Genomic DNA, 395,932 nt, shown 5'->3' on the forward strand with positions numbered 1-395,932 from the left:
TCATCTACAAAACCAACGGTCTGACGGGCAAGGCGAGGGACAACCATTGTTCCTACCCCTACTACAGTTCTTCTTCCTTCACTTTACTTCCCCTGAAGTGATTAAAGAGGGATGATTCAGAACTTGCGTTCTTGAGGGCACTGATTGCTGTGCACATCCTACAGTGGATGCTCTGCTCGCGTCTTGCCACGCAGGTAATAAGCTGGCACAGCCTGCAGCACATCCATGAGGCTATCAGGATTTGAAAGAAGCGGGCAATAAGTTTGAAAAGCCCAAGCACAGTCTTTAAAGGTGGTTATGCTGACCTCTAAACAATGCCAAATGAAAGTCAAGCAGGCCCAGCAAGAAACAAAAAGGTTGCTGTAACATTGCTGAGTAACAGCAGGCTGAATTGAGTCGCAGTCCAACTTGAGATAACTTACGTCCTGCTGCTAGAAAGCTTTGTCACAGATTATCTCGATACCACTACCTGCATTTTTTGAAGCATCAAAAGTGTTAATTCAGCTGGAGTGTTAAACAATGTTTATCGAGAGTCAGCAACCTAGATGTCACGGTCTATCAATTGATGTTGAAGAGTGGTTTCATATTCTTGAATGTGGACAAACTCAACCTGTCACTTGCTGGAGCAAGCTAGATAGTCGAGTAAATCGTAATACAGAGCATGTTTTAAATATTCTCGATAGATATGGGGTGCACGCCACTTTTTTTGTATTGGGTTGGGTTGCGAAGCAACACCCTACTGTTATTCAACAAATTTGTGAGCGAGGACATCAACTTGGCTCACATGGATATACACATGTCATGGTTTCCCACATGAAGCCAGATGAATTTGCTAAAGACCTTGATATGTCACTAACTGCAATTTCTCAAGCAGCCAATAAAGATGTTTTGGCTTATCGTGCTCCAGGCTTCTCTATTACTAACGCTCACTTATGGGCATTTGAAATCTTGGCTTCGCAAGGCATTAAAATCGATTCTTCTCTGTTTATGGGCTCTCATGCTCATGGAGGAATTTCATTAGACCGAGATAGCCCTTTCGAGATTGTTTTACCCAGCGGAAAGAGGCTGATAGAAGTTCCCATTGTATCTTTGTCTATTCTCAAGAAGCAAATTCCATTTTCAGGAGGCGGATATCTTCGTTTATTGCCAACTCCTGTAGTAAAAAAAATGTTTAAGTTGGCAGAAGGAAGAGGCTCAACTCTTACAGTATATGTGCATCCTCGTGATTTTGATTTATATCAGCCGAGGATGAAACTCTCGCCGACTAGATACTTCAAATACTATGTTGGACTGAATGGCTTCTCAAAGAAGTTCGAAGAATTGCTAGCATCATTTAAATTTGATTCTCTTGAAAACGTTACAAAAAACATTAGGTTTAGCGAGACCTTTTCTCTAGAAACACCTTTTGAAGATAAGCAGTCGATCTCCTGAGAAAGCATCTTGTTTAGGAATGAAGGAAGCTTCAAATAATGAATATTGCCAACCTTAGAATTGCTGTTGTTCACGATTGGCTAGTTATTTCTGGTGGTGCTGAGAAAGTATTAGAGCAGATCCTCTTATGTTTTCCTCAAGCACATGTTTATTCCATTGTCGATTTCTTGCCCGAGAACCAGAGAAAGTTTTTGGGAAATGCTTCTGTTACCTCCTCATTCATACAAAGTCTGCCCCTATCTAAGCGCTATTATTGGTACTATCTGCCGTTGATGCCGCTAGCAATTGAACAATTTGACCTTTCAGACTATGACATTGTAATTTCGAGTAGCCATGCTGTTGCTAAGGGTGTAATTACTCACCCACATCAGCTGCATATTAGCTATATTCATTCACCAGTTCGATTTGCTTGGGATTTGCAGAACTACTATCTAAACGTTTTCGGTTATCAACGTGGCATCAAAAGCTTGCTAGCCCGGACACTATTTCATTATCTGCGCCTTTGGGATAGTCGAACCGCAAATGGCATTGATTTAATTATTGCCAACTCTCGGTTTATTGCTCGTCGAATTAAAAAGACCTATGGGTGCGAATCAACAATAATTTATCCCCCTGTTGACGTTGAAAGATTTAGCTTAAGTAATTCCAAGCAAGATTTTTACTTAACAGCTTCTTTCATGAATCCCTTCAAAAAGATTGACCTAATTGTGGAAGCTTTTGCTGAGCTACCAAACCAAAAACTAATTGTCATTGGAGATGGTCCTGAGTTTAAAAGGATTCAGGCTAAGGCGACATCTAATGTAGAGCTTGTAGGCTATCAGGAAACTGACACGTTAAAGTCCTATATGCAACAAGCAAGAGCGTTTATATTTGCTGCTCCAGAAGACTTTGGAATTATTATGGCGGAAGCCCAGGCTTGTGGAACACCTGTTATTGCCTATGGACGAGGGGGAGCGACAGAGATTATTCAGGGACTCGATCAAGAGCATCCAACAGGGGTTTTCTTCCCTAAGCAGAATATACCGTCTCTTATTCAGGCAATAGAGCAGTTTGAGCAATCACGCGATCTCATAAGTCCTGAAACTTGCCGGCAAAATGCTCTTCGTTTTGCGCCAAATTTTTTCCAGGAATCTTTCCGATCAATTGTGGATGCAGAATGGCTTAAGTTTTGCCATAACTAGTGAAGTAGTCAGACTTCTTGTTTATTGGTCTGACTTTTAGAGTATTTACAATGATTTGTTCCTAGAGGCATTGGCCTCAAGCAATGTCCTACAGCTAGCGCTACTGAAAATGCTGCTCCTTAAGAAAAGCAACCACCCGCTGAAATACTCGGTAGGCTGGGTGGCCTGCTTCTTGGTAGCCCAGAGTCAAAACTGCGTGGGAGTTAGCTGGAATTTCAAAGGGGTTGCCGGGGCTGGAGTTGATTTCCAGGGTTTCCAGGCTTTTGCCGCGTCGCCAGCAGAGTTCGGGGCTGTCTTCCACCACTTCGGGCGTATCGCCAAAGGCCTGACGTAGGGCAGCAAACTTTTCGGGTGGACAGAGGGCGTCTTCCGAATAGCGCAGGGCCAGCAGCGGTATACCCTGGGCAGCCCTGGCCTTGGCCCCTTCTAGCTCGTCGGGATACACGCCCAGAGCAGCTTTTGCGTCAGCGGTTAGGCCAAAGGGTAGCGAAGGCTGACTGGCCACTGGGGCAATCACCGTTGAGTCGGCCATCAGCGACAGCACAAAGCCACCGGTCAGACACATGCCGATTACCCCCACCCCCCGTCCGCCGCAGTCAACATGGGCCTTGCGGCATAATGCTCGCAGCCAGTCGGTAATGGGGCTGGACTGGTATCGGGCAAAGCAATAAAACTCCTGGCTGATACAGAGTTCAACCATGTTGCCCGCCATCTTCAGCCCGGAGAAGGGCCGATTGGGTTCACCAAACAGCAGCGGTAGATAGACTGTGAACCCGGCATCTGCAATTCGTCGCGCCAGATCTACACATTCGGGAATCATGCCGGGCAGCTCATGCAGAATGACTACGGCAGGCCCGCTGCCCTTGCGGTAGACTCGCCGAGGCAAAAAGCTCTCGCTGGCAAAGTCGAAGGTTAAAAAGTCTTCCATGCGATCGCACGCCTACCCATCAGACTAGACAGAACCAGGTTAGCGAATTTTCAGCACTGTTCAGGGTACACAGACTACCTAGCTCTAGAGGCTGCCGTGACCGTGACTTCATAGGAAGACTCAAACCGTTCATTTAGATCCGGGTAGGTCTGCTGCACCCAGGTTTTGAGGTCTTCGATGGCCGGGGTGAAGATTGGCTCTGGAATTTGCCATAGGTTGCTGTAGATGCGATCGCAATACGTCTGCAAAGCCTCTGCTGCCGTCCGAATGCGGGGCAGTTCGGCTACCGAGACAGTCTCTATCGCTAAATTCTGTGCCTGAAAATAGCCCAGCACATCCTCAGTAACGGCCCCCACAAAATCAGCCTGATAGCTATAGCGCTCAAGAATAGTTCGCCACTGCTGGTCAATGGGGTCGTTGCGGGTGGCCCCGCTGCCGGGATGGTGAAAGTAGATCAGCACACCCTGTGGCTTAAGCACCCGCTGGATTTCTGCCAGGGCACTGCGCCAGTCGGCAACAAGATGCAGAATATGGGCTGCGATCGCAACATCAAACACCCCCGACTCAAGGGGCAGCGTCGTGATATCGGCGTTAATCAGGGTGAGCTGATGGGGTTTGCCTACCAGCTTCTGCCGCAGCTTATCCATCATCTGCTCAGAAATATCGACTCCAGTGTAGGCATAGCCCCGCTCAACTAGGGGCAAAGCGATTCGGCCCGTCCCGATACCAGGTTCAAAAAAGGTGGTCTCGGGCGTGGCTCGACTGAGCCTCAGAATGCACTCGGTTACTTGATCAGCCACCTCCGGCGGCAGGGCCCGAGTCTGATCGTAAAAGTCGGCTGCCCGATCAAAGGAAATTGCCATATTTGAGGATAGAACCGTTGCAGCATCAGCCTAACCCATCGCTGCGCCCCCCCTCGCTGTAAAGCTTAAAACCCTAGTCAGGCAGCCGAGCCCAGGCAACAGAACTTAGCTATTTCAAAGCGTTAAGAATAATTGCCCTATACCTTTAGAGGGAGTTCTTCACAAAGCACACCTGCCTATCGTCAAGAATAAGGCCATTTGTGAGAGAGCTTAATGCCGATAGCGGCAGCTTTTCGGATAAAAATGCCACAATTTTCGAAAGATAACTTAAAAAACAACGAAAGCGTTCCGCTCCAGCGGCGGTTTGCGCCGCTCTTCCTGTGCGGACTCGGCCTTGCTTTAGTCACTGCCTGCGGCAGGAGCCCCGAGGCAACTGACGGTGGTGAGAATAACGACACCCGGACGGTCACCGTTCTAGGTGCGGTCACTGGGGGGCAGCTAGACGACTTGCGGGCTGCCCTAGCTCCCTTCGAAGAGCAGACAGGCATTCGGATAATTTATGAGGGCACCGATGCCTTTACAACCCTGCTGCCGATTCGGGTTGACTCGGGAAATGCCCCTGATGTTGCCCTGTTTCCTCAGCCGGGCTTGATGACAGAGTTCATTGCCAATGGTCAGATGGTGCCCATTGATGATTTCATCGAGCAGGAGCAACTGACACAAGCCTTTCCAGAAGATTGGCTAGCGCTAGCCACCTTTGATGATGAACTGTATGGAGTCTGGCTGCGGGCTGCTGTCAAGAGCCTGGTTTGGTACAACCCCCAACAGTTTGCCGAGCAGGGCTACACGGTGCCCACCACCTGGGACGAGATGATAGCGCTGAGCGATCGCATCGTCGCTGATGGCGGTACTCCCTGGTGCCTGGGCGTTGCCGCTGGTGATGCTACGGGTTGGGTTGGCACCGACTGGGTAGAAGACATCATGCTGCGCACCGCTGGGCCAGAGGTCTATGACCAGTGGGTCACGAACGAACTGCCCTTCGACTCGCCGCCTGTAGAGAGGGCATTTACCATCTTTGGCGAAATTGCCCGCAACCCCGAGTATGTGCCCGGAGGTGGGGTGGGTGCCCTCAGCACCCCGTTTGGTGACGCTATTCAGGGGCTGTTTACAGAGCCGCCCCGCTGCTTCCTGCACCGCCAGGGCAATTTTATCAGCGCCTTCATTCCAGACGGGGTGGATGTGGATGAACAGGTCGACATTTTCCCACTGCCGCCGATTGAGCCTCAGTTCGGTACGCCGATTTTGGTCGGGGGTGACCTGTTTGGCGTCTTTAATGCAACGCCTGAAGCGCAGGCTTTGATTGAGTACTTGCTGACCCCAACCCCTCACGAAATTTGGGCCTCTCTAGGAGGGTTCCTATCGCCCCATCGGCAGGTTCCCCCAGAGGCTTACCCCGATGAGCTGACACAGCGGCAGGCAGAGATCTTAGTCAACGCAGATGTGCTGCGGTTCGATGCCTCAGACCTGATGCCCTCGACGGTAGGAACTGGCACCTTCTGGAGTGGGGCTGTGGACTACATCGCTGGAAGCGATCTCAACCGGGTTTTGTCCAGAATTCAGGGCAGTTGGCCTGATCCGGAGGAGGGGGTTTACTAATGACGACTGAAAATTTATTGAGAGTTTTAAGTGCGATCGCAGCCGTCGTCCTAGGCTCAGGCGGCATTGTGGTTCTCTTCTTTGTAGCGAACTGGCTAGTCGATCGGCTGCCCAGAAACGTTAGGCCGCGCCTGTTGCCGCTGGTTTACCTGGCCCCAGCGGTGTTGCTGCTGTTTATTTATCTGGTCGTGCCCAGTCTGCGCACCTTTTACCTGAGCTTTTTTGATGCGCGATCGCGAAACTTTGTCGGGCTAGCCAACTACATCTTTGCCTTCACCGACCGGGGCATGCTGATTGCCTTTCGCAACAACATTCTTTGGCTGGTGCTGGTGACGGGCATCAGCGTGGGTCTGGGCCTGATCATTGCGGTGCTGGTAGATCGGGTCAAATACGAACCTCTGGCTAAGGCGCTGATCTTTTTGCCTATGGCAATTTCCTTTGTGGGCGCTAGCGTCATCTGGCGCTTTATCTATGCCTACAACCCGCCAGATGTGGCTCAAATTGGCCTGCTTAATGCCATCGTAGTCTCCCTCGGCTTTGAACCCGTGGGCTGGCTGGTCAATAGAACCGTCAACAACTTGGCCCTGATCACCATCATGATCTGGCTGCAGACTGGGTTTGCCATGGTGCTGCTGTCGGCGGCGGTCAAGGGCATTCCCAAAGATGTGATTGAAGCGGCCCGCATTGATGGCGCGAATGAACTGCAAATCTTCCGCCGCATCACCGTGCCCATGATCAGCTCCACCATTGTGGTAGTCGCAACCACCATCATCGTGGCAGTGCTGAAGGTGTTTGACATTGTGTTTGTGATGACGGGCGGCCTGCTCGACACTGACGTAATCGCCAGCCGCATGATTCGCGAAATGTTTAACTTCCGCCACTTTGGTCGGGGCAGCGCCATTGCCGTCATTCTGCTGCTAGCGGTGGTTCCGGTGATGCTCACCAATATCAAACGATTCCGCCAGCAGGAGGCCACCCGATGACGACACTGCCCAGAAGACGACGCGGCTCCAGCAAATTTATGGATCGGCTGGAGAAGGCGCTTTCCTCTGCTCCGGTTCACATTGCCGTGATCGGCATCGCCGTCCTTTGGACGATTCCTACAGCCGGGCTGCTGATCAGCTCCTTTCGCTACCGCGAAGCTCTGACCCAGACCGGCTGGTGGACGGTGTTTCAAGAGCCGCTTAACTTTGCTCAGTTTCACCTGGGCAACTATGTCGATGTGCTCACCAGTCAGGGCATGGGGCAGGCGTTTCTCAATAGCCTGGTGATTTCTATCCCAGCGACGATCATTCCCCTCTTCATCGCTACTCTGGCTGCCTATGCCTTAGCCTGGATGCAGTTTCCCGGACGGCAGCTCTTGTTTGTGTCGATGGTGGCGCTGCTGGTAGTGCCCCTGCAAATGACGCTGATTCCGGTGCTGCGCACCTACAACCTATTAGGTCTAGCGGGCACGTTTTTAGGGGTGTGGCTGGCCCACGCTGCCTATGGTCTGCCTCTCGGGATCTACCTAATTCGCAACTACATTGGTTCCCTGCCGGCAGACTTGATTGAGGCGGCAGCGGTAGATGGCGCGTCGCATCTGAAGATCTTTACGCGGGTGGTGCTGCCGCTGTCGGTGCCTGCGATCGCATCTTTCGCCGTCTTCCAGTTTCTCTGGGTTTGGAATGACCTGCTAGTGGCCCTAGTGTACCTGGGCGGCAATCAGAACGTGGCCCCCGTCACCCTGGTACTGCGCAACCTGGTAGGCGATCGGGGTCAAGATTGGCACCTGCTGACGGCAGGAGCGTTTGTATCGATGTTTGTGCCGCTGCTGGTGTTCTTTGCTTTGCAGCGATACTTTGTGCGCGGATTGTTAGCCGGATCAGTTAAGGGATAGGGGTGAGAACCAATGGCAAATGTAGTGTTTGAGCAGGTCACAAAGCAGTACGAAAACGGGTACACAGCAGTCAAAGACCTCAACCTGGCGATCGGTGAAGACGAGTTTCTCGTGCTGGTTGGCCCCTCTGGCTGCGGCAAAAGCACCACCCTGCGGATGCTAGCAGGGCTAGAGTCGATTTCTAGAGGGAACCTACTGATCGACGGCAGACGGGTAAATGACCTATCGCCCAGAGAGCGAGACATTGCCATGGTGTTTCAGTCCTACGCCCTCTATCCTCACATGTCGATCTTTGAAAACATGGCCTTTAGCCTCGATCTCCAGGGCATGCCCAAGACTGAAATCCAGGAGCGAGTACTGTCGGCGGCCAAGCAGCTCGGCATTGAGGAACTGCTCGATCGCAAGCCCAAGCAGCTCTCCGGCGGTCAGCGGCAGCGGGTAGCGCTCGGCCGCACCATCGTTCGCGACCCGGCTGTGTTTTTGATGGATGAGCCGCTGTCTAACCTCGATGCCAAGCTGCGAGTGCAGGCCCGCTCCGAACTCAGCCGCCTGCACCAAAAGCTGGGCACCACCTTTGTCTATGTCACCCACGACCAGGTCGAGGCTATGACTATGGGCAACCGCATTGCTGTCATGAACAAAGGGGTTTTGCAGCAGGTAGACACCCCCGAAAACCTCTATAACAATCCAGTAAATCTCTTTGTTGCTGGGTTTATGGGCAGCCCTGCAATGAACTTCTTCCAGGCCACGCTGCAGCCCCACGGAGACAGCCTTTCTGTTGTCACCGATGCGCTGAAAATGCCGGTTCACGAGAATCAGGTGTCGCGCTACATGCCTTCTAAAGGCAAGCCTATCATCTTCGGGATCCGCCCCGAAAATATCTACAGCCCTCAATACGCCCCGCCCGGCATCAATCCTCTACCGGTCAAGGCTAAGGTCGTCATGATCGAGAAAATGGGCCATGAGCTCATCGTCTACCTGACTTTGCCGGATGACCAGGAGTTTGTAGCTAGAATCGACCCGCGTTCCCAATACACGCCTGGAGAGGTGGTCGAGGTACTGTTTGACCGCAATCGCTTCCACCTGTTTGATCGAGAAACCGAATATGCGCTGTAAGTAGCTAGCTTGGAGCTATAAACCGGGGTTCTTTGGCAGTACTGGATGTTTCAGGGCATTGTTAAAGAACCCCGGTTTCTCTGTCTTGACGCGTTTCAATAAGCCGTTACACACTTAAGTCTTCTGAAATATTTCTCCATGATCTTGAAAGCGTAGAAACTTCCCCTAAAGTGATTACTCCCCAAAAGTAAACTTTGTTAATCAGGGCTAGCTCTTCTCTCGAAAGCGTCTATAGTAATTACATGAAGCAAACCAAGCTTCTTTTGACAGAAAGAACAGTCAAGTGCAAACCTGAGTGTAAACCCTATAAGAGGTAAATTTCTGTTCGATTTCAATTGCTTCAAGTTCGATCTGTCTTGTTTCACCTATTGCATTCAGTCCGAAATCTAGGCTTCCTAAACTAAAAGTTGAGGGCTCTGTAACTGGCAATTTAATCATCGCTTCTGTAGCCAGCTTAGCTATCCCTACTTATCCTCGTATTTCGTGAGGAAGTTTCTAAGGAAATCGATTGAGTGCCCAATCCTCAAAGTGAAACATAACTTGTCCTACTTACCCTGGAGGCGCAGCTAAGCTGCGCCTCTACGCGTTTGTATAAGAGTGCTGCAAGTAGTTCTAAGGTTTGGGTGCTAAATCCAAAAGCACTACCTGTTTTTTTACGGCATGAGCCAGTCTGTCTTAGCCCAGAAGATGTAAAGCTAGCAGCCTACCATCTATCACACCATATTCGAACTACTAAAGGTAGCTAAGCACTTCTCCTTGCTCCAGCGTGAGCACAACGCCCGACGCTGGGATAGTAAATAGCTTGCTCCCTTTGCTGCATTTGCTTGGCATACTTGAGTAGATGCAGGTGGTTAATGCACCTCGCACGCCTTCCCGTGAACCAATAGTTATAGAGCGCAGTTGTTTTCGTCCTGATTGAGCTGAGCTACACTTGACACCTAGCTATGCTCTACCACTAGGTAAAAACAAATAGAATTACCCGGAAAAATCACTTAAGAAAGCTCACATAACCATCAGCAAAGTCTTCCTCATGTATCTGCTTTTTACTAACCCCTAAGGTTTTCAAATAGGCTTTTATCGAGGTCTTGAGCTTGGAAGGACCACAGATATATATTTCTGGACTTGTGTGATTTTGCAAGTATTGAGCAAGAATATCTTCATTTAAGCGTTTTTGGTCACTAATAAAGTCTAGAGCTATAAAGTTCCTAAATTTGCCTGTAAGCTCTTCGATCTCCTTGGAAAAAATGACAGTTTCTTTTCTCTTACTGGCATAAAGTAAAGTCACTTTGCTATTCTTTTCTTTGGCAAGGATCGATTTAATCATCGAATAGAGAGGAGTAATGCCGCTTCCTCCAGCAATCATTAGGTAATTTCTGGCTTGATTGGGGTTCAACCTTACATTAAAGTTTCCCCAGGGATACAGAGCTTGAATTTCATCACCAATTTTTGCTGCAGTCGCGAGGTGGTTAGTTACCACACCATGTTTCTTTACGGTGATCCTTAGAAAATCATCGACATCTGGAGAACTGCTAAGGGAGAAGATGCGGTGGTAAACTTTTCCTTTAACCTTAATGCGAAGGTTAATGTGTTGTCCTGGCAAGTAATTATAAAAGTTTTTGTCCTCGGGCTCGAAATAGATTGAAGTTGCCTCGGAAGTCTCAGGTACAATTTTGGAGATCTTAAGCGCTTTATAAGTTGAATTATCAACTATTTGCACTGATCTCCTACGACCTTTTACCTGGCTTACAAGACGGTCATAATCATCAAACTCGGTTCCAAAAACAAGATCCCAGAATCTGAGAGACAACCCATAGTTACCGTTGTATTGCGTATGGTGCTGGTTATGATGGGTACTATTTACTAAATATCTAAGAGGCGTTCTATCGAAAAACTTTGGATAGAATTCGTATCCAAGATGGGATTTGATGTTGTTGAAAAGACCTACTACCTGATTGATTCCAATTGCTAAAACGCTGACAGGGAACATAAAGATGACAATGTAGATCCACCCCGAGAGAATCAGGGGTTCTAGAAAGTGAAATGAAAGAGCGGTATAGGGCGTGGTATCCAGGCTCTGGTGGTGAACGGCATGGATATATCTATAGACCTTTGAGTGATGCAGCAGCCTATGGGCGAAATAAAACCAAGCATCGCCGATAAGCCACAGAATAAGCGTGTTAAGAATGAGGTACCCAACACCATATTGATTGATATCCACATAGATTTTGGTGTAGCCCATCTGCTGCAAAATCAGAACGACAGGCGTGGTAACTATACCCCCAACTATGACGATAATACTGTTCTTAATTTCTTCTCGAATTTGTGTTGGGCCAGCCCGTTTAACTGATTGAATGCGAAAGCGTTTGAAGCTGGAGGCAAAAAATCTCCAAACCACCAGGTAAGCAATAGTTATTACAAACAGTTGAGATACCAGTGACTGGAAAAAACCCTGAATGACAGTTTCGAGAAATTGGTAGATTTGCTGTGGGTCCATGTGAGTTACCTGTGACTGTGAATTTGATTAATCTTCTGAAGTATGGCGATAAATTCTTGAGTGTGATTTGTACTGTAAAAATCTTGGTTTGCTGTTCCCAAAACTTTAGCCACATCTATTGATACTGCTATGCCTGCTTCGGTGACGGTCACTTTTTTGGCTCGTGAATCGGAAGCAGTCCGGCGGGTTATCCACTGCTTCTTCTCTAAGCTCTTTAATATCTTGGAGGTGTTCATGATTGACCCTCCTGTTGCATGGGCGATATCAACCTGAGTGACTTCACTCAGCTTTTTAGATAACTGCAGGATCGAGATGAGATGAAAACATTCACCTTGATTGATGTCAAATTCCTTGAGTTTTTGGTTGACATATTTTTCCCACTTGTTTGACAGCTGCCAGATCAGAAACCCAGCAAAATCTTCTGGGTTAGGCGCGTCTATGGGTAATGACTCTAGGTTCATTTTACTATCTTAATTTACTATAAACTAATTTAGCAAAAAGAGTCAAGTTGTGCCCTCAAACACGAAACCGACACGAGATCGTCATGGTTTAGGGCTAGTTCAGAATACGCTCACGCTTTTTGTCTGTTGCGATCGCACCCACAAAGCAGCACAAGGCAGCACCCATAAAGCAGCAATGCTCGTGCAAACCGATCGCCGGGAGCCGATCATCTGCGGCAGGTGAGGGGCAACATGCTGCAAGTCCTTGTTGGTGCGCCACGCTTGACGATGACGCACCGAGATCTATGCCTGATCGGCGCGTTGCGCTAAAGCGGCAACAGCACCCTATTCACTAACTTGCGCAGCGGGTCTAGACGCGCTCTTTCTGATGAGCACGCTGATGTACTCGCTGCTAGTGCCTATCGGCTGCGGATTGCTCCAGAACTTTTTCTCTGCGAACTTAACCACGGCTAAAAAATCCTGTGTTCTAAGCACCGCATCAAGATCGCCCATCAAGACGACTTTTAGCTGCTCTTGATTGCCAGACGGAATTGCCCGGAGAATGTCCAGGTTTAGAGATGTTGTCATTTTTGCCCTACTTTTTTGGGTAAAGGAAAGCAAGGCGGCAGCGCTAGCCACGCCTCAAAGTAGGTTAAAGAGTTCGCCGTGATCTTATGATTGATCCAGCGTTTCAGCCTACTGCGTTTAGGTTGGACGTTAGGGGGGATTGGGGTGTGCTAGACCTCTTTCCTCCCGCTAGGCTCATCGCCTTGCACCTCTCAAATTATCAGAACCGGTTAGGAATCACAAGCATGGAGGTCAAGAAGCACCTCCCATTCGCAACCCCAGGCACAGCACCCGAGACCAGCCTCTCTACCGCCTCAGCGTGAAGGCTAAGGAGGCCCCTATTTCATCTTTAGGCTGGGCAAAGACAGGCGGGCAAACTGAGTTGGCTCAGCCTCAGTTTCTAGCTGAGTTGGCAGAGAAATCGAGGCATCAGACGACTCGCCCCCCATCAGATCGTCAATGTAGCGCTGCAAGCATTCGGGGTTTTCTAGGGCAGCGATTAGCTGCTGTTTTAGGGTCAGCAGATGTGCCTTGAGGGCGCTGGGGTCGCTGTTTGCGATCGCAGGTAAACTCCGCCGCCACTCCGTTTGAGTCTGCAAGTCCCGCTGCAGCCAGTCCAGCCAGTCCAAGCCCGTAAGGCAAGTCACGCCCACCGTTAGGTGGAGAGAGGGGCGATCGCAGGCAATGCCGTAGTGCCAGTGGCCTCTGGGAATATAGAGCACATCTCCAGGCTGGAGAACGCACTTCAGGTAGGGTGGTGACTGGGGCGGCTCTTGGGGCAAAGCCCGCAGGGCTTCAGTCGGGCTGGGCATTGTTTCCGGGTAGACAAACCACTCCTTGGCCCCGTCAATCTGCAGAATAAACACCTCATGGGTGTCGTAGTGACAGGTCAGGCCCTGCTGCTGAGACGGTGAGCAGTAGAGATTGGCATGGGTGCGATAGCCCAACTCTTGGCGCAGGTCATCCACCAGCCCAGAAATGCTGGGCACTCGATGATGCACTCCATTGACAATCAGCGTCGCTCCCTGATTGAGATAGGTTTGCCACACCTGAGGGTCAGAGCTTTCTGGCAGCGACTCCCCATTGAGCGAAAACCGCACATCCGATTCCGAGAGCCGGTGGTAGTTCAGCAGATAATTCAGCGCATTCCACGAAAAGAGGGCCTGAAATTTATCCGGCTGTCCTTTGCAATGAAAACCCTGCTGGGTCCAATAGTGAGAGAGAAACTGATCAACAGAGTAAGGAGCTAGTAAATACTCTAAAGTTTGCATGGCAGGCAGATGCGTTTGTACCTGAGGAAAGGCTAACCAAACTGCCAGATAAGAGCCCTAGCCCAGAATTCGTTGCTAAGAGAAACTACCTGCGGCAACATTCTCACTTCAGTCAAGAAAGAGAAGGTTTAAGCAGGCAAAACAGACCAGTTTGCAACTGGTTCAAAAAGGGTTGGCTTAAAAGGGTTAACCTGGCAAACTCCTGTATAGTTGACTCAAAAGTGTTCCAAAGGTTCCAAAGAACATTATCTGGCTAAACCTCTAAAGAAAAGCGTTGCAAGATGAATCTTTGTGAGATTTAGCCTACTAATGAGGACTAAAGCATTGCATCTGAGAACTTGGCCAAGTCACCAGATGCAATGCTTGGCAATGCGGGGTTCTAAGAACGGAACCTGCAGTTTTAAGCGCTCCGCAAGGCCACAATAGGATCGAGCTTGGCTGCCTGCCGGGCTGGCACCACGCCAAAAAACAGGCCAATGCCGCCAGACACGCTAACTGCCATCACCACCGCTCCAACGGATAGGCTGGGGCTGAAGGGTGAGAAAATCCCGACTAGAAAAATGCCGCCAGCGCCCAACATCGTGCCAATCACGCCGCCTGCCACTGACAAGATGATGGCCTCAATCAGAAACTGCAGCAGCACATCCTGTTGAGATGCGCCAATCGCTTTACGCAAGCCAATTTCCTGGGTGCGCTCTCGCACCGACACCAGCATGATGTTCATAATGCCAATGCCGCCTACCACTAGGGAGATGCCTGCGATCGCAGCTAGCAGCAGAGTCAACGCTCCCGTGATAGTCCCGGCAATGTTCAGCAGAGTATCTTGGCTGTTGATAAAAAAGTCGTCTTCCCCTCGAATGTTGTGGCGCAGGCGCAGCAGGTTGGTGATCTGGAACTGGGCAGTCTGCATGCTTTCCCGGTTGCGGGCCGATACCGCAATGTACGACACCTCAATGCCGTAGGGCGAGCGGCGCTGGCCCACCAGGCGGCTCGCCATTGTCGTTAGGGGAGTGAGCACAGCATCGTCATAGTCCAGGCCCAGGTTAGACCCCTTGGCAGCCATTACGCCAATCACCTCAAGGCTCACACCATCCACGCGGATTTGCTGACCCACGGGCGACTGCTGGTCAAACAGCCGCTCAGCTAAAGTCGCTCCCATCACTGCAACCTGACCGCGCCGCCGAATGTCTAGGTCTGAAAAGAAGCGGCCCTGGGACATTTCAAAGCTGCGCACCAGCAAAAAGTCTTCAGTGGTGCCGACAACGCTGGTATTGGTGTTGCGGTTGCCGACATTAACCAGGCTGCGGGTACTATACTCTGGAGCAACCCCGGCCACTGAGGGCACCTGACTTGCGATCGCTTCTGCGTCTGAGAGCACCAGCGTTCGGGGCGCATCTAGCCCCCCTAGCTCACGAGTTTGCCGGTTGCCCGGAATCACAAACAGCACGTTTGGCCCCAAGGTTTCAAGCTCATCGTTGACAAAGCGCTGAGCTCCTTCGCCAATGCCCACCATGGCAATCACCGAAGCATTGCCGATGATAATGCCGAGCATGGTTAAAGTACTGCGCATTCGATTGGCCATCAAAGTCTTGAAGGCCATTTGCAGACTTTCACGCATATCCATAAGCTATTCCCCCTCCTCAGATGGGTTATCCCGGCCCACATTGCCCAGGGTTAAGTTTTCCAGCGTCCTGCCGGGTGGCAGGTCTACAAACACCCGTTCCCCAGGCTGCAGACCGTCTAGCACCTGGATCTGGTCGCCTACCTGCGGCCCTAGCGTCACGGCCTGAAAGCGAATTTCGTTACTGCGATCGCCAGGCACTAGCACGCCAGTCACGCCCGCCTGTGTGACAACAGAAACCGTTGGCACCACCAGGGCATTCTCTAGCTGGTCGCCGATGAAATCAACGTTGACGTTCATATTCGAGCGCAGAATGTCTTTGCCTGAGAGCAACTCGACCCGCACCTGAAACAGCGTCACGCTCTGACGCTCAATGGCCTCGGGAGCAATCAGCCGTACCTGCCCCTGAAACACCTGATCGGGGAAGGCATCAGCCCGGATTTCAACCGACTGCCCAACTCGAATCTGACCAATATCTGCTTCGGGCACCTCAGCTAAAATTTCCAGATCCCTAGCCAAAGCCACGATGGCGGTAGAGGTGGCAGAGGTTGCGTCAGAGGCAGAGGTCGTGGGGGTGACAAAAGCTCCCTGGGTAGCAAACCGCTGGGTAATCACACCGTCAAAGGGAGCGCGGATCAAGGTGTCGTCCAAAGTGACCTGGGCTGCCTGCACCTGGGCACGGGCGCGCTCTACGCGAGCTTGAGCCTGGGCCACAGCCTCCGGCTCCGGCGTCCGCCCCACATCCTGAAGCCGCTGCTGTAGCTCTTCAACTCGGGCCTGGGCCTGCTCATAGCCTGCCTGGGCACTGCGGCTTTCCCGACGAGCGTTCTCCAGCTCTGTTTCAGAGATAGCCCCCCGCTCAAATAGCTGCTGATTGCGGTTGAGCTGATCTTGGGCCAGGCTGAGGCGGGCCTCGGCGTCTCGCACCTGGGCTTCGGCAACATTGACAGCCGCCTGAGCTTGCCCGATCTCCCCAGTGCGGCTGCCGCGCAGTACTTCCTGCAGCTGAGCTTCAGCTTCGGCCACTGCCGCCTGGTTTTGGCGCAGCTGAGCTCGAATGTCTTCATTGTTCATGCGGGCAATTAGCTCGCCTGTGGTAACGGTTTCGCCCTGCTCCACATAGAGTTCTTCTAAAATACCGGAGGTCTTGGGACTCAGGTTGACGGTCTGCACCGGCTGTACAGTGCCGCTAGCGCTAATTCTGACGGTTAGGGCTTCCTCAGCTACGGGCACCGTGAGGGCAGCGACGTCGTACTCAGGCGTGCGGGAGCGCAGCACCAAGGCGGTTCCTGTCCCCGTCACCACCAGTCCAGCGGCAGCTAACCCTAGGAGCCAGGGGAGCGGACGACGAACTTTGCCGATCAAGGGAAATTTCATAACAAAGGGTTAAGCACCTTTTCTATTGTGGGCTTACTCGCTTGAATTGTGCATGCGGCAGTGCCAGTTCCGGTTTTTGCCGAGGCCAGTACCGTAAAATACGGGGGCAAAACTGGAGTTAGAACATCGCATGGTAGAGGCAACGATTGGCGTAGCCGTCGTCGGTACCGGATTTGGGCAGAAGGTGCATATTCCCGGACTGCAGGCCCATCACCGGACTGAGGTGGTGGCTGTGTACCACCGAGATGGGGAAAAGGGACGTGCGATCGCACAGGCCCACGACATTCCCCACGCTTGCACCACCCTTGAGGATTTGCTGGCCCTGCCCGAGGTGCAGGCAGTCAGCATTGCCACACCGCCATTTCTGCACTTTGACCAGGCTAGAGACGTGCTTACAGCAGGTAAGCACCTGCTCTTGGAAAAACCCACGGCTTTGACGCTAGATGAGGCTAGAGCCCTAGCTGATTTGGCCGAGCGCAACCGAGTAGCGGTCACGATGGACTTTGAGTTTCGCTTTGTACCTGCCTGGCAGCGGCTAGCAGACCTGTTGCAGGAAGGATATGTGGGCCAGCCGCGCTTAGTCAAGGTCGACTGGTTAGTTCCAGGTCGGGCCGATGCCAGCCGTCCCTGGAACTGGTACGCCCGCAAAGACCAGGGAGGAGGCGCGCTAGGAGCCTTTGCCTCCCATACCTTTGACTATATTGCCTGGCTGTTTGGTTCAGTGCGGCGGCTTAGCGCCCAGCTCTATACAGCTATTCCCCAGCGGCCCGACCCAGCGACAGGAGAGCTCAAGCCCGTGGATGCCGACGACACCTGTAGCCTGCAGCTGGAATTGACCAACGGCACCCCTTGCCAGATAACCATTAGCTCGGTTGCCTATGCCGGACGCGGGCACTGGCTTGAGGTCTACGGCGACCGGGGCACGCTGGTTTTGGGCAGCGATAACCTGAGCGACTATGTTCATGGCTTTAAGCTTTACGGCAGCCAGAACGGTGCTCCCTTAGCCGAGCTGCCGATCCCAGAACGGTTGGCCTTCCCCAAAACCTATCCCGATGGTCGCATTGCCCCCTTCGTGCGGGTGGTCGATCACTGGGTTGAAGGCATCGCACGGGGTCGCTCCACCGCACCATCTATAGTTGAAGGCGTGCATTCTCAGCTGATGATGGATCTAGCCTACCAGTCGAATACCCTGAGCAGATGGGTGGATGTGCCTCAGGAGATGTAGAAAGTTTGAATGGCCGCACCCTGCGGCCAAAGCTGGGAATCATTAGGGAGTAGCTTTTCAAAGCACAAAGTCGGACTGCCGTTGGCTAGAGCTGAAAAAACCTCCCTAGCGGCTGATTCTACTGGCAGACAGGTGCATTCAGCTCCAACGGTTGTGATTCAATGTCTTTTCAGAGATATCCCCTATCTACCGTTCAAAAGGTCAGCCAGTTCATCCGTGAGACTCTGGTGCTGCCCGCTGTTGAGCCGTCTGCGCTCTCGACAACGGCAGACCCAGAGTGGCTGCAGCCAGATTCCCTAGACGCCCTAGGCGACCTCTTTCGAGTAGGCGATCCGGCAGAGGAGACAATCCCTGCCCCCAATGACGAGGGCCGCTGGTACATCAGCACAATTGATCCGGCAGATGCCCTGTTTAAGCTGCCTGGGCTCTGGACCAAAGCAGGCATTCGCTTAGTTACTTACCTACAGCGTCAGCCTGAGGGGGGGCTGGGCTTAACCTGGGCCCTGCCCGAACTGCTCAGCACCACCGAGCATCTAGAAGCTGCGATCGCAACTGCTGGCACCAACCCGCCTCACCCCGTCGGCGCTTTGCCCAATGTGGTGGAGGCCTTAGAGGGAGATGGTTCGCTGTCTTCATTTTTATCAGCCTCGATCTTTCTGCGGGAGCTGCGCGAGTTTGGCCGCTTTGGCAACCAGGCCCGCTGGACCTATCACCGCTTCGTCGATGCCGTTCCGCCCAAGGCCAACTGGCAGTGGCGCACTAAACCGCCCCAAGACCTTGCTCCTAAGGTCGTTACTTTACCCGATGGTCAGATCGTCGTTGAATTTTTTAGCTGCCGCGTCGTCAAGCCGATTGCCCTATTTCGCCACGTCGATCGCTACAGCCCCAACAACTATCAGGCCCAGAATGCTGACCAGGTGATTGCAGTTATTGCGACCCCTTCTCGCAGCGCTTGATGCCAACCTACAGGGTTTTCCCGCGTCTCTGCGTCCCTCCTTCCCCGCGTCTTCTGAGCAAGTGCCGCGAACGCTCGTCAGATCTGGCATACTGCAAGCGGGAGCCCCTGCTCTGCCGGGACAGTTCATCCTTTTCCGGCGAAAACCTCCTATAGATAGACTTTTGGCGGTCAAATCTGCCTCATAATACTCGCCAGTCTGGGGATCATGGCTGGAGCGGCCTTCCAGCAGCTCAGATGGCTTTTTTAAAGTGTTTATAAATCTGTGGGGCCAAGGTTTTGACTGCAAACGGGCGAAGACAGGCTTATGGATATTGATCACTTACACTTTTACGTTAACGATGGGGTCGCCTGGCGGGATTGGTTTGTCCGCCACTGCGGCTGCCGTCGAGTAGTGACCTGGCAGGATGAGCAGGTTTTTCGCTGTTTGCTGAGCTTGGGTCAGGTGTCGATTTTGCTGTCAGCGCCGTTGGGGAAAGACAATGCGATCGCAACCTACCTATCTGCCCACCCGAATGGCTTGGGAGATTTGGCCTTTCGCGTCACCGATTTGGAGTCAGTTGTTGGGCGAGTTTTGCGTCAGGGCGGCTCTTTGTGTCAGCCCATTCAGACCGTTACTCGACCCGAAGGCCATTTTCGCTGGTGCCAGATCCAGGGTTGGGGTTCGCTGCGCCACACCCTGATTGAACGACATGGGCCTTGGTATCTGCTGCCGTGGCTGCCCCATGTACCGGCTCAGAGCCTAGAACCTAGCCATAGCGACAGTGCTGTTACGGCTATTGACCATGCGGTGCTCAACGTCTGCCAAGGCGATCTAGAACCCGCTGCCGCCTGGTACGAAGCGGTCTTGGGGTTTCAGCGGCAGCAGCAGTTTGTCATTGAAACGGCCCACTCTGGTCTACAGAGCTACGTCCTCAGCCACCCAGATGGGCAGGCACAAATCCCAATCAATGAGCCGGGCACGCCCAATTCTCAAATTCAGGAATTTCTCACCCACCATCGGGGCGCAGGCATCCAGCATGTGGCCCTGCGAACTCCTGATATTGTCAAAACCGTCACCGCCCTAAGGCAGCTGGGGCTGGCTTTTCTAGACGTGCCCCCGACCTACTACGAGGAGCTGATTCAGCGCCCAGAGTGGGGCAAAATCTCAGCCGATCTAGCAGCTGTGCAGGCCCACCAAATCCTGCTGGACTGGTCGCCGGGTCTGCCTCAAAACTGCCTACTGCAAACCTTTACTCAGCCCGTGTTTGGTCTACCGACGTTCTTTTTTGAGGTGATTGAGCGGCAACGGTTTTGGCAGGGCGGCGCGCTCAAGCTGGCCCAGGGCTTTGGCGAGGGCAACTTCCAGGCGCTGTTTGAGGCCATTGAGCGAGAACAGATGAAGCGGGGCAGCCTGCAGGCAGAGACTATCTCAGAAAGCTGCTAGACACCCAAAGCATCAGGCAGGTAAGGGCAGCTGCGATCGCATCTGGCCTAGCCCAACCAAACTGAGCCCCCTGGGGAATCAGGAACTGGGCCGCAACCACGCCTAAGCCAAAGCCGACAAATAGCCCTGCCAGCGTCAGCAGGACAGACCGCCAAAACTTATTTTCCTTACGGTTGAGGAAGTAGATAGCACAGCCCACGCCCAGCGCCAGCGCCAGCGAGGGCGCATAAAAGCCAAACAAAGCCAGGCCCAAAAACGCCACAGAGGGCCACACCACTTCTTCGCGACTGGGGGTATCAATAAACCCGCTGAGCCAATCCGGACGGCTGACCGGCAGTGGAGCCGGAGCGCTAGGAGCAGGTTCGCTGGCATTTTCAGCAAAACGAATCCGGTCGGGGACTTTGATCTTGCCCTCCTGACGCAGCCGCAGCCGCTCCATCAAAATCGCATCGTAGGCTGTTTCAATCATCTCAACCCGCTTGCGATCCTCGGCGTGTTCTTCAACCAGCCGATTACGCGCTTCTTGAATCTCATCAAAAGACGAGGATTCGGTCAACCCCAAGGTTTCGTATGAATTCTGATCGCTCATCTAAAACCTCCGAGAGTCCCCCCGATAACATTTAGTCTGTAGCCAGGCAGTAAGCCTAGCCTCTGCCAGAGCCGGTTAAGAGACACCTGCCCCTGCACGTTGCCCCTGCAATTAGTGTAACCAGCGATGCCTACAATCGGAAGTATATACATTAGGACACGAACAAGATGCTTGTCAGCAAGATCCCAGGCATCCTGTCAAAACTTGATAAATTCCTGCTTCCATAAAGCTCTCCTGAGGTAGCCCTTGATAGCTCAGCAGCTACCGCCTGTCATTGCCCCGCCTTCTATATAGGCTCACCCCCTCGCTCCATAACTCCCAGCATCCCATTAGTTAAAGCCTAGCCCAGCACGACCCGAGCATCGAAACAATAGGGCTTTAGAGTTTAAACATCCTGACAGAAAAGTTTACGCTTCCCCAAGAAATCAGGGTTTTGTTGGCAACGACTGAAGCTGCTGAGATACAATCTCTTGTGAATCCAGGCTTTATTTGTAAGGAGTAAGGATTCATTGGGCAAATTAGTGCTGAAAATTCGTAAATCCTTTGAAAGACGCTTAAGGGGCAGTCGCGCCGCCTCGTCTGTTTAGCCGAGTCGGATTTCTGCCCATGGTGTTCATCTCGCGGCGAAGGTACAAACATGGCTGATGCCAAAATTCTTGTGGTTGATGACGACCCTGCGATTCGCAATCTCATTCACCGGTTCTTGGCCAAACAAGACTATCAGATGGAATCGGCTGAAGACGGCAAGACGGCTTTAGCAGTGTTTGAGCAGTTCAACCCTGATCTGGTCATTCTCGATTTGAATCTGCCTGACACTAACGGCTACGATCTGTGTAAAGAGATGCAGAGCCGCACTGCGGTCTTTGTTCTGATGTTGACTAGCCGCACCGATGAGTCAGACAAAATTCGGGGCTTTAACGAAGGTGCTGATGACTATCTCACAAAACCTTTTAGTCTGGGCGAACTGGAGGTCCGAGTCGGGGCTGTACTGAAGCGAAAGCGCCCCCTCATGGTGGCCGAACAGCAGTGCCTAGTCTTCAATGCTTTGGCGATCGACCCGGTGCGCCGGGAGGTCATGCTAGACGATCAGATGGTGCCGCTGACAGCCCTGGAATTTGACCTACTGCACTTTCTAGCCAGTCATCCGGGCCGCGTTTGGCGACGCTCAGAGCTGATCCAGAAGGTCTGGGATTACGACTACGTGGGCGATCAGCGGGTAGTCGATGTGCATATTGGCCAGATTCGTAAAAAGATTGAGAAGGATACCACCCAGCCAGCCCTGATCCAGACAGTGCGGGGAGTGGGCTATAAGTTTGAGCCTCCTGGCAGCGCCAGCGAGGCTTCTTAAGGGCAACCGTAGGGGCGAAGCATTTGCACAAAGGACTTAGGGCTTTGGCCTGAGGAACTTGAACTCAGAGCTATAGGCCCAGAGAGTTGCGCGAATGCTTCGCTCCTACTCATTGCGGTGCTTCCAGGCTAGGCTCAACACTTCGCCCCAGGTGCGCTTGACCTTCTTAGGAGTCCAGTTAAGGGCTTCGCCGATGGCCTGGTCAGTGAGAGCCGAAGAGGCAGATTGCTCCTGCTTGAGCCGCACCAACTCTTGCTGAGCGGGTGTCAACTCGCTCAAAAATCGGGACCACTCCTCGGGGGTGAGCCCTAGCCGCTTATCGACTTCGGCCCCCAGCCACTGGTGCACCAGTTCCCAGTGATGGATCTGGGCAAACTTTTCGATGTGGTACTTAAAGCGCTGCTGCAGGTAGTCGCGTTCTCGAGGCGACAGGCTCAAAATCTGATCGATCTCGGAGGCAGAGCAGTCTTCTAGCTTGAGCACAAGGTAGTCAACACAGTCGGGCTGATTCTGGCTTTCTAAATAGGTAATTAGGGTCTGGACGATGCGATCGCGAATCACTCCATCCGCCGGATCGGTAGCATCAGCCACCATTTGCTCCCGTACCTGCTGCAGGGCCGCGCTGTGGGCGCTGATGTCGCTCTCTTCGCCGCGAGGAGTATCGACAGCCATCGCCAAATCAACGCTGGTTTCGGGCGGCAGACGACGGGCAAAGGCCTGAGCCCGCAGCACGATCAGCTGCTGGCTACCGCTACGCAGGGGAATGCGGCGCTTGGCGTACTGCTCGCTAAAGGCCATATACTCGGCCAGCTCTAGGCGAGAACGGGGGCTATAGTCAGCCGCCAGCCCGTGCTCTCGCCGAAAGGCATTGAGCACCTCAATATAAAAGGTTTGCATAAAGTCTTCGAGCAGAGCATAGCGACCCTCAAAGCCAAACTGGCTGCTGGGAGGTGCTATGTAGCGATAGACAATGGCACTGAGGGCGCTGTGCAGCTCTACCCGGCCTCGGTTAGACCCTAGTCGGTAGTAGTGGAGACACTTGTTCACCCGGTGCTGGGACAGGGACTGCTGCCAGCCATTGATTTGCCCAGAGGCTTGAATGCGATCGCTCATTTGGCAGATCCGTTCGACTTCGGCTGCCATTCGTTGAGTCACCCGTTCAACCCCAGAGGGGCGGGCATTGAGAGCTTGATCAAAGCTTCGCAGGATGTAACTTGCCAAAGAACTGCCTGTCTCCGCAGCTTCGGCAGAGGCCGAATAGGGCTCGGAGGAAGGCGCTGAGCCGGACGCAGACATACACATGGAGGGGGTAGATGCGGCAATCATAAGGATACTCAATCGTAACAGCAGGGACTAAACCTTTTGCCATTGCCGTGGTTGGCTTTCAGCAGTGGTCTTGGAAAGGATTTCAGAGCTTCTCCGGACGATTCCGCCTAGGGTGTGGCAATTTTTTTTGCTGGTCCGCCCGCAATGCTTGATAGGAGGGCGCAGGCAGCCACCGCAAAGCCCCTACACCCCCTGCTGAAAGCGTCTTTAGACCAATATTTTTGGCTTTAATAATTTCTGGCAGTGGTGGAAAAATCCGGAAATTAGTAGACAGTTGAATGAATTGGTTCGTCCTCGGGCTCAAAAGCAGGTAGAGGCAGGCTGCTTACCCTGCCCTCCGATTCGCCTAATACCAGTTCAGAAAAAAGTGCTGTAGATAGGGGGTAGGAGAGTGGATAGGTGGGAGAGTGGATGAGTAGCGGCTATTTAGAGAATTGGTGTACGCCTTCAAAAAATCAGGCCGTTTGGGGTCAAATCTGTAGCAGCAACATCAACCTCAGCGGCCATGCCAGGAAGGGAGTGGCCCAGTAGGATAAGAACAGCCTCCTAAGAGAACCCTCTATGAGCAGCCAGATCATTAACCCTAGGCTCCAAGCGTATCGCTCAGAGCTAGATGCCCTGCTCATTCAGGTCCAGCAGCTGGCCAGTGACATCAATCACGAAGAACTGCAGCACACGACTGAAAACCTACGGCGCAACATCACAGAGCCGTTTCTGTTTGTGGTGGTTGGCGAGGTTAAGGCAGGCAAAAGCAGCTTTGTCAATGCGCTGCTAGGGGCAGAGGTGTGTGCCACCGATATTGAGCCCTGCACCGACTCAATTCAGCAAATCGTGTATGCAGCCGAGCCCTTTGTCCAGCAGCTTGAGCCAAACCTGCGGAAGATCGGGCGGCCGGTCGACATCCTGCAAAACATTTCCATCGTAGACACCCCTGGCACTAATACAGTCATTCAGGAGCACCAGATCGTTACCGAGCGCTATATCCCCAACAGCGACCTCACCTTTTTTGTGCTGTTTGCCAAAAACCCTTACCAAAAGAGCGCCTGGGACTTCTTGGACTTTGTGAGTGCTGAGTGGCGCAAAAAAGTGGTGTTTATCCTGCAGCAGGCCGATCTGCTCAAGCCAGAGGATCTAGAGAAAAATGTGGAGCGGGTGCGCGAATATGCTCACCAAAAGCGGATTCAGTCGCCGACCATCTTCACCACCTCAGCTGAACTAGAGTTGGCAGGCCAGTCTGAGTCCAGCGGGTTCGAGCCTGTCCGTAGCTACATTCGCAGTATGGTGTCTTCGGGTGAGAGCTACCGAATTAAGCTGCGATCGGTCAGCGACACGACCCGCAAAATTATCGAAAACCTCTCTACTGACGTGCGTGCCCTGCAAACCCAGCTCGACATTGACCGCGAAACCAGCGCCACCATTCAGCAAAAAATTCAGGCAGGTAGGAAGCGATCGCACTATGAAATCGACACCCTCGCCGAACGCCTAGTGGCTCGCTATGACACCATTGCTGCCCGCATTAAGCAAGAGTTTCGCGAGAGCCTTTCGGTACTCACTGTGGTACGGCGCTCCTTCGTCGGTCTCTTCAACAAAGAAGAGTCTATGCAGACCTGGATCAACGACTTCAAAAGTCACTGTGAACAAACCCTAAAAGAGTCCTTAGAAGAGGTGTCTCGAGAAGGCGCGCAGCACTTTGTAGACGGCATTCGCCAGCTACTAGAGGGGTTGACCCAAGACCTAAACCATTTACAGTCCCACCAGGTTCAGACCAGCTTAATCTCGGTTAAGGTGCTAGAGCGTCGCCAGGAAGTGATCGAGAGCGTCAAAGCCAAGGTCATGACCCTACTCACCGATCAGGGCCTGGTACACACGCTATCCGCCGACGCCGAAAGCATGGCCTCTGAGATCGTAGGGGGAGCTTTTGTCGCGGTGACCGGCATGATTCTCAAAATTGTCGAATTTGCCGTTGCCGAAGCCTTGTTAGACGCCATCGGTATTGCCTTTGCTGGCATTGGCCTGGTGGTCTTTGCCGTGGGGTTGGTTTGGCAGCGCGATCGCATCATCCGCCGCTTTGAAAACGCCCTAGATAATGAAAAAGAGCGCTTCCGCATCGATGTCTCCACCCGCCTTAGCGAAAAGCTCAGCATCATCAGCGAAGAGGTCGAGCGCACCTTTCTTCAGTTCTATGAGTATGTGGAGCGCGAAGAGCAGGCTGTTGGGCCGATTTTGGAACGCTACAAAACCGTCGAAGCCCAAGCCCAAGCCCTGTTTAACCAGATGGACGGAAGGCTAAAGTAGCCAACCACTAAACTTTTAAAAGTATTTCGCTCAGCCTTCCGTGGTTCGGGGTAGAACTGGTGAAGTTAAAACCTGACGTTAAACCCGTGATCGGGAAAAGGAAGCAGTTATGGTACGGGTGCCTGCTCCAGGGATAGAACTGATCAAAAAATTTGAGGGTAGCCACCTAGCTGCCTACCCTGACCCTTTAACTAAGGGCAGACCTTACACCATTGGTTGGGGCAGCACGCGCAGAAAGGATGGACGCCCCTTTGAGCTAGGTGAGCAAATTACTGCGCAGGAGGCAGAAGACCTGCTGATTTGGCAGATCGAGCAGGACTACCTACCGCCTCAAGAACGCATTCCGGGCTGGGCCAGCTTTAATGACAACCAGCGGGGGGCCGTTCTCAGTTTTGCCTACAACTTGGGAGCCCGATTCTACGGCTCTAGCGGCTTTGAAACTCTGTCTCGCACTTTACGCAACCAGGACTGGGCCCAGATTGAGTATGCCTTTGTGCTGTACCGCAACCCTGGCACCAACGTTGAGGAAGGGCTTTTGCGGCGGCGGTTGACTGAGGCCGATGTCTTTTTAACTGGAATGTCTGGCTTTAGCTTGAGCGCGGCTGGCCGCACCTACCTCAATGTCGGCAGGCGCACCTACAGTGGCAACTCCAACATCAGCAACGAAGCTCGCACTTACCTGGCATCTCGCTCAGGTAGCGGCACCGTAGCTCCCAGTGGCGGCACTGGCTCGACTCCCACAACCGGATCGTCTACTGGAAATGGCCCGGCTCCTGCAACCGTGAATCGACGCACCCTGTTTCTCACAACTCCCAATATGCAGGGTGATGATGTGCTAGAGGCGCAGCGGGCACTGGTTCGCAAAGGGGCTGGAGTGGTGGCCGATGGGGTCTTTGGCCCAGCTACCCGGACTGCCGTGGAGCGGTTTCAGCAGGTCAATGGGCTAGTGGCCGATGGGGCCGTGGGGCCTGTTACCTGGGCGCGACTGCTAGAGCGGGTTCTCTACCTGGCCAATCCTCCACTGACAGGGGATGACGTGGTGCGGGTGCAGCGAGCTTTGACGTCCCAAGGGTACAACCTGACGGCTGACGGAGTTTTCGGTTCTGCCACAGAGCAGGCCATCAGACAGTTTCAAAGCCGCCAGGGACTGGTGGCCGATGGTGTGGCTGGGCCGCTTACCCTAGCTCGATTAGGGTTGCGCTAGAGGGCTCGCTGGGATTTTTGCTTGGCAGAAAAGCCCAGCATGACGACTGCCAAAACGCCCACGCCCGCACCCACGACCCCGTAGGTGCGGGCAAGACCCAGGGGCTGCAGCGGCTGGGTGAGAATGGGCGAGGCAAACTGACCCAGGAACAGGCAGGTCGTGAGGCCGCCCACGGCCCTGCCGCGAAGGGTAGGCGGTGCGATCGCATTTACCCAGACATTAACATTGGGTATCAGCAGCCCCAGCCCTAGCCCTGCTGCCGCTAGCCCCACCACTACCCAGGTATAGGTACTGGCCTGAGCGATAATTCCATAGCCCAGAGCCATTCCAAGAAAGCCAACACCCATAATTGCCGGGAAACTCAGGCGAGATTTGACGGCCCGATAGCGCGTAGACACCAGAGCACTGGTCAGATTCATCAGACCGATGGCAATGCCGGTGCTAGTGTTGCTGGTTGGCCCCTGAGAGAGCCCCTGCAGGTAAAAAGGCAGCTGCACTGGCACTAGGTAAAAGGCCGTCATCGTGCCAAAAACCAGCAGATAAATAACGGCCAGCCCGGCCACGGGAGCATGGGCTGGAGAAGCCGTTTCTTGTAGGGCGACCTGGGAAGAAGGCTTCTGCCTAGGTTCAGTAATCGCAACCAGCACTAGGCCAAAGACGACAAAGGCCATCAGGTAAATCAAAAAGGGAAAGCGCCAGCCCACATCGGCCAATACTCCCCCCAAAATCAAAAAGGCCACGCCGCCAAAGCTCACAAAAGCAGCCTGGACGCCCATTACCTGATTGCGCTGCGTTCCCTGGTAGTAGTCGGCAATCAGCGTCGTTGAGCTTGTCATGATAGCTCCAACCGCGACTCCCAACACTGCTCGACTCACCAGCAGACCGCTGATCGAACTCAGCACCAAACCCGCTCCGCCCGCGAAGCCATAGAGCAGCGTGGCCGCCAGCAGCAGCGGCTTGCGTCCTAGCCGATCGACCAAAATGCCCGATACTGGCGCACTCAGCGCTGTAAACAGGCCCGGCATTGTCAGCATCAGCTTGACCCAGAAGCTGGCATCGGGCACGTCCTGAAAGAACCGCTGGATCTGAGGTAGGGCGGGGGCCAGGGTAGATCCAGCCATCACGGTCATGCTGCTGGCTAAGAGCAGCGTTATCAGCTTCAGCATGGCAAGAGGTAGGGGAAAGGCCCTAAAAAGCTGTCCTATGATTATGCGTCAGGCTTAAGATTAAGGGTCTCAATCATCAGCTCTCGATAGCCAGTGCAAGCATCAACCTGCCGCCGGAAAACGGTTTGGGGCACCTCGCCCACCACAATTTCGGCAGTGGTATAGATCAAGCAGCCATCCATGATGTGACCGCCTAGAGTGTGGCCCTGGGCATCTGCGATCGCACCATGCAGGTGCAAACCTTCAACCGACAGCGTCCCCACCAAAGACACCAGCTCAAAAGGACCTAGCAATACCGTTGCCTCAGACTGCCCAGCAAAACGTAGCGCCGCCTGCCGCAGGCTGCCTACCGCCGTCAAGATAATTCCAGCCTGAATTTCATGGGCCTGGGCCAGTTCGCCCAACGCCTGCTTGAGATCTTGACCTGGCACTAGCCTGAGAGCGTGCATCAAAACGCCAGACCGCTTACTGAACAGGCTGTAGCCATAGAGAGAAAATCCAGCTGCCGTCAGATAGCTCGCTCCAGTTGCCAGAGGTGCGGCCTGTAGTGGTGACAAGAGAGCCGTTGGGCAAAGTTCTTAGCAGGTTAAACTCTGGGCCAGGACCATTAAAGACCAGGGTATCTTCTCCATCAGTGACAACCCGCGCCTGTTGCCCAACGCCTGCAGAGGGCGTTTCAGTGGGTGTTGGCGTCGGTGTCGGCGTCGGGGTAGGAGCAGGCGACAGGGTAGGAATGGGTGTTGGGGTTGGAGTTGGAGTTGGCGTTGGCGTCGGAGTTGGAGTCGGAGTCGGTGTGGCAGTCGGCGTAGGAGTTGGCGTCGGGGTAGCGGTCGCAGTTGGGGCTGGGGTCGGCGTAGTTAAGTTGCGAATATCGGCATTGATGGCATTAACGGTTTCAGGCCCAGCCACACCATTGGCCGTTAACCCTTTCACCTGCTGGTAAGTCCGCACCGCTTCCTGAGTTGTGCTGTCGTTGACACCTGTTGCTGTGTAGGTTGGCGACAAATAGCCCAGAATTTTGAGCTGAGACTGTAGTTCGGCCACTCTAGGATCTGTGGTGGGCTGTGGGGTGGTGGCCTGTGGGCTTGTGTTCGTCGCGCCTTGGGCGCTGCCTCGAATCGCCGTTTCGGTCTCTGACCCTAAAACGCCATCGATAGCCAATCCATTAACCCGCTGGAAGCTTCGCACCGCTTCTTGGGTTTGTTCGTCGTAGATGCCGGTTGAGGTGAAGTTGATGGGTAGATAGCCCAACAGCTTGAGCTGATCCTGCACCGCCACAATTCTAGGATCTGAGGTGGGGGCGGGCGGGGTTGTGACGGGTTGAGTGACCTGAAGGGGTGGAGTGGTCGCTAAGCCTGCGGTTTCCCGAATATAGTTAGCGGCTACCCAAGTGCCGTCGATTAACTGCGCCCAGCCGTTTTGAGAGCGCCCAGTTAATTCCAATGTTTCGCCGGGGGCTAGCTTGCGATAGACGCCGTAGTTCTCACCAGGGCCCCAGCGGGCATTGAGCGCATAGCCAGGGGGAGCTGACACGACCGCAAAGATGCGATCGCTACCTACCCCACCGCCAGCCCCTGCTGTTCCCTGCAAATAGCCATTAAAAGCCCAAGTAGCGTCGGTCAGCTGTGCCCAACCATTTTCGGATCGACCCGTTAGCTCAACAGCCGCTCCTCGCCAGAGCTTGCGATACACCCCATACTGGGTGCCCGGCCCCCAGCGAGCATTGAGGGCATAGCCTTCGGGTGTATTGACCACAGCATAGGCAGCCCATGCCTGGTTAAACGCTCCCAACACCACAAAAAAAGCCGCCACGCCAGCCAGTCGATCCCAGCGGAGCAGCGTTAAGTCTGGCAAATTCCTATCAGGCAAAGACCGCAGCCGATCCACTTCGGAGGGGATTTCTAGCCTCTCATAGATAGCCCAATTGTGGGTATCTGCCAGCATATCCATAGCCGTATCCTTGCCCGTGATCTCTAATGCTTCTATGGTAAGGGCCAGTTTTGGTTTGTCGATCCCCTTTTTGCTCTATTTTTCTAAAATCCGAGCAAAATCCAACTATTGGCGGAGGGACTCGACCACCGCGCTCGCCGCCATCAGGCAGAGCACTACAATTGCCAGCCGCCAAAACCCCTGTAAAACCACCTCAACTAGGGTTTCTAGAATCTGAAAATTGCCGAAGATTGGGGTAATCAGGCAAACCATCCCAAAGCCAAACAGGGCCAGCAGCAGATACTTAATCACCTGGCTAGTGAAAAGAAAGATCCAGCTGCGGCGTTTAGAAGGCGTCATAGCAAACCCTCCAATTGGTTGATCAGGTCTATTAAGTGGGGGGAAGCTGCCGCCTCCCCAGCAACCCTGACTAGAAGCTCATTCAAAGAATTTGCTGTACTTTGCCCTGGTGTTAATACGGCCTTAGCAGACCACCAGCAGCAGTGGCTGAACCAGCAGGGCATTACCCTGCCGACCAATCACAGTCACCCGCTCAGCCACCTCGACTTGAACCTGCTGGTTCAGGGAATAAAACCGGGCGTGCCAGTAGGTTCCTTCGTAATACACTCGGCCTCTCTGGTCTGTGGCTATAGCCCGCTCAACTCTGGCAGTTCCCGGCTTTTCAAAAAGCTCGACGGTCGGCATTAGATTCATGGCGTCCTCTCAGGAAACGTGGGGGATTCAGTCAGTCAATCGATGAAGCGGATGAAGTCTTGAGTACTCGTAAGATAAGGGCTACCGCTAGGCGCTCCGTGATTTCACTGTGCCAGATCTTGTTTTGACTGCTGTTCGCTTCACCAAAGCTTCAAAAACCCCAGCATTTTCACCCTGTCAAGGGAGGGTAACCGTGCCAGTTGGGCGGACTGCCCCCCTGCCTCCGTGTCAGCCAACCTCTACTGCCAAAGATCACTATCATCCCCGGCTAGCTCCTCAAAGGAGGCAGAGGCTAAAGCCCCCGAGGCAGCAAGGATCGTCTCTAGTAGATGAGTTAAATGCTGGCTCACGAGCTGGTTGCCTTGGGTGCTGAGGTGAATGTGGTCGCGATAGAGATCGGCAAAACTAGAACTTTGCTGAAACAGGGGTAGAAAGTCGAGGTAGGGAACTTGCTCTGCTTGCGTAAAGGTAAGCAAGCGTTGACGGGCGATCACCTCGTAATCTCTAGGGCCTTCCTCCAGTTCACGCCGCAGAGGCGTCATGGCCAGCAGCAGGCGGCTGTGAGACTCGGCTGCCCGCAGGTTAATTTGGCGTAGGGCTTCTAGGTTGCTGCCGACTCGGTCACCGCCCTGCTGCTGTAGGATTTCTAGCTCGGGCAGGGGCCGGGGCTTTTGCAGTCGAGTTAGGGCTTCGACTAGGGCCAGCGGCGGACGGCGACGAGGGTAACTGCGATCGCGTCCTACCTGAATCGAGGTGGGTGCGATCGCAAATAAATCATCGGTATTGAGCACCACCAGCACAACCTGCGACTCAAACAGGCCAAACCGCGCCACATAGCCCAGTTCATGGCGCGGCCCCCAAGAGTTGGCCGAGGCGTTGAGCACTTCCACCTGGGCAAACTGCCCCCCCAGAACCTGCCTGAGCTGGGTTTGTACGAGCTGAGAAATCAGATCGGCCTGATCAGTCCACCAGCCGCCATTGATAATCGAGTCCCCCAGCATCAGAACTCGCAGCGTGTTGTCAGGCCGCTGCGGATGGATCGCCCCGCCGCGCATAGAAAAGGCATTGACTTCGATGCGATTGCCAAACCGCCTGATCCGCTGTCCAGGAGCCAGCCGGTACCCCATTCGAGTATCGGCCACATAGAGCGGCGGGCTGCCCAACCCATAGCGCCACCGCAAAAACACCTCGGCCAACCCCACCAACACAAGACCTGCAACCAGGATTAACAGCCCAACTCTCAATCCTTCTCCCCCAAACACGCTTCCTCAGTCTAAGGGGATTTTCTCACCGCACTGTCCCTTTGCCGATTTTTGAATAGGGTTTATACTACAAGTGTTACAAAGTCCGACTAGCTCTGGGAAAGAAGGGAAAGGAAGAAGCAAAGGGAAAGGGTAGTTGCTTTTGCTTCGTAGCTGAAGCGAGGCCAAAATTTCTGCCCGTATTGATTGGGTCGCACTACACCTGACGCTAACCTACGAGGCTTCCCTACCTCCCTCACCTCCCCGATCTTCCTCACCTCCCCGACCTCCCCGACCTTCTAAAAATGTTGGGTCGCGCTGCGCTTGACGCCAACCTACGGGACTACGAAGTTGCCCCATTTTCATTTCCCTGCGTCTCCCCTCTCCTCGTCGAAAACTACAATGTAGTATTTGTAGTATAATAGGCCAATAGCTCAGACGGGCCTAAGTTCTTATGGCGACCTTTAAAGACGTAATTCGTTATTACCGCCAGTATCAGGGGGTAGTTATCTTTAGCATTGCGGCCAGCAGCCTGTTTCAGGTGATTGATCTGGCCGTTCCGTATGCGATTGGGCAAATTCTCAACCTGCTGTCGGAGCAGGGGCTAGACCCAGTGAGTCAGAGGCTGATAGGTGCGATCGCAACTCTCCTGCGGCAGCCCGAAACGCAGTCTCTGTCTTTGGCGGTGCTGCTAGGCATTATCTTTTTGGTGACGGTCGTGCGGGCTCCGATTCAGCCGTGGGCGGCAGACTGGTTTCACTGGGACATTGCCCTACGCACCCGGCGCGACCACTCAAAGCGGGTGCTGGAAAAGATTCTGACGCTGCCGCTGTCTTTTTACGAAGAAAACAATCCGGGTCGTGTGGCTGGACGGGCAGCACGGGGGCTGTATAACCATACCTGGACTTATCCAGAAATTGCTGGACAGGCTATTCCTAAGCTGGTTCGGGTGACCGGTATTTTCTTTGTGATCTGGTGGATTGAGTGGCCGATTGCGCTGCTGTTTTTGATGTCGTTTATCGTCATTTTGGGATACAGCCTGCAGGAGCTGATTCGCATCAACAAAAAAGAGCAGCTGTTCGATAGTTACGTAGAGAACACCGAAAGCCGCACCTCAGAAATCATTACCAACATCAAAACGGTAAAGGCATTTGCCACTGAAGGCGAAGAACTAAGACGGCAACAGCAGCGGCTACAGCGGGAGTTCACGCTGGTAGACAAGGTGATTCACAAAGGCTACGTGATGCTGATCACCTGGCAAGAGCTGGTGATTCAGAGCTGTGTTTTTGTGATTTTGGGTTTAACGCTGTGGGCAACCCTGCGGGGACAGGTTTCGCTAGGGCATTTTGTCACGACCCTGACCGTCTCTAGCATGGCTTACTCAGAGCTAGAGCCGATTAGCAACCTAGCCGAAATCTTTGCCCGCCGCTATGCTTCCATGCTGCGATTCCATGAATTCATGGAGCTGCCGCCAGGCAATGACAACGTGGTGCTGAGCGCCCCCGAAGGCACACCTACCTACCAATTCACAGGAAAGGTGCACTTTGAGAACCTGAGCTTTGGATACGACAGCGAGCGACTCGTTCTAGAAAACATCGATCTGCTGATCGAGCCCCGGCAAACGGTGGCGCTAGTAGGCCGTTCCGGCTCCGGCAAATCTACCCTGGTGAAGCTGCTGTTTCGCTACTTCGAACCCCAGTCAGGCCGCATTTTGATCGATGGGGAAGACATTCGCCGCCTGGATACAGTGGGCTACCGCCGCAGGCTGGCAATTGTCCACCAGGAAGTAGACGTATTCAATGGCACCTTGCTGGAAAACCTGACCTACGGCAACCCCCAGGCTACAGTGGCGGAGATCGAAGCCGCCTGCCAAATTGCCCGAGTCGATGAGTTTGCCCAGCGGCTGCCCCAGAGCTACTACACGGTTGTCGGTGAACGAGGCATGCGGTTATCGGGCGGGCAGCGGCAGCGGTTGGGCATTGCCCGTGCCCTGCTAGTCAACCCCGACGTGCTGGTCTTTGACGAAGCCACCTCCAGCCTCGACTACGAGTCTGAAAGGTCTATCCAGCTAGCCATGAGTTCGATTCTCGGCACCCGCACCACCTTGATCATCGCTCACCGCCTGAGTACAGTGCGCGAAGCTGACAAGATTGTTGTCCTAGACCAAGGCCGCATCGTCGAAGCCGGCAGCCATGAAGAACTGCTGCAACAGCAGGGGCTTTATCACCGTCTGCATGTGCTGCAGGAGACGGGTGAGCTGTTGGGGTAGGGAAGACAGACGCGGGGGCAGGGGTAGAGAAAATGGGCTTCTGTTTTAGACTTTTAGATGGAAGCGTGGGAGCTGCTCCCCTTCTCCGCGTCCCCGCGTCTCCCTCTGTATCTGTCTTCCCCGCGTTCTTATGACACCTCCCCCAAGCCTTTCCTCAGAACTCACACGGTGCGGTTGGGTTCACGCCGACCCCATTGAGGTGGCCTATCACGATGAGGAATGGGGGGTGCCGCTGCATTGCGATCGCAAGCACTTTGAGTTTTTAGTGTTAGATGCTTTTCAGGCCGGATTAAGCTGGCTCACGATATTGAGAAAGCGGGAAAACTTTCGCCACGCCTTTGACCAGTTTGACCCTGAAAAAATTGCCCGCTACGACCTGCTCAAGCATGAAAGTTTGCTGCAAGATGCCGGCATCATCCGCAACCGATTGAAGATTGAGGCTACCACCCGCAACGCCCAGGCATTTCTCACGGTGCAGGAAGCTTTCGGCAGCTTCGATGCCTATATCTGGCAGTTTGTTGAAGGTCAACCCGTTCAAAATGCTTGGGCCACCTTGGCCGAAGTCCCGGCAACCTCCCCCATTTCCGACGCTATGAGTAAAGACCTTAAAAAGCGAGGCTTCAAATTCGTCGGCTCGACCATTTGCTATGCCTACATGCAGGCTGCTGGCCTAGTCAACGACCATACCCAAGACTGCTTTCGCTATAGCGCTGTGCAACACACCTAAAAACCTATCAAATGGAGCGTGGGCAACTTCTAAGCCGTTCTTCTAGGTCATCTAAGGACGAGCAATCCATGCCTCATGATCAGGTACAGCTGAACTAAAATTTTATGTATTGATAGGGCCTTCATAAACGGCAACTGTTGCTGTAGACTCTGGTATTGCGTTTGAGGCTAGCTGTGCTTGACCCACAACAAAAAATGATTTACCTGCTGCGAGATGCCCTATTGCAAGGTGGGCATTTGTCGCGCGAAGTCTATGAAAATGAACTGGAAGACAACATTCCTCGCTGGCATGTTGGGCTGCAGATTAGTGGGGAAAACTTTCTCTTTGTCGTAGCCGAAAGGTCAGAGGAGATTGCCCTGGTGCTGCTTGAATCTCAAAAGCGCCTTTACATCAACGAGGCAGCCCGCGAAAAACTGGCCGAGCTCTGGCCGGGCACCTATGCTACTCAAATGGAATATTTGATTCCTCTAATGGCAGAAGATCTGGTGGAGGGGGCACTCTCGGTTACCGGCGTGCAGCATGTGAGTTGAGGCTAGAGAGTTAGCTTTTCATCTGTTTTCAGCAGCGCATAGCTATCATTCTGGGGTAGCCCGATAGCTATAATCAAACAGGCGGCCACAGGGCGTCTCGGGTTCTTTCGGGCCAAAAGCGAGATGAGATTGAGCAAAGCCAAGCCTTCTCTACCTAAGGGAACTGAGCCACCCCAAAACATCAGGCCAGGTGCAGTTTCTTTTAGCGATCGCACACTTTCCCTCAAGTGGCACTTGGTGCTGTTGATCGCAGGGGCTTTGCTGCCGGTGGCTCTGTTCTCGGTGGTGATTGTTCACCGGCTATCGAGTCAAGAGCAAGAGGCTAGCGAGCGGCGAGCGCTCTTGGCGGCTCGTAATCTGGCAGAGTCGGTTGATCGCGAAGTTACAAGCACCGTTGGAACACTTTTAGCGCTGGCCGAATCTGAGCAGCTAGACCAGGGCGATCTTCAGTCTTTTTACACCGAGGCGCAAAGAGTCGCGTTGACACAGCCAACCTGGCTCAGCGTGCTGCTTTCGACCCCTCAGGGAAATCAGGTTGTAAACTCCCGCCAACCCTTTGGAACTCCGCTGCCGCCTGTGCGTGAGGTAGTGAGTCTGAGGCGAGTTGTTCAAAACCCAAGGCCTACTGTCGGCGATCTGGTGCTAGGTCACTCTGGGACTTGGGCCTTCCCAGTTCGCGTTCCGGTGATTCGCGATGGCGAGCTACGCTATGTCTTGACTGCTGCCATTACCCCTCAATCGTTGGCTGAAGTCGTGAGAAGACAAACGGCGATAAACGAGGAGTGGACCCGCACCGTGGTCGATAGTCAGGGGGTTGTGGTCGCCCGCACTCGTGACCCGGAGCGTTTTATCGGGCAGCAGGGTACGCCGTCCTTTTTAAAGCAAATTAATGCTGCTTCAGAAGGGGTCTATCGCGATACCACTCTCGAAGGGGTACAGGTCTATGTAGCGTTTAGCCGCACCCGCGATTTCCGCTGGACAGCTGCCGTCACGGTGCCTGTCGACACAATCGAAGGTCCGGCCCGACGGGCTATGGGGCTAGTCATCGGAACGGGGCTGGTGCTGCTTTTTCTCAGCACAGCAGGAGCGATTGCCCTATCCTGGCGAATTTCTCGGGCAATTGCCTCTGCTACTGCTGCCGCAGAGGCCCTGGCTAAAGGCCAGCCTCCAAACCTGAAGCCAACCTCCATTGCAGAAGTTGCCCAGTTGGGAGCAGCCCTCGACTATTCTGCCAGCCTGCTGCTACAGCGGGAACAGGAGCGAGACCAGCACCTCGCCTTGGCCGAAGCTGCTCGCGCCGAGGCGGAAACGGCCAGTCGCTTAAAGGATGAGTTTCTGATCACGGTCTCCCATGAACTCAGAACGCCGCTAAACGCCATTTTGGGATGGGCCGCACTGCTGCAGGCCGGGCAACTCGATGAGGCCAAAGCCCGCCGCGCCCTCGAAACAATTGAGCGCAATGCCAAGACTCAAGCCCAGCTGGTTAACGATTTGCTCGACACATCGCGCATTATCAGCGGCAAGCTGCACCTAGAAACTCAAGCCGTAGATCTGGCTGCTGTAGTTGCGATCGCAATCGACTCCGTTCGCCACAGTGCCAACGCCAAAGCCATTGAGCTGAGCTTTCAGAACGACACCAACCCTGGGCCTGTTTTGGGGGACCAGAACCGGCTCCAGCAGGTTGTCTGGAACCTTCTCTCCAATGCCATCAAATTCACGCCAACGGGTGGGCGAGTTGAAGTGGAGCTATCGGGCGTCAACGGCCCCTTGTCAGCTGAGGAAGACCAAAAACACTTCGCTCAACTCACGATCAAAGACACAGGTATAGGTATCAAACCAGAATTTTTGCCCTATGTCTTTGATCGCTTTCGTCAGGCCGATGGCTCGACCACTAGATCCTTTGGAGGCTTGGGCCTAGGCCTGGCGATCGTGCGCCATCTCATCGAGATTCATGGCGGCACTGTGCGGGCCGACAGCGATGGCGAAGGCCAGGGGGCTACCTTCACCCTCAAACTTCCCCTTGCCCCGACTTACCTAGAGGATGGCCCCTTGCTTAGACGGTCAACACTCCCCATTGAGACAGGTGAGGCCCATGCACTCGCAGGCGTGCGGGTACTAGTCGTAGACGACGAGCCCGATGCCTGTGACTTTGTGGCAGCCGTGCTTCAGCACCAGGGCGCAACCGTACAAACCTGCACCTCAGCGGCAGCAGCTTTCAGCCAGGTCACGGCCTGGCAGCCCAACGTTATCCTCTCAGACATCGGTATGCCCCATCAGGATGGCTACGCCTTCATTCGTCAGGTCAGACAGTGGGAAGGAGAAGCTGGCGGCAAAATTCCCGCAGCGGCCCTCACTGCCCTCACCCGCGATGAAGATGCGCTTAATGCGATCGCATCCGGTTTTCAAATCCATATTGCTAAACCCGTTCAGCCCACCAAACTGATTGCGGTTGTGACAGAGCTTTTAGGCCTCAAATAGGTTAAAGGCAATTGAGATTCGCTATAACCCTCTGCATTGCAGTTTTCTGCAAACAGATTGGTAGCTTTGCGGATTTAAACAACCAGTGCAGATCCCTAATATGGGGTTAAAGCGGTCAAGAAACCACACTGTGAGGATACTGCAATGGATACTGCAATGGAGCCCAAAAAAGTTAACGTCTGGAAGTGGATTGGTCTAGGTCTAGGCATCCCCGCAGGTGCCCTGTTAGTTTTATTTACAGGGCTCATTATTTTCTTTGGTTCAGGCCCTGAAGGGGGTGTTCGAGTTGGCAGCAACATGGAGGATTATGCCCTCGAATATCTAGAGGGAAGCGATCTGCTGGAATCTGATGAAAAGGTAGTCGCCTATTATGATGCAACGGTTGCTTTAAACAGCTCTGAAGCCGTCATCTTAACCAATGACCGCGTTATCTATCACAAAAACAACACCAATAGCGTTATTCCCCTCTCTCAAATAGAGCGCATCAAACATGAGGAGCAAACGCTAGTAGGAGACGTGATTCAAGTATTCTCTAAAACTGGCGAGATTATGGTAATTGAGATTGCCCCTCTAAACAACGGTAAGCTGTTTCTAAGTGCCCTTCAAAATCAGGTTGATCAACTGTAGATATACAGCCTCAGCAGCTTGTTTTTTACATAAACTCGTAGGTTGGGAAGTGCTGCGCGACCCAACCTACGAGTTTATAGCGTTGGGTTTCGCTATGCTCAATCCAACCTACTGTGTGTCTATTCTAGCCTTGTTGAACTGATAGCTTCTGAGGCAATTTAGGAACCACTTTGCAGCACCAATGGACCCGCTGGAACTAGCGGAGCAGTAGCCGACTCAGCGGTAATCAGCAATTGGGCTGTGGCCAGACTGCAGGCTGGATCAGGCAAAGACCAGCGGATAAACATTTCATGACTAGGCTGACTGTTGAACTGGCCGCAGTAGACTGGTTCACTGTCAGCCAAAGCCCACAAACGGTAGGCTTGCCCCTCGGGCAGTACAGGGAGATCTGTGACAATAGCCGCTGCCTCAAGGGCTGGGTCAATCACCAGCCGTCCGCTTGCCTGGGGCTGGGCCTCGGTGCCGGCCAGTGCATAAAAGCGGGTGGCCGGCTGACTAAAGCTGGCAACTACAGTTTCTAGCTGCTCCTGGGCCTGGCGTAGACGGTAGTTATCCACCGCCAGGGCGGCCAAGGCTAGGGCCGTGACTGCCCAGCCCACCCCTAGCCACGGAACCAACCGCCATCGACGGTTGGGAGAGCGAATGACGGGTGGAGCCGCAGGAACTGATTGGGCAGCGGCCATAATGCGGCTGCGGAGCGGTGGTGGCGGGGCCTGTGGCTCCAGCGCATAGGGCAGTGTGTCAAAGGTGGCCTGGAGCGATCGCACTTCGTCACCCAGTTCGGGATGGTCTGCCAGCAGTTGCTGCACTTGGGCCAGTTCTTCCGGGTCTAGGTCTCCCAGGACGTAGCCTGCTAGGAGTTCTTGCCAGTTGTCGGGGCGGAGGGATGGGGTCATGGAAAAGATGCGGGGACGGGAAGGGAGACGCGGGGACGGGAGTAGGGGGCAGGAAAGTAAGGGGGCGGGGGTTAGCGGTGATCGTCGAGGATCTGGCGTAGGCGGAGTAGGCCTTGGCGGCAGCGGGTTTTGACGGTGCCTAGGGGGATGTTTAGCTTTTGGGCAATTTGGGACTGGCTTAGGTCCTCAAAGTAGGCGATTTCTAGCACTTGCTGTTCTGAGGCAGGTAGCTGGCTAAGGGCCTCTCGGATTTGTTGCGATCGCTCTTCTAGAGAGGCTTTTTCTAGTGGCGTTTCGGCTCTAGGGCTGGGCTGGGCCAGCCCCTGCAGCCGCTCTAAGGCTCGATAGCGCACGCTCCGGTTGCGGAGCCGATCGAGTGCCCGAGAGCGGGTAAAAGTGACCAGGAAACTGCTCAGACTGCCCCGCTCTGAGTCATATTTGTCTCGCTGCCAAAAGGCCAAAAAGACTTCTTGAGTCAGGTCTTCAGCTTCCTCTGCGTTGCTCAGCATCCGTAAGGCCAGGGAATAGACCAGCCTAGCGTAGCGGTCGTATAACACGCCCAGGGCATCAGTCTGGCCTGCTCGTAGGCGGGCCACTAGAGTCTGATCAGCGGCCTGACGCAGGTTAGCAGGATCGGGCATAGAGAGATCGGGCGGCATGCCTGCAGTCCAAAATAGCCAGGGGACACATAGCCACCCTGGAAAATCAGAGTCACCCCAGTCTGCTGATTCGACCAAGCTAACAACCGGGCAACTGTCCATAATCGGTTTCGCCTAGTTAGCTCTACATACATTGAATACGCGAGCCGCTGAAGATCAGATTTTTGGAAAGGGGTGCAATCCAATTCTAGGGGCTGCTCGTATTGTGATCAGTTCTGCAGCAATTGAGAACTGGTTCAGACCGACTTGTAGAGGAGAATTCCAGAATGGAACGCAGATTGACCTTCCCCCAAAAGCCCCACGGCCTATCGGTTTCTCGTCGCCGCATGGTGATTGGGGGCTTGTTTGCTGGGGCGACCAGTGCCGTTGGGCTGTCAGCCCTAGCCGCCCGCCCCGCCAAGGCCGATGATGAGGCTGCCGCTAACGATGCTGCTATCCTCAATGGCGCTTTGTACTACGAGCACCAGGCGATCTGGGCGTACAGCACTGCTGCCGGTTTCTTGAGCAATACAGACGTGGGCAAGGCCGTTCTCAAGCTAGCTCTGGCTAACCAGGCCGACCACAAAGTTCACCGCGATACCCTGGCCGAGGTAATCACTAGCCTTGGTGGCACCCCCGTAGATGCGGAATCTGAATATGATTTGTCGGCTTACCTAGAGCGCGGCGACGGCGGGCTTGACTCAGACGCCAACATCGCCAAGCTAGCCCTAGCGCTAGAAACGGATGCTGCGATCGCATACGCCACCGAAGTCTCCATGCTCAAAACCCCAGCCCTGATCACAGCTGGAGCCTCCATCGCCGCCACCGAAGCCTCCCACGCCACTGCCATTCGAGCGGCCTTTATTTCCCTAGGCATGGATATTGCTTTTGTGCCTGCTCCCTTCTTTAACGGTGATAACCGTGATGAGTGGGTGATTAAGGTCTAGTCGGCTGGTTGTTCCCTGTTAAATCTCAGTTAAATCGCACGTTCCTGAAAAGTTGGTTCCCGGCAGATGGATGACCTGCCGGGTTTTTCTTTACAAGTCAACCCTGAGACAAGCCCCATAGCGTTAGACAATAGCTTAAGAAAAACGCAAGAAGCGGAATTTTACCATCTTGCGGTGCCAAAATTAGCCTTATACGTCAACCTGGATCGCTTCAAAGGGCAGCGTTACATAAAGAGAAGAAGTGAAACGCTGCGACACGACTATTCATAACCGGGAGTTATGAATATATACAGAACTTCCAACATTAACCTTATCCAAAGGCTGGTAGTATTCTAAGTCATGGGGTACTGCAGGATACCCAAGATGCTTACAGAGCAGCCGATCTAGGCTTTGCTCTTGTTCTTGCTGCCGTCTCAAGCAATATGAACGTCTCAATCATATTTGCCTGGAGGTTCCCGATTAGTGTCGGGGTCTATCTAGGCTGATGTGTGCGGAGTTCTTGAGGAGATTTCGTAGATTCACAGGAAGGGAGATATGTCTTACTCTCAGACAACAACTCAGTCAAAATCTGGATATAAGGCCGGTGTACAGGACTACAAACTGACCTATTACACACCGGACTACACCCCCAAAGATACAGACATTCTGGCAGCTTTCCGGATGACTCCCCAGCCTGGGGTTCCGCCCGAAGAGTGCGCAGCTGCTGTAGCAGCAGAATCCTCCACCGGTACCTGGACCACCGTGTGGACCGATTTGCTGACCGACATGGATCGCTACAAGGGTCGCTGCTACGATATCGAGCCCGTTCCCGGCGAAGACAACCAGTACATCTGCTACGTCGCCTATCCTTTGGATCTGTTTGAAGAAGGATCGGTCACCAACCTACTGACCTCCCTAGTAGGTAACGTGTTTGGCTTTAAGGCCCTGCGCGCCCTGCGTCTGGAAGACCTCCGCATTCCCGTGGCTTACCTGAAGACCTTCCAAGGGCCTCCCCACGGTATTCAAGTAGAGCGCGATCGTCTGAACAAGTACGGTCGTCCCCTACTGGGCTGCACCATTAAGCCCAAACTAGGTCTGTCGGCGAAGAACTATGGCCGCGCCGTCTATGAGTGCCTACGCGGTGGTCTAGACTTCACCAAAGACGACGAAAACATCAACTCCCAGCCCTTCCAGCGCTGGCGCGACCGTTTCCTGTTTGTGGCTGATGCAATCCACAAGTCCCAAGCAGAAACCGGCGAAATCAAAGGCCACTACCTCAACGTGACCGCCGCCACCTGCGAAGAAATGCTGAAGCGGGCCGAGTACGCCAAAGAACTCGACATGCCCATCATCATGCACGACTTCTTGACTGCTGGCTTTACCGCCAACACCACCCTGTCTCACTGGTGCCGCGACAACGGTGTGCTGCTGCACATCCACCGCGCTATGCACGCTGTGATCGACCGTCAGAAGAACCACGGTATTCACTTCCGTGTGCTGGCCAAGTGTCTGCGGATGTCTGGTGGTGACCACATCCACACCGGTACGGTGGTCGGCAAGCTAGAGGGCGACCGCGCTGGCACCCTCGGCTTTGTAGACCTGCTGCGTGAGAACTACATCGAGCAAGACAAGTCTCGCGGTATCTACTTCACCCAAGACTGGGCTTCCTTAGGCGGCGTTATGGCCGTGGCTTCCGGCGGTATTCACGTATGGCACATGCCTGCCCTAGTGGAAATCTTCGGCGATGACTCTGTACTGCAGTTTGGTGGTGGTACTCTGGGTCACCCCTGGGGTAACGCGCCTGGTGCTACCGCTAACCGCGTGGCGCTGGAAGCTTGCGTTCAGGCTCGTAACGAAGGCCGTGACCTGGTTCGTGAAGGTGGCGATGTCATTCGTGAAGCCTGTAAGTGGTCTCCTGAACTGGCTGCCGCTTGCGAACTGTGGAAGGAAATCAAGTTCGAGTTCGACACCGTTGACACCATCTAAGAATGCCAAGAGGTACTTCGGTACCTCTGACGGGACAGATTGAGGCGGGTTAGGTAGACCATCTGACCAGCAGTTTCTTGAAGAAGCTTTGAGAATGCTGCTCAGGTTACCGAATCTCCAAAGGCTTCGGGCTTAGATCAGGGCTACCAACTGCCTACAGGCGGGGTCTACGTCAACCGTTCGAGAGACACTGATGGACCTCAAGCAAGCGGCTAAAGACACCGCTAAGGTGCTCACCAGCTATCTAACGTTTCAGGCAGTGAAGACTGTTCTGAACCAGCTTAGAGAAACCGACCCCCCTCGTGCCTTTTGGCTCAATGCCTTTTCTTCTAAGGAAACGCTTCAGGACGGCGAAGCTTACCTGGACGCATTACTTAGGGAAAACGCCGATCTGGCAATCCGGATCATGACCGTGCGGCAGACCATTGCCGAGGAGGTCTGTGAGTTCTTGCCGGAGATGGTGACTACAGGCATTCAACGGGCCAATATGGAGCACCGTCGCTGCCATTTAGAGCGCATTACCCAAATGGGATCAGCCGAACTCGCTGCTGAGTCTGAACTGGGCCAAAGCCCGGATTCGAGTTCTGAGAGTTCATCCAGTTCGTAGGCTGTCGTGTTGTGTCAAAAGCATGCAGCTAGAGGTCTTTCTCCCTGGCCTTAAAGGCAGTCTACGACTACTTTCTAGCTATTTCTGCACATTCGTACAACGAGACGAGGAACCATGAAAACTCTTCCTAAAGAGCGTCGCTATGAAACTCTGTCCTATCTGCCGCCGCTGACCGACGCGCAGATTGAGAAGCAAATCGCTTACATTCTTCGTATGGGCTATATCCCTGCGGTTGAGTTCAACGAAAACTCTGATCCCGAGGTCTACTACTGGACCATGTGGAAGCTGCCCCTGTTCAACGCCCGCAGCACCTCTGAAGTGCTCAGCGAAGTGCAGGCTTGCCGCTCTGAGTACCCCAACTGCTTCGTTCGCGTCGTCGGCTTTGACAACGTGAAGCAGTGCCAGATCCTCAGCTTTATCGTGCACAAGCCCGGATCTAACAACTCCTACCGCTACTAAGGCGTCGGTCAATCACCTAATTTCCGTTTGAAGCGTTTTTGGGGGGAGAAGCAGCACAACTGCTCTCCCCTTTTTCATTGCTCTTTCTGATTGAAGCGCTCCATCGGCAGCTGATCTACGGCCCACCGAGATATTCCCTGCAGCAGTTCCACCGGGGTTGGTGGCCGAAACATTTGGACTGCGTAAATCGCATCGCCCGCTGGAGAAGTCGCCACGCCATAGCCAAAGGCTCGATAGCCTGGGCTGAGCAGGTTGGCCCGGTGTCCATCGCTCTCCATCCAGCCCTTTTGGACACGCTCAGCCAGACTGTAAGACACAGCGGCTGAGCCTCCGGTCTGCCGGTAAATATTTTCGGCTGCGCCCATCTGCCCTCCCACAGCTCGAAAGCGACCAGAGGGGGTGACCCCATCAAGGTTGACATGGGCAAAAAATTGGCGCTCTAGCATGTCTTCAGCGTGTTTCTGGGCGGCCAGATGCAGCAGCGGATCTTCGACCAGAGGCAGTAGGCCGTTGACCTTGCGATCGCGATTGACCAGCTCCAGCGCATAAGCTCTCATCTCTGGCAAGGGGCGCGGGTTGATACTGTTTGCCCCAGAGAGGGGTTGGCCCATCTGCCAGCTTGAAGGGTCTCGCCGCTGAAGCTGCAGTTGAGGCGGCAGATCAAGATTTTCAATATTCTCGATCTGGGGGGCTACGCTCAACAGCAGGGCAAAGGCCAGGAGCCACCCCAACCGACCGGGAAAGCGAAACCTAGGTCGGCTACGGTGCGAGTGAGAACGGTGCGCTCCAGAGCGGTGAGGACGGGCCATAGGAAGACAGTACAGGGGACCGTTACCCACCCTAGCGAATTCGGGCAAGGGTTGTCTGAACTCTATCCTCGTCGGAGAGATCAGACCAGCAGCCGTATTATGCCGAAATCCTGCTGGGCGTTTTGGGTCTGGCCTCAGGTAGAGCCTGCCTCTAAAGACCTGGCGTAGTTTGCTCAAAAAGAGCTTTGAAATCAGAAGTAACCGCTGCCCCTGGGGCATCTTCCGGCTTAGAAATTAGGTCAAAGGCTTTGTTGCGGGCCGCTGGTTCTAATAAGGCCTGAACAACGACCTCTGCCACATCTGCTCTGGGAACTGAGGTAGGTATGCCATCGGGCGGATTGGCCAGCAGCGTATCGTCTTTACCGACCAGCAGCTCTCGCTGGCCGCCGGGCTGATCTAATAGCCCCCCGGCTCGAATCACGGTGTAGTCAATGCCGGAATCGATCAGAAACTGCTCGGCTTTGCGCTTCCAGATCAAGATCTTGCCGTCGCCCAGGCTGTTGAGGGGGTGATCTGCTTGGGTGCCGCCCATGGAACCCACTAGCACAATGTGCTCTACCCCGGCTGCCTGGGCTGCTTTGATTTGACTGACCTGGCCCTGGTAGTCGATCACCTCTGGCGGTTCACCGGGCGCGAAGGCAAAGTTGGGCCGCTGGCCCGGCTGGGGTGCTCCCTGCATCTGAGGCACAGCACTGGTCAAAATCACGAGCGCCTGACAGGCCGATAGCGCGGCAGTCAAGGTTTCGGGCTGTCGAATATCGCCGAAGAAAAATGAGTCGGGGCTGCCAAAGCGCTGAGCTGCCTTTTCAGGCGACCGGGCAAAGCCGCGAACGCTGAACGTTTGGGGCCGCTGGCGCAGCTTTTCAACCACGAGAGCGCCGGTGCGTCCGGTTGCGCCAGTAACCAGTACGGAGAGGGGAGCTGCCATTTGCCTGCAACCAAAAAAACTGCTGCTGGCCATTTTCCCACCTCGACCTCACTTCAGTGCGCTATCTGGCTGAATTGGTAGATTAGAGGTGGCTAGATAGGGATAAGACTATGCGGGTGAGAGCCCCTGAACTGCCTCAAGCTGGCCCTTGGCTAAATACCCTTCAGCCGCTGTCCCTCAAGGAATTGCGGGGGCAAGTGGTGATTTTAGACTTTTGGACCTATGGCTGCATCAACTGCCTTCACGTTCTGCCGGATCTACAGTTTTTAGAGCAGAGCTATGCGCCGCATCTGGTCGTGATTGGGGTACACACGGCAAAGTTTGAGCACGAGCGCAGTGTGGCTAGTGTGGAGAGTGCGATCGCACGTTACCAAATCCATCACCCGGTGCTGGTAGATTGCGATCGCACCCTCTGGGACCAATACGCTGTCAGAGCCTGGCCAACCTTTGTAGTAATCGATCCGCATGGCTACGTCGTCGCAACCCTGGCCGGAGAAGGGCAGCGCCCAACCTTAGAGGCCCTAGTCCAGCAACTGATCACCTCGCAGTCTGATGGCACTGCTGTCGGCCCAGCCGCGCCTCTACTTCCCCCGCCTCCCGCTTTACTAACACCGCTGGCCTTTCCTGGCAAAGTGCTGGCCGACCCCCAGAGCGACACCCTGTTTATTGCTGACAGCGGGCACCACCGCATTGTCATTACTCGGCTCGATGGCACCCTAGTTGCTGTCGTGGGTAGCGGCCAGGCTGGATGGCGCGATGGCGAAGGGCAGACGGCCCAGTTCTCTTCGCCCCAGGGCATGGCTTTGGACTCCCAGCAGCAGCGGCTCTACCTAGCCGATGCCGGCAACCATCAGCTCCGCCAGATCGACCTAGCCTCGCTGCAGGTCAGCACCTTGGCGGGCACCGGAGCCCAGAGTCGAGTCCTGTTTCCCCACGGAGGTAAGGCTTTAGAAGTTGACCTCAATTCCCCGTGGGATTTGGTGCAGGTAGGTAAAACGCTTTACATCGCGATGGCTGGTAGCCACCAGATCTGGGAGCTAGACTTGGCCCAGGGAACAGCGCAGACCTTTATCGGCACTGGAGCCGAATTTTGCGTTGACGGTCCGCCTGAGGTAGCCGCCTTTGCCCAGCCCAGCGGCATTGCTACCAATGGCCAGCACCTGTTTGTGGCCGACAGCGAAACCAGTTCGATTCGGGCAATTACCCTGGCTGCTCCACCTCAGGTACAAACCCTCTGCGGCAGCGGCGACCTGTTTGAGTTTGGCGATGTGGATGGAGTTGGCGATCAAGCCCGACTACAGCACTGCCTAGGCCTGACCCAAGCAGCAGGCACGCTGTGGATTGCCGACACCTATAACCATAAAATTAAGCGCCTTGACCCCATCACAGGCACCTGCCAGACCATCTTTGGCGAGGGCTTAGCAGGGCATCAAGATGGCGCAGGGATCGCTGCTCAGTTCTCAGAACCCGCTGGTATCACCGCCACCCAAGATTATCTTTATGTCGCTGATACCAACAACCATGTCATTCGCCGCCTGCACCTGCCCTCGTTCAGTGTGACCACGCTGCCCCTGCCCCAGCTTTGCTCTCCTCAAGTTTGTTGGCCCGTCTTTTCGTAACGGCTAAAAAACGAGGCTTAGAAAATAGGCTTAAAAAAACTGTCTACAGCCAGGTTTACTCCACTGATCCAGCGCTATAGAGTTCCTGAAAGCAAAGTTCCTGAAGATCTCGATGGCTAACGAACCGGACATTCTCATTATTGGAGCGGGTATTGCGGGGCTAGCCGCCGGTTGCTACGCCCAGATGAACGGTTACCGCACCCAGATTTTTGAGTCAAATACGGAACCTGGCGGCCTTTGCACCGCTGTGCAGCGCCAGGGCTATACCTTCGATAGCTGCATTCACTACCTGTTTGGCTCTGGTCCCGGCCAGCCCTTCCATAGCCTTTGGCAAGAACTGGGAGCCGTGCAAAATCGCCAGTTTGTCAACCACGAAGAGTTTACCCGGGTCGTAGAACCTGGTGGCAAGACCCTAATTGCCTACTGCAACCCTGACCGACTAGGACAGCACTTGCTGTCGCTATCGCCTGCTGACAGCCAGCCCATCAAAGCCTTTTGTGATGGGGTTAGAACCTTCAAAAACTTTGACCTGTCGCTCTTTCAGCAAAAGCCTAAGGCGCTGATGGGGCCGGGAGACTGGGCTGGGCTGATAAAGCGGCTGCTGCCCTTCGCCCGCTCTCTGGGCAAGTGGGGCATGTTGCCGCTGACAGAATTTGTCACCCAATTTCAAGATCCTTTCCTTAAAAGGGCGCTGCCGCAGGTGTTTCCTTTGCCGGGCATTCCCTCGATGGTAGCAATGTCTCTGCTAGCCTACCTGGATAACGGCAATGCCGGATTTCCAGTGGGGGCATCGCTCGATTTTGCCCGCGCCCTTGAGCGCCGCTATCTGGGCCTAGGCGGTGAGATTCACTATGGCTCTCGGGTTGAGCGGATCTTGATTGAGAATGATCAAGCCGTGGGCATTCGGCTTGATGATGGGGCAGAGCACTCAGCACAGCGGGTAATTTCAGCCTGTGATGGCCGCAGCACTTTATTTAATATGCTAGGCGGGCAATACCTCAATCGCCCAATTCAAGAGCTTTACGACGGTCACATGCCGGTTTATTCTCAGCTGCAGGTTTCGCTGGGGGTGAACCGCGACTGCTCTGACCAGCCCCACTGGGTGACCTATCTGCTGGATGAGCCGATTGCGATCGCAGGCGAAACCCGCTCCGAAATCAGCGTTAAGCACTACTGCTTTGATCCGTCTCTAGCCCCTCCGGGCAAGTCCGTGATGATGATCCTAATGACCACGACCTACGACTACTGGCACCGTACCTATGGGCGCTCCCCCGAAGGAACCGCAGCCATCCAGGAAGCAAACGCCTTAGTAGATCGGCTAGAGCCGTTTTACCCTGGCCTCAAAGCCGATATTGAACATATGGAGGTGACAACGCCCCTTACCTACGAGCGCCAAACAGGCAACTGGCAAGGCGCAAGCAATGGTTGGGTGCTCAACAAAGACACTCTGCCCCAAATGGTCAAAGGATTGCCCAAAACCCTGCCCGGCCTGCGCCGCTTCTACATGGTAGGGCAGTGGACCGAGCTCGGCGGTGGAGTGCCCATTGTGGCGATGTCGGGCCGCAATACGATCCAGCAAATTTGCCACGAGGACCGCCGGAGGTTTGAGGCCAGCATTCCAAAGTAGACCTCTTATAGCGATTTCCTAAGGTCAGGACAAGCTGGATCTCTGGTAGAGGCAGACCTTGCGCTCAGTGCAGCATTCAGAGAACCCATAGGAGGAACGGTATTTTCCCTGGCTGCAAAATATTTTTTGAGAAGAGAAAGCCTCTGCCCCCAAAGCAGCAACAAAATAAAACAGGTGGGCAAATGCCCACCTGGATATCCTTTGTCTCGTGCTGTTGGCGCATGGCCAGCAGATTTAGCGCACTGGTGCGTTGTTGTAAGGACGGGGATGACGAACACCCACTGCAGCGCCAATCATAGCGGCCACTAGACCCAGCAGAGAGCCCAAAGCGAAGGACCAGCCCACAGTCGCGGCGTTGCCAGCAATGTTCTGAGCTTGCTGAGTTGATACGTTGGGGTCTGGAATGGCAGAGGGATCTGGAACTGCACCACCGCCAGGCAGAGCCCCTGTAGGAATCTGGCTAGCCACAGCACCTGCACCCTGAGCCGCAATACCAAAGGCTCCAGCCACACCGCTAGACAGCAGCCAAGCGCTGACAGCCAGGGTGGTCGCCCACAGAATGGCACCGTTGAGGAGGGCAGTTTTGCGGTTCATCGGACCGCAGGCACGGGCAGTCACCCAGCCGCCCAAGAACAGTGAAATCAGCAGGCTGATAATTGACCAGATACCGACTGCTGCACCCACTTCGCCAGCATTGGATTGAGGTGCACCCGTGTTAGCCAAGGTGGTGAGGCCCACTGCTGCGCCCAGTCCTGTCAGGACGAGCTGGGATGCGATCGAAACCACCAAACCCGCAAAGATTGGACCCCAGCGAACGAGGTCATGATATTCAGTGACCGGAAGAACGGTGGAGGTTTCCATAACCCGGTTGACGGGTTCATTTGTGTAAGCCATGAGTTAGTAACTCCCGCTAAGCGTAGGAAAGTAGAGGTCGAGTAATTCTTAACTTCAAAATATTGCTCTGTTCGGATAACTACACCTACCAATGGACGGAAGGAGAGTTTCCTAAAGAGGTAGTCATTTTTTGCACAAATTCTGCATAAATGTTGGCAATCAGGCATTAATCAACCTGAACTCGGTATGAGGGTTTAGCAACTAGAGGATCCTGCCAACGAATCAAAATCAGGCTACATTTCCTCGTTCCTAGGCTTTGCTCTGAGTTCTCAGGCCGGTTTATCTACTCAAACCGACGAGGGTGCGCCCAGAATAGTTACTCTGGCAACGCTTCAGGGCATGGGAGCTGAGGAGATTTGGCAACATGACTTTAAAGTTGCAGCTAGTCAGCTAAGCACCCCATCGAAAAATGCTGATCTAGCAACGGCAACAACTCTTCCTTTCTAAGGAGGTTAAATTTTTGTAACTCTTCTTAAAGTGACACCAACAGCAGAATACTGCGCTCAGGCTTTTAAAGAATTTTTGGCTATGGCTATTCCAGCTTCTCCCCTGAGCCTAATCACTGCGGCTCACTTTAAAGTTTTGCCAGCCGTCCGGCGCTGCTTAAGTACGTGGACCTTACAGGCTCAAAAAATTCCAAACTTGGAGCTGCGCCACCAAGCTTTAGCCAGCCTCGAAACTAAGAAGTTTCACTGCGAGGGAGGCGGGCTCTATAGCCTACTAGCCAAAAGTCACTGGTACGAAGCCATCAACTTCATAGTGGCCTACCAGACCATTAGCGATTATCTGGACAATTTGTGCGATCGCAGTACCTCCCTAGACCCCGAAGACTTCCGGGCCTTGCACGAATCGCTGCTCCACGCATTAATGCCTGACTCCCCCAGCACCAACTATTACCGGGTTCGAGACGACCAGGAAGATGGCGGCTATCTAAAGAGCCTAGTAAGCACCTGCCAGGCTAGCCTTCGCAAGATTCCAAACTACTCCAGAATCGCTCCTACTTTGCAGCAGTTAGCTAGCTACTACTGCGACCTTCAGGTTCACAAACACGTCCGGGTAGAAGAGCGAGTACCCCGTCTAAAAAACTGGTTTTCTCGCTACCAAGACAAACTGCCCGACTTGAGCTGGTATGAATTTTCGGCCTCTGCCGGTTCAACCCTGGGCGTTTTTTGCCTAGTCTCTTCCGCCTTTGATGGCGATTTTTCAGAAGACCAAACAAAACAGGTTGAACGCAGCTACTTCCCCTGGGTGCAGGGTCTGCATATCCTACTGGACTATCTGATTGACCAACAGGAAGATCGCGCCAATGGTGACTTAAATTTCTGCTTTTATTACCCCAACAAAGACGAAATGATGGGTCGATTCCGGCATTTTTTAGAGCAGGCTACCCAAAGCGTTGCCAGACTGCCCCACGCCCGCTTTCACAAAATGATCAATCAAGCTCTGTTAGGCGTTTACCTATCAGACCACAAGGTGCAGGAGCAGCCGGAGATTCAGCTAATGGCCCAAAACCTCATCAAGCTAGGAGGAAGACCTGCCTCTTTCTTTTACTGGAGCCGCCTGGGGATTTCCCAATTGGGAGCAAGCCCAAAAGCAGTAGAGAGTTACGAGCACGCTGGCACCTAGCTGGTCAAGGCCAACAACAACACGACCAGTTTCTTTCTGAGAGATAGGCAGGAAACGTCAGCCTCTAAACAGGCAGCTAGGCTTGCACAAAAACCCCAAACTTTCTTCAGTCTATAGGTAGATAGGCTGAAGAAAAAAGTTAGATTCAATATATAAAGAGTCCACTGGGGCACACTAACTGTATTGCACAACATGAGCGATCGCACGCAAACCGAGAACGCTTTGAAAGAAAGCGAGGAACGGTTTCGCCAGCTGGCAAATGCCGTCCCCCAAATGGTTTGGGTGGTCAGCGCCAATCGGGAACTGGAATACGCCAATGACCAGTGGTATGAGTACTCTGGGCTGCCGCCAGGAAAGTTAGATCAGCCCGATCAGACTCTCAAGTCCCTGCATCCTGAGGACAGAGATGGGGCTGTACAGGTCTGGTACCAAGCTATTGAAGCCGGGCAGCCTTACCAATATGAGTGCCGCATTCAGCGGGCCGTAGATAGAGCCTACCGCTGGTTTTTAGTTCGGGCTGTGCCCAGCTATGACGAGCACGGTCAGATTGTGCGATGGTACGGCACCTCAACCGATATTGACGATCGCAAACGCGCCGAGCAAGAGCGCGAACAAATTTTAGAGCGGGAACGGATAGCTCGGGCCGAGGCCGAAGCAGCTCAGCGGCAGCTAGCGACCCTGTTTGAATCTGCCTCCATTGGCATGGCTTTGCTCGACAGCAACCAGCGCTTTGTCTCAATTAACGCTGCCCTAGCAGAGATTAATGGGCTGAGCCCAGAAGATCACCTGGGCCGCACACCGGTAGAACTGTTCGGTCACCGAAATTCGACGCTAGTCGACATTTGTAACGAGATTTACGCAACCGGGAAGCCATTCACTGCCTCCAATCTTGAAATCAGCCTGCCTTACAGAACCGATCGTCGCCCTGGCTACTACAGCTTGCATTACCTACCCATGCTGCGCCCTACTGGCGAGGTGGAATCTATGCTGGCCTACGTTATTGACATTACAGATCGGTTTCGTTTAGAACAGGCCCAACGGTTTCTAGCCGATTCTAGCCAGGTGCTTTCGTCCTCGCTAGACTACCAAACGACTCTGAGCAGCATTGCTCGACTGGTCGTACCGCACTTGGCCGACTGGTGCAGCGTTCATATTATCGATGAGGCTGGAGTGACCCGGCGGCTGGCCGTAGCCCACGTCAACCCGGATAAAGTCGCTTGGGCAGATGAACTGGAAAAACGCTATCCTTATGACCCCAACGAACCTCGGGGTGTGCCCGAAGTCATTCGTACCGGGCAGTCCGAACTCTACCCTGAAATTCCAGATCACCTGCTGGTAGAAGCCGCTAAAGATGCTGACCACCTGCAAATTTTGCGGGAGGTCGGCTTTAGCTCAGTCATGATTGTGCCCCTGCTGGTGCAGGGGCGATCGCTAGGCGCAATTTCGTTTGTGGCTGCAGAGTCGGGCCGACGCTACGCCCAGAGCGACTTAGAACTAGCCGAAGAGCTAGGTAGACGGGCCGCCCTAGCCGTCGAAAATGCTCAACTCTACGCCCGGGCCCAGCAGGATCGCGATCGCGCCGAAGCCGCCAATCGGGTGAAGGATGAATTTTTAGCGGTGCTGTCCCATGAGCTTAGGTCGCCGCTCAACCCCATCTTGGGTTGGGCCGGACTGTTGCGCCAGGGCAAACTAGACCCCGCCAAAGCAGCCTATGCCATAGAAACCATCGAGCGCAACGCCAAGCTTCAGGTGCAGCTCATTGAAGACTTGCTAGACGTGTCGCGCATTTTGCGTGGCAAGCTGAGCTTCAACAAAGCCCCAGTCAATCTCGCTTTGGTCATTGAAGCTGCGCTAGAAACCGTGAAGCTAGCCATAGAAGTTAAGTCTATTAAAGTTAAAACCCTAGTAAAAGCGCAGCCTGCAGATCCGACAAACGCTCCCCTTTTCGTTTTAGGAGATGCTGCCCGTCTACAGCAGGTGATCTGGAATCTCCTTTCCAACGCAGTCAAGTTTACGCCAGTCGGCGGGCAGATAGATGTGCAGATGGAGCAAGTGGGCTCTCAAGTGCAGATCACCGTCAGCGATACGGGGAAAGGTATTTCTGCCGACTTTTTGCCCTATGTATTTGACTACTTCCGTCAGGCTGATGCTACGACCACCCGCAAGTTCGGTGGGTTGGGCCTGGGTTTGGCGATTGTTCACCATCTAGTCGAGATGCACGGCGGCACTGTTGGTGCCGATAGCCCAGGTGAGGGGCAGGGGGCGACTTTTACTGTTATGCTGCCTATCCTGCAAACTTTGCAAGAAACCGAGCAAGCCTTTGAGCCGCCGGGGCTGTTGCTAGATCTCGATGGCATCAAGGTTCTAGTCGTTGACGATGAGGCCGACACTAGAGAATTTGTCGCCTTTTTGCTAGAGCAGTACGGGGCTAAAGTTACAGCGGTGACTTCAGCCAGAGAGGTGCTAACGATTTTGCCTCAGCTCAGCCCAGATCTACTGCTTAGCGATATTGGCATGCCAGAAACAGACGGCTATATGCTGCTCCAGCAGATTAGAAACCTGCCCCCAGAAATGGGCGGGCAGGTTCCGGCAATTGCTCTTACGGCCTACGCCGGAGAAATCAACTACCAGCGTGCTCTGGCCGTGGGTTTTCAAAAGCACATCGCTAAGCCTGTAGAACCTGCAGAGTTGGTTGCTGCTGTCGCCAACTTAACTAGGCTTAGCCGCCGAACTCAGATGGCGCGCTAGCTCTAGTTCATCTGCTACACGCTGGCTTACTGCTCCTGCACTAGGCGCAAATAGTTTTGCTGGATCTGCAGGCTGTTTTCGGTCACCTTTTGGGCCAAATCTTTTTCGGCATCGCTCAAGTTCTGCCAAAAGAAGACAGAGCGCTGCTGCGTGATGTATTCTTCCCAGAGCTGCTTGAGCAGGTCTGCCATTACCGGGTTGTCAGCAGCTAGCTGAGCGTATAGCTCCTCAAATTGCTCATTGGCCTGAGGGTGAGTTTTGACATCTTGGGCTAATGCGATCGCACCCTTCAAAACTGTCTTAAATACGTTAGAAGGGTTGTTAGCAGAGTTAGTCATCGTTGAGTGCCTAAGTTCAGCAGGTAGACCAGTGTACCTTTAGAATCAATCTTTCCACATGCCTTGAGTGAGAATCATCTGCAATATTGCACATTTGAGCCGCTCTAAAATCCACGCCTCCCGCCACGCCGTTTGCTTGACAAGACCTCCCTTTCTACTCGGCAGAATGTACCCTTGGTCGGAATCTATCTCTGTTATGGGTCACTAAACTAAGGCAGAGATTCACTGTAGGTTTCGCTTAGATGAACCGAAAAACCTTAGCAGTTTGCCTGCTGATTCTAATAGCAACCTTAGTCTTTTCTCCCTTTGGAGTTCTGTCATTCCTGCTGCTGTTTCTGTTTCTATCCTCAGTGGTAGCGCTGATCAGCGCCGTCTTTTCACCCGCTTCAGGGCAGAAGATAGCCGAGACACCGTCAGATTCCAATTAGGGCAAGAGAGGATCTAGATGAGCTCTGGTACTTCTCAACACCTCTCAACTATCTTCCTCAATTTCAGCTTTCAGGCGCTCTAAATGTTCCTCTCCCCAGTTACAGAGTGCCTGCAAAACTGGCACTAAAGTTTTGCCATAGGCGGTGAAGGAATACTCAACTTTAGGCGGCAATTCTGAATAAGCTTTACGGCTAATAATGCCGTCATTGGCCAACTCTCTTAGCTGCTGTGACAGCATTTTTTCGGTAATTTCAGGTATTAAACGCTTCAATTCACTAAAGCGTCGGGTCTCTTCTTTGAGGTGCCACAGGATTAAAATTTTCCATTTGCCACCCAAAATCTTGAGCGTTGTCTGAACAAACAGGGTACCTTCAGTCAGCGCTTCTGACATGTGCTCTACTTAACAATTAGGGCAATAGGAACTTACTAAAAAGTAAGTACTTTTCAAAAAATTAAGAGAAGTATACCTTGGTGATTGCTTAGCCAACGCAATCGTAGGGATAACTATGCAAGTTGAAGGCGCGATCGCATTGGTTACAGGAGCCAACGGTGGCTTGGGTCGATACTACGTGGAGGGGTTGCGATCGCTAGGGGCGGCCAAAATTTATGCCGCTGCTCGCAAGCTAAATGCCCTGACGGACCTGGTCAATCTCGACCCTGACCGAATTGTGCCCGTTCAGCTAGATATCGTCGATGAGGCTGCGGTGCAGCAGGCAGCCCTAAGATACCAGGACGTAAACTTGTTAGTGAACAATGCCGGAGTTGGCCTCAACCAGGGGCTAATTGCCGCAAACGACCTGTCTGCTGCCAGAGCCGAAATGGATGTCAACTACTTCGGTACGCTAATCATGTGCCGAGCCTTTGCCCCAATCTTGCAGCAAAATGGCGGCGGTGCCATTGTCAACATGCTGTCGATGGTGGCACGGGTAAACCTGCCTTTCAACGGTAGCTATGGAGCCTCCAAAGCGGCGGTACTAGCGCTGACCCAGGCAGTGCGGGCAGAACTGGCGGCGCAGCAAACTCTCGTTGTCGGTGTGCTGCCTGCCACCATCGATATTGGTATGGGCAAGGGCTTTCCTGACCCCAAAGTATCGCCCGAGGAAGTGGTGCGCGATGCCCTGCAGGCCGTGATCGATGAGACCGAGGAGGTCTATCCAGGTGAGCAGGCCAAGCAGCTCAATGCTCAGTTCCTGCAAGATCCCAAGGTGGTGGAAAAGATGGTCGCTAGCTTTTTACCCGCTTAAGCCTGAAAAACCTTAGGCAAATGCTGGGGCGCTGCAGCGGTAGGATTAAGTTGGATTGCAAATGGACTATGGCCAAAGGCCAAACGCAGAAAGTAGCCTTGCTTTTGCTGAGATGCGGTTGGGGGTCTATTAAAGAAATGCAAGGGTCAAAGATTGGCTTACGGTTGCGATGGTTAAGGACTGGCCTTTGGGGGCCATTGCGCCTAGCTGCCCTGCTGACCACCGCTGCCTTGCTTTTGCCTGGCCCTAGTCGTGCCGCCGAGCGAATTCAGTTTTTCTTAGGCCCCTTTGAGCCCACTATCTACGTCGAAGATCTAGAGCAATTTGCCGCTACCGGCCAGATTAACCAGCGCTTCGCCCCCTTTGCCAATCGCCTCAGCGCTAGCCAACTTAATGAGCTGCGGACGGTACTAAACTCGCGTTTCAACTTGAACCAGACAACCATTGGCGAGCTGGCTTACTCCCCGGTTGGGGTGCGGCTGCTGCGGCAACTGGGCCAGGTAGTGCAGACCGATAATCGGCTAAACGGCTTTTCAGCCCTACGGGCCAGCGTGATTTTAGCCGCCTCTGACGCAGAAGGCCTGACGATAATCAACCTGCTACGCCAGTTCCCCCTCGACACCATTCAGATCAACTACCCGCTATTGCAGCAGCTGATCCAGGAAAACCGCCAGTTCTTTCAAGCGCGCGATCGCACCGTAGCAGCTTTACGGGCAGCGGCTCTGCAAGAGGCCACCAGCCTGCCCGATGCCTCTTCCCTCGATCCTCGTCAGCCCGGCCCTACGACTTGGGAAAAACGCGCCCTCGCCATTGAAAATTCGCTGCGGCTGTTCTCCTCAAGGGCAGAGTTATATTTGCCTAGTTCACCAGGCTCTACAGTGACCATCCCTGTCGTTATTATTAGCCACGGAGCAGCCTCTCGCCGCACGACCTTTGCTTACCTGGCAGAGCACCTGGCCTCTCACGGATACGCAGTGGTGGCCCTCGACCACGAAGACAACGCCGATCGCTTTGAGCGCTTTTTACTGGGTATTGATGGGGCTCCTAATCCGGCAATATTAATCAACCGTCCTCGCGACGTGACGGCAGCTTTAGATGCCCTAGAAGTGCTGGCCGAAACCGACCCCCTGATCCGTCGTCTAAACTTGACGGAGGTCGGCGTCATCGGCCAATCGCTGGGCGGATACACGGCTTTGGCGGTAGCTGGAGCGACCCTCAACCCAGCAGCGCTGGCGGCAAGCTGCCCTAGCCCAGCGCAGGACTTGCCTTCTTTAAACCTGTCGATGCTGGTGCAGTGTGATCTGCTCGAGGCTCAAATTGAGCTGCCCACTTCGCTGCGAGATGAGCGGGTGAGCAGTGCGATCGCAATCAACCCCCTAACCAGCAAAATTTTTGGGGAAGCGGGTCTAAACCAAGTGCAAATTCCGGTGATGGTGATTGCCAATACCCACGACTACCTCACCCCTGCTCTGCCGGAGCAGATTGAGCCCTTCGCCTGGCTCTCTAGCCCCAACAAGCACTTGGTCGTGGTAGAGCAGGGCACCCACTTTTCCTTCTTAGGGGACAACACTGGTGGTGGGGTTTTGCCCTTGCCCGCAGGCTTGCAAGGCCCTCCTAGCACCGCTGCCCACCCCTACCTGCGGGCGCTCAGCCTGGCCTTTTTCAACCGCTACAGCCTAGGCCAGCCCGAAGCCACTGCCTATCTTAGTCAGCCTTACTTAGAAACCTTTGACCAGGATCCCTTTCGCGTCACCATTGTTCGAGACGTGCCCTAAGCGAGTCCAGCCAGCAGTGGAAATCTGCGTTGGGGAAGCTTCTGCTGGAGTCGCTACACCCCATTACAGGCTTGACTAAAAGGACACCCAGCTACTTTCTGATCCTGCAGCCCAGATCAAGGTCTTCTAGCTCCACTTCAATGGCTCGAGTACTAATGGCAATCTCGTACAGCGACACCAGTAGAGAAGCCACCAACAGCAGCAGGCTCAACCCAAACAGGTATTCTGCCAGCATCTGGTAGTTAACAAACAGGGCAAACATTGACAGCGTGCAAACAATAAAGCTAGACACGCCCAGAGCCTGCATTCGGCGGATCAAAACAATCCGCTGCCGCAGGTTGTAGATCTGCCGCTGCACCAGATCTCGGACGTGTTCTCTATCAGAGCCATGTAGCTGACGAATCAGCTGGGCCAGCACCAAAAAGCGATTGGTGTAGGCCAGCAGCAGCAGGGAAATGGCCGGGAATAAGAGCGCAGGGGTCGTGAGCTGCATGGCTCATGAGGGCTGGCGGCGCAGCGCTATTGCTCCTGAGGCCACAACAAACAGCGCCACGGCAAAGCCCGGTTCAGGGATCTTTTCCCCTGCTAGCGAGGGTGTAGTGCGGGGCGGGGTGCGGAAGCGGGTGCCCTGCTCAAAAGCATAGGTCAGCTTCAGCAGCGTCGGCTCATCATAGGCCCGACCCAAAAACTCCAGCCCCACCGGTAGGCCGTCTTCAGTAAAGCCTGCTGGCACGGTTACAGCCGGAAAGCCGGAGAACGGGCTGAGTCGGTTGCCAGCCCCAGAGGCTAACGGTTCACCCAAAATGTTGGCAGGGCTGGCTACAGAGGGATAAATCAACGCATCAAACCCAGTTAGGGCCGTCAGCAGGGAGGACTGGGTCAACCCCGGACGGGTGGTGATGATCTCGACGTAGGCAGGGTCATCTTCGGGGGCAGGTCGGTTGTTGCGATCGATATAAGCCGCCTCAAATTCCTCTAGGTAAAGGCCGCTGTCGAGAATGTCGCCCAGGGTTCGTACCCCCGAAGGCGGTACGGGCCGTGCTGCTAAGTAAGCGTTCAAATCCCGCTTAAACTCGAACCCACTGAGGCTGGGAAAGGACAAAATTTCTGCCAAGTTAGGAATGGTGACATCCTCAACGGCTGCGCCCAGACCGACCAGAGCATCAATAGCTTGATTGATTACCGCATTGGTTTTGGCACTCTCTGGGTTAGAGTCGAGGCCAAAGACTTCGCGCACAACTCCAATACGGGCTCCCTGTAGCCCTTCAGAGTCGAGGAAGGCCGTGTAATCTTCTGGGAGTTTGCCGATGCTGCCTGCGGTCGCCGGGTCTTCTGGGTCAAAGCCCACGGTCACGTTCAGGGCCAGCGCGGCATCTTTGACGGTGCGGGTCATGGGCCCACCCACGTCCTGCGACAGGGCTAGGGGCACAATGCCCGATCGGCTCGATAGGCCGATGGTCGGGCGTACCCCAACGAGGCTGTTAAAAGAAGAAGGCACTCGAATCGAACCGCCTGTGTCGGTGCCAAAGCCGAGAATGCCAAAGTTAGCTGCGATCGCAGCCCCAGTACCGCCGCTAGAGCCGCCAGCATTGCGGGCTGGGTCGTAGGGAGTGACCGTTGTGCCGCCCAGCGAACTAGTGCTGGTAAAGGAAAACGCAAACTCAGACAGGTTGGACTTTGCCAAAATCAGCGCCCCTGCTTCCCGCAGTTTAGCGACTTGAAAAGCGTCTTCTCCAGTAAAAAATCCTTCCAGGGCCAGTGCGCCTGCCGTTGTGGGCATGTCAAAAGTATCGTAGTTGTCCTTCAGCACGACAGGAACGCAGTGCAGAGAACCCACTGGGCCGCCAGCGGCGTACTTGGCATCTAGATCAGCCGCAATGCTGAGGGCATTGGGATTGGTTGCGACGATGGCCTTTAACGTTGGGCCTTGATCGTCAAAAGCATCAATGCGGTTGAGGTAGAGCTGAGTGATCTCAGTACAGGTAACCGCCCCTGACTCAAACCCCGCCTGAAGGCTGTCAACAGTTGCTTCTGATAGGTTGAAGGTAAATGCGATCGCATCTGAGCTAAAGACTAAGACTGTAGCGGGCAGAGCCGTCAGATAAACCGCTTTTTTGACAAGATTGATCATGATCCGCAGAATTCCTCACAGGTGATGCAGCCGATTGCGTGACGCGTTGACAGCCTTACAGAACAAGCTCCACGCGAAAGATAGGCGGGGAATTTGGGAAACTTTGTGACGACAGATACGGTTGCTTAGGGCTTTACAGTAACTTCAAAAACTAGTTAAACCCGGTGTCTCTAATGCAGCGCCCAACAGCTCGTCCAAAGGTGCTGTCTTCCACATGAAAGGTGAGACCCGGATCGAGGGCTTTTAAGCGAATATTGCGACCATCGTCTGCTTGCCCAGAGGCACTGATGGCGACGCCCTCACCCGGCTCCCGATTGACCTGAACAGTTTCTACCAGGTTGCCATATTGAGAGTCGCCATAAAAACTCAGTTCGTAAACTGAAGCGGCTGGGTTTAGCACTGCGCGGTAGGAATGCCCTGCCCCAGTAGCCTCACACTGCCAAAAGACGGTTTCAGCGGGAAGCATCGTAGCCTGCCCTACCCCTTGAAATGGCTGCCCCAAAAGTAACAGAATCAGCATTCCTGCAAGCACCATCAACGTTTCCTCGTGGCACGACACGCCTCAAACAGTCATTAGTAGGTTGGTGTCAAGCGCAGCGCGACCCAACGTTAGAGAGGATTGCCGTCTCTGCCAAAGCTCAACCCAACCCACAAATTCCAATAGGGTGTGTCATCGCAGCCCGTAACACGCCAAAACGAATCAAAAGAGCAATCTGCTAAAGCATCAGGAATCGTTAGAGTTGTTAAGCTTTGTAAAGCCTTTCTTCCTTACCAAAGCTGAGCAGAAACCAGAATTCTATGTAAAAGATAAAAGCAGCGGCATTTGTCAATAGATTGTGCTTGAGTAATATTCATCGGTTCTGATCAGAAATACTAAAACTCACTTTGAAGATACCTGCTGAAATCTCAAGGCAGCCTGTTTCAAAGTTGGGCCTCTTTCAGGTATTTCCCAAAGACTTTTAGGTTGAAATTTATTAGGTTTTCTAAGGAGTTAGTGCCCTGTGAAGCCGAGCTTGTCCGATGTGGCGGTAGAGGCTGCGATCGCAGCCCTTGAGATCACTGCAATTACCCCAGTTGAGAAGATTGAAAAGCTGATTGACATTGCCCAGCAGGTACAAAATCAGCCCCAATCGTCTCAGCAGTTAGAGGGGGCCGTGCATCTCTACTGTCAGGCGCTAGAGCTGTGTGAAGAGGGCCTGTATCCGCTGTTAGAGGCACGGGCTTTGGTGGGTTTGGGAGCAGCGCTGCGCTCGTTTCCGGCAGGTCTGGCCGATCCGCTGATAGAAGCTCAGGCGGCCTACCAAAAAGCGCTCCCGCTGCTGCAAGAACATGCTGAGCCAGCAGAAATTGCCGCTGCAGAGATGAACCTGGGGCTAGTCTTTCAGGCGCTGGCTCCCTTTGGTTTGGCTAAACTGCCCGAAGCCCTGCAGAGCTATCAGCGGGCGCTGCGGGTCTTTACGGGCGAGCGCTACCCCAAAGAGCACGCGATTGTGCAAAACAACATTGCGATCGCTTACCTCTCAATACCCCGATTCCACCAACAGGAAGACCCACAGCCCGAGCTAGCAGTGCAGGCTTTTGAGCAGGCCCTAAAATACATCAGCCCCAGCAATCACCCTACCGAGTACGCCCTGCTGCAGAACAACTTGGGCAACGCCCTACAGTACTCCGCCGCTGCCCAATCCACAGCCGGCTGTCGCCGCGCCTTAACCGCCTACGACGAGGCCCTTAAGGTTCGCAGCCGCCGCGACACTCCCCTAGACTACGCCCATACCCTGGCCAACAAAGCCAATGTCCTGTTCAATCTGCCCGACCACGACGATCGACCTGAAGCGGGCAACCTGGCAAATCTGTCTCAGGCCAAGGCTCTTTACGAAGAAGCTCAGACGATTTTTCAACAGCAGGGCCTGCCTAAACAGGCTGGCGTGGTAGCCGTGGCCCTAGCCGATGTAGAGCAGGCTTTGGGACAGCAAATAAGCGAGTAGAGCCGCCCGGCTGGTCAAAATCTCAAATAAAAGGGGTTTTTATAGCGGCAAAGCTCTTGAAAAGCCCCTGAAAAGCCCTTGAAGAGACACTGGCAATTCACCTTAGTGGGTGAAAAACATTGCGAATTGTCTCAAAGATTGAAAACTGAAGTTAAGAAATTCGGACGGTGAGCACTCAGTTCCTACCGTAGGTATAGCCGTTGCCACGGATCTTTTGGCAATAGTGTCAAAAAGTCTAACCAGGCTTCGGTTTAGACTTGGATCTAAACTCGGTGACTACATGCCCCCTCTTCTGGCGCAATTCCTGACCAACTCCCTTTGCAGTGCGGGTTCCCTGTCGATTCATACATGAGTATTTCTCCATTTACCTCTCAACACGAAGCACACAGCCTTAAGGCCGAGCAAATTCGAGTTGAGGGAACCATCTACGGAGTAGAGTTTGGGCGAATTGTCTACCGACTGGCCAAACAGGGGGGCCTGAGGGGGGAAGTGTGCAGCGATAGCACCAGCGTTTATATCGTTGTGCTGGGAAAGCCGCAGGCCATCGATAGGCTGGTAACCGACTTGCGATCGCACCCCTCCTTTTCAACCGCCATCCAGGCCATCACCCGCACACCCTACGAAGGCAACCTGACGTTCTCAGATTTCAACATTATTTCCAGCCAGCCCAGCCCGATTCAGACTCTGATGCCGCCCGATGCAGCAACCTGCCTCGACTGCCAGCGCGAGATCTTCGATCCTCACAGCCGCTACTATCGCTACCCCTTCACCAGCTGTACCAGCTGCGGCCCTCGCCTGAGCATTCTGCCAGCGCCTCCCGCCGTGCGTACTCAAACGAGTCTGGCAGCATTTCCTTTGTGCGCTGCCTGCCAGCAAGAGACCCAAGATGCCAATGACCGTCGCTTTCAATCGCTATCTGCTGCCTGTCCCCGCTGCGGCCCTCACGTCCGGCTAGCGCGCCCAGATGGGAGCCCAGTTGATACTGCCAACCTCTCCTCTTTAGATGACCTAGATGCGGTTTGCACCCTGCTGCTCCAGGGAGATATTGTGGCGATTAAAGGGCTGAGCGGCGTGCAGCTAGCCTGCGATGCCACCAACGAAGTCACTGTTCGCAGACTGCGCCAGCAGAGTTCTGGCAGGCCCCTGACCCTGATGGCGCGGAACTTGCCGATGGTCGAACGTTACTGCCAAGTCAGCCCAGAAGAAAAAGCGCTGCTAGAGAGTCCGGTGGCTCCGGTTGTCTTATTGCCGTCAAAGGTGGGCCAGCTTCCCGGTTTTTGGCTAGAAGCTGAGTTTTTGAGCTTTCACCGAGGCGATTTTGCCGATCAAATTCCTAGCTCTTGGGAAGCCGAAAGCACAGGGCTGCCGTCAACATCAGAGGCCGCTTCAGACAATCCACCCAATAGCGCCCAAACCCCTCAGAGCAGAGCTTTAAAGCCCATTGCACCCTCCGTTGCCCCCGGCCAACGCCGCCTTGGGTTCATGCTGCCCTACACCCCCCTGCACCACCTGATGCTGCAGCGCCTCGATCGGCCCATCGTACTGACTTCAGATGGCTTAGCCGACCTTCCCCTCGACCTCAGCTCCGAGGCAGCCAAAGCGCAGCTAGCCCCTCTGATCGACTACGTTTTGCTGCACAACTTAGACATCGTTAATCCGGCCCCCGACTCTGTAGTGCAGGTGAGCGAAGGTCAGATACAGGTACTGCAGCGGGGTCGGGGCTACGCGCTCTGCCCCATTAACCTGCCAGAGGGATTTGAACAGGCTCCCCCCCTGTTGGCCCTAGGCGATGACCAAAACAACACCCTCTGCCGAGTGCAGGACGGCCAAGCCCTGCTTTCTCAGCCCATCAGCGACCTCAAGAACAGCAAGTCCTACCAGACCTATCAGCAAACGCTTGACTCGTTTGACCAAATTTTTGCCGATCGGCCCGAGATTGTTGCCGTAGATCAGCAGCCCAACTACCGCTCAACTCAGCTGGGCCTATCCCTCAGCCAGCGCTCCCGCGAGGGCGCTGGCGGGGCGCTGCGAATTCACTCTATCCAGCACCACCATGCCCACATCGCCGCCTGCATGGCAGAAAACGGCCTGCCTCTAAAGACACCGCCTGTCTTAGGAATTGCCCTCGACGGCCTAGGCTTTGGCGACGATGGCACGCTCTGGGGAGGCGAGTTTCTGCTAGCAGACTACCGAGGCTACCGGCGGCTGGCAACCTTTAAGCCTGTAGCTCTGTTTGGCGGTGAGCAGGCCATCTACCAGCCCTGGCGCAGCACCTATGCTCATCTCAAGAGCGCCTTTGACTGGGCCGAACTGCTGGCTGCCTGTGGAGATTTGGAGCTGATTAAATTCCTCTCAGGCCAGCCTCAAGTGCCGCCAGAGATGATGATGAATCAAGATCTAGAGGTTGTGTACTCGCCTCTCGCCTCTTCAGCCGGGCGACTGTTTGATGCGGTCGCTGCCGCTGTGGGTCTTTGCCGAGAAGGGGCAGCCTACGAAGGCCAGGGAGCTGTAGAGCTAGAAGCCCTTATTGAATCTGACCACCTTTATCGAGCTGTCGTCCCCTACCCCTTCGAAGCCGTCGCCCGCTCCGAAGACAGGCTGTGGATATTAGAGCCGCGCTCTATGTGGCTGTCACTGCTGGCCGACCTCATGCAAAACGTCGATGCGGCAGTCATCTCAGCTCGATTTCATGTTGGGCTAGCGGCTGCGATCGCAGCCCTCACCCGCACCCTTCAAGACGAACACCCGTTCACCCTAGTCGCCCTAACTGGCGGCGTCTTCCAAAATCAGATCCTGGCGCTAGAAGTCAAACAACGCCTCGGAGACCTCGGTTTGACTGTCCTCACCCACAGCAAAGTCCCCCCTAACAATGGGGGGGTGTCCCTGGGGCAAGCAGTTATTGCAGCAGCTCGGCATTTGGCCTCTGCACTGTAGGGGTAGAGGGGAAAGAGGATGGGGGAGGTGAGGAGGGTAGGGAAGAGTTTATTAAGGAGTGCCTAGAAACTAGGGTCAACCGGTTTAGACTCCTTTTAAAAACTCCTATGGAAGGAATCTTTAGCAAATTGTGTTTTACGAGGCTGTAATCTCAGGGAGGTTTGAAAAACAATAGCGATTGCCGGTATATGAGCCATTTTTCAAAATCCAGGAATGCCTGACGACCTTCCCGCGTCTTCAAACACTGCCTTAGCGTCTGTCGAATCTGACCATTGGGCCGCAGCAGCAATCCTGACTCTGGTCGAAAACAACATCGTCTCTCGCGACTGGGCCAGCCAGCATGGGCTTGATGCGCCTGTAGCTAGAGATGAGCTATTAAGGGTACTGGAGTGGGGCCAGCACTCGGCGTTGACTATGCTCAGCGATGATGACCCTGCCCCAGCGGTTGAAACCGCAATGCTCACACGGGCCGAGGGCATTGCCCTTTTAATTGACCGATTGAGGTATCTAAAACCGCTGGTGCCAGAGCCAGTTTTGGATATCTATTTTGAGGATGGTGATGAGGTTCCAGCAGACTTGCGGGCGGCTTTGGCAGCGGCTACTTTGTCAGGCTTAGTCGTCAGCTATCCCAACGTGCGTCGCCTGCAGCCTCAGGCCCCGTTGGACTGGGCCACCGCTGCTGCCCTGCTGTGTCAGGGGCTGGGCTTTGCTGTTGTACCTCCTCAATATGTTACTTGGTACGCCAGGTTAGACACGCTAGATCAATCGGCTGCTATTCCGTTTTGGCGGCTGCGGGGCAATGCCTATCTAGTGCGTGACATCCAGACTCAGCTGCAGCAGGTGCGGCTTTACCCGCGCGATCGCAAGCCCGATGGCCGTTTTTCCCTCGATACTCAAACTGCCCTGCTAGAGTTTTGTCAGGTACTGCAGCTACCCAGCGGCCAAACCTACACCCTTGATGCCAGTTTGGCCAAACGGCTGCAAACCGTTGATGTCGTAGATTTCTCTTTGCGGGTCGCCAAAAATCGCGATCGCATCTTCCGAGAGTATCTCAAGCAAGAAGCGGGCTTTGATGCTGCCCACCTAGCCTTCCTAGATCGCGGCATTCAAAAATCCCCCTTTGAAAAGCTGGTAGAAGAATATCCTGGCTACCTACGGCTAAAACCGTCTGCACCTAAAACAGTACAGACCCCTACCACCAAAACCAGCAGCCCCCGCCCCTACCCCAGATCAGCTTTGAGGCGAGCCGCCCACTTGTTCACCCCCCTAGCCGCCCACGCGGCTACCCCATCTGCTAGCCCTACCCGCCCCACCTTTTGCCCTGTCCCTCAGCCCTACCCCGATAGAGGCGTTTTACCTAGCATTGAAGAGGCCCGGCTGAAGTTTCTCCATGCCGACATTCAGCAAGCCTGTCTCTGCCTAGGCCAGTTCGTCAACCAGCAGCTAACCACTACCTGGCTAGGCCGCAGTGCCCTAGCCAACGGAGAACTCTGGAGCGCTACCAAAGTCCTACCGCTGCTCCACCTGATCTCCCAAGTTCACAGCAAGGCCATTCAGGCCGATATAGACCAGCTGGTCATTCGCTCAGGCGGCCGCAGCACCGAATTTAGCATTCACGACCTGGCAGTAGACATGGTCAACTACGAATACGACATCAGCAGCTCCAATGCGCTGGCGGCCATGTTCAAGCTTTTCACCACGCCCCAAACCTTGGAGAAGTGGCTGCGGAGCATTACCGGCAACACCCAACTGGTATTTCGAGGCAACTACGGAGAAGGCCCCTTCATTGGCCGACCCGTCCTCTGGGATCAACAGCGCCAACAGGTGCTGTTAGCAGCCTCAGGCGTGCGTCATGGCGGCCCCAATGCCCTTTCCACCTATGACATGACCCGGCTCATGACCATGCTGGGCTGGCACCCCCATCTCCTAGCCAGCGCCCAACTACCCCGCGCCCAGTGGAAAAGCCTAGAGAGCGTTGTCCGAGCCCTAGGCCGCGACTCAGCCCGCTATGTAGACGCCGCCATTGAACGGCTGGGCCTACGCCCGGTGATGCAGTCGCCGGTGATCATTTCTAAAATGGGCTTTGGCTACAGCAGCCAGCGCCGCCGCACCGAGCTGGTTTACTCTGCCTTTGTCCAGTTTTTTGATGCCCGACCCCAAGCCATTGAGGCCAACGGCGTAGCCCCTTTGCGGAGCTTTGGCTTAACCCTGCTAGCCGCCAAGCGCCTAGGAGACAACGACCGCGAGGCGACTCTGCTAGACGCACGCCTAGCCGCAGAAGTAACCGAAATCCTGCGCCGCATTCTGCTCGACGACTGGGCCTAATCTGCCTTGTAATTTGGTCAACTTGGCAGCTTTTTGACCAAAGTTGCGACCAAAGCTGTAGCTAGAGTTTGGTATGCCAAACGGTCTCTTGTCACGGCAGTAATATCTACCTCTCTGCAGATCAAAACCCTCGCTTAAACCGACAAGATAGAAGCGAAGAACTAAGAGTTAGCTCTATATTTTTTTAGCGCCAGCTCTTGATCTTTTAGTAGACTCGTTTGCTTTGTGGACTCGTTCGCACTGAAATGGCGGGACTCTGGAGAGTTTTTGAATAATAGCAACCAGCTTCAGGCAAAGTATTTTTGTCTGCTTGTTGTGCCCGCTTAAATTATTTTAGACAGGAGATTAAATTATGACCCGAGGACAGTACAGAGAACCCGGTGAAGTGATTGGTGTTTTTAACAATCACCGAGGCGCAGTGCAGCTCAAGGAAGCTATTCAAGCTGCCGGAGTGGCCCCTCAAAAAGTTGAAATTGATGATCAAATCAGCCCCTTAAACCAGATTTACGCACTAGGGACCACGACTGGCGGCCAAGCTGGCCTGCTGATCGGCGCTGCCTATGGCGGCATTGTCGGTATTCTCTTTGTCTTCCTGGTTCTGCTTCCCTTCTCAGGAGCAACTGACTACTCCGACATCAGCCCGATTTCTATCTACCTTTTCACTCTGGTAGGAGCTGTGGTGGGCTGGGCTAGCGGTAAAGGCCTCAGAGCCAACGCGCCCCGTGAGGAGCAGATCAAGGGTAATCCGAATGTGCCTCGCAACTTCCGAGTAGTCGTCAAGGGCAACGAAGATGAGGTTCAGCAGGCTCATCAAGTCATGCTGCGTCAGAGTACGGCTCAAGGCTAAGCATCCAATTGGGAAAAGGGCCTCTTAAAGGGTATCTGACCCCTTGATCTCAAATAGAGATTGCATATAGCAAATGTGAAAAGTAGGGATGTTGCTTAGGCAACGTCCCTACTTTTTGAGACGAATTATGGAAAACCGGCCTCCACAGTCTCCCCGCATTTCCACTCAACGTGCCTTTATAGGATTAACAGCCATCTTTTGATTCGGAGTTGCGTTTGAGCTGTTAGCATACCCTTCAATTAGAGACCCTAGTGCTGTCGTTCGTGTTCTGATTTCTCTCAGTGGAATACTGTCTGTAATCAGTTTGGGCTAGGAGAGATAAGGGTTAAATGAGAAAATAGTGCCTCAAAAGTTTTCAGCAAAAAGAAGCTTCTGGCAAATTGCCAGGCGATGGTAGCGGCTGAGGCAGCACCTCAGCCTGTCGAGAAACCTTGAAAATTGGTCTAATCAACCACTCGAATACAGCCGCTGTGTAGCCGTTCGTAGAGAAAATTGAGCGAATTGGTTTGCTGTTCATTTAGACCCGCTTGGCTGCCTAACCGCATCAAAAGATGCTGGTCTTGCCGAGTGATTTTGCGAGTCATACAGATTTGAGAAATAAGCTGTTCGAGATGTTTTTGAGGGATAACAACAGGGGCAGACATTTTGCTTGTACGAGGGAGAGGGCTGATAGATTCAGTATCCGAGATCTCCCGTAGACTCCAGGTGATTTATGGATTTGGCTTCCTGTGATAAATGCGGATTGAGCGTGTGACTTCCTCAAAAATAGTAGGTGATGAGCGGTCCTACAATAAGTGATGTGAGTCACAAATTCTTGGTTTTTGTTAGCTGGAGGCGCTGGTGTAGAACCTCAGAGCAAAACTCCAAAACCAGCGGGAGAACTGAAACAGGGCACCAGCGAGCAAGGCTGCTCCTAGTAGCCACGGACCGCTGCTGCGATCGAGCATGGTCTGAGCCGGTACAGTCGTGAGAAAGGCCACTGGAATAATGAACGTGAAGAAAATTCGGTAGATTGCCGGATAGGCCACAATCGGATATCGGCCAGCCTCTAGCAGACCCCGCAAAACCTCGGTGACGTTATAGATTTTGACGAACCAAATGCTGGTTGCGCCCAGTATGAACCACAGGCTGTAGAGCACTACCGCTCCAAAGATCAGGGGAGGAATGCCCAGCAGGTAGCTTGTAGGGCTGAGCCCCAACTCGGTTCCGGAGTAGAGCATGATCAGCAGGCCAAAGGCCAAATCGGGCAGGCCCCAAGGCGATACGGTGCGGGTCGAAAGCCAGAACTGGGAGCTAATCGGCTTGAGCAGCACAAAGTCCAGCGTTCCTTCCTGCACCTGAATGACGATTTTGTTGAGGTTGGGCACCAAAAAGGTGGCAGAAACGCCCTGCAGCCAGGTGAAGACCCCCAGCACCATCAGCGCCTCATACCAAGACCAGCCCTGAAACTGATAGCCCGTGCGATAAAACAGAAACAGGCTAAAGATGCTGCCTGCTAAGCTGCCCAGGCTGCTCAGAGCGGCAACCAAAAAGTTGAGCCGGTACTCCAACTCAGCCTGCACAGAAGTGCCCCAGAAAAGCTTTAGTACCCTGAAATAGCGATCCATTAGGCCCCCATTCCTGAATATTGTTTGAGGCCCTGCCGCCACAGCCAGCGATTTAGCCCCAAAAACAGGGCAAACCAGAGAACCATTGCCGCAAAGCCCTGGGCCACATTAACCGGGCGCTCAATTAACAGGCTGGCTGGGAAATAAATTAGGTAAGGAAAGGGCGTCCACAGCACCACGTTTCGCACCGCCTCTGGAAACAGCTCTAGGGGGGCAATCATGCCGGACAAAAAGGTGTAGATCAAAAACCAGAACTGCTCAATAGCGCTGGCTCGCTCGGTCCAGAAGGCGAGCAGCGCGAAAGTGTACTGCATGATGAAGCGCAGGCAGAAGGAGAAGATCATAGCTACCAGCGCCAGCAGAAAATTGCCAGGGGCAGGTCGCCAGGCCGCTTCTGGATAGAGCACTAGAAACAGGCCAATCAGCAGAAAGGCAAAGGGCAGGCGGGCAAAGCGCTCGGCAACATGGCTAAAGAGGTGCCGCCAAACTGGGTCGATGGGCTGCAGCAAATAGGGAGAGAGCTTACCTTCTAGTACCTCCCGCTCAAATTCCCACACGACCCAAACAACGGTTAGCTGGCGGACGATAAAAACGGCTAAAAAATAGCGAATAAATTCGATCGGATCTAGCCCAAACTCACCGCTCTCGGCGGCCTGAGCCCAGACTCCCATTAAAATCAGCGGCAAGGTGCCTGAGAGCACCCACAGCACCAGTTCTGCCCGGTATTCCACCATGTAGGCGTAGTAAACCGAGAGCAATACCCGCGAGATCCGCAGGCTTTTGGCGATTGAGAGGGGTTTAGTCACTGCTAAGGATTGAGTTGAGGGTTTAGCCGCAATGGGAAGTTGCGAAGTGCGATCGCATCTTATCCCTAGCGTAAACCGGACAGGCCAACCCTAGCCGCTTTACTCACCACCCGCCTCAGTTGCCCTAGAACGAGCTGTCGTTGCCGTTGCCGTTACCGTTCTGAAAATTGTCTAGGAACGGGTTGCCGCTACCGTTGCCCTGAAAGCCTCGGATACCCAGCATATCTAGACTGGCTCTACAGGGTAAGTCAGCGGCTCGATCTCTTAGGGGCAAAGTGTCTTCGGTCAGTTCGACGGGAGTAAAGTCGCATACGTGCAGCCCAATCAGCTCGCGGCTATAGAGAGAGCCTCGGTAAAGCCGCAAATTGTAGCCAAAGTCTTTGGCCGACTGGCCCAAAGTGTTGATCACCCCGTACTGCTCAAAGTAGTTAAGCACGCTCCAGTACTGAGCATTGACCACGATATCCACAACCGGCAGGCTGTGCTCATCGGTCTGATAGGCTATCCACGAGCTGATCAGACGACGACCCCCCAATCGGTTTGGCAGCTGGTCTCGGTTGTACCAGAGACTAGGCGTGGACATCTCGATAGGTGAGATCATTTCATCGGTCTGCATCGAGTTCTGATCGATGCTGTCCCAGAAGGGCGAATCAGCTTGACCGGCAGCAGGAAATGTAGCCAAGAACTGATAAGTGCGATCGAGCCCCGAAGGCTCTGGTGCAGTCTGAGCTGCGCCAGGAACCGGTACCAGCACAACAGTGCCCAAGCTCAAGAACATGGCCCAACGCCAAGAGGTCGGCAGCAGGCCCGCAGGGTTGCAGCGGCTGGGCCAAAAATGGCTGACTCTAGAAAGCCAAGACATGGTGCCTCCAGAGGCGACAGGGCGTAGAAGAAAAGACAACTTACTAGCGTTTGAGTTCCCTCAAAGGTCTGATCTATCTAGATCTATTCTAATGGGGGTATCCGTCAAACTGCTGAAACAGGCTCGGCTCGGTCGCATTTAAGTCCTGCGGTAGGTTTATAGCAGCACCTTTCTCCCTTAAGGTAGGCGACTGAAGCTTAAATCCCTTCCCCCTAACGTGAGCGGAATGCGATTGATCTATCCCAGGTCTTGGTTCAGATGTAGCTTTCCTTGGCTGCTGAGTTATGGGGTAGCCCTATTAGCCGTAGCGCTGGCGCTGGTACTGACCTTATATCTACAGCAGGCCCTAGCGTTTCAGCTGTTTGCCATGTTCTATGTGGCTGTGGCCGTCAGCGCCTGGGCCGGTGGACTGGGGCCAGGTATCTTGGCAGCACTGCTGTCGGCTGGAGTGATTAATCATTTCCTCATCTACCCGCTGTACCAGCCTTCTCCAGGCGGCATCTATGGCTGGATTCGGCTGGGGGTGTTTTTGCTGGTGGCGCTGCCGATCGGTACGCTAAACGGCAATTTAAAGGTAGCCGAGCAGCGGATGCAGGCAGCTCTGCTGCAGCTACAGGAAAGTGAACAGCAGTATCGCCAGATCGTCGAGACGGCTAACGAAGGCATTTGGGTGATTGACCCCGAGGGCATCACGCTTTACGCCAATCCTCGCATGGGAGAAATCTTGGGCTGTGCAGCGGAGGATCTAGTCGGCCAGTCGGCCTTTGACTTTGTCTTTGAGGAAGATCAGCAGGAGGCCAAGCAGCGGTTTGCAGAGCGGTTGCAGGGGGTGCGATCGCGCAGTGAGTTTCGGCTGCGCCGCTGCGATCGCACTCCTGTCTGGATTCAAAATGGGATCAGTTTTTTAGAAGATGAGCAGGGCCGCTGCACCCGCATTCTCAACTTAGTCACCGATATCACTGAGCAAAAGCAGGTGGCCGACTCGGTGCGAGAGGGCGAACAGTACCTGTCGCTGGTGCTAGAGACAGGTAGGCTCGGGGCCTGGCAGCTCGATCTGCGCACTTTTGAGCTGCAGTCGTCAGCTCAGTTCAGGGCCAACCTAGGACAGCCCCTCGACACCGAACTTTCTCAACAGCAGGTGCTAGCGCTCATTCACCCAGAGGATCGGGAACGGGTAGAAGAGTCGGTGCGAGTTGCGATCGCAACCCGCACTGATTACGACATCGAATACCGCACCCGCTGGCCCGATGGCAGCCAGCACTGGCTTACCGCGCGGGGCCGCTGCTTCTACAACGACTGGGGTCACCCTTTGCGCATGGTAGGGGTGACGCTAGACGTGAGCGATCGCAAGCAGGTCGAAGAAGTGCTGCGGGCTAATGCCAACCTCTACCGCACCCTCAGCGACGTGGTGCCTGACTTTATCTGGTCCTGCAACGCCGAGGCCCGCATTGACTTCGGCAATGCCCGCTTGCTGGACTACATTGGCTACACCCTAGAGCAGATCAGTCAGGATCCCACCTTGATCAACCACCCTGAAGATCTGCCCCACCTACAGGCGGCCTGGGCAGATGCCCAAGCCCGAGGCGGATCCTGCGAAGTAGAATTTCGTATGCGCCGCCATGATGGCGTTTACCGCTGGTTTATCAGTCGGGCAGTGCCACTTAAAGACGAAGCGGGTCAAATCATCAAGTGGATTGGCACCACCACCGATATTCATGAGCGCAAACAGGCCGAAGAAGCGCTGCGGCACCGGGAAGAAGAACTGCGCCTGATCACCGATGCCGTGCCTGTCCTAATTTCCTACGTTGATGCCGACCAGCGCTACCGCTTCCACAACCGTAGCTACGAGATCTGGTTCGGCAAGCCTAGGGCAGAGATTTATGGCAAAACGCTCTGGGAAGTCTTAGGCGATGCTGCCTATGAGATCATTCACCCCTATGTGGAGCAGGTGCTTTCGGGGCAAGCTGTCTCCTTTGAGCAGTCGCTGCCCTACTCAGGCACAGACGGCCGCTTCGTTCAGGCCAGCTACATTCCCCGCTTCAATGACCACAATGAAGTAGAAGGCTTTGTAGCGCTAGTCAACGACGTTACTCAGCAGAAGCAGGCCGAACTGACCCAGCGCAGCCACCAAGAGCTGTTTCGTCTGGCCCATCTCGTCGGCGGCATCGGCACCTACGAATGGAGCCTGCAAACTGGCAACGTGTGGTGGAGCGAAGAAATGGAGCGGCTCTACGGCTTCACACCGGGCAGCTTTGGGGGCTGCTACGAAGACTGGCTGCAGATCCTCTACCCTGATGACCGAGAGGCCGCCGATCAGGCCGCTCAGCGCACAATTACAGCAGGAACAGACTTCGACACCAGCTTTCGCATTTTGCGGCCTGATGGCAGCTTGCGCTGGATCGCCGCCCGCGCCCGCATCTTTAGAGACAACCAGGGTCATCCGTTGCGCGTCGTCGGCGTCAATATGGACATCACCGAACGCAAGCAGGCCGAGGAAGCGTTGCGCTACAGCGAAGAACTATTTCGCCGCATGACCGAGACTCTAGAAGACGTGTTTTGGGTGGCCGAAACTCAGCCCACCTATCAGCTGCTCTATATTAGCCCTGGGTATGAGCAAATCTGGGGACACCCCCGCGAACAGATCTACGACAACCCCAAAGAGTGGCTAGAGGCCGTCTATTCCCCTGATCAAGAACCGCTAGGGGCAGGGTTGCTAGCGGATCTGAGTCAGCAGCACAGTCTGGAATTTCAGGTGGTTCACGCCGATGGCTCGGTGCGGTGGGTGCGCAACCGGACTTTTCCAATCCAGGAGGCCGACGGCAGCAGTCACCGGATTGCTGGCATTGCAGAAGATATTACAGAACGCAAGCAGGCAGAGGTCGCACTGCGCCAGAGTGAGGAGCAGTACCGCTTCTTAACCGAGGCCATTCCCCAACTGGTCTGGACTGCCGATGCAACAGGCCGCAACGAGTACGTCAACCAGCAAATGTGTGACTACATCGGCCTAACCCAGGAGCAGCTGCTGGCGCTTAGCTGGCAGGAAACCGTCCACCCAGACGATCGCGACAATGTTCTGCGGCAGTGGCTCAAGGCGACCCATGAGGCCAAACTCTACGAACTGGAGTATCGGCTGCGGCGAGCCGACGGGGTCTACCGCTGGCACCTGGTGCGGGCTGTGCCCTTTAAAGACAGCCAGGGCCAAGTAATTCGGTGGTTTGGCGCTGCGGTAGACATTCATGAAAAGAAAGCTGTGGAGGAGCAGCGCCTGCGGTTGCTGCAGCAGGAACAGATTGCCAGAGCCAATGCTGAGCGGGCCAATCGTATCAAGGACGAGTTTCTAGCGGTGCTGTCTCACGAGCTGAGATCGCCCCTCAACCCGGTTTTGGGCTGGGTCAAAATGCTGCTGCGGGGCACCCTCGAACCTGCCCGCCAGCAATATGCCCTAGAAACCATCGAACGCAACGTCAAACTACAGGTACAGCTAGTAGACGACCTGCTCGATGTTTCCCGCATTTTGCGCGGCAAGCTGAATCTGGAGATGGCCCCAGTAGATCTCCAGTCCACCCTCTTGGCCTCGATTGAAACCGTCCGTCTGGCTGCCGAGGCCAAAGCAATTTCTATTCACACCGACTTTGATCCACAGGTAGGGCCAGTACTGGGCGATGCCGGTCGCCTGCAGCAGGTGATCTGGAACTTGCTGTCAAATGCGGTTAAGTTTACGCCCAATGGTGGGCGAGTGGAGGTGAAGCTGGCATTGGGCACAGGTCAGGCGACAGAAGCAGACGGTGAAAGGCAGGAGGCATTTGCTCAAATTATCGTCACCGACACGGGTAAGGGCATTAGTCCCGCCTTTTTGCCCCACGTTTTTGAGCACTTCCGCCAGGAGGATGGGGCCACGACTCGCCAGTTTGGCGGGCTGGGGCTGGGACTTGCGATCGCACGCTACCTCAGTGAAATGCATGGCGGCCTAATTACAGCCGACAGCCCTGGTGAAGGCTTGGGTGCGACCTTTACCGTGCAGCTGCCGCTGGTGCCCCAAGCAGCTTCCCTACCCACGCCAGAAGCGCTCTCCCCTGGCAGTCTAGAGCCCCTACCGCTCCAGGGCATTCAGATCTTGATAGTCGATGATGATGACGACACTCGTGCCTGCAACCTGTTTGTGCTGGAGCAGGCAGGAGCCACCGTTACCCAGGCCAGTTCTGGGGAAGAAGCGCTTCATCAGTTTCAGCAATCTCCACCCGATCTCTTGATTTGCGATATCGGCATGCCTTACATGGACGGCTATCAGGTCATCCAAACTGTGCGCCAGATCGAAGCCAGTGCAGCCGTTGCTATGCAGGGCAAATCGTTGCCAGCCACGAGGCAGAGCACTCCAGCCGTTGCTTTAACTGCCTATGCTGGGGCCGCCTACCAACAGCGAGTCTTGGCTGCCGGGTTTCAGCACCATTTGTCTAAACCGGTCGATCCAGACGAGTTGATCAAAGCAGTTTTGCAGCTGATTAAAAGATAGATTTCTTAATGTTTGACTTCCTACTTTTTTCACTAAAAGAAAGTACGTCTTAAGCCCTATTTCTTTGGGATGAGAACGTTGGTTTTACGGCCAAAATTCGACTAATTTTCTTTGTTCAAGTAACGGTTTTTGCTTGACACAATTTACAAAAATTATCGATTTACCTTTTCTTAGGGCAGTCAGCTTTCTTATATCGGCATTAGTCGTTAAAGTGAGATTTAGAGGCGATTTCAGCAGCTAAAGAGCGCTAATTAAAGCTGAGGTTCAGCCGTTGAATCTTCTCCTTTGGCCAGTTAACTTTGGGCTGCCAACTACGGTACATTGTTGGCCGACCGTTAGAGCTGCAATCTTTCTAGATCTATCCTCTAGTCAGCTTTTTTAGTTCCGTGCCTTTGAATTTTCTAGCGTTTGAATTTTCCAATAGAGCTTTTAATTGTGTCATCAACAATAGAGCAACCGCTCAAGCCTGACCGAAACCAACCAAAATCATCGTGCTAAATAAGATTGAGTCTCTCATCAAGGCGATTGACTCACAAAATTTTTAGACTCGCAAGGGCGTCGAAACCCGCTATGAATCTTTTTTACCCAATTCACTTTTGAGAATCAGGACATTGAAATGACGGCCCAAATCAGCTCTCAAAAAACCGCTCTCAACCTGCGTCTGGTCGCGCCGCTCTCTGGTCAACTGGTGCCGCTGGAGCAAGTGCCCGACCCCGTCTTTGCCCAAAAGATGGTGGGCGACGGCATCTCCATTGACCCCCTCAGCCAAACGCTGCTGGCCCCCTATGCTGGAGAGATCATTCAGCTCCATCCCTCGCACCACGCCATTACCCTCAAGACGGCAGAAGGGATAGAAATCTTGATGCACATTGGCCTAGAAACCGTGGAGCTGCGCGGCCAGGGATTTACGCCCAAGGTCAAGCTAGGCGATCGGGTGCAGATGGGCGATGTGCTGATTGAGTTTGATGCCGACTACATTGCGCTCCACGCCAAGAGCCTGCTGACTCAAGTAGTGGTGACCAATAGCGATCGCATTGCCAGCTTTGCCTACCAGTCGGGCGGCGTTCACGCTGGCAGCGACATTTTTCTGGAGCTAACCCTGGGTAGTGAGGGCGCAGCTGTTCCTGAAGCAGGCTTTGGCGAACAGGTGACCTCTGAGCCGATCACCGTACCCAATCCCTCTGGGCTGCACGCCCGTCCGGCAGCGGTGCTGGTCAATATGGCCAAGCAATATCAGTCAAAGATCTGGCTGCAGCGGGGCGAAAACCGGGCTAATGCCAAGAGCGTAGTCGCCCTGATGGGCCTGCAGGTGGGCAATGGCGACACCGTCACTCTAGCCGCAGTTGGCCCTGATGCTCAGGCAGCTATTTCAGAGTTGACAGAGGCCGTTCGCTCTGGCTTGGGCGAGGAAGGGTCGGTTGCCGTTTCGGCCCCGGCCAGCATGGCCCAGTCTGACCTCAAAGCACCCGCCCCTCAGCCCCGATCCGAAGACCCGAACCTGATTTTGGGCAATGCCGCCTCTACGGGTCTAGCGGTAGGCAACACGGTGCGGCTGCGGCAGCAGCAGATTCAGGTAGCCGAAACAGGGGGTACACCGGAGCAGGAGCGAAGGAGGCTGGAGGATGCGATCGCAAAAGCCGCCCTCGAAATCGAATCCATTCGTGCCAACGTCCACTCTCAGGGCGACCCCAGCAAAGCCGCCATCTTCGCCGCCCACCAGGAGATTCTAGACGACCCCGAAATTTTAGACACAGCCACTCGCTGCATTCACAAGGGCAAGAGTGCCGCCTTTGCCTGGCAGCAGACCTACACCGCCCAAGCCGATCAGCTAGCGCAGCTAGGCAATGAACTGCTGGCCCAGCGGGCTAACGACGTGCGCGACGTAGGCCAGCGGGTGCTACGAATTCTCACTGGGGTAGAAACCACCCACCTCAAGTACCCCCACGACACCATTCTGCTAGCCGAAGACTTGACCCCCTCCGACATGGCCAGCCTGGATCGAGAGCGCGTAGTCGGCTTCTGCACCCTGACCGGCGGAGCGACCTCCCACGTAGCAATTTTGGCGCGGTCGATGGGCATCCCTGCGATCGCAGGGGCCGAGGCCCGTGTCCTCGACCTGCCCGATGGCACCCCCGTCATTCTCGACGGCACCCAGGGTACCCTGCGGCTGAATGCCCAAGCAGAAGAAATCGAGCGCATCCGAGGCCGCATTGCCCGCCAAAAAGCTCTGCGCGAAGCCGATCTGCAGACCGCCTTCGAACCCGCCATTACCCAAGATGGCCACCAAATTGAAGTCGCCGCCAATATCGGCAGCCTCAAAGACGCAGAAGAAAGCGTGGCCCTAGGAGCCGAAGGCGTTGGCCTGCTGCGCACCGAGTTTGTTTTCCTCGATCGGCCCAAAGCCCCTAGCGAAGACGAGCAAACCGGCATCTACCGCAGCATGCTAGAGGTACTCGGCCCCGACCGCCCCATGATCCTCCGCACGCTGGATGTGGGCGGTGACAAGCCTCTGCCTTACCTAGCCATGCCCCACGAAGAAAACCCCTTCCTCGGCGAGCGCGGCATTCGCCTCGGCTTTGACCAGCCAGAACTCCAGCGCACCCAGTTCCGCGCCGCCCTGAGAGCCGCCAGTGCCGGACACCTACGGATCATGTTCCCCATGATTGGCCGCCTCGAAGAGATCCGAATGGCTAAGGCCATGCTGGAAGAAGAACGCCAGCGGCTAGGCGTGCCCCCGATCGAAATCGGCATCATGATCGAAGTGCCCTCCGCAGCCGTTATGGCCGAACAGCTAGCCCAGGAAGTCGATTTCTTCTCCATCGGCACCAACGACCTAACCCAATACACCCTGGCGATGGATCGAGGCCACCCCAAACTAGCGCCCCAAATCGACGGTCTCCACCCCGCCGTCCTGCGTCTGATCGACTACACCGTCAAAGGCGCTGACCGCCACGGCAAATGGGTCGGCATCTGCGGCGGCCTCGGCAGCGACCCCCAAGCCATTCCCCTCCTAATCGGCCTCGGCATCAAAGAACTCAGCGTCAGCGTCGCCAGCATTCCCGGCATCAAGTCGCAGATTCGTCGCCTGAGTCTCGCCCACTGCCGTGATCTAGCTGCCAGAGCGCTGGATATGGGCACAGCGGCAGAAGTGCGATCGCTAGTGCCTTGGGCGGAGGGTTAGATAGGGAAGACGCGGGGACACGGGGACGCGGGGACGCGGAGAACAGAAGGTAAGCATTAAACATATCTTCTGGTATTAGGCTCCGCCTAGGAACGAGAGTGTCGCCCCGCGTCCCCGCGTCTCCCCCTCTCCGCGTCATCTTCCTCTTCCCCACCTCCCCAATCCTCCCCACCTCCCCAATCCTTCCCTTCCCCACCTCTCTTCACCCTTTCATCCCTTCAGCGAATCATGAAAAACCTATGGAATAGAGCCTTCGGCCTGCTGCAGCAGATGGGTAAAGCCCTCATGCTGCCAGTTTCAGTGCTGCCTATCGCAGGCATTCTCCTCGGGCTGGGCAGCGCCCGTTTGATTGAGCTGCAGCAAATTGAGGAAGGCGTGCTGCAAAGCGCCAAGTTCTGGTGGCTGCCGGAGTGGCTGGCTGGCATTATGCGGGCTTCGGGCGATGCTATTTTTGGCAGTTTGCCGCTGTTATTTGCGATCGCAGTGGCAATCGGCTTTACTGCCAATGACGGGGTTTCGGCCCTGGCGGCGACGGTGGGCTTTTTTGTATTTCTGGCAACGCTGGGCACTGTGGCAACAGCGAACGGCCTAGAGACTGAGCCGATTTTGGGGATTGAGACCCTCAATACGGGGGTCTTTGGCGGTTTGATCATGGGCTGTGTGGCCGCCTACCTGTTCAACAAGTTCTACCGAATTAAGCTGCCTCAGTACTTGGGCTTCTTCGCCGGAAAGCGGTTTGTCCCGATCATCACGGGTATCACCGCGATTGTGGTGGGCCTGATCATGAGCCTGATCTGGCCGCCGATTGGGGCTGCGATCAACAACTTTGCCCAAGCGGCTGCAGAAGGAAGCAACGTGCCGGTCACAGTGGCGCTCTATGGTTTTGTGGAGCGGCTGCTGATTCCCTTCGGGCTGCACCATATTTGGAACGTGCCCTTCTTCTTTGAGATTGGTTCTTTTACAGACCCGATTACGGGCCGGGAGGTGGCAGGCGACATTACCCGCTTCTTTGCCGGAGACCCAACGGCAGGCATTCTAGGCGGGGCCTACTGGTTCAAGATGTTTGGGTTGCCAGCAGCTGCGATCGCAATTTGGCACACCGCCAAACCTCAGAACCGCAAGCAGGTAGGCGGCATCATGATTTCCGCTGCCCTAACCTCTTTCCTGACGGGCATTACTGAGCCGATTGAGTTCTCCTTTGTCTTTGTCGCTCCGGTTCTCTTTCTGCTGCACGCGGTGCTAGCCGGATTTGCCGACTTTCTGTTTGTCACCCTTGGCGGGCGGATGGGCTTTACCTTCTCCCACGGGTTTATTGACTTTTTCCTGTTCTACAACCTGGGCACCCGCGTCTGGCTGATTCTGGCCTTTGGTCCACTGTTTGCTGCCCTCTATTACTTCGTCTTCCGCTTTGCAATTAAGTCCCTCAATCTCAATACCCCTGGCCGCGAAGAAGAGCAGGTAACCGGTGAAAACGTAGCGAGCAACTTGCCTCAAGATGCCGCTGCCATGTCTAAAGAGCTGGTGCTGGCCTTCGGCGGACGCAGCAATATCAACACCCTCGATGCCTGTATTACCCGACTGCGGGTCGGCGTCAAAGATATGGGCAAGGTCAACATGGCTCGACTCAAAGCCCTAGGCGCTTCGGGTGTGCTGCAGGTGGGCAACAATGCCCAGGCCATTTTCGGCCCCCGCTCAGAAAACCTGAAGACCGACATGAGCGAATACCTCAAAACCGCTGGTCCCGAAGCCGATGTGGTCGAGACACCCATGCCTCAGGAAAAGCTGTCTACTGCTGAACCTGTGAAGGTAGAGCGAGATCCCCACGCAGCAGAAAAAGCCGAGCGCATGGTTGCAGCCCTAGGAGGTGCCGATAACATCCGAACCGTGGATTCGGTGGCGCTCACCCGCATCCGCGTGGAGGTTTCTGATCCTGGTATTGTCAATGACCAGGAGTTGGTTGCTGCGGGCGTTCAGGGCATCATGCGCCTGCACGATCAGGTCTTCCACCTAGTGGTGGGCCTGAGCTCTGAACAGTACGCAGGCGAAATTGCCAAGCGAATGCATCCCCGCGTTTAAAGCTCAGGTAGAACGAATAAGCTGCACGCTTCTTAAAGAGGTGTGCAGCTTAAATGCAGCAGATTTGGATGAATTTAGGGCATTTTCCGCCCCAGGGGTGAGGAAAGGAGAGGGCTGCCTACATAGGGTGAGAAGTGCATGCTGGGCTACAAATTTTGGCTAGCTCCTTAGGTCCTTTACTCAAAGCACAAGGGCTGGATCAGCCCAGCCAACGTCGTCGAGTATTTAGGAAACCCTATGACTAACTTTAATTCCACGTGGAAAGGGCTTGTGGCGGCTGGGCTAACTGCCGCCCTAGCAGGAGCTGCAGGACTTCACCCTGCTAGAGCGGCAGTGACCCCTAACCCACTGCCTAATCAAACGACAGCCGCTGAGCCGCTGCTGCTAAGCCAGACCAATACTGAAATCAGCGAGAACGTGCAGCTGATTGGGCAGTGCCGCCAAGCCAATCGCGCTGTTGAAGTCTTCTCAACATCTGCATTAGGTCCGGATACCAGCCGGGTAGGCACCTTAACAGACAATTCAGAGGTCTTTTTGACTGGGGTAATAGCCCCTGGACGGGCCCAGGTTCATCGACCCGATCTAGATTTAGTGGGCTGGGTTAATGCCGCCTTTCTAGCCGGTTGTGCCACCGCCACTCCCACTCCTCCTGTAACAACCCAACGAGCCTGTTATCGAATGGAGGTAGCGCTCTCTGTCCGCACAGAACCCGCTGTTAATGCCCCCTTGGTGGGTACGACCAGCGTTGGACAAGTGCTATTTGCCACAACCAGTCCTCCTAACGTCGTAGCGACTGCAGCAGGAGCGCCTAACTTTGCCCGCGAATGGGTGCAGGTTACTTTTGAAGGCACTCCCCGCTGGATCGCTCGAACAGGCCCCAACCAAATTGGCAGCAATGTGACTCAGCTACCAGCCGCCCAGTGTGCCCAGTAGCTCATTGCACAAGTCGGCTGACAGAAATTAGAGGATTAGGGTGCAGCGGTCTTTGTCTTTGAGCTAGGCATGACCATTGCACCTAACTTTAAGCTTCAGCGTTAACCTAAACCCATCCGAATTTCTCCTAAACTGCAAAAGTCCTTTGTCGGTGAACGATCTTCATGCGCCTCATCATTGACAACGAGGTTGGCACTTGGGCAGCAGCATACGTAAAACAGCAAATCCTTGAGTTTGCTCCCACCACAGATCGGCCCTTTGTCTTGGGATTGCCGACGGGCGGCACACCGCTGGGCCTGTACCGCAAGCTGGTGGAGTTTCACCAGCAGGGAGAACTGAGCTTCAGGCACGTAGTGACCTTCAATATGGATGAATATGTAGGGTTGCCAGACAACCACCCCCAGAGCTACCACGCCTACATGTTCAAACATTTTTTTGACCACATCGATATTCCGCGCCATCAGATTCACATTCTCGACGGCAATGCTCCTGATCTAAAGACCGAGTGCGCCGCCTACGAAGCCGCTATTAAGAGCTTTGGCGGCATTAATTTGTTTATTGGTGGCGTGGGAGAAGATGGGCACATCGCCTTTAACGAACCTGGATCTTCTCTAAAGTCGCGCACTCGGCTTCAACGCCTCACCTACAGCACCCGCCTCGCCAATGCTCGCTTCTTTGGCAACAGTATCGATCACGTCCCTGTAATGGCTCTCACTGTGGGAGTCGGTACGATCATGGATGCTGCTGAGGTGATGGTGCTTGTCAAAGGCTATCGCAAGGCCCTAGCCGTGGCCCATGCCATTGAAGCTGGGGTTAACCATATGTGGACAGTTTCGGCCCTACAGCTCCACCCCTGCGCCCTGATAGTCTGCGATGAAGACGCCACAATGGAGTTGAAGGTGAAAACCGTTCGCTACTTCAAGGAGTGGCAAGACTCGCTAAACACACTTGAGTAGGCCGCCATTTATGAGCGACTTACATCCTCTGACTAGACTTTCATTAGCCAATTCCCATAACCCTATGTACGCGCTCACCCACTGTCTGCTCTACACGGGCAACCGTGAACTGAAAGGTCATGCCCTGATTGTGGAGGGAAGCAAAATCCTTGATATTGTGCCCGAGGAACGTTTGGGTCAAGACTTTCAAACGTTGGACTGCCAGGGCTATGGGGTTGCTCCTGGCTTTATTGACCTGCAGCTCAATGGCTGCGGCGGCGTTATGTTTAATGATGCCATTGCGGCAGAAACCCTGGATGTGATGCACCGCACCAACCTCAAGAGCGGCACCACCAGCTTTTTGCCAACGCTGATCACCACCTCAGATGAGGCGATGCAAACCGCTATTGAGGTGGTGCAAACCTACCGTCAGAGCCACGCCGACAGCGTTTTAGGCCTGCATCTAGAGGGACCCTATCTCAACCCCAAGCGCAAGGGCATTCACGATGGTCGCTATGTGAGGCAGCCTGAGGCTGAAATGGTGAGTGCGATCGCAAAAGCTGGCCCCGACGTTGTCAAGCTCGTCACCCTGGCCCCTGAGCAAACGCCCTTAGAGCAGATTCGTCAGCTCACAGCAGCGGGTATTTTGGTATCTGCAGGCCATACCGATGCCACCTTCGAAGAAGCGATGGCGGGCTTTGATGCCGGTGTTCAAATGGTGACCCACCTGTTTAACGCCATGTCGCCCTGGCAGGGCCGCGAACCTGGCATGGTTGGGGCCACCTTTAGCCGGGGCAACGTCTATGCCGGTATCATTGTCGACGGGCACCACGTCCACTTTGCCTCGGTGCGCCTGGCTCAAAAAATCTTGCGAGACAAGCTGGTTTTGGTGACCGACGCCACGCCCCCTGTCGGCACACAAATGGAGTCTTTCACTATCGGCGGGCAAGAGGTATTTTACCAAAACGGCAAATGCGTCTCGGCCGAAGGCACCCTAGGCGGCTCAGCCCTAACGATGATCGAAGCGGTAGCTAACTGTGTTCGCCATGTCGGCATTTCTTTGGGAGAAGCCCTGCGCATGGCCACTCTCAACCCTGCCCGCGCCATCGGCTGTGACGATCGGCTGGGTCTACTAGCCCCCAGCTACCGGGCCAACTTAGTCCTGTTCAACACTGAGTTTGCTGTCATGGGAGTGATGGATCAGGGCCACCTTCATGCCTTTTCCCCCCATTTAGCTGCTGCTGGTAAAGCAATGCCCGTAAATACGCTGTAGCGACAGAATCAGCGGGCCCAGACCCCACCGACTCAATGGCTAGCTTTGCGTTTGCGCAGCACCACCCAAGCTACAGACAGCCCCAGCAGCCCCAGGATGACAACAGCTGAAACGGGCTGAATGTATCGGCTAACGGCCTCGTAGTGGCTGCCTAGAAAGTAACCTGCGATCGCAAGTCCACTCACCCAAATCACCGTTCCCACCAGCGAATAGGCCAAATAGGGAAGCAACCGCATGCGGCTAATACCCGCCGGAATCGAAACATAAGTGCGAATTCCCGGCACCATCCGGGCCAGCAGCACCACCCAATAGCCCTGACGGTGGTTAAACCAGTTAGTGGCTTTGCTAATGTCCTTAGACGAAATCGCCAGCCAATGACCATGGCGATCAGCCCAGTGCATTAGCCGCTCCTGCCCAACATACTTACCCACAAAATACCAGGGCAGCGTACCCGCCACCGAACCCGCAGCGCCCGCTGCTACTACCAACCAAAATTTCAAATCGCTTTGACTCGCCGCAAACCCAGACAGCGGCATTACCACCTCTGAAGGGATAGGCGGCAAAACATTTTCTAAAAACATCAGAGCCAAAATGCCCCAATACCCCAATGTCTCAACGATACGGGTAATCCAATCAAGCATAGTCGGAAGCTAAACCGTTGCGAACCCGCACCGGACACAAGTATTACCTGCATGTTAAGAGATTTTGAGCAGGGCTCACTCTGTTAAAAGAGGCAAACTAGACTGTAGCCTAGTAAAATCGGGGTCCAACAACCAGAGGCCCAAATCAACAGCGACCTCTATACCTGTATACAGATACACAAACCCAAAGCAGACCCCAAAATAGGAATGTAGCTTACAAGCTTTTGCTAAATTCTCACGCCTGTTCAGTCTGTCTTGAAGGGAGGGTTGAACTAGAAGCGTGAAGGTCTTTAAAGGAGGTAAGCGTCCACCGGGGTAGTGGACGCCTTGCGTCTTTTCCGTAAGGGTGACGATTAAACGTCATCCCCATTTAAGAAAAATCTCTTGGGCAGAGCATCTCCCTAAAGAGGTATTTGTCGCTATTTCTGGTGCTGACCTCCTATGCTCAACCCTTATGCCCTGCCTTGGCCAGAGCTTCTAGCAAGGCTCCTGCTAGCCCTGTTGCTGGGATCGGTCGTGGGGCTAGACCGAGAACTGGGCCAAAAATCAGCCGGACTACGTACCAATATGCTGGTTAGTCTGGGCACTGCCCTATTCATCTTGAGCACGGTGCAGAGCGGTACCACCGAGACTTCATCAGACGCCCTACCGCGCGTCATCCAGGGGGTAGCGACAGGGGTAGGCTTTGTCGGGGCGGGGTCTATTTTCCAACGTGACCGGGTACACGGCCTCACTTCTGCTGCCGCTATTTGGGTTTCTGCCGCAGTTGGGGTAGCCGCCGCTTTGGGGCAATGGCAACTAGGTCTAATAGGCGTTACTTTAACGCTGATTACCCTACGAGTTTTTAAGTGGGTTGAATCAGCTATTAAATAGCGGCTAGGCAACTACTTGACCCATTGTCGCTAACTCAGTGAGGTTTTTGTCGCCGAACGGTCACTTAGCTACTGTCATTGAATTGATGCATGAGTCTTTAGCGTTGAAGCGATTGACCACTTCAGGCACACCATAAAATTTGTGAATCAGACTCTAGCCAGTCATTAATCTAAAAAAATTCACAGTCCTTCTACCAGCTTCTACATCCTTTGTGTAGGCCTCATCACTGCGGATGAACCCGCTCGCTCACAAAGAAATAGTGCGACTCAGTAAACCAGTCCAGCCGAAAATGGGTATCTTACTCAAGACAGAGCTTGATCTAAAATAGAAGCTACACCAAAACCCCACATAGCTAAGGGAAGTGTAAATCTCTGCACAGAATCTAAAAATAAGATAAAGTATTTTGAGTTGAGCGGTGAGCATGGCTGAACCGTATTGGTTTAGTTCAGCGCTGTGACTGATATACGAGTCTTTTATGTGCATCTGGTTTGCCGCCCTTATCCTTCCTTCCAGTTCTTTGCTGGCAGGCTGAGGTTTCTGTCCGGAAAGAGCCAGTTCTTTAAGTGCCGTCCATAGACAAAGTTTGCCACTTAAGGAAATGCCTCGATTTTCGAGTCACAACTGCCCCTTATTCTGGCCCAGCCCCTCGACTGCACTATGGATATTTCTTCTGATAGGGATAGAGTTTCCCTACAGCCGTTAGCAGCTAGCTACTCAGACGCCTCTACATTTAGGGCGTTTAAGCCGCCTGTCGTACTTGTTGTAGATGACGATGCTGATAATCTTCAGCTAGCATGCTACATCGTCGAGCAGGCAGGCTACGTAGCCCTCAGTGCAGGTAGCGGCAAAGACGCCTTGGTCCAAGTTCAGGAACACGAGGTTCACCTAGTTCTGCTGGACATTGTGCTACCCGATATGGATGGCTTTCAGGTTATCAAGCAGCTACAGCAGCGGTTTTCAGGGCAGCTGATGCCGGTAGTGGCTTTGACGGCTCTAGCCACCGAGTCAGAGCGGCTCCAAATGATAGATGCTGGCTTTAGCAGCTTTCTCTGCAAGCCCTATGCTATTGATGACCTAGAAGCCATTTTGGGTCAGTATTGCCCGCTTTCAGGTTTAGCCTCTCTACAAACTGTAGCTCGCTAGTTTAGAGGCAGGTTCGGTTTTACACTCGTTTAGTATTTATATCAGCAGCTAGGGTTGATCCTTCTTAGGTTCAGCCAGCTTTAGCGTGAGGCCGCTTGGGGAGTTCGTAGGGTAGGCGCTCTTTCCAAGATGATGATCATGCCACCTCGTCCAGTATTGATCGTGACGTCACTCAAAAAATCTAAAACGGCAACCCCTAAGATGTCTTCAACTAACTCTTGCAGGTGAGGCCGGATAATTTCATCTATCCGTAGGCGAATCTGCTCCACTAGGGCAATATCGCCGCTGTCATTGAGGAGCTTTTCAGGTTGAGTCACAACGTCTTCAATCACCACCGTGAGTCTGTTATCAGATAACTGGCAGTTTACTCGAGCGGGCTGGTGATTGAGCTGGCTTCTATAGAGCCCATTAATTCTCTGGGCTAGTTCTCGCTCTAGCTGCCCTGCTGTGAGGTTTGTAAGATTTTTTGCCATACAGGTGATTTGAGATATTGATCGAACCTCTTTCCTAGATACGCCTGCACCTTGGCAAGCTGGTCAGAAAAAGAGATGAGTATGAATTTATTAGACAGACCTTCTCTAATCCTATGGCTCAGTCTGCCATAGCTTCAGGTCGTCTCCCTCTACCTCAGGTCTGAATGGCAGAGGCCGCTTTTTTAACCATTTCTACCAAGCAATTTCAGCCCCACGGGTGAGCCCGTTTGGGGAAGAACTCCTGAAGATGGGTCTGTACCGAGCAAAATTGCTCGATCTACTAGGAATGTCACTATGAAGATGATTGAAAACTCTCTAAAGTTTGCAAAAGGTCTACTGCAGCAGTTCTCCAAAGTAGCGCTGGTGGGCGTTGTATTGGTCAGCCTAGGCTGGATGGCACTACCTGCCCAAGCCATGCCGATGACTGCAGGGATGCCTAACCTGATTGCAACGGGTTCTCGTGCCGCAGGCAATGTGGAGATGGACCGGGCCAAAGGGGAAGTTGACCGCATGTGGGGCGAAGGCAGCCACGAAAGCGTGGAAGGAAAAGTTGAAGAAACCCTGGGCTCTGCTAAGCGCCGGGTAGGTGAGATAACCGACAACAACGAAATGCAAACCCGAGGTGCTGGCAATGAGCTGAAAGGCCGTGCTCAGTACAACAAGGGTCGCGCTGAGTCTGCCGTTGAAGATGTACGTGAGCAAGCAGAAGACACCACGCAAGGCATTATCGACAACGTCAAGGATATCTTCCGTTAGGCTTTGGTTTTGATTTCTGCTGTAGAGGCGTGATACATCGCGTCTCTACAAACGCATTGAGGAACATAAAAAGCAAAAGGAGAGTGCGATCGCACTCTCCTTTTATGCACAAGTACAGCCCAAAAATCAGCTGGGGCGAGTGTGTCCTAAACCCACACTCGCCCCAGCTATTAAGTGTTATTTGAGTAGAGCTGAGGCTAGCGAATTAGCCCTGAGCGCAGCGCTCTCACAGCCGCCTGGGTGCGGTCATTAACACAGAGCTTATTGAGGATGCTGCGAACGTGAGTTTTCACCGTACCCACCGTGATATAGAGCTTTTCAGAGATGTCTGCATTGCTGCAGCCTGCTGCAATCAGCTCTAGGATTTCAAGTTCGCGGCTGGTTAGGGGGTAAGTCTCAATCAGTTGCTTGTACTCAGGCGCAACTGCCTGAATCTCCACCGTTGCCATTTCTCCGGCTCCACCGCCAACCCCTGCAGGCTGTCTGACTTCCCGCAGCACGATATTGGCAATGGTCGGGTCAATCCAGCTGTGGCCATTGGCAGTTTCTCTGACCGCATTGACCAAATCCTCAGTGCTCACTCCCTTGGTGCAATAAGAGTCAGCACCTGCTCCAAAGGCTGCCAGCACAACTTCTTCGCTGTCGTGCATGGTTAGAATCAGCACCTTGGTCTCCCGAGGATCTTCTGCTTCAGCCTGAGATTGCCGAATGCGCCGAGTCAGTTCAATGCCGTCCATGTCCGGCAAGCCGACATCTACAATAGCAACGTCAGGGCGAGTCGTCTGAATTAGATGCAGACCCCGTGTGCCGTTTGCAGCTTCTCCCAGGAACTCCATGCCCTCCTGGTGCTGTAGCGCCGTTCGCAATCCCATGCGGGTTAAATCGTGATCTTCAATCAGTGCAACACGAACGGTTTCCATGCTAGTTCTCCAACAGTAATTTAATCGGGGTGCGCTACTGAGCGCTTAAAAGAGATTTAAAGCTGCTGTCAGCCTTCCGTCTGCCTTTTGGCCTTGACTAACGGCAATACTCCTGATTCAGAAAATGTCTAAGAAGGGTTTAGACCTTTTAGTTAGACCGTCTAGAGTGAGGGCAAATATAGGTGACTTAGAAGCGGTCTAATCCGATATAGGATTGCAATTAACAAACTGACAGGGCATCTCCCTCATGGTAGATGTTGCCCAATGGCCTCACTGACAATCTTACAGTATCACTCAAGCCGCAGCCGAACTGAAGTCTGCTTTTTACAAAGAAGGCTTCACACAACCCCAAAAGGCACCAAAAAAACTTCATATAGTTCCCCTGACTATTTAGACTCTCTCTTAAGGCAGATCCTTCTATATTTGTCAGTTAACTATTCTTGTAGTGGTGACACCTTGGGTTATGTAGTGTTGGTTACAGGAGCCAATCTAAAACGGGTGCTGCCTTGGCTTTAAAGATAGTTGGGCGTTAGCCTCACATACCTCTAATAACTACCTTACTGGTTTCTCAATTACCAGTTTTGAGCTGACTGTCATAAAGAAGTCATCAAACATGAGGTTAATCCACTCGTTTATTAAGCTAGGTTACAAATGGCCTTCCCTAAGAATAAAAGACCTTATCAGATCCTGGCAGTTGACGACCTACCCGATAACCTGGCTCTAGCGGAGGCTATCTTGGCCGATGAGGGCTATATCGTTCGCTGTGTAACCAGTGGTGCCGAGGCGCTCAACGTCATGCGACGCGAGCCCCCTGATCTGGTGTTGCTCGACGTGATGATGCCAGATATGGACGGTTACGAGGTGACCCGCCGCATTCGTCAGATGGAGGGGTCGCTACCGTACATTCCAGTCCTGCTAATTACCGCCGACCACCGCTCTAATGTGGTCAAAGGGTTAGACGCTGGGGCTGATGACTTCATCCGTAAACCCGTAGATATCGATGAACTGGTAGCCCGGGTGCGATCGCTCCTACGTCTCAAGCAGAGCATCGACGACCAGCACGAAATGCTGCGCCAGCGCGAAGACTTTGTCACCCGCCTAACCCACGATCTGCGGACGCCTCTAGTGGCAGCTAACCGCATGCTGCAGTTTTGTTTGGACGGGGCCTTTGGAGCCGCTTCCGACGATCTCAAAGCGGCTATGGTCAACCTGCTGCAGAACAACGATAACCTGCTGCAGATGACCAACAATTTGCTGGAAGTCTATCGCCATGAGTCAGGTCACAAGACGCTGACTCTCATTACGTTTAACCTATGGGATTTGGCCCAAAAAGTGATCGCCGAGCTGCAGCCATTAGGCCAGGAACATGGCCTAAGCCTGGAAGTTGTCAGCCTCGATCAAGGCTCTGACGGTCAAGGCCGCAAGGATTACCACGTGCAGGGTGACCAGCTAGAGCTGCGCCGGGTGCTGACTAACCTGATTGGCAATGCCATCAAATTCACAGAAGAGGGTGGCATCACGGTTTCGCTAAGCCATGAGCCTAATCCCACAGCTGAAGGCTCAGGGGCTGGGGCCAGAGTCAAACTCACGGTAGCCGACACAGGGCCTGGCATTACTCCAGAAGATTTACCCCATATCTTTGAATGGTTTAGAGCAGGCAGCCACCGTCGCTCGAATAGCGGGCTAGGGCTACACCTGTCTCGCCGGATCGTCGATATGCATGGTGGTTCTCTAACTGTGGCTTCACAGCACGGTCAGGGTAGTGTCTTTACGCTGCTGCTGCCGGCCACCCAACGAGCTCGAGTTACGTCTACAGGGGAGGAAGAAGAAGAGGAGGGAGAGCAGGTGCTGCAAGCCGGAGCCGCGCAGTAGAGCCTGACTCTAAACAGTCCTCTTAACATCCCACTCATGAGTCGCGGCAGGCATAACCAGCCAGCCAGCGCAAATTGGGCTGAAAACGCTGATTTTTGGCAGTTTTGAACTACCCCTTAGATAGAGGCACCGCCAAAGACAGCATGCAAAGCTAAAAGCTATTGAGGTGGTTGCCCTGCGGTGGGTGAGGGCAGCAGGAAGAGATTTCTTTCACTGGTCACCGGCTTAACTACTGCCTTCTTTTAGAGCTATTCAGACACCCCTGGACGTTTAGAGATTGTTTCAGTATGACCACTGTTCGTGTATCTAAGGACTCCGTACAGTCCTACCTCAAAGAAATCGGTCGCATCTCTATGCTGACTCGTGAGGAAGAGATCAACCTGGGCAAGCAGGTGCAGCAGGCCGTCCAGCTAGAGGATGTAAAAGAATCCTTAGCTGAGACGCTGAATCGGGAACCCAGCTTACAGGAATGGTCAGAGGCAGTTAACTTGCCGGTTGACGATTTGGAACGGATAGTCGGTCGCGGAGAAAGAGCCAAACGCCGCATGGTAGAAGGCAACTTGCGCTTAGTTGTCTCTATTGCAAAGAAGTACACCAAGCGCAATCTAGACCTGATGGACCTGGTGCAGGAAGGAACTATTGGCCTGCAGCGTGGCGTTGAGAAGTTTGACCCAACTAAGGGCTATCGCTTCTCCACTTATGCTTACTGGTGGATTCGTCAGGCGATTACGCGTGCGATCGCAGAAAAAAGCCGCACTATCCGCCTACCCATTCACATCTTTGAAAAGCTCAACAAAATCAAGAAAGCCCAGCGTTCTCTAGCTCAAAAGCTAGGCCGCACGGCAACCCTGCGGGAAGTTGCAGACGAGTTAGATGTGCCTCTCAAACAGGTTCGCAGCTACTTGGATCAGTCTCAGCACCCCATGTCTCTCAACCTGCGCGTAGGCGATAAGCACGACACCGAGTTTGGTGAACTGCTGGAAGATGCTCAAGACAATACTCCAGAGGAATTCGTTGCCCGCTCCACCCTGCAGCAAGACCTGTTTCAGCTCATGGATCGGCTAACGCCCCAACAGAAAGAAGTGTTGACCCTGCGATTTGGTCTAGAAACCGGTCATGGGCTGTCTCTTTCTAAAGTCGGCAAGCGTCTGAATGTAAGCCGAGAAAGAGTCCGCCAAATTGAGCGCGACGCCATCAAGAAACTGCGTCATGCTTCTGGTGAAATGCGCTCTTACCTGGCTATTTGAGTTGCCAACTAACCCAGTTAAATACAGCCTGATAAAGCTCTGCTGTTAGTAAACAGCAGAGCTTTGTAATGTAATAATGCAAAGTCTCAAAACTTGGTTGCAGACGCTCCCGGATGAGAGAAGGCATCTGCAGCGCAACATTTGTTACTCATTCCTAAACTTAGAAGCCCCCTGGCCTTGCAAGGCCAGGGGGCAGGTTCTAGTTCTCTAGTCACACAACAGTATTTAGGCGTTGTAGCCTTCTACCGTGCCGTTGATAGTCTTCCAAGCATCTAAGTTGCCTTGGAGTTCAGCAATCCGAGTAAAGCCTGCCTGCCGCAGCATGTTAGCGGCTTGAGCAGTCTCTTCATCAGAGTTGCCATAGAGGTAGATATCTCGCTCATGCTCTAAGCTAGCGGAGATAGTTTCTACAAATTGCTCGTCCGCAGGCATGCACATAGCCCCTTTGATGTGCTCCTTGCCAAAGGTTTCGCGATCGCGGATATCAATAATCGTCAGAGCAGGCTCGCCCCAGTCTAGCCGCTTTTTCATTTCCCGAGGAGAAGCTTGTGGGCTGAAGGAAGGAGGATGAGGCAGAGGTGCAGTGATCGCCTTCTTAGCCCCGACGACCTGGTCAGAAACGACTTTATTAAGCTGCTCAGAAGTTTCGTTACTCATATTGTTAATCAAAAATTTGGTCGTATACAGGCTAACGACCTCAAGTGCCAACCTCATCTGTCGTGAGAGTGAAGCTTATTCTGTCAGGAGAGAGCGGCTTAAACCTCCTTAAGATCAAGCTTTTGAGGGATGGGAACACTTCTATTCTCGTGTTGGATAGTAAAGACCCTTAATGAATGACTGTCTCCTGCTATTCAGATTTGAATGCGATGTTGAGTCGGTCTTATCACTTTACTTAAAGCAACTGTAGAGAAAACTATGAAATGTTTAATTGCCGTCCTTCCTAACCGTGATCAGGCAGAAGCTGCTGCTAATGCCCTGCGGAGTTCTAAAGTATCTGACGATCACATGTCCATCATTGGCGAAGGCTTTGAAAGCGCAGAATCTTTAGGCGTTATCGAAGCTCCTGCTCAGGCCCGCATCCGCGCCCGTCAGATTTCTTACTGGGTGATGTCGATTGGTTTTATTAGCGCTTTTGCTTTCAATTGGCTAAATGGTATTGAAATCATTCCCAATGCAGCTGGCATCATTAACCACACCCTGGCAGGGCTGCTAGGGGCCGGTGCAGGAGCTTTGATCTCAGCCATTGTCGGTGGCCCTCTGGGTTGGAACAACGGCGGCGACGCTCTGTCTCTGCGCAACCGTTTAGAGGCGGGCAAATATATCTTGTCAGTGCAGGGAGAGCCCGGACAGATGAAAGACGTTAGCCGTGCTCTGAAGCAGTTCAAACCTGAGAAAGTCCAGCTCTTTGAAGTCCCCGCAACAAAGCCTCAAGAGTGGACCAATCGACCCACTGCTTTCCAATAGATCTCTTCCCAACAGATCACTTTTCCTGTGAAAGACTAGTAGATTTCACAGCTAAACCAGATCTATTGAAAAAGGGGTGACGCTCCAGGCGTCACCCCTTTAGTTATTGTCAGCAACCCATATAAATAAAACCGCTGGGAATTTCTGTCTCAGCGGCTATCAACGAAACGATTTGAGGTGCGTGCTTAAAGCATGTAGTCTGGATCGGTCCAGCAACGGGGCAGAGATTCACCTGAGGGGAAAACCAGCTGACTCTTATCAAACTCCATCGGCGGCTGCTCCTCTTGGCCTTCCTGCTGGCGACCCTGTACAGAACTCTTTACAGGATCAAACAGGGGGGCAGGATCAACCAGCTTAATTAGACTGTCAGACTTGGTATCTTTCATGAACATAGTGAAGCTCCTAAGGATTTCAAAAGGACTTTAGAATAGGGTCTTAAGCGGCATCTCGGTCATGCACTCGGGCGGGCGGACTGGTCACTTCGATAGCGCTAAAAGTTTCCAAAATCCGATAGGTATGAGGTGCATCTTTAGGCACAACCCACGAGTCACCAGATTCTAGAATGACCATTTGGTCCTGCAGGTGAAGTTCGGCCCGGCCTGCTAAGACATAGCCCACTGTTTCGTAAGGACGTTGAGTTGCGGGCTTTGCCTCTGAAGGCGCTTCTTCTTGCCAGAGGCGCATGGCTAAATTGATGCCCGAGGCAAGATAAACTTGTCCCATCTCTCCGTGGGGAGAAGTTGCCGAATTTACCTTTTTAACGCTGGTATCAGTCATGAGTTTTGATTAGCCTTAACAACAAAAAACCTGCCAGTTCAGCAAGGAATCCCTGATTGGCAGCAATCCTTGTGAGCTGACAGGCTCTGATTGGTGGGTGGATGTGGTTCTGGAGACATCTTGTCTTTAGGTTATCGAGCCCTCTCGTCAGAAACGTCTGTCGTCTGGTAGAAATGCTGAGCTTAGGGGGTTTAAGATTGCTCCCTTTTGATAGATAACGTTGAGCTACTTTCTTCGTTTAGCTGAAGGTAGAAATAAACCAATAGTTTTGCTGGCTTTTCGGTTGTCAAATTCATAAGTCAGAAAGTAGTCCAAATTCATTTGCGGCCGGGCCAGCCTAGCGTTTTAGGGTAAGTTTTTAAGTAGGTGGTAGTACAGATGGCGAACCAAGAAAACCCGGATCAAATCCGTAAGGCCGCTGACGAAAAAGCGGTTGACCCACAGGACTTAGTCTCCAAAGGTGGTTATCGCAAGCATCCTCGCGAAATTGTTGAGAACCCCGCTGTAACGCCTCAGATGTATGACGGGGTTGAGCCGTCGCGGGCAGGCGAGATTCGGGAAGACCGGGATGAGGATGGGGAAGACGTTAAGTACATTTAGCCGAGCGGATTATGGCCTTTCAACGGATTTTGCTGGCGCTTGATCGCACTGACCAGGCTGAACCAGTTTTTGCCAAGGGGGTTGCGATCGCAGCTGCCCTTGATGCCTCCCTCAGACTGATGCACTGCGTTAGTGATGCCACTGCACTGCCTACTACTGGGCTGGGAGCGGGCGGGAGTTTACCAATGGGTGCTTGGTCCACTTTTGGAGGGGCTGGCCTAGGTTATGACCTGCAAATAGCGCAGCAGGGAGAGGACCAACTGCAGCGCAACCGCGATGTAGCCCAGCAGTGGCTTCAGTCTTTTTACCGGCGGGCAGCCGCAACGGGAATTACTGCGGTCGAGGCCGGCTGCACCGTGGGTGAGCCAAGTCGCTGCATTTGTAAGGTTGCAGCCGATTGGCCTGCCGACCTAATCGTCATGGGCCGGCATGGCCGTAGCGGTCTAGAGGAAGTCTTGATCGGCAGCACCAGCAATTACGTGGTTCATCATGCGCCCTGTACGGTCATGGTGGTGCAGGTACCCTAGCGGCAACCCGATCTGTCGAGGGGCAGATTTCCCCTGCCCAATTGGCCGTTGAAAAGCTAGTATTTCTTTAGAGATCCCTATGGGAAAGGTGCGCTTTATGCCTAGCCCGTTTAGTATTGGGATCTAAAGTACTCAAGAGATACCAAAGTAAACGCCGAATTCAAGAGGAACGTCTTATCGCTAGTAAACAAGAGCAACTCGTTAACCGCCAAATCAAATCACCCCAGGTGTTTTTGATCGATCAAGAGAGCACCAATCACGGCCTGATAGACACGCGCGAAGCCCTGCAAATGGCTCAAGACAACCAGCTCGACTTGGTTGTCGTCTCTCAGGGGAAAGATGCCCCAGTTGCCAAGATCATGGATTTCGGTAAGTTACTGTATCAGCAGAGCAAGCGCCAGAAGCAAAGTGCTCGCCCTTCCGTTAAAGAAGTTAAGTTTCGTCCCAATATTGGTGAGTCTGACTACCGGCTGCGGATTGACCGTGCCGTAGAGTGGCTAGGCAAGGGCGATTCAGTTAAGTTTTTAGTTCGGCTGCGAGGCCGGGAACACCAGCACCGCGATCGGGCTACCGAACTGCTAGAGCGGGTAGTGAATGATCTAAGTACTGCAGGCAAAGTGCAGTCCTTTGATCGGCGCTCGCTAACGCTACTTCTATCTCCTGCGTAAATACGGGTTGCTCAAGCTTTAGCACCTCGTAGAGCGGGCACTATCTGCCTATCTTGGTTTTGCCTGTAGTCACAATTCACTAGCCCCCAGAGGAGATTCCTCTGGGGGCTGGCTTTATGAGGCAATACTTCGGCTGAGCTAGCTCACAACGTTTTCTTTGGTGCACCCAACTTCTACATCTGAAATGAAGACGCAGTTCAGTGTGCCTACCCCTGCAGAAAAGTTGTGGAGGAACTGGTGCCCTTTTGGTTTGAGGAGAGGTTGGCGGTTTTTGAATCAAGCTGCCAGAAACATTTTGAGCGTTCTGCCGTCTTAAGTTCTACGCCAGAAAGTCTACAGCACTCGTCAAGAGGTTTTCTAGTACACCTGATGCGCCACATAACTCAACGCTTTTCCCCAGCTCTCCCCTGGTTTCTGCTAGCTGGAGCCTTTGTTTTCCTTGTGTATCAGATATCGCCCCTACGAGATCCCACCTTTCAGCCCAATAGTGCCAATGCCGGAACGCTGATACCGTGGCTTCAGTTTATTCACGAGCGCGACTGGGTTTTTGGAGCAGGCGTGCTGGCAGCCATCTTTGGGGCGAGGCTTACAGCTGCCGTGTATCATCGGCACCGCCCCGTGCGTCGACAGCGGGGGCTGCGGGGGCTGATGAGCCGCATTGATCTTTTCTCAGTAACCGTATGGCTCGTGCTTTCTGGAGCAATGTGGATGGTGTTTATGGCTTTATTGCTGAGTCAGTTGATCATTGATTAGGGCAAAGGGCAGAGGACAGGGGAGTCTAGGTAAGCTGCGTGACTTCTCAAACAGCCCCTGAAGGGTTGGGATTCAAACAACATTTTCAAACCTCATAAATTCCTCGCTCCCCATCCATTCACCCATCTACCCCGACTCCTACCGCGTTAGCGCCAGCGGCACTTGAGCATTAGTGACCCTACCGTAGTCGAGCTTGATCAGCTGATCAGCGAGGTAGAAGTAGCGATCGTCGTGGGTGATTACCACTACAGTCTTGCCCTGCTCTTTGAGCTTGACCAGAATTTCGGTGTAAAACAATTCCCTGAAAGCCGGTTCTTGGTCGGCTGCCCATTCGTCAAAGATGTAGATGGGCCGATCTTCTAAGTAGGCAGTCAAAAGGGCGAGGCGTTTGCGCTGACCCTGAGAGAGGCGGGTGGTAGAGAGCTGACCGTCTCGCACCTGCACTTTGTGATCCAGATGCAGCTGTTTCAGGTAGCGGCGCACGTCTTGGTCGAGGTTGACCTGATCTAAACCCAGGCAGCGATCAAAGAGGAAGAAGTCAGAGAAGATAGCTGAGATGTGCTGGCGGTACCACTCTCGGTTCTGATCATTGATCGGTGTGCCGCACAGAGAGATGGAGCCGGTTTGGGGCATATAGAGCCCGGTCATGAGCTTGGCTAGGGTAGATTTGCCGCTGCCGTTGCCGCCGATTAAGTAGGTAATCTGTCCGGGTTGAAACGAAAGGTTAATGGGGCCAAGGGTAAAGCCGTGTTCTTCGCCTTCTGGGTGGTAGTGGTAGGTCACCTGCTTTAGCTCCAGATGGCAGACGGGCTGAGTGCTGCGAGGATTGGCGGTGTCGATTTCCTGTTCGTGGGCCAGGGCCAGCCGCATGTGGTCGATCTTGCGGAGGGAGACTTGGCCGCGCAACAGGTCGGGCAGGCGGTGCAGCAGGTTTTGAAAGGGCATGGTCAGATAGGTGATGGTGAGGGCGTAGGTCGCAAGTAGGGGCAGGGGGGTGCTGATGAAGTGAGGAGCAATGAACAGCACGACGCCCAAGGTGACAAAGAGAGAGAGTTGGCCTAGACCATCGGAAAGGGCAAAGATTTTCATCGCATGGCTGTTTTTCTGGCGCAGTCCCCGAATGCTGGTTTCGAGGGTGTGGTTTAGAAAGTCGTCGCGCCGCCGCCGATTGAGCTTGAGTTCTTTGGTGCCCCGTGTAATGGCCTGGAAGTGCTTGAAGAGGTGATCTTCTTCGTCACGTGCGATCGCAAATAGCGCCTGCGCCTTCCGAATCGTCGCCTGAATGCTCCAGACCGCCACCAGCGAAATCAGCACCAGCAGAACAAACATTGGCCCCGACAGCCAGGCCAGGTAAGCCAAACAGCCGCCAATCGTCGCCAGGTCTACGCACAGGTTAGGAAACACCGTCACCGTCCGAGACAGTACCCGCACATCATCAGTCAGGGCTGCCAACAGTCGGTGATCCCCTAGCCGCTCTAGGTGGGGCAGCGGCGACAGCAAAATGTTGCGGCTCAGCGTCAGGCGAAGCTGATAAATTGCATCCTGGGACAGGCTAATCAAAATGAACTGGGAGAGTACGCCAATGCCCAGAGTCATTACCACTAGCACAAAGAAGGGCATCAGGGCTTGGGGTTGGGTGGGCTGACTCACCGCCTGGTTGACCAGGGAGATCAGCCTGGCATTGCAAAGACCGCTGATGAGGCCCAGGAGAACAGCGACCACAATGGTCTGCCAGGAGCGCTTTAACAGAAGCTGAATGTATTGCATGATGTTTGCCTTTTCTGGGGGGATTTGCTCAGGGAAGGAATAGATGAATGTGCCCTGCTAAGAAGGCGGAACCTCCGGAGGCTTTCCTACGCTCCGCATGGGAACGAAGGGTGAGGGAGAATGGGGTTTAGGCCAACTCAAAGAGCACGCCTTCGATGCCTACGCCGGGGGAGAAGGAAAATCCTAGCCCGCGCATTGAGGAGGTAGGGGCTGCTACCCCGCTCCCCTGGCTCAGTGCCTGCCGCCGCTCGCTAGCCATGCGCTCCAGCACAAAAAGAATCGAAGCGCTAAGCATATTGCCGTATTCCCGCAGGACTGCCCAACTCGGTGCAACCTGGCTATCGTCTAGCCCCAGAGCACTCTGTACCTTTTGAATAATGCGAGTACCGCCCGGATGCACAGCCCACAGGTCAATGCTCTCTTGAGTCAAACCCTGGCTCGCCAAGTAGCGCTCAATCACCGGGCCAACTCCGGTCTCAATGTACTCAGGCAACTTAGGGGACAGCTGGCAGGTAATGCCGGTATCATTAACGCCGAGGGTGATGCCGTCCTGGCTGCCTTCGACCAGGTAGCTGAAGTGATCGCGCACCACGATCTGGCCTCGGTCTTTTGCGATCGCAGCGTAGCCCGCTCCCACCACCACAGCAGCGCAGCCATCGCCAAAGATGCTATGAATAATCACGTCATTTAAGTCATCTTCAAACACAGCGTTGATTGAGCTCAGCTCCAAGCACACCACCAGCGCCCGGTTGGCTGGATAGGCCCTGACGTGGTCACAGGCCACCCGCAGCCCATTCATGGCGGCAGCACAGCCCATAAAGTTGACGGTGACACGGGCAATGTTGCGCTTCAGTCCCAGCCGCTCAATGATTTCAGCATCCACACCAGGAGCAATAAATCCGGTGCTAGAGACAAAGACGATCAGCCCAAGGGAGTCTGCTACAGTGGGCGACACGTCAGGCAAGTTAGCTAGGGCTTGACGCACAACCCGTTCAGCCAGAGGAACGGCTTTCTCCTTAAAAACCTGCATCCGCGATTGAATAGAGGCTGCCGACTGCTCAGGCGAAACTGCCTCTTCCGACAGTAGATTAACCGCCAGATGCCGCGTGTCGATGCGGGTATTTTGGTAGATTTTTTCAATGCGGCTGCCGTTTTCCTTGAGCCGGGGCAGGCTAGCAATCAGCTTGGCCGCCTCGGACTGGGGAATCACGTGCTCAGGGGTGCCGGTTGCAATGCTTTCGATAACAGCTACTCGCTGGTGAGCGTTTACTGCAATGCCAGCTGCCAGACGGCTTGCACTGGGCAGAGACTCTAGAGAAGGCAGGGTAACTTGGGCGCGATAAGCTTCAACATTTGAGGGACGCATGGGGGGATTCCTTGTGTGATTTGTGGGGTTTATGTGGATTGAAGTTGAGTAACGGTAGGAGGGTTATCCCAATTCGAGGAAAAAAGTGCTGCGGATGGGGGGGTGGGAGAGTGGATGTGGATGAGTAGTGGCTATCTTGAGAATTGGTAGTGCACTTTGGTTAAAAAATTGGGGCAGCAGGCAGTGTTTGGCTAAGTTAGGGCGTTTGCTAGATTGAGCCCACTCCAATAAAGCCTCGGTAGATGTAGAGCAGGGATGTGCGTAGCGCCTTGGGATTGAGGTGTTCCTGCAGTAGGCTTAGGTTCTCTTCTCGGGCTTGGCGGGAGGGGGTCAGCAGGTAGTAGCGGGCCATAACGGGTAAGCGATCGCAAAAGAAATTCTTCGGCGCGTCCCAGGCCACTCCCAGCTTGGCCGCCTCCTCTCGCACAATCGCCTCACTGGCAATATTGGCAAAGCCGCTCTTTTGAAAGGGCAGAACGTGGTGCACCCGGTGAGGACTCAGCCCAGCAGACAAAAAGCAGTCAATATACTTGTTGCCCACCATGGTCAGGTCATAGGAATTTTGGATCTGCTGCACCGCCCAGTCCTGGCTATCATCCGGGGTCGTCTCAGCGGCATCGTCCTCAAAGTCATGGCTGGCCACAATCATGAACGTGCTGATCCAGAGAGTAAGGACAAATTGAGCTAACCAAGCCAGCCCATCGCCGTGGAGGACAAAGATCAGGCACTCACCGCAGAGAAGGGCTCTCATCGCCCACAGACCCAAGTAGTGGGGCAGCGCCCGCCGCCAATCGCCATAAAGGTTTTGTACCCCAAAGCGAATTCCCAGCAGAGACAGCTCCGTTGCCCGTACAAACATGCCTGTCCAGATGTGGCCCAGCTTGTGCAGCGTATGCAGCGGCACTCGGTAATAGCGGGGCAGATCCATCACCGCCGTAAAGACATTGCGCTTGATGTCCACTTCGCTCTGGGTAAACGGATGGTGCATCAGCGTGTGGCCGTCCATCACCACATGGGCCATCGGCACATAGTTAATGTCAAACACATGGGCAAAAACCTTGTTGAACCGCACCTGAGCCCGGTGGATCAGGTAGTGCCCCGCGCCAGAGAGAGAGATCCGCAGCATCGCCATCAGCGGCGCAAACAGATAGATCGGCATGAACTGAGGCAACCCAAAGCGAATGCCTTCCACCAGCACATAAATCACAGCCAGCAACCCCGTCACCAGATTGAAAAGAAAGTCCATCTGGGCAATCCGGGCCTGCATTTCAGGCGTTTTCAGCCGTACTCGAATTGCGTTGAGTAGCTGACCCTGAGGCTCAAAATTAAACCGGGGCGTATCGCGCCAGCCATCAAAATCAGGCTTAAACAAAAAGGGCGGTGCATCATATTTGGGATGCATGTCTGCAGGAGTGGCGGGCCGTCCTAGCGAATACTTCTTGAGCACTTGCTTGACCTTGGCCGGGTTGCGGTGCAGCACGTTGACCAGCACAGTAATGTCGCGGTTCTTGGTGCGGCCAATGAAAAACTCGCCGCCTGGATGCCGCTTGATGAAATCAGTCAGGTCGTAGGCTTCGCCATCGTAAATCCAGACATTGGGCAAGGGTGGGGGAGGTGCGTCTTGTGAATTGCTAACGACTGAATTTGGGGTGGACAGGTTAACTTGAACAGCGGGAGAGGCTTCTGTGGGTGCTCTTTTGAGAAAGGAGATTACGGCGATCATGATGGGTCCTTGTGTGAGGGGAGTTGGGGATGCGAAGAGGGGGACGCGGAGAGGGGAAAGTTAAGCGGCGAGGGGCTGACGGATGCGAGCGGGTACGGAGTAGAGTGGCTGCAGAGAACGCTCGGCGGGTACCCGGTTGAGGCTGGGGTGGGCCTGTTGCGCGTCGGGTTGGTTCGCTTCGATCTGCTGTAGAATGCTGGAGAGAAGCGTTTCAGCATCCTGCTGCAGCCTGGCGATTTTGTCTTGAACTTCGAGATTGTAGGGCTGAGTGTGGGTAGTCATGGTGGGTTTCTTTAGGGCCTGCGGAACTCCTATGCAGGCTGTTAATACCTAAGGTAAGGCTCGCTATTGAGGCAATCACGTAGGGTTCATGCTGATCGCCCTGCTCCTTTCAGAGGACTTGAGTGGCACCTTTCTGCAAAGGCAGATGCTCTCAGCTCAATTGGCTGGCAAAACTCTAAACGCTGACGGCTAGGAACCGCCACGGCCAAATTTTTTGCCTGTTGGGGAATCAACCTCGCTGTTCAAGCTCACTTTTCTGTCTTTAGCAAGAAACCTCAGCGAGAGGTTTAGCGTTAACGTTTACCAGGGCATTACCGCCAATGTTTGTGGCCCTGTAGCGAGCATTCTCACTGCAACTACCGTTCAATAAGTCGCCGAGCAAAGGAAGTACTATGCCTACTGCTGCACCGGAGCAAGTCTGGCGGATCGTCGAAAACCAGCATCAAAATCCTTTTGAAATTCTGGGTTCGCACCCAATCGAAGAAAACGGCCATCGCCGCTGGGTGGTCCGGGCGTACTTGCCTGATGCCGAGGCTGCCTGGGTGATTCACCCCGAGGAAAGGTCTGAGTACCCAATGCAGCAGACCCACCACCCCCATTTCTTTGAGTGCGAGATTAATACCGAAGAACTGGCCGCCAACTATTTGCTCAAGGTCAAAGAAGGCGAACATGAACGGGTCATGCATGATCCCTACGCTTTTAAGTCACCATTGCTCACTGACTACGACATCTACCTATTCAGTGAAGGCAACCATCACCGTATTTACGAAAAGATGGGGGCACACTTAGCCACCGTTGATGGGGTTGAAGGGGTTTACTTTGCAGTATGGGCCCCCAATGCTCGTAACGTCTCCATCATTGGCGACTTCAATACCTGGGATGGCCGCAAGCACCAGATGCGGCGGATTAATGGCGTCTGGGATTTGTTTATTCCGGGCTTGAGCAACGGCGAAAAATACAAGTACGAGATTAAAAATTGGGAAGGCCATCTCTACTACAAATCCGATCCCTACGGTAACCAGCAGGAGGTACGCCCCGCCACAGCGTCCGTCGTGAACGACCTGGCCTACACCTGGAACGATGCTGAATGGCTGGAGCAGCGGCGGCAGGGTAACCCCCACGAGCAGCCCATTTCTGTCTACGAAGTGCATCTTGGCTCCTGGCTGCATGGCAGCGGCGATACGCCGCCCGAAAATGGCTATGTTGTGGAGGTCTCTGCCAAGCCCGAAGCTCGCTTTCTGACCTACCGGGAACTGGCCGACACCCTAGTTCCCTACGTCAAGAAGCTGGGCTACACCCACGTTGAGGTGATGCCGGTCGCAGAACACCCTTACGATGGTTCCTGGGGCTATCAGGTAGCTGGGTACTACGCCCCTACGTCCCGCTTTGGCACGCCTCAAGATTTCATGTACTTTGTCGATCAGTGCCACCAAAACGGCATCGGCATTATCGTAGACTGGGTGCCCGGCCATTTCCCCAAAGACAGCCATGGACTGGCCTACTTCGATGGCTCTCACCTCTATGAACACGCCGATCCTCGTAAAGGTGAGCATAAAGAGTGGGGTACGCTGATCTTCAACTATGCTCGCCACGAAGTTCGCAACTTTTTGGTTTCCAACGCCCTGTTCTGGTTTGACAAGTATCATATCGACGGCATTCGGGTAGATGCGGTCGCCTCGATGCTCTACCTTGACTACGATCGCAAACAGGGCGAATGGGTTCCTAACCAATACGGTGGTCGGGAAAACCTGGAGGCAGTCGAGTTTTTGCAGCAGCTCAACTACCTGCTGTTTGGCTACTACCCCGGCGTGCTCTCAATTGCTGAGGAGTCTACAGCCTGGGCTAATGTCTCTCGTCCTACTTACATCGGCGGCCTAGGCTTCAACTTCAAGTGGAACATGGGCTGGATGCACGACATCCTCGACTACTTCAATACAGATCCGGTCTACCGCCGCTACCACCAGAACAACATTACTTTCTCTATCTGGTACGCCTACAGCGAAAACTTTATGCTGGCCCTGTCTCACGATGAGGTCGTACACGGCAAGGGCAACCTTTACCAGAAGATGCCGGGCGACCCTTGGCAGAAGTTTGCCAATCTCCGTGCCCTCTATGCCTACATGTTTACCCACCCCGGTAAAAAGACCTTGTTTATGGGGATGGAGTTTGGTCAGACTACTGAGTGGAATAGCTGGCTCGATCTCGACTGGAGCTTGCTCAACCACGAGCCCCACCAGCAGCTGCAAAACTTCATGAGCGAACTCAATGCCCTCTATAGGCGTGAGCCCGCCCTTTACACCGATGACTTTTCAACTAATGGGTTTGAGTGGATCGACTGCAACGATGCCGACAACAGCGTGGTCTCGTTTCTCCGCAAAGATAAGCACTCAGACGAGTTCTTGCTGATCGTCTGCAACTTCACCCCAAACCCTCAATATGACTATTGGATAGGCGTTCCTAAACCAGGCTATTACCGGGAAATTCTCAACAGCGATGCCCAAGACTACGGTGGCAGCAGCGTCGGCAACTATGGGGGCAAAGCTACTCAAGCCTGGGACAACCCTGTCTGGCCTTATGCCCTGAGCTTGACGTTGCCGCCTCTAGGCGTGTTGGTGCTGAAGCTAGAGGCTGAGTAGTCAATTAGGGCGCGTAAAGCGCCCTACCTCAGGCTGCTTCTAGCCAATCAAAAATGCGGTTGAGCTGCTCCAAGGTAACCAGTCCGTACTGCCAAAGCACCATTGGCATTGTGCTGGGGGCCTGCTCTGTCTGACGGAGGGCCAGTGCGATCGCATCTGCCGGAATCGCTAGGTCGCCCTGCAAAAAATCAATCAGCTGACGCTGTTTAGTTGCTGACATAGTTCTTTAAATAGTGAGTATGCTTACCCTGATGGAATCTAGATCGTCGCCTGCCCAGATCATTGCCTGAGTTTAGCGATGAATAACCAGGCCAGTATGCGCCTTTAGATAGAATCACTAACCCCAAAAAATCAGGGGCCTTTGATTTCACGTCAGTTTACGTAAGAAGCTGGCAGTCACAAACTTAATTTAAGGTTTTCTACCAGATTCAGCTGTAAAACCTTCGTAAAGAACCGTCAATCTTTACCCTTAAAGGCTGCCCCAGTTTGCGCCCTAACAACTGACTGAAACAGCATTCCCCCTCCAAGCTGCAGACGTCTCATATTTTTTGCACCAAACCCCGCTCACCTAGACTCAAGTCCAAGGCTGAGCGGGGTTTGGTGCTCAAGCAGCTAATTCTAACTAAGGGTTCCAAGACCTTAGAGTGAGGGGCGGCTGCAAAAGGGACAAAGCCCTTCTGCAAGGACCTTTAAAACCGCCCAGCAGTCCGACAAACCACTACAGACGAGACCCAGGCAATACGGCCTCCTCGCGCTCTACCCTTCGATCAGAGTCTCCTTGGCCCAACAAACGAATTCGGAAGTTTGTGATCACGATATACAGAGTCGGCACCATAAACAGCGTCAAAAAGGTAGCAATCAGCATGCCGCCAAAAACCGCCGTTCCCAGTGATTGACGGCTACCGGCACCTGCCCCTGTCGCCACCACTAGCGGAAAGATGCCGATCAGCGTCGAAATAGCGGTCATCAAAATAGGTCGCAGCCGGTCTTGAGCGGCTTCTACGGCAGCTTTGGTAACCGAGAGCCCCTGTTCCCGCAGCTGGTTGGCAAACTCCACAATCAAAATAGAGTTTTTACTCGCCAAACCAATCAGCATCACCAGCCCAACCTGGCAGTAAACATCGTTCTCCAGCCCTCGTAAAGACTGGGCCAGCAGTGCACCCATGATCGCCAGCGGTACCGCCAACATAATAATCAGCGGGTCAATATAGTTCTCATACTGGGCCGCCAGCACCAGAAAAACAAACACCAGACCCAGGCCAAAGATAATGGTAGCCTGACCACCCGACTCTTTCTCCTCCAGGGACGTTCCGGCCCAGGCGTAACTGAAGCCAGGGGGCAGTTGGGCTGCCAGTTCCTCCATCGCATTGAGCGCATCTCCCGAGCTGTAACCCGGAGCCGCCGAACCCGTAATCTCAATTGAGCGGAACAGGTCAAAGTGGGTAATGGTTTGTGCCCCTGTCTGAGGCGTGACCGTGACCAGACTGCTTAGAGGCACCATTGTCCCCGTTGCCGAGCGGACATAGAGCCGGCTAATGTCTCCCGGATTGGAGCGAAACTGCTGGTCAGCCTGGACATAGACCCGGTAGTTGCGCTGGCCTAGCGTAAAGTCATTGACGTACTGAGAGCCAATCGCTGTTTGCAAGGTGCTGAAAATATCGTTGACAGACACCTGCTGGGCTTGGGCCAAGTTGCGATCAACCTCAATCGAGAGCTTGGGTGTGCTCGCGGCAAAGGTCGTAAAGACTTGCTGCAGAGCAGGAGTCTGGTTAGCCTGCCCAATCATCTGATAGGCCGCCCCTAGCAGTGAGTTCAGATCTGCAGTGCCGCGTTGGTCCTGTAGTTGGAAGGTAAAGCCGCCAAAGGTGCCCAGGCCTTGAATTGGCGGCGGGTTAAGCGGCAGTACCCGAGCCTCGGTGATACCCATAAACTGACCAAAGAGCTGACCAATAATGGCCTGCACTGACTGCTCCGGCCCTGTGCGTTCCTCAAAGGGCTTGAGCGTGGCAAAAATAATGCCGTTGTTAGCGCTGCTGCCGGTAAAGCTGAAGCCAGCGATGGCAAAAGTGCCAATCACCTCTGGTACCTGCAGAATTTGTTGCTCAACTTGGGCAATCACCTTATCGGTATAGTTCAGCGAAACCCCTTCAGGGCCTTGAATCAAAGTAATGAAATAGCCCTGATCTTCTTCAGGCAAAAAGCCAGCGGGCACTCGAGTAAAGAGCAGCCCCGTCAGGCCCAGCGCCAGAATAAACAGGCCAATCACTGCCGCTTTAAAGCGGGTTAGCACGTTGAGCGATCGCTGGTAGCGCCGCTGTGAACCATCCAAAAACCAGTTGAAGCCGTTGAAGAATCCTGCCAGTAGCCCAGGCGGGCGCGTATTGCGCCGCAGCAGCAGGGCAGCAAGGGAGGGAGTCAACGTCAACGCTAGGAAGGTTGAAACCGCGATTGAAAAGGCAATCGTTAGCGCAAACTGCTGATAAAGCGCCCCTGTAGTTCCCGGGAAAAACGCCACCGGAATAAACACAGCCATCAGCACCAGCGAGGTAGCGACTACCGCTCCACTAAGCTCGCGCATCGAATCAATTGCCGCCTGCCTGGGACTCAAATCGCGGGTGTTGATCAGGCGGCTAATGTTTTCCACGACGATGATCGCATCATCGACCACCATCCCGGTGGCCAGGGTCAGGCCAAACAGGGTCAAAGTGTTGATGGAAAAGCCAAACAGCTTGACAAAGATAAAGGTGCCAATCAGAGAGGTTGGAATGGTGATGGCCGGAATGAGGGTGGTGCGCCAGTCTTGCAGGAAGACAAAGATCACCAGCACTACTAGGACAATTGCCTCAATTAGGGTCTTGACTACCTCCTGCATCGACTCTTCGACAAACGTGGTGGTGTCAAACGCAACCTGATACTGCATGCCTGTTGGAAACTGCTCTGACAGCCGCGCCAGTTCTGTTTTGACGGCACGAGCCACCTCTAGCGCATTGCTGCCCGGCAGCTGGCTAATGCCCAAGCCCACCGCATCGTTAGCCCGGAACCGCAGAATCGTACTGTAGTCCTGCGCCCCTAGCTCTACTCGGCCTACATCTCGAAATTGCACCAGCGTTCCGTCGTCTTCGGTTCTGAGCACAATCTGCTCAAACTGAGAGGCATCAGTCAGGCGACTGACGGCTTCTAGGTCTAGCTGGTATTCCTGGTCGGTAGCGTTTGGGGTTTGGCCTAGACGGCCCGCCCCCACCTGCAGGTTTTGCTCGTTTAAGGCCGTAACCACGTCTTGGGTAGTCAGACCCCGGCTGGCTAACCGTTCTGGGTCTATCCACAAACGCATGGCGTAGCGCCGCTCGCCAAACACCTGCACGTCCCCTACCCCGTTCAGCCGCCGCAGGGCGTCCACGATGTAGAGGTCGGCGTAGTTGCTCAGAAATAGAGGCGTGTACTGGTTATTGTCTGAAAATAGGCCAATGGCGAGGAGAAAGCCGCTGGACTGTTTGGTGACAGTGACGCCAGTGCGCTGAACTGGCTCTGGCAACTGGGCCTCGGCCACTGAAAGCTGATTTTGAACGTCAATGGCTGCTAGGTCAATATCGCGACCCGGCTCGAAGGTGACATTAATGGTGCTAAGGCCGCTGTTACTGCTGCTAGAGGAGATGTAGCGCACCCCCTCAATCCCGTTAATCTCTCGCTCCAACAGGTTGGTGACGGAGCTTTCGACCACGTCAGCGCTGGCCCCTGTGTAGTTTGCAGTGACGCTGACTTGGGGTGGGGCAATTTCGGGGTATTGAGCAATCGGTAGGGTGGGAATGACAATCGCCCCCAGCAACAGGATGATGAAGGCACAAACTGTGGCAACAACCGGACGTTTGATAAAAAGTTCAGCAAACATGGCTTTATTAAGGAGGAGTAGAGCCGAGCCGGTAACCGTATCTAGGGAACTCTCTTTTAAGGAGTCGTGGGAGCCCCTGAGCCTGCCTCTGAGGCAGGAGGAACGGGCATAATCGGCACACCGTCAGCCAGGTTTAGCACCCCAGAAACGACGATTTGATCACCCGCTGATAGACCTTCTAGTACCTGATAGTCGTTGCCCTGGATGTTGCCCAACTGCACAGGGCGCTGTTGAGCTACGAGTGTCGGAGGCTGCCCGGCTGGGGGCTGCCCAGCTGGGGGCTGTTCGGCTGAGCCAGGCTGCTGTGGTGGTTGAGCGGTGGGGTCAGGCGGTTCTGCCACAAAGACAAAGGGTTCTCCCGCCAGCCGGGTAATGGCGGTAGCTGGCACCAAAAGTCCAGCCCGCTGATCCCAAATCAGCCGTGCCCGCACAAACTGGCCGTCTCGCAGTTGGCCGCTGGGGTTATCAAAGGTGGCTTCAGCCAGAATGCTTTGAGCACCGCCCTCAACTCGAGGAGCAATAAAGCTGACGACCCCAGTCTGTACAACGTTGCCCTGGTTGTCGGTCAACTCAACCTGCTGCCCTGTTCGCAGCTCAGGGGCCCGCTCTAGAGGCACTGATAGCCGCAGGTTGAGGGACTGGTTGCGGGTGAGGGTGGTGAGAACGTCGCTGTTGGTTACGACACTGCCCACTCTGGCAGGAATATCGCCCACAATGCCGTCAAAGGGCGCAACAATGGTGGCTTCTTGAAGCTGGGCATTAGCCCGATCGGCGTTGGCTTGGGCCTGGGTTACTCCGGCCCTGGCTTCTGCTAGCCCAGCTTCGGCGGCCTGAATGCGGCGATCAATGGCATTGAGCTGTGCGATCGCAGTATCCCTATCCCGCCGGACTTCGTCTAGGGCCTGTTCAGATAGCGCTCCCCGTTCAACCAGGGTAGCGGTGCGCTCAAAGTTCTGCCGCTGCAAATTGACTTCAGCCTCCTGGGCGATCCGATCTGCCTGCGCTGCCTCGACCTGAGACAAGGCGTTGGCTTGGGCGGCGCGGGCCACGCTCACGCTAGCTAAAACGCTAGCCACATCAGCCTGCTGTTGATCGGGCCTGAGCTGCACCAGAGGCGTTCCGGCTGCGACTCGCTCCCCCTGGCTTACGTAAATTTGACTGATCCGTCCCGTGATTTCAGGCCGGATCTCGATCGAATCTGGCGCATCTAGGGAGCCAATAAACTCAGAGAAGTCAATAACTGTGGTTGTTTCCAGCGTTTCTAGCTGCACTGGCATTCCTGGAGGCTGTTGAGCTGCCGCCTGCCCGCCGGGATCGGCTCCTCGTCCCTGCCACCAGCGCCAGCCCAACCCTAGGCCAGTCAGCAACAGTAAGAGCCCCAGTGCCGGCAACCAGCGGCGCTGGGAGCGGGTGGAGGATCTCGGCGGAGGACCCGCCGTTTCTATGTCATACCGGGACGGTTCATCTTGTTGGGTTGCCGGAGAATTTACGTTTGCTGCATCAGACTGCACAGTATTTGTCTCCCAGTTGCGTTTGAGTGCTTGGTAGCCAGGCAGTTGGGGCTAAACTCCACCCTAGCTGTCTCGGTTGAAGGTATCGTTAACAGTGCAATGCACTATCCAGACCGAGCTGACGTGAGCTGGATACGTAATATTGCAGAGGATAAGGCTGAGTATATCAATCTGATATAGATTTAGTCATGTTTGAAATTGCGGCTCTTGGACTTCTTCAACGAGAACCCCTTCACGGCTATCGCCTGAAGCAGCAGCTTGAACTGTTCATGAGCGGCTGCATCAGCGCCAATTGTGGCACGATTTACCCCTTGCTCAGGCGGCTAGAGCAGCAGGGAGCCATTACGGTGGTCGGAGATGGCGCGTCTAACCGCAAGATCTACAGCCTCACGGATCAGGGTCGGGCGCAGTGGCAGCAGAAGATGATGGAGCACCCGCAGGAGAGCTGGGTGAATGCGCGATCGCGTTTTATGATTAAGTTCTTCTTTTTTGCATACATCGAGCCAAATCAGCGAATTAAGCTGCTGGCAAACCGCCTTGTCCTTTGCCGTCTACGGCTAGAGGACAAGGAAACACAGCCGCTGCCCAGCGACCCCTATCAGTCTGCAGCCTGGAGCTGGTTTGAAAATATGCTGCGCCAAGAGATCAGCTGGCTCACGCAGATGCTGGAGCAAGAACAGAACAAGCTGGAGGCTGCTGCCTATTCTGCCTCTGTAGATAAAACCTAGCCATAACCGCTCCCCTATACTGAAGGGGCGTTCCCCCGCAGGCTAAATTCTATGCCCGAGATACCGTTGCTCCAGAATGAGTTAACGCTTCAGGCGCAAATAGCTGCTTTGGAGCAGGAAAACTCTGCCTTGCGGGCCGCCCTTGTAGACAGCAGGAAACAGTCATCATCAGCGGCCTACGGCAGCAGCTCTCCTCCTGCCTCAGCGGATCGGCTGCTCCAGGCAACCGCGATCGCAGCCAACGCCTTACTCTCGATTGCTAACTTCGATGAAGCCGTCAGCACCGCTCTGCGAGTCCTTGGCGAAGCGTTAGGCAGCGATCGCATTAACGTCATCGAGAATTTTGATTCTCCTTCAGAGAGTTTTCCCCACTGGCGGGTTTTGTACGAATGGAATTCTCCTGGAACGGTTCCCCAGTTTTCTGATTTGGCTGCAGCTCAGGGTAGCTATAGAGAGATTCCGGAGCTTTTTGAGCAGCTGCAGCAAGGCCGCTCCCTGAGCTATTTACTTGAAGAAGCTCCCGAACCGTTTCGTAGCTCACAGGCTACGATCGGGGTGAAATCGACACAAATTGTTCCAGTTTATGTTGAGGGCAAATGGTGGGGAGTCATTGGGCTAGATGATTGTCGCCAAGCAAAACGGCGCAGTCCAGCAGAACTATCTGTATTGAAAATTGCCGCCGATTGCATTGGCAGTGCAATTCAGCGGGAGCGCACCCAGCAAACCCTGTTGCTAACAGAACAAGCACGCTCGGCTGAGCTAGAGCGCATCAACAGCGATTTTCAGCAGGCGATGACTCAACTTGCAGAATCGGAAGAACGATTTCGGATTCTATTTGAGTTAAGCAGCGAAGGATTTTACTACGTCGAGATTGACCCGCCTTGCCCAATCACTTTACCGATTGAAAAACAGTGTGAATGGCTATATCACAACATTCGTGTCACAAAAACAAATCCTGCGTTTGCTGCCATGTATGGCGTAGACAATCCTGAAGATCTAATTGGGGTGAGAAATGCCGATGTCCATGTCCCAAATTCCGAGAAAAATGCGGCGTTTATTCGAGGCATCGTAGAGAGTGGATACCGCTTCCGCAACGTAGAGACTGAGGAAGTTGATAGACAGGGGCGGCTACGCTACTTCCTCAACAGTGGGGTTTCTACTGTCCAAGATGGCTACGTAGCAGGGGGTTGGGGTACGCAGGTCGACATTACTGAGTTGCGTGAAACTCAGCAAATCTTTCTGCAAGCTGAACAGGCCCGAGCAGCAGAGTTGGCCGCAGCCAATGAAGAATTGAAGCAGCGCGATCGCCTCCTCTCGGTGGTTGCGGAAATTACCAAAGACCTCTTGGAAAACTCTGAGGTTGAAGCTGCGATCGCTCAGGCACTGCAAAGAATGGGTGAAGCCGCAAATATCAGTCGAGTAACGCTGATGCAGGAGCGCGTGGAAACCGGCAGCGGGCGGCTACAGCATCAGGTCATTCAAGAATGGGCCGCCCCAAACGTGCCCAAACAAATGGATGACCCATTAACTTGCGTAATGTACAACGACGATTACAGCGTTTTAGTGGATGAGCTTCGAGCCGGACGATCTGTGTGGCACACCCTCGAATATTTTCCTGAACCTGCTCGAAGCCAACAAGCCGACATTGGGGTGAAGTCAACCGGGGCAGTTCCGATTTTTATTGAAGGAGACTATTTTGGCTGCGTTGGCTTTGATGACTGCGTCGATTACCGCCAGTGGAAGACCCAGGAAATTGACGTGTTGGCTTCTGGGGCAGGCGCAATAGGAGCCTCTCTTCATCGCCAACAGTTAGTCGATCGCCTGGTTGAAGAACGCATTCAGGCCGAACAAGAACGCGCCACAGAACTGGCAAAAGCCAATGTTGCTTTGCGGGAAACCCTAGCTAGTTTGGCAGCCACTCAAGACATCAAGGGCTTTCTAAACGCCACTCTACGGGAGATTGCCCGTCAAGCAGGCGCGTGTGTCACCCACTTGTTTCGCTATGAGCCCGAAACCAATCAGCTGCAGCAAATTGGCTGTGTTCGAGATGGCAGCCTTTATCCCGACGGGCACCCCGATGATCCGGCCAGTTTTCACAGCGGATTTTCTGCCGACGTTACGCCTGCTTTTCGCCTGTTGCTAAAGCAGCGCAGCCTGATCTGGCAGGCAGCCGATCACCCAGATGAATATACGTGGCCAGACACTATTGCTTGGCATCGCAAAATGGGACACGTGGCTCACGCAGGTCAGGTGTTGGTAGCAGGGGATCAGCCGGTTGGCTTTTTGGGAATTGCTTTTTGCGATCGCACAACCCTGACCTTAGGACAAACTGAACTCATTCAAGCCCTAGCCAATCAAATGGCCCTAGCGCTAGAGCTAACTCGACTAGCAGAAGAAGCAAAACAGGCTGCGATCGCCCGCGAACAGAAGCAAGCCGCCCAAGACCGTGCCGCTGAGTTAGAGCGAACCAATGCCCAGCTACAGCAGAGCAAACGCCGTTTGCAAGACCTGCTCAACACCATGAGCGACTGGGCCTGGGAAGTTGATGAAAACGGCATTTACACCTTTGTAGATGAAAAAGTGTCCAAAATTTTGGGCTACCTTCCCGAAGAAATACTGGGTAAAACCCCGTTTGACTTCATGCCTCCAGATGAGGCAAAACGGGTGTCAGAGACATTCTCTACCATCGCCGCCGAGCAGGTAACCTTTAGCAGGCTAGAGAACCGAAATCTAACAAAAGATGGGCGTCAGGTAGTTTTTGAAACCAGTGGAACTCCTATGTTTAACCTGGAAGGCAAGTTTTCAGGTTATCGAGGAGCCGACTGCAATGTTACTGAGTTGAGGCACATGCAGGATGCCTTATTGCGGGCCGAACAAGAGCGGGCAGCAGAACTGGCCAGGGCGAATGATGCCCTGCGTCGCTCTCTTCGTCACCTTACGACAACTGACAATTTGCAATCGTTTCTAGTTGCTGTCTTGCAAGAATCTATTCAAGCCAGCGGCGCGGCTAGCGCTGGAGTATTTGTGTATCAGGCGGCCTCGCACACCTTACACATGACAGCACTTCTGTTGCACGGTGAAGTGATTGACGTTGCAACCGACCCACGGACTGAACCTTGGCAAACTCCCATCCCCGCAGACATTACCAATGCCTGGTACAGGCTAAGCCAGGAGCGACGGGTTATCTGGATCGACAACGACAATCCGCCACCCGAGCACTGGCCCATATCTCAAGCCTGGCATAAGCAGTTTGGGCATAAAAGCATTGCCGCCATTCCGCTTCTGATTGGCGAACACGCCTTGGGGTTTTTGGGACTATGTTTTACGACTTACCAGCAGCAAAACACTTCTAAACTAGAGCAATGTCGGGCGCTTACACAACACGCTGCATTGGCTCTGCAAATGTCTCAGCTCACAGAAGAAGCCAAACAAACAGGGATGCTAGAAGAACGCAACCGCATGGCCAGCGAAATTCATGACTCCCTGGCGCAGTCCTTTATGGGAGTGCTGATGCAGCTTCAAGCTGCTAATCGCTTCCTCTCCAATAAACCCGATCAAGCTCAAGCCTGCATCACCCGCGCTCAGACCCTCGCCAAAGAAGGATTGGCAGAGGCCCGGCTGTCAGTATGGTCGTTGTGCCAAGAAAGCACTAACTACTGCTTCATTGCCGAAACCCTAACCCGCGTGACAGAACAACTCACCACAGGTACCCCAATTCAGGCAATCGTCAAGATAGAGGGAACTCCCCACGGCCTACCCTCAGATGTTGGCATGAACCTGCTGCGGATTGCTCAAGAAGCGCTAACCAATACGCTGCGACATGCTCAGGCCAAAACCATTCAGGTTCACCTCATCTTTGCGGCTGATACAATTCAACTGCGAATTCAAGATGACGGTAAAGGATTTGACCTGCATCAGCGCAGCAATGGGTTTGGCTTAGGAAGTATGCGGCAACGGGCTGGGCAGATTGAGGCCCAGCTGGCCATTGATACCCAAACTGGATCTGGAACTGCGATCGCAGTCACCCTGCCTCTTTGCTAATCCTCCTTACAGCCTGCATTTACCATGTCTGCAGCCCTGTCCTCGTCCAGCTCAATTCGCCTCCTCTTGGCCGATGACCATCCTGTAGTGCGTCAGGGGCTGGCCCTGATTCTAGACAGTGAAGAGGATATGGCAGTGGTCGCTCAAGCCAGTAATGGGCAAGAGGCGGCCGACCTCTTCCGTCAGCATCAGCCCGATGTTGCGCTCTTAGACCTGCGAATGCCTCTGCTCAACGGCGTTGAGGCAACCGCAGCCATCCGGGCCGAGTTTCCCACTGCCTGCATTATTCTGCTTACCACCTACGACGGCGACGAGGACATTTATCAAGGACTGCGAGCAGGCGCAAAATCTTACCTGCTGAAGGACACACCCTGCGAAGAAATTATCGAGGCCATCCGGCAAGTTTGCCAAGGACGCAGGCATCTGTCACCCCATGTAGGAGAAAAACTGGCAGAACGCATGGAGCTGCCCCAATTAAGCGGTCGCGAACGCGAGGTGCTGCAGCTTATTGCCAAGGGCAGAAATAATTTAGAGATTGGCCAAGCCTTAAATATCGCTGAAAGCACCGTCAAGACTCATGTCAACAGCATTTTGGGCAAGCTCAGGGTGAGCGATCGCACCCAGGCCGCGATTCTGGCTTTGCGGCGAGGTCTGGCCAAGCTGTAGAAAAAACCCAACTAAAGTTGGAGAAATTTTCCCTCTTCAGTTGGAGCAACCCCTCCTCCTTTGTCTGGAATAAACTCAGATCTCTAGTCTGATTCCAAAATTGAGTACTTCCCACAAACTAAGCACAGATCGTTCAGGAGAACGCTGTGACTGTCCTTGCGCTACCTGTCAGCAGCCGAGATCATTCTCAAGGATTGGAAACAGCCGCCGTTACGCTAGTGGAATATGGGGACTATCAATGTCCTCACTGTGCTGAAGCCCATCAAATTGTTAGGAGCCTTCAACAGCAGCTGCAGGGGCAGATACAGTTTGTGTTTCGCCACTTTCCTTGCCCCGATCTTCACCCCCAAGCCCAACAAGCAGCAGAAGCTGTTGAAGCCGCAGCCGGGCAAGGTCAATTTTGGCAGATGCACCACTGCTTATTTACCCAACAGCACGCGCTCGAAGCGGCTGATTTAGTGGAATATGCAGCCGTGATCGGACTAGATGCGATGCAATTTTTGCGCGATCTAGCAGACCGTGTTTATGCCGACCGTGTGCAGCAAGACACTGCCAGCGGCATCGCCAGCGGGGTTAACCACACCCCCACCTTCTTTATTAACCGCACCCGCTACGACGGCAGCTGGGACAAAGTCACGCTGATGTCAGTCCTGAGGCAGCACTGTGAGGTTCCCCAGGATCAATGCTTTGACCATCGTACCTAGTCCAATTAATCAAAGCAAAGGTATTGCTAAGGGAACTCATTGAAAGCAGCGGTAGTTGCGATCGCTCTTGCATGAAGAATGCTTTGGAGGCATTTATGTCAACTCAATTCTCTACTTCAATTCTTGATAAAGCCAGTCAGGCTGCTCCTATAGCACATCATCTTTTACCCGTTCATACTTCTGAAATGGTTTTAACTTGCCCCAAAGGCTTAGATCAACTAAAACTGCAAAAGGCAATCGAATATATTCATCAGCACTTGACAGATGAAATATCTCTAGGATCAATTGCTGCCCATCTCAATATGAGCCGATTTCACTTCTGTCGTCTCTTTAAAGAATCTATGGGCGTCACGCCGTATCAATACCTGCTACAGATGCGGATCGAACAGGCCAAGCACCTGCTGTTGAAAGATAATTCTCGCGTTGCCGAAGTCGCAGTGGAGACAGGGTTTGCTGATCAGAGCCAGCTATCTCGTCACTTTAAGCGCCTTGTCGGAATTAGCCCAAAGCAATTTGTCCAACAATCTTCTAATCCGGCAACAAGCTGTTGAGCAAATATTGACTTTGCCTAAATGTTTCGGGACAGATTCTCTATCACGTGAAGTAATTCAAGCTAAGCACTTCAACGACAAGCGGTAAATCAGTTCGGGGGTCTCCGAAATCTTTAAATCTGGATGATATGGTAGCGATCTCTCATAAATACGGCATTGAGTTTTTGGAGTAACCCGATGGCTGCTATTTGCAAAACCAACGAATTACTGACATCGATCGACTTGTTTAAGACGGCTTCAAAGGATCAACAAGACACCATTGCTCAGCTATCTAACTATGTATCTAGGCTGACTAAAACTCAATCAGGTTGTGTTTCTGGCAGCATTCATCGCAGCATAGATGGGGAAAGAGCAATGTGCTATCTCCAGTGGCAAAAAGAGCAATACTATACTGATTTTAATAAATCTCAATCTGGCTATAAAGAGCTTGATCTACTAGATACCCACCTCTATGAAGTAGCAGTTTCTAAACCAGATGATGCAGACTTAACTATTCAGCCCGGACGTCTGCTGCATCTAGGCGAGTTTCGTTTGCTGCCAGAGAATCAACCTCGTCTGATTGCGCTTGAAGCAGAAATTCCAGAAATTTCACTCCAACACCCTGATTTACTATCTGTTAATTTTCATCGATCGCTGGATGGTACCCGTACCATGAATTACGGATTTTGGAGTAATTTCGATCGATTTGATTTGCTTTTAAAGGAAGAGCGGTTTAAGCCTGTGCGTGACTATTGGCAAGGCTTAGCAGAAAACGAGTTTCACCTTTACGAAGTCGCGGGCGTGTTTGAGCAGCGATAACGAATAAACAACATCAACTTAAACAACATGGCAGACAGCATTTTGATCTTAGGCGGTGGCTTTGTTGGTTTGTTCACAGCGCTGCATCTTCGACAGCTACAGTGTTCCTGCCCAGTAATTTTGGTCGATCGCTCTTGGTCGTTTGTCTTTAAGCCATTGCTCTACGAACTTCTTAGCAGCGAGGTTAAGCTGGAGCTGATCTGTCCTACCTATGATGAGCTACTGCATAACAGCGGCGTGACGTTTGTACTTGGCGCGGTTGAGTCAATTGATCTACGTCAGAAGCAGGTGCAGCTCAACTCTGGCTTGCAGTATTCCTACCGCCATTTGGTGATGGCCTTGGGCAGCACGACCGGCTATTTAGGTACACCAGGTGCAGAAGACCATTCCTTTCCATTTCGCGCCCCAGACGATGTCTTTGCTCTAGGTCAGCATTTGCGAAACCGGCTCCAGCTAGCTGCTCAAACTACGGCGATCGCGGGAGCAAACATCGCTCCTTCCCGACCTAGGGCTTGAGATCAGTTTGCTGAAACAGCGTAAGCTGTCCTGCTTTTGCTAAGACCGGTTCTTTGACTAGCACAACAGCAAGTCTTGACACTGGTTGACGCTTCTGCTCGCTCCGCTTAATTTCTACTCCCATCAGGCATTATCGAGTTATATTGCTAACAACCAGCCCTGATGCTCATCTTGGATGAACATACTGCCTGTGTCTAGCTGCGATCGCTGCTGCTTTTACGCCCACAATCCCTATTTAGTCTGCGCTCCCCATCCAACAGGGCCAGAAAGTAATCCCTGCCGAGATTTTGAAGAAGCTACCCCGGAGCAGCGACTGCAGGCAAAAGACTGGTTTTACCCCAGTAACTGGCTGCCCCTGCAAACCCGCCAGCGGCTAGCCGAGGAGGACTGGATGGCCTTTTGGACCGGCAATGAAGACGAGTCCCTAGATTGGGGACCTTAGATCCGGTTAGAGCAGGAAGTGCTCAATGGCATCAGCGACACCATCGACCTCAACCCCCGGCGCAACCCAGTCAGCCGCATCTTTTACCGGTTGAGGGGCATCTCCCATTGCCACCCCAATGCCTGCATACTGGATCATCTCCAGGTCATTAAAGTTGTCGCCGATGGTCATTACCTGATCGGCTCTGAGGTCTAGCAGTTCTTCTGCCAGATAGCGCACGGCAGCGCCCTTGTTGGCATGGGGGTGAGTTGCTTCAAAAAAGGTGTCTACAGAGCGGGTTAGGTACACCTCTTCTGGAGCATACTGCTGCCCCAGCTTAGACAGCAGGTCGGCAATCAGCGCAGTATCGGTGCTAAGGGCCAGCAGTTTAGTAGTTTCCAGCGTGCCATTCTGGTGCAGCAGCTGATGCAGATCGCCGGCAGCAATCGGCTCTACACCGGAGCGGGCAGCATAGGCAACGGTATCGTCGATAACGGCCCGCACATGAAGGGCATCGTCAATATAGAGGTGAATAGAAAGGGCACTTTGGGCTTCTAGAGGGGCTAGATGGGTCAAGATTTCCAAAGCCAGGTTGCGGGGCAGGGGGCTATGACGCAACAGCTTTTGGCTGCGAGGGTCTTTGATAAACGCGCCTTGGTAAGCCAGCAGCGGCAGGGTAGATTGAACCATTTCATGAAACCGTAGCGCCGATCGGTACATGCGCCCAGTTGCGATCGCAACCTTAATGCCCCGCGCCTGCACCGCCTGCACCCGATCTAGCACCCGCTCGGTAATCAGGTTAGAGTGTCCGGCCAGGGTGCCATCAATATCGAGTACCAGCAGTCGAATATCAGCGGTCATACGTTTTTGTATCCCTAAGGCCCGTCAACGCTCTCTATTATCTCCAGATTTGCGAAGCGATTGGGGGCAAGTGGGGACAACTTGACCTATCGGGGGTAGACTTGAGCACTTGTAGGCGTACTTTAATCTAAAGCCTGCTTCATGAGCCAGAGCGCCCATCCCCGCCAGATTACCTATCGACTGCTGTTGACTACCCTCTGGGCAGTGCTGCTGACCCTAACGGTAGAAGCCAGTGCCGGGTGGGCTAGCCAATCGTTGACCCTGTTAGCCGAGTCGCTGCATACGCTAGTAGACGGCTTTAGCACGCTGCTCAGCCTAATTGCGATCGCATCCCCCCAGCGGCCCTTGGGTCGAGAAGTGTGGGGCCACGGTCGGCTAGAGGTCGGCATAACGCTCATGTTGACAGGTTTTCTCGGTTTTACCGGAGTCAGTCTGCTGTGGGTTGCGCTGCGCCAGATTTATGGCGTTATGACCGGCAGTCGCACAGCCCTGCCTGTCAGCCTCGAACCTCAGATTGTGCAGTTCACGGCCATCATGGTCATTTTGACTGTGGCCCTAGGCATTTATTCCGGCTATCAGGCCCGCACCCTCGACAGCCTATCCCTGCGCCTAAACACGCAGCACTTTCTGCAAGATGCCTGGCTGAGCCTAGTCATGGTGGCCGTGCTGATCGCTATTCGGCAAGACCAACAGTGGCTAGATCCGGTATTTGCGATCGCGCTGCTGACGCTACTGCCGCGCAGTCTGTGGCGCGTTCTCAATGCCCAACTGCCTATGCTGCTTCAGCCCACCGCCATTGCCCCAGAAGCAATCTCCCACACCGCCACCCAGGTCGAAGGCGTCACCCGCTGCATCCGCATCCGCTCACGCGGTATGGTCGGACGTCAGGTGTGGATCGAACTGCACCTAGCCCTGCACCCCGAGTTTATGGACTCAGCCGAACACATCGGTGAGCAAATAGAGGCCGCCCTGCGCCAGCGCTACGGACCCTTGCGAGCTCAGATCTGGGTAGAAGAAACCCAGTCATACTCCAATCAATTCGCGGCCAACTCCAACCCTTTGGATTCTCCGGGGTATCCGCCTCATGCAGATTGGAACTAAGCCTGCATCGGTCCTAAATAGCGCGTCAAATACGGCGAAAAGACTTCATAAATCAGCGTCAGGGGTTTGCCGTGGTGCCAGAAAAGGTAGTGTCGCCCCCAGAAGGGGCCTTGCTCTCCAAAAGCGTCCTCTAACGGTTCAGAATGACCATAGTGTAGGCCCTGCACGTCTCGATAAAGCTCTGTGCGCAGTCGGGCTAGGCTGGCCCAGATTGGCAGAGAGCGGTTCTGCAAATACTCGTCTACGTGGCTGGCTTCCCACCAGGAGGTGGCGTAGGCTAGCCGTTGCCCGGAGGCTGTGCGCAGCCAGACCTGGCGACGTAAGCGGGGGCCAGGGACTGCCCGGAGAATATGGGGAGCACCATCGGGGTTCATGCCTACTGGCGACATATCAACTACATCAACCTCGGTGCGCTCTCGCGTCAGCAGGTGCAGGTGACGGGTGGGAGAACCGTCGCCCAGCAGCAGCATTTGCCAGGCGGGGGCCAGCTGATCATGGGGCAACCCTCCTTGAACCACGGTTTCACCTCCCTCCCAGAGGGGATCTAAGGCAAACCAGGAGGAGGCAAGGGCATCCGGTACAGGCTGATAGGCAGTGCTCAAAATGTGTTACAAAAGTTTATCTTCTAGCTCAATCATACTATTGACTGCTGAGTTCAACCAGCTAAACCCTAGAGGGCAGTTGAACTCAGCAGTGATGGGAAAGTTTAAGTGGGAAAAATTCATGCGGATGGCGAGACTCGAACTCGCAAGGCGTTAGCCACACGCCCCTCAAGCGTGCGTGTCTACCAATTCCACCACATCCGCAGGTCAGGAACTTGACCAGAAACGTCGTCAGTTCCGATTTACAACAATACCGCAAAAAGATCCCTTTGAGGAAATTAATTTGAGTTATTGGATTTGACTAATTTTCAGGCGCGTCTGCTCCCAAACTGCGTGATAGGATGAGCAACCGTCGTATGATTCAGAACATAGGCTTTGTAGGTTGACCGGCGGCGGCAATGAGCTACCCGCAGTTGACCCGAGCGCTTGCCGAATTCTCTCTGACTGTTAACCTAGCCGATGCATTTTTCGAAAATTCTGATTGCCAATCGTGGGGAAATTGCTTTACGCATCCTGCGGACCTGTGAAGAGATGGGAATTGCGACGGTCGCCGTCCACTCCACGGTAGATCGGCACGCTCTGCATGTGCAGTTAGCAGACGAAGCGGTTTGCATCGGGGAGGCCCCTAGCAGCAAAAGCTACCTCAACATTCCCAACATTATTGCGGCGGCGCTGACTCGCAACGCCAGTGCCATTCATCCGGGCTACGGCTTTTTGGCTGAGAATGCTCGGTTTGCAGAAATTTGCGCTGACCACAAGATTACTTTTATTGGCCCCTCCCCTGAGGCAATTCGGGCGATGGGCGATAAGTCTACCGCCAAAGAAACCATGCTGCGGGTGGGAGTGCCCACTGTTCCCGGTAGCGACGGCCTGCTGAGTAGTGAGAAAGAGGCGTTTGCGATCGCAAAAGACATCGGCCTCCCCGTCATTATCAAAGCCACCGCGGGCGGCGGCGGGCGGGGTATGCGCCTAGTGCGAGAAGAGAGCGAGCTCAGCCGAGCCTTTATGGCAGCACAGGGCGAGGCCGAAGCCGCCTTTGGCAACCCTGGCGTTTACCTAGAAAAATTCATTGAGCGGCCCCGCCACATTGAGTTTCAAATTCTGGCAGACAGCTACGGCAACGTCATTCACCTGGGCGAGCGCGACTGCTCCATTCAGCGACGACACCAGAAATTACTAGAAGAAGCCCCTAGTCCCGCGCTGACCCCTGAACTGCGGCAAAAAATGGGAGACGCTGCCATTCGAGCCGCCAAATCCATCAACTATGTTGGAGCAGGCACGGTCGAGTTCCTGCTTGATGGCTCCGGCCATTTCTATTTCATGGAGATGAATACCCGGATTCAGGTAGAGCACCCCGTCACCGAAATGATCACCGGCATCGACCTGGTAGCAGAGCAAATCCGCATTGCCCAAGGCGAAGCTCTGCCTCTCAAGCAAGAAGAAGTGACCCTACGAGGTCACTCCATCGAGTGCCGCATCAATGCCGAAGACCCCGACCATAACTTTCGGCCCAACCCAGGCCGCATCAGTGGCTACCTGGCTCCCGGCGGCATGGGCGTCCGCATCGACTCCCACGTCTACACCGACTACGAAATTCCGCCCTACTACGATTCCCTAGTCGGCAAGCTCATCGTCTGGGGTCCTGATCGACCGACTGCTATTAGGCGCATGAAACGGGCGCTTAGAGAGTGCGCTATCACCGGCGTTCCCACCACCATTGGTTTCCACCAGAAAGTTTTAGAAAATAAGGACTTTCTATCAGGAAACGTTTATACGAATTTTGTGAACCAAATGATGGGAATTTAGGGGAAAGATGCGGGAACGCGGGGGTTCAAGCTTTAAGGGGACTTTCCCAGGGTCGCTCACCTTCCCACTCGCCTGACCTCCGTCTTCATTTTTTCGTGTCTCCGCGTCCCCTCTCTCCGCGTCTCCTGCCTATCCCAGCATTCTCAAAATACCCTGCTGGCCCACCAGCAGCTCCCGTAGCAAGGTGACGATGCCGACCAAAATGATGGGTGAGATATCGACGCCACCAATCGGGGGCACGACCTTGCGCACGGGAATCAAGAAGGGTTCAGTCGGCCAATACACCAGGCTGAAGGGAAGCTTGTTCATTTCAGCTTGGGGATACCAGGTGAGCACAATTCGGAAGAGGAATAGCAGCGTCATCAGTCCCAGGCCTAATGCAAAACCCCAACTGGCTATCTCTGTCGCAGTCATACTCGATTAACCCCAATCCTGAACTCAAAATTCTAAGTAGTCGCTTCTCATTATCTTAAAGCTTTGTAAACTCCTCTGGTTTAGGAAGACAAAACTCTTTAGGCTTCTATAAGTCTTGTCCCTGCCTGATCCCAGTCTTGACAATCTTTTCAAAGGGCGAGCATACCGATAAGATAAGTAACAGACCTTTACTAGCTTTAGTGGGAACACCAGAGTTATGACACCTTCGTTATCCAATTTTCTCCTCAGCTTGGTTGCAGGCGCGTTCATCATTGTTGTTCCTGCTACTATTGTCCTTCTCTTTCTCAGCCAGCGGGACAAGATCCAGCGTGGTTAGGCTGGCTGCAGCTAACTAGACAGGTTCAAATCTTGTTAAGGGTGCACTTCGGTGTGCCCTTGCTAGTTTTTTCCATAGAAGTTTTTCTTGCTAAAGCAAAGTCTGATTTCCTCTGCCGTCTGGTTCAAGGCACATCTACTCCCTGAGAGGCTTCCATCAAGGGCCCAAAAGAGCTAGTTCAGCAGCGCTAAAGGCTTGATTTCATCGGGGACAAATCTGCCCAGGCTCGCTAGAATAGGCTTGGCGATCTAGCTAGGTCGCCGCAGCTTAGGCATATACCTCAGTGCTTAGTAACTAGTCTGAGTGGCTCGGTAGATGTTCCAAGGCAGGCGTTTCCTATGACCTGCTGCTGTAACGGCTCTAGCAACTTGCGGCTCTTTAGTCGAGTCGCCATCCTGAGAGGAATCCCCTGTGAATTTCGGTACTCCTGTTCCCCTGCTCCTCGGCATATTTCTGATTATTGGCGCAATCGCCCTGTTCTTTTTAGACAAGCTGAAGCCGGGCTACGAGCGTGACTACGACAAGGTCTACGCAGTTCTATTTCTGCTGTCTGGGATATTTCTGCTAGCGCACCTGACGATGGAGCTTTTGCCGTCGTTTCAGCAGCTCATCATGGTCGGTACGATCACCAGCCTGATGATTCAAAATATTCGCCTTAGAACGCCGGTCACCAATCGATATGGGCAGCAGGCTGTTCCCGATGAGCCTTTAGGTAGAGATAGCTATCGGCCTAGCCGGTCTCGCCCTGTCTACGGAGCGGGGGCTCAAACCAGCGTTCGGGCAGAGCTAGATCGACGCGACATTCCTCCGGATCGCCGCTACTCTCGGCCAATGCTAAACGGTTACGAAGATCAGGCCAGTCAGGCTAGACCTCGTTCTACCTATGACCAGGATGCCTACTACGATAAGGGCATCCCAGACAAAGGGAGTTACGACAAAGGGGAATACGATCGAGGAAACTACCAGGCACCGTCGTCCTATCGTGAGCAGCCCTACCAGGACCAGCCCTACCAGGATTCCTCCTACCGCAGTCAGCCTGTAGATGATCCGTCGACCGGGCAAAATTCTCAGGGCGATGCTTACTCAAGCGACTCCTACTACAGCAGCGGCCCTCGCTCCGATGTTCGGCTGCGTCGCCGCCGCCCTTCACGCCCTCGGGGAGACAGCGAGCGCTATCGTCTAAACCCAGGAGACCCGAGATAAAAGGTTTAACAACCTATTTAAGTCCTTCTTCGGAAGGATTTTTTTTGACTAACTTTTCCTGACTTGCCTCCATGTTGATTACCCTGGTGCCGTTTTTAAGCTCTGTAGATACTGCTGATATTGCAGGCATTGCCCTCTGGTCTTTGGCCCTTTACCTGGGTTTCTCTCCCCTAAGTAACCGGGTTGTTGACCAGATCTACCAATGGCTAAACATTGCTGAAGAGGTTACGCGGAGCACTCAAACTGAGAAGAAGCGATCGCACCAGCAACGAGACGACCAGTATGCTCTGGTGGCTTCGCTGCTGAGCATATTGCCCTTTTTAGTGGTGGGCGGGCTGCTCAACTATGGTGTTGAAATAGGCTTGGGTCGCAGCTGGGCCGTTAGTGTTGGCGTGCTGGCCTGTGTGAGCTGTGGCGTTTACGAGTTGGGTCGCCGAGACGGTCAGGCACCGGATTGACTGAGCTTTTTATTGTTAGCGGAGCAATAGCCAGTGTTTTGCTAGCTATTACTCCGCTAAGTCATGCTAATAAGTTGGTTTTGAGCTGGGAAACCGAGCTAACCCTTGAAGGTTTGGGCGGCGCTTTGCTTGACCCAACTACAGGAGTTGCAGGGGCCAGGTTTCCTGGCCCCTACCTTCTTGGCTCACTAACCTTGGCCAGTGGTCGCCAAGATTTGCTCAGTCAGCTTTTCGGGAACCGGCTGCAGGTGGTCGTAGTTCCACCGGAAAAAGCCAACGCCCATTGTGAGCGATCGCAACTCCAGAATCAGTGTCTGCATCTCAGCTTGGGGAATGTGCCCTGAAACCAAATCCCAGCCAGGCCAATCGGGTTTGCCCTCATAGCCCAGAATTTGACCGCGTCGCCCGGTAATCAGCTTCAAAACGTTGGACGTGAAGTGAGTAGGCACCGAGATTTCTACTGCCGTAATGGGCTCTAGCAGGGTCGGACTGCAGGCAGGCATGCCTGCCTGCATGGCAATTCGGGCAGCCTGCTTAAAGGCCTGGTCGGAGCTGTCAACGTTGTGGTACGACCCGTTGGTTAGGGTCACGGCAACATCTACCACCGGGAAACCGAGAGGACCGTGGCTCAGATACTCCCGCACGCCATGCTCAACGCTGGGAATATACTGTTTGGGCACCACGCCCCCCACAATCTTGTCGCTGAAGGTAAAGCCCGAGCCCGGTGGCAGTGGCTTGATCGTCAGAAACACATCGCCAAACTGACCGTGCCCGCCAGTCTGATGCTTGTAGCGGCCCCGAATCTCTTCTTTGGTCTGCCGGATGGTTTCCTTGTACTGCACCTTGGGCAGGTGGGTGCTCATGGACAGGTTGTACTTGCGGGCCAGTCGCTCCATCGCCAGGCCCAGATGCACGTCGCCTTGCCCCCAGAGAATGACTTCATGGGTATCGCCGTGCTGCTCCCACTGCAGCGAGGGGTCTTCCTCCAGCAGTTTGGTCAACGCGCCACTAAGCTTCACTTCATCGCTGCGTTTTTCGGGTGCGATCGCAAGGGCATACACCGGATCTAGCCGCTCAGCTTTGGGCAGCTCTATCGCGGGCGCTGCTCCCAGAGTAGAGAGGACGTCGCCAGTTTGGGCTTTTTCGAGACGTGCGATCGCAACAATGGATCCGGCCTCAGCCTGAGACAGGCTTATCTGCTGCTGACCCTTTAGCTCGTAAATGCCGCCCATTCGTTCGCCGTTGAGGGCTTCGCCATCGGTCAACAGACCCTGCCACACTCGCACCAGCGACAGCTTTCCCCCCTGCGGCGTAAAGAAGGTCTTCATCACCTGCACCAGAGTTTCTTGCGCACTCTCGCAGTCAAGGCCGCGCCGCTCGCAGGTAACCACAGGCTCAGGGGCTTCCCGCACCAGCGCCTCTAGCAAAGGCCGCACCCCGTAATCTTCTAGCGCATTGCCAAAAAAGACCGGCACGATCAGGTCAGCGCCCAACTCCAGCTTCAGGTCTTGAACGATCTCTTCCTGAGGCGGTTCAATCTCTTCTAGCAACTCTTCCAACAGGTGATCGTCGAAATCAGCTAGCGTTTCTAGCATCTCTACCCGAGCTGCCTGCTCTTCTGCCTGCAGCGACTCTGGCAAAGGCACAGGATCAGCAGGCGCACCCGGATGGTAGTGGTAAGCTTGCTCGCTCACCAAATCAATAAACCCAACCAGCTCATGGTTCTGCCGAATGGGGTATTGGTGGGGAATCACAGGCCGAGAAGATACATTCTTCAGCGCCTCAAGGACTTCTGAGAAGTTCCCAGTTGCCCGATCCATTTTGTTGAGCCAGACCAGGTGGGGAATCTCCCAGGTATCTAAAAACTGGAACAGCGGCGATAGGGTCAGCACCTTGCCGGGATCGGGTTCGCAAACCACAATGGCGGCATCTACTCCCACTAACGCATTAAACGTTTCCTGCTGTAGCTCTACCGAGCCAGGGCAGTCAACGAACGTAAAACGAATGCCGCCGTACTCAGTACTGGCGGCATTAACTTCCACAGACATTTGGCGATTGCGGGCTTCCGGCGAGTCGTCTCCCACGGTGTTGCCATCGTTGACTTTGCCTTTTCGTGAGACCGCTCCCGTTACCGATAGCAAGCTCTCCAACAAGGAGGTCTTACCACTGGAATAGGGTCCCACAATCGCCACATTTCGTGAGCCCGACAAGACTTTTTGGCTCATAGGTCACTCCCAATTTTTCTGAATGACACTCAGCAGAAAGCCAGCCAAAACCATATCAAGTGGCGGCTTTCATCGGGTTAACTCCAACAATTAGGGCTAACTCAATTGCTCTAAATTCAGATTAACGCGGAGATAAAAAACGAAGATCCCCAGTTAGAAAAAGTTCACCACATGAAGTTTCGTGTTTAGCCGTTGAGCCAAGTAAACAAAACCTCAACAAATAGCAATTTATTTCCCCAAAAAATAGTGGCTGCCAAATTTAATGCTTGCTTGATAGAGAAGCCTCAATGGGAAATTTACCGATCAGCACTTATCTCGTGGGCCCTTTGATGTCCCATGTCTGCTCTGCCAGAATGCGATCGCGCCACTGTACATATAGGACATACCCTAGGGTTACTAACTGCAGCGGCAGCAGCGCAACTGACCCTTTAATAAAGATGCTCAGATCTAGCTGAGAAAAGGCTGCAAAATATCCGCCGCCAACGAGCATCAGCGTTAAAAATAGGGTTTTATTCTTCATCAGGGTGACGTGTTAGTGATGGAGTTAAAAGGGAGCTAGCTCGGCAGCAAAATTAGCAGAAACTGTCTGAATGAAGACAACAGCGGGGAAGTTGCTAACTCGCCAGAGTTCAGCAACCCCTGAAGACGAAGGCTGTAATACCCCAAGAAACTAGCAATAAACAGCAGCTGGAGTCGATGGTTCAGAAGCCCCTGACTATAAAAAGTTTCGATCCGCCGATTGCTGGCAATCTCACAAGTAATGTGCAGTGCAGCAGCTAACAGCACGAGAAATAGAGCTGGGCCAAACAGGTGATAGCTGAGAGCTTGCACCAAATCCCCGCGCGCAACTGCCATAAATGAACGAGTCATGCCGCAGGTTGGGCAGGGAATGCCGGTCAGAGAGCGAAAGGGGCAGACTAAAAGAGGAATGTGATACCCCTTGTTGTAAGCATAAGCCCCCAGCAGCGGCGCACTGGTAAAGCCCAAAATACCCCATCGAGCCAGTTTGGCTCTGCGGTTCAAGCCGTTGCGAGCGAGAGTTTGCAAAGGAGGATAAACCGCATTAGGCTGCTTATCCTCACATCTGCAAAGTGCTAAGAATTTATCATGACCTAGTTTTTGAAATTGTCTGAACACAGATATATCAGCGAGGTTTATCTCAACAGACAATTGTTTTTAATCAACAGTAGGGCGTTAGAGCCATCCCTTCTTGCTGGTCACATAGGTGCTTATGAATAGTTCATCGCTTTTGGTCAGGTAAGTAATTCCTTCGATGAGGCCGACGATGCCCATGATCGGGGCAGCAATGCCGCAGGTGAGCAGCGATGCTAGCAGCATGATCACCCCTTCGGTGGTGTATCCGAGAATGAATTTATGGACGCCAAGGGCTCCTAACAGAATGCCGCAGATGCCGGCAGCTACCTTCTTTTCAGCACTTGGAGTAGAAGCGGGACTAGTCATTAGAAAAACTCCTGAGACGGATTGAGGCGTGTAGTCAAATTGCGTGGTGCGCGACTATAGTACCCAGCAAGATTCCTGCCCTACCAAATGACGGAGATTCTAAATACTATGGCGCTTCTCTTTACGAAGGGAAAGAAAATGCGATGGTCAAAGAGGGGCCTTTGGGTCATCAACCCACTTCCTAACCCTAAAACCGCTCGGTGGTTACGATAGATGCGATCGCATCTGCCGTCATCGGCTCTGGCGTCATGGTATAAAGAATGCCACCTGTAACCGAAACCAGATTGAGATAGTAGGCAGGGTTGCCGTCGCGCATCACGGCATAGATTCGCACGCCTGTATCCTCTCCCAAAATTTCCTCAGTCTCATCGTCTAGCTCATAGCCCTGACTCTCTAACTGGGCCTGGAGAGTTCTAGCAGCTGCTCGCCAGCTATCAGCTTCGCTGCGCCAACAATTAGACAAGTCCTGGCACCCAGCAGTGGCCCCAGCCAAGTGGGGAAAGCCAGCATAGGGGTCTGGTGGGGTATCTGCCGGAGACGGTGGAGGCGGGTCTGGGGGTGGCTCAGTCACAGCCTCGGCGGGTAAAGGCAGTTCAGGTTGGACTGGGGCGGGTGTAGCCGGGCGGGGCGATGGCGATGGGGGTGGGGGTGGGGCAGGCTGTGGAGAAGGGGCCTCCAATGCCGCTGGCAGCGGGTCTATCACTTCCACTTTAGAGGCAGGGGGCAACAGGGTTACCGCCACGGTCTCGGTCACCGTCTCTGGCTCAACGGGGTTCTCGGTTTCTGAGGAAGGGTGCAGCACGTCCAGCGGCAGCTTGAGCAGAAGACCGTGCAGGCCCAGCGAAGCGAGGATGCAGAGCACCCCTGCACTCAGGGTGGCCGGCCAGCGTTTCTGAAGGGGCGGCAGCGGTGGCCTGCGAGTCTTCTTTGTTGGGGTTTCTTCTGGCTTGGCAGTCAGCATTGTTGAGAAAGGCTATTCCCCTCAGGTGCCAATGATTCTTGTGAAAGATATCTACAGGAGTGCCGTAAAAGCTTACACCGTCTTAAACCTAAGCTCAAGTCGCTATAGATTGCTGCATTCTCTCCTGGAAGCTTAAAGCAGAAAATCCTCACTAGAGCTCAAAAAAATAAAATCTTGTTGAGAGTGTATCTCATTAGTAGTAGAATCGTTGCTGTCTTGAGCGTTGGGCTGCTGGCCCTGATGTAAACGCTTGTCGAAGCCCTTGTGAGGTGGAACTTTCCATGAAATTAAGCAGACGCGTATTTTTGGGTGCTGGGACAGCCGCGACTGTGGTGGCGCTGAGTGAACTGAGCCGTCCCCGTCGAGCCTCGGCCCAGCTTTTCCGCAGAGGTCCTGTGGTCAACCTCTATTCAGCCCGTCACTATGACACTGACGAGAGCCTGTACGAGAGCTTCCAAGACGCTACCGGCATTCGGGTCAATGTGGTTGAGGCAGAAGCCGACCAGCTGATTGAACGGATTAAGGGCGAAGGCACCAACAGCCCAGCAGATCTGTTGGTAACAGTTGATGCGGGTCGGCTCTGGAGAGCTGAGCAGGAGAACCTGCTTGAGCCTGTCTCATCGTCGATTCTTAACCAGGCTGTGCCGGAGTACCTGCGCGATCCTGAGGGGCTGTGGTTTGGTCTGACCAAGCGGGCCAGAGTGATTGTGTATAACAAAGAGCGGGTTAGCCCTTCAGATTTATCGACCTACGAAGCCCTGACCGATGCTAAGTGGCGGGGGCAAATTCTAACCCGCTCTTCTACTAATATCTACAACCAGTCTTTGGTTGGCTCTATGATTGCCGCCAATGGAGCTGCCGATACTGAAGCGTGGGTGCGGGGCTTTGTCGAAAATTTTGCCAGACCACCAGAGGGCAACGACACAGCTCAAATCAAGGCTGTAGCGGCCGGACAGGGCGACCTAGCCATTGCCAATACTTACTATCTGGCCCGCCTGGTTAAATCTGACAGCCGCGAAGATCAAGAAGTGGCCTCTAAAGTTGGCGTTTTCTTCCCTAACCAGAGCGATCGGGGTACTCACATCAACATTAGTGGGGCCGGGGTGCTCAAATCTTCCCCCAACAAAGCTGCCGCTATTCAATTTTTGGAGTATATGGTGAGTCCTGAAGCGCAACGCATTTTTGCTGAAGGTAACAATGAATACCCAGTAGTGGAAGGGGTGGAAATTGACTCAGTCGTGGCTGACTTTGGCGAGTTTAAAGAAGATACGCTAAATGCTTCCGTCTATGGCGAAAACAACCCTGAGGCGCTACAGATTTGCGATCGCGCTGGTTGGAAGTAGCCGTGTAGCTACCTTGATTAGGGCGTTTTAGCTGGCTTTCGCCGTCAGGCAGGCAATCGTGCCTGCCTTTTCTCTTTATTTGAGATCACTTATTCTTCTAGCGGCTCAGCCTGGGTGCTACACAAAAGGAGTAGAGGCGTTATCTCGTGTTTGTCTCCATTGAACTCGATGGAGCGACAAAAGGCATACCTGCAGCAATTTTGGCCAAAAGTAAGGGGTAGCTTTTCGATTAGTTAAAAATGCTCTAAAAATCAATATTCTGCAGAAATGCGCTGCTTTTGCTGAAGCAGGCAGTTTTTTTTGGTTTAAACCTCACCATCTATTCAAAACAAATACCCATTCAATCCAACCTAAGATGGAAGAGGCTGTCAGATTGTTGCAACTAGCATATTCCCATCAATCTAGGACCGGAAACTGGGAGATGGATTATGGCTAGTCAAGAAAAGCAAGATCGGCGTGGTTTTGCCTCAATGGACCCGGAAAAGCAGCGGGAGATCGCCAGTAAGGGAGGACAGGCTGCCCATGAAAAAGGGACAGCTCATAAATTCTCTTCTGATGAGGCAAGGGAAGCCGGTCGCAAAGGCGGCCAAAGTGTAAGCCAAAACCGCGAGCACATGGCCGAGATTGGTCGCAAGGGCGGCAAGAGCGTCAGCAAAAACCGGGAGCACATGGCTAAGATTGGTCGCAAGGGCGGTGAAAAAAGCCGTAAGGGCGACCAGTAAGCCTTAACTCCCATCGGGTGCGCTACCCGCACCCCTGATGCTGCTAGGGGCGAAGCATTCGCAAACAGTTTTTGGAGACCTGCTCCAAAAGGCTATGTGAATGCTTCGCCTCTAGTTTATCAACGAAGATTCAGGAGTTTCTCAGATTGGGGCCTTGTTTTCTCAGACTGCTGTCAGCCTGTTTGCTTAAAGTAGGAGCACCCTCAATGAGAAGAACTCTAATGAAAATGAATTTTTGGAAAGGAATCGGCGTTGCGATCGCACTATCAACCTTAGTTGCAACCACTGCCTGTGCCGGACAACAAGCGTCAACGGAGACCGCCCCCACAGCCCCCTCTGCGACTGCCCCTGCTGCCTCAGAAGCTCCCCTCACTACAACAGCCGCCCCAGGCCTCTCAGGCACCTTTGTTGCCGCTGAGCACCCTACTACAGGAACTGTTCGCATTATTGAAGAAGATGGCATGCGTTATCTGGAATTTGATGCCGCCTTTAAAACCGATCCCGGCCCTGATTTAACTGTGGTGCTACACCAGGCAGAGGATATTCTAGCCGTCACCCAGAGCCCCGCCTATCCCTTGCAGGAAGGCGAGTACGTCGTAATTGAGGAACTGCAAAGCACGGAGGGCACCCAGCGCTACGCCATTCCGCCAGAGCTAAACCTAGCAGACTACAGTTCCGTGGGGATCTGGTGCCGTCAGTTCAATGCCACCTTTGGGGCTGCTTCGCTGCAATCGTAATGTAGTCTCTTCACGCAGGCGGGCTGAGTTCCCATCTTAAGAGACAGGCCCGAAGCGCCAGAGCCTAGTTTTAATGCAGATACGTCTAGGCCCTGGCTGATAGAAAATGCTCTGTTTGATAAACCTTTTGAGACGGCGACGGCAATATTGCGATCGCACAAAACCAAATCTGCCAATTCTGGTTTGACTAGGCGCAACTCTGCTTAAGTTTCTACCCACCAGCAGTAATCTCCATGCGGGTGTAGACGCGTTGGCGTATGGCGCGTTGTTTACTTGGACTTGGCTAGAGCTTTTTAAGGAGTCAACTACTTACGGCACTGCCTTGGACTGGTAGTGCTGCTGGGGGCAATTGCTTCCAGGCTTAGGTGGTGATATTTAACGCATAGCCTTTTGGTAATCGAAAAGTGCAGCATGCTCGCAGTGCTTTAACAGCCTTTGGAGAAACATTTCTCAGCAAGCACTGCTATAGCCTTCTAGTATGCTGCACCATAAGCATTAAAAAGCTAGAGAAATCCATTTCTGGGTCTCAATTACAGGAGCCTCCGGGTGCCTTGCCAAATACAGATTGACAAAATCGTGATTGGGCAAAACCCCTCCCGGATAAAGAGAAAGCTGATCTTGAATTCCCGTTACCAAAAACATATCCAGGCTGCCTTTGTTTTTGGCCACAATTTTGCCTCGATACTTAATCTCAAAGAAATCCTTAGCTAGCTCAAAGGTCGCGCTAGAGATATTAATTTTCCCCGGAACACCCGAAGATTCCATCCGAGAGGCGATATTGACCGTATCACCCCAAACATCATAGGCAAACTTTTTCCGCCCAATTACCCCAGCCATGATTGGCCCGGAATGAATGCCAATGCGAACATCCCAGTAAGGCTGGTTGAGCTTTTTCTTTTGAGCCTTGCGGATTTGTATATACAGCTGCATTTCCATTGCAGCTAGAACGGCATCTACCGCATGAGTAGCGCTAGGGATAGGAATGCCCCCCACACACATGTAGCTGTCGCCAATCGTTTTTAGCTTTTCTAAGCCATACTTATCGATCACTTGATCGAAGTAGGAGAAGCAGGTATCCAGTTCATCAACCAGTTCTTCTGGAGTAAAAGATTCTGAAAGCTGAGTGAATCCATTGAAGTCAGCAAACAGAACTGAGACGGATTTGTAGTAAACAGGTTTTACTTTCCCTGTACTTTTTAGTTCTTTAGCAATTTCATCGGGCAAAATATTGAGCAACAGCTCCTCTGAACGTCTCTGCTCATCCGCAATAACCGCATATAGACGATTTATCTCCTCAAACCGTTCGGCGTTTTGAATCGCAGATGAAAGTTGCAAAGCCAGCAAATAACCAATGCGGACATCATCTAAGGTATAGGCCGCAGGCTGAATGCTTGAAAAAACAAGGGCTCCGAACCGCCCTCGCTGATTTTCCAATGGAACAATCATCGCTGCCTTGTGCTCTGGCCAAAACATATCAGATGGCTGGCGCACAACTTGAGGCTGACCTGATCTCAAAGCCCGATGAATTGAATCAAACTTAGAATTTTTGACTTGGTCTAGCTCTAGATTAGAGCCAAACAGATTCACCAGAGAATCTGATTCTTGAGAAATCAAATAAACGCTAAGGTGATCGATTTCGATCAGCCATTTTGATTTCTTGCCAACAATCTTTAAAATCTCATTTACATTAAGAGATCGATTAACTGCAACTGCTATTTCGTTAATTGCAGCAATTCGGCTTGAAAGGGCTTGGGCTGAGGCTAATTGGTTAGTCGATTTTGAGCTCTCCACGGCATTGATCGCGGATAGTTGAGGCATTGATGACGGCCTAAACGTTGTCCCGTTCTAAAGCTATTCTACTAGCCTAACGCACCTCAATAAATTAGAGAGCGTCGATCTCCAAGCCAATGGCGTCAGTATATTGATTTATCTGGGTAAACAGGTTTGCCGTTGCAATAATTTCAAATATTTCTGTGCTATCTAAACCACAGGACTGCAGATTCTGATAATCCTGAGTGCTCAGGTCACGAGGGTTGGTAGCTGCCTGTAGGCCAAAGCGAATAACGGCCTTCTCCCGGCTTGGGAGTGGACAGTTTTCAAAGTCTGTAGCCAGAGTTCGAAGAACCTCTTCGCTAATACCAAGTACAGACAGTCCGTGCAGGTGTACTTTTAGCGCATACTCACTCTGGTTTGCTTGAGAGATGGCAACACCAATCATCTCTTTTAAGGTGCGAGGTACTTCGCCCTCTAGAATGACTGAACGAAACTTGTGCCAGTTCGCCTCAAGAAAATCAGGGCGAACGGCCATTGATTTGAATAGATTGGGAACAATACCAAAGCCTAATTCGGCTGAAATTTCTTCATAAATTACTTTAGATTTTTCATCATTCAAATTGTCGTACTCTAGAATTTCAAAGTATGACATAGGGTTAAAGCTTTATTTGAGAAGCTAGCAAATTCTTACCCTATTAGCTTTACAAACCTAATTTCCCTTAGCCTGAGCTTATTTACACAATTTAATGTAAATTCTAGCTGTGTATTATGTACTCAATGTTGATTAATACCTATTGACTCCACTCATCCCACACAGCTCGAGCTACCTTTGCGATCACTGCTTCACGAGCCACATCATCAGCTCTAGAATCTGAAACAAAAACTGCGATCGCTAAGTGCTGCCCATTTGATAGGTGTTCATTGTTAGCGCTGTGGGTTGTTGATTCTTTAGGTATATTTACTTAGTTAGGTTGTCTCTGCTGACTACTGAGGTCGCTGCTTGTACAGCCAGAGGCTAATAGGTAAAAGCAAAAGCTATAAAACCAAACTTTTTTCATTTCTAAATCTAGAGCCAGGGTGCATTGTTCATCAGAGCACTTAACATCCGAACGAAGTTTTGGCGCAGCAGCACGGCTAATACACCGCAAGCAAGGGTTGTGCCTCCCATAACCCACCTAAAGTGGTCGACTTGCCAGATACCGCTAAACAGGGCAAACGCAATTAGTCCAGCGCCAGCGCCCCCTGAAAACAGTAAGGACGTTTCTTTGACAGTTTCTTTAAAGGTGTGGGGTTTCGATTCCATTGTGTAAAAATTCCTGTGAAAACATATTGTTGTATTTGATCAGCGGAAGCAATCATATAGGCAAAGACAATTGCAGAAGTAAGGGAGAGATTTCTGCCTAATCTTATTGAATCTCCTCAAAGAAAGTAATTAAATTGCCGTCTTCATCTGTAGCACCGAATTCACGGGTTCCCCAAGGCTTGTCTTGCAAGGATGCATTGGGATGAACGATGCCCTTAGATTGGCATTCAGCATATAACGCGCTAATTCCGTGAACATTGATACGACATGCGGTGTTTTCAGCAATGTGTTTTTCAGTACAAGCCCAGAAATGAATCTGTACTGCATCACGCTGAATAATCCCATAAACCATTGGCTCCTCATGAATTTTGGTAAATCCGAGCACTGAGCAATAGAAATGAATAGTCTTGGTAATATCTAACGAAGCCAAGACTGGAACAGCCGAATTGAACATTGGGTTACTCATGATCTTCCTTACCTGCGCTTGCAGATGTTGAGTGCTTATGAAGGAGCGACCAACAGCAGCTAGCTTAAATAGGGCGCTCCCAAGGTTTACCATATTGTCGATAGCCAACTCGCTTGAATGTAGAAATCATTCGCACATTCTCTACACCCGTATCACAAAATACTTGCCAAACTCCCACCTCTTGTAAGGTCTGTGTCCCCTTTGACAAGAGATCGTTTGCAAAACCAAAACCCCGGTACTCTGGCAAAACCCCTATCCCGTAGATAGTTCCTTCTTCTAATCCCGCTTTGGCACACCCTTCAAAAATTACCGGAAGTACAAACCCTACAATGTCACCATTCTCATTGATTCCAAACTGCCACCACTCATCTTGACACGAGAAGCCATCTCTGGCTGCACTCAAGAAAATCTCAGCGGCTTCCTCAGGGCCATGTCTGGACACTTGTTTCTGATAGCTTGGATCTGTTGACGAAGCCATCACCCGCCCAACAACTGAAATGAGCAGATTGTTGGGTACTGCTATGGCCGGTTCGTAGGTCAACCGAGGCGGAACCTCAATCAGTGGTTTGGGTTCTTCCCACGCAAAGGGCACTTTTAAGTAAGTTTGTTGGCTCATAAAAGTCACAAATAACCTGGTCAGTTAATACTACGGCTCAGCTGAGTTGCTGTATGACAGCTAAAAGCTTCTACAACACCAATTAACTTTTCTACTCCGTTCTAACAGAATGATGCTGCCGTGTCTGAAAGGAGATTCTGAGTTGCTTCAAACGATAGCCTAGGCATAGAGTGTCAAGTAACACTTGACACTCTATGCCTAGAATGTGTAAAGTGTTACTTGACGGCACACAGACTAATCCATGAAAAACCGACTTAAAGACCTTCGGCAGCTGCATCGATGGTCACAAGCTGACCTCGCCAGAGAGCTAGGGGTCAGTCGTCAGGCGGTCAATGGTTTTGAATCTGGCAAGTTTGATCCCAGCTTAGAAATGGCTTTCAAAATTGCCGATCTGTTTAATGTCGCGATCGAGGACGTTTTTATCTACGAGGCAAGGAACTCCATGCAAACACTGGTTGAGCGAGTCAAAAATTTCTTTGGTTTCGACTTTGGTTTTGAGCGGTTTACAGAAAAGGCAATTAATGCGATCGCATTTGCTCAAAATGAAGCGGCCCGCTTGCAGAGCTTACAAGTTGAGCCAGAACACCTATTAGCTGGGCTATTGGCTGATCCAGCGACAACTTCGGCCCAACTGCTGCGGGCTAATGGCGCAACAGTGGAAGTCATAACCGATGAACATTCTTTTGAATCTCGCGAGCATCTAAAATTTAGCCCCCAAGGTAAGTTTGTTCTAGAACTTGCTTTGCAGATCGTTCGGCTTCAGGGCAAAAGAACAATTGGGACTGAGCATCTTCTGTGGGCTTTGATACGGTTGTCTGAAACAGACAAGACAACCCTAAATGAACTATTTCAGCAATATACAGTTGATCTAAAAGCCCTGAGTAGTCAACTGATAGAAACAGTTTAATTTAGCTCCAACAATGTCTAAAGCTTTCGCTAGCGTCTGTTGGCTTATTCGATGCCCACCTCTTTGCGGCTCACTTTAGAAATAGGAAGGTCTCGCCATGTAGATATGCCTGCAAGTGGTTTTTGGCGACGTAGGGCACAGCCCGAGAAAGCCACTCGTGTTCCTGGGGATTGGCACTGAGAAAAGCGAAGTTTTCCACTGTTGCTCCTACGAAGAATGCTTCAACGATGCCTTGGTAGTCTGCTGGCAACGCCCGGACGCTTGTATAACCCTCAAAAAAGGGTGAACGCAAGGACGCATCCAGGTCTCCAAGCGATTGACCAATATCGTAGAGATAAAAGCCAAAGCCGCAACGTGAAAAATCAATAGGGCGCACTTCCTCGTTGTTATAGAGAACGTAGTTGCCTTGGTGAAGATCAGCGTGAATTAAGCCCCAAGTATCGTGCGCATGTTGCAGTCCAGTCATAAACTCTTGGACTTGCGCGGCAGCCTTTTGAAACACCTGATAATCATCTATCGAAATCGTTCCATTCTGAACTAACACGTCAAGCTGAGACGTTGCAGCCTTAAGCTGTTCCACGCTGTGGGTGGGGCGAGAAAAGCCAGGTGGTAACGACCAATTGCTTGAATGTTGGTGCAGTTGGGCCATCACCATACCCAATCGGCGGACCTGCTGTACTGTAGGTTCACCATCAACATGTTCGCCTTCTACCCACCGCAGCAATGAACAAAATATCGAAGACCCAAATTCCGTGCTGGCAATGTTGGTAACCCATTCACCCGAGCGATTCCGCACAGGCTGAGGCACAGTTATTTCAGTTTTATGTGCGATCGCATTTAGCCACAGCAACTCAGACTGAATGACATGCGGCTCTCTCCAAAAGCTACGCAAACTATCGCCGGCAACCTCGATTCCACTATGGAAACGGAGTAGAAACTTATCGCCTGTGGGTATCTCAACTCGAAAGGTCGTGTTCTGGCTTCGTCCTAAAAATGTCACTTGAGCATCGGGTAACCCATAGTGCGTCAAGGCGGTCCGAGCAATTTCTGCATTCATACTGCTTCAATAGGTCTAGCCTGCGTTCAGCACTTTGCGGAACACGACCTTATCATCGCCCGCCGCGTAGAAGTCGCGAATGCGCGCCTCCTCCTCATAGCCACACTTCGCGTAGAATGTCCGCGTGCGCTCGAAGCCCGGTAGCCCTGATGTTTCTACTAGCAGCACGCGCCCACCGCGCGCCGTCAGTGTTTGCTCAACGTAGCGCAATAGTGCCGCACCGCGTCCTTGCCCCTGACGGTCAGGCCGGATGGCGATCAACTGCAGGTTCCACGTCCGATCAGTCATCCGTTCCGGCTCACAATAGGCGACCCCAATTGGCCCATTGTCATCGTCAGTGATCCAAAAAGGAGCACTGTCGCTGCCGCCACTGAAGTAATCGGTCAGCATCGCGCTCAACTCCTCACGCTCGTTCGGCTGAAAGCCGATTGCATCGGCTATAGCGATTAACGCGGTTGTGTCATCAGGTGTAGCGGGTCGAATCATAGTGAGCTTCAGTGTCTTGAGATCAGTGAGTTGTCATGCACATATCGGCAGGCTGAAGGGTAAAAACCGTGGAGCTTCAATCGGCGGTTTAAGCACCTCCCACACAAAAAACACTTTAGGTAGAGTTGCTGAATCACAGGCAATCTGAATCACAGGCAATATTGACAAGACTTTGTAAACCATATCAGTATACTACAGTATACTACAACTGTAGTCAATTTGGCTCTGAATGATTACAAACAACTTTTAGGCTGTTGTCCTCGCGGCCAGCTAGCAGAATGACAATCTCAATAGAAAGAAAATTCTGCTTGCACTCAATCTTCTCTCTAGCTCCATATTTGCCTCGACTTGATAGGCAGCTGATCAAACGTGACAGATCTATGATGCTTAGCAAGTTTATAGAATCGCTTTGTTTTTCTCACGGTTACTAACCAATACTTGCCGAGTATTTCTCTAAACCCTCAAGTGAGATTTAAGCCACCATCAGAAACTAAGATCTCGCCAGTAAGATAGTTACTCGCAATCAGCATAGAAGCCAATTGCGCAATCTCCGCAGGTTGCGCTCCTCGCCCCATCGGTGAACGCTCTTTCCAAAGTTTTCGCGCCTCTGTCCAATTCTCGGTCATCGGAGTTTCGACCAATCCTGGTGCGACTGAATTTACTCGAATCTGTGGTGCGAGACTCACCGCTAAGAGCCGTGTCATATGGTTCAGAGCTGCCTTGCTGGCAGCATAGGGAATTGAAGCCCCTTTAGGACGAACACCTGCGTGGGAACTGATATTCAGAATGCAGCTGGGGCGATCACTACTCGACGACTTGCGTAGCGCACTTTCCGCCTCTGCAATGAGAGTCCAAGGTGCAATGACGTTGACCTCATACAGATTTCGCCAGATTTCCGCTGAGGCTTCCTTAAGAGAGTTATGAGGAATAACTGCATTAATACCTGCATTATTCACCAAAACATCTAGGCGACCGTGGTGCGATACAACTTCGGTTATCAAATAGCAAACCTGCTTTTGGTCAGCTAAATCCGCCTGTGTATAGGATGAACCGGGGTGACTTTGCGCCAATGCTTGCCCAGTTTCTAGTGAAGATTTGGAATGAAAGGCAATGACAAAGCCATCTTCGGAAAGCTGTTTTGCAATTGCCATCCCGATACCGGAGGTCGAACCCGTGACGAGCGCAACTCTTTTTTCACTCATACTTTAGACAATATCCATGTAACACTTACCGTTCACGCCAGTGACGGTGGCAAGTTTAGCAGCTCTGCTAGGGATGCGGAAAATTCCACCACGCCAGAATCGTTGTGTAATCGTTATGTAGCAGCATTCACTGCTTGCCCCAGAAATTGCTCATATCCCTGCTTGAATTTCTCCTTTCCAACCTCCTCTATGATGCTGCCGTGAGCCATAATCACTCGGTTAAAATCCCAACTTAGAACTTTCTCGACGGCCCCTCTTACCTTTCCCTTTTCTAGGGTCGCAACTCGCTCCAGTAATGATGGGCTCAAGCTTTTATATCCTCCAATCACTCTGGTCGCTAACTGCGTAATCACTGGAAAGCTCTCATCAAAGTGAAAGGCCGTATCAGTCAAGATCAGGGTGCGGCTCATTGGATGAAAAAATACGCATTCATTCAGTGAATCAAAACCCGTTAAACCAATTGTCTTGAACCCTTCGAAGAACACGTGTTCAATCCCATCCCATGGATTATTTATGTCGCTCTCAATTACTTGGTCGATTGGCAAATCTGGTTTTTTGTCTGCCAGACCTGGCACGGCCCATAATGTTGCGTCTGGGTAGGACTCTTTAAATCTAGCTGTAAATAGATAGTGATAAAGATTAGGAGCAATAATATGCTTAACGGTTCCAAGTTCTCTAAGTTGGCTTACGATTGTCTCGCTGGCTTGAATTGGAGAAATAACGACCAGTTCACGGTTTGCTAGCCGAACTACCGTCATCCTTGTGCCAATACCGAATCCTAAGTATCGAAACGGCTGTTCGGCAACCCAAATATCTCTATCAATTTCTTTAAGCATGACAATCTCTCAAACGATGGGCTTAAAAAGATTGTAAATATTATGCCGCTTCCTATTGAACAGTGAATCCACCATCAATGACTAGATTGTGTCCTGTAATGTATGATGCTGCATCAGAGCATAACCACACAACTGCAGTTGCGATGTCTTCTGCTTGCCCCGCCCGCTGCATTGGAATTGTATCAATCATCTGTTGAAGCGCTTCCTGAGGCACATTGGCAAGAATATCTGTCGCAATCAGTCCTGGGCTAATGGCGTTGATCCGAATTTGCTGTCCAGCAAACTCCATTGCTGCTGATCGAGTGAGTCCGACGACCCCTCCTTTGGCTGCGTTGTAGCTAGAAAGACCAGGAACACCAATTACTCCGCCGCCCATTGATGCCATATTGACAATGGCTCCCGATCCGGTTTTAAGCAGCGCTGGGATCTGATATTTCAGACATAGCCAAACAGCTTTCAGATTGACATCTGTTTCTGCATCCCATTCTTCCTCTGAACGCTCAGTCAGCGGAACAGTTTTGCCAAAACCTGCATTATTACAGGCACAGTTTAGCTGGCCAAAGGTTTCTAGCGTCGTGTTCACTAATGCTTCTACGTCGGCAGCTTTTGTTACGTCAGTTTGAATAAATAGAGCTTCAGCCCCTACATCTTTGGCAAGGCGAACGGTTTCTTCGCCTTCTTGAGTGCGTCGCGCTGCTACAACGATCTTTGCCCCAGCTTGAGCAAAGGCAACTGCAGTTGCCCGACCAATCCCAGAACTACCGCCCGTGACAATTGCAACTTTCCCATCTAGCCCAAGTTTCATGCTGCCAACTCCTATCAGCGGTGTTTTCAGGCAATTTTGGAGGGAATTTCTATAGCTGTCTATGCAGTTCTTGCGATCGCATCACAAGCCGTCTTCAAACGCTCGTCGTCACCGGTGATTCAGATAAGTCTCTACAGGCAATTGGACAGGGTAAGAGCACTCGTAGGCTGGGCAAAGGGCGCTAGCGCGTCTGTCGAGCTGTCTCTGATTTGATCTAGGCCAGCAGCAGAAAACCGGTCTCTCGGCGGTCAATAGATCAGCTTGCGCAGGTGGCGCGTCTTGATCCACCTGCGTAGCTCCTCCTCAGTCGCCGCATAAAACTGCTCGCCCGTCTGCGGATCGTAGACGTACCACCAGGCTTCGCTGTCATTGGAAAACTTGATGACCTGCAGATCAGAATGGCTAAACAGTCCTCTCACCAGCTTCCGCCTGACTGCCCTCAAAACCTTCAGCAGGGGATGGCATGGGGTAAAAACTCCTTTGCCTGGGGGGATAGACTGGGGCGGAATGGCGCACATGGAAAGATTACTATTGAGCACCTAAGTACTCAATAGTCGCCTGTTTGTCCTCTAAGCCGAGTGATAGACGCCGCCTAGCAGCGTGATCTTTTAGGCGGTTTCGGGTGATAAGAAGCGGCTCTCAGCGTGACGGGGCCGTCCTTACTGAGTGACAAAAATCACTTAAGCGGCATGAGTAGAAGAGGCTTCGAGGTGGTCTGTCAGGGCTTCGGTGGTCAGCGCTGGGGCATCTTGCCACTGGCTTTGCAGGGCGCGCTTTACCTCGTTGGCTAGCTGGCTGGCTACAACTTCGTGGGTGTAGCGGCACTGGGGCAGCATGGTTTGGCGGAAGGAGCAGTAGTAGTCTTGCGACTCTTCGTAGAGAAAGCGCAGTTTGCAGTCGTGGTTCACAACTGGCAGTCAGGTGCCGGGGCTGCTGCTCCCGGATCAACGAGCCGCAGTGAAAGACTACTCACCAGCAGGTGCGATCGCACCTACCCTCGACCCGAGCAGCTTAAAGGTCGCCACGCCCTCGACAAAGTGCAGTACATCTAGGTTAAGACTCAATTTGAGTTGCAGATGCTCACCCACCAGCGGGCTTAGGATTAGGGCTGGCAGGTAAAGCAACCGACTGCTGCTTGACCCGCTATTGGATCTGCATAGAAAACGTATAGTCGTAGCCCTTGTAGTTGGAGTCCAGCGTTAACGTGTAGTCGCCTGTCAGCGGCAGCCGACCACTCCAGTCGGTTTGAGTCTCCCATCCGACAGTTTCGGTCAAGGGTTGACCATCGGGGTCGGCAATAAATGGCAGCGGCCCTTCTTGGCTCTGCAACGTTAGAGTTTGGCCCGCAGTTGCAGGGATCACATACTGGTGGCTGCCAGTTCCCACAAAGCGGTCAGATATGCCGAGGGGGTTTGCCCCCGCCGAAAATCGGATACGCTCTACTTTTTGATTGCAGGAACTGTCTACCCGGTTTTGGGCTACCCAACCCGTCACCGGCTCGCTGATCTTGAACCAGCCGGACTGCTCTCCAGTCACCGTCAGATAGGTGCCGTTCTCTAGCTGATCTACCCTGTTACCGTCTGCGACGGCAGGACTTGAGCGCACATTGAGGGGTGGTTCTGGGTCGTCCACCACCGCCATTGTGACAACGCAGGTGATCACTTCACTGGAGGTAGGGGCCTGGGCGGTAGGTTCTGCTGCGTCTATGCCACCGGTAGGATCCGGGGTGCTGACGGCAGGGTCTGGGGTGCTGATGGTAGGGTCTGGGGTGCTGACGGCAGAAGTTGGGCTGGTAGCAGGCGGCGCTGAAGTCGAGGTCTGGGGAGTGGACTGCGACGCGCAAGAGACTGCGGTAAGGGTAGCTAGGGTTGCGATCGCACCCGCTAGCAGATAGGGCTTGAATAGGTTAAGTTTCATCGGTAACGTGGCTATTTTGGGGGGATACCGCCTAGTCGAAGCGGGCAGTACTCTCTTTAAACACACGCTAGCAGTTGCCCGTTACGGATGACAAAAGGCAGATGACAAAGGACCGAGAACACAAGACTATAGCAGTTGCCCTTTAGCTGCGGCGATCTCGGCGGATATCGTAAATAGCTTTTTCCCAGTACCACTGCTCCGACTCGCCCGGATAGCGCTGCCGCAGTTGAGAGAGCAGCCGCTCGGCAGTAGAGCCACTGCCGCCCACCAGTCGCAGCAGCTGACGGCGGGTGCCCGACTGCACAGAGGCGTTGGCTTTGCCCGCAAACGTGGGTACTTTGCTCCGAATGCGCTTGCTTTGCTTGCGCTGCCGCCACCAGAAAAGGATAGCCAGCGCGATCGCAACTGCCAGCAAAACTGAAAGATCCATGATTTTAGGTAGAAAGCCCGTAAAAACTGTCCGTTTCTCTTAGGATGCCCTAAAGAACCCTCAACCGTCATAACGTTAGCTTGAGGGAGATCTGGTCTACTCAGCAAACAAAACATCTTTTGTGATTAAGGAGCGCTTTTCATGGATCGGGTAGAAGCCATCTTAAACTTTTGGTTTGGAGATCCGATGGTGCCGGACAGCGAATACGGCCAGCAGCGACAGGTCTGGTTTAAAAAAGACCCAGCCTTTGACGAAACCTTGCGCACTCACTTTCTAGAAGACTACGAGCAGGCAGCAGCAGGGCAGCTCAGCGACTGGCAGACCACCGCTCGCCCTTGTCTGGCTCTAATTTTGCTGCTCGATCAGCTGCCGCGCAATTTATTTCGCAACGCCCCCCGCAGCTTTGCGACCGATGGTCAAGCGCTAGCTGCCGCGCGCTATGCTGTGCAGCAGGGGTTTGACCAGCTGCTGACTGACCTAGAGCGCATTTTTGTTTACCTGCCCCTTGAGCACAGTGAAAACCTAGCCGACCAGCAAGAATCGGTGCGGCTGTTTCAGGCCTTAGCTCACGAAAACCCTGAGCTTGAAACCAACCTCGACTACGCCCTGCGGCACCAAGAGGTGATTGAACGCTTTGGCCGCTTTCCTCACCGCAATGAGATTTTAGGCCGAGAGTCAACGCCCGCAGAAGCTGAATTTCTCACTCAGCCAGGTTCTCGTTTCTAAAGGCTGATTCTCAAGACCAGGCTACCCCAGGCTTAACCAAACTTCGTTAGCATCAAGCTAAGGCAAGGAGAAAACGCATGACAGTCTCATCCCGAATATCCCGCCAAGGGGAAATTGTTGAAGTGGTATTGCGCCACGGCTGGGACTCCATGCGGCGGCTGCTTAGCGGCAGCCAAGCTGGCGAACCCGAACTACCCCCACCCGCCGTACTGCGCAATATCCTGACCGACTTGGGGCCAGTCTATGTCAAGCTTGGCCAGATCCTCAGCACCCGGCCCGACCTCATGCCTGCTGCCTACATCGAAGAGCTGAGCAGGCTCCAGACGACGGTGCCTGCTGCTCCGGCAAGTGAGGTAGAAGAAACGATTCGGCGGTATTTGCCCAAGCCACCAGAGCAGCTGTTTGAGACGCTGGACTACCATGCGATCGCAGCTGGATCGATCGCCCAAACCCACCATGCCGTGCTCAAAGATGGCCGCCAGGTGGCCCTAAAGGTGCAGCGTCCCGGCATCGACCGCCTAATTGCCCGCGATACGGCGCTGATTCGAGACATTGCTCGACTGCTGTCGGCCACCCAGTTTGGCCAGCGCTACAACGTCGTAGCCCTGGCCGAAGAGTTTAGTGAAGCCATTCACAATGAGCTGGACTTTACCACCGAGGCCACCTATACCGATCAGCTGCGCCGCAGCATGTCTCAAGCCAAGTGGTTCGACCCCAAGCAAATTGTCGTCCCCGAGATTTATTGGGAGCTGACCAATCCCAAGCTGCTGGTCATGGAGTGGCTAGACGGCCAGCCCATTCTCACTGCCGACATTGCCATCGACCCCAGCCCCGCCGCCGAAGTCGTGCGCGGCTCCATTACCACGCTGCTGTTTCGGTCATTTATCAAGCAATATTTTCTAGACGGCTTTTTCCACGCAGACCCTCACCCTGGCAACATCTTTTACCTCAGAGATGGTCGACTAGCGCTGCTAGACTGCGGCATGATGGGCCGCATGGACCCTCGCACCCGCTCCACCCTGACCGAAATGGTGCTGGCCATCGTCAACTGCGACGCCCAGCGCTGCACCCAGCTCACCCTAGATATTGCCGAGCCGCTGCAGACAGTCAACCTGGCTAAGCTGGAGAGCGAGTACAGCCAGCTGCTGGGCCGCTACTACGGCCTTGACCTAGAGCAGGTCAATACAGCCAAAGTCTTTGGCGAAGTGCTCGATGCAGGCACCCGTAACCACCTGCGCTGGCCTGCCAACGTCGGCCTCTTTGCCAAATCTATGGCCAACTTAGAAGGGGCCGCCCGCCAGTTTAACCCCAAGGTCAATCTGCTGGATGAAATAAAGCCGCTGATGAGTGACCTATTCCGCCAGCAGTTGGTGGGAGAAGACCCGGTTCAGGCTCTTTTAAGGACGGGCCTGGAGTTTCGCAACCTGTCTTTGAGTTCGCCTCGGCAATTTAGCTTTTTGCTAGACCGGCTCAGCTCCGAGCAGCTTACCTGGAACCTCAACGTTCAAGGCCTCGATGACATTCGCCGCAGCGTCGAAAATGCTGCTAATCGGCGGGCCTTTAGTACGGTGGTAGCCGCACTGATTATTGGAGCTGCCATTGTCTCTACTAGCCAGCAGTCGTCGCAGGGGCAAATTCTCAGCAATATTTTGTTTGCCGCTGCTAGCCTCCTGGGTCTGTGGCTAGTGTTTAGCATTTTAAGAACAACCCGGTGGCGGTAAAGTGAAGCCAAAACAAAGCTTCTGGCGGCCCAACCCAACCTTCTCAACGGCTCTGAAGAAGCATAAATTTACCGGATCAAAGATGAAATAGACGGTCAAGACAGGCTCCTTTAGGATGCCTGAGAAGGTGAAAAATTGCTTCATTATGACTGTTCTGCATCATCAGATTCTTTATATTCCTGGTTCTGACCTGCGGCATGAGGGCATCTGTTTCTTAGGTAGCTAAAGTTTGAGCAAAGGCTTGCTCAAATAGGAACAGCTATGTTGTACCGAACCCTTGGCGAAAACAGAATTTGTATTACTCAACCCACCCATGCTTGGGTTTCTGGTCAACTGGCTCAAGCCTGGGGCAATGAATTATTTGGCAAGATCGCTCCTCGCCAAGAAGTCTGTTTAGGCGCAGAACAGCATGACGTTGGTTGGGTTTCTTGGGAGATGGCTCCGACGCTCAATCCTGACACAGGCTATCCGCATAGCTTCAATGAGGTTGCACCAGAAGTTCACACCCAACTTTGGGCGCGGGCAAAAAACTTGGCACTGCCCATGGGGCAGTATGCAGCACTGTTGGTTTCCCTGCACGGCACAGGGTTATATGAGCGTTTTACTCACTGGAAGCAATCGCCTCAATCAACACGAGTTGTCGAAGCTTTTTTGGAACAGGAGAAAGAGTTCCAGCAACAGTTAATTCGTCGTTTAGAACAAAATCCAGCCTATGCTTCGTATGTGACACCAAAAGCGATCACCCGCAACCAGCGCCTTGTCGCGACTCTAGACGCACTGTCTCTTACCATTTGTATGGGCTTAACCCAACAGCGACAGTTTGAACAAGTGCCGACCGCAACGGGCGAAACAACCTTAACGCTGATGCCTATCGATCATGATTTAACGCGAATATCAGTAGAGCCGTGGTGTTTTCAGCCGCGTGAAGTGACTGTTGTGTTTGAAGGACGGATTTTGGAGGAGAAATTTACTGACGAGCTAACCATGCGCGATCGCCTTGGTCAGGCTCCCTGGGTGACCCTGACAGCGACTCTTTACCCGACAGATAAAGAGGCAACCGTGAAACAAGGTTAGGAAAACAATCGTTTTGAATGTTAGTTGGGATCAAGCCTTTGCCATTTAGCTAAATAAGCTAGAGCAAAATCCGTCTTCTGGTCGCCATCCTGGCCATCTTCTAGTGTTAGGGTCGAACCAAGAGGAGGGCGTAATGGCTCGGTTTCGACCTACGCGGCGACAGGTTATTCAAGCAGCGGGTGGAGCTAGTCTTCTGACGCTCTGGGGCTGCAATCGGCAGGAACAAGCAATGGTGACGCTATACACATTTGGCGACTCGATTTTAGACTGCGGACGATACAACGAGTTTGGGGTGCACCCAGGACAGCTCCTGGTGCAGAACGATGATCGCCTGTTTCCTGAATTTCAAGGTCAAGACTTGGTCGCGCGCGGCCCTGCTCGCCTGGAACACCGAGCCCAAGATGGGGCCACGGTTGAAGATCTGCTGTTTCAGGGGCGGGGATTACGGGTCGAGGGAGATGCGATCGCACTCATTACCATCGGCGGCAATGATCTGCTGCGCGGCCTAATTCAAGACACAGGCCCAGGAATTGCAGCCTTTGCCAATGCCCTCGATACGTTCATCCAGCAGTTACCTATTCGTCCTGTTTTACTGGGCAATGTCTACGACCCCACTTTGGGAGACGACAGCCGCAACTTTTTAGGGATTGACGCAGGCACTGCCCGTAACAATCTCCAGCGCATGAATGGGGCAATTCAAGACATTGCCAATCGCTATGGGCAATTCGTCGATCTCCAGGCTCACTTTTTGAAAGGCGACTCGTCCTGGTTTACCGCCACCATTGAGCCCAGCTTGCGAGGAGCATCGGAAGTGCGGCGAGCTTTTCTCCCCTATGTCCTCGACAAAATCTAATAAGGTTAGGCCAGAAACCGGGTTTCTTCCTTGCAGCTTGAACTCATTTTGGGGCTGTAGAGGAGAAACTCAGTTTTTCTCTACAGCAATAAATAATTGGGCCAGAAACCGGGTTTCTACTTTGCTAGCTTAAACTCAACTTGAGGCTGTAGAGGAGAAACCTGGTTTCTCTCCAGCGTGACTGCCATTCTTATTCTCAAATTATTATGTTCGACACTCTATTTATTAACAATCCGGTGCCTGACCTGAAGGTAGATCCGCTGCGCCCCCTCAAAGGGGTGATTGTTGGGGCGGGACAGGTGGGTATGGCCTGCGCCTATTCCTTACTGATCCAAAACGTCTTTGATGAGATGGTCCTGGTAGACATCAACCGGGAAAAGCTGGAGGGAGAGGTGATGGACCTGGAGCAGGGCATGCCCTTTGTCGAGCCGACCACCATCAAAGCCGGCACGATGGCAGACGGAGCCGGAGCCGACATCGTAATTGTCACCGCAGGCGCAGCTCAAAAACCGGGAGAGACCCGCCTAGACTTGGTGCAAAAAAACGTCGAAATCCTCAAAAAGCTGATCCCCGATATCGTTAGCCACGCCCCCGACGCCATTTTGCTGATGGTGAGCAACCCGGTAGATGTGCTTACCTACGCGGCCTGGAAGCTGTCGGGCCTGCCCAGAGCGCGGGTACTAGGGTCGGGCACGGTGCTCGATACGGGCCGCTTTCGCTACTTGCTGGCCCGCAAGCTGCAGATCGATTCTCGCAGCCTCCATGCCTATGTGATTGGCGAACACGGCGACAGCGAAGTGCCTTTTTGGAGCCAGACCAATGTGGCTGGGGCGCGACTTTACTACGACGGCATGCCCGACGCCGACCGGCAGGCGATGGATGACGTGTTTAACCAAACCAAAAACGCTGCCTACGAAATTATTCAGCGCAAGGGCTATACCAGCTACGCTATCGGCCTGGCCGTAACCCAAATTGTGCAGGCAATCGTGCGAGACCAAAATCGGGTGCTGACCGTGAGTTCTTTGCTAGATGATATTTCTGGCGTTAAAGATCTCTGTCTCAGCCTGCCTGCCGTCGTGAACCGCATGGGGGTAACGCGAGTGCTCAAGCTGCCTTTGAGCGAATCGGAGCAGACCCAGCTCTGTGCCTCTGCCCGAACCCTGCGGGACGTGATCGACCAGATTCGGTTCTAGACTGAAAACGTCGCCCGGTGACGACCTCATGGCTCTGCTCTACTTCCTGATTGCCTTGTTACCGATTTTGACGGTGTTTTTGCTGTTGGTGGTAGCTCGTCGCCCTGCTAGTCAGGCAATGCCGGGGGCGCTGCTGGTAACGGTTGCGATCGCACTCCTAATCTGGCGTGTTCCCCCCATCCAGGTAGCAGCCTCGCTGATACAGGGCGCAGTGATTGCTGCTGAGATTCTCTATATCGTGCTGGGAGCCATTCTGCTGCTGAACGTGCTGCGCGAGTCGGGGGCGATCAGCGTCATTCGCGAGAGCTTACTGGGGCTGTCGCGCGATCGCAGAGTGCAGGTGATTATCATCGCCTGGCTATTTGGCAGCTTTATCGAAGGGGCCTCTGGCTTTGGCACGCCCGCCGTGATCTGCGTGCCGCTGCTAGTAGCCGTAGGCTTTCCGGCGATGGCTGCCGTCATGGTCGCCCTGATTATCCAGAGCACTCCCTCGACCTTTGGGGCTGTGGGCACCCCGATCCTCTTTGGCGTCGCCACTGGGCTAGAAGGAGCCGAAACCGTAGAGGCGACCCTGGCCAGTCAAGAGCTGCCCTTCCCAGCTTATCTAGATCAGGTCGCTGCCCAAGCCGGACTGCTGCACGGCCTGATCGGCACCCTCATTCCCCTGATTTTGGTGCTGACCCTGACCTACTTCTTTGGCCGCCCCTCTTCCCTCTCTGAGGGGCTAAAGCTCTGGAAGCTAGCCCTGCTAGCAGGCGTCGCCTTTACTTTACCCTACACCCTGACTGCCGTTTTTCTGGGGCCTGAGTTCCCCTCTCTAATTGGCGGCCTAGTTGGGCTAATGGTCATAGTTGGCGTACTGCGGCGAGGCTGGCTGCAGCCTCCGCAAATCTGGGACTTCCCCCCCGAGGAGCAGTGGCCCGACGAGTGGATAGGCAGCGTCATGCCCCAGCTGCGCACCCCGCCCCAATCGATGACCGTGCTTAAAGCCTGGCTGCCCTACCTGCTGCTGGGCCTGCTGCTGGTGCTGTCGCGGCTGCAGGCACTGCCCCTGCGTGGTTGGCTCCAGAGCCTGCGCTTGAGCTGGCCCAACGTGTTAGGCACCAACCTGGCCATCTCCTCCCAGCCCCTCTACCTACCCGCCACCCTGTTTTTGGTCGTGGTCGTAATCACCTACTTCCTCCACCAGATGAAGCCGCCGGAGATGAGGAATGCGATCGCACAAGCCCTACCCCTACTGCAAAAAACCGCCCTGGCCCTCGGCGCTGCCGTCCTCATGGCCCGTGTCTTCATCAACTCCGAAGTCAACACTGCCGGACTGGCCAGCATGCCCCTCACCCTAGCCGCAGGCATATCTGCCCTAGCCGGCCAAACCTGGCCCTTCTTCGCCCCCATCGTCGGCCTGATCGGAGCCTTTGTCGCAGGCAGCGTCACCGTCAGCAACATGATGTTTTCCCTGTTCCAATTCGGCGTTGCCGAAGCCATCAACGCCCCCACCGCCGCCATTCTTGCCCTCCAAAGTGTAGGGGCCTCAGCCGGCAACGTCATCTGTGTCTCCAACATCGTCGCCGCCGCCGCTACCGTCGGCCTCCTGGGCCGAGAAGGTCTGCTAATTCGCCGCCTCATGATCCCAGTGCTGTATTACCTGGGGTTTACGGGGCTGCTGGGCCTAGTGGTGGTGGGGTGAGAAGACACGGAGACACAGAAGAAGACAAGCAGCAAGATCTCCATCTCCCATCCTTCCCTTCTCCCTTTCCCCGCGTCTTCCCCTCTCCCTATTTCTACAAAAGGATCCAACCATGCCCCAACTCATCCTCATCCGCCACGGACAAAGCCTCTGGAATGCCGCGAACAAGTTCACTGGTTGGGTAGACGTGCCCCTGAGCGAGCGAGGTCGAGCTGAGGCCACCATTGCCTCAACCAAGCTACGAGACTATCGGGTGCAGGTCTGCTATACCAGCAAGCTGATTCGGGCCATCGAAACGGCCATTGTTTGCCTGACTGAGTGCAGTGAAATCTGCGGCGGTCGCGTTCCCATCATCCAACACGATGCCAGCGATCCCGACTGGCATGGCTGGGACAGGTATGAAGGCGAACCCAGCGAGGAACTGCCCATCTTCACCTGTGCAGCCCTCGATGAACGCTACTACGGTGACCTACAGGGCCTAAACAAAGCCGAAACCGCTGCTAAATATGGCGCAGCCCAAGTTCACGAATGGCGACGCTCCTACACCACCCGCCCCCCCCGTGGCGAAAGCTTAGAAGACACCCAAAAACGAGTCATCCCCTACTTCAACCAGCGCATCCTGTGCCACCTCCGGGAAGGCAACAACGTTTTAGTTGCTGCCCACGGCAACTCGCTGCGGGCCATCATCATGGTGCTAGACAACCTCAAAGAAGAAGACGTGCCAACACTAGAGCTAGTCACCGGAATTCCAATCATCTATGAGTTTGATGACGAAGGGAAAGTGACAGGCAAGGTGATTTTGAATAATTAAGACGCGGGGATAGGGGGACACGGAGACAAAGCTTATCTACTCCTTCCTTCCCCGCATTTCCCCTCTCTGCGTCCCCGCGTCTTCTCCACTCCCGCCTAACTCACCTGCCGCGTCGGCCTCACCAGCAAATCATGCACCTGCACATGCTCAGGCTGGCTCAGGATATACGCAACAGCATCGGCCACATCCTCGGGCTGGAGGACGGGGTATTTGCTATAGAGGTCTTGGGCTTTTTCGAGGCTGTTGTGATACTTTTCAGCAAATTCGGTTTCGACAAAGCCAGGGCTGACAGAGGACACGCGGATATCTAGCCCTTCGGATCTGAGTTCTTGGCGCAGTCCTTCGGTGAGCGATCGCACCGCAAATTTCGTAGCCGAATACAGGCCGCTGCCGCCCGGTACCCGGTGCCCCGACATAGAACTAATGTGCAGAATGTGGCCTTGGCCGCTCTTGTCCCGCATGTCGCGGGTGGCCTCGCGGGTACAGATACAGAGGGCTAGCACGTTGACCTCCAGCATTTCTCGCCAGGCTTCGGTGCCGCCCTCCATCAGGGACTGCTTGTGGCCCAGCCCGGCGTTGTTAATCAGTACATTCACGCCGCCCCAGCTATCGCGCACAGTCTGAAAGAAGGCCAAAATGTCTGCTTCTTGGCGCAGATCGACGGATTGAATCAGAACTTCAGTACCGTCAGCCTGAAGCTCTTGCTGCAGACTCAAGAGCCGCTCCTCCCGGCGGGCGCAGAGGGCAAGACGATAGCCCGACTGGGCTAGCCGCTGGGCAATTGCTCGACCAATACCGCTCGATGCCCCCGTGATCATAGCCACCTGGTTCGCTTGATCTGTCATATCGTCCCCCTGTACTCAACCCGTAAACGGTTAAGATTTTAGGCGCTTGCAGGGCCGTTCGCCCATGCGCTTGAGATACACCCCCCCTTTTAGCTGAAGAAAAGTGATGAAAAAGTGGTTTTTAGCAGTTTTGACGGTGGCTGCCCTAGCAGGCTGCAACGGTAACCAGGCTACAGTTTCTGTCCCTGAAGCAGCCTCAATCCCTGAAGTCACAGCCACAGCTCCTGAAGTTGACACCTTCACCTTTGATGAGATTGACCTGTCGGGCTGCGGGCTGATGCTTCTGGAGGAAGGAACTGATTTTAGGGCGGATGGGATCTACCTTTTTAGCGGTTATGTCGACCCTGCAGTTTCTCCTCAACCGGGCGGCAGTATGCGGATGAGGCTTGATAGTGAGCTCGTTCGCTTCACCCGCACCGAGATTGAGGGCGAGGGTATTCCAGGGGGGCAGTACTCCGTCCAACGCTTTGTCAGTGAGGACGGAGACACTACAGTAACTGTCGCAGTCGGCAACGTTGAGAGTGGTATCGAGGAAGCCAATGCTATAACCGATGCCACTATCACCGTCACCCGCGATGGTCAGGAAACTACCGTTGAAGCAGTCGGCGACACTGGCTGCTAGCGCCGCTTGGGATCGTGGCGCATGGCTTTGTGGATGGCTTTCCAGCGTCGCTTGGTGTTGAGGCTGGCTAAGCTGTCCTGCCGTTCGGCCAGATGGCGCTGCTCTCGCTGTAGCTTGTGGTAGCTGTGTAACCGGGCTGGATCGAGATCGCCGGTTGCGATCGCAGCCTGCACTGCACACCCCGGCTCTTGCTGATGCTGGCAATCGCGAAAGCGGCACTGCTGCGCCAGCGTTTCCACCTCAGAAAATGCTGTTTCCAGCCCCTCTGCTGTGGACCAGAGCTGCAGTTCCCGCATACCCGGAGTGTCGATCAGCAGCGCCCCAGAGGGCAGCCGCAGCAGATGGCGGTGGGTGGTAGTATGTCGCCCCCGCTGGTCGTTGGCCCTCACCGCCCGAGTCTCCTGCAAAGAGTCTCCCAGCAGTGAGTTGGTCAAAGTTGACTTACCCACGCCAGAGGAGCCGATTAGAGCTACCGTTTGCCCCGGCTGTAGATAAGGCTCTAGCGCCTCTATCCCAGATCCCGTTAGAGCACTGATCGGCACGACCGGCACACCGAGGGCAATTCCCTCTACTGCCTCCAACCGAGTCTCTAGGTCTTCGCAGTCATCGGCCTTGTTCAGCACAATCACCGGATTAGCTCCACTTTCCCAAGCCAGCACCAGCGATCGCTCAATCCGCCGCAGGTTAAAATCACCGTCCAATCCCGACACCAAAAAAACGGTATCTATATTGGCAGCAACCACCTGGGCCTCTGTCTTACCGCCAGCTGCCTTGCGCGCGAACTGGCTTTGCCGGGGCAGCACCTGGTGAATCGTGGCATGGGTGCCGTCGTCGTGCAGCTGCACTGCGACCCAGTCCCCCACTGCCGGAAAGGCCGAGAGATCTGCTGCCTGGTGCCGAAATTGTCCGCTGAGCTGGGCTGGGAGCTCACCCTGCTCGGTATAAATCCGGTAGGTTCTGCGATATTCCAGCGCTACCCGCGCGGCTACGTACTCTGAACCGTTGGTCAGCGTAGCAAAATGCTGGTTGGTGCGATCGCACCAACCCAATTCAGTTAAGTTCAACGTCTTTTTCCTCAGTGAAGCCTACGAAGGGCAAGGCTTCTAAGGGCTGAAGCTGGGCGTGAAATGCTTAAGCAGCCAGATCAGCCGCTGACCTTGCCAGAAGAGTATTGAAAATGCCGTGCGATACAGACTCAGCCATAATCTTTACCTCCTATAGCAAGCAGCCCGGTGAGGGCAATACTCCCAAAGTAGCCTGTGGTTCAAGATTTAGCAAACTCGCAAAGCGAGCCCTTTGGCAATATCCGTGAAAAGGGAGATGTGTAGCTACGGATACTTTTTGTAGGGTTTGCCCAAAGCTTAGGAGGGTTTAAGGATTTCATGGACAGGCAAAACGACCACGCCCGAGACAGCTTGGCCCACCAACGTCTCCAGGCAGATCAGCGCCAAAATGCCATGCGCACTCGCACTGAGGCTGAAATGCACCAGGCTGACTCATCCAACCTAGAGGAGCAGTCTCGAGCAACGCTGGCTCGCCAGCGGCAGCACAGTGAGCACCTCCAAGATACGCTGCGGGAACGCACCGAAGAGGAAATTGAGTAGCAGCCAAAAGCGGCTGCAAAGCACCTTTTCTTAACATTTTCTGGCGATTTACAGGAAAACTCGCCTCGTCATTTCTACCCTAGGGGAGAATTCCTTGCTTTCTTAAGCCTATGCCTAGGAGGGGGATGCTAGGCTTATAGCGATGCCTGGACACTGAAGCATGGTATTGACTCCCGAAACGCTACAACCCTCCTTCTCCTCTGATGCTCAAGCAGGCAACGACAGGGTCGCTGTTCTGCTGATGGGCTATGGCGAAGTTGAAAGCTACGAAGACTTTGCTAACTACAACGAGCAGGCGCTAAACCTGCTCACAGCCAAGTTCGCCCCCGTGCCGACCTGGGTGTATCCTCCCTTGGCTAAGCTGCTGGCCGCCTTTGACCTACACGAGTGGGATCACCAGCACGACCACTTCATTTCTCCCCACAACGCTATCTTCGAAAAACAGCGGGCTGGCGTTGAGCAAGCCCTGAAAGAGCGCTGGGGCGATCGCATTAAAGTTTTCAAAGCCTACAACTTCTGTAAGCCATTTCTGCCTGAGCAGGTGCTGGCCCAGATCAAGGAAGAAGGCTTTGACAAATTGCTGATCTATCCCCTACTGGTGGTCGATTCTATCTTCACCAGCGGCATTGCCGTAGAGCAAGTCAACAAAGCCCTGAGCGATCTTGCAGGCGGCACTGAACATTGGCTTAAAGGCACCCGCTACATTCCCTCCTTCTTCGACAAAGCTAGCTACATCGATCTGTTGGCTCGCCTAGTCGAAGAGAAGATCCAGAAGGAACTCGCCGTTGCCCACCTGCCCTCTCAAACGGGCATTGTGCTGATGAACCACGGCTGCCCCCATAAGGCCAAAGGCTTTACCTCCGGCATCGACGAGAGCCAAAAGCTTTATGAACTGGTGCGGGAGAGGCTGATCTACCGCTATCCGCTGATTTCGGTTGGCTGGCTCAATCACGACACACCCCTGATTGACTGGACTCAGCCCAACACCCATCTGGCCGCCCGCAATCTGATTGATCTGGGCGCGACATCTCTGGTGTTCATGCCTATCGGTTTTGCCACCGAGAACCACGAAACCCTACTCGACGTCGAGCATATCATCGGCAGCCTGCGGCGCAAGCACCCCGAAGTGACCTATGTGCAGATGGACTGCGTCAACGACCATCCCGAATTTCTCAAGATGGTAGCAGGCTGGGCTGATACTCACATCGCAGACTTGCTTTCGGCTCAGGCCCAGGTTGTTAACCCGGCGATGGCCGCACTGCAAGCTCAGAGCTATCAAGGCCACAGCCACGATCATGATCACCCTCACGATCACGATCACCACGCTGGGCATGGGCATCACCACCCCAGCGAGCACGAGCATCATCACGCTCATTAATGGTTTAATCTCCCAGTAACACAAATGCGGTAGAGACAGTTTCCCTGTCCCTACCGCATTTCTCTGTTTAGGTCCTGCTTAAGCCTTGCTCAGAGCTGTTGCCGTTTAATTTTACTGGCCCGTCTGAATGTAGGTATTGACGTTGCGTATGGCCTGCAGCGCATAGGGATTGTTAGGCCGGATTTGCAGCCCTGTATTGAAATATCGCAGTGCGGTCTCGTAGTCGCGGATCTCCGTAGCTGAATAACCTGCATTGATGTAGCGATCAAAGTCAGGGGCCGCATTAGCAGGGGCCGCATCGTTACTGACCCGGGCAACAGTTTGGGTAGCCTGGGCAGCCTGAGCCGTTTTTTGAATCGCGTTTTCCATATTCCAGGAGGCAATAGTGGCCATGCGATCGCCCGGATTGACCGCCAATGCCTGCTCAAAATACTGCTGCGCCACCCCATAGTTACCCACCCTTGACTCGGCATAGCCCAACCGCATCAAACGATCATATTCAGATTTGCCTGGTAGGGCCGCCTCTGGAGCAGACACACTCGCTCCCTGGGCCTGTCTAGCCTGAGGCGTATCAGTCTGTCCGCTTTCAACAGACATAATGCGCTGAATGTAGATTTCAGGAGTTATCCCTAGGTTAGAGAAGTTGGGGCTTTCTCCTTGAGTTGAGAGCCTACGACCTGAAGTATCCTCAGCTTCGGCATCGGCTAGCGTAGTTTGATCGGCAGCCTGACCATTTTCCTGGCCGTTTGCAGGGCTGCTACGAGGCTGGGTTGAGAGACTGTGGCTCTGATTTTGCTAGGGGCTTTTGTATGCCTGCCCTCCCCTGCTGCTACGAGGCTGGGTTGAGAGACTGTGGCTCTGAGCACTCACTTGCCCAGCCGGCAGCCCACTCAGCAGCAATAAACCAGCTGACATCAAAGACGCATACTTAAAGACTTTCCTCGGGTTTCCTCCGCCAAGTTAAAAATTTAAATAGTAAAAGTGCCTGATCAAGGCTTCTCACTCACACTCCGCAGCAGATCAGGCAATAACGGAAAACAGTCTATTTTTCCGCTACCTATTACCTTTGCTTTTTCAAATATTAGGCAAATCGACGTCTGCCACAGGGCAAGACCTGACCCCGAAGATCTCGCCCAAGGGGGATAGCCCTAAGTCCTAGTGCCTCAACCTCTGGGGGCAGGTGAGGGCTGCTGGTCAGAAATGGGGAGAGTTAATTTCCTGGAGGTAGAGGGAAAGCTCTGCTGTAGAAGTTCCTGTGTAGAAGTTCCTGTAGGCATAGGTTTGGGGTTCACTTCAGCGAAAGCCAGAGGTCGCTCTGTTGTTTCACTGAAACTCCCTAGAGAAATGGGTGCCTACTTTAGTTTATACTTCTTTAGATAGATGCGCGTTTCGTTGGTATGAATTCCCTATGGAAAATTCCTGGCTGACCGACTACATCCTTTATTCTGAGCGGAATGGGCAAGCATTTGCTCGTCGGGCCTGTCGGCCGCTTGAGTCTTATATGAAGCGGCTGCAGGGGCTTGCCATTACCAAAGAAGGAATGGCAGCAGAAAGTAAGTACCTAAATATTGTGCCAGGTGGAGCGACCTGTGAGTGTCCTGCCTGCCAGCTTAGGGTACCGGGCAGCTCCGGCATTTTCTGGGCTTTCAAAGACGATGAAGCCACCTTCCCCGATGAATGGCTGCGACGATTCCGTTAAATCTATTTTCACTAAAATTCGGAGCAAAATCAAAAAGGGAGGCCACTGCCTCCCAAGCTGAATCAGGGCTGCGTCACCTCAGTTCATTTCTGTTAAAGAAGCCGTTTCAGGATCTGGAATCATGGGCTCCTGAACCATTCGGTCTTCCCTAGATTTTGGCAGCACCAGATTGAGCACCAAAGCGCAAATGGAGCCGACAGAAATGCCAGACTCCAAGACGCTGCGCATCTGTTCTGGAAACCCGACCAGTGCCTCAGGAATGAAGGTCACGCTTAGCCCCGTGGCTAAAGAGGCCCCGACGATTACCAGAGATCGGTTCGTCATATTAATCTCGCGCAGAATATCAAAGCCGGCGACGACCACCGTACCGAACATCAACATAATAGCCGCTCCAAAGACAGGGGCCGGAACCGCTGTTGAAACTGCACCAATAATAGGAAACAGCCCCAAGACTGCCAAAATACAGCCGACATAGAAACCGATGTAGCGGCTGCCCACGCCCGTAAGCTGAATAATGCCGTTGTTTTGCGATAGGGTCACTGTCGGCAGCGTGCTACAGCAGGAGGCGATAAAGGAGTTAAAGCCATCTCCTAACAGGCCGCTCTTAAGGCGTCTGATACATTTAGGCCCTTGAATGGGTTCGCCAGTCACTATTGAGATGGCTGTGATATCGGCGGCTTCCGCATTTGTCATGAGTCTTCCTTTGTCACTACAAAGCTCTGGACAGATAGAAGTGGATAGCCAGAAGTAAACAGCGCTACCAAAACCTATTAAATGCCTGCTTGAGAAACCTAAGGCTATGGTTGTTAACGGCAACCTACTTAAGCTTTTTGAATAAGCTCAGCTCATTCTGGTTGTTTGAATTGATTTTTATCTGCTTTGTTTGAAGTAATTTGTATATGTCAAAACATTTAGAAGATGATCTGGCCTAGCGCCGCCGCAATTGCCGTGCGATCGCATCTCCCACCCACTGCACCACCTGCACCAGCACAATCAGCAGCACTACCGTAATCAGCATAACCTGGGTGTTAAATCGCTGATAGCCGTAGCGAATAGCCAAATCTCCCAAACCCCCACCGCCAACTACTCCCGCCATTGCCGAGTAGCCAATCAGGCTGATCACCATAATTGTTAGCCCCAGCACCAGAGAGGGCAGCGCCTCCGGGATCAGCACTTTGGCGATCACCTGCCAGTAGCTGCAGCCCATCGACTCCGCAGCTTCTACCAGGCCCCGATCCACCTCTAGCAAAGAAGTCTCGGCCACCCGAGCATAGAAAGGAATGGCTGACAGCGTGAGGGGCACCAGCGCCGCTGTACTGCCGATGGTCGTACCTACAATCAGGCGCGTTAACGGAATGATGGCCACCAGCAGAATGATAAAAGGCACCGACCGCCCTGCATTAACCACAGACCCTAGGCTCTGATTCAGAGCAGGGTTGGGCAAGAATCCTTTGGGCGCAGTGATGACCAGCAACAGGCCTAGGGGCAGGCCAAACAGGGCTGCCAGCACAGCTGAAACGCTAACCATATAGAGCGTTTCAAGGGTTGCTGTCCACAAGCTGCTCAGAAGCTGTGGGTCCATGATGCACCTCTACTTCGATGTTGAGTTGATACAGGTGTTGCAGAGCTGCCTGCACCTCTGCGCCAGAAAGCTCTAGCTGTAGCTGGCCCACTGATTGACCGCCAATCGTTTCGATACTGCCGTTGAGAAGGTTGACCTCTACATCAAATTGCCGCACTAGGCTGCTGATAATGGGCTGATTCGCTGCTGCCCCGTTGAAGGAAACGGTGGCGAGCAGGCTGCCAGAGCGCAGCGGCCGCTCCCGACGACGAGGAAAAAAGTCTTGAGCCAGCCGAGAACTAGGCTGAGCGGCCAAATCAGCTACCCGCCCCCGCTCTACCACCTGCCCCTGCTCCAAAATGGCAACGCGATCGCAAATGTGTTTGACCACACCCATATCGTGGGTAATCAGCAAGATGGTCAGACCCATTTTCTGGTTCAAGTCCTTCAACAGCTCCAGAATCGAACGAGTTGTTTGGGGATCAAGGGCCGAGGTGGCCTCATCTGACAAGAGCACCTTGGGCTGGGCAGCCAGAGCGCGAGCAATGCCTACCCGCTGCTTCTGCCCACCTGAGAGCTGGGCTGGGTAATGATTTCCTTTTCCTGCCAGCCCCACCAGCGCCAGCAGCTCCTCAACCCGCGCCTTGCGCTGCAGGCGGCTATAGCCCATCACCTCCAGGGGAAAGGCAATATTTCCAGCTGCCGTGCGAGAGCTGAGCAGGTTAAAGTGCTGAAAAATCATGCCCATGCGCTGCCTCGCCCGCCGCAGATCGGCTCCCGACAGGGCAGTAATCTCCTGGCCATCGACCACAACTGTGCCAGAAGTCGGTGTTTCCAGACGATTGACGCAGCGGATCAAAGTACTCTTACCGGCCCCACTCTGGCCGATTACCCCAAAAATCTCGCCTGCCTGGATGTCTTCACTGAAGCCCTCCAAAGCAACAAAGGGCCCATACACCTTGCGTAGCTCCCGAATCGTAATCATAAAGCCGCCTAAAATGCTGGGATCACAGCTCCCTGGTACTGGTCATTGATAAACTGCTTGACTTGGGGGGAGGTCAGCAGGGTAGCTAGCTGCTGAATCTGAGGATTGTCTTCCTGTCCCTGCACAACTGCCAGCACGTTAGCGTAGGGATTGTCTTGGGCTGCTTCTAAGGCCAGCGCATCTTGCGAAGGATTCAATCCACTTTCAATGGCGTAGTTGCCGTTGATTACTGCCAGGTCAACATCATCTAGAGCACGTGGCAGCTGAGCCGCTTCTAACTCTACCAGCCGAATGTTTCTGGGGTTGCTCTCAATATCGGCAGGGGTTGCCCCAACCCCTGCATCTGCAGTGAGCTGCAGCAGCTGATTACTCTGCAGCAGTATCAGCGCTCTCCCTAAATTAGTGGCGTCATTAGGAACAGCAAGCTGAGCGCCATCTGCAACTTCACTCAAAGCAGAGATTCTTCTGGAATAAAGCCCTAGCGGTTCAAGGTGGACTGCCGTAACGGCTACCAAGTTGAGGCCGCGCTCCTGGCTAAAGTCTTCCATATAGGGCACGTGCTGAAAGAAGTTGGCATTTAGCTGGCCATCATTCAGGGCAAGGTTGGGCTGTACGTAGTCTGTAAACTCAACAATCTCAAGAGACAGTCCGGCGTCAGCGGCCAGATTCTCCTGCACGTACCTGAGAATCTCGGCATGGGGCACTGGAGAGGCCCCCACCCTCAACGGAGAGCCTCCGGCCGGAGCATCGGCACCAGCGCCTTCCGTTGTAGTCTGCGGCTGGGAAGGTTCGCAGCCCGCAAATAGAGCTGTGGCTGTAAAAGAGCCGGCCGTAATAAGGAAAAAGCGCCGATTGAATCGGGGCGAAATGTGAAGACTGCGAGGGTTTTTCCGGGGTATTTTCATAGATCTCTCGAAATTTTGGGCTCCAAACGGGCTGAGGCGCAATAGTCAGCGGTTAACAGCAGCAAGCAGGCGACATACAGCCGTAACGAGCAACCAGAATCTGTTGGCCTGCCAGCTTGCTGCCTGATTTTCTACATCCCGTTCGACATATCGCAGTCTACGAGCTAGAGCGGGGAAAGTCAGTCGTCGCAATGACAATGCCCCGCGAAGCAGAATAAATGCCTGTCATCCAACATAGAGGCTAGATTTAAAGGCTGGGAATCTGCCAATAGAAAGATTCTCAGTCTTTAGACACCTGGCCCTATCTGCTAGAATAATCTCGCATTGCGCCATAAATAGCAGCCCAAAAACCTGGGGAATTAGCTCAGCTGGTAGAGCGCTGCGATCGCACCGCAGAGGTCAGGAGTTCGAATCTCCTATTCTCCATTCCTGTACATTCGCACATTAAATGTCGCATTTCGCCAATTGATGTCGTTTTTCGCAAGATAGCATCGTTTTTCGAAGATCAATGCTGCAATAATTTTTTGGAGAACGTTGGATGCTATTCGCAACTAGAAGAACCGCATCGACGCCACAGCCGACTAAGACTCCAAAGCCCTTTTCTCCCTCGACAAAAATGCAGTCGATTGCACCTCTAGCGAGTCATGACCAATGCGCCCGCCGAGAAGGCGTGTAGTTCGAGCAGAAGGTTGATTAAAGAAACTTTTTACGAGACGGGTGGATATTGGGATAACTGCAGGAACTTCGATGAGTAGCGAATTGAAGTTGAACGACCTGGATTTAGCCAAGGATCCGGAGAACACACAACCGAGGTATCTATTTCTGAAGCGAATTGCAAAGACACAGTTTTGTTAGTGCTGTTGCAGAACAGGCGTTGTCAACATTTCCTGAATGAGGGCAATTAAAGCATGAGAGACAGATTCTTGATTGGTAGCATCTAAGCAAACTAGAGGAGGTCGCTTTTTCTCATCTAATAAACCTAAAGCCAGTGCGATATTGTCAGGTGCCCAGGCATTAGGGAAATCCATGTGAGAAAGACCAATAATCATGGGAATTTGAGCTCGTTGGCTCATGAAGCTGAGAATACGACGGCCGTTACGAAGATCTTGAGGCCGATGGGCATTGACTAGAAGAACGTAAGCGTGAGCTTTTCGGATGAGTATGTCCCACATGAAATCAAATCGAGATTGTCCAGGCGTGCCGTATAGATGCATTGCCTGCTCAGGCCCAATAGTAAGACGACCAAAATCAAAAGCAACTGTAGTGTCTCGTTTGAGCAAAGCAATTTCATCAGTGGCTCGTCGGTCAGTATCTACTACTTCAATTTCGCTGATAGTGCGAATAAAGCTTGTCTTACCTGCCCCGACTGTGCCTGTAACCACAACCCGTAAAATTTCCATCAAACCCTACTCCGTAGAAAGCCAACTAAATTTTGAAGCAGTGAAGTACTTACCGTTGGTTTCTCTACTTCTTCTATTCTTTCTTCATGAACAGGGTGAGAAAGCTTAGTAGCGTTACCGAGAACGTTTAGTTCACTGTTTGCAGTAAGTAAAGGAAATGTGGAAGTCACCAAAGGAACTTCTTCCACTAATCCAATCAACATCAGGCGGAAAGCAGCTTGTTGAATTATGGCAATTGGTTGGTTAAGCTGCTTGGCAGTATCTCGTAGGGAAACTGTGCCCCTAGCAAATTCCCATACCTGCCATTCAAGAGCATTCAGACGAGCTTGAGGTTTGCCTGGCATGATGCTTTGAATAGCTGATTCAGCATCTGGGAGAGCATCTGCCAAAGCTTGCCAGTGCTTCAAAGTTCTCAATCCCACCAGTGCAACTTCTATTGCAGGCGTGCTTAATCCAGTCATTTCTGTAGTAGGCAGAGGCGCTTTGCCATCCAAATCAAACTGACCAATGCCAAATTCAAAAAGCGTCCAAATTTTTTGCATTTGAGCCATAAACAGTAAGTTTAATTGCTCAGACTGAAGAGCCCCTTGCATTTTAAGAGCCAATCCTAAGGGGGTTTCAGGCCTGCAAAGGCCTTCAAGTCTCTCCATTACACGATGACTTAACCAGCCTTTTTCTGTAATCTTGGAGGCTAAACCTTGTCCATCAAGCCGTTCTGAAGCAGCAACTACCCGCCCTTGACGGAACCAAACATAATAAGGGTTTTTCTTGGATTCTTGAGAATTAGCTGAAATATAAAGGGTGAGGCGACCAGTTTTACGTCCTTGATCAACCATTCTGAAGAGTTCAGCCAGGGAAAAGCCTTCGAGGGAACTAGATAAAGTCATCATCAGGGCCAAGTTGTGGAGGGGGTAGAGAGGCTGTATCCCGTTAGTGGCGCTTTGCCCTCAGCGATTTGCTTCTCTAGATTCTTAACTTAGAGTTTAAAGGTGGAGAACTTGGGGAGAAAGGAAGGAGTTTTGATTCAAGCCCTCAATGGTGTTCCCCACGACTGCAATCAGATTGAGAAGCTGTAGTCATTGCACAGAGCACTCACAAATCGATTAGGTGACCCGAGACCGTTTTTAGCACTTGATGCGGTGCTGTCCCAGCGTTTCAGTTGCTAGTACAGCACAGAGTCTAGATGCGCTTGGCGTTCCCCGCCCTGGGCGCATCTGCAAATTCTGTTGATCAAGCAGCCAGTACTAACAAAACCTCTGGGCAATGCCTAGAGGTTTTGTCTAACGAGATTTACAGCTTCAGCTAAGTATTCGTTGTGAATATTCGGGTTGTTACAGACTCCAACCAAGCGTCGCTGCTACCTGGCTAGCTAACTCTACCGGATCAAAAGGTTTAGTTAGCACGGCCATCACACCTAAAGCAGCAAACTGGCGTTTGTCAGCAGCTTGAGCTTTAGCCGTTAACAGAATAACGGGGATCTGGCTAGTGCGTGGATTTTCCTGAAGTTTCTGAAAGGTAGTTGGCCCGTCCATATCTGGTAGCATCACATCTAGCAAAATCGCATCAGGTTGTTCAGACTCAGCTTTGGATAATCCCTCACTGCTAGAACTTGCGGTCAAAACCTCCCAACCTCCCATCATTTCTAGGCTGGCTTGGGCGACTTCTCGAATGTCATCTTCATCATCAATGAGTAAGATACGTTTGGCTGTCACGGCTTGCACCTCAATTCGGGTATCAATGAGCTAATGTTCTGATACTTGGTTTAGTAGAGCAATGATGTGATCCGCCAGTGCTTCTGGAGAAATTCGACTTTTGGTAATAAACTCAGTTTGTCGCGACTGTAGACGAGCCCGCTCGGTGTTGTCGAGTTCCCTAGCAGTGTAAACAACTACAGGTACTTGAAACAAATGCTCCTGTTGACGAAGCCAATCGACTACCGCGAAGCCATCTCCTTTAGATAAGGCAAGATCGAGTACTAATAGATCAGGAATGAGTTGTTGACAAAGCTCAATCGCTGCAGGCTCGGTTTTAGCATGGGCAGTCTGAATGCCGTGGTGGTTGAACATTGCAGTGAGGACACTAGCTAAATCCAAATCATCTTCTACAATCAAGACTCGGCCATCTTGCCTCCGTCGTTTTGCAGCTTGCTCTAATGCTTGGAATAGGGAGGCTTGATCAACGAATTGGCAAAACCAAGCTGCAGTGTCTTGCAGCTTAGCTTGACTTTCAGAAGATAGATTACTGAAGCCTAACAAAAGAATGTCTTGGGTATTTAAGTTGTCCTTTAAGGTTGCTAGGCTGCTCCAGCTATTTGTTGTAGAGGCGTCTAAGTCAATCAGAACCGCTAGAGGTCGCATGGCTGAGGCCTGGCCGATTACTTCCTCGCTTGAAGTAACCGTTAGCACTTGATATCCGTGCTCTTCTAACAAAGCTTGCAGTGCGGGAGATCTAACTGAAACAGCTTGGTAGAGCAATATCAGGCGATCGTTACCGGAAACGAGGGGAAACTCTGGTTCTTTGTTGACCAGGACAGGTAGGCTTAAATAAAAGGTGCTGCCCTCACCTGGCGTGCTTTCTACCCAAATCTTGCCATCGTGTTGCTCCATAATGACGCGGCAGATCGCTAAGCCCAGACCTGTTCCTCCTTTCTGCCGAGTATCGGATGCATCAACTTGTTGAAATCGCTCAAAAATGGACTCTAGCTTATCTGCTGGAATGCCTCGACCTTGGTCTTGAATCGTAACCAAAAGAGTAGGGTGACCGAAAGCCGGAGAAGATGGGAATGCCGGCTCGCGACTGGAGCTATATCGCTCTTGAGTATTGTCTTTTGCTTTTGAAGGGTTGGTAATTTCTGCACTCAGCAATACTGTTGTACCAGGAGGCGAGAACTTGATAGCGTTGCTGAGCAAGTTTGTTAGAACCTGGATTAGGCGATCGGGATCAACATGGCATTGAGTAGATAGGCTAGAGACAGATAGTGTAATGGCCGCTTTATCAGCCATCGTTTGCATTGTCTCCACAGCTTGATGCATTAAATCTGCAATGTTACAAGGTTGCCTAGAAAAAACGATTTTGCCAGATTCTAAAGCTTCTAAGTCGAGAATATCATTAATAAGTCGCACTAAGCGATCGGTGTTATTAACCGCGATTTCAAGCATTCGATGCCCCTTTTCAGAGAGTGTTCCCATCTTTCCCGTGAGCAGCAGGCCAAGGGATCCGCGCAATGAAGTTAAAGGAGTCCGAAGCTCATGGCTGACAATAGAGACAAATTCATTCTTCATTCGTTCAATTGCCCGGCGATCGCTAACATCGCGGGCAATGATTGAAGTTCCTACAATTCTTCCAGCCACGTCTTTTACAGGAGACATCGTGAAAAACACATCGATTAATGTGCCGTCCTTGCGCTGGTGTTGAACCTCGGAATGGTTAAAATAAATTTGCGAGAGATCCTGAGACGTCTGCAATAGCGAATCTGTGTTTAGGGAGGGGATTAGGAGAGACATGACTGGTTGACCAATTGCCTCTTGAGCAGAATATCCATAGGTTCTCTCAGCTCCTGAATTCCAGCTCAAAATTTTGCTGTCTAAGGCGGTGCCAATGATGGCATCATCGGAAGACTCCACAATGGCCGCTAATCGAGCAAGCGCTTCCTCGGCCTGTTTGCGATCGCTAATGTCGCGTATGATGACCAAGACCTCATCTTCACCACTGACGACAATCCGGGCCTCCTCAGTGCTAATTTCGTCGTCAACTTGAAGCTGAAACTCATAGATTTGAGTTTTACCTGTTTGAAGTGCTTGCTCTGCATAATAGATTCTTTGTTGAGCAGTCTCCAGTGGCATTACCTCAAACAAATTCCTGCCGCGCATATTCTCATAAGGTATGATGGCGTGAAAGTCTTTGGGGGGAATAAAGTCTAGATAAGTGCCATCCCTCCGCATACGAATCATTAAATCTGGAATAGCTTCTAGAAGGGCGCGGTTAGTTATTTCACTCTTATGGAGTGCATCTTTTACTTGCCTTTCGTCCGTAACATCAATTCCAGTGCCGATGACGTACTCTACTGAACCTTCACTATCTAGTAAAGCCGTATTTGACCAGACAATGAGCCGGCTTTTGCCTTCTTTAGTAGTCCAATAGTTTTCATGAGTATTAGGAAATTGCCCTGCCTTTAAATTAGCGAAGACCTCTCTTACTGGCTCTATTTCTTGAGGGAGCAGAAATACACTCCAGAAAGGTTTATGCCTAACCTCATCAAATGAATAGCCTGTTGTTTGCTGACAGTTGCGATTAAAGCGAACAATTCTTCCTTGGCAGTCAAGAACAATGACTAGAGCATCAATGGTGTCAAGGACAGCGGAGATAAAGTCGCGCTCCTGCTCCAAAGTTATCTCAACTTGATGGCGTTTAATAATTTCTAGATAAATCCAGTAAAAGATCAGGAAGAAAAGCGTAAAAACAATAAGAACGCCGCCTATCGAGTGAGAAAGTGTGCTTCGAACATTCGTCTGCACATGCCGCAGTTGAGCTTGTATAAGAGCTGAATTTTCCTTTGTTAGAAGGTCCATCTCTTCATGACTTCCGCTGAGCGGCTCTTGAATCTGGTTTGACAGAAGTATTTGAGCAGCTTCTAAACCCTCCTCTTGCCGAACCACGATCAACGTCTGGGTTTCAGCGATTTCATTGGCTAAGATTGCATTGATGTAGTCAATTCTGTCTTGATAGCTGCGATTAGCTCCAACAGCCTGCTGAATCTCTTTGATTTCCTTCTGAACTATCTCGACAGTTGAATTATGCAACTCTAGGTGTTTCTGGTTTCCAGAAAGAACATAGCGGTGTTGACTCATCTCGATGTCTTTCAACCGAAGATGCACATGATCCAGTCTCTCAACGACTGCTTGTTCTGCAATGGTTGAATTTGCCGTCCGTGCTAGCTCAGTAATACTGCGGTAAGAGGCTGTGCCAATAATGGCTAATACTGCAGAGGCGGCTCCAAAACCGAGTCCGATCCTTTTTAGAAAGAGACCAGATTTTGTTTGCCGTTGTTTACGGCGAATAACAGTACGCTCTAGATCCGCCAAGTTTTGCCTTAACTGGATCTGTTTGGTCACCTGACGGCTTAGAGTTTGAAGTGCCTCTATTTGCTCTTTGCTCAGTTCGCGTGGTACCTGATCAATTACGCAAAGCGAACCTAAAATGAAGCCTTCAGGGGTAATGAGGGGAGCACCGGCATAAAACCGAATATGGGGAGAACCCGTTACCAAAGCGTTATTAACGAATCGTTCATCGGCGAGCGCATCAGGAATGATAAGAACGTCGCGTTGCAGAATGGCATGAGCACAGAAGGCTAGATTACGAGGAGTTTCTGTAGCCTCTAACCCAATTCTGGATTTAAACCACTGACGCTCTGCATCGATCAAGCTAACCAGAGCGATTGGCGTTTGGCAGATATGAGCGGCTAGACGAGTAATATCATCGAACGCTTCTTCAGGAGCAGTATTTAAGATATTACATTGAAGAAGGGCTGCCAGCCTGGATGATTCGTTATCGGGGAAGGGGGCACTGAACATAAAGTCTTTAGGAATGCTGGAGCCGTTAAAGTTTTGAGGCGCGGCGAAGCTGTTGCATTAATACGGAGAAGCTGAATGGAGCGACAGTATAGTCAAAGGCTCCTATCTCTAGAGCTTTTTCTGCTTCATTGGATTGAACCTCTAGTAGGATTACCCGTGAGCTGCGCGTCACTTTATTTCGTTTCAAACGTTTAACGAGTTCTAACCTATTCAAGCCAGGAAACGCCCCTAATAAGATGACATGACTAGAAAGGGAAGGGGCTGCTCCTCCTAATGTCTCGATCATCGTCTTGCCATCTTGCAGCCAATGGCAATGATAGCCGCGTGTTTCTAGTGCCCGTAGAGTTGCCTTGGCAAACGTGGAATCAGGATGCACCAACACAACATCAATATTTAATAGGGACTGGGGCTGAATTGGTTGCCAGCCGAAGGGTAAAACCCGATCGCCTCCTGCCTTTTTAGCATCAGCTAATGCCGCCATTGCTGCCTGATAGAGCAAGTTTAACCCTGTTCCATCCTCCGGGTATTGAGTAACTCCAGCACTGAAAGTTACCTGAAATCGCTTGCCGCTCGAGGCAGTAAACTCCTTCAAGCGTAGGGTTTCTAAAACGTCTGCTAACCCTTCCACTCCTTCGCTGCGGGTCATACCATAGAGCCCGATCGCAAACTCTACCCCGCTCCAGCGAGCGACTACATCCTCACTCCGAAACTTTTGTCGCAGGAGCTGCCCGATCTGGTACAGCACCTGATCGCCAATCACCTGTCCGTACTGGTGATTGATCTGCTTTAGGTCATCTGGCTTCAGCATTGCTAAGCAGACGGGTTGTTGCGATCGCTTTGCTAGCAGCAAAAGTCGATTGAGGTCTTCAGTTGACTGCTGCCGATTGGTAATGCCGGTTAAGGGATCTGTTTTGCTAAGGCGGCGAAGCATCCGGGTTCGCTCTAACCGATTGAGAATGCGCGTGACTAACTCTGTAGCCACAATGGGTTTGCTGATATAGTCGTCAGCTCCGGCAGCAAAGACCTGATGAACGGTGTCGGGGTCTGTCTTGCTGGTGAGAAATAAAATCGGAAGCCACCCCCAACGAGAATCATTGCGAAGGGTCTGACAAAGCTCAATTCCGCTAACCTCTGGCATCTCGATATCTAATACCAATAAATCGGGAGGTACAGTCTCTAAGCAGTCCCATAACTGCAAAGGATGATCCAGGGTAATCACCTCAAAGCCCCAAGGTTCCAAAGTGACTCGCAGCATTTCCAAAATTGAGGGATCGTCATCTACGATCAAAACCCTGCCCTTACTAGCTTCAGTCTGCTGGAGAATATGGTCAATTGCGTCTAGAACCTGAGTTGCGGTGGCTGGTTTTTGCAGAAAGCCTCTTCCCCTCAACCGAGAAATGCTAATGCGATCGCTAAATTGGTCCTGTTCTGAGCAGACCAAGACAGGGAGAGGCGGTGTATAACTAGCAAGTTCGTTAAGCAGAGATTGTTCGCTCTCAGAGACATTGGCTAAGGGCAAGTCGAGCAGAACAATATCAGGGCGATCGCATCGGATTGCGACTCTGGCTGCAGCTACGTCAGCAGCAGTAGAGATCCGTATTTCACCCGCTGCGACGTCTGGCTGCAACAAATCAGCCCACTCCCGGCTAGCACCGACTATTAATACTGAGGGCTGGCGACCGGCTTTTTTCTCTCCTTGATGCTTTGCTTCTAGCTCTGCATTAGAGGAGTCAGGCTGTTCCAGCGGTTGCTGAGTCGCTCCTTCCACCAACTGCCGTAGAGCTTTTATCAGTCTTTGCAAGGACTTTAGTTGTGGTTGTTTGAGCTGAACTTCAGGCTGGCAGAGGGATTCAATTTTTCGAGCTAGCTGAGATCCTTCAGCAATGCCAAATGTGCCTAGAGAACCTACTAGCTTGTGAGCTTCCTGTCGGGCTTCCTGCCGTGTGTCTTTTTCCAGAGGATTTGTTTGTAGGATGGCAATCGCCTGATCCAAAAGCTCTACCCGATCTAGGATCTTTCCTTGAGCTCGCTGCCAAATTTTGGCGACAGTTTCTCTTGTCTGCTGCATCTGGCTAACATTTGCCAGCAACGTACTAGATGCCTGAGGTTTGATCTCATCTTTCAAGTAAGTCTGATTCAGGCGATAGCCTAGACCGTATACTGTTTCAATTAAATCAGGCGCGCCCACGGTCTTTAGCTTTTGCCGCAACCCCTTAATGTGAGACTTAATAGTGTCCTCTTCTGGAAACTCATCAAAAGACCACAGCTGATCTAAAATGGCGCTGCGGCTATACACTCGATTACTGTTGCGCAGAAACAGCTCTAGCAAAGCATATTCTTTAGGAGTCAAGCGCAGCGGAACGTCGCCATAGGTCACCCCACAATTGCTTGGGTCAAGTTTTAGATTCCCCCAAGTCAGCACTAAGGTAGAAGTAACCTGTCCTCGGCGCAACAAAGCTCGAATTCGTGCGGTTAACTCTGTCGGTTCAACGGGCTTGATTAGGTAGTCGTCTGCACCCGCATCCAAACCCATTACCTTATCAGTATTGGTGCTGCGAGCAGTCAGTAGCAGTATGGGGACCGGATTGCCTTTGGCCCGCAACTGACGGCAAAAGCTTACGCCATCTAGCTTTGGTAGCATGACATCTAGCAAAACCAGGTCGTAGGAAATCTCTTCAACTAGCTCCCAACCAGCCTGGCCGTCTGCTGCTGTATCTACAACATAGCGATGTTCTGTCAGAACCGTCTTGAGCAGTTCAGCAACGTGTTCATCGTCCTCCACCAGTAAAATTCTCATTGCTGATCGCTGCTTCTCGAAACTTGACAATTGAAGTTTTTGCTCAAGAACCTGAACCGAACTGGCTAGGAGTGTGCAGTGGCGGCCTCATGGAAAGGTCAAATCGAAGGTAATGCGCTTAGAAAAAGGTTCTAAGCGTTAACACTTACTTAAAAGAACTCGTTAGTCAGCGGGATATCGGTTGGAGCCGAAGTTTGCAGTCCTAGAAACAAATCTGCTCCTTAAAGATTCCCTAATCACTGCCGTAAATTCCATCAGAGCCTAACTTTCAGTTCTAGCCCTTAGCCTTATAGCTAGAAAATAGGCTGCTAATTCACCTAATCCGCTTGAGTCAACGCAGCGGGCTCAACGTGAATGCATATCGTCACAAGTGCTGAGTGCCGACGAAACGGGATGAAGATAGCCCCGAATGTACTGCAAAGTTATACAGGTAAGGTGAAAGCTCATTAACAAGCCACACATACAGAAGGATGAGTTGGAGCGGTTGGTTGCTCAAGCAATTTTGTAGACTGCTCAAGATAGCGCAGGTTGCTCCAAAGAGTGTATTTAGAGTCAGAAACAGTAATGACGACTTGAACACCTTCTTCAGCCAAAGCCCAGCCTAGGTCATAGATCTGCTGCCGCTTCCGGTGATCAGCAACCCGTAAACAGCTAAAGATCTCATTCCGGCAGCCCATGCCATCATAAATTTGTCCATCAAACCAGAACTTGAATAGCGAAACCAACTTTTCATTGATGACTAAGGGTTCCATATGAGATCTCCAAGGGAACAAAGTGGGGCTGGACTCAACCTGGCGTAATTTGAAGGTAAGGCCAAAAGGTGGAGAACCCGTGGAGAAATTCCTCTAATACGGTTGAAAGCCTGCTTTCTCGTGCCAAACGCATGAAGAGACAAGCTTTTTGCGGATCATGCGTTGCTTGGCCTTCTGTTGCTCTTGCTCCAAACCAGCAGCAAATTCCAAGGTTAGAGCCGAGAAGTTGTTTTGAGGCTGTTTTGGGTACCTTAAGCCCCCACCCAGCATAAAATAGCGTAACACAAGGCAGTATAAATACTTAATGGACTAGATCGTTTGCTTCAGAGGGTTTCTCTGAGGCTAGGAAGTTTATCGCTGTGTATGCAGATGTTTGTGTGCGATCGCAAAATGGTCAACACGGTAACAGAATATATTGCTGATACTAATCACTAACCAACTTTGTATATAATCTTGAGCTGCTGTACACCGTTTTGAACGAAGGGACGAGCTTTGAAAAGCGTTTGGCTATCTGCACCTCTTCTTCTGGCAGTATGTCTACTGCTATCGGAAGGCCTTGGAAGAGCACAATCTCTACAAGTTGGGGTCAATCGTTGGCTAGAAGTCCGTCAAATCGTGGGCAGCGTCACTTTCAATCAGGGGCAAACCTCTCAAGCCGCCCGAGTGGGTACTCGCCTCCAAGCAGTTGGAGACACTGTCAGAACAGGTTCAGGCTCTAGTACAGTTCTTGCTGTAGATACCGGCATCGGTTTCGTCAGCGTTGCAGAAAATACAGCAGTGAGGGTAGAACAGCTGCAAACGGCTCCTAACGGCGGCAAAATCACTCGGCTACGAGTCACCGGAGGACAAGCCCGTCTACAGGTACGTCCATTCACCAACGGTGACTCTAGACTAGAAATTGAGACGCCAGCAGGCGTTAGCGGGGTACGAGGTACAACTTTTGGGGTAAGTGTCCATCCAGATGGCAAAACAGGCGTTGCTACCTTAGAAGGAAGCGTAGTTACCGCAGCAGAAGGACAATCAGTCGCAGTTAACACTGGGTATCAAAGCCTCGTTATTCCGGGTGAACCTCCTTTACCCCCTACCCCCTTGACTGACAATACTCAGCTAGACCTGAGGGTATTGGTAGCAGTGAACAACCAAACTGTGCGAGTTGCAGGACAGGTTGATCCAGTTAACTTACTGCTTATTGCTGATACCCCCCAGCTGGTAGAGCGTAACGGGCAATTTGACATTAGAGTGCCTCGTCCTCAGAATCAGCGGATCAAAGCCGTTGTCATTACTCCTCTAGGAGCTAAACAGACTTATGAATTGGCAGTTCCATAAAAGCTCCTTAAGCGCTCCTACCAAGAAGCTCTTAGCAGGAGGTGTTGGAGCAGCTCTTGCATTAAGTTTGGTTGTGCCCTCTGCACAAGCACAATCTAGCTATCCTGAGTTCTGCTCAACCCATAATGTCATTCAAGAAGATAGCGTCATTGTCTTAGGCAGAGTACCCAACAGGCCCTATGTTGTGGTGGTGCCTGCTCAGGGGCAATATACCCTCGAAAGGGTACGCAGATGTGTTCCAGATGCATTTCAATCGAGTTCTAGGCTAGGAGACTATATTAATGCTGGCGCTTTTTCAGACCGAGGCAGCGCGGAACGTCTATCTTCTTATCTTCGAAGTTTGAATTTAGATGCAAGAATTGTTCATTTTTAGTAAGCATCCTAAACGCAGCGAAACTTTTTCCTATTATGCAGGTACTGCATGTATCCCCAATTGGCGGACAGGAATCTCGATCGCAAACTCTGTACCCTTAGCTGATTCTGAAAAGCATTTCAGGAATCCATTATGCTTCTGAGTTACAATCTGATGGCTAATCGACAACCCTAGGCCTGTTCCTTTACCAATCGGTTTAGTGGTGAAGAAAGGATCGAAAATGTGCTGCTGCTGCTCTAACGATATTCCTGGTCCGTTATCTCGAATCCTGATTATTACCTTATTTTGCTGAGCTAACTCTGTATAAATTTCAAGCTGGCACTCTTCTAAGCAACCGCTCTGTTTTGCCTCGTCCAGAGCATCAATTGCATTACTTAGAACATTCATGAATACCTGATTTAGTTGGCTAGGATAGCACTCAATGAGGGGAAGACAGCCATAGTGTTTAAGAACTTTAATCTGAGAATTCTTGGGCTGGGAGCGCAGTCGATACTGCAAAATATCGAGCGTACTATTTAGGCCTTCATGAATATCAACTGATTTGATAGCCGACTCATCGAGGCGAGCAAAGGTTCGCAAAGACTTTACAACCTCACGAATACGATCGGTCCCAGCTTTCATTGAATGAAGAATTTTGGGAAGATCTGCTGTTATAAAGTTCAAATCTTTTTCTTCAAAGGTCTGTTGTATGGCAGGTGTAGGATCTGGATACTCTTTTTGATAGAGTTGCAATAAGTCTAAGAAGTCCTGAGCATGCTGCTGAACATACTTGAGATTACCGTGAATAAAATTAATAGGATTGTTAATTTCGTGAGCAACACCTGCTACCAGTTGCCCTAAGCTAGACATTTTTTCGCTGTGAACTAATTGCGCCTGGGCCTCAGCCAGCTTAGCTAGGTTATGGCGTAACTCCAATTGCGACATAACCTGCCGACTCAACACCTGCAAGGCTGACAGCTGCTCAGGACTCAATTGACGAGGTCGATTGTCAATTGCACAAAGTGTTCCTAATGCGTAGCCTTCAGAATTAACCAGAGGAACTCCTGCATAAAAGCGGATAGGCACAGACGTGACTAAAGGATTGTTAGCGAAACGCTCATCTGCCAAAGTATCTGGTACGATCAGCGGCTCCGGATGCAAAATAGCATGAGAGCAGAAGGCTAAATCACGAGACACTTCTGGAACCTCTAAACCCACCTTGGACTTAAACCACTGGCGATCACTATCAGTCAAACTGATTAGAGAAATAGGGGTGCCGCAGATATAAGACGCCAAGCGGGTGATATCATCAAATGCTTCCTCAGGCAGCGTGTCGAGGATATTGTACTCTGACAGCGACTTGAGTCTTTGCATTTCATTATCAGGTAGAGGCGCTACTTGCATAAGGCATTCGGGATAAAAATGAATCCTTTTGGTTGATTCCCTGACTATAGATTTTAAAGGTGGAGAACTTGGGCAGATTTTACCCAGCTGAGGGAGGGAAGACTAACTATGGCAAAGTTGCCTGGCTTGACTACACTGCGAGTTCACAGTGGATCTGCTAGGGGTGAAATGCTGAAACTTCAGGCAAGAAGAAGTAACACTTCCTCCCCTAATTTTCCACTTTCCGGCTTTACACTTGATTTCTATAAGGACTGATTCGATTTAGCGGCAGTCCTCCTTTGGGACCATGACCTTTGAATATGAGGCTACGATCTCCAAACCTTCGAAATTTTGAAAGCATTAGCCCTCTTCGGTGTGCTAGTTTTTTAACCTGAGCTGCCAATGCAGAAACAAACAGTCGATCGTCACAGCCACCTCCAAAATGAGAACCGTACCAGCTCCGTAGATGAGTCGCTCTACAATCTAGATGAGATTGCCTCACTCGTGAGCTACGAGCTAAGAACACCGCTGACTTCGATTCGAGCCGCCCTTGGACTGTTGCTTACAGGTATGTTTGGTACTTTACCTAAGAAGGGGCAGCGAATGCTGGAGATTGCTTTAAACAATACCGATCGATTGCTGCGCTTAGCCGAAGAGTTAGAGCATGACCCAAAGCTATCCAGAAAAAATGTAGTTCCAGAGCCCTCATCTTTCAATAGCGCTGCAGATCCGGCAACCCAACGCTTAGCTCTTCTTAGCCTTTGGCGGCAGCGAACTTACTACGATCGCCTCACGGGTTTGCCTAACCAAACGCTTTGGATAGAACACTTGGAACAGGCACTCGTTCATGCTCAGCAAAAGTCCGATCAAGCAGTTGCAGTCCTCTTGATTGGACTAGACCGGTTTCAAATAATCAACGATAGCTTAGGTCGTGCGGCTGGAGATCGGCTGCTCATTGCAGTTGCTCAACGGTTAGAGGCCTATATTCAACCTATTGGAATAATTGCTCGGCTACAAGAAGATGAGTTCGCTGTTCTGTTAGAGGATGTTAAAAGTATTGATGATTTAGTTTCAATAGCACAAGGAATTCAACAGCTGCTTTCTGACTCTTTCAATTTTGAAAACCAAGGTGTATTTGTTACTGCCAGCATTGGTATTGCCTGGAGCCAAGAGGGCCACGCTTGCCCCGAAGATCTTTTATATGATGCAGATACAGCTATGCATCAGGCCAAAAACCAAGGGAAAGATCGCTACGAAATATTTGATATTGGGGTGAGAGTTGAAGCTATCTCTCGCTTACGCTTAGAAACCGATTTGCGCCTTGCATTAGAGCGGCAGGAATTTCAGATTTACTATCAGCCAATCGTATCTTTAAAGACATCAAAACTTACGGGATTTGAGGCACTATTGCGCTGGCAGCATCCTGAGCAGGGAATGATTTTTCCTACACAGTTTATTCCATTGGCGGAAGAAACTGGACTGATTAACCCTATCGGAGAGTGGGTATTGCGGCAGGCTTGCCAGCAGCTCCAAATTTGGCAACAGAGATTTCCGGTCAGCCCACCCTTGACCATCAGTGTTAACCTCTCAACTCAGCAAATCACTCAGCCTGATTTAGTAGAGCAAGTTCGGCAAATACTTGATGAAACGGGGGTTAATCCAAACAGCGTGAAGCTAGAAATCACGGAGTCTATTATTATGGAGAATCCTGAAACAGCAATTGCTGTGCTCAAGCAACTCAAGCAGCTTGGCCTTGAACTTTGTGTGGATGACTTTGGAACAGGCTATTCTTCCTTAGCATATTTGCATTACTTTCCAGTTGATACGCTAAAAATTGACCGCTCTTTTATTAGTCAAATTGATTCCGAAGGTGAGCAATTAGAAATTGTACAAACAATCATTCGACTTGCCTGGAACTTAGGCATGAACGTGGTTACCGAAGGAGTAGAAACCCCGAACCAATTGGCTCAACTTAAGTCCCTTAGATGTGAGTATGGGCAGGGGTATCTTTTCTCTCAACCAGTGGATATGCAAGCTGCACAGCAGCTAATTGGACAAAAGCTATAGGTAAGTATTTAGAATTATTCTCTCGACAGAGGCTGAGCTGACAGCTCAGAATTAATGTAAACCGTATAGCACCACTCTCAAAATAAGAGTTTATGAGCTGGCGATTGAGCAAAGTCTGGTGGTGGCTACTTCCAGGTGGATTGGTTGCCCTAGTGGTGACGGTGTTGTTTGAGTTAGGAGTTTGGCAGCCACTAGAGCAGCTTGTCTATACCAGCTTGTTTCGCCTCCGAGGATCTGGTCCCTGGAGTGAACAGGTTGTGGTGGTGGCAATTGACGACGAGAGTTTAGAAAAACTCGGACAATTTCCTCTGCCTCGTCAGCGATATGCACAACTTCTTGATATTTTGTCAGAAGCGCAGCCTAATGTTGTTGCATTCGACATACTTTGGTCTGAACCTAGCCAAGACGACTCACAATTAGCTGCAGCAATGGAGCGTCATGGTCTAGTTGTACTGCCTCGAGCTTTAAACGATGTAGGAGTAGCCCTACTGCCAACTTCAGAGTTGCAGAGCGGAGCAATCACTACCGGCCATATTAGTACTCATCAAGACATTGACGGCATTGTGCGTAGGATTGAGCCTCAGCTGCAAGGGGAGTTAGCCCTAGGGCTTGCTGCGACTCAAGCTTATGCTCTGGTGGCAGCACCAACTCTTGAATTCCCAAGCTTGAATCGGCCTTTGTGGATTAACTGGGCGGGAGTAGTACAGCATACTCCCCACTATTCTTTAGCCCGAGTCCTTGAAGGAGAAGTCTCTCCCGAAGCATTTCAAAACCGAATTGTAGTAGTGGGAGTGACGGCAACAGGACTTGATTCGCTGTCCACTCCTTTCAACCGTAATCCACCCGCGAGCGGAGTTTATCTCCATGCAACAGTTATCAATAACGTGCTTCAACACAACTTCCTGCATGTTCCCTCACAGAGTTGGATCCGGCTAGGGCTACTATTGGCAGGCCCAAGCTTGAGTTTGCTGCTTGTTTTTTGCCCTAAAGAGCTACGGTTGATTAGCTGGATAGGGTGTTGTTTGATTTGGGCGATACTCAGCTTAGTTTTGTTTCGGGCAGGTCATTGGCTACCTGTTGCCTCACCTCTGATACTTCTAAGTGGGACAACCGGAGCAGCTATGCTGAGCAATCGATTGCAGGAAGATGCGCTTTTGCGGCGACAGCTAGATCAGCTTTGGCAAGCTTATCACCAAGATTTGGTTGTCTACCAAGCCAAGCATACAGATCTGTCTAAAAAAGTACTGTCTCAAAGCAGCCGGGTAAATTCTCACACAGTTCAACTAGCAGCCCTAGCCGATCAGTTTGGGCGATCGCAATCAGCTCAGGCGGCCATTGCTCGTAGCCTCTCTACTGGTTTACTGGCAGCGGATTTAGATGGGCTAGTTTGGTTCTGTAATCCGGTTGCTGCAAGTTGGCTGTCTGTGAAGGTAGGCGACCGCCTCGCCTCTTGTTTAGTTCCCCACTGGTTGAGTGAGGCAGAATGGCAAGCCAACCTCCATAGGCTAAAGACTTCTGGCTTCACCAGTTCATGTGAGCTACACCGCAACGAGCGCTGGTTTGAAATCGGCTTAGAACCGCTGCTGTACCACTCTCAAACTCTGGAGGCCAAGAACCAACCCTGTGCCCCTGATGGTCTGCTGTTGGTTATCAAGGATATTACGGAGCGCCAAGAGATTGTGCGATTAAAAGATGAATTCGTTTCGATTGTCAGTCACGAACTTCGTACACCTATCACTTCTATCCGAGGCTCTTTAGGGCTTTTGCTGACTGGTAAGTTGGGAAACCTGACTGACAAAGGTCAGCACATGTTAAATATTGCTGTCAACAACACCGATCGCTTGATTCGTCTAATCAATGACATCCTTGATTTCGAGCGTATTGAGTCTGGCAAAGTTGCCCTGCTCAAAAAGTCTTGCGACGTTGCTGACTTAATAGTGCTGGCAAGCGAAACAATGCAGGCAATGGCAGACAAAGCCGAGGTGAACCTAAAAGTTACAACAAAATCCATCTATTGCTGCGCTGATCCTGACCGCTTAATTCAGGTCTTAACCAACTTACTCAGTAATGCAATTAAATTCTCGCCTCAAAACACTACAGTTTGTCTGAGTGCAGAAATCATCAATCCTTCAGAAATCGAAGGCATCCGATCAGAAGCATCTCGCTTCAATAGCAATCCGGCATTTTTATCTTCTTTGACATGCATACCTCACCCTGCCCTCTTGATTACTGTCCAAGACCAAGGCCGGGGCATTCCAGCAGACAAGCTAGAGGCTATTTTTGGGCGATTTCAACAGGTTGATACCTCTGATGCGCGACAAAAAGGGGGAACCGGGCTGGGCTTAGCGATCTGCCGCGCCATTGTAGAGCAGCACGGCGGCAAAATATGGGTAGAAAGTACGCTGGGTGAAGGCAGCACTTTTTATCTGATATTGCCAGGGATAGAGGAGCTAGAGATCTGCCACAACGGCATCTAAAGCAGCATTGGCGTGAGTTCGCTACGGTCGGTGTGCGACGGGATTTTTAGCCTACATTACGTCAACGCAAATACAAGGTTCTCATTCACTTAGGAGCGCTTTGGCAATCGCTTCAATCTGATTCACAACTACCGAGATATGTCCTTCATTTGGATACATCACCAGCTTAGTCGTGGGGAGAGTCGCAGCAATCCGCTTTACTAGATCAAGCGGAACATTCCTATCCTCTTCACCATAGAACAATGTTAGCGGCATCCGAATTTCATCTAAACTAAAGTCCCACTTTTTGAAGTAAAGCTGAAGATCCCAGACAGTTCCTCGTGTTCCTGAACGAAGTCCCTCGTTTAAAGCCTCACAGCTTTTCTTGATCCGGCCTGACGATTTTAATACCGCGTAATCTGCTGCCGGAAGTCTTTTTTCTAAAGTTTCTAATAGTTTATCTGGAGGACCATTAAGAGATCGCTGCGTCAATTTCATTGAGGCTTGATACAGCCAGGAAAAATGCTTGATTAAAATCAAACCCCAACGATTGTATTTCAGCAAATCCGCAGTTGTAAATTCCCATGCTCCTGAAACGATCACGGCTGAATACAATCGATTAGGAATCTTTGCAGCACAGGCAGCAGTATAGCCGCCTCCCGACGAAACACCCAACACTGAAAATTTGCCTAACCCCAAGGCATCGGCAAGAAATGTAACATCCTTCGTCCAATCAGAAAATCCGCGATTCGGTTGGAAGTCTGACTGTCCTATTCCCGGACGATCTGGCGCAATCAGTCGTAAGCCTAATCGGATAAATACTTCATCGCCTAACAACAATGGCTCTAAACGAGAAGCTCCACCACCGTGAAAGTAGAAAACAGGATGCCCGTTGGGGTCGCCGTACTCTGCATAGGCTAACCGTCGATTGTCGGGTAGGGTGAGAAGATTCGTACTTTCCATAGCAGCTTTCTTTAATCGTTGAGTCTAGCATCTCAAACTGGGTCTGACATCTCACTATCTCTCAACTAATAACCTTGACAGACAACTTTGCAGGCTAACTAAGTATTAAGTCTCAGGTCTGCTGAATAAGACTCTCTATGATCGGTATTATCCCGGTAATCTGATGGATAGCACTCAAATTCAGGGAGTTAAACACCTACAAAACTTTAGTAAGACGAGCTGTCATGGGTTAGGTAGGGTGCGAATCGCAACCCCAGTCTGCGCTAGACCAGTGCGATCGCCCTTTCAATTGCTGGATGGAAGTCTGAATAGATTTTAGTTCCGGCAGCACACAGACTCGACTTTATCAACAGCTTTCAGTTGAAGCAGAAGGCCAAGATAAAGGAGAACAGGTTGCGGATGCTGCGTGAGCGATGCTTTGCCAGGTTGTGTCGTCAACCAGTAGAAATATGTTACCTCTCACAACATTGTCGTGCTAACGTTTCGGGTCAGCGGTTGCAGGGAACTTTGCATCTAAACTAAGTAGCTTCGGTTAATCCGCTGCACCCGAATTGTTAGAAGCTTCTGCAATCATCTCTACCAACTCCTTAAGTGAGAGGGTTTTCGCTTTCTTCCTATGGACGACGGAATGACAGTTTGCGCACAATGGCACTAAATCGGTCTCCGGATCAATAGACTTTGGAGCATCAAACTCCGACACCGGGTTTACATGATGGATGTGAATATATCCATCACCATATTCACCATAAAACTTTCTAAAGTTGAAGCCGCAAGCGGCACAAGTTGTTCCGTGTATAGCAATCGCCTGGCTTCGATATATTGGATCTCGTTCGTAAGTGGTTACGTATCTCTTGCTGGCCGTTCCCTCAGTACCTGATTCAAGTCCCCCGCTCCTATCGTTAGCTGACTCGTCCGCTTTAGCGGATGACGTCCGCTGCCAATCACTTCTCGGTTTATGAGCTGAAAGTATATTGTCATATACCTCTTGCTCAATTGGCCGAACACCATCTCGCCAATAGTTCGTCTTCCTGGTCGCCGGAATTGATTCCAAATATCCGTTATCCGACTTTGCAAGCACTGGCAACTCAAATGGCACGTAATCAACGAGAATTGCAAACAGATCTCCCTTTGAGCTCTGTTTGTCGGGATAGACCTTTCCTATAGCCGCTTTAGCAAAGTAGTGCGGTTCGTCGGCCAGTCGCTGAGATCTAAATTCAGAGTTCTTTAATTTTCCCTTGTAATAGATGACTTGCGTACCGGGGAGGAGGAACTTTTCATACCTTTTTGGGAAGTGATATAAAACCCCGGTTTGGTCTTCCCATTCCGACTCGTCATTTTCAGTGATAATCGTTCGCACGACACCCCCTAAAGCTTTTAACAATTATTTAGAGGGAAACTTTCCACCTAATCACCTGTATTGGGTGATTAGGTGGAATTCTGTCAGCCTAATACCCCTATAGAGGTGATTAGGTGGAAACACGTCAGCCTAATACGCCTGTGGGGGTGATTAGGTGGAAAAATTCAGTATAACCACCCCTTTTCCTGGCAGGCTAGGTTGCTTAGGTCTTATTTGCTGTCCAATTAGCATCTAGCTACCCTATGGAGCCGAATCAACTCCTGCCTTCAAACAAAATTTCTCGATACGGTTGACGCCCGCCTAACACACACTGTATTCTCAGCCATTAAGCTGTCGCGACTGACAGCCGATACCCGGAACTCATCGACTTAGCGCCGCCTGCAAGTGTTGCAACCACAAACAGGCGACTAGTCCCCCGAAGCTGATCATGGCAGTTCGGAGGCTTGGAGGTTAGTTTACCTCCCCAGCCGCCCCGACCGCACACACCGACGGGGCTGCTAGGAAAGTGAGTTCTGGTTTCCTAAACCACACCATATAGGAACCAGAACCACCATGTTTCAATCAACCGCAACGGGCGCTCAGCCGCCCACAGTTCCGCCTGCCCAATCGAGCAAGGCCAAACCCACACCAACGTACTTTACGGCAGCCTAGAAGCTCTTGATCGCATGACCAAGTACCTGCACACTCTCCACTATGCAGACCCCGACGAGTGGAGCGACCCCATCCCTAGCGGCAAAGACTGTCAGTGGATGGTCGTGCATGTGAAGCACCTGCTGATTGAGTAGGCCATTGTCTACTTCGCTGCTCTTTTGAGTTACGCAGAGGTTTAAAGCAGACATGCCAGAGGGTTACAAATCCTCTGGCACTGCGCGAGCGTTGGTTAGCCTCACTTATGGTCTGCGTAGAGCTAAAGGCCTAACCAACTGCCCCCTAGCAGGTCGTTACACTGAAGGTAGGTATCCGAGGCGCTATGCCATGAAATTGAATCAGGTTCTATTGATATTGGGGGTTGTTGCTGTGGGAGCCGCTGCCCTGCTCTTTGGTGCCTATAGTGCTGCTTCAGCTCCCTTACCAGAAGGCTTTCCGCCCCCAAGCGCCGATGGAAGTATCGAGATCAAGCAGTACCCAGAATATCGGGCAGCAACTGTCCAAGTGACAGGAGATTTGGAGTACGCCCCCTCACGAGGGTTCACGCCCCTATTTCGCCACATCAGCAGCAACGACATTTCCATGACTGCCCCTGTGGAGACGCGCTATCCTACCGCTATGCTCCAGGCGGGTTCAGCTAGTGAGGGAGACGCTTCAGTGTCTTTCCTCTATCGCAGCCTCGATATTGTGCCTCAGGAAGTGGCTCAAAACATTCAGATTGAGGACATCCCGCCGATGACTGTAGTGAGCCTTGGGATGCGGGGCGGCTATGGGCTCGATACCTATACGAGCGGCATTCAGCGCTTACAAGACTGGCTGGTTGAGCATCCTAACTATGAGGTAGTTGGCCCACCCCGCCGATTTTTCTATGATGGCCCCTTCATCCCCGACACGCTAAAGCGCAGCGATCTACAGATTCCAGTGCAGCTAAACGAAAGTAGCTCCGCTCCAAGCTTCTAATTTTGGCTAGTGGTAGTGGGGCAGTACCGCTTGCCCTATCTCTTCAAGCACTTCAGAAGCTGGGCGTTGCCCGTACTTGAGGTTGAAGACGACATGGTTAACTCCCATCACCTCTAGGGCCTGTAGCAGATCAATGAGCCGATTCCGGCCTAGTCGATAGCCCAGATGGATAGGCATTACTGGGCTGTCTGGATCTTCGGCCAGGTCAACATAGAGAGACTGAGCAAAAGGCTTAAAGACACCAGGAGCGTGCTCTGCCGTCAACTCCTGCCACTGCCTCACGTAATGCTGCTGCATCTGAGGATGTCGGGGGTAGTAGAGCCATCCATCGGCATGGGCCGCAATCCATTCTAGAGACTGCTGGCTGTGGCCTGTCACAAGAACCGGGATAGCGCCGTTGGTAGGCTTTGGAATCAGGTCGCCGCCTTCTAGCTTGCCCAAAGGCGAACGGATGACCGGGAACTCTTCAGCGAGGGCTTGCTGAAAGTAGGCTAGCGTCTCCCGGAACCGCTCTCCCCGCGTCTCAAAGTCCACTCCAAACGCTGGAAACTCAACTGGGCGATCTCCGGTTGCTATTCCCAGAACAAGCCGTCCACCTGAGAGCTGATCTACTGAAGCGGCTGCTTTGGCGATATGTAGCGGGTGGCGCAGCGGCAGGATGATGCTGCCAGTGGCAAGTGCGATCGCATTGGTCTGAGCAGCGATAAATCCCAGGTAAACCCAAGGATCGTAGATCTGCCCTACGTCTCCAAAGGAGGGATCGTAGAGCGGCACATCTCGAAACCAAAGGGCAGCGAATCCTAGCTTTTCAGCCCGTTGTGCCAATTCGGTCTGTCTGGTCATGGAAGGGATACTGCCCTTGTATGCCTCAATGGGAAAGGTAACGCCGAGGGTAAGGCAATCAGGGGCAAACATTCGCTGAAAGCCCGAATTCTTAGGCATCTCACTAGTCGCCAAAAGCTTCTCTCGCAGTTTAGTATGGGTCTGAGATTTCTTGAGGAGAGCCGTCTTCATGCTTCATCTTTTGCGGCCTCCCAGTCTGCCCGAATTAGAACTGACGGATTCCTCTCAGCACTTTAGCCCGCTTCAGCGTTTGGGCACGAGCAATTTTCTTCGGGTGATTGAGTTGTCTGGAAACTTTTGTGCCTGAAAGTAGTGTTATAGCGTGGGCCAATAGCGATCAATTATCGAGCTGAGACAATGGACTTTGCCACGGAACTCAAAAACTATTTGGATGACCAAGGACGACTCAAGACATGGCCTTCTAAGAGCCGTAAAGGACGGCTTCAGCAGATAGCGCTAGAGTATCTAGCGGCTAAGTTTGAGCCAGACTTCTTATACAACGAACGTGAGGTCAATGCCCTCTTGAATCAGCACCACACGTTTGGCGATCCAGCCCTGCTACGCCGAGAACTCTTTGAGCGGGGAATGGTGGATCGGGTAAAAGATGGGTCTGCCTACTGGCTAAAACAGGCATTTTGATTCATTCAAGTTTGATACTCTGGCAGCTTTAGAGTGCCAAAATTGGGTGACCAAAATTCGCCTCGGCTCTGAAAGAAAGCGACATCTTTGCACTTGCCCCGACGATTTTCTAGCAGCGAGCAGCGCAGCATCACCTTGTCTTGACCGTCTCGGGTGTAGGTGTAGCGCTCTAGCAGCGCACCGCAGACAGGGCAGGGATAATCGGTAAATTTTTCGGGGTCAGGCGTGGCCTGGTGCTGGCGGTAGGGTAGTTCATAGCGCTTGGCTTTGTCATTCCAAAACATGACGGTGCCGCAGCCTGTTGCTGAACACTTGAGAAAGTGCTTGGCTTTGAGCTTGGCAGAGCGGGAGGGAATCTTGGCCATAGCCTCACTGCAGGTGGGGCATTTGGTTTTGGTGAGTTTTGCGTTAGAGGGCTTTGAGACGGTTTTAGGGGGCTTTGAGGCAGTCTGGGGCTGGGGCTGGAGAGTTACTGCTGTCTCGGGGGAGGGGTTGCGGGCTGGGGTTGGAGTTGGGGCTGGGGTTGGGGGTTGCGATCGCAACTGCCGCTGCGCCTGACTCAAAGCTGGGGCAAAATAGCTCTGATACCAGCCATTGAGGTAAGCCTGCCACTCTTGCTCTCCGGTGGCTATAGCATCTAAAGCAGCCTCCATTTGAGCTGTAAATTCTGGCTGAATTAGATCTGGCAGCAGCGTTTCTAGAGCACCGTCTAGATCCAGTCCCAACGGAGTTGGCTTCAGTTTGCCCTGCAGCAGCTCAACGTATTCCCGCTGTCTCAGCGTTTTGATGGTGGGCGCGTAGGTGCTGGGGCGGCCAATGCCCTTTTGCTCCATCAGCTTCACTAGGGCTGGTTCACTGTAGCGAGGCGGGGGCTGGGTTTGCTTTTGGTCAGCCTGAGCCCTTTGGAGTTCTAGGCTTTGCCCTACGGTGAGAGCCGGTAGCACCGAGTCTGAGCTGATGTTGTTCCAGTAGCGGGTGTAGCCTGCAAATTCCAGTACTTGGCCTCGCGCCTCCCAGTAGGCTTCACCAGACTGGGTCACAATGCGGGTTTTTCGCAGCTGGGCTGGCGCACATTGGGAGGCAACAGCGCGATTCCAAATCAGCTCATACAGGCGGGCTTCATCGGCTGAAAGCTCTCGCTGGAGCTGCTGAGGCAAGTGATTTACGTCTGTGGGCCGAATCGCTTCGTGGGCTTCTTGGGAGCCCTTGATCGCCCGGTGTTGGGTGGTTTTGCGCGGCAGGTTAGTGGGGTCGTGCTGCTGCAGGTATTGGCGCACCGATTCACAAAAAGGGGCAGAGAGAATGACCGAATCAGTCCGCATGTAGGTGATGTGGCCCTTTTCATAGAGCGACTGGGCCACCTTCATGGTCTGCTCGGGGCTAAAGTGCAGCTTGGAACCGGCAGACTGCTGCAGCGTGGAGGTAACAAAAGGGGCAGGCGGCGATTGCTTGGTCTGCTTACCCTCAATCTCAATAACTCGGTGAGGGTGGGACTGTGCGATCGCAACTAGCGCGTCGGCCCGCGCCTGAGAGGTCACCCGCTCCGACTCCTTCTCAGTACCTTGCTCTTGGGCAATATCTTTGGCTGCTTGCCTCTGGGGTTTGGGGCTGCTGCGGTAGAAGGCTTTGAAGCCCTCACGGTAGTCTACCCAAACGCTCCAGTAGTCCTGCGGGACAAATGCTTGAATGTCTCGCTCGCGCTTACACAGCAGATGCAGCGTAGCACTCTGCACCCGCCCCATAGACTTTGCTCCGTTATTAAGGGGCCAGACCACATGGCGACTGCCCTTGTAGCCCACCAGCTTATCAAGGCAGTCACGGGCTCGTCCGGCAGCGACCAAATCGGAGTTCAGGGTGCGGGGCTGTGCGATCGCAGCGCGAACCGCCTGCGGCGTAATCTCGCTATAAACCACCCGCCGAGGATTTTTCAGATGCAGGGCTTGCTGCAGGTGCCAGCCAATCGTTTCCCCTTCTCGATCTGGGTCGGTAGCGATGTAGACGCTATCGGCTTTTTTGACGGCCTGCCGCAGGTCAGAGAGCACCTTTTTAGAGCGTGCATCGCGAGGCTGGTAGCGGCACTCAATGGCGTTAGCGCCTAGGTCAAAACCAAGGGCGTCTTCGCCATCATTCGCGAGTTCACGCACATGGCCCATGCTGGCTTTGATAATCCAGTTTGGCCCTAGGATCTGTCCTAGCTTTTTTAACTTGCCGGGGCTCTCAATCAGGAGCAGGTTGGGCATTGTGTCTTCGCCTTGACCATCAAGATCGCTAACTCCTATTTTAATAGTACATCTGAACTTGACGAGAAAATATTACCTAAAGACAAAATGCGATCGCAGGTTGAACGTGAAGGAACTAGCCCTACTGCTGAAATTGGTTCAACAGCCAGGTTCCCACCTGGGATTGGTCGGTTTCTCGGCTGCGTCGCAGCGCTTCTTCTACAACCGCCAGGGTTAGCCCCGGCAATACCTGGGATGTCTGAATCCGCTGACTGCCCTGATCAGCCACAGCGTAAGCGAGCAGCTGAGCATTTTGCACATCCACCATCCAATATTCACTCACACCCAACTCCTCATACAAGGCCCGCTTGGTACCCACGTCATCCAGTAACGAAGTCCTAGCAATCTCAATCACTAAATTGGGTGCGGGATATTGATCTAGATTCACAATCCCCGTTCCAGACGGGATAGCTTGAGCGCGATCGCTAAGGTAATAGGACACATCCGGCTGACATTCGCGCACACCTGTTTTACGCAGCGTTGTCGTATCTAGCCCAGTCGCCGGAATTCCTTTGAGTGCCGCAAATAAATTCACCGCAAAAATGATCACCACCTGATCTTTGTCGTGATCAAAGCTAACTGGCGACATTTCGATCCTCATGTGTCCCTTGTAGTAATACCCCTTTGCCTGTTCATAAGTTGGATTTGAGATTGTATGAACATACTCATTCCAGGAGGCAACAATCCAGTTATTGATGAGTGATTTAGTTTGTAAATTATTCACCCCTTAATCCTCCCGTCAAAATGAGAAGTTCTGCTTTCTAAGCAGATGCGCCTTATTACAACTATTACACTCAGAATTGGGCGCTGACCCTAGTGAAGAGAGATAACGCGGCTTTATTGAAACTCACGACTAATCAAATTGTTGTGAACGGATTCTACCAGGAGCATTATCTAGACCAGAGCGAATGACAGCAGCAGACGCTGGAGCGAGCTAGAGACGCCTGTGCTGTACCGAAGGCCAGCGTTGGGAGAACGTCACGAAGTAGATCTTTCTGAAGGTGGACGGGCACTTCCTCCAACAGATAGAGAATTATAATTATCAAATGCCCAGTTGCTAAACTTCATTGATGCCTTGCCCAACTCATCCGCTAACCCTGCACCCTTTCCAGAGAACGAAGTTGATAGATTAGCTGCCCTGCGCCGCTATAGCATTCTTGATACTCCGCCAGAAGCAGCTTTTGACCGCATTACTGCCCTGGCAGCTCGCCTGTTTAATGTGCCGATCACCCTGGTTTCGCTGGTAGATGAGTCGCGAGGTTGGTTTAAGTCGGCCTATGGCTTTGACCTACAGGAGGTGGAGCGAGATGCGACCATCTGCAGTCTGGCTCTGCTATCGGATGAGGTACTGGTTATTCCCGACACTCGGCAAGATGAGCGCTTAGCCTGCAATCCCTTTGTCCAGAGCGAATCAGGTTTACGCTTCTATGCAGGTGCGCCCCTGCTGACCCAGGATGGCTTTAACCTAGGCACCCTTTGCCTGATCGATACCCAACCCCGCCCTGCCTTGAGCGATGAGCAGGTAAGCATCTTGGCAGACTTGGCAGCCATGGTGATGGATGAGCTGGAATTGCGGCTGGCAGCCCGTAAGATAGCCCAGCTAGATGCCGCCCTGCTGGAGGTGACGCAGGGTGTCTCTACCGCGACGGGGGAAGCTTTTTTGGCAGCATTGGCGCAGCACTTTACAAAGGCGCTGGGGGTTGATTACGCCTATATTGGCCTGATAGATGGCGACAACCTAGAAGCGATTACTACCGCTGCTGCCTGCGCTAAGGGTGAAATCATCGAAAATTTTGGGTACTTGCTGCAAGATACGCCCTGCCGGGAAGTGCTGCTGCAGCGCAAGCTCTGCTGTTACCCCAGTGGAGTACAGGCGCTCTTTCCCCATGCGCCGCTGCTGGCCCCCTTAGGGGTAGACAGCTATGCGGCCATTCCGTTTTTTGACTCAGCTGGCACGCCGATTGGGCTACTGAGCGTGATGAACGGTAAACCTCTGGAACACGTTCAGCTAACTGAATCTCTGCTGACCATCTTTGCCCTGCGAGTGGCCACCGAGCTAGAACGGCAGCAAACCGAGGCTGCCCGACAGCAAGCGCAGCAAACGCTAGAAACCCTGATTGAACAGCGCACGAGTGAACTCTCTCAGGCAAACCAGCAGCTCCAGCTAGAGGTGACTGAGCGACAGCAGGCCGAAGCTGCCCTGTATCAGGAACAAGAACTGCTTAAGGTGCTGCTCGACAACGTGCAGGCGGGCATTGTAGCCTGCGACGCCGAAGGCCGGTTGACCCTGTTTAACCGGGTTGCCCGAGAGTTTCATGGCTTGCCGCCGCAGCCTTTGCCGCCAGAGCGATGGGCGGCCCACTATGATCTGTATCGGCCCGACGGCAAAACGCCACTGCCCCTAGACGAAATTCCTCTGTTCCAAGCGCTGCAGGGACAGAGTGTGAAGAATGTTGAGATGGTAATCGCGCCGAAGCAGGGCGCTCCGCGCACGCTGCTGGCTAGCGGTCAGGTGATTGTCGATGCCCAGGGCCAGCAGCAGGGGGCTGTGGCCGTGATGCACGACATTACAGAGCGCAAGCAGGCAGAAGCAGAGCGGGCTCGGCTGAATCGGCAACAAGTTGAAGAGCAAGTTGCTCGCTTGGAGGCCGAAACTGACCAGCGCCGCTCAGCCTTTTTAGCTGATATCAGTACGGCTCTGGCGTCGTCTTTGAAATATGAGCAAACTCTGGCTAATGTAGCCGATCTGGCGGTTCCGTTTTTTGCCGACTGGTGTGCAATTGATCTGCTGCAAGACAATCGGATCATTCAACGGGTTGCAGTGGCTCATCACAACCCCGAAAAGGTTCAGCTAGCTTGGGATCTGCATCAGCGATATCCTAAAAGGCTGGAGGAGGCGGAGGGCATTGCTAAGGTTTTGCGAACCGGGCAGCCTGAAGTTATGCCGATCGTTTCCGATGCTGCATTGGCGAGCGTAGCTCAAGATGCTGAGCACCTGCGGATTTTGCGCGAACTGGGCTTAAAGTCTGCCATCGTCTCGCCCCTGATTGCCCGAGGTCAGATTTTGGGGGCTATTACCTTTGTGACAGCCGAATCGGAACGCCGCTACAGCGAAACTGACTGCATATTGGCTGAAGATGTTGCCCATAGAGCTGCGATCGCAATTGACAATGCCCGCCTCTATCAAGAAGCCCAAAAGGCCCAGCAGGCGGCAGAACGCTCAGCCGAGCGCATTACCCGGCTGCAGTCGGTAACAGCCGCTTTATCGGAATCGCTCACCCCGGCTGAGGTGTCTGAAGTCATTGCCGATCAGGGCATGGCGGCCCTAGGGGCTGAATTTGCCATGGTGGCCCTGCTAGATGAACGCGCCCGTGAACTGGAGGTAGTGCGGTCGGTGGGAGTTGACTCTCGTCAGCTCGAAGGCTGGCAGCGGTTTCCCCTAAGTACGGCAGTGCCTTTGGCAGAGGCCGTACGCACCGGGCAACCGATCTGGGCCGAACCGCCAGAGGTTCGAGCTGCTCGCTACCCCCACCTGGCAGCATACTATGAGCAGCACCCTCTCAAGACCTGGATCTCGGTGCCGCTGATGACCGAGGGGCGGGCAGTGGGGGGCATCTCCTTTGGGTTTATGAAGCCGCCCTATCTGGTAGAGGAGCAGCAGGCGTTTATCCTGTCGCTGGCGCAGCAGTATGCCCAAGCCATTGTCCGCACCCACCTTTACGAGGCCGAACGCGAGGCCCGCACTCAGGCTGAGTCGGCCAATCGAGTGAAAGATGAATTTCTGGCAGTTTTGTCACACGAGTTGCGATCGCCCCTCAACCCGATCATGGGCTGGGCTAAGCTACTGCGCACCCGAAAGTTAGATGCGGCCAAAACAGACCACGCGCTAGCCACGATCGAGCGCAACGCTAAGCTGCAAACCGAACTGATCGAAGACTTGCTGGATGTCTCTCGCATTCTGCAGGGCAAGCTCAGTCTCACGATGAGCCCGGTCAATCTAGCTGAGACCATTCAATCGGCCCTCGAAACCATACGATCTACAGCCGCCATCAAGTCCATAGAAGTCAGGAGTGAGGGGATAGGAGATAGAAGTACAGATCTGGCAGACTCTTCTCTCCTCTCTCCTCCCTCCTCCCCCCTCTTCGTCCTGGGAGATTCGGCTCGGCTCCACCAAGTTTTGTGGAACTTGCTGACGAATGCCGTTAAATTCACGCCAGCCGGCGGCCGGGTTGAAGTGGTGCTGTCTTTAGTCACAAGTCAGGGGGCCCAGGTAGAAGAGGCTGCAGCTAATGATTTAAGTCTCAAGCGCCAAGACACATTTGCTCAAATTACCGTCAGCGACACTGGCAAAGGCATTGCTTCAGAATTTTTGCCCCATGTCTTTGACTACTTCCGGCAGGCAGATTCGACGACGACGCGGCAGTTTGGGGGGCTGGGTCTGGGGCTAGCAATTGTTCGACACCTGGTAGAGCTGCATGGCGGCACCGTGCAGGCAGAGAGTCCGGGAGAGGGCCAGGGAGCGACTTTTACCGTTCGCTTACCAGCGCTCAAAGATGAGAGGATCGGGGTAAAGAATGACCCTGTCAGCCCTCTGCCTACCGCCCCCGGCCTACAGCCGCTGCCGGGGGTGCACGTTTTGCTTGTAGACGACGAGGCAGATGCCCGAGACTTAATGGCTTTTGTGCTAGAAGAAGCGGGCGCAACAGCCACAATCGCAGCCTCGGCTGCTGCGGCCCTAACCCTCCTGCCCCAGGTACAGCCCGATATCGTGATCAGCGATATTGGCATGCCGGAGATGGATGGCTACATGCTAATTCGAGCCATTCGGCAGTTGCCGCCAGAACAGGGCGGCCAGGTTCCAGCCATTGCCTTGACGGCCTATGCAGGAGAGATTGATCGCCAGCAGGCGATCGCTGCCGGATTTCAGCGTCACCTGGCAAAACCTGTAGTCCCCAACGACTTGGTAGAGGCCATCAAAGCTTTAGTCGAAGAGACTGCTCTGCAAAGAGCCGTGACCTAATGAATGCTCAGACAGCCTGATAGGGCAGGCAAAGGGTGAAAGTCGCTCCCTGACGGGTTTCGCTGTCGACAGTAATGCTGCCGCCGTGGGCTTCGACAATTCGTTTTGCGATCGCAAGCCCCAAGCCAACCCCACTGCCCTTGCGGGAAGGATCGGTGGTATAAAACTGCTCAAAAATACGGGGCAAATCAGAGTCGGCGATGCCCTTTCCCTGGTCTTGAATGGTTAGGTGTGCCTGCTTGCCCTGCCTGCGGGCGACAATCAAAATCTCAGAGTCTGGGGGAGAATGTTTGAGGGCATTGTCCAGTATGTTCAAAATCGCCTGCAGCAGACGCTCTGGATCTCCGTGAATTTTTAGGTCAGCTGCCTCGACCTGAACTGAAACTTTGGCCGATTGAGCGCGAGAACTAATGGCTCTAACAGCTCGATCAACTAGGTCAGGGAGAAAAACAGTTTGCTTTTCGAGCTGAGTTACCCCTGCTTCTAGCCGCCCTAGATCTAGCAGATCGTGAATCAGCCGCGACAAACGCTTAGTTTCGTCTTCAATAGTTTGAAAGAAGCGATCGCGCAGTTCCGGTTCTTCGTAGGCCCCACTTTTGAGCGCTTCAACCGTAACCTGAACATTGCTAATGGGGGTGCGCAGCTCGTGAGAAACGTTGGCCAAAAAGGCTCTGCGCTCCTGATCGAGAGAGGCTAGGCGCTCACTCATGCGGTTGAGCTCTACCGCCAGCTGATCCAGCTCATTGCTCTGGCGAATGACGAGTGTATCGCCAAAGCGACCGCTACCCATGCGAATGGCGAAGGTACGCATTTTTTCTACGGGTCTAGACAGGCTGCGGGCAAAGCGATCGCTAATCAGAGCACACAGCAAAATGGTCAGCAGCAGGGTGCCAACGACGGTCCAGATCACCGTGGCAAACTGCCGCTGGAACTGCTGTAGCGTAATCGACATCCGCAAAATGCCGAGCAGCTGATTATTGCGAATAATTGGGCGGGCAATGTAAAGACGGTCTTCGTCAGAGAGAACCCCCTTAGCAACGCCTCTCACCAGCTGACTTTGCTGTGCCTCCTGCATTCCAGGAATCTGGAGCCAGGCCGTAATCTGCTGATCGCGCGGATCGGAGGTTGCCAAAAGATCGCCCTGAGGATCAAACACCCGCAGCGTGACGGTTTCTGGGGCTCCAAAGCGCTGCACGATCAGGTCTACTTCCTGAAGGTCCTGCGCTTCTAAGGCGTCAGCAACATCTTCCCCAACAGCATCTGTCAAACTTTCTAAGTCGGCCTGCCGGGTTCGCATAAAATACTGGTGGAACGACCACATGATGTAGCTTCCCAGGAAAGTCGTTCCCAAAGCTGCCACTAGCAGGTAGGTGACAAACAGCTTGGCATGGATCGAGTTCCAGTAGGTGTGACGCTGCTCCCCCATTGCAATATTAGGGTGTAGCCGCGTGACGTCGCAGCACTGAACGAATGCGGGCTACGAGTTCGCGGGTGTTGAAAGGTTTGGTCATGTAGTCGTCGGCCCCAGCTTCCAAGCCCCGGATTTTGTCACTGTCATGGTCTTTGGCTGTCAGCATCACAATCGGCACGTTGGAGAAAGCTCGAATTCGCCAGCAGACTTCCATGCCGTCGACTTCCGGCAGCATTAGGTCGAGCAGAATAATATCTGGAACTCGCTTGTGAAATTGCTTGATTGCGCTTTGCCCGTCTTCCGCTGTAGTGACCTCAAAGCCTTCCTTTCTCAAGGTATACGTTAGGCTTTCCCGCAGGGGTGCTTCGTCATCAACCAGCAGAACATGAGGAATTTCCATAACCCTTTGCCTGATCTGAAAAGCAGTGACCGAGACTCTACTGTGGAGGCACGTTAAAGCCCGCTTGATGCAGCGTTCGCTTAGTCAATTCAGCCAGTATGGTTCAACGAGGGGGCTCGGCACCTCTCTCTAGGGAAAGAATCTTATTTCCTCATAAAAGAAATACCGCAAACGGCTCAAAAACCGCTTTCTATTGCTTTTACAAGGGCAGCACTGAGCCCTTTTCTGGGGCTGTCGCGCCACTGACCTGAGCGACGACAGCCACTAAAGTATCGGGCTCAACGGGTTTTGTAATGTATAGCAAAAATCCTGCTGCTAAAGCCTGTAGCCGATCCTCTTGTCGGCTATGAGCTGATAGTGCGATCGCAGGAATGCTCACCTGGCGCTCAGCCTCAAGCACTTTGACTTGACCAATTAGCCCATAGCCATCGGCATCCGGCAAGCTAATATCGCTAATCAAGACATCGGGGATAGACTGCTCCAAACACTGAAGCGCCTCCTTGACTGAGGCGGCTGCCATGACCTGCGCCCCCGCCCCTTCTAAAACCGTTGCAATAAAGTCTCGATTATCGTCATGATCTTCAACCAATAGCACCTGAGTATGCGCCAGGGAGGGAAGCACCCCCGGTAAATCAGTTTGGGGAGCACAAGGTCCAGCCTCAGCTGGCTGCAGAGAATTTGGCGTCAGGGCAAGGGGCAGGCGAACGGTGAAGGTTGAGCCTTGCCCCTCGCCCTGGCTATCGGCACAGATCTTGCCACCATGCAGTTCGACTAGGTGATATGCGATCGCAAGTCCCAGTCCCAATCCCCCATAGACGCGAGTGGTGGTGCTATCCGCCTGACGAAAGCGATCAAACACGTGCGGCAAAAAATCAGCCGGAATGCCAATCCCCGTATCAGTAACCGTCAGCTCAGCAAACCCTTTATCTCTGACGGCTCCATCGCTAACCGCTGACAACCCTACCGTCACTCGCCCCCCTTCAGGGGTGAATTTAATGGCATTAGAGAGCAGATTCAGCATAACTTGCTGAAGCCGCTCCGGGTCGCCCAAAACTTTGCCCATTGCCGCATCGAGCTGAGTTTCAACGTGAATCGATTTGGCATCAACCAATGGCCGGATCGTCTCCAGCACAAAGCCCAGCAAAGTCGTTAAACTCACAGGGCAAATTGCCAGCCGCAGTTTACCCTGCATCAGTTTAGAAACGTCTAGCAGATCTTCGATCAGCTTGGCCTGGGAGCAGGCATTGCGATTAATCGTCTCCAAGGCCCGAGTGATCGTTTCTTCATCCAGTTCTCGGGTGAGCAGTAAGCGAGACCAGCCCAAGGTTGCATTGAGTGGCGTGCGCAGCTCGTGGGAGACCAGCATCAAAAATTCATCTTTCATGCGGTTGGCAGCTTCAGCCTGCTGCCGCGCAGCCTGTTCCCGAATCATCTGCTCATGGATAGCTTCAGCCTGCTTGCGCTCAGAAATATCCTCAATCGTGCCAACCTGACCCAACAGCTGCCCATTATCCGACAGCATCGGGGAGGTGCGCACCTGCACCCAGCGCACATCCCTATCGGGCGTACAAATGCGAAACTCGGTGGAATAGGCCCAGCCCTTGTGCATAAAGTCGAGCCAGTCTGGCAAAACGCGATCGCGATCTTCAGGATGCATAAACATGGACCAGCCCAACTTCCAGTTATCCTCTAACCGAAAGCCGCAGATCGCTTGACAGCTGGGATTGGTGTAGGTGCAGCGACCGTTTGTATCGGTGAGAAAAATGCCGATGGGAGAACAGGCACTCAGAGAGCGAAACCGTTCCTCGCTGCGTCTCAACTCATCGTTAATCAGCGTCAGCTGAGCCGCCTGACGCTGCACCTCCATCGTCTTTTTAAACAGGTCTACAAAAACGGCCACCTTAGAGGTGAGAACGGCTGGATTAATCGGCTTGAGCAGGTAGTCTACTGCCCCCAATGCATAGCCCGTAAAGGCTGACGTTTCGCCCGTACTAAAAGCAGTCAGAAAAATAATAGGCGTATGGCATGACCGCTCTCGCTGACGAATCAAGGTTGCTGTTTCAAACCCATCAATGCCCGGCATCTGCACATCCAGCAAAATTACGGCAAAGTCTTGATTCAACAAGCACCGTAGCGCTTCTTCGCCTGAGCGCGCCTTGACCAAATTTTGACCCGGCCGTTCGAGCATGGCCTCTAGGGCAGCCAGGTTTTCTGGATGATCGTCTACCAGGAGCACATTTACAGTAAAGTCTGACAGCATAGAGACATGGGAGCAGGAATGGGATTGGAGTGTGTTTTGTTGACCTAGGCAGAGGTTTAGTCTAGCCTGAGCTGAGATGGCATTAGGCTACCCTCTGGTAAAGCTTTTCAGACCCATCTAATGTTTTGTAATACGGCGCGCAGGGCGTGTTAAGCAGCGTTTCTCCTTTCCCCAGTCCTACAATGCCAAATGGGGCCAGGCTCTCGTATAGAAGCTTGTGCACCTGATTTTGGAGCTGCCGATTAAAGTAAATCAACACGTTACGACACAGAATCACGTTGAACTCATTAAATGACGTATCTGTAACCAGGTTGTGCATCGAGAAAACAATCTTTTCCTTGAGAAAAGAGCGAAAGATGACGCTGTCATAGGCCACTGTGTAATATTGCGAAAATGACTGCTTCCCTCCGGCTTTGAGATAGAGCTGCGTGTATTTCTGCATGACCTCTAGCGGGAATACGCCTGTCTTAGCTTGCCGCAATACCTGTTCATTCATATCTGTTGCGTAGATACGGCAGCGAGAATACAGCCCTTCTTCATGCAGCAAAATGGCCAGGGAATAAACTTCTTCTCCTGTTGAGCAGCCTGCATGCCAAATGCGAATGAAGGGACAGCTTTTTAGGAGCGGCACGGCCTTGGCCCGAAAAGCCCGATAAAACTCCGGATCGCGAAACATCGACGTAACGTTTACGGTTAACCCCAGAAGAAATCGCTCCATACAGTCTGGTTCATGCAGCAATCGCGCCAGCAGCTCAGAAATCGTACTGAGCCGCTCGGCCCGAACCACATTCCAAATCCGTCGTTTTAGAGAAGCCATTGCATAGTTTCGAAAGTCAAACCCGTAGTAGCGGTAGATGCCCTCCAAGAGAAGCTGAATTTCGATGTCTTCGAGTTCCTGCATGAGGGAATTGAAATTGGGAGCAGTTGGCTTGAGGCTAGGGCTGGTTTCTACAGCCCTAGCCGCTATTGGTAAAGCCAAACCCGCAGCAGCGACAGCAGCTGCTCGGTGTCTACAGGTTTGGTGATGTAGTCTGAGGCCCCCGCTTCAATACACTTCTCGCGATCGCCTTTCATCGCCTTGGCCGTTAAGGCAATAATGGGCAAATTGCTGAACTGTTCGACCTTTCGGATGTGACCAATGGTTTGATAACCGTCCATTTCGGGCATCATCACGTCCATAATGACAAGATCGACGTCCGAATTATTCTGCAGCAGGGTGATGCCATCTCGCCCATTTTCGGCGTAAACAACCTGCATTTGATGACGCTCCAACAGACTCGTCAGAGCAAAAATATTGCGAACATCGTCATCGACAATTAGAACTTTTTTCTCCGCTAGCACAGGATCGCTTTGCTGCAGATGCTCTAGCATCATCCGCTGGGGGGCAGGTAAGTTGGTCTGCATCCGGTGCAAAAACAAAGACGTTTCATCTAGCAGACGTTCGGGAGATTTAACGTCTTTGATGATGATGGTGTCTGAAATCCGGCGCAGCTCGGTTTCCTCTTCTGGCGTCAGTTCTTTGCCGGTGTAAACAATGATCGGCAGGTGCCTCAGCTGAAGTTCCTGGTGGATTCTCTCGATTAGCTCAAAGCCCGTCATGTCAGGCAGTCCGAGATCGAGCACTAGGCAGTCATAGGGTCTGGTGCGCAGAGCCTCTAGCGCTTCTGCTCCTGTACCGACAGCCGTACTAGCAACATCGGTGTTACCGATCAGCTCGGCAATACTGTGGCTTTGGGATTGGTCGTCTTCCACAATAAGCAGGTTTCTGACTGGACGCTCAATGAACTGCTTGATGTCGGTTAGGGCTTGAGAAATAGATTCACTGCTGATGGGTTTTTGCAGAAACGCCAGAGCACCCTGCTGCAGACCCCGTCTCTGACCATCTTCAATAGACATCAGGTGAACCGGAATATGGCGGGTTGACAGCTCATGCTTGAGCCGATCTAGAACCATCCAGCCATCCATCATGGGCAGGCGAATGTCGAGCATGATGGCGGAGGGTTTGAACTCTCGAGCTAAAGCCAGGCCAGCATCACCTCGGGTAGCCACGATGCCCTTAAATCCATTTTGTCGGGCCATATCTAGCAAAATGCTAGCAAAGTTGAGATCGTCCTCCACAATCAGCAGTGCATGATCACCGGGCTGCAGCGTATCGCGATCGTCTTCGATTTCCTGCTCTAGCAGCAGGGTCGAGAGGGGCTCGGAAGGTGCGGGGCTGACAGCAGGTTGCCAGCTGGTTCCGGGTAGAGCTAGAGGCTGCCGTTGCGGCTCTATAGAACCGTCTAGCCATCGCGTGTCTCCACTGCCCTGGTATGAACGCTCCATCAAACTGCGATCGCCTTCGCGACCTCGGGGATGGGGGTGGGGCAGATAGAGCGTGAACGTGCTGCCCCGGTTGAGTTCGCTGACCAGCTTAATTTCACCCTGCAGCAGACGGGTAATCTCTCGGCTAATCGATAGGCCGAGGCCAGTGCCGCCATAGCGGCGGCTGGTGGTGCCGTCTACCTGCTGGAAGGCTTCAAAGATGATCTGCTGCTTGTCAACCGGAATACCAATGCCCGTATCTGTAACGGCAAAGGTAATCACCTGCTCAGCGTTACTCAGGGCCTCGTTGTTGGGGCTCCATCCCTGAGCGGCTACACCAATATCGAGCTGCACCTGACCCTGATCCGTGAACTTAAAGGCATTTGCCAGCAGATTTTTCAGCACCTGCTGCAGCCGCTTCGAATCGGTGTACAGGGCCTTGGGTAGCCGCTCATCTAGGCGAATTGCGAAGTCTAGCTGCTTGTCTTGAGCCACTTGGTGGAAGGTACGCTCGATATGGCTGCGCAGATCTGTAAAGGTCAAAGGCTCAATCTCGACCGATAGGGTGCCTGACTCAATCTTGGCTAGATCGAGGATGTCGTTGATTAACTCCAGCAAATCCGCCCCCGAAGAATGAATCGTGCGGGCATACTCAACCTGTTTCTGAGTCAGATTACTCTCGCTGTTGTCGGAGAGCAGCCGCGCCAAAATCAGCAGACTGTTGAGCGGCGTTCGCAGCTCGTGAGACATGTTGGCCAGAAATTCTGACTTGTATTTGGAGGTGAGCGCTAGCTGCTCTGCCTTGTCTTCTAAAGAGAGACGAGCTCGCTCGATTTCCTGGTTTTTACGCTCCACTTCCCGTTTTTGCAGCACCAGTAGCTCTGCTTTTTCCTCTAGCTCCTCGTTGGTCTGCTGTAGCTGTTCTTGCTGGTTCTTGAGCAGTTCCTCCGAGGCCTTGAGCGATTGGGCCTGCTGCTCTAGCCGCTGGTTGGTCTCGGTCAGCTCTTTTTGCTGAGTTTGCAGCTCTTCTGCCAGAGATTGAGACTGCTTGAGCAGTTCCTCAGTTCGCATGCTGGCTGCAATCGTATTGAGCACGATCGCAATGCTCTCTGTTAGCTGATCGAAGAAGGTCAGGTGGATTTCACTAAAGCGATGGAAGGAGGCCAACTCAATCACCGCCGTGACCTGCCCCTCAAACAGCACGGGCAGCACAACCACATTGAGCGGGCTGGCTTCACCGAGCCCCGAGCTGATTTTGATGTAGTCTGACGGGACTTCGGTGAGCAGAATGCGCTCTTTTTCTAGGGCGCACTGGCCGACCAGCCCTTCGCCCAGGTGGAAGCGGTTGGCCAGGTGCTTGCGCTCCCGGTAGGCGTAGGTGCTGATCAGCTTGAGGTAGGAGGATTGGCTGTCACTCGCCTCCATCAGGTAAAACATGCCGTGCTGGGCAAATACCAGCGGGGCTAGCTCAGAGAGGATGAGCTTGGACACCGTTTCGAGATCGCGCTGGCCCTGCAGCATGCGGGTGAACTTAGCCAGGTTAGTCTTGAGCCAGTCTTGCTCGGTGTTCTTCTGGGTTGTTTCCCGCAGGTTGGCAATCATCTGGTTGATGTTGTCTTTGAGGGCGGCCACTTCCCCTAGGGCTTCGACTGAAATGGAGCGCGTAAGGTCACCCTTGGTTACAGCCGTGGCGACTTCTGCGATCGCACGTACCTGAGTCGTCAGGTTGGCCGCCATCGCGTTTACGTTGTCGGTCAGGTCGCGCCAGGTGCCTGCTGCGCCAGGGACTTTGGCCTGTCCGCCCAGCTTGCCTTCAATACCCACCTCGCGGGCGACCGTCGTCACCTGATCGGCGAAGGTGGCAAGCGTGCCGATCATCTCGTTGATCGTATCGGCCAGGGTTTCGATTTCGCCCTTGGCATCTAGCATTAGCTGGCGTTTTAGGTCGCCGTTGGCAACTGCCGTTACAACTTTGGCGATGCCTCGCACCTGGGCTGTGAGGTTGCCCGCCATTGAGTTCACGTTGTCGGTCAGGTCTTTCCAGACTCCGGCCACGCCCATGACGTTGGCCTGCCCGCCCAGCTTACCTTCAGTGCCCACTTCCCGAGCCACACGGGTCACCTCAGAAGCAAAGGAGCTGAGCTGGTCCACCATCGTGTTGATCGTGTTTTTCAGGTCTAGAATCTCACCTTTGACGTCAACCGTGATTTTCTTGGAGAGGTCGCCACCTGCGATCGCAGTTGCCACCTCAGCAATGTTCCTCACCTGAGCCGTGAGGTTGCCCGCCATTAGGTTCACGTTGTCGGTCAGGTCCTTCCAGGTGCCCGCTACGCCTTTTACATAGGCTTGCCCACCTAGCTTGCCTTCGGTGCCCACTTCCCGAGCCACCCGAGTCACCTCCGAGGCAAACGAGTTGAGCTGATCCACCATCGTATTGATCGTGTCTTTTAGCTCTAGGATCTCGCCTTTGACATCAACGGTGATTTTTTTAGACAGGTCGCCATTAGCGACTGCCGTAGTCACTTCGGCGATGTTCCTCACCTGGGCTGTTAGGCTGCCCGCCATGAAGTTTACAGAATCGGTTAGGTCTTTCCAGGTGCCTGCCACGCCTCGAACTTCGGCCTGCCCACCCAGCTTGCCCTCAGCCCCTACTTCTCGAGCCACCCGAGTCACCTCGGAGGCAAAGGAGTTGAGCTGGTCCACCATGGTATTGACCGTGTTCTTCAGCTCTAGGATCTCGCCCTTCACGTCAACCGTGATCTTCTTCGAGAGATCACCGTTAGCTACCGCCGTAGTCACTTCGGCAATATTTCGCACCTGCCCCGTCAGGTTACCTGCCATCGAGTTCACGGAATCAGTCAAATCCTTCCAGGTGCCTGCCACACCTCGGACATCGGCCTGCACGCCCAGCTTGCCTTCAGTGCCCACCTCACGGGCGACCCGAGTCACCTCCGAGGCAAACGAGCTGAGCTGATCGACCATCGTGTTGATCGTGTCTTTTAGCTCTAAAATCTCGCCCTTGACATCAACCGTGATTTTCTTGGACAGGTCGCCGTTAGCTACAGCCGTAGTCACCTCAGCGATGTTCCTCACCTGGGCGGTCAGGTTACCCGCCATTGAGTTCACAGAATCGGTCAGGTCTTTCCAAGTACCCGCCACACCTCGAACTTCGGCCTGCACGCCTAGCTTGCCTTCGGTGCCCACCTCGCGAGCCACCCGGGTCACCTCGGAGGCAAAGGAGTTGAGCTGGTCCACCATGATGTTGATAGTGTTTTTCAGCTCTAAAATCTCGCCTCTAACATCAACCGTGATTTTCTTGGACAAATCACCGTTAGCTACCGCCGTAGTCACTTCAGCGATGTTCCTTACCTGGGCTGTCAGGTTGCCCGCCATCGAGTTCACGGAATCGGTCAAGTCTTTCCAGGTGCCCGCCACGCCTCGCACATCGGCCTGCACTCCCAGCTTGCCTTCTGAGCCTACCTCACGAGCTACGCGGGTCACCTCAGAAGCAAACGAGCTAAGCTGGTCCACCATCGTATTGATCGTGTCTTTTAGCTCTAAAATCTCGCCCTTGACATCAACCGTGATCTTCTTAGACAAATCGCCGTTAGCTACCGCAGTAGTCACCTCAGCGATGTTCCTTACCTGGGCCGTCAGGTTGCCCGCCATGAAGTTCACAGAGTCAGTCAGATCCTTCCAAGTGCCTGCTACCCCCGGCACCTGAGCCTGGCCGCCCAACTTACCTTCGGCCCCTACTTCTCGGGCTACCCGAGTCACCTCTGAGGCAAACGAGTTGAGCTGATCCACCATGATGTTGATGGTGTTTTTCAGCTCTAGGATCTCGCCTTTCACATTCACTGTAATTTTCTTCGAGAGGTCGCCGGTTGCGATCGCAGTTGCTACCTCAGCGATGTTCCTCACCTGTCCCGTCAGGTTGCCTGCCATCAGGTTCACGTTGTCGGTCAGGTCTTTCCAGGTGCCTGCTACGCCTGGCACTTCGGCCTGTACTCCGAGCTTACCTTCGGTGCCTACTTCGCGGGCCACCCGAGTTACCTCCGAGGCAAAGGAGTTGAGCTGGTCCACCATCGTGTTGATCGTGTCTTTTAGCTCTAAGATCTCGCCTTTGACATCGACGGTGATCTTTTTAGACAGGTCGCCATTAGCTACCGCAGTAGTCACTTCAGCAATGTTCCTCACCTGGGCTGTCAAGCTGCCCGCCATGAAGTTCACAGAATCGGTCAGGTCTTTCCAAGTGCCTGCCACGCCTCGGACTTGGGCTTGTCCGCCCAGCTTGCCCTCAGCCCCCACTTCTCGGGCGACCCGAGTCACCTCGGAGGCAAAGGAGTTGAGCTGGTCCACCATTGTGTTGACCGTGTTTTTCAGCTCTAAGATCTCGCCTTTGACATCGACGGTGATCTTCTTAGACAGGTCGCCATTAGCCACTGCCGTGGTCACTTCAGCGATGTTCCTCACCTGGGCCGTCAGGTTGCCTGCCATCGAGTTCACGGAGTCGGTCAGGTCTTTCCAGGTGCCCGCCACGCCCCGGACTTCGGCCTGCACGCCCAGCTTACCTTCGGTGCCTACCTCGCGAGCTACGCGGGTCACCTCAGAGGCAAAGGAGTTGAGCTGATCCACCATGATGTTGATGGTGTTTTTCAGCTCTAAAATCTCACCTTTAACATTCACCGTGATTTTCTTAGACAGATCGCCATTGGCAACTGCCGTGGTCACTTCGGCGATGTTCCTCACCTGGGCTGTCAGGTTGCCCGCCATCAGGTTGACAGAATCGGTCAGGTCTTTCCACGTGCCTGCAACCCCTGGCACCTCGGCCTGCACGCCTAGCTTGCCTTCGGTGCCTACCTCGCGGGCCACGCGAGTCACTTCTGAGGCAAAGGAGTTGAGCTGCTCCACCATCGTATTGACGATATGGGCCGTTTGCAGAAACTCTCCCTGCAGCGGCCTGCTCTCGATTTCGGTCGCAATTGTTTGAGACAAGTCGCCATTAGCCACCGCTCGAATCACGCGGGCCGTTTCTGCTGTTGGCTGCACCAAGTCTGTGATGAGCGCGTTCACAGATTTAAAGCAGGCATGCCAGGAGCCTTTGGCACCGCTCAGCGAGGCCCGTTCGTTCAGCTTGCCCTCTTTGCCCACAACCGTACTAACGCGCTCTAGCTCTGCTGCGGTGCGCTCGTTGATCTCAATGATGTCGTTGAGCGTGTCCGCGATTTTTCCGGCAATGCCTGTTTGGTCAATTGGCATCCGAGCTGAAAAATTGCCTTTCTTGACCTCTGAAAGCACATGTAAGAGTTGTTTAAGATCGAGAGAATCGGCATCACTCGCGACTCGTGCAGTTGGCATTGCTTAATCCTCTGAAAACGAGTTCAGTGCTAGACGGAGCGTTACAAAACATAATCTCTGCCGGGCAAACGAGGCAGAGGCAATTCAAGCCATTATTCTGCAGTACGGCAGCCTGCAACTTCTATCTATCGATAGAGGCCAAGTTAAACTTACATGCGGTACTAAACAGGTTTTACTTCCCACTTTTGGTTGAAGGAGATTGGATTAACGTCCGCCTTAAACCCTGATTAAAACGGTTTTGAAACCAGTTTTCAGCTCGTTCGGCCCAATTTGAAAATTTACGTAGAGGCATTCCTTGCAAAATAACGCAGAAGAAATCAAAAAGCTGTTGGGGATTGACTTAGGCAGCTTAACCAACGCAGTGGTTCAGGCTGTGGTTCGGGCAGAGCAAACCCAGTCGAAGGAAGACGCCCTCTTAATTCGAGACGAGCTGCACCGCTTACCAGACTACCTGATGACGGAAGTTTTAAATGACGTAATTATTGGGCTGGTGAAAGTTGATCCAAATTTGTGCCGCTGGTTTATTTTAGACGTCTTTTTACAGGATGCCGAGCCTGAAGGAAGGGCTGATGTCGCAGAACGAATCAACTTACTGCTGGCAGATTTACAGTCTTCCTGATTGGACCAGCGGCAGAGTTGAACTCTATGAGTATTGGAGCACCGCTACTGCTCGCTAGATTGGAGAAATCCCTTAACTCCGCACGAAGTTCAGCGGATCTTGGTCGCGGCGATGCCGAACGGGAATAGGAGCGCCCTGACGATCACCCACTAACGCAGCGGTTTTTTCTAAGGCGTCTCTTAGCCGCTTGGCTGCGTAGATCGACATATCGCGGGGCACGTTGATGCGATCGCACAAATACCTCAAAGCTGTATCCGATCCAGACGGCGGCGGGCACACCTGGCCGGTCATCATGTGAGTGAGGGCACAGCGCAGCGCCTGATCAAACAGATCGTCATCGGCAGGGTTGACCTTAACAATGTTGTCGCGGTGCCGAATCACGCGGTGAAGGGCTTCCATGCGAGAGGTTTCCGGCTCAGGGTAGGTCACATCGGGCAGACCGAACCAGGGGCCTCTATCTACCCGCTGCTTGTTGAGCAGCATTTGAGGCTCGCCGTTTTCGTAGCAGCCTCCCATCTGGGGCGGTAAGTCGTGAACGTGAGTGTGGAAGTCGCTTTGGGTGCCGCAATAGGTGGAGCGGCTCTCCATGCCATCAAACCAGGCCGCCATGCGGGGGTTCTCCTCTCGCAGAGAATAGCCTTTGTAGTAGTAAAGGCTGGCATTCATGCGTTCGACATAGGGCGTGAAGACGACATCGGCAGTGCTAAACTCCTCCAAGAAATAAGGGCCGGGCGTGCGGCCCAGGGCTTCTTCAACCTTGGCCATAACCGCTGTAAACTGCTCTCGGCTGCGCTGTTCCTCACTCGCAGAGCGGGCCGGATAGCAAAGCCAAGTACACCAAGCTCTAAACAACAGCCGCTCTAGCTGCCGCAACGGCACGACCTTAGGATCGCCCATGCCCCAAGTTAAGGGGCCAAAGACCTGCTCCAGGGCGATCAAAATGTCATCGCTTTCGGTAATCAGGCGACCGTCTAACTCTAGGGCGGGCAGCATTCCCGAAGGCACCTTGCGCTTGTACCAGCTCTCTTTCTGCCCGTAGCAGAACATGGTGACTTTTTCGATGCGGTAGGGAATCTGCTTTTCCTCCAGCCACAGCCAAATTTTTTGGCAGTAGGGGCACCAGGCATGGTTGTCGCGGTACAGCGTCACCCGCACATCAGATTCGGACTGGCCAAAGAGACGCAGCCGGGCCTGAGCATTGGTTGGCCCATTGACGGTATCGAGCTGAAAATGGTCGAGAGCTTCAAGCTCTGACCAGCTTAGGGGCGCAAGGGTGGTGGAGGCGGATGTCATGGTTAGCTCAGAATTACCGGCAAGGCATATCCAAAAATCGTAAACCATTGGCACCCCCATTGCCCCAAGGTGACCTTACTCCGGTCACTTACAGCCAGCCTCTACGGAGGTGGTAGTTGCGATCGCAACAGCAGCAAGATTTTGAAGCGATTAAAAACAATCTCTATGCGGCAGGAGTTTCTACAGTAAAGGCCGCAAAAGCTCAAGAGGAGATGTTTACCACCACGTTAGAAGCGCTGTCAGAAGCCTACGAGGGTATGGGTGTAAACCAAATTGAGGCGGGCGAGGAGCCAATGACTGACGTGTCGCCTCTTGTAGAGAACCTGTTAGCCCAGCGGCAGGCTGCTCTAGCCAAACAGGATTATGACGCCTACGTAGCGGCAGAGGAGAAGCTGCAGCGGCTAGACGAGTTGGCTGTGGTGCGCCTGGAGCGTCAGGTGAGGCTGTTGGTGGCGCAGCAGCAGCTATCCTCAGTCGAGCAGCAGCCAAAACCTGGAGGCGAGCAGCCAAAATCTGGGGGCAAGCAGCCGTGGACAGAGGCGACTCTGAAAGCGAAGTACAAAACATTAGAGCAAGTGCGGCAGGCATTTGGCATTAGCGCCCGCACCTGGAAAGAGGCTGTCAAACAAATCAGCAGCGCTACAGAGCGCTAGCCGGGGGTGCGTTTCTGTTAAAGCTGTTTGAGAAATAGCAGAGCTTACTCAAAACCCCCAAATCTTCTCTAAAAAGGGAAATTCGGGGGATCTTTACTAAGTAAGCGCGCTGAAAAGAACTTCTCAAACGGCCTTGGAAGATCGCTCAAGAAATAACTTGCGACACCAGCTCCATCAGAGAGGTGAACAGTTCTTCCAGCCAGGTGCAGCCCCAGCGGGTGCAAAATTCTGTGGTTGCAAGCAGTAGCAAAACATTCATAGCTAGCTCTCTAAGACATCTAGCTACGGATACTTCAGTTACCCCGCTTAGTCCGGCAGAGCCCGGTGAAGATCCAATGAAGCCTTAGCCCTTTTAATCATGAAGCACGAAAGGCTTCTCTCTGTTCCAGTTGGGCAGCAATCACACTGGCGTTTGCTGGTGAAGAACCAGCTGCCAGGTTCCCTCACGCCTTACATACGTGCTGTTGATGAGAGCTACGTATGGATCGCCCCCTTCGCGTTGGGCCGTGACTTTATAAACGACTGCGCTGGCATTCTCCGAAAACGAAATCACCTGCGACTCTTCTATCTGAAACGATTGCCAGGGTTGAGCGGCTAGAGCTGCCAAAATCTTCTCCTTGCCATCTAGGCGCATGCCGCCTGGGAAAAGCATAACTGCATCGTCACGGAGAACAGAACTATAGAACCTTTTGCCTGCCTCTCCTGCTGATGAAAGGGCTTGCCATCCCTGTTCTTCGAGGGCAATTAGATCTTGCGTCATGGTCATTGTTTTACCTCCCTACGGAGCCCTCGAGAGCAGCCGGGCTTTTAGGTATTCGCACCCTCACAATAACCTATGCAATCTGCCGCAGTCGGTCTGCTACCCAGTCTGCCGCCTCAAGCGGCAATAAATGTCCGACCCCTTGGGTAGCTATCAAATTGGCACCGGGAATGATGCCCAGAACATCGCTTTGAATCGTTTCAAAGGAAATCACCGGATCATCTTTGGAGGCAAAGACGGTTACCGGCACACGGAGCTGCGGCAGCTGATCTACCAGGGAATGATTCATGCCCTCTAGTAGCCACCAGCGCCAAGCCGTTTCGCTTACGGCCATGTGGGTTTTAATTGCCAGAGCCTGCTGGTCTTTGTTCAAGGGCTGATGGGTAGCGTTTGCAACCGTTGTTTTTGCATTGTCTTGGCTGGGATGGTTGCTGAGTAGCCGCTCCTTTTCCTCATCGGGCATAGGCTCTTGTGAGGGCGGTGAGGGCGCAATTAGAACAACGTGCTGAGGGGGGCGATCGCTGCTTATGGCAACCTGCAGTGCAATCTTGCCTCCCATTGAGTGCCCTACTAATGTGTAGTCCTCAATATTGAGACGAGCTACCTCCTCAGATACGGCATTGGCGTACCCCTTTAAAGAGGGCGGCTCAAGCGCGGGTGCCCCACCAAACCCTGGCAAGTTGATAGCCACACAGCGATAGTCCTGCATCTGGGCAGCGACCCATTGCCAACTCATTGCAGCACCGCCAAAATAGTGCAAAAACACAAGAGTTTGATTGCCGCCGCCCCACTCAAGGGTGGGCGCAGCGGTGTCTGCAATCGCCATAAATATCTCCGGTGTAGGACAGGTTTTAGTGGTGTACGGTTGCAACTGAGCCGCCATCAACGCGGTAGTTGGAGCCGACAACAAAGCTCGACTGTTCGGAGCAGAGGAAGGCAATGACGGATGCAACTTCTTGCGCTTTACCTCGCCGCTTGAGGACGAGATGGGGACGATTTTCCTCTAAGAAGCTATCGATTGCTTCATCAAAGCCAACCCCTAGCTTTTGCGATCGCTTATTCATCATCTTGTCTGTCATCGGGGTTGCAATGAATGCCGGGGAGACAGAATTGACGAGTATGTTGTCCTGAGCGTAGGCTTTAGATAGGTTTTTGGCAAAGTTGAGAATGGCAGCTTTTGCAGCACAGTACGGCATTTCTTCTACATAAGGCTGCACAGCGTCTTCTGAACCGATTAAAACAATGCGGCCCCAACCAGCTTGCTGCATGGCTGGAATGAATGCCCGACAGACTCGCACAGCGGCCATGAAGTCTACTTCAAGGGACTCGTACCAGTCGTCGTCGCTCAGCTCTAAAAATTCTTTTTGGGCACCCGTGATGCCTGCGGCATGTACCAGAATGTGAACGGAGCCAAACTGGTCAAGAATGTGCTGTTTCGCAGCTTCAACCTCTTCTAACTTCGTTAGATCTGCCTGGACTGAAATCGCTTCCCCAACTTTTCTAATCTCCTCGACAGCCTGATCGAGCTTTTCTGATGTCTGGTCGAGCAGGGCAATTTTGACGCCTTCAGCAGCTAACAGTTTGGCTGTCGCCTGACCGATACCTGAATCTCCTCCCGTGATAACTGCAACCTTGCCTTTGATTCCAAAATCCATGATTTCCTCAAGTAGTTAGTGCTGTGTGGGCTGAAGCTGTAGAGATAGCCACTGAAGCTCGCCCAAACAAGCCCACTCAAGCCCTAAGGCTCGTGAGTGCTTTTGTTTAGTTTTGTTAACTACCTTAAAAGGATGCTAGCCTGAGCCGCTCTATCAAAAGTAAGACAACAGGCAAGCTCTTGATCTACAGGATATGCAGGACGAGCGTGGCGCAAAGGAGCCTAATGGGTGATTTCACAATACCTGCAGCAAGACTTACGTTTTCTTGGTCGCTAGAACAATTCCGCTCGCCCAAGCCAGTTTAGTAAGAACTAAATCCTGCCTGTTCTCTAGATCTAGTACCAACGCCTCGACGTTAGCTTCATGGCCTGTAATCCAGTTTATTTGGGGCAGCATATCATCGATTACGTACAGGCCAGCGGAATTGAGGAGATTCAGGGTGTCTTCAAGTCGAGCATATTTTCCTATCCAGGTATCCGCAAAAATTAGATCAAATCGTTGGTTCTGCTCTATAAAATGCTCAATTAAAGCACCCGCATCTTCAACTCTAAAGCTGACTCGTTGATCATGCCCTAAGTACTTTTGAGCGATCGCTGCGGCAGCGCTATCATTGTCGACTGTAAACAGCTTAGATCCTTCATCCATTCCATCCAATAACCAGGCTGTGGCAATTCCTGTGCCTGTCCCCAGTTCTAAAAAACATCCAGATGGCTTACTTGCAACCAGGGTTCTGAGGAGGCAACCTGTTTGTGGCTCCGATGCCATTTGAAAATCTGCTGCTACTGTTGCAGACAAAATTTGTTCAAGGACAGCTGGAGCCTGAAGATTCTCTTTATCACTACCTTTTCGTATCATGAGGTTCTCCATTTCTCAACAAGTTATTATTCCTGTTTGAAGGGATTCGTTGCCTGTCGCAGTTTGCCTGCGGGTCAAATTTTAGGATTTATATCGGGTCATCCTGAAGCCGCAAAAGGTCTTGTGTTTTTGATGGCTCTTGCGGGTGTCTCGCCTTCCAGTGTGAGCTAAGCAGGGGCTGGCAACTGACAACTCTCCCGCCACTGCTACCCTCGCTCAAAAAAAATGCTCGATACAGTTGACGCCTGCTTAGCTCACACCGTATTCTCAGTCATTAAGCTGTCAAGTCTGACAGTTGAGACACAGAACTCATGGACTTAGCGCCGCCTGCAAGTGTTAGCAGCACAAACAGGCGACTATTCCCCCAAGCTGTCGTAGGCAGTTCGGAGGCTTGGAGGTCAGTTTACCTCCCCTGCCGCCCCGATTGCACACATCTAGGGGCTGCTAGGAAAGTGAGTTCTGGTTTCCTAAACCACACCACATAGGAACCCAGAACCACCATGTTTCAATCCAACGATCCGGATGCTCAGGCATCCACAAATGGGCCTGCCCAACCGCCCAAGAGCCAACGCCAGCCTCGACGCGACAAAATTCGCGTGCTGCTCTACGGCAGCCTCGAAGGCATCGATCGCAACATCAAGCAGCTGCACACCCTCAACTATGCCGATGCTGGTAACTGGAGCGACCCCATTCCCACAGGCCGCCTTGGCGAGTGGATGGTAATTACCACCAAGCACCTTTTAATCGAGTAGCGTGTTTATCCAAGGTTGCAGACAGCCAGATACCCGTTTTGCAGTAAATATGCACTAACAAGCCGTCTGATAGGGGCGCAATCTCTTGCGCCCTAATAAATTCAGTGCATCTCCAGAACAAACTCCCGGTTTGCCGAAATGGATTTGTTTGACCACAACCGCCAGAGCCAGATCGACCAAGAAGCGCCCCTGGCAGCGCGGATGCGGCCTCGCACCCTAGATGAATTTATCGGCCAAGATGCCGTAGTCGGGCCGGGGCGGCTTCTGCGGCGAGCAATTCAGGCCGATCAGCTTTCGTCGCTGATTTTTTACGGGCCGCCAGGAACTGGCAAGACCACCCTAGCCCGCATCATCGCCAACACCACCAGCGCCCACTTCATCGCCATTAATGCCGTATTGGCCGGGGTAAAGGAAATTCGAGATGCGATCGCAACTGCCCAAGAAATTCGCGGTCTCTACAGCCGCCGCACCATCCTCTTTGTGGACGAAGTCCATCGCTTTAACAAAGCCCAGCAAGACGCCCTGCTGCCCTGGGTCGAAAACGGCACCGTCATTTTGATTGGAGCCACCACCGAAAACCCGTATTTTGAGGTCAACAAAGCCCTAGTTAGCCGTTCCCGCGTGTTTCAGCTCAAGCCCCTAGAAGCCCCTGATCTATACCGAGTAGCAGAGCAGGCCATTAAAGACCCAGAGCGAGGCTACGGCAATCGCCCCATTCAGGCCCAGCCCGAAGCCCTTGATCACCTAGTTAACGTTGCCAATGGCGACGCCCGCGCCCTGCTCAATGCTCTAGAACTAGCTGTCGAAACCACCCAACCCGCCGCAGACGGCACCTTAGTCATCACCCTCGCAGTTGCCGAAGAATCAATTCAGCAGCGGGCAGTGCTCTACGACAAAGAGGGCGATGCCCACTTTGATACCATCAGCGCCTTCATTAAGAGCGTGCGCGGCTCCGACCCCGATGCGGCCCTCTACTGGCTGGCCCGCATGGTCTACGCCGGGGAAGATCCTCGCTTTATCTTCCGGCGACTGGTCATTTTGGCGAGCGAAGATATTGGCCTAGCCGATCCTCAGGCCGTAAGCGTAGCGACCAGCTGTGCCGCCGCCTTCGACCGGGTGGGCATGCCAGAGGGGCGCTATCCCCTAGCTCAGGCCACGCTGTATCTAGCAACGGCTCCCAAGTCGAACAGCGTCATGGGCTTTTTTGATGCGTTGGCCGCCATCGAGCAAGAGCGCGAAGAAGATGTGCCCAACCCCCTGCGCGATGCCACCCGCGACAAGAAAGGCTTCGGCCACGGCCAGGGCTACCTCTACCCCCACTCCTACCGCGAGCACTGGGTAGCTCAGCAGTACCTACCCAATGGTCTACAGGGACAGGTGTTTTACCAGCCCTCCGAGCAGGGCTACGAAGATGCGATTCGGGTGCAGGTGGCGCGGCGACGCGAGGCTCAGCTAGCGGCGATGGTTGATGGCGGCGGAGCCTTGCCCGAAACCCTCACCTACAGCCCCAATGACCCGGCGCGCGATCGCTGGCTGCAGCGCACCCTGGGACAAGTCGGGCAGCAGGTGGGGCAGGTGCGCGATCGCATCTTCGCCCTGGCCGCGCCCCAACGCCACCACCGCATCCTCGATCTCAATGCCCGCACGGGCCTGCTCACCTGGGAAGCGGTGCGGCGGGTACCCGAAGGTGGCGTCTACTCACGAGTGCAGAGCCTGCAGGATCAGTCAGCGCTGACAGAGCAGGCGGCGCGGCTGACAGAGTTGTCTCGGCCCATCGTGTTTCAGGCAACCTTGCAAGATTTGCCCAAAGCATTGCAGGCGCTGACGCCAGAGATTCACTTTGACCAGATCGTGGGCCGCAACGTGCTAGGCCCAGAACCTGACAAGGCAGGGATAATTGCAATTCTACAAGCCCATTTGAGCCGGGAAGGAGCCATTGTTTTAGCAGAGTCACTCCCCCGACACAGTCAGCGAATCTCGGCGCTCATTAGCCCTGGTACCCTAGAGCCTTCGCTTTGGCAGCAGTGGCAGCAGGCCGAAGCAGCGATGTTTGACGCAGCCACCCCTCCGTTTGACTGGGATGGGGAAGATTTGCGATCGCACTTCATCGCCGCCGGATTCACCGTAGATCTGCAGAGCGAACCCATTGCTGCCGATCTGCTGATCACCCCCAAACTACTGCACCGCTGGTTTTCCCAGGCGGAAGACAGACGCCCCAGCTATGGCGAACAGCTCAAGCAACACCTAGGGCCAGATGAGGTGCTGCAGATTCAGCAGAGTTGCGATCGCCAGCTGTCAAACCAGACCGTTCGCTGGCACAGCCGCATCACCTACCTCAAAGCCCTTCTGCCCAACCCTGAAAGAAAAAGGTAGATCCCGGTCTTTTGCCGCAATTCTCGATTAGTAGTGAGAAAGCCTATATCGATTGGTGGAACTCAAAACGACGCAACACTGATAAATTGTGCGGCAAGATCGCCTCACAAAGTCTTTTCGGCTAGCAGTGCGATCGCTTAATTAGAGCCTTTCTTTAATTGAAGATTAGCCTCCAGCTATTGCTTGCGAGACCCGCCTTCTTGATTAAGATGCAAACCCAACAATAAGGATTTTCAACATGGCGCTCAAAGTTGGTATTAACGGATTTGGCCGGATCGGACGTCTGGTATTCCGGGCCGCCATTAAAAACCCAAATATTGAATTTGTCGGCATCAACGATCTGGTGCCCCCCGAAAACCTGGCCTACCTGCTCAAATACGACTCCACCCACGGTCGCTACCAAGGCACGGTAGAAGCCGTTGAAGACGGCATTGTAGTAGACGGCAAACACATCCGCTGCATGGCCGTTCGCAATCCGGCTGAGCTGCCCTGGAAAGATCTTGGAGCCGATTACATTGTCGAGTGCACCGGACTTTTCACCAACTTCGATGGAGCCCAGCAGCACATTGAGGGGGGAGCCAAGCGCGTCATTATTTCCGCTCCTACCAAAGACCCCGACAAAGTGCCGACCTACGTCATCGGAGTCAACCACGAGAAGTTTAATGCCGAAACCGACTCGGTCGTTTCTAACGCCAGCTGCACCACCAACTGCCTAGCCCCCATCGCCAAGGTCATCAATGACACCTTCGGGCTAGCTGAAGGTTTGATGACCACAGTTCACGCCGCCACAGCCACCCAGCCCACCGTAGATGGCCCCAGCAAAAAAGACTTCCGAGGCGGTCGCGGAGCCGGACAAAACATCATCCCCGCCTCTACAGGAGCAGCCAAAGCCGTGGCCCTAGCAATGCCTGAGCTAAAAGGCAAGCTGACCGGCATGGCCTTCCGAGTGCCCACTCCCGACGTGTCAGTCGTAGACCTGACTTTCAAGACCGAGAAATCCACCAGCTATGCCGAGATCTGCGCAGCCATGAAAGCGGCTGCAGAAGGGCCTATGAAAGGCATTCTCGGCTACACCGAAGATCCCGTCGTCTCGACCGACTTCACAACCGACCCCCACTCCAGCATCTTTGATGCCAATGCCGGGATCGAGCTAAACAGCAACTTCTTCAAAGTGGTGTCGTGGTACGACAATGAATGGGGCTACTCCAACCGCATCGTCGATCTGATGCTGTACATGGCCCAGCAAGAAGGCCTCATCTCCGGCGTCCAAATCCCCACCACAGTATAGAAAGCAGCCCTCGTAGGATGGGCAAAGGGCAATAGCCCATGCCCATCTTAAATATGCTTACGAAAGTTAATAAGCACGCTTTGCTTTGCTGCTAGGAGCGTAAATTCCACGCATCTCTAGAATCTGTGAATCGAGTGCTCCACTGTAGGTATTTGCCAGCGTCGCACACAGGGAGCCAGCGTGATCAAGTCCTCAATATTGCGGTACATGGTCAGGCAGATAGCGTCTAAAGGTAAGTCATTGGCATCGGTGCCAAAGGGATTTTCAATCTCAATGCCGATCTCTTCAATGCCAAATACCGCAAAGCTAATCAGCCCCACGATCAGCGCCGTCCACCACTCCAGCTGATCCACCACTTGAAAGGGCAGAGCAAAGCAATAGAGCAACAGCAGCTGCTTTAGGTGAATTGAATAGGCCAAGGGAATGGGCGTTTTGAGAATGCGCTCGCAGCCGCCCAAAGCGTTAATCATGTCATCCAAGCGCCCGGTCATGGCGGTCATCTCATAGATGCTGAGTTTGCCGTAACCATGCTGTAGCTGCAGGTAGTCGGCAATCCAAAAAGCCACCTCAATGGGGGGGTTGTTCATGCTCTGTAGCTTGTCAAACTGCTCCGGCGTGAGTAGTTTGCTCAGTTCAGCCTGGTTAGGGGGCTGGCATCGCAGGTGCAGCTTGGTTGCGATCGCAAATGCCACCAGCAGCTTCAGGGTCTGCACCTTGCTAGCCCGATCCTCCGGGCTAGTCTCTTGAATCGCTACCCACATATGTCGAGCCAGGTTACGCGACGTATTGACCAACTGGCCCCAGAGCTTGCGCCCTTCCCAAAACCGCTCATAGGCCGTATTCGTGCGAAACACCAGCAGCAAACCCAAGACAATGCTGGGCACCAGCGTTCCCAGCACCGGCCAAGATACCCGCCAGCCCAGTTCATGCAGCCCCGCAATCAGCACACTAAACCCAACACAAAGCAGCACCCTAGGCCAAATCGAGGGAATGACCGACCCCTGCAGCCTAAACAAGATGCGAAACCACTGACGCTTGTAGCTCTGGGTCAGATCATCGAGGACGTGCCTAGACATTAAGCTGAGCCTCCTGCCTCACCAAACAGCCTCTCCTTTTTACTCTTTTTAGCCTAGATTGGCCTTGTGTAGAACACCGCCACACTCCTTAGCCAGGCTACCCAGACTTGTGTAGCGGGCACACAGGCCCCAACCTCAACCCTAGGCGTCAATCAACACTTCCGTCCCCTCAACGCGCACAGAGTAAGTCTCAAGCGCATCTCCCGCCGGGCCCTGCAGCACTTCACCGTCTGGGGCATAGCGGGCACCGTGGCAAGGGCACAGAAATTCCTGCTCTTGAGCCTGCCATTTTACTGCACAGCCCTGATGGGTGCAGGTCGCGTTGACAGCCCTCAAGCTCTCTGGGTTAGCTGCATCGCCCGTCACCAGCACCGGACCCAGAGCCGTATTACGCTCTAGCACCCCTGCCCCCGCCAGGTCACTCACCGAGCCCACAACCACCCTCTCAGCTGATGCCCCCTGACCACCCCCCAAACGGGCAAAACAAGCCTGCACAGCTACGACCAGCCAGCCCAGCCCCATCCACTGCAAAAAACCGCGACGCTTCATTCCTTCACCTCGATCCATGCCAAAATTCAAGACAGATTCGCCCTCCATTATGAGGATCATCCAAAGAAGCGGCCACAGCACATCAGAACAGCTGCCTCAGCTCAACATACCGCCTCGGCTGCCTCAGTAAAATTGACGTGATTTTTTTCTCCGGGTTCGCCATGTCCCCGTCTTTTAAAGACAACCTCACTCAAAACCTCCCAGCATCTGAGTGGAGCGGTCGCCACACCGCCAAAGATGCCTTGAGAACCCAAGTATGGGCCACATTAAAGGCGCAAAAAGCGGTGCGCCGCGACCCCTTCGGCCACATCCCCGACTTTTTAGGGGCCGACCTAGCCGCCCAACGGCTAGCCGCCCTGCCAGCATGGCAGCAGGCCCAGGTGATCAAGTGCAACCCCGACTCGCCCCAAAAACCAGTGCGGCTGCAGGCTTTGCAAGACGGCAAAACGCTCTACATGGCCGTTCCTCGGCTCACCCGCCAGCAGTGCTTTGTCGAACTCAAGGCTGCTGCCCTAGCTGCCCAGGGAATTTCTCTAGAAACCGCTGCCACCCTACGCAACGCCCTGATCTACGGACGGCCCATCAGCTTTGATGAGATGGAGCCAATTAATCTCGTGGTGGTTGGCTGTGTGGCAGTTAACCCCGACGGAGGCCGCACCGGTAAAGGCGCTGGGTTTGCCGATTTAGAGCTGGGCATGATGGCTCAATTTGGCCTGGTCAAGCCCCAAACGCCGATTGTCACAACGGTTCACTCGTTACAGGTCATAGCCTCTGACCCGCTGCCCATGCAGCCCCACGACTGGCCCCTCGACTGGATTGCGACGCCCGATGCAGTCATTGCAACGCAGACCCGCTATGCTCGCCCGCAGGGACTAGATTGGCACAGCATCCAACCAGAGCAATATCAGAAAATTCCTATTTTGCGATCGCTTCGCCCCGCATCAGACTCAGCAGAGTCCTAGGTGAAGCATTCACACAGACAACCGACCTAGCCAAAGCTAAATCATGCAAACAGGGAACGCCGTGCGAATGCCTCATTCCTAACCTACATCAGTCCTGCATCCTTCCGATCTGATGAGTCTGTCAGTTTGAGAAAATTAATGAACCAGCCCGCAAACTAGCGCCCGGCTCTGAGCTACCCTTGCTTTATGAAGATTTCATGTTTAAACGCTCTACTTTAACAAGCTTTGATGAAGCTCTAGTTTGCGAATCTCGATCCCGGGAACTTTCAAGATTTCATTACATCATGGAGCAATTTTGGCTGCTATGGCTGATAGGTCAGCAAACTGTTAAACCAGTGGGCTGTATCTGGTCGGTTGCAGTGCCCAGTTAGACAGCTCCAGACAAATCTCTTCAGTAAATTCCCAGCCCCCCACAATCAGGAGATACGCATGTCCCACCTCAATTTTCTGCATCCCCTCACCAGGATTTTGTGGGGCAGCGCCCTTTCCCTTTCCCTAGCAACTCTAGTGCCTGCTGCTGCCGAAGCCGCTAGTTTTGGCCGACTCTTTGTCTTTGGCGATAGCCTTTCCGATACGGGCAATACCGCTGCTGTCACGGGTGGAATTGTGCCGCCGCCCATTTTGCCAGGAATTGACCTCAGCACTGGTTTTTTTGGAGCCCTGCCTGCCTACACCCAGCAGCGATTCGCTGACGAGCTGATCTGGCTAGATTTCCTTGCACCCCAGTTAGGGGCCACTTCTGGCCAAAACTTCGCCTTTGCCGGGGCCACGACCGGTTTCTTAAACACAACCTCGCCAGCCTTGCCAGGTCTGCAGCAGCAGATTGGACAATATCTTTCGCTTAAAATCCCAGCCGCCACAGATGACCTGTTCGTTCTTTGGGCGGGGAATAACGATTATTTAGAAGTTGCTGGGCAAACCGATCCCACAGTGCCAGTTAGCAATCTAGAGTCTGCCATTCGGACACTGGCAGGCGTGGGGGCTGAGAACTTTTTGGTCGTGAACCTGCCTGATCTGGGCCAAACACCTCTGGTCAAAAACAGGCAAAATGCCCCCCAAGTCACGGGACTGGTGGAGCAACACAATGCCCTGCTGGCATCCACTCTCGCCTCTCTCGACCAGGATCCAAGCTTTGATGGCGTTGATCTAATCTCCCTCGATGTTTTTTCGCTGATTGAGTCAGCGCTAGTTTCACCGGGGCAGTTTGGCTTTACCAATGTCAGCGATCCCTGTCTGACGACTTCCCCTTTGTTCTTCCCGCCTGACACTAAAAACCCGCCTATCACTCGCTGTGCCAATCCCGATGAATACCTGTTTTGGGACAGCCTGCACCCGACGTCTAAGGCCCATCAGATTGTTGCCTCGGCTGCTCTACAGGCCCTTGATCAGGCTCCTGCTTCTGTGCCAGAACCTAGCTCTGGCGTAGCGCTCATGGTCTTGAGCGGAGGGCTGGCACTGGTGCGAACCCGGCGACAAAAAAAGTCTGATGTTGCCTAGAAGCAGCTCTGGGCGCAGGGTTTCAAGGCCAAAACTCGGCAAAAAAACTGTAGGCTCCGAGATTTGTCCGAGGTTTAGAATATTTTAGGATGTTCGAACGTATCAACCCTGCCACGGCTGGTAAGATGGCACTGTAACAGCTCTAACTGTTTTTATGAATTCTCTGGAGCTTTCTCCCCAGGTTCAGCCCAATTTAAGAGTTGGGCTAGGGCGAGTGCTGATTGTTGAAGACGAAGAACTGATTCGGGAAACGGTCGCCCTGGGTCTGGCTGAAGAAGGATTTGAGATTTTAGTTGCAGAAGATGGGTTGACTGCCCTAGAAATGCTCGGCGGCACATCTAACGCCAGTCGAGTCAACCACCCGGAAGTCAATTTGGTCATTCTTGACCTCATGCTTCCCGGCATGAACGGGCTTGATCTGTGTCGCCTGTTGCGTCACCAGGGCATTGACGTGCCTATCCTCATTCTTAGCGCCAAAGGCACTGAGACCGACCGGGTTGTCGGCTTAGAGATTGGAGCAGATGACTATCTGACCAAGCCTTTCGGTATGCGAGAACTCATTGCCCGATGTCGAGCGTTGCTGCGGCGGCATCGGGGGGTAGCCCGCCAGGAGTCTGATCCGGTTCTGCGCTTTCAGGAGATTTCCTTGCACCCTAAAGAGTGCCGGGCATTTTTGAGAGGAGAAGAGCTGAGCCTGTCTCCCAAAGAATTCCGTATTCTGGAGCTATTCATGAGCCAGCCCCGACGGGTTTGGTCTCGTGACCAGATTATCGATCAGGTCTGGGGGCATGACTTCATGGGCGATAACAAGACGGTGGATGTACATATCCGCTGGATTCGAGAAAAGCTGGAGATCGACCCCAGCAATCCGCAATACCTCAAAACCGTGCGAGGGTTTGGGTATCGTTTAGGCTAAGTGCATCTACCGCCAAATCCATCGAGATATCAGAGCAGGGCACAAGAAATTGTTGCCCTGCTTTTTTGGCTGCTTAAACACAACCCGATGTGTACAACCTGCTACCTTAAGAAGGCTTTTCTCGCATGACCTTTGCATGACTGCCTACCCTACGCGCCCGGTTGTTGTTGCTTCCTCTGGTTTAGTGGTTTGTCCCCATCATCTGGCGTCTCAAGCTGGGCTGAGCATTCTTCAGCAGGGCGGCAACGCGATTGATGCTGCGATCGCAACCAATGCGGCTTTAGGAGTCGTCTATCCGCACATGACAGGGCTGGGGGGCGACGCCTTCTGGCTAGTCCACCACGGAGCCAGCGGGCAAATCTACGGGCTAAATGGCTCTGGCCGATCTGCCCAGGCCGCCAGCCAGGAGCGCTACCTACAATCTGGGCTAACGAGCATTCCTCAGCGGGGGCCGCTTGCCGCTGTAACTGTGCCTGGGGCAGTCGATTCCTGGTGGCAGGCCCACCAGCGGTGGGGGCAGCTCCCCTGGGCACAGGTTTTGCAACCCGCGATTGATCTGGCCCAGCAAGGCTATCCAGCCTCGGCTTCTCAGTGCCGCTGGACTCGACGGGATGCAGCAGCGCTAATGCGCTACTCTGGTACATCCAGTCCCTTTCTGCCAGCGGGCGAAGTCCCAAAGCTCGGGCAGCAGCTAGTCAACTCAGACCTGGCCACTACGCTGCAGCGGCTGGCGGCTGGGGGGCGAGATGAGTTTTATAAAGGTGCGATCGCAGCCCAGATCACCGCGCACCTCCAGACCATCGGCGGTCTGCTCACGCTGGCCGACTTTGCCCAACACACCTCAGACTGGGTCGACCCCATCACCACCTCCTACCGAGGCTACACAGTCTGCGAGCTGCCGCCCAACTCCCAGGGCTTTGCCCTACTGCAAATTCTCAACTTGATTGAGCCGTTTGACCTGCAGCAACTCGGCCACGGCACCGCCGATTACTATCACCTGCTGGTCGAAGCCACCAAACTAGCTTTTGCAGATCGCGATCAGTGGTTGGGCGATCCCGCCTTTATCGAGATTCCAGTCGCCGAGCTAATCTCTAAAGAATATTGCGATCGCCGTCGCGCCCAAATTAACCTCACCCAAGCCCAGCCCTACCTGCCAGGCAGCGTCGGTGGCGACACCGCCTACTCAGCTTTTGTAGACAATCAGGGCAATGCCGTTTCCCTAATCCAAAGCCTGTATTTTGATTTCGGCTCAGCAGTCGTCCCCCCTAGCACCGGCATCGTGCTGCAAAATAGAGCCCACTGCTTTAGCCTCGATCCCAGCCACCCCAACAGCCTCGCCCCCAACAAGCGCAGCTTCCATACCCTAATGCCAGGACTAGTCCTGCATCCAGATGGCAGCCCCCATCTCGTCATTGGCACCATGGGCGGCGAAGGCCAACCTCAGACCCAAGCCGCTCTGCTCACCCGCATCCTGGACTTTGGCTTCGACCCCCAAACCGCAATTGACCTACCCCGTTGGGTGTGGGGCCGTACCTGGGGCGATGCCAGCATCCAGCTCAACCTGGAAGGCAGAATTCCTCCAGAGGTGGTCAAAACACTCAGCAGCCAGGGGCATCATGTCAACCAAGTTCCCGACTGGACCGACCAAATGGGTCATGCCCATCTAATTCTGACTGATCCTGAATCTGGCAGATTCTACGGTGGCTGCGACCCTCGCAGCGATGGGATAGCACTGGGTTGGTAATAGAATACAGCTTCGCTTGATCAGTCTTGAGGAGGATGACTATAGCGTTCAGATTTATTGAAAAAGTCATTTCCTCTATAAAATTCAATTTTCCTTTAAAGGAAAAACCGAGATTTATAAAGCTTCAATAAAGCGACCAATCCCCTCCTAACTTTATCTTTATGAAGGAACTAATCTTCATAAAAGGGAATCACTAATACCAGCTTTACTAACGTTGCTTTTTTTTGAGAAATGCATGAAGAGTAGAGCCTAGAGTCTTCCCTTACATTCACGGAAGGAGTAACTTTATCCCAAGTAAGGCAAACTACAGACCAAATCTTCTAACTCACTTAATGGGTAGGGATTCCAGCAGAATTTCTCAAAAAGCGTCTTTCCCAAGCTGTAGTTATTCTCTCATCTTAATTTGGGTGATAGGGGTTCAGCAAAATTTCTCAAGAAATGTCTTCCCCAAACCGTAGCCATTTATCCCGACTAAAGCAGCCTATTTGTCTAAAGGTGCTAAAGCAGTTGGTAGTTTTTTAGTGACTTGATTCAGGAATATGTTAGGGAGAAGCAAATTCGACTAAAGTCGGTTTCCTAAAGCTTTAGATATTTAAATGTCCTAGGCTAAGTTGCAGAAGCTGAGACCGCAACTGTTAATGGCTGTCCTTTATGCTTGAGGTAAATCATGCCCCAAACTTCGCATGGCGAACCATTGATTTCCATCGTCATTCCAGTTCACAACGGTGGTAATTTATTCCATCAGTGCCTGATTCATCTGAAGCAATATGTGCCCGCTTACGCAGAAGTAATTGTGGTTGCAGACGGTGAATCCGACGGTAGCTGGCAATTAGTCGAACCCTTTGGCTTCAGACTCATTAAATTGCCCCAATCTGGTGGCCCAGCCAAAGCTAGAAATGCTGGTGCTAGAGCAGCCCAAGGCGACATTCTCTTCTTCGTCGATGCCGATGTATTAATCCACGCAGAAACGGTTGAGAGAGTCTTAAGCGCTTTCCAAAACCACCCTGAAATCTCTGCCTTAATTGGCTCCTACGATGACGCACCAGGAGCCCCCAACTTCCTCTCTCAGTACAAGAATCTGTTTCACCACTACACCCACCAGCAGGGCAAGGAAGATGCTTCCACCTTTTGGGGAGCCTGCGGAGCCATTCGGCGCGACGTATTCTGGGCTGTCGGCGGGTTTGACGAGCGCTATCGCAAGCCCTGCATTGAAGACATCGAACTAGGATATCGCCTAAAGCAGGCGGGCTATCCCATTCGGCTCTGCAAAGACGTACAGGTGAAGCACCTGAAGGAATGGAAAACAGTTTCACTCCTAAGAGCTGAGGTTTTTTACCGAGCTTTGCCATGGACAGCCCTCCTGCTAAGAATCCGGCAGGCCAGCGTGCAAGATTACCAAAGCTTTACCAGCGATTTAAACCTGCGTTTTTCTAGCCGTCTGAGCGTTATTCTAATTTTCGCAGCGGTTCTAATGCTCTTTAATACCCTATGGCTTCCGCTGCTTTGGCTGCCAATGAGCGCTTTAAGCATTGTTCTGCTGGCAATTAATCTTCCCGTATACCAGTTTTTCTATCACAAGCGGGGTCTGCTCTTCGCGCTCAAGGTGATTCCTTGGCACCTGCTCTACTACTTTTACAGTGGGTTGGCGTTTGCCATCAGCCTGGGTCGCCACCACCTGCAACCCTATGAATTTGCACCCATGAAGGTAAGAACCATCGATTAGACAGCGCCTCGATTGACCTCATGGTTTGGTCAACAGGTATAGGCTGCACTGTGATTGAGACCCTATTCTTTTAAGAGAATTCTGCCCATGTCTTCTGAAACCGTTGTTATTGGGGCTGGCCCAGCTGGCTTGACTGCTGCTTATGAGCTCGTCAAGCATGGCATCAAACCTGTTGTCTTGGAACAAGCCGACAAGGTGGGCGGCATTTCCCGGACAGAAACCTACAAAGGATACCGCTTCGACATTGGAGGGCATCGCTTTTTTACTAAAATTGGCGAAGTCGAGCAGCTCTGGAAAGAAGTTCTCGAGGATGACTTTATTAAAGTTCCTCGGCTCTCCCGCATTTACTACCAAGGCAAGTTCTTTGACTATCCGCTTTCTGTCTTCAATACCCTGCTCAACCTAGGGCCATTCGACAGTTCCTTTATCGTTTTGAGCTACCTCAAAGCCCGCCTAAAAACCAGGCTACAGCCAGGACCAGAGGCAGAAAACTTTGAAGATTGGGTTACAGAACGCTTCGGTTCCCGGCTCTATCGGACATTCTTCAAAACCTACACCGAGAAAGTGTGGGGCATCCCCTGCGACAAGATTCAGGCTGAGTGGGCAGCCCAAAGAATTAAGGGTCTATCCCTCAAAAAGGCAGTCATTAATTCGCTCTTTGGTGGTAACGATACCAAGACCTTGATTAAGGAGTTCGACTATCCCATTCTCGGCCCTGGCATGATGTGGGAGCGGTTCCAGGAACGGGTTGAGGAGCAGGGTGCTCCCGTTCACCTCAATACCCGAGTTGTTCGTATTGAGCACGATGACAACCGCATTAAGCAGGTGATTGCTCAGCGAGGCGACGAAATCATGACGCTGTCAGCCGAGCAATTTATCTCAAGCATGCCGGTTACCGCACTGGTCAAGTGCTTGTCTCCGGCCCCTCCCGAGGCAGTAATGAAGGCAGCCTTTAGCCTCAAATACCGCGACTTCTTGATCGTCTCGCTGATTATCAACCGAGAAAAGTTGTTCCCAGACAACTGGATCTATATTCACAGCCCTGAGTTTAAGGTAGGCCGGATCCAAAACTTCAAGAACTGGAGCCCAGCAATGGTGCCCGACCCGAGCAAGACCTGCTTAGGCATGGAGTATTTCTGCAGCGAAGGCGATCCGGTTTGGGAAATGTCGGACGAAGATCTGATTCGCCTAGCTAGCCGCGAAATCAAAGACCTAAAGCTGGTAGATCCCGAGGCTGTAGTAGAAGATGGCGTAGTGATTCGACAGCGCAAGGCATATCCTGTCTACGATGGCGAGTATCGCCAGCACTTACAGGTATTGCGCGACTATCTAGAGCGGTTTGAAAACCTGCAGACAGTAGGCCGTAACGGCATGCACCGCTACAACAACCAGGATCACTCCATGTTAACGGGCCTACTAGCGGCCAAAAACATCCTAGGAGGACAGCACGACCTCTGGAATGTCAACACCGAGCGCTCCTACCACGAAGACTTCACCAAGGAACAGTGGAGCCAGGTTAAGGGGCAGGTACAACAGGCTGTTCCCGCTGCCTAAGGCAGCATAGCTAGGAGGGTTTGAGCTTTCAAACCCTCCTGCACTCAGGTTTTAGTGGCATCTGTTTTGTGGCATCTACTGTGTAAGCAGTTAAGCCAAATTCTTTGTTCCAACACTGATGTTTTTCAATGTACCCGTTAATGGGAGGCTGATTCTCTATGACGGAACCAAAAGTGACGCTTATTGTCTCTCCTCGGGAACGGTTTAGCTGTTCTCGCCAATCGTTGGAGAGCATTTATGAGCAGACCCAAATTCCCTTTAAGCTGATCTATCTAGACGGTAATTCTCCCCCCGACGTCAAACAATACCTTGAGGAGAAGGCCCAAGATAAGGGGTTTACGCTGCTGCGGTTCAACCACTTTTTGTCTCCTAATCAAGCTCGAAACCTAGGTTTGGAGCATGTTGATACACCCTATGTTGTGTTTGTTGACAACGATGTTATCGTTTCTCCCGGCTGGCTCGAAGCCCTCATTCAATGTGCCGAAGAGACTGGTGCAGCCGTTGTAGGGCCTTTGATGTGTCATCACGAGCCGGTTCACGAGTTTGTCCACTTTGCAGGGGGTGAATCCCATGTTTTTGTGGATGTGCTGGGCAGACGCCGCTTGCGAGAGAAGATGTACCTGCAGGGGCATCGGGTCGCGAACGTGAGATCACGGCTAAAGCGAACCGAAACTGAGCTGTGTGAATTTCACTGCATGTTAGCCCGAACGGCAGTTTTTGAAGAAACAGGCCCCCTCGACGAAATGATGCTCAATACCAAGGAGCATGTTGATTTCTGTATGGAAATCCGCCAGCGGGGAAAAGCCGTTTATTTTGAACCCGACAGTGTCGTCACCTATGTGCCTGGGCCACCCCGCAACTTGGCCGATCTGCACTACTACATGCTGCGGTGGAGCAATGACTGGGAACTGACCAGCTTAAATCGTCTTCGGCAGAAATGGAACTTGGCGGAAGACATTTACTTTAAGCATAAGTACAAGGCGCTGGGTTGGCGGCGGAGAAACAGCATTCTGTTTCCTTTGATCCGTCAAGCAACTTTGGGCTTGAGCCAGAAGAACAGGTTTTTTGAGAAGGTTCTAATGTACGGGCTTGTAGCCCCAATCGAGCGGCAGCTAAATCGGTATTTGACCTGGCGGCATGCCCGACGTCAAGGGTTGCCTCAGCAAGTTAGTTCCCTAGAAAGTTCTATAAAGTCTGAAACTGCCACGATTAGCTAGCTACCTCCTTGGCAAAGCTTGAACAAAATGTTGGCGCGATTGCCCCTGCAGAGAACCGTGGCATGAAGATCTTACTAGTCAATGACTATGCAACACTGACCGGTGGCGCAGAGATGATGATGCAAACCCTGCAAACTCATCTGCGGAGCCGGGGGCATGACGCTCGTCTTTTTGCTAGCACAGCCCAAAAAGACAAAGCTGAGAGCATTGCCGATTATGAGTGTTTTGGAACGACTTCTCGATTTCGGACTCTACTGCAGACGGCAAACCCCTGGGCAGCCCATCGACTCCATCAGGTTCTCACAGAATTCCGCCCAGACGTAGTACACGTACGTCTTTTTCTGACTCAGCTATCCCCGCTGATCCTGAAGCTGCTGCAGGCAGTTCCCAGCATCTTGCACATTGCTTGGTACCGTCCGATTTGCCCGGTTGGCACCAAAATGCTGCCGACAGGGGCGAGCTGTCACCACTCGGTAGGGGTCGCCTGCTATCAGAAAGGGTGTCTGCCGTTAAGGGATTGGGTTCCTCTGATGGCGCAGCATCGACTGTGGCAAGCCTGGCAAGACAGCTTTGATGTCGTTGTCTCTAATAGTTTTTCGGTACATGAGTCTCTACTCCAGGCAGGTATCGCGTCTACCCAGGTAATTTGGAACGGAGTGCCTGTAAGACCTCAGCGCCCACTGTTGACTTCAGCGCCAACGGTAGCTTATGCCGGACGACTAGCCTCCCCAAAGGGGGTAGATGTCCTGCTCCAGGCGTTTGCCAAAGTAGTTTCCCACAGGCCCGAAGCAACTCTGCTGATCGCAGGCCAGGGAACGGAGAAAGACAGCTTAACGGCCCTGACGCAATCTCTCAATCTGCAAGAAAACGTGCTGTTTCTGGGTCACCTCTCGCGGGAGGAGATGGAACGCCGTTTTGCATCTGCTTGGGTGCAGGTCATTCCCTCTCGCTGGGCTGAGCCGTTTGGGATTGTTGCCACAGAGGCCATGATGCGAGGAACTGCGGTGATTAGCTCAGATACTGGTGGGTTAGCAGAAATTGTTGCGGACGGTCAGTCTGGATTTTTAGTTCCACCAGGTGCGGTTGAACCTCTGGCAGATAAACTCTTGCTCCTGCTGCAGGACCGCGACTTAGCGGAGCAAATGGGCCAAGCAGGGCGCGATCGCGCCCTGCTTAAGTTTAGCGAATCAGCTTGTGTCAACCAGTTCGTTGAGCTATATCAGACTCTCCTAGCCTCAAAGGAGCAAGGATCGCTGGCGGCTCCACCCTATTCGGTATCTTCTTTAGGCTCTTTCCATGGTTCGTAAGCTTCCAATCGATAACTTTCAGTATTGGGAGAGTGATGTGCTGCGCTCTGATCTAAAGCAGCGATCGCTACACTCTGGCTTAATCACTTTTGGTGCACAGCCCGTCAAGGTTCTGATCGGTGTTAGCACAACAGCTATTCTCGCTCGTCTCTTGACGCCCGCTGATTTCGGTTTGGTAGCGATGCTCCTGCCGCTGCTCGCCATAGTCGATAGTGTGAGCAATTTAGGATTGGAAACTGCTACGGTGCAGCGTGAGGGTATGGATCACCAGCAGGCTAGCGCTGTGTTTTGGATCTCCCTCAAAATCAATGTCCTCATCATTGCCGCTATGGTGTTAGTGGCTCCTCTACTCGCCCGGTTTTATGAGGAGCAAAGCCTAACAGCGATGGCCATTGTAATGGCCATTGGGGTAGCTAGTGTCTGCCTATCCTTTCAACACAAGTCGCTGTTGAAAAGACAGATGCAGTTTGGCGTACTGACATCAATTGAAGTCGTATCGCTCGTTGTAGGCGCAGGAGCTGCCATTGCGGTAGCCTGGATGGGTTGGGGGTATTGGGCGCTGGTGCTACAGCTTGTGGTGCCTCAAATCGTTCAGGGAGTTGCTTACTGGCTATTTTGCGGATGGCGACCAACAAAATATGTCAAGCCTTCACAGGCTGACACCAATGTTCGCGCAATGCTTTCCTACGGTCTTAACCTCAGTGGTTTTCGCCTCATTACCCGCATCGGGATGAAGCTGGACCAGGTTTTGATCGGCTACTTGAGTGGAGCCAGCGCCTTGGGTCTGTATTCGATGGCTTATCAGTGGGCCTACTTCCCTTTTAACCAGATCTACCCTGCCCTGTTTGACGTGGCTGTCTCTAGCCTCAGCCGGGCAGCCTCTGATCCTCAGCAGTACCGAAACTACTGTCGTCAATCTCTGACGCTGATGTTTGGTTTTTGCATGCCGGCTATGGCCCTCTTATTTGTATCAGCACGAGATTTCATGCTGCTGCTGCTAGGAAGCCAGTGGCTTGTAGCCGTTCCTATTTTTCAGGTGCTAAGCGTTGCTGTTTTTATTGGCAGCCTGTACCGAGTGACAAAGTGGATCTATGTCTCAGTTGGCCACACCCAACGCCAACTGCAGTGGGGCTTAATTCATACCCCTGTCATGATTACGGCTGTTGCTATTGGCTCTCATTGGGGAGCCTTAGGCGTCGCTATAGGCTACGCCACAGGAATAAGTTTACTAACTTATCCTTCAGTAGCTTTCTGCCTCCAGCTTTCCCCCCTTACAATGGGGGATTTCATGAGCACCTTTCTGCGACCGGCTACTGCATCTATTGCCTCAGGTTTTCTTCTATTTCTTAGCCGACTGATGCTGACCGCTCCTGGAGTGCTAATTTTAAGCTTGATTCTAAACTTGGTGATATTTGGGGTGCTGTATATTGGCATCTATGTTCTTTTGCCGGGTGGCCTAAACGAAATTAAAAGCCTCTATTTGGAGCTAAAAAATCTGCTTGCTGCGAGAAAAAAGAAACAGTAAAGAATTAATTCAACTCAAGAATTCGCTAGATCTCAGCCGCCTAAAAGCAAACTGGGCTTAACAATTTAAAGCTGATCTATTCCTAACTAGCCCAAGTTAACAAGTGAGAAGCTAACAGCAACAAGTGTCGCCTGGGTCATCCATCTAAAAAAATCTAGAAATGAACCCAAGATGAGTTAAAAATGAGCAATCCTTCAATCAGTATTATTATTCCCACCTATAATCGGCCCTACTTATTGCCACGGGCCGTTCAAAGCGTGTTAGACCAAACGGTGGACGACTATGAGATCGTCGTCGTCGATGACGGCTCACCAGAACCTGTCAAGTTGGCAGAGCATCCTCGCCTTCGAGTGATTCACTTACCAAAAAATCAGGGCTCTGCAGCTGCTCGCAACGCTGGGGCCAGGGCTGCTCGGGGCCGCTGGATCATGTACCTAGATGATGACGATCGGCTTCTGCCCCACATGCTGGAAGTTTCGCTAAAGGGATTGACGAACACTAACCTACCCCAGCCAGTGGCTGTGCTGTCGGGTTTAGAAGTTGTCAATGTAGCAGGTCAAGTTATTGATACTCGCTGCCCCCCCACGCTGCCGAAAGGTTCTCACTTTTTTCTTGAAGAAATTGAGCCTGAAAAGTCCTTTCTCTCTAAGCAGACGTTGGTAGTTGAGCGAGAGCTTTTTCTAAGTATTGGTGGGTATGACGAAACTTTTCAGTCCCGCGTTCACACTGAGCTATTTTTGAGACTAAACCCCGTTTGCTCAATTGTTGGTTTACCCACGGTAACCTATCAGCTGATAGCTCATGAGGGGCCTCGAATTTCCTACAATCCGGCTTTACGTCAGGTTAGTTTCCGTCATCTAATCAGCAAGCACCAGGCTATTTTTAGAGCCCATCCTAAGATGTTTTCAGATTTTGTATACCAGCATGCTCGGACATCTTATCAGTTGGGGCAGAAGCGGGCGGCTTTTGCTAGCCTGCTATGGGCTCTCAAACTTCATCCCGTTCATATTTTGAGTAAAGCGAGCCAGTTTCTCAAACTGAAGTTAGGCCTGAAAAATAGCGCTGCTGCAACAACGCTATCAGAAAATCTTCCTTGACTGCTAAATCAGCCTCATCTACCCTTTGCACAGTGTTACGCAGTAGTTATCTGTAAAGGAGGTAATTTTGAAAAAAGCGTCAATTTTTTATATCATCCGAGGGTATCCTCAAATTTCTCAAACCTACATTAAGTCAGAACTTGAGGCTGTCTATGATGATTATGAAATCACTATTGTCTCGCGCCAACCCTCAGATATTCCTTATCAAAATAGCTACCCCTATCATGCCCTGGTAGAGCTGGACGCGATTCAGGCATTAATTGAGCAGGTTAAGCCTGATGTCCTCCACACTCATTACCTCAATCAGCTGCAGTTTGTAGGGCCGCTAGCCGAGCGAACGGGTACTCCGTTCACGGTGCGATCGCACTCTTACGACACCCTCTCGCTCCGGCCCAAAAAGCGTCTAGGAAAGCTTAGACAGATCGTTGAGTGGAATACGCCTCAGTTCAAAAAGGTCAGAAACATTCGCAGTAATTTGCACTGGTCGAACCACGAACTTTGCGCTGGAATTTTGGCGTTCCCATTTGCTCGTCCCTACCTAGAGAAGGAGGGTATACAGCCAGACAAAATCATCGACTGCTTCCCGGTCATCAACTATGACCTCTTCTATGACCGCTCACCGAATGGCGACGCCATTATGAATACTGGGGCGGCTATTCCCAAGAAAAAAATGTCTGACTACATTCAGCTAGCGTCTTGGATGCCTGACAAGGAATTTAATCTCTATGCCTTGGGATATCGAGTAGATAAGCTCGAATCCTTTAATAAAACTAAGCAAAATTCAGTCAATTTCATTCCGCCTGTAGAGCCAAACCAAATGCCTGCAGAATACAAGAAGCACCGTTGGTTGGTCTACACAGCTGCCTTTGAGCTAGCAACAGTGGGTTGGCCCATGGCAATTGCAGAAGCCCAGGCGGCAGGAGTAGGCGTTTGCATGCCTAGAATTCGAGCTGACCTTGAGCAATATGTAGGTCAGGGAGGGTTCCTCTACGACTCTATTAATGACGTGCCGGACATCATTTCCAAGCCCGTTCCAGAGGAGATGCGAGAAGCTGGATTTAGTCAGGCTAAGAAGTCAGATATTCGGGGACATAAACACCTTCTAACAGACCTCTGGGACAATGTGGTCAGTCGTTCTCAGACCTTTGCCTGCTAGCTTATCTGCCCCCAAGATTGTCTTCACGCTAAACAAGGGTTGCTTATCGAAAAAAATTGCGAATTTTTTGGCGGTACCCACGGGCTCTGAGCAACACGTTTTAGATACGTCTAGCTCAATGAATTAAAGGGCTTCCTATCATTCTCTACATAGGCTTCAGATTATGGACACTCCATCCGTTTTTTTATCAGTTGTTATTCCAACCTACAATCGCCCTCAGCGACTAGCGCTCTGCCTCAAGGCATTAGCTGAGCTGGATTACCCTTGCGATCGCTATGAGGTTGTGATCGTAGACGACGGGAGCCCCATGGATCTCGAGCCGGTAGTAGCCCCTTTTCGCGATCAGATGACACTAAGTCTAATCAAGCAGGCTAATGCTGGCCCTGCCAAGGCCCGCAACGTCGGTGCTTATCATGCCAAAGGCCCGTTTCTAGTGTTTACCGACGACGACTGTATGCCTGCAGTGGGTTGGCTAACCGCTTTTGCCCAACAGCTAATGCTGACGCCTAAAGCTTTTTTGGGGGGGCACACCATCAATGCTCTACCCCAAAACCTGTTTTCGACGGCCTCGCAGGAGTTGATTGACTACCTGTACCAGTACTACAACGAGCAGCGCCAGAAGCCGCAGTTTTTTGCTTCCAACAATATTGCGGTAGCAAAAGAGCTGTTTCTGGCCTTAGGTGGATTTGATCCTTCCTTTCCGAATGCGGCTGGTGAGGATCGGGAACTTTGCGATCGCTGGCTGCAGGCAGGCTATTTAATGAAGTTTGTCCCTACAGCCCAGATTCAACATGCCCACCATCTATCCTTGCGCTCCTTCTGGAAACAGCACTTCTACTATGGTCGGGGGGCCTTCTATTTTCATCAGGTGCGGGCTAAGCGACAGGCAGCTCCCATTCGGGTAGAGCCTCTTAACTTCTACAGCGATCTTTTAACCTTCCCGCTGCAGCGATCTTGTGCCTATCCGTGGTATTCCATCTCCATCTTGCTGCTGCTGTCTCAAGTTGCAGTTGTGGTCGGTTTCTTTTGGGAGCAGCTGGCACAGAGATCCAAAGGATCTCTAGCAATGGCAAATGAAGCTGGGTTAAGTGGGTAACTGCTTAGTAAAGTTAAGGGAGTGCATCCCAAATGTATAAATTTAGAGACTGCTTCACTTCGTTCGCAGCAGCTGCACTAGCCATTGCGAAAGAAGCGAAGCAGTTTTCTGGTTTGAGACAAAGGTATTTCCGTAAAATGGGGTACTTCTAAGTAAGGCTCGCAGCCCAATACTTTAACAAAGACTTAGAAAGCACGAGGTTTCCAGAAAATGCAGCTCGGTATTTTAACCTTAGAAAAGGAGAGGCGAAGAGTTTTTTGGGTGTTGTGCCTATCTGCCCTTTTGGCGACGCTATTTAGGCTGCTGTCCCCTATCCAAGTTGAATGGGATTTGGGCATACAGTTAGAAGCTGCCCACCGTTTACTCCAGGGTCAGGGACTAACAAATGCGTTTTATCCAAACCTCGACCTAAATCTACCACCAACGCCCCAAAATCTGACCCACTTCCCCCCTGGACTTTCTCTAACGGTTGCCGCACTGCTTTACCTCAAGTTGCCCTTGGCTACGGCACTCAAACTCATTTATGGAACTGCCATGCTGGTAGGTTGGGTTTGTTGGGGCCTAATGAGCAGCGCCATTCTCTCCAAGGGGATCAAGCTACATAAATCGGCTTTACCGCTGCAGTACGCCGTAGCTGTTCTGCTTCCGCTTCTCTATACGCCTTCTTGGACCCTGCAAGGCACCGACATAATTTTGTGGGGCGGAGTGCCTCTGATCACTCTTCTACTTTTTAACACGCAGGCATCTCCAATCAAGACTCGATTGCTGATTGCCGCCGGCCTGCTGGTTGGCCTGCTGTTTTCCTTCCGTTATGCTGCCGCCTTTCTCCTAATTGGAGGATTTCTTGTTCTCCTTCAGGTTAATTTTCCGAAAATAAAGGCTTTTTTGGTTAGCTATTTAACCTTTTTCCTATCTTCTCTAGCCGTTATTGTTCCTGTATTTGCCTACGCGAAGCTGGCCTCAAATACAGAGCGAAATAATTTTCTGTCGACCCACAGAAGCAGCCTAGATGGCCGTAATTTGTTTGAGCTGATTCAGCTTTTCTTTCTAAATACTTTTAGAAGTTTAAGCCATCTATCTGATGCTTTTGGCCCTCCTCTCAATAAGCTCTTTAGCCCGTCTATTCGAGAGATTCCCCTAGTCAACTATATTTTTGGCACTATTCTTTTACTGACTATTTTATTGCTGCCAGCCTTAATTATCAGATCTAGAAACCTCAATCAAGACACTCTCAAAAAAGATGAGCTGTTAACGTTGGCTCTTCTCGAGATCTCTTTAGTTACTTTTCTCATTCTTCTAACCTTTCCGCTTGACTATAGCCCGCTCAGCATTTCCAGATATTATGAACCCTTGAACATTGCCTTGATCCTTATTATTTATGGCATTGCCTCAGCGCGAGACTTTAGCAAGTATATTAGGGCTTTAGCTGTAGTCTTTGTTGTGGGGTTCCTGGCCTACAACCTCAACCTTTCCTTCAAAGACCTGCTTTTAGGAAGAACGCTGAGCCGTATATCGGGAGGCTATTCGGAGGTCGCCGTTCAGGCATGGCCAGGTAATCAGGTGTTTTCTAGAAGTCAGGAAACACTCTTGAGGATTAGGGAAATTCAGGAGGAATACCCGGACGCTCTTTTCTTTGTTCAAGCTTATCCGTACTATATCTTCGATGGTTCTTCTAACTTCAGAAGCATTCCCGACCCGGCATTTTGGCGAGAAGCCTATCTCAGCCAAGACACGAAGCTATTTTGGGTACTGCAGGAGCCTGACTGCAAAGAGGTCTGTAGTTCTGTAGGCAACTTCAATGCAGGCTGGCCGAAACGGATTGACCAGGTATCCCGCCTGCCCAATCTCGAAACTTATCTAACGATCCCGCCCGATACAGAAACGTATCGCATGGTGGCTCCCGCTCCCATCAAGATTATGACTGCGGATCTGCCTGCGGGCTACCGCTTTGGTCAAATTCCGTCAGTGGCTAAGCCTTAACTGGTGATTTGACAAAGCGGAAATGGGAGGTTGCGATCGCAACCTCCCGCCGCACCCGTCTCCACCTAATTTTTTTGACCGCGCAGCAGTTGCTTCACCGTGTCAATCATGTCATTAGGGCGAAAGGGCTTAGCAATGTAAGCATCGGCTCCCTGCTTCATGCCCCAGTAGCGATCAAACTCTTCACTTTTAGAGGAGCAGATCACGACAGGAATATCTTGGGTGTTCGAGGTGTTTTTAATCCAGCGGCAAAGCTCATAGCCATTCATGTTAGGCATAACAATGTCGAGAACCACCAGATCGGGCGGATTGGTCTCAATTAACTGCTTGGCCTCAACTCCATCTTTCGCCTCTACAACATTCATCCCGGCATTAATTAAAAGCCCAGCGATCATCTCACGCAGGGTTGAACTGTCATCCACAATCAAAACTGTACTCATACCTGTGCTTCGCCGGGAAGTGCGGGTCCTCTAAAAATTTCTTCGTTCAGTTATTATGGCCAATTTGTGACCATGCGAACACCTAGTGCCAGCAGGGCTGCAAAGTCGTCCGTCTTAGGCATCGAGTACCTCTAAGACAGCGCGAGGCTGCAGCTTCTCCTTAAACCATACAATTTTGACCGGGATTTGGTTCAAGCTCACCCCTGCCTTCTCCAGATTCAGGCGCTCAGAGACGGCCAAAATCAGGTTGTTGCGCTCAGCTTTTTGCACTTGGGCAAATTTTTTGCGCAGGTATTCAGGCCGCCAGTAGCCTACGATCTCCAGCAAATACTCTCGCCCATCGGGATGTACCAGACGAAAATCAGGAATCATGACGCTGCCAGGGATGGGCACCAGATCTACCTCTCGCTCCAGCCGCCACTCGGTCTTACTGACCGGCCAGCGCTTAGCAAAAGACTCTTCTACCATGCTGTCATAGGGTTTGCCGGGGGGATAGTGAGACACTAGGCCGCAGGTAGAGTCCAGCGTAAAAGTCTTCTCCCGCAGCTGGTTGCTGTAGCTGTCTTTCCAGTGGAGAGTGGCCGTTAGGCTCCAGCGGGTAACATGCAGCAGGGCCGGAATCAGTTTGGCAATGTCCAACCCATAGCGAGTGCTGGGCTTGAACAAACTGGTAGGGCCATCAATGGTAACCGTGAAGCCCTGATCAGCATCTCCCTCAATGTAGGCCATTAGGCGAAACAGCTTGAGGTACTTGAACATGAGCTTGTACTCACCGGGGTCGTTGCGGTGCAGGTTGAGTACGACCTGGCTAGCCCGGTAGAAAACACCCTGTACCTGAGACAGGTTGTAGCGGTGAATCAGCACCTCTGGGGTAGGGGCCTCAAACTCAGTTAACATGCGGTTTTCCTGCAGATCAGCGTATAGGCCCTGCCGCAGATGGGCAACAGTAACCTCGCGCTCCAGTTCTTGGCTCAAGCCCTGGGCCAAAATATCTAGGTGCTTCTCGGTTGCCTGCAGGCTAGGAGCCGTTTGAGTCGCTAGGGCAAAAACCCGCTGACGCAGAATTTCCGGCTCTAGAGGGCTAACAATATCTAGGGTGCAGAAGTGGGTCTTGAGCAGGTGAGCCAGCCCGCGCTTGATGCGGTAGTTTGTGTCTTCGCCTTCGAGTTCCTGCAGTTGGCGGTTGAGATCACCCTGGGTCTGGCTAACATGGGCCTGAAACAGATCGATCAGGTCAGTCGCAATAGATCCATTGGCTGCATTCAACTCTAGCCGCCGGGGCTGAATCGAATCGCCCTGATACCGATGGATAAGCAGATCAGCCGGTAGCGTAGCAGTCGCCTCCCTCAGGTACACTCTCTCCTTAGCACTCTACACCGAAATTTTGTGGGAGGTTGGACTATGCCTCAAGTCTCGCTGGAGGAATTTGTTGCAGTCATAGCTCAGGGCCAGGCTCTGGGAAGTTTTGAGACCGATACGGTACCGGCGCTGGCCGCTCGACCTAACTCCAGCCACCTAATCTACAAAGCCAAACAGCGTGGCCAAGACAAGCCTCTAATTTTGATGGCAGCAGCCTTAGAAGATCTGCTGCCCTACGTAACCGGCACTGCCGCAGAAATTGACATTTGGCGGCAGGTGACAGAGCAGTTTTGGCCAGGGCCGCTGACTTTAGTGCTGCCCGCCAGCGACCAAGCACCCGCCGCCATGAATCCTCAGCAGACAGGGACCCTGGGGATTCGGGTGCCTAACCATGATTTGGCCCGCTACCTACTGGCTCGCACTGGTCCCTTGGCCACTACTAGCGCTAACCCATCGGGCCAGCCGCCGCTGCAGACCCTAGCCGAGATCGAGGCTAAGTTTCCTGACGTTTTGGTGCTGTCGACCCAGGCCCAGCAGCAGATTGAGCAGTGCCTCGGCTCAGCCCCTACAGCGCCCAGTGTGTCGGGTATGCCCTCGACGGTAGCCCGCTGGCAAGGAGGAACTTGGGAAATTTTACGGCAGGGGCCGGTGCGGCTGGAACCGCCTACAGGTTCTCATGTCTAAGGGGCAGAGGCTCGTCAGTTCCTCGAAGACTGGATTTGTTAGACAAAAGCAAGGAAAATCGCGGAAGTATCAAAGCTTCTTGATAAAAAACCTCAACGGGGGTGTCTTTTCCTTTGAGGGCTGGCATACTCACTTAGAGTCTTCCCGAGGGAAAAAATGGCAGCAGCAGCGCTCGTAGCCGGACTAACACTAGGTGGATTAGCCGGATGGTGGCTGGGCCAGCGCCGAAAAACCGCTGACGCCTCGCTGTCTTCAGCCCCAGTGGCCACCGCTCAAGCAACGTCTGAAGAGTCAGATACCGCGCTAGCCTACCAGCGAGCGCTGGCCTTGGCTCAATACCAGGCCGGCTTTTTGGCCAGCACCTCCCATGAGTTGAGATCGCCCATCAACCAGATCATCAGCCTGCATCAGCTGATTTTAGAAGACCTGTGTGATGGCCCTGAGGAGGAACGGCTTTTCCTAGGCCAGGCCCAAGAAGCTATCACTAAAGTCTTGAAAAACCTAGACCTCCTGATCTCAATCTCTAAGCTAGAAGTCGGTCGAACCATTCCTGAACTGCAGCCGTTTTCTATAGCCGCCATTTTTTCTAAAGTGGAAAAATGGGTTGCAATGCAGGCCGCTAACCGTGGCTGCCGTCTAAAGATTATTGATCCTGACGACGCTCTTTATGGCTACGGCGATCCTCAGTGGCTGCAGCAGGGGCTGGTGCTGCTGGTGGAGAGTGCGATCGCAGCCGAATGCGGCCAAATTTTCCTTGAGGCTTATCCAGCAGATGCTAAAACGCTCACCCTTGTCCTTAAACACGACGGTTCCCCCAACACCTGGCAGGCTACCTCCGAGCCCTCTGCAGAATCGAGCCAGCCAGCCCCAGCTGAGGTGCTACAAGGACTTTCTCCGGCATTTCGCCAGCGGTTAGCAAACCAGATTTTAGCCAGGATGGGAGGCGAGGTGACCCTCTCTCCAGTTTCTTCAAATGGGTCGGAACTGCCCCAGGAGAACGAAAACTACACCTGTTTTTACATCTCTTTGCCCAGTATTTCTCTAGCGGATTACGCCGACTCCGAAATTCCTTGAAGGAATAATGTAGAAAGTGGATAGACCCTACTGTGCAGAACCCTGCCCTTAGAGGGACAGGGAAACCAACCAAGCTACATCCAAAGAGCTGGCATAAGTAGCTAGCTTAGCAACTGCTTGTCAATCCTTGCTTCTGATGTTGATACCTTCCTTCAGGTAGGTCTTGACTGCCTCAGCAAACTTCTCTTCAGCCGTTGGTCCTGGCTTTTCCTGAAGCAATTTATTGCCGAGCAAAATCTCGTTTGTCCAAAGAGCTAGAACAATCGCAATCAGGATGAAGATTTCCATGGGAACCAGGATAATTTTTTATCAACACGGCATTACCCAAGAGATTGCAGAGATCCTATGTTTACGAAATGCGCATAGGGGCTGAGCACAGAAAGGACTCTATATTACTACCCAGTCTGAGCAGACAAAATTCCAGAAAGATTTGCCCTAATATACACAGCTTTTAGAGTAGTGCTTTGCAACATCACGCTGCCTTTAGCGGTGTAGCTTCTAGAGAGACCGCTTATAGAACGCTCGCTCAACCGGGCCTGATCGACAAGATCCAGTCCCACCGGGGCGCTATTGTTTCATAAGGTTCACCATTTGAACCAGCTGTTGTTAGATCATCAATCAGAACCTGATGACCGACCGCTTGCAGCAACCTCTTCAGCTCTTGAGCGAACTGCTGAGCTACCGGATTAGGGCTGTGGTGGGTAATTTGGATGCGTCGGCCGTGCTGCCACTCTGGCCTTAGTCCCAGATGGAGCATCGGCAACTCTTCATAACTGTTCATACGACGGATAACAGCTCCCCGCACACGTTTTTTACTCACCTTTTCTGCCAGTACGTCTGAAAGCTTACGCCAGAGCTTGTAGCCTACTGATTTCTCGACATACTGAGGGTTCAATGGATAGATCTCTTCATAGGTCTGACCGCGCCAAGAGCCTATAAATATTTGCCTTTCTAGATCATTGAGGCGATGTCCTTTTTCGCTATAGAGCAGGTTGTCAACCCAGGTAAGTGCTGCTTCAGCGGTCAATTCATGAAAAGGGCAAGGGGTATTCATTGGGCGATCTCGAAAGAGCCTTAGGGGGATTTAAAGCATCCTTTACTGGCAGAACAAGCTGCAGGTAAGAGATGTCTTATTTAATACAGAGGCTACGGGAGAAAACCGATATTTCTTCTGATCGAGATCACACAAAAGACTGATCAATGTCGCCTTCTAGTATCTTCAATGCTCACAGCCAGAATCTTCTGAAGGGAGTTTAATGTTAATTACTGTACTGAGCTGCGTTTGTAGGGAAGAGCTCGAAATCTCGCGATACAGGTGTTTATTCCGCTTTTCTTGCTTCCTAAAGGCTGCTCCAATCAAACTTTTAGATGGAGCGGCTGCAGTAGGGTTTAAGGCAGGTCTAATTCATTGTAAGAGACGAAAAATTTAGTCAACTTGGCTGGCAAGCTGACGTAAAGCGGAGGTGACTGAATCAAACCCTTCAGCCGTAGCAAATTGATTGTAATAAAGTGAAGCAGGGAGATGTTGAGTAGGGTATTTTTGCATTTGAGCCTTTCACATTTGAGCCAGTAAAGCATCTGCAGGCGCTTCTTTTGGCTTGCACTGTGGGCATATTGAAGCGATTTCTTCAACTGCTCTTGGCTCTCTGCGAGCTCAATAGCGAAGGGCCATCCCGTATGGGTTACCTCCCAGTTTTGCGGTTATCCCTATTTTGACGCAAACTCACACGTAATTGATATGACTGCTGAGCCACCGGATTGGGGCTGTGCTGGGTAATTCGAATGCGTCGACCGTGCTGCCACTCTGGCTTTAGCCCCAGATGAAGTATCGGCAACTCTTCATAGCTGTTCATGCGACGGATAACGGCTTCCCGCACACGTTTTTTACTCACCTTTTCTGCCAGTACGTCTGAAAGCTTACGCCAGAGCTTGTAGCCTACTGATTTCTCGACATATTGAGGGTTCAGTGGATAGATCTCTTCATAGGTCTGACCGCGCCAGGAGCCTATGAATATTTGCCTTTCCAGATCACTGAGGCGATGTCCTTTTTCGCTATAGAGCAGGTTGTCAACCCAGGTAAGTGCTGCTTCAGCAGTCAATTCATGAAAGGGGCAAGGGGTATTCATTGGGCGATCTCGAAAGAGCCTTAGGGGATTTCAGGATCCTTTACGGGCAGAGCAAGCTGTAAGTCAGAGATGTCTCGTTTAGTACAAAGGCTACAGGAGAAAACCAATAACTTTTCTGATCGAGATCACACAAAAGACTGATCAATGTCGCTTTATAGTATCTTCAATACTCACAGCCAGAATCTTTTGAAGGGAGTTTAATGTTAGTTACTGTACTGAATTGTGTTTGTAGGGAAGCGGTCAAAATACTCGCGGTACAGATAGTTCATCCCGCTTTTCTTGCTTCCCAAAAACTGCTCCGATCAAGCTTATAAATGAAGCGGCTGTAGTAAGAATTAAGAATATTTTATGAGGTTTTGAGAAGCTTTTTTGTGGTTCATTTGGCTCGTTTTTTTAGGAAACTGCCTGAATATGAATTAAGGTCGTGAGGTTTTCTGGTTCACAAGGCTCCTTTTTTCCGGCAAGGTATGTTCATTAACTATCCGTTGTGCGACTAACCCTGTAAGAGATGCGGCCTGGATTTTGGCATTCAACGGAGGTAACAAAAATGGCTGCCCAGTATTTCTCAAATTCAGCATTTTTAGAATTCCTACATCAAGAATTTTTAGCGTTATTTGGCGGGTCAGCTCGAATCTATTGGCACAGTTTCATGGAACTGGCTGAGAGCGTGCTAGATGCGATCGCAAATTCCGATGCGCCCTACCACAACCTTGAACACACTCAGCAGGTGCTAACCGTAGGCCAATTGCTAATCCAGGGCCAGCACCTTTACAGCAGAGCCGTCAACCCTAGTGACTGGCTGAACGTGATGGTAGCCCTGCTGTGCCATGACATCGGCTATCTGCGCGGCGTTTGCCAAGGCGACGACTGCGCTAATGGCCGCTACAGCAGTGGGAAACCCGGTCAGTTCGCTGACCTGTCAACGGGCAAAACCGATGCCTGCTTGGCCCCCTACCACGTTGATCGGGGTCAGCAGTTTATCGCCACAACACTGCACAACCACCCCCTAATAGATTTAGAGAGCGTATTGACCTACATTGAGCTGACTCGCTTTCCGGTTCCTGAAGGCGAGCTGTACCAAGACACAATGGGCTTTCCTGGCCTGTGTCGGGCGGCTGATTTAATCGGCCAATTGAGCGACCCGTGCTATCTAAAAAAGCTGCCAGCCCTTTACTGTGAATTTGAGGAAACGGGGATGAACCAAACCCTGGGCTACCGATCAGCAGCAGATCTGCGGGCCAGCTACCCCCACTTTTACTGGAGCGTGGTTTTTCCCTACGTTCGTGGCAGCCTACGCTACCTGGCAGCCACGCCTGCCGGACGGCAAACGATTGCTCGTCTCTATACCAATGTCTACCTAGTAGAGCTAGAACAGCGCCCAGACGAAATGCCCACCGAAATCAAGCGGTTTCAGCCTGACCTCTTTGAAAGCTCTCCGGGTTCGTCTAGCTTGATCTTTGCTGTTGACCTATTCAGGCAAAGCCTTATAAGGTGCTAAATCCACGGATACAAGGTATCAAAAGTGGATCAAACTTCACGCAAAAAAGTTGACACATCGACGCTTGGGGCTGGCATGATTAGGGGGGAATTTTCCCCGTTGGGGCAGACTCCCGTCACTTCTGCACTGTCCTACCCAGTAGCCTGCCCATGCTAAATGCTTTCTGGAACCAGATCACCCTTACTCCCTTTGACCTAAGCTCCTGGCGACAGGTCAGCTTGGTGCACCAGCTGCTGGCTCCGCTGCGGCAATGGCGGCAGGGAAGCTGGCTGCTGCCGTGGGGCGACTGGATTGGGCTAGGGCTGCTGATGGCGCTTTTTGGGCTGGCCCCCTATGTCTCAACGGCCCTCATTGGCATACTGATGATGGCGGCAGGTGCCCTCTGGGTGCTGTTGACCCTGACCGACGAGGCGGGGGAGGGGCTAACGCCCATTCACCTGATGGTCATTCTCTTTTGGGGCGTCATGGCGCTGGCAACAGCGATCTCTCCGGTCAAGGCTGCTGCGCTGCAGGGGCTGGTTAAGCTCACCTTAAATCTGCTGGTGTTTTTGCTGATGGCCCGCGTGCTGCGCCGCTCCCAAGCTCGCAACTGGCTGGTGCTGGCGCTGTTGCTGACCTCTCTACCCGTGGCCGGGTACGGCCTGCGGCAGTACTTTTTTGGCGCAGCTGCTCTAGCGACCTGGGTAGACCCCTTGTCGGCCTCGGCCACGGCTACCCGCGTCTATAGCTACCTGGGCAACCCTAACCTGTTGGGAGGCTATCTCATTCCAGCGGTGGGCCTGAGCGCAATGGCTGTTTTTGCTTGGCCCCGCTGGCTACCCAAACTGCTGGCCCTGCTGCTGGTTGGGGTCAACACCATCTGTCTGGTGCTCACCCTAAGCCGAGGAGCCTGGATTGGTTTTCTGGTTGGCGGCTTTATTTTGTTAGCTCTGGTAGTGCATTTCTGGAGCATTCGCTTTACACCTTTCTGGCGACGCTGGGCAATGCCGCTGCTGCTGGGCAGTGCTGCTGCGGTAACGGTCTTAGGCGTGTTGGCGGTTGACCCTCTGCGGGCTCGTGTACTGAGCATGTTTGCCGGACGGCAAGACAGCAGCAACAACTTCCGGATTAACGTCTGGGCCGCTGTTATCGAAATGATTAAGGATCGACCCATCTTGGGCATTGGTCCCGGCAACGATGCCTTCAACGCTGTTTATCCGCTCTACCAACGACCCCGCTACACAGCTTTGAGTGCCTACTCTATTTTTCTAGAGACTGCGGTGGAGGCTGGGCTGGTGGGGCTAGCCGTCTTAATCTGGCTCTTGGTCGTAACTTTTAGCCAGGGCTGGGTGCAGCTGCAGCGCCTGCGGCTCACCCAGGACAATCAGGCTTATTGGCTGATGGGTGCGATCGCAAGTCAGGCCGGTATGCTCTGTCACGGGCTGGTCGATACCATCTGGTACCGGCCCCAAGTCAGCACCCTCTGGTGGCTGATGATGGCTATTGTTGCCAGCTACTACGTAACCGCTGCTGCACCTGCTGATGAGTAGAAAAGGGTTCCGTGGCACTCAACCCATCTTTATTTTTAGTATTGCTTTCGTTAGTGCTCTTGGGTTGACTCTTGCTGCAGCACAAACATGGTGGGGACAAGGGTTCACAAGAATTTTGTGGACATGCTTGGTTGCTGCACTGCCGGGGCTACATGGGGCGTTAGTTGCCAGCAGTGCACTCCAATACCACAGGCAAACACAATCCAGTAAGGAAAGCCTGACGGTAGAACTTATCTGTGCTGGTTTGTTAGCGACGACTACTCTAGTGACGCTCCTCAGTTTATCGTCACTCCTGGCCTTTTACTTTGGTTGGGTTTTAGCCGCTGCCGCCGCTTTGCCGCTGGCCATCACAGGAAGCATTGAGACTCTCCAAGCAGTTAAACGCAAACGCCATCGACGCCGGAACCTGGTGAGGCTACTGCTGAATGTTTCTGCTTTGCTAATCTACTGTCTTCTTGTGTTTTTCTCGTCTTTTCTTGTCATCATGTGGCTATCAGGAGAGCCTTACATGGGTAACTAGCTGCAGCCTGCTGCAGTTAGGTCTAATGAGGTGAGCAGCCACTAGCCCTTCCACAGGCGAAAAAGCGCCGAAGCACCGCTACTAGGCAAGGGTAAAATCTGGCTGTGCGCTCGTTCTCTAAACCTAAGAACGTCACGAAAGTTTAAGCAACAGAGCTGCTTTGGCCGTGATTTTAGGGAAATAGTGCTCAAACACCCATAAGCGGGAAAGCTGAGGTGTGTTTGACTAAAAGTTGGCCCTATGCAGCAAGACTATTGGCTCCCCCTCGCCCTGCCGGTTTCATTTGTCTCGATTTCAGCGTCTATTGCCCCTCAACAATTGCTAGAGACACTTAATCAGGGCGATCGCTTCGTTGTCCTGTTTTTTCTGGCTATTCTGGCAGTATTCACCCTGGTTGCCGCTGCCATGAATGAAGCCACTTAGTCAACACTGCTTACTTACCGCCTGCAATGTCGATAAAGGCACCGGTTGTATACGAAGCCTCAGCCGATAGCAACCACAAAATTGCATTGGCAACTTCAATCGCGTGCCCACCTCGCTTCATGGGAACAGATTCTTTTACGCGCTCAACCCGATTTGGCTCACCGCCGCTTGCGTGAATGTCGGTGTAAATAAAGCCCGGACGCACCGCATTTACACGAATACCCTCATCGGCAACTTCCTTTGCTAGCCCAATTGTCATTGTATCGATAGCTCCTTTGGAAGCTGCATAGTCTACGTATTCACCAGGGGAGCCCAGACGAGAAGCCACGGATGAAACATTGACGATAGCGCCTCCTGCTCCGCCGTGTTTGGTAGACATCCGCTTAATAGCTTCTCGGGCGCACAAAAAACTCCCGGTGATGTTCGTCGCAAAGACTCGATTGAGTCGGGCAGCATCAATATTCTCTACCCGCGTTTGCTGCTCTAAGGTTCCAGCATTGTTAACGAGGGCCGTCACCTTCCCTAATTGTTCATCCACCGTCTGAAAAAGATGAACCACATCTTCTTCGGAGGCAATGTCAGCTGCGGTTGCGATCGCACGACCACCAGCCTGTGTAATAGAGCTGACAACGCTGCGGGCAGCCTCCTGATTGCGAAGATAGTTGACGCAAATAGCATAACCTTGCTCAGCAGCTAGGCAAGCGGTAGCCGCACCAATGCCGCGACTACTGCCTGTAATAATCAGAACTTTTTCCATTTCTTCTTATCGGGCACTTACAAATGACTTTCCCAAAAATACAGCATTCAACTGACTCAATCCAGATTAATGAGCAAAGCCTTCGATAACTACACAACCCAAAATATGGGCAGGTTAATAACTAAGTTGAGCGGCGACAGAACGATCTGAGGTGAAACGCGAAGACTCAGTTCGCCACTTTAAACTTGTTAGCTTGTGGTGTATGCCCAGATCTCAAACTTCGCTTCAGATGATAACTCTACTGCTAATGAGCCATAATGGTCATTACAAAACTCTTCAAACTCTTCCATTACACAATAGAACGTTTCATCTGGCACTAGCCAGCACAATCCATATGCTCGCGACTTGTAGAAACCGAGTAGTTCTTCAACCGTGTTACTTACCGTCCATTCCTTAGCTATTAAGTAATTAGATCGATAACCTTTGTTGTGAAAATATTCCTCTACCTTGATTTCATCAATTGATTCATATACCTGTTTTAAGACTTGCGACCCTTCATACTTAGACAAAATAGCTCTGAAGTGGTGCTCAAATTTTCTTCGGGCAGGCAGAGTGACCCATTGAGCATTTAGGTAAAAACCTTGTAGCTTCAGAACGCGATCGATTTCATTCAGAAACATTCTCCAATTGGAAACGGTGTGAAGCATGTGAACAGTCAGCACAACGTCAAAACTGCCATCTGGAAAAGGTAACTGTGAGGCATCTGCATGAATCAGCCTTAAATTTTTAGGAATTTCGTGCAGCTTTTGGTACAACTGCTTGAGCATTTCCTTAGAAACATCGATTCCAGTTACAGAATAGCCTCGTCTAACCAAGGGGAGAACGTTCAAACCAGTGCCAACACCTGGTTCTAAAAAAGTAGTCTCAGGTGTTGCTTTGACTAAGGTAAGAATAAAATCTGCAACTTCCTCAGCAATTGATTTTGTCAACCAACGAGTTTGGTCATAAATCTCAGCAATGTTGTCGTAATAGTTGGATTGTCCCACCCTGTCAAACTCCACAGTTTACTCTTGACTGACTTATCGCTAGCGTAAAGCAATTTAACGAGCCGGTTCAGCGGCATTAGGCACTCCTCAAGATCGCTTTGACACTTCTGTCTGCTCACTGCAGCCGAGTAGCTAGACACGGCTACTAGATCACTACTTCCCTGATTGCCGCAGCAATAGTTCTTCAGGGTGATACAGAAACTATGAATTTAGTTCAATCTATCTTAGTAAAGTGAACCTGTGAACTTGCATGACGACAGCCTTGATTACCGGAGCCTCTGCCGGCATCGGTGCAGAATTTGCCCAACAATTAGCAGTGCGTCAAATTGATCTTGTACTAGTCGCTCGTTCCCAAGACAAGTTACAGGAACTCGCCAACTCACTCAAGCATCAGCATCAAATCCAAGTAGATATTATCGTTCAGGATTTGACAGCAGCAGACGCCACAGAAACAGTCTTTCAAACTGCACAGCAGCTTGGAAGATCAATCGACATACTGGTTAACAACGCTGGAATTGGAGATTACGGTGATTTCGCTGAAAGCGATCGAGATTTTCAGCTAAAGATGGTGCAGCTCAATATGGCGACGATTGTGGATTTGACCCATCGCTTCCTACCTGGGATGCGGCAACGTCAAACTGGCGGGGTCATCAATCTGTGTTCGGTGGCCGCGTTTCACTCTATGCCCTACTTCTCGATCTACGCAGCAACAAAAGCATTTATTCTCAGCTTTAGTGAAGCTTTGTGGGCAGAGAATCGCAGTTACGGAGTGCATGTGCTGGCTGTTTGTCCAGGGCCGGTTGGCGTTAAGTTTTTCAAAGAAGCAGGATTTCCGCCGTTCTTGGTTAACGTAGCTGCAAGATTTGATACGCCGGTTGAGACCGTTGCACAAGAGGCCCTAAAAGCATTTGAAAACCGAAAGCCGCTCGTGATTCCTGGCAATCTGATTAATCCCATTCTTGCTGTGCTGCCCCGGTTTCTGCCACGTGAGGAAGTTTCCAGCTTCTGGAAGCTGGTATTAGGAAATAACGTTGGCAAATGATCACGCTCCCACTTTAGATCGTTGGTTTGATAGAACGAACCGATTTCGACAGAGCAAACAAAACCAATTCACTAACAACAAAACAAACGAACTGGGAGACTTGCGATTGAGATAGACAAAGAATGATCAAGTGATAGCGATCGCACACCCTCAACTATGCCGATGCTGATAACTGGAGCGACCCCATTCCTATAGGCCGCCCCGGCGAGTGGATGGTGATCACCACCAGATACCCGCTAATCGAGTAGTGATCTTGACTTAGCCAGACAGGGCATTACCTGTAGGGGTGTTGTTGTTTGGGCAAGCGCACCAATTTGCTAGCGAAAGCTGCTTTTCGTTGGCTGGTGCGTCACGCGCTGCGATGACACACTCTACAAAAATACTAACAAGGTGGTGTGGGCAGCGTCTACCCACACCACCTCCTAATCCCTAGCCTTAGCTACTCAGCAGCCTTAGACTTCGAGCTACGAGACTTGGTTGTACCTGACTTAGTCGTGCCCGATTTAGTTGAGCTAGACTTAGCCGTTGTCGATTTGCGAGTCGTCTTCTTTGCCGTCGTGGTCTTGCTTGCCGCAGCCGTTTTCGTCGTGCGACCAGACGACTTGCGGGTAGTTTTCTTTTTCCCGCCCGCCTTGCTGTTTAGCCATTCAACCGCCTGTTCCAGCGTCACCGCTTCGACCTCAACCCCTTCTGGTACGGAGGCATTGGTCTTGCCATGCTTGACATAAGGGCCGTAGGGACCATTGAAAATGGCAATCGTTTCCTCATCCTCTGGGTGCTTGCCCAGATCCCGCAGCGGCTCAACTGACTTTTTGCGGCCCCGGCTCGACTTTGGCTCAGACAGCAGATCGAGTGCCCGATCTAGCGAGACAGACAACACATCGTCATCCTTTTTGAGAGAGCGATAGTCTTTGCCCTCTTTGCCCTGGTCATGAACAATGTAGGGGCCAAAGCGACCTTGGCTCGCCTTAACCGGTGCGCCAGTCTCGGGGTGAAAGCCCAAGGTGCGGGGTAGAGCCAACAGCCCAACCGCAACCTCTAGCGTCACATCGTCTGAATTCACACCTTTAGGGAGAGAGGCCCGTTTAGGATTAGGGTTCTCATCCGTTTTTTCTCCCATCTGGACAAAGGGACCATAGGGGCCAATTCGCAGGTAAATCGGTTCCCCAGTGTCAGGGTGCAGGCCTACTTTTTCAGGCCCTTCCAGCTTTTGCTTTAAGATCCGCTCAACCTGCTCAATGTCCAGATCTGCGGGGGGCACATCCTGGGGAATAGAGGCTTTGACCGGCTCGTCCTCGCTCTCCACTTCGATGTAGGGGCCGTAGCGGCCAATCCGTACCCTGGCATCTAGATCGGCTAGCTTAACTGTCCTGGCATCAGCCGGGTCAATTTGGCTCTCCCGCTCGTGTACCTGATTTTCTAACCCCTGTTCACCCCGGTAAAAAGCCTGCAGGTAGGGCAGCCATTCCACCTCGCCCGTTGAGATGTCATCGAGCGTCTGCTCCATGCGAGCCGTAAAGCCCACATCTACCAGGTCTGGAAAATGGTTTTCCAACAGCGAAGTGACAGCAAAGGCCGTAAACGTTGGCACTAGGCTATTAGTCACCAGTCGCGCATAGCCCCGATCCACAATGGTGCCGATTACGGTGGCATAGGTGCTGGGTCGGCCAATGCCCTCGCTCTCCAGCGTTTTGACCAGAGAGGCTTCGGTAAAGCGGGCAGGGGGCTGCGTTTCGTGGCCAATTGCTTCTAGATCAGAGCAGTTGATTGCATCGCCTACCGCCATTCGAGGCAAAATCACCTCCTGATCTTCCAGCGCCGCATCTGGATCGTCTGAACCTTCAACGTAAGCTCGGAAAAAGCCCGGGAAATCAATGCGCTTACCCGTCGCCCGAAAAACCGCATCCTCAACTTCAATGCTGACCGTAATGTGGGTTTGCCGGGCCTCTGCCATCTGAGTGGCTACCGTCCGCTTCCAGATCAGATCGTAGAGGGCAAATTCACGGCCCGATAGGCCTGTCTCCTGCGGCGTTCTGAAGGTACTGCCGGCAGGGCGAATCGCTTCGTGAGCTTCCTGCGCCCCCTTAGACTTGGTTGTGTACTGGCGTGGTTTGGGACTGAGGTACTCCTTGCCGTAGCGCTGCTCCACACAGGAACGAGCTGCCTCCACTGCCTGCTGCGACAGGTTTACTGAGTCTGTCCGCATATAGGTGATGTAGCCCTGCTCATAGAGATTCTGAGCTACCCGCATAGTTTCTCGGGCAGAGAGTCGCAGCTTGCGGTTAGCTTCCTGCTGGAGGGTAGAGGTGGTAAAGGGCGGCGAGGGCTTGCGAGTAGATGGGCGCTCATCCAGGTTACTGACAGTCCACGCTCCCGACTGGAGCCGCTGCTGCAGTGCTCGCGCCTGTTCCTCACCCAGCAGCAGCACATTGCGGCCATGAGCAATCTGGCCAGTAGACTCGTCGAAGTCGCTGCCGTTAGCTAGCCGAGTACCGCCTAGCGTTACCAGCTTAGCCTCAAAAGGGCTTTTCTCTTTTAGTAGAGAAGCCTTGAGATCCCAGTAGGAGCCTTTGCGGAAGGCGCGACGCTCTTTTTCCCGCTTCACCAAAAGCTTGACAGCAACTGACTGCACCCGTCCGGCAGACAGACCCCCAGCAATTTTCTTCCACAGTAGGGGCGATAGGGTGTAGCCTACCAGGCGGTCGAGAATGCGGCGAGTTTCTTGAGCCCTGACCAGCTGATCGTCAATGTCGCGGCAGTTTCCCAAAGCTGCATGGATAGCCTCTTCGGTGATCTCGTGAAACACCATGCGCTTAGTTGGCACTTTGGGCTTGAGCACCTGCAGTAGGTGCCAGCTGATGCTCTCCCCTTCGCGATCTTCGTCCGTTGCCAGCACCAGTTCGTCGGCTTCTTTCAGAGCATCTTGCAGGGTCTTAACGACCTTCTTTTTATCGCTCGGCACAACGTAGAGAGGTTCAAAGTCAGCCTCTGGGTTGACGCCCAGCTGAGCCCACTTTTCGCCCTTGACGTTAGCGGGAATTTCGCTGGCCGACTTGGGTAAATCGCGCACATGGCCCATTGAAGCCTCTACCCGATACCCCTTAGGCAAGTAGTTACGGATTGTTTTGGCTTTGGTGGGGGACTCAACGATGACGAGCGTCGGCATAAGCTGTCTTAGCGTTTTTCCGAAGATAGTTTTATCAGAGAAGCAGGAGGTGGGGGTGAATCGTCTGGGGAGTGGGGCGGGCCACTGGGAGCCTGGCTACAGCACAAAGGACTGCTGGAAGCATTCCCAGGTGCTAACCACTTTACTGCACAGATGAAATCTTGAAAGCGGGTAAGCCCGTAAACTCAATAATGTATGACCGAACAAAGTTTAGTGTTTCCTTTTCTATATCGATATCCCTAAATGCAGGCTGCCGTCCAGTGTAGATCTGAGAAAAACTGGGGTTTCGTTGGGCAATTAGGCGCAAAAAAGGGGCTAAAGGCACAAAAATTAAAACAAAATAAAGTTTGAGCCATCTTTTTGAGACTGATGGAGCAAATCGCTCTATCGGCCCTTTTTTGGAGAGGCTGAACCGCACCATAAGCTTTGCTTGAACTTCCTGGGTAAACATCAACTGGCTGGCGCGACGCGATAAGATGCCAGATATACAGATGTTTACAGGCATTCCCCTCGGGCTTTACCGTTGGGAAAGTGTCGGAGAGGCAGCCTCTTGAGGAATGAGCCTCTATAATCGGCAAGTTGCCATCTACTGCTGAATCTCTGCTAAATGTTACCTGAGGTGCCGGAGCCAATGGATTTCGCGACTTTGAGTGCTCAACTCAATGCGGGCACAATTTTGCCTGAAGGCCTTGTCATTCTGACAATTCTCTTTGTCCTAGTGGGAGATCTGATCCAGGGCCGGTCGTCTTCCCGGTGGACTCCCTACGCTTGTCTAGTGGGCCTGCTTTCCGCAGTAGTGGTGCTCTTCTTCGAATGGGACATTGCCAACCCCATCGGTTTTTTGGGTAGCTACAACAGCGATGCCCTGAGCGTCGTGTTTCGGGCGATCATTGTTCTGTCAGCGGCAGTAACCGTACCGATGTCGGTGCGCTACATCGAGCAGTCGGGTACCTCCCTAGCGGAGTTTTTGGTCATCTTGATGACTGCGACGCTGGGTGGCATGTTTCTCTCGGGGGCAGACGAACTGGTGACAGTTTTTGTCTCGCTAGAAACGCTGAGTATTTCTTCTTACCTGTTGACGGGCTACATGAAGCGAGACCCTCGCTCTAACGAAGCTGCCCTGAAATATCTCCTGATTGGGTCCGCAAGCTCTGCCATTTTCCTCTATGGTGTGTCTCTGCTCTATGGCTTATCGGGGGGCCAGACTCGCCTGAGTGAGGTGGCTGTCAACATTGTGTCGGACGGCTCTGATGCACCGATTGGATTGGTCGTGGCGCTGGTCTTTGTGATCGCTGGCATTGCCTTCAAGATTGCAGCAGTGCCTTTCCACCAGTGGACTCCCGACGTTTACGAAGGGTCTCCGACACCGGTTGTGGCTTTTCTTTCGGTAGGGTCTAAGGCCGCTGGATTTGCCCTGGCGATTCGCCTGTTGGTCACCGCCTTCCCGATGGTGGCTGAGCAGTGGCATTTTGTCTTTACTGCCCTGGCCATTCTCAGTATGGTGCTGGGCAACGTGGTAGCTCTAGCTCAGACAAGCATGAAGCGGATGCTGGCCTACTCATCTATTGGTCAGGCAGGCTTTGTAATGGTTGGTCTGGTGATTGGCACAGATGCTGGCTATGCCAGTATGGTGTTCTACCTGCTGATCTACCTGTTTATGAACTTGGGAGCTTTCACCTGTGTGATTTTGTTCTCTCTACGGACCGGGACTGATCAGATCAGTGAGTACAGCGGTCTGTATCAAAAAGATCCGCTGCTGACTTTGGGCCTGAGCATTTGTCTGCTCTCTTTGGGCGGCATTCCTCCGTTAGCTGGGTTCTTTGGTAAGCTCTACATCTTTTGGGCAGGTTGGCAGGCTGGTGCCTACGGCTTGGTGTTGGTTGGTCTAATCACCACTGTTATCTCGATCTACTACTACATTCGTGTGATCAAGATGATGGTGGTAAAAGAGCCTCAGGAAATGTCGGATGTGGTGAAGAACTATCCGCCGATGCACTGGAACCTGCCCGGTATGCGGCCTCTGCAGGTGAGCTTGGTATTGGCTACAGTAGCGACCTCTTTGGCCGGTATTTTGTCAAATCCTCTCTTTACGATCGCAAACGCGTCGATCACCCGCACACCTATGCTGCAAAGTTCGATTACCACTCCAGAGATTGCTCAAGTACTGCCAGTAGCTGAAATCCAGGAGTAGGCTGCTCAGCCCACAAATCGCTGATATAAAAGCCAGACGGCAGCACTTAGCTGCCGTCTGGCTTTTTAATGGCCGGGCTTGTGGAAAAAGGGCTTGTTGATAACGGTACCTCGATGAGACTGCCGCCCGGTAGGAGAAGCAATAGGCAGCAATACCCGGCTGAGAATGCGGTTGTCTTCTAAGCGGCTGAGGTTAAATTCACCGCCCATTTGCTCCATCAGGGTTTTACAGATAGCAAAGTGCAGTCCGGGCGGTTCATCTAGGGTAGAAGGAGCTAAGGGGTCATCGGGGCGGCCCTTTTGTAGTTCCTCAATTAGGCGAGGCGTCATCTCGCCATCGTCGGTTATGGAGAGTTCGAGCCAGTAGCGATCGACCTGACGGCACCAGATATCGATGCGGCCGCCGGGCTGCGATCGCAAACACGCTGCCCCCATCAGCTCACACAAAACCAGCTCAATTTTGGCAATATCGCCGCCAATGACCAAATTGCTCTCATTGTGTACCTTAGTCCAAAGCTGCTGCTGCTGAATTAGGCCATTGACCCGCTCCATCAGCCGCGTTAGCAGGCTGATCAAGGGCGTTGTTTGATATTCGCCGTGGAGCTGCCAATCCTCCCGGCTGAGAGTCGGCTTCATACTGTCCATCAGCGACTCTAGCTCACGTAGGGCCTGCTGGTGAGGCTGGCTTTCCAGGTCGTTTTGACTAAGCTCGGTCAGCCGCTGAGCGTGCTTGTACAGCAGCCGGTAGAGTTCCTCAAAGCGGTGCTGCTTGTACCAGTTCAGCTGCTCTAGCTGCTCCCGCTGAGTCGTCAGCATGGCTACCAGACTCAGGTGCCGCCGAGACCAGGCCAGCTGGTTTGTCATCAGCGTCAAGAGATTAGTGTGGTGCTCCGCCCAGCGCCGTTCGGGCCGACCGACCGCTACTAGCACAGCCGTCGGTCGGTGGTCGGGCGCAGTGCGTAGGGCCATGACCAAAAACTTACAGGCCGTGGGGCCAGACACCCAATGTCGGGAAATATCGGGCAGATCCTCTAGCACTAGAGGCAAAATGCCGTCGGTCTGCAAAGCCCAGTTGAGAATCGCATCGGAGCCGACGGAAACTTCACAGTCTTCGTCAACCCAAAACTCCTTGTCTTGAACGCTGGCCTGACTCACACGGGCAACTTCTTCCCCCGGCTGCCAGCTTACCAACGCCACCGCCGACAGCTGCAGGAGCTGGGCCAAGTGCTGAATGGTGTTTTTCTCTAAGATTTCCAGATCATAGGTGCGCTGGATCGTCCGTAGACCCCACTGAATCGAGTCATAGACGTGCTCCTGCTGGTCCATCTGCCGCTGCAGCTGCCATTGGTGCAGCAGCAGCCCTAGCTGCCGGCTGACGGCTTCTAACAGAGACGATTCCAGCGGCGTCCAGTGGCGGCTGATCTGATCACAGACCAGCACCACCCCCTTCGGAGCATTGCCGGGTGCCACATTGCAGGCCATCACCGAGCGCACGCCCAGGGTATGCAAGATAGGTCGCCAGGCCATCAGCTTCAGATCGTGGCCGATATCTTCCACGCAGACAGCGACAGTGCTACGCTCTAGCATTTGCCAATCCACATCATCTAGCCCCGGCCAGGCCATTGGCACCCCTTTGGTCTGGGCCACCTGACTTTGAAAGCAGAGTTCGTAGCCGCCCCAGTCTTCGTCAAAAATCAGCACGATAAACTGCCGCACAGAGAGCAGCGAAGAGAGGTCTGTAGCGCACACCTCCAATGCTTTACGCCAGTCTAAATCGCTGTGAATACCCCGCACAACGCCGCTGGTCAGACGCTGATTGGCCTCCATTTGGCGAATGCGATCGTCGGTTTCAGAAACCGGCAAGGCAAGAGCCACCAGCCGAGCCACCCCCTGCAAAAAAAATTTCTCGGGCTCACTCCAGATTCGGGCGGTATCTCCTTCAACGGCAACAAAGCCCAGAAGATTGCCCTGATAGAGAATAGGCGCGGCCATGAAAGAGCAGGCTTTGAGCAGCTGCATCATGCGCTCGGTGACAGTGGCCTTGAGCGAGCTTTGAATTTCGCCAACGACAATCAGCTGGTTGTTGGTGAGAGACTGGTGAAACCCCCGCACGTCCTCAATCGGAATCATCAGCGTGGGGGTGGCTGATTCATCGACATTGCTAACAAACTGTTTTTGGTTGGGCTGGCTGCGCAGCCAAAAGTAGTTGCCCTTAGGCTCAAACCAAAAAATCCGAGTGCGGCTGGGCTTGATAAATTTTTGGGTCTCCTGGCAGACAGCCCGCAACCGGCTGTCTAGGCCCTCTAGGGTACCCAGTTTTTCGAGCAGGGTCAGCAGAGGTTGATCGGGTCGCTTGATTTGCTGGCGCTGGGCCTCGGCCTCGTGCTGGTACAGCGCATCGCCCAGGAAGTTCATTAGCATTGAGAGATGTGCCCGTTCTCCAGTTGTCGGGCTAATGCCCCACCGCTGCGACCCCAGCAGCAGAATGCCAAAGCACACGTCTTGCCGCCGAATGGGGAACAAAACACCGCTTTGTAGGGCTAAATTTTTTGCGATCGCAACCCACTCTCCCCCCCTCGGCTCATTCTGAAAATCAGCCACGATCAAAGGCCGCTGCTGAATCACCACCTGCTCCATCACGTCACCGGGAGTCAAGTTCAGGTGGGTGCGGATAAATCGCAGCCCCTTGGGGGCGTGGCAAGCTTTGGTGAGCAGCTTGTGGTTGACCCGGTCGTACAGGCCAATCCAGCTCACCTCAAAATCAAATTCAGACCGCACATGGTCAAGGGCTACTCTAACTGCCTCATCGCCCGTCTGAGCATCCCGCAGGGTTTGCAAAACTCGCCCCAGAGACACCATTTGCTTTTCATAGGCTGGCCCAGTATGAGACTGACTCATACGATTTAACTGACCTCCTTCAGTGGTCGATGGGGAAATAGAGGGGTTAGGGAAAGAGGATAGATGCTCGCAAGGAATCACCGACGCCAGGTTTGGCGACTTCAAGCCAGAGTGTTAACACTATAGTGCAGATGCAGAAAACCAGAAGCAGTGGCTGTAGCTGAAGGAAAAATCAGTTTGCCTGTCCCTGAAGGCCCCTCTTAGATGGGCTACTCCCCAACCATTTCTCTGTGCACTGGCGGTAGGATTAGCGATACGGTAGAGGGTGTTAAAGACCACGCCTCTGCTGTTGTAGAGATGGCATTACTAAAGTACCCAAAAACCTCCCAAAGATCCCGTTGAGCAAACCCCTGTTAAGCAAACCCCTCTCAAGCAAACCATTGCTAGGCCTGTCCGATCCCTATACTCAGCTTATCCGGCCCCTGCTGTTTTCTGGGCTCAAGCTTGATCCCGAATGGCTGCACCGATCCACCCTTACCAGCCTGGTCTGGCTAGCCCAACCTGGCCCCTCAAGCTGGAGCCACCAGCGCCAAAATTGGCTGCGTCACCAGCTCACAGTCGAAGATGAGCGGCTGCAGCAGACCCTCTGGGGCCTGACCTTTGCCAACCCCCTGGGGCTGGCAGCAGGCTTTGACAAAGACGGTGCTGCCGCTCGGGCCTGGCCGCTATTTGGCTTTGGCTTTGCCGAGTTGGGCACCGTCACCTGCCACGCCCAGCCGGGCAATCCTCAGCCGCGACTGTTTCGGCTGACTGAAGACCAGGCAGTGCTCAATCGCATGGGCTTTAACAACCAGGGTGCTGCTGCGATGACCGCTTACCTGGCAGACCTCTGGCCAGACGGGCGCTCCCCCATTCCCATCGGGATCAACCTGGGCAAGTCCAAGATCACGCCCCTAGAAGAAGCCGCTCAGGACTATCTGACCAGCTTTAAGCAACTGCAGCCTTGGGGCGACTATTTTGTGGTCAACGTCTCTTCGCCCAATACACCCGGGCTGCGAGACCTGCAGGCCACCGACCAGCTAGCGCCAATCCTGCAGGCGCTGCAGCAGGCCAACACTGAGCAAAAACCCCTGCTCGTCAAAATTGCACCTGACCTAGAGTGGGATGAGATCGCAGCCGTCGTTGACCTAGCCCAACGTTACCAATTGGCAGGTATCATCGCCACCAACACCACCATCCGCAAAGACCATCTCAAGACCCAGTTATTGCCATCCACAGGCCGCCCCCTCACCGAAGAAGCCGGGGGCATCAGCGGCGCTCCCCTACGCAGCCGCTCCACCGAAGTGATCCGCTTTATCTGGAAAGAAACTCAGGGCCAACTGCCAATCGTTGGCGTAGGCGGCATCTTTACCGCTGCTGATGCCTGGGAAAAACTCACCGCCGGAGCCAGTCTGCTACAGACTTACACCGGCTGGATTTACGAAGGCCCTTGGATGGTGCGGCGAGTGCTAGAAGGGCTGCTGGTTCAGCTTGAGGCCCACGGTCTTTCGTCGTTGCAAGCGGCGGTTGGTTTGGCTGATGAGATTTAGGGGAAGGACGTGGGTGGATGGGTGGATGAGTAGGTGGAGGAGAGTAAGAAGGGTTAATCGAGGATGGGTCGCTGGGTCTGTGCTTGAGAAATGCCTTCCCCATTTACTTATCCACTCCAAGAAGTGGCAACCAGAGTAGCCTCCTCTCTCGGTGTAGTATTAGACCCTGGTAGAGGTAGGCTGTCTATGGCTGAGTTGGCTTTGAACTGGCTAGGCGAGATAGCTCTTAACTGACCTCGAAACTATTAGCCTCCGCCTTGGGGCCTTTTGCGAAACCGGAGAACTTATGAAAACGTCTGTTGATTTGTCGCATCATCTCCTCAGCCCGCAGCCGGGGCCGCTACAGGTGCCGCTAGCTGGGGGGAAGACAGAGGACAAATTGATAGACGGTGCCGCTGGCTATCCTAAGCTGCTCTCCCTGATTGTGCCGACGTACAACGAGAGTGGCAACATTCATCAGATTGTGGCTCGTCTGGTGGAGCTGCTTGATCAGGCTTTGCCGCAAAACTATGAGCTGATTGTGGTGGATGACAATAGCCCTGACGGTACTTGGGAAAAGGCCCTGTTGCTGACCCAGAGCTTGCCCCAGTTACGGGTGATGCGGCGGCAGCAGGAAAAGGGGCTATCGTCGGCTGTCATTCGAGGTTGGCAGGTAGCTGAGGGCGAGATCTTAGGTGTGATTGATGCCGACTTGCAGCACCCACCCGAGGTGCTGCTGCAGCTAGCCGAGGCCATGCAGACCGGGGTAGATTTAGCTGTTGCCAGCCGCCATGTTGAGGGGGGCGGCGTCAGTGAGTGGAGTTTGACCCGCCGATTTTTATCTCGGGGGGCGCAGATGCTGGGGCTGGTGCTCCTGCCTCAGGTGGTAGGCCGGGTGAGCGATCCTATGAGCGGCTATTTTTTGGTGCGCCGATCTGCGATCGCAGGCCCTATCCTCAACCCCAAGGGCTACAAGATTTTGCTAGAGGTAATTGGCCGGGGACAAGTTAAGACGATTGCTGAAGTAGGCTATGTGTTTCAAGAGCGCACGACAGGAGAGAGCAAGGTGTCGTGGCGGCAGTATGTTGACTATATTCACCATCTAGTGCGGCTGCGGCTGGCCGGTCGCCTGTCTCGACTGCAGGAGCAGTTTCCCTTGCAGCGCTTTATCCGCTTCGGCATTGTGGGCTTGAGCGGTGTGTTTGTAGATATGGCGATTTTGTACCTGTTGCACACCACACTGGGTCTGCCCCTAACCCGCAGCAAAATCTTTGCTGGCGAAGCCGCTATTTTCAACAATTTTATCTGGAATGACAGCTGGACCTTTGCCGACGTCAGCCAGCAGCAGCAGGGCTGGGGACCCCGCCTGAAGCGGTTTCTCAAGTTCAACCTAGTCTGTCTGGCGGGGCTGGTACTCAATGTTTTGATCCTAAATTTTGTCTACAACTGGATCTTTGGCCAGCGCTGGGCCTACTTGGGCAACTTGATTGCGATCGCAGTCGTCACGATTTGGAACTTCTGGCTCAATCTAAAGCTGAGCTGGCGGGTAACGCAGGTGAAATAGGGAAAAAGAGGATCATCCTTCTGCCCTCTGCCTTCCGCTTGGACACTGAAGGTCTATTCTGCAGCAGTCTCTACTGCGACGGCCTGGCCTGATTCAGCAGATTGTCGGGCGGCGTCGGCCACTTGCAGCGCGTATAGGCTGGCTTGAGGGCTGACGTAGAGAGGAGTTTCTTCAGCCAAAAAGTCGAGGACTTGAGCCGTATCTTTAGCAAACAGACCTCGCCGTGAGCCGATCTCGATGGGCTGCTCCCCGGCAGCGGTGACTAGGGTGGCCTGATCCCCGTCGAGAGTCAAGCCGCCCTGACTGCCGTGGATTTCTAGGCGGCGGGTGGTGGTCCAGACGGCCTCGCCTTTGCCGTAAGTAACCTCAGCTACCAGACCGCTGGTGAAGTGGAGTTGGGCGGTGCAGAGACAAGAGGTATAGCCAGAACCATCGGGCCAGGTGCCCTCGTAGCGGTTTTGGCAAAACACGTGCTCGACAGTGCCAAAGAGATCCGTCAGGCGATGAATGCGCGACAGGGCCCCCATCAGAGGAAAGCCAAACTGATCGGGCTGGTAGGTCCATTTCTGGGGGGCAGGCCGCTGGGGGTTCAGGGTGCAGTAGCGGGCGTAGAAGGGTTGCCCGACCGCAGCTAGATGGGCGCGGGCAGCTTGGTGCTGACCGCCCAAAAGCTCAATGTGCTCGATGTGAAGCAGGCGATTGCGATCGCAAGCCAAGGCCAGCAGCCGTACTGCCTGAGCTACATCCAGAGATAGGGGATACTCCACCACCACGTGCTTATCAGCCAAGAGCGCTGCTTCTACAATGTCGCCGTGGCTCTGGCTCACAGTCGATACGACAATGAGATCCAGCTCAGGCCGGTTCACGACCTCCTGCCAGCTAGCGCAAGGCTGAACCCCAAAGGGCTCACAGAACTGGGCGGTTCGCTCTAGCGAGTGACCGGCGACGGCTATGAGTTGCGATCGCGTCTCCGCTGTAAACGCTTCTGCCCGCAGCCGAGCAGCAAACCCTGTCCCTACCAACCCAACCTGAAGCAAAGTGTCATCCTCCTAAACGCCAAAACCCTTCAACTATTGATCAGGCAAGCCTACTTTAGAAACAGTATGAATCCTTATCTGAGGGTAACTTTGCCCACCCAAAACATTTGCCTTATTGAGTCCTATTTCTACTAGAAACCCCCATACCTTAAATGACATAAGCAAAACTAATAATAAAATTAATTATTGATAACTAGTTTAGGAGACAACTTTCAGGTATTCACCGCATTTCCCCAACCCTCCCTAAACAACCCGCTGCTAAGGATTTCGTGGAATGGCCGCATTGAACCTATAAGCAATCCCGGCAGAAACAGAGTTATTTGATTACGAATCCCGTTCATCAAAAGAAGGAAAAACGCCCACACCGATCAACTTTTCCCGTAGTATCAAAGTTGGAGTTGATCCCTAGGAATAAATCCCTAAACCCATCTCTCTACGGGACTTCCAGGATCTTCAATCGGTTTCTTTTGTGATGAGAGGATAGCACCATGCCAACCTTCAAGGTTACGCTAGTTAACGAGGCTGAAGGACTAAATACCACTATTGATGTGGCTGACGACGAGTACATTCTCGATGCAGCTGAAGAGCAAGGCATCGAACTGCCGTACTCCTGCCGTGCTGGGGCTTGTTCCACCTGTGCAGGCAAAATGGTAGAAGGCACCGTCGATCAATCTGATCAGTCCTTCTTAGATGATGACCAGATCGAAGCTGGGTATGTACTGACCTGTGTCGCCTACCCCTCCTCCGACTGCACCATCAAAACCCACCAGGAAGAAGAGCTTTACTAAACCAAAGCTTAGGGTCAAAAGTTTGTAGAAATAGGGGCTTCTTAAATAGAAATGCCCCTATTTTTTTATCTATTCCCTACCCCGCCCAAGTATCTCGCCACTTCACAATCCCTTCCCCAGCCAAAACCCAGCGGCGAGCTACCAGATTTTCCCGCTGCGGCGCGCGGCCCTCGCGCAGCATGACGTACTTGTAGGTAATCAGCTTACCTGCGCTTTCGTCAAAGGGAATTTCGCCAAACCAGGTGTTGTCGTTGATGTACTCCATGTGAAAGGCTTTGCCGATGTCCCAGCAGCCTAATTCGGGGCAGTCACCGATGATGGCAATCGTCTCACCGGGCTGAGTGTTTACTCCATTTAGCTGAGCCCGCACAATGATGGTGCCTTTGACCCGTAACCCAATGTGGCTGAGGACAATGACGCCGCGAGTATCTATTTCTAGATTGTTCAGACAGCCGTCGGTCACGGTGTACTTGCGCTGAGACAAAATGCAGGTATGCTCACCATCTGGCAAATCTGTTTGCACAGAGGGAATAATGGCCGTCAGGCCCCGGTTCATTGCCACAAAGCAGCGAGAGTCGCGGTACTTGCGAACGTAGCAGTACACCTCAGGAGTAATGTACTTCTGCCATTGACTACCAAGGGAGACTGCTGGATTTAGACGGCGCAGGCCCGATAATCGGCGGATGATCTGATAGATCTCGGTATCGTTGTCCCAAGACTGCATCATCGGGCGGTTGTAAGGATCTTGGCCGCCGTCGGTATCGTCATGCAGATACTGCTCGGTGCCGTAGTAGAGGCAGGGAATGCCCCGACAGGTCATGATTAGTGCGATCGCAATCCGCAGCATCTCCGGGTCAGAGTTGAGCGACTGAAACCGAGGCATGTCGTGATTGTCGATAAAGGTGACCAGTTCCGTGGCCCCACTGTAGCGATAGTCCTGATCAAAAATATCCTGGATTAAATGAAACCCTTGGGGAGCGCCCTTGGCAAGCACGCTGCGAATGGTTACACAAAGGCCAAAGTCCAGTACGCTCATGCCTGAGTTGTTGGCAAACTCCACCGAGCGATCGTCAGCAGGATGGTTAAAAATCCATTCCCCAAAGATAAACACGTCTGGTCGGTGGGTCTGAATATCGGCACAAAACTCCTGCCAGAACCAAATCGGCATGTGCTTCACCGTATCGACCCGCAGCGCATCTACACCTCGATCCAGCCACTGTTTAATTGCCGACTTAATGTAGTTGCGGTAGGCAGCATTGTTTTCATTGAAGGTGGCTAGTCCCGCCAATTCGCAGTTGTGCACCTGCCACTCGTTCTCCCAGTCCATCACCTCCCCGTAGTGGTGATACCAGTGCTGTTCGTCGTTGTGAAACTCGGCAATTAGCTCACCGTCGTCATAGAGTTCCCCTTTTGTGCCACCGATGTCAGGGCTACTGTGATTGCAGACGATATCAAGCACCAGCTTCATGTCACGCTTGTGCAGTTCCTCAATGAGCCGATCAAAAACGGTGTTGCGGTCTTCTTGAGTAGCGTTGAGAGACGGATTTTCATCCTTGCCGATAAAGCGAGGATTCAACCGCTTAAAGTCTTTAGTCCAGTAGCCGTGGATGGCAGCGCTTTCAAAAAAAACGCCTTCAACCTGCTCAAATAGCGGCGTCAGCCAGACGGCCGTAACGCCCAAGTTTTTTAAGTAATCCAGCTTATCAATAACGCCCTGTAAGTCACCGCCCCAGTACTTACCCCATTCGGTTTGGGTAGGGTCGTACAGCTCTGGATTAGGGCCTTCGCTATTGTCCGGATCGCCGTCATAAAAACGGTCTACCACAATAAAGTAAATCGTTTCCTGGCGAAACTCAATGTCGCGAGTGTAGAGAAATTCTAGGTCAATATCGGCTTCAGACTGCTTGACCTCCTCAAGAACTTCCTCAGAAGGGGGAGAGGTAAAGCGGGGTGTGCTGACCATACAAACCGTAGTAAAGCAACAGGCAAGCTCATGCTAGCGAATGATCTCCAATACGGCTTCTATCTAAAGGCAAAATTAGAGTCAGTAGCCCCTTCAACAAAGCTTTAACCCCTGTAGAGACGCGATTCATCATGTCTCTACAGGGGTCAAAACTAGGATCGTGTGAGGTTAGCTAGACCCGGCAAAGGTCACCTCAAGCGTTAATGCCACACGTAAACGCGGGCCTCATACTCCGCCAAGTCATCGACCAAAGTGTGATCGTTCACTTCGATATCGTAGTCACGGGTCCACTCGTGCCAGGTGCCGTTTTCAGGGAAGTTAGGCACAGCATAGCCCGCCAAGTAGTTATCAGAAAGATTAGCTACCACAACGATCCGAGATCCTTCATCATTCCAGCGGTTATAGCCCAGCACCTGACCCTCCTGGTTAGTATGGAGAAAGTCAACATTCGCTGTGTGCAGAGCAGGATTGTTTTTCCGTAGGTTGATCAAACCTTTGTAGTACTGAAGCAGCCCCTTGTTGTTTTCATTTTCAAGCAGGTTCCATTCAATCTTATGGGATTTAGTTTCTTTGGGTTGGTATGAGCCAAATTCCTCGCCCATCCAGATCATGGGTACCCCTACGGCAGTAAACAACAAAGCCGCTCCTAACTTAGCTCGCCGGAAAGCTTCTTCATCGAAGATCTCGTTATTAGCCAGCTCAATCATGAGTCGATTGTGGTCGTGGCTAGCCAGGTAGTTTACAACGTTAGTGACGCCCATATAGCCCAATCGACGAGGTTCTACAGCATCTTTGAGGCGCTCCAGATTCGTCTCTTGCCCGGTGATAAATTCTCCAATGCAGTAGGAAAAGGCATCATTCCAGCAGCCGTCCATAGGGCCGTCTTCGTTGGTGACGACTGGCGTATTGGGAATGAACTCTGCGATGTTGTAGAAGGGCTTGGGACCGGCTGCCTGTTTTGCCACCTCTACTGCCCCATAGAGGAAGTCAAAGTTGTCAATCTGCTTGACCGCGTCATAGCGAATGCCGTCGATGTGGTATTCCTTGACCCAGAAGCTAATGACGTCATTGACAAACTTACGAGCCGGAAAGATTCCTAAATTGTCATCGAAATGGGCATAGTCAAACTCTGGCCCCCAGTTGTATTCCGGATCGCTGGGGTGTCTGCTGTACCAATAATTGTGGTCGATTTGGGTGAGCGGAGATTCGGTGTCTGTGTGGTTAAAAACACAGTCCAATATGATACGAATACCCCGGCCATGACACTCATCGATCAGCCGTTTGAGTTCTTCGCTCTTGCCGTAGTTAGATTCGGCTGCAAACAGGTGGCGGATCATATAGCCCCAGCTGTAGTCACCTGGGTTTTGATTGACTGGCATCAGCTCAATTGCATTGACGCCTAGCTCTGCTAGATAGTCGAGCTTTTCAACAACGTGCTTGTACTTTCCCCGAGGGTTGGGGTCCTCTTCTCCGCCTGAGAAGTCGCCAATGTGCATTTCATAGATGACTAGCTCATGGTCGGCAGGCAGATTGACGTGGTCGTTTTTCCACTCGTAGGTATCAACTACCCGCTGTCCGTCGCGAATGCGGACAACGCCGTTTTGGGTTTCGTCATCTTTGACTGCGATCGCATAGGGGTCCGTCACCTCAACCCAGGTGTCGGGCTTGAAGAAATAGCTCTGAGACTGAACCCTGAATTTATACTCGTAGTCTCCATCTTCCAGGTCTACTTTGGTGCGGAAAGTGCCATCTTCCCCTTTGCTCATTGAGATGGCTTCCCAGTTAGAAAAATCGCCTTTTAACTCGGCCCCATTGTTATAAGGCGCAAACAACGTAAATTCAATTAAACTCATGGTGCTTTAAAGGAAGGAGTGAGCGTAATAATCGGGTTCAGCATAAGCCTGCAAAGAATTCTGCTTGGCTGAGGGGGCGCAAGACTTCGCTCCCAAGGCAGGTTCCAGGCATCTTCAAGCAGACTAACAAGACGGACAAAAGAAGCGTCCTCAACAGGATCGTCCTCGCTTTGCAGCGGTTCAGCATCGCCCCAAGGGAGTAGCCACAGCTATATAAAAATCCCCCCAGGGAAGCCTGGGAGGATAAAAGCGGAGACGAAAACAGTAGTCGTTAACCGGAGACGGCTAGGCTACCTGCGATCGCAGATACCACAGCCGATACAGCCGCCGTGCCAAAGATCCACCAAGCCGCTGCTTCAGCCGCCTTGCGCGTCTCTTCAACCTGACGCTGAGCCTGTAGCTTCATATCCCGGACACGTTCTTCAACCTGCTGCTCCAGCCGCTCGGCCTTCTGCAGAACGCCGACCCGGGCCCCTTCAATTTGATCGAGAACGCGGTTTACGTCGGATTCAGAGATGGCATCATGGGAGCTGACTACAGCTACCAGCGTATCCCGGTCAAACTGGGAGAGCCGCATCCGCAGGGCATCAAATCCAGCCTGGGGATCATCAAACAGCCGCCGCACATCGCGCTGAATGCTTTCGTAGTTGAGCTCAGGGCGATCCAGAGAGTTGAGGTAGTTGCGGATGCGTCCCAAAACGCCCAGCACTAGGGCCTTAACACGCTCCTGCACGCCTTTGATCTGGTCAACAATCTGATCGCGCACCGACAGCACTCGATCAACGGCTGCTTCGGCTTCTTCGCGGGTCATATCAGGCCGCTGAGCCAACAGTGCCACTAGTGTATCCCGATCAATCATGGACAGGCGCTCGCCCATCCGGTAGGCCCCTAGGCGTGGGTCGGTCAGCAGCAAATTCAGGTCGCGCTTGATGCCATCGGGGTTGAGGGCTTCTTTATCTGTATTGCGCAGATAGTCCTCCATGGCCTGCTCAAAGGAGAGCACCTGAGACTGAGTACGTCGCGCTAGCCGCTTGGGTGCCCGAACGACGCTGCGAATCGACTCTAGGGTTTGGTCAATCGTTTGATTGACTTCTTCTTGGCTCATGTCTTGCCGCTGGCTCAAAAGCTGCACCAGCGTATCGCGGTCCATGGAAGCCAACCGATTGCGAATTGCACTAGCGCCCAGCTTCGGATCGCGCATCAGGGTTTGCAGATCCCGCTGAATGCCCTCGGGGCTAAGTTCAGGCTTGCCTGTGTTGCGCAGGTAGTCTGCGATCGCATTAGTTGCCTGGTCGTACTGCATCTTAGCCTGGTCAGTCAGAACCGTTGGAGCATGCAGGGTTCGGTACCAGTTAGACTCAACCTGGTCAGCAATCTCGTAAGCTTCAGCCTCAGAGAGATCGGGGCGCTGTTTCAGAAGCTCAACCAGTGTATCGTGATCAAAGTTGGCCAACCGCGCCTGCAGTCGGCGAGCCCCTTCATCGGGCTCATGCAGCAGTGTCTGCAGATCAGACTTAATCCCTTCGGGGTTAAGCTCAGACCTGCCGGTATTGCGTAGGTAGTCCTGCACCGACTGCCACTGGTTATTAACCCGAGTGCGAGCTGCTTCCTGCATACCTTGAGCATCGGCCATCACCTGGTTCATCACCCGCTCCATGCGGCTGGCCACCTGCTGCACCTCATCTTCACCTAGGTCAGGTCGGCTCCGAAGAATCTGCACAAACAGCTCTCGGTTGAACTGGGAGAAGCGATCCTCCAGGTCATCCAGCCGAGCATCGGAGTCTTCCATCAACGCCTTGAAAGCATTTTCTCCCATATCGGATAGAAGCTCATCGCGGGGCGTAAACCGTAAGAAGGTGTAGATGCGCTCCTGAAGATCCTTAGCTGCTTCTAGGCGAGCAGTTTGAACAACCTCCTGCAGAACTTCCTTACGAACAGCTTCTAGCTGTAGAGAAGTCGCCTTGATTTCCTCTGGCGTCAGCAGCCCGCGAGACTTGAGAATGTCGACAAAATCAGAGCGGTTGAGCCGCTCCAGTTCCTGACGCAAGACATTAGCATCGGCGGTAGAGTCGTAAATGACTGTCCGAAACTCTACCCGCAGTCGCTCTGGGCGCATCTGCCAAGGATAGGTATTGAGCAGATAGTTCTCTACATCCGCTCTGACAACACTAAAGGGAGTTTCAGGTTCTCCACTGACCTTGCTAGTTAGGGTATTAGCTTGGCTGGTCAGCTTAGTGCGAGTAGATTTAAACTGCTGAATGATCTTTTCTACATCTAGATCAGAAAGATCAGCTCGGCCCATCACCACGGCCATCAGCGTATTTAGACCTTGGCTCATTAAGCCAGGAGATCCTTGGCCGCCCTGGCCACCTTGATTGCCCTGGCTGACCTGACCAACTCGGTCCGCCAAGTTCGACAGATTGGACTGATCCATCTCACGCTGCCGTCGCATCTCCTCCATCACCTGATCGATGCGCTGGTTCAGCTTGTCAGAAACCAACTCCTCAGGGCGAGCCGACTTGAGATAAGACACCATCTCAGAGAGAGAATCCGACTCGGGAACGCTCATCAGCGCCTTTTGCCAGCTCCGGTACAGGCGGTCAGCAATGCGGTTAATCTCTTTGCGAGAAAGGTCAGTGCGGCTGTCAACCAACTTCACGAAGGTGTCGCGGTTAATTTGACGGAGCGTATCGCGATCAGCAACATCACTCAGCCGAGACTCTTCTACCAGCCGCTCAAATTCAGACTCAATTCCGTCAATATCAACTTCAGGAGACCGCACATTAGACAGATAGTCCCGCAGCGCATCCGAAATGTTGTCGGTATCCATGCCAGCGGTTAGTTCTCGGCGCACTGCAGCTACCGCCGCCTCTGCCGTGGCTACGACCTGATTGCTGGCAGCCTTAGCACCCAGCGCTGATGTCGCTGTGCCCACCAAAGACTGAAAACCCGAGGTCGCAGTCTTAATGATGGAACCAATCATCGAACCTACTGTGGTTGAACTCACCCAAAACAGCAGGCAGAAGTAAGTGCCCCAGATCACCAGTCCGGTGATCGCTCCCATTAAGGCACTGGTATACAGGCTCAGCCGAATGGCCAACAGACAGGCAAAAAACAGGGCCAGACTAACCGTGATCAGCGTCCATACCCCAAAGGCAGTACCGATCTTCCCAGGGCTAGTTCCGCCCGAATCTGAGCTGTCTGAGGAGGATGAGGAATGGCCAACCCAGGAAATTCCCGCAGCAACCGAAAGGTTTGTCAGCAGCAGCTGAAAGCCAAAAGTTAGAACCAGCCCTGAAATTAAGGCGATAAAAAATTGTGGTCCGGAAAAAAGAACTGACGTTTGCTCTGGAGTATATACCCCAGGACCTACAACTTGGGCCAGCCCCATGCTTAGGTGTTCCAGCACTAGCAGCCCTCTTGCGTATCCAATCATGATTTGTTTCCCTTAATGTATTCCTTCGCTAGGCCCCTTCTCAAGAAGCATGTGGGGTGAGGCAGGCATCCCCAAGATGGCCAAAATCACCTGCCTAATTCAACCGTTTTCCTGAGTTAGAGGCATCTTTCCAGCGGTATAAACCTTTTGATGGAGCGGTTTTTCACCGCAGAATCCGCTTTTAGATGCAGCCTCTCTTATCGGTACAGCTCGACTGCTCTTGAAGAGATCACAGCCTCTCTAAAGGCTATCTAGAAGACGGAATACCGAAAGTTAGAAATTTAGCTTCAAAAGTTTCTCTCTTAAGAAAGAGGCAAAAGCGAAATACTTAGCAAATCATTAAAAACGTCAGCATTAGAAGCAAGCTTAGATATCAATAATTGCATGTTGACAAGGCCAATAAAGCCTATAAAAATTACGCAATTATTACTGAACCAATAAAGCCAAAACAGCGCAATACATTGCTGCCATTGTGGGCGAAGCAAGGCAATCCTCGTGCTGTCATGGCGGGCGAAGCACATAGCCCTTTGGGCATTCAAGAAAAGCGAAGCCACGTTCGCAAGGCTGTAGCAAGCTATGGAGTGACTGGCAAGGCTAAGGATTGTGCATTAGCCTTGCCAGTCCACTACGATTGATGCCTCATGTTAGCTGTGCCCCTTCACCCCCCTTCAGGGGAGAGCTGTTGATGCCTTAACGCCTAAGGCCGTAGCGCTCAGTATTGCGATAACAGGGACGGCCTTAACTACCCAGCAACAACAAAGTTTACCAACTTGCCAGGGACGACAATCACCTTCTTAATTTCCTTGCCTTCGATATGGCGCTTAGCGACTTCCGACTCACGCGCGTACTGCTCTAGGGCAGCCTTGTCGGAATCAGCAGGCACTTCAATGGTGCCGCGAGTCTTACCCATGATTTGAATCACCAGCGTAATTTCGTCGGCAATTAGTGCATTGGGATCGGCTTGGGGCCAAGGTTGCTGATGCACTGAGCCAGCCTGGCCCATCTGTTGCCAGAGCTCATCGGCAGCATGGGGGGCAAAGGGTGCCAGCAGTTTCACCAGAGTCTCAATCCCCTCAGCGTAAACGGGTGAGTCTTTGCAGGAGGCATCACTGAGGGCGTTGTTGAGCTTCATCAGCTCTGAGACAGCAGTGTTGAACTGGTACTCGCCTTCAACGTCTTCAGTGACTTCTTTGATGGCGATATGGATAGCGCGGCGCAGGTCTTTTTCAGCCTTCGACAGGCCCTCTGGTAGAGGCACAGGGGCCTGCGCATTAGCAGATCCAGCGCCAATGAATTCGGTCACACTGCGCCACACGCGGTTGAGGAAGCGGAACTGGCCTTCTACGTCGGCATCATCCCACTCCAAGTCTTTTTCGGGGGGCGCTTTGAACAGGATAAACATACGGGCGGTGTCGGCTCCGTACTTAGCCAGCACGTCCTTCGGGTCTACCCCGTTGTACTTGGACTTAGACATCTTCTCGTAGAAGACCTCTAGGGGGTCGCCGGTTGCTGGGTCCACCGGGTTTTGGGGATCGGCAACGTCGGCGCTGGCGACATATTTACCTGTCTTGGGGTTTTTGTAGGCGGTGTTTTGCACCATCCCTTGGGTGAGCAGGCGGTTAAAGGGCTCATCAAAGTTGAGCAGTCCGCGATCGCGCAACCCCTTGGTGACAAAGCGAGAGTAAAGCAAGTGCAAAATAGCGTGCTCAATGCCGCCGACATACTGGTCGACAGGCAGCCAGTCGTTCACTTTAACGGGGTCAAATACTTGGCCTTCATTGCAGGCATCGGCATAGCGCAAGAAGTACCAGGACGAGTCGATGAAGGTGTCCATCGTATCGGTTTCTCGCTTTGCCGCTTCGCCGCAGCTGGGGCAAGGCACGTTGACCCAGTGCTCCAATCGGGCCAAGGGGGAGCCGCCTCGTCCAGAAAACTCGACATCCTCGGGCAGCAGCACGGGGAGTTGATCGTCGGGGACGGGCACCGCTCCACAGGAGGGGCAGTGAATGACGGGGATGGGCACGCCCCAGTAGCGCTGACGAGAGATCAGCCAGTCGCGCAAGCGGTAGTTGGCTTCGCCTTTGCCTTTGCCTTGGGCTTCGAGCCATGCGATCGCAACCCCCACGCTCTGCCCCTCACTCTTGCCAGCAGGCGTACCATCTAGCGGGCCAGAGTTAACCATGTGACCTTCACCAGGCCAGGCTGCGGTCATCGTGTCGCCATCAAGGGCTTCCCCTTCAGGCTGCACGACCACCTTAACTGGCAGGTTAAACTTGCGGGCAAAGGCAAAGTCCCGCTGGTCATGGGCTGGCACTGCCATGATTGCTCCGGTGCCATAGCCCATCAGCACGTAGTCAGCGATCCAGATGGGGATGTTCTCACCGTTGACTGGGTTAATAGCATAGCTGCCTGTCCAGACGCCCGTTTTTTCTTTGTCCTCAGCAGTGCGGTCGATGTCGCTCTTGCCTGCCGCTTCTTTTTGATACGCCTGAATCGCCGCTGCCTGAGTGGGCGTCGTCAGCTTTTCTACCAGGGGATGCTCTGGCGAAAGCACCATAAAGGTCGCACCCCAGAGCGTATCGGGGCGAGTAGTAAAGATGGGCAGTTCATCGCCAGCTTCAGTTGTGAAAACTACCTGAGCCCCCGTCGATTTGCCGATCCAGTTTTCCTGCATCAGCTTTACCCGCTCGGGCCAGCCGGGCAGCTTGTCGAGATCATTCAGCAGTTCTTCGGCGTAGTGGGTGATCTTGAGGAACCACTGGCGCAGCAGCTTGCGCTCAACCATCGCACCTGAGCGCCAAGAGCGACCTTCGCTGTCTACCTGCTCGTTGGCTAGCACCGTTTGGTCGATGGGGTCCCAGTTGACAGCAGCTTCCTTTTGGTAGGCCAGCCCCATCTGCAAAAACTGGACAAAGATCCACTGCGTCCACTTGTAATAGTCGGGGGAGCAGGTGGCCACTTCTCGGCCCCAGTCATAGGCTAGACCGAGCTGTTTCAACTGCTCCTTCATTTGGGCAATGTTTTGGTAGGTCCATTTGGCCGGGTGAATTCCCCGATCAATGGCCGCATTTTCAGCAGGCAATCCAAAGGCATCCCAGCCCATAGGGTGCAGCACTCGATAGCCCTGCATACGCCGCACCCGACCAATCACGTCGGTGATGGTGTAGTTGCGGACGTGGCCCATGTGCAGATTGCCCGAGGGGTAGGGAAACATGGACAGCGCATAGAACTTGGGTTTACCAGGGTCTTCAACCGCCCGGTCAACGCCTTGCTCAGCCCAGGTTTTTTGCCACTTTGCCTCAATTTCTGCGGGATTGTATCTGGACTCCACGCCCCAAACTCCTACTTCAGCTACGCTTGCAGACTGACTCTATTAGCACTAGGCCCAGTGTAAGCGCTAGAGAGAGCCTTTTTGTACTCGTTCACTAAATCCTGAACAACCATTCTACAAAGCGAGCCTAGACTTTCATCAGCCGTTCGGCCTTGGTTTTTGGGGATGACGGCTTCGCCTTTTTCTGCTAACTCAACTCAGCGGTAGCCACGGACAAGCTCAACCTCCCAAGACTCGCCCCATTGTCGCGGGATGCCTGTGCGATCGCAGCCATAATAGTGTCAAGTTTGTCTTGGGAGGTTATAGAAAGTACGCTCAGGATAGCGCCAGTCTCTTGTAGCTATTGTCGTTGCTCTGTTGTCGCTTTTTTGAGTGCAGACACAACGTAGTCGGGCAAGTCCTCGGCATCGGGCATGGGCGCGTCGGAAAAGGTGATGAGCCTGATGTATCGGGCGTTGCCCTCGGCGTCTGCTCCGGCTGATCGGCTGAACCAGATGGCGGCTCCAAACTTCTTGTTTTCCCCGCTGCGGCGCGTGTAATAGTGCCCCATCCACCAGAGCACGGTGGGGCCGTGTCTATCTTTGCGGGTGGGGATTGCGCCGATAGCTTGGGGCCAGTCGGGCTTGAGGTAGTCGGCTAGGGTACGTTTCCAGTTGGGTGGGTTGTTGGCTGCGATCGCAGTCATGGCTAACTTGAGCTGCTGCAGTAGGTCTGTGAGCTGGGTGGGGTCTTTAGACTGTGTCATGGGGTAGTACTCCTAAAATAGGAAATCTGTGGGTCATGCTGGCGTTTACTGGGGCGTTTGCTGTGGCGTTTGCTGAAACGGGGAGGATTGAGTGTCTTTGCTTCGAGCAGCAGGCATCGGCGAGACAGGTATTGCCAGCGTGTAGAGCGGCGACGGCTGCAAGGATGTTGATCTGAGTAATTGAGAAGGGGTTAGGGCGGCGCATAGCCTTCGGCTTTCCAGTTGCGCTTGGGTTGGGTGTAGGTGGTGCCAGGGGAGAAGTTGGGGTTAGGGACGGTGATGCCCATTAAGGCTTCAACCCCGATCGCATTGGCTTCTCGGCAGTTGCGGTGCTGGTCAAAAATCACGATTTGACGGGGCTGAGGCGCTATTGAATGGTTGCGATCGCAAGCTCCAGCGCTTCGTATTCGCGCTTCTAAGTAGCGATGCCTGCAGCGGTAGCCTCTGCTTCTGCCAGTTCTTTTGAAGTGAGTCGTCTACCTATATTGTGAGTTATTTAGTAAGAGACAAGCGACCAACTCTGGATAGCTGGGAGGTATCCACGCGATCAAAACCTCTCTGGTTTCTCGGTGTGTGATGCCGCTGGGGTTACGCTGAGCCTGATCACCTCGATTGCAGTCTTCCCCTGGGCTGTGGGCAGCGGCTAAACAATAAAAGGGCACTCCACCTACTGGGCGCTGGGCGGTAGCTTTTGGCTGCGTACGCTTTGCGGGTAGGGGAGTGCAAGGGACGGCAATCGGTTGGAAGAAATCCCGCTGACTGCTTATCTAGCGGGGCTTTTTATGGGTGAATATACACTAGACAAGAACGATATCAAGGTTTGTGTTAAACGAAGAGGGCTTATTAGCAAGGGTGGCAAATTTAACCGCTGCTGCTGGATCAGCACCATCCGGATCGTAGAACAAGTCACCGGTAGTTCCATCGTAGCTGAACCAGCTCTGCCGCGTAGAGCCCTTACCAATGATGAATGCTGGAACTTCAATCTTGTCGCCTTGCGCTGAATTGAAATCTCTGATGATGTCAACTTCATCAGAATCATAATTGAGGCCAAAGATATCTGCGCCTATCGCCCCCAGAAGCGTGTCAGCGCCCATACCACCAAAGAGCTTGTCATTGCCATCACCACCAATGAGGGTGTCATTACCAGCATCGCCAATAAGGAGGTCATCGCCAGCGTCGCCGATGAGGGTATCGTTGCCAATGCCGCCTCGAAGAATATCTTTGTCAGCGCCACCCCTGAGGGCATCATCACCACTATCTCCAAAAAGTTCGTCATCACCACTGCTGCCATAGAGGTAGTCGTTGCCACCACCGCCATAGAGGAGGTTAGCGAAGTTGTTACCGTAGATAGTATTGTTGAGACCGTTGCCGACGCCAGTGCGAGCACTGCCAAGTAGCATCAGGTTTTCAACGTTGTCTCCCAGCGTGAAACTAACAACACTATTTACGGTATCTGTGCCTTGGTCAAAAGACTCAATAACACGGTCGGCTGCAGAGTCTACGTGGTAAGTGTCATTGCCGGTACCGCCGTACATGGTGTCATTGCCAATACCACCATAAAGATAGTCATTGCCAACAAGGCCATATAAGTTGTCATCGCCATTCCCACCATTCAAAGTGTCATTGCCAGCATCGCCAATGAGGTAATCATTGCCATAGCCGTCTCCACCAAAGAGGTAGTCATCGCCATTGCCGCCAAAGAGAAAATCATGACCATTCCCCCCATCAATGGTGTCATTACCATCGAAGCCATAGAGATAGTCGCTGCCATCATAGCCGTATAGGTTGTTTCCGAGGTTATTACCGCGAATGGTGTTACTGAGGCTGTTGCCAACGCCGGTATAAGCACTGCCAGATAGCGTCAGATTTTCAACGTTGTTCCCAAGGGTGAAATTAACAGAACTGATGACGGTATCTATGCCTTGATCAAGAATCTCAATAACTCGGTCAGTGGTGGAATCTACATAGTAAGTATCGTTGCCCATTCCCCCGTACATAGTGTCACTGCCTGGGCCGCCATCAATAACGTCATCGCCTGCTAGGCCGTAATAGGTATCGCTGCCTGTCGTTCCCTTAGTGGGATACTTCAACTCGTCGTTACTGTTGGTACCTGAGTAGATGGCCATTGTTCTTCTCCAAAATCAATTAACCTTTACAAGCCCTGACCCAACTACCTGGCACAAGTTTTCCAAATTCTTGCCCGATTGAACGCTGTCACCTATGGCTAAAACGTTCTCGCGATAATCTTATCGGCTAAGGTTGCTGATTTTCTAAGTTCGTTTATTTATTGAAATTAGTAGAATTTTTGTTCTGTTAAGGAAGATAAATCTCTTTACTGCTGCCTGAGCGATCGCAAACCCTTTGGAAATCCGGGTTACCGCTCCATCCAAAGCTCAAGAAAGTCCCGCAGCTCTACTCAGGTTTCTAGGCGAGGAACTCGGGTTCGATGGGATATGAGCTTTGGTTGTGGTCGAACGTTGGAGTGAGATCGCAATCCCAAAAAACCTCAGCATGAGCAGGTGCTGAGGCTCTTGCCAGTGTGCGGGGATAAAAAAGAGGCAGCGCTTTCACCAAACCGGCTCCAACCCTTCCACTGCTTGAATCCGATGATGTCGCATAATTAGCGGAAGCTCCAAGAACAAAGCCATTGCCGCACTAACTCGATCTGGCAACTCCGGTGCCGTCTCACGGGAAATTCGCCGTAGAGCTTGTGCGATCGCACATTACAATCTCAATATTCAAAAAAACTGCCTGAAGACTCGTATCTTGCCTGCAGTATCCGTCGCCTCCATTGCCCAATTCGAAAGCTTAGGTGCATCAAGCAGATACCACACCATAGTCTGCCTCATTCTGTGAAAGACAAACTTTTCAGAAATGAGTTAGTACCTCCTCCCCCGGGAATCCTTAGCTTAGTGGTAGTTACATCCTAGTGGCAGCCCCACCGCTTCAACTGTGGGGCTTTTTCTTGCCCAAATATTAAGAATCTAGTTCACCCGTATCAAAGCCAACCAATTTAAGCAAGTGACAGTCGGCACTGACCGCATCATCTCTGGCATTGGTTCTAGCGACATCCTCACTGGCAGATGCTCTAGCTAAGGCTGCTGAAACCTACAAACTCTCTGATGAAATTGAAGCGGCACTGCACCTGAGTTCGTGAGCCTGGGTAAACTCATTTATATAAAGTCAACACTCCATCATAGCGATTTATATGGAGGATATTCCATTGACTAATGCTGTCCTACTGTCTGAAGACACCTATCACATCTTTGTCTACGGCACGCTCAAGCCAGGGGAGCGTTACTACGAACTGATGTGTGCCCCCTATGTCTTGGAGAAAAGGGTTGCGATCGCACCCGGTCGTCTCTATGACTTGCCTCTAGGCTACCCGGCTATGACCTTAGAGGAAGGGTGGGTTACAGGCATGCGGCTGAGCTTTGTCGACTGGGCAGTACTGACCCGGCTAGACGAGTTTGAGGACTATTACCCCAACCGCCCCTTGGAGGAGAGTGAGTACCAGCGAGTAGAGCGAACTATTTTCACACCTGATCAGGCCCCCTTGGGCAAGGCTTGGGTGTATGTCATGCAGCCCCTACGAGTGCAAAGCGTTGGGGGAGTTTGGCTGCCAAATGGGTGTTGGAGCGGCAGTCTTCTACCTTAAGACACTCTTCATCCCGCCAATATTATGTCATGATTTTTAGGTTAAGGCTAGGTTAAGAAACGGGTGTACTGAGGTATTTTATAAATATCCAGGCATACCCAGACAACTGTGTTCCACTCGGATGTTTTTATGGACAGCTGTTAATTTAGGAGGTTTTGAGATGGTGCCAAGAGATTTTCTACATACCTACTCCCGTTACTACGGTCAGGGACGTGTGGGTAACGTAATGTTTAACTCAAATCTTCAGGAGTTTGCCCAGCGCATCAGCTTCATCAGCAACCTGCATACAGGGGGCAAGATGACTTCAGAAGAAGCTTTTAACCAAATCGCCGACCTTTGGCAGGCCCTAGAAAGCAGCAAAATCAATTTAGATGCAAGTGCTTTGTTGGGAGAATGAAGGTTGGCGACATCGTCCGCCTCAAGCAACCTTTTTACCCACCTCCTGTGCCTAGCAAAGCCTATCGGTATGCTGTAATTGCGGGTTTAGTTCCAGCTGTTGGTGATCTAGAAACTGCTTCCCAGCCCGCAGAAATCGTGGTTAACCTCTATGACCCAACAACCACTGAGGTTTACACCGACGAACTGGGGGCAAAAGCGCTTTATATTTTCTATCCTGACGAGATAGATTTAGCCTGACTGTCAGCAGGAATCACAGTTTGGTGGTTAACTGCTGCTTAAGATCAGGAAAGCGCCCTTCAGTCACCATTTTATGCTGAGCCAAATTCAAACCATTGCGGCAGAAATTACGCCACGTCTGATCGAAATTCGCCGCCATCTACACAGTCATCCTGAGCTGAGCGGCCAGGAATATAAAACGGCAGCTTATGTTGCCGGGGTAATGTCGTCGTCTGGCCTACATGTTCAGGAGCTAGTCGGCAAAACGGGCGTAGTCGCTGAGCTCGAGGGCAATGGCACCCTGCCGCTGCTGGCAGTCCGGTCTGATATGGACGGGCTGCCCATCGTGGAGCGCGCCGATCTGGAGTTTGTCTCTACTCAGCGGGGGATCATGCACGCCTGCGGTCACGATGTTCATACGACCGTGGGTCTAGGGGCTGCGATGGTGCTAGCCCGACTAGAGAGCAAGGCCTTAGGCAGAACTCGCTTTCTGTTTCAACCCGCTGAGGAAACCGCTCAGGGAGCCCGCTGGATGATCGAAGACGGGGTAATGCAGGATGTGGCAGCCATCCTTAGCCTGCATGTCTACCCAAGCATTCGAGCCGGTACTGTGGGCATTCGCTACGGGGCCTTAACGGCAGCAGCAGACGATCTAGAAATCGTGATTATTGGCGAGTCAGGCCACGGGGCCCGGCCCCACGAAGCGATAGATGCGATCTGGATCGCTTCTCAAGTAATTACCACCCTACAGCAGTCAATCAGCCGCACCCAGAACCCGCTACATCCAGTCGTGCTGACCATTGGCCAAATTAGCGGCGGCCGGGCTGCTAACGTCATTGCTGATCGAGTAGCGTTGCAGGGCACGGTGCGATCGCTCCATCCCGATACCCGCAGTCGCCTGCCCCAGTGGATTGAGAAAATCGTGGCGGGGGTTTGTGAGCCCTATGGAGCCAAGTACGAGATCAACTATCGGCGCGGAGTGCCCTCGGTGCTCAATGATCCGGGGCTAACTCAAATTACGGAAGTCTGTGCTGAAGAAGCCTTTGGCCGAGAGCGGGTAGAGCTGATCTACGAACCATCTCTAGGGGCAGAAGACTTTTCCCTATACCTGGAGCATGCACCGGGGACTATGTTCCGGCTAGGGGTAGGATTTGCCGACCGACCTACCAACTATCCACTGCATCACCCCAAATTTGAGGTCGACGAATCAGCTATTGCCACAGGCGTTGTGACGATGGCCTATGCTGCCTACCGCTATTGGGAAGCTGTCACCAGCCTGTAACACCAGACTAATCTTTAGGCCGGGGGGGCAGTTCAACAATCGCCCTACAATAAATAACCTATCCCCATGACTGCCCTTGGTACCGGCACTAGCGCGGGTGCCAAGGTTAGTTTCGCCCTGCATCTATTCCCCGCATTCAAAGGAGACTCCATCTTGTCCGGCAGCATCCCCATCTTTCTCGTTGACGAAGCTCAGCTCAAAAATCAGCATTCTGAGAGCCAAGCTTGGTTAACAGCCTCTGGGTTTAAAGGTGAACCCAGCACGTTTAGCCTGGTTCCCGACGGGCAGGGAGGGCTCGGCAAGGTTCTAGTCGGTAAGCCAAAGACCGTGGATACCTGGGTTCTCGGCAACCTGCCCCAACTGCTGCCGCCGCAGGACTATCACCTGGCCGATAGCTGGTCTGACTCTGAAGCCACCCAGCTTTATCTAGGCTGGCAGCTAGGACAATATCGCTTTGCCCAGTACAAGCACGCCCCAAAAAAGCCGGTGGCCCAGCTGATACCCCCCAAAAACGCCGACCACCTATACGTCACTGCTGCGACAGAGGGGACTTTTTTAGCGCGAGATCTAATCAACACGCCAGCCAACGACATGGGCCCGGCTCATTTAGAAGCCCGCACCCTAGACATTGCTGGCTGCTTTGGAGCAGATTTCCAGGTGATTACCGGAGAAGATCTGCTGTCGCAGAACTATCCCCTAATTCATGCCGTGGGCCGGGCTGACGACCAAGCCCCCCGGCTGATTGACTTTCGCTGGGGCGATCTAGATGCTCCGAAAGTAACCCTGGTGGGCAAAGGCGTTTGCTTTGATAGCGGCGGTTTAGACATCAAAAACGCCAGCGGCATGCAGTACATGAAAAAGGACATGGGCGGAGCCGCTCAAGTACTGGGACTGGCGCTGATGATCATGAAGCTACAGCTGCCGATCCGCTTACGGGTGCTGATCCCAGCGGTTTCTAACAGCATCTCCTCCAACTCGATGCGGCCCTTGGATGTGCTGCCTTCTCGCCGAGGCATTACGGTGGAGGTCGGCAATACTGATGCTGAGGGCAGGCTGGTGCTGGCCGATGCGCTTTGGGAAGCCGTGAGTGAGGAGCCAGAACTGCTGATTGACTGCGCTACCCTCACCGGGGCTGCTCGGGTTGCCCTAGGAACCGAACTCCCCGCTGTTTTTTCAAACCATGCGGAGACCGCCAACGCCCTGCTAGAAGCAGGTCAGGCAGTGGACGATCTGCTCTGGCAACTGCCGCTACACCAGGCCTACCGCCCTATGCTCGACAGCAAAGTTGCCGATATTTCCAATATCTCCAGCGCCTCCTACGGCGGCTCAATTACAGCAGCCCTGTTTCTACAAGAGTTCGTAAAACCCACTATTCCCTGGATTCACATCGACGTGATGGCCTGGAACTTGCGATCGCTCCCCGGCAGACCCGAAGGCGGCGAGGCAATGAGCATGCGGGCGCTGTTTGAGCTGATCCGGCAGCGGTTTGGGAAGAAGTGAGGGGAGGGAGAGGGTAGAAGGTGAAGGGTGAAGGGTAAATGGGTAGAGAGCTGAATTGCTGAGCTTTGAGTTCAGTGGGTCTAGCCTTATTTTGACCCTCAAAACCTTCACTTCAGCCCCCTCCTGCGATCTATCCACCCTTCACCTCTTCCTAAAACTCCAGCTGCTCTCGGTAAAGAGACTTGACTAAACTGTCGAGCTTTTCATCGGGGCAGCACTCGATCAGCACATCAAAGGCGTCTAACAGCTTGGCGGCGTGCTCTCCTAGCACAGGGCTAAGCCCCCAAACATCGTCAACCCATTCGCGGGGCTGGGTTTCGTCGAAGATCATTCTCTCAAGCAGCTGTTTAGCTTCGTCTTTAGATACGCTCATGGTGTTTATGAAAGTAGAGACGCGGTTCAATAGCCTACCCTGCCGGAAGCAAGCCATGGGCGTGGCTTCGCTGGGACTGCGCTAACGCGTTTTGTTACACAGGACATCCACACTGTAACAGGCGCTGATTAGGGAAATTTTGCCAGGGTGTTGAGCAGGGTTTGACGGAAGGGGGCATCGGTCTTGCGATCGCACCTCACCTCTAGCACCCGCACTCCGGCCTGGGGCAAGCTCCCTAACCGCTGAGAAAAGGTTTGCCAATCATCCACCCGTTCGTAATCAGCGCTGTAAGCAGCGCAGAGCTTTGCCACATTAACGGTTTGGGGCGTAGCAAAGAAGTCTTCGAAAGGCGGATCAAACTTAGAAATTGGCAGCATTTCAAAGATACCGCCACCGCTGTTGTTAATCAGCACGATGGTCAGGTGTCCTCGCAGACGGGGACAGGAGAGAAAGCCATTGGTGTCGTGCAGGAGGGCCAGATCGCCGGTCAACAGTACCGTAGGCTGATTGCCGTGGGCAATTCCCAGAGCCGTGGACAGAGTGCCATCAATGCCGTTTGCGCCTCGGTTGAAGTAGGGCTGAATCCCCCGGTCGTTGAGGCTCCAGAACCACTCTATGTCCCGCACCGGCATACTGTTGGCAATAACCAGAGGCGTCTCTGCTGGCAGCGTGCGGGGCAGCAGCCAAGCAACCTTGCTCTCGACTAAATCTGTCGTTTTCTCAAAGGTCTGGTCTAAGCGCTGTCGCACTTTGAAGTCCAGTTCTAGCCAGGTCTTGAGGTAGTTCCCATCGGTTGCTGCTTCGATAGACTCTGGCAGCTCAATCAGGCTAGCAAGCGGCACCGTTTTGCCATGGAGCGGGTCGAGGTTGCGATACCCATCGTCCACTACCCAACGCAGCGGATCGACCTGCTCTAGCCACTGCCGTAGGGTTTTGCTGGTGGGCAGCGGGCCGATCTGAATCACCTGATCGGGCACTAGCTGGGCCGCCAAATCAGGCTGTCGCAAAATCGCGTCGTAGGTTGTAATTAAGTGCGGGTTGAAAGCGGCATGGTTACGCAGAGGGGAAAGTCCTTCTGCTAGGACGGGCCACTGGAGGTGATAGGAGAGGTTTGCGATCGCATCACAATAAGCCTCTGCGTCTAGGGGCTGGGCGGGCCCGGCGATGATGAGCCCTTGGGAGGAAAGGGAAGGAGATGGGGGGATGGGGGGATGGAGGGTATTTCTTTCGTCTGTAGGGGGGGACTCACTAGGTACAGTGCCTTGTCCCGTTCTAGGTAGAGGAAAAAACTGTACTCCGGTAAAAAATGAATCGTCTACCCATTCCTTAATCGCTGCTGTCGAACCGTCTTCTAAGGGAGCCAGCGGATCGCGAAACGGGCAGTTCAGGTGGACTGGCCCCGCCACGGGCAGTAGCGTCTGTCGCCACGCCTGCACCAGGGTTTGCCGCAGATACCGCAGCAAACCCAAATCCGCAGCCGGAATTGCCAATTCGGCATACCCGTTTGAAAAATTACCGAACAGCTTTTGCTGGTCAATCGTTTGCCCCGAGGCGCAGTCGCGCAGCTCCGGTGGTCGATCTGCCGTCAACAGCAGGAGCGGTACTCGGCTCTCTCTAGCTTCGATTACCGCCGGATAGTAGTTTGCCCCTGCCGTGCCCGACGTACAGACCAGGACTACCGGCTTGCCCGTACGCTTAGCCACCCCCAGCCCAAAGAACGCCGCCGATCGCTCATCCAACACCGGCACCGCCTCAACGCCAGGATGCAGCGCCAGCGCCACCGTCAGCGGCGTGGACCGCGACCCCGGCGAAACCACCGCCGTCTCCAAACCCAGCCGCACCAGAGTTTCTACCAAGACAGAAGCCCAGAGCGTATTGGTGTTGCAAAAATCAAGCTTCATTTCAAATCGCCACTACAGTGGGCGCAAACTCCTACGCCCTACCAGAGCAACGCCCATCAAAAAACGTTCTAACTAGATCCTAACGGTTTGAGCCAGCCACCAGCCCAAACCCAAAATTCCAATAGATCCACCTACAAAAACACACTCCTACCAATCCCCCCACCCTTCCACCTTTCCACCCTCCTACCCTTCCACCCTCACCCCAACGCCTCCCCCAACGCCCGCAGCTTCAGCTGAATTTCCGCCAGCTCGCGCTCTGGGTCAGAACCCACCACAATGCCTGCCCCCGCATACAGCCGGGCTCGGTTTTCCTGAATCAGGGCGGAGCGAATGCCAACAATAAATTCGCTGTTGCCTCGGTCATCTACCCAGCCCAAAGGAGCCGCATACAGGGAGCGGTCAAAGGCTTCGTGATGCCAAATTTCTTGACAGGCGGCTTCAGTAGGAACTCCAGCGACAGCAGGCGTGGGGTGGAGGGCTTCGACTAGTCGCAGAGGGCTAGCGTGGGTGGGCAGCATGGCCCGGATGGGCGTATGCAGGTGCTGAATGTTGGCTAGCCGCAGCAGTTCGGGAACTGCCCGATAGCTGGGGCGCAGGCCTAAAGACAGGAGTTGATGGGTAAGAAACTCGACCACAAACTGGTGCTCGTCTCGCTCTTTAGGGTTAGCCAGCAGGTTTTCTGCTAGCACCCGGTCTTCAACCTCAGTACGACCGCGAGGGGCAGATCCGGCCAGCGCATCGGTAATCAGCGTGTGGTGGCGAGTGCTGAGCAGTCGCTCTGGGCTGGCCCCGATAAAGGTTGCGCCCCGACCGTTGCTGACGGAGAAGGTATGGCAGTCGGGATGATTTTGCCGCAGTCGATGCAGGGAATGGCTCAGGTGAAAGGCATGGGGCGCAGCAATATCAACTGCGTGGGCCAACACAATTTTGCTCAGGCGGTTTTGGGCAATTTGGGTCAGGGCATGGCTGACAGCTTGCTTAAAAGCGACCGTACCAGTTTGCAGAATTGGGCCTGGTGCCGCTGCGTTGCGATACCCGTAGCTGCTGCTGCTGTTTGCTAATTGCTCAAGCTGGTCAATCTGCCGCAGTACGCGCTGGGTCAACTCGTCTAGCAGGGCGTCGGGCGTGATCAGTAGATTCGCAGTCAGTTGGCAGGTCTGGTGGTGACGGGTTACCTGCCAACTGGGCAAAAATACGCTCGCAGCCGGGAAAGGAGGCTCTGCACTGTGGTGTTGGGGAAAGAAGGTGAAATTGCAAAAAAAACGAGGACTCGGTGGAGCGGTCGTTTGAAACTTTTGTAGAACGGTTTGACGGGTCCAGGTTTCTACAAACTGCTGGGCTTGCCGAAACCTATTTTTGCCTTCAGAGGTATGGGCTAGGGTGGTGCCAAAGGCAACGGTTGCTCTTCGCTGTCCAGGATTTTCCAGGTAAAAGTGCCGCTCCTCAGAATCGGAGACCTGGGCCAGCACCGTCAGCGGATCTAGCAGGGGCAGGTCAAAACTTAGGCTAGCAATTTTGGGCTGGTTGTCTTGAATGGCAAGCTGGTAACAGTCTGTTAGAAAGGTATAAATCGCATTGCCGTAGAGCAGGCAGTCAGAGCGGTAGGGAACTACTGGCATGGAGAAGGGATCACTAAAGCGTTTTAAAATCCATGTCTCAAAGCGTAGCTGAGAATTGCCCCATGCCTTGAGCTGTGGGCATTCAGCAGATATTTCCTACTGGTAACACATTCGGTTCCAGCCACGCTAGCTGAGCCACTGGAGTTCACGCAGCTTAATAGTGGGTGCCGGTTTTGCGATGGTGGACAGCGGTTTTGGCGTCGTTGTCAAGTACTTTTCCGGTATCAACCACGGCATAGATGACCCAGTGATCGCCAGCCTCCATACGCTTGTCTACCCGGCACTCAAGGTATGCGATCGCATCTTTCAAGATCGGCGAGCCATTAGCAGCCTCCTTAGTCTCGATCCCTTCAAAGCGATCTTCCGTCGGTCCAAAGGGTTTGAGAAAATGCCGCATCAGCCCCAAATGCTTGCCTTCACCCAAAACATTCAGCACGAAGGGGCTGCCGGAGTACAGCAAAGCCTCAATCGCTCGCTCCTTCGCCACTGCCACCGTAAAGCCCGGCGGCGCAAAGGTGGCCTGAGACACCCACGAGGCCAGCATGGCGCTAGAAACGTCTCCCTGTTTGGCTGTGAAAATACAGAGCGAGCCAATAATGCGCCCTACTGCCTGCTCTACCGAAGTTGCCGGGGTACGCGGTGCTTTGGCCCGTCTAGCTTTTTTGAGGGACTGAGCAAAGTCTGTTCCTACTTCCTCGCAGTACTTGAGGGTGACATCAGTCGGCTTAAACTTCACTCGGATCGGGTCAAACGCCAGAGAGTAACCACCATTTTTAAGCTTGCCCTCCAGCAGATCAATGGCCTCGCCGCTCCAGCCAAAGGAGCCAAAGACCCCAGCAGGCTGCGTTTTAGAAGCAGAAGACAAAACAATTCCCAGCGCCGTTTGAATTTGAGTCGGTGCGTGGCCGCCCAGCGTCGGAGAGCCAATCAAAAAGCCCGATGACTTCTCTACCGCCGCCTTAATTTCCTCCGGCTCAGCCTGTTCCGCATTGAGCGCTTCTACGGCCACTCCCGACTTGGTAATGCCTCGAGCTAGGGCCTGGGCAATGGTCGCCGTATTGCCGTAGGCCGAAGCGTAGATCAGCGCTACTGACTGCTCCTGGCTTTTCTGAGTCTCGCTCCAGTGGCGATATCCCTGAAACAGCTCCTTTGCCCCGTACAAAACGACAGGCCCGTGACCGGGAGCCAGCACCCGAAACTGAAAGGTCTCCAGCTTGTCTAAAGCAGCAATCACCTGCCGAATGCTGGGGGCCATCAAGCAGTCAAAGTAGTAGCGGCGATCTTCGAGTAGATCGTCCCAACCGAGGTCATAAACCTGCTCACTGGCTAGGTGCGCACCAAAGAACTTGTCAGTATAGAGCACCTCGGCGTAGGGGTCGTAGGTTGCCAGCCCCCCCGGCCAGCGCGGCGTCGGAATCGGAATAAACTGCAGCACATGACCCTGCCCCAGATCTAGCTCATCGTCGGCCCCCTTAATCACCCGCAGGTTGACCGACTGCCCCTCCAGCAAATCCTGCAGCGCTAAAGCCGCCGGATTAGAACACACCACCGTCAGGTTGGGATTTTTCTCCAGCAGCACCTTTAAGGTAGTGACCCGGTTGGGGTTGATGTGGCCCAAAATAAGGTAGTTAATCTCGTCTAGATCTACCTGCTGGGCCAGCGCTGCCAGAAAAATGTCGGTAAACGATTCTCCGGGTGGGTCGATTAGGGCTGTCTGGTCAGCCTGAATTAGGTAAGTGTTGGCCGTCGTGCCCCGCTCCAGCGCATACTCAATCTCAAACCGCAGCCGGTTCCAGCTGCGCGATCGCAAAATCGCCGTATCGGAAGCAATCTGCAGGATTTGAACATCCCTAGGCTGGTTGGTAGTTGTCATGGTGGATGAGGGGTGGCGGAGTGGGCGGGTAGCGGGGTGAGTGGGTGTGGGGTACAAGGTTTAGGGTTTAAGGGGGGATAGAGAGGGTTCTTCGCCTTGCTCCTGTACCCCCTTAAACTGTCTGTCTTCTGTTCTCTGCCTTAGTAATAGTTGCCGACTTTACGGTGATGAACTGCGGTAATGCCTTCTGGGTCAGACACCTTGCCATCCTTCACAGTGCAGTAGACGACCCAGTGGTCGCTAACCTCCATACGGCTGACTACCTGGCACTCCAGGTAAGCTAGGGCATCGGCTAGCAGGGGCGAGCCGTTGGTTGCTGGGCGGGTGCGAACTCCGGCAAAGCGGTCGGCACCGGGGGGAAAGCGCTTGAGGAAATGCTTCATCAGGGGCAGGTGCTTGCCCTCTTCTAAGATATTCAGCACAAACTCGTCGCCTACCTGCATCAGAGACTCAATGGCGCGGTCTTTGGCCACAGCCACGGTAAAGCCAAGAGGCTGGAAGCTAGCCTGGTTGACCCAGGAGGCTAGCATAGCGCTGCTGGCCTCGCCTTTCTGGGCGGTAATGATGTAGAGTCCGCTGCTGATGCGACCCAGGGCTTTTTCCAGGTCAGCGTCGAGGGCTTTGAGCTTCTTCAGCTTGCCAGCCTGGGTGAGGGTCTGACCTAGGTCGGTGCCGGTTTCCTCACAGAGCTGGTAGGTAGCCTCGGTGGGAGTGTCTTTGATCCGCAAGGGGGCAAAAGCTGGTACGGGTGCAAGGTCTTCAAAGCGGGTTGCCAGCGTATCGATCGGCTCATCATCGCCGCCGTAGGACTCAAACAGGCCCACGGTCTGCTTGGCGTTAACAGCCGCCAGAATGGTGCCCAGGGTGGCTTGGGTCTCCTTGGAGCCGACGCCAGACGAGGGAGGCATGCCGATGGCAAGGCCGGTGGCGCGACCGACTAGCTCGTTCACCTCTTGGGGGTCGGCAGAGCGCATGTCCATCATCTCGACAGCTACGCCGGTTTTGGTGATGCCGCGAGCGATGGCCTGCGAAATGCGATCGCTATAGCCATAGTCCGACACGTAAAACACGGCAACCAGCGTCTCAGACTTGCTCTTTTCCTGGCTCCAGCGGCGATAGCGCTCGGTTAGCTCTTCGACGTTGTGGCGCAGCAGCGGGCCGTGGCCAGTGCCGATGGTGGTCACAGCAGGCAGCGCATCCATCCGCTTCATAGCCGAGAGCACCGAGCGGGCGTTAGGAGCCATCAGGCACTCGTAGTAAAAGCGATAGTCGGGGGAAATTACCTCTAGATCTTCGTCGTAGGCCGCATCGCTACAGAAGTGCATGCCAAAGGCATCGCAGGTATAGAGCACCTGGGTCTGGTGATCGTAGGTAAAGATGGTGTCGGGCCAGTGCAGGTTAGGCGCGCTGACAAACTCCAGTAAGTGGCCGTTGCCCAAGTCAAGCGTGTCGCCGCTCTTGACCAAAATGCGCTCGAAGGGGCGATGGACGAGGTCTTCGAGAAATGCGATCGCAACCTTAGCCCCCACCACCGTTGCCTGAGGGGCTAGCGCCAACACATCTTTGACCAGGCCGCTATGATCCGGCTCGGTGTGGCTGATCACGATGTAGTCAATCTGTGCCGGGTCAATCTGGCCCCGCAGCGCATCTAGATACAGCTGGCGAAACTTTTCGTGGGAGGTATCGACCAGAGCCACTTTCTCGCCACGAATCAGGTACGAGTTGTAGGTGGTGCCGTTTTGCAGGCCAAACTCAATGTCAAAGCGATCCCGGTCCCAATCTAGAGAGCGGATGGTGGTGGTATCTGCAGCAACGCCTGCCACCTGAATCGTGAGGCGTTTGGGTTGGGTACCAGGTGCGAACTGACCAGTCAGTGCTTGCGCTTTCGCGACCATCGAAAACCTCCTGCGGCTATAAATGCGGCTAGTGCAAGACCCTCTGAGGGCCAGCTTTAACAACGAAAATGTTTCTTATGTAGATATTCTTACTCAAAAACCATTAACCAAACGTAACAATTGCTTATCAGTGAGTTCACTTCTTCCCACCTGTCTGATAAGTCATCCTCCCAGTCGGGTAACTTTAGATATGCTGCCTCGGCAACCTCTCTCTAGATCTATCATGCCGCTGACCGGAGCCCTCATTCCAGAACCTACTGCGGATGGATCCTACACCTTTTTTTCAGAAGACTTTGGGGAGTACTTCCACAGTCGAGAAGGGGCCTACGCCGAAGCTCGTAAAACCTACGTAGAAGCGACCCAGCTAGCCCGAAAAGCAGAGCAGCCCCGGCTCACCCTGCTAGACGTGTGCTACGGTCTGGGATACAACACCGCCGCGGCACTAGAGACTATCTGGCAGGTCAACCCAAACTGTCAAATTACCTTAGTTGGCCTGGAGCTAGATAAAAGAGTGCCGCAAAGAGCCATTGCCCAACACCTCACGGAGGGTTGGTCGGCTTCTGTACAAACAGTTCTACAAACGCTAGCCACCCACGCCGAGAGCCACAGCCCCACCCTCAATGCCCGACTCCTGGTGGGCGATGCTCGCCAGCAGATTCAAAAATTGGTGCAGACAGACTTTCAGGCCGATGCCATTTTTCTCGATCCCTTCTCGCCACCCCACTGCCCTGAACTATGGACGGTTGAGTTCTTAAAGCAGGTAGCCCGCTGTCTAACCCCCGAAGGACATTTAGCCACCTACTCCTGTGCCGCCGCTGTGCGCACCGCTGTTCTGTTGGCAGGGCTAAATATTGGCCCCATTGAGGCGACCGGCCGTCGCTGGCCCGGCACCCTAGCCCGCCATATCGCTACCGGCTTACGTCCCCTTTCCCAACAAGAACAGGAGCACCTAAAAAGCAAAGCTGCCATACCCTACCGAGATCCGACATTAACTGACTCACCCGCAGTCATTCGGGCCCGACGGCAGCAAGAACAAGAGACGTCGCCGCTAGAGTCCACCTCGCGCTGGCGTAAGCGCTGGCTGTCTCCCCCTGGCCAAACTTGACAAGCCCCTATCAAGCTCATCAGCAAACGGTCTGCTCCGCTGCAAGCGCTCAATCCTGCCATATACCAGCCCTGCCAGAGGTTGAATCTATACAAAATGATTTCCCATTTACCCCCAAAATAGAAAAACCTGTCAGCCTTTGCAAAACCGTAGTGAAGCCAGCAGGGTAGCTCTATACTGCCGGCTTCTCAGCCCCTAAACGAGGAGGGGCAGCGCCCAGATCTAACCCTAAAAACATCACTGGGTTGACGTTTTCCACTCTGCTATAGGATTTCAACTTGTGAGCCACTTTGATGCCGTACCCGCCAGGGTCTTAATCGTTGACGACAACTACCCTAGTCGCATGGCTGCAGCGACCTTACTGGCGCTAGAAGGCTATGACGTCGTAGAAGCAGATTGCGGTCCCCAGGCTCTGGAGCTAGTTCAAGAAACCTGCCCCGATCTGATTCTTTTAGATGTCATGATGCCCGGTATGAGCGGCTTCGAAGTCTGTAAGCAGCTCAAAAAGAATGAATCCACCCGCTTAATTCCAGTAGTCTTTCTCACCGGCTCTAATGAGCGCCAGGTTCGTTTAGAAGGCATTCAGGCCGGGGCAGATGACTTTTTGACCAAGCCCTTTGACCAAGCTGAACTGACTGCCCGAGTCAAGTCTCTGGTTCACCAGAAACGACTCAATGAAGACCTGGACCATACTGAGCAGGTGCTGCTTTCGATTGCTCGCGCCATTGAGTGCCGCGACCCCAATACGGGCGATCACTGCGAACGGCTCATGGCGCTAGGGCAGGCCTTTGGCACCTACCTGAACCTCTCGCGGGGTCAAATTCGCAGCCTTGGCTGGGCCGGGTATCTCCATGACATCGGCAAAGTTGGCATACCAGACGCCATTTTGCTCAAATCAGGCCCGCTATCGCCAGAAGAGCAAACCATCATGCAGCAGCACGTTTTCATTGGCGAGCGCATCTGCAAACCTTTGAAGACCCTGCAGGGCGTCGTTCCTATCATCCGGCACCACCATGAGCGGTGGAACGGTAGCGGTTATCCAGACGGCTTGTGCGGCGAGGAAATCCCCCTATTAGCTAGGGTGTTTCAGCTGCTCGATATTTACGATGCGCTAACCAACGAACGGCCCTATAAGCTGGCGCTCTCTCCAACGAACTCTCTCAGGCTAATGTGGGAGGAGGTGGAGAAAGGCTGGCGTGATCCAAGCTTGATGAGCCAGTTTGAAGCTTTCATTCAGACTCAGCTAGCCGCCAGTTGTGACCGAGCGGCCCCTGTCACAGACGCGGCCCTTGAGTCTGCTGCAGCCCTTGAAACCAGTGAACCTGCTCAGCTCTGTTAGCTTTTGATCAAATCGGCTTTCTACAATGGCTTCACATCTTTCCGCGCTCTATCAAGGTTCTCGTAGCAAAGTTTATGAGCGATATTATCCACACCTCAGGTTCCACAGAAGAATCAATTCTCTTATTTGAAATTAGCGGCGCGCAGGGGGTGATGCGGGCAGGGGGGCTTAATACGATGGAGTTGGCAACCAAATCGGCCCAAGCCCTTAGTCAGGCGATGGGAGCCATCCAGACCTTGGCTAATCGGACCACTGAGACTATTAACCAGCTGCCCCAAAAACCTTCAGAGTTTGAGCTGGAGTTTGGTATCAAAATCGATGCTGAAGCTGGGGCCATTGTTTCCAAATCTGGATCTGAGGGCAATCTGCGAGTCAAGCTGGTCTGGCGGAACGGGGCACAGCAGCCCACTTAATCTGGCCTATTTTTCATCCCTCAGATAGTTGCCAAGGATTACTTTCAATCCATAGGCTCATGAGAATTAACGCGATTGAGGCTTAACTGTGGACGCCCGTTTAGAACGCTCCAGGGAATTGAAGCAAGCATTGTGGGACTTTGTGCTCGACGCTGAAGGTGAAACAGCGACAGCGCTAGAGGCCTATAGCGCTGACCAAATGGCGAAGTGGTCTAAGACCCAGCTGCAGGGCATTAGCCGGAACGACTTGGTCATTGATATGTTTTCGACCGAAGGGCAGGTCGGCGATCAAACTCCCCTCAATCTATTTATTCAAAGCTACCCAGATCTTTCAGAAGCCGATAAAGCTCTAGTAGAGAGCTGGCAGCGCAGTTTCAATGGGTTATTTACTGTTCTCAGCGTAGATTCTGAGGAATTTGAGTTGATGAACTGGCTGACGGAGAAGCAATACCGAGTGAGACCAAACGGACTGCAGGCCCCAGAAAAGCTAGTACGGCTCAAGCCGGGAGAGATTGTTCAAACCCGAATCTCGCCTTTAGATGAGTCATCTTGGATTTTTTCTGGGCCGATTCAGCTGTTGGGCAAGCTGGGCAAGCCGAAGCTGGCGGTAGCCATTGGTACTTTCAAAGACCAGTTCAATCAGCACCTCTATGGCGATGCCCCCGACCTGATGGAAGAGGCTTGGCTATCTGTAGAGCGTTACCACCAGGAATTTATTGATTTCTTTGAGGGGGATGAAATTACCCTGTCGGGCTATGAGCTAGACAAGAAGCTGGCCGAGTTTCAAGAAATAGCAACCCAGCGCCGGTTGGAGGCAGCAGGCGTCGATAGCAATAAAACCCTCAGTGAGATGGCGGCAGAGGCAGGCGTCTCTGAGGCAGAAATTGCCGAATCGGCGGCAGAACTAGGAGCTGATGAAGCCGTCACCAAGCAGCTGCTAGATGGCCAAAAGACGCTGAAAATGGTGATGCCTAAAACAGCTCTGCCCGATCCGTTACGTAGGGCAGAACAGGTGACAGTGCTGGTGCATCCCCGCTGGGGCCAATCCTTCTTGACCGACTATGGCCGGTTAACTCAGCTATTGTCGGAGGGCAGCGAGGAGGCTGCAGAAACGCTGGACAAGCTGCTGCTGAAGTACCTGAAGGAGGGCGCTATTAACGCCTATGTTTGGTATCGCTTAGCTCATGAGTTTCCAGGCCCGCTGGAGCCGGCACTGCAGAGAGCCCTCGCCCGTCCTACGTTTAACCTAAAGGCCGATCTCGACGACCTGCTAAGAACCTTTGAGAAGCCGCTCAAGCCAGGCTTGCCCGAAATTGCCAGCGTGCCCCTACACCTGCACAACCTGTTTCAGGAAGCGCTGGTCGAAGTGGGCGAAAGCAAGGGCAAAAGCAAAGCCAAAAGCAAGAGCAAAAGAGTTGGTTTTGGCTAGGGCTAGCTGCGGTCAGAAAGCTGGAGACTTGAAAAGCTTAAGACAACGTCAACTGGCTGAGTCTCCGGTTAGCTTACACCCCTTGAACAGGCATTAAAGTAGGCTAGCTTATAGCTTGCTTCTGTTAGGAGTACAAAGTGAAACCCAACACCGAAACCAAAGAGGGTTGTTGGGTTTTGCCAAGGCTCGACTCAGTCCACAAGTTTTAGTGTATTGCCCAAAAATGCTTTGGCGGTTCCTCAAAGCCCCCATCCAGACAAAGGCGACTTTGGATTGGGCTTAGTTATTTCCATCACGACATCTAGCGGGGCCTGGGTGAGAAAAGCTTCTATCAAATCCCCTATGCGCGTGACCTCAACTCCAACAGCTCGGTTTTGTAGCTCTACCAGCTTTTCGAAAGTGGCCACTGTATAGTCAGCGTTCTGAAATAGCGCATTGGCTTCCTTCAGTAGCTCCATGAGAACTATCCCTTGAGCAGACTGCTGTCATCTTCATTTATTTTGCTCTATATGTAAAGTTTCACGGTGATGAGTGTACTCGCTACCAATGGAGGTGTTTTTTGAAGGAAGTGCGATCGCACTTCCTTCAAAAAACACTCCCAACGACATCCCCAGCGGCAGAACGTGCCCCTTCGGTAATTTTTCTGCGAGAATAGGAAGCTGGCCAACCCAACCCCTCTAGCTCACACCCAACCCACGTCTAGCGCTATCATCATGCCGGAATCGTCTGCCCTCTCAGCCCCCCAAAGCGCTATCCCCAATGAGTTCCAGTGGATTTACCGGGGCATCACCGAGGTCTTTCCCGACCAGCCTGATGCTGATGATCCGCAGCAAAACCTGGTGCGACGGCTGCAGCGCGCCGATCGGCCCCTGCGGGTAAAGCTGGGCATCGACCCAACCGGGGCCGAGATTCACCTAGGCCACAGCATTCCGGTGCGTAAGCTGCGGGCGTTTCAAGATGCAGGGCATACCGCTGTGCTGATTATTGGCGACTTTACTGCCCGCATTGGCGATCCTACCGGCAAGTCTGAGGTGCGCCGCCAGCTGACAGAGGCCGACGTTAAGGCCAATGCTCAAACCTACCTGGAGCAGGTGCGGCCCATCCTCGATTTCGATACGCCCGGACGGCTAGAAATTCGCTACAACTCTGAATGGCTCTTGGGCCTGGACTTGGGCAAAATTCTGGAGCTGCTCTCTAGCATGACCGTCGGCCAAATGCTGGCTAAAGAGGGCTTTTCTGAGCGCTACGAGAAAGGTAACCCAGTCTTTCTGCACGAATTTCTCTACCCGCTGATGCAGGGCTACGACTCAGTTGCGGTGGAGTCTGATATTGAGCTGGGCGGCACCGACCAGAAGTTTAATATCGCCGTAGGCCGCGATTTGCAGCGCCAATTTGGCATGGAGCCGCAGTTTGGTATGCTGCTGCCGCTGCTGCTAGGCACTGACGGCGTGCAGAAAATGTCTAAGTCGTTGGGTAACTACGTCGGCCTACTGGAAGATCCGCTCTCGATGTACTCCAAGCTAGAGAAAACCCCTGATAGCCTAATTCACAATTACTTTGAGCTGCTGACCAAGCTGCCGCTCGACTCGCTGCCGGAGGCCCCACGCGATCGTCAAAAGCTGCTGGCTCTAGAGGTGACCCGTCAGTTTCATGGAGAAGCGGCAGCTCAGCAGGCCCAACAGGCCGCGCTCAGTCTAGTGCAGGGGACAGGCGATCCGGCAGAGGGAGTGCCTGAATTTTCGCTCTCAAGCATTGAGTTTCCGGCCAAGCTGTTTTACATTTTGGGGGCTAGCAATCTCTGTGCTAGCGGCAGCGAAGCCCGTCGTCAGATTCAGGGGGGGGCGGTCAAGCTGGATGGAGAAAAGGTCACTAGCGTAGATCAGACCTTTGAAACTCCAGATGAGCTAACTAGCAAAGTGCTTCAGGTGGGCAAGAAGAAATTCGCCCGGTTGGTGCCTTAAACGCACCCTCAATCGGCCAGCCCTCTGACCTGCTGCAGGCTCACCTCAATCAAGCTGGGGCCTAAGCCAGGGTGGGGAATGTTGTCAACCATGAGAAAGGTAGCGAGGAGAGCTAGGATAAGCCGTTCAGCCTTGATTTGGTTTAGGGCAAAGGGAGTCATAATCCACATCCTCTAGGGTTGAAGGAGACCGTTTGGGCTGTCTCCTGGTGACTTCTCAACCATAAAGGGGGAAACCAAGATATTCAGGGGGGTAAGGGGCCAATCTTTTGACTGGAACCCTCCTGTCTGCTTGCAGTTTTCTGCTAAGCCGCTATTTCCACAATGCCCATCATGCCCTGGTCTTCATGGTCTAGCACATGGCAGTGGAACACGGTCTTACCCGCAAAATCGCGAAACGGCACCCGAATTTGCACCACTTCGTAGGCCCGCACATTAACCACGTCTCTCCAAGCCCGGTAAGGCTCTGGCTTGCGATCGCGACTAATCACCTGGAAGCTGTTGGTGTGCAGATGAAAGGGATGATCTAGCCCAGCCTTGTTGATAATCCACCAGTCTTCTACGCTGCCCAGTTTGGCCTGTGCGTCTACTCGGCTGTGGTCAAACGCCTGACCGTTGATCAAAAAGGGCTGCCCTGTCTGGGCATCGATGCCGTGATCTAGGACAAACTCGCGTGAGATCTCTGGCTCTGGCAAAGACTCCACTAGAATTAGGGCCTTCGGTAAAGGGACGGCCGCAGCTCCGGCCTGGTAAGTCAGACGGGCTACTTGAATCGGCTCGGCCTGAGCGGACGAGTGAGCCATCCTGCCACTGCCCATCATGCCGTGGCCCATCCTCCCACTCATCATGTCCATCGTGCCCCGGTCATAAGGCAGGTTCACAATTTCGTAAGTGCCGGGCTCTCGAGTGCCGGGAACCAGTAACTCTGCCCGTTCGCCAGGGGCCAGCACCACCTCATCGGTTTCCACGGGTTCGCCCAATGCACCCCCATCTGTCGCGATCAGGTGCCAGGGATGTTTTTTTAGCTGCAGCCGGTAAACACGAGAGGGTGAAGCATTGAGCAATCGCAGCCGCAGCAGCCCAGACTGAGGCAGTGGCAGCGTGGGCGGGGCCTGTCCATTGATGCTGATATGATTGCCTTCCCGACCCCACATACGGAACATCGGCATAGGCTCTTGGAGCTGACCGCGCCAGTTTAGATCAAAGTCTTGTAGCACCAAAAAGGCTTCTTGAGCCGCCTGAATCTCAGGAATCTCGTCTAAATCTCCTCGCACGACCAGCAGCCCCGCCAAGCCGCCTGCTACCTGAGATGCAACATTGCCGTGGTGGTGCGGGTGGTACCAGAAGGTTCCGGCCCGGTGATCGGCGGGAATGGTAAAGCGGTAGAGTGCGGTTTCGCCGGGGGCAACCATTCTCAGGGGGTTGTCAGCCTCACCTGTGGGCGGCAGATGCAGACCGTGAAAGTGCAGGTTGCTGGGGGTATCTAGCTGGTTGGTAAAGCGAATTTCAACCGTATCGCCGGGTCTAACCTCCAGTTGAGGGCCGGGTACCTGCTGGTTGTAGGCTAGGAGATGCGATCGCATCCCAACCAAATTCACAGCAGTCGGGCTGGCCGCAAGATCAATAGAGAGCTGCCCTGACTGGCTTTTCAGCAGGCGGTTAGGCCGCTGCGAAGGGATTGAACATTGCGACAGCAGCATCGCTCCGGTTACGGCCGTTGAGAGAGTTAAAAAGCGGCGTCTGTCCATACTGTCCCTTTGGCCCTTCTCCTCCAGCATAGACACTGAGCAGGCATCTCAAAGAGAGAATGCCCTGCTCTTATCGCCCTCATTTCTTCCAATTCCTCTAAGGGGGGTTAAATCGTTATAGACACTTGCTAAATCGTCACAAGGCAATCTTTCAGTGCAGCAGCCCAAAATTTAGTTTGGGAGGGCGAACCCTATAATCCTCTGCTATGCGATCTCTGCTTTTTCGCAATCTGGGGTTGACCCTACCAACAGCCCTAGCGTTTACTGTATTGGGCTATCTCTTCAGCCTGCCGATGGGCTTCTTGTTTGATAGTTACGCCGCTTGGTGGCAGGTTCCAGGCAGTTTTCGCCCTTCTATTGAAACTCAAAGACTCGATCAGTTGAATCAGTTTCGCGCCCGAGTGACTTTAGCTGGGACTGCCACAGGGATTGCGATCGCACAGTCTACTTTTATTGTTCATGCCCTCAAGCCCTCGTCCGATGAAGACTCCAATTAGCTTCACCCTATAAGCTACCGTATAGTCAGCCGCCTAACTTAAAGAGTAAGCCTGTGGCCACCTTGCGTCCTTTTGTCGATCGCGTCGTTGACCGTCTTGCCCTCCAAAACCTGGCCCAGCAGTATGCAGAGCTAGATATCCCTTCAGTTGAAGCCTGCCTAGCCTTCTTGCGCACCACCGCCGATGTGCAAACCGCCCTAGAAACCCATTTTGCTCGCTACGGCCTATCAATGGGCAAATTTACCCTGCTAATGCAGCTATCTCAAGCTCCTGAGCAGGGGTTCACGCCTTCCGAATGTGCTGAGCGGTCAGGCGTTACCCGCGCCACCATCACAGGATTGCTAGATGGGCTAGAGCGTGATGGGTTGGTAGAGCGACGACCTTGCCTTAGCGATCGCAGAATGCTGAGCGTCCATCTCACTGAAAAAGGGCAAGACCTGCTGGCCCGGATGCTGCCCGATCACTTCTGCCGCACTACGGGGCTGATGGGAGAGCTGACGGACAGTGAGAAGACAACGCTGATTGAGCTTTTGCAGAAGCTGCAGGCGGGGACGAGGGCGATGTTTGAGGGATGAGGGGTGAAGGGTGAAGGGTGAAGGGTAAGGGGGGGATGAGCGTTTGAGAGATTTTGGCTTTTTGTTCTAGGCTCGCCATGAGGACAGAGTAGCTCTTAAAGCCTGGAGGGAGTCTCTGTGATAAATTAATTAGGAAGCTAATGATTAGCTAGCTAATTAACTTTTGATTCTTGGCAACTACAGAGATGCTTGAGGAGCGTGCTTATGAAAAAGTTAAGTGTCAGGCCTAAGAACTGGCTGTTGTCGGTTCATGTGATTTCGGCTGGGCTATGGTTGGGAACGGTTTTTTCGCTGGTTGCGATCGCAATCGTTAAGCGAAACACAGCCAATGGCGACGAGATCTACGCCATCAACTCAGTTCTAAAGTTTATGGATGACTGGGTTGTGATTCCGACGGCTGTGCTGTCGCTGGTCACAGGTGGGTTGCTTTCCTGGCTAACAATTTGGGGCTTTACCAAGCACTACTGGGTGATTGTGAAATGGGTGGCAACCGTTACTCTGATCGTCACAGGCACAAGCTGGCTAGGGCCTTGGCTTAACGCGATGGCGTCCATCTCCGAAGCTGAGCGGCTGCAGGCGCTGCAAAATCCTCTGTATGTGTTTGATCAGCGAGGTGTCATGCTCGGAGGAGCGATTCAGGTAGCATGTCTGCTGGCTGTTGTAGCCATTTCGGTACTCAAGCCATGGGGTAGACGAATAGCCAAATCGTCCCCAAAGCTAGAAGCTAGCGGGGCCTCTACAATAGGGTCAGAAGGGCCGCAGTAGCTCTTGCCCTTGTTTAGCTGCCTGACTATGGTTGCCGTTGACTCTAATCTGCTTCGCATCGGTGAACTCAGCCATCAGAGCCAGGTTCTGATTAAAACTATTCGCTACTACGAAGAACTGGGCCTACTGCAGGCCACAGGTCGAACCTCCGGCGGGTTTCGGCTGTTTAAGCCCAATGCGCTAACCCGCCTAGCCTTCATAAAGCGTGCCCAAGGGTTAGGTCTGAGCCTGCAGGAGATTCACCACATTCTCGACGTGCATGATCAGGGGCAGCGGCCCTGCCACGAGGTCAAGCAGACCTTGCAGGAAAAGGTGCAGCAGATTGAAGATCGCATGGCTCAGCTTTCCCTGCTGCGGCAAGAACTACTGGCCTTAATCGATGGGGCAGAAGGACTAGTCCAAGCGGACGCATCCATCTGCCCCATTATTGAGAATACTGGCTAACCAGTAAATCAAACGTTAAACCGCAGTTTTAGTTCTAGACTGTGGTTTCTTCGTTGCTTAGCTGCCGCTCCAGGGTTGCGATGGTAGCGTTTACCCCGGCTAAACGAGTCTCTAGATCATCGCGCACCCATTTCATAAAGCGCAACTTGCGTTCCTGGTAGGAGCGCTGATTCATCGGTTCAGTTCCCCAACAGGGCATGCCAAAAAATGGAAACATGCTATTTTCCCCTTAAACAAAAGGCCAAATAAAAACCCTGTTTCAATCCTGACAAACCCAGTCAAGAAATAGGGATAGATACGAGTGGTAATTCCCGTATGGCAGAGGTCTTGCAGCAAAAGTTAGTAGCGATCGCGGCTGCTTACGGCAGTTCGGTCACGATAATCCATCCTTTGATTTCTCTGAGGCTTTGAAAAGCCGAAGTAGGCAGCGACCAGGGCTGTTAGGGCGTGAAGCCAAACATCGTGGCCAAAAATAGGAATTAGGCCAAAGGTTGTGTTGAGCCCAGGAATGAGTCCCATAATAGCCAAGACCCCATAGAAAATCGCTAGACCCTTAGCAAACGCTCGGGCCGCCCCATAGCCTCGGTAAGAAGTAAGTCCCCAAACACCTACTGCCAAGTGCACAAGGTTGTGCAGTAGGTTGATCGGAAAAATTCCTAGCAGGTAGCCATACCCAGTGTCTACTGCCAAATCTGGCCCTGTCCCGGGGGGAGCGACCATGCCTGGAACAAATCCCATAAGGCCGACCAGAATGTACAAAACTCCAGCAATTAAAGCGAAGTAACGAGCGCCCATAGCCATTCTCCTTAGTTAATCAATCTCGACGGTTGCTATCAAGTTAAAGCTCTAAATTCTTGACTGAAGGGCAATCGCCACTTCAAACTACTGTCATGCTTTGACTCTTAACGGGTTTAAGCCTCTCCTTAAAGAGAAGCTCTTCTCAGCAGAAGGGCTAGCTTTCATTAAAAGAATTGAGGTCAAACTGCCTCGGGATTCAAATCAATCATTCGCCCCGTGGTGTAGGTGCCAATCGGACTCCAGAGAAGGTAGGGCAGCAACAGCAGCGCTGCCAGGTTAGAGCTGGGCCACACTAAAAATGTCAGGACGACTCCCAAAACAAAGCCTGCCCCGCCTAGAGCAGTGCCAACAGCGAGGCTGCGAGTGCGTAACGTGGCCGGAATGTAAGATACAGTCAGCACTTCTACCAACAGATATAGGGCCATTAAGAGCCAAGTTTGGAGACTGCCAGGGTCTTGCTGCCAAGCCACAACTGCTGATGCCGCTCCGCAGATAAAAATGACGGTCCAAATGAAGGGAATGGCCGGTTCGAAAAAGAGCCAGTTGGGGCGATCGAGTCGGGCAGCCCAAAAGATATCACGAGGCCGAAACAGGAACGTTCCCAACGCCACGACAGAGGTTACTCCGCCAATTACCATCCAAGGTTGAATCATTGTTTCCTCTCTAGCGCACTCCTGTGATAACAAACTGGGGGTTTGTGCTTCCTCTGTCATAGGGGCAAAGCATTAAATTTCGATACCGATACAAACGACTGTTGCCCAAGCTGAGCTTGAGCAACAGTTCCAGCGGCTTTGCCACTGGGTTTAGCGAGGCAGAGCCCCGTAGGGGGTATTCCCAGGCAGAGCCTGGGAACGAGAAGTAGAGGGGGTTATAGGACTGTCATGACTTTGAGCAGTTCAGTTGACAGGTCGGAGTTAGTCGCGTTTTTCTTCTGGAAGAGAACTCCGGCTAGGAAGTAAATATTCTCAGAGAAGAAGGCTTTGCGCTTGCGCTGCAGCTCAGAAATAGTGTTTTTCACTTTGGGCTCACAGCTGTAGTAGCCAAACTTTAAGGGCGACACCATAAAGTCAACTACCTGATAACCAAACTTGAGCGCATGATCGACCGTATCAATCGGGTTAGAGTAGGCCGAAATCATCAGCATCACGTTTTCACAGCCTTTAGTTAACAGCTGCTTGGTGATAGTTGCACCATCGTCGCCACCGTGGAGCGACGGCATGTATAGCTCATTGTCAGGAGCGGGCAGGTAGGGCGGATTAGCAATTAGGTATTGAGCTTCTGAGGGAGAGTTAGTGAAGAAACACCTGTTATGAACCCAATACTGCTCGTCTAACCGATACTGCTGAATTCTGGAAAGGGCCAGCTTACAGGCAGCTGCGTTGAGCTCATAGCCCTGGATTAGGCCCTTGAAGCTGCTTTTGAGGAGAGCGCTGATAACTGGGCTACCGTCTCCGGCCCCAAACTCTACAACCGACTCACCGGAGGCACACTGAGGCAGCACCATTTTTTCCAAGCACTGAGCGTAGAACTGGGATTCCTCAGGGCAAAAGAAAACTGTATTCGGCGAAGGTACCTCAATCGTGTCGGTTGAGGCCAACATCACTTCTTTCATAGTAGGAATTAGATTTAGAGGTTAGAAACTTGGCTGTGACTGCACTCGAGGCAGGGGAGATTGGGCCTGCTTGATGCGCTGGATGATGGCATCGCCCGCCCGATCACCGATGTACTTCTCCTGGGCATAGCCCAGCACGATCTCCCAAGCATTTTCGGGATAGTGGTCGGCTAATGGCAGGGCAACATCTCGCAGCATCCACTGGCCATGCCGCTCGTCTTCTCGAATGTGCAGTTCCCAGTAGCCTGAGGCATCGTTGCTGAGTCCCAGCCGCTGGGCTGCAATGAGATAGTCGGTATAGATGGAGGGGCCTGCAATCTCAAAGTAGGTCAGGCCGCCGTTGTAGCGCAGGAAGTGGCGCTTACATTCAGTTAGCAAGAAGTTGTGGTTAATGCTAGCCAGCAGCTGCCAGGGAGCTAATTCAAAGTAGCCCTCAGGCTGGGTATTGAGGTCTAGTTCTGCCATCATTTTGGCAAAAAAGGTAGAGTGCTTGCGCGATAGGCGGCCATTGCCATATTCCTCTAGCAGCACCCGGATGAGCGTAGCCTGCACTTCATTGCTGGCCCCACCTAAAATGCGCGACATACGGCTAGCTTCTACCAGGCCATCGAGGGATGCGATCGCAAGTAGCCGCCGATACCCCTCCAAGTCCATCTCTTCCCGCAAGAAGCGCTTGTTCTCCGAGACGGGCGGATCTAGATCGGCGTCGCCCCATTCGGTCAGAATCTGCTTGATGTCTGCCTGCTTAAACTGCTCTACATCGAGCTGATCCAGTTCCCAGGCCTGCCAGGCCGACTCAATGCGATCGCGTACCCACTGCAGATAAAACGACCGCTCATTGCGATAGTGCTGCAGGTCGTCGTACCAGAAGAGATTTAACCGATTGATTCGGTATAGAACTCGCTGGAGAAAGAGGTGAGCATCATCATCATGCGGTTCAGAAATACTTGCATAAGCAGCCTCTAGCGCCGCAGCAATAGCCCCTTCAAAGTCTTTGACCAGATCAGGACGCTGAGTTACCTGCTGATCTAAGTCTGCTGTCGCCAACAACTCAGTTAGTCGCTTTTCTGACTCAGAGAAATCGGAGATTTGAGGAACAATCGGCAGTTCTTGTTCTATCCCCTTAAGCAAAATATTGGGACTTACACTTACTGTCGTCATAGAATACTGCTTAGAATCTTTTTCTTCAATGAACTCGGCCAGCAATCAATCGTGGATTACGCGGTTCAAGTTGGCCGCTCCACCACTTTAGACTTTAAGCAATTAAACATTGCGTTACCGTCCGTCTTTAGATAGAGTCCCTACTTATTTTCCCTACTCCAAAGAGGTCTTTTGGCCAAAAGCTTAAGAATGGGGATCACCCGTATTTCTGATTGAATGCTCTGTACTTGTTGTCTCGTAGCACTGTCAAGTTATAGAGACGCAGTTAACTGCGTCTCTATAAAAAGAAGGATTTGACTAATTCAGCGAGGCCTACGAGCGCCGATTCTTTGAACCAACCGCATTAGGATTAGTCTCTGGATTAGCCTCTTCGGGTTCTGGCGCGTTAGCAGACGGGATATCAGTTGCGTCGGGGTCAGAGGTGCTGGGCACGTGCTCCTGTGCATTAGATGCTCCAACGCTTCCTGAAGCGTTTGGCCCCTCGCCTTCTACGGCATTGGCAGCTTCGACATTACCTAGTGCAGGGTTAGCATTCATAGCCGCTAGTCTGGCACCCGGATTATCAGCCACTTCATCTAGCTCTGATCTTAGATCGGGATCTTGATTGTCTGACATTGCCCTATTTTCCCCAAAATTCCTGTAGGTTAAAACGTGCTTTAGGTGAGAGCGTTTGCTTGATAAGAACTTGCAAGTCCCGATCATGTCTTGTGCAAAAACCTTTTTAGACGTTCTGCTTAGATTTTAAAGAGTTCTCCTCACACCTCAGTCCATCAAAAGGAGCGAATTAGCCAACTGATAGCGTCTCTCCTCAGCCAGAGAATATCCCTTCTGAATTCGCTCGCTACTGACATTCTTGCACGCTACTAATTTTCAATACTCCGCAGGAAAGAGGCTATCTTAAAAAACCGATTTCTACACTAACAGGGTATCCTCACCCAACCTTTGGAGGTTTCCATGGCAGTCTCCCCAATCGCTATTTCTAAGGCCATTAAAGGCATTGATTTTCCGGCTTCTAAGGAAGATTTAATCGAGCACGCTAAGCAGAACCAGGCTGACAAAGAAGTCATAGACCTTCTGGAAAACCTGTCAGAAGATGACTTTGAAACTGTTGCCGATGTCGAAAAAGCTTACGGAGAAGAGCGGCAGTCTTAATCCATTCCTCTATATTTTTGTAGGGTGCAATTCCCTGCACCCTATCTAACATTGGAACTCTCTTTGTGAACAAAAAAGCCCATTCGGCTAAGGCCCTGAGCCAGGTTGCCAAAACCCGCTTTGGATTCGACGAACTTCGCCCCGGTCAAACATCCGCCATTCAGTCAGCGCTTCAGGGGCACGATACTCTGGTGGTGATGCCTACCGGCTCCGGCAAATCTGCCATATATCAGATAGCGGCTTTCCTCATTCCTGGTGCAACCGTAGTGGTTTCGCCCCTAATTGCCCTGCAGCGCGACCAGGTTCAGGCCATTGCCCAGCAAAAGGTAGGCGACGCCGCAGTGCTTAACTCCACTTTAAGCGAAGCCGAGCGCCAAGAAACCTTTGAGGATTTGGTTGAAGGCGACCTCGAATTTCTATTTTTAGCCCCAGAGCAGTTTAATAACCCTGAAACCTTGGAGCAGCTCCAGGCAGCTCAGCCGTCTTTGTTTGTGATTGACGAGGCTCACTGCGTGAGTTCTTGGGGACACGACTTTAGGCCTGATTACCTAAGGCTAAGCACTATCATCGAGTCTTTGGGGCACCCTCGCATTTTGGCCCTGACGGCCACAGCCGCTCCGCCTGTACGGCAAGAGATCGTTGAGCGGCTGGGCATGCAAGATTCAGCCGTGATTGTGCAAGGCTTCAATCGGCCCAACATCTACCTGAGTGCCGAGCGGTTTGAAGATACCGCCGAGAAAGACAAGGCCCTGATCGCCCAGGCAGTTCAGGCGGAGAAGCCGGGAATCATCTACGCGGCTACCCGCAAGCGCACTGAGGAATTGGCAGCGGCGTTGGTAGAGGCAGGCATTCAGGCGGCTCACTACCATGCGGGCATGAAGCAGTGCGATCGCACTGCCACCGAAACTGCTTTCATGGCAGACGAGTTTGAAATCCTGGTCGCCACGATTGCCTTTGGCATGGGCATTGACAAGCCCAACATCCGCTCTGTTCTCCATGCTGATATCAGTGACTCGGTCGATTCTTACTATCAGGAGATCGGTCGGGTTGGGCGAGATGGTGAACCCGCCCGAGCAACCCTGTTCTATGACCCTAGCGATCTTAATCTGCGGCGATTTATGAACAGCCGAGGCCAGATCAAGGCCGAAGCTATTGAACAGGTGGCCGAAGTTCTGCAAAATGAGTCTGAGCCAGTTTCTCCCAAAGCGTTGCACAAGCAGGTTGATCTGTCTAAAGCCAAGGTCAAAAAGGTGCTTAACCAGCTGGTTGAGGTCGATGCAGTAGAGGCCCTAGCTACAGGAGAAGTTGTTCCCACTGCAAGCCTTGCCGACACCGAATTGACCATCGCCGCTGCCCTCGAAGCCCAAGAACGCCAGCAGCAGTTCGAAAAATCGCGTTTAGAGATGGTGCGTGGCTATGCCGAGGCTCGCGACTGCCGCCGCAAGTACCTGCTCAACTACTTCGGTGAGGCATTTGATCCGCCCTGCGATAACTGCGACATCTGTAAAGCTGCCGCCAATCGAGAGGAGCCAGAAGCCAAAGACGACACCCCTGCCCACATGCCTTTTCCCATCAGTAGCAAAGTTGAGCACGCCAGCTGGGGAGAGGGCACGGTCATGAGCTACGAAAACCATAAGATCACGGTCTTGTTTGACGATGTGGGCTACAAGTCCCTTAGTTTAGACGTGCTGCGGCTCAGAAAATTGTTGAAGAAGGTTGAGTAGGGAGAGTGCGATCGCACTCTCCCTACTCAACCTTACTTTGACGTTTGGCAGTAATCCTGCAAGCTGTACTAGCAAAACCCAATTCTAAGCTAATCTGCTATTTCATTAGCTAGCAAATCGAGGTGCATCGAACTGATTTCGAGCCATTGAAGCGTGGCATCAAGGCTACATCTACGATACTTGGAAAGAGCATAAAGCTGTTCCAGAGTAATAGTCGGCAGGGGGTTTCTTGTCCAGAGCTGTAGTGTGGCTCGAGGAACGCCTAATGCGACTGCAAAATCCTTGGGGCTTTGATACTTGCGTCCTTCAACATTTAGCCAGTCAATTAACGCTTGTGTGTTCCAAGGGTAGTAATCGGTCTTCATGGTAACAAACTGTTCTACAAACATTGCTTCATTCTTTAACCCTAAGATTTGATTGCTTTGATATTGCCCCTGCTTAAGCGGCAGGAATACCAGGAACGCTTATGCAGCATCCCTTCCCCTTTCGCTGCGTCCCAACAGCGAGAGAGACCTACGGCAAATTAGATTACAAGGTTAGCAGCAGCCAAAAATGTTTAGGCAAGCAAGTTCATCCAAAGTTCAGTTTCTTGTGTAGACACAAAGAAGCCTAAATTACTTTGCATCCGGCCATTACAGAGCTGTCCCAATAGGAAATTGCCCCTAGCCTGCTAGGTGCCCGAACCTTCGCTTTAGGGCCAGCCCTTTTGTCTGACTTCACTGTAAGTCCTAGAAATCACTGAACATTAAGCGAACTAGGTCATCAACAAAATCTGAATATTCCAAAATTCCCTGTTACAAATCAGGTCCCTGAAGCGATAGATCAGCAGATGGGTGCCATGCACCTCGATAAGTGCCGGGAAAAACTGGATGAATGAACCTCAACCAAATCCTTCTACGTGGCGACCCTCAGGCAGTGATGCCGCACTAGCACCTCTAAAAGCCACGATTAGTAAATCAGACGAGCTGCTGGTGCAAGAAGCTCAACACAGCCCTTCCGCCTTTGCAGAGCTTTATCGCCGCTACTTCAAAGCCATCTACCGTTATCAAATGGCAAAAGTCGGCAATCTGCATGATGCTCAGGACTTGACAGCTCAGACCTTTCTAGCTGCTCAAGAATCCTTAGCTCACTATCGCCACCAAGACAAATTTGCAGCCTGGCTCATGACCATAGCCAAGCGAAAGTCAGCCGATCACTTTAGACGAAGGCGGCCCACGGTGCCTTTGGAAATGGCGGAGCACCTAACCCAGATCGCTTCTAGCGCAGAAGACACGCTAGATCGCCAGTTGTCTCTACAGCAAATTGCTCAAGCCCTAAACAGGCTAACCCCTGATCGAGCTGAAGCCATTTCACTGCGGTTGTTTGGAGGATTCACTGCAGCCGAGGCAGCCCAAATGATGGGTAGAAGCGAAGCCGCTTTCAGAATGTTGGTTAGCCGAGCTTTAGACGATTTGCGACTGCATTTATCTCCCGCTCAAGGAGAAGACTAAACCATGAATTCTAATCACTACAATCCTGACAACGACAACGAGCAAACAGAAGCTTTAGATGCCTTTATTGAGCACCAGTTAAATGGACAACCGACGCCAATACCAGAAGGCCTGTCAATCTCCAAAGCCGATCTAGTAATAAAGCTAGTTAGCCAAGCAAACGAGATAGTGCCTGATGCCAGCTTTGCCGCAGAGTTGGAAGCACAACTGCTGCAAAGACAGACTTTGTCTACGCCTCAAGAAAGCTCTGTCTCTAACTCAGAATTGCCTGCTGTTCAGCCGGAAGCAGATCAGGTTGAGCTTCTACCACCAAATAGACAACCCTCCCAATCACAACCTCTCAATTCACTTAAGCAAAGGATCAAATCAATGAAATTCTCTAAACCAGTTCGCTTTGTTCCTCAAGTTTCTCTAGCGGCTCTAGCCCTGCTGGTAAGCGTGTCAGTTGTCACAGCATCTACTCCTTCACTGCGGATACTGGCGCTAGAGTTCATTCAGGTTTTTCAACGCACCAGAAGCGACCAAGTCGGCCCACAAAATGTCTTAGAAGCCGACCAGGCTCAGCCGCTCTCCGAAGAAATGATACAGGAAGCTGAAAGACGAGTCAGGACAACAACCACCGTCAGCGAAATGGAGGCCGAGCGAGGGTTTGACCTAAAAGAACCCACCTATCTGCCAAGCGGCTTTGAACTTCAAGAAGTTGGCTCGCCCTACCCAGAAGTCGTAGCAATCAACTATGAGAATAGCCAAACAGGGGATCGATTATTTGTCACGCAACAGCGGCTTGACGGCGACTCTCCGGTAGTAGGACCGATTGTATTAATTCCATCGGCGGCAGAGCGAGAGGACTACAATTTTTCGATTATGTGGTCAGATCGGCCCCTGTTTGACGACGATCCGGCGCTAGCAGGCGGGAGCCCAATTGGAGCTAGCGCCAAAACGACGCCCATTCAAATCGGCAACGTTGTTGGAGAGTACGTAGAAGGAACCTGGCAGGAAGTTGTCGCGTCAAATGGCGTTATGCAGGGAATGCAGTGGGTTCAAGATACTAATTTCCGGCAGGTCCAGTGGCAAGAGGGAGAAATTCTGTTTCAAGTTTTTTCTCCTAACGCTATGAGTCAGGAGGAACTGACAGAAATTGCTCGTGGTTTACGGTGAAAGCAATCATGAGAAAGCAAGTTATTTGGGCATTTTGCTGCCTGCTAGTTAGTACATTCCCACAAAAAAGCATTGCTGAAGAAACTCCTTCTGCCTGCTCTAAGTGCGAGGCGGCATTAGAGGAGCAGCAAAGCAGCCTTGCGCTGGACTATGATGCTTTTGACCAGACACCCACTCAAGGGTGGCGGCGTCTAGCCGATATGGAATGCTATCGTCAGGCGGCTGAGCTAATTGTCAGCTACCTAAACACTAATGGAAATTTTCGCGGTAACGAGCACGAGATTTTGTCGTTTCATGCTGGCCAAATGTATGCCTACGATGGTGACTATGAATCGGCAATTCCCTTCTTTGAACAGTCCTTTTCCTCACATGAAGGAATTCCGCCAGAGTTCCAGCCCTACATCGATGCTTGGAACATCTACGTCAATGCGACAATCTCGTTTCTGATGCAAGATCAAGCAGCACTTTTAGCTTGTCGTGATGAGCTTGCAGAAGGCCCTACTCTCGACGATGGCGAGGTGATGAACTTGAACGTGGTTGATCGCCTCATCCAAAATTTTGGTGAGCCTTACAGTCAGGCATACAGTGGGACAGAGGAATAAGCATGATAAATATTTGCAAAATGAAGAAGATAAGCTTCATGATGCTAGCCATTCTATCTTTAGCTACGGTTTGGCTAACGTCTACTGCGAATATTGCCCTATCTCAGCAGGTAGCTGACTCAAACTATACCCCTAGTGTTGCTCATCCTGCTTATGAAGAGGACTCTCCAAGGGTTCTTTTTGACGAGGCGCATTCCAATATTCACACTGCTGAAGGACGATATAAGCCCTTTGTCGATCTCATTACTCAAGATGGTTATGAGATGGTGCCAAATCAGCAGCTCTTTCAGCCTGAGACTTTAGCTGATTACGACCTTTTGGTGATCGCCAATGCACTATCTGCTGAAGAAGGAGCAGTGGCTTTTGAGGAACGGGAGTGCGATGCTGTAAGAGATTGGGTTGAATCGGGCGGTGCTCTGCTTTTGATTGCCGACCATAAGCCTTTTGGAGCAGCGGCAGCCAACTTGGCAGATCGCTTTGGGGTGACTATGAGCAACAGTTTCACCGCTGATCCGTTTCACGCCGATGAGGAAACAGATAACCCTAACTTCCTGCTATTTTCTCGGCAGAATAAGCTGCTGGCAGAGCATCCTATTACCGAGGGAAGAAACTCGGCGGAGCGAATTGATCGCGTCCTTGCTTTTACAGGTCAGTCGCTATCAGTGCCCCCCGGAGGCGAACCGTTACTGCTTCTATCTGATACTGCAGTTAATTTAGATCGCAGGCTTAATTATCCGGAAGATCTACAGGCTGGAGAAGGCAGTTCTGCAGCCAATCAGGTTCAGGGCATAGCCTTGCGGGTCGGTCAGGGAAGAGTGATTGTCTTGGGGGAGGCAGCCATGCTATCAGCCCAACAGGTTCAAATGCCAGATGGGGAAAGCCTGCTCATCGGCATGAACCGTTTAGGAGTAGACAACCAACAGTTTGCGCTCAACATCATGCATTGGCTATCTGGCTTACTGGACTAATAGTAAATACAGAAACCCGGTTTTTTCAAAAAACTGGGTTTCTACCCGCCCTGGCTAGAAATACCTTGCTCCAGGTGAGTTGTTCGACGTAACCAAGTACATGCAGGGTGTGGACGGCTTGCTGCACGCCTTCAGGGGAGCCGATCAGAATATGGCGCAGGGGTTCTCGACAGGACGAGCTTTGGGCGGGGTGAGCAATAGGGGACTGTTCGCCTCACCGCCAGGGGTGTGCGATCGCAAATATGGCAAGTAAAACACAGGAGGTTCCTCCAATAATACGATCGCAAGCAGACCTCCAGCACTTCCGAGAAAGAGCAGGCCCTAGTAAAACGCTTAGGAATTGCTGCCGGACAGACCGTGATTGATTTAGGGGCAGGCACCAGCACATTTGCAGTGCAGGCAGCTCTAGTTGGGGCTTTTTTGAAAGTCGCTGCCTGGCTCAAACCTGGCGGCACTTTCTATCTACGCGATGTTATCTTTTCATTTCCGCTCGAAGTGTACCAAACGGCCATCAGTGAGTGGATCAGTCAGGTGGCTCAGCCTGAAGGCCAAGGCTGGACAGCCCAAAATTTTGAAATGCACGTGAGAGAAGAGTACAACACCTACACCTGGATCATTGAGGAGATGTTGAAACGAGCGGGTTTCGATGTGGTAGAGGTCAACTATCCGTCCCCAGCCTATGCTGAATATGTGTGCGTAGCCCCGGCTAGCCTTTCGTGAACCCAATACATCCTCATGCTGCAAATTTCTAGAACAGTCGCCATTCCCGATCACGAGATTGAAATTAGCGCGATTCGCTCCCAGGGGGCAGGCGGGCAAAACGTAAATAAGGTGGCCACAGCCATTCACCTACGTTTTGATATTGGGGCTTCTTCACTGCCTGATCGCTACAAAGAGCGGCTGCTGTCACTCAGCGATCAGCGCCTCACTAAAGAAGGGGTGATTGTGATTAAATCGCAGGAGCACCGCAGCCAGGAGCGCAATCGAGAGGAAGCCCTACATCGGCTGCAAAGCCTGATCAAAGGGGCAATGGTGGTGCCTAAACCGCGTCGGCCCAGCAAGCCCACCCGCAGTTCTCAAAGAAAGCGGCTCGACAGCAAGAGTAAGCGATCGCACCTCAAATCAACGAGAGGCCGCGTCACAGAAGATTGATTGCGGCGGCTACAGTTAGGGAGACTCCGGTTTAGGAGGTGCGATCGCAACCTCCCACAGCCGAAATGGGGGATGGTCTGGGCGCTGCTGCTTCAGCAGCGGCATCGACACGTTGTAGACCGGGATCTGGCTGTTGGTTTGCCCTTCCAGTTGACCGTGGTGAGCGTGACCGTGAAAGGCCGCTGCTACAGAGTAGCGGGTTAGAGGTTCTTCCAGGCGGCTAGAACCGAGGAAGGGGTAGAGTTCAGAGGGTTCACCCTCCACCGTCTGCTGAATTGGGGAATAGTGCAAGACCGCCACCCGCTGACGGGTTGTGAGCTTTGCTAGAGCCACCTCCAGTTTCAGAGCTTCTTCCACCGCCTCATGGACAAAGTCTTTAATCGACTCTTCTCCCCAAGCCTGCAGCATTTTCGATCCAAAGCCGCCCGCAAAGCCTTTGACACCCGCAAAGCCAACGCCAGCCACTTCGCACCCTTCTCCATCGAGCACCTTGACTCCAGCATCCGTCAAAATCTGGCGCACCTCATCCTGCTGGCCCGATTCGTAGTCATGGTTGCCAAAGACTGCCAAGGTCGGGATTTTGGTTGTACTCAGCTCACTGACCAGCACATGGGCCTCTTCGGGCAGGCCATAGTCGGTCAAATCTCCACACAGCAGTAAGACATCGGCCTGATCGCTAGCTTCAGCAAAAATTGGCTTTAACTCTCCTTGAGAGGTCTTGGTGCAGTGGATATCGCCGACAGCGGCAATCCGAAGAACGTCGGAGGTATGAGTCATAAATGCTTTTTTTACTGCATATCGTGATCATGACCAATTTGCGGCAGCGTTCCCTGCCCCATTAGGTGCATTTGCAAGATGTCACCTCAGGCGGATTAATTTCGCTCCCTAGATTGAGGCTGTGGAGTCAAAAGATCGCCCATGCTGAATCACTACTAGACTTCAAAGCATTTTTTAATACCGAAGTCTTAAATCAAAAATCTATGCCAGACTCCATTTCTCGCCAGGCTCAGCTGCACCCCGAATCGAGAGAGTTTTATTGTGAAGCTCTAAGCCTTTTGAATCGGGCTGGGGTACCTTTTATGATTGGCGGCGCGTTTGCTTTTGAGCGGTATACGGGCATTGTTCGCGACACCAAAGATATTGATGTCTTTGCCCACCCCGACCAGATACAGCAAATTTTAGATGTCTTTGCAGAAGCGGGCTATCAGACCGAGTATGCAGTCTCTCACTGGCTAGCCAAGGCCCGTCGGGGCGAGTATTTTGTAGACTTTATTTTTAACTCTGCCCACGGTCAGCTACCCGTTAGCAACCTCTGGTTTGAACATGCTATCGAGGAAGAGGTGCTAGACATTCCAGTGCTGATCTGCGCGCCAGAAGAAATGATCTGGTCAAAGTCCTTTGTCATGGCCCGCGATCGCTACGATGGGGCCGATATTGCCCACCTAATCTTGGCCTGCGGTCAGACGCTCGACTGGTCGCGGCTGCTGCGCCAGTTTGGCCCCCACTGGAGGGTGCTTTTTAGCCATTTGGTGCTGTTTGGCTTTATCTATCCGGGCAAGCGATCGCACATTCCCGCCTGGGTTATGGAAACACTGAGCCAGCGGCTGCTGCAAGAAACTGGCCCCGCCGATGTCGCCGATAACTTCTGCCAAGGGCCGATGTTAGCCCCCCTGCAGTACCTCCCCGACATTGAAGACTGGGGCTATGAAGATGCCAGGCTCCGTCCCCACGGCAGCTTAAACGCAGACAACGTAGCTGAGTGGACTGAGCACCTGCACGAGGAGCACGCTTAGAGGCTGTCTAGGCGAAATTTATCAGCTCACAATGGCAAATACGCTCAAACCTACAGCGATTTCAGATCAGTAGGCTGCAGGCTTGGGTGGATGGGTGAATGGGTGGCGAATGCAGACGAGAATGGCTGTGTCGAAGCTTAAAGCTGGGGAACTAAACTCGCTTCTGCGCCATCTTTCAAAACAATTCCTTAGCAAGCCCAGCGTTGTTCGCTTAGCCAAGGTATAACTTTGGTCAGACAGGATCAAGGCAATGTCAAGGCGTCTACCCCTAAAGCCAGGTAAGTTCTTTGAAGTAGCTGCGGCAAGTGTCGGGGCAGCTGCAGTCAGGAGCTGATCGCTATTGATTTGTCATTAGGCTGTCATAGGGTTGTGACACTGCAGCGCTATCTCTATAGGAGGACTGAGCAAAATCAGCGCCTGCAACTACACTTTCCCTCTTTGAGCTCTCCATTTTTTAGGCTCTCCTCGTTTTATGAGCGCACCTAAACAAACTAAACCTATCAATCCTTGGGTTGAAGCAGTGCAGACCATTGGCCTGAGTGTGGTACTCGCCTTTGGCGTCCGTGTCCACGTGGCCGAACCTCGCTATATTCCCTCTGGTTCAATGGAGCCGACCCTACAAATCAACGATCGGCTAATTATCGAAAAGCTGAGCTACGACTTTGAACTGCCCCAGCGAGGCGATATTGTTGTCTTTCGTCCCCCGGAAACGCTCAATCAGAAAGATGCCTTTATCAAGCGGGTGATTGGGCTACCGGGCGATCTAGTGGAGGTCAAAGATGGTTTGGTCTACGTCAATGATCAGCCCCTAGAAGAGTCCTACATTGCGGCTCCGCCGGAATACCTATGGGGGCCAGTCGAGGTGCCAGAAGAGTCTTATCTGGTGCTGGGCGACAACCGCAATAAGAGCTTTGATAGCCATATGTGGGGCTTTGTACCCAAGGATCACATCCTGGGTCGAGCCGTCTTTCGCTTTTGGCCACCGCAGCGGCTGGGCGGAATAGAGTAGGCTCTCAAGGAAGCTAACAACCAACGGAGAAAGTGGAACAGTGCGATCGCAACTCCTAACCAACTGAGCTAACCTCGCATTACTCAGTTAGGGAGGTGGCTATGGAGACGTTTGCACTATCTGGTTTGCTGACGGCAGCGCTAGTAAGTACCGCCCTGCTAGGGACAGAAACCGTTCCCCAAGGTGCGCTGATAGAGACCTCTTCACTACAAGCCACCCATCTGGCCGCCAGCCTGCCCACCAAAGCTCCCCTCACCCAGCAGCAAGACTGGCTGCAGAGTATTAACCGGCAGCAGATCGATCCCGCCGCCCTGCAGCAGCGATTTCCCACCGAGGCCCTGATTGAGTGGCTAGAGCAGGCCCGACAGCAAGGGACCGACCCGGCCCAGGTGCGGGCAGTTTTGCAGGCAGCAGATTGGCAAGACCAAGACTCAGACCTGCAAACGGCAGATCTCGATGGCGACGGTCGAGCCGAATGGCTGCTAACAATCAATCTTGGCCCCGATGAGATGCCCTGGGGCCGCTCGGGAGACTTTTGGGTGATTGGCGATAGTCTGCTGTACCGCTTCTTTCAGCCTGTAGACTACTTTCGTGAGGTGAGAGAGCCGATCATTCCCCTCGATCAAGATTTCTTTTTGAGCGCACCTCAGGTTTTAGCTGTTCAAGACTTTACGGGCGACAGTACAGATGAGGTTTTGCTGCGGCGGCAGGTCTGCGGTGCCCATACCTGCACCCACGCTTACTTTATGCTCGGCCACCAAGAAGGCCAGATCCGTCCTTTAATAGCGGCTCAAACTGAGCCTTTCCAGTCGGGTCAAGCCATTGTGTTGCATGACCCTGAGCTGCGTGGGCTGACCGATGAAACTGGGGATGGGATAGCCGATTTAGTGCTGCACACAGGTGTCATTGGCAGCGCTGGGGCAGGGGCTCAAAGAACCCGCACCGAGGTCTGGGCCTGGAATGGGGCTGTCGTGAGCCTAGCCCAGGTGCAGCTCGACCCTACTAACTACCGCTTTCACATTCTCTACGAGGCCAACGAAGCTTTTGAGCAGAATGACCTCGAACGCGCCCGCACTCTTTACCAGCAGGTGATTGAGGACAACAGCCTGGAGGACATGCAGTGGAGCGATGAGTTTCCCAGCTCCCGCGATAGCACCCTACAGTTTGCGGCCTTTCGGCTGACCCTGGTGGGCTTGAGAGAGAGCGATCGCAACACCGCCACCCAGTGGCAGGCGTGGCTACAGCAAACCTATCCCAACACGCCCATCACCGAAGCGGCGCGGCAGCTACTGGTGCTACAGGCCGAGATGCCCTTAGAAGCAGCCTGTGCAGCGGTTCGCGATACCCTGCTATCCCAGGAATCTCCTGAAGATGACTTTCCTGGCAGTGGTCCCACCGGCCCGCTGCGCTATATGGGCTACGCCAATCCTTCTTTGGGCGCTGCAGAGGTCTGTCCTGACATCCGCATGAGCGAGCTTTCAATCGAACAGTTGCTCCGGTAGCGGCTTAGCCACTAGGTTCCGACAGCCGCCCCAACAGCTCTAGCTGATTGCCTGGCCCAACTTGAAATACAACACTCTCCCCCGATCTCGGCACAATGTCGCTGATCGCCGTGATGTTGACCTGATGCGTGACCATGACAATCACACCAGGATCATCGGCATTCTCGGCCAAAAACTGCCGTAGCCGACTGGTTTGTGCCGCCTCCATAGCCCGATCTTGAAAGAAAGAATTGATCGGCGCAAAGGGTTCAACCGGAGCCAGATCAAGCAAATCTGCCGTCTCTAGACAGCGGCACCACTGGCTAGAGAGCACCCGGCTAACGACAATATCGCGACTGCGAAAGGCGGCACCAATACGAATAGCCTGCTGGCGGCCCGTCTCAGACAGATTGCGCTGGGTGGTGCAGTCTCCCAACCGAAAGTTGGCTGGGTCGCCAGTACCGGGTGCGATCGCATGGCGCAGCAGCACAACATAGCTCGCCTCTGCCTGCTGCAGCCTGACCCAAATCCCCGCCTCACTCAAGTTTGAGACCTGGATAGGGGGTGGTTCAGCTGACTCAGGCTCAGCCAATGGAGGGGGGGCGACAGGAGACAGGGCTGATTGGGGTGGCGTGGGATCAGTCACCGGGGGCAGCTCAGCCGCAGGAGGAGAAGGGTCTACTGCCTCGCCGCAGCCTGCCCCCAGCAGCAGGCTGCCCAACGCCCAAGCCAGGGCAGCCACTCTACAGTGTCTCATCGGCATGGGTCAGGCTTGCTGCAGCTTACTCAAGTTCACCGACCTGGATTTGCCCGTAGCCCAAAAACTGGCCAACACTGTCTTCGCCAGCGGGGTAGGCGGTAATGCCCAACTCATAAACTCCGTCAGCAGGCCGTTTCTGAGGATTGAGCACAATAGACAGCGTAGTGCCGGGAGGGGCTGGGTTCTCTAGCACCACCAAAACCTGATTGAGATCTAGAGGAGTGCCACCGACGCTTGCTAAGGGAACCTCTGGCCCCAAGCCATAGGTGTCTCCAACAAAAACCTCAGTAGTATTGAGGTCAAAGGAAAGCCCTGCGTTAGAATCGCGCGGCTTGATGACCAGAGCTTCCAATGGCTCTGCTGCGGTCAAGGGAATTTGAATGACAACTTGGTAGCGCTCTGGCTCGCCGTTGGCCTCTAGGGGAGAAACATCAATCAGCTCCAGAGAACTATCAAACACTACTCTGCCGCTCGGCAGGCGGCCAGCAGCGGCCGGTAAACCGCTTACAGCGCTGAGCAAGCCATAGGACAACACGCTGGCAGTAACAGCCCCTGAAATGAGACTTAGTTTTGTTTTCATGTCTTTTATTCCCCTCAAAGTAGGGTTCTCCAAATTGGGGATGGTCGGAATAGGTCTTGTTATTGATATCAAATCTTGCCTAGATCGTATCGTCTGTTCATCAAGCGTCATCAGTCAAAAGGCTGCCATGAAATTCCTGAGTTCTTAGAGAACCCAGGGATTTCGCTTGACCGATGGCGCTATAGGCTTGCGATCGCACCTCCCAATTCGTAAAGAAAGAGACAGCTTGAGCTAGGGTTTCACCCGATAATTCAGAGGCTTTTCCCAGCTCCAGAGAGCATTCCCCGATGGTGAATGGACTGTTGATGTGACCCAGGAACTGCTAACGGTCTAGGCATATCACCGGAAATTCAAACCAATTTAAGGGTGGCTGTGACTTGCTTCTGAAGCGAAGAAGCAGGGAGAGGAGCTACAAAAGTCAGGGATTTTGGACACTGTGGGAAGAAAGTGCGATCGCAACGGAAAACGTGACTATCCCGGTCTGAAGTTTAGTTTCCTTCAACCGCCAAATTGCTCAACCTGTAGTCCTTTAAGGCTGCAGGTCATTTTTGTATCGGTTGCCACACCAGGCCGTCCGACGACCTTTGCTGCTGTTTAAGCAGCCAAAGTGATCCGAGTCACATCTTTCATTGCTCAGAATCACTCAATTTGAGGCTCTGCATCACTTGCGTGGGGGAACCAAATCACTGAGAATTTATGCTTAGATCACGGAACTTAATGCAGCTGCATCACTTCGCTGATCGGCTTTTTCGGCCATATTTATTACAGTGCGCTTGAGGCTGCTAAATGGACCCCCAATGCTCCTTACTTCCCTTAGCTATCAGCGAGATATTGGCTGATGCTGCTACCACTGGGCAGCTAAGCCTCGCTGACAGGTATGGGTTGATGGCAGCAATCTTAAGCGAATCCCTCAGCGAGGAAGAACGGGCAGCAATTGACCGCCTGCTGCGAGCCGTTTTGCGGGGCCGGCTTCAGATTTCCAACCACCTCAGTACTGCCTTCCCCTATGAGCAGGCAGCTTAAACCAAAAATTCTCTCGCAAAAGTCCTCAAAAATACACTCTGCGAAAACGAATTGCGCCGTAGAATAATTCGGATGCCAGCGCTTTGCCTCAAATTCTGTTCGAAATAGGGGTTTTTGCGCGGGTTCAGTTATCCGTCTTCCGCAAAGGAGTGCCCCATGAGCTATCGCATGGACCGCCGGGCTTACGCCGAGACTTATGGTCCGACCGTGGGCGATCGCATTCGCTTAGCCGACACTGAGCTAATTATCGAAGTTGAGCAAGACTACACCACCTACGGCGACGAGGTGAAATTTGGCGGCGGCAAGGTGATCCGCGACGGCATGGGCCAGTCTCCCATTACCCGCGACGACGGTGCGGTGGATCTGGTGATTACCAATGCCCTAATTCTGGATTGGTGGGGCATTGTCAAAGCCGATATTGGCATTAAAGACGGCAAGATTACCAAGATTGGCAAAGCGGGCAACCCCTATATCCAAGACAACGTAGACATCATCATTGGCCCCGGCACCGAAGCACTAGCTGGGGAGGGCATGATTGTCACAGCAGGCGGGATCGACTCACACATTCACTTTATTTGCCCGCAGCAAATTGAAACTGCGATCGCATCTGGCGTCACCACCATGATTGGCGGCGGCACTGGCCCAGCTACCGGCACCAACGCCACCACCTGCACCCCCGGAGCCTGGAATATCTGGCGCATGCTGCAGGCGGCTGAGGCTTTCCCCATGAACCTGGGCTTTTTGGGCAAAGGCAACAGCGCCCGCCCCGAAGGGCTGATCGAGCAGGTACGGGCCGGGGCAATGGGCCTCAAGCTGCACGAAGACTGGGGTACGACGCCCGCCACTATTGACACCTGCCTCACCGTCGCCGACGAGTTTGATGTGCAGATAGCCATTCACACCGACACTCTAAACGAAGCAGGCTTTGTAGAAGCCACCATTGCCGCCTTTAAGAACCGGGTGATTCACACCTACCACACCGAAGGCGCAGGCGGCGGCCACGCCCCCGATATCATCAAAGTCTGCGGCGAGGCCAATGTGCTGCCCTCTTCCACCAACCCCACTCGTCCCTACACCCGCAACACCCTAGACGAGCACCTAGACATGCTGATGGTCTGCCATCACCTCAGCCCCAGCATTCCCGAAGATATAGCCTTTGCCGAGTCTCGCATTCGCCGCGAAACCATTGCTGCCGAAGACATTCTGCACGATCTAGGAGCCTTCAGCATGATCGCTTCTGACTCTCAGGCTATGGGCCGGGTCGGTGAAGTAATCATCCGCACCTGGCAAACGGCTCACAAGATGAAGGTACAGCGGGGAGCCCTGGCTGAAGATAGCGATCGCAACGACAACTTCCGGGCCAAGCGCTACGTCGCCAAGTACACCATTAACCCCGCTATTACCCACGGCATTTCTGAACATGTAGGCTCTATCGAAGCGGGCAAGCTCGCCGACCTGTGCCTGTGGCGACCCGCTTTCTTCGGTGTTAAACCAGAGGTCGTATTAAAAGGCGGCGTGATCGCCTGGGCTCAAATGGGCGACCCTAACGCCAGCATTCCCACTCCCCAACCCGTTCACATGCGGCCCATGTTTGGCAGTTTTGGAGGTGCGATCGCAGCTACCTCCCTCACCTTCGTCTCTCAAGCTGCCCTAGAAGCAGGCATCCCCGAGCAAATAGGCTTAACCAAATCCGCCGTCGCCGTCGCCAACTGCCGCAACCTCAGCAAAGCTGACATGAAGCTCAACGATGCCACCCCCCACGTAGAAGTAGACCCCGAAACCTACGAAGTCCATGCCGACGGAGAATTGCTCACCTGCGAACCCGCCGACATCTTACCCATGGCCCAACGCTACTTCCTCTTTTGACGCCCTATCTCCCTCACCTCCCCCCATCTCCCTAATCTTCCTCCCGCGTCCTGTGTCTTCCCTAACCGAACCAATTTGTTAACGGACCTAGGTGATTTTCCAAAGTTCGGGCCGCGTCTATTACTATCAGCAATAGTCAACGATTGATTTCTTCATGGCCTCGCGCTCTTTTCCGCTGCCTAAGCGATCGCACCCCCTCTCGGGGCAATCTGCCCTGCTCTCATCGGATCTGCTGACTTACTATCGCAGTGTCAGCCATTCTCCTTTGACCGTGGTAGACGTAGAAACCACCGGCTCTGTCGCCTGCAAATCTCGCGTTATTGAAATTTCTGTGCTCCAGGGCAGCCTGGATGAGGGCATCCAGCACCAGGAAACCCACCTGATCAACGTTGGTGTGCGAGTTCCCCAAAACATTACCCAGATTACGGGCATTACCCCATCGATGCTGGTCAAAGCGCCCTATCCCGAAGAAGTCTGGCCAGAGCTGCTGCCCTACCTAGAGCAAGGCGTGCTCACCGCTCACAACGTGGATTTTGACTATGCTTTTATTCAGGCAGAGTACCGACAGCTAGAAATGTCGTACTCCCGCCCTGCCGAAAAGCTGTTTTGCACAGTGCTGCTGTCTCGACTGCTGCTGGCCGATTTGCCCTCACGCAGCCTGCCAGACCTGGTGCAGCACTTTGGCTTTGACGTGGGCCGCTCTCACAGAGCCGAAGCCGACACCCAGGCTTGCTGGCTGCTAGCTAACTACCTGCTCACCCTGATCCGTGAAGAGCCTGACGAGATTTTGCTGGCCCGCTTTGCCCAACAGTGGGTGCGCCTAAAAGATGCTGCCAAACTGCTGGGTCTGCCCAAGTCTCAGGTCAGAGATACGCTCAACGATCGCGGCGCAGAATGCCGCACTTCCCGGCGCAACAGCCGCTTTCTCTACCGTCGTGGTGATATCGAGAACTTGTATCAGGAACTCAATAGCCAGCAGTTCTCCCTGGAGGGCACAGTTTAGGGTTGCTGCAGAAGTGTCTTAAGGCGTCGCTCATACAAGCTGCTAAGGCCCAAATATAAGAGAGATTTGTAGCAGACTACCTGAATTACAGCCCCTATCACCGTTATTCCTCAAGGATCTTAACCAGATCGTCGAGCATGATATCAAAGGTGAAGGCAAGTCGACGAATTGCAGTTAGGCTTCAACTGGCTCTATTAAATCTTCAATGGATACGCCGAAGATCTCAGCTAACTTTCGCACTGACATCAAATTCACCATAACCATGCCGGATGAGTTTGCATAAGTTGCAACTGTACTGTAGGGAAGCCCTGCGCGAGAAGCGACTTCCTTGAGACTTCATCCTCGCTCTGTCGCCAACTCCTTAATCCGTAACCTGAACACGACTCATTCTATCTACTGATTACTCTTCAAGAATTTCAACCATATCGTCGATCATCACATCGAAGGTCAAGGCAAGCTTTCGGATTGCGGTGAAGTCCGTCATAGTCATTGATTCTCGCTGGGCATAGGTGGTGACGGTGCTGTAGGGAAGTCCTGATCGCTCGGCGACTTCTTTGAGGCTCCAGCCCCGCTCTGCCGCCATCTCCCGAATTTTCAGTCTAATTCGCCCCATTTAAGATTGACAGAAAACGCAATTGCGTTTTCAATGAGTTGAGAGAGTATAAATAGCCGCTCCGGGAGCCTGGAAAACTTCGGAGCGACTACGTCCTATATCCCTTAAGGGGAAGTGAACTTATGATACCAGTCTCACAGTTGCGGTGGCCAAAGACCGGCCCTTCAGAACCATCGCAGGCTGACCCTTCAACCTGCTTAAAAACTCAGAGTCCCGGCCAATCCCCCAAGCTTTATCCTGCCGTCTACAAAGATGCACTCTCGCCCTGGTGCATTGTGCGGCTTTTGCCCAATATGCAGCGAATCACCGTTGCTCGATTTCGGCGACGTAACGATGCCGATGCCCATGTTCGAGTTCTGCGACGGTTGATTCCTGAGGGAACCTATGTGATTTTGTTTGATGGTGCGATCGCAAGCCCTGCTCAGCCCTCCCAGCAGTGAAGCGTTATTCAGGGGTAATACTCCTAGCAAAAGAGTATTGCCCCTGGGTTGGAGCCTTGTTCATCAAGCGTTAGACAAGCGCTTGACCGCCTGCCCCGCTAACTGCCAATGCGTCTCTGTTAACAGAGCCGGAATCTTGCTGGCGTGGGGACTACGCTGCAAGCAAAGGCTCAAATCTAGTCTGTCTAGGCTCTCTGCCTGCTTGCCAGGAAACCAGTGGCCCCCACTGCCCAACAGATTGTAGCGAGCCCTGGCAAACTCCTCCATCTCAAAAGCTTTCAGCAAATTGTGCAGCCAGAGAATAATCGGGATATTGATATTGCCGGGGGTCTCTTCGGGGGTGGGCAGCCCCACCTTCCAGGTACGGAGCCAGTCACTGCCTAGGGCTTCTAAGGCGGCCCGCTCTAGCTGCTGCAGGATGGGCGGCAAAATTTCTGCAGCATTGTCCAGCAGGGGCAGGGTTTTTAGGTGCTCGTCAAAGTCACTAGGACGAGCCGCACCAATGCTGAGAGTGTGGATCTGAGGATGGCTCAGGCAAAACAAATTGTTGAAAACAATGGGGCTGAGCGGCGCGCACAGGTCTATCAGCTTCTGAGAAGGGTTGTAGAGGTGCCCCCCTTTGTCAGACGGACTGATTATAAATACGCCCATATCGTGCCGAGTAGCGGCTTCAATAGCGGGCCAGTTGTCTTGCAGAATGTAGTACCAGTGCAGATTGACGTAGTCGAACTGGTTCGACTCAATGGCCTTGACGATCACCCAGGTAGGCGCGTGGGTAGAAAAACCAATGTGCCCAATTCGGCCCTGCTTTTGAAATTCTTTGGCTATTTCCAGACAGCCGCCGGGGCGCAGGGTTTCCTCCAACAGCTCTGCCGTGTTGACCCCGTGAATGCCCAGCAGATCCACGTAGTCGAGCCGCAGATTCTTTAGGGACTGCTCTAAGGTCTGGCGAAACTCTTTGGGGTCAGCAGTGGGCGAAACTTTAGTCTGCACAATCAGCTGCTCTCTGGGCAGCGTTGGCAAAATTTTCCCCAGCTGCACCTCAGAAGTGCCATAGCCTCGGGCCGTCTCGATATGGTTGATGCCCACCTCTAGAGAGCGGCGAATAGTCGCCTCTAGGTTCTCCTGATTCTTCTTTGGGATCTGCCACTGGGGAATGTCTTTCCAGGAGTGCTGGTAGCGCATGCCTCCACAGGAAAAAACGGGTATCTGTAGCTCAGTGCGACCAAAGCGGCGGTATTGCATAGGGAAGGGTCAAAAAGGGCCGTATTTTGAGGCGCGAAAGTACGCTTTCTAAGGCATTGTAAAGGAACTCACTGCTAGGTGCTCTCCTTTGGCCCTGAGCCGGGTTAGAGACTGCAATGCCCTTGCCCCGGCCCCTCTTCTCCTGTTCCAATAGCGCGACTAGGGGTTGCGATCGCTCACAGATTGCGAACGCTAGCCTGCCCGTCTTTAACTTCGCCGACCAGTACTTCCGTGGCAACGCCTACAAAGAGGCCATTTTCCAGTACGCCAGGGATGTTGTTGATGGTCCTTTCCAGCTCCGCCGGGTTATCAATGCCGGAAAAAGTCACATCCAGCACCATATTGCCCTGGTCGGTGATAACAGGGCCATCCTTCTTGATGCCCATCCGCAGTTCCGGTTTTCCGCCCAAAGCTTCCAGTGCTTTGGTGACGGGGGTAACGGCCATCGGCAGCACTTCCACCGGCAGCGGAAATGTGCTGCCCAGTTTGTCAACCAGCTTGGAGCTATCCACTACCACAATGAACTCTTTAGCCAGCCCGTCTACGATTTTTTCACGGGTGTGGGCCGCGCCGCCACCCTTGATCAGGTTGAACTGAGAATCGACCTCATCAGCCCCGTCAATCGCTAGCGCAATCTCATCTGCCTCGTCTAGCGTCGTCAGGGGAATACCGTGCTGCTTAGCCAACACAGAGGCTTGAAAAGAGGTGGGAATGCCCTTGATATTGCTTAGTTCGCCTGACTTTAGCCGCTCTCCGATAAACTGAATGGCAAAAGCCGTAGTCGAACCGGTGCCCAACCCAATAACCGTATTGGACTGCACACGGGCAGCCGCCGCACGGCCCACTTCCTGCTTCATCAGCTTGACCGGATCTAGTTCGCTCATCAGCCCATTTCCTCTCTAAGTCTCTCGATCTCCGGTTTCTAGCATGACCCAAAGTGGTACCCCTGGAAAGGGTTGCTAGATTAAGGGAGAGGGTTCGATAAGTTTGACCAAGGCTAATCCTTGCTTCACTCCCCTATTTAGGGGGGCAGGGGAGATTGAGGCTCAGATCTCAGCAGACAAGAACCCTCCATAGAACCCTTTTAACTACGCTATGCCGCAAACTTCAGACATCACGATTCCCCGATTGGGCCATCAGCGGGTTTGGTACTGGCGGGGCTGGCGCATTCGCTACAGCTTCTTGCTGCCCGAAGACCGGGCCGCTCAGGGCAAAACGCCGCTGCTGCTGCTGCACGGATTTGGCGCTAACCTCAACCAGTGGCGCGACAATCTCTATCCTCTCAGCCAGCACCGTCCGGTTTACGCACTTGATTTCTTAGGCTTTGGCGCTTCGGAAAAGGCGGCTGCACCCTACGGTACGGGGCTCTGGTCGGCTCAGGTGTTTGAGTTTTGGCAGACTTTCATTGGCAGGCCCGTGATTTTAATGGGGCATTCCCTGGGGGCGCTGGTGGCGTTGACGAGTGCGATCGCATATCCCAACATGGTTGAGCGTGTGGTTATGCTTACCCTGCCTGCTGCCCGTCAGGAGCTAGTTTCTGGCTGGGTCGATACGCTGTCGCGCCAGGTTGAGAGCATCTTTTCCACGCCGCTGTTGATGCGGCCGCTGTTTTGGTTTGTGCGCCGCCCCAAATTTCTCAAGAAGGTGCTCCAGTCGATCTACTTAGACCCGGCCCGCGTCGATGACGAGCTGATCTCCCACTTTGCCCTACCCCCCACAGAACGAGGGTCGGCGCGGACGCTGTGCTACTTAGTGCGATCGCGCACCGCTGCTGATTTTAGTCCCAGCACCCAAGATCTAGTCACAGCCCTGGCAGTCCCAGCCCTGCTGATCTGGGGTGAAAGAGACCGAGTGGTGTCTCCTGCCTGGGCCGAGAAGCTGTCCCCGCTCAACCCTCTGTTGACTTATAGAGCCATTGCCGATGCGGGGCACTGCGTCTTTGATGAGCAGCCCGAAGCGGTCAATCGACTGGTGTTGGAGTGGGCTACAGGGGCCTAAACCCAGGGACTAAAACAAAGTGGCTGTACTGTTATTCTGGCCCGTTCGCTGCCGGGGCTGCTTGCAGGCGGTCCGCCGCATGCGCCACCGCCGAATTGCCGCTGCCTCGCGCTGAGTAGGGGTGAGATAGCCGTCTAGGGGCACAATCGGGGTTTCCCCATAGGGAGAGTCAGCCACCGGGGTCTGGGTGTTCATACAGTCCGACAGCACATCCAGGTAGGGCTCTAGGGCCAGCGCTCGCTCCAGTTCCTCTACTGTCTGATAGCGCTGGTCAAGGGCGGGCTGCACCATCTTCCGCAACACCTTAGCAAAGTGGGGGCTAAGAGTCACTGTGTGCTCCCAGCGCACTTCGCAGGTGCGAGTATCAACATCAAACTCAAAGGGCACCTTGGCCGTCAGCAGATACAGACAGGTCATGCCCAGCGCATAGATATCGCTAGCGTAGATGGGTCGTAGGGTCTGCTGCTCCGGCGGCGCGAAGCCAGGGGTGCCCACGAACTGAGTTACTGGAGACTGGAAAGAGCCCTCTTCACCCTCCGAAAGCAGCTCTCGCACCGCCCCAAAGTCAATCAGCACCAGGCGGTTGTCTTCTTGACAGCGAATGATGTTGGGGGGCTTGATATCTCGGTGGATAATCCGGTGTCGGTGAATAAATTTGAGCACCGGCAAAATTTCCCGCAAGAAATGCTTAACCTGGTTTTCGCTTTGCCGACCAGAGCGGCGCACCTCCTGGGCCAGCGTTTCGCCCTGCACAAATTCTTGAACTAGATAAAAGTCTTCTTTAGCAGTGAAGTAGTCTAGCAGCTGAGGGATTTGGGAGTGCCCCCCCAATTTGGCTAAAATTCGGGCTTCTCGGACAAACCGCACCCTAGCCCGAGCCAAAGACATTTCGTTGCGAGTCTTGGGGCAAAGCTGCTTGATCACGCACAGAGGGCTGCCCGGCAGAGAAGCATCTTGGGCCAAGAAGGTGACGCCAAAGCCGCCTCGTCCTAGTACCCGCAGGATCCGGTAGCGCTCGCGAAAGAGCTGCCCCGTGCGGCAGTACGAGCGGATTTCTGCTTGGGCTGCTCGTTCATCCCGAAAGTCTGCAAGGTTGGCGGGCGAATCGTACATGGGACGGCGGCGGGTAGGAGATGAGCTGATCGATGCACCCCTCAAACATAGCCGAGGGTTGGGCAACTTCGGTAGGGCAAACTGCCCAGGAAATCACCCAGCTTTCCTGGCACTATAGCACTGAATGGGTTGGTCGTTTGTAGGGCGAGAACAGCAGGGCGTAGCGGCACTAGACAGGGCTATACAGGCGGCAGCCAAAAGCGAAACTCGCTGCCCTGTCCTGGTTGGCTCTCGACCTCGATCTGCCCCCCCTGGATCTCGACTAAGCGGCGACAGATGGTCAGGCCGACGCCCGTACCGCCGGAGGTGCGATCGCGCGATCGATCGGCCCGCCAAAACCGCTCAAAGACATAGGGTAGATCCTCTGCTGCGATACCAACCCCAGTGTCTCTAACAGCCACCCACATTTTGCCAGGCTCACTATAGGCTGACACTGTTATAGTGCCCTGTTCGGTATAGCGAAAAGCATTTCCCAGCAAATTTACCAAAATTTGTTCAACCCGTTCAGGGTCTGCCTTGACAGCTGGGAGCGCAGCCGGGCAGATAAGCTCAAATTTAAGCGGATCATCCTCCGTCAGCTGGTCAGAAAAGCGCTGTACTAGGTTCTCCAGCAGCGGTCCTAAATGCACCGGCTGAAGCTGCACCGGCAGATACCCTGCCTCTAGCCTGGAAAGCTCCTGCAGGTCGTTGACTAAGCGCTGCAAACGGCTCATTTCGTGGGCTAGCCGCTGATAGAGATCGGCAGAGGGGGCTACCGTCTCGTCGGCCAGCCCTTCCAGATAGCCCTTAACAATGGTCAGGGGCGTTCGCAGTTCGTGAGTGAGATCGCCCACCAGTTCTCGGCGGCGCTGCTCTACATCCTCCAAGTCAGCAGCCATGCGGTTAAAGCTCAAAGCCAGTCGCTGAATCTCTGGAATATCTGAATCGGGCACCCTTTCTGAAAACTGCCCGGAGGCAAACTGGCGGGTGACCTCTTCCATTTGATCTAAAGGCCGAATAATCCGCCGCGAAACCCAGTAGCTCAGCCCTCCGGCCGCGCTGCCCCCCAGCAGCACCGACCAGATCATGCCGCGCGTCCAGGCCAGCTCAAAGCCTCTAATCAGCTGGGTTTTGACCTGGCGCACGCTGAAGCTGTAGGTTTCAATCCGCTCTAGCGTTACCACAAAGATGCGGGGAGAGTAGAAACGGCCAACGCCCGCCAGGGTCACTATGCCAACCCCCATTACGACCAAGTGAGACAAGAAAAGGCGGCTACGCAGGCTGAGCTTGGACATAACACCAGAAAATAGGGTTGGGATTGACCGCAACGCTTTAGGTCAAACAATGGAATTGCCCAACCAAAACAGTTCAGGCAGGGGTACTTTGCAAATCAGGTTTTTCCTCTGGCAAAATTGCCCCCTCTACCGGGCATACCTGCAGGCAAATGCCGCAGTCAATGCAGGTCGAGAAATCTATCCAGTACCAGTCGGTTCCTTTGACGTTTTTGCCGGGACCTTCATGGATGCAGGCAACTGGGCAAGCATCAACACAATCGGCAACGCCCTCACAGACGTTGGTGACAATGGTATGAGACACGATAACTCCTTAGTTCAAACAACTGCGTTGGGGGAAATCTTGAAGATAAGAAAAAGTTTCCCCTACTAAGCTAGTTTAAGGATTCAATTTCCGGCAATCCGTCGGCCTCGATCCAGGCGATGCGGCTAATTCGTCGCAGCCGGGCCACTGCTCGAATCTGCTCAGGGTCACTGGCGGTATCGAGGTGGACTTCGACCCGCACCAGGCTAGCCGATGCTCGAATCTTTTGAGCGTAGGTGAAGGCGGCAGCGACAGCTTGGGCGGTGGTGGGCACAATCAGCCACTCGCTAGGGGCCGTCTCTTCAGGCAGCTGTCCGCCCGCTAGCAGCACCTGGTGCAGCGCCTCTAGACTCCACATAAAGCCAATACCGGGATAGCCCTGGCCCTGGGGATGGAAGACGCTGAGCAGATTGTCGTAGCGGCCTCCCCGCCCTAGCACCTGGAAACCCGTGCTGGTGCGGCTGACCACTTCAAACACAACCCCCGTGTAATAGTCAAAGGTTTGAATCAGGCTCAGATCCAGGGTCAAAGCAGGCAGGGTCGAAGTGGCTTGCCCTGGAGCTTGGGTCACCTCACGCAGCAGGGCAATGAGAGACTTGAGCCGGTTCACGGTTTCTTGCTGCTCCAGCGTCAGGCCTAGACTAGAGACGCTCTGCAGCACGTCCTCTGGCTTGCCGCGCAGATCCATTAGCCGCAAGGCGCGCTGCTGTAGATCTGGAGGTAGAGGCAGCGATTCTAGGGTAATTCGATCTAGGTGTGCGATCGCAGCTCTAACCTGCTCCCGCACCTCATCTGGAAAAGGCGAAAGCAGCGACTGAGTTAGCCCCGCATCCCCCAAGATCAAATGCCAGTCTGATAGATTCAGTGCGGTCAGAGAATCAGCCAGCAGCAGCAAGATCTCCGCATCGGCCAGGTCTCCCCTAGCTCCCAACAGCTCAACGCCACACTGGTAAAACTCCTGCTGCCCACCCTGGCTGCCCTTATCGGCCCGCCGAAACACGTTGGCATTGTAGTAAAGCCGCTGTGGATAGGTCACCCGCGCCAGTCGGGTCACAGCTGTCCGAGCAATCGAGGCAGTCAGTTCAGGTCGCAGCCCTAGCCGTTCCTCCGAGCCAGGCTGCAGCTCAATCACCGTAGTCTGATCAATAGCCCCTCCAGCCATGAGCGTATCCATACGCTCCACGGTAGAAGTCATAATTCGGTGATAACCCCACCGTTGAAAGACCTGCTCTAGCCGCTCCTCAATCCAGTATTTCTGAGCGACATCTAGAGGCAGTAAATCCTTTGTCCCCACCGGAGGTTGATAAACCATTACTTCTTCTTCCCACCAAACAAACCAAACAGCCCGCCGCGAGGCTTATCTCCCGAGTCGCCACTGCCAGTCCCATCGCGAGGCGCAGTCTTTTCCAGATGCTTCTGAATCCGCTGAGCAACTTCGTCACCCGCGTTGATCTCCAGCGCCCGAGTCGCATGAACACGAGCCATCGTAGACTGCCCTGCCTTCAAATACACGTTGGCCAGCCGACTATGACAGACGGCACTGTTAGGATACGCTCGCAGCGCTTCTCGCAGCTCAATAATAGCCTTGGGATAGTCCTTTTTTTGCTCTAGCTCTCGAGCTCGATTGAGGTAGCCCTCTAAAATAGTCTCGCGATAGCGGCGCGGAGCACTAGTCGCTGGGGCACTTGCAGCAGGCGCACTCTGAGCTGTATCTGCTGCAGGTTGGGCAGGCGCACTCTGGGCTGCAACAGCAGGGGCTCCGGCCTTGCGTGTGACATAGACCAAATTTAACTCACTAATCTGCCCGGTAATGGCTAAAACCTCGTCCAAATCTTCATACTGTTTTTCAGCTAGTGCTTTGACTGCTGTGGTGTAGGCATAGTCAATATTGTTGCTGAGCATCAAGGCTCTAGCAGTTTCTAGCGACAGCTCAATCGTTTCTGCCTGCTGCATCAGCTGCTGCCCCCTCAGGCGCAAGACGACCGCGTGTTCGGTTGCAGCTTTTTCCTGGCTCAACGTTTCGTAGGCTGGGTTGACCAGTTTAGAGAGCAGTTCACTGGCCTGCTGCTTCTCGTCTTCAGAAGCAGCCAACAGACTGTCTGGATGCAGGCGGCGGGCAATTTTTAGGTACCGCTTGCGGGCTTCCTTAGGATCAGCGTCAATGGGAATGCCCAATATCGCATGATGATCTGCAAACTCTAGTCTGAATAATCCCTGGTCGATGTTCATGCCGGGTCACCCATTGCCGCAACCGTATAATCCCTATACCCTACAGGCCATATCTCAGTTTAGCCAGTCCTGGAACTTCCAAAAGTCATTCTTTCAGAACCAAATTCTACTCTCATCTATCTAGCCGGACTGAACTTTCAAAATTCAAGCATCCAACTGCCGGTACTTGCCCCCGTTTCAGACCTCCGGTACATTATCCAGCCGCTTTGGGGGCAAATTGAGGCAGAGGCTGAATTTTCCCCAAAGTGTCTCGCATAATCCCATGAATGCACCCGTTGGTAGCCAAAATTCGCCCTGACCAAATATCGAAAGGGGTGCCGTCGTAAGCGCTCACTGAGCCTCCCGCCTCCTCGACCAACACAACGCCTGCTGCCATATCCCACGGAGACAACCCCCGCTCCCAATAACCATCCAGGCGACCACAGGCGATATAAGCCAAATCTACGGAAGCTGAGCCGCCCCGCCGCACCCCCTGGGTCAGGTGAGTGAAATGGCAAAACTCAGCATAGTTATTGTCCAGAGTTTCTCGACGATCATAGGCAAACCCTGTTACCAGCAAACTATCTGCCAGCGCTGCGGTAGTCGAAACTCGAATCGGCCTGCGGTTTAGAGTTGCCCCCAATCCCGCTGCTGCCCGGAACAGATCCTGATGCACTGGGTTATAAACTACGCCCAGACTGGGCTTGCCCTCGATCAGTAGCCCTATAGACACAGCAAAAAAGGGGTACTGGTGGGCGTAGTTAGTGGTGCCATCTAGTGGGTCAATGGCCCACAGACAAGGACTAGAGATATCGCCTGCCTGCCCTGACTCCTCTGCCAAAATAGCGTGACTGGCAGGCAGGTGCCGCTTTAAAACGCTTAAAATAGCCGCCTCAGCGGCTTTGTCGGCCTCCGTAACTAGATCGCCAGGCCGGCCTTTTTCCTCGATCTGGGTTAGCTTGCCCCAAAACTGCTCTAGCACTGCCCCACCTGCCAGGGCCGCCTCTGTCGCGATTTCCAAAAATTGCTGTAGCTCAGATGGGGACATCAAACTCATACATCCTGCATTGTGTACGGGCCTACCCAGAGAATTTAGTCATCTTCTAAGGGCAGGCCAAAACGGACTTTCCCCTTGCCAAAATACCGCCCGAACTGAAGTTCGTAAACCTCGTCCTCATCCTGAGTTTCGACCTCCAGGTCGGAGCGGGGGTAGCTGACACACAGCAGCGCGTAGCCCTGTTCTCGTAGGTCAGGAGAAAGACCCATCGCCTCTGGCTGAACCAGGCTGCCAGACTTAACCCGCACAGCACAGGCTGTGCAGGCTCCGTTGCGGCAAGAAAAGGGCAGATCGGCCCCCTGATTTTCGGCAGTCTGGAGAATGTAGCGGTCCTCAGGCACTTCGACGGTGTAAAACTGGCCTGTTTGTCGGTGGTAAATACGAATGGTATAAGTACGAGTCATAGCGGGCGCAGGCATTGCCTTCATCAAAAATAGCCAATAGAGAGAGGTGCCCCAACCATGATCTCACGAAAAATTATTGAATTTGCGTCAGAGGTTTATTAGGGGCAGAATCTCTGCTAGGATATCAATTCGGTGAGGTTAATAGCCTCTACCGCACCCTATGGAGAGATGGCCGAGCGGTTGAAGGCGCAGCACTGGAAATGCTGTTTAGGGGTGACTCTAACGAGGGTTCGAATCCCTCTCTCTCCGTCCAGACAATGGCTGCTTAAAAGCCAAATATCCCAAGCTCCAGTGGATAGCTAGATCTGCCTGGAGGAGAGCTTGGACATTGTCGCACCTCTCAACTCTTGGTAGAGGCAGAAACCAACCAATTCCCTGACGCTAGAAGTAGAAGCGCTCAGTCCTGTTAGCACAGCAGGACTGGTTTCTAAAATTTCAACTTCGTAGTTTTCCCAAGTCAGGAGATTTAAGTAATGAGTTCTTACACGCCAGTCAGTTGTGACCTTCAAGATCAGCTAGAGTCACTTGCGACCCTCCGACAGCCCTGTAAGCTTGTCTACCGGGATGAGGCTGGAGAGCAGCATGAGGCAGAAGATCTTATTGTCGACATTTATGCGGCCAACAAAGCGGACTATCTAAAGCTGCAAAACGGGACTGAAATCCGCCTAGACCGGATCGAATCGCTCAATGGTGACTCGGCCAATGGCGGCTCAGCAGCTTAGCGGCTCTAACTGCTGATCGCTTTTGCTTTTCTCCGTCGAGTTTGCCGCTCGTGGGCTAAGCGCTCAAAGCTGAGGGAAACCACGCCCAGGGTTACTAAAATGACGCCTACCCACTGGATAAACTCCAGCGCTGATTTTTCGCCGGGGGTGATCACGTAGGCCAGAATCGCCGTAATTACCGGACCACTGGAGGAGATGATAGAGGCCTGGGCGGCTCCCATCAGCTTGACCCCATAGTTATTGCAGAGATAGCCTAGCAGCGTCAGCGATCCTAGCAGTAGCCCCCCTAAGTAAAGACCGCCAGGGCTGCTGGGTTGAGCTGGTTGGAGACCGAAGAAAGACCCCAGAATCAGAATTAGGCTAGTCAGCACAAAGATGGTGGAAAACTGCAGCAGACTCACCGGGACGGGATGCAGCCGCTGGTAGCTAAGCTGCATAGAAATTAGAAACAGTGCAAAGGCGGCACTAGACAGCAGTGCTGCCCCAACTCCCCAGATAGAAACACCCCCGCCTACCAGATCCAGATCTATTCGGGGTAGCGCTGTAAAGACAATTCCCATTGTGATGGCCAGCATTACCACTAGCCGCAGCGGCGTTGGCCGATCGCCAAACAGAAACCAGGTCAGAGGTACGGTGATAAGGGGATACATAAACAGCAGTGTCACCGCAACGCCGGGGCCAATATCTGAAATGGCCTTATAGATCAGCACCTGAGACATGAATAAAAAGCCGCCACTGGCAACTACCTGGGCCAGGGGGCGGCGGTTTTGCCCTGTGATCAGGATGCGAATCTCCTGCCAAACATTGGGGTAGAGAAAGTTGGCAACCAACGCCATCAGCGGCAGTACCACGACCATCCGCAGCCACAACAGCATCAGAGAGTTGGGAATGTTGAGCGGGAAAATGCCCGCAATTGGAATTTGGCCAAAAATCTGACCGCCATAACCAATGACGCCGACAATGACGTTGTGAATCGAGAGGGCCAGGGTAGAGCAAATGATGAACAGCAGCCCCTGCTGTAGAACGCTGAGTTGCCTCAATGGGCCTGGCGCTGTTCCCCCAGCGGCCGCAGGAGAACCTAATCGACTGGGCAGCGAGCCTGTATTGGGCGGAGTAGAGCGGGTCAAGGGCTGGCGTGGGCCTGGGTAATGGCCGTTGGTTACACCACCAGGGCTAAAGCCGTTGACCGTGGCTGCACCACCAGGATAGGGCTGAACTAAATAAGGTAGAGGCCGCCCGGATGAGGGCAACTCTACGCCACTGTAGTCGTTTTGCCGAGGCGACGTTGGCGCAGGAACAAGCTGAGTTTGAAGCTGTTGGCTCAGCCGATTTACTAGGGCGTCGAGAATGGCCTCTCCCTGCTGCTCCAGGCTGTGCATACGGCTGACCTGCTGGGATAAAGAGCTCTGGTAGCTGTTGAGGTCTTGCTGGAGGGATTGGAGCGTGCTGTGGAGGGTGGTATCTAGGGAGGCCAGCAGGCGATCGGTGTGGGGCAGAGTCGGGCTGCCGTTGAAGTCCGCTGAGCCGCTGAGTGAGGCGCTAAGGCTCTCAGAGAGCCGCGCCTGCAGGTGGGTTGCTAGCGCCTGAGCCAGCCGTTTGGCCCAGAGCTGCTGCTGCATGATCTGCTGCTGCGAGAGGGCCGAGTCGTGGTTGGCCTGCAGGGACTGATATCGCGATCGCAACGTTTCGTAGTCGCCCTCTAGTGCTTCGATATCGTCCATCAGCCGCTGCTTCCGCCTCTGGAGTTGCTCAATGTCTTGCGACAGTTGGGCCGACAGCGTCTGATGCAGCGTTTGTAAGTCCTGCGTCAGATTTTGCAGGATAATTTCGGCTGCTTGGGTGCCCTGAGGGCTATTTTGATTGGGTAGGTTGTCACGCTGGCCCATGCGTCTCTGCCCCTAACTGTAGTGACTCTCTATTGCTTGAGCGTCGAGAGCACTCCTATTCTGCTCAATAAACCATGAAAGATCTCAAATAGTAATTTATTTTCTGTTTCGAAGCGAACTGACTTTCTGAGTTAAGGTGAAATTCTGTAGGTGAAACCAACGGGTTGACCTGGGTTCTGAAGACTAAACTGCTGGGAATGGTAGGGAACACAGCCACTGAAGCAACTGCCTTTGCTGCCTGAATTTCTCAAAGCTCGTCTATCTAGACGAATTGTCGCCTGGATCTTCCTCAGCATTGTGGTAATTGAGGCGGTGATTCTGGTGCCTTCGGTCTACCGCCGAGAGCGCGAGCTGCTGGGCTACCTGAGGGCGCTATCGGCAGCTCAGGCAGAGGGTATTTTAGGCACGCAAGAACTGGCGCAGATAGGCCATCAGGAACTGCTGGTATACCTCCAAAAAATTCAGCAAAATCCAGTTGTTTTAGGCGGCACGCTCTATCGCCAAGACAGCAGCCCAATCGGCAGCTTTGGTCAGGCACCCCAGCTGACGGCCCAGCAAATCCAATCTGGCAGGCAAGACCGCTACTGGCGCAGGCAAGACCGCTACGATGCTCTGTGGTCTATGTCTCCGCTAGAAGGGCGCTATATTCTGATTATTCGCCACGACACGACCCAGGTGCGGCAGGAGTTCTTTGCCTTTATTGGCCGGGTCGTATCTTTGGTCTTGGTTATCGCCATCTTTGTCACTATTGTCACGATGCTAGGGCTTAAGCGCCTGCTGATTCAGCCAGTGCTGCAGCTGCGACAAGACCTGCTTAAGGCCGGAGCCGCCATCCACGATGACGCTGATATTGGGGCGCTGGAGTTTGCCTCTAGGGCTAGCCTGAGACAGGATGAATTGGGCGATGTGGTTACGGCATTTGATCAGATGTTTGGTCAAATCACAGATGCGATCGCAACTCGTAAGGCCAGCGAAGCCCGCTTTCGCATGTTAGTGTCCCAAGCAGCCGATGCCTTTTTTGTACTTGATGCCGCCGGACAGCTAACGGACATCAACCAGCAAGCCTGTGACAGCCTCGGCTATAGCCGAGAGGAGCTGCTCTCATTGACGATATTTGACATTGAACCAACCCTCACTCAAGCAACCTTTGAGCAGTTGTGGACGACGCTCAAACCAGGGCTTTACCTAGAGCGGCAAGGACAGCACCGCCGCCAAGACGGCACCCACTTTCCAGTAGAGGTTCGCCTAGGAATGGTGGAGTTGGGCAATCAGCCGATGATTTTGGCCCTGGCCCGAGATATTACCCAGCGGAAAAAGGCAGAGGCAGCCATGGCCCGACTAGCCGAAATTGGCGAACTGGCTGCAATGACCGTGCACGAGGTGCGCAACCCCCTCACCACTGTATTGCTGGGGCTAAGGTCATTTCAAAGCCTGGACTTGCCGGAGCGATCTCGGCAGCGGCTAAGCCTGGCACTAGAGGAAGCCGACCGATTACAGCGGCTCTTGAGCGAAATTCTGCTGTATGCCCGTCAGCAGACCCTTGACCTCGTTGAACTGGAGCTTAACGGCTGGATTAGCGATCTAGCGCCCAGCATTCAAGCTTTGCCAATCGCCGAGAAACGTATTTTGCAAGGAGTTCCGGCTACCGAACCAATTTATGTTCAGGCAGACCGCAATAAGCTGAAGCAGGTGCTGATCAATCTTTTGACCAACGCCTGCGAGGCTGTCTCTGCTGGCGATACCATTACCTGGCAGGTAGAAAAGACCCCCCACCATCAGGCCCTGATCCGAGTAAGAAATGGTGGTGAACCCATCCCCGAGTCGGTTTTGCCTAAGCTGACTCAGCCCTTTTTTACCACCAAGCCCTCCGGCAACGGCCTGGGGCTAGCCATCACTCGGCGCATTGTAGAAGCCCATCAGGGCAGTCTCACCATTGAATCGAGCAGAGGGGGAACGGTGGTGACGGTTAGCCTACCGGCCCTAGTGAAGTCGACGTAGCCTGTGTTTTATAGAGCTTTTTTAATAGAGGACACAGGGGGAGTTAGCCCAAACAAAACTTCCCCGAACTATTTTGGCATTCGAGGAGATCTTGTTTAAGCCAGGATTCTGTTTGTCAGCCAACTGCCCTAAAAGGCATCTAGGTCTAGCGCCCGCGAACCGCCCTGCTCCAGCATCAGCAAAATCTTGCCCAGCTGCGACCAGATCAGTAACCCAATCAGTAGGGTCATGGGAGCGCCCATCGCGTAAGCGACCTTGCCAGAAAACCCAAAGCCCTGAATTCCAGAGGCCAAGAACATACAGATCCCAATACAGATACCGAGGTAGGGAAGCTGTAGCTGAGGCCCGCGAAGGTTAGCCAAAATGCGGGTAGAGCGGTTTTCGTTCCAAGCTTTGACTGACTGCTGTAGGGTGTTGCTGAAGGCATAGCCGGAGGTGAGCGCAACAAACAGACCTGCAAGCAAAAGGACGTATGGCGGTTGTGGATACACTGGAATCCCTCTATGTAACAAACAATGAACCCGTGCCCAATTATATAAGGAAAGGCTGGGCTATCGAGGTTCTGCCTGAAAGGCGCTGCGCAGATCGGCCACGACAGGGACAACGGCAGCAGCTCGGTCAATAGAGTAGTCAGCCAGGGCTCCCCAGGCGACGCCCAGCAGCCGGGTAGGAGAAATGTCGTCTTTAACCAGCGCCCAGAGCCGCTGCACCTCCTCGGTGTGGAGCCGGTTATCTTCGGTCAGGGCCAGCAAGATTTCGCGCCGCAGGTAGTCGCCCTCCTCAGAAAGTAGATAACGCAGCCCCAACCCAGCAGTCGGCAGCAGGTCAAAGCTGCGATCGCTCCTAGCAATGGCAATCATGTTCTCCAACCGAGCCCACTGGAACTGCCCGTCTTTAAACAACACCTCCAGCAGCCGTCGCCTTAGGGAAGGGCTTTCTCCCATCAGCAGCCGCTTTGAGACATAGGGATAGGCAATGTCTAGGATCTTAAAGTCAGGATTCAGGCTTAGAGCCAGACCTTCCTGCGTTACCAGAGAGCGAATGATGAGGGCAAACTTGGCCGGTACACGGAAGGGGTAGTCATACATCAGCTCTGAGAACTGATCTGTGACCGTCTTAAAGTTAAACTCGCTAACTTTTGCCCCCAAAGCATCGCCTAGCACTTTATCTAGCGCTGGAATAATGCTGGCAAGATGGGAGTCTGGGGTCAAAAAGCCGAGCCCAACAAAGTCAGCAGCTAGCAGCTCATAGTCCTTGTTGATCAGATGAACCAGCGAATCAACCAGGGTTTCTTTGGTCTCTTGGCTGAGCTGGTCCATCATGCCAAAATCGATGTAGGCCATGCGCCCATCGGGCATCGCGAACAGGTTGCCGGGGTGAGGGTCGGCATGGAAAAAGCCAAACTCCAGCAGCTGCCGCAGCCCAGAGGTCACGCCGATCTCAATCAGCTCGTCGGAGTTTAACCCAGCCTGCTTGATCCGCTCGGTATCCGTCAGCTTAAAGCCGTTGATCCACTCTAGAGTCAGTACCCGCTGGGTGCTGTAGCGCCAGTAAATCTCAGGCACTTTAACGTGAGGGTCGTCCCGGAAGTTGGTGGCAAAGCGCTCGGCGTTACGGCCTTCATTGAGGTAGTCAATCTCCTCAAATAGCTTGATGCCAAACTCATCCACAATCAGGGTGAGGTCGTGGCCCAAGTTGAGCGGCAAAAACCAGCCCAGCCAACCCGCCGCCCAGCGCATCAAAAAGAGATCTCGGCAGATAGTCGGCAGCAGATTGGGCCGCTGCACTTTGACTGCTACTTCTTCACCGCTAAACAGGCGGGCTTTGTAGACCTGACCTAGGCTAGCGGCAGCAACGGGGTCAACGGAAAAAGTGCTGTAGATCTCTTCCGGCGTTTGCCCCAGCTCTTGCTCAATGATGGCTCTGGCAATCTGATTGGGAAAGGGTGGCAGCTGATCTTGAAGCTTGGTCAGTTCGTTTAAAAAGTCTTTTCTGATCAGATCAGGCCGGGTGGACAGGGCCTGACCCACCTTAATAAAAGTTGGACCGAGACGAGTTAGCGTTTGCCGCAGGTGGGTGGCTCGGACGTGCTTGTTAGCCTCTTCCTGACCCAGCCAGTGGTCAAACTGCATCGCCAAAACAAACCCACCCATCCACCAAAGAATCTGGAGAGCCCGCCAGACCACTTCCCAAGGTCGGGAGCGGAAATAGCGGACAATGGTGGTGGCACTGTACTGGCGTAGCGGAAATTCTTGAGGGCCTTTCACGGAGAACTCTACTGCTCCTGCTGAGACTAAAAACGTGTGACATGAACCCACTGGCCCATATGTCTACAACAGGTGTCTACAACAGGCAACGAGCTTCTGCCCCATGAACCCGTGGGATGACTGGCTCCACTTTAGATCTTTAGGAAGATCGTCAGTGAACATAGCTCCTTAAACATAGTATAGATAACTACAAATATCTTTGCGGCAAACAGGGCAAATTGTGACCATTCATTACAAATTTGCCCCATTGAGATAAATCAATGAACCGCCTGTACCAAGGCTTCTTTGAGGCTATAGACCACTTTGGCCTGCTGGTCGAGGGACAGTTCTGGAAACATCGGCAGTGACAAAACCTGGCGAGCAGCTTGCTCAGATACCGGCAAGCTGCCTGGCTGGTAGCCTAGGTGGGCATAGACAGGCTGCTGGTGCAAGGGCAGCGGGTAGTACACCATTGGCAGCACACCCTGGGTCTGCATGTGTTGGCGAATGCGATCGCGCACCGCACCATCGGCTGCAGCCGCCTCTAGCCGGATGGTGTATTGGTTCCAGACGGGAGTGCCTCCGGCAATGGTCTGGGGTGTAATCACACCAGGAATCGGGGCCAGTAACCGCTCATACTCCTCAGCAACGGCTGTCCGACGAGCATTCCACTCATCTAGGTAGCGCAGCTTAATCTGTAGAATTGCGGCCTGCAGCACGTCTAGGCGGCTGTTAATGCCAACAGTCTCGTGATAATAGCGAACCCGACTGCCGTGTTCTCGAATAACTCGGGCTGACTCTGCGATCGCAGGGTCATTAGTTGTCAGGGCACCGCCATCGCCGCAGCCGCCCAGGTTTTTGGTGGGAAAAAAGCTAAAGGCCCCTACATGGCCAATGCTACCTACCTGCTGCTCACCCCAGCGAGCCCCAGTAGACTGGGCGCAGTCTTCAATCACGGCAATTTGGTAACGCTCGGCCACCGCCATAACCGCCGCCATATCGATGGGCTGGCCAAACAGGTGCACCGGCATGATGGCGCGGGTCTTTTCAGTAATGGCCTGTTCCAGCTTGTGCACATCTAGGTTAAAAGTGCTGAGGTCAATATCCACAAAAACCGGGGTGGCTCCGGCAGCACTGATCATCTCAGCGGTGGCAATGAAGGTAAAAGGCGAGGTAATGACCTCATCTCCAGGGCCAATATTGAGCGCCCGCAGAGCTAGGTAGAGGGCATCGGTGCCAGAGTTGCAAACCACACACTCTGATGTGCCTACATACGCCCCAAACGCATTAGCAAAGGTTTCGACCAGCGGGCCATTGATGTATTGCCCCGATGCCAGCACCTGCATAACCGCAGCACCGACCTCATCTTGAATCGACTGAAATTGCTGAGTTAAATCAATGGGTGGAATTGCACTCACTCGTCACACTCACTCGTAATTAAGACAACAAAGCCGGTGCATGAAAGCTCTGACTCCCACAATCTGAAAGAGCGCAGGCAGAAACTTCACTGTGCCCAAAATCGCCTGCTACCATCATCTCCTAAGTTAATAGAATGATGAAGTCCTAGGGGCCACGCCCCTTTTTCCTTTAGGCAAAATTTATCTGTGGATGGCCTGATTCAACTCGATTTTACCCGGCTGCTCTGGGCTGTCGGCTTGATGGCTGTGGCGATTGGCCTGTCTAGCTGGCAGCAGTTGGGCTTGGGCTGGAGCTTAGCGATCGCAACCCTACGAACCATTGTGCAGTTAGTAGCGGTGGGCTATTTCCTGGCCATTGTGTTTGCCTGGCGCAACCCGCTAGCGGTATTAGCGGTCATTTTAGTCATGCTGACTATTGCGGCGGTGGTGGCCCGCAACCGGATTAGCAAGAAACTGTCGCGGCTGCTGCCCCTGATCTGGGCCTCTCTACTGGCTAGTACGGCTCTCACTCTGGCCTACACGAGCCTGCTGGTGATTCGCCCTGAGACTTGGTACGAGCCGCGCTACCTAGTGCCGTTGGCCGGCATTATTTTAGGCAATGCCATGAATGCCGCCTCGATTGCCGGTGATCGACTGCACAGCACAATGCAGAATAGCCGAGTCGAAATCGAAACCCATCTCAGCCTGGGGGCCACTCCCAAGCAGGCCATTGCCAACTACCGCCGGGAAGCCGTTAAAGCCGGACTCATTCCCACCCTCAACGCCATGATGGTAGTGGGCATTGTCACGCTTCCTGGCATTATTACTGGGCAGCTGCTCAGCGGCGTCAACCCCCTAGATGCTGCCCTCTATCAGATGCTGATTATGTTCATTTTGGCTTTCTCCACGCTGCTCACAGCCATTCTGGTGACCTACGGGCTAAGTCGCCAGTGTTTTAATTCAGCAGCCCAGCTGGTGCTGCCCTAATGCTGTCTCAGCCTGCCGAGCTATCTTCTTGGAGAGTCGTTCCCGGCATCGTGGTGCCGGGGCATCAGGTTGCGTCTGGGCGAGCCACCCACAGCCCCTACCCTAGGGGTACTATTGAAATGCAGATGCCCCACTTTCAGGCCCGAGGACTGGATCTTGGGCCGGTTTTTCTGGGCACGCTGAACGTCTCCATTGCGCCGCTGGTGCCCAAGCTGGTGCAGCCAGAGATTACCCTAGCTCAGGTCAAGTGGTCGCCTCACCATCCGGCTGAAACCTTTTCTTTCTGCCGCTGTCAGGTAGAATTTGGGCAGCAGCTCTACCCTGGCTGGATTTACTACCCTCACCCAGAAACTAAACCGGCCCATTTTCAGGCTCCCTCTACTCTGGAAGTGCTGGCTCCCGCCATTGCTGGGCTGGCCTACGGTGCCCCGCTCCAGCTGGCGCTCAATCCTCAGGCGGTTCACATAGCCCATTCAATTCCTTAACCTGACTCATCCAATTCTGTAATAGGCTGTCTGTTCCGTAATAGGCTGTCTGTTCCGTACAATAGGCGACATCGTCTGAGGTGTGTGCTGTGCCCCCCGTTTCCCAGACCTATGACCCAGTACACCGACAGTGGATGCAGCGCTGCTTGGAGCTGGCCCAGCAGGCCGCTGGGCAAACTGCGCCCAACCCTATGGTGGGTTCAGTCATTGTGCAGGCAGGGCAGCCAGTGGGAGAAGGCTTTCATCCGGGGGCAGGTCACCCCCATGCAGAAGTGTTTGCGATTCAGGCAGCAGGCGATCGCACGCTAGGCAGCACCCTCTACGTCAACCTAGAACCCTGCAACCACTTTGGCCGTACCCCGCCCTGCACCGAAACGGTAATTCAGGCAGGCATTCATCAGGTCGTCGTGGGTATGATCGACCCCGACTCTAGAGTGGCGGGCAGCGGCGTACAGCGGCTGCGCGAGGCCGGAATTGAGGTGATTGTCGGGGTTGAAGAAGCAGCCTGCCAAAAGCTCAATGAAGCGTTTGTGCATCGGGTCACCCAGCACGCTCCCCTAGGCATTCTTAAATATGCCATGACCCTAGACGGCAAAATTGCCACCACTACTGGGCACAGCACCTGGGTCACGGGGCCAGAGGCCAGAGCTACCGTGCACCGACTACGGTCGACCTGTGATGCGGTAATTGTCGGCGGCAACACCGTCCGGCGAGACAACCCCCACTTAACAACCCACGGCCAAAGCACCCACACGCCACTGCGTGTAGTCATGAGCCGCGCCTTAAACCTGCCCACCACCGCCCACCTGTGGCAGACCGAGCAGGCCCCGACCTTAGTCTTTACCAGCGAGAAGGCCAGCCCCCAACAGCAAGATGCGCTGACGCATCAGGGTGTAGAAGTTTTGGTTTTACCTGACCTAAAACCTCGCGCCGTAATGGCTGAGCTTTACCAGCGGGGCTGTGCGGCAGTGCTGTGGGAATGTGGTGGAACCCTAGCGGCCCATGCGATCGCAGATCGCAGCGTACAGAAAGTTTGGGCTTTCATTGCCCCTAAGATCATTGGGGGCGTGCTAGCTCCGTCTCCTGTCGGCAATCTCCACCTTCATGAAATGACCGACGCCATTGCCCTACAGCACCTGAAGTGGCGAGCCGTTGGCCCCGATCTATTAGTAGAGGGCTATCTCAACTGGCCCGAACCCGATTACACCTCCTGATAGGGGTGAATCCAGGACCCTTTGGCCTGGTAGGTCTGCAGCTCTCGACTGCGCATAAAGGCATCGAGCGCCTGACGCAAATCATCCTTTCCCCGGAAGCTGTCCAGCCGCTGAAAAGCTTCCCCGTTCTCAAAAAACAGGAGCGTCGGTAAGGTTGTCAGGCGAAACTGGTTGGCTAGGCGCAAGTTTTCATCGGCGTTGATGTCGACTAGAAGAATATGACCTTCCCACTCACTCTGAAAATGATTCAGAAGCGGGGCAATCATCTTGCAGAGACCACACCAGGGAGCCCAAAAGTGCACCAAAACGGGCACCGACGAGTCCAGGACTTCCCTCTTAAAAGTCTGTTCATTAACGGAGAGCGACATAAGTCTTTAAAATCTGTGTTTTAGTAAAACCCTTTGGGGATCATTGTAATGGAGAAGAGAACGGAAGTTAATCCATTCCGTCAGATATTGTCGCCTCTCCGTAACAAGCAAAGCATTTTTCTCTGTCCATATATTTATTGTCTGAAAGAATTGAGTACCTTGTATCTTTTGCCTTACTCAGCTCTGTCTTAAGAGGGATGCGAAAATATTTTGCTCGGCTCGTACGCTCTGAGCATTCAGCCGCTGCTGCTAGAAACAACTTGCTGCTTAGTTTTCAGCTGTTTCTTACTGATTCTCCTTAAGGTAATCCTTAAGACAGTTGCCCCCTTAGTTAAGTCAATCTATTCACTCCTGGCAAAATTTATGGATGAGCTTCTGGTTGGAGCAGAGGCAATATCAAAAGTAATCCTTGGGATCACTCAAGTTCAGCCTCTAGGAGTGATCAGAATCACACTGGTTTGCCGAACAATCTACCTTCAAAGCTAAAATTCTACGGCTACCCAAAAACAGTTGAAAAGCAACAAAAGGCTCAAAGGCTGTTTGAGAAGAACCCCAGATTCTCTGAGTTTCCGTTGTCCCTCAGCGCCTCCTAGCGAAACTGCTGAGCCCAGGAAACTAAGGCCGGATGAGCCCACCAGAAACCGAGGACAAATGCGCTTACTCCCAGATAGGAGGGCCGCAGAAACTCCTGCCACTTGATCTGCTGTTTTCCCTGCACAATTGCCCAGAAAGGAATAATGGAGGTGCGGGCCTTGACAGCTTCAAAGGCTTCACCGTAACGGGCATGCCAGCGGCGATCGCCGTGCCACACGGCAAACAAATGGTGAGCCACCAGCCCTAGGGACGTCACTAGCGTGAACGTTGTGCCCAGCCAGACGGTATGGGCCACGCACCAGATTACCTGGCCTACCATCTGAGGGTGGCGACAGATCCGGATAATGCCAGTTTCATAGAGGTGGACCTGAGGCTTCTCAATGGCCGCTACCTCTAACAGGTTGAAGGTAGCTGGGTAGAGGAAAAAGAATGAAACCGCTGACAGCCCCCAAACCAGCGACTGCATGCCAGGTACACCTTGGGCATTCCATAAGCGCAGCCCATCGTAGCGGTGGCTGATGAAGTAAACAATCAGGGTAACGGCAAAGGGAATGCTGACTAGGGCAAACAGTACCCGGTAGAGGCGGGGGCCTATTAGGGCTTCTCCTCGGGGTCGCAGGGCTGCTAGGCCGCTATGTGCGATCGCAAACCCCAGCAACAGCGCCAGCATCACAAAGTGGCTGGGGGTTAACCAGGCAGCATCAGGCATTACTCAACGCGCTCCCGCTCAAACCATTAAAGAATATAACGCTATGTTACACGCCTGGGCTCATCAAACGGCAGAAGAATTGGGTCTGTGGCGAGCCGTGCGGTGAACTTTTCTCTGAAAAGAGATTTAAGCCCTCATCAGCAAGATACGTTAGCAAGATTCAGAGGTAGCTGTGGGGGAGAGCCAGTGAGTCCCTCCGCCCTGTCGCCGCCCTGGAAATTCATCTCGCCGTTTGCTTAAATTGACAGCAGCTTCTCCTGAAATTGCCTGCAGCAGCAGACTCAACAGACAAACCAATCCCAATAAAGACAGCAGTCGAGATGAGCACAGCAGTCTCTGATCTCTGGTTTTCATAGTGTGTTTGTTTTTGCTCAGCCCCTAGGTCAGAGCCGAGAGTAGACGCCCTGAAACAACAGCGCACTTGGAGGCGCTAGCCCCTAGTGCCGTTAGATACTCTATGTCCATTTGAGCCTAGTTTTCTGCTGGCATCGACAGCGGTCCTACGGAAATGGAATTTTAGGGACTTTGCAGAAAATTGATGGCGGCAATTCACAGGTTAATGGTCAGATCTCTCAAGCGCTGCCATAGTCTGTAAAAGCTCATAGTCCCATTGGCAGGACGAGTGCTCCTAATGCGATCGCAATGGCGGCTCCCAGCAAGGTATTGATGACATTCACCCACTCATTGGTCAACCAATCCCACTCAGTTTGGAGCGTAGCCCCGATTAAGCTTTCTAGATTAGTTGCAATGAAAGCCGCAACCAGACACAGGGCAATCGCTATTGGCGGCATCAAGCCTAGACCCCAGCCTAGCAGCGCCATAACAGCGGCAGCAGCAACCCCAGCCAAAGTGCCCTCTAGGCTAACCGCCCCTTCTGTCCCAGCAGGCACAGGCTTTAGAGTCGTAATTAAATAAGTTCGCTGGCCGTAGGCCTTGCCCACTTCAGAGGCCGTAGTATCGGCCAATTTAGTGCAGAAGCTGGCCACATAGCCCACGCTCAAAAGGCTTACCCAGAGCGACTGTTGGCTATCTCCATTCCTTAGCGCCAGCAGCAAAATGCCTAGCGCACATAGCGTGCCGGTCAGGGCCGAGCCCCAAACATTTTCTGGCCCTCGCTGACCCGAGCGCTTTTCGGCAATCCCAGCCGCTTCTTTTTGGGCCATGCCAATTCGAGTGACTGCCGACCCCACCAAAAAGTAAACCATCACCACCGCATATCCCCGCCAGCCCAAGCAGCCCCAAATCAACACCCCCAGCACCCAGGCATGACCGTAGCCTGCTGGCGTTAGCAGTTTCTTGGGCAATAGCCAGGCCAGCCCTAGCAGCAGCGAATTTAGCAAAACTGCCACCAGCCAGGGATTGAAAGACGTCCAGTTAACCAGCATAGGAGCAGCAACTCCATCGATTAGGTTTTCCCTATGCTAAGCCCGGATTGAGCAAGGCGAAAGGAAAATGCCCGCCCGCAGGAAAACAGCCGCTTAGATCAATAGCGTTTTTGAATATGGAGACAGTTGCGCTGATCGGATGTGGGCTGGTAGTCGAGAGTGTCAGCAACTTTATGCATAATTCTCAATCCCCGCCCCCCTTCAGAGTCGGGGGTCGTTGTTGCCAGCTTGCCCTCCAGGACAGTATCTAGGTCAAACCCAGGGCCTTGGTCCCAAATCCGGATATCCACTACTTGGGGGGAGAGCGTAACCTCTATTTGGATCGGGGTTTCTTCGGATAGCCCCTGGTGGGCATGGCGAATGACGTTAGTCAGTCCCTCAATCAAGGCTAGCTGACACTGTAGCCACACGTCATGAGGGACAGAGGGCTCTTGAAACTGATCGAACCAGACCAGAACTTGCTTTAACGCTTCACGGTCGGTCGTAGTCTGAATTTGGCTTTGCTGCAAAATGGTCAATTGGCAATGACCCTAAGGTGACTACCGCTTACACGCCCAACTTTAACACTGGATTGAGGGCAGGTAGGTAGATGCGGATGCCCACGGGAATTGCTCTGAGCTTTTCTGCTCTATCTAGATTCTAAGGCTTGCGATCGCGGTTTTCCCATTTAAACAAAACAATCACCCCAGCGACAATCCCAACCTGCAGCAAAAAATTGGGTAATGCCGCCCCTACCTCTCGTCCGGCCAAGATTTGCGTCAAAAAAACAAAGGCCCCAATTGCGCCTGAAGCCCCCACCGTCCCGTATACAAACTGTCGCAGCCCCTTATAAGGATTTTTTGCTTCAGCCCTCAACCGAGCATATTTTTCTGGGTTAATGTTTTCAGGAGGCCGTCTTTTCGGAGAGGAGGGTTCGCTCATGGGTTAGTAAAAACAAATTTCCTCTATTCTCTCAGGAAGTGAGCGGGTAAGGCTGTTATACTAGTTGACCGAAAAGGTTGCCGATGTGGCTCAGTGGTAGAGCACTCGATTCGTAATCGAGCGGTCGCGGGTTCAAATCCCGCCATCGGCTTCAAGGTAAAATTGAAAATGCTTGTTACTTCAATTAGCGTTGCGTTGGCTCCGGCTGACCGGGATGCGGTGATAGCTGCGGTGCTCGGTCAGTGAGGCTTCTCTTTCATGAGCTGAAGCTACCCACTACCGCGTCAACCTTTGAAAGCATGGATAGCCCAACCCCTTTATTCGTCTGCTCTAGGCCGATGCATCAGGCTAATTACCTCATTTGGATTGCGAGTTTGCATTAATCGTGACCAATCCTTCACCTCGGCGATCCTGGAAATATGAAGCAGACGAATAATCCCTCTGACCCAATTTGGTGCACCGATCAAAATCATTCGGTTTGCCCTTTTTTCAGACCTCAGCAGGTTATTGATCATCATTTCTATCGATAAAGCATCTGGCCGCTCGGGTTGTTGCTCTGCCATACTGCACTCCCTTTGCATCTCTTTCTGTTTGCAATTACAAACATTATCACCTCAATCTCTGTTTGCAAATACAAACATTTACTTGGTGATCTCTCTCTGACACGATGAGAGGCATGGGAAAAGCCGGAAAAGCACTCAGGACGGTGCTCGAAACCTATAGCATCAGTCAAAACCGCCTAGCGGTGACAATGGGCATCAACCGTTCCACCGTGTATCAATGGTTTAACGAAATCACAGATCCCTCAGCGGAGTCTGTCATCCAAATTTTCAATGCCTTAGAAAACCTTAACCCCGACGCAGCTAAAGAATTCCTTGCTCTTTATGTAGGTCGCCCCATCCTAGGCGACGAGCCATCCTAAATGTTCTGACGCAAATCGCGCTCGTTCACCGCCCTGCGGCCAAAACCCTAGCAGTTACAAGCTCCAAATCAGCAAACCGGGGCGACACAATCACCTGTTCGCCCTGAAAAACCTGCTCCTCATACAGGCCATCCACCCACTCAAAGACAGTGACCTTCTGAGCAATCGGATCCACTATCCAATATTCGGAAATGCGCCGTCCAGCATACTCAGTACGCTTGTGGCGATAATCTCGATTCCCCTGCTGAGGGCTGACCACTTCAACCACCAACAGCGGAGGCGGCATATCGTGAGTGATCACACATCGGGTTGCGCCCTCTAGCGCTGCCGCCGCTTCTTCAGATAAAACTACCAGATCGGGCTGCCGTGCCGTTGCCCTTGCTCCACTCACAGCAATCTGTGCCCCAATTCTCAAGCGGTAGTAGGGAATGCCGCTCTGTAGAAACGCAGCAAATAAAAAGGAGGCGATTTGATTGTTTAAGTCACTTTCTGGCGGCATGGCGATCAGTTCCCCATCCACCAATTCATAGCGGGTGTCGGTGCCGTCGTCATAGTTGAGGTAGTCTTGCAGGGTCATCAGTTTGGCGGCAACAGACATAGCCTCTACCCTCAGTAAGCTGGGCGCGTAGCACTTTGCTGTAGGTACTATGATATCTTCCAGGCTTCCACCAGGTAACCTATCCGCCGATCTGAGACATAGTGCGACTGTAGGCCCCAGTAGTGCCAGAATCGCGCATTTTGTAATTGATTTCGGGTTTGGCAGCCAGCAGTTCGGCAACCTGATCGCGCAAGTAAGTCAGGGGCTTGCCGTCGCGCAGTAGCGTTCTTAGGTCAATTTGGCCGGTTTCGTTGAGCAGGCAGGGGCGCAGCCAGCCATCAGCAGAGAGGCGCATGCGGTTGCAGCGATCGCAAAAACACTCCGACATCTGACTAATAAATCCCAGCGTCCCCTTCGCCCCCGGAATCTGAAACACATCGGCAGGGCCATTGCCGCGCACAGTTGATTCGGCCAGACCCCAGCGATCGCGAATTCGCTGGCGCAGTTCTTCCGAAGACACCCACCCCCGATTCTGGAACAGGTCACCATTGCCGATGGGCATAAACTCAATAAACCGGACGTGCCATTCCCGCTCTAAGCTCAAAGCTGCTAGATCCAACACCTCATGGTCATTCACGCCAGGGATAACCACCACATTCAGCTTGAGAGGCGAAAAGCCCACCTGATGAGCCGCTTGAATTCCAGCCCAAACCTCATGCCAACGCAGCCGTCCCTTACCGCCTACAATCTCCTGAAAGATCTGCGGGTCTAGCGAGTCTAGGCTAATGTTAATGCGCCGCAGTCCGGCATCCCAAAGAGGCTGGGCTAGGGTTGCTAACCGAAAAGCGTTGGTGGTCATAGCCAGGTCTTCGGTCTGGGGCAGCGTCGCAATGTCTTGCACAATCTCCACCACATCAGGGCGCAGCAGCGGTTCACCGCCCGTCAGCCGAAAGCGGGTAAAGCCCAGGGGGATAAAGACCTCCTGCAGCAGCACCCGGATTTCATCACGGGTCAGCCAGTTTTGCCGCAGCACATATTCAATTTCCGAGCCCTCTGGCATACAGTACTGGCATTGAAAGTTGCAGCGATCGATCAGGCTAATGCGCAGGTAGTCAATGCGGTTCATTAATGGCAGCGATAGATTAGGGGACTCAAGCGCTTTGGGAGTTCCCAGAAGCATATCAGCAGACAATTGAGATCTAAATGGGGCTTTCTCTAGTGTGACAACCAAACCTAAGCAATGGCTGAGAAAAGCTCTTGAGGAAGGCACGATGTCAGCGGGGTATAGCGAAAATCTTGCAAGTTCTAAAGATTAAAGATCTTTCCCTAGGTAGCTGCATCTGTCGGCTTAGAATTTGATATCTCCCCTATCTTTAAATTGAGATAGACAGTGAATGCCCTATCAAGCAGGGGCTGAGCCCAGATAAATAGGGGAATCATTTGCACAGTTCTGAAAAACGCAGCACCTAAGTTTGACTGGCCACACACATCCCCTACCGATCCCAGAGAGACTGATGACTTTGAAGGTACTGCCAGGGCAGAGCTATCCGCTGGGTGCGACTGTCTACGCGATTGGCGTAAATTTCTGTATCTATTCCAAGCATGCAACGGGCATGGACCTGCTGCTGTTTGACGGCCCCGAAGATCCCTATCCGGCCCGCACCATTTCCCTCGACCCGCGCTGGAATCGAACCTTTCAGTACTGGCATGCGCTAGTGCCAGGGCTTAAGGCAGGCCAGGTTTACGCCTATCGTGCCCACGGCCCCTATGCTCCCGATCAGGGATATCGGTTTGACCCGACCAAGGTTTTATTTGACCCCTATGCCCGTGCGATCGCAGGCGAAGCCCTCTACGACCGCGAAGCCGCCATCGCCTACGCGCAAGACAACAGCCCTCAGGCCCTCCGGAGTGTTGTCGTCGACAACCGCACCTACGACTGGGAAGGCGACCGACCGCTGCGCCTGCCCTTCGCCTCCAGCATTATCTACGAAATGCATGTCGGGGGCTTTACTCGCCACCCCAACTCCGGTCTGCCCGACCATACCCGAGGTACATATGCTGGTGTGATCGAGAAAATTCCCTACCTCCAAGCCCTCGGTATCACCGCCGTCGAGCTGCTGCCGATTCACCAGTTCGACCGCCAAGATGCTCGCCCCGGCCTGGAAAACTACTGGGGCTACAGCACCCTGGCCTTTTTTGCACCCCACCGAGCCTACAGCTCCCGCCAAGACCCCCTAGGGCCCGTCGATGAGTTTCGGGATATGGTCAAAGCCCTGCACAAAGCAGGCATCGAAGTCATCCTAGACGTGGTGTTTAACCACACTGCCGAAGGCAACCATGAAGGGCCAACCCTGTCCTTTAGAGGGTTAGACAACCACACCTACTACATTCTGGACGCCAAAAATCCGGCCTACTACGCCAACTTCAGCGGCTGCGGTAATAGCGTCAAAGCCAATCATGCGGTAGTAGGCCGAATGATTATCGACAGCCTGCGCTACTGGGTCTCGGAGATGCACGTAGATGGCTTCCGTTTTGACCTAGCCTCGGTGCTGGCGCGAGATATGTATGGCCATCCCGTCGATGATCCCCCGATTCTCTGGAGCATCGAGTCAGACCCGATTTTAGCGGGCACCAAGATGATTGCCGAAGCCTGGGATGCTGCCGGACTGTACCAGGTAGGCAGTTTTATTGGCGATCGCTTTGCCGAATGGAACGGCCCTTACCGGGACCACGTGCGGCGGTTTGTCAAAGGCGACAGGGGAGCGGTTCCAGAACTAGCCGATCGCATTTTGGGCAGCCCCGACATCTACCCTTCTCCTGACCGAGAGCCAGACCGCAGCATTCACTTTGTCACCTGCCACGACGGCTTTACTCTAAACGATCTGGTTTCCTACAACCGCAAGCACAACGAGGCCAACGGAGAGCACTGCCGCGACGGCACTAACGACAACCATAGCTGGAACTGCGGCTACGAAGGGCCAACCGACAACCCCGAAATTGAAAAGCTGCGGCTACGGCAAATCAAGAATCTCCTGACCCTGGTATTTTTCTCCCAAGGCACACCGATGCTGCTGATGGGCGATGAGGTGCGTCACACCCAGCTCGGCAACAACAACGCCTACTGCCAGGACAATGAATTGAGCTGGTTCAACTGGGATGCTGTTGAAAAAGAGGCTAATCTGCTGCGCTTTACCCAGGGGCTGATTAGGCTGACTCAGAAATTGAAAACGCTTCAGGTAGAGCGGGTGTTAACCGTTACCGACATTTGGGATCACAGACCCCACGTGGTTTGGCATGGCACTCAGCTCAAGCAGCCAGATTGGTCGGAAAATTCCCATAGTCTGGCCTTCACCCTGCGCCATCCAGCGGCTAATGAGGAGCTGCACATTATGCTCAACGCTTACTGGGAGCCACTGATCTTCGAACTGCCTGACCTAGAGCCTAACCAGCGCTGGTATCGCATTGTTGACACGGCAGTAGCTAGCCCCCGAGACTTCTGTGACTTAGAGCATGCCCCCATGTTCGACGGGACTGCCTATCCAGTTGGGGCTCGCTCTTCGGTAGTGCTGATGGCTCAAAAGAAGCGTTTATAGGTACAACAAGCTTACGGGTACAACAAATCGTGGGGCCGGTTCTTAAATGGCCCAGTTCGGCTAACCCCCTGGAATTTCCGCCCGTACTCGTACCGACATTACGTTACGTTAAGAGTAGGAATTGCCTTTGCTATTTTTAGCAGGGGTGAGCACCCCACACAACTTCAAGTTCCAACAGGATTCGATATGGTTGAGAAGATTCAAAAAACTGAGGCAGAGTGGCAGCAGCAGCTGACCCCAGAGCAGTACCAGGTCACCCGCAAAAAGGGCACAGAACGCGCCTTTACTGGAGAACTCCACGACAATAAGGCCAAGGGCACCTACAAGTGCGTCTGCTGCGGTACCGAGCTGTTTAGCTCCGACACCAAGTTCGACTCGGGCACCGGCTGGCCCAGCTTCTGGGCTCCCAAAAATCCTGAAAATGTGGCCGTCAAAACTGATTTCAGCCATTTCATGGTTCGTACCGAAGCACTCTGTGCCGCTTGCGATGCCCACCTAGGCCACGTCTTTAATGATGGCCCAGCCCCTACCGGCAAGCGCTACTGCATGAACTCAGCATCTCTAACCTTTGAGAAGCAAGACAGTTAGACTGAAACGTTTGCCAGAACGAGCCATTCCAACCAAATCTGCTCAAAACTTGGGCGAGGGCGCTTGTTGAGGAGTGTCCTCGCCACCCTCATACCGATTTCCCCTATCTAGCTGCAGATGATCCCTGGTAGGGGTACAGGGCCTGTGCCTAGTGCAGTGTCTGTAGTTTTGAGCAAGAGAACGGGTATCACCCTCTATAGGATTTCGTTGCATGCGTCTCCACGTAAAAGTTCAGGGGCAGGGGTTTCCTATTCTTTGTCTCCACGGCCATCCGGGTTCTGCCCAGAGCATGACGGTTTTTACCGATCACCTGTCTCGCCGCTACTGCACGCTGGCCCCTGATCTGCGCGGCTATGGACAGAGCCGTGCCCATGAAGCCTTTGCCATGACCGATCACTTAAACGATCTAACCCAGCTGCTTGATGAAGAGGGCATTGCTGAGTGCCTAGTTCTAGGTTGGTCATTAGGAGGCATTTTGGCAATGGAGTTGGCGCTGCGCCAGCCAGAGCGGGTTAAGGGGCTAATCTTGGTAGCAACGGCAGCTCGACCCTGGGGCAACCATCCACCTATTTCCTGGCAGGACAACCTGTACACCGGAGTTGCCTCGATCTTAAACCGAGTGCAGCCCGGCCAGAACTGGGTAATTGAAACCTTTGGCAAGCGCTCCCTTTACCGCCACCTGATTCAGCAGCACACCCCAGCTGCCTATCAGCGGCTAGCGTCAGACGCACTGCCAGCCTATCTGCAAACGTCACCCCATGCTCACCGGGCGCTCAACCAGGCTCTACAGCAGCGCTACAACCGTCTAGATGCGATCGCACAGTTGCCAACCCCCTCACTAATGCTCTGGGGCGAATGCGATCGCCACATCACACCCGAATCCAGTCGGGAGACGGCTCAGCATTTTCAAAATTGCCAGAGCCACGAGTACACCAATGTTGCCCACCTATTCCCCTGGGAAATACCCGATCGGGTTCTCGGTGACATTGACCATTGGTTAGGCCAGACCTTTGCTTAAGCAGCGACAGACCCCAAGCAGCAGTTAGAGACGTCATTAGTGACGTCTCTAACTACTCGCAGTGGCAGCACAGTACGAAGCCAGGATTTTAAGAGGGCTGGGTTAAGATTGACCAGAAAAAGCAGGGGAGAACCCCCTTCGATAGTCCTCACTGTTGTCAATGGTTAACTCTTCCGGTCGGGCACAGCGCCGGATGTCGATTCTAATTCGCTGGGCACCTTCCTGCTCGAGATCTTCGATATAGCCAGCTTGAGCAGTTTGAGCCTCAGCCTTCTCGTTGAAAGGGCCGAAAAAATAGGTGCAGTTGGGGGACTCAGTTTTGATCTCAATCCACCAGGCTTTGCCAAAACCGAACAGGTTATCGAGTAAACGACTAAGGGGGTTGCTCATAGCTTCTGCCTATCTACCTGTGCTGACTCAGAAAAAACTTCCTGCGCTTCTCAGTATTGTTATACTTCTTTACTTTTGTTTTGCAAAGAGGTGATCTGAAGTTGATTTACCCACTGCTGACGATAAACCTCATACAGCGCCATGCCTGTAGCAACGGATGCATTCAGGCTAGGAGTTGCACCCCGCAACGGAATCGATATTAGCTCATCACAGGATTGCTGTACAGTCAGGCTGAGGCCGTCTCCTTCAGCTCCCACAACCAGCACCGTAGGCCGATCAAAGGCCACATTGTGCAGGGGCTGACTGGCCTCTGAAGACAGCCCATAAATCCAAAAGCCAGCATTTTTGAGGGCTTCTAAAGCTCGCTTTAGGTTAACCACGCGCGCGACGGGGAGCGTTTCTAGCGCTCCGGCTGCGACCTTAGATACAGTCGATGTGATGCCTGCTGCTCGCCGCTGCGGAATGATGATCCCCTGACCCCCTAGTGCTTCGGCTGTGCGAATAATCGCCCCTAGATTATGGGGATCAGTAATGCTATCCGCTGCCACGAGCACCGGAATCCTAATGTCTTTTCTAGCTTTGGCCTGCTCAATTAAATCTTCCAAATCTTTGTAGTCGTAGGAAGAAGCTTGAGCGGCAATGCCTTGGTGGTTAGCACCCTCTGTGATTTGGTTGAGGCGGCGCACGTCCACTTCGTCGATCACGGCTCCATTTGCCTTGGCAGCCTCTAGGAGCGTCAAAAATCGGGGATCATAGCGCAGTCGCTCGTTGATCCAAACCCGGTTGAGGGGTCGCTGGTTGGTAATAGCGGCTTCGACGGCATGGCGACCATAGATCAGATCCGGGGACTCTTCTACAACATCTGCAGAAGCAGGCGCAGCCGACTCGGGAGCAGTGGGCTGGGCCGCTAGGACAGGTTTAGGAGCTCTGATGACGCGCTTAGCAGGCCTGCCTTGGTAAGACGGGCTTTTGCGAGGGCCTTTGGAGGGACCTTTAGAGGGACCAGCAGAGCCTTTAGAAGGACCTTTAGAGGGGCCTTTAGCGCTAGAGGAAGCTGATCCCCGATAGGGCCGCCCTTTTTGAGGACGATCAGCAGATTTCTTAGGGCGGGGTGTAGGTTTCGGAGATGGCATGGAGCTCCCTCAAAAAAAGACCGAAAAAGATGATGTTCGGGTTGCGAATGTGCGCAGCCCGACGACAGGCTAGAAAATAGAGGCTGGGAAAATAGGGTTAGCCAGGATTTAACAGTCCCTGGTTGGCTGTTTCTATCTATGGGCTCTACTGACCCACTCTAACAATTCACCCGACTAAATTGAAGAGCGTAAGGCCACAGGTTGGGGACAGAAAGCCGGAGAAGCAACATGCCGCCCAAGGCACAGGGTCAACTACAGGCTATCTGTCAATGTCAGATCGACATAGCTGAATAACTCTGTTAGACGATGGGGATCGGTGAGGTAGAGATACCCAATCAGGGCCTCGAAGCCGGTGGCCTGCTGATAAATTTGGGGATCGATGCGCCGAGGCCCCCGAGGAGACGCATTACGCCCTTTTCTTAAAATGTCTTGCTCATCCGCTGTTAGATAGGGGGTGAGCTTAGACAGTTGATGGGATTGCTGCTCAGCCCTCACCTGACTAACAACTTTCTGATGGTATGCCTGAATTCGGCAAGGGGGGGTTAGAAAAAAGCCCCGAACAAACAGTTCATAGACCGCATCTCCGATATAGGCTAGCGCAATCGGCGACAGAGCCTGCACTTGACCATTCGAGAGGGACATTGGAGAACCGGGTTCCAACAAAATATCCCTCAAACGAACGAGCACTTGTAGGCTCAGGCCAACCTTCTCAGCGTCCTCGGAAGCATCGCTGCTTCCTTTAGACATCGCAATGACGCCTTAGGAGGCTACTCAACGGCTGCGATCGCATCATCCACAGAATCCCGCAATGAGAGAAACTGCTCCAATCGTACCAGCTTGACCGTTTGAGTGACGCGAGCATTGGTGACCACCTGGACAGAACCGCCTTCGGTTTTGGCCTTCTTCACCAGCTGCACGAGGGCACCTAAACCAGAGCTGTCAACAAAATCAATTGCAGACAGGTCAAGGATGATATTGCGAGGGCCTTCCTCAACGAATTTGTTCATCACCTTCCGAAAGGTCGGCTCTGAAAACGCGTCTAGAAGACCCGTGAGGCGGAAAATTTGACAATTTGCCCTGACATCTCGGGTGCCTCGCAAGCTTACAGTCAGGGTCAGTGGCTCAGCTATAAGAACCTCCTCACAGAATGCTCCAAATGGACGGTTTAGTATAGGTCAGGATTATACCAACTTCAAGCGGTTGGCAACTGCTTATAACATCTCTCCACATCTCCTCAGCGCTGTATCCCTCTTCTAACAGAATCTGACCTTTACAGAATCATTCTGGCGAGGGTTGGCCCAGGTGCCTCCTTAAGCCACAACGCTGCTGGGCTGACTGTCCCGCATCGACTCTACAAATTTTTGGAAGAGGTAGTCGGCATCGTGGGGGCCAGGGCTAGCCTCTGGGTGGTACTGCACTGAAAAAATCGGCAGCTTTTTGTGCTGGATTCCGGCTACGGTGCGATCGTTCAAGTTCAGATGAGTGATGGCTACCGATTCGATCGGAACCGAATCCGCATCTAGGGCAAAGCCGTGGTTTTGGCTGGTGATTTCTATCCGTTCGCTTAGGCCACAGGGTTGATTTAGCCCTCGGTGGCCAAACTTGAGCTTAAAGGTAGACGCGCCCAGAGACAGACCCAGAATTTGGTGACCCATGCAAATACCGAAGGTGGGGAGCTGCTGCTGCAGTAGGGCCTGTACCAGAGGCGGGGCTTCGACCACCGCAGCCGGGTCACCTGGCCCATTAGACAGAAAAATGCCGTCAGGCTGGTAGCTCAAGATGGTCTCAACCGACGTATCTAGAGGTACCACAATGACTCGACAGCCGTAGCTAACCAGCCGCCGCAGAATATTGCGCTTAATGCCAAAATCAATCGCTACAACAGTTAGTAGAGGTTTGCTGTCGTCTCTAGGCTCTGCGCCAAACTCCCAACTCGGATCGGTGCCCTCGGTCCACTCATAGACCTCACGGGTGGACACTTCACGCACCAGGTTCAGGCCTTCCATACTGGGTGCAGCCTGAAGTTGGCGCAGTAGCTCCTCGGGGTCGAGCACTTCAGTCGAAATGGCCCCGTTCATCGCGCCGACTGTCCGCAGCTTGCGCGTTAGCGCACGGGTATCAATGCCGTAGATGCCGGGAACCTTGTGGTGCTTCAGGTATTCGGGCAGGGATTGAGTAGCACGCCAGTTGCTGGGTTGGGAGCACACGTTACGAGCGATCGCACCTCTGATAGAAGGCCGAGCAGATTCTTCGTCTTCTGGATTGACTCCGGTATTGCCTAACTCAGGATAGGTAAACGCTACAATTTGACCGCAGTAGCTGGGATCGGTCATAACTTCCTGGTAGCCAGTCATACCTGTATTGAAGACCACTTCTCCCATAACCGTTCCCGCTGCTCCAAAGGACCAGCCCCGGTAAATCGAACCATCTGCTAATACCAGTAATGCTGGCTGAGCTTCCGAAAGCGCCATACTCGACCTTGAAGAATTGGTGAAACTATTTTGAAACTGCTCCACGAGCGCTACTATCCTATAGCCTCGGGGCATGATTAGGGTAGCCTAGGTCATCGGACGCAGATAAACACAGGAAAACTATGCACTGGCGTTCATATACAGCAATGATTGTAGCGATTAGCAGCCTGACCGTCGCCAGCGGCTGCGGTAGCAAAGTAGCCCTAGAGAGCTCTACTGTGCCAACCCCAGCAGCGGCTGCGCCCGCACCTACTCCCGCTGCACCTGCGCCAGCTGCAACTGAAGTTTCTACAGCCCCCGCTGCAGATGCTCCTGCTGCCCCTTCACAGAGCTATTTTCGAGAGGGCGTCAACCGAGCCACCAGCGCCGTCAATATTGGCAAGTCAGCCCAGTCTCCAGATGATTGGAAGCTAGCCACCAGTCGCTGGGAGCAGGCCCTTAGCCTAATGCAGAAAGTGCCTGCCAGCGATCCTAACTACGCCACTGCGCAAACCAAGATCAAAGAGTATCAGCAAAATCTGGCCTCAGCCCAGCAACGGGTCAATGGAGTGCCCCGAGCTGCCGCTAGCGCCACTCCCGCTAAAGACAGCAGCGGCTTGGTCGCGCAAATTCCAATTGTGGAACGGCGAGGCGGCACCCCGGTGGTTCCCGTCACTTTTTCCGGGCAGAAGGGCAAACAACAGTTCTCTATGCTCTTTGATACTGGGGCGACCGGCACCTTAATTACGGCAGAGATGGCCAATGCCTTGGGCGTGGTCATTGTTGGCGAGACAATAGCCACCATTGCCGACGGTAGTCAGGTCTCCCTTCCCATCGGCTACGTAGACGCGATTGAGGCAGGCGGCCTGCGCAAGGAAGCCGTACTGGTGGCTATTGGGGGCGATGTAGGCCTGCTTGGTCAAGATTTTTATGGTAAGTACGGCATTTCCTTGGGCAGCAACAGCATCGGCCTGTACGAGTAGAGCTGAGTAACGGCAGGTGAGGTGCGATCGCATCTCCAATAGCTCCAGCTACTCTCCAATAAAATTTAGCCAAGCTAACCCAGAGGGCCCAAACCTTTGGGCTGGCTCCGTTCATGCATGCAGAACCGTCTGTTTGCTCGAATACAGCATGATTACAGATTCCGCCCGTGACGGCTGAGCTGCCCAATGGGCACACTTAAACCATTCTCTGCTGTAACAAATACTTCAGTGACTCGATTCAACAAATTCCTAGCGAACCTGAGCCTTGGGGTAAGGTTGGGATTAGGGTTCGGCGGAACAATCTTCCTGTCAGCCCTAGTTCTAGGGGCAGCCGCAGGGACTCTAGCCCAAAACCGGATTGAACAAGACATTGGCAGGGAGCTGAACCATCTGGCAGACCAGATGTCAGACCAGCTAGAAGTCAGTATGTTCGAGCGCTACCGCGAAATTCAGATCATCGCCGGGCTAGAGCCATTCCGCAATTCGCAGACCCCAGTTGCCCAACAGCAGGCCCTGCTAGACACCCTACAAACCACCTACCCCAGCTATTCCTGGATTGGCTTTGCGGATACCCAGGGCATCGTTCGGGCCAGCACCCAGGGGATTTTACAGGGCAAAAACGTAGCCGAGCGACCCTGGTTTATCAACGCACAGCAGGCCTCCTTTGTCGGGGATGTTCATGAAGCACTGCTGCTGGCCAAGCTGCTGCCCCCCAACCCTAATGGGGAGCCCCTTCGCTTTGTCGATGTTTCAACCCCAGTAACCAACGCCCAGGGCGAGTGGCAAGGAGTTTTGGGCGCACACCTAAGTTGGAACTGGGTCGAAGCGGTCGAAGCCTCTCTGGTCGAGCAAGTGGGCGGCAACAAAGAGGTATTTATCCTCTCGCCTACCGGCACAGTGCTGTTGGGGCCTGCCCCTTGGCAGGATCAGGAACTATCTCTAGACAGCTTGCGCTTGGCCCAGTCCCAGCAAAGTGGCTATGTTGTAGAGGAATGGCCCGATGGCAAAGCTTACCTGACCGGGTTTGTGCAGTCCCAGGGCTACGACAGCTACCCTGGGCTGGGCTGGATTATTTTAGTGCGAGAGCAAACCGACACGGCCTTTGCTCCTGCGCAGGCTCTTTATTGGCAAATTTTGGGGGGCGGCTTCTTTTTGGGCGGGGGCTTTGCCCTGCTGGGCTGGCTGGTTGCGGCCCGCATCACCAACCCGCTACTGAAAATCGCAACTGCCGCCGATCAGATTCGTCAGGGCAATCGCACCGCTTCGATTCCTGTGTTGACAGGCAAAACCGAGACCGCTCAGCTGTCCCAAGCGCTGCACCAGATGGTGGCCAATCTAGTTAGCCAGGAACAGGCGCTAAAACAGGCCAATCACGAGCTGCAAAGACAGCTTGAGCTGAGCGATCGCAAAGACAAATCTCTACAGCGCAGCGAGGAGCAGCTGCGCCAAATTGTTGACAACATTCAAGATGCGCTGCTGCTTAAGGCGGTCAACACAGGTGAAGTGATTTACTTCAACCCCGGCTATGCCAAGCTCCACCAAGAAATCACCACTGGCGAAACAGCTCAAGACCCACAGGCGTGGCTCAGGCTGATCCACCCCCAAGACCAGGGACGCGTCACGCTGAAAATGCAGGCCCAGTATCGGGGAGAGGGCTTCCTAAACGAAGAGTATAGGCTGGTTTTACCTGATGGCTCCGTTCGCTGGATTTGGGATCGCGCTTTTCCCATCCGGGATGAAGCTGGTCAGGTCTATCGCTATGCCGTAATCAAGCGAGACATTACTGAGCGCAAATACTCCGAAGCCATTCTCAAAACGCTGATAGAAAGTACCGCCTCAACCACCGGCCAAGACTTCTTCTCCACCCTGGCTCAGCGCCTATCCGAGGTGCTTGATGTCGATCATGTGTTTATTGCCGAGCGAATTGGCGAAGAGCTACGAACTCTGTCTTTTTGGTCCCAAGGGCAGTTCCAGCCCAACATCACCTACCGGCCTGACAATACCCCCTGCCATGTCATCTTGAATGAAGGCATTTACTGCTTCAGCAACAATGTGGCAGAGCAGTTTCCAGACAACGAATACCTGACCAGCCTCCAGGCGCAGGGCTATTTTGGCGTTGCGATTACCAACGTTGTCGGCGAAGTCCTTGGCACGCTTTGTATTGTCAGCAGCAAGGCCCTCGATAGCCCCGACCGCTATACCGCCCTACTGCAGGTCTTTGCCATTCGGGCCGCAGCAGAGCTAGAGCGGCAGCGGGGAGAAGCAGCGCTCAAAGAAAGTGAAGGCCGATTCCGCCTGCTGGCCGAAAACACCCGAGATTTAATCTGCCTGCATCGGCCAACCGGGCATTTCCTGTATCTCAGCCAGTCCTGTCAAGCCCTGCTGGGATTTGCAACTGAGGAGTTGATTGGCAGCACCCCCTACGCCCTCATGCACCGAGACGATCGCCGCCGCATTCAGCTCGAAGTTCATCACATGATGCGGCAGGGCAATCCATCGCCCATTACTTACCAGGCCCGCCGAAAAGATGGCCAATACATTTGGCTGGAGAGCCTGATTAAGGTCATTAGTAACGAGATAGGAGAGGTTGTTTACTTTCAGACCAGCTCTCGCGATGTTACCGATAAAATTCGAGTTCAGCAGCAGCTTCAGTACGATGCCACCCACGACGGGCTCACCGGCTTGTCAAATCGTAGCCTGTTGCTGGAACGGCTAGCCCTAGCTCTAGAGCGGGCCAAACGCCATAGCGACTTCCACTTTGCCATCTTATTTATTGATCTTGATCGCTTCAAGGTGATCAACGACAGCCTTGGACACTTAGCGGGCGATCAGCTGCTGCGGTTAACCGCTCGCAAACTAGAAAAGACAATTCGCCCAATTGATCTGGCTGCTCGCGTGGGCGGTGACGAGTTTGTGCTGCTAATAGAAGAAGTGAGCGGCCTACAGGAAGCTATTCGCATCGCTGAACGAATCTTGACCTGCCTAAATACGCCTATAACCTTAGAAAAGCAGGAAGTCGTGGTCAATGCCAGCATCGGCATCATGATGGGAACGCCTGACTATGAGTGCAATCTGGATCTGCTGCGAGATGCCGATATTGCCATGTATTGCGCTAAAGCTAAGGGAAAAGCCTGCTATGCCATTTTCAACCCAGAGATGCATACTCAGGCGCTCAAGCAGCTCAAGCTGGAAAACGATTTACGGCGAGCCCTAGAAAACCAGGAATTTAGGCTACATTACCAGCCTATCGTTGATCTCTCAACCGGGGAGCTCTTAGGGTTTGAAGCGCTGGTTCGGTGGCAGCCGTCGGTGGAGGGCGTAGTCTCGCCTGCCGAATTTATTCCAATTGCTGAAGAAATCGGCCTGATCGTACCGCTTGGCAGCTGGATTTTGCATGAAGCCTGCCGCCAAATGGCCAGCTGGCAGAGCCAGTTTCCTGAGGCGGCCACTCTTAAGATGAGCGTTAATTTATCAGTCCAGCAGCTGCGGGAGGCGGACTTGCTCTCCCTGGTAGAAAACGTTTTGGGAGACACGGGGCTGCCTGGTCACTGCCTGGCACTGGAGATTACAGAAAGTATGCTGATGCAGGATGTTGAGGCCGTCAGCTGTTTGCTTGAGCAGCTGAGATCTCTTTCTATTCAAATCAGCATTGATGATTTTGGCACTGGCTTTTCATCTCTTAGCTATCTTCATCGGCTGCCGGTCAACAATCTCAAAATTGATCGTTCCTTTGTGAGCAATCTCTGCGATAGCCAAAGAAATCTCGGCATTGCTGAAACAATTATTGCCCTAGCCAACCAGCTTGGGATTGGCACCATCGCTGAAGGCATTGAAACCCAGGAGCAGCTAGAGCAGCTAGATGCAATCGGCTGCAGGCTGGGTCAGGGGTATCTTTTTAGCCCACCTGTTAGCGCTGAGGCCGCCAGTAAATTGGTTGGCCGGGTGGGTCAGCCGCTTGTTCTTAGTCCTCTCTCAAGCGACGAGAACGAACTTCCATCAGCGCCTGGCTAAGTTCTAAAAATCCTTGGGATTCTGGGTTGTCAGTGACGTAGACGGGCTGGTGCTGCAGGATTTGCCAGTAGTGCTTGATGTTGGCAACGCCGACAGAATGGGGAAAGGCTGCGGGATCAAACAGGCTTTCGTCGTTGGGGCTATCGCCAACGGTGACAACTTCGTTTGGCGTGATGCCGGGAAAGTTGCGGGTAAGCACTTGAAGCAGGGCTGCCGCTTTGCTTTGGTGGGCTAGCTTAATGTGGCACTGCACAGTGCTAAAGGTAAAGCCCCAGCCAGCGCGATCGCACATCTGCGCCATTTCCTCTAACTCAGGCTGGGTTAACCCGGATATATCAAAAGTCCAGTCTGTCAGGCGGTAGCGGTTATCGCCAGACGGCTGTAGATGCGGCCACTGAGCCTGCAAAGTTTCAAACATCTGGGCTAGCTGCTGGCGGTGGATAGTGAGATCGGCAATATCAACCAGTAGGGTGGGATCGAGGTGAGACTTGGGAAAGAAAAGGCCCCCGTTTTCTGCGATCGCACCTGCTACCGGCAAGTACTGCACTAGACCGCTCACCCAGCCTGCCGATCGACCTGTGACAATGACTACAGCAATACCAACCGTCTGTAAGTCCTGCAGTGCCTGAATGAGAGCAGGGGTGAATTCGCCCTGCCAAGTCAATGTGCCATCCATATCGGAGGCAACTAGGCGGAAGCTAGATCGCCGTTTTGCGAAAAATGGGCTAGAAAGTACATGAAAATCGGGCATACGTCCTCAATTGTGTGCTTTATCTAGAGGAACAAACTAAATAAGGCTATGGCTCCACTGTCCCCCGACCAGCGCAACTACTACTACCTCGTCGAGGCCGCCCGCACCGGGATTCACAAACCTATCCTGGCAGCCTTACACGCTGTCCAAAAACAGCCCCTGTTTCCAGAGGGCGAAACTGGGCTAGGCATTGCCCCTGCTAACCGCATCGCGCTGGAACAGGTCAACAGCTTTCCCACTCAGGTCCAGTATGCGGCCAATACGATCCGTAGCCTAACCGATGTGCTGATTGCTGAGGGCTGGCAGGGAGCGGATCTGTGGAATGCAGCCCAGGGGCGCTATAGCGATCGCTTCATCAACCGCATTGCCGAAGGCTACACCCCACCCCCGGCCAATACCGCCGCTGCCAGACTAGAACCCTCCAACGCCCAGGCGCTGCTGGCCGCCTACCAGGCCGACATCGCCGCCGATTACGAAGCCTATCAGCTGCCCCAAAGCTTAGCGGGTCTAGACCGCAATTTGCTGGCCTTTGCTGAGCGCATTCCCCCCAACTATGTCCGCCTTGACTTTCAGCGCCAAGCCCTGCTAGAGACAGCCCGGATCTGGCGCAGGCTCAACACCCAGGAGGAAGTGACTGCGGCCCTTGGGGTAGCCGTTACAGGCGAGGTTGTAGATGAGGCAGACCTAGACCGACGGCTGGTGGAATTTGTTCAGCAGGCGTCTCGCTACTACAGCGGCTACCCCTACCAGCGGGAGGCCCTGATCCGCCTGGTGCAGCTCTGGCGACAGCTAGATGCGCGGGAAGAGGCGATTCAGTGGCTAGAGACCAACGATCCCTTTGCCACCGAAACCAATGTGCAGATTGTCGATCCGGCGCTGATTGCGTTTGTGCAGCGTCTGCCGACCTTCTACCGGGGGCTGGGCGACCAGCGCTTTGCAGTAACTGAAGCCTATCGCCTTTGGAACAGGCTAGATTCACGGACAACGGCCATTCGCGCTTTGGGTGTTGACCCCGATGCTCTGTTGAATAATGCCAATAACCCGGAAGCCCTAAGAAGCGCAGCTCAGCAGGTGGATCGGGCTTTGTTAGACTTCATTGCCCGCGTTCCCAGGATCTATGCTGAAACCGAGGTGCAGCGAGAGGCTCTAATTCGCCTGGTGCAGCTCTGGCGACGATTAGACAACCGCACTGCCACCCTACAGTCTCTCTTTGAAGACCTAAGGCGAATGTCGCGAGCTGAGCGCACCTCTCCCGACGCAATGCCTGCCCCCACCCCACCCCCGGCTCCGGCCCGCCCAGCTCGCTGGACGCCCAGCAACATTCAGCTAGCGGCAGCAATTTTGCCCAATGGCAACTTTACCTGGGCTGAGGCTACCCAGGGCGGCTCCCGCATGCCTCCCGACCAAGCCACCGTCAACGCCATTGTTAGAATCGCAACTTTGGCTCAGCGGGCACGCGATCGCATTGGCCGCCCCTTCCGCATCACTAGCTGGTATCGCCCGCCTGCCATCAACCGCAGTGTGGGAGGAGCCTCCCAGAGCCGCCACATTGTGGGTGATGCCATTGACTTCTATGTCGATGGGCTATCGGGTACCCAGGTTTACCGCTCCCTCGATCCTTGGTGGACTGGTGGTTTAGGGCGCTATAGACAGTTTCCCTACCTGTGTCATCTTGATGCGCGGGGATACCGGGCGCGGTGGTTGAATTAGGCGCAAAGGGGCAGGCTTGGTTGGGGCAAGGGGGCCTACTTCGCAACTAATAGCCGCTTCTTTCCCAAAATCAACTTGCCGGAAATCATCAGCGAGTGTTTTCAAAGTTGTGTTTCCGGGACTGTGGCTAGAGATGCAAGACACGGCCTGATCCCTACCGGATAGTCAGAACGTTTGTACTGAGTTATATTGCTGGCCAAACACCCGAATTGAGTAGCAAGCTACTATATTAAGGATTGTTGTGCGCCCCTTTTTGCCGTTGCCCCATGCCCAAATCGGACGCTTCTGTGAAGAAATCTGCTGGCTCTCGCAATGGCAAGGTTGCTGAGAAAAATGGCCATCACCCCCGCCAGGCAGCCGTAGATGAGGCCGTTATTCGGATTCGGGGGGCGCGACAGCACAACCTCAAGGACATTGACCTAGAGATTCCCCGCAATCAGCTGATTGTATTTACAGGGGTTTCAGGATCGGGCAAGTCTTCGCTGGCCTTTGACACCATCTTTGCTGAGGGCCAACGGCGCTATGTGGAGTCGCTCAGTGCCTACGCCCGACAATTTTTGGGTCAGGTCGATAAGCCTGACGTAGATGCCATTGAGGGCCTTAGCCCGGCCATTTCTATTGACCAAAAATCGACCTCCCACAACCCCCGCTCTACGGTGGGCACGGTAACGGAGATCTACGACTACCTGCGACTGCTATTTGGTCGAGCCGGGGAGCCGCACTGTCCGGTGTGCGATCGCTCCATTTCGCCCCAAACCATCGACCAGATGATCGACCGGGTGATGTCGCTGCCCGACCGCACCCGTTTTCAGATCCTAGCTCCGGTGGTACGCGGCAAGAAGGGTACTCACAAAAAGCTGCTTTCTAGCCTAGGGGCGGAAGGCTTTGTGCGAGTGCGGGTAAATGGCGAGATTCGGGAGCTGACTGACAATATTGAGCTAGACAAGAACTACGCCCACACCATTGAAGTGGTCGTAGACCGGCTAGTGAAAAAAGAGGACTTGCAGGAGCGGCTAGCCGATTCTCTGGCGACCTGCCTGAAGCGGTCTGAGGGGATTGCTGTAATCGATATCCTCAGTGAGGCAGGGGAGCAGGAGGGCAAGGGATCAGGAGAGCAGGGAAGTAAGGTGGTGCCGCTGAATCCTAATGCGCTCTCTGACCGGCTGCCGATGGCGGCTGAGGCCGAGGGCAGCTACGGTAGCCCCAAGGAACTGGTCTTTTCGGAAAACTTCGCCTGCCCGCAGCACGGGGCGGTGATGGAAGAACTTTCTCCCCGACTCTTTTCTTTTAACTCGCCCTATGGAGCCTGCCCCCACTGCCACGGTTTGGGCAACCTGCGGACCTTTTCAGCTGATCTGGTGGTGCCTGACCCGACGCTGCCGGTTTATGCTGCGATCGCACCTTGGTCTGAAAAAGACAATACCTACTACTTCTCGCTGCTCTACAGCGTGGGGCAAGCCTTTGGCTTTGAGATTCAGACTCGCTGGGATCAGCTCACGCCGGAGCAGCAGCACATTGTGCTCCACGGCTCCACCGAAAAGATCTATATCGAGAGCGATTCTCGCTACCGCGAAGCCAAGGGCTATCACCGCCAGTACGAGGGCGCACTGCCCATTCTAGAGCGGCAGTACCGCGAGTCTACCTCCGACCTCCACAAGCAGAAGCTAGAAAAGTACCTAATCGACCAGCCCTGCGAAGTGTGCAAAGGCGCGCGGCTCAAACCCGAATCGCTGTCGGTCAAAATTGGCCCTCACAACATTCAAGACCTCACAGAGGTTTCTATTCGCGACTGCCTCAGCCGGATTGAAGGTTTGGTGGGAGAAAGCGGCGATTCTCCTCTGCTCTCGTCTCGGCAGATGCAGATTGGTGATCTGGTGCTCAGAGAAATCCGCGCCCGCCTAGAGTTCATGCTGGATGTGGGGCTAGACTACCTCACCCTGCACCGCACTGCCATGACCCTCTCAGGCGGCGAAGCCCAGCGCATTCGATTAGCCACCCAAATTGGATCGGGCCTCACTGGCGTGCTCTACGTACTAGACGAACCTAGCATCGGCCTACACCAGCGCGACAATGATCGCCTGCTCAACACCCTGCATCGCCTGCGCGACTTGGGCAACACCCTAATTGTGGTGGAGCACGACGAAGACACCATTCGAGCTGCCGACTATCTGGTAGACATTGGCCCTGGAGCTGGCGTGCATGGCGGGCGAATTGTGGCGGCTGGCGGTTTAGAGGCGGTAATGGAAGCCCCAGACTCTCTGACCGGAGCCTATCTCTCCCAGCGCCAAGTGATTCCCACTCCGGCAGAGCGGCGACCGGGTAATGGCCGCAGCCTCAAAGCCAAAAACGCCCGCCGCAACAACCTCAAGAACCTGGACGTAGAAATTCCCCTGGGCACGCTGACCTGCGTGACAGGCGTTTCTGGATCTGGCAAATCTACGCTAGTCAATGAGCTGATCTACCCCGCTCTACAGCACCACTTTGGCGTTAAAGTGCCCTTCCCTAGAGAAATGGACGAGCTGGCCGGACTGAAGGCGCTAGACAAGGTGATCGTCATTGACCAGTCGCCCATTGGCCGCACCCCCCGCTCTAACCCGGCTACCTATACCGGCGTTTTTGATGTGATTCGCAATCTGTTTACCGAGACGATTGAGGCCAAGGCCCGAGGCTACAAAGCTGGGCAGTTTTCCTTCAACGTTAAGGGCGGTCGCTGCGAAGCCTGCAGTGGTCAGGGGGTGAACGTAATTGAGATGAACTTTCTGCCCGATGTCTATGTGCAGTGCGAGGTCTGCAAAGGAGCCCGCTACAACCGGGAAACGCTGCAGGTGAAGTACAAGGGCAAGAGCATTGCCGACGTGCTCAATATGACGGCAGAAGAAGCCGCCGACTTTTTCCAAAACATTCCCCAAGCGGCCAGCCGTCTGCAGACGATGGTGGACGTGGGTCTGGGCTACATTCGGCTGGGCCAAACCGCGCCGACCCTGTCTGGAGGTGAAGCCCAGCGGATGAAGCTGGCCTCGGAACTGGCCCGCCGCTCTACTGGCAAAACCCTCTATTTGATTGACGAACCTACAACAGGTCTGTCTTTCTATGATGTTCACAAGCTGCTGGACGTGGTGCAGCGGCTGGTAGACCGGGGCAACTCGGTGCTGATGATCGAGCACAACCTGGATGTGATCCGCTGTTCTGACTGGATTGTTGATCTGGGGCCTGAGGGCGGTAACCGGGGCGGCGAGATTATCGCCGAGGGTACTCCCGAAGAGGTGGCGAAAAATCCTCGGTCTTATACGGGCACGTATCTGGCGCGAGTGCTGGAGCAGCACCCGCCTATTCCAATTCCAAAACCTGTCGAGGTGGGTTAAGTGTCTAGGGCGTTGGGGAGTAGAGACGCGGTTAATTGCGTCTCTACTCTTTGGATGATCTAGCAGGATTGTTTAACAGGCTGCTTGAGAGGTAGCAAAGGTTATTTGGATCCCCCCTGCCCCCCTTGGAAAGGAGGGGAAAGGCCTCCTTTTCCTACGCCTTTGGCGCATGCCGGTAAGGGCTATGGGGGGATTAGGGGGAATCGCTGCCGAGGTACCAAAAAGGTCTTTTCAAACAGCCTCTAAACGGAAGGGCCTCTAGGCCGTGATCGCTCTATTCAAGCGGGATGCGCTTGGTGAGAATGGACATCCATTCGTTGCGGCGGCCGGTGGGAATGGGTTCGCACCAGTCGTTGGGTTCGGCGTAGCCACGTTTGTGCAGGAAGTTGATGGTGCTGCTGATGGCGGAGAGGGAGCCATAGAGTAGATGGCGCAACTCTTCGTAGTCGGTTGATGGGTCAGCCGAAAGGGGGGACGCCGGTGCGCCCGAATCGGATGGTTGAAACATGGTTGGTCTGCTTCCTTAAATAGGGTGAATGCCCCACTCCTGAATAAAGGGAGATGGGGAAGGAAGCAGAACCCAGTCCCTCAGCACGCCCCGCTGTAGTGCAATTCGAGGTGGCTAGGGTATCATCACCAAAGCCCCCGACTGCGTCGACAGTCGCGGTGGTTAGCCGCCTGTGGGTGCTGTCACACCTTCAGGTGGCGCTAAGTTCGTGAGTTCTGCGAACGGCTGCTACGGGTTAATGCAACAGCTTAGGGATAGAGAATACACTTCCTATTAACCAGAGTCAACCGTAGTCGGGCAAGTTTTTTCCTTTGTTGACCCTCGTTTCTAGGTTCTGCCTGGGAATGAAGCCTTGTGGCTCCACTGCTTGAGATGAATGTCTTGAGCAGATGCTGAAACGCGGACGCAGCAAGGGCTTGAGGGGGGTCGATAGGCTATGTTGCAGTGCTGTCTATTGATGTGCATCAAAGCTTATGACGTTGTGCATTGAGTACATTGCAAAGTGCGCTGTGCAAATAAGGTGTTGCTCTATGTTCAGAACGTTGTGCATTGACGATAGGCTCTATTGAGCGGTCTACACGTTATGTTGAGTGCTCTACATAACGTGTTGAGGCTTTAACATAAGCTATTGAGCTGTCACAACGTTCTTGCGGGTCGTCACAACGCCCTTGCGAGTCCTCACAACGCCCTATTGCCGCTGCAATGAAACCTATTCAGTCACCTACTGCAAAGACTCAACCTGATCGTCAGGTGGGGGATGTCGGCCAATAGCCAAATCCGTTGCTCGGATGGCGAGGATGCGATCGCGATTTAGCGCTAAAGCTGTAACAGTTGCTCTGCCTGTAGGAGTTAGCCCAACGACCTCTAAGAGATCAGATGACCAGGCAAAGTGATCATGCCATCGCTGCAATCGAGGATTAAACAGGGCAACTTCAACGCCTGTTTGAAAATCAGTTACCGCTTGACGATTTGACTTGCGCCGGTTGCAGTGAAAACAAGCCAAGGCAAGATTTTCTAGATCGTCAGAACCTCCTGCCGTTAGGGGGATGATATGGTCGATAGTGAACTGAACATATTGCCATTGTTCGGAAGCGTGGCAATACTCACAAAGGAATTTAGCTCTTCGACGCACCTGCCGTTGCATTTCAGCAGGAATCTTCTTTCGAGCCATATTTACGAATCCTGTTTAGAACTCTCTAAAATGAGGTTCCTAACGGTACGATTCACGAAGCTAAGATAATCATCAATTTCCTCATACCGATCTAACTCGGCTTCTTCAGCTTCGTCCAAAGCAGCCTCTTGGTGCTTATCTAAAAGCTCCTGGATTCGATCTTGAATGGTTTTAGAAGCTCGAAAAATAGGAATACCCTCTTCCAAAGCAATGCTGACAGCACCCTCAATAGGAAGAGAACCGGGAAGATTGTTAAGTGTTGGCAAGGATGGAATAGCCATGACAGAGAATTTAATTAAGAGCTTTGACTAATAAGAGTGGCAAATTGCCTATCACTACGAATGGTATCGAAATCTGAGTCGGTCTTTGCCATTTCTCGGTATTTAGAATCTAGAGAGACAGCTTGCTGTAAAAAATAAATAGCGTTTTTAGGATCTCCCTGTAGCCCGTAGCAACAGGCTTTGTTATACAGGGGGCTAGGGTCATCGGGTTTGATTTCGAGCGCTTTTTCATACGATGCGATCGCATCTTCGTAGCGGCCCAAGTAGCCTAGCGCAATGCCCCGATGGTCCCAAGCTTGGTGAAAGTCGGGTTTGATTTCGAGCGCTTTTTCATATGATGCGATTGCATTTTTATGGCAATATAAATAGTTGAGCGCAACGCCCTGATAATCCCAAGCTTGGTAGAAGTCGGGTTTGATTTCGAGCGCTTTTTCATACGATGCGATTGCATCTTCATAGCGGCCCAGATCAATCAAGGCATTACCCCGATTGCTCCAAGCTTCGTAGTCATCGGAATTAGTTTTAAGAGCTTTGTCAAACGATTTAACTGCATCTTCATGACGCCCTAAACAGTTAAGTGCAAAACCCCAATGCCCCCAGGCTGGGTGAAAGCCTGGATTAATTTCGAGCGCTTTGTCAAACGATTCAACTGCATCTTCATAGCGACCTACATAGGTTAGTGCAATACCACGATGATTCCACGCTGTATGGAAGCCTGGATTAATTTCAAGGGCTTTATCAAACGATTTAACTGCATCTTCATAGCGGCCCAGGCCCATCAATGCGTTACCCCGATTGATCCAAACTGCATAATCACCAAAACTTGCTTTAAGGGCTTTGTCAAATGATTTGATTGCATCTTCATGACGTCCCAGGTTTACTAGCGCATTACCCCGATTGTTCCAGGCTTCGTGGAAGTTAGAATTAACTTTGAGAGCTTTGTCAAATGATTTAATTGCATCTTCATGACGTCCCAGGTTGATTAGTGTATTGCCCCAGTTATTCCAGGCTTCGTGGAAGTTGGGATTAATTTTAAGGGCTTTGTCAAACGATTTAACCGCATCATCATAGCGCCCCAGATTGACTAGCGCAAATCCTCGATTATTCCAAACTATACAATCATTGGGCCTAATTTCGAGGGCTTTGTCGTACGATAAAATCGCGTCATCATAGCGCCCCAGATTGACTAGCGCAAATCCTCGATTATTCCAGACCTCATAACCATTGGGCCTAATTTCGAGAGCTCTGTTAAATGATTCAATTGCATCTTCATAGAGTTCCAGACCGACTAGCGCATTGCCCCGACTGTTCCAAACTGCATAATCATCAGGTCTGATTTTGAGGGCTTCACCATACGATGAGATCGCGTCCCCATAACGGTTTAGTTCACTTAATGCAATGCCTCGGTTGCTCCAGGCTGTATGAAGATCAGGCTTAATTTCAAGGGCTCTGTCATAAGATGCAATTGCAGCTTCATGGTCTTGAGAGGCTGTAAAAAGATTGCCTTGCTCAAAATAGAGGTTGACCTCATCAACACTGTCAGAATAGCCTGCATCTAAAAGCGATTGAATCTCGAAAATTCTTTGGCTTCGCTCAGTTTGAGACCAACTAAGATACTTCTCATAAGCTCCCTGTAGCCATATCTCCCGTGATTTTTGGGACAGCTGCTCCGAATCTTCTACGTACTGAAAAATACCAGAGCGCCAATCAAAGAAATCTGGAGCACGCTGCACCAAGTATCTAATTGCAAAAACAGGCAGCAAAAAGACCAAGCAAGTACCAAAACTATCTCGAAAGTGTTCGCGCTGCTGGTTTAGATTTATCAAGATAGGGGGAACACCATGCCAGCTATAGGTATAGATCTTCTCGCTGCTCCAACCAAGCTGTTTTTTGGTTTCCTCGTAGTCGTAGAGCGAATATTCTAGTCCTTGAATAAACAGCACTTCGGTAGAAGTATGTTGGTCTAGAAAGCACTTAATTTGCTTGAAAACGTTGCCGTCTTCTATCGGCTTCTCAAACTTAAGAACTTCTGTCTTTTTAGTGGTTAAGTCTTTGCAAATTCGCTGGATAATTTTGTCGCTACCAAAGGGCGTGCACTGCACAAAAAACAGGCCAAACCCTTGAGTACGCCGCAGACCATTCAGCAGCGCCTGATATTCCTCTTCAGGATCTGCTTTGAGGTCATCTTCGTCCCAGTCGAGCAGGTTAGTCATGGTTACGAAGCAGTTAGAGCAGCTTGGGCAGCCTTAAACTCAGGGATATCTTTGATCAGCGGATGCACGTCGTACCAACACTTGAGATCGTCGTTCTCATCAAAGTAGCGATACTCCATAATGCAGCGGCGAAAGAGCAGGTCGCGGTAAGCTTCTTCATTTTCAATGGTGCGAGTCTTTGCCACTTGAGCCAGTGCAGCCCACTGGTCTTTCTCCACCGTGCGACGGTAGGTATCTTGAGTTTCAGCAATGGCACGACGCACCGCGCGGGTAGGAATAGGCAGCGCATTGGTGCGGTTCAGCGCCTCCTTAATCAACAGCAGCAGCTCCCGCACATGGCCGCCGCTAGCAAGGCAAACCTGCTCTGCCACGTCTGGCCCCTCAAAAACGTCGCGCTCCAGGCTGACCTCAGGAATGTAAGGCGCAATGCGGCGAATCAGCACCTCCTGAATTTTTGCCACCCCCGGCGGGTGTATCGCTCCATCCGGCGTTTGAATCATGATCATCGGCAGCAGGTTGGGGTTGCCGTAGATCTCCTTCAGGTCATTAGCCCGATTGGAATACACCATCGAAATCGGGATGGTGTAAATCAGGTGACAGTCTAGCCCCTTAAGCTGCTCAAAGCGGTCTAGAAATATCTCATCGTGGTTGCTGCGGCCATTGTCATTGTGAATCGGCACAATCCGATCTAAGTTGTCAGCGATGACAACAATGTGTTTCTTATCGGAGGGCAGATTACGTCTGCCATCTTCAATAAATTGGTTCAGGGCATTGACCAGCGTGACCGTGTGTGGGTTCACCAAATCTCGAATCTTGCTGCGCTCGCTGGGCACCGCCCGAATTGCGGTGGTGATCTCAGCAAATTGGCTGGCCAGCACCTTCACATCCAACGAATCTAGCTCAATTCGGGTTTGACCGATGTCATGAAGCGCCTGCCCCCGCTCTCGAAACCAGCTAATTAGCGGTTTTGGGTCAGCATTTTTGAGTTCTTCTAACAAGTGCCGCGTACAGGCCAGCAAAATATCGGTATATTGCACATCCTGCGGGTCGATGTCGCCATCGTCTCCCACCGCCGGAAAGTACACTACCAGGCAGCCCTTTTCCTCCAGGTCTTTTTTGAGCCGTAGCAGCTCCGTCGATTTGCCTGCACCCCGGTGCCCTGTGTAAAGCTGGCAGGTGTAGCGGTTAGAGCGTAGGATCTCCGGCCCCAGATCCATCAGCACATTAGCCTCGCCCCGCTCAGCCTCACAATCTACATAGGCCGGATCGCCCGGCTCCAAAGGCTTGAAGGGATCAACCGCATTGTAAATGTCGGTCAAAACATCACTCATAGGGCAAATCGGAGATTGTGCCTCTAATAGTAGCGAATTGGCCGATTTGAGTTGCGCTGTTTTCCTCAAAGGCGACAGAAACAGCAAGCCCAGGTTGGTTACAACCTGGGCTTGCTCAGAACTAGCTATTTGCTCCTGCCGCTAACAGCGTGGCGACATCTGCATGAGCAAAGACCACATCTGGGTTTTGCTGCAAGGCGGCATCGTACTTCATAGCGAAGGTATCACCCAACTCATCCGGGCGAAGCAGAGCGCGAATAGATGCGAGGATTGCCGCAGCATCTTCCGTCCCTGGCTCATCGGCCTGCAGCAGATCGTCAACCTGCACAATCTGCTCCGAGAGCGGGTGCAGCCACGCAAACTGATCGTGGTGAATTGCCAGCTGCAGCAGTTCGCCTTTAGAAACCTGTCCGCGCACCTTTTCATAGGTCAAGCGCTCAGTGTTTAGCAACAGTTGATGCAGGCGCAGCAGCTTCAGACGCAGCTCGCTGAGCAGCTGATGTTGATTAATGCGCTGTTGTAGGATGTTAAGCATGGATTTGTCCCATCTTTCCATTGCGATAGTCTTCAATTGCCTGAATAATTTCGGCTTCGGTATTCATCACGAAGGGGCCATAGCGCACCACCGGCTCATTTAGCGGCACACCTGCGATCAGCAATAGATCGAGGGGCTGGGCAGCATCGGCAGGGTTGGCTATGGCAACCTCCCCCCCATCCTGAGCAAAGATCACCATCTGCCCATCCTCACCCCGTTCCTGCTCCGCCCCAAACAGGCCCGATCCATCCAGCAAATAGGCAAAAGCGTTGTACTCCGGCGGCACCGGCTGAACTAATGAGGCCCCCGGCTGCAGCGTCAGGTGCAGATAGATAATCGGCGTGCGCGTCTCGATCACCGCTTTCGCCCCAAGAGATTCCCCAGCAATCACCCGCACCGTCACCCCGCCATCTGCCGTTTGCGCCACCGGAATTTTCGCCGCTGGGATGTCCTGATAGCGAGGGGCAATCATCTTGTCGTGTCGGGGCAAGTTCACCCATAGCTGAATACCGTGCAGCCGTCCTCCCGTGCGGGTAAATTCGGCCTCTGGCATTTCAGAATGCACCACCCCTGCCCCTGCCGTCATCCACTGCACATCGCCCGGATTTAGCAGCCCGGCATGGCCCTCAGAGTCCTTGTGCTCTAGGCGTCCGTCTAATATGTAGCTCACAGTTTCAAACCCACGGTGGGGATGATCGGGTGCACCCTTCGCCTGACCTGGCCCTAAGTCCATCGGCCCAAGTTCATCTAGCAAGAGAAAAGGGTCAAATTCTGAGAAGCTGCTCTTGGGGAACGGGCGGCGCACCCGAAACCCTGCCCCTTCTAGCGTCTCTACACTGTTCACGATTCCGGCAATAGTTCGTAGCGTTTGAGTTTGCACGGTCATACAGGTACCTCCTCAGAATTGCTTTTGAATCGGACAAACTTAGTTGTTCTGTTTGTCCTATATATGATTAGTCATATAGTAGCATGGGAGTATATAAGCCTTAGGAGTAGGGCTTGTTCGCCCATTCGTTCGGTAAACCGCCTATGTCCCTTGCCCACGTTATCCTCGGCCTACTTCAGCAGCAGGAGAGGACTGGCTACGACCTCAAAACGGAGTGCTTCAATCAGTGCGTTGCCCACCTGTGGCCAGCCGACCAGGCCCAGATCTACCGCACCCTCGACAAGCTAGAAAAGCAGGACTGGATTACCTGCACCGTCGAAATTCAGCAAGACCGTCCCAATCGCAAGATCTACTGCATCACGGAGACAGGTGTTGCAGAACTAACCCGCTGGCTGCAAACCCATCAGCCCCCCCCGATTGTGCGAGAGCCTCTGCTGGCGCAGCTGCACTTTGCAGCCCAACTGCCAAATGCCGCCATTCTGCATCTGCTAGAGCAAGAACTGGCAGCACGGCGCGAAAAGCTGGCTGAGTGTGAGGCGCTGCAAAACAATTTTTCCTCAGACACCGATCCCGCTCTGCCCAGCGATGACTCGGTAGCCAGCCGCGAGCAAAAGCTGCGTCAACGGGTACTGGAGCTAATGATTCAAAGGGAGCAAACTAATCTGAACTGGCTGCAAAACACGATTGACACCATCGCCAACCCAGGCAACTCCTCAATTCCTAGTTAGGATGTGAGCATTGTTAAACTGCTGTCTCTTTGCCTCTTTTGCAAATTTTGGAGGCTGACTGTGACCCATCGCAACACCCGACGCAACTTTCTGCTCACTGGTCTAACGGTTGCGAGCGGCATCATTGGCACTGCTGCTTGCCGGAATACTTCCCCAACTTCCCCAACGGCTTCATCTGAAGCTGTCCCTGTCGCACAAATCCCGACCCCGGTGTCGCCGCCTGCTGCTGCGACAATCGCCGAAATGCCCATGCGAACTCTGGGCCGCACTAGCGTTTCTTTGCCTCTGCTCGGTCTAGGTGGATCTGCTTCTCCTCTGTCGCGCCCGCAGGAGGAAGCGCAGGCCATAGATATCATCCACCGCGCCCTGGAACTAGGGATTCGCTATTTTGATACGGCCTCTAACTACGGCCCCAGTGAAACATTCTTGGGCAAAGTGCTGCCCATCCATCGCTCTGAAGTATTTATCGCCACTAAGACCAGCCAGCGCAGCCGCGACGAAGCCTGGCGCGAACTAGAGCAGTCTCTTCAGCGGCTGCAGACTAGCCGCATTGATCTCTGGCAGTTTCATGCCCTCACCTACGACTGGGATGTAGAGTCTCTTCTAGACACGCAAAGGGGCGCAATCAAAGCGGCTGAGGAAGCCAAGGAGCAGGGGCTGATTCGGCATATCGGCGTGACTGGGCACCACAACCCCGACATTATTGTCAAAGCCATTCAGCAATACCCCTTCGACACGGCCCTAGTGCCGATCAACGCTGCCGACAAGCACACGCGTAAATCCTTCATCAACACCGTTTTGCCTGTGGCCCAACAGCAAAATGTTGGCGTCATTGCTATGAAGGTACCAGCCTATGGTCGCCTGTTTAAGCCGGGTGTGCTCAAGGGTATGGGCGAGGCCATGGACTATGCGCTGTCTCAAACGGGTGTGCATACCTGCGTCATTGCTGCCGATACCCTAGAGCAGCTAGAGGAAAATGTGACGGTGGCGCGACAGTTTGAGCCGCTGTCCACCGAGGCCATGACTGACATGGAACAGCGCACCGCTGCGGTGTGGCAGGAGAATAGCTTCTTCCGCAACTGGACGTAGGGGGCTGTCTGGTTTGGGGTTGTTTCGAGGGGTGTTGGGTCGCGCTGCGATTGACGCCAACCTACGAGGATTGGGCAAGGTGTAAGCAAAAACAGCAACGCTTAACCCAAGTCCTTTTGCAGCTGGGCTAGCTGCGCATAGCTGCCTCGAAACTGCTCTAGCAAGCGGGTGAAGACGGGCATGACTTTGCAGTACTGAGCTACATTTTCGGCGATGGGCTGGTGTCGGTAGGTTTGGTCGAAGCGGTCGGCAGCATCTTCTAGGGAGGAGAGGTGACCGAGAGCATACAGCCCTAAAAAGGCTGCGCCTAGGCAGGAGCTTTCGTAGCTGTCGGGGATAATGACTTCAGCATCAAAAATATCTGAGAGCATTTGCCGCCAGAGATGCGATCGCACAAATCCCCCCGAAGCCCGAATGCTCTTGGCAGTACCCACGGCATCTTGAAGCGATCGCATCACCACATGCAGGTTATAGAGCACCCCTTCCATGACTGCTCGCACCATGTGGGCACGCGTGTGGTGCAGACTGAGGCCAAAGAAACTGCCCCGAGCATCGGCATCCCACAGGGGCGATCGCTCCCCAGCCAAGTAGGGGTGAAAGATTAGCCCCTCCGCTCCGGGCGGCACCGTTTCGGCCAGCCTTGTCAAAAGCTCATAGACGCCCTGACCTGTCTCCTGAGCCTGCATCAGCTCGCGGTCACCCAGGTTATCGCGCACCCAGCGCAAAATAATGCCGCCACTGTTGACTGGGCCGCCGATGCACCAGTGGTTTTCAGTCAGGGCATAGCAAAAGAGCCGCTCTAGCGGGTCAGTGGCAGGGCGGTCAATCACGGCCCGCAGTGCGCCGCTGGTTCCGATAGTAACGGCGACGACACCAGGTGCGATCGCACCCACCCCTAGATTTGCCAGCACCCCATCACTAGCCCCCACTACCACCGGCAAATCGGCTCGAATGCCCATCGCCTCAGCATACTCAGTCTTCATGCCACGCATGACGTGAGTCGTGGGCACCAGGCGCGGCAGCCGCGATGGCAAAATACCTGCCAAACCAATCGCTTCGGCATCCCAATCTAACGCCCGCATGTTAAACAGTCCAGTGGCGTTGGCAATCGAGTGATCGACCACGTACTCACCAAACCAGCGGTGCAGCACATACTCCTTAATCGAGATAAATTTGGCCGATCGCTCAAACAGCTCCGGCTGCTCATGGCGCAACCACAGCAGCTTAATAAAGGGCGACATGGGATGAATCGGCGTGCCCGTACGGTGGTAAATATCCCTGCCGTGGGGGTGCTGGCGCATCTTTTGCGCCCAGTCCACGCTACGACGGTCAGCCCAAGTAATGCTCTGCGTCAGGGGTTTGCCCTGCTCATCCACCGCGATCAGGCTGTGCATTGCCGCACTAAAGCAGATGCCGACCAGCTCAGAGGGGGCAATCTGGCTTTTCTCGACGGCCATGCGAATGCTGCCAACAACAGCCTCCAAAATCTCCTCCGGATCTTGCTCTTGAATCGCAGGCTCAGGCGAGAGCAGCGGATAACCAACCGCATGCTGCGCCACAACATCGCCCTCAGGCGTGAAGAGAATTGCTTTAGTACTGGTAGTGCCAATATCGACACCGAGAATTAGGTTTGAATCAGCCATGATTGGGTGGATGAGTGAGGGGCCAAGGGAGATGGGGAAGTAAGAATCTAGGGGGACAGGAGAGGAAAAAGAATCAGCAGAAAATCCTCAGAAACCTCTTGCTCATCCGCTCCTCTGCCCCTTTGCTTCCTTATAAAAAGAAGCTCGCTACCAGCACGACCAAAAAGCCGACAACGCCCAAAATTGTCTCTAAGACGGTCCAGGAGCGTAGGGTCTGGGCTTCGGTCATGTCGAAGAAGCGACCGACTAGCCAGAAGCCAGAGTCGTTAACGTGGGAGAGGACAGTGGCTCCACTGGCGATGGAAATTGTAATTGCGCCGACTAGGGGCGGTGAGTAGTTGCCAAGCTCAACCGCCGGGGCGATGAGTCCGGCGGCAGTCACCATAGAAACAGTCGCTGAGCCTTGGCTGACTCTGACCATAGTGGCAATTAGAAAAGCCAGCACGATGATCGGTAAGTTTGAGGCTGCCATCAGATCAGCCAGCGCTTCGCCAATGCCCGTTTCCACCAGCACCCGGCCAAAAACACCACCGGCTCCCGTCACCAAAATAATCAGGCCCACGGGTTCTAGAGACTTGGTAGCAAACTGCAGCACCTCCCGCTGAGTAAATCCCTGCCGAATACCCAGAAAGTAGAAAGACATCAGGGCGGCGATAGTCAGCGCAACAAAGGGGTGCCCGATAAAGGCAATCCAGCCTAACAGCGGGTTATCTTCTGGCAACAGCACTGCAGAAACCGTATTAAACAGAATCAACACCAGCGGCACTGCGATAATTGCCAGCACTAAGCCAAAGGAAAGGGGTTCTTTGGCGGTGTGAACTCTGCTTTCTGCAATTTCAGCCGCTTCTTCTTGCTGAACGGCTTCGGAAGAGGCGTTAGTAGCTCCTAAGGGCACCTCTAGATGAATCTTGTCAGCAATGTAGCGGCCAAAGAAAATGCCGCCCACAATCATGGCTGGAACGCCTGCAATCAAGCCAAATAGAATCACCCAGCCCAGATCTGCACCCAGCAAACCAGCCACTGCTACTGGACCCGGCGTAGGGGGAATAAAGCTGTGGGCTACGGCAATCCCTGCAGTGAGGGGAATGCCGTAGAACAAGAGCGATCGCCCACTGCGGCGAGCCAAGCTATAAATCAGCGGAATCAGCAGAATCAGCGCTACATCAAAGAATACGGGAATTGCAATAATCAGGCCCGTAAACCCTAAGGCCCAAGGTGCCCGCTCATCCCCAAACCGTTTGACCAGTGTATTGGAAATCGTTTCTGCACCGCCTGAGGCTTGCAGCAGTTCACCAAACATGGCTCCTAGGCCGATGATGATGGCAATGTAACCCAAGGTATTGCCCATGCCTTCGCGAATCACATTGGCAATGTCGCCGGGCGGAATGCCCCCAATGACGGCTACAAACAAACTGCTAATCAGCAGCGCGATAAAAGCCTGGAGTCGAGCGACGATCACCAGAAATAGCAGTAGCGCAACACCCAGAACGGCAATAAAAATCAGCGAAAACGTAGACATGGCAGATCCTCTAAATCGCTTCTACACTGCCCCATCCACATTCCAGGGAATGTTTATATTGAAGTGACGATAGCCAAGAAGCTTCAGATCCTCGTGAAACTGTCACAGGAAATAGACTCAATCAGATTAAGTCCGTTCTCAAAAGAGTGCTGAAAACTTCCTGGCTCATCTCAAGTTGAGAAGTCTAGATAGACCTTTATAGATCACCCTAATTAAGATGGGGAAGCAATGCTCAAAAGCGACTAATTAAGTTGCAGTGGCTCTAGCTTCTTTGAACGTCTCTAACCCTCACATCTCCCTTTGGGCGGAATCATTATTTCTGCTACAAAACGTAAGCTATTTTGTTTCGAAAGTTTTCGCCTACGGATCTCTCTTTAGAAAGAGTTCGGCCAAAAGGAGAGATTTTATCCTATAGGGAGCTTTAAAGACGCTTTTGAATAAGTTGACAAATCTTCTTTAGCTTACCAAGACGCATTCGTCACTCTTGCGCTTGAGTAAACTGTATCGATTTGAGGCTTGCTTTCCTTTACTCGTAAGGCTCTAGGTCGATCCTAGCCAAAGCCCTACCGCGAAAAATAGGCTGAATCAATCTGCCTAAAGGTGCTGCAAAAAAACAAAAATCTTACTCCTTCAGTAGAAGAGCAGCCGGACCCAAATCACTAATCTATAGAAACGAATATCCCACCTGTTGTTAGTTAATTGTATTCAATAAGGAGTTTTCTCAATGAAGCCAGCACAGTTATTTGCTCTCATCGTAGGCGTTATATATCTAGGAATAGGTGTTATGGGATTCGTCCCTGGCCTAGTTTCTCAGCCAGACGTTATGCCTGGTTACGTTGAAGCAGTAGGGTCTCATGGAGGGTTTGGCTATCTGTTGGGCCTGTTCCCCATCAATACCGCTCACAATATGGTCCACATTCTTGTAGGTGCAGTAGGTATTGCAACCTCCATTGCTCTAGATAGCGCTCGCTACTTCTCTGGCCTACTGGCTGTTTTTTATGGCCTACTGACCATCATGGGTCTGATTCCTGTGGCCAACACCACTTTTGGCCTGATCCCTATCTACGGCAATGATGTTTGGCTGCACGCAGCTACGACTCTGCTAGCCATCTACTTTGGCTTTATTGCAACACCTAACTTGCGCGACCAGTTGGTGACAGAAGCAAAGGCTAAGCAGCAGCAAGAAGCTTCTCAGTCCAGCTAGTTGACTGTTTGAAATTAGTATTTACCACTGGGAGTTCCCATTGGATCGTGCGCAAATCCTCTAAATAATGCCCTAGCCTGTTTTGTCTACTCAAAACACGATGGGTGCCCTGCTCTTACAAGAGCAGGGTTTTTCTTTGGGAGAATTTAGTGTATTGCTAATAGCAATTCCAGAAAAAAGTGCTGCAGATAGGGGGGAGAGTGGATGGGGGGGAGAGTAGCGGCTATTTAGAGAGTTGGTATAAGGTCGGGTTGAAGGAAGTGAAGCCTGCCCTTGACAAGGATTGTTGGGTTTCGCTAGGGCTCAATCTAACCTACAGTCTAAACGCTTCAAGCCGTTACAGAATTAGTACCCTAATTCTTTATCAAGACAGGTCAAAGGCGTTTTCAATATAGTCTTGCAGGACTAGAAATTGGCGGTTGCCATAGGGCTTTACCATTAACCCCGGTCTAGAAGCTCGGACTTTGCTGGAGCAACGAACGACTAGGGCCACGTCAAACCGGCAGATCGCCTCGGCCAGATGAGGGTGCTGAGCCAGGTAGAGGCGGGCTGACTGCCACAGCTTGGCCTGTTTTTGGGCGGTGATGGCCATTAATCCATTGGCATCCCAGTTGCCCTGGCTGCGAGTTTTGACTTCTACAAAGGTTAGGAGAGGCGAGGGAGAACGTGGCGCTTGCCGAATAGCGGCCTTTGGCCAAGTTGCTCCGGTTGCGGGTGTCTGCAGTTTCTCCAGGGGGGCCTTTGTCCCAATCAGGTCTAGCTCTCCCCAGCGGCAGTGCCACTGACGCTCCAAAATCTGCCAGCCCTGCGCCTGGAGCCAGTCTGCTACTAGCGTTTCGCCTAACGTTCCCAGTTCAGCTTTAGTAGGTTGGGAAGAGGCCATCTGCGTTTCCTTGAGTACCGTGGCCTTAGGGTAGACAGGGCTGCGGCAGAAGTAACTGTCAAATGCCAATTGGGGGCTAGTGCTGGCTCGTCAGCTATCGATTGAGTCGTAAAACTCACCAACCCAGGGTATTTGAATCAGATCTTCAAAGGTGACTTGGCGCTCTTTTTCTAATTCTTCAATCCGGCGTTTTTCGGCGTAGATTTGCTTTTGGTAGTAGGTGTGCTGGTCAGCCGATTCGGTGCAGTCGGTATCAGCCCAGAGGTTAAGGAAGTGGCGGTAGCGCTTTTCGCAAATGTTTTTCTCCATGCAGGCGGTGGCTGCTCGAATGATCAGCGGTGCCCGTAGAATGTCTCGCTTTTCCTTTTCATCGAGGTAGAGCAGGTGCTGCAGCTGGCTCACGGGGCCATCGATCTCGGCCATGTGGTTACGTAGAAGCACCACTAGATCGACTGGCGCTGGCTCGACATCGGCCTCTCCCGGCAACGCTGGAACGGGCTGGGGAGCAACGAGGAGCTGCTGCATCAGCCGCCAGAGGGCACGGTGATGGGAATAGCTGAACTGCAAGTCTCGATCTTCTAGGGCGGCAGCAACGGCCTGGCGGTAGTCGGGGGCATGTAGAAAAAGGCGTAGCAGAACGGCTTCAGCCTGCTCTAGGGCGCTGGTTTTCCAGGGTGGGGCGGGCAGATCGACTTTGCGCTTAGGGTCGCCGGTTGCGGCTCGCCGCTGCCGCCTGACCTGAGCCACCAGGTTCTCGGCCAAGAGAGGCACTAGGCGGCTGTCGCCGTGGCTGAAGATTTCGGCGCAGTGGCGAATGTAGTGAGTGCGAGTATCGGCGTTGGCGATTTCGCTCAGTACGGTGACGATGTCTTGGGTGGTCTGCTGGAACTGGTCGGCCTGCCGCAGGTCGCGATCTTTGAGCACTTGCTGGATTTGCCAGTCGATCCACAGGGGGGCCGCATCGAGCAAGGCCCGGTACTCTTCAGCGACGTGGGTTTGGAGAAACTCGTCGGGGTCTTTGCCCTCGGGAATGTTGAGCACCCGCAGCTGCACGTCTCCCCGCAGGGCCATGGTGGCTACTTCGCCGATGGCCCGCTCTGCTGCTTTGACGCCAGCAGCGTCGGCATCGAAGTTGAGCAGGATTTGCTTGGACTCGGTGTAGCGCAGCAGCAGACGTACCTGGGCAGCATTGAGGGCGGTGCCGAGAGCGGCAACAGCATTGGCAAAGCCTGCGGCATGGAGAGCGATGACGTCAAAGTAGCCCTCGACGACAATGGCGCGGTCGTCTTTTGCGATCGCAGCCTTAGCCATATCCAGCCCATAGAGCATTTTGCCCTTGTCAAATAGCTCAGTATCGGGCGAATTCAGGTACTTGGGCTTTTCATCGCCCAGAGAGCGACCGCCAAAACCAATCACCCGGCTTTGGGCATCGCGAATTGGGATCATCAGCCGATCCCGAAAGCGATCGTAATAGCCTGTGCCGCCCTGCCGGGGCACAATCAGCCCTGCTTTTTCGATCAGATCCACTGGGTAGCGCTTCTGATCGACCAGGTAGCCGTAGAGCGTCTGCCAACCCCCCGGCGCAAACCCCAGCTGAAACTGCTGTATAGCCTCCTCAGTTAGGCCCCGCTGCGCTTTTAGATAGGTCAACGCCTCAGCCCCATCCGACTGATGCAGCGCATGTTCATAGAACTTGGCCGTCACTGCCAAAACCTCAAACAGCTGCTCCCGCAGGGTGAGCTGCCGCTGCAGTTCCTGGCGTTTAGCCGGTTCTAGAGTCTTGACTGGCACCTGGTAGCGGCGGGCCAGATCTAGCACCACATCGGTAAAGGAGCGCTTGTTTAGCTCCATCAAAAACTTAAACGTGTTGCCCCCCGCTCCACAGGAAAAGCAGTAGTAGAACTGCTTGCCAGGGCTGACGCTGAAGCTAGGCGACTTGTCTTCGTGGAAAGGGCACAGCCCGACAAAATCTTTGCCCTGCTTTTTTAAAACTACCTGCTCCGAAACCACGTCTACAATATCGGCGCGCTCGCGAACGGCCTCAATAGTATCGGGGTGTAGACGGGGAGCATCCATGAACCTTTAGCCGGGAAAGTTAGTTAGAAAGGGATAGCCGGATGAGTTAGCCCACTCTAGCTGTACTCACTCTATAGGAAGATTGAAAGTTATCTAGCGTTTAACAGGAGTTAAATCAGAGCAAAAACGCTATAGATAGTTAGGCGGTCGGTTTCTCTAGATTTTAGAACCTCCCTCTCTGACCGAGTTGCCTCACTAGGGGTGGAAGGCTGTTGCAGAGTCTGCCGTGGCAGAAAGGATAGCAACAAACAGATCGACAGACAGATCGACTTTCCTGAAGTGTAATGGCCTGTGCGAAAACAGTTGCTCTCGAAACAGCAGTGCTCTAAATACAAACGTACCATTTTTATATCTACCTTTTTGCCGTGCGTTGCTTAGCGCCAAACAAAATAAGCTAAACAGTAAGCAAATTTAACCCCATCCCAGGAATTCCAGGCATGACCGCCTTTGGTATCGAACCTTTTTTAATCCTGATTTTGATCATTGCCAACGGAATATTCTCCGGCTCTGAAATTGCCCTCGTCTCGGCTCGCAAGGTGCGGCTCGAGCAGCAGGCGCGTGAGGGCAACCCTAAAGCGCGACTGGCGCTGAGGCTGGCTCAGTCACCCAATGATTTTCTCTCCACTGTGCAAATTGGAATTACGCTGATTGGCGTTTCTAGTGGAGCTTTGGGGGGCGCTACGGTGGCTAGCCAGCTCCGGGGCGTGCTCGATCAGGTTAGGTTTCTGCAGCCCTACAGCGAAATGCTCAGTCTGGCGATTGTCGTGGGGTTGCTGACCTATCTCTCGCTGGTGATTGGGGAACTGGTGCCTAAGCGGTTGGCGCTGAGCTACCCAGAGGAAATTGCCTGCAGCGTTGCTCGGCCCATGCAGCGACTGTCTCGGCTGGCAGCTCCGTTGGTCGGCCTGCTGAGCATTTCAACAGATACGGTGGTACGGCTCATGGGCATTCGGGCGACGGAGGAGACTAGCATTACAGAGGAAGAACTGAAGGTTTTAATTGAGCAGGGCACCGAGGCTGGCACTTTCGAAGCCTCTGAACAGGAAATGTTTGGCCGGGTGCTACGGCTAGGGGATCGACCCATTCGAGCGCTGATGACCCCCCGCACCGATATTGACTGGATTAATCTAGAAGCCTCGCTCGACGAGAACCGGGAACTGGTTTTAGAAAGTCCCCACTCTCGTTTTCCGGTTTGCCGGGGCAGTATCGATGACTGTTTGGGTGTGGTGCGGCTGCGAAGCCTGCTGCGGGCGTATCTATACAGCCCAGAGCCCAATCCTGACCTGATGCCCCTACTGCAAACGCCTCTTTATGTGGCTGACAGCACCCGCGCGCTCAAAGTGCTAGAGATGTTCAAAGAGTCGGGCACCCACATTGCGCTGGTGCTGGACGAGTACGGTGGGCTAGAAGGTTTGGTTACGCTAAACGACCTGGTAGAGGCCATTGTGGGCGATCTGCCCGCCATCGAAGATGAGGAGGGGCCGATGGTGGTGCAGCGGGAAGATGGCTCTTGGCTGCTAGATGGCCTGCTGTCGGTCGATGAGCTGAAGCGACTGCTGGTGCGGGAGGAGTTGCCCGATGAGGATGGCTACCACACCCTGGCCGGATTTGTGATTAATCAGCTGGGCCGCATTCCCACTGCAGGCGACTTCTTTGAGTGGCAGGGTATGCGGTTTGAGGTGGTCGATATGGACGGTCGCCGCATTGACAAGGTGTTAATGGCCGGGGTGCCCGGTGCAGAAAGAGTAGGTAAGGAGCCTCAAGATTTGGAGCTTTAGAGCAAACGCAGCCCCTCACTCTTTGCGCTGGTTGAGCAACGTATCTCGACCGGGGACAGTTTCCATAACGGCTAGAACAGCCTGCTGCGCGGCTAAAATGTTGCGCTCTTCGCCACCTAGGTAAAGCCGTCCAAAGCTGCCGACTGAGGTGATTTGCAGAATGTTGATCAGGGCTGCTTTTTCGGCTTCGTTGGCGGCTAGGGAGGCGTAGGCTGCTGGTTCGACTTCAAATACATAGAGGGTCTGCCCAGCCAAAATCATGTTGCCGCGTCGGGTGCGGTTGATCATCTGCACGTGGTGCGAGTCGAGGTTGCGAATGATTTGGCTGGAGATGATGCGAGGCTTGAGGCAGTCGCGCCGGTCTACGCCCAGCACGTCTAGCATGGCCCGACCAGCGGCATGGACTTCGCCCTGATTGCTGGAGTGTAGCTCTAGCAAGCCATACAGCCGCTCTACAATCAACACGCCGGGCCGAACCACAGCTGCTTTAAGCCCCACATCCATGATGCGGTTGATCTCAATGCCGGGCGAAATCTCGATCCATAGGGACGCGTCTCCGGGAAGGGGTAGAAACCCCTGAGCTACAGTTCCCATGTAGGCAGCGTGCTGCGATTGAAGGCTGTCGATGTAAACGTAGCTGCGAAGTTCTACTCCCAAGGTGCTATTCCTGTGTCAGGTCCTCGGTCAGTATACCGGGGAAGGGGGTGGGAGGGTTAGGGAGCAGGGAGGGGGGAGGGGACGCTTGGAGGGGGAGGCTTTATATAATTTAGGCTTTATATAATTTAGGCAGAGGTTTTTTCGGTGATGTTCGGTTTAATAGTGGATTGATTTGAGTTTGTTTTGCGGCTAGCTGTTTTTTGTCTGGGTGGCTGGGGCTTCGGGCTTTTTGATCTGGCGTCTGGTTTTTGCACTTGATCTCTGTGGTTAGGACTCTGTCCTTTGTTATCGATGTACGTTGGCACTGCTTGGTTGAAAAAACGTCCGTGGCAGCTGCGATATGGGTTGGCGGTGATAACGACGGTGGTGTCGCTGCTGATTCGTCTTTTGCTGGTGCCGATCTTGGGGCTGGCTGGGCCGTTTTTGCTGTTTGCGCCGGCGATTATGCTGAGCGCCTGGTATGGCGGCTTTAAGCCGGGTCTGGTGGCGACAGCTTTGAGCTGTCTGCTGGCTAACTATTTTTTGGTGGAGCACACCAACTCACTTGCGATCGCAACCCTCAGCGATTTGGTGCGTATGCTGGTGTTTGCGGTGATTGGGGTGCAGATTAGCTTTTTGAGCGGCAGGCTACTGTCGGAGCGGTGGCGGGCATTGGCCAGTGCGCGGCAGGCAGAGGCTGTGGCCGATTCTCTAGAGCGCAGTGAAAAGCGCTACCGGCTGATGATCGAGAACGTGCGGGACTACGCTATTTACAGCCTAGATCCGGCAGGCTCTATCTTGAGCTGGAACAATGGGGCTGAGCGGCTGCAGGGGTATGAGGCCAATGAGGTGATCGGGCGGCATTTTTCCTGCTTTTACGTGCCGGATGAGGTGGAGCAGGGGCTGCCCCAGCAGGCGCTAGATCAGGCTGCTGCCGAGGGGCGCTGGGAGCAGCAGGGCTGGCGGATGCGCAAGGATGGCTCCCGATTTTGGGCTGATATAGTGCTGACAGCCCTGTGGGATGAGACGGGTAGTTTGCGCGCGTTTTCTGAGGTGGTTCGCGATATTAGCGATCGCAAAGAGTCTGAAGAGCGGCTGCGCCAGTCTCTCTGCGAATTGACGGGGATGCAGTTTGCCTTAGACCAGGCAGCTATCTTAGCGATCACTGATTGTCAAGGAACTATTGAATACGTCAACGACAAATTCTGCGAAATCTCTAAATACAGCCGCGAGGAACTGCTGGGGCAAAACCACCGCATTCTCAACTCGGGCTATCACCCCAAGGAATTCTTTCACCACCTCTGGTCTACCATTCGGCAGGGCCAGATCTGGTACGGAGAAATCAAAAACCGGGCCAAAGACGGAACGATCTACTGGGTGAACACGACCATCGTGCCGTTTCTAGACGGGCAGGGCAGCCCTCACCAGTACATGGCGATTCGCTTTGATATTACCCCGCAGAAGCAGGCAGAGGCGGATCTGCAGGAGCTAAACGACAGCCTAGAAGCCCAAGTCAAAGAACGCACCGCCCAGCTGCGGCAGGCCCTCAGCTTCGAAGCCACGCTCAAGCGGATTACCGACAAAGTCAGAGATAGCCTGGATGAAAGCCAGATTTTGCAAACGGCGGTGCAGGCGCTGGGCGAGGGGCTGGGCGTGCGCAGCTGCAACGCTGCCCTCTATGACCTGGAGCAAAGCACGTCTACTATTTGCTACGAATACAGCACCTCTCTAATTCCCGTTAAGGGCCGAGTGGCCCAAATTGAGGTGTTTCCAGAGCTGTATCAGCCGCTGCTGGAGGGACAATACATTCAGTTCTGCAACATCGTGCCCAACCCGATTCGGGGCCGCGTTGCCATGCTGGCCTGCCCCATTTTTGACGACCAGGGGGTACTGGGCGATCTCTGGCTGATTAGCGATAAGGACTATGTTTTTCGGGAAAATGAGCTGAGGCTGGTGCAGCAGGTGGCGAACCAATGTGCGATCGCACTGCGTCAGGCCCACCTTTACCAGGAGGCCCAGACCCAGGTGCAGGCCCTAGAGCGCTTGAACTGGCTCAAAGACGACTTCTTAAGCACCGTCTCCCATGAGCTGCGAACCCCCGTTTCTAACATTAAGCTGTCTGTTCGTATGCTGGAGCTGGTGCTGAATCAGGAAGATGGGCTCAATGGCTCCCGGCAAAAAGCCCTGAAGTACCTGGAGATTTTGAAGAACGAATGCGAACGCGAGATCAGTCTGATCAACGATCTGCTAGATCTGCAGCGGCTAGAGGCGGGCAAGCGGGCGCTAGACCTAGAAACAATCGCCGTTGACGATTGGCTCAAAGAACTCACGCAGCCTTTTAAGGAGCGGGCTCGCTCCCGCGAGCAAACCCTGGAGATCCGGCTGCCGCCCCAGACATTGCCGCCCCTAATGTCAGATATCCCGGCGCTGGAGCGGATTCTTTCGGAGCTGCTAAACAACGCCTGCAAGTACACGCCCCCCGGCGAAACTATCGAAATCAGCGTTGCCGCCCATTCAGACCTAATGCAGTTTATCGTCAGCAACTCAGGCGTTGAGATTCCGGCCCATGAGCTGTGCCGCATCTTCGACAAGTTTTACCGAGTACCCAACGGCGACCCCTGGAAGCAGGGCGGCACTGGGCTGGGGCTGGCCCTGGTGCAAAAGCTGGCACAGCACCTAGGCGGAGACGTGCGCGCTAGCTGCAGCGCCAATCAAACGGCCTTTACCGTTGAAGTCGTCAATCAAGCGGTTTAGACCCTTTAGGACTGAGCTAGCTTGGCTTTGGCCTGCTGCCATAGGGCCTCTAGCTCCTCTAGGGAATAGTCGGTCAAGGGCTTGCCGGCAACCGTTTCGACCTGCTCAAAGCGTTTGATAAAGCGGCGATTGGTGCCCTGCAAAGCGGCGGCGGGGTCTAGGTCGCACCAGCGAGCAATATTGACCAGGCTAAAGAGCAGATCGCCCAGTTCAGCCTCCTGGTTTTCCTGAGGTTCGTGGGCCAAGGCGTGGCGAAACTCCTCTAGCTCTTCGTGGAACTTGTCCCACACGCCGTCGATATTTTCCCACTCAAAGCCTGCCTTGGCCGCTTTTTGAGAGATTTTCATGGCGGCCATCAGTGGCGGCAGGGTGCGGCTGTACTTGCGCAGCTTGGGCGAGAGCTTGTTGGGTTCGTGGGGCACGCCTTTTTCCTGGGCCTTGATTTGCTCCCAGTTGCGGTGCACTTCATCGACACTCTGCACCTCAATATCGCCAAACACATGGGGATGGCGGCGGATCAGCTTATCAGTAATGCCGTTGGCAACTGTAGCGAGATCAAAATTTCCGGCATCTGTCGCCACCTGAGCCTGCAACACTACCTGAAGCAACAGGTCGCCAAGTTCTTCTGCGATCGCACCCTGCTCCCCTAGCTGAATTGCATCCACCACTTCATAGGCTTCTTCAATCACGTAGGGAATTAGGCTCTCTGGTGTCTGCTCTAAATCCCAAGGGCAGCCCGTTTCAGGGTGCCGCAGCTGAGCCACCACATCAATCAGCCGCTCCAGAGCAGCCAACACAGCTGAGCGGTCAAGTTGAAAAGCCATAGTGCTAGAGAGTGTTGCGAGTTGTTAGCTCCACTATGCCAGAAGAGGGAGGGAGAGTGGATGGGGGGATGGGGGATGGGTGCTTCACTCTAAAAACACCCATTTGGCAAACGTGGCGGCCTGCCCCAGCTGGGTGCCTGCTGCATCGGTCACGTTCCAGAGGGCGGCTTGCTCAATGCGAAAGCGGCGGCCTTGGCTGGAGATACGGATGCCTTGGTAGTTATCGACGTAGCCTTGGTGGGTTAGCTGGGCCAGCATTTGGGCGCGATCGTCGCGGTGCATGGGCTCGGCGCTGAGGCGAGAGGGCATTTGGGTGAAGGTGGGCCAGTCCATTTCCCAGAGGTCGAGGGCGGTTTGGTTGGCGTAGTTGAAGATGGGGTCGCTCTGGGTGCCGTGGGAGACGAGAGCAAAGGGAGCGTGAAAGAGCTGGTCGGCCTGTTTGTGGGGGGTGCTTGGGGCAATCAGGTCCTGGCCCAGGTAGTGGCGATAGCTGGTGAGTAGGGTGGTGGCCCAGTCGATCTGCTGGGGGGTCTGCGGGTAGTCGTTCATCGGCGTTTACGGGAGCGGGGTTTGCGGGGGGTAGTTTTGCGGCGGCTGGTTTTGCGCTTTTTGGGCTTGAGGCTGGAGACGAGCCAGTCGCTGGTGTAGTGGCTTAGCGCTCCCAGCTCTAGCCCTACTAGCAGGGCTAGCCACTGGGGCCAGTAGCGTTGCAGCCCCTGACTCAGGTTGGTGCGCAGGTCGTTCCAGGTGAGGGCGGTGTGGCCCAGGTAGTTGAGCAGGCTAATCGCCAGGAGGCTAAACAGGGCAACCCACAGAGAAAAGTACAGAACTCGCACTACGGTGCCAATGATAGGCCCGTGGGAGTAGGGGGAGCGGTGCCGGAGCTGGCCCCGGTAGGGCAGCCAGATCCACCGCAGCCAGCCCCAGCGCTTGTACTGCACTGAGTGAATGTCGAGGTCGGGGCCAAAGACCCAGCCGCCTAGCAAAAAGCCGCAGCAGACAATGGCGGTGAGCCAGCCGTCGAGGGTAATGCGAAAAGCGGCCAGCACCACGAGGGGCAGGCTCCAGAGGGTGATGCGATCGTGGGTGCGTCCGGAGGGCATGGAAACAGGTGTATCAGCCTGTTTGGATTAACGCAAGCTTTGGGGCAAAAAATTTCTGAAAAATCTTTTTGCCAATTTTTTTTCAGAATGTTCGTATTGTCTGCTACGATATGAAATCGTGAAACACGCGGGCGGTTAGCTCAGTTGGTAGAGCGCCTGCCTTACAAGCAGGATGTCACTGGTTCGAGTCCAGTACCGCCCATCCAGTCCCCGCGCTAAACAAGCACTAAGCTAGCTTTCTGGGGTCACATCTCCAGATACTATTAGATTTTTAGGCCGAATTGTAGCCCCAAAAAGTGGCCCCACATTACACGTTTGTAATGTGGGGCCACTTTTTGTCGTTTGTGCCTCAGGCGATGTGTTTCCAGGTCAGGCGTTTCACAACTCCATAGATAGCTCCACGGGAGCCGCCAAACTTCTCAAGCAGCATAGCTACAGTCCAGTCATGCTCATCGTGCAGATGCCTCATCTCACATACCTGATGCTCTAAGTATCGGCTCCGGGAATGCGCATCACCCTTGCAGACACCCACGACGCGGTTGTGCCCCTTCTGGAAGGCATCCCGATTATTATCTCCTACCGTCCCAGTTGAGAGGTGGTTGGGGTTAACACAGCTCGGCCTATCACATGAGTGCAGAACTAACAGTTTGCATTCAGGGTCAAAGGTGGGGTCACTTAGGGCTAGTGATAGTCTGTGTGCTACGACAATCTTCCTTAGCACCTTGAACATCAACTTCCCGTAGCCCTGGCTGTTCTTGGAGCCTACCCAGTCCCAGCAATCGTTCGGCCCAGCTACGCAAACCTTAGGCCAAAATCTACGTTCCCATTCTTCAATAGGGAGTTCAACCCCGTTCAGGGTCAACATCGAATTATTCATCTCAATCACCAAAAGTTGTAAGGGAAAACCGGACAAGTGTAGAGACTGTCCGGTTTGTGTGTGCCTATTCTAGATACTGCGGGATCGATCGTGGGCCTAGCTGGGCACCCAAACATCTGTATGCCGTCGCCCTTGACGAATCGCCCGGATAGCTGCGGGAGTGCACCAGCCAGTAACGCGGGAGATTTCGGATGCAGTCATGAACTTGAGCATGATTTTAATCAGCACCACCTTGCCATACTCCAACTTGCTATTACTTACGCCAGCCGCAATACGGTCGGCAGTATTCTCAGCGGGGGTACCGGCATACAAGTGGTCGGGCCTCCAGCAAGCTTTGTTGTTACAGCGGTGTAAAACCCACCTATCTGCGGGGATACCCCCGTTGTAGTAGGCGTAGCTCAGCCGATGCATGCGACTATCCTTGCCGTAGATGTTCATGATCCCGTATCCGTCGGGGTCACGTCTGTGGTATTCCCAGCACCCACACTCGGGTTGACCCTTGATCAAATCCACTAGCTTGGCGGCAAAGTAAGCCACAGGCTGCTGCTCACAGGGAAGCTGTTTGATGGCGAGAGAGGTTTCAATTTTGATGTTTGACATAGTCTTGCCTAGTTACTCCTAAAAGGTCTATAGTTAAGAGTTAACCATTTTGTCTCTATCACAATCTGTGCAGGTTTTGTTGGGGTGTGTCGCTCCCCGATAAAAGTATTGACAAAGAAAAACCCTAGCTACATTGCTAGGGCTTCGGTGTGTTCCCAAGATCTTGTTTTAGCCAGACGAGAATTAGCTGCAGTTCTCAGCAGGGGATTGAACCACATTTACTTCAGTGGCTCCGGCACTCATGAGCATCTGCTGCAGAATAGATTCGGCCCGACCCGCAGCATGGCTAAGGACATCAATCTCACAAGCTTTCTTCTCAATCTCTCTTAACGCCTGCTCCTGTACCTGGCCAACCTGTAGGTGGGCAATATCCGGGCCTAGTAGGCTGCGGTCGTAGTTGAGTACCCGGCTCTTCTTGATATCAATCTTGCTGTCGAGCATCTTAGCGGGCGGAAGCGTGACCGTAACAGACGTACCGACTACCTCGAAGCTCTCTTCAGTCAACTGACTGAGGTCTACACCCGCAGCTACAGCACCATAGGCTTGATAAATCAGCTGGGTAGAGCCAACACCAATCCCCAGAATCTTAAGGTTATTTTCGATTGGCATGGTGGTTTCAGCGTGGAAAACAGTGGTAGTGAGTTGGCTGGAATCCTGCATCTCTTTGATGAGGATGCTTGGTACCTCAAATTTTGGCTCCTCCACCTGTGCCAGAGCGGGGAGGGTGGGTAGAGCCTTGAGTGGGCTATTGGGCATGTGGGTGAAAGCGGCGACTCCGGCGACGACAGCGACGGCAGTTGTGGCAGGGGCGATGACTAAGGCTTTAAGCATACGGGCTCCTCTGTGGCTATATCGGCATACTCCCACTCAGCACAGGCGTAAATCTGTGCAAGCTTTTGCAAGCCACTAGCAGGGTGAACCCAGATTGCTTCTATATGAACCTATTTATTTCTAGATGTTTTTAAATGCTTCTATTTGCATCAGATAGAAGCATTTAACTTCTAGTAAAAACATCTAGCTTTATCTAGATTCTAATAGAAGCAAGTAGAACACCTCCATTCGCAGCCGAGGGCAGGCCCCAGGGCCAGGGCATGCTGTAGCCCTTCAATGAAGAAGCCCCAGTCATAGACCGGGGCTAACTAAGCTTCTCTCTCATCTCTTTGGCTCTTTAGAGACCTAGGCTGTCGAACAGCGCAGTTCCGTCAATCTCTTCATCGGGCGGGGGCGGCTTGGGAGCTGCCTTTTTGGTCTTAGCCTTAGGCGGGGCTTCTGGTTCAGGGTCTGCTACTGGGGCTGGTGTTGTGGCCTTAGGTGTGGGAGTGTAAACCTCACCACTCATCAGGGCCTGCATCTCTCTCTTCGCAGTGATCGCGTCCTGCACCTCTCCTTTAATCGCTTGGGCTCCAACCCTGAGCACATAACTCAGGGCGTCACTGGCGCTTGTTAGATTTAGGGCCTCTGCGATGAACTCAAGGAGCTTAAACTCTTCTTCGGTAAGGCGGGTGGTGCGGGTGCGCTGGATCTTGCTCGCCTTGCGGCCTTTGTAATTACTCATTAAGCGGCTACCTGTAGTTGCTGAGCGATCATCGATTCAATGTTGGCAAGCTCGGGATGCTCTGGAATGTAGATTCCAGGCTTGCCAGCTAGTGTCTCCGCCAGTAGATTGGCGCAACCGCCGACCAGCACAATGCCCTTGGTATTGGGGATGTGAGCGCGGAAGCGGCGCTTCATCTCGCTGAGGATGCTTGTGTACCACTCACCTAAAAGCTCTTCGTACACGTCATTCCAGTGCTGAGCAGGTTCTTCGTGGTAGCAGTGGGTGCCGCTGGCGATACCTTCCATAATCACTGCTAGAGAAGGGGTGTCACCAATGCGGTCGGCAACCAACTGATTCTTTGCAATCTCAGTAGCTAGCGCGACACCGCCCCGACCCTCACAGCTAGTGGCTTCGATGATTTCATTGGAAGAATCAATCATCAAGCCATTGGCAGTGTTGCCGCCCAGGTCAATCAGCATGATGTTGCCTTTTGCTGAAACTTGGCCTTCTTCACGGGCTGCAACAAGAGAGGCATAACCTTCGTACTGAGGGTCTTCAGGGCTGATAGTGACTTCCATGTCTTGCCCATTGCGCGTGAACTGGAAGGTGCCAGTCAGTGCCTGCTTGAAGACCTCACCGTAGGTGCGGCCACTGGAGTGCTCCAGGTCAGGGTTGGGTAGGGCCCATCGCAGGATAACGGAGTACTTGGTCTGGTCATGCAGCGGGCGGAGAGTGGCGAGAACAGAGCAGATGAAAACATTGACATCTGAGATTTTGTTCTCCACTGCAGACGCCTGCTTGCGGCTGTAGGAATGAGCTTTATCACCGAAGTGATACTTGTGGCCCTTCCACTCCACTAGAGGGTTCAAGTCATCAGCTCTAAGGACACGGGTACCGGCAGTAACTCGGGCGCGCATGGAGCGGAAGTAACGAGGTGCATCATCAAAGTTGTTAGTGATGGCATAGGTGGAGTAGTTGCCGATATCCACGGTATGGAGGATTGCGGCAGAAGGAACGGTTTTGGTTTTTGCAGGCATAGTCTTGGTTGTTTTTAACTCTATGTTCTTATTATAAATTCTTTTAGAATCAAGAAGTGTGCAAAACGTTTCTATTTGATGCAAATAGGTTTATATAAATGAAATTAGATTTATATGGATTTATCTAGTTTCAAATAGAAACATATAGAAGCTAATAAAAAACCCGGCCATTGCTGACCGGGCTGTGTGGTTCTTTCAAAACAGAACCTAGAACGCTTCACCATTTAGCCGTCCAGTTTTCACGGCATCGGAAGTAGCGGCACCTACTGCAGCTAGTTTGCTAGCAGCACTATCTACCATGTCTGCCACAGCGGGGCCATCAGTGTCATAAACCGAGATAAGTAGGTCAGGTTGTGCTCCGGTGTAATCCATCGCAGCAGTTACCTCGTCCATCCGGCGCACCTGGTCGGCATAGATACTTGCCCAGGTATTGCCTAGACCAGGCGCTGCCCACTTACCAGTATTCGGGTCTTTGTATGCCTCAACACGGGCATGGATGATAGCGGTTTGGCCTGTCTTACCCAACTGCACTTTAGCCTCATACAAATTGTCGATGTACCCGCCGTAGTCGAGGGCAGCGGCAGGAGCTTGGTTAGCGAGGTCTATGCCGTTGAGCAGTTCTGACTGGGTGAGCTGCATACCATATGCCTTGGCGATATCAATCATTTCAGCAGCCTGGTTCTCCAGTCGTGCCAGTTGACGCTTATCGGCTTCCTCAGGCGTAATGTCTTTGTTGTGATGCTGGTAGGAAAAGCTGCCTAGGTTCCAGACACCATTACCTGGGTCAACGTGCCCTTCGTAATGTTTGGTGAATCCGCCCTTTGGTGTGCGAGTTCCTTCTGCCGCCCCAACTGCCCTGGCAACCAATGATTGCTGACCACCCTCGAACATCGCCTTCTTGAGTGGCTTGAAACTATCAACTGCAGGTGCGGCGGCGACAGCATCACCGACGATACCTTGGGCACGCACAGGAGTAGCTACAGGAGGCTCAACCTCAGCTACAGTCGCAGCCACAGAGTCAATCTCCAAGGGTTGAGAATCTGAGTCAGACGCCTCACTGTCTGCAGTAGCCAATGCGATTACCTGCACATCCTCCGGGTTGATTTGGTCTGCGCGGTTGACATCGTCGTATGCAGCAGGGCCTTGGCTAACCAGGTATTTATCCTGCAATCCCCAATGCACCAGGTGGAGCATGTTCGTACGAATGATCAGATAGCGGTCATCATGCTTGTCACGCTCTTGGCCATAATCGTTGGAGCCAGTAACGAATAGACCTGTGTGAGAGTGAGGCCCGTAGTCACCTGCGCCGTGGGCACCTGTGGAGCCAACTGTGCCGATTACCTGATGGCCTAGATTCTCAGGCTCAATATTGTGCCATTGCTCACCGGGGTTAGCCTTGTACCATTCCCAACCTTTATCAAAAGCGCTATCCAGGTGGAGTGAACGTACCCATACACCAGGCATATTGGGGTGCTCTTGGTCCATCGATAAGCCACCGCCGTAAGAATCCCACCACACAACGACGCGAGTGCCTACGGCATATACAGGGTGGCCTATAGGTAGTAGCAGGTCTACTCCTTTGTGGGCTGACCCAGTGGATTCGCGCCAGTACTGGTGAGAGTTTACGCCCGTATCATTGATATAGTGCGCGGTACCATCAGATCGCCCGTTATCCGGGATTTCACCACCTAGCAACTCTTCAGGGGTCCAGTCAGATAGTGGTCTGAGCTGAGCATTGGTTGTCTTGGTATCGACCAAAACTGCCTCAGTTGCAGGCTCAGGAGTAGGCTCAGATACAGGCTTATCTTCCTGTTTGCGGAAAAAGCCAAAGATTCCCTGGCGCTTAGGTGTGGCTTCTACTTCAGCTTTAGCTTTTTCAGTTGGTGCGCCATCAAACAAAGCCACCTTACTAGCATTATCCATCTCACCTGTTGCGGGCAGACCAGCATCAGCTTGGAATGCTGCTACAGCATCAGTAGTTAAGGGGCCGTAGTAACCAGTTATGGGACCATCAAAGTAACCCTTATCAGAGAGGGCGCGCTGCGTGAGAAATACCCAGTTACCCTCGGACAAATGCGTGCTGCGGTACTCACTTATATCGAGTGTGCTGATGTTGCGCTCGTCTATGACAATCAGATCATCCTGGCTGCTTTTATTTGATGTATCCACCATCTTCTCGAAATGTAGAGTTGGAGATTCAGATAGCTCAAAACCTTCTGCTTTGCTGGAGCAGCTACCAATGGCCACTACGACAGCTGCGGTTGTAGCTAGAGCCCGCTCTACAACACGGGGTTCTAGTTCACGATCAGGATATACTTCAGAGTTTGCTTGAGCCTCTAAGAATGCGTAGACTTCCATCCGCTTGTCCTCCAGATATTGAAGCGGAGGAGGCATACGCTAAGATGGGTCTTGCGAATGCCTCCTATTTGCGTGGGCGGTTTTCGTTCTCGGGCCGGAGGGAAGGTAGTAGCTCCCTTCGGCCTTTTGGTTTAGCCAGGTGTAGAGGTAGTAGCTCTACATCGGGCTTATGCGGGTTTTTCTGGAACTTGTAAATCGATTGATAGCTTTCTTTCGATGTCGCGGACGCGCTCTATTGGGATTGGGATTTGCTCTTTCTCGTATTTCCACCAGGTAGACCTTGTGATTCCGATGTACTCGTAGAAGGTCTCGCTGGTGGGGTACAGGGCTTTGTTTCTTGTTTCTCTGGCTCGTTTTAGTCTTTGTCCAAGACCAGGTACATCAGCCTTTACCTCGTAGATCACATGCATTTGGGTTAGCCACATTTTTCAGCATCCTTATTATCTTCGATGCGTTTCATGGCTGTGAAACATTTTTGTTCAAAAAAAACTACTTGCCTTGAAACTCGATGGTGGGGGTGCTGGTGTTGTCGGTCAGGACCCGCTCTACCTGATTGAGGGCAATAGAAGCTCCGAAGCTCGCCGCGACCAGAACAATTCCAGTTCTCAAGATTGCGTTGTCGATGACTTGCTTGCAGGTGTTGGTGTTGGAGGTTTTGGTGTTTTGCATTTGAATCTCTACTTGTTTCACTGCTATGAAACAAAAATACCATTTTTCGAGGGGTAAAATCAAGCGAAAAATGATCGATAAGTGTGCATGAGGTAAAGTCAACAAAAAGCCCCAACAAGTGTCGGGGCGTTAGAGTTACCTATTTATAGGGGTTCTGGCTTATTCAGAGTCTGAGATACTAAATTGAACTAGCTCGTTAGCGGGCGTGTCAAGTAATTCGCCAAGTATTCCAAGTAGGCTGCAATCTAGATAGTTTACGTTGTTCTCTAGGGGCCTAGACACTTTACAATCACGCTTACCAAAAGAGTCGTAGACGTGAAAGCTAACATGCCTGAGGTTGGCCTCAAGAGAGCCTACAGAGATGAGTGCATCCCAAATTTGCGATGAGTAGGAATGCTTAGCTACGTAGATAGCTAACAACGCTAAGCTTTGAGCAGTATAGCGAGGGATAGGGAAGCGATGGATGCATCTAAAGA

The 395,932-nt window shown here is 53.1% G+C and carries 344 protein-coding genes, 5 tRNA genes and 1 pseudogene; 165 read left to right on the forward strand and 185 right to left on the reverse strand.

The window, feature by feature from the left end; translation table 11 throughout:
* The first annotated feature begins 519 nt into the window (after window positions 1-519).
* Both H6G13_RS00005 and H6G13_RS00010 read left to right on the forward strand, forming a co-directional pair.
* Window positions 520-1,431, forward strand: a complete 912-nt coding sequence (locus tag H6G13_RS00005) for a polysaccharide deacetylase family protein (RefSeq protein WP_190480855.1) — start codon at window positions 520-522, stop codon at window positions 1,429-1,431.
* Between the two features lie 38 nt (window positions 1,432-1,469).
* Entirely contained in the window at window positions 1,470-2,612 is a 1,143-nt protein-coding gene (locus tag H6G13_RS00010; protein WP_190480857.1) for a glycosyltransferase family 4 protein, read from the forward strand.
* 100 nt (window positions 2,613-2,712) lie between these two features.
* Here H6G13_RS00010 and H6G13_RS00015 read toward each other — a convergent pair whose 3' ends face one another.
* Both H6G13_RS00015 and H6G13_RS00020 read right to left on the reverse strand, forming a co-directional pair.
* Window positions 2,713-3,540 (reverse strand): dienelactone hydrolase family protein, encoded by an 828-nt coding sequence (locus tag H6G13_RS00015; RefSeq protein ID WP_190480860.1) that lies wholly within the window; start codon window positions 3,538-3,540, stop codon window positions 2,713-2,715.
* Between the two features lie 74 nt (window positions 3,541-3,614).
* The gene (locus H6G13_RS00020; protein ID WP_190480862.1) at window positions 3,615-4,403 is read right to left on the reverse strand and encodes a class I SAM-dependent methyltransferase; all 789 of its coding nucleotides are present in this window, start codon (window positions 4,401-4,403) and stop codon (window positions 3,615-3,617) included.
* 243 nt (window positions 4,404-4,646) lie between these two features.
* Between H6G13_RS00020 and H6G13_RS00025 the strand changes: the two genes are divergently transcribed.
* From H6G13_RS00025 to ugpC, 4 genes are read left to right on the forward strand one after another with little or no spacing between them, the layout of a single operon-like run.
* Complete coding sequence (locus H6G13_RS00025) at window positions 4,647-5,999, forward strand: ABC transporter substrate-binding protein (protein ID WP_190480865.1); 1,353 nt, start codon at window positions 4,647-4,649, stop codon at window positions 5,997-5,999.
* Entirely contained in the window at window positions 5,999-6,982 is a 984-nt protein-coding gene (locus tag H6G13_RS00030; RefSeq protein WP_190480867.1) for a sugar ABC transporter permease, read from the forward strand. The genes H6G13_RS00025 and H6G13_RS00030 overlap by 1 nt, the downstream gene beginning before the upstream one ends.
* A gap of 38 nt (window positions 6,983-7,020) precedes the next feature.
* Window positions 7,021-7,878, forward strand: coding sequence for a carbohydrate ABC transporter permease (locus H6G13_RS00035; RefSeq protein ID WP_199305664.1), 858 nt, complete (start codon window positions 7,021-7,023; stop codon window positions 7,876-7,878).
* Window positions 7,879-7,890: 12 nt separating this feature from the next.
* Complete coding sequence (gene ugpC / locus H6G13_RS00040) at window positions 7,891-8,994, forward strand: sn-glycerol-3-phosphate ABC transporter ATP-binding protein UgpC (RefSeq protein ID WP_190480872.1); 1,104 nt, start codon at window positions 7,891-7,893, stop codon at window positions 8,992-8,994.
* Between the two features lie 988 nt (window positions 8,995-9,982).
* On the opposite strand, the gene H6G13_RS00045 is transcribed toward ugpC, so the two are convergent.
* From H6G13_RS00045 to H6G13_RS00070, 6 genes are all read right to left on the reverse strand, one after another.
* Complete coding sequence (locus tag H6G13_RS00045; protein ID WP_190480878.1) at window positions 9,983-11,488, reverse strand: sterol desaturase family protein; 1,506 nt, start codon at window positions 11,486-11,488, stop codon at window positions 9,983-9,985.
* Between the two features lie 5 nt (window positions 11,489-11,493).
* Window positions 11,494-11,949 (reverse strand): MarR family transcriptional regulator, encoded by a 456-nt coding sequence (locus tag H6G13_RS00050; RefSeq protein ID WP_190480880.1) that lies wholly within the window; start codon window positions 11,947-11,949, stop codon window positions 11,494-11,496.
* 324 nt (window positions 11,950-12,273) lie between these two features.
* A complete protein-coding gene (locus H6G13_RS00055) occupies window positions 12,274-12,516 on the reverse strand; it encodes a hypothetical protein (protein WP_206756497.1) in 243 nt (80 codons plus the stop codon).
* A gap of 317 nt (window positions 12,517-12,833) precedes the next feature.
* Entirely contained in the window at window positions 12,834-13,766 is a 933-nt protein-coding gene (locus tag H6G13_RS00060; protein ID WP_190480884.1) for a cupin domain-containing protein, read from the reverse strand.
* A 400-nt stretch (window positions 13,767-14,166) separates the two neighbouring features.
* Window positions 14,167-15,390, reverse strand: coding sequence for an ABC transporter permease (locus H6G13_RS00065; protein WP_190480886.1), 1,224 nt, complete (start codon window positions 15,388-15,390; stop codon window positions 14,167-14,169).
* A 3-nt stretch (window positions 15,391-15,393) separates the two neighbouring features.
* Entirely contained in the window at window positions 15,394-16,764 is a 1,371-nt protein-coding gene (locus H6G13_RS00070) for an efflux RND transporter periplasmic adaptor subunit (protein WP_190480889.1), read from the reverse strand.
* Window positions 16,765-16,894: 130 nt separating this feature from the next.
* Between H6G13_RS00070 and H6G13_RS00075 the strand changes: the two genes are divergently transcribed.
* The 3 genes from H6G13_RS00075 to hppD all read left to right on the forward strand — a co-directional run bounded on the left by H6G13_RS00075 (window position 16,895) and on the right by hppD (window position 20,370).
* The gene (locus H6G13_RS00075) at window positions 16,895-17,989 is read left to right on the forward strand and encodes a Gfo/Idh/MocA family oxidoreductase (protein ID WP_190480891.1); all 1,095 of its coding nucleotides are present in this window, start codon (window positions 16,895-16,897) and stop codon (window positions 17,987-17,989) included.
* A gap of 161 nt (window positions 17,990-18,150) precedes the next feature.
* A complete protein-coding gene (locus H6G13_RS00080) occupies window positions 18,151-18,945 on the forward strand; it encodes a hypothetical protein (protein ID WP_190480893.1) in 795 nt (264 codons plus the stop codon).
* 306 nt (window positions 18,946-19,251) lie between these two features.
* Window positions 19,252-20,370 carry a 4-hydroxyphenylpyruvate dioxygenase gene (gene hppD / locus H6G13_RS00085; RefSeq protein ID WP_190480896.1) on the forward strand — a complete coding sequence of 373 codons (1,119 nt, stop codon included), beginning with the start codon at window positions 19,252-19,254 and terminating at the stop codon, window positions 20,368-20,370.
* Here hppD and H6G13_RS00090 read toward each other — a convergent pair.
* The gene (locus H6G13_RS00090; RefSeq protein WP_190480898.1) at window positions 20,351-20,959 is read right to left on the reverse strand and encodes a CPP1-like family protein; all 609 of its coding nucleotides are present in this window, start codon (window positions 20,957-20,959) and stop codon (window positions 20,351-20,353) included. The genes hppD and H6G13_RS00090 overlap by 20 nt on opposite strands.
* Before the next feature lie 637 nt (window positions 20,960-21,596).
* Here H6G13_RS00090 and H6G13_RS00095 point away from each other — a divergent pair.
* Window positions 21,597-22,307: a response regulator transcription factor gene (locus tag H6G13_RS00095; RefSeq protein WP_190480900.1), complete on the forward strand. Its 711-nt coding sequence runs from the start codon at window positions 21,597-21,599 to the stop codon at window positions 22,305-22,307.
* Window positions 22,308-22,412: 105 nt separating this feature from the next.
* On the opposite strand, the gene H6G13_RS00100 is transcribed toward H6G13_RS00095, so the two are convergent.
* Window positions 22,413-23,633 carry a hypothetical protein gene (locus H6G13_RS00100; protein ID WP_242028045.1) on the reverse strand — a complete coding sequence of 407 codons (1,221 nt, stop codon included), beginning with the start codon at window positions 23,631-23,633 and terminating at the stop codon, window positions 22,413-22,415.
* 561 nt (window positions 23,634-24,194) lie between these two features.
* Here H6G13_RS00100 and H6G13_RS00105 point away from each other — a divergent pair.
* Window positions 24,195-25,928: a dynamin family protein gene (locus H6G13_RS00105; protein ID WP_190480902.1), complete on the forward strand. Its 1,734-nt coding sequence runs from the start codon at window positions 24,195-24,197 to the stop codon at window positions 25,926-25,928.
* A 109-nt stretch (window positions 25,929-26,037) separates the two neighbouring features.
* Window positions 26,038-27,132 carry a peptidoglycan-binding protein gene (locus H6G13_RS00110; protein WP_190480904.1) on the forward strand — a complete coding sequence of 365 codons (1,095 nt, stop codon included), beginning with the start codon at window positions 26,038-26,040 and terminating at the stop codon, window positions 27,130-27,132.
* On the opposite strand, the gene H6G13_RS00115 is transcribed toward H6G13_RS00110, so the two are convergent.
* The 6 genes from H6G13_RS00115 to H6G13_RS00140 all read right to left on the reverse strand — a co-directional run bounded on the left by H6G13_RS00115 (window position 27,129) and on the right by H6G13_RS00140 (window position 32,185).
* A complete protein-coding gene (locus tag H6G13_RS00115) occupies window positions 27,129-28,298 on the reverse strand; it encodes an MFS transporter (RefSeq protein ID WP_190480906.1) in 1,170 nt (389 codons plus the stop codon). The genes H6G13_RS00110 and H6G13_RS00115 overlap by 4 nt on opposite strands.
* Before the next feature lie 41 nt (window positions 28,299-28,339).
* Window positions 28,340-28,855, reverse strand: a complete 516-nt coding sequence (locus tag H6G13_RS00120) for a PPC domain-containing DNA-binding protein (protein WP_242028047.1) — start codon at window positions 28,853-28,855, stop codon at window positions 28,340-28,342.
* Window positions 28,764-30,248: a peptidoglycan-binding protein gene (locus H6G13_RS00125; protein ID WP_190480910.1), complete on the reverse strand. Its 1,485-nt coding sequence runs from the start codon at window positions 30,246-30,248 to the stop codon at window positions 28,764-28,766. The genes H6G13_RS00120 and H6G13_RS00125 overlap by 92 nt, the downstream gene beginning before the upstream one ends.
* 105 nt (window positions 30,249-30,353) lie before the next feature.
* Window positions 30,354-30,587: a hypothetical protein gene (locus tag H6G13_RS00130; protein WP_190480912.1), complete on the reverse strand. Its 234-nt coding sequence runs from the start codon at window positions 30,585-30,587 to the stop codon at window positions 30,354-30,356.
* A 123-nt stretch (window positions 30,588-30,710) separates the two neighbouring features.
* Entirely contained in the window at window positions 30,711-30,941 is a 231-nt protein-coding gene (locus H6G13_RS00135; RefSeq protein ID WP_190480914.1) for an NfeD family protein, read from the reverse strand.
* Between the two features lie 239 nt (window positions 30,942-31,180).
* On the reverse strand, window positions 31,181-32,185 hold the full coding sequence (locus H6G13_RS00140; RefSeq protein WP_190480917.1) for an SGNH/GDSL hydrolase family protein: 1,005 nt from the start codon (window positions 32,183-32,185) through the stop codon (window positions 31,181-31,183).
* 451 nt (window positions 32,186-32,636) lie between these two features.
* Here H6G13_RS00140 and H6G13_RS00145 point away from each other — a divergent pair, with 451 nt between their 5' ends.
* The 5 genes from H6G13_RS00145 (at window position 32,637) to H6G13_RS00165 (ending at window position 38,813) form a co-directional block, all read left to right on the forward strand.
* Window positions 32,637-34,451, forward strand: a complete 1,815-nt coding sequence (locus H6G13_RS00145) for an ABC transporter ATP-binding protein (protein WP_190480919.1) — start codon at window positions 32,637-32,639, stop codon at window positions 34,449-34,451.
* A gap of 130 nt (window positions 34,452-34,581) precedes the next feature.
* The gene (locus tag H6G13_RS00150) at window positions 34,582-35,178 is read left to right on the forward strand and encodes a DNA-3-methyladenine glycosylase I (RefSeq protein ID WP_190480922.1); all 597 of its coding nucleotides are present in this window, start codon (window positions 34,582-34,584) and stop codon (window positions 35,176-35,178) included.
* Between the two features lie 173 nt (window positions 35,179-35,351).
* A complete protein-coding gene (locus tag H6G13_RS00155; protein ID WP_190480923.1) occupies window positions 35,352-35,708 on the forward strand; it encodes a hypothetical protein in 357 nt (118 codons plus the stop codon).
* Window positions 35,709-35,831: 123 nt separating this feature from the next.
* Window positions 35,832-38,186, forward strand: coding sequence for a hybrid sensor histidine kinase/response regulator (locus H6G13_RS00160; protein ID WP_190480925.1), 2,355 nt, complete (start codon window positions 35,832-35,834; stop codon window positions 38,184-38,186).
* 144 nt (window positions 38,187-38,330) lie between these two features.
* Window positions 38,331-38,813 (forward strand): hypothetical protein, encoded by a 483-nt coding sequence (locus H6G13_RS00165; RefSeq protein ID WP_190480927.1) that lies wholly within the window; start codon window positions 38,331-38,333, stop codon window positions 38,811-38,813.
* Window positions 38,814-38,971: 158 nt separating this feature from the next.
* Here the strand turns inward: H6G13_RS00165 and H6G13_RS00170 are convergent, their stop codons facing one another.
* Both H6G13_RS00170 and H6G13_RS00175 read right to left on the reverse strand, forming a co-directional pair.
* Complete coding sequence (locus tag H6G13_RS00170) at window positions 38,972-39,709, reverse strand: anti-sigma factor (protein WP_190480930.1); 738 nt, start codon at window positions 39,707-39,709, stop codon at window positions 38,972-38,974.
* A gap of 71 nt (window positions 39,710-39,780) precedes the next feature.
* Window positions 39,781-40,470, reverse strand: a complete 690-nt coding sequence (locus H6G13_RS00175) for a sigma-70 family RNA polymerase sigma factor (protein WP_242028048.1) — start codon at window positions 40,468-40,470, stop codon at window positions 39,781-39,783.
* Window positions 40,471-40,634: 164 nt separating this feature from the next.
* On the opposite strand from H6G13_RS00175, the gene H6G13_RS00180 reads away from it, so the two are divergent.
* The 5 genes from H6G13_RS00180 (at window position 40,635) to H6G13_RS00200 (ending at window position 44,325) form a co-directional block, all read left to right on the forward strand.
* Complete coding sequence (locus H6G13_RS00180; RefSeq protein ID WP_190480932.1) at window positions 40,635-41,294, forward strand: ferritin-like domain-containing protein; 660 nt, start codon at window positions 40,635-40,637, stop codon at window positions 41,292-41,294.
* 66 nt (window positions 41,295-41,360) lie between these two features.
* Complete coding sequence (locus H6G13_RS00185) at window positions 41,361-41,564, forward strand: hypothetical protein (RefSeq protein ID WP_190480934.1); 204 nt, start codon at window positions 41,361-41,363, stop codon at window positions 41,562-41,564.
* Between the two features lie 264 nt (window positions 41,565-41,828).
* Window positions 41,829-43,259, forward strand: coding sequence for a form I ribulose bisphosphate carboxylase large subunit (locus H6G13_RS00190; RefSeq protein ID WP_190480936.1), 1,431 nt, complete (start codon window positions 41,829-41,831; stop codon window positions 43,257-43,259).
* 193 nt (window positions 43,260-43,452) lie between these two features.
* Complete coding sequence (locus H6G13_RS00195) at window positions 43,453-43,866, forward strand: chaperonin family protein RbcX (protein WP_190480938.1); 414 nt, start codon at window positions 43,453-43,455, stop codon at window positions 43,864-43,866.
* 114 nt (window positions 43,867-43,980) lie between these two features.
* Window positions 43,981-44,325, forward strand: coding sequence for a ribulose bisphosphate carboxylase small subunit (locus H6G13_RS00200; RefSeq protein WP_190480940.1), 345 nt, complete (start codon window positions 43,981-43,983; stop codon window positions 44,323-44,325).
* Window positions 44,326-44,399: 74 nt separating this feature from the next.
* Here the strand turns inward: H6G13_RS00200 and H6G13_RS00205 are convergent, their stop codons facing one another.
* Together H6G13_RS00205 and H6G13_RS00210 are read right to left on the reverse strand one after the other, a co-directional pair.
* Window positions 44,400-45,134: a CAP domain-containing protein gene (locus H6G13_RS00205; protein ID WP_190480942.1), complete on the reverse strand. Its 735-nt coding sequence runs from the start codon at window positions 45,132-45,134 to the stop codon at window positions 44,400-44,402.
* A gap of 151 nt (window positions 45,135-45,285) precedes the next feature.
* Window positions 45,286-46,062, reverse strand: coding sequence for an SDR family oxidoreductase (locus H6G13_RS00210; RefSeq protein ID WP_190480945.1), 777 nt, complete (start codon window positions 46,060-46,062; stop codon window positions 45,286-45,288).
* Between the two features lie 110 nt (window positions 46,063-46,172).
* On the opposite strand from H6G13_RS00210, the gene H6G13_RS00215 reads away from it, so the two are divergent.
* Both H6G13_RS00215 and H6G13_RS00220 read left to right on the forward strand, forming a co-directional pair.
* A complete protein-coding gene (locus H6G13_RS00215; protein ID WP_190480946.1) occupies window positions 46,173-47,681 on the forward strand; it encodes a thioredoxin-like domain-containing protein in 1,509 nt (502 codons plus the stop codon).
* A gap of 112 nt (window positions 47,682-47,793) precedes the next feature.
* Window positions 47,794-49,308: an NAD(P)/FAD-dependent oxidoreductase gene (locus tag H6G13_RS00220; RefSeq protein WP_190480948.1), complete on the forward strand. Its 1,515-nt coding sequence runs from the start codon at window positions 47,794-47,796 to the stop codon at window positions 49,306-49,308.
* Window positions 49,309-49,542: 234 nt separating this feature from the next.
* Here the strand turns inward: H6G13_RS00220 and H6G13_RS00225 are convergent, their stop codons facing one another.
* Window positions 49,543-50,202 (reverse strand): hypothetical protein, encoded by a 660-nt coding sequence (locus H6G13_RS00225; RefSeq protein ID WP_190480950.1) that lies wholly within the window; start codon window positions 50,200-50,202, stop codon window positions 49,543-49,545.
* A gap of 528 nt (window positions 50,203-50,730) precedes the next feature.
* On the opposite strand from H6G13_RS00225, the gene H6G13_RS00230 reads away from it, so the two are divergent.
* Window positions 50,731-51,828: a tetraprenyl-beta-curcumene synthase family protein gene (locus H6G13_RS00230; RefSeq protein WP_190480953.1), complete on the forward strand. Its 1,098-nt coding sequence runs from the start codon at window positions 50,731-50,733 to the stop codon at window positions 51,826-51,828.
* A 192-nt stretch (window positions 51,829-52,020) separates the two neighbouring features.
* A complete protein-coding gene (locus H6G13_RS00235; RefSeq protein ID WP_190480955.1) occupies window positions 52,021-54,576 on the forward strand; it encodes an ATP-binding protein in 2,556 nt (851 codons plus the stop codon).
* Between the two features lie 26 nt (window positions 54,577-54,602).
* Here H6G13_RS00235 and H6G13_RS00240 read toward each other — a convergent pair whose 3' ends face one another.
* Together H6G13_RS00240 and H6G13_RS00245 are read right to left on the reverse strand one after the other, a co-directional pair.
* Entirely contained in the window at window positions 54,603-54,914 is a 312-nt protein-coding gene (locus tag H6G13_RS00240) for a hypothetical protein (protein WP_190480957.1), read from the reverse strand.
* Window positions 54,915-55,386: 472 nt separating this feature from the next.
* Complete coding sequence (locus H6G13_RS00245; RefSeq protein WP_190480959.1) at window positions 55,387-55,734, reverse strand: winged helix-turn-helix transcriptional regulator; 348 nt, start codon at window positions 55,732-55,734, stop codon at window positions 55,387-55,389.
* A 115-nt stretch (window positions 55,735-55,849) separates the two neighbouring features.
* Here H6G13_RS00245 and H6G13_RS00250 point away from each other — a divergent pair, with 115 nt between their 5' ends.
* Both H6G13_RS00250 and H6G13_RS00255 read left to right on the forward strand, forming a co-directional pair.
* Window positions 55,850-56,587: an SDR family oxidoreductase gene (locus tag H6G13_RS00250; RefSeq protein ID WP_190480962.1), complete on the forward strand. Its 738-nt coding sequence runs from the start codon at window positions 55,850-55,852 to the stop codon at window positions 56,585-56,587.
* 137 nt (window positions 56,588-56,724) lie between these two features.
* Window positions 56,725-58,362: an alpha/beta hydrolase gene (locus H6G13_RS00255; RefSeq protein WP_190480964.1), complete on the forward strand. Its 1,638-nt coding sequence runs from the start codon at window positions 56,725-56,727 to the stop codon at window positions 58,360-58,362.
* Window positions 58,363-58,453: 91 nt separating this feature from the next.
* On the opposite strand, the gene H6G13_RS00260 is transcribed toward H6G13_RS00255, so the two are convergent.
* The 3 genes from H6G13_RS00260 to H6G13_RS00270 all read right to left on the reverse strand — a co-directional run bounded on the left by H6G13_RS00260 (window position 58,454) and on the right by H6G13_RS00270 (window position 61,028).
* The gene (locus H6G13_RS00260) at window positions 58,454-58,855 is read right to left on the reverse strand and encodes a DUF2721 domain-containing protein (protein WP_190480966.1); all 402 of its coding nucleotides are present in this window, start codon (window positions 58,853-58,855) and stop codon (window positions 58,454-58,456) included.
* Between the two features lie 3 nt (window positions 58,856-58,858).
* Entirely contained in the window at window positions 58,859-60,493 is a 1,635-nt protein-coding gene (locus H6G13_RS00265) for an amidase family protein (protein ID WP_190480968.1), read from the reverse strand.
* Between the two features lie 151 nt (window positions 60,494-60,644).
* A complete protein-coding gene (locus H6G13_RS00270) occupies window positions 60,645-61,028 on the reverse strand; it encodes a hypothetical protein (protein ID WP_190480970.1) in 384 nt (127 codons plus the stop codon).
* A 466-nt stretch (window positions 61,029-61,494) separates the two neighbouring features.
* Here H6G13_RS00270 and H6G13_RS00275 point away from each other — a divergent pair, with 466 nt between their 5' ends.
* From H6G13_RS00275 to H6G13_RS00290, 4 genes are all read left to right on the forward strand, one after another.
* On the forward strand, window positions 61,495-62,478 hold the full coding sequence (locus H6G13_RS00275) for a hypothetical protein (RefSeq protein WP_190480972.1): 984 nt from the start codon (window positions 61,495-61,497) through the stop codon (window positions 62,476-62,478).
* Window positions 62,479-62,826: 348 nt separating this feature from the next.
* Window positions 62,827-65,412, forward strand: a complete 2,586-nt coding sequence (locus H6G13_RS00280; RefSeq protein ID WP_190480974.1) for a carbamoyltransferase HypF — start codon at window positions 62,827-62,829, stop codon at window positions 65,410-65,412.
* Between the two features lie 213 nt (window positions 65,413-65,625).
* Window positions 65,626-67,737: a hypothetical protein gene (locus H6G13_RS00285; protein ID WP_190480976.1), complete on the forward strand. Its 2,112-nt coding sequence runs from the start codon at window positions 65,626-65,628 to the stop codon at window positions 67,735-67,737.
* 352 nt (window positions 67,738-68,089) lie between these two features.
* The gene (locus H6G13_RS00290; protein ID WP_190480978.1) at window positions 68,090-68,584 is read left to right on the forward strand and encodes a hypothetical protein; all 495 of its coding nucleotides are present in this window, start codon (window positions 68,090-68,092) and stop codon (window positions 68,582-68,584) included.
* Window positions 68,585-69,027: 443 nt separating this feature from the next.
* Here the strand turns inward: H6G13_RS00290 and H6G13_RS00295 are convergent, their stop codons facing one another.
* The 4 genes from H6G13_RS00295 to H6G13_RS00310 all read right to left on the reverse strand — a co-directional run bounded on the left by H6G13_RS00295 (window position 69,028) and on the right by H6G13_RS00310 (window position 71,859).
* Window positions 69,028-69,168 carry a hypothetical protein gene (locus H6G13_RS00295; RefSeq protein ID WP_199305648.1) on the reverse strand — a complete coding sequence of 47 codons (141 nt, stop codon included), beginning with the start codon at window positions 69,166-69,168 and terminating at the stop codon, window positions 69,028-69,030.
* Window positions 69,169-69,408: 240 nt separating this feature from the next.
* Window positions 69,409-70,191 carry an ABC transporter permease gene (locus H6G13_RS00300; protein WP_190480982.1) on the reverse strand — a complete coding sequence of 261 codons (783 nt, stop codon included), beginning with the start codon at window positions 70,189-70,191 and terminating at the stop codon, window positions 69,409-69,411.
* On the reverse strand, window positions 70,191-70,925 hold the full coding sequence (locus H6G13_RS00305) for an ABC-2 family transporter protein (RefSeq protein ID WP_190481433.1): 735 nt from the start codon (window positions 70,923-70,925) through the stop codon (window positions 70,191-70,193). Before H6G13_RS00305 ends, H6G13_RS00300 begins: the two co-directional genes overlap by 1 nt.
* Before the next feature lie 196 nt (window positions 70,926-71,121).
* Complete coding sequence (locus tag H6G13_RS00310) at window positions 71,122-71,859, reverse strand: hypothetical protein (protein WP_190480985.1); 738 nt, start codon at window positions 71,857-71,859, stop codon at window positions 71,122-71,124.
* 226 nt (window positions 71,860-72,085) lie between these two features.
* On the opposite strand from H6G13_RS00310, the gene H6G13_RS00315 reads away from it, so the two are divergent.
* The 6 genes from H6G13_RS00315 to nagA all read left to right on the forward strand — a co-directional run bounded on the left by H6G13_RS00315 (window position 72,086) and on the right by nagA (window position 84,767).
* A complete protein-coding gene (locus H6G13_RS00315; RefSeq protein ID WP_190480987.1) occupies window positions 72,086-76,369 on the forward strand; it encodes a PAS domain S-box protein in 4,284 nt (1,427 codons plus the stop codon).
* A 616-nt stretch (window positions 76,370-76,985) separates the two neighbouring features.
* On the forward strand, window positions 76,986-79,550 hold the full coding sequence (gene ptsP, locus H6G13_RS00320; protein WP_190480989.1) for a phosphoenolpyruvate--protein phosphotransferase: 2,565 nt from the start codon (window positions 76,986-76,988) through the stop codon (window positions 79,548-79,550).
* A gap of 228 nt (window positions 79,551-79,778) precedes the next feature.
* Window positions 79,779-81,626 (forward strand): glucose-specific PTS transporter subunit IIBC, encoded by a 1,848-nt coding sequence (gene ptsG, locus H6G13_RS00325; protein ID WP_190480991.1) that lies wholly within the window; start codon window positions 79,779-79,781, stop codon window positions 81,624-81,626.
* A 237-nt stretch (window positions 81,627-81,863) separates the two neighbouring features.
* A complete protein-coding gene (locus tag H6G13_RS00330) occupies window positions 81,864-82,559 on the forward strand; it encodes a hypothetical protein (protein WP_190480993.1) in 696 nt (231 codons plus the stop codon).
* Between the two features lie 164 nt (window positions 82,560-82,723).
* Entirely contained in the window at window positions 82,724-83,515 is a 792-nt protein-coding gene (gene nagB, locus H6G13_RS00335; RefSeq protein WP_190480995.1) for a glucosamine-6-phosphate deaminase, read from the forward strand.
* Window positions 83,516-83,579: 64 nt separating this feature from the next.
* The gene (nagA, locus tag H6G13_RS00340; RefSeq protein ID WP_190480997.1) at window positions 83,580-84,767 is read left to right on the forward strand and encodes an N-acetylglucosamine-6-phosphate deacetylase; all 1,188 of its coding nucleotides are present in this window, start codon (window positions 83,580-83,582) and stop codon (window positions 84,765-84,767) included.
* Between the two features lie 32 nt (window positions 84,768-84,799).
* Here the strand turns inward: nagA and H6G13_RS00345 are convergent, their stop codons facing one another.
* Window positions 84,800-85,408, reverse strand: coding sequence for a DedA family protein (locus H6G13_RS00345; RefSeq protein WP_190480999.1), 609 nt, complete (start codon window positions 85,406-85,408; stop codon window positions 84,800-84,802).
* Between the two features lie 441 nt (window positions 85,409-85,849).
* Here H6G13_RS00345 and H6G13_RS00350 point away from each other — a divergent pair, with 441 nt between their 5' ends.
* Together H6G13_RS00350 and H6G13_RS00355 are read left to right on the forward strand one after the other, a co-directional pair.
* On the forward strand, window positions 85,850-86,281 hold the full coding sequence (locus H6G13_RS00350; RefSeq protein WP_190481001.1) for an MgtC/SapB family protein: 432 nt from the start codon (window positions 85,850-85,852) through the stop codon (window positions 86,279-86,281).
* Between the two features lie 657 nt (window positions 86,282-86,938).
* A complete protein-coding gene (locus H6G13_RS00355; protein ID WP_190481004.1) occupies window positions 86,939-87,424 on the forward strand; it encodes a response regulator in 486 nt (161 codons plus the stop codon).
* A gap of 80 nt (window positions 87,425-87,504) precedes the next feature.
* On the opposite strand, the gene H6G13_RS00360 is transcribed toward H6G13_RS00355, so the two are convergent.
* Window positions 87,505-87,897 (reverse strand): DUF2294 domain-containing protein, encoded by a 393-nt coding sequence (locus H6G13_RS00360; RefSeq protein WP_190481006.1) that lies wholly within the window; start codon window positions 87,895-87,897, stop codon window positions 87,505-87,507.
* Between the two features lie 294 nt (window positions 87,898-88,191).
* Between H6G13_RS00360 and H6G13_RS28255 the strand changes: the two genes are divergently transcribed.
* The gene (locus tag H6G13_RS28255; protein ID WP_199305649.1) at window positions 88,192-88,653 is read left to right on the forward strand and encodes a CsbD family protein; all 462 of its coding nucleotides are present in this window, start codon (window positions 88,192-88,194) and stop codon (window positions 88,651-88,653) included.
* A gap of 197 nt (window positions 88,654-88,850) precedes the next feature.
* Here the strand turns inward: H6G13_RS28255 and H6G13_RS00370 are convergent, their stop codons facing one another.
* A complete protein-coding gene (locus H6G13_RS00370; protein ID WP_190481008.1) occupies window positions 88,851-89,573 on the reverse strand; it encodes a response regulator transcription factor in 723 nt (240 codons plus the stop codon).
* A 651-nt stretch (window positions 89,574-90,224) separates the two neighbouring features.
* On the opposite strand from H6G13_RS00370, the gene H6G13_RS00375 reads away from it, so the two are divergent.
* Complete coding sequence (locus H6G13_RS00375; RefSeq protein ID WP_190481010.1) at window positions 90,225-91,445, forward strand: hybrid sensor histidine kinase/response regulator; 1,221 nt, start codon at window positions 90,225-90,227, stop codon at window positions 91,443-91,445.
* A gap of 287 nt (window positions 91,446-91,732) precedes the next feature.
* Window positions 91,733-92,692, forward strand: coding sequence for an RNA polymerase sigma factor, RpoD/SigA family (locus H6G13_RS00380; RefSeq protein WP_190481012.1), 960 nt, complete (start codon window positions 91,733-91,735; stop codon window positions 92,690-92,692).
* A 225-nt stretch (window positions 92,693-92,917) separates the two neighbouring features.
* Here H6G13_RS00380 and H6G13_RS00385 read toward each other — a convergent pair whose 3' ends face one another.
* The gene (locus H6G13_RS00385; RefSeq protein ID WP_190481014.1) at window positions 92,918-93,349 is read right to left on the reverse strand and encodes a rhodanese-like domain-containing protein; all 432 of its coding nucleotides are present in this window, start codon (window positions 93,347-93,349) and stop codon (window positions 92,918-92,920) included.
* 258 nt (window positions 93,350-93,607) lie between these two features.
* On the opposite strand from H6G13_RS00385, the gene H6G13_RS00390 reads away from it, so the two are divergent.
* Window positions 93,608-94,156: a hypothetical protein gene (locus H6G13_RS00390; protein WP_190481016.1), complete on the forward strand. Its 549-nt coding sequence runs from the start codon at window positions 93,608-93,610 to the stop codon at window positions 94,154-94,156.
* 185 nt (window positions 94,157-94,341) lie between these two features.
* Here H6G13_RS00390 and H6G13_RS00395 read toward each other — a convergent pair whose 3' ends face one another.
* Together H6G13_RS00395 and H6G13_RS00400 are read right to left on the reverse strand one after the other, a co-directional pair.
* Window positions 94,342-94,548, reverse strand: coding sequence for an acetyltransferase (locus H6G13_RS00395; RefSeq protein ID WP_190481018.1), 207 nt, complete (start codon window positions 94,546-94,548; stop codon window positions 94,342-94,344).
* Window positions 94,549-94,591: 43 nt separating this feature from the next.
* Window positions 94,592-94,933, reverse strand: a complete 342-nt coding sequence (locus H6G13_RS00400) for a cupin domain-containing protein (protein WP_190481020.1) — start codon at window positions 94,931-94,933, stop codon at window positions 94,592-94,594.
* 378 nt (window positions 94,934-95,311) lie between these two features.
* Here H6G13_RS00400 and H6G13_RS00405 point away from each other — a divergent pair, with 378 nt between their 5' ends.
* The 4 genes from H6G13_RS00405 to H6G13_RS00420 all read left to right on the forward strand — a co-directional run bounded on the left by H6G13_RS00405 (window position 95,312) and on the right by H6G13_RS00420 (window position 97,481).
* Window positions 95,312-95,533 (forward strand): hypothetical protein, encoded by a 222-nt coding sequence (locus tag H6G13_RS00405; protein ID WP_190481022.1) that lies wholly within the window; start codon window positions 95,312-95,314, stop codon window positions 95,531-95,533.
* 11 nt (window positions 95,534-95,544) lie between these two features.
* A complete protein-coding gene (locus tag H6G13_RS00410) occupies window positions 95,545-96,060 on the forward strand; it encodes a universal stress protein (protein ID WP_190481025.1) in 516 nt (171 codons plus the stop codon).
* A gap of 116 nt (window positions 96,061-96,176) precedes the next feature.
* Window positions 96,177-96,728, forward strand: coding sequence for a translation initiation factor IF-3 (gene infC / locus H6G13_RS00415; RefSeq protein ID WP_199305650.1), 552 nt, complete (start codon window positions 96,177-96,179; stop codon window positions 96,726-96,728).
* Window positions 96,729-97,097: 369 nt separating this feature from the next.
* Window positions 97,098-97,481, forward strand: coding sequence for a hypothetical protein (locus tag H6G13_RS00420; protein WP_190481027.1), 384 nt, complete (start codon window positions 97,098-97,100; stop codon window positions 97,479-97,481).
* Between the two features lie 138 nt (window positions 97,482-97,619).
* Here the strand turns inward: H6G13_RS00420 and H6G13_RS00425 are convergent, their stop codons facing one another.
* The 4 genes from H6G13_RS00425 to H6G13_RS00440 all read right to left on the reverse strand — a co-directional run bounded on the left by H6G13_RS00425 (window position 97,620) and on the right by H6G13_RS00440 (window position 102,619).
* A complete protein-coding gene (locus H6G13_RS00425; protein WP_190481029.1) occupies window positions 97,620-99,248 on the reverse strand; it encodes a cyclic peptide export ABC transporter in 1,629 nt (542 codons plus the stop codon).
* Window positions 99,249-99,375: 127 nt separating this feature from the next.
* Complete coding sequence (locus tag H6G13_RS00430; protein WP_190481031.1) at window positions 99,376-100,614, reverse strand: 3-oxoacyl-[acyl-carrier-protein] synthase III C-terminal domain-containing protein; 1,239 nt, start codon at window positions 100,612-100,614, stop codon at window positions 99,376-99,378.
* Window positions 100,615-100,822: 208 nt separating this feature from the next.
* Window positions 100,823-102,337, reverse strand: a complete 1,515-nt coding sequence (locus tag H6G13_RS00435) for a cytochrome b5-like heme/steroid binding domain-containing protein (RefSeq protein WP_190481033.1) — start codon at window positions 102,335-102,337, stop codon at window positions 100,823-100,825.
* A 60-nt stretch (window positions 102,338-102,397) separates the two neighbouring features.
* On the reverse strand, window positions 102,398-102,619 hold the full coding sequence (locus H6G13_RS00440; protein ID WP_190481035.1) for a hypothetical protein: 222 nt from the start codon (window positions 102,617-102,619) through the stop codon (window positions 102,398-102,400).
* A 392-nt stretch (window positions 102,620-103,011) separates the two neighbouring features.
* Here H6G13_RS00440 and glgB point away from each other — a divergent pair, with 392 nt between their 5' ends.
* On the forward strand, window positions 103,012-105,255 hold the full coding sequence (gene glgB, locus H6G13_RS00445) for a 1,4-alpha-glucan branching protein GlgB (protein WP_190481037.1): 2,244 nt from the start codon (window positions 103,012-103,014) through the stop codon (window positions 105,253-105,255).
* 28 nt (window positions 105,256-105,283) lie between these two features.
* Here the strand turns inward: glgB and H6G13_RS00450 are convergent, their stop codons facing one another.
* The 3 genes from H6G13_RS00450 to H6G13_RS00460 all read right to left on the reverse strand — a co-directional run bounded on the left by H6G13_RS00450 (window position 105,284) and on the right by H6G13_RS00460 (window position 110,652).
* Entirely contained in the window at window positions 105,284-105,475 is a 192-nt protein-coding gene (locus tag H6G13_RS00450) for a DUF2949 domain-containing protein (RefSeq protein WP_190481039.1), read from the reverse strand.
* A gap of 498 nt (window positions 105,476-105,973) precedes the next feature.
* The gene (locus H6G13_RS00455; protein WP_190481041.1) at window positions 105,974-109,141 is read right to left on the reverse strand and encodes an efflux RND transporter permease subunit; all 3,168 of its coding nucleotides are present in this window, start codon (window positions 109,139-109,141) and stop codon (window positions 105,974-105,976) included.
* Window positions 109,142-109,197: 56 nt separating this feature from the next.
* Entirely contained in the window at window positions 109,198-110,652 is a 1,455-nt protein-coding gene (locus H6G13_RS00460) for an efflux RND transporter periplasmic adaptor subunit (protein ID WP_199305651.1), read from the reverse strand.
* Window positions 110,653-110,840: 188 nt separating this feature from the next.
* Between H6G13_RS00460 and H6G13_RS00465 the strand changes: the two genes are divergently transcribed.
* The 8 genes from H6G13_RS00465 to H6G13_RS00500 all read left to right on the forward strand — a co-directional run bounded on the left by H6G13_RS00465 (window position 110,841) and on the right by H6G13_RS00500 (window position 119,098).
* Entirely contained in the window at window positions 110,841-111,380 is a 540-nt protein-coding gene (locus H6G13_RS00465) for a PadR family transcriptional regulator (RefSeq protein ID WP_190481043.1), read from the forward strand.
* A gap of 51 nt (window positions 111,381-111,431) precedes the next feature.
* Entirely contained in the window at window positions 111,432-115,421 is a 3,990-nt protein-coding gene (locus H6G13_RS00470) for a PAS domain S-box protein (protein ID WP_190481045.1), read from the forward strand.
* 24 nt (window positions 115,422-115,445) lie between these two features.
* Window positions 115,446-116,087: a response regulator transcription factor gene (locus tag H6G13_RS00475; RefSeq protein WP_190481047.1), complete on the forward strand. Its 642-nt coding sequence runs from the start codon at window positions 115,446-115,448 to the stop codon at window positions 116,085-116,087.
* A gap of 146 nt (window positions 116,088-116,233) precedes the next feature.
* Entirely contained in the window at window positions 116,234-116,791 is a 558-nt protein-coding gene (locus H6G13_RS00480; RefSeq protein WP_347277416.1) for a thioredoxin domain-containing protein, read from the forward strand.
* Window positions 116,792-116,886: 95 nt separating this feature from the next.
* The gene (locus H6G13_RS00485; RefSeq protein WP_190481049.1) at window positions 116,887-117,342 is read left to right on the forward strand and encodes an AraC family transcriptional regulator; all 456 of its coding nucleotides are present in this window, start codon (window positions 116,887-116,889) and stop codon (window positions 117,340-117,342) included.
* Window positions 117,343-117,519: 177 nt separating this feature from the next.
* The gene (locus H6G13_RS00490; protein WP_190481050.1) at window positions 117,520-118,140 is read left to right on the forward strand and encodes an antibiotic biosynthesis monooxygenase; all 621 of its coding nucleotides are present in this window, start codon (window positions 117,520-117,522) and stop codon (window positions 118,138-118,140) included.
* A gap of 27 nt (window positions 118,141-118,167) precedes the next feature.
* Window positions 118,168-118,656 (forward strand): FAD-dependent oxidoreductase, encoded by a 489-nt coding sequence (locus tag H6G13_RS00495; protein ID WP_190481052.1) that lies wholly within the window; start codon window positions 118,168-118,170, stop codon window positions 118,654-118,656.
* Window positions 118,657-118,831: 175 nt separating this feature from the next.
* Complete coding sequence (locus tag H6G13_RS00500; RefSeq protein ID WP_190481054.1) at window positions 118,832-119,098, forward strand: hypothetical protein; 267 nt, start codon at window positions 118,832-118,834, stop codon at window positions 119,096-119,098.
* Between the two features lie 6 nt (window positions 119,099-119,104).
* Here H6G13_RS00500 and H6G13_RS00505 read toward each other — a convergent pair whose 3' ends face one another.
* Window positions 119,105-119,938, reverse strand: a complete 834-nt coding sequence (locus tag H6G13_RS00505; protein ID WP_190481056.1) for a Cof-type HAD-IIB family hydrolase — start codon at window positions 119,936-119,938, stop codon at window positions 119,105-119,107.
* A 141-nt stretch (window positions 119,939-120,079) separates the two neighbouring features.
* On the opposite strand from H6G13_RS00505, the gene H6G13_RS00510 reads away from it, so the two are divergent.
* Complete coding sequence (locus tag H6G13_RS00510; RefSeq protein ID WP_190481059.1) at window positions 120,080-121,039, forward strand: cation diffusion facilitator family transporter; 960 nt, start codon at window positions 120,080-120,082, stop codon at window positions 121,037-121,039.
* Here the strand turns inward: H6G13_RS00510 and H6G13_RS00515 are convergent.
* Entirely contained in the window at window positions 121,036-121,641 is a 606-nt protein-coding gene (locus H6G13_RS00515) for a chorismate lyase (RefSeq protein WP_190481061.1), read from the reverse strand. The two genes, H6G13_RS00510 and H6G13_RS00515, sit on opposite strands and share 4 nt — an antisense overlap.
* Before the next feature lie 122 nt (window positions 121,642-121,763).
* A tRNA-Leu gene (locus H6G13_RS00520) sits at window positions 121,764-121,845 on the reverse strand.
* A gap of 255 nt (window positions 121,846-122,100) precedes the next feature.
* On the opposite strand from H6G13_RS00520, the gene accC reads away from it, so the two are divergent.
* Window positions 122,101-123,447, forward strand: coding sequence for an acetyl-CoA carboxylase biotin carboxylase subunit (gene accC / locus H6G13_RS00525; protein ID WP_190481064.1), 1,347 nt, complete (start codon window positions 122,101-122,103; stop codon window positions 123,445-123,447).
* A 129-nt stretch (window positions 123,448-123,576) separates the two neighbouring features.
* On the opposite strand, the gene H6G13_RS00530 is transcribed toward accC, so the two are convergent.
* Entirely contained in the window at window positions 123,577-123,861 is a 285-nt protein-coding gene (locus H6G13_RS00530; protein WP_190481066.1) for a YggT family protein, read from the reverse strand.
* Between the two features lie 217 nt (window positions 123,862-124,078).
* On the opposite strand from H6G13_RS00530, the gene H6G13_RS00535 reads away from it, so the two are divergent.
* The 3 genes from H6G13_RS00535 (at window position 124,079) to H6G13_RS00545 (ending at window position 125,859) form a co-directional block, all read left to right on the forward strand.
* The gene (locus H6G13_RS00535; RefSeq protein ID WP_190481069.1) at window positions 124,079-124,198 is read left to right on the forward strand and encodes a photosystem II reaction center X protein; all 120 of its coding nucleotides are present in this window, start codon (window positions 124,079-124,081) and stop codon (window positions 124,196-124,198) included.
* 411 nt (window positions 124,199-124,609) lie between these two features.
* Window positions 124,610-125,401 (forward strand): Ycf66 family protein, encoded by a 792-nt coding sequence (locus H6G13_RS00540; protein WP_190481071.1) that lies wholly within the window; start codon window positions 124,610-124,612, stop codon window positions 125,399-125,401.
* Between the two features lie 71 nt (window positions 125,402-125,472).
* On the forward strand, window positions 125,473-125,859 hold the full coding sequence (locus H6G13_RS00545; RefSeq protein WP_190481073.1) for a hypothetical protein: 387 nt from the start codon (window positions 125,473-125,475) through the stop codon (window positions 125,857-125,859).
* Window positions 125,860-126,047: 188 nt separating this feature from the next.
* Here H6G13_RS00545 and H6G13_RS00550 read toward each other — a convergent pair whose 3' ends face one another.
* From H6G13_RS00550 to H6G13_RS29005, 5 genes are all read right to left on the reverse strand, one after another.
* Window positions 126,048-128,084, reverse strand: a complete 2,037-nt coding sequence (locus H6G13_RS00550) for an elongation factor G (RefSeq protein ID WP_190481075.1) — start codon at window positions 128,082-128,084, stop codon at window positions 126,048-126,050.
* A 310-nt stretch (window positions 128,085-128,394) separates the two neighbouring features.
* Window positions 128,395-128,604 carry a hypothetical protein gene (locus H6G13_RS00555; protein WP_190481077.1) on the reverse strand — a complete coding sequence of 70 codons (210 nt, stop codon included), beginning with the start codon at window positions 128,602-128,604 and terminating at the stop codon, window positions 128,395-128,397.
* A 35-nt stretch (window positions 128,605-128,639) separates the two neighbouring features.
* Window positions 128,640-129,131 (reverse strand): DUF2752 domain-containing protein, encoded by a 492-nt coding sequence (locus H6G13_RS00560; protein WP_190481079.1) that lies wholly within the window; start codon window positions 129,129-129,131, stop codon window positions 128,640-128,642.
* Window positions 129,132-129,278: 147 nt separating this feature from the next.
* Window positions 129,279-129,545, reverse strand: coding sequence for a TM2 domain-containing protein (locus H6G13_RS00565; protein ID WP_190481081.1), 267 nt, complete (start codon window positions 129,543-129,545; stop codon window positions 129,279-129,281).
* A 187-nt stretch (window positions 129,546-129,732) separates the two neighbouring features.
* Entirely contained in the window at window positions 129,733-130,506 is a 774-nt protein-coding gene (locus tag H6G13_RS29005) for a hypothetical protein (protein WP_190481083.1), read from the reverse strand.
* Between the two features lie 281 nt (window positions 130,507-130,787).
* On the opposite strand from H6G13_RS29005, the gene H6G13_RS00575 reads away from it, so the two are divergent.
* The 3 genes from H6G13_RS00575 to H6G13_RS00585 all read left to right on the forward strand — a co-directional run bounded on the left by H6G13_RS00575 (window position 130,788) and on the right by H6G13_RS00585 (window position 133,308).
* Complete coding sequence (locus tag H6G13_RS00575) at window positions 130,788-131,849, forward strand: Fe(3+) ABC transporter substrate-binding protein (protein ID WP_190481085.1); 1,062 nt, start codon at window positions 130,788-130,790, stop codon at window positions 131,847-131,849.
* A gap of 428 nt (window positions 131,850-132,277) precedes the next feature.
* Window positions 132,278-132,571 carry a KGG domain-containing protein gene (locus tag H6G13_RS00580; protein ID WP_242028051.1) on the forward strand — a complete coding sequence of 98 codons (294 nt, stop codon included), beginning with the start codon at window positions 132,278-132,280 and terminating at the stop codon, window positions 132,569-132,571.
* Between the two features lie 221 nt (window positions 132,572-132,792).
* Entirely contained in the window at window positions 132,793-133,308 is a 516-nt protein-coding gene (locus tag H6G13_RS00585) for a DM13 domain-containing protein (protein ID WP_190481087.1), read from the forward strand.
* A gap of 495 nt (window positions 133,309-133,803) precedes the next feature.
* Here H6G13_RS00585 and H6G13_RS00590 read toward each other — a convergent pair whose 3' ends face one another.
* The 5 genes from H6G13_RS00590 to H6G13_RS00610 form a co-directional block, all read right to left on the reverse strand.
* Window positions 133,804-135,126, reverse strand: coding sequence for an adenylate/guanylate cyclase domain-containing protein (locus H6G13_RS00590; protein ID WP_190481089.1), 1,323 nt, complete (start codon window positions 135,124-135,126; stop codon window positions 133,804-133,806).
* A gap of 64 nt (window positions 135,127-135,190) precedes the next feature.
* Entirely contained in the window at window positions 135,191-135,733 is a 543-nt protein-coding gene (locus H6G13_RS00595; RefSeq protein WP_190481091.1) for a carboxymuconolactone decarboxylase family protein, read from the reverse strand.
* 414 nt (window positions 135,734-136,147) lie between these two features.
* A complete protein-coding gene (locus tag H6G13_RS00600; protein ID WP_190481093.1) occupies window positions 136,148-136,384 on the reverse strand; it encodes a hypothetical protein in 237 nt (78 codons plus the stop codon).
* Between the two features lie 103 nt (window positions 136,385-136,487).
* Window positions 136,488-136,850 carry a VOC family protein gene (locus tag H6G13_RS00605; RefSeq protein ID WP_190481094.1) on the reverse strand — a complete coding sequence of 121 codons (363 nt, stop codon included), beginning with the start codon at window positions 136,848-136,850 and terminating at the stop codon, window positions 136,488-136,490.
* Between the two features lie 64 nt (window positions 136,851-136,914).
* Window positions 136,915-137,466, reverse strand: coding sequence for a GNAT family N-acetyltransferase (locus tag H6G13_RS00610; RefSeq protein ID WP_190481096.1), 552 nt, complete (start codon window positions 137,464-137,466; stop codon window positions 136,915-136,917).
* 241 nt (window positions 137,467-137,707) lie between these two features.
* Between H6G13_RS00610 and H6G13_RS00615 the strand changes: the two genes are divergently transcribed.
* Window positions 137,708-138,373: a helix-turn-helix transcriptional regulator gene (locus H6G13_RS00615; RefSeq protein WP_190481098.1), complete on the forward strand. Its 666-nt coding sequence runs from the start codon at window positions 137,708-137,710 to the stop codon at window positions 138,371-138,373.
* A gap of 70 nt (window positions 138,374-138,443) precedes the next feature.
* On the opposite strand, the gene H6G13_RS00620 is transcribed toward H6G13_RS00615, so the two are convergent.
* The 10 genes from H6G13_RS00620 to H6G13_RS00665 form a co-directional block, all read right to left on the reverse strand.
* Window positions 138,444-139,430, reverse strand: coding sequence for a phosphotransferase (locus H6G13_RS00620; RefSeq protein WP_190481100.1), 987 nt, complete (start codon window positions 139,428-139,430; stop codon window positions 138,444-138,446).
* Window positions 139,431-139,445: 15 nt separating this feature from the next.
* The gene (locus tag H6G13_RS00625) at window positions 139,446-139,916 is read right to left on the reverse strand and encodes a GNAT family N-acetyltransferase (RefSeq protein ID WP_190481102.1); all 471 of its coding nucleotides are present in this window, start codon (window positions 139,914-139,916) and stop codon (window positions 139,446-139,448) included.
* 461 nt (window positions 139,917-140,377) lie between these two features.
* Window positions 140,378-141,118: an SDR family oxidoreductase gene (locus tag H6G13_RS00630; RefSeq protein ID WP_190481104.1), complete on the reverse strand. Its 741-nt coding sequence runs from the start codon at window positions 141,116-141,118 to the stop codon at window positions 140,378-140,380.
* Window positions 141,119-141,231: 113 nt separating this feature from the next.
* Window positions 141,232-141,954, reverse strand: a complete 723-nt coding sequence (locus tag H6G13_RS00635; protein ID WP_190481106.1) for a DUF4336 domain-containing protein — start codon at window positions 141,952-141,954, stop codon at window positions 141,232-141,234.
* Window positions 141,955-142,006: 52 nt separating this feature from the next.
* Window positions 142,007-142,759 (reverse strand): glucose 1-dehydrogenase, encoded by a 753-nt coding sequence (locus H6G13_RS00640; protein WP_190481109.1) that lies wholly within the window; start codon window positions 142,757-142,759, stop codon window positions 142,007-142,009.
* A gap of 248 nt (window positions 142,760-143,007) precedes the next feature.
* Window positions 143,008-143,178 carry a hypothetical protein gene (locus tag H6G13_RS28460; protein WP_206756498.1) on the reverse strand — a complete coding sequence of 57 codons (171 nt, stop codon included), beginning with the start codon at window positions 143,176-143,178 and terminating at the stop codon, window positions 143,008-143,010.
* A 261-nt stretch (window positions 143,179-143,439) separates the two neighbouring features.
* Complete coding sequence (locus H6G13_RS00650) at window positions 143,440-143,667, reverse strand: hypothetical protein (RefSeq protein WP_190481113.1); 228 nt, start codon at window positions 143,665-143,667, stop codon at window positions 143,440-143,442.
* A gap of 57 nt (window positions 143,668-143,724) precedes the next feature.
* Complete coding sequence (locus H6G13_RS00655) at window positions 143,725-143,883, reverse strand: hypothetical protein (RefSeq protein WP_190481115.1); 159 nt, start codon at window positions 143,881-143,883, stop codon at window positions 143,725-143,727.
* Between the two features lie 19 nt (window positions 143,884-143,902).
* Window positions 143,903-144,676 carry an SH3 domain-containing protein gene (locus H6G13_RS00660; RefSeq protein ID WP_190481116.1) on the reverse strand — a complete coding sequence of 258 codons (774 nt, stop codon included), beginning with the start codon at window positions 144,674-144,676 and terminating at the stop codon, window positions 143,903-143,905.
* A gap of 142 nt (window positions 144,677-144,818) precedes the next feature.
* The gene (locus H6G13_RS00665; RefSeq protein WP_190481118.1) at window positions 144,819-145,106 is read right to left on the reverse strand and encodes a hypothetical protein; all 288 of its coding nucleotides are present in this window, start codon (window positions 145,104-145,106) and stop codon (window positions 144,819-144,821) included.
* Window positions 145,107-145,247: 141 nt separating this feature from the next.
* Here H6G13_RS00665 and H6G13_RS00670 point away from each other — a divergent pair, with 141 nt between their 5' ends.
* From H6G13_RS00670 to H6G13_RS00700, 7 genes are all read left to right on the forward strand, one after another.
* Window positions 145,248-145,832 (forward strand): DUF924 family protein, encoded by a 585-nt coding sequence (locus tag H6G13_RS00670; protein WP_190481120.1) that lies wholly within the window; start codon window positions 145,248-145,250, stop codon window positions 145,830-145,832.
* 77 nt (window positions 145,833-145,909) lie between these two features.
* Window positions 145,910-147,553 carry an AarF/ABC1/UbiB kinase family protein gene (locus tag H6G13_RS00675; protein WP_190481122.1) on the forward strand — a complete coding sequence of 548 codons (1,644 nt, stop codon included), beginning with the start codon at window positions 145,910-145,912 and terminating at the stop codon, window positions 147,551-147,553.
* A 261-nt stretch (window positions 147,554-147,814) separates the two neighbouring features.
* Window positions 147,815-148,627, forward strand: coding sequence for a DUF3891 family protein (locus tag H6G13_RS00680; protein ID WP_190481124.1), 813 nt, complete (start codon window positions 147,815-147,817; stop codon window positions 148,625-148,627).
* Between the two features lie 133 nt (window positions 148,628-148,760).
* A complete protein-coding gene (locus H6G13_RS00685) occupies window positions 148,761-149,480 on the forward strand; it encodes an SGNH/GDSL hydrolase family protein (RefSeq protein ID WP_190481126.1) in 720 nt (239 codons plus the stop codon).
* Between the two features lie 206 nt (window positions 149,481-149,686).
* Window positions 149,687-150,673, forward strand: coding sequence for an L-lactate dehydrogenase (locus tag H6G13_RS00690; protein ID WP_190481128.1), 987 nt, complete (start codon window positions 149,687-149,689; stop codon window positions 150,671-150,673).
* A gap of 28 nt (window positions 150,674-150,701) precedes the next feature.
* Window positions 150,702-152,360 (forward strand): L-lactate permease, encoded by a 1,659-nt coding sequence (locus H6G13_RS00695; protein WP_190481130.1) that lies wholly within the window; start codon window positions 150,702-150,704, stop codon window positions 152,358-152,360.
* Between the two features lie 112 nt (window positions 152,361-152,472).
* Window positions 152,473-153,171, forward strand: coding sequence for a 2,3-bisphosphoglycerate-dependent phosphoglycerate mutase (locus H6G13_RS00700; RefSeq protein WP_190481132.1), 699 nt, complete (start codon window positions 152,473-152,475; stop codon window positions 153,169-153,171).
* Window positions 153,172-153,266: 95 nt separating this feature from the next.
* On the opposite strand, the gene H6G13_RS00705 is transcribed toward H6G13_RS00700, so the two are convergent.
* Window positions 153,267-154,016 carry an SDR family NAD(P)-dependent oxidoreductase gene (locus H6G13_RS00705; protein WP_190481134.1) on the reverse strand — a complete coding sequence of 250 codons (750 nt, stop codon included), beginning with the start codon at window positions 154,014-154,016 and terminating at the stop codon, window positions 153,267-153,269.
* Between the two features lie 106 nt (window positions 154,017-154,122).
* On the opposite strand from H6G13_RS00705, the gene H6G13_RS00710 reads away from it, so the two are divergent.
* Window positions 154,123-154,638 (forward strand): hypothetical protein, encoded by a 516-nt coding sequence (locus H6G13_RS00710; RefSeq protein ID WP_190481136.1) that lies wholly within the window; start codon window positions 154,123-154,125, stop codon window positions 154,636-154,638.
* Here H6G13_RS00710 and rsgA read toward each other — a convergent pair.
* The gene (gene rsgA / locus H6G13_RS00715; protein ID WP_190481138.1) at window positions 154,635-155,702 is read right to left on the reverse strand and encodes a ribosome small subunit-dependent GTPase A; all 1,068 of its coding nucleotides are present in this window, start codon (window positions 155,700-155,702) and stop codon (window positions 154,635-154,637) included. The genes H6G13_RS00710 and rsgA overlap by 4 nt on opposite strands.
* Window positions 155,703-156,020: 318 nt before the next feature.
* Between rsgA and H6G13_RS00720 the strand changes: the two genes are divergently transcribed.
* Both H6G13_RS00720 and H6G13_RS00725 read left to right on the forward strand, forming a co-directional pair.
* The gene (locus tag H6G13_RS00720) at window positions 156,021-156,242 is read left to right on the forward strand and encodes a hypothetical protein (RefSeq protein ID WP_190481140.1); all 222 of its coding nucleotides are present in this window, start codon (window positions 156,021-156,023) and stop codon (window positions 156,240-156,242) included.
* Window positions 156,243-156,402: 160 nt separating this feature from the next.
* Window positions 156,403-157,620 (forward strand): ferrochelatase, encoded by a 1,218-nt coding sequence (locus tag H6G13_RS00725; RefSeq protein WP_190481142.1) that lies wholly within the window; start codon window positions 156,403-156,405, stop codon window positions 157,618-157,620.
* A gap of 111 nt (window positions 157,621-157,731) precedes the next feature.
* Here the strand turns inward: H6G13_RS00725 and H6G13_RS00730 are convergent, their stop codons facing one another.
* Window positions 157,732-158,217, reverse strand: coding sequence for a hypothetical protein (locus H6G13_RS00730; protein WP_190481144.1), 486 nt, complete (start codon window positions 158,215-158,217; stop codon window positions 157,732-157,734).
* 811 nt (window positions 158,218-159,028) lie between these two features.
* Between H6G13_RS00730 and H6G13_RS00735 the strand changes: the two genes are divergently transcribed.
* The gene (locus tag H6G13_RS00735; protein ID WP_190481146.1) at window positions 159,029-159,319 is read left to right on the forward strand and encodes a hypothetical protein; all 291 of its coding nucleotides are present in this window, start codon (window positions 159,029-159,031) and stop codon (window positions 159,317-159,319) included.
* A 78-nt stretch (window positions 159,320-159,397) separates the two neighbouring features.
* On the opposite strand, the gene H6G13_RS00740 is transcribed toward H6G13_RS00735, so the two are convergent.
* From H6G13_RS00740 to H6G13_RS00755, 4 genes are all read right to left on the reverse strand, one after another.
* A complete protein-coding gene (locus tag H6G13_RS00740; RefSeq protein ID WP_190481148.1) occupies window positions 159,398-160,012 on the reverse strand; it encodes a solute carrier family 23 protein in 615 nt (204 codons plus the stop codon).
* A 235-nt stretch (window positions 160,013-160,247) separates the two neighbouring features.
* On the reverse strand, window positions 160,248-160,901 hold the full coding sequence (locus H6G13_RS00745; RefSeq protein ID WP_190481150.1) for a methionine ABC transporter permease: 654 nt from the start codon (window positions 160,899-160,901) through the stop codon (window positions 160,248-160,250).
* Window positions 160,858-161,865 carry an ATP-binding cassette domain-containing protein gene (locus H6G13_RS00750; RefSeq protein WP_190481152.1) on the reverse strand — a complete coding sequence of 336 codons (1,008 nt, stop codon included), beginning with the start codon at window positions 161,863-161,865 and terminating at the stop codon, window positions 160,858-160,860. Before H6G13_RS00750 ends, H6G13_RS00745 begins: the two co-directional genes overlap by 44 nt.
* Before the next feature lie 8 nt (window positions 161,866-161,873).
* Window positions 161,874-162,770 carry a MetQ/NlpA family ABC transporter substrate-binding protein gene (locus H6G13_RS00755; RefSeq protein WP_190481154.1) on the reverse strand — a complete coding sequence of 299 codons (897 nt, stop codon included), beginning with the start codon at window positions 162,768-162,770 and terminating at the stop codon, window positions 161,874-161,876.
* A 353-nt stretch (window positions 162,771-163,123) separates the two neighbouring features.
* Here H6G13_RS00755 and H6G13_RS00760 point away from each other — a divergent pair.
* Window positions 163,124-163,196, forward strand: a tRNA-Ala gene (locus H6G13_RS00760).
* Window positions 163,197-163,621: 425 nt separating this feature from the next.
* On the opposite strand, the gene H6G13_RS00765 is transcribed toward H6G13_RS00760, so the two are convergent.
* The 6 genes from H6G13_RS00765 to H6G13_RS00790 form a co-directional block, all read right to left on the reverse strand.
* Entirely contained in the window at window positions 163,622-164,170 is a 549-nt protein-coding gene (locus tag H6G13_RS00765) for an ATP/GTP-binding protein (RefSeq protein ID WP_190481156.1), read from the reverse strand.
* Window positions 164,170-165,060 carry a DUF4388 domain-containing protein gene (locus tag H6G13_RS00770; RefSeq protein ID WP_199305652.1) on the reverse strand — a complete coding sequence of 297 codons (891 nt, stop codon included), beginning with the start codon at window positions 165,058-165,060 and terminating at the stop codon, window positions 164,170-164,172. The genes H6G13_RS00765 and H6G13_RS00770 overlap by 1 nt, the downstream gene beginning before the upstream one ends.
* 441 nt (window positions 165,061-165,501) lie before the next feature.
* On the reverse strand, window positions 165,502-165,882 hold the full coding sequence (locus H6G13_RS00775; protein ID WP_190481158.1) for a response regulator: 381 nt from the start codon (window positions 165,880-165,882) through the stop codon (window positions 165,502-165,504).
* 30 nt (window positions 165,883-165,912) lie between these two features.
* Entirely contained in the window at window positions 165,913-169,740 is a 3,828-nt protein-coding gene (locus H6G13_RS00780) for a PAS domain S-box protein (protein WP_190481161.1), read from the reverse strand.
* A gap of 25 nt (window positions 169,741-169,765) precedes the next feature.
* Window positions 169,766-172,537, reverse strand: coding sequence for a response regulator (locus tag H6G13_RS00785; protein WP_190481163.1), 2,772 nt, complete (start codon window positions 172,535-172,537; stop codon window positions 169,766-169,768).
* Window positions 172,538-172,983: 446 nt separating this feature from the next.
* Window positions 172,984-173,289 carry a hypothetical protein gene (locus H6G13_RS00790; RefSeq protein ID WP_190481165.1) on the reverse strand — a complete coding sequence of 102 codons (306 nt, stop codon included), beginning with the start codon at window positions 173,287-173,289 and terminating at the stop codon, window positions 172,984-172,986.
* A 615-nt stretch (window positions 173,290-173,904) separates the two neighbouring features.
* Here H6G13_RS00790 and H6G13_RS00795 point away from each other — a divergent pair.
* Window positions 173,905-174,615 carry a FecR family protein gene (locus H6G13_RS00795; RefSeq protein ID WP_199305653.1) on the forward strand — a complete coding sequence of 237 codons (711 nt, stop codon included), beginning with the start codon at window positions 173,905-173,907 and terminating at the stop codon, window positions 174,613-174,615.
* A 406-nt stretch (window positions 174,616-175,021) separates the two neighbouring features.
* On the opposite strand, the gene H6G13_RS00800 is transcribed toward H6G13_RS00795, so the two are convergent.
* Entirely contained in the window at window positions 175,022-176,371 is a 1,350-nt protein-coding gene (locus H6G13_RS00800; protein ID WP_190481169.1) for an ATP-binding protein, read from the reverse strand.
* A gap of 381 nt (window positions 176,372-176,752) precedes the next feature.
* Between H6G13_RS00800 and H6G13_RS00805 the strand changes: the two genes are divergently transcribed.
* Both H6G13_RS00805 and H6G13_RS00810 read left to right on the forward strand, forming a co-directional pair.
* A complete protein-coding gene (locus H6G13_RS00805) occupies window positions 176,753-178,417 on the forward strand; it encodes an EAL domain-containing protein (RefSeq protein WP_190481171.1) in 1,665 nt (554 codons plus the stop codon).
* Window positions 178,418-178,509: 92 nt separating this feature from the next.
* Entirely contained in the window at window positions 178,510-180,894 is a 2,385-nt protein-coding gene (locus H6G13_RS00810) for a CHASE2 domain-containing protein (protein ID WP_190481173.1), read from the forward strand.
* 81 nt (window positions 180,895-180,975) lie between these two features.
* Here the strand turns inward: H6G13_RS00810 and H6G13_RS00815 are convergent, their stop codons facing one another.
* Together H6G13_RS00815 and H6G13_RS29325 are read right to left on the reverse strand one after the other, a co-directional pair.
* The gene (locus H6G13_RS00815) at window positions 180,976-181,836 is read right to left on the reverse strand and encodes an alpha/beta hydrolase (protein ID WP_190481175.1); all 861 of its coding nucleotides are present in this window, start codon (window positions 181,834-181,836) and stop codon (window positions 180,976-180,978) included.
* Window positions 181,837-182,368: 532 nt separating this feature from the next.
* A complete protein-coding gene (locus tag H6G13_RS29325) occupies window positions 182,369-183,193 on the reverse strand; it encodes an HNH endonuclease (RefSeq protein WP_190481177.1) in 825 nt (274 codons plus the stop codon).
* Between the two features lie 975 nt (window positions 183,194-184,168).
* Here H6G13_RS29325 and H6G13_RS00825 point away from each other — a divergent pair.
* Window positions 184,169-184,801, forward strand: a complete 633-nt coding sequence (locus H6G13_RS00825) for a heme-binding protein (RefSeq protein WP_190481179.1) — start codon at window positions 184,169-184,171, stop codon at window positions 184,799-184,801.
* A gap of 6 nt (window positions 184,802-184,807) precedes the next feature.
* Here the strand turns inward: H6G13_RS00825 and H6G13_RS00830 are convergent, their stop codons facing one another.
* Window positions 184,808-185,743, reverse strand: coding sequence for an LLM class oxidoreductase (locus H6G13_RS00830; protein ID WP_190481181.1), 936 nt, complete (start codon window positions 185,741-185,743; stop codon window positions 184,808-184,810).
* A gap of 258 nt (window positions 185,744-186,001) precedes the next feature.
* Between H6G13_RS00830 and H6G13_RS00835 the strand changes: the two genes are divergently transcribed.
* Window positions 186,002-186,283, forward strand: a complete 282-nt coding sequence (locus H6G13_RS00835) for a DUF2087 domain-containing protein (protein WP_190481183.1) — start codon at window positions 186,002-186,004, stop codon at window positions 186,281-186,283.
* 5 nt (window positions 186,284-186,288) lie between these two features.
* Here the strand turns inward: H6G13_RS00835 and topA (H6G13_RS00840) are convergent, their stop codons facing one another.
* Both topA (H6G13_RS00840) and H6G13_RS00845 read right to left on the reverse strand, forming a co-directional pair.
* Window positions 186,289-188,523, reverse strand: coding sequence for a type I DNA topoisomerase (gene topA, locus H6G13_RS00840; protein ID WP_190481185.1), 2,235 nt, complete (start codon window positions 188,521-188,523; stop codon window positions 186,289-186,291).
* Window positions 188,524-188,644: 121 nt separating this feature from the next.
* Entirely contained in the window at window positions 188,645-189,286 is a 642-nt protein-coding gene (locus tag H6G13_RS00845; RefSeq protein ID WP_190481187.1) for a Uma2 family endonuclease, read from the reverse strand.
* 330 nt (window positions 189,287-189,616) lie between these two features.
* Between H6G13_RS00845 and H6G13_RS00850 the strand changes: the two genes are divergently transcribed.
* A complete protein-coding gene (locus tag H6G13_RS00850) occupies window positions 189,617-193,582 on the forward strand; it encodes a GAF domain-containing protein (RefSeq protein ID WP_199305655.1) in 3,966 nt (1,321 codons plus the stop codon).
* Window positions 193,583-193,589: 7 nt separating this feature from the next.
* Here the strand turns inward: H6G13_RS00850 and H6G13_RS00855 are convergent, their stop codons facing one another.
* From H6G13_RS00855 to H6G13_RS00875, 5 genes are all read right to left on the reverse strand, one after another.
* Window positions 193,590-195,008, reverse strand: a complete 1,419-nt coding sequence (locus H6G13_RS00855) for an ATP-binding protein (protein ID WP_190481189.1) — start codon at window positions 195,006-195,008, stop codon at window positions 193,590-193,592.
* Window positions 195,009-195,015: 7 nt separating this feature from the next.
* The gene (locus H6G13_RS00860) at window positions 195,016-195,387 is read right to left on the reverse strand and encodes a response regulator (protein WP_190481441.1); all 372 of its coding nucleotides are present in this window, start codon (window positions 195,385-195,387) and stop codon (window positions 195,016-195,018) included.
* 205 nt (window positions 195,388-195,592) lie between these two features.
* Window positions 195,593-197,653 carry a response regulator gene (locus H6G13_RS00865; protein WP_190481191.1) on the reverse strand — a complete coding sequence of 687 codons (2,061 nt, stop codon included), beginning with the start codon at window positions 197,651-197,653 and terminating at the stop codon, window positions 195,593-195,595.
* An 82-nt stretch (window positions 197,654-197,735) separates the two neighbouring features.
* The gene (locus H6G13_RS00870) at window positions 197,736-198,554 is read right to left on the reverse strand and encodes a protein-glutamate O-methyltransferase CheR (protein ID WP_190481442.1); all 819 of its coding nucleotides are present in this window, start codon (window positions 198,552-198,554) and stop codon (window positions 197,736-197,738) included.
* A gap of 62 nt (window positions 198,555-198,616) precedes the next feature.
* Complete coding sequence (locus tag H6G13_RS00875) at window positions 198,617-205,315, reverse strand: HAMP domain-containing protein (protein WP_190481193.1); 6,699 nt, start codon at window positions 205,313-205,315, stop codon at window positions 198,617-198,619.
* 295 nt (window positions 205,316-205,610) lie between these two features.
* Between H6G13_RS00875 and H6G13_RS00880 the strand changes: the two genes are divergently transcribed.
* A complete protein-coding gene (locus tag H6G13_RS00880; RefSeq protein ID WP_190481195.1) occupies window positions 205,611-205,934 on the forward strand; it encodes a hypothetical protein in 324 nt (107 codons plus the stop codon).
* Between the two features lie 72 nt (window positions 205,935-206,006).
* On the opposite strand, the gene H6G13_RS00885 is transcribed toward H6G13_RS00880, so the two are convergent.
* Entirely contained in the window at window positions 206,007-207,227 is a 1,221-nt protein-coding gene (locus tag H6G13_RS00885) for a glutathione S-transferase family protein (RefSeq protein ID WP_190481197.1), read from the reverse strand.
* Window positions 207,228-207,343: 116 nt separating this feature from the next.
* Here H6G13_RS00885 and H6G13_RS00890 point away from each other — a divergent pair, with 116 nt between their 5' ends.
* Entirely contained in the window at window positions 207,344-207,880 is a 537-nt protein-coding gene (locus H6G13_RS00890) for a hypothetical protein (protein WP_190481200.1), read from the forward strand.
* Between the two features lie 400 nt (window positions 207,881-208,280).
* Here H6G13_RS00890 and H6G13_RS00895 read toward each other — a convergent pair whose 3' ends face one another.
* The 4 genes from H6G13_RS00895 to H6G13_RS00910 form a co-directional block, all read right to left on the reverse strand.
* Window positions 208,281-208,646, reverse strand: a complete 366-nt coding sequence (locus H6G13_RS00895; RefSeq protein ID WP_190481202.1) for a nuclear transport factor 2 family protein — start codon at window positions 208,644-208,646, stop codon at window positions 208,281-208,283.
* Between the two features lie 67 nt (window positions 208,647-208,713).
* Window positions 208,714-209,466 carry an alpha/beta hydrolase gene (locus tag H6G13_RS00900; RefSeq protein ID WP_190481204.1) on the reverse strand — a complete coding sequence of 251 codons (753 nt, stop codon included), beginning with the start codon at window positions 209,464-209,466 and terminating at the stop codon, window positions 208,714-208,716.
* A 25-nt stretch (window positions 209,467-209,491) separates the two neighbouring features.
* A complete protein-coding gene (locus tag H6G13_RS00905) occupies window positions 209,492-210,295 on the reverse strand; it encodes an SDR family oxidoreductase (protein ID WP_190481205.1) in 804 nt (267 codons plus the stop codon).
* 255 nt (window positions 210,296-210,550) lie between these two features.
* Window positions 210,551-211,150: a class I SAM-dependent methyltransferase gene (locus H6G13_RS00910; RefSeq protein WP_190481443.1), complete on the reverse strand. Its 600-nt coding sequence runs from the start codon at window positions 211,148-211,150 to the stop codon at window positions 210,551-210,553.
* 500 nt (window positions 211,151-211,650) lie between these two features.
* Here H6G13_RS00910 and H6G13_RS00915 point away from each other — a divergent pair, with 500 nt between their 5' ends.
* The 3 genes from H6G13_RS00915 to gap all read left to right on the forward strand — a co-directional run bounded on the left by H6G13_RS00915 (window position 211,651) and on the right by gap (window position 215,563).
* Window positions 211,651-211,902 (forward strand): hypothetical protein, encoded by a 252-nt coding sequence (locus H6G13_RS00915; protein ID WP_190481456.1) that lies wholly within the window; start codon window positions 211,651-211,653, stop codon window positions 211,900-211,902.
* Between the two features lie 138 nt (window positions 211,903-212,040).
* Window positions 212,041-214,275 (forward strand): AAA family ATPase, encoded by a 2,235-nt coding sequence (locus H6G13_RS00920; protein WP_190481208.1) that lies wholly within the window; start codon window positions 212,041-212,043, stop codon window positions 214,273-214,275.
* A 238-nt stretch (window positions 214,276-214,513) separates the two neighbouring features.
* Window positions 214,514-215,563, forward strand: coding sequence for a type I glyceraldehyde-3-phosphate dehydrogenase (gene gap / locus H6G13_RS00925; RefSeq protein ID WP_190481210.1), 1,050 nt, complete (start codon window positions 214,514-214,516; stop codon window positions 215,561-215,563).
* A gap of 116 nt (window positions 215,564-215,679) precedes the next feature.
* On the opposite strand, the gene H6G13_RS00930 is transcribed toward gap, so the two are convergent.
* The gene (locus H6G13_RS00930) at window positions 215,680-216,639 is read right to left on the reverse strand and encodes a bestrophin family ion channel (protein WP_190481212.1); all 960 of its coding nucleotides are present in this window, start codon (window positions 216,637-216,639) and stop codon (window positions 215,680-215,682) included.
* 141 nt (window positions 216,640-216,780) lie between these two features.
* Entirely contained in the window at window positions 216,781-217,236 is a 456-nt protein-coding gene (locus tag H6G13_RS00935) for a ubiquinol-cytochrome c reductase iron-sulfur subunit (protein WP_190481214.1), read from the reverse strand.
* 113 nt (window positions 217,237-217,349) lie between these two features.
* Here H6G13_RS00935 and H6G13_RS00940 point away from each other — a divergent pair, with 113 nt between their 5' ends.
* The 13 genes from H6G13_RS00940 to H6G13_RS01000 all read left to right on the forward strand — a co-directional run bounded on the left by H6G13_RS00940 (window position 217,350) and on the right by H6G13_RS01000 (window position 234,962).
* Entirely contained in the window at window positions 217,350-218,150 is an 801-nt protein-coding gene (locus H6G13_RS00940) for a 5-formyltetrahydrofolate cyclo-ligase (protein WP_190481216.1), read from the forward strand.
* A gap of 429 nt (window positions 218,151-218,579) precedes the next feature.
* Window positions 218,580-219,647: an SGNH/GDSL hydrolase family protein gene (locus H6G13_RS00945; protein ID WP_190481444.1), complete on the forward strand. Its 1,068-nt coding sequence runs from the start codon at window positions 218,580-218,582 to the stop codon at window positions 219,645-219,647.
* Window positions 219,648-219,801: 154 nt separating this feature from the next.
* A complete protein-coding gene (locus tag H6G13_RS00950) occupies window positions 219,802-220,563 on the forward strand; it encodes a response regulator transcription factor (protein WP_190481218.1) in 762 nt (253 codons plus the stop codon).
* Window positions 220,564-220,699: 136 nt separating this feature from the next.
* On the forward strand, window positions 220,700-222,307 hold the full coding sequence (ggt, locus tag H6G13_RS00955) for a gamma-glutamyltransferase (protein ID WP_190481221.1): 1,608 nt from the start codon (window positions 220,700-220,702) through the stop codon (window positions 222,305-222,307).
* A 667-nt stretch (window positions 222,308-222,974) separates the two neighbouring features.
* Window positions 222,975-224,030, forward strand: a complete 1,056-nt coding sequence (locus H6G13_RS00960; RefSeq protein ID WP_190481223.1) for a glycosyltransferase — start codon at window positions 222,975-222,977, stop codon at window positions 224,028-224,030.
* Between the two features lie 87 nt (window positions 224,031-224,117).
* Window positions 224,118-225,584, forward strand: coding sequence for an NAD(P)/FAD-dependent oxidoreductase (locus tag H6G13_RS00965; RefSeq protein WP_190481225.1), 1,467 nt, complete (start codon window positions 224,118-224,120; stop codon window positions 225,582-225,584).
* Between the two features lie 158 nt (window positions 225,585-225,742).
* On the forward strand, window positions 225,743-226,801 hold the full coding sequence (locus H6G13_RS00970) for a glycosyltransferase (protein ID WP_190481227.1): 1,059 nt from the start codon (window positions 225,743-225,745) through the stop codon (window positions 226,799-226,801).
* A 62-nt stretch (window positions 226,802-226,863) separates the two neighbouring features.
* Entirely contained in the window at window positions 226,864-228,108 is a 1,245-nt protein-coding gene (locus H6G13_RS00975; protein WP_190481229.1) for a glycosyltransferase family 4 protein, read from the forward strand.
* Complete coding sequence (locus tag H6G13_RS00980; RefSeq protein ID WP_190481231.1) at window positions 228,098-229,633, forward strand: lipopolysaccharide biosynthesis protein; 1,536 nt, start codon at window positions 228,098-228,100, stop codon at window positions 229,631-229,633. Before H6G13_RS00975 ends, H6G13_RS00980 begins: the two co-directional genes overlap by 11 nt.
* A 182-nt stretch (window positions 229,634-229,815) precedes the next feature.
* Complete coding sequence (locus H6G13_RS00985; RefSeq protein ID WP_190481233.1) at window positions 229,816-230,730, forward strand: glycosyltransferase; 915 nt, start codon at window positions 229,816-229,818, stop codon at window positions 230,728-230,730.
* Window positions 230,731-230,797: 67 nt separating this feature from the next.
* Complete coding sequence (locus H6G13_RS00990; RefSeq protein WP_199305658.1) at window positions 230,798-231,886, forward strand: glycosyltransferase; 1,089 nt, start codon at window positions 230,798-230,800, stop codon at window positions 231,884-231,886.
* A gap of 163 nt (window positions 231,887-232,049) precedes the next feature.
* On the forward strand, window positions 232,050-232,982 hold the full coding sequence (locus H6G13_RS00995; protein WP_190481234.1) for a glycosyltransferase: 933 nt from the start codon (window positions 232,050-232,052) through the stop codon (window positions 232,980-232,982).
* Window positions 232,983-233,675: 693 nt separating this feature from the next.
* Window positions 233,676-234,962: a hypothetical protein gene (locus H6G13_RS01000; protein ID WP_206756499.1), complete on the forward strand. Its 1,287-nt coding sequence runs from the start codon at window positions 233,676-233,678 to the stop codon at window positions 234,960-234,962.
* Window positions 234,963-235,027: 65 nt separating this feature from the next.
* Here the strand turns inward: H6G13_RS01000 and H6G13_RS01005 are convergent, their stop codons facing one another.
* Together H6G13_RS01005 and H6G13_RS01010 are read right to left on the reverse strand one after the other, a co-directional pair.
* A complete protein-coding gene (locus tag H6G13_RS01005) occupies window positions 235,028-235,402 on the reverse strand; it encodes a response regulator (RefSeq protein WP_190481238.1) in 375 nt (124 codons plus the stop codon).
* A gap of 114 nt (window positions 235,403-235,516) precedes the next feature.
* A complete protein-coding gene (locus H6G13_RS01010) occupies window positions 235,517-236,758 on the reverse strand; it encodes a DUF790 family protein (RefSeq protein WP_347277417.1) in 1,242 nt (413 codons plus the stop codon).
* A gap of 45 nt (window positions 236,759-236,803) precedes the next feature.
* Between H6G13_RS01010 and H6G13_RS01015 the strand changes: the two genes are divergently transcribed.
* Both H6G13_RS01015 and H6G13_RS01020 read left to right on the forward strand, forming a co-directional pair.
* Entirely contained in the window at window positions 236,804-237,445 is a 642-nt protein-coding gene (locus tag H6G13_RS01015; protein ID WP_190481240.1) for an L-threonylcarbamoyladenylate synthase, read from the forward strand.
* 156 nt (window positions 237,446-237,601) lie between these two features.
* On the forward strand, window positions 237,602-238,519 hold the full coding sequence (locus tag H6G13_RS01020; RefSeq protein ID WP_190481242.1) for a HAMP domain-containing sensor histidine kinase: 918 nt from the start codon (window positions 237,602-237,604) through the stop codon (window positions 238,517-238,519).
* Between the two features lie 120 nt (window positions 238,520-238,639).
* Here H6G13_RS01020 and H6G13_RS01025 read toward each other — a convergent pair whose 3' ends face one another.
* The 3 genes from H6G13_RS01025 to H6G13_RS01035 form a co-directional block, all read right to left on the reverse strand.
* Window positions 238,640-238,807, reverse strand: a complete 168-nt coding sequence (locus H6G13_RS01025; RefSeq protein ID WP_190481245.1) for a hypothetical protein — start codon at window positions 238,805-238,807, stop codon at window positions 238,640-238,642.
* 238 nt (window positions 238,808-239,045) lie between these two features.
* Complete coding sequence (locus H6G13_RS01030; protein ID WP_190481246.1) at window positions 239,046-239,573, reverse strand: hypothetical protein; 528 nt, start codon at window positions 239,571-239,573, stop codon at window positions 239,046-239,048.
* A 628-nt stretch (window positions 239,574-240,201) separates the two neighbouring features.
* Window positions 240,202-240,645: a hypothetical protein gene (locus tag H6G13_RS01035; protein ID WP_190481247.1), complete on the reverse strand. Its 444-nt coding sequence runs from the start codon at window positions 240,643-240,645 to the stop codon at window positions 240,202-240,204.
* 649 nt (window positions 240,646-241,294) lie between these two features.
* On the opposite strand from H6G13_RS01035, the gene H6G13_RS01040 reads away from it, so the two are divergent.
* The 4 genes from H6G13_RS01040 (at window position 241,295) to H6G13_RS01055 (ending at window position 244,615) form a co-directional block, all read left to right on the forward strand.
* Window positions 241,295-242,143 (forward strand): metal-dependent phosphohydrolase, encoded by an 849-nt coding sequence (locus H6G13_RS01040; protein WP_190481249.1) that lies wholly within the window; start codon window positions 241,295-241,297, stop codon window positions 242,141-242,143.
* Between the two features lie 149 nt (window positions 242,144-242,292).
* A complete protein-coding gene (locus tag H6G13_RS01045; protein ID WP_190481251.1) occupies window positions 242,293-243,672 on the forward strand; it encodes an IctB family putative bicarbonate transporter in 1,380 nt (459 codons plus the stop codon).
* On the forward strand, window positions 243,665-244,192 hold the full coding sequence (locus tag H6G13_RS01050) for a hypothetical protein (protein ID WP_190481253.1): 528 nt from the start codon (window positions 243,665-243,667) through the stop codon (window positions 244,190-244,192). Before H6G13_RS01045 ends, H6G13_RS01050 begins: the two co-directional genes overlap by 8 nt.
* A 240-nt stretch (window positions 244,193-244,432) precedes the next feature.
* Window positions 244,433-244,615 (forward strand): hypothetical protein, encoded by a 183-nt coding sequence (locus H6G13_RS01055; protein WP_190481254.1) that lies wholly within the window; start codon window positions 244,433-244,435, stop codon window positions 244,613-244,615.
* Between the two features lie 10 nt (window positions 244,616-244,625).
* Here the strand turns inward: H6G13_RS01055 and H6G13_RS01060 are convergent, their stop codons facing one another.
* Together H6G13_RS01060 and H6G13_RS01065 are read right to left on the reverse strand one after the other, a co-directional pair.
* A complete protein-coding gene (locus H6G13_RS01060; protein WP_190481256.1) occupies window positions 244,626-245,372 on the reverse strand; it encodes an SDR family oxidoreductase in 747 nt (248 codons plus the stop codon).
* A 188-nt stretch (window positions 245,373-245,560) separates the two neighbouring features.
* A complete protein-coding gene (locus H6G13_RS01065; RefSeq protein ID WP_190481258.1) occupies window positions 245,561-246,358 on the reverse strand; it encodes a methyltransferase domain-containing protein in 798 nt (265 codons plus the stop codon).
* Between the two features lie 250 nt (window positions 246,359-246,608).
* Here H6G13_RS01065 and H6G13_RS01070 point away from each other — a divergent pair, with 250 nt between their 5' ends.
* Window positions 246,609-247,400 carry an SDR family oxidoreductase gene (locus tag H6G13_RS01070; protein WP_190481260.1) on the forward strand — a complete coding sequence of 264 codons (792 nt, stop codon included), beginning with the start codon at window positions 246,609-246,611 and terminating at the stop codon, window positions 247,398-247,400.
* 439 nt (window positions 247,401-247,839) lie between these two features.
* Here the strand turns inward: H6G13_RS01070 and topA (H6G13_RS01075) are convergent, their stop codons facing one another.
* Both topA (H6G13_RS01075) and H6G13_RS01080 read right to left on the reverse strand, forming a co-directional pair.
* Window positions 247,840-250,566: a type I DNA topoisomerase gene (gene topA / locus H6G13_RS01075; RefSeq protein WP_190481262.1), complete on the reverse strand. Its 2,727-nt coding sequence runs from the start codon at window positions 250,564-250,566 to the stop codon at window positions 247,840-247,842.
* 142 nt (window positions 250,567-250,708) lie between these two features.
* A complete protein-coding gene (locus H6G13_RS01080; RefSeq protein WP_190481264.1) occupies window positions 250,709-251,071 on the reverse strand; it encodes a hypothetical protein in 363 nt (120 codons plus the stop codon).
* A gap of 126 nt (window positions 251,072-251,197) precedes the next feature.
* On the opposite strand from H6G13_RS01080, the gene H6G13_RS01085 reads away from it, so the two are divergent.
* Entirely contained in the window at window positions 251,198-252,757 is a 1,560-nt protein-coding gene (locus H6G13_RS01085) for an NAD(P)H-quinone oxidoreductase subunit N (protein WP_190481266.1), read from the forward strand.
* A gap of 65 nt (window positions 252,758-252,822) precedes the next feature.
* On the opposite strand, the gene H6G13_RS01090 is transcribed toward H6G13_RS01085, so the two are convergent.
* A complete protein-coding gene (locus H6G13_RS01090; RefSeq protein ID WP_190481268.1) occupies window positions 252,823-255,654 on the reverse strand; it encodes a GAF domain-containing protein in 2,832 nt (943 codons plus the stop codon).
* Between the two features lie 389 nt (window positions 255,655-256,043).
* Here H6G13_RS01090 and H6G13_RS01095 point away from each other — a divergent pair, with 389 nt between their 5' ends.
* On the forward strand, window positions 256,044-257,183 hold the full coding sequence (locus tag H6G13_RS01095; protein ID WP_190481447.1) for a quinone-dependent dihydroorotate dehydrogenase: 1,140 nt from the start codon (window positions 256,044-256,046) through the stop codon (window positions 257,181-257,183).
* Between the two features lie 286 nt (window positions 257,184-257,469).
* On the forward strand, window positions 257,470-258,726 hold the full coding sequence (locus H6G13_RS01100) for a glycosyltransferase (RefSeq protein ID WP_190481270.1): 1,257 nt from the start codon (window positions 257,470-257,472) through the stop codon (window positions 258,724-258,726).
* Between the two features lie 53 nt (window positions 258,727-258,779).
* Here H6G13_RS01100 and H6G13_RS01105 read toward each other — a convergent pair whose 3' ends face one another.
* On the reverse strand, window positions 258,780-259,763 hold the full coding sequence (locus H6G13_RS01105) for a Gfo/Idh/MocA family oxidoreductase (RefSeq protein ID WP_190481272.1): 984 nt from the start codon (window positions 259,761-259,763) through the stop codon (window positions 258,780-258,782).
* Between the two features lie 488 nt (window positions 259,764-260,251).
* On the opposite strand from H6G13_RS01105, the gene H6G13_RS01110 reads away from it, so the two are divergent.
* Window positions 260,252-260,551: a ferredoxin gene (locus H6G13_RS01110; protein WP_190481274.1), complete on the forward strand. Its 300-nt coding sequence runs from the start codon at window positions 260,252-260,254 to the stop codon at window positions 260,549-260,551.
* Between the two features lie 76 nt (window positions 260,552-260,627).
* Here H6G13_RS01110 and H6G13_RS01115 read toward each other — a convergent pair whose 3' ends face one another.
* From H6G13_RS01115 to H6G13_RS01125, 3 genes are all read right to left on the reverse strand, one after another.
* Window positions 260,628-262,514, reverse strand: a complete 1,887-nt coding sequence (locus tag H6G13_RS01115) for an alpha-amylase family glycosyl hydrolase (protein WP_190481276.1) — start codon at window positions 262,512-262,514, stop codon at window positions 260,628-260,630.
* 200 nt (window positions 262,515-262,714) lie between these two features.
* A complete protein-coding gene (locus tag H6G13_RS01120) occupies window positions 262,715-264,367 on the reverse strand; it encodes an alpha-amylase family glycosyl hydrolase (protein WP_190481278.1) in 1,653 nt (550 codons plus the stop codon).
* Between the two features lie 271 nt (window positions 264,368-264,638).
* Window positions 264,639-267,803 carry an MFS transporter gene (locus H6G13_RS01125; protein WP_190481280.1) on the reverse strand — a complete coding sequence of 1,055 codons (3,165 nt, stop codon included), beginning with the start codon at window positions 267,801-267,803 and terminating at the stop codon, window positions 264,639-264,641.
* Window positions 267,804-268,183: 380 nt separating this feature from the next.
* On the opposite strand from H6G13_RS01125, the gene H6G13_RS01130 reads away from it, so the two are divergent.
* Window positions 268,184-268,438, forward strand: a complete 255-nt coding sequence (locus H6G13_RS01130; RefSeq protein WP_190481282.1) for a hypothetical protein — start codon at window positions 268,184-268,186, stop codon at window positions 268,436-268,438.
* 107 nt (window positions 268,439-268,545) lie between these two features.
* On the opposite strand, the gene leuS is transcribed toward H6G13_RS01130, so the two are convergent.
* The 4 genes from leuS to H6G13_RS29010 form a co-directional block, all read right to left on the reverse strand.
* Window positions 268,546-271,134 carry a leucine--tRNA ligase gene (leuS, locus tag H6G13_RS01135; RefSeq protein WP_190481284.1) on the reverse strand — a complete coding sequence of 863 codons (2,589 nt, stop codon included), beginning with the start codon at window positions 271,132-271,134 and terminating at the stop codon, window positions 268,546-268,548.
* A gap of 340 nt (window positions 271,135-271,474) precedes the next feature.
* Complete coding sequence (locus H6G13_RS01140) at window positions 271,475-271,879, reverse strand: single-stranded DNA-binding protein (protein ID WP_190481286.1); 405 nt, start codon at window positions 271,877-271,879, stop codon at window positions 271,475-271,477.
* Between the two features lie 191 nt (window positions 271,880-272,070).
* Window positions 272,071-272,226: a hypothetical protein gene (locus H6G13_RS01145; RefSeq protein WP_190481288.1), complete on the reverse strand. Its 156-nt coding sequence runs from the start codon at window positions 272,224-272,226 to the stop codon at window positions 272,071-272,073.
* 450 nt (window positions 272,227-272,676) lie between these two features.
* Window positions 272,677-274,005, reverse strand: a complete 1,329-nt coding sequence (locus tag H6G13_RS29010) for a calcium-binding protein (protein WP_190481289.1) — start codon at window positions 274,003-274,005, stop codon at window positions 272,677-272,679.
* 1,097 nt (window positions 274,006-275,102) lie between these two features.
* Here H6G13_RS29010 and H6G13_RS01155 point away from each other — a divergent pair.
* From H6G13_RS01155 to H6G13_RS01175, 5 genes are all read left to right on the forward strand, one after another.
* A complete protein-coding gene (locus H6G13_RS01155) occupies window positions 275,103-275,537 on the forward strand; it encodes a gamma-glutamylcyclotransferase family protein (RefSeq protein ID WP_199305659.1) in 435 nt (144 codons plus the stop codon).
* A 160-nt stretch (window positions 275,538-275,697) separates the two neighbouring features.
* A complete protein-coding gene (locus H6G13_RS01160) occupies window positions 275,698-275,934 on the forward strand; it encodes a hypothetical protein (RefSeq protein ID WP_190481293.1) in 237 nt (78 codons plus the stop codon).
* A 47-nt stretch (window positions 275,935-275,981) separates the two neighbouring features.
* On the forward strand, window positions 275,982-276,173 hold the full coding sequence (locus tag H6G13_RS01165; RefSeq protein WP_190481295.1) for a hypothetical protein: 192 nt from the start codon (window positions 275,982-275,984) through the stop codon (window positions 276,171-276,173).
* Between the two features lie 73 nt (window positions 276,174-276,246).
* Window positions 276,247-277,434, forward strand: a complete 1,188-nt coding sequence (locus tag H6G13_RS01170) for a M20 family metallopeptidase (protein ID WP_190481297.1) — start codon at window positions 276,247-276,249, stop codon at window positions 277,432-277,434.
* A gap of 153 nt (window positions 277,435-277,587) precedes the next feature.
* On the forward strand, window positions 277,588-278,934 hold the full coding sequence (locus tag H6G13_RS01175; RefSeq protein WP_199305660.1) for a leucyl aminopeptidase family protein: 1,347 nt from the start codon (window positions 277,588-277,590) through the stop codon (window positions 278,932-278,934).
* A 151-nt stretch (window positions 278,935-279,085) separates the two neighbouring features.
* Here the strand turns inward: H6G13_RS01175 and H6G13_RS01180 are convergent, their stop codons facing one another.
* The 5 genes from H6G13_RS01180 to H6G13_RS01200 all read right to left on the reverse strand — a co-directional run bounded on the left by H6G13_RS01180 (window position 279,086) and on the right by H6G13_RS01200 (window position 286,595).
* Entirely contained in the window at window positions 279,086-279,307 is a 222-nt protein-coding gene (locus H6G13_RS01180) for a hypothetical protein (RefSeq protein ID WP_190481300.1), read from the reverse strand.
* Window positions 279,308-279,435: 128 nt separating this feature from the next.
* The gene (gene menD / locus H6G13_RS01185; protein ID WP_190481302.1) at window positions 279,436-281,208 is read right to left on the reverse strand and encodes a 2-succinyl-5-enolpyruvyl-6-hydroxy-3-cyclohexene-1-carboxylic-acid synthase; all 1,773 of its coding nucleotides are present in this window, start codon (window positions 281,206-281,208) and stop codon (window positions 279,436-279,438) included.
* A gap of 197 nt (window positions 281,209-281,405) precedes the next feature.
* A complete protein-coding gene (locus H6G13_RS01190) occupies window positions 281,406-282,827 on the reverse strand; it encodes an isochorismate synthase (RefSeq protein WP_190481304.1) in 1,422 nt (473 codons plus the stop codon).
* A 154-nt stretch (window positions 282,828-282,981) separates the two neighbouring features.
* Entirely contained in the window at window positions 282,982-284,700 is a 1,719-nt protein-coding gene (locus H6G13_RS01195; RefSeq protein WP_190481306.1) for a diflavin flavoprotein, read from the reverse strand.
* Between the two features lie 140 nt (window positions 284,701-284,840).
* Complete coding sequence (locus H6G13_RS01200) at window positions 284,841-286,595, reverse strand: diflavin flavoprotein (protein ID WP_190481308.1); 1,755 nt, start codon at window positions 286,593-286,595, stop codon at window positions 284,841-284,843.
* A gap of 223 nt (window positions 286,596-286,818) precedes the next feature.
* Here H6G13_RS01200 and H6G13_RS01205 point away from each other — a divergent pair, with 223 nt between their 5' ends.
* The 4 genes from H6G13_RS01205 to H6G13_RS01220 all read left to right on the forward strand — a co-directional run bounded on the left by H6G13_RS01205 (window position 286,819) and on the right by H6G13_RS01220 (window position 290,881).
* Complete coding sequence (locus tag H6G13_RS01205) at window positions 286,819-287,700, forward strand: MnmC family methyltransferase (RefSeq protein WP_190481311.1); 882 nt, start codon at window positions 286,819-286,821, stop codon at window positions 287,698-287,700.
* A 280-nt stretch (window positions 287,701-287,980) separates the two neighbouring features.
* Window positions 287,981-289,039 carry an HD domain-containing phosphohydrolase gene (locus tag H6G13_RS29330; RefSeq protein WP_190481313.1) on the forward strand — a complete coding sequence of 353 codons (1,059 nt, stop codon included), beginning with the start codon at window positions 287,981-287,983 and terminating at the stop codon, window positions 289,037-289,039.
* A 74-nt stretch (window positions 289,040-289,113) separates the two neighbouring features.
* Window positions 289,114-289,452, forward strand: coding sequence for a CU044_2847 family protein (locus tag H6G13_RS01215; RefSeq protein ID WP_190481315.1), 339 nt, complete (start codon window positions 289,114-289,116; stop codon window positions 289,450-289,452).
* An 88-nt stretch (window positions 289,453-289,540) separates the two neighbouring features.
* The gene (locus H6G13_RS01220; RefSeq protein ID WP_190481318.1) at window positions 289,541-290,881 is read left to right on the forward strand and encodes a hypothetical protein; all 1,341 of its coding nucleotides are present in this window, start codon (window positions 289,541-289,543) and stop codon (window positions 290,879-290,881) included.
* Window positions 290,882-291,120: 239 nt separating this feature from the next.
* Here H6G13_RS01220 and H6G13_RS01225 read toward each other — a convergent pair whose 3' ends face one another.
* Entirely contained in the window at window positions 291,121-291,339 is a 219-nt protein-coding gene (locus H6G13_RS01225) for a hypothetical protein (protein WP_190481321.1), read from the reverse strand.
* 255 nt (window positions 291,340-291,594) lie between these two features.
* Here H6G13_RS01225 and tyrS point away from each other — a divergent pair, with 255 nt between their 5' ends.
* Window positions 291,595-292,842, forward strand: coding sequence for a tyrosine--tRNA ligase (tyrS, locus tag H6G13_RS01230; protein WP_190481323.1), 1,248 nt, complete (start codon window positions 291,595-291,597; stop codon window positions 292,840-292,842).
* A gap of 8 nt (window positions 292,843-292,850) precedes the next feature.
* Here tyrS and H6G13_RS01235 read toward each other — a convergent pair whose 3' ends face one another.
* On the reverse strand, window positions 292,851-293,003 hold the full coding sequence (locus tag H6G13_RS01235) for a hypothetical protein (protein ID WP_190481325.1): 153 nt from the start codon (window positions 293,001-293,003) through the stop codon (window positions 292,851-292,853).
* Window positions 293,004-293,146: 143 nt separating this feature from the next.
* Complete coding sequence (locus H6G13_RS01240; RefSeq protein WP_190481328.1) at window positions 293,147-294,589, reverse strand: multicopper oxidase family protein; 1,443 nt, start codon at window positions 294,587-294,589, stop codon at window positions 293,147-293,149.
* Window positions 294,590-294,795: 206 nt separating this feature from the next.
* Here H6G13_RS01240 and H6G13_RS01245 point away from each other — a divergent pair, with 206 nt between their 5' ends.
* The 4 genes from H6G13_RS01245 to H6G13_RS01260 all read left to right on the forward strand — a co-directional run bounded on the left by H6G13_RS01245 (window position 294,796) and on the right by H6G13_RS01260 (window position 296,870).
* Window positions 294,796-295,086: a hypothetical protein gene (locus tag H6G13_RS01245; RefSeq protein WP_190481330.1), complete on the forward strand. Its 291-nt coding sequence runs from the start codon at window positions 294,796-294,798 to the stop codon at window positions 295,084-295,086.
* A 53-nt stretch (window positions 295,087-295,139) separates the two neighbouring features.
* Complete coding sequence (locus H6G13_RS01250; RefSeq protein WP_190481332.1) at window positions 295,140-295,661, forward strand: MarR family transcriptional regulator; 522 nt, start codon at window positions 295,140-295,142, stop codon at window positions 295,659-295,661.
* A gap of 204 nt (window positions 295,662-295,865) precedes the next feature.
* Window positions 295,866-296,426 (forward strand): DUF2269 family protein, encoded by a 561-nt coding sequence (locus tag H6G13_RS01255; RefSeq protein ID WP_190481334.1) that lies wholly within the window; start codon window positions 295,866-295,868, stop codon window positions 296,424-296,426.
* Window positions 296,427-296,453: 27 nt separating this feature from the next.
* The gene (locus H6G13_RS01260) at window positions 296,454-296,870 is read left to right on the forward strand and encodes a heavy metal-responsive transcriptional regulator (protein WP_190481336.1); all 417 of its coding nucleotides are present in this window, start codon (window positions 296,454-296,456) and stop codon (window positions 296,868-296,870) included.
* Window positions 296,871-296,904: 34 nt separating this feature from the next.
* Here H6G13_RS01260 and H6G13_RS01265 read toward each other — a convergent pair whose 3' ends face one another.
* The 6 genes from H6G13_RS01265 to H6G13_RS01290 form a co-directional block, all read right to left on the reverse strand.
* Window positions 296,905-297,087: a hypothetical protein gene (locus H6G13_RS01265; RefSeq protein WP_190481338.1), complete on the reverse strand. Its 183-nt coding sequence runs from the start codon at window positions 297,085-297,087 to the stop codon at window positions 296,905-296,907.
* 122 nt (window positions 297,088-297,209) lie between these two features.
* Entirely contained in the window at window positions 297,210-297,665 is a 456-nt protein-coding gene (locus H6G13_RS01270) for a DUF4383 domain-containing protein (protein ID WP_190481340.1), read from the reverse strand.
* A 182-nt stretch (window positions 297,666-297,847) separates the two neighbouring features.
* Window positions 297,848-298,321: a tryptophan-rich sensory protein gene (locus H6G13_RS01275; RefSeq protein WP_190481341.1), complete on the reverse strand. Its 474-nt coding sequence runs from the start codon at window positions 298,319-298,321 to the stop codon at window positions 297,848-297,850.
* Between the two features lie 215 nt (window positions 298,322-298,536).
* Window positions 298,537-299,280, reverse strand: a complete 744-nt coding sequence (locus H6G13_RS01280; protein ID WP_190481343.1) for an SAM-dependent methyltransferase — start codon at window positions 299,278-299,280, stop codon at window positions 298,537-298,539.
* Window positions 299,281-299,301: 21 nt separating this feature from the next.
* On the reverse strand, window positions 299,302-300,441 hold the full coding sequence (locus H6G13_RS01285; protein WP_190481345.1) for an iron-containing redox enzyme family protein: 1,140 nt from the start codon (window positions 300,439-300,441) through the stop codon (window positions 299,302-299,304).
* A 312-nt stretch (window positions 300,442-300,753) separates the two neighbouring features.
* Entirely contained in the window at window positions 300,754-301,056 is a 303-nt protein-coding gene (locus tag H6G13_RS01290; protein ID WP_190481349.1) for a hypothetical protein, read from the reverse strand.
* A gap of 339 nt (window positions 301,057-301,395) precedes the next feature.
* Here H6G13_RS01290 and H6G13_RS01295 point away from each other — a divergent pair, with 339 nt between their 5' ends.
* The gene (locus H6G13_RS01295; RefSeq protein WP_190481351.1) at window positions 301,396-301,593 is read left to right on the forward strand and encodes a DUF2795 domain-containing protein; all 198 of its coding nucleotides are present in this window, start codon (window positions 301,396-301,398) and stop codon (window positions 301,591-301,593) included.
* Between the two features lie 65 nt (window positions 301,594-301,658).
* Window positions 301,659-303,317: a RecQ family ATP-dependent DNA helicase gene (locus tag H6G13_RS01300; RefSeq protein ID WP_190481352.1), complete on the forward strand. Its 1,659-nt coding sequence runs from the start codon at window positions 301,659-301,661 to the stop codon at window positions 303,315-303,317.
* 89 nt (window positions 303,318-303,406) lie between these two features.
* Here H6G13_RS01300 and H6G13_RS01305 read toward each other — a convergent pair whose 3' ends face one another.
* Window positions 303,407-303,706, reverse strand: a complete 300-nt coding sequence (locus H6G13_RS01305) for a hypothetical protein (RefSeq protein WP_190481354.1) — start codon at window positions 303,704-303,706, stop codon at window positions 303,407-303,409.
* A 480-nt stretch (window positions 303,707-304,186) separates the two neighbouring features.
* On the opposite strand from H6G13_RS01305, the gene H6G13_RS01310 reads away from it, so the two are divergent.
* The 6 genes from H6G13_RS01310 (at window position 304,187) to arfB (ending at window position 308,687) form a co-directional block, all read left to right on the forward strand.
* Window positions 304,187-304,807: a sigma-70 family RNA polymerase sigma factor gene (locus tag H6G13_RS01310; protein WP_190481355.1), complete on the forward strand. Its 621-nt coding sequence runs from the start codon at window positions 304,187-304,189 to the stop codon at window positions 304,805-304,807.
* Between the two features lie 3 nt (window positions 304,808-304,810).
* Window positions 304,811-305,965 carry a hypothetical protein gene (locus H6G13_RS01315; protein ID WP_206756500.1) on the forward strand — a complete coding sequence of 385 codons (1,155 nt, stop codon included), beginning with the start codon at window positions 304,811-304,813 and terminating at the stop codon, window positions 305,963-305,965.
* An 8-nt stretch (window positions 305,966-305,973) separates the two neighbouring features.
* Complete coding sequence (locus tag H6G13_RS01320; protein ID WP_190481357.1) at window positions 305,974-306,567, forward strand: hypothetical protein; 594 nt, start codon at window positions 305,974-305,976, stop codon at window positions 306,565-306,567.
* Between the two features lie 38 nt (window positions 306,568-306,605).
* Complete coding sequence (locus H6G13_RS01325; protein ID WP_190481358.1) at window positions 306,606-307,535, forward strand: DUF4350 domain-containing protein; 930 nt, start codon at window positions 306,606-306,608, stop codon at window positions 307,533-307,535.
* Between the two features lie 357 nt (window positions 307,536-307,892).
* Complete coding sequence (locus H6G13_RS01330; protein WP_190481359.1) at window positions 307,893-308,255, forward strand: hypothetical protein; 363 nt, start codon at window positions 307,893-307,895, stop codon at window positions 308,253-308,255.
* Window positions 308,256-308,270: 15 nt separating this feature from the next.
* Window positions 308,271-308,687, forward strand: coding sequence for an alternative ribosome rescue aminoacyl-tRNA hydrolase ArfB (arfB, locus tag H6G13_RS01335; RefSeq protein WP_190481360.1), 417 nt, complete (start codon window positions 308,271-308,273; stop codon window positions 308,685-308,687).
* Window positions 308,688-308,702: 15 nt separating this feature from the next.
* Here the strand turns inward: arfB and H6G13_RS01340 are convergent, their stop codons facing one another.
* The gene (locus tag H6G13_RS01340; protein ID WP_190481361.1) at window positions 308,703-309,464 is read right to left on the reverse strand and encodes a metallophosphoesterase; all 762 of its coding nucleotides are present in this window, start codon (window positions 309,462-309,464) and stop codon (window positions 308,703-308,705) included.
* A gap of 203 nt (window positions 309,465-309,667) precedes the next feature.
* On the opposite strand from H6G13_RS01340, the gene H6G13_RS01345 reads away from it, so the two are divergent.
* The 3 genes from H6G13_RS01345 (at window position 309,668) to H6G13_RS01355 (ending at window position 312,991) form a co-directional block, all read left to right on the forward strand.
* Window positions 309,668-310,480: a nucleotidyltransferase gene (locus tag H6G13_RS01345; protein WP_190481362.1), complete on the forward strand. Its 813-nt coding sequence runs from the start codon at window positions 309,668-309,670 to the stop codon at window positions 310,478-310,480.
* A gap of 472 nt (window positions 310,481-310,952) precedes the next feature.
* A complete protein-coding gene (lepB, locus tag H6G13_RS01350; protein WP_190481363.1) occupies window positions 310,953-311,489 on the forward strand; it encodes a signal peptidase I in 537 nt (178 codons plus the stop codon).
* A gap of 101 nt (window positions 311,490-311,590) precedes the next feature.
* Window positions 311,591-312,991, forward strand: a complete 1,401-nt coding sequence (locus H6G13_RS01355) for a hypothetical protein (protein ID WP_190481364.1) — start codon at window positions 311,591-311,593, stop codon at window positions 312,989-312,991.
* A 4-nt stretch (window positions 312,992-312,995) separates the two neighbouring features.
* Here the strand turns inward: H6G13_RS01355 and H6G13_RS01360 are convergent, their stop codons facing one another.
* Both H6G13_RS01360 and H6G13_RS01365 read right to left on the reverse strand, forming a co-directional pair.
* Complete coding sequence (locus H6G13_RS01360) at window positions 312,996-313,712, reverse strand: histidine phosphatase family protein (protein WP_199305661.1); 717 nt, start codon at window positions 313,710-313,712, stop codon at window positions 312,996-312,998.
* Between the two features lie 40 nt (window positions 313,713-313,752).
* Window positions 313,753-314,310, reverse strand: coding sequence for a DUF2808 domain-containing protein (locus tag H6G13_RS01365; RefSeq protein ID WP_190481365.1), 558 nt, complete (start codon window positions 314,308-314,310; stop codon window positions 313,753-313,755).
* Window positions 314,311-315,195: 885 nt separating this feature from the next.
* On the opposite strand from H6G13_RS01365, the gene H6G13_RS28520 reads away from it, so the two are divergent.
* The 3 genes from H6G13_RS28520 (at window position 315,196) to H6G13_RS01380 (ending at window position 318,202) form a co-directional block, all read left to right on the forward strand.
* Window positions 315,196-315,333 (forward strand): hypothetical protein, encoded by a 138-nt coding sequence (locus H6G13_RS28520; protein WP_242028055.1) that lies wholly within the window; start codon window positions 315,196-315,198, stop codon window positions 315,331-315,333.
* A gap of 156 nt (window positions 315,334-315,489) precedes the next feature.
* Window positions 315,490-317,199 carry an urease subunit alpha gene (gene ureC, locus H6G13_RS01375; protein ID WP_190481367.1) on the forward strand — a complete coding sequence of 570 codons (1,710 nt, stop codon included), beginning with the start codon at window positions 315,490-315,492 and terminating at the stop codon, window positions 317,197-317,199.
* Between the two features lie 154 nt (window positions 317,200-317,353).
* Entirely contained in the window at window positions 317,354-318,202 is an 849-nt protein-coding gene (locus tag H6G13_RS01380; RefSeq protein ID WP_190481368.1) for a 3'-5' exonuclease, read from the forward strand.
* 174 nt (window positions 318,203-318,376) lie between these two features.
* On the opposite strand, the pseudogene H6G13_RS29335 reads toward H6G13_RS01380, so the two are convergent.
* Window positions 318,377-318,526 (reverse strand): annotated as a pseudogene (locus tag H6G13_RS29335) (helix-turn-helix transcriptional regulator); the annotation flags it as partial.
* Window positions 318,527-318,602: 76 nt separating this feature from the next.
* Window positions 318,603-318,815 carry a helix-turn-helix transcriptional regulator gene (locus H6G13_RS01385; RefSeq protein WP_190481369.1) on the reverse strand — a complete coding sequence of 71 codons (213 nt, stop codon included), beginning with the start codon at window positions 318,813-318,815 and terminating at the stop codon, window positions 318,603-318,605.
* Between the two features lie 122 nt (window positions 318,816-318,937).
* Here H6G13_RS01385 and H6G13_RS01390 point away from each other — a divergent pair, with 122 nt between their 5' ends.
* Window positions 318,938-319,255: a hypothetical protein gene (locus tag H6G13_RS01390; protein ID WP_190481457.1), complete on the forward strand. Its 318-nt coding sequence runs from the start codon at window positions 318,938-318,940 to the stop codon at window positions 319,253-319,255.
* A 63-nt stretch (window positions 319,256-319,318) separates the two neighbouring features.
* On the opposite strand, the gene H6G13_RS01395 is transcribed toward H6G13_RS01390, so the two are convergent.
* Together H6G13_RS01395 and rpiA are read right to left on the reverse strand one after the other, a co-directional pair.
* Window positions 319,319-320,500: an aldo/keto reductase gene (locus H6G13_RS01395; RefSeq protein ID WP_190481370.1), complete on the reverse strand. Its 1,182-nt coding sequence runs from the start codon at window positions 320,498-320,500 to the stop codon at window positions 319,319-319,321.
* Between the two features lie 176 nt (window positions 320,501-320,676).
* On the reverse strand, window positions 320,677-321,384 hold the full coding sequence (rpiA, locus tag H6G13_RS01400; protein WP_190481371.1) for a ribose-5-phosphate isomerase RpiA: 708 nt from the start codon (window positions 321,382-321,384) through the stop codon (window positions 320,677-320,679).
* Window positions 321,385-321,595: 211 nt separating this feature from the next.
* On the opposite strand from rpiA, the gene H6G13_RS01405 reads away from it, so the two are divergent.
* Window positions 321,596-322,498: an alpha/beta fold hydrolase gene (locus H6G13_RS01405; protein ID WP_190481372.1), complete on the forward strand. Its 903-nt coding sequence runs from the start codon at window positions 321,596-321,598 to the stop codon at window positions 322,496-322,498.
* Between the two features lie 9 nt (window positions 322,499-322,507).
* Here the strand turns inward: H6G13_RS01405 and H6G13_RS01410 are convergent, their stop codons facing one another.
* The 7 genes from H6G13_RS01410 to H6G13_RS01440 form a co-directional block, all read right to left on the reverse strand.
* The gene (locus H6G13_RS01410) at window positions 322,508-323,611 is read right to left on the reverse strand and encodes a serine/threonine-protein kinase (protein ID WP_190481373.1); all 1,104 of its coding nucleotides are present in this window, start codon (window positions 323,609-323,611) and stop codon (window positions 322,508-322,510) included.
* Between the two features lie 179 nt (window positions 323,612-323,790).
* Window positions 323,791-324,885 carry a HAMP domain-containing sensor histidine kinase gene (locus tag H6G13_RS01415; protein ID WP_190481374.1) on the reverse strand — a complete coding sequence of 365 codons (1,095 nt, stop codon included), beginning with the start codon at window positions 324,883-324,885 and terminating at the stop codon, window positions 323,791-323,793.
* A gap of 73 nt (window positions 324,886-324,958) precedes the next feature.
* The gene (locus tag H6G13_RS01420) at window positions 324,959-325,186 is read right to left on the reverse strand and encodes a 4Fe-4S dicluster domain-containing protein (protein WP_190481375.1); all 228 of its coding nucleotides are present in this window, start codon (window positions 325,184-325,186) and stop codon (window positions 324,959-324,961) included.
* Between the two features lie 70 nt (window positions 325,187-325,256).
* The gene (locus H6G13_RS01425) at window positions 325,257-326,498 is read right to left on the reverse strand and encodes an ATP phosphoribosyltransferase regulatory subunit (RefSeq protein WP_190481376.1); all 1,242 of its coding nucleotides are present in this window, start codon (window positions 326,496-326,498) and stop codon (window positions 325,257-325,259) included.
* A complete protein-coding gene (locus H6G13_RS01430) occupies window positions 326,498-327,415 on the reverse strand; it encodes a J domain-containing protein (RefSeq protein ID WP_190481377.1) in 918 nt (305 codons plus the stop codon). Before H6G13_RS01430 ends, H6G13_RS01425 begins: the two co-directional genes overlap by 1 nt.
* 193 nt (window positions 327,416-327,608) lie before the next feature.
* Window positions 327,609-328,442, reverse strand: a complete 834-nt coding sequence (locus tag H6G13_RS01435; protein ID WP_190481449.1) for an inositol monophosphatase family protein — start codon at window positions 328,440-328,442, stop codon at window positions 327,609-327,611.
* A 44-nt stretch (window positions 328,443-328,486) separates the two neighbouring features.
* The gene (locus H6G13_RS01440) at window positions 328,487-328,855 is read right to left on the reverse strand and encodes a 2Fe-2S iron-sulfur cluster-binding protein (protein ID WP_190481378.1); all 369 of its coding nucleotides are present in this window, start codon (window positions 328,853-328,855) and stop codon (window positions 328,487-328,489) included.
* A 162-nt stretch (window positions 328,856-329,017) separates the two neighbouring features.
* On the opposite strand from H6G13_RS01440, the gene H6G13_RS01445 reads away from it, so the two are divergent.
* Together H6G13_RS01445 and H6G13_RS01450 are read left to right on the forward strand one after the other, a co-directional pair.
* Window positions 329,018-329,104, forward strand: a tRNA-Ser gene (locus H6G13_RS01445).
* A gap of 224 nt (window positions 329,105-329,328) precedes the next feature.
* Window positions 329,329-329,577, forward strand: a complete 249-nt coding sequence (locus tag H6G13_RS01450; protein ID WP_190481379.1) for a hypothetical protein — start codon at window positions 329,329-329,331, stop codon at window positions 329,575-329,577.
* A gap of 5 nt (window positions 329,578-329,582) precedes the next feature.
* Here the strand turns inward: H6G13_RS01450 and H6G13_RS01455 are convergent, their stop codons facing one another.
* Complete coding sequence (locus H6G13_RS01455; RefSeq protein WP_190481380.1) at window positions 329,583-331,463, reverse strand: EamA family transporter; 1,881 nt, start codon at window positions 331,461-331,463, stop codon at window positions 329,583-329,585.
* 231 nt (window positions 331,464-331,694) lie between these two features.
* Between H6G13_RS01455 and H6G13_RS01460 the strand changes: the two genes are divergently transcribed.
* Window positions 331,695-333,461, forward strand: a complete 1,767-nt coding sequence (locus H6G13_RS01460; protein WP_242028057.1) for a PAS domain S-box protein — start codon at window positions 331,695-331,697, stop codon at window positions 333,459-333,461.
* 128 nt (window positions 333,462-333,589) lie between these two features.
* Here the strand turns inward: H6G13_RS01460 and H6G13_RS01465 are convergent, their stop codons facing one another.
* The 3 genes from H6G13_RS01465 to H6G13_RS01475 all read right to left on the reverse strand — a co-directional run bounded on the left by H6G13_RS01465 (window position 333,590) and on the right by H6G13_RS01475 (window position 337,125).
* A complete protein-coding gene (locus H6G13_RS01465) occupies window positions 333,590-333,958 on the reverse strand; it encodes a hypothetical protein (protein ID WP_190481451.1) in 369 nt (122 codons plus the stop codon).
* Window positions 333,959-334,012: 54 nt separating this feature from the next.
* Window positions 334,013-335,728: an AarF/ABC1/UbiB kinase family protein gene (locus tag H6G13_RS01470; RefSeq protein ID WP_347277418.1), complete on the reverse strand. Its 1,716-nt coding sequence runs from the start codon at window positions 335,726-335,728 to the stop codon at window positions 334,013-334,015.
* Between the two features lie 257 nt (window positions 335,729-335,985).
* Window positions 335,986-337,125 carry an aminotransferase class I/II-fold pyridoxal phosphate-dependent enzyme gene (locus H6G13_RS01475; protein WP_190481381.1) on the reverse strand — a complete coding sequence of 380 codons (1,140 nt, stop codon included), beginning with the start codon at window positions 337,123-337,125 and terminating at the stop codon, window positions 335,986-335,988.
* 186 nt (window positions 337,126-337,311) lie between these two features.
* On the opposite strand from H6G13_RS01475, the gene fetB reads away from it, so the two are divergent.
* The 3 genes from fetB (at window position 337,312) to ribD (ending at window position 339,790) form a co-directional block, all read left to right on the forward strand.
* Window positions 337,312-338,091, forward strand: coding sequence for an iron export ABC transporter permease subunit FetB (gene fetB / locus H6G13_RS01480; protein WP_190481382.1), 780 nt, complete (start codon window positions 337,312-337,314; stop codon window positions 338,089-338,091).
* Window positions 338,091-338,576: a hypothetical protein gene (locus H6G13_RS01485; protein ID WP_190481383.1), complete on the forward strand. Its 486-nt coding sequence runs from the start codon at window positions 338,091-338,093 to the stop codon at window positions 338,574-338,576. Before fetB ends, H6G13_RS01485 begins: the two co-directional genes overlap by 1 nt.
* 134 nt (window positions 338,577-338,710) lie before the next feature.
* A complete protein-coding gene (ribD, locus tag H6G13_RS01490; RefSeq protein ID WP_190481453.1) occupies window positions 338,711-339,790 on the forward strand; it encodes a bifunctional diaminohydroxyphosphoribosylaminopyrimidine deaminase/5-amino-6-(5-phosphoribosylamino)uracil reductase RibD in 1,080 nt (359 codons plus the stop codon).
* On the opposite strand, the gene H6G13_RS01495 is transcribed toward ribD, so the two are convergent.
* From H6G13_RS01495 to H6G13_RS01520, 6 genes are all read right to left on the reverse strand, one after another.
* Window positions 339,778-340,158 (reverse strand): thioredoxin domain-containing protein, encoded by a 381-nt coding sequence (locus H6G13_RS01495; protein WP_190481384.1) that lies wholly within the window; start codon window positions 340,156-340,158, stop codon window positions 339,778-339,780. The two genes, ribD and H6G13_RS01495, sit on opposite strands and share 13 nt — an antisense overlap.
* A 589-nt stretch (window positions 340,159-340,747) precedes the next feature.
* Window positions 340,748-341,461, reverse strand: coding sequence for an NnrU family protein (locus H6G13_RS01500; RefSeq protein ID WP_190481385.1), 714 nt, complete (start codon window positions 341,459-341,461; stop codon window positions 340,748-340,750).
* A 150-nt stretch (window positions 341,462-341,611) separates the two neighbouring features.
* A complete protein-coding gene (locus tag H6G13_RS01505) occupies window positions 341,612-341,815 on the reverse strand; it encodes a hypothetical protein (RefSeq protein WP_190481386.1) in 204 nt (67 codons plus the stop codon).
* A gap of 245 nt (window positions 341,816-342,060) precedes the next feature.
* On the reverse strand, window positions 342,061-342,846 hold the full coding sequence (locus H6G13_RS01510) for a TIGR00297 family protein (RefSeq protein ID WP_190481387.1): 786 nt from the start codon (window positions 342,844-342,846) through the stop codon (window positions 342,061-342,063).
* 98 nt (window positions 342,847-342,944) lie between these two features.
* Window positions 342,945-343,364, reverse strand: a complete 420-nt coding sequence (locus H6G13_RS01515; protein ID WP_190481388.1) for an anti-sigma regulatory factor — start codon at window positions 343,362-343,364, stop codon at window positions 342,945-342,947.
* A 121-nt stretch (window positions 343,365-343,485) separates the two neighbouring features.
* Window positions 343,486-343,767: a DUF3493 domain-containing protein gene (locus H6G13_RS01520; protein WP_190481389.1), complete on the reverse strand. Its 282-nt coding sequence runs from the start codon at window positions 343,765-343,767 to the stop codon at window positions 343,486-343,488.
* Window positions 343,768-343,846: 79 nt separating this feature from the next.
* Between H6G13_RS01520 and H6G13_RS01525 the strand changes: the two genes are divergently transcribed.
* Window positions 343,847-343,918: transfer RNA gene (locus H6G13_RS01525), tRNA-Thr, on the forward strand.
* Window positions 343,919-344,084: 166 nt separating this feature from the next.
* Here H6G13_RS01525 and H6G13_RS01530 read toward each other — a convergent pair.
* On the reverse strand, window positions 344,085-344,330 hold the full coding sequence (locus H6G13_RS01530; protein ID WP_190481390.1) for a hypothetical protein: 246 nt from the start codon (window positions 344,328-344,330) through the stop codon (window positions 344,085-344,087).
* A gap of 113 nt (window positions 344,331-344,443) precedes the next feature.
* Here H6G13_RS01530 and H6G13_RS01535 point away from each other — a divergent pair, with 113 nt between their 5' ends.
* Window positions 344,444-344,689 carry a helix-turn-helix transcriptional regulator gene (locus tag H6G13_RS01535; protein WP_190481391.1) on the forward strand — a complete coding sequence of 82 codons (246 nt, stop codon included), beginning with the start codon at window positions 344,444-344,446 and terminating at the stop codon, window positions 344,687-344,689.
* Window positions 344,690-344,714: 25 nt separating this feature from the next.
* On the opposite strand, the gene H6G13_RS01540 is transcribed toward H6G13_RS01535, so the two are convergent.
* The gene (locus tag H6G13_RS01540; RefSeq protein WP_190481392.1) at window positions 344,715-345,287 is read right to left on the reverse strand and encodes a Uma2 family endonuclease; all 573 of its coding nucleotides are present in this window, start codon (window positions 345,285-345,287) and stop codon (window positions 344,715-344,717) included.
* Between the two features lie 79 nt (window positions 345,288-345,366).
* On the reverse strand, window positions 345,367-346,353 hold the full coding sequence (gene moaA, locus H6G13_RS01545; RefSeq protein ID WP_190481454.1) for a GTP 3',8-cyclase MoaA: 987 nt from the start codon (window positions 346,351-346,353) through the stop codon (window positions 345,367-345,369).
* 388 nt (window positions 346,354-346,741) lie between these two features.
* Here moaA and glgX point away from each other — a divergent pair, with 388 nt between their 5' ends.
* From glgX to H6G13_RS01560, 3 genes are all read left to right on the forward strand, one after another.
* Window positions 346,742-348,820, forward strand: a complete 2,079-nt coding sequence (gene glgX / locus H6G13_RS01550; protein WP_190481393.1) for a glycogen debranching protein GlgX — start codon at window positions 346,742-346,744, stop codon at window positions 348,818-348,820.
* 186 nt (window positions 348,821-349,006) lie between these two features.
* Window positions 349,007-349,408, forward strand: coding sequence for a peptide-methionine (R)-S-oxide reductase MsrB (gene msrB, locus H6G13_RS01555; RefSeq protein WP_190481394.1), 402 nt, complete (start codon window positions 349,007-349,009; stop codon window positions 349,406-349,408).
* Between the two features lie 211 nt (window positions 349,409-349,619).
* On the forward strand, window positions 349,620-350,426 hold the full coding sequence (locus H6G13_RS01560; protein ID WP_190481395.1) for an alpha/beta hydrolase: 807 nt from the start codon (window positions 349,620-349,622) through the stop codon (window positions 350,424-350,426).
* Window positions 350,427-350,528: 102 nt separating this feature from the next.
* Here H6G13_RS01560 and H6G13_RS01565 read toward each other — a convergent pair whose 3' ends face one another.
* The 5 genes from H6G13_RS01565 to carA all read right to left on the reverse strand — a co-directional run bounded on the left by H6G13_RS01565 (window position 350,529) and on the right by carA (window position 354,420).
* Window positions 350,529-350,816: a DUF1816 domain-containing protein gene (locus H6G13_RS01565; RefSeq protein ID WP_190481396.1), complete on the reverse strand. Its 288-nt coding sequence runs from the start codon at window positions 350,814-350,816 to the stop codon at window positions 350,529-350,531.
* A gap of 59 nt (window positions 350,817-350,875) precedes the next feature.
* A complete protein-coding gene (rlmB, locus tag H6G13_RS01570) occupies window positions 350,876-351,949 on the reverse strand; it encodes a 23S rRNA (guanosine(2251)-2'-O)-methyltransferase RlmB (RefSeq protein ID WP_190481397.1) in 1,074 nt (357 codons plus the stop codon).
* A 252-nt stretch (window positions 351,950-352,201) separates the two neighbouring features.
* Window positions 352,202-352,591 carry a ribonuclease III domain-containing protein gene (locus tag H6G13_RS01575; RefSeq protein ID WP_199305681.1) on the reverse strand — a complete coding sequence of 130 codons (390 nt, stop codon included), beginning with the start codon at window positions 352,589-352,591 and terminating at the stop codon, window positions 352,202-352,204.
* A 125-nt stretch (window positions 352,592-352,716) separates the two neighbouring features.
* Window positions 352,717-353,049, reverse strand: a complete 333-nt coding sequence (locus H6G13_RS01580) for an STAS domain-containing protein (RefSeq protein WP_190481399.1) — start codon at window positions 353,047-353,049, stop codon at window positions 352,717-352,719.
* Between the two features lie 210 nt (window positions 353,050-353,259).
* Window positions 353,260-354,420, reverse strand: coding sequence for a glutamine-hydrolyzing carbamoyl-phosphate synthase small subunit (gene carA, locus H6G13_RS01585; protein WP_190481400.1), 1,161 nt, complete (start codon window positions 354,418-354,420; stop codon window positions 353,260-353,262).
* Between the two features lie 122 nt (window positions 354,421-354,542).
* On the opposite strand from carA, the gene H6G13_RS01590 reads away from it, so the two are divergent.
* Window positions 354,543-355,382: a retropepsin-like aspartic protease gene (locus tag H6G13_RS01590; protein ID WP_242028058.1), complete on the forward strand. Its 840-nt coding sequence runs from the start codon at window positions 354,543-354,545 to the stop codon at window positions 355,380-355,382.
* A 228-nt stretch (window positions 355,383-355,610) separates the two neighbouring features.
* The gene (locus H6G13_RS01595; protein ID WP_190481401.1) at window positions 355,611-359,393 is read left to right on the forward strand and encodes an EAL domain-containing protein; all 3,783 of its coding nucleotides are present in this window, start codon (window positions 355,611-355,613) and stop codon (window positions 359,391-359,393) included.
* Here the strand turns inward: H6G13_RS01595 and H6G13_RS01600 are convergent.
* On the reverse strand, window positions 359,344-360,144 hold the full coding sequence (locus H6G13_RS01600) for an HAD family hydrolase (RefSeq protein WP_190481402.1): 801 nt from the start codon (window positions 360,142-360,144) through the stop codon (window positions 359,344-359,346). The genes H6G13_RS01595 and H6G13_RS01600 overlap by 50 nt on opposite strands.
* A 48-nt stretch (window positions 360,145-360,192) precedes the next feature.
* On the opposite strand from H6G13_RS01600, the gene H6G13_RS01605 reads away from it, so the two are divergent.
* Both H6G13_RS01605 and uvrA read left to right on the forward strand, forming a co-directional pair.
* Window positions 360,193-361,854, forward strand: coding sequence for a D-Ala-D-Ala carboxypeptidase family metallohydrolase (locus H6G13_RS01605; protein ID WP_190481403.1), 1,662 nt, complete (start codon window positions 360,193-360,195; stop codon window positions 361,852-361,854).
* A gap of 266 nt (window positions 361,855-362,120) precedes the next feature.
* Entirely contained in the window at window positions 362,121-365,216 is a 3,096-nt protein-coding gene (gene uvrA, locus H6G13_RS01610; protein WP_190481404.1) for an excinuclease ABC subunit UvrA, read from the forward strand.
* Between the two features lie 274 nt (window positions 365,217-365,490).
* On the opposite strand, the gene H6G13_RS01615 is transcribed toward uvrA, so the two are convergent.
* The 7 genes from H6G13_RS01615 to H6G13_RS01645 form a co-directional block, all read right to left on the reverse strand.
* Window positions 365,491-365,724 (reverse strand): hypothetical protein, encoded by a 234-nt coding sequence (locus H6G13_RS01615; RefSeq protein WP_190481405.1) that lies wholly within the window; start codon window positions 365,722-365,724, stop codon window positions 365,491-365,493.
* Window positions 365,725-366,445: 721 nt separating this feature from the next.
* Window positions 366,446-366,895 (reverse strand): HNH endonuclease signature motif containing protein, encoded by a 450-nt coding sequence (locus H6G13_RS01620; RefSeq protein WP_190481406.1) that lies wholly within the window; start codon window positions 366,893-366,895, stop codon window positions 366,446-366,448.
* A gap of 2 nt (window positions 366,896-366,897) precedes the next feature.
* A complete protein-coding gene (locus H6G13_RS01625; protein ID WP_190481407.1) occupies window positions 366,898-367,176 on the reverse strand; it encodes a hypothetical protein in 279 nt (92 codons plus the stop codon).
* 14 nt (window positions 367,177-367,190) lie between these two features.
* A complete protein-coding gene (locus tag H6G13_RS01630) occupies window positions 367,191-369,389 on the reverse strand; it encodes a tetratricopeptide repeat protein (RefSeq protein WP_190481408.1) in 2,199 nt (732 codons plus the stop codon).
* Between the two features lie 2 nt (window positions 369,390-369,391).
* Complete coding sequence (locus H6G13_RS01635; protein ID WP_190481409.1) at window positions 369,392-370,720, reverse strand: AAA family ATPase; 1,329 nt, start codon at window positions 370,718-370,720, stop codon at window positions 369,392-369,394.
* A 121-nt stretch (window positions 370,721-370,841) separates the two neighbouring features.
* The gene (locus H6G13_RS01640; protein WP_190481410.1) at window positions 370,842-371,255 is read right to left on the reverse strand and encodes a hypothetical protein; all 414 of its coding nucleotides are present in this window, start codon (window positions 371,253-371,255) and stop codon (window positions 370,842-370,844) included.
* A complete protein-coding gene (locus H6G13_RS01645) occupies window positions 371,248-372,141 on the reverse strand; it encodes a pirin family protein (protein WP_190481411.1) in 894 nt (297 codons plus the stop codon). The genes H6G13_RS01640 and H6G13_RS01645 overlap by 8 nt, the downstream gene beginning before the upstream one ends.
* Before the next feature lie 143 nt (window positions 372,142-372,284).
* Between H6G13_RS01645 and H6G13_RS01650 the strand changes: the two genes are divergently transcribed.
* Window positions 372,285-372,869: a PadR family transcriptional regulator gene (locus tag H6G13_RS01650; RefSeq protein WP_190481412.1), complete on the forward strand. Its 585-nt coding sequence runs from the start codon at window positions 372,285-372,287 to the stop codon at window positions 372,867-372,869.
* 60 nt (window positions 372,870-372,929) lie between these two features.
* Window positions 372,930-373,958, forward strand: coding sequence for an aldo/keto reductase (locus H6G13_RS01655; RefSeq protein ID WP_190481413.1), 1,029 nt, complete (start codon window positions 372,930-372,932; stop codon window positions 373,956-373,958).
* A 101-nt stretch (window positions 373,959-374,059) separates the two neighbouring features.
* On the opposite strand, the gene gntK is transcribed toward H6G13_RS01655, so the two are convergent.
* Both gntK and H6G13_RS01665 read right to left on the reverse strand, forming a co-directional pair.
* Entirely contained in the window at window positions 374,060-375,601 is a 1,542-nt protein-coding gene (gene gntK / locus H6G13_RS01660; protein WP_190481414.1) for a gluconokinase, read from the reverse strand.
* A 130-nt stretch (window positions 375,602-375,731) separates the two neighbouring features.
* Entirely contained in the window at window positions 375,732-377,120 is a 1,389-nt protein-coding gene (locus tag H6G13_RS01665; protein ID WP_190481415.1) for a gluconate:H+ symporter, read from the reverse strand.
* Window positions 377,121-377,844: 724 nt separating this feature from the next.
* Between H6G13_RS01665 and H6G13_RS01670 the strand changes: the two genes are divergently transcribed.
* Window positions 377,845-378,324 carry a DUF4383 domain-containing protein gene (locus H6G13_RS01670; protein ID WP_190481416.1) on the forward strand — a complete coding sequence of 160 codons (480 nt, stop codon included), beginning with the start codon at window positions 377,845-377,847 and terminating at the stop codon, window positions 378,322-378,324.
* A 364-nt stretch (window positions 378,325-378,688) separates the two neighbouring features.
* Here H6G13_RS01670 and H6G13_RS01675 read toward each other — a convergent pair whose 3' ends face one another.
* Window positions 378,689-379,207 (reverse strand): YraN family protein, encoded by a 519-nt coding sequence (locus H6G13_RS01675; RefSeq protein ID WP_190481417.1) that lies wholly within the window; start codon window positions 379,205-379,207, stop codon window positions 378,689-378,691.
* Between the two features lie 90 nt (window positions 379,208-379,297).
* Window positions 379,298-381,283, reverse strand: coding sequence for a DNA primase (gene dnaG / locus H6G13_RS01680; RefSeq protein WP_190481418.1), 1,986 nt, complete (start codon window positions 381,281-381,283; stop codon window positions 379,298-379,300).
* A gap of 437 nt (window positions 381,284-381,720) precedes the next feature.
* Between dnaG and H6G13_RS01685 the strand changes: the two genes are divergently transcribed.
* Entirely contained in the window at window positions 381,721-383,061 is a 1,341-nt protein-coding gene (locus H6G13_RS01685) for a hemolysin family protein (RefSeq protein ID WP_190481419.1), read from the forward strand.
* Between the two features lie 15 nt (window positions 383,062-383,076).
* On the opposite strand, the gene H6G13_RS01690 is transcribed toward H6G13_RS01685, so the two are convergent.
* Window positions 383,077-383,718, reverse strand: a complete 642-nt coding sequence (locus tag H6G13_RS01690) for a hypothetical protein (RefSeq protein WP_190481420.1) — start codon at window positions 383,716-383,718, stop codon at window positions 383,077-383,079.
* A 291-nt stretch (window positions 383,719-384,009) separates the two neighbouring features.
* Here H6G13_RS01690 and H6G13_RS01695 point away from each other — a divergent pair, with 291 nt between their 5' ends.
* Window positions 384,010-386,451 carry a PAS domain S-box protein gene (locus tag H6G13_RS01695; protein WP_190481421.1) on the forward strand — a complete coding sequence of 814 codons (2,442 nt, stop codon included), beginning with the start codon at window positions 384,010-384,012 and terminating at the stop codon, window positions 386,449-386,451.
* Window positions 386,452-386,456: 5 nt separating this feature from the next.
* Here H6G13_RS01695 and mazG read toward each other — a convergent pair whose 3' ends face one another.
* From mazG to H6G13_RS01710, 3 genes are all read right to left on the reverse strand, one after another.
* A complete protein-coding gene (gene mazG / locus H6G13_RS01700) occupies window positions 386,457-387,275 on the reverse strand; it encodes a nucleoside triphosphate pyrophosphohydrolase (RefSeq protein ID WP_190481422.1) in 819 nt (272 codons plus the stop codon).
* A gap of 84 nt (window positions 387,276-387,359) precedes the next feature.
* Entirely contained in the window at window positions 387,360-387,824 is a 465-nt protein-coding gene (locus H6G13_RS01705) for an MEKHLA domain-containing protein (protein WP_190481423.1), read from the reverse strand.
* Entirely contained in the window at window positions 387,821-388,378 is a 558-nt protein-coding gene (locus tag H6G13_RS01710; RefSeq protein ID WP_190481424.1) for a metal-binding protein, read from the reverse strand. The genes H6G13_RS01705 and H6G13_RS01710 overlap by 4 nt, the downstream gene beginning before the upstream one ends.
* A gap of 129 nt (window positions 388,379-388,507) precedes the next feature.
* Between H6G13_RS01710 and H6G13_RS01715 the strand changes: the two genes are divergently transcribed.
* Window positions 388,508-388,580 (forward strand) — tRNA-Val (locus H6G13_RS01715).
* Window positions 388,581-389,351: 771 nt separating this feature from the next.
* Here the strand turns inward: H6G13_RS01715 and H6G13_RS01720 are convergent.
* The 6 genes from H6G13_RS01720 to H6G13_RS01745 form a co-directional block, all read right to left on the reverse strand.
* Entirely contained in the window at window positions 389,352-389,855 is a 504-nt protein-coding gene (locus H6G13_RS01720; protein WP_190481425.1) for an HNH endonuclease signature motif containing protein, read from the reverse strand.
* A 183-nt stretch (window positions 389,856-390,038) separates the two neighbouring features.
* A complete protein-coding gene (locus tag H6G13_RS01725) occupies window positions 390,039-390,686 on the reverse strand; it encodes a DUF4230 domain-containing protein (protein ID WP_190481426.1) in 648 nt (215 codons plus the stop codon).
* Window positions 390,687-391,023: 337 nt separating this feature from the next.
* On the reverse strand, window positions 391,024-391,410 hold the full coding sequence (locus tag H6G13_RS01730) for a hypothetical protein (RefSeq protein ID WP_190481427.1): 387 nt from the start codon (window positions 391,408-391,410) through the stop codon (window positions 391,024-391,026).
* Complete coding sequence (locus H6G13_RS01735) at window positions 391,410-392,429, reverse strand: hypothetical protein (protein ID WP_190481428.1); 1,020 nt, start codon at window positions 392,427-392,429, stop codon at window positions 391,410-391,412. The genes H6G13_RS01730 and H6G13_RS01735 overlap by 1 nt, the downstream gene beginning before the upstream one ends.
* Before the next feature lie 207 nt (window positions 392,430-392,636).
* The gene (locus tag H6G13_RS01740; RefSeq protein WP_199305663.1) at window positions 392,637-394,787 is read right to left on the reverse strand and encodes a peptidoglycan-binding protein; all 2,151 of its coding nucleotides are present in this window, start codon (window positions 394,785-394,787) and stop codon (window positions 392,637-392,639) included.
* A 489-nt stretch (window positions 394,788-395,276) separates the two neighbouring features.
* Window positions 395,277-395,456 carry a hypothetical protein gene (locus tag H6G13_RS01745; protein ID WP_190481430.1) on the reverse strand — a complete coding sequence of 60 codons (180 nt, stop codon included), beginning with the start codon at window positions 395,454-395,456 and terminating at the stop codon, window positions 395,277-395,279.
* Between the last annotated feature and the right edge of the window lie 476 nt (window positions 395,457-395,932).

The organism is Pseudanabaena sp. FACHB-2040, assembly GCF_014696715.1.
Taxonomy (GTDB): Bacteria; Cyanobacteriota; Cyanobacteriia; order Phormidesmidales; family Phormidesmidaceae; genus JACVSF01.

Coding starts and splice junctions, on each gene's coding strand:
- H6G13_RS01055 (WP_190481254.1), top strand. CDS start 244,433: ATGCAGCAAGACTATTGGCTCCCCCTCGCCCTGCCGGTTTCATTTGTC.
- H6G13_RS00500 (WP_190481054.1), top strand. CDS start 118,832: ATGAACATACTGCCTGTGTCTAGCTGCGATCGCTGCTGCTTTTACGCC.
- H6G13_RS00390 (WP_190481016.1), top strand. CDS start 93,608: ATGAAATGTTTAATTGCCGTCCTTCCTAACCGTGATCAGGCAGAAGCT.
- H6G13_RS01625 (WP_190481407.1), bottom strand. CDS start 367,176: ATGGCTATTCCATCCTTGCCAACACTTAACAATCTTCCCGGTTCTCTT.
- H6G13_RS00900 (WP_190481204.1), bottom strand. CDS start 209,466: ATGGCGATTGCAGACACCGCTGCGCCCACCCTTGAGTGGGGCGGCGGC.
- H6G13_RS01280 (WP_190481343.1), bottom strand. CDS start 299,280: ATGAAAGAAGTGATGTTGGCCTCAACCGACACGATTGAGGTACCTTCG.
- H6G13_RS00695 (WP_190481130.1), top strand. CDS start 150,702: ATGGCTCTGCTCTACTTCCTGATTGCCTTGTTACCGATTTTGACGGTG.
- H6G13_RS00535 (WP_190481069.1), top strand. CDS start 124,079: ATGACACCTTCGTTATCCAATTTTCTCCTCAGCTTGGTTGCAGGCGCG.
- H6G13_RS00800 (WP_190481169.1), bottom strand. CDS start 176,371: ATGCAAGTAGCGCCTCTACCTGATAATGAAATGCAAAGACTCAAGTCG.
- H6G13_RS00075 (WP_190480891.1), top strand. CDS start 16,895: ATGGTAGAGGCAACGATTGGCGTAGCCGTCGTCGGTACCGGATTTGGG.
- H6G13_RS01080 (WP_190481264.1), bottom strand. CDS start 251,071: ATGCCTGTAAACATCTGTATATCTGGCATCTTATCGCGTCGCGCCAGC.
- H6G13_RS00640 (WP_190481109.1), bottom strand. CDS start 142,759: ATGAAACTTGGGCTAGATGGGAAAGTTGCAATTGTCACGGGCGGTAGT.
- H6G13_RS00630 (WP_190481104.1), bottom strand. CDS start 141,118: ATGAGTGAAAAAAGAGTTGCGCTCGTCACGGGTTCGACCTCCGGTATC.
- H6G13_RS00585 (WP_190481087.1), top strand. CDS start 132,793: ATGAAAATGAATTTTTGGAAAGGAATCGGCGTTGCGATCGCACTATCA.
- H6G13_RS00200 (WP_190480940.1), top strand. CDS start 43,981: ATGAAAACTCTTCCTAAAGAGCGTCGCTATGAAACTCTGTCCTATCTG.
- H6G13_RS00735 (WP_190481146.1), top strand. CDS start 159,029: ATGGAAAATTCCTGGCTGACCGACTACATCCTTTATTCTGAGCGGAAT.
- H6G13_RS01510 (WP_190481387.1), bottom strand. CDS start 342,846: ATGCTGGTTAACTGGACGTCTTTCAATCCCTGGCTGGTGGCAGTTTTG.
- H6G13_RS01115 (WP_190481276.1), bottom strand. CDS start 262,514: ATGGTCAGCACACCCCGCTTTACCTCTCCCCCTTCTGAGGAAGTTCTT.
- H6G13_RS00885 (WP_190481197.1), bottom strand. CDS start 207,227: ATGACATCCGCCTCCACCACCCTTGCGCCCCTAAGCTGGTCAGAGCTT.
- H6G13_RS01415 (WP_190481374.1), bottom strand. CDS start 324,885: ATGTCCAAGCTCAGCCTGCGTAGCCGCCTTTTCTTGTCTCACTTGGTC.
- accC (WP_190481064.1), top strand. CDS start 122,101: ATGCATTTTTCGAAAATTCTGATTGCCAATCGTGGGGAAATTGCTTTA.
- H6G13_RS00590 (WP_190481089.1), bottom strand. CDS start 135,126: ATGCCTCAACTATCCGCGATCAATGCCGTGGAGAGCTCAAAATCGACT.
- H6G13_RS01635 (WP_190481409.1), bottom strand. CDS start 370,720: ATGAGTGATGTTTTGACCGACATTTACAATGCGGTTGATCCCTTCAAG.
- H6G13_RS01035 (WP_190481247.1), bottom strand. CDS start 240,645: ATGAATACCCCTTGCCCCTTTCATGAATTGACTGCTGAAGCAGCACTT.
- H6G13_RS00295 (WP_199305648.1), bottom strand. CDS start 69,168: ATGACTCGCAAAATCACTCGGCAAGACCAGCATCTTTTGATGCGGTTA.
- menD (WP_190481302.1), bottom strand. CDS start 281,208: ATGAAGCTTGATTTTTGCAACACCAATACGCTCTGGGCTTCTGTCTTG.
- H6G13_RS01085 (WP_190481266.1), top strand. CDS start 251,198: ATGGATTTCGCGACTTTGAGTGCTCAACTCAATGCGGGCACAATTTTG.
- H6G13_RS00115 (WP_190480906.1), bottom strand. CDS start 28,298: ATGCTGAAGCTGATAACGCTGCTCTTAGCCAGCAGCATGACCGTGATG.
- rpiA (WP_190481371.1), bottom strand. CDS start 321,384: ATGAGCGAACTAGATCCGGTCAAGCTGATGAAGCAGGAAGTGGGCCGT.
- H6G13_RS00055 (WP_206756497.1), bottom strand. CDS start 12,516: ATGACAACATCTCTAAACCTGGACATTCTCCGGGCAATTCCGTCTGGC.
- H6G13_RS01180 (WP_190481300.1), bottom strand. CDS start 279,307: ATGAGCGTATCTAAAGACGAAGCTAAACAGCTGCTTGAGAGAATGATC.
- H6G13_RS00510 (WP_190481059.1), top strand. CDS start 120,080: ATGAGCCAGAGCGCCCATCCCCGCCAGATTACCTATCGACTGCTGTTG.
- H6G13_RS00575 (WP_190481085.1), top strand. CDS start 130,788: ATGAAATTAAGCAGACGCGTATTTTTGGGTGCTGGGACAGCCGCGACT.
- H6G13_RS00930 (WP_190481212.1), bottom strand. CDS start 216,639: ATGTCTAGGCACGTCCTCGATGATCTGACCCAGAGCTACAAGCGTCAG.
- H6G13_RS00440 (WP_190481035.1), bottom strand. CDS start 102,619: ATGACTACCCACACTCAGCCCTACAATCTCGAAGTTCAAGACAAAATC.
- H6G13_RS00355 (WP_190481004.1), top strand. CDS start 86,939: ATGGATATTTCTTCTGATAGGGATAGAGTTTCCCTACAGCCGTTAGCA.
- H6G13_RS01620 (WP_190481406.1), bottom strand. CDS start 366,895: ATGGCTCGAAAGAAGATTCCTGCTGAAATGCAACGGCAGGTGCGTCGA.
- H6G13_RS01050 (WP_190481253.1), top strand. CDS start 243,665: ATGAGTAGAAAAGGGTTCCGTGGCACTCAACCCATCTTTATTTTTAGT.
- H6G13_RS00410 (WP_190481025.1), top strand. CDS start 95,545: ATGGCCTTTCAACGGATTTTGCTGGCGCTTGATCGCACTGACCAGGCT.
- H6G13_RS01100 (WP_190481270.1), top strand. CDS start 257,470: ATGAAAACGTCTGTTGATTTGTCGCATCATCTCCTCAGCCCGCAGCCG.
- H6G13_RS00035 (WP_199305664.1), top strand. CDS start 7,021: ATGGATCGGCTGGAGAAGGCGCTTTCCTCTGCTCCGGTTCACATTGCC.
- H6G13_RS28255 (WP_199305649.1), top strand. CDS start 88,192: ATGAAGATGATTGAAAACTCTCTAAAGTTTGCAAAAGGTCTACTGCAG.
- H6G13_RS00710 (WP_190481136.1), top strand. CDS start 154,123: ATGAAAAAGTGGTTTTTAGCAGTTTTGACGGTGGCTGCCCTAGCAGGC.
- H6G13_RS00145 (WP_190480919.1), top strand. CDS start 32,637: ATGGCGACCTTTAAAGACGTAATTCGTTATTACCGCCAGTATCAGGGG.
- H6G13_RS00595 (WP_190481091.1), bottom strand. CDS start 135,733: ATGTCATACTTTGAAATTCTAGAGTACGACAATTTGAATGATGAAAAA.
- ugpC (WP_190480872.1), top strand. CDS start 7,891: ATGGCAAATGTAGTGTTTGAGCAGGTCACAAAGCAGTACGAAAACGGG.
- H6G13_RS01430 (WP_190481377.1), bottom strand. CDS start 327,415: ATGAACATCGACCAGGGATTATTCAGACTAGAGTTTGCAGATCATCAT.
- moaA (WP_190481454.1), bottom strand. CDS start 346,353: ATGAACCGCATTGACTACCTGCGCATTAGCCTGATCGATCGCTGCAAC.
- H6G13_RS00310 (WP_190480985.1), bottom strand. CDS start 71,859: ATGTCTTGGCTTTCTAGAGTCAGCCATTTTTGGCCCAGCCGCTGCAAC.
- ptsG (WP_190480991.1), top strand. CDS start 79,779: ATGAAAAACCTATGGAATAGAGCCTTCGGCCTGCTGCAGCAGATGGGT.
- H6G13_RS00605 (WP_190481094.1), bottom strand. CDS start 136,850: ATGAGTAACCCAATGTTCAATTCGGCTGTTCCAGTCTTGGCTTCGTTA.
- H6G13_RS00485 (WP_190481049.1), top strand. CDS start 116,887: ATGTCAACTCAATTCTCTACTTCAATTCTTGATAAAGCCAGTCAGGCT.
- H6G13_RS00730 (WP_190481144.1), bottom strand. CDS start 158,217: ATGTCTGTTGAAAGCGGACAGACTGATACGCCTCAGGCTAGACAGGCC.
- H6G13_RS00150 (WP_190480922.1), top strand. CDS start 34,582: ATGACACCTCCCCCAAGCCTTTCCTCAGAACTCACACGGTGCGGTTGG.
- H6G13_RS00280 (WP_190480974.1), top strand. CDS start 62,827: ATGAGTATTTCTCCATTTACCTCTCAACACGAAGCACACAGCCTTAAG.
- lepB (WP_190481363.1), top strand. CDS start 310,953: ATGAGCGCACCTAAACAAACTAAACCTATCAATCCTTGGGTTGAAGCA.
- H6G13_RS00270 (WP_190480970.1), bottom strand. CDS start 61,028: ATGGTGCTTGCAGGAATGCTGATTCTGTTACTTTTGGGGCAGCCATTT.
- H6G13_RS01710 (WP_190481424.1), bottom strand. CDS start 388,378: ATGCCCTCCGGACGCACCCACGATCGCATCACCCTCTGGAGCCTGCCC.
- H6G13_RS01605 (WP_190481403.1), top strand. CDS start 360,193: ATGGCTCCACTGTCCCCCGACCAGCGCAACTACTACTACCTCGTCGAG.
- H6G13_RS00680 (WP_190481124.1), top strand. CDS start 147,815: ATGTTGTACCGAACCCTTGGCGAAAACAGAATTTGTATTACTCAACCC.
- H6G13_RS01200 (WP_190481308.1), bottom strand. CDS start 286,595: ATGGTCGCGAAAGCGCAAGCACTGACTGGTCAGTTCGCACCTGGTACC.
- H6G13_RS00635 (WP_190481106.1), bottom strand. CDS start 141,954: ATGCTTAAAGAAATTGATAGAGATATTTGGGTTGCCGAACAGCCGTTT.
- H6G13_RS01160 (WP_190481293.1), top strand. CDS start 275,698: ATGGTGCCAAGAGATTTTCTACATACCTACTCCCGTTACTACGGTCAG.
- H6G13_RS01355 (WP_190481364.1), top strand. CDS start 311,591: ATGGAGACGTTTGCACTATCTGGTTTGCTGACGGCAGCGCTAGTAAGT.
- H6G13_RS01030 (WP_190481246.1), bottom strand. CDS start 239,573: ATGAATACCCCTTGCCCTTTTCATGAATTGACCGCTGAAGCAGCACTT.
- H6G13_RS01225 (WP_190481321.1), bottom strand. CDS start 291,339: ATGGAGCTACTGAAGGAAGCCAATGCGCTATTTCAGAACGCTGACTAT.
- H6G13_RS01240 (WP_190481328.1), bottom strand. CDS start 294,589: ATGGACAGACGCCGCTTTTTAACTCTCTCAACGGCCGTAACCGGAGCG.
- carA (WP_190481400.1), bottom strand. CDS start 354,420: ATGGCGCTTTCGGAAGCTCAGCCAGCATTACTGGTATTAGCAGATGGT.
- H6G13_RS00350 (WP_190481001.1), top strand. CDS start 85,850: ATGCTCAACCCTTATGCCCTGCCTTGGCCAGAGCTTCTAGCAAGGCTC.
- tyrS (WP_190481323.1), top strand. CDS start 291,595: ATGCCGGAATCGTCTGCCCTCTCAGCCCCCCAAAGCGCTATCCCCAAT.
- H6G13_RS01405 (WP_190481372.1), top strand. CDS start 321,596: ATGCCGCAAACTTCAGACATCACGATTCCCCGATTGGGCCATCAGCGG.
- H6G13_RS00805 (WP_190481171.1), top strand. CDS start 176,753: ATGCAGAAACAAACAGTCGATCGTCACAGCCACCTCCAAAATGAGAAC.
- H6G13_RS00240 (WP_190480957.1), bottom strand. CDS start 54,914: ATGACTAACTCTGCTAACAACCCTTCTAACGTATTTAAGACAGTTTTG.
- H6G13_RS01435 (WP_190481449.1), bottom strand. CDS start 328,442: ATGTCCCCATCTGAGCTACAGCAATTTTTGGAAATCGCGACAGAGGCG.
- H6G13_RS01265 (WP_190481338.1), bottom strand. CDS start 297,087: ATGTTTCCATTTTTTGGCATGCCCTGTTGGGGAACTGAACCGATGAAT.
- H6G13_RS00685 (WP_190481126.1), top strand. CDS start 148,761: ATGGCTCGGTTTCGACCTACGCGGCGACAGGTTATTCAAGCAGCGGGT.
- H6G13_RS01640 (WP_190481410.1), bottom strand. CDS start 371,255: ATGCTTAACATCCTACAACAGCGCATTAATCAACATCAGCTGCTCAGC.
- H6G13_RS01140 (WP_190481286.1), bottom strand. CDS start 271,879: ATGACACAGTCTAAAGACCCCACCCAGCTCACAGACCTACTGCAGCAG.
- H6G13_RS00690 (WP_190481128.1), top strand. CDS start 149,687: ATGTTCGACACTCTATTTATTAACAATCCGGTGCCTGACCTGAAGGTA.
- H6G13_RS00380 (WP_190481012.1), top strand. CDS start 91,733: ATGACCACTGTTCGTGTATCTAAGGACTCCGTACAGTCCTACCTCAAA.
- H6G13_RS00110 (WP_190480904.1), top strand. CDS start 26,038: ATGGTACGGGTGCCTGCTCCAGGGATAGAACTGATCAAAAAATTTGAG.
- H6G13_RS00750 (WP_190481152.1), bottom strand. CDS start 161,865: ATGATTACGATTCGGGAGCTACGCAAGGTGTATGGGCCCTTTGTTGCT.
- H6G13_RS01615 (WP_190481405.1), bottom strand. CDS start 365,724: ATGTTTCAACCATCCGATTCGGGCGCACCGGCGTCCCCCCTTTCGGCT.
- H6G13_RS00825 (WP_190481179.1), top strand. CDS start 184,169: ATGAAATTGAATCAGGTTCTATTGATATTGGGGGTTGTTGCTGTGGGA.
- H6G13_RS00855 (WP_190481189.1), bottom strand. CDS start 195,008: ATGGGGGAGCAGCGTCACACCTACTGGAACTCGATCCATGCCAAGCTG.
- H6G13_RS00130 (WP_190480912.1), bottom strand. CDS start 30,587: ATGACGCCTTCTAAACGCCGCAGCTGGATCTTTCTTTTCACTAGCCAG.
- H6G13_RS01670 (WP_190481416.1), top strand. CDS start 377,845: ATGAAGCCAGCACAGTTATTTGCTCTCATCGTAGGCGTTATATATCTA.
- H6G13_RS01455 (WP_190481380.1), bottom strand. CDS start 331,463: ATGGGCCAGCGTGACAACCTACCCAATCAAAATAGCCCTCAGGGCACC.
- ggt (WP_190481221.1), top strand. CDS start 220,700: ATGACTGCCTACCCTACGCGCCCGGTTGTTGTTGCTTCCTCTGGTTTA.
- H6G13_RS01665 (WP_190481415.1), bottom strand. CDS start 377,120: ATGTCTACGTTTTCGCTGATTTTTATTGCCGTTCTGGGTGTTGCGCTA.
- H6G13_RS00400 (WP_190481020.1), bottom strand. CDS start 94,933: ATGACTGATACCAGCGTTAAAAAGGTAAATTCGGCAACTTCTCCCCAC.
- H6G13_RS00975 (WP_190481229.1), top strand. CDS start 226,864: ATGAAGATCTTACTAGTCAATGACTATGCAACACTGACCGGTGGCGCA.
- H6G13_RS01215 (WP_190481315.1), top strand. CDS start 289,114: ATGAGCGATATTATCCACACCTCAGGTTCCACAGAAGAATCAATTCTC.
- H6G13_RS01520 (WP_190481389.1), bottom strand. CDS start 343,767: ATGAGCGAACCCTCCTCTCCGAAAAGACGGCCTCCTGAAAACATTAAC.
- H6G13_RS00015 (WP_190480860.1), bottom strand. CDS start 3,540: ATGGAAGACTTTTTAACCTTCGACTTTGCCAGCGAGAGCTTTTTGCCT.
- H6G13_RS01740 (WP_199305663.1), bottom strand. CDS start 394,787: ATGGAAGTCTACGCATTCTTAGAGGCTCAAGCAAACTCTGAAGTATAT.
- rlmB (WP_190481397.1), bottom strand. CDS start 351,949: ATGCCATCTCCGAAACCTACACCCCGCCCTAAGAAATCTGCTGATCGT.
- topA (WP_190481262.1), bottom strand. CDS start 250,566: ATGCCGACGCTCGTCATCGTTGAGTCCCCCACCAAAGCCAAAACAATC.
- nagA (WP_190480997.1), top strand. CDS start 83,580: ATGTACGCGCTCACCCACTGTCTGCTCTACACGGGCAACCGTGAACTG.
- H6G13_RS01645 (WP_190481411.1), bottom strand. CDS start 372,141: ATGACCGTGCAAACTCAAACGCTACGAACTATTGCCGGAATCGTGAAC.
- H6G13_RS01040 (WP_190481249.1), top strand. CDS start 241,295: ATGGAACTGGCTGAGAGCGTGCTAGATGCGATCGCAAATTCCGATGCG.
- H6G13_RS01070 (WP_190481260.1), top strand. CDS start 246,609: ATGACGACAGCCTTGATTACCGGAGCCTCTGCCGGCATCGGTGCAGAA.
- uvrA (WP_190481404.1), top strand. CDS start 362,121: ATGCCCAAATCGGACGCTTCTGTGAAGAAATCTGCTGGCTCTCGCAAT.
- H6G13_RS00835 (WP_190481183.1), top strand. CDS start 186,002: ATGGACTTTGCCACGGAACTCAAAAACTATTTGGATGACCAAGGACGA.
- H6G13_RS01695 (WP_190481421.1), top strand. CDS start 384,010: ATGTACGTTGGCACTGCTTGGTTGAAAAAACGTCCGTGGCAGCTGCGA.
- H6G13_RS01500 (WP_190481385.1), bottom strand. CDS start 341,461: ATGCCTGATGCTGCCTGGTTAACCCCCAGCCACTTTGTGATGCTGGCG.
- H6G13_RS01060 (WP_190481256.1), bottom strand. CDS start 245,372: ATGGAAAAAGTTCTGATTATTACAGGCAGTAGTCGCGGCATTGGTGCG.
- H6G13_RS00190 (WP_190480936.1), top strand. CDS start 41,829: ATGTCTTACTCTCAGACAACAACTCAGTCAAAATCTGGATATAAGGCC.
- H6G13_RS01290 (WP_190481349.1), bottom strand. CDS start 301,056: ATGTCAGACAATCAAGATCCCGATCTAAGATCAGAGCTAGATGAAGTG.
- H6G13_RS01125 (WP_190481280.1), bottom strand. CDS start 267,803: ATGATTGGATACGCAAGAGGGCTGCTAGTGCTGGAACACCTAAGCATG.
- H6G13_RS00830 (WP_190481181.1), bottom strand. CDS start 185,743: ATGCCTAAGAATTCGGGCTTTCAGCGAATGTTTGCCCCTGATTGCCTT.
- H6G13_RS01380 (WP_190481368.1), top strand. CDS start 317,354: ATGGCCTCGCGCTCTTTTCCGCTGCCTAAGCGATCGCACCCCCTCTCG.
- H6G13_RS00705 (WP_190481134.1), bottom strand. CDS start 154,016: ATGACAGATCAAGCGAACCAGGTGGCTATGATCACGGGGGCATCGAGC.
- nagB (WP_190480995.1), top strand. CDS start 82,724: ATGCGCCTCATCATTGACAACGAGGTTGGCACTTGGGCAGCAGCATAC.
- H6G13_RS00675 (WP_190481122.1), top strand. CDS start 145,910: ATGACAGTCTCATCCCGAATATCCCGCCAAGGGGAAATTGTTGAAGTG.
- H6G13_RS01245 (WP_190481330.1), top strand. CDS start 294,796: ATGCGATCTCTGCTTTTTCGCAATCTGGGGTTGACCCTACCAACAGCC.
- H6G13_RS01735 (WP_190481428.1), bottom strand. CDS start 392,429: ATGCCTGCAAAAACCAAAACCGTTCCTTCTGCCGCAATCCTCCATACC.
- H6G13_RS00215 (WP_190480946.1), top strand. CDS start 46,173: ATGCGGGTGAGAGCCCCTGAACTGCCTCAAGCTGGCCCTTGGCTAAAT.
- H6G13_RS00660 (WP_190481116.1), bottom strand. CDS start 144,676: ATGAAACTTAACCTATTCAAGCCCTATCTGCTAGCGGGTGCGATCGCA.
- H6G13_RS01565 (WP_190481396.1), bottom strand. CDS start 350,816: ATGAGCAACCCCCTTAGTCGTTTACTCGATAACCTGTTCGGTTTTGGC.
- H6G13_RS01315 (WP_206756500.1), top strand. CDS start 304,811: ATGAATTCTAATCACTACAATCCTGACAACGACAACGAGCAAACAGAA.
- H6G13_RS00100 (WP_242028045.1), bottom strand. CDS start 23,633: ATGATTGCCGCATCTACCCCCTCCATGTGTATGTCTGCGTCCGGCTCA.
- H6G13_RS00160 (WP_190480925.1), top strand. CDS start 35,832: ATGAGATTGAGCAAAGCCAAGCCTTCTCTACCTAAGGGAACTGAGCCA.
- H6G13_RS01275 (WP_190481341.1), bottom strand. CDS start 298,321: ATGATTCAACCTTGGATGGTAATTGGCGGAGTAACCTCTGTCGTGGCG.
- H6G13_RS00185 (WP_190480934.1), top strand. CDS start 41,361: ATGGATGACCTGCCGGGTTTTTCTTTACAAGTCAACCCTGAGACAAGC.
- H6G13_RS00980 (WP_190481231.1), top strand. CDS start 228,098: ATGGTTCGTAAGCTTCCAATCGATAACTTTCAGTATTGGGAGAGTGAT.
- H6G13_RS01745 (WP_190481430.1), bottom strand. CDS start 395,456: ATGCAAAACACCAAAACCTCCAACACCAACACCTGCAAGCAAGTCATC.
- H6G13_RS00600 (WP_190481093.1), bottom strand. CDS start 136,384: ATGGAATCGAAACCCCACACCTTTAAAGAAACTGTCAAAGAAACGTCC.
- H6G13_RS00475 (WP_190481047.1), top strand. CDS start 115,446: ATGTCTGCAGCCCTGTCCTCGTCCAGCTCAATTCGCCTCCTCTTGGCC.
- H6G13_RS00985 (WP_190481233.1), top strand. CDS start 229,816: ATGAGCAATCCTTCAATCAGTATTATTATTCCCACCTATAATCGGCCC.
- H6G13_RS00970 (WP_190481227.1), top strand. CDS start 225,743: ATGACGGAACCAAAAGTGACGCTTATTGTCTCTCCTCGGGAACGGTTT.
- H6G13_RS00905 (WP_190481205.1), bottom strand. CDS start 210,295: ATGGATTTTGGAATCAAAGGCAAGGTTGCAGTTATCACGGGAGGAGAT.
- H6G13_RS00940 (WP_190481216.1), top strand. CDS start 217,350: ATGTCCCCGTCTTTTAAAGACAACCTCACTCAAAACCTCCCAGCATCT.
- H6G13_RS29005 (WP_190481083.1), bottom strand. CDS start 130,506: ATGCTGACTGCCAAGCCAGAAGAAACCCCAACAAAGAAGACTCGCAGG.
- H6G13_RS00495 (WP_190481052.1), top strand. CDS start 118,168: ATGGCAGACAGCATTTTGATCTTAGGCGGTGGCTTTGTTGGTTTGTTC.
- H6G13_RS00395 (WP_190481018.1), bottom strand. CDS start 94,548: ATGTTCATGAAAGATACCAAGTCTGACAGTCTAATTAAGCTGGTTGAT.
- H6G13_RS00960 (WP_190481223.1), top strand. CDS start 222,975: ATGCCCCAAACTTCGCATGGCGAACCATTGATTTCCATCGTCATTCCA.
- H6G13_RS00010 (WP_190480857.1), top strand. CDS start 1,470: ATGAATATTGCCAACCTTAGAATTGCTGTTGTTCACGATTGGCTAGTT.
- H6G13_RS00965 (WP_190481225.1), top strand. CDS start 224,118: ATGTCTTCTGAAACCGTTGTTATTGGGGCTGGCCCAGCTGGCTTGACT.
- H6G13_RS00025 (WP_190480865.1), top strand. CDS start 4,647: ATGCCACAATTTTCGAAAGATAACTTAAAAAACAACGAAAGCGTTCCG.
- H6G13_RS00670 (WP_190481120.1), top strand. CDS start 145,248: ATGGATCGGGTAGAAGCCATCTTAAACTTTTGGTTTGGAGATCCGATG.
- H6G13_RS00230 (WP_190480953.1), top strand. CDS start 50,731: ATGGCTATTCCAGCTTCTCCCCTGAGCCTAATCACTGCGGCTCACTTT.
- H6G13_RS00790 (WP_190481165.1), bottom strand. CDS start 173,289: ATGGAACCCTTAGTCATCAATGAAAAGTTGGTTTCGCTATTCAAGTTC.
- H6G13_RS00610 (WP_190481096.1), bottom strand. CDS start 137,466: ATGAGCCAACAAACTTACTTAAAAGTGCCCTTTGCGTGGGAAGAACCC.
- H6G13_RS00430 (WP_190481031.1), bottom strand. CDS start 100,614: ATGCGTCCCTCAAATGTTGAAGCTTATCGCGCCCAAGTTACCCTGCCT.
- H6G13_RS00950 (WP_190481218.1), top strand. CDS start 219,802: ATGAATTCTCTGGAGCTTTCTCCCCAGGTTCAGCCCAATTTAAGAGTT.
- ptsP (WP_190480989.1), top strand. CDS start 76,986: ATGACGGCCCAAATCAGCTCTCAAAAAACCGCTCTCAACCTGCGTCTG.
- H6G13_RS01170 (WP_190481297.1), top strand. CDS start 276,247: ATGCTGAGCCAAATTCAAACCATTGCGGCAGAAATTACGCCACGTCTG.
- H6G13_RS00450 (WP_190481039.1), bottom strand. CDS start 105,475: ATGTCAGCAACTAAACAGCGTCAGCTGATTGATTTTTTGCAGGGCGAC.
- H6G13_RS00770 (WP_199305652.1), bottom strand. CDS start 165,060: ATGATGACTTTATCTAGTTCCCTCGAAGGCTTTTCCCTGGCTGAACTC.
- H6G13_RS00370 (WP_190481008.1), bottom strand. CDS start 89,573: ATGGAAACCGTTCGTGTTGCACTGATTGAAGATCACGATTTAACCCGC.
- H6G13_RS00870 (WP_190481442.1), bottom strand. CDS start 198,554: ATGCAGGAACTCGAAGACATCGAAATTCAGCTTCTCTTGGAGGGCATC.
- H6G13_RS01045 (WP_190481251.1), top strand. CDS start 242,293: ATGCTAAATGCTTTCTGGAACCAGATCACCCTTACTCCCTTTGACCTA.
- H6G13_RS00435 (WP_190481033.1), bottom strand. CDS start 102,337: ATGATCGCCGTAATCTCCTTTCTCAAAAGAGCACCCACAGAAGCCTCT.
- H6G13_RS00785 (WP_190481163.1), bottom strand. CDS start 172,537: ATGAGAATTTTACTGGTGGAGGACGATGAACACGTTGCTGAACTGCTC.
- H6G13_RS00210 (WP_190480945.1), bottom strand. CDS start 46,062: ATGGCAGCTCCCCTCTCCGTACTGGTTACTGGCGCAACCGGACGCACC.
- H6G13_RS01675 (WP_190481417.1), bottom strand. CDS start 379,207: ATGGCCTCTTCCCAACCTACTAAAGCTGAACTGGGAACGTTAGGCGAA.
- arfB (WP_190481360.1), top strand. CDS start 308,271: ATGCTGCAAATTTCTAGAACAGTCGCCATTCCCGATCACGAGATTGAA.
- H6G13_RS01530 (WP_190481390.1), bottom strand. CDS start 344,330: ATGGCAGAGCAACAACCCGAGCGGCCAGATGCTTTATCGATAGAAATG.
- H6G13_RS00315 (WP_190480987.1), top strand. CDS start 72,086: ATGCGATTGATCTATCCCAGGTCTTGGTTCAGATGTAGCTTTCCTTGG.
- H6G13_RS00135 (WP_190480914.1), bottom strand. CDS start 30,941: ATGAATCTAATGCCGACCGTCGAGCTTTTTGAAAAGCCGGGAACTGCC.
- H6G13_RS01295 (WP_190481351.1), top strand. CDS start 301,396: ATGGCAGTCTCCCCAATCGCTATTTCTAAGGCCATTAAAGGCATTGAT.
- H6G13_RS00385 (WP_190481014.1), bottom strand. CDS start 93,349: ATGAGTAACGAAACTTCTGAGCAGCTTAATAAAGTCGTTTCTGACCAG.
- H6G13_RS00305 (WP_190481433.1), bottom strand. CDS start 70,925: ATGGTGGAATACCGGGCAGAACTGGTGCTGTGGGTGCTCTCAGGCACC.
- H6G13_RS00005 (WP_190480855.1), top strand. CDS start 520: ATGTTTATCGAGAGTCAGCAACCTAGATGTCACGGTCTATCAATTGAT.
- H6G13_RS00290 (WP_190480978.1), top strand. CDS start 68,090: ATGACCCGAGGACAGTACAGAGAACCCGGTGAAGTGATTGGTGTTTTT.
- H6G13_RS00205 (WP_190480942.1), bottom strand. CDS start 45,134: ATGGCCCGTCCTCACCGCTCTGGAGCGCACCGTTCTCACTCGCACCGT.
- H6G13_RS00780 (WP_190481161.1), bottom strand. CDS start 169,740: ATGTTCAGTGCCCCCTTCCCCGATAACGAATCATCCAGGCTGGCAGCC.
- H6G13_RS00260 (WP_190480966.1), bottom strand. CDS start 58,855: ATGCAGCTCACGACCCCTGCGCTCTTATTCCCGGCCATTTCCCTGCTG.
- ribD (WP_190481453.1), top strand. CDS start 338,711: ATGCAGCGCTGCTTGGAGCTGGCCCAGCAGGCCGCTGGGCAAACTGCG.
- H6G13_RS01005 (WP_190481238.1), bottom strand. CDS start 235,402: ATGAGTACAGTTTTGATTGTGGATGACAGTTCAACCCTGCGTGAGATG.
- H6G13_RS00465 (WP_190481043.1), top strand. CDS start 110,841: ATGTTTGAAATTGCGGCTCTTGGACTTCTTCAACGAGAACCCCTTCAC.
- H6G13_RS01560 (WP_190481395.1), top strand. CDS start 349,620: ATGCGTCTCCACGTAAAAGTTCAGGGGCAGGGGTTTCCTATTCTTTGT.
- H6G13_RS00555 (WP_190481077.1), bottom strand. CDS start 128,604: ATGAAGAATAAAACCCTATTTTTAACGCTGATGCTCGTTGGCGGCGGA.
- H6G13_RS00995 (WP_190481234.1), top strand. CDS start 232,050: ATGGACACTCCATCCGTTTTTTTATCAGTTGTTATTCCAACCTACAAT.
- hppD (WP_190480896.1), top strand. CDS start 19,252: ATGGATATTGATCACTTACACTTTTACGTTAACGATGGGGTCGCCTGG.
- H6G13_RS01705 (WP_190481423.1), bottom strand. CDS start 387,824: ATGAACGACTACCCGCAGACCCCCCAGCAGATCGACTGGGCCACCACC.
- H6G13_RS00235 (WP_190480955.1), top strand. CDS start 52,021: ATGAGCGATCGCACGCAAACCGAGAACGCTTTGAAAGAAAGCGAGGAA.
- H6G13_RS01730 (WP_190481427.1), bottom strand. CDS start 391,410: ATGAGTAATTACAAAGGCCGCAAGGCGAGCAAGATCCAGCGCACCCGC.
- H6G13_RS01535 (WP_190481391.1), top strand. CDS start 344,444: ATGGGAAAAGCCGGAAAAGCACTCAGGACGGTGCTCGAAACCTATAGC.
- H6G13_RS00615 (WP_190481098.1), top strand. CDS start 137,708: ATGAAAAACCGACTTAAAGACCTTCGGCAGCTGCATCGATGGTCACAA.
- H6G13_RS01385 (WP_190481369.1), bottom strand. CDS start 318,815: ATGGGGCGAATTAGACTGAAAATTCGGGAGATGGCGGCAGAGCGGGGC.
- H6G13_RS00865 (WP_190481191.1), bottom strand. CDS start 197,653: ATGCTGTCAGACTTTACTGTAAATGTGCTCCTGGTAGACGATCATCCA.
- H6G13_RS00250 (WP_190480962.1), top strand. CDS start 55,850: ATGCAAGTTGAAGGCGCGATCGCATTGGTTACAGGAGCCAACGGTGGC.
- H6G13_RS00700 (WP_190481132.1), top strand. CDS start 152,473: ATGCCCCAACTCATCCTCATCCGCCACGGACAAAGCCTCTGGAATGCC.
- H6G13_RS00245 (WP_190480959.1), bottom strand. CDS start 55,734: ATGTCAGAAGCGCTGACTGAAGGTACCCTGTTTGTTCAGACAACGCTC.
- H6G13_RS01390 (WP_190481457.1), top strand. CDS start 318,938: ATGATACCAGTCTCACAGTTGCGGTGGCCAAAGACCGGCCCTTCAGAA.
- H6G13_RS01090 (WP_190481268.1), bottom strand. CDS start 255,654: ATGAGTCAGTCTCATACTGGGCCAGCCTATGAAAAGCAAATGGTGTCT.
- H6G13_RS00945 (WP_190481444.1), top strand. CDS start 218,580: ATGTCCCACCTCAATTTTCTGCATCCCCTCACCAGGATTTTGTGGGGC.
- H6G13_RS01495 (WP_190481384.1), bottom strand. CDS start 340,158: ATGTCGCTCTCCGTTAATGAACAGACTTTTAAGAGGGAAGTCCTGGAC.
- H6G13_RS00175 (WP_242028048.1), bottom strand. CDS start 40,470: ATGGACAGTTGCCCGGTTGTTAGCTTGGTCGAATCAGCAGACTGGGGT.
- H6G13_RS01650 (WP_190481412.1), top strand. CDS start 372,285: ATGTCCCTTGCCCACGTTATCCTCGGCCTACTTCAGCAGCAGGAGAGG.
- H6G13_RS00220 (WP_190480948.1), top strand. CDS start 47,794: ATGGCTAACGAACCGGACATTCTCATTATTGGAGCGGGTATTGCGGGG.
- H6G13_RS00050 (WP_190480880.1), bottom strand. CDS start 11,949: ATGAACCTAGAGTCATTACCCATAGACGCGCCTAACCCAGAAGATTTT.
- H6G13_RS01365 (WP_190481365.1), bottom strand. CDS start 314,310: ATGAAAACAAAACTAAGTCTCATTTCAGGGGCTGTTACTGCCAGCGTG.
- H6G13_RS01320 (WP_190481357.1), top strand. CDS start 305,974: ATGAGAAAGCAAGTTATTTGGGCATTTTGCTGCCTGCTAGTTAGTACA.
- H6G13_RS00505 (WP_190481056.1), bottom strand. CDS start 119,938: ATGACCGCTGATATTCGACTGCTGGTACTCGATATTGATGGCACCCTG.
- H6G13_RS01255 (WP_190481334.1), top strand. CDS start 295,866: ATGAAAAAGTTAAGTGTCAGGCCTAAGAACTGGCTGTTGTCGGTTCAT.
- topA (WP_190481185.1), bottom strand. CDS start 188,523: ATGCCCAACCTGCTCCTGATTGAGAGCCCCGGCAAGTTAAAAAAGCTA.
- H6G13_RS01720 (WP_190481425.1), bottom strand. CDS start 389,855: ATGTCAAACATCAAAATTGAAACCTCTCTCGCCATCAAACAGCTTCCC.
- H6G13_RS01270 (WP_190481340.1), bottom strand. CDS start 297,665: ATGGGCGCTCGTTACTTCGCTTTAATTGCTGGAGTTTTGTACATTCTG.
- H6G13_RS00105 (WP_190480902.1), top strand. CDS start 24,195: ATGAGCAGCCAGATCATTAACCCTAGGCTCCAAGCGTATCGCTCAGAG.
- glgX (WP_190481393.1), top strand. CDS start 346,742: ATGACTTTGAAGGTACTGCCAGGGCAGAGCTATCCGCTGGGTGCGACT.
- H6G13_RS00360 (WP_190481006.1), bottom strand. CDS start 87,897: ATGGCAAAAAATCTTACAAACCTCACAGCAGGGCAGCTAGAGCGAGAA.
- H6G13_RS00470 (WP_190481045.1), top strand. CDS start 111,432: ATGCCCGAGATACCGTTGCTCCAGAATGAGTTAACGCTTCAGGCGCAA.
- H6G13_RS00420 (WP_190481027.1), top strand. CDS start 97,098: ATGCGCCACATAACTCAACGCTTTTCCCCAGCTCTCCCCTGGTTTCTG.
- H6G13_RS00125 (WP_190480910.1), bottom strand. CDS start 30,248: ATGGATATGCTGGCAGATACCCACAATTGGGCTATCTATGAGAGGCTA.
- H6G13_RS01505 (WP_190481386.1), bottom strand. CDS start 341,815: ATGAAAACCAGAGATCAGAGACTGCTGTGCTCATCTCGACTGCTGTCT.
- H6G13_RS01345 (WP_190481362.1), top strand. CDS start 309,668: ATGCCAGACTCCATTTCTCGCCAGGCTCAGCTGCACCCCGAATCGAGA.
- H6G13_RS00910 (WP_190481443.1), bottom strand. CDS start 211,150: ATGATACGAAAAGGTAGTGATAAAGAGAATCTTCAGGCTCCAGCTGTC.
- H6G13_RS00080 (WP_190480893.1), top strand. CDS start 18,151: ATGTCTTTTCAGAGATATCCCCTATCTACCGTTCAAAAGGTCAGCCAG.
- H6G13_RS29010 (WP_190481289.1), bottom strand. CDS start 274,005: ATGGCCATCTACTCAGGTACCAACAGTAACGACGAGTTGAAGTATCCC.
- H6G13_RS01190 (WP_190481304.1), bottom strand. CDS start 282,827: ATGCCAGTAGTTCCCTACCGCTCTGACTGCCTGCTCTACGGCAATGCG.
- H6G13_RS01340 (WP_190481361.1), bottom strand. CDS start 309,464: ATGACTCATACCTCCGACGTTCTTCGGATTGCCGCTGTCGGCGATATC.
- H6G13_RS00455 (WP_190481041.1), bottom strand. CDS start 109,141: ATGTTTGCTGAACTTTTTATCAAACGTCCGGTTGTTGCCACAGTTTGT.
- H6G13_RS01575 (WP_199305681.1), bottom strand. CDS start 352,591: ATGTCCCTCTCGAATGGTCAAGTGCAGGCTCTGTCGCCGATTGCGCTA.
- H6G13_RS01590 (WP_242028058.1), top strand. CDS start 354,543: ATGCACTGGCGTTCATATACAGCAATGATTGTAGCGATTAGCAGCCTG.
- H6G13_RS00070 (WP_190480889.1), bottom strand. CDS start 16,764: ATGAAATTTCCCTTGATCGGCAAAGTTCGTCGTCCGCTCCCCTGGCTC.
- H6G13_RS01725 (WP_190481426.1), bottom strand. CDS start 390,686: ATGCTTAAAGCCTTAGTCATCGCCCCTGCCACAACTGCCGTCGCTGTC.
- H6G13_RS00810 (WP_190481173.1), top strand. CDS start 178,510: ATGAGCTGGCGATTGAGCAAAGTCTGGTGGTGGCTACTTCCAGGTGGA.
- H6G13_RS00095 (WP_190480900.1), top strand. CDS start 21,597: ATGGCTGATGCCAAAATTCTTGTGGTTGATGACGACCCTGCGATTCGC.
- H6G13_RS28520 (WP_242028055.1), top strand. CDS start 315,196: ATGGCAGCAATCTTAAGCGAATCCCTCAGCGAGGAAGAACGGGCAGCA.
- H6G13_RS01285 (WP_190481345.1), bottom strand. CDS start 300,441: ATGACGACAGTAAGTGTAAGTCCCAATATTTTGCTTAAGGGGATAGAA.
- H6G13_RS00300 (WP_190480982.1), bottom strand. CDS start 70,191: ATGGATCGCTATTTCAGGGTACTAAAGCTTTTCTGGGGCACTTCTGTG.
- H6G13_RS00745 (WP_190481150.1), bottom strand. CDS start 160,901: ATGGACCCACAGCTTCTGAGCAGCTTGTGGACAGCAACCCTTGAAACG.
- H6G13_RS01450 (WP_190481379.1), top strand. CDS start 329,329: ATGAGTTCTTACACGCCAGTCAGTTGTGACCTTCAAGATCAGCTAGAG.
- H6G13_RS00180 (WP_190480932.1), top strand. CDS start 40,635: ATGGAACGCAGATTGACCTTCCCCCAAAAGCCCCACGGCCTATCGGTT.
- H6G13_RS00665 (WP_190481118.1), bottom strand. CDS start 145,106: ATGGATCTTTCAGTTTTGCTGGCAGTTGCGATCGCGCTGGCTATCCTT.
- H6G13_RS01395 (WP_190481370.1), bottom strand. CDS start 320,500: ATGCAATACCGCCGCTTTGGTCGCACTGAGCTACAGATACCCGTTTTT.
- H6G13_RS01235 (WP_190481325.1), bottom strand. CDS start 293,003: ATGACTCCCTTTGCCCTAAACCAAATCAAGGCTGAACGGCTTATCCTA.
- H6G13_RS00620 (WP_190481100.1), bottom strand. CDS start 139,430: ATGAATGCAGAAATTGCTCGGACCGCCTTGACGCACTATGGGTTACCC.
- H6G13_RS00225 (WP_190480950.1), bottom strand. CDS start 50,202: ATGGCTTACACAAATGAACCCGTCAACCGGGTTATGGAAACCTCCACC.
- H6G13_RS01540 (WP_190481392.1), bottom strand. CDS start 345,287: ATGTCTGTTGCCGCCAAACTGATGACCCTGCAAGACTACCTCAACTAT.
- H6G13_RS00915 (WP_190481456.1), top strand. CDS start 211,651: ATGTTTCAATCCAACGATCCGGATGCTCAGGCATCCACAAATGGGCCT.
- H6G13_RS00265 (WP_190480968.1), bottom strand. CDS start 60,493: ATGATCAATCTTGTCAAAAAAGCGGTTTATCTGACGGCTCTGCCCGCT.
- H6G13_RS01310 (WP_190481355.1), top strand. CDS start 304,187: ATGAATGAACCTCAACCAAATCCTTCTACGTGGCGACCCTCAGGCAGT.
- H6G13_RS00815 (WP_190481175.1), bottom strand. CDS start 181,836: ATGGAAAGTACGAATCTTCTCACCCTACCCGACAATCGACGGTTAGCC.
- H6G13_RS00740 (WP_190481148.1), bottom strand. CDS start 160,012: ATGACAAATGCGGAAGCCGCCGATATCACAGCCATCTCAATAGTGACT.
- H6G13_RS00090 (WP_190480898.1), bottom strand. CDS start 20,959: ATGAGCGATCAGAATTCATACGAAACCTTGGGGTTGACCGAATCCTCG.
- H6G13_RS00935 (WP_190481214.1), bottom strand. CDS start 217,236: ATGGAGGGCGAATCTGTCTTGAATTTTGGCATGGATCGAGGTGAAGGA.
- H6G13_RS00530 (WP_190481066.1), bottom strand. CDS start 123,861: ATGACTGCGACAGAGATAGCCAGTTGGGGTTTTGCATTAGGCCTGGGA.
- H6G13_RS01260 (WP_190481336.1), top strand. CDS start 296,454: ATGGTTGCCGTTGACTCTAATCTGCTTCGCATCGGTGAACTCAGCCAT.
- H6G13_RS00020 (WP_190480862.1), bottom strand. CDS start 4,403: ATGGCAATTTCCTTTGATCGGGCAGCCGACTTTTACGATCAGACTCGG.
- H6G13_RS01325 (WP_190481358.1), top strand. CDS start 306,606: ATGATGCTAGCCATTCTATCTTTAGCTACGGTTTGGCTAACGTCTACT.
- H6G13_RS01120 (WP_190481278.1), bottom strand. CDS start 264,367: ATGAGTTTAATTGAATTTACGTTGTTTGCGCCTTATAACAATGGGGCC.
- H6G13_RS00195 (WP_190480938.1), top strand. CDS start 43,453: ATGGACCTCAAGCAAGCGGCTAAAGACACCGCTAAGGTGCTCACCAGC.
- H6G13_RS00170 (WP_190480930.1), bottom strand. CDS start 39,709: ATGACCCCATCCCTCCGCCCCGACAACTGGCAAGAACTCCTAGCAGGC.
- H6G13_RS01205 (WP_190481311.1), top strand. CDS start 286,819: ATGCCGCTGACCGGAGCCCTCATTCCAGAACCTACTGCGGATGGATCC.
- H6G13_RS00720 (WP_190481140.1), top strand. CDS start 156,021: ATGGACAGGCAAAACGACCACGCCCGAGACAGCTTGGCCCACCAACGT.
- H6G13_RS00565 (WP_190481081.1), bottom strand. CDS start 129,545: ATGACTAGTCCCGCTTCTACTCCAAGTGCTGAAAAGAAGGTAGCTGCC.
- H6G13_RS00765 (WP_190481156.1), bottom strand. CDS start 164,170: ATGGAAATTTTACGGGTTGTGGTTACAGGCACAGTCGGGGCAGGTAAG.
- H6G13_RS01630 (WP_190481408.1), bottom strand. CDS start 369,389: ATGACTAACCTGCTCGACTGGGACGAAGATGACCTCAAAGCAGATCCT.
- H6G13_RS00580 (WP_242028051.1), top strand. CDS start 132,278: ATGGCTAGTCAAGAAAAGCAAGATCGGCGTGGTTTTGCCTCAATGGAC.
- H6G13_RS01025 (WP_190481245.1), bottom strand. CDS start 238,807: ATGGAAATCTTCATCCTGATTGCGATTGTTCTAGCTCTTTGGACAAAC.
- H6G13_RS01410 (WP_190481373.1), bottom strand. CDS start 323,611: ATGTACGATTCGCCCGCCAACCTTGCAGACTTTCGGGATGAACGAGCA.
- H6G13_RS00550 (WP_190481075.1), bottom strand. CDS start 128,084: ATGAGCCAAAAAGTCTTGTCGGGCTCACGAAATGTGGCGATTGTGGGA.
- H6G13_RS01020 (WP_190481242.1), top strand. CDS start 237,602: ATGGCAGCAGCAGCGCTCGTAGCCGGACTAACACTAGGTGGATTAGCC.
- H6G13_RS01015 (WP_190481240.1), top strand. CDS start 236,804: ATGCCTCAAGTCTCGCTGGAGGAATTTGTTGCAGTCATAGCTCAGGGC.
- gap (WP_190481210.1), top strand. CDS start 214,514: ATGGCGCTCAAAGTTGGTATTAACGGATTTGGCCGGATCGGACGTCTG.
- H6G13_RS01110 (WP_190481274.1), top strand. CDS start 260,252: ATGCCAACCTTCAAGGTTACGCTAGTTAACGAGGCTGAAGGACTAAAT.
- H6G13_RS00875 (WP_190481193.1), bottom strand. CDS start 205,315: ATGCCAACTGCACGAGTCGCGAGTGATGCCGATTCTCTCGATCTTAAA.
- H6G13_RS00545 (WP_190481073.1), top strand. CDS start 125,473: ATGTTGATTACCCTGGTGCCGTTTTTAAGCTCTGTAGATACTGCTGAT.
- H6G13_RS01685 (WP_190481419.1), top strand. CDS start 381,721: ATGACCGCCTTTGGTATCGAACCTTTTTTAATCCTGATTTTGATCATT.
- H6G13_RS00065 (WP_190480886.1), bottom strand. CDS start 15,390: ATGGATATGCGTGAAAGTCTGCAAATGGCCTTCAAGACTTTGATGGCC.
- dnaG (WP_190481418.1), bottom strand. CDS start 381,283: ATGGATGCTCCCCGTCTACACCCCGATACTATTGAGGCCGTTCGCGAG.
- H6G13_RS00490 (WP_190481050.1), top strand. CDS start 117,520: ATGGCTGCTATTTGCAAAACCAACGAATTACTGACATCGATCGACTTG.
- H6G13_RS00375 (WP_190481010.1), top strand. CDS start 90,225: ATGGCCTTCCCTAAGAATAAAAGACCTTATCAGATCCTGGCAGTTGAC.
- H6G13_RS01440 (WP_190481378.1), bottom strand. CDS start 328,855: ATGACTCGTACTTATACCATTCGTATTTACCACCGACAAACAGGCCAG.
- H6G13_RS00165 (WP_190480927.1), top strand. CDS start 38,331: ATGGATACTGCAATGGAGCCCAAAAAAGTTAACGTCTGGAAGTGGATT.
- H6G13_RS00045 (WP_190480878.1), bottom strand. CDS start 11,488: ATGGACCCACAGCAAATCTACCAATTTCTCGAAACTGTCATTCAGGGT.
- H6G13_RS01425 (WP_190481376.1), bottom strand. CDS start 326,498: ATGGTTTATCAACCTCCGGTGGGGACAAAGGATTTACTGCCTCTAGAT.
- H6G13_RS00725 (WP_190481142.1), top strand. CDS start 156,403: ATGGTATTGACTCCCGAAACGCTACAACCCTCCTTCTCCTCTGATGCT.
- H6G13_RS00920 (WP_190481208.1), top strand. CDS start 212,041: ATGGATTTGTTTGACCACAACCGCCAGAGCCAGATCGACCAAGAAGCG.
- H6G13_RS01485 (WP_190481383.1), top strand. CDS start 338,091: ATGCTGTCTCAGCCTGCCGAGCTATCTTCTTGGAGAGTCGTTCCCGGC.
- H6G13_RS00405 (WP_190481022.1), top strand. CDS start 95,312: ATGGCGAACCAAGAAAACCCGGATCAAATCCGTAAGGCCGCTGACGAA.
- ureC (WP_190481367.1), top strand. CDS start 315,490: ATGAGCTATCGCATGGACCGCCGGGCTTACGCCGAGACTTATGGTCCG.
- H6G13_RS00285 (WP_190480976.1), top strand. CDS start 65,626: ATGCCTGACGACCTTCCCGCGTCTTCAAACACTGCCTTAGCGTCTGTC.
- H6G13_RS00895 (WP_190481202.1), bottom strand. CDS start 208,646: ATGACCATGACGCAAGATCTAATTGCCCTCGAAGAACAGGGATGGCAA.
- H6G13_RS00330 (WP_190480993.1), top strand. CDS start 81,864: ATGACTAACTTTAATTCCACGTGGAAAGGGCTTGTGGCGGCTGGGCTA.
- H6G13_RS00345 (WP_190480999.1), bottom strand. CDS start 85,408: ATGCTTGATTGGATTACCCGTATCGTTGAGACATTGGGGTATTGGGGC.
- mazG (WP_190481422.1), bottom strand. CDS start 387,275: ATGGCTTTTCAACTTGACCGCTCAGCTGTGTTGGCTGCTCTGGAGCGG.
- H6G13_RS00425 (WP_190481029.1), bottom strand. CDS start 99,248: ATGCAATACATTCAGCTTCTGTTAAAGCGCTCCTGGCAGACCATTGTG.
- H6G13_RS01195 (WP_190481306.1), bottom strand. CDS start 284,700: ATGACAACTACCAACCAGCCTAGGGATGTTCAAATCCTGCAGATTGCT.
- H6G13_RS00030 (WP_190480867.1), top strand. CDS start 5,999: ATGACGACTGAAAATTTATTGAGAGTTTTAAGTGCGATCGCAGCCGTC.
- H6G13_RS00755 (WP_190481154.1), bottom strand. CDS start 162,770: ATGAAAATACCCCGGAAAAACCCTCGCAGTCTTCACATTTCGCCCCGA.
- H6G13_RS01600 (WP_190481402.1), bottom strand. CDS start 360,144: ATGCCCGATTTTCATGTACTTTCTAGCCCATTTTTCGCAAAACGGCGA.
- H6G13_RS01305 (WP_190481354.1), bottom strand. CDS start 303,706: ATGTTTGTAGAACAGTTTGTTACCATGAAGACCGATTACTACCCTTGG.
- gntK (WP_190481414.1), bottom strand. CDS start 375,601: ATGGCTGATTCAAACCTAATTCTCGGTGTCGATATTGGCACTACCAGT.
- H6G13_RS00060 (WP_190480884.1), bottom strand. CDS start 13,766: ATGCAAACTTTAGAGTATTTACTAGCTCCTTACTCTGTTGATCAGTTT.
- H6G13_RS00625 (WP_190481102.1), bottom strand. CDS start 139,916: ATGATTCGACCCGCTACACCTGATGACACAACCGCGTTAATCGCTATA.
- msrB (WP_190481394.1), top strand. CDS start 349,007: ATGGTTGAGAAGATTCAAAAAACTGAGGCAGAGTGGCAGCAGCAGCTG.
- H6G13_RS00255 (WP_190480964.1), top strand. CDS start 56,725: ATGCAAGGGTCAAAGATTGGCTTACGGTTGCGATGGTTAAGGACTGGC.
- glgB (WP_190481037.1), top strand. CDS start 103,012: ATGCCTACTGCTGCACCGGAGCAAGTCTGGCGGATCGTCGAAAACCAG.